Source organism: Enterobacter cloacae complex sp. 2015409 (assembly GCF_041365315.1).
GTDB classification, from domain to species: Bacteria; Pseudomonadota; Gammaproteobacteria; order Enterobacterales; family Enterobacteriaceae; genus Enterobacter; species Enterobacter pseudoroggenkampii.
Genome location: NZ_JBFTVM010000001.1, coordinates 1,326,447 through 1,771,584 on the forward strand (window position 1 = coordinate 1,326,447; position 445,138 = coordinate 1,771,584).

The following is a 445,138-nucleotide window of genomic DNA, read 5'->3' on the forward strand; positions in this document are numbered from 1 at the left end:
TCCACCAGAATGTCGCGGCGGCGGGACTTGTGCTCCAGCTCCTCCACTTCGGCGCGCAGCTTCAGGTTTTCACGGAGGAAGGCGTGGCGCGTCTGCCAGTCGCCCTCCACCAGCGCGTGGCGGATAAACAGCTCGCGACTGAGCGCAGGGTCAATCTGGCTGTAGTTGACCTTACGCGCGGCGACCACCGGCAGGCCGTAAACGGTCACTTTCTCGGTCGCCATCACCGCGCCCTGCGCGCGCTCCCAGTGCGGTTCACTGTACGAGCGTTTCAGCAGGTGCTGAGCCACCGGCTCCACCCATTCCGGATCGATACGTGCGGCAATGCGCCCCCACAGGCGGCTGGTTTCCACCAGCTCAGCGACCATGGTCCATTTCGGCGGCTTCCTGAACAAGCCGGAACCGGGGAAGATGGAGAAACGGGCGTTACGCGCGCCGGTATACTCCTGCTTTTCGGCGTCCTTCATCCCAATGTGGGACAGCAGGCCGGTCAGCAGCGCGATATGAATTTCGCGGTACTCCGCCGGTTCGCTGTTGACCGGAATGCCCAGCTCTTTCACCACCTGGCGAAGCTGGGTGTAGATATCCTGCCACTCGCGCACGCGCAGGTAGTTGAGGAAATCCACGCGGCACTGGCGGCGGAACTGGTTCGAGGAGAGCGCTTTCTGCTGCTCGCCGAGATAGTTCCACAGGTTCACGAAGGCGAGGAAATCGGACTCTTTGTCGTGGAAGCGACGGTGCTTTTCGTCCGACGCCTGCTGTTTGTCCATCGGACGCTCGCGCGGGTCCTGAATGGAGAGCGCCGAGGTAATGATCATCGCCTCGCGCACGCAGCCGTGCTTTTGCGCTTCCAGCACCATACGGGCCAGGCGCGGGTCGACCGGCAGCTGGCTAAGCTGGCGGCCCAGCGGCGTCAGCTTGTAGACCGTCGCCTGCTCGTCGGTGGTAATCGCCCCGAGTTCTTCCAGCAGACGCACGCCGTCCTGAATGTTGCGTTTATCCGGTGCTTCGACGAACGGAAACGCCGCGATGTCGCCCAGCCCCAGGGCGGTCATCTGCAGGATAACGGACGCCAGGTTGGTGCGCAGAATTTCCGGGTCGGTGAATTCCGGACGCGACAGGAAATCGTCTTCGGAATAGAGACGAATACAGATCCCTTCCGACACGCGCCCGCAGCGGCCCTTACGCTGGTTGGCGGACGCCTGCGAAACGGGCTCAATCGGCAGGCGCTGGACCTTGGTGCGGTAGCTGTAGCGGCTGATGCGCGCCGTACCCGGATCGATCACGTATTTAATGCCCGGCACGGTGAGCGAGGTTTCCGCCACGTTGGTCGCCAGGACGATGCGGCGTCCGCTGTGCGGCTGGAAGACGCGGTTCTGCTCGCTGTTTGACAGGCGGGCATACAGCGGCAGGATCTCGGTGTGGCGCAGGTCGCGCTTGCTGAGCGCATCGGCGGTATCGCGAATTTCGCGCTCGCCGCTCATGAAGATCAGAATGTCGCCCGCGCTTTCGTTACCCAGCTCGTCGACGGCATCGAAGATGGCCTGCAGTTGGTCGCGCTCGGTATCATCCGCCTCTTCAACAATCGGGCGATAGCGCACCTCGACCGGATAGGTACGACCAGAGACTTCGATAATCGGCGCATTGTTGAAGTGCTTCGAGAAGCGCTCCGGGTCGATGGTCGCGGAGGTGATGATAACTTTCAGATCCGGGCGACGCGGCAGCAGCTCTTTCAGGTAGCCGAGCAGGAAATCAATGTTCAGGCTACGCTCGTGCGCTTCGTCAATGATGATGGTGTCGTACTGCATCAGCAGGCGATCCTGCTGGATTTCCGCCAGCAGAATACCGTCGGTCATCAGCTTGACCATGGTGTTATCGCTAACGTGGTCGCTGAAGCGCACCTTGTAGCCGATGCAGCCGCCCGGCTCCGTCTGCAGCTCTTCGGCAATACGGTTGGCAACGGTGCGCGCCGCCAGACGACGCGGCTGGGTGTGGCCAATCAGGCCTTTTAGCCCGCGCCCGAGCTCCATACAGATTTTCGGCAGCTGGGTGGTTTTCCCCGAACCGGTTTCCCCCGCCACAATCACCACCTGGTGGTCGCGTACGGCCTCGAGAATGTCCTGTTTCTTCTGGCTGACGGGCAGGTTTTCCGGGTAGGTAATCGCCGGACGTGCGGCTTTGCGCAGCACAACTTTCCCTGCCGCCTGTTCAATCTCTTTCGCCATCTCCTGGTAAATGGCCTGTTGTGCATCAGGATTTTTAACCTTCTTCACGCCGTGCAGACGGCGGGCGAAGCGCTGTTTGTCGCGCAGCGTCAGAGAATCAAGCTGTTGCAGGAGCATCGGGAAGGTGAATTTTTGTTGTTCTGTCATAGCGTTAAAGGGCAGTACACGCCCTGATAAACTCTCTTTTTAATGATTGCTATAGAGTACCACACTGACGCCTTTCGCGCCTTATTCAAAAAATTCGAACATAGGCTTCGATATATTGCGCTATCTCTGTGGCAGGATTGTGAATAGAGTGTCAACAAGCAACGGGGCAACCCCCTTCAATCAAATGCAACAACAGGAATCACCCATGAGCAAAGTATTAGTTTTGAAATCCAGCATTCTGGCAGGGTACTCTCAGTCTGGTCAGCTGTCTGATTACTTCGTTGAACAGTGGCGTGAACAGCATTCTGCTGACGAAATCACCGTGCGTGACCTGGCTGCAAACCCAATTCCTGTGCTGGACGGTGAGCTGGTTGGCGCGCTGCGCCCAAGCGATGCACCGCTGTCTCCGCGTCAGCAGGAAGCGCTGGCCCTGTCCGACGAACTGATTGCTGAGCTGCAGGCGCACGACGTTATCGTCATCAACGCCCCAATGTACAACTTCAACATCCCAACCCAGCTGAAGAACTACTTCGACCTGGTAGCGCGCGCTGGCGTAACCTTCCGTTACACCGAGAACGGCCCGGAAGGTCTGGTGAAAGGTAAACGTGCGATCGTCCTGACCAGCCGTGGCGGTATCCATAAAGACACCCCAACCGACCTGGTTGCGCCATACCTGAGCCTGTTCCTCGGCTTCATCGGCATCACTGACGTGAACTTCGTGTTCGCGGAAGGTATCGCTTACGGTCCGGAAGTGGCGACCAAAGCGCAAACCGACGCGAAAGCCGCAATCGACAGCCTGGTTGCAGCGTAAGACTTCACCCTCTCACCGCCCGGTGGGAGGGTTTTTCTTTTCCCCGCTTTTCGTTATCATCCGCTCCCACTCTCCAGCCGGGCGGCCTGATGTCTGTAATCGTCGATAACTTTATTGCCCCACCTTGTCTCGATGAGATCGAAATTCTCTGGCAGGACGAGCATCTGCTGCTGATCGATAAGCCTTCCGGCCTGCTCAGCCTCTCGGGCAAAAATCCGCAAAACCTTGATTCCGTCCATTATCGTCTGGTTCAGACGTTCCCCGGCTGCACGCTGGTGCACCGTCTGGATTTTGGCACGTCCGGACTGATGGTGGTTGCGCGCAATAAAGCCATCAACGCGGCGCTGTGCCAGCAGTTCAGCCAGCGCAGCGTGGAGAAAGCCTACAGCGCCCTGCTTTGCGGACATGTGGAAAATGACGAAGGTGTAATCGATGCGCCGATTGCCAAAGACCCGGCGCTGTTCCCGCTGATGTCGATCTGCGCCATTACCGGTAAACCCGCCCGCTCCCGCTACCAGGTTGTGGAACGGTTTTATCAGGGGGCGGGATTACCGTTAACGCGGGTGAAACTGATCCCGGAGACCGGGCGAACCCATCAGCTGCGTATTCACTGCCAGCAGCTGGGGCACCCTATTCTAGGCTGCGATCTGTATGGCGGTCTTGACGTGCCGGGCGCTGAAGAAACGCCCCGGCTGATGCTGCATGCCAGCGAGCTGAATTTTATTCATCCCGTGAGCGGCGAGCCGGTTAACGCCCGTCACGCCGCCCCGTTCTGAATGCGGTTTACCACATCAAATCGTCAGGGATTTTGAAGTCCGCGTACGGATCGTCTTCGTCCTGCTCTTCCTGGCTGAGCGCGCTGTTTAACACGATGCTGTCGGCATCGCGCTGGGCAATTTTATCGGCCACCACTGCCGGAATGATCGCGTAGTCGCAGTCACCGTTAGCATTGAGCACCAGGCGCGCAATCGCCAGACGGCCATTGATCAGCTGGGTCTGCGTTTGCTTATCGACTTCAATCTTTTTAATCAGCGTACCGTCGGTAAAGTTAAAGGTGATGTTGCCTTTTGCCACGGTGATGCGGTTCATCTCAATTAGCTGCTTCACCTGCGCCTTAAACTCTTTCGCCAGCACGGCCTGCTTCTGCTGCTCGCTCAGCAGCTTGTCACGCTCGATCTGCGCCTTCTTGTTCTCTTCGACCGCTTCACGGGCCTCACGCGCCTGCACGCGTGATTTCTTTGCCGTACGCTGCACTTTCGCCGCTTTCTTGCTGCTGACGAGGCCCGCTTTCAGCATCTGCTCTTGTAAGGTGAGTTTTGTCATGATTGTTTCTAAACCGGTTGGAAATTTTGGGGATTATAGCGGGAATTGAGGAAAGAGTGCGACATTAGCAGAATCGTAGGCCGGGTAAGCGCAGCGACACCTCGCGCATTACACTTCATGAAGTTCGCTCATGTTGCAGTGAAATTAAGTCACTTCCCCTGCGCCGCGGGCTCAGGCATAAATTATGCATTGGTAACTTCTTAGCAACATGAACTTAGGATGCATAACCACAATGAGCAAAGCTTTCACATATAACCTTAAGCGCAGTTGCTTCGATGAGAATTACAACCCGTCAGAAAATACGCGTACGACCACTAACTTTGCCAACCTGGCCCGCGGGGAAAAACGTCAGGAGAACCTGCGCAATACCCTGGTGATGATCAACAACCGCTTCAACGCCTTAGCGCGCTGGGATAACCCAAATGCCGATCGCTACGCGGTTGAGCTTGAAATCATCTCTGTCGATTTAAACATTGGCGCGGAAAAACCGTTCCCGGCCATTGAGATATTGCAAACGTATATTGTCGACAAGAAAAACAACCAGCGTCTCCCTGGCATCGTCGGGAATAACTTCTCGTCTTACGTGCGGGATTATGATTTCAGCGTCCTGCTGCTGGAGCATAACAAGAACCAGCAGCACTTCAGCATTCCGGAAAAGTTTGGCGAGCTGCACGGCAATATCTTCCACCACTTTGTGAACTCACCGGAATACAAAGAGAACTTTAGAAAGGGACCGGTGATCTGCCTGAGCCTCTCCAGCAAAGATACCTATCGCCGCACCGGTAATCAGCACCCCGTGCTGGGCGTTGAGTATCAGCCGGATGGCGAATCGCTCACGGAGCAGTACTTCGCGAAGATGGGCCTGAGCGTGCGCTACTTCATGCCGGAACACAGCGTGGCGCCTTTCGCGTTCTTCTTTACCGGCGATTTGCTGAGCGACTACACCGATCTGGAACTGATTGCCACCATCAGCACGATGGAGACGTTCCAGAAGATCTATCGCCCGGAAATTTATAACGCCAACTCGGCGGCCGGACTGTGCTACCGACCGGATCTGAACCAGCAGGATCACTCCTTAACCAAAATTGTGTATGACCGGGAAGAGCGAAGCCGTCTGGCGATTGAACAGGGTCGATTTACCGAAGAGTACTTCATTAAGCCTTACAAACACATTCTTGAGCAGTGGTCTGATAACTACACGCTTTAATACATCAAAAAAGGTCTCTTATTATGAAAACATTGCTCCCGACTTCAACGGCTGGCAGCCTGCCTAAGCCGACCTGGCTTGCGCAACCTGAAACGCTGTGGTCACCCTGGAAATTGCAGGATCAGGAACTGCTGGCGGGCAAGCAGGATGCGCTGCGCCTGTCTCTGGATGAGCAGATCCGTGCGGGAATCGATATCGTCAGCGACGGGGAACAGACCCGTCAGCACTTCGTCACCACCTTTATTGAACACCTGAGCGGCGTCGATTTTGAGAACCGCCAGACGGTGCGCATTCGTAACCGCTATGACGCCAGCGTGCCGACCGTGGTCTCCGCCGTCGCGCGCCAGAAACCGGTCTTCGTCGACGATGCAAAATACCTGCGCCAGCTCACGGACAAGCCAATCAAATGGGCCCTGCCCGGGCCGATGACCATGATCGATACCCTTTACGACGCGCACTATAAAAGCCGCGAAAAGCTGGCCTGGGAATTCGCCAAAATCCTCAATCAGGAAGCGCGAGAGCTAGAGGCCGCAGGCGTGGATATTATCCAGTTTGATGAACCGGCGTTTAACGTCTTTTTTGATGAGGTCAACGACTGGGGTATTGCCGCGCTGGAGCGCGCCATTGAAGGGCTGAAGTGCGAGACCGCGGTACACATCTGCTACGGCTACGGCATCAAGGCCAATACCGACTGGAAAAAGACGCTCGGATCCGAGTGGCGCCAGTACGAAGAGGCCTTCCCTAAGCTGCAGACCTCTAACATCGACATTATCTCTCTGGAGTGCCACAACTCCCGCGTGCCGATGGATCTGCTGGAGCTGATCCGCGGCAAGAAAGTGATGGTTGGCGCGATTGACGTGGCAACCAACACGGTTGAAACGCCGGAGGAAGTGGCCGATACGCTGCGTAAAGCGCTGCAGTTTGTCGATGCCGACAAGCTGTATCCGTCAACCAACTGCGGTATGGCTCCCCTCTCCCGTGAGGTCGCTAACGGCAAGCTGAAAGCACTTAGCGCTGGCGCAGAGATTATCCGCAAAGAGCTTGGCGCGTAATCCCCTTACCTTTGCCAGTAAAGCGGCGTACCAAAGCGCTCGACGTAATAATCAATTACCGCCCTGACGTTCAGGGGCGGATGTCGGGCATCAGGATAGATCGCCGCAATAGCCTGCTGTTCCGTATTGATGGCACACTCCAGCGCGGGCAGGAGCGGAATCAGCTCACCGCGCTGGAGCTGTTCACTCACCAGCCAGTCCGGGAACAGCACGATCCCCATTCCACCCAGCGCCGCAGCGAGTAACGCCTCCGCATTATTGGAGGTCATCAATGGCGTCACGGGATAGTGTATCCACGCCTCGCCCTTCCTGCGAAAGAGCCAGCGGTTTGGCCCTGACGATCCGCGATAGACAAGACAGTGATGACGGTTCAGATCGTCCGGTCCGTCAGGTGCACCATGTTTACGCACGTAATCCGGCGACGCGGCCAGATGATAAACCTGCTGCCCGAACACTCGCGCATGAAACGAGGAGTCCGTCAGCACGCCAATCCGAAATATAACATCCGCCGCATCCCGGTGGGGATCGATAAAATCATCGGTCAGCGTCAGCTCTACGCTCAGGCGAGGATAGCGTTCCGACAGGCCGGGAAGTCTTGGGGCTATGTGCTTCTGGCCGAAAAACACCGGTCCGTTAATGCGGATCGCACCGGACGGTTCCACCGCACGCGCGTCCAGCTCCCGGCGCGCCTCTTCCAGATTTTCCGCCATCGACCGGGCGTAGCGAACAAACAGATGACCGCTTTCCGTGGGAATGACGGCCCGCGTATTGCGATAGAAAAGCTGCTGCCCGAGCGCGTCCTCAAGCTGGTGGATCACGCGCGATATCTGCGAGGCCGATATCCCCTGCCGCCGCGCCACGACGGAGAAGTTCTGCGCTTCATACACGTCGATAAAGATCAGCAGCGCGCGGATGTTGATGTTGCTGGCGTCAACCATTAATGCATTTCTCGCAAAGGTGTTTCCAGCATTATGGCATTTTTCTCATTGAACAACCCACGTAATCTTCTTCGCCTGAAAACGGAGGAAGAAGAATGCAGTTTGTTTTGATTTTACTGGTGATTGCCGGCGGGATGGGCCTCTCCGTCGAAGCGGGACTGCTGGGACCGCTGGGGGGAAAGGTCGGGGATTTGTGGGCGACGTTCAGCATTTTTGGCGTCGGCGCCGCGCTAACGTTTCTGCTGATGCTGTTTTTCAGCCCGCGCAACAGCCCGTCATTTTTCGCACAGCCCGGCTGGCAGCTGCTCGGTGGCGTGCTCGGGCCGGTGTACGTGGTCATCCTGACCGTGGCGACACCCACCATCGGCATCGCCATGACCATGATTGGCATTCTGGCCGGGCAGGTCTTTAAAAGCCTGATCATCGATCACTTTGGTCTGCTGGGTTCGCCGCACAGGAAGATAAACGCGAAGCGCATTATTGCACTGGTTTTCATCATTGCGGCACTGGTTCTGGTCGCACAGGGGTAACGTATGACACTGATTATGATCCTTCTGGCCGTCTGCGGCGGCGCAACGCTGAGCATTCAGGCCGCCATTAACGGACAGCTCGGCAGCAGCGTGGGGGTATTTAAAAGCGCGTTTCTGACGTTTTCCGTCGGCGCACTGGTGACCGCCCTGCTCATTTTCTTCTTTGAGCCTAAGCAGGTGGTCACGCTGCTGGACGTGCCGAAATGGCAGCTTCTCGGGGCGATATTCGGCGTGCCCTATATCGTGATTATGGTACTCGCCGTACAGCGCATCGGCACTGCCGTCGCCACGGTGGCGGTGATCTTTGGCCAACTCGCCATGAGCATGCTGATTGATCACTTTGGCTGGCTGGGTAATCCCGCCATTTCCTTTTCAACGAGTCGTCTGGGGGCGGTAGTCTGCCTGGGGATTGCGCTTGTCTTTATTTACTCGGGTAGTAAAACCCGTTCTGCCGGGGCATGACATCACACCTTGCGGACACAGCGTAGACACGAAACAGTTCCCTCGCCCCTTTGGGGAGAGGGTTAGGGTGAGGGGGAACATACGGCTGTAGTGGTCATTCCGTTCACTTTATGTTCCTTGCTACTCTGTAACGACATGACCTGTGAACGTGCCAGGGTGGCTCAATCGCCACCACCCTGGCGACCCGGGCTCCCGGCGGTAAATCGCCGCTTCGCGGTCCCTTCGGCTTATTCCTTCCGGCTTATCGGGGACGGGCGGAGGTAACATCCCTGTAAAGCCCGCCCTCTCGGCGCATCCCTGCGCCTCGCCCCGGCCTGCAGGAAACGCCTCAGCGATTTACAGCCGGACCAGGTCATCGCTGCAAAATAATCATGTCATTTAAAAAATCCGAATCGCTTCTGGTTACAAATTGAGTGGGGATCCCTTATCCCTTGGTGAAAAACAGCGTCACCGTGGCGACGGTGACGCCCAGTTTCTTCATCTCGGTTTTATTAAACAGATGGTTCTCATCCTGCAGGTACATCCAGTCGTCAAAGTTCAGTAGCCAGGTGCTGCCGTTGGCCTTCACGCTCATGCTGTAATGCCAGTTGAACGCGTTGCCTGCGGCCTGCCCCGTCGCTACCCCTTCGATATCCCCCGCCGTGCCCTCATAGCGATCGGTCCCCAGGCGCCGGATATGCCAGACCCGCTGCTGCTTCTCACCGTCGTCGTAAACAAAATGTTCGTTGAGCGTCAGCGTATCGCCGATAACGTCTCCGGCAATCTCCACGTGAAAACGTCGGATCTGCTTGCCGCTGCGATCCTGCACCATCCCCCACGCTTCGGTTTTTCCCTGGAAGTAATGGAAAATATCAAGCCGCGGCTGCTGCTGGCGGTATTCGGTCACCTCTGTGCTACAGCCCGCCAGCAGCATCGTTAATGCCAGCACCATCATCAGAAAACGTTTCATTTTTGGCCTCCGATTAACTGCTGACGCAGCTCAGGATATTGCGTACGGGGAGCCAGCCAGATGGCCAGAAAGCGGGTACTGAACGCTTCTGACTGGCGTGGTCCCAGGGGAATAAAGGTTTTCTGAAGGGCCGGATCGCGGTACCAGAACTGCCCCTGCTGGTCATCAAGGACAAACGCCAGCTGTGAGCCCGGTCGAACATCCGGCCACAGCGTCCGGAGCATCCGCAGCCAGGCTTCGCTTTGCGGTTCCTGCGCCAGGATCCCCTGCGCCTGCCACTGGTCGCGGGTCGCCTCGACCAGCTCATCGCGATCGATGTCGCGCGCATAGGTAATTATCAGCGCCTGATCCTGGTTCTCCCGACCGTAACGCCCGTCCGGCGTGCGCAGCTGGGAGGTATAGACGGTGAACGGCCCCCAGGTAAGCGTGGCATCGCCCACCTTACGCCATGCCAGCCAGTCGGCGGCCTGTGCCGCGGGCATGGCGATGAGCCAAAGCAGCAAAATCGCAGCTCTCATTTTTGTCTCCCCATCAGCAGGTGGAAAAACAGCATCAAAACCAGCCAGCCCGGCGCCATCCAGCTGACGACGATAAAGGTCGGCTCCAGAAATGTGATGGCATCCAGCCGCTCGCCAATAAGGTACGCCACCGGGCCTCCTACGGCCGCCAGCAGGGTCAGCAGCCAGCCGGGCAACGTGGTGGTGCGCGTAAGCTGCGTCCAGACGGTGGCGAACATCAGCCACAGTGCCACCATCCATAGCGGCATCAGGGAGTCGCCCGTGAAGGCTATCAGTCCCGTCAGCGCCCAGAGCGTATCCAGCAAACTGCCCGCCGCGGCCAGCCCAATGGCGTAAAAACGGTATACAGACGGCAAGAGCAGGCATGCCAGGATCGCCAGCGCGAGCCAGATAATCAGGCCTTGTTCGCGAAAGAGCACCACCAGCGCCCAGTAAAGATCGAACGCGACGGCCAGCAGAAAGACCTGAAGATATCGTTTCATACGCGCTCGGCGGTCAGCTGCACCACGCTGATGGTGCGGGCGTTAAACCCGGCTTCGCAGTAGCCAAAGTAGTACAGCCACATGCGGCGAAACCGCTCATCAAAGCCGAGCTTTTCAATCTCCTGCCAGGCGTGGACAAAGCGCTGCCGCCAGTGGGCCAGCGTGCGGGCGTAGTCGGGACCCATGTCGAACAGATTGCGTACCACGAAATCGGTGTGGCGCGTCATCAACTCGTTCATCGCCGTAATGCTCGGCAGGAAGCCGCCGGGGAAAATATAGCGCTGGATAAAATCGACGCTTTTGCTGTAGTCGCGATAGCGCTGATCCTGAATAGTGATGGCCTGAATCGCCATGCGACCTCCCGGGCGCAGCCGCGCCTGGCAGGTACGGAAGAACGTGGGCAGATAGCGCTGCCCGACGGCTTCGATCATCTCTATCGAGACCAGCTTGTCGTACTGTCCGGTGAGGTCGCGATAGTCGCAGAGCAGCACCTCGACCCGATCCTGCAGCCCGGCGCGGGCGATCCGCTCGGTCGCCCAGACGTATTGCTCCTGCGATAGCGTGGTGGTGGTCACCCGACAGCCATAATGACGGGCCGCGTATTCCGCCATCGCGCCCCAGCCGGTGCCAATTTCCAGCAGATGGTCACCCGGGTTTAGCACCAGCTGTTCACACAGGCGCGCCATTTTGGCCTGCTGAGCCGCAGTGAGATCCTGCTCGTCAGCGGTAAACAGCGCGCTGGAATAGAGCAGCTCCTTATCCAGAAAATGGGCATAGAAGGTGTTACCCAGATCGTAATGGGCGGCAATATTTTCACGCGCCTGCGCGCGGGAGTTCCGCCGCGTCCAGTGGCGTAGCCGCTCCAGCGGCCTGCCGAACAGACGGAACCCGTTTTCGAGACGACCAAGCACCTCGCCGTTGAGCGCCAGAAGTTCCAGTAGCGGCGTGAGGTGCGCGGTTTCCCATTCGCCGTCCATCCAGGCTTCTGCCGCGGCAAGGCTCCCGCCCGTTAAGACGCGCCAGTAAACGCCGGGCGTAAGGATCTGCACGTCAGCATGCAGCGCGGAGGATGTCTCGCCAAAATGAAAGGTCTGTGCCCCTTCACGCAGCGTGAGCGAGCCGCCGCGAATGCCGCTTAACAGACGAAAAAGCAGCCAGCGCGCAAGGCGCACGCTGCGCGGGATATCGGGTTCTAACGCAAAGACGGGATCGGTCATGAGCGTTCACTCCTGCTGACGGGATGGTTATACAGCGGCACGCGCTTGAGCCACAGGCGCAGCGCCTGCCAGTAAATGGCGAAAACGGTTTTCAGGGTCATAAGCGGGATACGCAGGAGCAGCGAACGCAGCGCGGGGTGCGTCAGAGGCTCCCGGCGCAGCGCCAGCGTGGCGTCGAACACCTTCGCTTCCTGATGATTTTCAATGTGCATATGCAGCGTGTTATCCGGGTCGTTGAAGCGCCAGTGGTAGATCATGTCCATCGGGTTGAAGGGAGAAACGTGAAACGCTTTTTCCGTGGGCTGGGCATGTTGCCCGTCGACCGCGTAATAATGACGCTCGTTCCACGGCGTGTTGCGGACCTCCGCCAGCACCCAGCGCAGGGTACCCTTCCCGTCATAGCAGTAGTAAAAGTTGACCGGATTGAAATGGAACCCGAAATAGCGCAACTGCGTCAGGAGCATGACCCGCCCGTCCGGACGTTCCCCGGTCAGGCTCTCCAGCCTGCTCAGCACGTTCTCTTTAAGCGGCGTGCCAAGCGGATAGTCCGCATCATGAAATGAGGCGGCGGCAAAGCGATTGCGCCGCACGCCGACGGACGTCAGCAGCGGCAGCTCATCGAGATCCAGCCAGGCCATAAACACGCTGTAGCGAAACTCATGGGTTTTCGGCTGCAGGCGGCGGTGGCGTAATACGCCGTGGTAAAGGCAGCTGTTCATCTCAGTTCCCCTCCCCGACCGCTATCGCATTGACCACGTCCAGCGCGCTGCGCACCCCGTCCTCATGAAAACCGTTGTACCAGTAGGCCCCGCAGAACCAGCTCCGCCGGTGGCCGTTGATCTCGCCGCGCCGTGCCTGCGCCCGCCAGCTTTGAGGGTTAAACAGCGGATGTTCATAGACGAAGCGTTGCAGAACGAAGCGTTCATCCACCGGTGCGTCCGGGTTCAGGGTGACGCAGAACAGCGGACTGCCCGCAGGCAGCCCCTGCAGGATGTTCATGTTGTAGGTGACGCAGGCGCTGGCCTGCGCCTGCTCGCTCAGGCGGTAGTTCCAGCTGGCCCAGACGCGCGGCCGCACAGGCAGCCAGCGCGGATCGCTGTGTAAAACGACCTCGTTGCGCTGCCAGCCGATATCACCCAGCACTTCGCGCTCGGCGGGCGTCGGGTCATCAAGCATCGCCAGAGCACTGGCGGAGTGGCAGGCAAAGATCACCTGGTCGAAGGTATGGCTGGCGTCGTCGAGCTGGAGGGTGACGCCATCCGCATGGCGTTTCACACGCTGCACCGGCGCGTTCAGGTGCAGCGTCAGCCGGTCGCCCAGCTTATCCAGCATGGCGCGGATATACTCCCGCGAGCCGCCCGGCACTACGTACCACTGCGGACGATGGGTGATATCCAGCAGGCCGTGGTGGTGAAAGAAACGCAGGAAGAGCGGCAGCGGGAAACGCGTCATCTCCTGCAGCGACGAGGACCAGATGGCGGCTCCCATCGGCAGAATGTAGTGTCGCGCAAAAAACGGCGTGAAGCCGTGCTGCTGCAAAAACGTCTGCAGCGTGGCGTTCGGGTCCACCTCCCCGTCCAGCGCCGCTTTCGCCAGGCGATTAAAGCGAACGATCTCGCCCAGCAGCCGCCAGAATGCCGGATTCACCAGGTTTCGACGCTGGGCAAACAGCGATGTCAGGGTGTGTCCGTTGTACTCAAACCCCGTAGCGGGATTGTGCACCGAAAAGCTCATCTGCGTTTTTTGCCCGCTGATGCCCAGCTCGCTGAGCAGGCCCATAAAACGCGGATAGGTGCGATCGTTATAGACGATAAACCCGGTATCGATCGCGTATGTACCCTGTGGCGTCGTCACGTCAACCGTTGCGGTATGGCCGCCCGGCGTGGATCCCGCTTCAAACAGGGTCACCTGATGGTGTCCGGCCAGCCGCCAGGCGCAGGTCAGCCCGGCGATGCCGCTGCCGATAATCGCAATGTTCATGAACGCACCATCCTGCGCAGCAGCGCGCGCTGAAGAAACGCAGGCAGCCCGGAGAGCAGCCGCAAAATGAAGCCAAACCCGTCAGGAAACGCAATGTGCATTTTCCCAGCCGCCAGTCCGATACGGATCGCCTTCACCGCCTCGTCGACGGTCACCCTGCCCGGCATGGCAAAATCGTTTTTCCGCGTCAGGGGCGTATCGACAAAGCCCGGAGAGACAACCGTGACGGCAATCCCTTTTGGCTCCCAGTCCAGGCGCAGGCTCTCGGCAAACCAGCTCAGCGCCGCTTTGGACGCGCCGTAGGCCTCTGCCCGTGGGAAAGGCAGCCAGTGGGCCATCGAGCTCACCAGCACCACGCGGTTACCGGCAACCAGCTGCGGCTGGAGCGCCTCGAGGCAGTTCACCGGGCCAAGGAAATTAGTGCTCATGACCCGCTCCACCAGCGCCGCATCCACCACTCCACCGTCGAGGTATTCGCAGGTCCCGGCGCAGAGAATAATCAGGTCGGCGTAGCTGCCGGTCAGCGCCTGGCGACAGGCGTCCCTGTCCGTCATGTCGAAGAGGCGAACGGTGAGATTAGGACAGGTCTGATGCAGCGCTTCCAGACGCGCCGGATCTCGCCCGCAGGCAATCACATGGTAGCCGTCAGCGGAAAAGGATTTTGCCAGCCCGGCGCCAATCCCCGAGCTTGCGCCGGTAATCAGCACCGTCTTCATGATTTGACCCTCCGCTTCACGCCGCGAACCGCCCAGCCAAGCAGAGGAAGATGTTCGTAGATCATCTCTCCCGCATCGTAGTAGTCGCGCTGGTGCGTGATGAGATCGTTTTCCGTCTGCACCACTGAACATCCGGGCAGGTCGAGCGGTTCGCCTCCGGCAATGCGTGGATGCGACCAGTGCATCAGCCAGGTGACAACAAACCGGTTCCCGCTGCACAGCGGCGCATCGATAGAAAAACGGCAGTTCTCGACGTTGGCCAGCAGATGGGTGAAGTAGCGCTGAAGCGCAAAGATACCGTTGTGCTCGCCGAAGGGATCGATAAGCGTGGCATTCGAATGATAAAGCCCCGCCAGCGCGGACGGCGGCTGGCTATCCAGTGCGGCGTAGTACTCGACAAACCGACTCACGACAGAGGGCAAAGTGCTCATGGGTCACATCCTGGCTGTAAACAACGTGGCGTAATCGCATAATTAAAACTTACACAATTAACGTTATTTGTCCAAGTTTGTGCAGATTTATTTTTTATTACCTATCAATATCAACAACTTGATAACTCAATCGTTTGATGGTTTTGTAGGCCGGGTAAGGCGTAGCCGCCACCCGGCTTTCACTTTCAGGATATCCTTAAGGCAAATTCGTCGGTCTTCTTCCAGGCTTATCCTTTTTATTCAAAAGGATGCCCGTATGAAACGTTTCTTCCTCTCCCTTTTCTCAAGCCCGGAATCCTTACTGCAGGTGATGAGTCAGCAGGAAATTATTGAAGCCGTGGAAGATGGCGATCGCATCATTATCGACCAGGACGGGAACGCCTCGGTGAACTACAAGAGCAACGAGGTGAGGCAGGATTTTCTGCGTCACGTCAACACGCTGAAGAGGGCCTGATATGGGAACGGCGATATTTATGGTGCTGATGGTCTGCGGGTACTGGTACACCAGCCGCGACCTGTCGACCCGCTTTAAAATCAAGCGTTCCTTCGGCTGGGATGTCTATTTTCTCGTTGCGCTTTACGGCTGTATTTTCGTTCTGCAGGGGGTGATTGCCACGGGGTTGCTCTGGCTGCTGCTGCTTAGCCTTTCCGCCGCCAACAACGCTTTCCACTTTGCCTCACCGAAATACACCGACTGGCAAATCGACTTTATGAACTGGAGTTTTTTAGGCATTCAGGCGCCGGTGGTGGTAATGCTGGCGTTTGCCATCCTGTTTTGTCTCTACCGGTCTAACTGGGCAGGCAGTGCCAGGCTGGATGGCGAGAGTCGGAAAAAGCTCTACAAACGGCTTGCGCAGGCGAGCGGGATCGAGCAACTGCTCTATCAATGTATGGAGCAAGGCGAGCTGGCGCAGGTCACGCTCCGCTCGAGGCGGATATACGTGGGTATGATCCACACCGCGACGCTGGAATATGAAAAAACGGCCAATATCGTGCTGATCCCGATGTTGAGCGGGTACCGGGACGAGAAGACGATGAACCTGCGCATCGAGAATAATTACAGCCGGTGGTACGCCGAGCATGACATTACGCTCGACTCGGAACCCCGCAGCGCCATGTCATTCCGCAAGGTGATTTTACTCAATCAGATTGAGAGCATCTCGCTGTTCGATCCCGCCAGCGCCAGCGCGCTGTCGCTGGCACAGCATGACTCGCTTTCTAAAGAGGCATCCCCATAATCCTGAGTATGCTCTGCTGTGAGGCGGTTTCGAAAAGGACGTTCTTAACGCAGAGCATGCCCTGCTTCTGGTAGAACCGGTACGCTCCCGCGTTCTGCTCAAGCACCTCCAGCCAGAGATAGTCTTTCCCCCTGCTCCGGGCCATGTCTGTGATGTTGTTGAACATCACCTGACCATAGTTCTTGCCGGTTGCGGCGGGATCAAGGTAGAGCTTATTGAGGAGAACACCCTTCTTGTCCGTTTCTGGAAGCATGGCTTCCCAGGTCACTTTCATGAATCCCACTGGCCGATCGGTCTCTGCAACATACCAGGAAACAGCGTTATCTTTCAGGCTCTGTTCAACTACAGAACGCGCGTACTCTCCGTGCAGAAAATCCTTCATCTCTGCCTCTGACACCCACAGATGCTGAAAATGGGCGGGATAGATGCGATATCCCAGCTCGCTTAACAGCGTTGAATCGGCCCCGGTGGCCTGTCGAATTCGAAGAGACATGGAGGGTATCCTTACTAACCGCTTTAGGTGTGATGCCGTGCGAAACGAGAAAGACAAAAACAGTTACATTCTTGCCGCATATATTATTGCGGTGAACGACGTTAAGTACAGCCCGCGTGTTATGGATCTCGCCCGACACACCAAAACGGGTGGGTGAAAACCCTCACCAGATCGCGCTAGTCTGCCAGTGTTGAATGGATGACCAGGACTAGCGATTAGAACGTATGGAAATTATTTTGATGCGGCATGGAGAACCCCATTATAGGGGGGCGCCAAGGGTCTCGTGCAGGGAAATGACCGAATGGATCGACAGCTATAACCTCTCTTCGACGGGCAGCGACAGGCCGCCTGAAAGGGCTCAAATTCAGGCGTACCGCGCGCTCACGTTTCTCAGCAGCCCTCTCCCGCGAGCCCTTTCATCGTTGAAAACGCTGGGGTGTGAACCGGGCTTAATTGATGAGGTTTTTCGGGAAGCAGAGCTGCCGGTGTTCCGTATTCCAGGGTTACGACTATCGCCTTTTTACTGGGCAGCGCTGTTTCGCGTTCTTTGGCTCTGCGGCCTGTCTGGCGAGGCAGAGTGCGTGAGCGTCGCAAAAGAACGTGCCGTTAAGGCGGCAGAAATCCTGGTGAATGTCGCGAAGGACTCTGACGGCCCCGTCTTGCTCATGGGGCACGGAATGATCAATCGGTTTATTGCGAAGGAACTGATCGCATCAGGCTGGAAAGAACAGACTTCCCCGGGTACCGGTTACTGGGGAGCGGGGGTTTACAGCCTTGCGTAAGGGCACATACTGACACCGAGGATTTTTTCATCCTCGGTGCCTGGGTCATAGCGTCTGGCCAAGAATAACGCGATCGAACAGACGGTCTCCCAGCCAGAGACGCATGCGGATGAGCATCTTTGCATACTTGCCGGCTGCATAGCGTGTATGCGGATGAGGGCTTTTAACGGCGCGGGCAACCACGTCCGCAATCACCTTCGGGTCGCTGCCTCTGCCATTCCCATATGCATTTTTGACCGATTTAGCCACCTTCTCCACGAGGCGAGCGTAAGGGCCATTTGCTGAACGTTTAACTATATTGCCGCTGACCACATCACCAAAGCCTGTCTCGATTAAACCCGGTTCAACAATCACAACCTTAATGCCAAATTCAGCCACTTCAAGACGCAGACAGTCAGACCATCCCTCAAGCGCATGTTTCGTTGCGTGATACCAGGCTCCCAGAAGGGTGTAAATCTTACCCCCCATAGAGGTGATATTAATAATGTAACCGCTGCGTCTGGCACGCATGGCCGGGATCAGCAGTTGCGTAAGGCGGGCCGCACCAAACACGTTAACTTCAAACTGATAGCGAGCTTCTTCAATACCGATCTCTTCTACCGGTCCATAGAGCCCAAAACCCGCGTTGTTGACCAGTACGTCAACCCCACCTGTCTGCGACATGATGGTATTCACTGCAGCCAAAATGTCTTCATCACGTGAGATATCCATCCGCAGAGGGTACGCGCCAAGCTGGGCGAGATCGTGCATTTTCTCAACGCTACGGGCAGCAGCGTAAACCTGATAGCCATCCTGAATGAGACGACGGGCGATGGCTTTGCCCATACCTGACGATGCACCGGTGACCAGCGCAGTTTTTTTGTCCTGAGTAAACATAGATACCTCGGTGAGTAGACTGTGGCTAGTTTGCTCTCCTTCGACCTCATGTTAACTAGCGTATCGCGCCATGTGACTCGCAAACTGCGCCATCAGAGCGATACATACGCACGTGTTTACTCAAGACGCATGGCTGTCCTGGCCGCTTCAGGAGTCTGGCCCGTCCAGGTCATAAATGCGCGATAGAATGAGTTAGGATCTTCGAAACCCAGCAAAAACGCGATCTCATACCCGGAAAGACGCGTATTGCGAAGATAATGGCGGGCCAGGTGTTCACGACACGCGTTGACAAGGTTGCGAAAGTTTTCCCCTTCCTGCTCAAGCCTGCGCTGCAGCGTGCGTTTGCTCATTCCCAGACGCTCCGCCGCTTTTTCAATAGTCGCTTCGTTACCGGGAATAAGCTCCAGGAGTACCGCTCGTACACGATCGGCGGTTGAAGCCCGTTCATTTAACTGACCGAGACGACGCTGCAGTTCCGGTTCAAACACCTGCCACATCCCCTCATTGACCGTTAAAAAGGGTCGAAGCGCATCGGCTGCGGAAAAGCTGATGGCGGGCTGTTCTCCGTATTGCACGTCAGTACCAAAGAAACGCGAAAAGTGGCTGTTCTGAACCGATGACGGTAGCGCAGAAACGCAGATCCGTAAGGGGTTAACCGGCTCGCGAGTTCCCAGACGCAGAAGCTTGAGCAGGAAGCCCAGCTCTGCCACCTGGAGAAACGGCGGAATAGTTGTCGCAAAAAGCCAACACGGTGAGACGGTAAGGTTGCCGTTTTGGTCGACCGTTGTCTCCAGAACCATGGGAGCAATAAGCTGTTTATATCTGGCCAGACGCTGGACAGCCTGCATCATATTGCTGCTACACAGTGCGGCAAAAAGGGGCGGATCAAACACATCCGCAGAGATCAACTCAATGAGCGGGACGGGAAAGGCAGGATCGTTCGTTTCAGCCTCCAGCGCGTTCCAGAAGCGAATGTATTCACTCGTATCGAGTCCGCGCGCTTTTTGCAAAAAGAGATCGTCAGGTAATCCTGCCCTGCGGAGAATGCGTTCTGGCTCAAGCCCCGCGTCTTTCAGCAGCGTTTTCCAGCTTATATCGAGAGCGAAAGTACGGTTAGAAGCCATTTACTCATTCCCGGTTGAAGGTTATGCAACGCTTAGCGTTATTGTTCATCGACGGATGAACGGGCGCTATGCAGTATGGTTGGCTGGCAGGTCACCGGGAAATTCAGTGAGTTAGCAATAAAGCAGAGCTCATGCGCGCGGTGATGAAGTGCCACAGCGCGATCGATATCATCCCCTGGGCGAAGCGTGATTTGAGGCTTCAGGACAATAGAGGTGAAACACCCCTTTTCTCCTTCGCGCATCGTTCCTTCCGCCCGGTCAATATAGGTATAAACGCTTATCCCCGCTTCCGCGCAAAGATGCAAATACCATAATTTGTGACAGGCAGAGGCTGACGCGACAAGAAGATCTTCAGGATTCCAGCATGATGCATCCCCCAGAAATGCAGGGTCTGATGAACCTGAAATCGGAGATTTATCACCCGCCGTGATGTCATAAAGACGATCGTAGGCTTTATAGGATTCCGTCCCCCGACCTTTGTTCCCTTTCCACTCGACCTTAACCTGATAATGATGCTCACGATGGCTCATCTTGATGCTCCCGATAATGATATCCGATGGATTTTGCTGGCGATATTTGTTCGCAATCACCTGTCTCGACGTAAGCTATCAGATGGTATACCATTATTCCATCTTTTCAGGAGAAACAGTATGCAACTTAACGCCCTTTCGACCCCGGACGTGCTCGCCAGTGAATTAAGAAAGATGATAAACAGCGGTCGTCTGCGTGATGGAGAGAGGCTTGTTGAAAGGGATCTTGCCAGTCATTTTTCTGTCAGCCGAATCCCAATGAGAGAAGCAATCAGGCAGCTTGAACGCGATGGGCTGGTGGAAATTTTCAGGAACCGCGGCGCTGTTGTCAGAACGCTTTCTGTTGATGATCTGGATGAGATTTACTCCCTGCGTGCCTTACTGGAAGGGGAAGCCGTCTTTCAAAGCGTGAAAAACCTGAGCTCTGATACGCTGGCGAGGGCCGAACTGACGCATACGCTTCTCGCCAGAACGACTGAATTTGACATGCAGGGCACACTTAACCGGGAGTTCCACGATCTTGTCTACAGTGGGTGCAAAAACCAACGCCTGCTGAGGCTGATTAATGATACCCGCAATCAGATAGAGCGGTATGAATACCTTCAGCGAAAGCTCCTTTCAGCAACACCGGTTTTTCAGGATGACCATGCAGGTATCCTTACAGCCTGCAGGGAACGGGATGCCGGGAATGCACGAGCTGAAGTCGTGCGACATATTCTTAGTGCCGGAGAAATGCTTAAAACGTTTATCAGCCATCGCGACGAGGGTTAAGGGGAAATCCCGTTAACCCGGCTAATGCCCGCTTCAACGGAGTGATGACATCATCCGTCTCCATGCCCATTTGCGCATGAATAATGGCACCGTCAATGAGCAGCATGATTTCATTGACGACGCGCTCATCCGCGATCTTCGTCAGCGACGCAATAATATTCTTTGTTTCGATTTTATGATCGCGGCATATCTCTTTTATTTCGCTTTCAATATCTTCCGATTTTGCCTCAGCGCTGGCATTAATAAATGCGCAGCCGTGGAACTCAGGCGAAATAAACCATTCGTAAAGCGTTGCCGATATAGCATCAGAAGGTATTTCACCTTCATCAAGATGTCGACGCAGCGTGGATTCAAACCAGCCAATCCATATTTCGTGCCGATAGTGCAAATAGGCGAGAATAAGTAAACTTTTACTCGGAAAATGACGATAAAACGTCACCTTCGTCACTTTAGCCTCTTTAATAAGCGTATCCACGCCTGTCGCCCTGAAGCCTGTGGAATAAAACAGATCGTGCGCCGTAAGTAATATCTTATTTCTGACGCTGATTTTGGTATCGTTGCCTGCAGATTCTGTTTTCACTTTTTGGTAGCCTCAAAACGGATGTTGACAGCGTTATTTTACAGGCATAGATTACCGCATGTAGACAGACCTGTCTACATAATATAACACTGAGGTAATCGCCATGAACACACGTCCTCCTTTACCGCCCTTCACGCGTGAAAGCGCCATCGAAAAAGTCAGGCTGGCAGAAGATGGCTGGAACAGCCGCGACCCGGCGAAGGTCGCGCTGGCCTATACGCTGGATACCCAATGGCGCAACCGCGCGGAGTTCGCCACTAACCGTGAAGAAGCCCGGGCGTTTCTGGAGCGGAAATGGAAAAAAGAGCTGGACTATCGTCTGATTAAAGAGCTCTGGGCATTTACGGATAACCGCATCGCGGTGCGCTATGCCTATGAATGGCATGATGATTCCGGCAACTGGTTCCGCTCGTATGGCAATGAAAACTGGGAGTTTGAGCCGGACGGGTTGATGAAGCGACGCTTTGCCTGCGTAAACGATATGCCGATAAAAGAATCCGAGCGGCTGTTCCACTGGCCGCTGGGCAGACGCCCGGACGATCACCCTTCGCTGAGCGATCTTGGCTTATAGGATTTTCGCATCACTCCGGGCCGCCCCGGAGTGGTGAATTTACAATGCGCCCAGCTGTTTCATCAGCGTCAGGTTGTCCTCAATATGCCAGTTAGTCGCAATCTTGCCGTCAGCGATCTCATAGATATCCGTGGCGATAAAATCTATTTTCTGCCCCTTTCCCTTCAGCTTGCCAAATGTCCCGGTGAATGTGCCGTGAAAATGTAAATGCGAGACCACGCGATTGCCTGAAATAATCATTTGCTCAACGTCGCAGCGTAAATCAGGCACGGCTGTACGAAACGCACGGGAGGCTAAAATAGCGCCTTCGGGACCTTGCTTACGACCTTCCGGAGGCGTTTTATCGATGAAATTCACTGCCAGCGCATCACGCGCCAGGGACTCTTCTCCCGTATTCCAGAACGTTGCATATTCTCTGGCAACGGCTTCATTCGCCCGTAATTGCGCCTGGGGCAGGCTCTTATCAACAATAAGCTGTTTCGGTGGAAGCCATTCCAGCTGCGCCGAAAATGCGGTGCCGGACAGACCGGCAAGAATAAGCATCACCACAGCTGGACGAAAACACGTCGTATATTTCATGATATCTCTCAATAGAGTATTACATTACCCGCAGTCGATTTCCTGCGGTTCAAATCCGCGAGGGTCAGTTAATTAACGCCCCGCCCTCAATATCAATGACCGACCCCGTGACAAAGGGATTATCAATAGCGAAAAGATACCCTTGCGCGATGTCCTCCGCCCTTCCCCAGGCTTTGGCTGGCAGGGTTTCCGCCGCACCGGCGAGCATTTTTTCCCGCGCGGCGGAGTCCATGCCCGCGTACGCTTCCGTGTCGGTCAGCCCCGGACTCACGACGTTGACGCGTAGCGGTGAAAGCTCTTTCGCCAGCGCTTTTGTCGCGGCCTCAATCGCGGCATTCATCGTCGTTTTAACAATGGCACCCGCCACGGTGCGACGCGCCACGAACCCGCTGGTGAACGTCAGCGTACCGCGGGGAGCGATGTTCCCGCTGAGATAGCGGGCGACATTGATGCTTCCCCAGAATTTTGTATCAAAGGCCAGCCTTGCAGCGCGGAGATCAAGCCCGGAAAGAAGCCCTCCCGGAGCCTGTGAACCTGCGGTAACGACGATATTATTGACCTCACCCAGCGTTTCACCGAGCGCGACAAGCTCTGCCTCACGGCTGATATCCAGCACGAGGGTGTGAACAGACGCGGCGTGGGTGCTCAGCCGCTGCCGCGCAGCGTTCAGCTTCGCGCCGTCGCGGCCCGCAAGAATAATTTCCTCGCCTCGCCCGGCAAGCAGGCTGCCCACGGCGAAACCGATGCCGGACGCGCCGCCGATAATTAAGGTTTTACGGGTCATAACGTTTCCTCCTGCAGGATGTAAATGGGGTAATCGGTATAGCCCGTCGCGGTGCCGCCAAACAGCGTGGCGGGGTCGCGCACCTGGGCCATAGGCAGCTGGTGCGCCAGCCGGTGGGGTAAATCCGGGTTGGCAATAAACGGTCGTCCGAAGGCAATCAAATCGGCATAGCCGGCAGCAAGGATCTTTTCCGCTTTTTCAAGGTCATAGTTACCCGCAACGATAAGGGTTCCGCTAAACGTCTCGCGAAGCGATCGACGGAACTGTTCAGGTACCTGCGGCGCATCGTCCCAGTCGGCTTCCGCCAGGTGGATGAAAGCAATGCCTTTTTGCTCACACCAGGCCGCGAGCGCGAGTATGGCTTCCGTCACCTGCGGATCGTTCATCCCGCGCTGGGTAATAAACGGGGAAAGGCGAATGCCCGTACGCTCGCGGCCAATGGCCTCAGCAATGGCGCTTAACACCTCCTGAGCAAAGCGGATCCGGTTCTCCAGCGTGCCGCCGTACTCATCCGTGCGTTTATTGGATGTCTGACGCAGAAACTGGTCGATCAGATAGCCGTTTCCGCCGTGGATCTCCACGCCATCAAACCCGGCCTGGACGGCATTCAGTGCCGCCTGACGATAGTCCGCGACGATGCTGTGAATCTCCTTGCGCGAGAGCGTTCTCGGCTGCGGGCAGTCAACCATCTGGCCTTCCGCCTGTTCATTCACCACCCACACCTGCGCGTCCGGCGCCAGTGCTGACGGCGCAACGGGCTGACCATCCTGATGAAAACGGGCGTGCGACATTCGCCCCACGTGCCAGAGCTGAGAGAAAATAACCCCGCCCGCCTGATGCACGGCACCCGTCGTGAGCTGCCATCCTGAAACCTGCTCCGGCGAATGGATGCCGGGTGTCCATGAGTATCCCTGGCCCTGGGGCGAGATCTGCGTAGCTTCCGTGATGATTAATCCGGCGCTGGCCCGCTGCCGGTAATACTCTGCCATCAGCGTGGAGGGAATATTGCCCGGTTGAAGGGAGCGTGCGCGGGTCATCGGCGCCATAACGATACGGTTTTTCAGGTCTTGCTGCCCCAGCCTGTAGCGTTCAAAAAGTGAGGTACGTTGCATGTTTTCATCCCTTATGGTTTGGATGAAATCACTTTACAGACGGCATCTTGTTTTGATAATTACGCTAAAAGCAGATGCACTTTTCGGAAAATATGAATAATGGGCAAACTCGAAGACATGGCATTACTGGTTGAAGTGGCCGAGGCTGGCGGTCTTTCTGCCGCCGGACGACGCCTGTCGCTTTCCCCCGCCACCATGACGGCCAGGCTGAAGGCGATTGAGGAGCGTTACCAGACCCGTCTGTTTCACCGCTCAACGCGGTCCATCACGCTGACCCGCGCCGGGGAAGAGTTTTACCATGCCGCGCTGCGCGTGCTGGAGGAGGCGCATCACGCCGAGTCGTTACTGACGCAAAAAGAAGGCGTGCTCAGCGGCAACATTCGCCTTTCTGCCCCTTCGGACTTTGGCAGACAGTATCTTAGCCCCGCCGTCGTGGAATTCTCCCGACGCCATCCTGACGTTAAATTTTTCATCTCGCTAAAAGAACACGTTGAGGACCTGGTCGCTAACCGGTTGGATATGAGCGTGCGTTTCGGCAACCTGCCGGACAGCACCCTTGTCGTCAGAAACATCCGCCCGAACCATCGGGTACTGGTCGCCTCCGGGGAGTACCTTAACGAACGCGGCATCCCCGCCACGTTTGCAGATTTGGCTCAGCATCGGTGCCTGGCACTTGAGTCTCAGGGTGTGGTGATGAACGAATGGCGCTTTGAAACCAATGGCGAAGAAAGCATTGTACGCGTAGAGCCTGCCATGGTGTGCGACGACGGAGCATTGCTTCGCCAGTGGGCGCTCAGCGGAGCTGGCATCGCGGGGAAATCGTGGTGGGATGTAAAAGACGATGTTGATACAGGCAGACTCACGGTACTGTTTGCCGACAGCTTCACCGGTTTTAGTCGGTACGATCGCAAAGATGTCGGGCTGCAGTTTGTTTACCCGCAGCGTAAGCTGCAGCCGCTTCAGGTCACTGCGTTTAGCCAGTTTTTTCTCGACTGGCTAAAAAAACAATAACGCAATAAACAGTGATACACTCGCCCGATACAACTCATTATCCCGTCTTAACGGCTTATGACTACAAATATTGCTTTTTTCGACTTCGATGGAACGATAACGTTTTCCGACACCTTCACCCCGTTTATTTATCGCTCTGTTGATGAAAAAACGCTACGGCGTGGAAAGCTGCGCCTTCTTCCCTACATCCTCGCCTATAAAATCGGTGCGTTGTCGGGGTCGGTTTTACGAAAAAAAGTGGTAAGAATAGCGTTAGCTGGCAAATCAGAAGCTGAATTAAAAAAGGCCGGGCTTTTCTACAGTAAAACCGAAATTCCTGCCCTGTTGCGGGAGGATGCCATGAAGAAAATCAGCTGGCATAAGTCTCAAGGAGATACGGTGGTAGTGGTCTCAGCCTCGCTTGATTTATACCTTAAGCCGTGGTGCGAGCAGAATGGTCTGGAACTCTTATGCAGTGAAGTGGCATTTTCAGGTGGAAAAGCAACCGGAAAATACAAAAAGGGTGATTGCAGCGCCCGCTTAAAAAAAACGAAGATCATTGATCATTATGATTTATCTTCCTACAACGTCATCTATGCCTATGGCGATACGAAGGAAGATTTAGACATGCTCTCGCTTGCCTCGAAAAAATTTTATCAGTGGAAAGAGATGGCCTGACCCCGCCATGACATATTAATAAAACATCAAAATAAGAGATAGCGCGCATTTCGGTGACAACCTCAGGACTACTCTGGGAGCGGTTTTCAGGAGGTACAAAACATGAAAAAGCTTCTGATATGTTGTTTGTTTGGTAATACCGCAAACTCTCTCGCCAAAAAGATGCAGTCTCTGGCAGAACGTGAAGGCTATCCGCTGATGATTAGCGCTGTTGGGCTGGATAACTTCGCCAGTGTCGCTCCCGCTTTCGATGGTTTCCTCGTCGCACCGCACATTCAGTACAAACTCGATGAGATAAAAGAGACGGTGGGTAATACGCGTTCAATCGCCATTATTGAGAGCCTGCCCTATGCGTCCCTGGACGCGAAGAGGGTGTTGAATTTCGTGAAGGAACAGATGCCTGAACTGGCTGCGTGATAGATAAGGCCGCATCGGTTTTGCGGCCTCCGCTCAAAACTCATCGATACAAGGTTGACCAACCTTATTAATCGCATTGATTATCCTGGCTCTGAGTTCAATTAACGCCGCTTCTTTCTCTTCCAGCTGCTGCAGCTTGCGGCGCAGGGACGCTTGTTTTTGCTCAGCGGTAAATTTGTCGTCAATCCAGACAGCTAAAACCTCTGAGATTTCGGCTAAGGTAAAACCCAGCATTTTGGCATGCTTGATCATGTTTAAACGCTGTAAATCAACGGCGGAATAGACTTTGTAGTTATTGCTGCGATTAGGTTGCGGGATATTCTCTAATAGCCCTTGCCGCTCATAGTAACGCACCGTCTCTTTCGATAATCCCGTTTTCGCACACAGTTCACCAATTCGCATCGCGCCGCCCTCACCTTGTAAAAATCACGCTTGACCGTGTACCTAAGTGCACGGTTTATCCTGTGCGACATACATTAGGGAAACGGGATTAATAATATGAATTCTTTTGATTATACAGGAAAAACAGCGCTGGTTACCGGAGCGTCTTCGGGCATAGGTCGTGATTTCGCCAGGCAGCTCGCGGCCCGCGGCGTGGCCTTGATCCTGATCGCCCGCTCCGAACCAAAGCTGCAGGCGCTTGCCGCAGAGTTAGTCAGAAAGCATGGCGTATCCATCACGATTATTGTGCAGGATTTAGTGAAACCGGAAGCCATTCCCCACATTGTGGAACGGCTTGAAACCTTAAGGCGTTTCCCCGACATTCTGATCAACTGCGCCGGGTTCGCCACCTATGGGCCATTCGAAAAGCTGTCTATCGACAGGCAGCGTGATGAGATAAACGTGAACTGCCTGGCCCCTGTGGAGCTGACGCACGCCATGCTGCCGGGAATGCTCCAGAAAGGCTCGGGGATGATTATTAACGTGGCCTCAACGGCCGCGATGCAGCCGGATCCCTATATGGCGATTTATGGCGCAACCAAAGCCTTCCTGCTCTCGTTTTCGAATGCGCTGTGGGGTGAGTATCGCTCAAAGGGCATCCGCGTTCTGGCGCTTTGCCCCGGCGCAACGGATACGGCCTTTTTTGATGTGGTGAATGCGGAGGAAGCCTCGGTAGGTAAAAGAATGCCCGCAGACAAGGTGGTCGCCCTGGCGCTAAAGGCCGTGGAGAGTAACCGTAGCACCCTGATTACCGGATGCGGTAACTGGCTTCTGGGGCAGCTACACCGGTTCGTGACGCGAAAGCGTCTGGTGCTCATCGTTGAAAAAATATTGCGTCCACGCTCGGCTTAAGCAAAAACGGCTCTGTTCAGTGCAAGGGAGTTGCGCTGAAATCCTCGCTTATCGCAGACAGATAGATGCCATAGTGCACGAAAAACAGTGATACACTTACCCCACCTGGTTGATCGTCCCGTCTGAAGGGCGCATGATGAATGACGGTAACCAAAGTACGAAATGGTCACTCGTTGTTAATCGTAGCCTGTCACGCTAAGCTTAAATAATGACTAAAAATATGAACCCCCCATCAGCACGTGGTCCACTTGACCACGCTGTCAGAGAGCAAATCGTCGAAGCCGCTTTTGAGCACTTCGGTCACTACGGCTATGAAAAAACCACCGTCGCCGAGCTGGCTAAATCCATCGGTTTTTCTAAGTCCTACATTTATAAGTTTTTCGATTCCAAACAGGCTATCGGCGAGGTGATCTGCGCTAACCGCCTGGAGTTGATCATGGCGGCGGTGCTTTCCGCCATCAAGGATGCGCCGTCAGCAAGCGAAAAATTACGCCGTCTTTTCAAAGCGCTAACCGAAGCGGGAAGCGAGCTGTTTTTCCACGACCGTAAGCTGTACGACATTGCTGCCGTCGCCGCACGCGAGCAGTGGCCGTCGACAGAACGGTATGCAGAAAGCCTGATGAAGCTGATTGAGAGCATCATTATCGAAGGCAGGCAGGCCGGAGAGTTTGAGAGAAAAACGCCGCTGGACGAGGTCACACAGGCTATCCACATGGTGATGTGTCCTTTTATCAATCCCATCCAGCTACAGTACAACCTCGAAATGGCCCCCACCGCGGCGGTGCTTCTCTCTTCACTGATTTTAAGAAGCCTGGCCCCCTAAATTGTGACCATTGACATTTTTGGTCACTAGTCAGAGAATGCGGATACCGTTCTGTTACGTCAAAAAGGTTTCCCATGCTCAGGCTCACTTCAGCCCGCGTTGCCGTTTGTCTTCTGCCGTTTGCCCTGGTGGCATGCGGCGATATTTCCGCGAGTGACGATCCGCGCACAAAGCCACCGCTCGTCAGATCCGCTTCCGTCGAGCTTGCGAACAATACCGCCCGCGCCTTCACGGGCGTTGTGGTCGCAAGAACGCAAAGCGATTTGGGTTTCAGGGTTCAGGGAAAAATCCTCGAGCGACTGGTTGATACGGGGCAGACCGTCAAACAGGGCCAGCCCTTACTGCGCCTGGATCCCGTTGACCTGAAATTACAGGCTCAGGCGCAGCAGCGAGCGGTAGATGCTGCCCAGGCGCGCGCGCGAAAAGCCTCCAGCGATGAAGCGCGCTATCGCGGCCTTGTGGCATCCGGCGCCGTATCTGCCTCGGAGTATGACCAGATCAAAGCGGCGGCCGATACGGCCAGAGCCGATCTCAGCGCCGCCCGGGCACAGGCCAACGTGGCGCAAAACGCCACGGGCTATGCCGTACTGCTGGCGGATTCAGACGGTGTGGTCATGGAGACGCTCGCCGAGCCGGGTCAGGTCGTCAGTGCCGGACAGGTAGTGATCAGGCTCGCCAGAGCGGGACAGCGCGAAGCGCTCGTGCAGCTTCCGGAAACGCTGCGCCCTGCCGTCGGCAGCGAGGCGCAGGCCACCCTTTATGGCAAAGAAGAAAACCCGGTCACCGCAACGCTGCGCCTGCTGTCTGACTCTGCCGATGCCGCGACCCGCACGTATGAAGCCCGCTACGTGCTGGATGGCCTGCTGGCAAACGCGCCGCTGGGGGCGACCGTCACGCTGAACATTCAGGACAATAAAGCGGAAGGTCAGGTCATGCAGGTTCCGCTGGCTTCACTCTATGATGCAGGAAAAGGTCCCGGCGTCTGGCGTATTTCCGCCCAGCCGGCAAAAGTCGCATGGACGCCCGTCAAGGTGCTGAGCGTGGGTGAAGACGCGGTGCAGGTTACGGGCGGCGTGAAGCCCGGTGAGAAAATTGTTGCGTTAGGCGCCCATCTTCTGCACGAAGGTGAGGTCGTCAGGCTTGCTAAACAACGCAATGCCGCCCTGACGGAGAACACGCCATGAGCGGAAGCCGCTTCAACCTGTCAGCGCTGGCCGTCCGCGAACGTTCCATCACGCTGTTTCTGATCGTTCTGGTCACCATTGCCGGAATTTACGCCTTCTTTGGGCTCGGACGCGCGGAAGACCCACCCTTCACGGTAAAGCAAATGACGGTGATAACCGTCTGGCCTGGCGCCACCGCGCAGGAGATCCAGGATCAGGTCGCCGAACCGCTGGAAAAGCGCCTGCAGGAGCTCAAGTGGTACGACCGTACCGAAACCTATACCCGTCCCGGCATGGCGTTTATCACGTTGTCATTGCAGGACAAGACCCCGCCCGCCGAAGTGCAGGAGGAGTTCTATCAGGCGCGTAAGAAGCTTGGAGATGAATCTCAACGTCTTCCGGCGGGCGTCATCGGCCCGATGATCAATGACGAATTCTCGGATGTCACCTTTGCCCTCTTTGCCCTGAAAGCGAAAGGCGAACCGCAGCGGCAGCTGGTACGTGATGCCGAAGGCCTGCGCCAGCAGCTTCTGCACGTTCCCGGCGTGAAAAAAGTGAACATTATCGGCGAACAGGCCGAGCGGATTTATATCTCCTTCTCCCATGACCGTCTGGCGACGATAGGGCTCTCACCCCAGGATATTTTCAATGCGCTCAACAGCCAGAACGCGTTGACCGCGGCGGGTTCCATTGAGACCCGAGGCGCGCAAATTTTTATCCGCCTGGACGGCGCGTTCGATGAACTGCAGAAAATCCGCGATACGCCTTTTGTTGCTCAGGGCAAAACGCTCAAGCTGTCCGACGTGGCAACGGTTGAGCGAGGCTACGAAGATCCCCCGACGATGCTGATACGTAATCAGCATGAACCCGCCCTTCTGCTGGGCATCGTGATGCGCGAAGGCTGGAACGGTCTGGCGCTGGGTAAAGCGCTGGATGCGGAAACGGCAAAAATCAATGATAGCCTGCCGCTTGGCATGTCCCTGACCAAAGTCACCGACCAGTCCGTGAATATTCGCTCGTCGGTCGATGAGTTTATGTTCAAATTCTTCGTCGCCCTGCTTGTGGTCATGGTGGTGTGTTTTGTCAGCATGGGCTGGCGCGTGGGGGTGGTGGTTGCGGCGGCGGTCCCGCTGACGCTGGCGGTCGTCTTCGTGGTGATGGAAGCCGCGGGAATAAACTTTGACCGCGTGACATTGGGCTCCCTGATCCTCGCCCTCGGCCTGCTGGTTGACGATGCGATTATCGCTATCGAAATGATGGTGGTAAAAATGGAGGAAGGTTACGACAGAATCAAAGCCTCGGCCTTCGCCTGGAGCCATACCGCCGCGCCCATGCTGGCCGGAACCCTGGTGACGGCCATTGGCTTTATGCCGAATGGTTTTGCCCAGTCGACCGCCGGGGAATACACCAGCAATATGTTCTGGATTGTCGGCCTCGCCCTGATTGCATCGTGGTTTGTCGCGGTGGTGTTCACGCCCTATCTTGGGGTGAAGATCCTGCCGGCGATCCCCAAAGTAGAAGGAGGTCATGCCGCCATCTATAACACGCCTCGCTATAACCGTTTTCGCCAGCTGCTTGGCCGCGTTATCGCCAGGAAATGGCGGGTGGCCGGCGCTGTGGTCGCCATATTCATCCTGGCCGTGCTCGGCATGGGGCTGGTAAAAAAACAATTTTTCCCGACCTCCGACCGCCCGGAAGTGCTGGTTGAAGTGCAGATGCCCTACGGCACCTCGATAGCGCAAACCAGCGCCGCAACGGCAAAAATAGAAGCGTGGCTGGGCCAGCAGCCTGAAGCCAAAATTGTTACCGCCTATATTGGTCAGGGTTCGCCCCGCTTTTATCTGGCGATGGCGCCTGAACTGCCCGATCCGTCTTTTGCGAAAATCGTGATCCTGACAGACAGCGAGACGTCACGCGAGGCGCTCAAGCTCCGGCTGAGAGAAGCGGTCGCCAACGGCCTGGCGCCTGAAGCGCGCGTGCGGGTGACCCAGCTGGTGTTTGGCCCTTACTCGCCCTTCCCGGTTGCCTGGCGCGTGACGGGTCCGGATGTCGAACAGGTGCATGACATTGCTGATAAGGTGAAAGCCGTGCTCCAGGCAAGCCCGATGATGAGAACCGTCAACACCGACTGGGGGTCACGCGTTCCCGTATTGCATTTCACCCTCGATCAAAACCGCCTGCAGGCGACCGGCTTAACCTCCAGTGCCGTTGCCGAGCAGCTTCAGTTCCTGCTCTCAGGCGTGCCCGTCACCTCCGTGCGGGAAGATATTCGCTCGGTAGAGGTGATTGGCCGCGCGGCGGGAGATATCCGTCTTGACCCGGCAAAAATCGAGGGCTTTACCCTTGTCGGCAATGCGGGACAGCGCGTTCCGCTGTCTCAAATCGGCAAGATTGAGATTGGTATGGAAGATCCGATCCTGCGTCGTCGCGATCGCACCCCGACGATAACCGTGCGGGGAGATATCGCTAACAATCTTCAACCACCGGATGTGTCGGTCGCCATCATGAAGCAGCTCCAGCCGATTGTTAATGCGCTGCCGGCCGGATACCGTATCGACATGGCGGGTTCGATTGAGGAATCGGGCAAAGCCACGCAGGCCATGTTGCCGCTGTTCCCGATCATGATTGCCCTGACGCTGCTGATCATCATTTTGCAGGTGCGCTCAATCTCAGCGATGGTGATGGTGTTCTTAACCGCTCCGCTGGGGCTGATTGGCGTGGTGCCTGTACTGTTGATTTTCAATCAGCCGTTTGGCATCAACGCGCTGGTCGGTTTGATCGCCCTTTCCGGCATTCTAATGCGCAATACACTGATCCTGATCGGTCAAATCGATCATAACCAGAAGGACGGTCTCGAGCCGTTCCAGGCTGTGGTTGAAGCGACGGTCCAGCGCGCACGCCCGGTCCTGCTGACCGCCATGGCCGCCGTGCTGGCGTTCATTCCCCTGACGCATTCGGTGTTCTGGGGCACGCTGGCCTGGACGCTAATCGGCGGAACGCTGGGCGGGACGATCATCACGCTCGTCTTCCTGCCCGCGATGTATGCGATATGGTTCCGGATCCGCCCTGTGGAACAACGCGTGCAGCGCCCCGCAGAAAGCGTGTAAACTACCATGAGTAGATAACGGTTTTGAGGAAAATATGGTTGTTAAGCGCTTAAGAAAAGAGGACCGCCGCGTGCAGCTGCTCGAGGTTGCACGCGGAATCGTTCGCCAGCAAGGCACGGAGGCATTGACGCTTGGCTACCTGGCCGAGCGGGCCAACGTCACCAAGCCTATCCCCTATGACCACTTTGGCGATCGTGAAGGGTTGCTGATGGCGCTGTACCAGGATTATAGCGATCGGCAGCTGGCGAAATTCCGTGAGACGCTGGCGGTCGACAGCAAAACGCTGGAAAAGACGATCCGCTTTTTCAGCGCCGCCTATATCGACTGCGCCATTACTGCCGGGCCCGAAACCGGGCCAATCGCGGCTGCGCTGTCCGGTTCCCACGCGTTGCAGACGTTTCGTGAGGCATGCGTGGCCGAATGTGCCGACTGCCTGCGTACCGCGCTTTCCCCTTTTATCGTCTTAAAAGGCGTTCAGGGGGAAGCGGTACTGACGGCCATCATTGGCGCGGCGGACGCGCTCAGCACCGCGGCGGGCAACGGCGTACTCGCCCGAAATGTTGCAGAAGATATGCTCAGCGGCGCCATGACCGGCGTGCTGGAGACCTACGCGCATAGCACAAAATGATCGTCAGGGGCGGATTGACACTTAAGTTACCATTAGTAATATAGGTGTCACTACTCCCCCATTTTGAGGTCGCTATGTCTGCTACACATGCCTTTAATAACGCACTGATCGTGACGGCTCACCCTGTCGACAATTCATTATCCCATTCGCTGGCAACCCGTATTGCCGGAAAATTACGCGAGCAAGGTACGCAGGTTGAGATCGCCGATCTGCATGCTGAAGGGTTTAATCCGGCCATGTCTCGCGCCGACCTTGATTTGTATCACGGCGATCCGAGCGCCCTTCCCGACGATATTCTGCGCGAGCAGCAGCGCGTCGAGCGAGCGGATATGCTGGTGTTTGTCTTCCCCGTGTACTGGTGGTCGGTCCCCGCGCTGTTGAAAGGCTGGTTCGATCGCGTATTAACCCTGAACTGGGCGTATAAGGTGGCCGACGACGGACGGATTGTGGGCAACTTACGGGATGTTCCCGTCCGCCTGATTGCCACTGGCGGCAGCGATCTCACCGGATTTGATAAACACGGCTATTCGACGGCGATTCAGACGCAGATTATCGAAGGCGTATTTGGCTTCTGCGGGTTGAAGAACGTTAAGCTCGATATCCTTTACCAGGCAGATACGGCGACGCCTGAGCAGGTTGAGGAATTCCTGAAAGGGCTCGGCAGTATTCAATAATATCATCCCGGCGCAACGCTAACGTTGCACCTACTGATGTTGGTGTATTGAAGAGAATCTCTCACCAGAGCTATAACTGTACGCGATAGTTACGCTAACAGCGAAATAAACAAAGGTCATTGCATGTATCAGTCAGTTCAGCCAACAACCACGCTCACCACCACCGGAACCTTCGGCGGCGTGAGTGTATCTGTAGCAAACGACTGACAAACAGAACCTCAATCCCCGCCACTCTGGACGGGGAAATATCTCTCCGTTCACCACCCTCTGAATGGAGAAATAAAATGGTTTCGTCTGACAATGCACTCCTGGTTATCGACATGCAGCAGGGCCTCTTCCGGGGCCCGGTTTCCCCCTGTTCCGCCGATGCCGTTCTGGAAAATATCCGTTTGTTAATCACCCACGCGCGACGCGCGCAGGTGCCCATCTTTTTTGCCCGCCATATTGGACCAGACGACTCCCCGCTCTCAGAGAAGGGTCCGTTAACACAGCTGATACCCGAGCTGGGCGTGAAGGAGCAGGATGTTGTTTTCACCAAGCGCTATCCCAGCTGTTTTAGGGATACGGTATTGCTACGAGAACTTAATCAGCGAGGTGTCAAACAGCTGGTCATTGCCGGGATGAAAACTGAGTTTTGCGTTGATACGACCTGTCGGGCCGCACCGGAGCTGGGTTTCAGGACGGTATTGATTTCTGATGCGCATACCACAATGGATACTGACTATTTATCCGCCAGCGACATTATTGCCCATCACAACAGCACCCTGGCAGGTCCGTTCGTGACGCTGTCGACTGCCCGCGACTGGCATTTTAATAGGGCGAGTTGAGTTGGCGGGTTCGTCTCTCTCTCTTCCCCGGTGCGCCTTTGCGCGCCGGGGACATGAGTGCACAATTACAGGGTAAAACCACCGTCACCCACCTGCGCCTGAGCGTACCATTTCATCAACTCCGCGCTACCGGGTGCGTTCTCAGCCGGTGACCATGGGGCGGTATCGTGCTCAGGAACGGGCTGGTAGCCACCGTGTTTTACCTCAAAAATAACGCCGCCTTTATCCAGCGACAGCACGGCATGCCAGGTACCGGCATCCATCTCCAGCACTTTGCAGTCTTCACCTAACACCACACGCTGGGTCACGTTACCGCTGTCATCAAAATTCAACACCAGAAAGCGACCGCTCAGCGCCGTCAGCAGTTCAAACGTGTGCGGGTGGCGATGGGGGCGAACATAGGTACCGGGTTCCATCGCGATGGCCAGGCGCTGCACCGGGTCGCTCAGCTCAGGGTGTAAATTGCGATGGGCGCGTAAGCGAGGAGAATTTGCAGCCTGCTCGCTTTGTTGCTGCAGGTCACTGAAAGTAATTTGTTTCATATACACCTTTGTGAATGGGGTCATCTGACGGCAACCCGATTGCCGCAAGACGTTATACCATCCTGAACGGTTGATGGGCGATGGCATTTGTGAAACAAATCGCTGCATGGATTTCGCATGCTCTGTTACAACGAGCTCAAAGCAGTGAGATGGACTCATCCAGCCAGCCGGGTAGATGTTCTCTGTACCAACTCAGGTAGAGATTAAAATCATTCTTTTTCCGTTCGTGCAGAAGTAACATGACTTCAGTGACAATCCATGCTTTAGCGAGAACGATTTCTCTGGCTAACCTGCCTGCGACCGAATGCGTGGCAAAAACACAGTAGCGCTCAGCAAGTTGTAAAATGCTTTGTTTTGAGCCCATCCCCTGAACCAGCGGAGCAAGGTCGATTGCCGGACTGCCAATACCGAATCTTTCCCAGTCGAAAAGGATCATATCGCCGTTTTCTCTTCTGCCCCAGTTACCCACATTGGTATCACCAGAAATTAAACATTCCTGACTAAACAAAACGCTGCTCGCTTGCTGAAAACATCGCATCTGCCGCTCAGTACGGACGGGTAATTCCAAAAGAGACAAGGACTTTTCAAGCGCTGACTCAGACCAGGAGTGAGTGTGATAAATCCATGCGGGGCCAGCAGGATAACCGTGAAGACATGAAAGTCGTTTCAGTATGTCGTCTCCTGCAACCTCATTCTGGGAGATCTTTTGAGGAACATATTCAAGCGTCAGGCTGCGTCGGTGTAGATCGGCATGAAACAGCCGTGGGGATTCAACAACGCCACTGAGTGGTTCCGCCGCATGTTCATAAAAGCCGTATTCAACATCACTAACAGGGCATTTTTCTATCACCTGATTGCCATGGTGATCCACAATCAGATGGACTTTTGCTGCGCCCATCTTGGACAAGTTTTCGCCAGCCATACCATCCTCATGCCGCACGTTCGGTTTCAAGACGTAAGTATAGTGTGATGGATCATCATGCAATACGTTGAAAACAACCTACTGGTTTTTAAGCGTTTTTCCCTATATCATATCTGTCGTTTTAAGAGCAGCAATACACATTGCAATACACATTGAAAATGTAGAGAGAACTCTCAAATATGTATTATTTCAAATATTTTAGGAATGACTCTTACTTCGAAAAATCAATAAGATACAACGAACTTTTTTTTGCTTCCAACAGCACACTAAACGATCCAATGGATTTGTGGTTCAATCCTGTGCTTTGGGATGACATCGAAAAATGGAAAAAACTTCTAGAACATCTAAATTATTTTGGCATATATTTTTCGGATTATATTAGAAAACCTCAAAATGATAATTTCTATAAGGATATAAACAATTTATTCTGCAATAAAAATTTAACAAAAATAGTTGAAGATAAATCAAAAATCCAAAAGAAGATTGCTGAAATAATCGAAAATCATAATATAGCATCTGGGCAAGACATTGATTCTGCCGCATCATTTTTGATTGATAAATTTTGCAGACTTAAAGATGAAATTAATTTTTTATCTGTTTCCTTTAGTAAAGACCCTTTTAATTATCTAATGTGGTCACATTATGCCAATGGTTTTAAGGGATGTGTATTGATTTATGATTTTGAGCATGGGAATACAGAACTAAAAAAACACATTCATGGCGGGGAGGCATTAATAGTAGAAATGCAAGATGTGACTTATTTAGACAGAATAAGTCAAGTGGATTTATGGTCATTAATATTCAACAATGTCTTTACAGACACTTCATGCTTTATCGCTAAGAATAAACACTGGGAATATGAGAGAGAAAGCCGACTTGTAATCTTCTCTCATGCAAGGTCTGCAGGAGAAATACTTCATCATGAAGTATCTTTGATTAAAGGGATTATTTTTGGCTCGCGCTGTGATATTGACTTCAAAGAGCGAACAATAAAAGCCTTGAACGACAACAGATCGTTTGGAGAGCAGATCGATTTTTTATCATTTGATTCAGCATTAAATGACAATAATGAAATTCAAATAATATCCGGCAAAACTCACAACATAAAAACAGGAAGAGCAAAAAAAATGACTTGCGAAGAGGTTGCCGAGTGGAATAACAAGTTCGACTATACTCAAAATTTCATCGACAACCTTGCCTAAATTGAACAGGCTTTAGCTATAGTTTGTCTTCAACATATATGCCTGCCGAAATTATAGCGCCGCCTATGCGGCGTTTACCGTAACACAACGGTACAGGATTCCCTTGGGCGGTAGTGTTCGTTACACCACCAAAAGCATTTGAAGCCTTATTATCGGGATCCTGCTTACTAGATAGCCCTCCCGGCTGCGGAGAAAGCATTTGTGCAACCCCACCCATTGTCATTGCAGCCCCTGCAGCAAACATCATGTTACTGGCAGCAAAACCAACTCCAGGCATCCAGATAGATGCAACGACTAATACCGCACCCAAAATAGTTTGTAGTAGACCAGACCTTTTACTTCCCATAATAACTGGCACAATGCGGATTTCCCGACCACCAGCTGGGAACACAAGTTCGTCTTCCCCAATATTTTGTTTCCACGAAAAATACTGAATGTCAGCCCGCGGGATTTACTCGTATTCAGATACTTCTCGAATCCGGGCAGCGTTGCACACAAAGCCCGGATAGCTTCCTGCGTCGTAGTGATCAGGCGCTTATGTTCCCTTCCAAATATTTTGGCTAATGAACCGCTCAGTTTAATCGTCGTCATTACCTCAGTGCTATGCATTCTGTCTTCCCCCGCAAGTGTAGATCGCTGATAAAGCTGATTTGAGATCGTATAATTTTCGTTTACAACTACTGCCCGGCGCGGGTGGAATATCCCGCAGGCGCTTTGAAACTGTCTGCCTGTGTACCCCCGTAACATCAGCCAGTTCGGTAATCGTTAACCGTATTTGTTTCATCATTCCCCCCAAAGATGATGAACAAAAAAAACACAATCCATCATCTTTTCTATTTTTCATCATTTTCATGACTGTAAAATCATACAGTTAGCACATGATGATGATGACCATAGAATTTAAAAACGAGTCGTTTCCCGCGATGCCGCCGCCCCGTGGCAGGCATCCCCGCCGGGAGTACCTTTTAAAAAAGGGCAGCATCTGCCGCCCTCCTGTCGTCATGCCGCCCCGATCGACTTCACCATGCCCCGATAATCCAGCGCCGCCACGCCAGCATCGATACGCACCTTCCATGCAATACCGTCCACGGTGAAGCCCTCCAGCTGCTCCAGATATGGCACGTCCATTCCATCCAGATAAGCCACCTCGATGGTGTCGGTTCCTTGCGCTGCAGTGACGTACCACTCCTTGTTGTTGGCCTTGTCCAGACGCGGCTCAACCACTACCTGCGCCATATCCTTCACGACGTTAATAATGCCGGGGTTTTGATTCAGCGTGCCACTCTGGTCTACAGGGAACAGTGAGGAGGAAGACAGCACGGCGCGATTTGCCAGCCCTTCCAGCGCGGCCGGTACAAGAATATAGGCAGGAATGACGTTGATAGGATCGCCGTTCGCATCCTGCTGCAGGCGCATGGCCTTACGGGCTTCATTGAGTCCGTCTGTATCCATCCCTTTCGCGATGAGGTTTTTATGATCGGCATGGAACAGCGCTTTGCCATCTGTGAATTTACTGTTGGCAGTCAGCTGCAGATAGACCAGATTGCCGACCGTACGCGCGGCAGCACGCCCCATCGCCTGTGGGATAGTTGAAAGTTGGCTCAAATCATCGTTGATGATTGCCTGACGAGTAATGGAGAAGATATTGCCATAGGTAGCCAGGGCGATCGGCACACCACTGTCGCTGGTTGTGACGTATTTATACTCTGCACCTTCCGGAACCTTAGCAAGTTCAGAGAAGCCGTTCAGTCCCACACGCTTGGCTTCATGGAAGTTGGATAGAGAACCGGTTTTCGTCCACTGCTGGAAAGTTTCACCGCTGTTCTGCCAGCCAGTCAGCACAGATTTTTCAGCGCCACCAGCAAGGATATGAGAGAAATCACTGGTGCTGTGCGTGAAGGCCAGATTCACAATCTGCGAGCGGTTACCGAAACCACTGACGCTGATACCTCGATCCACCAGCGATGCCTGCGCCATTTCAAACAGGCTCATCATGGCATAAGGGTTTCCCCGTTCGGCGCGTTCGTGACCCAGACGGGCAAAAAGTCCCTGGCGGATAGCATCACCGGTAATGTTGCCATTACCTGCATAAATGTGCGCATCCGTGGTTTTGTTCGACGGTGTCGCAATCTTACCCAAAGATGCCAGGAGCATGTCTTTCGCTTTTTCCGGTGTGCAGTCCACATCCTCCAGACACTGCATTTTCAGGGCATCATGTTTTCCGCCGAACATAGCAAACAAGTCTTTAATTCCATTGATGCGATTTTGTTCCGGTACCGCGTTATTTGTGGAGCCTTTGGGAGTGGTGATCATCCCTTTAATATCTTTTGGCATATGCTCAAAATCCTCAATTCGTTTTGACTCAATACTGGCCATTGCACTGACGGCGGGTAACAATTCGTCAGCAAAACCCTGCGCCACACATTCACGGCCATCCATCCATGTTTCATCCTCCAGCATTTCCGCCAGTGATTCGGCTGATTTACCCGTTTTGCGTGCATATGCCGGGATCAAGACACTTTCGACTTTATCCAGCAGTTCGGCATAGTCGCGCATGTCGTTGGCGTTCCCACCAGAGATTCCCCACGGTTTGTGAATCATCATGAGCGCGTTTTCGGGCATAACGATACGGTCGCCAGCCATTGCAATAACTGACGCCATAGAAGCGGCCAGACCGTCGATCTGCACGGTGACTTTTGCCGGGTGTTTATTCAGGAGGTTATAGATAGCGATGCCGTCGAAAACATCACCACCGGGTGAGTGAATGTGCAGGTTGATATTGGAAATATCGCCTAGGGCTTTCAGGTCTTCAGAGAACTGCTGGGCAGTGATACCCCAGCCGCCGATCTCCTCGTAAATGCTGATTTCAGCACTGTTACCGCTGCTAGCGGCTTTAATGGTGTACCAGCCTTTCATACCCATCCCCCCAGCGTCTGGTGATGCCAGTAATTCACGCTGCTACGGACAATCTGCCCTTTGGTAGGGACAGGCATTTCCGGGTGGTTTTTACGTATGAATGACTGATACTCCTCGATTTTCTTCATGGTTTCAGCATCGATATGAACCGTACCGCCTTTATCGTGCTGCTTATTGTTTCGTTCTTCCATCCTCTTACCCTTATCGTGATTGATGGTACATATACAATCATTGATCACTAAAAGTGGTAAGTAAAATCATTTTTATCAGAAAAACAGGTTTATAAAAAACACTGGGAAATGAGATAACAACCCATGTGTAACACAATGTAAAAAACATCGCTGTATAATCCTTAAAAGAGGTCAAAAATGGCTTTAAATTATTTGGATTTAGACCAACAGACACGTATTCATATGGCTGAAGAAATTCAGTTTGATAAGGATCACAACAACTTTTATTTGAGTAATTACCTATCTCCTGAGGGAAAGGCGCAGTGGCCTGCGTTACTAGAAGAGTCTGTGCAGCACGATGATCATTGGTTAGAAAGAGAAATAATTAATCGGCGATTACTTGCTGAGTTTTACCCAAAAAGAAAACCCAACAGCATGGAGATGACACAAGCAAGAGTCCCTCGCACAGCAGCACAAACACTAGCGGAAGGTGAGTTTAACAGGCTGTATGCAAGGGGCTTGTGTGCCAGAGTTATCTCTGAAGGGGGACATACTGTAGAGGCATACCGAGCGAGACATTCAGAAAATCCCCGACCAGAGTCAGAACGTATAATCGGTCATAAATTTATCCCACAGGATATTATTCAAGATTTACGCTCAAACCCTGGCGTTGATACGGCGATTGGTGTCCCTCCGGGACCCAACTCGGGAATTTCGATAAAAAAATAACGAAAAAATCACTTTTTTTTCTTAGACCATCACAGCACCACATTTAAACCATGTGGGGATAATTCCCCACATCCTCCCCATTTTGTTAGCTTCCCACTTATTACCCACCAGTATTTTTGTTGAACAACCACAATCTCCGTATTGACGAGGGTTAGAGCGTTTTTACCCACTTTGTCCAAGTATATAAGCGCAAAGTGGGGAAAACGGAGGGTCTCCCCCACACCTCCCCGCTTACTACCCACTTACATGCCCACTTCCCTTAATGACTGTATAGTTAACAGATCACAATTCTGAATAATCAATCCATCGTCTACTAACTTTTGAACCCAGCGGCTAAAGTGCTTAGTATCTGTACCTGTTGCTTTCAAATCATCGCGGATAAGAGCCCTGGTACAAGGTTCACCTTGTGCCGTTCTGCTTCGAATCGCCTGCCACAGAGCCATATGGTTACCTGTTAATTTAGCTATCCCTACCAACTCTGGATCTACACCTTTTGCCTCTCGTGGAACATCATTAACCACCAGCGAAGATATCAGTTCGCCATCGCGATCGGTAAACAGTTCCACCGTGCGCAAATCGAATGCTGCCTGTTTTGGCTCCTCCGCATCTTTCATCTTCGTGCAGGTCAGGATTATCGCCCCACCATCCCCCTCGCGCCGGACATTGAACTCAGCATCGAGCGCAGCCCTGAAAGCACTGGAACCACGAGCGCCTTTTGTATCGTCTTTTCCTGAATGATGCACCACCAGCAACGTGGTGCCAGTCTCACGCTTGATGACGTCGCAGCCTTCGATAAACGCCCCCATATCACGAGCATCGTTTTCATCGTTACCACCGAAGCACCGCGCTAACGTATCTACGACAATCAGGCGAACCGGCTGTCCCGTTCTGGACTTAACATCACGCGCAGCTTTGATCATCTCCTGCATTTCCTCACGGCGAACCGGGAAAACCGGACGGTTTACCAGATACAGATTATTCAGTTTCACACCATGTCTTTTCTCCCACGCCTTTATTCGCCGCGGGACGCCAATGCCACCTTCACCCACTACGTACATCACAGCGCCGGCTGATACCGACTTCCCAGCCCACTTCATCCCGGCTGCAACGTGGCAAGCCCAGGACACCGCCAGAAAACTTTTATACGAACCGCTCGGGCCGTAGATACTGCTCAGGCTGTTAGCGGGAAGGTAACTCTTTAACGTGTAATCCTGCTCCTGATCGTACCCATCAGAGCCCACGCTTAAAGGAAGACTGTGCCGCAATGACTCCTCCCCTATAGATACTTCAACCTGCTCGCGCAAACGGGAAAGATATTCCCTCCAGTCCTCAGGCTCATGGTCGGGAATGCCTTTATACAATCTGGCATCCTGCACGCCAGCCACCGCCAGCTTTTCAGCAATGTTATTAATCTGGATAGGCTTTATATTCCCGGCCAGGTAAATCCGCACGGCACGACGGCCATCATCCACAATGCGCAGGTTATCCAGCTCTGCCAGTTGTTTTGGCCCAAGGTAAACTGGAGGAGTGGTATCTTCGGCAATCTGTTTACCAAGCCCCTCTTCCCAACCCTTCGCATGGGCGTATGCTTCTGACCCGGCAAAAATAACTGCCTCCGTGAATTTTTCTTTTGGCAGGTGTTTCAGATTCGGTGCGTTTTTCATTTCAGCCCCTTATCCCATCCGTCAGATCCAACACTCAGCGGCAAAGAAGAGCGCAGAGCCGCGATTTTTTTACGCCCGTTTTCTTTTACGGTCTCCTGCCACTCCCGGCTTTCCTCTGGGAGATTAATAAATTCTTTTCGGAACCGATATTCAGAAAAAATACACTCATGTGAATACCCATCCCGGACATACGTAATACGGCTATCCGTTACGCATGTGACAGTAATTTTTTCCCCGCGAGAATCTTTCCAGCGACTGTTAAGCTCGATTTTTGGTTGAGCGCTACCCTCAGGCTGAACCTGATTGAATTTTTTAATCATGAAGTTATTCCTTGTCGGTAACCGTTAAACCATATGCATCAGCAGCCTGACGAACTGCCCGGATAAAACCTTCCGGTGTGGCCACGATTTCATCCGGACGAAGGCGGCGCTCTGTAACCTGACCGTTTTTAACCGTCACCAGTACGCGGATCTCGTAATCAGCGGGTAAGTCGGACTTATCCATGGCGCACCTCCATTGCCACAGCTTCATTGCTGCAAGGATCGCTACCCAGAATGCTCCATAGGGTACGATTCTCAGGATCCATAAACGATACTGAGAGCGGGCTTTCGGTCCGGATTTTGGCGGCAAAGGTTAAGTCCCAGCCACAGAACTTTGCACGGGCAGTATCTTCAGTGTCTGCAACTGTGCGCAGAACTACCGGTAGACAGGAATTACCTCGCGGCGTGCCAAGGAATAGCCATGTAAATTTAGGGTGAGTTTGGGTATGCTGTGTTACAGCCATAGTCGTTACTCCTGTTAACGGTTGGTGGTTAGATGTTCCTAGGTGGTTGCAAGCACCTAGGAACATCGTCAATAGTATTGGTGTGACACACCACATACCCCAGGTGTGTCACACGTCAATATTTACTTTCCCTGATTATGCTGTATTGTGTGTCACACTTAGGTGGGAGATAAATACATGGCTACAGCAGATAAAAATGCCAAATCACAGTTACTGAAAGCACGTGTTCCGCACGAAATTGTAAATATGATGAATGCACTTAAACATCCAGATGAATCAACATCGCAATTTATAACTACCTCAATTATCTCTGAGATTGAAAGACGCAAGCTATCGATAAATCCCAATGGTGAATCAAGTGACGAATAATAAAATAAACTCGATAAGCGAGAAATTAATAGCTTCTTATTGGCAGAATAATTCCACTCATAAAGGGAATCTCGGAGAAATGATTGCAATTCATCATTTCGAAATCACAGGACAAGCTTTTATTCATGTAAACCAAGATTCATGGTCTTATCCTCCTGCAATGGAAAAACTTGGTGCTAAAAGACCAGACTTTTTCTTGCTAAATAAATTCAACATTTGCAAGATCATGGATGTTAAAATGCATGCTTTAGATGAGAGTTTTAATTTCACTCTACATAACGATGAAATAGTGCAATATGTAAGACTCCACGAACATCTGATGTCGGTTTTGAACTGTAAGTATGCAGACATTAATTTTGAATTTTTTGTAATACCTTTAAACTCTCAGGAAGAAAGTTTTGCAACAGTATCCTTTCAAGAAATGATTGATTCAGAGAATGAAGTCACCTTATCATCAGGTCAAGGTAAAGTAAGGTCATTCAATTATTCCGTATCAATTCAAAATCGTTTAAAACCACTTTTTAAATAGAGGGTATGATGTGTTAGATTTTAAAGAACTATCTAAAGACGGCCAAGATTTAGAGTTACTTACCCGAGAAATATTGTTTAGTCTAGGTCACAGAGTTTATTGGAGTGGAAGAGGCCCTGACAGTGGGAAGGACTTAGTTTTTATAGAAGAATATAAAAGCATTTTTGCCCCATCAACAAAAAAATGGTTAGTTCAGTGCAAACATAAAGCTGAGAGTTCTAATGCTGTAGGTACTGGTGAGTTAGATGGGATTTTAGACAGTTGCGCTCAACATGAATGTGAAGGATACTTGCTCGTGACATCAACGTACCCTTCATCAACTGTTGCGGGTCGACTGGAGGATATTACTAATTCTCCAAATAATCGTATTACCGCTACCTATTGGGACTCTGTAAAAATTGAACAAATATTATCAACACCGGACTTATGGGTGATTGCACAGCGTTTCTTCCCAATCAGCACACAAGGTTGGAAAATTTATGCGACAGAACGTCCGAACCATTGGATAGCTAACTATAAAGGGTTCTACTTCCATATTAGCAATCGCATTGGTTCGGATCACATGTATCAACTAGAATATATAGAGGAAAAGGTTGAAGAAATTATAAATTCATCAAACACATTACCAGATAAACACTTTTTCAGATTAAGAAGCGTTTACTTTGATGATAAACATGGAACATATACTTGGTACATTGATTACATGCATCCACATGGAACTCCACCTGTAAAACCACCAACAGGAGATTTTGATTTCTTCTTCTCCGAAGAATGGAATGAAAATTATGACTTCAAGACAACAACTTATTTAGAGCATAGTGATCATTATGATAAAGATCATTATGATTATTATGATCCACACGTTGGTCAATTCATTCTTGGCATGAAAAGATTTTGAAGAAACAGGGGGCGTATATATGCCCCTTTTTTCACAAAGATTCCCATTCCCCACGAATCCAAGCTTGTACCTCAGAAAGCCGATATGCAACGGCTGATGGCCCAATTTTGATGCGCTTCGGAAATTTTCCTTCCTGTTCCATGCGCCAGCGCGTTGAGTTAGACAACGTAGTCATTGCCCGGCATTCAGGTTCCCGAATCATTCGGTCAAGCTCAGGCATGTACTGGAGATCTTCTTTTTTCACAACGGATAACATAGCCATATCAGGCACTCCTTTTCTTAATTACTTTTACTGTATTTTCTTCACCCACCAGCCCATCAAGGTAGTCAACCCATCGGTCCAGTGCTTCTTGTTTCTGGGGGATATACTTGCTGCGGTTATAGATTCAGGCCACGCCCTTTATAGTGTGTCCCCGCAGCTGCTCCACTACATAAAATCGACGCCCATATCGTTGAGACTTGTTGAGAAGGTTCGTCTCAGGTCATGTAATGACCAGCGTTTTTCATGTTTCAGAGATATAAAATTTGTGCATCCCATGGTGCTGACGTTTGAATCAGATTTTTAGTTCACCGAGTATGTACCTACGCCTTTTAGTCTCTTCGTGCAGGTTTACGATCCACTGCCGCATTTTCTGAGGCACCGGGCGGAGAATCTCTTCACCGTTTTTACTGTGCTCTTTCGGCACCGTCCAAAGCCATTTTTCGAAGTCCCATTCATCCCATGTGGATAGACGAGCCTCACTGCGCATGCATCCAAACACAAGGCACAAAATCGCCATCCGTTTTTTTGTAATTCATCACACGGTTTTTCCCCTGCCATGAAAGTACACGCCCAATAGATCGGCAACATAGCTTTCCTCAAGCACCCGCTCTCTCTTGTTCTGATATTTACCGATATCACCAGGGCTCAAATCATCCAGCACATTACATCGCACATACTGGCGCACCCGGCAGTATTTGAAGATGTGCTTTAACTCAATCAGCATCGCGGCAGACTGAACCGGCGCGATTTTCTTTATACGGTCAAAGCACTTGATCCAGTCAGACAGGTCGCATTTATCGACAGGAAACCCGCCGATGCAGGGAAAGATGTATCTCTCATAACAGCTATAGAGGCGCACAGTCTCTTTGCGTTTTTCCCTGGCATAGTTATCAAACCAGTAATCGATAGCGTTCTTAACAGTCACAGGAGTGAACAGGCTCTCTTTGGTGAGTTTGTTCTCTATCCTTGGATCAAGTCCCTGTGACAGCCATCCCCGACACTCGTCCCTTTTCTCCCTGGCCTGTTTAAGGGTCATATCTGGATACTTGCCTAACGTCATCCAGACGGGGGCACTTTGTCGGCCTGAATGCCTAAAGAAAAAAACAAAGCTTACTGTGCCACTCGTGCTAACCCTGACAGACAGCCCCCGACCATCGGCAACCATCTTTTGACGCTTCTGCGGTTTACCATGTAAGGCTTTTAGCGCCTTATCGCTTAACTTGTTCTCGCCCGCCATAAAACCTCATTCTGCAATACACATTGCAATACACACTTAGCTACAACGCTGAAAAACAGTAGAAAAGCAATGCAAACAACATTTCTTTATTCTTCATAATTAACAATGAGTTAATGAATGAATCTGGTTCTTCATGCGTACCCATGAGGTAGTGTGATGGATAATGGATCATCATCCGAGATTGAGTAAAACTCACATTGATTCCCACTATTTATCGTTTTTCAAAAGTGACGCCCCTGAAATACCATCCATTCATCCCTGGGATAGAAAAAATAAATAATACCAAGCCTGTATGGAGCACCTATGACACTCGATGTTTTATTCCATGTAATGAACATTATCTCGCCTCATAAATTTAGCGCCCAAGCAAATGTGCATGAGTTGATAACGTTACTTTCAACAGAAAAAGAAAGCTCAGAAGCGCTTTCACCTTTCATCCACCGACTGCACCTCCTCTCTTTCGCCCAAAGCAATCCGGGCAACGCCGAAGAGTTGCTCTCAGCGCATTTACCAAAAGAGGATGGGATCCTTCCGCTGCTTGACTTTGCGCAGTGGCCAAAGGTGCGTTACGCCGCGTCAGGCGAAGCTCAGACGCGTGAATCCGAGGAGTATTTCCGTGCCATGACCTCGGCTGCCAATCTGCTACGCACTGCGCTGATCGATGCTGAACGCGCAAAAGGGACGCCTGCGCTTTATATTCTCGAAAAATTACTTAACCTGAACAGCGCCCTGCCTGAAAGATATAAAAAGATGGCGAATATTCCCTACGCATAAATACGTTCAATATGCGGGATATTCCATAATAAATATTCCGCTATTTATTAAACCCGCTTTTCATTGTAATTAAGACAGACGATATCCAAAGAAGGCACCACCGGCGCGTTAAGGTTAAGCCACGCCAGCAGCCGTTCAATACTCTGTCCTCTGAGCGAATTTTTGGGCCAGACAAGGTAGTAACCGTCCCCTGTTGCTATCGCCTCCCTGAAAGGCAGCGCGAGCAGGCCGCTTTTCAGCGCGTCGAGCGTGAGCCGGAGATCGGCCATCGCCACGCCGTGTCCGTGCATGGCCGCAAGGCTTCCCTGCTCCAGGGTGTCGAACACGATTCCACCGCTCATGTCGAGGCCGGGGAATAAGCCCGTCCTTCTCAGCCAGCGCTTCCAGTCCCGTCTGTCCGGTGACGGATGAATAAGATCGCAATCTGGAAGCGTATGCCGGGCAGACTCCAGCAAAGACGGAGTACAAACGGGAATAAGCCATTCGCTGAAGAGCAGCCTGCTTTCTGTTGACTCGCCGAAATAGCCGTTACCGAGGAGGATCGCACAATCGTAAGGCTCACGACTGAAATCAACCGTGTCGAAGTCCATCCAGACGCTGGCAATTTCGATTTTCGGCTTCGCGTGGTTCTCGCGGAAGGATTTAAGCACATCCAGAAGCCATCGCATCGTCAGCGAGCTGGGCGCTTTAAGGCGCAGAAGGTGGTTTTCACTTTTGAATGCACGACAGGCCCACTCAATATTCGAGAAACTTTCGCTAAGCTGCCCGGCCAGAATACGTCCGGCATCGCTGACCTCCACTCTCGGCCCCTGTCGTTTAAACAATTCGCAATCGAACCACATTTCCAGCGTCTGGACATGCCTGCTGACCGCCCCCGGCGTGATATGGAGTGTTTCAGCCGCTTTGCTGAAGGAGTTCAGCCGTGCGGCAACTTCGAACGCGCGCAGCGCATACAGTGGCGGTAAAGACATACATTCCCTTTTTGTAAGGTGTAATCATGCAGTTTATGTATTATCGGCACACGGTGACGTTTCATCCCATTCCTCAGCCGGAAACGCCAGCAGCAATTCCCTCAGCAGGGACTCAAGCTGCGCGTGCTGCGCATCAGACAAGTTGCTCAGCAGCGCATTTTGCGTCTGTGTGTGCACGATCAGCGCCTGTTCGATACGCTCCTGCCCGTGCGGTGTCAGGCTTACGAGCGTGCTGCGCTTGTCATCCGGATCGGCAATTCGCCTGATAAGACCTTGCTTTTCGAGATGGCTGAGCCGGTTCGTCATCGCCCCTGAGGTGATCAACAGCGATTTATACAGCTGTGTGGGGGAAAGGCAGTACGGCTCACCGGCGCGGCGCAGCGTGGCGAGCACGTCAAACTCGCCCTCGCGAAAACCAAACTGCGCCATCGCCTCCGCCCATTCTTTTCCCAGATGCTTCATCAGCCGGAGCATTCGGCCAAAAATTTTCATCGATGAGGCGTCCAGTTCCGGCATGGCACGGCTCCACTGGCCGACAACGAAGTCTACATGGTCTTTCATTTTCACCCCTGATGGCGTGGGTATTTATCCTGTTGTGCGGTACATCTTACGCAAAAACACATTTTATCTTAACGTTAAGATAAATGCTTGTGGCAATTTGCCCGGCCATTCACAACCGAAAAGGATCTCCTGTTGAAACGCACATCGCCTTTACTCTTCGCCGTTATCGCTTTTATCGTCGGGTTGAACCTGCGCCCCATTCTGGCCTCTGTCGGACCGTTGTTTTCCGTGCTGCAGCGCGAAGCGGGGCTAACGGCTACGCAATTTAGCCTGCTTACCACCCTGCCGGTCGCGATGATGGGACTGGCCGCCCTGTGTGGACCCAGCCTTTTAGCCAGAGTTGGTGCCGTACGGGGAATTATGCTCGGGCTCTTCATTCTGCTTATGGCCTGTTTATTACGCGGTTTTAGCGCCTCACCGGAGAGTCTTATGGGCACCGCGTTACTGGGCGGGGCCAGTATCGGCACGATCCAGGCCTTAATGCCTGCCCTGATAAAAAAGGAATATACGCAAACGGCCAGCACGATAATGTCGCTATTCAGCACGGGCATTATGGCCGGTGCGGCAGTCGCCGCCGCCAGCGCCGAGCCGTTGTTTTCATGGCTGACGCTGAAGCCCACGCTGGCAATGGCCGGGCTGTTAGCGCTGCTGGCGCTGGTACTGTGGTTAACCCTGGTTAAGCATCCTCAGGGGGAAAAAACAGCCCCCGAAACCGTTACGCTCTCCTCCTCCCGTACGGCACTGCTGTTGCTCTTTTTCGGCGTGGGAACGGGAGCCTATACGCTGGTATTGGCCTGGCTGCCCCCGCTTTATATTCAGGTGGGATGGTCCGCACGCAGCAGCGGCTACATGCTGGCCTGGCTGACGTTAACCGAGGTTGTCGCAGGGTTTGCCGTCTCCGCGCTGATCGGTAAATTCCCCGACCGTCGCGTGCCGCTGATCGCCGTATTGTTGCTGCTGCTGGCGGGACTCCTGTGTCTGGTCTTTTCGCCGGGTACAACGCCGGTATTATCTACGCTACTGCTTGGCATCGGGATCGGCGCCCTCTTCCCGCTGTCGCTCATCGTCACATTCGATCATGCGCGAACGCCCGCGCAGGCCGGGAAGTTACTGTCAAAAGTTCAGGGAGGTGGATACATGATCGCCGCGCTTATGCCGTTAATTGCGGGGATCGTTCGCGACAGTTCGGTCTCGCTGACCAGCGCATGGCTGATCATGAGTGCGGGAGTCGTGCTGCTGATCGTCATCGCGTTGAATTTTAAACCCGTCGTGGGCGTGCAGGCACGATGAATGCGATACCAGAATTGAGAGTCGTATTTCTGCCAGTCGTAATATAAATTCAGGGTGAATTACACCTCACGCAGGAGTAGATATGTCTCAGACGTTAGCGGGAATAGATGTCTTGTTTGTCGCCGGGTTCGGGCCCATTTCTCGGGATACGGAGTCCAGCACCGCGTTTTATGTCCAGACACTCGGCCTTCCTCTGAAGCCGATGGAGGGGAATACCGATTATCTGCTCACTGAAGAGGGCCAGCTGGCAGGCGTGAAGCATTTTGCCGTCTGGCCGCTCGCACAGGCGGCTATGTCATGTTTTGGCGAAGAACAGTGGCCCGCAGAGCACCCGATACCGCAGGGATGGGTTGAATACGAAGTACAGGATCTCGATTCTGCTACCCGTATTCTGAGTGAAAAAGGCTATCGGTTACTGGTGGCTAACCGTATGGAACCGTGGGGGCAAACCGTCACTCGCCTGCTCAGCCCGGAAGGCTTGCTTACCGGGCTGACGATTACGCCGCGGTTGCGTGGATAGAGGATGTTATAAGGTGCTGGCTTATATCACGATAGGGACAAATGACTTTCAGCGCGCCGTGAACTTTTATGACGCTATTTTTAACGTGCTGGGCTATTCACGTCTGCCCGCCTGGACTGATAGCTGGGCAATGTCGGGAAACGAAAATCATCCGGATGACGAATTTAGCTTCTGCATTTGTCCTCCTTTTGACCAGCAACCCGCGACAGCGGGAAACGGGACAATGTTCGCATTCAGAGCCGATAACGCGGAAATTGTCAGACGCTTCCATGCAGCGGGCCTCCGTACGGGTGGGAAAAATGAAGGCGTGCCCGGTACACGAACCGCCTACGGCCCCGATTTTTATGTTGCCTATCTGCGCGATCATGACGGGCATAAACTGGCATGCGTTTACCGGAATTATTCACCTGATGCAGATACGCTCTCAGGAGAAGAAGAGTCACTTCACTAATAAAATTTTACAGTATGGTCCGCTTTGAGCGAGGAGCGGACACTGGGTTTACCCTTTCGGTAAAACTTAACTGGAAGATTTCGATACGACACCAGACCCGCTAAACAACATGCGGATGCCGAGGCCTATCATGACAACGCCTGTAAATCGTTCCTGCCATTTGATAAAGCCTGGGTGTTTACTTAGCCAGTTTCCAAATGTCCCTGATGCCATTGCGACTGATCCCAGGGAAATAATTCCTGCCAGCTTCTGGATACTCCCCAGAACAAGCAATTGCAGCCAGACAGGACCCGCGGCGGGATCGACAAACTGAGGAAGAAAAGCGAACATGAACAGTAGGGATTTGGGGTTAGTCAGGCTGTTCAAGGCGCCTTCTTTAACGGCACTCCAGTCAGAAATTTTGGCAGTTTTTCGCAGCCGCGTATCTGTGCCTGAAGTCGCAATCATTTTTATGCCCAGCCACATCAGATAAGCCGCACCAGCCCACCTTAACAGATCTAGCGCAACCGGCCAGGCATGAACAACGGCTACCAGCCCCAGGACAAGAAAAGAAACTTGCACAAAACCAGCTACAAATACATTACCCAGTACCGTAAGCAGTGCAATACGTCTTCCCTGACCGACTCCTCTTGCGATAGTTAGCATCATGTCTGGTCCCGGAGAAATCTCCAGAAGCGTTAGCGCGAGAAGAAAAGTGATAAACGTTTCGATGGAAGGCATCTTGGTTGAGTCCGGATAAATATTTCTGCTACGTTACCTCAGTCCGATTCGAGCCGAAAGTGGAATATACTGCAGCGTCTGCTCCTGGCACGGAGCGGACGTGTTAACGAAGCTGAAGGTCTGCTGTGAGCGAAAAGCGGACATTGTATTTATGAATGACTTTTCATTGCCAAGTAAATTATTATTTGCCGCTTTTTTCTGGTTAATCACGAACACCATCATAATCATTAAGTATTTGCATCAACAGTATTCTTGGTATGTCTTTTGTGGATACTCTGAAACTGGTACTCAGACGCGAGGAAATTATAGCGGAAGTAATTTTATTATGATCGTAGGCGATGGACATATGCTTTCCTATATTCTGTCGGGTCATTTCCGACAACCTTTTGCCACATTCATCGGAAAATCTAAAGATTAAATTCTCTGCACCTGTCTCATCCTTCTCTACATAATCAATTGACTTTACACATCCAGGGGAAAAAGAAGTTTTCTCATTACCGACCGAAAAAAACAAACTCCCTTTTGCTGCCGTCGATGTCAATGGCACAAGCGCTGCGAGTAACAACACCCCGAACTTGATTTGCATCTTCTTCTCCTTTTGTTCGTTGACCTGCTCTCCATAAATTAACATATCTCAACGTTATCAACGTTATCAACGTCTGCTTCTGGCACAGAGCGGATATCAGAATATCGGCAATCCCCAACAAATGGATGGCTCTAGCGGCAAAAACACTCACCTCCTCAGTGCCTCAACAATTGCCCCCTCCATTTTTTCGGGCGTAGTCATCGGAGCAAAACGCTTGAGCGGTTTACCGTCGCGTCCGATTAGAAACTTAGTAAAGTTCCACTTAATCCGCTCGCCCAGCACGCCGGGCAGTTCGTTTTTCAGATAACGAAACAGCGGATGCGCTGCGTTACCATTAACCTCGACTTTCTCAAACATCGGGAAGCTCACGCCGTAGTTGATGTAACAGGTTTTCGAGATTTCGTCGGCGCCGCCGGGTTCCTGTTTGCCGAACTGGTTGCAGGGGAAGCCCAGCACGACTAATCCTTCATCGGCGTATTTCTTGTATAGCGCTTCAAGGCCACCGCACTGTGGCGTGAAGCCGCACTGGCTGGCGGTATTAACGACCAAAACCACCTTTCCTGCATAGTCGGCCATAGAGATAAGCTGCCCATCCAGACGGGTGGCGGTAAGTTGATAAAAGCGAGTCATACTGAAATCCTCAAAGCAGGCCGAAAAGTCACGGTAACCATCAACGAGCCGCCACCGTGTAGAAAGTTTACATTCACGCAGGCTATTTGTGATACATTCCTGGCGCGCCAATGACCACCACACTCGCTACCAGGTATGCAGAACATAACAAAAAATATTATCTGGCTTCTGCTTACTCTCCCACTCCTCAGCGGTTGTGGCACGCTCTCGCAAATGTCCTCCCCGGAAGGTACTCAGGAACTTCTCACCCATGATTCACTGGATGGCGACGTTGACAGCGTGGTGCGTCACTACATGGCGCAAAAATCCGTTCCCGGGATGACGGTCGCGGTGATCCATAATCACGGCTCACCGCAGTTTTACACCTGGGGCGTAACCGATGCGGTCAATCGCTATCCGGTCAGGCCCGATACCCTGTTTGCGCTTGGCTCGCTCAGCAAAGGGATCACGGCGGAAGTGGTGGCTTGTCTGGTGAATGAAGGGCAACTGAACTGGAACGATAACCTGGCGACATTGCTTCCGCCGGGGACGCCGCTTAGCTCGGATGCACAAAAAATCACCCTGCTTGAACTGGTAACCCACACCTCCGGCCTGCCGCGTCAGAATATGGATGTTCCGATGCTTGGTAAATTCATCAGCTACTTAAGCACGGGCGATAATTTCTACGGTGAGCTGGATAGCGATAACGTGCTGCGCTACCTCGCCGACTGGCGAGCGCCAAAGAATAAAGTGCCGCAATACTCCAATACCGGCTACGCCCTGATCGGCTATATCCTGAAACACAAAACCGGCGAAGATATCCAGAGTTTAGCCTCGCGCTATATTTTCCATCCGCTGCAAATGGCTAACAGCAGCTTTACGCCCCGGCAGCTAAAAGGGTATCCACAGCGGGCGCTTGGCCACGCGGGCGATCAGCCGAAGTTTATCCCGCGCGGGCAGCTCACCCCGGACTGGCATTTTTCCAACAACATGGTGGCGGCAGCGAGCTTATACAGTAACGCCGAAGATCTGGCGACCTATGCCCGCTATCACGTCTCAACGACCCACAATCCCCTGCTGGACAGCGTCTTTGCCGAAGTGAGAAATACCGATATTCAACGTCCCGACGGGGTACAGGGTATTGCCTGGACCACCGACTTTATCGGTCTGGAAAAAATCACCTATCAGGTCGGTTATATCGGCGGCTACTCCAGCTTTATCGGCTATGACAAAGAAAAAGGCAATGCGGTGGTGGTGCTGCAAAATACCTTTAACTGGAGTAATTACATTGGCATCGCGCTATTGATGGATATGGCGAAAAAAGACGGTCTTACCCCTACACCGTCGACTTCGGCCTTAAATTCTCATCAAACGTCAGCCGTTTCCGTTCAGGCTCAACCTCGCGCAGCGGCTCCACCTGGTGCATAGTGAGCTTGCAGCGTTCCACCAAAACCTGATACTCCCGCGTCCCCTGCTGCTTCCATGCCAGCTCCTGCTCGCTCAGCGCGCGAATCGCTTTGGCCGGGCTGCCGATAATCAAATGGTTGGCGGGCATCTCCGCTTTCGCCTTCACGAACGCCGCCGCGCCGACGATGCTGTTTTCGCCGATGACCGCCCCGTCCATCACCACCGCGTTCATGCCCACCAGCGCATTGCGGCGGATCACACAGCCGTGAAGAATAGCGCTGTGGCCGATATGCCCATCCTCTTCCACCACCGTGTCCTGCCCCGGGAAGCCGTGCATCACGCAGTTATCCTGAATGTTTGCACCGTCTTTCACCACGATACGGCCAAAATCACCGCGCAGGCTGGCGTTAGGACCAACATAGACGCCTTTGCCCAGAATCACGTCGCCAATCAGCACTGCCGTTGGGTGAACGTAGCTCTCGTCAGGTACCACCGGCGTCAGACCATCAATTTGATAAACAGGCATCTTCACTCCTTATGCGCTTGTAAGACCACCAAAGCGTTGATAGTAGAGCGTGCCGGGCACGGGCAGTTCGCCCACGGAGGTTTCGCCCTTCTCGCTGACAAACGCCAGCGCCCCCGGCGCGACACGCTGATAGATATTAATGCAGAGCTGTCGGGCGCTTTGTCCCGCCCAGTGCGCGGGCAGCAACTCTTCCGGCAGCAGCGGGTCTTTCAGCACCACGCGACGATAAAAATGAATCAGCAGCAGCTGGATCTGGAAGCAGCGCTCCGGCGTCAGCTCCTCCGGCGCGGCCTCTTTCAGCAGCGGCAGCAGCGGCCGGAACGAGCTGATAAACGACTCGTACATCGCGTTTTGCTCGGTTAACTGCCAGCACTCTTCTACGCGTGAACGCAGCGCGGCGCGGGAGAGCGCCAGCGGCGAGTGGGCTTCAAAGAAAATCACGTTTTCCGCCACCCCGGCATCGTGAAGCAGAGACTGCACGTCCGCCAGATGCTGCGACGGCGAGGCCATCAGGCTCGGTGCCAGCGTGCCAAACCCCTGCCAGATTAGCTGTTTTTTGACGTCGGCGAGGGTGGTTTTGTCCAGCCCCTCTGAGAGCAGCAATAGCCATTTTCCGTCCCAGGCGGGCAGTTCCGCACGGTAGATCTTATTCTCCGCACGGCGCGTCAGGCGCAGCCCCTTATCGCTCAGGCGGTAAAAACTGCGACGCCCGATGCGGGAAACATCCAGCCAGCCCTCTTTGTTAAGGCGAAACAGCGCGGTGCGTACAAAGCGCTCTCCAAATCCCATCCCTTCCAGTAACGCGGCCAGGCTGCCGAGCCAAATCTCTCCGCCGCGATGGGAAAGCGCGTCACCGTATAACGAGGAGATAAGCGAGGTCCCGCTGACGGGAACGGAACTGACCGCGTGCTGGATAAAGGCGTCGAGTTTATTCATGTGATTCATTCTGTTGTTATTTTTGTCCTGGATGAATCATAGCACAGGACCCTCACCCTAACCCTCTCCCAAAGGGAGAGGGGAAAAGACCGCACCGTACAGTCCCTTCTCCCCTCTGGGGAGAAGGCCAGGATGAGGGGTAAGGTGTTTTAACCGTTGGCCGCCGCTTTACGCAGGTCAAACACCCGGCAGGCTTTCCCCTCTGAGCGCGGGATGCTGCCGCAGTTCACGATCGTCACGTCGGTGGAAATCCCCACCATCGACTTAATGCGGTGGCGCAGCTGGTGACACACCTGGCAACGCTGCTCGTGCGTCAGCGTGAGGCTGCTCTCTTTCAGCTCCACCTTCACGGAAAGTGAATCAAGATGCCCGCGACGGTTCACCTCCAGCTGGTAGTGCGGCGAAAGATGTTCGAACTTCACAATCTCCTCTTCCAGCTGCGACGGGAAGACGTTGACGCCGCGAATGATCAGCATATCGTCGCTGCGGCCGCTGATGCGGTCCATACGGCGCATGCTGCGCGCGGTTGCCGGGAGCAGACGCGTCAGGTCGCGGGTGCGGTAGCGGATCACCGGCAGCGCCTCTTTGGTCAGCGTGGTGAACAGCAGTTCGCCCTGCTGGCCGTCATCCAGCGGCGTGCCGTCGTTCGGGTTGACGATCTCCGGGTAAAAGTGGTCTTCCCAGATGGTCGGGCCGTCGACGGTTTCGATACATTCCATCGCCACGCCCGGCCCCATCACTTCGGAGAGGCCATAGATGTCCAGGGCGGTAATACCTAAGCGTTTTTCAATTTCACGGCGCATGGCCTGCGTCCACGGCTCGGCACCGAAGACGCCCACGCGCAGGGAACAGGTGCTGGCATCGCCGCCCATCTGACGCTCCAGCTCTTCAATCAGGTTGAGGCAGTAGGATGGCGTCACCATGATCATGTCCGGCTGGAAATCGCGGATCAGCTGCGCCTGCTTCTCCGTCTGGCCGCCGGACATCGGGATCACCGTCGCGCCTAAACGCTCGGCGCCGTAGTGTGCCCCCAGCCCGCCGGTAAACAGGCCATAGCCATACGCCACGTGAATTTTGTCCTTCGCGCTGCCGCCCGCGGCGCGCAGGGAGCGCGCCACCAGGTTGGCCCAGTTGTCGATGTCACCCTGGGTGTAGCCGACAACCGTCGGTTTGCCGGTGGTGCCGGATGAGGCGTGAATGCGCACCACCTGCTCCATCGGCACGGCGAAGGTATCGAACGGATAATTATCCCGCAGGTCCTGCTTGGTGGTGCACGGGAACTTACGGATATCCGCCAGCTCTTTGAAATCGTCAGGATGAACGCCCGCGGCGTCAAACTTGCGTTTGTACATCGGCACGTTGCTGTAGGCGTGATGCAGCGTCCACTTCAGACGTTCGGTCTGCAGCGCCTGTAACTCGTCAAGGGAGGCCGTTTCAATCGGATCAAGCTTTGTTGTATTTGTCATTGTAGGGTACTCACATTGTTTTTATGCTCAAACACGCTCAAGGATCATGGCAATGCCCTGACCCACACCGATGCACATCGTACACAGCGCGTAGCGCCCGCCGCGTCGGTGCAGTTCGTTACTCGCGGCCAGCGCCAGCCTGGCGCCGCTCATGCCCAGCGGGTGGCCCAGCGCAATCGCGCCACCGTTCGGGTTGACGTGCGCGGCATCATCCGGCAGGCCCAGCTGACGCAGCACGCCCAGCGCCTGCGCGGCGAAAGCTTCGTTAAGCTCGATCACGTCCATATCGTTAATACTGAGTCCGGCGCGCTCCAGCACCCTGCGAGTGGCCGGTACCGGGCCGAGCCCCATCAGACGTGGCTCCACGCCCGCCGTCGCCATCGCCACGATCCGCGTGCGCGGGATTAACCCCTGAGCCAGCGCCATCTTCTCGCTGGCGACGATCAGCGCCGCAGCGCCGTCGTTGACGCCGGAGGCATTTCCCGCCGTAACCACTCCGTTCTTACGGAACGGCGTTTTCAGACCGGCAAGCTGCTCGAGCGTGGTGTCCGCGCGCGGATGTTCATCCACGCTGAACGCTGTGACTGCCCCTTTTTTACCCGGCACCAGCACCGGCACAATCTCCTGCGCCAGAATGCCGTTCTGCTGCGCCTGCGCGGTACGCTGCTGGCTGCGCAGCGCGAACGCGTCCTGATCGGCACGGCTGATATTTAACAATTCAGCTACATTCTCTGCCGTTTCCGGCATACTGTCAGTTCCGAATTGCTGATGCATGAGCGGATTCACAAATCGCCAGCCGATGGTGGTATCGAAGATCTCCGCCTGACGCTGAAACGCGGCGGTGGCTTTGCCCATCACAAACGGCGCGCGGGACATCGACTCCACGCCGCCCGCGATCAGCAGGTCGCCGTCGCCCGCCTTAATGGTGCGCGCGGCAAAACCAATCGCGTCCAGCCCGGACCCGCACAGGCGGTTAAGGGTGGTCCCGGACACCGTCTGCGGCAGCCCGGCCAGCAGGGACGACATGCGCGCCACGTTGCGGTTATCTTCCCCCGCCTGGTTGGCGCAGCCGAAAATCACGTCGTCAATCCGCTCGAGGTCGAGCTGGGGATAGCGGGCCAGCAGCGCGCGCAGCGGCACGGCGCCGAGATCGTCGGTTCGGACTGCGGCAAGCGCGCCACCGTAGCGCCCCACCGGGGTTCGAACGCCATCACAAATAAATGCGTCACGCATCTGCCTCTCCTGTCACGCTGCCGCCGATGCGGTGAGATTTTCCGCGAAAAAGGGCGACGGTTTTCTGTTGTTGGTTCTGGATTTCAATGTCGTACACGCCGGTCAGCTTGCCCTGGTGCTTCACCCGCGCGGTGGCGGTGAGCGTGTCCCCGGCAAAGCCCGGACGCAGAAAATCAATCGAGCAGCCGGAGGCTACCGCCGCCAGCCCCTGGCTGTTGCAGGCGTAGGCAAAGGCGGTGTCCGCCAGCGAAAAAAGCTGGCCGCCGTGGCAGGTTTTATGGCCATTCAGCATCTGCGGGGTGATGGTCATGGTCACCACCGCGTAGCCCTCGTCCATCTCGACAATGTCCATCCCCATCGCCTGCGCGCAGGCGTCCCGTTCGTACATCGCGCGGGCGTTATGCCAGGCGTTATGACTCATAGCTACTCTCCAGAAGCGCGCGCTGGCGCAGCAGTGAACAGGGGCGATAGCGCTCTTCGCCGTAATGACGCTGCAGGTTCTCGAGCAGCGTCAGCAGGCGCTGCCAGCCCAGGCGCTCGCCCCAGGCGATCGGCCCGCTCGGGTAGTTCACGCCGAGGCGCATAGCGGTATCGATGTCCTTCTCGCTGGCGACCCCTTTTTGCAGGGCATCCAGCGCCTCGTTGGCAATCATCGCCAGCGTCCGCCAGATCAGCAGGCCGGGATAATCGGCAATTTGCACCACCCGATGCCCCTGCTGTTGCAGGTAGCGGATGGCTTTTTGCGTCGCGGTGTGCGGGTTGCTGGCCGCGGCGGCAATGACCGCCACGTCACGCTCAATGCGGTCCACCACCACCACCGGGCCGTTGAGCCGCAGCGCCAGCGCCTGCGCGGTCTCTCCCTGCGTTTCAACCAGATACACGTCATCAATTTCGGTGACACCGTCACGTCTTTTTTCCACGCGCATCGGGCTATAGCTGTCGTTCACCGACTCAACCCACTGCACGTCAGGTTTGTCACCCTGCCAGTCGTAAACGCCTTTCCCGCTCTTTTTGCCCAGCCTTCCTGCCAGCACCAGCTCCTGCTGCACCAGCGAAGGCAGAAAACGACGCTCCTGCCAGAAGGCGTTAAATACCGAGCAGGTCACCGCAAAGTTCACGTCCTGACCAATCATGTCGGTCAACTCCAGCGGCCCCATCGGGAAGCCGCCGCCTTCCCGCAGGGCGGCGTCAATCACCTCCGGCGGGGCAACCTGCTCTTCCAGCGCGCGCCAGGCTTCGGAATAGAACGGACGGGCGACGCGGTTGACGATGAACCCCGGCGTTGACTGGCAGCGAACGGGCTGTTTGCCCCAGTTCAGCGCCAGCTCGCACAGCGCGTCGGCCACTTCCGGAGAGGTCGCCAGCCCGCTGACCACCTCCACCAGCTTCATCACCGGCGCCGGGTTAAAGAAGTGCAGCCCTGCGACCCGCTCCGGGTGGTGGACGTCCGCCGCAATCGCCGTGACGGAGATGGAAGAGGTATTGCTGGTTAGCACCGTCTGCGGCGGGCAGATCTCAGCCAGTTGAGCAAACAGCGCCTTTTTCACCTCCAGACGCTCTGAGGCCGCTTCTATGACCAGATCGGCCGCACAAAGCGCGTCGATATCCGTGACGGGAACCAGCCGGGCCAGGATCTGGCTCCCGGCATCGGCGGAGAGCTTTCCGCGCGTCACCCGGGAGGCCAGACGCTGGCGGATCCCGTCGATGGCGCGCGATATCGCATCGCTGGAAATGTCGTAGATCAGCACCTGATGACCGTGGCTGGCGGCGACTTCGGCAATCCCTGCGCCCATCGTGCCGCTGCCGATCACGGCGACAGTCCGTATATTCAGCATCTTATTTCCCCGTAAAGTTCGGCGCGCGCTTCGCCAGGAAGGCGCTGACGCCCTCGCGGTAATCGTCGCTGCGTCCGGCCAGACGCTGATAGTCGCGCTCCAGATCGAGCTGGGCGTCCAGGGTGTTGGTTTCTGCAGCGTTGATGGCCTGCTTGATCAGCCCCAGGCCGAAGGTCGGCTGCGACGCAAAATGCAGCGCCATCTGCTGCGCCGTGGTGGAGAGCTGCTCGTCATCCACTACCTGCCAGATCATCCCCCACGCCTGCGCCTGTTCGGCGCTGAGTTTGTCCCCGAGCAGCGCTAGCCCCATGGCGCGGGCGCGTCCCGCCACGCGCGGCAGCAGCCAGGTACCGCCGCAGTCCGGCACCAGGCCGAGCTTGCTGAAAGCCATCACGAAGTTGGCGGAACGGGCCGCAATCACCATGTCGCACCCGAGCGCCAGCGTGGCCCCCGCACCTGCCGCCACGCCGTTAACGGCACAGATGACCGGCTTCGGCAGCTTTGCCAGGCGGCGCACCAGCGGGTTGTAGAAGGTTTCAACGGACATCCCCAGATCCGGCGCCGGGCCGTTGGGGTCGACGTTGCGGTCGTTCAGATCCTGACCGGCACAGAAGCCCCGTCCTGCCCCGGTGATCAGCAGACAGCGCACGGTGTCATCACGCTCGGCCTGTTTCAGGCACTCGGCCAGCTGCTGGTGCATCACGTCGTTAAAGCTGTTCAGACGCTCCGGACGGTTCAGCGTAATGGTCATCACGCCCTGTTCTACATGACTGAGAATAAATTCCACAATTAGCGTCCTTTAAAGTCGGGGGTGCGTTTTTGTAAGAAGGCGTCGATGCCCTCCCGGCGGTCTTCGGTGGCGGAAAGCAGCGTAAACAGCTGGCGCTCCTGCGCGAGCCCGGCCTGGAGCGGTACCTCCTGAGACTGGCGCAGCGCCTGTTTCGCCGCCTGCAGCGCCAGCGGCGAGTGGCGCGCCATCAGGGCCGCCTGCTTCAGGGCATACTCCAGCGTCAGCGCTGCCGGGAAAACATCGCTCACCAGCCCGGCGCTCAGCGCCTGCTGTGCAGTTATGCTCTCGCCCGTCAGCACCATTTTGCTGGCCAGGGATTTCCCGACGCTGCGAATCAGACGCTGGGTGCCGCCCGCGCCGGGCATAATGCCGAGCGTGATTTCCGGCAGGCCGAAACGGGCGTTGTCACCGGCAATCACCATGTCGCACAGCAGCGCCAGCTCGCAGCCCGCGCCCAGCGCGAAGCCGTTCACGGCGGCGATCAGCGGTTTGCTGAACGCGTTAATGCGTGCCCACAGCTGTGGGCGAATATCATTCAGGGTGGCAGGCAGGTCTTTTTCCGCCATTTCGTTGAGATCGGCCCCGGCGGCAAAGCAGCGCTCGCTGCCGTAAATCACGCAGACGGCAATGTCGGCATCCACGGCGGCGGCCTCAAGCTGTACCGCAAGCTGGGTTAACAGCGCGTTGTTGAGGGCGTTGCGCGCCGCCGGACGGTTGAGCGTCAGCTGCAGCACGCGGCCATGACGGGTAGCAATCAGTTCGCTCATGCCATCCCCTTCGCATCGAAGTCGACAATCACGTCGGCGGTTAACGGCAGCGACTGGCAGCTCAGCACATACCCGGCGGCCAGCTCGTCCGGCTCCAGGCTGTAGTTGGTCGCCATGTCCACCTTCCCGCGCAGCACTTTGCATTTGCAGGTGGCGCAGACGCCGCCCTTGCAGGCATACGGCAGATCCGCCCCCTGACGCAGGGCGGCATCCAGGATGCTTTCATCGTCCGCCGTCAGGGTGATTTCACGGTCGCGCCCGTCCTGGCGAACGGTCACTTTCTGGCCTTCCGCCTGCACGTGCACCGCGCGTTTAACGGAGATCCCCGGGGTGTTAAAGCGCTCAAGGTGAATGGATTTGTCCGGCATCCCCAGCGCCTTCAGCGTGGCTTCGGCGTCGTCCATCATCGCCGACGGGCCGCAGATAAAGGCCTCGTCGTACTGGCGGAAGTTGATCAGGGTTTTCGCCAGCGCCTGCAGTTTTTCCCCGTCGATGCGGCCATAGAGCAAATCGCTGTCCAGCCGCTCCTGGCTGAAGATGGAGACCAGCTGCAGCCGCTGCGGGTATTTGTCCTTCAGGTCCGCCAGCGCCTGGCGGAACATCATGCTCTGGCTGCTGCGGTTGCCGTAGATCAGGGTGAAATGGCTGTTGGGCTCGGTCGTTAGCGTAGCGGAGATAATCGCCAGCATCGGGGTGATCCCGGAGCCTGCCGCAATCGCCAGGTAGTGGCCTTCGCGTTCGGCCTGCGGCTGGTAGCCAAACTGCCCCTGAGGAACCATCACCTCCAGGGCCATACCCGCTTTGATCTCATCCCGGGCATAGCGGGAAAAGCGCCCGCCGTCGATGGCTTTGACCGCCACGCTGATCTCGCCCGGGGCGGTACTCCGGCAGATGGAGTAGCAGCGGCGCAGCTCGTCCCCGCCAAGGGTCGTTTTTAACGTCAGGTGCTGGCCGGGACGGAATCGGTAGGCCTCCTGCAGCGCCTGCGGCACCGCGAAAGTGATGGTCACCGCGTCGCGGGTTTCGGGTTCCACTTTTGCCACTGTTAATGAATGAAACGTTGTCATGGCAGCCTCAAATACATTTGAAATAGTCGAAGGGCTCACGGCAGGTATTGCAGCGGTAGAGCGCTTTGCAGGCCGTTGAGCCAAATTCACTGATAAGCGAGGTGTCGGTGCTGGCGCAGCGCGGGCAGCTCACCTCCACCGGCGCGTGCGCGTGACAGCTATGCCCCACCGGCGGACTGATACCGTACGCCCGCAGGCGCTCGCGCGCGTCGGCGGTCATCCAGTCGGTGGTCCAGGCGGGTTCAAGCTGAAGTACAATGTGCACCGGGGTAAAGCCGTGCGCGGTCATCGCCTCGCGGATCGCCCCCAGCAGATGTTCCGTTGCAGGACAGCCCGAGTAGGTTGGCGTGAAGCCGATAACCCAGCCTTCCCCCTGCGCCTTCACGCTGCGCACCATGCCTAAATCGGTGATGGTTAACACCGGCACTTCCGGGTCCGGGATCTGGCTTAGCAGCGCCCAGATCTGCGGGATTTGCGCGGGCGCGATGTCGACGAGGCGTTGCATAGCGTTCTCCTTTACCACTGCTGACCGGGATACGCGCGCTGGAGATACTGCATCTCCGCCAGCATCGGGCCCAGATGTTCGGTATGCAGCCCCTGCTTGCCCCCGGTGCGGTACGCTACCTCTGCGGGCACCTGCAGGCAGGCTTCATTCAGACCGGCATACACTTCGCTTTCCCACGACTGGCGCAGCGTGCGCGGGTCAACCGCCACGCCGGACTGAATCAATTCCAGCTCAACGTCATCGGCCTCAAACAGCTCGGCCGTAAAACGCCACAGGCTTTCGATGGCCTGCTGCATTTTTTGCGCGGACGTTTCGGTCCCGTCGCCCAGACGCACCAGCCAGCCGCGGCTGAAGCGCAGGTGGTAGCGCGCCTCTTTAATCGCTTTGGCGGCAATCGCGGCAAGCTGGCCGTCGCGGCTTTGGGTCAGGCGTTCGTACAGCGCCACGTTCCAGGCATCCATCAGGTACTGGCGGGCAATCGTGTCGGCGAAGCTGCCGTTCGGCTGCTCCACCAGCAGGAGATTGCGGAACTGGCGCTCGTCGCGGCCAAACGCCAGCGTGTCTTCATCGCCCTGGCCTTCCAGCTCCGCGGCATAGGTCAGGAAATTGCGCGCCTGGCCCAGCAGGTCGAGACCGATATTGGCGAGCGCGAGGTCGATCTCCAGCTCCGGCGCGTGGCCGCACCAGGCGCCGAGACGCTGGGAGAGCACCAGACCGTTGTCGCCCAGACGCAGGGCATAGGCAGTCACTGAATTCATTCTTTGCCTCACATATGCTCGATGCCGTCAGGGATGGTGTAGAACGTCGGATGGCGGTAAACCTTGCTTTCCGCCGGGTCGAAGAACTCGCCGCGCTCTTCCGGCTGGGAGGCGACAATCTCGCTCGCCTTAACCACCCAGATAGAACACCCTTCGCTGCGGCGGGTGTAGGCATCACGCGCATTTTCCAGCGCCATGCGATCGTCGGCGGCATGCAGACTACCCACGTGACGGTGGGATAACCCTTGTTTGCTGCGTACGAACACTTCGTACAGCGGCCAGTAGACATTGCTCATCGTGATTCCTCTTAAGCCACTTTGCGGGCGTGTTGTTTTTCCGCGTGCGCCAGTGCGGCTTCCCGCACCCACGCCCCCTCTTCCCAGGCTTTGCGTTTGGCGGCCAGGCGTTCGTGGTTGCAGATGCCGCGCCCGTTAATGACCTCGTCAAACTCCTGCCAGTCGATCTCGCCGAAGCGATAATGACCGCTCTCTTCATCCAAACGCAGGTCGGGATCGGGCACCGTCATGCCCAGCATCTCCACCTGCGGCACCGTGTTGTCGACAAAGCGCTGGCGCAGCTCGTCGTTGCCGAAGCGTTTGATTTTCCACGCCAGGCTGCGGGCGCTGTTCGGCGAATTGTCGTCGTTTGGTCCGAACATCATCAGCGCCGGCCACCAGAAGCGGTTGATGGCGTCCTGCAGCATCTGGCGCTGGGCCTCGCTCCCCTGCGCCAGCGCCATGCAGGCTTCAAAGCCCTGACGCTGGTGGAAGCTCTCTTCTTTACAAATTTTCACCATCGCCCGGGCATAGGGACCGTAGGAGGTTCGGCACAGCGCCACCTGGTTGACGATGGCCGCGCCGTCCACCAGCCAGCCGATCACGCCGATATCGGCCCAGCTCAGGGTCGGATAGTTGAAGATGGAGGAGTACTTCATTTTGCCGTCGAGCATCTTCTGGTAGATGTCTTCCCGTGCGCAGCCCAGCGTTTCCGCCGCGCTGTAGAGGTAGAGCCCGTGTCCGGCTTCGTCCTGCACCTTCGCCAGCAGGATCGCCTTGCGGCGTAGCGTCGGGGCGCGGGTGATCCAGTTCCCTTCCGGGAGCATGCCGACAATTTCGGAGTGCGCATGCTGACCAATCTGGCGGATCAACGTCTTACGGTAGGCGTCAGGCATCCAGTCCTGAGGCTCAATCGCCGTCTCCTGCGCTATGCGCTGCTCAAACCGTTGTTCTTGCGTCACGTCATCACCTTTATGATTCGTTAGTTTGCAAATTAAAGCGTAATGTTGAATCACTTTGTTTTTTTAAAAGTTACACAAAGGTTAAATATAACCCCAAGAATTGTTTCCTTGTTTTGTGATATCGCTCGCAAGGCTTTTACTGCAGGCGTACTGAAAAGCGTCCTCGCGCGCCGTATTTCATCAGAGCGGATCACAATGTTAACAATTCATTAAAACTCAGCTTGATTTTTATGATTCATGATAAAACTATTAATGGGTAAATTACGTAACATTTGGAGATAAGCGATGCAGCAGTTAGCCAGCTTCTTATCCGGTACCTGGCAGTCTGGCCGGGGCCGCGAACGCACTATTCATCACGCCATCAGTGGCGAAGCGCTGTGGGGCGTGACCAGCGAAGGGCTGGACATGGCGGCCGCCCGTCGCTATGCGATTGAGCGCGGCGGCGAAGCGCTTCACGCGATGACCTTTATCGAACGCGCGGCCATGCTGAAGGCGGTGGCAAAGCACCTGCTTAGCGAGAAAGAGACTTTTTATGCCCTGTCCGCCCAGACCGGAGCGACGAAGGCGGACAGCTGGGTCGATATTGAAGGCGGGATCGGCACCCTCTTCACTTACGCCAGCCTGGGCAGCCGCGAGCTGCCGGATGACACCGTGTGGCCGGAAGACGAGCTGATCCCGCTGTCAAAAGAAGGCGGCTTTGCGGCGCGCCACGTCCTGACCTCCAAATCCGGCGTGGCGGTGCATATCAATGCCTTTAACTTCCCCTGCTGGGGGATGCTGGAAAAGCTGGCCCCGACCTGGCTTGCCGGCATGCCTGCCATCATCAAACCCGCCACCGCCACCGCGCAGGTGACGCAGGCGATGGTGAAATCCATCGTCGACAGCGGGCTGGTGCCGGACGGCGCCATCAGCCTGATCTGCGGCGGCGCCGGGGATCTGCTCGACCAGCTCGACAGCCAGGACGTGGTGACCTTTACCGGCTCCGCCAGCACCGGGCAAAGTCTGCGCGTGCACCCAAATATTGTGGCGAATTCCATTCCGTTCACCATGGAAGCCGACTCCCTGAACTGCTGCGTGCTGGGGGAAGACGTCACGCCGGAGCAGCCGGAGTTTGCCCTGTTCATTCGGGAAGTGGTGCGCGAGATGACCGCCAAAGCAGGGCAAAAATGTACGGCCATTCGCCGCATTATCGTCCCGCAAAACCAGATTGACGCCGTGAGCCAGGCGCTGGTTGCCCGGCTGGAAAAGGTGGTTGTGGGCGATCCGGCGCAGGAAGGGGTAAAGATGGGCGCGCTGGTCAACGCCGAACAGCGTGCGGACGTGCAGGAGAAAGTGGAGCAACTGATCGCCGCAGGCTGCCAGATCCGTCTGGGCGGCAAAGCGGATCTGCAGGCCGCGGGCGCGTTCTTCCCACCGACCCTGCTGTTCTGCCCGCAGCCGGATGAAACCCCGGCCGTCCACGCGACGGAGGCTTTCGGCCCCGTTGCGACGCTGATGCCGTATCGCAACGCGCGCCACGCAATGCAGCTGGCCCGCGCGGGCGGCGGCAGCCTGGCGGGTACGCTGGTCACCGCAGACCTGGACACTGCCCGCCAGTTTATTCTCGGCGCGGCGCGCGCCCACGGGCGTATTCAGATCCTCAACGAGGAAGCCTCGAAAGAGTCCACCGGCCACGGTTCCCCGCTTCCGCAGCTGGTGCACGGCGGCCCGGGCCGCGCGGGCGGCGGCGAAGAGCTGGGCGGTCTGCGCGCGGTGAAGCACTACCTGCAGCGCACCGCGATTCAGGGCAGTCCGACCATGCTGGCCGCCATCGGCAAACAGTGGGTGCGTGGCGCAGCGGTGCAGGAAGATCGCGTGCATCCGTTCCGCAAATACTTTGAGGAGCTGCAGCCGGGCGACAGCCTGCTGACGCCGCGCCGCACCCTCACGGAAGCGGACATCGTGAACTTTGCCTGCCTGAGCGGCGACCACTTCTACGCCCATATGGACAAGATCGGCGCGGCCGAGTCGATCTTTGGCGAGCGCGTGGTGCACGGCTACTTCCTGATTTCCGCCGCCGCGGGGCTGTTTGTTGATGCGGGCGTCGGGCCGGTCATTGCTAACTACGGCATGGAGAACCTGCGCTTTATCGAGCCGGTTAAACCGGGCGATACCATTCAGGTGCGTCTGACCTGCAAACGTAAAACGCTGAAGAAACAGCGTACCGCGGAGGAAAAACCGACGGGCGTGGTGGAGTGGGCGGTTGAGATCTTCAACCAGCACCAGCAGGCCGTGGCGCTCTACTCCATCCTGACGCTGGTGGCGCGCCAGCAGGGGGATTTCAGCTAAGTTCCCTGCTCCTCATCCTCTCCACAATGGCTGAGCGCTCTCAAGTAATGTGCAAGCAGAAGCAATAACGCTGCTTTTAGAATGGCTGAGGGCCTTCAGCGATGCCCTGGTCCGGCTGTAAATCGCTGAGGCGTTTGCCTTCCGGCCGGGGCGAGGCGCCGGGATGCGCCGAGAGGGCGGGCTTTACAGGGATGTTACCTCCGCCCGTACCCGATAAGCCGGAAGGAATAAGCCGAAGGTACCGCGCAGCGGCGATTTACCGCCGGGAGCCCGGGTCGCCAGGGTGGTGGCGACTGAGCCACCCTGGCACGTTCACAGGCCATGTCGTTACAGAGTAGCTAGGAACATAAAGTGAACGGAATGACCACCAGTGCCGTATGTTCCCCCTCACCCCAGCCCTCTCCCTCAAGGGAGAGGGGGCCGTCTGTGCTGACATCATTTGTGGGGTTCCCTCAGCCTCAATGGGGAGGGGAAATGGCCCGGCATGTGATTTACCCCCGCTCTTTTTTTAACCTGGCAAGGCTGACAAATAATCTGGCAGATGCAGGCAAACGCTTTTCTCAGGCGCCTGTCAGGATAAGGCTGTCACAACACAATAAACACAACAAGATGAGGTCTACGATGGGAAGCAATTCTTCTTTTTCTGCCCGTAGAACGGCGCTGGCTATGGCCGTTGCGCTGTGTTGCGCCTGGCAATCCCCTGTTTTCGCCCACGGCAGTGAGGCGCATATGGTCCCGATGGACAAAACGCTGCAGGACTTTGGCGCCGACGTTCAGTGGGATGATTACGCACAGATGTTCACCATTGCAAAAGACGGCGCCTTTGTGAAGGTCAAACTGGGCGCTAAAACCGCCATCGTCAACGGTAAAACCCTCAAGCTCGAGGTGCCGGTGGTGATGAAAGGCAAGAAAGCCTTTATTTCCGATACCTTTATCAACGATGTTTTCCAGTCAGGCCTCGATCAGACCTTCCAGGTTGAGAAACGCCCTCACCCGCTAAACGCGCTGACGGCGGACGAAATTAAGCAAGCCGTTGAGATTGTCAAAGCCTCGGCGGATTTTAAACCGAATACCCGCTTTACCCAGATTGCCCTTGCTGAGCCAGAGAAAGCCAAAGTGTGGGACTTTGTGCTTAACGGTACGGCGGTGGATGCCCCGCGTCAGGCGAAGATCGTGATGCTCGACGGAAAGCACGTTATCGAAAGCCTGGTGGATCTGAAGGATAAAAAAATCCTGCGCTGGGAGCCTGTGAAAGACGCGCACGGCATGGTGCTGCTGGATGATTTCACCGCGGTTCAGCAAATCATCAACGACAGCACGGAGTTTGCCGAGGTGCTTAAAAAACACGGCATCACCGACCCGAAAAAAGTGATTACCACGCCGCTGACCGTCGGCTATTTCGACGGTAAAGATGGCCTGAAGCAGGAAGATCGCCTGCTGAAAGTGGTGAGCTATCTGGACGTTGGCGACGGCAACTACTGGGCGCACCCGATTGAAAACCTGGTGGCCGTGGTCGATCTTGAGCAGAAGAAAATCCAGAAGATTGAGGAAGGCGCCGTTGTTCCGGTTCCGATGACGCCGCGCCCCTACGATGGCCGCGACCGTATAGAGATGCCGAAAAAACCGCTCGACATCATTGAGCCGGAAGGCAAGAACTACACCATCACCGGCGATATGGTGCACTGGCAGAACTGGGATTTCCACCTGAGCCTGGACTCCCGCGTCGGCCCGATGATCTCAACCGTCACCTATAACGACAACGGCAAAAAACGCCAGATTATGTATCAGGGGTCGCTCGGCGGCATGATCGTTCCTTACGGCGATCCGGACGTGGGCTGGTACTTTAAAGCCTATCTCGACTCCGGCGACTATGGTATGGGCACCCTGACCTCGCCGCTGGTGCGCGGCAAAGACGTGCCGTCCAACGCGGTGATGCTCAATGAAACCATCCCGGATTACACCGGCGCGCCGATGGAGATCCCGCGCGCGATCGCCATTTTCGAACGCTACGCGGGGCCGGAATACAAGCATCAGGAGATGGGCCAGCCTAACGTCAGCACCGAGCGCCGCGAGCTGGTGGTGCGCTGGGTGAGTACCGTGGGCAATTACGATTACATCTTCGACTGGGTGTTCCATGAAAATGGCACCATCGGCATTGACGCCGGTGCGACAGGTATCGAAGCGGTGAAAGGCGTACAGGCGAAAACCATGCACGACGCCACCGCCAAAGACGATACAAAATACGGCACGCTGATCGACCATAACATCGTGGGCACCACGCACCAGCACATCTACAACTTCCGTCTTGATATGGACGTGGACGGCATCAACAACAAGCTGGTGGCCATGGATCCGGAAGTGAAGCCGAATACCGCCGGTGGCCCGCGCACCAGCACCATGCAGATCAATCAGTACGATATTGATACCGAGCAGCAGGCGGCGCAGAAGTTCGACCCGGGAACCATTCGCCTGCTGAGCAACACCCGTAAAGAGAACCGCATGGGCAACCCGGTCTCGTACCAGATTATCCCTTACGCTGGCGGTACGCACCCGGTGGCGACCGGCGCGAAATTTGCCCCGGACGAGTGGATCTACCATCGCCTGAGCTTTATGGACAAACAGCTGTGGGTGACCCGCTACCACCCGGATGAACTTTACCCGGAAGGAAAATTCCCGAACCGCTCCGTGCACGACACCGGCCTGGGTCAGTACAGCAAAGATAACGAGTCGCTCAACGATCAGGACGATGTCGTCTGGATGACCACCGGCACCACCCACGTGGCACGCGCGGAGGAGTGGCCGATCATGCCGACGGAATGGGTGCATACCCTCCTTAAACCGTGGAACTTCTTCGACGAGACGCCAACGCTCGGGAAAAAGAAAGACGAACAGAAATAAATAACGCACCGGGCGCAATGCCCGGTTTTTCATCTATTTACTTGCTGAATGCCTCTCCCCGATTATAGTTATTTCTACCTCGTTTATTTCCATTGCATTTCTTGAACCACTTTCAGCCAGGACACGAAGTTTCCACGAACGACGTAATACACCACTGAGAGGTTAGGATGAAATTCAATTTAATCGTCAGGAGTCTTGCTCTGGCTGGACTTGTTATTTCCGTTAGCTCCACCTATGCCGCAGAAGCCCCGAAGGATGCCACGGCCGCAACGCAACAAGCCAATAACGCCCTGTTTAATCAGCTTCCTTTCTCCGATAACACCGATTTTACGGACGCCCATAAAGGCTTTATTGCCCCTATTCCTCAGGGAATTATCAAAGGGGAACAAGGCAATATCATCTGGAACCCGCAGCAGTACTCCTTTATTAAAGAAGGCGATAAAGCCCCGGATTCCGTTAATCCCAGCTTATGGCGTCAATCTCAGCTGATTAATATCAGCGGCCTGTTTGAAGTGACCGACGGTATTTATCAAATTCGAAATCTTGATCTGTCGAATATGACCATCATCGAAGGGAAAGACGGTATTACCGTGGTTGACCCGCTGGTGTCGGCAGAAACGGCGAAGGTCGGGATGGATCTCTATTTTAAACATCGCGGCAAGAAACCGGTCGTCGCCATCATTTATACCCACAGCCACGTTGACCACTATGGCGGGGTGCGCGGCGTGGTGGATGAAGCGGACGTGAAGTCCGGTAAAGTGAAGGTCTACGCGCCTGCCGGGTTTATGGAAGCGGCCGTTGCCGAGAACATTATGGCGGGCAACGTGATGAGCCGCCGCGCCAGCTATATGTATGGCAACCTGCTGAAGCCAGATGCCAAAGGCCAGGTGGGCGCGGGCCTAGGTACCACCACCTCTGCCGGGACGGTGACGCTGATTGCCCCGACCAATATTATCGAGAAAGATGGGCAGAAAGAGGTTATCGACGGCCTGACCTACGACTTTATGCTTGCGCCTGGCTCCGAAGCGCCATCGGAAATGCTCTGGTATATCGAAGAGAAAAAAGTCATTGAATCCGCAGAAGACGTGACCCACACCCTGCACAACACCTACTCGCTGCGCGGAGCGAAAATCCGCGAGCCGCTGCCGTGGTCGAAATACATTAACCAGGCGATTGTGCGCTGGGGTGATAAGGCCGAAATCATCATGGCACAACACCACTGGCCGACCTGGGGCAACGAAAACGTGGTCAAACTGCTGAAAAGCCAGCGTGACCTCTATCGTTACATTAACGACCAGACGCTGCGTATGGCGAACGAAGGGTTGACGCGCGACGAAATTGCCGCGAACTTTACGCTCCCGGATTCACTGGCGCATACCTGGGCTAACCGCGGCTACTACGGCTCGGTGAGCCATGACGTCAAAGCCACCTACGTGCTGTATCTGGGCTGGTTTGACGGCAACCCGGCGACGCTGGATGAGCTGCCGCCGGAAGAAGGCGCGAAGAAATTCGTTGAGTATATGGGCGGCGCGGATGCCATCCTGAACAAGGCGAAAACTGACTTCGACCAGGGGAACTATCGCTGGGTGGCGCAGGTGGTGAGTAAAGTGGTCTTTGCCGATCCAAACAATCAGGCGGCACGTGACCTGGAAGCGGATGCGCTGGAACAGCTGGGCTATCAGGCCGAATCCGGCCCGTGGCGTAACTTCTACCTGACAGGTGCGCAGGAGTTGCGTAACGGCGTGGTGAAAGGTCCAACGCCGAATACCGCCAGTCCGGATACGGTACGCGCGATGACGCCAGAGATGTTCTTTGACTACCTGGCAGTCCATATCAATGGCCAGAAAGCCGGTGAGGCTAAATCTGTGTTTAACATTGATTTGGGCAGCGATGGCGGGAAGTACAAACTCGAGCTGGAAAATGGCGTGCTGAACCACACGGCGAACGCAGAAGCAAAAGATGCAGATGCAACGCTGACGCTCAACCGTGACACCCTGAATAAAATCATTCTCAAGGAAGTGACGCTGAAACAGGCTCAGGACAGCGGAAATGTCAAAATAAGTGGCGACAGCGCGAAACTTGATGCCATGCTTAGTTACATGGATAAGTTTGATTTCTGGTTTAACATTGTGACACCGTAACGGTGCATGCAAAAGGGCGGTTCGTCCGCCCTTTCCTGCTTCAGGTGTTCGCCAGACAGGGTAAAAAGCGTCAATGGAAAAAAGAAAAAAACCGACACTTGAACGGGCAACCTGGCCGACGCGCCATGCCATGGTCATGCACGGGCTGGCGATGAACCTGCCGTGGCTGGCCTTCGTCAATATCAGCTTCGCGGTGATGATCCTGCTGCGACACGTTCTGCTTAACGCCAGCGATCCCCTTTATCCCCACTCGCCGCAGCTGACGAGAATGGTCGATGCCTCCATGCTCGGCATTATTATTCTCTCAGCCGCGCTGATCCTCATGGCCTGGCGGCGAATCGCCGGAATCAGCGTGGTGTTGTTTATCTGTAGCGCCATCTGGTCGGTCTCCTGCTTCTGGTTTATTACCCAGCTGCTGCTGCCTCACGTCTGGCCGCTGTGCGTCATTTTATTACTCGCCGGCTTAACGGCGCTCTATTTTTATCCTGAAGGGTTACTCGCGTTTGTGCTCCCGCTCTGGATCACCCTGCCGATAGCAAGCTGGATACTGAATGATGGTCTCAACCTTCATTTCGTCGTCATCTGGAGCGTGTTTTCGCTGATCCTGATTTGCGGACGTTTTATCCTGTTGAGCTGGTTTGACGAGGCCTGGCGGCGTAATCAGCAAAATCAGCTGCTGATCTCCAGACTGGATGCGCTGGCGCATCAGGATCCGTTAACCAAAACCGCCAATCGCCGGAAAATGGAGGTGGTGCTGGAAAACGCGGTTGAGCAGAAGAAAACCTTCTCGGTGATTATGCTGGATATCGACTATTTCAAGCTCTACAACGACACGTACGGGCACCAGGCAGGCGACGACTGTCTGACCCGCGTGGCGCGGGTGCTGAAGCAGTCGGTGCGCACACCTGACGATGTGGTGTCGCGCTACGGCGGCGAGGAGTTCGTGGTCATCCTCTTCAATTGCCCGGAAAACATCGCGGAAAAGGTGGCCTTACGCATTCAGGACGGCCTGCGCGCGGAAGCCATACCACACAGCGCGTCAACCGTTAGCGACCATGTCACCGTGAGCATGGGGATTGCGAGCATGGCGGAAGGGTTAGCGGGCACCGAGATCATCGCCCGCGCCGATGCGGCGCTGTATCGGGCGAAGGAGGCCGGGCGGGATCGAGTATGCCGGTGAGAACGGCAGCTATTCCGCATGACGCTCGGCGATCCATTTGCGGTATTGACCGGGCGACATGCCCGTCACCCCCGTGAATGCGCGCCTGAATGCCGTGTCGTCAGCGTAACCGCAAGCGCCGGCAATCTCCGCTATTACGTACCCCGGTTGCTCCAGGAGACGCATTGCCTTTTCAATGCGCATGCGCGTCAAAAAGTTTTTAGGGCTTTCATTCATCTCCTCCGCCATTTTTCGGTGAAGGGTACGAGTGGTCATATTCAGCGCCCGGGCAAGCTGTTCTACGGTGATCGCCGGATTTTCATACCGGACGATATGTTCCGCTTTCATTATCATCGGATGGACTGAATTTAAAAAACCTGCTGGCGCGTAAACCTGCTGAGATAACGGCTGGCTGTCAGCCACGGCCATATCGGCCGTCAGACGCGCCAGCTTCTGCCCGGCGTGCAGACGGATGATATGCAGCGACAGGTCAACCCACGAGAGCGGGCCACCGGATGTGATAACCCGTGCGTCCTGCACCAGCGCTTTACCCCAGACAGGTTTGCTCAGCGGATAACGCTGGCGGAAAGTATGGTAAAGCCACCAGGTCGTCGTGCATGCCCGACCATTGAGGATCCCCGCCTCGGCGAGAACCAACCCACCGGCACAGGCTCCCGCAAGCATCGCGCCTTTATCATACTGGCCGCGCAGCCATGCGCCAGCCTCAAGGACGGCCGCTGGCGAGACCGGGCGTTTCTGCTCGTCAAGCTTCATCCCGCAGGCAATCACGAGATCGAAGGTTCCTCCGGTAACAAAGCTCGCTTCGGCCTCGATCGGCCGCCCCTGCGCGTCCGGGACCGGTTTTCCTTCCGCCGTGATGATGACCGCCTCAAAAGGCGAAATGCCCTCGCCGTCCGGCTGCTGGGCAATCACCTCGTTAGCCAGCCAGAACATGTCGCAGAGCCCAGCCACGGCGGATTTCATGCTTCCGGGTAACGCTAAAATGGCAATTCTCATGATTCAGGCCTGAGTAAAATGTCTGATTTCGTATGTTAACAGTCATTTCAGACACTACAAGCCTCTTTGTCCCTCTCGTTACACTGTGCTTCAACGTCTCTCAGGAAATTACGTCACGCTTATGAAACCGACACGCTTGCCCGTTCTTCTTTCTTTGCTTTGCATGGCTGCATCGCAGTCTGTGCAGGCGCGGATTAATAACATCATCCTCGTGCATGGTGCCTTTACCGATGGTTCCGTCTGGCAGGAAGTGATAGGCCGTATGCAGACCCGGGGCTACCACGTCACGGCAGTACAAAACCCTCTGACTTCGCTTGAAGAGGACGTCGCCGCCACAGAGCGTGTCATCGACCGTCAGCAAGGGGACGTAGTGCTTGTTGGCCACTCCTGGGCCGGCGCGGTCATCGCTCAGGCAGGCAATAATCCGAAGGTGAAAAAACTGGTTTTTCTCTCCGCCCTTGCCCCCGACAGCGGTGAATCGGTTACCTCTCTTCTTACCCGCCTCAACGCCCCTATGGCCGACATGCGCCCGGATAAAAAAGGGTTAATCTGGCTGGACGATCCCGATGCCTATCAGCGCACGATGGCCAACGATCTGCCCCTCAAACGCGTAAAACTGCTGACGGCAACGCAGCAGCCTATCGCGGCAAGCGCCTTCAGCGAGAAGGTAGAACATGCAGCATGGCGTGAAAAACCCTCATGGTATCTGATAACCGAAGAGGATCGCGCCCTCTCTCCCGGTATCCAGCAGCAGCTCGCCGGCACCATGAACGCCACCGTCCTGCGTATTAAGAGCAGCCATATGTCGATGATTTCCCACCCGGACGCCGTAAGTCAGTTTATCGAACAAGCAACCCAAACCGACGCAAAGGAAACAGAGAAATGAATATCCTGCATATAGATTCAAGTATTAACGGCGAGTTCTCACTTTCACGTCAGCTGACGGCAGAGGTGGTTCGCCAGATCGCGTCAGAGAAGGTGGTCTATCGCGACGTCGTTAAAACCCCCATCGCCCATCTCACCGGCACCGTTGCCGCTGGGTTCCGGCCGCTGCGGATAGCCACCGATGCGACGGCTGAAGATGTCCGCGAACACGCGCTGTCCGGGGAACTTGTGAACGAATTTCTCAATAGCGACCTCATCGTGATAGGTGCGCCTATGTATAACTTCTCCGTCTCAACTCAGCTTAAAGCCTGGTTAGATCGACTCGCCCAGCCGGGAAAAACCTTTAGCTATACCCCGACGGGCCCGGTGGGGCATGCGACCGGCAAGAGGATTATTGTCGTTTCAACCCGCGGCGGGATATATCACGGTACGCCAATCGAAGACATGGATTTTCAGGAGAGGTACCTGCAGCGATTCTTTGGTTTTCTGGGTATCGACAGAGTGGAATTTGTCCGTGCTGAAGGGGCGACGCGCAGTGAAGAAGTCAGGACTAAAGGCGTTGCGCAGGCGTTTGACGCTATTCCATCGGTCATTGCCGCAGCATTGAAATAGCCGCCGGGTTAAAGCCTGCCGGGTAACCGCAGCGTTACCCGGCAATGTTTTTAATACCGCACGCACACCGACTTAGTTTCACACCAGCCGTCCAGCCAGTCCGGACCAAAGTCACGCCCGGTACCGGACTGTTTCATGCCGCCGAACGGCAGGTTGGCGTCGATCAGCGTATGGCTGTTCACCCAGACGGTGCCCGCCTGCAGCCGGTCGGTGTACTCCAGCGCCTTGCTGATATTTTGCGTCCAGACGCTGGCCGTCAGGCCATATTCACTGTCGTTTGCCAGCTGAAGCGCCTCTTCCCCGTCCGCGACGCGCACCACGTTGACCACCGGACCAAACACCTCTTCGCGGGTCAGGCGCAGCGAGGCATCCGGGTTCACCACCAGCGTAGGCGCAACGTAATAACCTTTGCCTTCCGGCCCCCGGTTACCGACGATCAGCTCCGCGTTGCGCGACTTCGCCTCATCAAGGAAGGTCTGCACCTTGTCACAGTGGGCGCGCGACACCAGCGGGTTGATAAACGCCTCCGGCGACATGCCCGGCCCGACGCTCAGGGATTTCACAGCCTGCTCAAACCCGCTGACCAGCGTGTCAAACAGCGGCGCTTCAATGTAGATGCGCGAGCTCGCCGCGCACACCTGGCCCTGGTTCAGGAAGCTGCCGGTCATCAGGCCTTCGATCACCCACGCCGGGTCCGCATCCTTGAGTACAATTGCCGGGTTTTTCCCGCCCAGCTCCAGGGTCACGCCGGTTAGCGTGTCCGCCGCCGCACGGGCAATTTGCTTACCCGTCGCCGTTGAGCCGGTGAAGCTCACCTTTGCAATATGCGGATGCGAGGTCAGCGCTGCGCCGCACACCGCGCCGCTGCCGGTCACCACGTTGAACACCCCGTCAGGGATGCCCGCTTCGCTGGCCAATTCCGCCACGCGCAGCATGGTCAGCGGCGTGGTTTCTGACGGCTTAATGACAATAGAGCAGCCCGCGGCCAGCGCTGGCATCACTTTCCACATCCCGATCATCAGCGGGAAGTTCCAGGGCACAATCCCAGCCACCACGCCAACCGGCTCTTTACGCGTCCACGCCTGATAGCGGGCGCCCTGCGGTAACGGGATGGAGAGGTCGAGGGTCTTACCCGTAATTTTGGTGGTCAGCCCGGCGGTATAGCGCATCCAGTTCAGGGTGCAGCTGACTTCAAACATACGGGAGATGTTGATGGATTTGCCCTGTTCCAGCGTTTCAAGCTGGGCCAACTCCTCGCTGTGCTGTTCCACCAGATCAGCGAAATGGAGCAGGATCCGCTCGCGCTCCGCCGGGAGTTTTCCGGCCCAGCTGCGGGCGACAAACGCGCGCCAGCCGGACATGACGGCACGGTCAACGTCGTCGACGCTGGCATCGGCAGTCGAGGCAATGACTTCGCCCGTGGCCGGGTTGTAGACGTTCAGCCGCTTTTCACTGTCCGACGCGGCCTGACGCCCTTCAATCCACAGGCCATGCTGTCGGTCTAAAAATTGTTGTACGGCAGGCTGAATGGCCACCTGTGATTCAGACATAGGATACTCCTTCGTTATTCTTCGCAGGGTGTCCATCCAGTCTAAGTGGGGTTTTGCATTCTCGCTTTTGTCTCTGTGACATTCGCTTTGCCACCTGTGACAGGCTCCGCAAATCGCGATAATTGCCGCTTATATCGCTGTTACCGGTGAGTGTTCTTTCCTATAGTCAGCCTCATAGCTCTGACAAAATGCAACACAAATGCAACAATGCGAAAACGTTGACGGTGCAGTGAGAGAAACGATGGCGTGTGCAAGCGAGCAGGAACAGTATCAGCAGTGGCTGGCGCAAATTAACCAGGTTTGCGGGCGTTTTAACGCGCAGCCCACCGAGGGAAAATTCTACGGCGAGCTGGAGACCAGCTATGCGCGCAGCCTGAAGCTCAGTACCGTGACCGCAGGCGGCGTTAATCTGTTCCGCTCCCGTCAGGAGATCACGCAGAGTAACGATGCCTGGTTCTATACCGTGTTCCAGCTAGAAGGCAGCGCGGAAATTGAACAGGATGACCGTCGCGCGCTACTCAGGACCGGTGATATCACGCTGATTGACGCGTCGCGTCCCTGCTCGATCAACTGGCGGGAAAAGTCCCGCCAGATTTCGCTGCTGGTTCCCCGTCAGATAATTGAGCAGCAGTGTCGTTTCCAGGAGATAAGCTGCGCGACCGCCCTTTCCCGCACCTTACCCACGGTACAGCTGAGCCATCGCCTGCTGATGGAGAGCATGAGCAATGCCGACCTGAGTGACCGCGAAAGTGAAGCGGCGCTCGAGGCGATGATCTGTCTGCTTCGTCCCGCTTTCCAGCAGCGTGAAATCATTCAGCCGCGCAAGGAGCGCCAGTTCCAGCATGTGGTGGCGCTGATTGACGACCATATTCAGTCTGAATCGCTGCGCCCGGAATGGATCGCCGCCGAGAGCGGTATGTCCGTGCGCAGCCTCTACCGCATGTTTGCCGAGAAAGGGCTGGTGGTGGCGCAGTACATCAAAAACCGTCGTCTGGATCTGTGCGCGCAGGTACTGCGCGCTGCCGGTGATGATGAAAAGCTGGCGGGCATTGGCTACAGCTGGGGGTTCACCGACCATAGCCATTTTTCAACGGCGTTTAAGCAGCGTTTTGGCGTCTCGCCGGGGGAATACCGCAGGCGCTACCGCTAGCTACTTTTTGAGCCATTTTCCGTTAATGCCCTTCACGTATTCGCCCGGCTGCGCGCGGGCAACCAGTTTCTGCCCTGCCATTTTGGCCACTTCATCGACCGGCAAATTATTGCTGTCAGCCAGCTTCTGGTAGTTTTCCGTGCGCGCCGCGTTGATGCGATTAACCAGCGCCAGCGTTTCCGCGTCCTGTTGAACCGGGGCAAGATAACCGCTGAGGGTTTCCCCCACGCGCCCCTGGGCCCGGGCATCGTTTAAGGTCAGCGCAGCTGCCTGCACGTTCATCCCCAGCGCCAGCAAAATCAGAGCTACTCGTTTCATGGCGTCCTCAGAACAGATCGCTGCGCGATTTCAGCAGGGTTTCAACGTCTTTATCGACCTTGATGTGGATCTCATGTTCGATTTTGACATTCATATTGATGGTAATCGGCTCCTTTGGCGCAGCGACTTCAATTCGCGGCGTACAGCCGGTCAGTAGCGCGGCAACGGCAACGGTGAGCGCACCAGCCATCTTATTCATTGTTGTTCCTCACTTTCCTTGCCAGTCGAACTGCGGGGAGCAGGTATCGCCGCATGTTGCTCAAACCAGGTTTGCAGGTTGTCCCCAAAACGCAGACTGCGCCAGAGGGTAAAGACATTCTCGTCGTGGGTATAGTTCAGGTTGACGGAGCTGCTTTTGCCATCGACCCGGCTGGTCCCCTTGATGGTCGCCTGCATGGTTAATTCACCCAGGTTATCTAAATTGATTCTCGTCCACGAACGCGAAATTTCCATATAGCGGAGCCAGTTAATCGCGGCACCCGCAACCATATTATCTTTCACGATGGCGTCGGCCGTATCTTTGTCGATGCGTAGCGTCATGGGCCCCGGGTTGGTCAGCCAGCCATCTTTAATGATCCATTTTTCGTTGTCCAGCCAGAACGGCAGCGCCCCGCTCACCGGCCCTGACATGGCAAACTGCTTCGGGTTGACGGCGCTAATCAGCTCGCTCGAAGAGATATTGTCCACGCGCAGCAGGGCCGGATCGTGCTGCGGCATCCGCAGCTGCTGCATGGTGATCTTCCCGCCCAGGGTTTCCACCTTCACGTTGGTGAGCAGCAGCGGATTGTCCTCCGTCCAGGGATAATCCCCCTGTAAATCCGCGGTAATGTTGCGCGCGGTCACCAGGTTTTCCACTTCGCCGATGCGTAGCGTGACCGGACCGCGCGTGCCGAGGGACCAGGTTCCCTCGCTGAAGCGGAACGGCAGCACAAAGTCGACGCCGTTAATCTGGTTGTCCGGCATCCAGGCGCTACCGGATTTCAGCACGCCGTGCCCGCCCGCTTCAAAGCCCTGATCGGCCGCCGCCGAGAAGGCGACCTGCGCATAAAGCTCCCCGTCGCGCAGCGTCATTTTCCAGTCCGGCGGGATCAAAGGCTGGAATACGGTGAGGGACTGTTTCGGCCACCAGGCCTGCCCGCGAAGGCGCACGCCATCCCAACGACCGTTCACCTGTACCGGACCGATTTTGTCCGCATGGAGGTCGCCCTTAAACTGAAAAATTGTCGGGTCGGTGCCGTCGACGCTGAAGGTCAGGACCGAGGGCGGCAACACGCTGCCGCCGGAGAAACGGGTTTGTCCTGCATTGAGCGACAGCGCGCCGCTGAAGGCCGGTTTTTCGGCATCGCGCAACCAGCGTACCGGCTGATCCAGCACCAGACGCGGCTTGCTGACCTCCATCGTGCCGTACTGGAGCTTGTCAAAACCGGTGGAGAGCGCCGTCAGCTCAATAAGGTTGTCGCGCCACTCGCCTTTCCCGGCGACATCCCAGCGGGCATGCATCGGCGTAAAACCGCCTTTTCCCCAGTAGCGCCACTGCCACAGGCCGTTATCAGGTAAAAAGTCATTGGCCTGGCCGTCCAGGTGGAGTTCAAAATCACCCATCTCGTTTTCATGGGCGCGCAGAATCGCCTGTAAACGACCGTCCACGCCCTTCTGGGTCAGCTTCACGCCCGCCAGCGGCCAGCGGATTTCATCGATATCGAGCGAATTGATGATGCGCCCGCGCGAGCGGAGCAGCGCGCCCGGCTCAAAGGCCAGCTGCGGTTCATACAGGCTGCCGGTCAGCGTGGCGGGCAATTTGGCGTAAAGAATGAGATCGTTTTGCTTCGCCTCGCCGCTGAGATGCAGGGGCATTTCGCTGTTTTCCATACTGAGCCTGCCGGGCCCAATATTCAGTACCGCGTTGCCTTTCCCCGCATCGCCTTGCGTCAACACGTTCAGTCGTCCGGTCAGGGTGGTTTTCTCCAGCCCCTGCTGCCAGTTATCTGCACGAAGGGACACCCGCCCGCTCAGCGGCATACCCGAGAGATCCCAGTTCCAGCGCCCGTCGCTGATGTTCAGCTGCTCCGCCGTGATCTGCCACGGCAGGTCAAGCAGCGGATCGGGGTTGTCCCGCGCCATCACCACCAGCTGTCCCTGATTCTCTTCCCAGTCCAGATCGGCGTCGACCAGGGACGTTAACTGTGGCACGTTAAAGGTCGCCACCGCGTGGCCTTTCACCGGCACGCCGTCAGGAACCAGCGGCAAGGTAAACTCGCCCACCAGCTTAATCGGCTGCGGCTGGTCCGGGAGCTGTACATCAAACTGGCTGACCGAGAGCGTTTGGCCGCGAAGCGTGCCTTTAATGCTGACCTGCTCGCCTTTATAGGCAATCTCCTGGCTGGACGGGGTCAGCGACGCATTAAGCTCACCCTGCCACTGCTGCCAGGGCGACAGCGTCAGGCGGTGAACCGTAAGCCAGGTATTGGGCAATACCGCCTGCCACTGGGCCAGCGTTTTGGGAGCGACCGTTGAGGGCGCAGACTGGGGAATTTTGCTCAGGCAAACGGAGTTAAGATCCAGCGCGCCGATATCCAGCTTCCAGCGGCTGGGATGTGACAGCGTCACGTTATCGATACGGGCAATTTCGCAGTCTTCAACCAGATAGCGAAGATCGGGGATCACCAGCGCGTGGCGAGTCAGTTTCGGACTCTCTTCGAAAGCGATGCGCGTCCCGACGGGCAGCCAGATCCCGGCGAGCGTCGGTACCCACTGGGCGAGCGTCATCAGCAGCGTAAGCGGCAACAATATGAACAGTAGTAAAAGCGCAAGAGCGGCTTTATATTTACCCTTCATGGGCAGTTAATATCCTGATTTAGCAAAAGAATTAAGCCGGCAGTGCCGATCATTGTCGCATGTTTAGCTGGTCAGTTGAAGTCAAAGCCAGGTTTAAGAATAGATGCTGTAACGTTAAGTTGCGAAACTAGGGCCTGTTCCGAGGCAACGCCAGAAGGTAAAGCATGGCGAATATCAACGACCCCCAATACACCGAGTTGTACCGCCAGGGATCAAAATCAATAAGTAAAAATGCGCTAACAAACTCATAGCCGTTGGCAAAAACGTTAATTTGAATGGCAGCAATGGCTATCACAAACAGCGTATAAGCAATGAACAGTGGATATTTCCGGAGCCGGTTAACTTTCATTTTCCCGAAGTACAATAAGAAGAAAATCACAATAGAAACAATAAAGTAGCACAAAGCAGGCAGCATCGGCGGAGATAAGGACAACTCCAATTGTTGAGACATGCATCATTCTCCCTCTTTACCAGAAACTCACCCAGTTTCTGGTATCGTCCCATCACATCAGGAAGGATTGCAGTTTTCGCACCCTCTTGCCATTCTTTAACGTAATTCAGTCAGGCGTTTCTCGCATCCTCTACCCACTTCATTTTCCGCTACATGTCCCGATCAGATCCGCGCCGAAGATTTCTCGTAGTAAGAATATCATGGAGTTAGGGTGCACATATGCTCTAGAATAATTGATAGAACTTATTGAATTAAATAATATTTTAGAAATTGTAAGATAATTTTAATCATGCTAACGTGAATGCAAAATCACTGGAGAAAGTCTTATGAAACTCGCGGTATACAGCACAAAGCAGTACGACAAAAAGTATCTGCAACATGTTAACGAGGCTTACGGGTTTGAGCTTGAATTTTTCGACTTTCTGCTGTCCGAAAAAACCGCCAAAACGGCGCACGGCTGTGAAGGCGTCTGCATTTTCGTAAATGATGACGGCAGTCGTCCGGTGCTGGAAGAGTTGAAAAAACAGGGGGTGAAGTACATCGCCCTGCGCTGTGCGGGCTTTAACAACGTGGATCTCGATGCGGCAAAAGAGCTGGGTCTGAAGGTGGTTCGCGTTCCGGCGTACTCCCCAGAAGCGGTCGCGGAACATGCGATTGGCATGATGATGTCCCTCAACCGTCGTATTCACCGCGCTTATCAGCGTACCCGTGACGCCAACTTCTCGCTGGAAGGGCTGACCGGCTTTACCATGTACGGCAAAACTGCCGGCGTGATCGGTACCGGTAAAATTGGCGTGGCTACCCTGCGCATTCTGAAAGGCTTTGGCATGCGTCTGCTGGCATTCGATCCGTACCCAAGCGCCGCAGCGCTGGATCTGGGCGTGGAGTACGTTGACCTGCCGACGCTGTTCTCGCAGTCCGACGTGATCTCCCTGCACTGTCCGCTGACGCCGGAAAACTACCACCTGCTCAATCAGGCGGCGTTTGACCAGATGAAAGATGGCGTGATGATCATCAACACCAGCCGCGGCGGACTGGTTGACTCTCAGGCCGCAATCGAAGCGCTGAAAACCCAGAAAATTGGCGCGCTGGGGATGGACGTGTATGAGAACGAACGCGATCTGTTCTTTGAAGACAAGTCTAATGATGTCATCCAGGACGACGTGTTCCGTCGCCTCTCTGCCTGCCATAACGTCCTGTTTACCGGACACCAGGCGTTTCTGACTGCCGAAGCGCTGATCAGCATTTCGGAAACCACTCTGGGCAATCTTCAGCAGTTAGAAAAGGGTGAGCCGTGCCCTAACGAGCTGGCTTAAGTGATACGCCGGGTGGTGGCTAAGCCTCACCCGGCGCGTTTGTTTCCCAGCTGCGGTGCGCAACGCGCCACCAGATCAGAACGGCGGCCAGCGCAATCGCGCTCAGGACACTGAATGCCGTCGCAAACGAGTAATGACCGGCGATCGTCCCGGTTAACGCCGGGCTCATGGATGCCCCTACTCCCTGCATCAGCATCACCACACTCTGCCCGGCATTGACGTGCCCGCTTCCGCGCAGCAGCACCACAACAAACGACGGTACGACGACACCGAGGATCCCGGCGGCCAGGCCGTCGAGAATTTGTACCGGGATCATCATGAACGGCGCGTCCGTGGATGCCGCCAGCGCCGCGCGTACCGGCATGACCAGCAGCGCCAGCATAATTAAGCGCCAGTAGCCAAAATGTTCGATCCGGCGCGAAGCCCAGATGGCGACGGGGATCATCACGGCCTGCGAGATGATGACGGTACCCGCCGCGTACAAACCGGGGTTGATCGTGGCGGGTGCCGCAGCCACCCTCATGCTCAGCATCGGTAATAGCGCGGCGTTTGCCAGGTGGAACAGCAGCAGCGTCAGCCCGGTCACAAACAGCGCCCGGTTTTTCATCAGCATCGCAAAACCGGGGACCGGCAGGCTCGCTGAAGAGGACAGCCCGCGCGCCGCGTCGTTATCGATATCGCTGTTGCGAATGGCAAGCAGCGCACACAGCGTTAGCAGCGTGGTACAGGTCATCAGCAGGAAAATCCCGCCCACGCCCCAGTACCAGGCAATGCCGCCTGCCATCAGAGCGGTCATGAAATTGCCGCCGTGATTGAACGCCTCGTTTCTGCCCATCTGCGCGCTGAACCCACCCTGTCCGGTCAGCCCCAGCGTAATCCCGGCGATCAACGGCCCGACAAATGCCGCACAGATACCGGTGACGATTTGCGACACGGCGACCACGCCGCTCTGCTGGCTAAACCAGAGCAGAAGCGTGCTTAGCGTGATCAGAATGCACAGCAGCGCGAGCACAGCGCGTTTGTTGCGGGAGGTGTCGGTGATGAATCCCGCCGGCAGCGTGGCCAGTAATCCCGCCAGCCCGCCGGCCGTCATCAGGATGCCGATATCATCAGGGGTCCAGTGGCGTTCGGTCAGAAAAATACCGAGAAAAGGCCCCAGGCCATCGCGAACATCCGCAATGAAAAAACTTGTCAGGCATAACGCCCGCAGCGAACGAAGAGACATACATCCTGCCTTTGTCTGTTATCGCCTGTAAAAAAGAAAATGTAGTATACCGGGTATTTTTGAAAATCAGATGACGTCTAAAAAAATATGCCTTCCGAACTTAAACAATTCATAACGGACGTTGTTTTTTCACTTTACTCATTATCGACCCTGACTATACTGGCAATAAATTTTCACAGGAGTCCTTCGTTGGAAAGTTATTTTATCGTCGATACGAAGGTAAGCTGACGCGATTTTCTCGCTGCTTACCTTTACGGTGGGCAGCAATCCTCTTTACGTGATTGCATCCCAATACATTAAGAACGACCAAATTTGTGGGGCATCACGATGTTCATGTTTAACCATTCACTCTTTCCGCCACCCTCCCGCTGACATGCTTTGCGTTTTAACGGCGTCATTCTGTGCTGTGTGAAGCACTGACGCTTATCGTTTAATCATGTTAACAGGCGACAGGCTGATGTTCCCTTATATCTCTCATCTGCTCGCAGCAATGCTGCTGGGCGCAATTATCGGCGCGGAAAGACAGTGGCGCCAGCGTATGGCCGGGCTTCGTACCAATGCACTGGTTGCGACGGGCGCTGCCGTGTTTATTTTAAGTTCCATCTCGACGTCACCCGATAGCCCGGGACGCATTGCAGCGCAGATCGTCTCCGGAATAGGTTTCCTTGGCGCTGGCGTCATTATGCGTGAAGGAATGAATATTCGTGGTCTAAATACCGCCGCAACGCTATGGTGTTCGGCCGGAATTGGTGTGCTGTGCGGCTTAGGGCAATTCTGGAATGCAGGTATGGCCAGCGTGATTATTCTTTGTGCCAACATATTGCTTCGCGAAGCTGCGCAACGGATTAATCAACTGCCCGCGCTCCATGAAGGCGAAAAATGCTATGTCCTGAAAATCACCTGCAATGATGAGCATGAAGATGCAGTCCGACAGAGCGTGGTAAACATGGCGAAAGAGTTGACCTTAAGCCTGAAATCCATTTATTGCGCAACGGCGCAATCAGAAGGTAAAACTGAAATTCGGGCCGAGGTGATGACCCGGGAGGAATACCGGAAATTACTCGATCTGATTATGGGTAATATTGGCGGGAATAAAATTATCGCGTCCGTCAGCTGTCACGCAATTTAAGTCTATTACCGGGCATTACGCCCGGTATAACCTTTCCGTTTTGCACGGCCTCTGACAATAACGCGGAGAGCTTCATAAGGCAGCACTGATTTTAGCCAGACGTTTCATCATCTCCGTCGTCAGGCTAAGCTGCTCGCTGCCCATTAGTTGGGACAACTCCTGCTTAGCGGATTGCCATACCGGCATGACCTCTTCAAGCAGACGCCAGCCTTCAGCTGTCAGCGTGAGTCGTTTTCCGGCACGTCCACGGCCTCCAGCCGAGTCAATAATGCCCCGGGATTCCAGACTACGGATATTACGACTCAGTGTTGTCGCATCCACCCCTGCTCTGGCGGCGAGTTCCGCAACGGTTTCATTAGGAGAACCCCCGATGCCAACCATCAGACTGAACTGCTCAGCGGTCAGATCAAACGGTCTGAAGCAGGCGTTGTAATAGCGCGTAATAGCCCGAGCGGTAGCGCGCGCCTGAAACGCCGGACAGACCTCCGGAATGCTCTCCAACAGCGCCACATCAATGTTGTTCATCATTTCATCTCGACAAGCAATGCTAAAGTTAATACTGTATATACACTATTTATATTACTTGAGGAACCATTATGCCTGCCTTTGTTCATATCAACTTACGGGTCATTGACCCTGCCAGACAGGCCAGCCTGACCCCTCGCTTCACGTCAGCATTAGAGGAAGCAGGCGGAAAAATTGTCCATTTTGGAGCTGTCGCACAGGTACTGGAAGGGGAAGTAGCGCCGTTACCCTATGCAGGCATTTTTGAATTCCCGACGTTGGATCAGGCCATTGCCTTCTATCATTCGGAAAAATATGCGCCGATTAAGGCTGAACGCCAGCTCGCCCAGGAAGCAAGAATGTTCATTGTCACGACGGAATGACAGGCAGGTTCAACTGAACCTAAATCACAGAACCGAAATTTGTCCCCGTTATGACAGCCTGCTCTCTGTTTTGCTGGAAATAACGGTTTACCCTGAACTGTGCAAAAAACACTCAGGAGGGACACATGTACAATTCAATTTTGGTTCCCATTGATATCTCCGAGGATAGCCTGACGCACATGGTTATCCCCTTCGTTCAGGCACATACAGCACTTAACACAGCTAAAGTTCACTTTCTTACTGTTATTCCATCTCTTCCTTATTACTCATCATTAGGTTTGGCCTACTCCGTAGAAATGCCGAAGATGAAAGAGTTCCAGCACGCTGCTTTAGCTAAACTGGATGAAATGGTTAAGCAATTCAAAATCCCTGCAGATAAGATTCAGACTCACGCCGTGACGGGATCCCCTAAGGATCAAATCCTTAAGCTCGCTGACACGATCGGCGCCGACCTGATTATCATCGCCTCCCATAAGCCTGACATATCGACCTATCTGTTGGGTTCAAACGCTGCGGCAGTGGTGCGGCATGCGAAATGCCCTGTGCTGGTTGTAAGATAAAAAAACCGGGCGACATGCCCGGTTTTTCATTTACGTTTCCCTGAATGAAAGCACGCTTTAGAGATTGACTCTGTTTGCGTTTAAATTTAAGTCCGTAATAGCGGCCGGTTTTCCAAGCAAGTAGCCCTGAACTTCATCACATTTATTTTTTTTAAGAAAAGAGAGTTGTTCGGCAGTCTCCACCCCTTCTGCGGTTACCGCCATCGAATAGGCTTTACCCAGATCGATAATTTTCTCTACGACTGATTGGTTCTGCGGTGAATCGCCCAGGGTAAAAATAAAACTCTTGTCGAGCTTGAGCCCGTCAAACTGAAACTTCCGGAGATAGCTCAGGGATGCATAGCCGGTACCGAAGTCGTCGATCAGAATGCGGACACCCATCTTTTTGAGAGACTTCATGGTCTGCAAGGTTTTTTCTGGATCGGAAAGCGTGACATTTTCAGTCACTTCTATTTCCAGACGGTTAGGCTCAAGCCCTGTTTCGTGAAGTATCTCTTTTATCCTTTCGGCAAGATCGCTTGCCTGAAATTCGATAGCAGAAATATTTACGGATACCGATAACCCCGGCAATTTATCTTTTGTCTCCGCACACGCTGTACGTATGACCCAGTTACTGAGGTTAATAATCAGGCCTGTTTCTTCCGCCAGGGTGATGAACTGATCGGGCATCATAGTCCCTCGCTGCGGGTGCTTCCAACGTACCAGCGCTTCGACGGCGTCTATTTTCGAGTATCGGAGGTTATAACGCGGCTGGTAAACCAGATAGAGTTGCTCTTCGCGAATCGCTGTCTTCAGTTCTAATTCCAGTTTTCTCCGTTCGGTCAATTTTTCCGACATATCCGGGCGATAATAGACCCATCTGTTTCTGCCGGATTGTTTCGCCTGGTAAAGCGCAATATCCGCATAGCGTAAAAGATCGTTTGCGCTGCTGCTATCCTGGGGAGCCAGCGCAATACCCATGCTTACGCCTATCGCCACATCATTGCCCTCAATGGAGAAAGGACGGTTAAGTTCTTGCACGATGCGGTGACACACCTCCTCAATGTGCTCTTTTTGGCTGCTGTTGCCGAGGAGCAGCATAAATTCATCCCCTCCCTGCCTTGCGACAAAATCACCTCGACGAACGCAGTTTTTAAGCCGTAAAGCGACCTCGCCAAGCAGAGCATCGCCCGCGGAATGCCCAAAAATATCATTGACGGGTTTAAACTTGTCTAAATCGAGGCAAATCATGGCAAAGGGATAATGATTGACGCCTTCTTTAGCGAACTGTCCTGCAAGAAACTCCTTAATATGATACCGGTTCGGCAGACCGGTTAATTCATCATGGCGTGACAGGAACTCCACTCGTTTTGTTGCTTCAACTTCCTGAGAGACGTCGGTTGCTGCACCCCGCAACACCACCGTTCCGTCAGGCTGTGCAGAAAACTTTGCCAGAAGCGTGCAATAGGACGTGGATTGTTGCGCGTGAGTATAAGGGCAGTTCTTAAATTCAAAGCGTTCAGTTAACTCGCGGCGGCTGACACAGCCATGTAATAATCCAGCTGTCGAGGGAAAGAGTTCATCCAACCTGCGGCCTATCCATTCGCTATTTTCATATCCCGTCACTGTAGAAAAACGACCTGAAAGCCACGTTATCTTTAACGATAAATCTGTTTCCCAGAACCAGTCGCTGGTTGTTTCACTGACGTCCCGGAATCGTTTTTCACTCGTGATGAGATTCAACCGTGCCTGCTCGAGGAGAAAGGTATTTTCGTCAAGCATTCTCGCCTTCTGCATAATATGACGCATGAGAATAACCGTCATCGATACCGTCAGAATGACTGAAAGGATGAGTAAGGGTAAAAAATAAATAATCAACGCCTGGCCTGGGTTTTCGCTGTCCCAGATAATTTGCACATCACCATTCTGAGCACTTAAGGTAAATTCAGTCTGGTTGTTTATTTGAGAAGTGACTGGATCGGGTGAAGTACGAACATTTTTGACGCCGGCATCCTGCCCAATCGTGAGGAGTTTTTTAGCCGTTAGCTTGTCTATAAACACCATTGTCGAAGCTTTCCCCGGTAAGGGCTGCACGCTCGTATCATCGCCCGTCGTTATCCATTCCGCAGAAACAATGGCCGGAACGGAATCGATAAGCGTTAGCATAGAAACCGGCAATCCATTTTTTAGGCTCACCTCACGGAGTAAACGGTCTTTGGTGGATTTATCTAACCAGCGATCCAGATCCTGAAGCTTCAGTTTCCCGTCAACCACGCTGTACCGCGTTCTCCCTTCCGGGGAGAGAACAAACACCCCTTCGTAGCCAAAGTTGTCATAGAGGGACTTGCCCAGGTTTTGCTTATCCCATGCCCAGTGAACGTCAGTGTTCAGATGAAGATATTTGTAGGCATCTCCCCACTCTGCATTGTCTTTCAAATGACTTCGCATGCTTTCCTGGCGGGTATCCAGCGCTTCCCTTAACAAAAATTCATCATGCTTGTCGCTGATTTCATTAACATTATCTTTTATTATTAGCAGAGATATTATTGCGGCGATGAAAATACTTATCAACAACGTAACAATATAGGTAAAGGTTTTATTTATCAGGCCTTTAGAAGGCTCGGTATCCGTGAAAGCCGGATTGTTCAGAGGTAGGGTCATCTTTCGCCTTCTTAACTGCTATTACGTCAATATTTATACCACCTTCATTTATCGGCAAAAAATAATAAAATTTTATAGCAAAAAACCTGAAGCTAAAGAATATGTGGTTTTTACAACCCAGATCAAATTATTAATCATTAACTCTTTTACAGCCTAAATTCGGTTAATTAAATATACCGGTCAAAGTAACTTATCACCTCAGCGGTTGTATTTACACAGAATGGATATTAAGACTATTTTTTGCTGTAGCGGTCACAGGAGCGATGAAACGTATAAAAAAACCGGGCGTAAAGCCCGGTTCTTTTTTTCTGATGAGACTGACTCTATTCGCTCAGCCCGCGATTATCCAGCATCGGTTCAATCTTCGGATCGTGGCCGCGCCAGGTGCGATACAGCTCAGCTAAATCCGTGCTGTTACCACGGGACAAAATCGCCTCGCGGAATTTTTGCCCGTTTTCACGGGTCAGGCCGCCCTGTTCAACAAACCACTGATAGCCATCATCAGCGAGCATCTGCGTCCACAGGTAGGCGTAATATCCCGCCGCGTAGCCGCCGCCGAAGATATGGGCAAAATAGCTGCTGCGATAGCGCGGCGGTACGGCGGGCAGATCCAGCCCCTCTTTTTTCAGGGCTGCCGCTTCAAATGCGTCTACGCTCGAAACGGCCTCGCCGATGCCGTGCCAGTTCATGTCCAGCAGCGCGGCACTCAGCAGCTCCGTCATGTCATAACCCTTGTTGAAATGGGTCGCGTTGAGCATGCTTTCCCGCAGCGCGTCCGGCATCGGCTCACCGGTTTCGTAATGGCGCGCATAATGGGTAAACACCTGTGGATGGCTGGCCCAGTGCTCGTTGATTTGCGACGGGAACTCAACAAAATCACGCGGCGTATTGGTGCCGGAAAGCGTGGCGAACCGCTGGCTGGCAAAGAGACCGTGCAGCGTATGGCCAAACTCGTGGAACAGGGTTATCACGTCATCCCAGGAGAGAAGCGCGACACCGTCATTCGCCGGTTTTTGGTAGTTACAGACGTTGTAGATCACCGGACGGGCAGCAAACTCGAAGGATTGCTCGACGAAATTCCCCATCCATGCCCCGCCCTGCTTGGAATCACGGGCAAAGAAGTCACCGTAAAACAGCGCCATGCCCTCACCGGTGTGGTCGAAAATTTCCCATACGCGGACGTCCGGGTGATACACCGGGATATCGAAGCGCTCCACAAAGCGAATACCAAACAGCTGGCTGGCTGCCCAGAATACGCCATCCTGCAGCACGGTATTGAGCGCAAAGTAGGGCCTGATTTGCGACTCATCAAGGGCATATTTTGCCTGGCGCACGCGCTCCGCATAAAAGGCCCAGTCCCAGGCCTGCACGGTGAAACCGCCCTGCTCGTCGTCGATGACTTTCTGAATATCGGCCTGCTCGCGTTCCGCGCGGGCGCGGGCGGCAGGCACAATGCCGCGCATAAATTCCAGCGCGGCGGCCGGGGTTTTCGCCATCTGATCGGCGATGCTCCAGCTGGCGTAATCCTCAAAGCCCAGCAGACGGGCCTGTCGTGCACGTAGCGCCGTCAGACGCAGGATCAGTGCGCGAGTATCGTTTTCATCCCCTTTCTGGGTGCGCGTCCAGCCTGCGTTGAACAGGTTTTCGCGCGTCTGACGATTGCGCAGCGCGGAAAGCGCGGGCTGCTGGGTGGTGTTCAAAAGCGGGATCAGCCAGCGATCGTTTAGCCCTCGCTCCGCGGCAGCCTGCGCCGCGTCAGCGATCTCACCGGCGCTGAGCCCGTCAAGCTGGTGCGCGTAATCCACCACCAGCCCACCCGTTTTATCGGCAGCCAGCAGACGCTGGTTAAACTGGCTGGTCAGGGAGGCCGCCTCGGTATTCAACGCCTTTAGCTCGGCCTTTTCTGTCTCATTCAGACGCGCGCCGGCCAGAATAAACCGCTGATACGTCTCTTCGACCAGACGACGGGATTCGGCGTCCAGCGCGGCACGGTCCTGCCAGACGCTCTCCACGCGGGCGAACAGTACGTCATTCAGCCAGATATCGTTTGCCAGCGCGGCAAGCTCGGTGGAGAACTGTTCCTCGAGCTCCTGTAAATACGGATTGGTGTGCGCGGAAGTCATGGCGAAGAACACGCTGCTGACGCGCGCGAGCATAGCGCCGCTTTTCTCCAGCGCCAGCACGGTGTTAGTGAAGTCAGGCGCAGCGGCCTGAGCGACAATCGCGTCAATGTCCGCCCGCTTCTGGCGAAGGGCTTCATCGAAGGCCGGACGATAGTGGCTCTCGTTGATCTCATCAAAATGAGGGGCCTGGTAAGGCAACAGGCTGATGTGGAAAAAGGGATTCGTGGCCGTCATCTTTCGCTCCTGAGTACGGGTATCCTCCCAGAGTAGGCCAGGCCGCCATCCCCTGCAACGCTGTCATACAAATGTTGCCTTAACGCACCCTCTGCGGCCGTGCTATGTTAGTACAACACAAAAAGCGTTGAGGAACAGTGAGATGATTATTTTAGTTACCGGGGCAACGGCAGGTTTTGGTGAAAGCATCACGCGTCGCTTCGTCGCCAACGGGCACAAGGTTATCGCGACCGGCCGCCGTCAGGAGCGTTTACAGGAGCTCAAAGACGAACTAGGCGACAGCATCCTGACCGCGCAGCTGGACGTGCGTAACCGCGCGGCGATCGAAGAGATGATCGCTAATCTGCCAGCAGAATGGCGCGCCATCGACGTGCTGGTCAACAATGCCGGTCTGGCGCTGGGCATGGAGCCTGCCCACAAAGCCAGCGTGGAAGACTGGGAAAACATGATCGACACCAACAACAAAGGGCTGGTCTATATGACCCGCGCGGTGCTACCGGGCATGGTCGAGCGCAACCGCGGTCACATTATCAATATCGGTTCCACCGCCGGGAGCTGGCCTTACGCGGGCGGCAACGTCTATGGCGCGACGAAAGCGTTTGTGCGCCAGTTCAGCCTTAACCTGCGTACCGATCTGCACGGCACCGCCATTCGCGTCACCGATATCGAGCCGGGCCTGGTGGGTGGCACCGAGTTTTCCAACGTGCGTTTCAAAGGCGATGACGCGAAAGCGGGCAAAACCTATGAAAACGCGAACGCCCTGACGCCGGAAGATGTCACCGAAACGGTCTGGTGGGTAGCGACGCTGCCAAAACACGTCAACATCAATACCGTAGAAATGATGCCGGTCAGCCAGAGTTTTGCCGGACTTAGCGTCCATCGTGGCTAACGCTGCCCTTCCCGGCCTGCGGGCCGGGTCTGTTTCGGATTATAAAAGAATGGTAGTATGTTCGGGCTAACTCTCTGAGAAATGACAACTCATGGCCGCTGAATCGCAACTCAATCCCACCCAGCCCGTAAACCAGCAAATCTATCGCATTTTGCGACGTGATATTGTCCATTGTCTGATCCCACCGGGAACGCCGCTTTCAGAAAAAGAGGTCTCCGTGCGGTTTGACGTTTCCCGGCAGCCGGTGCGTGAAGCGTTTATTAAGCTTGCGGAAAACGGTCTGATTCAGATCCGCCCGCAGCGCGGCAGCTACGTCAACAAAATCTCCCTCTCTCAGGTGCGCAACGGCTGTTTTGTTCGCCAGGCCATTGAGTGCGCGGTGGCGCGGCGTGCCGCAACGCTCATCAACGACAACCAGTGTTACCTGCTGGAGCAGAACCTGCATCAGCAGCGGATTGCGATTGACCGTAAGCAGCTGAATGACTTCTTCCAGCTTGATGATGAATTTCACCAGAAACTGGCGCAGATTGCCGATTGTCAGCTGGCCTGGGACACCATCGAGAACATCAAGGCCACCATCGACCGCGTGCGCTACATGAGCCTCGATCACGTCTCCCCGCCGGAAATGTTGCTCCGACAGCATCATGATATTTTCAGCGCGCTGGAAAAACGCGATGCGGACGGCGTGGAAAAAGCGATGACGCTGCATCTGCAGGAAATCAGCGAATCCGTGCAGCTGATTCGTCAGGAAAATAGCGAGTGGTTTAGCGAAGAGTAATTTTACGCCGCCCCCTTTCGGACGCGGCGATGGGTTTAGCGAACGACTAACACCGGAATTGTGGCGTAGCGCAGGATAGATTCCGCATTTGATCCCAGCAGATGGGTGGTGATGCCCGGATTTTTTGACCCGATGACAATCACGTCATATTCCCCTTCCTTGCTCAGCCTGATAATTTCATCGCGGACGTTGCCAAAGCGAACCAGGGTGTCAATTTTCTCCGGCGAGATATCGAACAGTCTTTTTAACGCGTTCATTTTCTTCCCGGATTCTTCAGTCATATATTCTTCGAACTTTTTAATATCGGCGTTAAATCCGCGCAGCAGGGACCGACTGCTGGCCGGCAGAATATTGACCAGGGTAATCGAGGCGCCCTCTGCCTTCGCAAGGTTTGCCGCGTGGCGAACCGCTTTGTCGCTCAAATCCATTTCAAACACATCAACAGGCATCAAAATCTTCTTATACATAAGCCTGACTCCTTATTCCGATGAAAGGGTTATTTCCTGTACCCAGAATGGCACCGGGAATATAAACCAACCCTCAACGCTTCCCTGTCGAAACTATCAATTAATGAAAATAACGGTCTGCTTTGTAAATTGCTGTCGTGAACCGTCAGTGCCCGGCACAATAAAGAAAAAAGTGTGAGTTTGATCAAAAACAAAAACATGTGATGCAGACAGGCGTATTTATATGCTCCGTGAACGGCAACCCTGAAATAGCGCCGTAACGAACAGGTTAGAGAGGAGAAAATACCATGATGACATACGACCGTAACCGCAATGCAATCACCACCGGCAGCCGCGTCATGATTAGCGGCACGGGCAAAACTGGCGTGATTAAAGCGATCCACAGCGACGGGCTGGATGCCGCGCAGGTGCGCCGCAGCAAAACGGTTGAAGTGGAAGGATGCGAAGGTAAGTTCGAGCCGATTGAGCTGATTCGCCTGGGGATGCACTAAGCTGTGCGCAGACATGCCGCCGCGAACGGCGGCATGTGCTGAATTACCGTTGAGAGACGTACTGGGCCACGGTCGCTTTCGCACCCTTTTGCAGCAGCGTCTGGTACGCCTTCATCACCGCATCAACAAAGATGGCTTCACGCGGTAACTCTTTGCCGAAGATGGCCTCGATACCGAGCAGCGCGTTAACCCGGCTTTCCCCTTCCGCACTGCCCTTCACCGCCGCCTGAATCACCGCCAGCTGCGGATCGCTCACGTCAATCGCATTACCCTGCTCGTCCACGCCGCCGACATAGCGCATCCACCCTGCCACGCCCAGCGCCAGCAGCGGGAAAGGCTTCTGATGCACCAGGTGCCAGCGCACGGAATCCAGCATGCGCTGCGGAAGCTTCTGGCTGCCGTCCATCGCAATTTGCCAGGTCCGATGGCGCAGGGCCGGGTTGCTGTAGCGGGCAATCAGGAGATCGGCATAACGACCTAAATCAACGCCTTTGACCTTCAGCGTGGGCGCCTGCTCGTTAAGCATCAGCGCGTGCGCGGCGAGGCGGTAGTTCTTATCTTCCATACAGTCGTTGATATGCTGGTATCCGGCCAGATAGCCCAGATACGCCAGGAACGAGTGGCTGCCGTTGAGCATGCGCAGCTTCATCTCTTCAAACGGGATCACGTCCGACACCAGCTCGGCGCCAGCTTTTTCCCATTCCGGACGGCCCGCAACAAAGTTATCTTCGATCACCCACTGACGGAACGGTTCACAGGCTACTGCCGCCGGATCGCGCACGCCGGTCAGCCGTTCTATTTTATCCAGCGTTTCGGGGGTGACCGCGGGCACGATGCGATCCACCATGGTTGACGGGAAGGTGACGTTAGCCTCGATCCAGTCCGCCAGCTCACCGTCTACCGCCCGGGCATACGCGCAGGTGACATTGCGCATCACGTGACCGTTCTCCGGCATGTTGTCACAGGACATCACGCTAAACGCCGGCAGACCCGCCGCTTTGCGACGCGCCAGCGCTTCCACGACGACACCCGGCGCAGATTTCGGCTGGTGTGGGTTTTGCAGGTCGGCGACGATAAACGGATGATCGAGCATCAGTTGCCCGGTCGCTGGTGAGTGACAGTACCCTTTCTCAGTGATGGTCAGCGAGACAATCGCCACCTGCGGTTCACACAGCGCTGCCAGCACCGTCTCCAGCCCGTCTACCTGCGCATGGAGGGCCTTTTTGACCACGCCCACCACGCGGGAGGTCCACGCATCGGCAGACATCTCCGCCACGGTATAGAGATTATCCTGCGCGTTCAGATCGGCAATCTGCTGCTCGCCGCCAATCAGGTTAACCTCACAGTAACCCCAGTCGCTGCCGTGCTCAGCGGCGAGGATATCGGCATACACTGCCTGATGCGCCCGGTGAAATGCGCCAAAGCCTAAATGAACGATGCGTGCTTTAAGGCTGTCGCGATCGTACTGAGGCAGCGTCGCGTTGGCCTGTAATAAGGTATTTTCCATGATTAAGACTCGTTAATTAGAAAGCTGTGGTTCGCTGCCGCTCCTTCTGAAGCGGCAGCGCCTGCTGACTACACCAACTAGAATGGCAGTTGGGGTAAAAAAATAACTGCCATCAACCATACTGATACTGACGTTTGAGATTTTGATTTATATTAACTTTTGCTCATGTGGTGTGACATAAATATAAAGTTGTGTGATAAGTCACTCAAGATATAAACCATTAGCGCCGCGAGGAGATCGCGCCGTAACCCACACGCTCTTCTGGTGAGGACTCCGCTGCGTCTTGCGCCGCGCTCAAATCACGGTCGCGCACTTCCGGCATCAGGATCGCCGAGAGCAGCCCAATCACGGAATAGGCCACCAGCATGGCAACAATCGGCCACCAGGAGCCGGTCATATTGCAGAAGATCCCCGCCAGTACCGGACCAAAGCCCACAGCTACCAGACCGCCCGCCTCTTTCGAGATAGCCATACGGGTAAAGCGATTTCGCGAGCCAAACATCTCCGCCATGGTGATATTTTCCAGCGCGAACAGCCCCAGAACGGCGAAGTTATGGATAACGATGATAGAGAGCATGATCGTCCCCGGCGCATAGCTCTTATCGACGATGATCGACAGCATCGGGTAAGCGAGCAGAATGGCGGAGATATTGAGGATAATGTACGGCAGACGGCGCCCCACTTTATCGGAAAGCCAGCCCAGCAGCGGGATAGAGATAAACCCGAGAATGGAGCTGATCATCAGCGCATCGGTAGGGATGGCCTTATCGAACAGCAGCGTCTGGACCAGATAGCCCGCGAGGAACGTCTGGATCAGACCCGAGTTGCCCGCCTGGCCGAAACGCAGGCCGGTCGCCAGCCAGAAGGATTTACTTTTCACCATTGAACCGAGCGATGTGTCCGGCTGCACGGTTTGTGCATCGTTCACTTTCTCAAAGACCGGGCTCTCCTTGAGGTTCATACGCAACCAGATGGCAAAGATCATCACCACGACGCTGGCGAGGAACGGCACGCGCCAGCCCCAGGCGAGCAGCTCTTCACGGTCAAGGGCAAAGAACATGATGGCCCAGATCGCCGTTGCGCTCAGCGTCCCGCAATTAGTGCCCATCGCCACCAGCGAGGAGATGATGCCGCGTTTCCCTTTCGGCGCGTACTCCGCAAGCATAGTCCCGGCCCCGGAGATTTCAGCCCCGGCCCCGAGCCCCTGAATAATGCGCAGCGTCACCAGCAGAACCGGGGCAAAAATCCCGATCTGCGCATAGGTCGGCAGGACGCCAATCAGCGTGGTGCAGATCCCCATCATGGTGATGGTGATGAACAGCACCTTCTTACGGCCAATGCTGTCGCCCATTCTGCCAAAGATAAAGGCGCCGACAATGCGTGCGATATAACCTGCGCCATAGGTCCCCATCGCCAGGATCAGCGCCATCGCGGCAGACTGTTCGGGGAAGAAGATCTCATGGAAGACCAGGGCAGCCCCCAGCGAGTAAAGCTGAAAGTCCATAAACTCCAGAGCGGTGCCGAGCCAGCCGGAAACGGCGGCTTTCACCAGATCGGCAGTGGATCGTTGCGGTTGTGCTTGTGTCATGATGGCTATCTCTGAAAGGTAAGATGCGAACCACATAGAGCCTGTCTGCGCAGGCCCTTAATCGCGTAAATGATTATTGGCCGAACGTGAGTAAGACTTTGCAGCACTGCCGCTGATCTTTCTCAAACAGTTCGATGGCGTCTGTTACGTGGTGATAGTCAAAAGTATGGGTGATCAGTTTTTCCGGGTCGATCAGCCCCCTCTTCAGCCAGTCGATGACGACCGGGAATTTGTTGGCATTGAGGCGCGAGGAGAAGATCGCCAGCTCTTTGCCGGTAATGCCCTGCTGAACAATCTGGCTCGGCTCGCTGGAGAAGCCCATCAGCACGATGCGCGCCGCCGGAGAGGCCAGGGTTATCGCTTCCTGCAAAATAGATGGATGGCAGGCGGCATCAATGATTAACGTCGGTTTGATGCCTTTTTCCTCCAGCGCGTCCTGCAGCGACTGCTCGCCATTATTAAAGACCCAATCCGCGCCGCTGCGCCGGGCCATCTCAAGGCGCTCGTCTATGCGGTCTACCACGATAACCTGCTTCACCTTATAGACGCCTTTCAGCGCCTGCACGGTGACCAGCCCCATCGGGCCAGCGCCGTAAATAAGCGCGACGTCCTGTTCCATCGGTTTCGCCTGCCCCGTTACGTTGGCGGCAATGGTGAAGGGTTCAACCATGACGGCGTGTCGGTCGGGAATGTCATCCGGGATAGGCCAGGCATTTTTAGCGGGCACTGCAGCATATTCGCTGAAGCCGCCGTCGCGGTGAACCCCCAGCACCACCAGCGAGGTGCAGACGTTCGGTTTTCCGACGGAGCACGGATAGCAATGCCCGCAGCTGATCACCGGGTCAACCGAGACGCGCTGGCCCAGGCGGGCACTGTCTACGCCCTCGCCCACGGCGTCAATCACGCCAAAAAACTCGTGGCCGATCGTGCGTGGATACTTCGCAAACGGATTATGGCCGCGATAGATGTGGCTGTCCGAACCGCAGATCCCCGCCAGCGTGATTTTGACGCGGACGTCACCTGCGCCTGGCTCCGGGCGTGGCCGCTCTTCAATCATCAGTTCGTTCGGCTGTTGAATCACTACGCTTTTCATCGTTCGCTCCTCGTTTACCAGTTCCACAGCGTGCCGTCTTCAAGACGGGCCACCGGCAGATAGGCCGGATCGTAGGGGTATTTCGCCGCCAGTTTTTCATCAAACTCGATGCCCAGCCCCGGCTTGTCGCCCGGATGCATATAGCCGTTATCAAAGCGCCAGCTGTGCGGGAAGACCTCCAGCATCTGTTCGGAATAGCCCATATACTCCTGGACGCCAAAGTTTGGCACCCACAGGTCGAAATGCAGCGCGGCGGCGTGGCAAACGGGCGAGAGATCCGACGGGCCGTGCGAGCCGGTACGCACCTGATAAAGCGAGGCGAAGTCGGCGATGCGACGCATCCCGGTAATGCCGCCCGCGTGGGTAATGGTGGTGCGAATATAGTCGATAAGCTGCTCTTCGATGAGCTGCTTGCAGTCCCAGATGCTGTTAAACACTTCCCCCACCGCAATGGGCGTAACGGTATGCTGGCGGATCAGGCGGAAGCAGGCCTGGTTTTCCGCAGGCGTTGGGTCTTCCATCCAGAACATGCGGAATGCTTCGATGCTCTTGCCGAAGCGCGCCGCTTCGATTGGCGTCAGGCGGTGGTGCATGTCGTGCAGGAGATGTTCATTAAAGCCGAATTTACTGCGCACCGCGTCGAACAGCTTCGGCGTGAAATCGAGGTATTTTTCGGTGGACCACAGCTGCTCTTCCGGCCAGTCACCTTTGGTCGCAGGCTCGTAGGCCAGCCCCTTCCCTTTGGCCATGCCGTAGGTGGTTTTCATGCCCGGCACGCCGCACTGCACGCGGATCGCCTTAAAGCCCATTTCTTTATGACGGGCGTAGTCTTCCAGCACGTCGTCAATGGTGTGCCCGGTGGTGTGGCAGTAAACCATCACCCCTTCCCGGGAGGCGCCGCCCAGCAGCTGGTAGAGCGGCATGTTGGCCGCCTTGGCTTTGATGTCCCACAGCGCCATGTCCACAGCGGAGATGGCCGACATGGTGACCGGTCCGCGACGCCAGTAGGCGCCCTTATAGAAAAACTGCCAGATGTCTTCGATGCGGTGCGCATCGCGGCCAATCAGCTGGGGGCAAAGATGATCCTTCAGGTACGAGGCAACGGAGAGCTCGCGCCCGTTCAGCGTAGCGTCACCGAGGCCGACAATCCCTTCATCGGTGGTGATTTTAAGGGTGACAAAGTTCCGCCCCGGGCAGGTAACAAACACGTCAGCCGCGACAATCTTCATAATTCCTTTCCTTACATCGTTCGTTGTGATGCTGGAAATTTACCCATCAGCCCTACTACCATACAAGTATAATGATCATAAAATCAGCTAACGTTCACAAAACCCGGGGGGTCACGCGCGCCCCCATCCCGCCACAATAATCAGCATACCGCACAGGGCAATCAGCGCCCCGGCCCAGTCGTATGCGCTGAGCTTGACGCCGTCCACCACACGTAACCACAGCAGCGCAGTACACACATAAACACCACCGTAAGCGGCGTAGACGCGCCCACTGGCCGCCGGATGCAGCGTTAATAGCCAGACAAACAGGGCCAGCGCGACGCTTGCCGGAATCAGCAACAGTACGGTTCCTCCCTTCTTCAGCCAGAGCCAGGGCAGGAAGCAACCGATGATTTCGCATAGCGCGGTGGCAAAAAAAAGCAGCGTCGTTTTAAGCATATTTCACGTCAGGTGAGGATTTATTTAACCATCATACCTGATGATGCCCTTTACTTTTCCATACTTGCTCCGCGGGTATGCCGTCATTTCGCTTTAGTGTAGAATCTGTACGGGGTAACTTGATTATCTGCACCCATTTAAAAGGAAACGCTATGACCACATTAAGCAAACGCCTTTGTCTGACAGCCCTGCTGGCGCTGTCATCGTTCGCCTTTGCCGCCTCTGCGACAGCGGAAACCAGCAAGCTCGTTATTGAGTCTGGTGACAGCGCGCAAAGCCGCCAGAACGCCGCCATGGACAAAGAACAATGGAATGACACCCGTAACCTTCGTCAGAAGGTCAACAAACGTGCTGAAAAAGAGTGGGACAAAGAAGATGTTGCTTTTGACGCGCGCGATAAATGTCAGCAAAGTGCAAACGTCAATGCCTACTGGGAGCCTAACACTCTGCGCTGCCTGGATCGCCGCACTGGCCGCACGGTAGCCCCGTAATGTCTGGAGCCTGCGACGTAAAACTCCGTCCGCTGGAGCGTGAAGACCTTCGTTTCGTCCACCAGCTCGATAATAATGCCAGCGTGATGCGCTACTGGTTCGAAGAGCCTTACGAGGCGTTTGTCGAGCTGTCCGATCTCTACGATAAGCACATTCACGATCAGAGTGAACGTCGGTTTGTGGTGGAGTGTGAAGGCGAAAAAGCGGGTCTTGTGGAGCTGGTTGAGATCAACCACGTTCACCGCCGGGCGGAGTTTCAGATCATCATCTCCCCTGAGCATCAGGGAAAAGGCCTTGCGTCACGGGCGGCTAAACTGGCAATGGATTACGGATTCAACGTTCTGAATCTCTACAAGCTTTACCTGATTGTGGACAAAGAGAACGAGAAAGCGATCCATATCTACCGTAAGCTGGGCTTTATGGTGGAAGGCGAGCTGATTCACGAGTTCTTTATCAACGGTGAATACCGCAATACCATTCGCATGTGCATCTTCCAGCATCAGCATCTGGCCGGGCACAAGCCGTCAGGCGCCAGCCTACTGAAACCAACCGCGCAGTAACCTGCGCGGCTTTATTCTCAGTAATAATCAATCGTGTTCTTGATGGTGTACTTGCGCTCAACGGCGGGTTTGACGCTGTCGTCGGTGATCGTCAGATCGCAGCTCACCGGATTATTGTGTCGATCGTAATCGCAGCTCTGCTTCACGTTGCCCATTGGCTTGTCATTCAACATGCTCACCGCCGAGTAATCCATTCTTTTGCGAACATCTTTAGACGGCGTCGACTGGACGGACAGGTGCTGATCGCCGGAGACGGTGGTTTTGCCCAGCGGATAGCCATCCGCATCGTAGCGATACTTCACCTCCATCTCTTTGCCGTGCGCCGCCACCACAAAACCGTTGTCGTCGGTATCCCACGTCACCCCGGCTGACGGCAGTTCGGCCAGTTGGCATTTCCCCTGGAGCTTCACTTTTCGCTGCTGGGTTTCTGCGTCAAGATAGTAATTGGCATCCAGCACCAGCGCCACGCCGGTGTTGGCCTCCAGGTCGTGCAGCTCCAGCGTATCGAAACACCCTTCTGTCGAGACGGTGCCGGTGACCCGTTTGGACACTTCGCCCTTCTCGTTGAACAGCGTCTGAGTAAAGTCTTTGACCGGGCCGCGCAGCGGATCAAAATCAAATTCGTTCGAAAAACTCGCCATCTCGGGCGTAAACGACAGCGGCGCGGAGCTGTTGTCGCACCCCACCAGTGTTGCTGCCAGTAGCGTTATCGCTGCGTATTTCTTCACATTTATTACCGTACAGGGAGATTATTCCCAATCATATTAGCAAATACAGTTGTTTACACGAAGCCTGCTAAAATTAATCTCTACACAGAGAAAAGGAGCTACAGATGAAACGGTTACCCTGGATTACCGCCCTGCTGTTAATGAGTGCCTCAACGGCCGCGCTGGCGGCACCGGATTCCTGCGAGCGCGTGAAAAGCGACATTCAGCAGAAAATTATCAATAACGGCGTGCCTGAATCAGGCTTTACGCTGAGCATTGTGCCTAACGACCAGGCCGATCAGGCGGGCACGCAGGTGGTGGGCCACTGCGCGAACGACACCTTTAAAATTTTGTACACCCGCACAGGCAGTGGTGCGGCAGCTGAACCTCAGTAATTGACCCTCAATCCCCTTTGATTTGATAAGGATTAATATTTAGTCCCCCCAAATCAGTAACACTCACCCCATCATTAGCCCGGATATCATTTCGGGAAAAATAATACGCAATTATAATGATGGGGTGAGCCATGTCCGATATTGAACATCACGGCGGAATTAGCCGTCGAACTCTCGTGAAATCTACGGCGATAGGTTCTCTGGCGCTTGCCGCTGGCGGGATCTCGCTTCCGTTTGGTTTAAAAAGCGCCGCCGCGGCGGTGAAGAACGCCGGCCAGCCGCCTGAAGATACCGTGGTGTGGGGCGCCTGCTCGGTCAACTGCGGCAGCCGCTGTGCGCTGCGTCTGCACGTGCGTGACAATGAAGTGTACTGGGTCGAAACGGACAACACCGGCGAGGATATTTACGGTAACCATCAGGTGCGAGCCTGCCTGCGCGGACGTTCAATTCGCCGTCGTATCAATCACCCTGACCGTCTGAACTACCCGATGAAGCGCGTGGGCAAACGCGGTGAAGGCAAGTTCGAGCGCATAACATGGGATGAGGCACTGAACGCCATTACCGCCAGCCTGAAAGACGTGGTGGCCAAATACGGTAACGAAGCGGTGTATATTAATTATTCCTCCGGCATTGTCGGCGGCAATATCACCCGCTCCTCCCCTTACGCTTCGCTGGTGGCGCGCCTGATGAACTGCTACGGCGGTTTTCTGAGCCACTACGGCACCTACAGCACGGCGCAAATCGCCTGCGCGATGCCCTATACCTACGGCAGCAACGATGGCAACAGCACGTCCGACATCGAAAACACCAAACTGGTGGTCATGTTCGGCAATAACCCGGCGGAAACGCGCATGAGCGGCGGCGGGATTACGTACTATCTGGAGCAGGCTCGCGAGCGGTCCAACGCCCGCATGATCGTCATCGACCCGCGCTACACCGATACCGCCGCCGGACGCGAAGATGAATGGATCCCGATCCGTCCGGGTACCGATGCCGCCCTGGTGGCGGGCATTGCCTGGGTGTTAATCGACGAAAACCTGGTCGACCAGCCGTTTCTGGATAAATACTGCGTTGGCTATGACGAAAAAACGCTGCCGGAGGGCGCGCCCGCTAATGGTCACTACAAAGCCTATATTCTCGGCCAGGGGGATGACCACACGGCGAAAACGCCAGAGTGGGCCTCACGCATCACCGGCATTCCGGCGGATCGTATCGTTAAGCTTGCCCGCGAAATCGGCTCCGCGAAGCCGGCCTACATCTGTCAGGGCTGGGGACCACAGCGCCAGGCAAACGGCGAGCTGACGTCCCGCGCCATCGCCATGCTGCCTATTCTGACTGGGAACGTGGGGATCAACGGCGGTAACAGCGGCGCACGTGAGTCAACCTACACCATCACCATTGAACGTATGCCGCTGCCGGACAACCCGGTCAAAACGCAAATCTCCTGCTTCAGCTGGACGGACGCCATCGCCCGCGGGCCGGAGATGACCGCCCTGCGCGACGGCGTGCGCGGGAAAGATAAGCTGGACGTGCCGATTAAGTTCATCTGGAACTACGCGGGCAACACCATCATCAACCAGCACTCCGATATCAATAAAACCCACGAAATCCTGCAGGATGAAAGCAAGTGCGAGATGATCGTGGTCATCGATAACTTCATGACTTCGTCAGCGAAGTACGCCGATATCGTGCTGCCGGACCTGATGACCGTCGAGCAGGAAGACATCATTCCGAACGATTATGCGGGCAATATGGGCTATCTGATTTTCCTCCAGCCCGTGACCGCGCCGAAGTTTGAACGCAAGCCGATCTACTGGATCATGAGCGAAGTGGCGAAACGCCTCGGACCGGATATCCATCAGAAATTTACCGAAGGACGCACGCAGGAACAGTGGCTGCAGTACCTGTATGCCAAAATGCTTGAAAAAGACCCTCAACTGCCGTCCTATGACGAGCTGAAAAAAATGGGTATTTACAAGCGTAAAGATCCAAACGGACACTTTGTGGCCTATAAAAAATTCCGCGAGAACCCGGAAGCCAATCCGCTGAAAACACCATCGGGCAAGATTGAAATATACTCCAGTAAGCTGGCGGAGATTGCGGCCACCTGGGAGCTGGAAAAAGATGAAACCATCAGCCCGCTGCCCGTCTACGCATCAACCTTCGACGGCTGGGACGCGCCCGAGCGTGCGCAGTTTCCGCTGCAGCTGTTTGGCTTCCACTTTAAGGCCCGTACCCACTCGAGCTACGGTAACGTCGACCTGCTGAAAGCGGCCTGCCGTCAGGAGGTCTGGCTTAATCCCGTCGATGCCGAAAAGCGCGGCATCAAGAACGGCGATACGGTGCGCGTCTTTAATCGTCGCGGCGAGGTGAGAATTGAAGCAAAAGTGACGCCGCGCATCATGCCCGGCGTGAGCGCCATGGGCCAGGGCGCCTGGCACGACGCCAATATGAGTGGCGATCGTATCGACTACGGCTCATGCATCAACACCCTGACCACACACCGCCCTTCACCACTGGCGAAAGGCAACCCGCAGCACACCAATCTGGTACAGATCGAGAAGGTGTAGCGGGTTAATGGCTTGACCGTAGTTTATTCTATGGTTTGTATGATCGTTTAACACCGTCGCGCGGACACCCTCCGCGCGAACAAGGAAGATGTAATGAAAGACGTCTCACATCGTGAATCGTTCGCGTTCAGCGCCCGGGTGCTGGGTGCGCTGTTTTATTTCGCACCAGACAGCGAGCAGGCCGCGCCGCTGGTCAAAGCGCTCACCGCTGGCGAATGGGTTCAGGACTGGCCCCTGCCGCCGGAAACGCTGCGGCCCGTAGCTGACACCTTTGCCGCGGCTGCCGACGAACCGCTGACGGACGCCTGGCAACGACTGTTTATTGGCCCTTACGCCCTGCCCGCGCCACCGTGGGGTTCCGTCTGGCTGGACCGCGAATCCGTGCTGTTCGGTGACTCCACCCTCGCGCTGCGCCAGTGGATGCGGGAGAACGATATCGCATTTGAAATGCAGCAGAATGAACCGGAAGATCACTTCGGGACATTACTGCTGCTGGCGGCATGGCTGGCCGAGAACGGCCGCGAGGCGGAGTGCGCTCAGCTTCTGGCGTGGCACCTGCTGCCGTGGAGCACCCGCTTCCTGACGGTGTTTGTCGAGAACGCCAACCATCCGTTTTATATCGCGCTGGGTAAGCTTGCGCAGCTGACGCTTGCGGACTGGCGATCCGGGCTGCTTATTCCGGTTGCGGAAAAGACGCTGTATCGCTAAGGGGTGTGGCTTGCTCGCGGATAGCGGGCAAGCTGCAGTCAGAAGATAGCGTTTAAAAATTCATATCGAAACATGAGTCATGTTAAGATTGATGATATATAATGGCCTTTCCTAAAAATGATGCTATCTGTTGATACATACAAAATAAAAAAATGACTGGAAAACACCCTTCCGAAAATAAGTTTAAAAGGCTACTTATAACAGCAATAACATTTATCATTTTAGGTGCATGGATCTGGTATATGTCATGGACAACAAGCATCTCCAATTATACCATTTTGCAAAAATCGATTCCTGAATTGACCACGTATATTTCTGTAGGAGTCGTGATTGGCGCGCTTTTGGTTATACGTGCTTTTTTTGTGCACGCCTTTAACCAAACTTTAAAATACTTTGCCAATACTTTCTTATGCGGCTTTTGCCTTGGGTTTGTATTGAGCTTAAATTGTTATGATATTTATGTCTATCTCTTCCCGGACAAAATAATTGGCTATGAATCTGAATATGAGGTTGTCTTTCCGGGGCCTTCGAGAGGTAAGTATGGCCATTGTGAAGCGGGTCTCTGGTTAAAAGATCAGAACACCAACAGATGGATACAGCTTTGTACAAACAAAGAATATCTGCACAGCCATCGTAAGCAGGGAATGACTGGGGTGTGGGTAACGGCTCGTGTGAATAATATTGGAAGTTACATTGTGAATTATGAGTTCATTTATTTGTAGGCACTACCCTATCTATTTTTGTTCCGGCGAAAATGAATGGTACTTAAGGTCCGCTCCTTGCTTATAGCCGTCAGCCTGATACTTCGCACCAGAGATTGCGCATTCACAGCGGAGAAACCGGCTATGGGAGGGTCATCTCAAAATCGAATCAGGGTAAATTTCATTCATACCCCCACTTTTAGTGGTGGATACGTGACGGCTGTTCATCTATTCTGCTTTTTCAGCGAGCAAGCCGGAGTCATTTTTAGTGGATAATCCCATATTTCAGAAAACCATCATTATCTTTATTCTCATCCTGTGGGTAATAGACGAAGTCAGGAGAAAGAAAAAAAAGCGTTATGACTCCGCTATAGCAGAGGCTAATGCCAGAGAACGCTATGAATGGCGCTATCTCAGATGGGGTTGGCAGGCAATACGAGTGGCGGCGGCAGTGTATATCTTTGTTCAGCTGATTCAGCTTTTACTGAGATAGATGGCAGAAGAAAGTAAGACAGGCAAGGAACATCTCACTGTCCAGGCCAACAGTAGCTGAGCCTCGGTGGTAGAAATTGTGAGGGTTCCCTGCCTGCCAGTAGCATGCGTTACAAGCCTTTAACCAGTATTTGGTTATGTATCACCGACTGATTCCCCCTCACTCGCACTCTCTTTACTTTGAATGAACCGAAGTGCCAGGTAGAGGTCTGGCGCCAGAATCATGTCATCATCATTCATTGTTGGCCGACTGTCTTTAAACCAGCGTGTTAATTCCGTTTTCCTGCCCGCGAGGATTAATTTAATCTGTCGACCTTTCAGGTCACGCTTTAACTCATTAATGGTTGCCAGGACACTGATGTCTGAATAGGTGAAGCAGGCAACGGCATCAATCACCACCCATTTAGGCTGTAAAGCGGCACCATCAACCAGGTTCAATACCCGGCGTTTAAAATAAGCCACATTAAAATAGGTCAACGGTGAGTTAAATCGATACATCAGTACGCCAGGAACCATTTTAATATCGGTGGTATTCCCTAACGAGTGAATCATTCCATCTTCGTCAGTGCCCAGCAGGTGCTCAGAGGGACGAAACACCGTACGAAGGAACTGTAACAGCCCAAGCAACACCGCAAGGCCGATCCCCTGGATAACGCCGATAATTAACACACAGCCAAAGGTGAAGAAAGCCAGGCGAAATGCCTGTTTATTTCTGCGCCTCAGGTTCCATAGCCCTCGTAAATCAATCAATGACCACGATGCATACATTAGAACAATACCTAACGCAGATACCGGAATGTATTGTAATGGTTGAGTGAAAAATACCACGACGATACCGATGAGTAAGGCTGCGACCACGGAAACCAGCTGACTTTTCCCACCAACCGAATCATTAACCGCGGTCCGGGAATCGGCGCCACTGATAGCAAACCCCTGAGATAACCCAGACATAATGTTCGCAATACCCAGAGCCCGGAACTCAGCATCAGCATTAATTTCATAGCCATTTTTTGCGGCGAAACTGCGGGCGGTCAGCATCAGACTGACAAAACTCACCAGGGCCAGGTTCAGCGCCGGGATCACTAAATCACGCATCGGACCAGGCTGGAACGCCCCCCAGTGAACGACGGGTAAACCAGACTGGAAGCCATCCCCACCGATAGTGGCAATACCATACTGTTGCGCAGATGTCCCCCATACCAGTGCCGTTGTTATCACAATGGCAATTAAAGGTGCTGGCCACTGGCTGCGGTACGTTTTGATAACCATTAAAATAATTAACGTTATAAGCGATATCCCTATCGTTAATAAATGGCTGTCCGAAAGTCGGCCTGGCAAGGCCATTATTTTCTCAATAACCTGCGCTTCATCTAGCTTGATCCCAAAAACCTTGCCTAATTGCCCGACAATAATCGTCACGGCTACGCCATTCAGCAAACCCGTAAGAATGGGATGAGAAAGCAGATCGGCAAGTGCGCCCAGGCGAAATTTACTGGCAAGCAGGCACCACCCGCCCATCATCAATGTCATGATGATCGTCAGTTGCCAGTGCAGTTCTGGATTACCTGCAGAGAGAGGAAACACGACGGCCGCAATCACCGCGCAGGTCGTGGCATCAGGGCCAACAATAAGCTGACGTGAAGAGCCAAACAGTGCGTAAGCTATCATCGGTAAAATGCAGGAATACAGCCCTACTATCGCCCCAACCCCCGCCAGCTCAGCATAAGCAATAGCAACGGGTAGCGCGACAGCCGCAACGGATAACCCGGCTTTAACATCATGTTTTAGCCAGCTTTTATCGTAGGCTAACAAATTTTGTAAACCTGGCATGTAGTTCAACAATAGCTTTCCGACCACGTTATTCTCCGGACATTAATATTACCCACGAGATGTTGGCACACTTTTATGTGAGGTTCTGGCTTTCAAATGCTCCGGACGGAGGCCCCGCCGCTCAGGTCCTGTAAATGCTTAACCATTTTATTATTCTGACTGGTGTTAAACATAGTTCAAAAACGAACGGTTAGTCGGAGGTGGAACCGGCAGCCAGGTCACCGACGTTGTAACCCGTTATTGGTAGTTGAAAAGAGGCCAGGAATTACGGAAGAATATTTAAACATTACTGAAGCTTAAATGGATTGCGGGGTAAGAAGTGGGAATGTCTCAAGCAGTAAAGAAAATCGCTATGGTGGCTATACTGGTGAACCTGGCCGCGGGATGCGCGCCGCTACACCCTTCCGGTTGCCATAAGACCACGGCTACGGGTAATTGCGGTTCAGGACGCTGGGACGATCGGGATGAATGGGGCGCGCAGGCGCGGGCAATCAGGGCGGCAATAAACGCCGAAATTGAAGAGCCACAAAACTGGAAAGGGAAAAAATGCAGGTTGCATATGGAATTTGCTCAGGATGGCACACCTTTAAGCATCTCAACCAGTAACGGCAATAGAGCCTATTGCGAAGCGATAAAATCAGCCGCCCATAAAGCCAAATTCCCGGCCTTCAGCAATCCAGAAGTTTATAGAGATTTTCAAAAATCCGGCTTCGACATGCGCGGCTAGCATCATGATTATGTGTTGAATGGCGCGCTTTGCTCAACTCAGCCATGCTGCTTCAGGCCATGTACTCTTTATGTCATGAGCGGATTTTTTGGTAGTTTCAGTAGGACTGTATTTCAGCATAATGCACCTGTCTGTAAGCATGGTTGTTTTTAATACAGCCACACACTATTGAATCTAGCTCCGGCAGGCGCTACCGACCCACAAAAGAAAGGATGCCCGAGATCGAGCTATGCGTACTCATCAACAGAATAAGTCCCGTAAGCTGTATCGCAGCGTCAACACCACTACACGACACCATTCTAATAATCCTGGTGCTGAGTATCGCTGGGAGCGCAATTGTAAAAAAGTCGGAAAAGAGCTACTTGCAAAGCGCGGGACAATGCATGGCAGACAGAAGCGTGGCCGAGATTACACACCATTGTTTCATTTTCTGATCAAACACATTGGCAAACCATGGGATGAAATATTCAGTGAAGTATGTGGGCGTCTTGATACTACCGAGCCTGTATTCTGGTTAGTTGCACGACATGAGCATCAGCGAAGAGATTTAGTCTGCATTGGCGAAAGTAGTTTTTATCCGGGTCTGTTTGTTGATGAGAATGGAATTCTGCAACAGGTAAATCCTTCAATTACGGGAAAGGACGTGAAAGTAACTTGCCGCTGCTGCACACACACCTATATTGGTGAACCTGTCCCCTGGATAGAGTAACTGACAACATTTCCTGGGTTGACATGCGTGCCGCTGACATCAGCTATGAGAGCGATTGCATACTTCCGCTCCTCGATCCAAACTGACCTACTATTTCTGCAATGTCAGTTTGTGCCAAGAGCGGAAGTTGGAGTGCCGGAGACTCTTTAATAGCGGAACGGTAGTTTTGCAAGGATGTTAATGCTGATATTAAGATGGTAATGGCGTACGCTCAATTTGCACCGGATCGTCTCAACGAAGCCACCACTTGCCCCTCTTAACAACAAGGATTGAAAAACGTTATGGAAAATAAATACAAACTTGACCTTCACGAAATTCTTTGTTTGAAAACGTTTGGTGAATCTTTCGAGGCTTATCGCGTCGATGATTATGACAAGATGATCATTGAGTGGGCAGAAAGAGAGCTACTCTACGGCAAAAGTTCTGAATCATTGTTAATTTTAGCCTCCCTCAATTTAGATAAACGCCCTGATTCAGATGAAATTGAGCGCTACCTTTGTGCATATATGTTTGAACAAAACATCGTTATGCCCAACATTAACGCTAGTGCAATGACGTGGCTAAGGATCAAAGCTTGGTTTCTGATGCATGCCGAGACTTCCAAAGAATTAGAGTTACGGCTGCATCAAATCCCAGCGTTTCACTCATCTCCGGGGTCTCGTATCCTCAGCAACATCTGCTGGCAGTTTTACCGCATATACGATGATCTCTATGATGATTGGGGGCCTGGCTACCCCTCTAGGGCCTCAGCGATGAGCGAAGCAGAAATTCTTGATTTTGTGAAATGCCGCGTGAAACCTTTCTATCGTGTTCTCTGTAGCTCTGATTGGGCCTGGGTTCTGGTCCGAGCAGTATAAGCAATCTCATGACTGCAAAGTGCCAAGCGCTGACGTTGTTATCCAGGTGCGTGTTATTCTTTCTGGAGCAGACCTTGGGAGGTTCGAATGCTATATAGCTGCATGAATAATACAAAATGGAATGAGATCCGCGTCGCAATGGTTAGCATGGAATCACCTCCCTTATGGAAAGTCACTCTTCTCAATGGCTATGAATCCGCACTTGATGGCGAGTGGTTTTACCATTTCAGTGGAGGTGGCTATTTGGAAATCCGGTATCTTGATATTTTTACCAACACGGTTGAACAGCATACCACGGTAGGTACTATTCTTCGTGCTATTCATCTCCCTGGAATGGAGACCTCAACCGGTTATAGGATTTGGGGATACGCAGATTCGGTTAGCGATGTAGATTATCTTTCACTAGACAATATCGTTTAATGACCAACAGGAATACTGTAATCTTTGCGTAGAATTGGCCTCTACTCCTCGCTGTATTATGCGTGGTTGAGACGTTACACTGAAAGTTATTTAATCAAATTCTAAACAATCAGAGATCTTCCCACAGTGGTAACAATTCTACAGGTAATTGTTCCTTATCAAACCCGTTAAACCAATACACTGAGCCTTGTGGCCCAACCATCGGCCCTTCTCCCCATCCTTGATGAAACAACGCGCGACCCCAGTCCGGCTTGAGACGACCACGCCGTTTAAGGCGCTCACCATTACACAAACTTGCTCGTATTGAGGGAAAGTTAATAAAGAAACTTAACGGCATTTCCTCTTTGTGCACACGTTGCAATTGCCTTGATATCCAGTCCTGGTTACGTTTGCGAAGTTTTTGTTTCATTGGCTACAGCTTTGATTCGACTTACTTATCAATCAATGTCCTCACTGTAATCCGACGCTATGCTTTGTACAAGTATGTCCGTTCCTCGCTCACAACAGACCTTCAGCCTAGCCATCTTGTCCGCTTCGTGCCAGGAGGGGACGTAACGAATAACTGTTTGTGTGGAGCAATGGGGAGCAGGCCAACTGAACTCTTTATTCGGAAACAACACCAGCCATCTCATACAGAAGATTTCCAAACTCAATAGCGGAAGGAGTCTTTCCCCTCCTACTCCAAATGAGAGTGAAGTAAGCGGTCGGCAATTCTGGTAAACCGTATTGTCTGTCAATAACGGTCATCCCCGGCTCCAGGTCACTATGTGGTATGGCCGTAATAGCAAGTCCAGCCAGAACCGCAGCACGCAATCCCTGCTGGCTTGGTGATGTAAAGGCCATACGCCACTTAACGTCGGCTCCGTCCAGGGCTTTAACTCCAATCTGTCGATGAACACAAGGTTCCGGAGCAAATGCCAGAGGTAGTGGCGTGTCACACTTATATTCAAAAGATCGCGCTGCTGCCCAGACAAACTGTGTTTTTCGTAACACCATGCCATCATCGTGCTTACCTGACAAAGACATCACCACTGCCAGGTCCAGCCCGTTAGCATCGACTTCTGACTGCAAGTTCAAGTAAGTATCCACAGTGACATCCAGTCGAACATCCGGAAAAAGATGGGCGAATCTTGACAACAGAGGCGGAAGCCGATTTCCCATGAAGTTTTCGGGCACACCAAACCGCACCACGCCGGAGACTGAGGAACGCTGGAAACGGCGGACCAAAGCATCCTGAGCACGTAAAACCTGATCGGCGTAACGAACGAAGTCTTCTCCATCTTCTGTCAGAGTCAGACTACGTGTCGTTCGCATCAGCAAAGGCGTGCCCGCCTGCTCTTCAAGGCGACGGATTTGGTGACTGATGGCGGATTGGGTAAGGTTCATTCGCTGAGCCGCCCTCGTGAAACTCCCAGTGTCCTTGACTGCGATAAAAGCCCGTAAAAGATTGGTGTCAAAGTCCATATCTACGATTAATGATGAAATTTAATTAATGTAACGAAATTATATCATTTCCGTCATAGCGTCAATGACGCCAAAATAAGAGCTCAAATATTAATTGCACCTCATGATAATAATGTCCGGCTTGTTTTAAAGCCGGGAATTAATGTTCAGCTATCTCAAGCTACAGGGAACCACCATGACCATCTCCCCCTCAGCCAAAAACGCATTAACTCTTGCGGCTGTCTGTCTGGCTTCGTTGATGTTCGGTCTGGAAATATCAAGCATTCCAGTGATACTACCTACACTTGAAACAGTATTGCTTAGTGATTTCAAAGAATTGCAGTGGATTATGAATGCCTATACGCTCGCCTGCACCGCTATACTGATGGCTATTGGCACTTTGGCTGACCGTTACGGGCGCAAGCGCCTTTTTGTTGTCAGCCTGATGTTATTCAGCGTGACGACGTTAGTTTGCGGACTGGCAACAAATACGTCAGTTCTCATTGCCGGTCGCTTTTTGCAGGGTATGGCGGGAGGAGCCATGTTAATTTGCCAGATCGCAGTGTTGTCCAATCAGTTTACTGAAAGTGGGGCACGTGGAAAGGCTTTTGGCTCATGGGGCATTGTTTTTGGCTTGGGGCTGGGTTTTGGTCCGATTATCGGCGCCGCAATTGTCGCTATTTCAAGTTGGGAATGGGTCTTTCTCGTTCATGTTCCGATAGCTATTATCGCGTTAGCACTTGTATTTATGGGGGTTGAGGAATCTCGTGACCCTCAGGAACGCAGTCTTGATGTCAAAGGTATCGTATTCCTGTCACTGTCCGTATTTGGACTTGTCTGGTACATCACTCAGGCACCCACATTAGGCTTCATAAGTCCTGTTGCCATTACTCTCCTCGGTGCAACGCTACTCTGTTTGGTCATCTTTATCATGGCAGAACGGAGTAATAGTGCGCCTATGTTTGACTTCTCGGTGTTTCGTATCCGTCGCTTCTCTGGGGCATTGCTCGGTTCGGTTGGTATGAACTTCAGCTTCTGGCCCTTCATGATATATATCCCACTGTATTTTCAGAATGTTTTAGGTTATAGCAATGTCGCTGCAGGACTCTCACTATTGGCCTATACATTGCCAACATTGGTATTTCCACCAGTGGGCGAAAAGTTGTCCCTACGATACCGTGCAGAGGTTGTCATTCCGGCCGGGCTATTTACTATAGGAGCAGGTTTTCTTCTGATGAAATGGGGCAGTAGCCTGGAGTCTGCAAGTTGGTTAACGATGCTGCCGGGATGTCTGCTGGCGGGTATTGGGCTGGGTATTACCAATACGCCAGTGACGAATACCACAACAGGTTCAGTGGCGAATGAGCGCGCTGGAATGGCTTCTGGCATTGACATCAGCGCACGAATGATCAGCCTTGCCATCAATATTGCACTGATGGGGTTTATTCTTGTCGAAGGGATATCCGACTACCTTCGTTCCACATTATCAGGAGCAACGGATTTCACGCAATTGCGTCAGTTGGCTGAGGGGCTGTCTGCAGGAAATATTACGATGATGGAACAGATCACCCCAGTTATGAACATTTCCAGTACTACTGTCCAGGGAGCGCTATCTCAAGGTTTCGGATGGGTGATGATTTATGGTTCAGTTTCTGTATGGATATTGGCTATATGCAGTTTTCTTATTTTTAAAGAAAATGGCGTTAAGATACCTGTAAGTGGTGGTTGGAAATGAAAAATGAAATAAAGAAAACAGTAATCGAGATCATTAAAATACTATCCTCCAATGAGGAGGATTCATGGGCAAAAACATTTGAAAAACTGGCGATTGAGCTCGATATTGATTTTGAATCATCCATTTATTCATTGAAAAAACTTTACGGCGGGATGGGATCATTTAACGATATTGTTCTTCATAAAAATGGGATGCCTCTAATTCGAGAAAATGACGCATTAGATGATTTGAGATACAAGCTCTACAAGCAACTTGACCATGCAATCGGCTTGTTAAAAGCAGGTGATTGACCATAACGTCGTTACCAGCAACGCCAGTGAGGTACTGGCGACGTTTCCGGTACGGAATACCACGCGGCTCGCCGAAACATGGCCAATCGGCGGACAACACTAAGGTCCGCTTTTCGCTCACTGCGGACCTTAAGCACAGTCAGATCGTCCGCATCGAGCCAGAGGCGGACTGCGCCAGCCGTGTTCTGAATTGAGATTACTCGTAGGGAACACCCTATTACACGGCTGATTTAGTCACCGCTAAACATCCTAAATTTCATCCATGGAGAAACTATTGTTCCTTTGAATACTCATCTGCCTCCGGAGAATAATGCTGACAAACACATGCCAGCTTATTCCCATCAGGATCGCGCAGGTAGGCAACATAAAAATCGGGACCGTACGCGGTTCGTGTACCCGGCGCGCCTTCATTCTTCCCGCCCGCAAGGAGGCCTGCCGCATGGAATTGTCTGACAAGGTCCGCGTTATCGGCACGGAATGCGAACATTGTCCCGTTTCCCGCCGTTGCGGGATGCCCGTCAAAAGGAGGGCAAATACAGAAGCTGAAACCCTCCTCCGGATTATTCTCATCTCCCCACATTGCCCAACCTTCTGTCCAGGCAGGCACACGTGAATAGCCAAGCACTCTAAAAACAGCGTCATAAAACGCCACGGAGCGCTGAAGGTCATTTGTACCTATGGTGATATATGTCAGCATCTTATCACACCCTCTTTGCCGTTTATCTGAGCGGACATTATACCTGGAGGCTGCTCTGCCGATGAAATAAAACTGTACTCAATAAACTATAGATTTATGTCTTATTTTGGAATGGATGTGGATATTATCATCCCCTCCGTGTTTGTCATTACAGCACAATGGAGCTTTAGATAAATCCATCAACCACATGTGCTGTAACTGCCAGCAAGAGGTTCCGCCCCGCCATCTAAACCGGAGCGGCTTATATACGGCTCAAGACCACCAGCCGCCGCAACCCACAATTAAAAACTGTACGTCACCTTCAAACTCCCCGTAGGAGACGTTTTACGATGCACAATCGGGCTATCACCCGCATCCCCCGTCAGCTGCGTCACGCCCGCTGAGGCAAGCACGCTCCAGCGCGAGGTGAGCTTGTAGGTCCAGTCAAGGTTCATCGACCAGGCATAAATCCCGGCCCCGGCGTCATGTCGGGCAAATCCCGATGCGGCCGACTGGGCGGCGTTGACCCCATAATACGTCTGCATATACTTGTCGGATCCCCAACTGCCGGTCAGCGCCAGCGTCACCGCATTTGTTGGTGAGGTGTAGAACGGGCTGGAAATGCCGAAATGTACCGCTTCACCGTTGTCCCTTTCAGAAACCGGTACCTCAGCCTGCAGCTGCAGATGAAGCCAGTCGGTCACCTTGTACTCCAGCCCAGGCACAACGATAGCCGAGCCTTTTATCTCGCCCATCCCCCGCAGCTCGTCGCTGCCGGAGCTGATCGAATCGCTGCTCACGTCTTTATCTTTACGACCAACTCGATAGCTCAGCGCTGCGCTGTAATCCAGGTTACCAATGTTGTTGCCGTAACCGATCCCCCGTGTGGTACCGATAAAAAAACCGTTGGCCATGGCGTAATCCACCACCTGAGCTGCGCTGACGCGAGTTTTATCTGAACCCGAGTAGCGTGGCGCGACGTCCACGCCGCCCCCCAGGGTTAAGACGTTATCCTGACTCTGTTCTGCCGCCAGTACGGGCGTGGCCAGTAACGCCAGAACGACGCCCGGCGCGATGTTTTTCAGGCTGCGGCCCGAAAGTAAATGGGGGAACATATGACGCAGTTCGATGTTTCTCATTACAGAAGCCCTTTTGGATTCAAATGATGACGATGCATGCGGTTAACCGCCAGAACGCACATTTTGAATACTGACCCTAAGGTTCTGATGAGCCGAAAATGAAGAAACACTGAAGCGCGAGCAGATGCTGTAACCCGGACAGATTTCCTGATACCGTTTTTTTCTTAAGATGTTCTTCATTCACGGTTGATACAGTTACCAGTGTGAAAATTCTACTAATCGAAGACGACCTCGATCTCGGCAATGGCGTACGTATCGCCCTGTCAGATCAAGGATTTGACGTCATATGGGTACGCCGTAAAGAGGATGCGCTGCATCAGCTGGACGTCTGCGTGCCGGAACTTATTTTGCTCGACCTGGGACTGCCCGACGGCGATGGCATGAGCCTGATGACGCGTTTGCGTCAGCAGCTCAAGGGGATCCCGGTCATCATCCTGACGGCGCGAGGCACGTTGCAGGATCGGCTGAGCGGGCTGGATGCCGGTGCAGACGACTATCTCGTCAAACCTTTTATTCTCGCCGAGCTGCTCGCGCGAGTCAGAGCCCTGGCGCGGCGCAGCTACGGTTTCGAGAATGAGGCGATAGAAATTCGAGGCTTATCTCTTCATGTCCCGACGCGTCGCGTGACGGTAAGTGCGCGCCATATCGATCTGACGGCCAGTGAATACGCGCTACTGGAAACGCTGATGCTGCGCGCTGACCGCGTGATTACGCGACGGTTTCTGGAAGAACGGATATTCGGCAACAAAGAGAACCTCAGTAATGCGCTCGACGTGCATATGGGGAATTTGCGTCGAAAGATCGGCGACGGCTATGTGCGAACGGTGCGGGGCGTCGGGTACGTCATTGATACCGTATCCATTCAGAAGGTGACCGGCTGATGCAAAACGTCTGGTATCACCTGAGACGCCCGACGCTGGTACGTCGAATTATCATCGCCCAGATGCTGCTGCTGACCCTGCTGTGGTGTCTTTTTTTAACCTTCATTCTCTGGGAGGACCTGCGCAGCCCTCCCATCCTCACGGGCAGTAAAACGTACGACACCGTTTTTACCCTGGCCGAGCGTATGGACGGACGCCCGCAGGACCGTACCGCCGTGCTGGAAGACTTCAGCCAGGCCCTGCGTGAAGGTTACGGCGGAGGGGAAGATCCCGTGCTGTCGATTAACCTCATCGTTCGCAAAAATAATACCGTTATTTTTGCCTCAGACGGTGCTCCCGCGGGGATAACAAACACCCGGTTCGGCGAACTGGAGCACGTTCAGAGTGGAGATCGTACCTGGACCAGCCGCACCCTCAAATCCCCTCACTCCGATGTGGAGGTTACCCTTTTCACCCCAGCCAGCGGCTGGAACTTCTTTATCTATCTGAACTCACGTGGCTACTACATCCTGCCGCTGCTGGTTTGCTTCCCTTTTCTGCTGTTTCCCGCATGGCTGTCAATACGCATTGCGATGCGCCCGTGGAATAAGGTGGTCAATGAAATTACGTTACGCACGCCTGACGATCTCTCCCCCTTAAAAGCCGTTCCCAGGCACAGGGAGCTTCGTCAGATGGTGGACGCGATCAATGACTTCCTTGCCAGAGTCCGTGAAAGCGCGGAAAGGGAACGGGTTTTCATTGCGGATGCCGCGCACGAGCTGCGTACCCCCCTCGCGGCGATGCGCATCAACGTGGAAGCGCTGCAGTCCTGGGTCATCAGCGAGAACCAGCAGGAGCTGCTTGCGGGAGTGGTTCGCAGCAACAGCCGCGCCGCGCGTCTCGTCAACCAACTGCTGCTGCTGATGCACAGTGAAGCGCGTATTGATACGGCTATGGAGCCCGTGCCGCTGACAACGCTTATTCAGGAACGAATGGCCGAGCTGGAGCCGCTAGCGTCTGCGCGCGACATTGAGCTGGAATTCTTCGCCGAGGATGAAATCTGGATCTCAGGCGTCAGGGAACGTCTGGTGTCGCTCATTGATAATCTTATTGAGAACGCCGTGAAGTACAGCCCCGAGGGCGGGCGGATTCAGGTCGATGTCCGTGTAGTAGATAGCTTCGCGCGGCTTCGCGTTTCAGATGCAGGACCCGGCATTCCGACCGAGCTGCGGGAGCGCGTGTTCGACCGCTTCTTCCGCGATCCCAATCAGGTGCAAAGCGGCAGCGGGCTAGGGCTTGCCATCGTCAAAGCGGTGGCGCAGCAACACAGCAGCAGCGTAAACCTGAGCACTTCCGCTGAAGGAGGCCTCATGGTGACGGTTGACTTCCCGAACCGCACGTTTAGCTAAAGCAGAACAGGGGGTTTGATCGCAAATGCCGCAGATTGCTTCAAAATAATTACCGTATTTGTTATATTGTTGTTTATTGCTTATTCACCTCTGCGGTGCCAAAAAGAACAAGATTCACCGCAACCCAGGACAGAGAAATGTTAGATTACCGCTTCCCGACAGCTTTGCAGATGGTTCTCAGCGTAGCGATGGCGGAGCAATTGGGTGAACGTTCGACGAGTGCGATTCTGGCCTACGGTCTGGAAGCGAACCCGAGCTTCATCCGTAAATTGATGGTTCCGCTGACGCGTGACGGCATTATCGTCTCAACGCTTGGCCGTAACGGCTCAATTCACCTTGGTCGCCCGCCGGAAGAGATCTCCCTGCGCGACATCTACCTTTCGGTCATCGAAGATAAAAAGCTGTGGGCGTCGCGCCCTGACGTACCGGCCCGCTGCGTGGTCAGCGCGAACGCCTGCTGGTATTTCAAATCGATTTCCGAAGAAGCTGAGCAGGCGTCGTTAGCGGTACTGGCCCGCCATACCGTGGCAAGCGCCCTGGAAGCGGTCAAAAACGCCGACAGCAGCGGATGGGATCCGCTCCCCGACCTCATTGCCCAGTATCAAAAAACGTCATAACGTTTTATCTGATGCGAAAAAAAACCGCCTTCACTATGAAGGCGGTTTTTTATTATCTGCAATATCCCTAGGCAGGCAGAACTTCCCTTTCCTCTTTACCACGCGTCACTAACTTACGCAGCGTCACGTAAAACACCGGCGTCAGGAACAGACCAAACAGCGTCACGCCCAGCATCCCGGAGAAGACCGTGATCCCGGTGACGCCGCGCACTTCTGCACCCGCGCCGTGACCTAGGATCAGCGGAATGGTCCCGGCAATAAAGGCGATGGAGGTCATCACAATCGGGCGTAAACGCAGGCGGCACGCCTCCAGCGCGGCCTCCATGATGCCTTTGCCCTGAATTTCCAGCTCGCGGGCAAACTCCACGATAAGAATGGCGTTTTTACAGGCCAGCCCCATCAGCACCACCAGCCCTACCTGCACGAAGACGTTGTTATCGCCCCCGGTCAGCCAGACGCCAAACAGCGCGGAAAGCATCGTCATCGGCACGATGAGGATCACCGCCAGCGGCAGCGTCCAGCTTTCATACAGCGCCGCCAGGACCAGGAACGCCAGCAGCACCGCGACCGGGAAGACGATCAGCGCCGTATTCCCCTGGGTGGCCTGCTGGAAGCTCAGGTCCGTCCATTCAATGTTCATCCCGTTCGGCAGGATCTGCTTAGACATCGCGTCCAGCTGCGTCATCGCCTGCGCAGATGAAAGCACGCGCGGGTCGGCATCGCCAATCAGGTCCGCCGCCGGGTAACCGTTGTAGCGGATCACCGGATCCGGCCCGTAGGTGGTCGTGATGTTCACCATGCTGCCAATCGGCACCATTTCGCCCTGGCTGTTGCGGGTGCGCAGATTCGCAATATCTTCCACGCTGTCGCGGAACTGCCCGTCGGCCTGCGCCATCACGCGCCAGGTGCGCCCGAACTGGTTGAAGTCGTTGACGTACGACGAGCCCAGATAGGTTTGCAGCGTCCCGAAGAGATCGGTCAGCGACACGCCCTGCGCTTTCGCCTTATCGCGGTCAACCTGCACGTCCAGCTGCGGCACGTTAGCCTGGTAGGTTGAGATCGGGAAGTGCATTCCCGGCGTCTGCATAATCGCACCGGACATGGTGTTCACCGCGTTTTGCAGCGCGCCATAGCCCAGACCACCGCGGTCCTGAATGTACAGGGAATAGCCCGACCCCTGACCCAGCCCTAAAATCGGCGGCGGCAGAATGGAGAAGCCAAAGCCCTGCTGGATTTGCGCGATTTTCGCGTTAATCTCCGCATTAATTTCCGCCGCGGAATGTTTACGCTGATCGAACGGCTTCAGGCCGAAGAACACCGTCCCGGTATTCGGCGTGTTGGTGAACTGCAGCGCGTTCAGCCCCGGGAACGCAACCGCATAGTCCACGCCTTCGGTATTCATCCCGATTTCGCTCATTTTGCGGATCACCGCATCGGTGCGCGCCAGCGATGAACCTTCCGGCATTTTCACGCCGCCAATCAGGTACAGTTTGTCCTGTGTCGGAATAAACCCGCCGGGCACCGCTTTAAACATGACGCCTGCGGCACAGAGCAGCAGCAGATACACCACAAATACCGCGCCGCGTCGTCCCAGCGTTTTGCCCACCAGCCCCTGATAGCCGTTCGAGCTGCGGAGGAAGAAGCGGTTAAACGGACGGAAAATCCAGCCGAACAGACGATCGATAAGCCGGGTCGGGAAATCTTTCGGCGCGCCGTGCGGTTTTAACAGCAGTGCCGCCAGCGCCGGAGAGAGCGTCAGCGAGTTAATGGCGGAGATGACCGTGGAAATCGCGATCGTCACCGCAAACTGCTTGTAGAACTGCCCGGTAACGCCCGAGAGGAACGCCATCGGCACAAACACTGCGCACAGCACCAGCGCGATGGCGATGATCGGCCCGGACACTTCGCGCATCGCCTGATGCGCCGCCGCAAGTGGAGCAAGCCCCTCTTCAATGTTTCGCTCGACGTTTTCCACTACCACGATGGCGTCGTCCACCACGATACCGATGGCCAGCACCAGCCCGAACAGGCTGAGGGTATTCAGCGAGAAGCCCAGAAGGTAGAGAATGCTGAAGGTACCCACCACCGACACCGGCACCGCGATCAGCGGAATGATCGACGCGCGCCAGGTTTGCAGGAACAGAATGACTACCAGCACCACCAGCACCACCGCTTCCAGCAGCGTTTGCACCACCGCACGGATCGAATCGCGCACAAAGACCGTCGGATCGTAAGGTGCCGCCCACTTCATGTCCGCCGGGAAGCGCGTGGACAGCTCGTCCATTTTCGCGCGCACCGCGTTAGACAGATCGATGGCGTTCGCCCCCGGCGACTGGAAGATACCAATCCCGACCGCGTCTTTATTGTTCAGCTGGGAACGCAGCGCATAGCTGCCAGAGCCCATTTCGATACGTGCCACGTCGCGCAGGCGGACGACCGTGCCGTCCTGCGTTGTTTTCAGGACAATATTGCCGAACTCTTCTTCGGTATGCAGACGGCCCTGGGCGTTAATGGAGATCAGGAAATCGCTCTCTTTCGGCAGCGGCTCGGCGCCAAGCTGTCCGGCGGAGACCTGCACGTTCTGCTCCTGCATCGCCGTGACCACGTCCGAAGCGGTCAGCCCGCGGGCCGCCACCTTGTTGGGATCCAGCCAGACGCGCATCGCGTATTCACCCGAGCCGAAAATCTGGATCTGGCCGACGCCGGGCAGACGCGCCAGTTCGTCCTTCACCTTCAGCGTGGCGTAGTTACGCATATACAGGGAGTCGTACTTACCGTTAGGCGAAAACAGATGCACCACCAGCGTCAGCGTCGGGGACTGTTTCTGGGTGGTGATGCCCAGACGCCGCACGTCTTCCGGCAGACGCGCTTCGGCCTGCGCGACGCGGTTTTGTACCTGAACCTGCGCCTGATCCGGATCGGTGCCCGGACGGAAGGTGACGGTAGTGACCAGCACGCCATCGGAACCCGCGACGGACTTCATGTACATCATGTTCTCAACGCCGTTGATCGCCTCTTCCAGCGGCGTCGCCACGGTCTCGGCAATCACTTTCGGGTTGGCGCCCGGGTACTCCGCACGCACCTGCACGCTTGGCGGCACGACGTCAGGATATTCGCTCACCGGCAGCAGCGGGATGGCGATTAACCCTGTGATAAAGATCAGAATCGACAGGACCGCGGCAAAAATCGGCCTGTCGATGAAAAAGCGGGAAAAGTCCATGGGTGGATTCTCAGGTCAAGGGATCAGTTGAGGGCGCTGGTGGCGGTCATGGCAACGGTTTTCGCGTTAACCGGCATGCCCGGCATAAACACTTTTTGTAAACCCTCGACGATGACTTTATCGCCTGGGTTCAGCCCCTGCCGCACGATGCGTAAACCGTCTGCCAGACGTCCCGGCGTGATGTCACGACGCTGCGCTTTCCCCTCTTTATCCACGATATAGACGTATTTACGATCCTGATCGGTCAGCACCGCTTTGTCGTCGACAAGCGTAGCTTTGAACTCGGCGCTGCCCGGCAGGCGTACGCGGGCAAACAGTCCCGGCGTGAACTGACGCTGCGCGTTATCCAGCAGCGCGCGCATACGGATGGTGCCGGTACCTGGCGACAGTTGGTTATCAAGGAAGTCCACTTTGCCCTGATGGGGATAGCCCTCCTCGCCCGTCAGGCCAATCTCAACCGGCAGCGCCGTATGATTGCTGGACGCCCCCTGCCCGCTGCGGGCCAGGTTTTGGTAGTGAAGGTAGGTTGACTCGTCCACGTCAAAGTAAACGTAAACCGTTTTCTGCGAGACCAGCGTGGTGAGGACGCTGGCGGTGTCGCCCGCAGTCACCAGGTTCCCGCTGGTGATCAGCGCCCGGCTGGCGCGACCATCGATAGGCGCGGTGACTTTGGTGAAGTCCAGGTTGAGCTGCGCGGCGTCCACTGCCGCCTGCGCGGCGCGAATATCGGCCTGCGCCTGAGTGGCGGCCGAACGACGCTGCTCCCACTCTTCACGGGAGACAACGTTGGTATTGACCAGCTTATCGGTACGGTTAGCCTCACTTTGCGCCAGGCTGGCCTGCGTTTTGGCTCTCGCCAGGTTCGCCTGCGCCTGTTCCAGCGCGGCGCGATAGGTTCGGTCATCAATCGTGAACAGCACCTCGCCCTTCTTCACTTCCTGGCCGTCGGTGTAATTCACTTTATCAATGTAGCCGGAAACGCGCGGACGTAGCTGAACGCTCTCCACCGCTTCAATCCGTCCGTTAAAGCTATCCCACTGGCTAATAGATTTCACCACCACGTCAGCAGCGCTGACGGCGGGCGCAGGCGGCGCGGCATTTTGCGCGACGCTGTTATCGCATCCGACGAGCAGCACGGAGAGCAACATTGCCCCCAGCGCGTTCAGATGAAAGTTACCCCAGGTTTTTTGCAGGCTCATTATTTTTATTCCAGTCATTATCGCCGCCGGGCAAGACGCAGCAGGAGGCACCGCGCCACTTCCTTTGTCCGGTGGCTGTCTCAAGGCCATTTGTGTCGTTCATCGCCACAAAACTGTAACAGTTGCGAGTACACTATCGCGGCGATTGTAGGAAGGCGCTTAACTAAGTGCAAGAATAATTGTTGCACTTTATGTGCTATTTGAGCGGATGTAAAAAGACCCGTTTCGCTCAGGGATTTAAATGCAACAATAAAACTTGCAATTACTACAAAAACGCGCCACCTTTTAATGCAACAGACAAAGATACGTTTAGACAAGCAGCGTGAGGGTAACCAGATGAACACTGGCGCATTTATGCATGATTTACTCGACTGGATCGACAACAACCTGGATAGCCGTCTGGACATTGAGTCCGTCGCCAGGCGTTCCGGCTACTCAAAATGGCACCTCCAGCGCCTGTTCAAAGAGCATACGGGCTATCCCCTCGCCGGATATATTCGCGCGCAAAAGCTGCAAAAATCGGTTGAGCGCTTAACCCGCAGCGATGAACCGATTCTGAACGTGGCGATAGCACTTGGCTTTGACTCCCAGCAGTCTTTCAACCGCAGCTTTAAGCGTCAGTATGGTCAGGCGCCTGGGGCATGGCGGCGGAGCATGGGTGGCCCGGAAACGCAGCAGCTACGCTAGCAATGAAATTGTCACGGATGACATCCTCCCTGCTTGCGTCCCAGGCAATACCCACCTCCCAGCTGATTGACTCCCCCGTTAGCGGAATAATCGCCAGCTCCGGCGGCGCGATATGCGTCACGCTGGTGGGCAGAATGGCCACGCCGATACCCGCAACCACCATCGCGACGATAGTTTGGATATCGTCCGTCAGCTGAGTCGAAGAGATGAAAAGACCGTTGTCATGCAGGAAGCGGTCAATCTGCGCGTTTAAACCCCGCCCTCGCTCATCATACAGCCGCAACAGAGGGCGTTTCGTGAGCCACTCTGCAGCAGACATTGCTGGCGACGCGGCGGGCGCAACCAGAACCAGCCGATCGGTAAATAACGGCAGGTATTCGAGCTCCACGGGAGGAGGAACCCTGACAAAACCGACCTGTAGCTCATCATTTTGCAATCGCTCGTACTGCTGGAAGGAAGGCAGATCCGTCAATGACATCTCTACTTCCGGATAGTCTCGACGAAAGTCAGCGATACAGCGTGGCGCCAGATAAAAGCTTGAGAGTCCGAACCCGACGGCGATATGCCCCTCCACGCCTTTTGATACCCGCTCAGCATGCTGCATAAATTGCCGGGTCTGCCTGACCACTTTTTCAGCCTCTGGCAGCAAACGCCTCCCGCTGGCCGTCAGTATTGCGCCGTGACGACCTCGTGAAAAAAGCGACATCTTCACCAGGGATTCGAGGAGATTAATCTGTTTGGTTAATGCCGGCTGCGAGATAAACAGCGCCCGCGCCGCATCGGCATAATTTCCCTTTTCAGCCAGTATCAAAAAGGCCTTTAGCAACCGGGTGTTCATTTTTGCATTCCAGATGGTTATCGAACTCGGAAATGATTTGATTATACAGTTATCGGCAATCGTTATGTAATTCAGTCTCGATGACAACCGGAGACGCAACATGAACGAACTGACATCCTTAAAGGCGGCAACCGTACAGTTTCAGCATCAGGCCAGTAACAAAAAATACAATCTCCTGATAATGGAGAAATTTATTGAACAGGCGGCGCTTGAGCAGGTGAACGTTCTCACTTTCCCTGAAATGTGCATCACCGGCTACTGGCATGTCCCTAAGCTCACCGCAGCGGAGGTGTCTGCGCTGGCAGAGCCGGTTGCAGACAGCCCTTCCCTGACGCTCATTCGTTCCCTGGCGATAAAACATCAAATGCTTATTGGCGCCGGGCTTATTGAACGCGCCGACGATGGCCGACTCTACAATGCGTATGTTGCCTGTATGCCGGATGGCTCAATGCATACGCATCGTAAACTCCATGCATTTGAACATCCGGCCATCAGCAGCGGGGACAGCTTTACCGTCTTTGATACGCCGTGGGGCGTGAAGGTCGGTATCCTGATTTGCTGGGACAATAATCTGGTCGAAAACGTGCGCGCGACGGCGCTGCTGGGTGCCGATATTCTTCTCGCACCGCATCAAACTGGCGGTACTGATTCCCGCAGCCCTCACGGGATGAAGCCCATTCCGCTGGCGCTCTGGGAGGAGCGGGAAACGCGCAAGGAAGAAATTACGGCTGCATTCAAAGGGCCAGGCGGTCGGGAATGGCTCATGCGCTGGCTGCCAGCCCGCGCGCATGACAACGGGTTATTCCTTCTTTTCAGCAACGGTGTCGGTGCCGATGATGACGAAGTGCGCACGGGCAATGCCATGATCCTCGACCCCTATGGCAGGATCGTGAACGAAACCTGGGCGGCTGAAGATGCGATGGTGAGCGCTGAACTCGATTTAAGCCTGCTTGCTATGAGCACCGGACGCCGCTGGATCCACGGTCGCCGCCCTGATTTATACCAGATACTGACGCAGCCGCAGGGCTATGAACGTGATGCGATCAGCGCACGCTTTTCGAATGAGCCCCCTGCCCGCTAAAATGTGAGCAATTTTTAGCTGCAACATTAATCCGGAACTGTTATACTGTATATAATTACAGTATGAGGTGCGCATAATGGCTGTTGAAACAAAATTTGTTGTCGTTAGAAAAGGTGAAGAGAAAATGACATTTGCCAGCAAGAAAGAGGCTGACGCTCACGACAAGCTGCTCGATATGGCAGATGCGTTCACCGACTGGCTGTTGCAAAGCGGAATGCAGATGGATGAAACGCAGGCTGAAAATCTTGGCCTGTATCTCGCCGAGCAGAAAGAGACCGTGCAGCATATTCTGCGCACCAGCAAGCTTCCCGAGCTCAACGCTCCAGCTGCTGCGGATAAAACAGAATCCGATGCGGCTGACACGAAAAAAATCAGGGCTGTAAAAGCTGCCTGATCGTCAGAAAATCATCACCGATCCGGAAGCCGTAAGCAGACATCTGCTTGCGGCTTTTTTTAGCCCGAACATGAAAAGCGTAAAGGAGATGACGTGCGGCAAGGAATGAAGGAAAAAATCATCAGGATCTGTGATTCAAAAATTGCCTCTAAGGGAAGCGATGTTGGGCTTTCGTTTTATGCTTTTTTTGCTAATAAAAATGACGATCCTGAACTGCTTTTGGAAGTGGCGCACTGGTGGATTATGGAGATGAAGCTGGACCATTTTGAAAAGGCTGAAAAGATCAGAAAGCTTGTTTCAGCCCTGTAACACGCTAAAGCGGGATGGCCGGTAACATTGCGGGATTTCATCGCTCGGACCGTCGCATAACTCCTCAGAGACCAGTCTGCCAATCGTCGCTGCGCAAGTAACGGCTGGGTGCATAGAGGCGACGTACACCGTCCTGCTCTCATCAGCAAAACCAAGAACGGGATACCCATCCTGAATAACAGGACGCTCTCCTGCTGAGTACTGGCTCAGAGCAGCCGACTCTGCGCCCGTGAGCCTGCTTCTTACCGCGCGTTGTGCAGCCTCAGCCGTTTCTCTGACATTACCGCTAGCCGGGTAATCTTCTGCAGCTATTAAATCCCCGTTGTGCGCTTGCCGAACCTCAATATCATCACCGGAGAGGATCGTGTTGACCACGTTCCGAGAGGCCGCAAAGCGCAGCAATATGGCCGATGATGCCAGAACCGGAACATGAATATCCATCCGCTCAGTCAGGGCTGGAATACCTGTACCGCAGGCCAGCACGATGCAATCTGCATCCAGTTTCCCCCGAGAGGTCAGGACGCCTGTCACCTTCCCCTCCGTCATGCAAAGACCCGTAACGGTTGTTTGGGTACTGAGCACGACGCCCTTCTCACAGGCTTTGTCGAGCAATAATCGCGTTGCGCTGGCGGCATCAATAGCACCATCTTTTGCAGCATAGCGGGCTTCTGAGGGAGGATTGTTCAAAGCAGGTTCAAGACGGGCAATCTCCGCCTTGTGGAGGAGACGTTCGTCCTGCAGGCAGGACCCGGATGCAGCGCCGTAGGTTAACGAACCGCTCCATTTAATGTTAAGTTCCGGTAGGTGTTCTTCCAGCCTGTGCCAGTCCGCAAGTGCAGCGCGCCGGATAAGCACGTCTGTCGCATCATCCTTCACCACACTGGTCAGCCAGCCAAACGCGCTACCGGTTGCACCTGACGCAGGCATATCCTGTTCAACGAGGGTGACGTCAAATTCACGGTGGGCGAGATGCCATGCGATGGATACGCCAGTGATCCCAGCCCCTACGATGACGATCCTTTTTTTATGGGTCACGGTGCACTTCTCCTGTGTGGGGAACATGCTTATGCGATCATGAGAAAGTAATCTCTTACAGGTTATTTTGTAGGATTGCAAAATTCGTGGGTACGGCGGTTCAGGACATGGGCAAATGGAGTCTGTATCTTGCTTAAAGCTGATATTTTGTTCCTGCCGCTGTCCGCTTTGTGCCAAAAGTGGAACTTGCTTACATAGTGCTCTGTTAGTTTGCTGGGAGCAGGTCAAAACAGCCAGTTCAAATGATGTTCTTAACTGAGGAGGAATTATGATTACTTATCAAAATGCGATGGACAAGGCTTTGGATTACCTTAGCGGCTATGACATTCCAGTCGTTATTACTCTTCATGGCCGATTCTCAGAAGGCTGGTTCTACTGTTATCAATCGAGAGAATATCTGGAAACGGGTGAGTTTTCTTCTCAGTTGACAGGAAATGCACCGTTCATAATTGATAAAGATAACGGAGAAATTCACTCATTTGGAACTGCTTATCCATTAGATAAATATCTGCAGGATTACGAACAACTAAAAAACAAATAACTTCCGCACCTCGCTCATAGCAGACCTAACGTTACCTAATCCCTAAACTTCCCCGCATCGCTACCAGCCATAAAACCTGGTAGCTATACAAACACGCCAGCCTGTTATGTTAATACGCGTTCCCCCCATCAACGAGGAATCGCGCATGACCCCACATCCGCTACGCCAGATCATCGAATCCTGCGATCGCGCCATCACCACCAAAAACTATGACGCGCTGATGGAGTACTACGCCGACGACGCGGCTCTGGTGGTCAAGCCCGGCATGACGGTTAAAGGCAAAGAGAACATCCGCAGCGCGTTTATTGCCATCTCGGATTATTTCCAGGACCAATTGATTGTGGAACAAGGAGAGATGCAGGTGATCGAAGGTGGTGGTAATGCCCTCGTTATCATGGAAACCGTTCTGCGTTTTCCCGATGGTCAGGTGGAATAACGGAAATGTCGCGCCGCGCGACCTATGTTTTTCGGCTGGAAAGCGACGGTCGCTGGCTTTGTACCATCGACAACTCCTACGGTACGTCGCTTCTGGATACGGGGAATGCATCACGTTAATCACAGCTTCAAAGGGGCGCTACCGCCCCTCCACGCCAGCCCCTTAATGCGCAGTAATGCGCGGCTCCTTCACAAACTCAGCCAGCAGCCACACCATATCATGCAGCAGTCCCGTCAGCTCTTTCGCTACGTGAGCGGGCAGCGTTCCCCCCATCACCGCCTGCGTCAGCGCCAGAACGTAATCCACCTGAGTCAAGGTGTCCTGCCAGCAGTCCGGCACGCAGGAATTGATTTTCTCACCCATGATCAACTGTTCAATCAGGTATGGAGGAAGATCGGCATCGCAGAGTTCACGCAGCTTGCGCAGGGCCTGAAGGAGACGCTCGCACAGCACAGTGCGGCTCGCGACATCATCGGTTTCGACCAGCACGCTCACCAGCGCGGCGCAGTTGTCGGCGACGACAAACAGATCGGCATCAGCCGGAAGCGGTCGGGAGATAAGGTGCAGAATGACGTTTTCGTCAGACGGGAGATAATTCAGGGTTGGGGTAGTAGCCATAGTAAGGCATCCTCAGTGTGTAAATTGGATGAACCACCCGATGAGTTCCTACGCTCGAGGGGGTAGCGCTGACAGAGGTAGGAATGCCGCCCACAGAGAAAACGGCCAGCCTTACGGCTGCTCCGCCAGCGCCACCGCAATTTTAACGAGTTCGGCGCTGCCGCGACATATAAATATCGCTCTGTAGATGCGGGTTCCTACGCCCGATTGCGGATGTGCCGCAACGCGGGCACTTTACGACCCCGATCGGTTGAAGAAAAGACATCACCCTGAATTTCACACGGTTAATTTGCGGTTTGCGAGGCGCCTTCCAGAATGACAACGCCGCCCTAAATCTTAAGCGTATCAATCACCGCTCTAAGCGCGGGCGACACGTTACGGTGCGGATAATAGAGATACAACCCGTCCATGCGCAGGCTATATCGCTGCAACACCCGGATCAGCGTTCCGCGCTCCAAATCGTCAGCCACCAGCTCCACCGGGACATAGGCCAGCCCAAGCCCCAGCCGGGCAGCTTCGGCTTCCATGTAGCTGTCAGACAGCGCCCATTGTCCCTCTGGCCGATGGGTGATTTTTTTCCCGTCCTGCACCAACTCCCACTGATAGTCACTACCGTCGGCAAGCTGGTAGGCAATGCAGGGGTGCGCCACTAAATCCGCAGGCGTCTGGGGAAAACCGTAGCGTCTGAAGTGTTCCGGCGCAGCCACTGCGGCCATTTCCATATCAGGCGTGATACGTACGGCAATCATTCCCTGCCCCACTTCCGGCCCCAGTCTGACACCCGCATCGAACCGCTCGGCGATAATGTCGACGAAGCGGCTTTCATTCATCAGTTCCAGCCTGATGTCCGGGTAACGCTGTTTAAAGATGGCGAGCTTTGGCAGCAGACATTTGTCGATAGCGTGCTGGCTGGCATTAATACGCACCGTGCCGGACGGCGTCTGACGATAGTGTGCCAGGGTCGCCAGGCCCGTATCGAGCGTATCGAACGCGGATTCGGCGGTCCGGTAAAGCTGTTCCCCGGCGTGGGTCAGCGACAGCTTGCGCGTGGTGCGGACCAGAAGCTGAACGCCCAACCGCTCCTCCAGCTCGCGAACCGAGCGGCTGATCCCGGATTGCGCCAGCCCGAGGCGCTGCGCAGCCGCCGTGAAGCTCCCCTCCCGCACCACCTGCATAAACAGGTACAACTCATTGTAGTTTTCCCGCTTCGCCATCACGCCCCCTATTTATAACAATATGATATGAATCCTAGCAGCTTTCGGCCTCTAATCAACACTATTTCTGCTAACTATAATGACCGCAACACAACAACCCAGGGTCCATTTTCATGAAAACATTTACCCAAAAACTGTCCGTTGCGATGCTGCTATTTTCATCACTAAGTGGAGTGACAACAATGAGTTATGCAGAAACCACCAACCCAAACGCACCTGTTTCGATGGTGAGCACATGGGATAAAACCTTCGCCGAAAGTGACAAAGTCGATCACCGTAAGGTGTCCTTCCAGAACCGATACGGGATCACCCTGGTAGGCGATCTGTATCTTCCCAAAAACCGCGGCGACCGCAAGCTGGCGGCGATTGCGGTCAGCGGGCCGTTTGGCGCAGTCAAAGAGCAGTCCAGCGGCCTGTATGCGCAGACCCTGGCGGAAAATGGGTTTGTGACCCTGGCGTTCGATCCGTCCTATACGGGCGAAAGCGGTGGCCAGCCGCGCAACGTTGCGTCTCCGGATATCAACACCGAAGACTTTAGCGCGGCAGTGGATTTCCTGGGGTTACAGAAAGAGGTTGATCGTAACCGCATCGGTATTCTCGGCATCTGCGGCTGGGGCGGTATGGCGCTCAACGCGGCCTCCATGGACACCCGCGTGAAGGCGGTCGCCACCAGCGTGATGTACGACATGAGCCGGGCGATGGGCCACGGCGTGGGCGACGGGAAAGATCGCTATTCAACGTCTGACCGCCGTGCCGTTCTGCAGTATCTGAACGCACAGCGCTGGAAAGATGCTGAGAACGGGACCTTCGCGCACGGCGGCCATGACATTTATGTCGATGAGAACGGCAAGGTGACGGCGGCTGAACGTATTCTGCCAGAGACGCTGCCAGCAGACCCGCATCCGGTACTGAAGGAGTTCTATGACTACTACCGCATGCCGCGCGGCTTCCACACGCGTTCCGTCAACTCCACCGGTGCGTGGACCGCGACCACGCCATTATCCTTTATGAATATGCCGCTGCTGAGCTATGCCGGGGAAATTACTATCCCGACGCTTATCGTCACCGGTGAAAAGGCACACTCCCGATACTTTGCTGAAGATGCGTTTAAAGCGGTCGGCAGCAAGCAGAAGGAACTGGTGATTGTTCCGGGGGCAAATCATGTCGATCTTTACGACAATGCTGCCGGGAAGATCCCTTTCGCACAGTTTGAACAGTTCTTCAAAACCAGCCTGAAATAAACCTCTCCGCCGCCCGTGCTGAGCGGGCGGCCCTTCGTGAAAGATGACTATGTCTACTCTGAACCCTACCACCTCACAGAATGAGGAACACGCGCACTGGGGCGGTATTTTTGCCATGACCCTGTGCGTATTCGTTCTGATTGCCTCGGAATTTATGCCCGTCAGCCTGCTGCCCCCCCTTGCCAGAGATTTGGGCGTTACGGAGGGTCTCGCTGGCCAGGGGATCGCGATTTCCGGCGCGCTGGCGGTGCTGACCAGCCTCTTCCTTTCCCGGCTTGCCGGGAATATGAACCGCAAACACCTTCTTCTGGGCATGACGCTCCTGATGGCGCTCTCGGGGATGATTATCGCTTTCGCCCCAAACTATCTGGTTTACATGACAGGCCGCGCGCTGATCGGTATCGCTATAGGCGGGTTCTGGTCCATGTCTGCCGCAACGGCCATTCGCCTTGTTCCGCAGCATCAGGTATCTCGCGCGCTGGCGATATTCAACGGGGGAAACGCGCTGGCGACAGTAGTCGCCGCCCCGCTCGGGAGTTATCTCGGCGCCACCATTGGCTGGCGCGGCGCCTTCCTGTGCCTGGTTCCCGTGGCGATAGTGGCGTTCCTCTGGCAACGCTTTAGCCTGCCCGATATGAACGGCAATAAAAAAACGGCGTCACGCGCATCGGTCTTTCGGCTATTCCACCAACGGGTGGTTTCCATTGGTCTGCTGGCCTGCGGCCTGTTCTTTATGGGACAGTTTGCGCTGTTTACCTATGTGCGTCCGTTTCTCGAAACCGTCACGCAGGTCCCCCCCTCCGGCTTATCGCTGATCTTACTCACCATCGGCGTCGCGGGCTTTGTTGGCACACTGCTCGTTGCTCTGGCCCTGAACGCAGCGTTTTACCTGACGTTAATCGCCATCCCCCTGCTGATGGCCGTCATTGCAGGCGTGTTGATACTGACCGGTCACAGCGTGTGGATCGTTGTCCTGCTGTTAGGCTTCTGGGGGATGCTGGCAACGGCGGCACCCACGGGATGGTGGACATGGATTGCGCGAACGCTGCCGGAAGATGCTGAAGCCGGTGGTGGATTAATGGTCGCAGTGATCCAGCTCGCCATTGCGCTTGGCTCAACGGCGGGCGGTATGGTGTTCGATCATAGCGGCTGGCAGAGCACGTTCGCATTGAGCGGAATATTGCTCCTGTGCGCGGTTGTGTTGACGCTTCTGCTTTCGCGTCTTCACAAATCATTCGCCGGATGATTTGTTGACGCTTTTCTTCACCGCTGGTGTATTGTTTTTAAACGATTCATCACTCTGAAGAGAAGCGGCGACATGATTAACATCCTCGGTAAAACCACCTCCATCAACGTGCGTAAAGTGCTCTGGACCTGCGAAGAAGCGGGCATCGCCTACCGGCAGGAAGATTACGGCAGCGGTTTTGCCTCAACGGAAACGGATGCCTTCCGCGCCCTGAACCCCAACGCCATGGTGCCGGTGCTGATCGATGACGATTTCGTCCTGTGGGAGTCTAATGCCATCTGCCGCTATCTGGCGCGCAAGGCCGGACGTCACGATCTGCTGCCCGCAAAACCGCAGGCCTGTGCCAACGTCGAGCGCTGGATGGACTGGCAGGCAACCGAATTCAATAACGCCTGGCGCTATGTCTTCCCGGCGCTGGGGCGTAAAAACCCGGACTTTAACGACCCTGAGCGCATTGCGGCGGGAATAAAAGAGTGGAACCACTGCATCACCATTCTGGAAAACCAGCTGCAGCGCACAGGGGCCTTTGCGGCGGGCGAGACGTTTACCCTCGCGGACGTGGTGCTTGGGCTGTCGGTGAATCGCTGGAAGATGACGCCGTTTGATAAGCCAGACGTGCCCGCCATTGAGGCCTGGTTCGAGCGTCTTAACCAGCGCCCGGCCTTTTTGCGTCACGGCAATAACGGCATGGTGTAAAACTTAATGCCTGAATGAATACCGCAACGAGGCTGTTTTTTTAATTACGAAACCCTGATTGTCGTCAGAGGGAATAATAATTAAGCCATATCCTGGACAGCCCGTTGCACCGCTTTGCTAGCCTGACTATTCAGGCAAAGCTCAACCCGGAGGTATTCTTGCTGATTAGACTCAAGAAAGAACGAACGCATAAGGAGGATCGCCGGCTCGCTCTCTGGCTGGCGACCTCGGCAGGTTTGCTGAACGCCATCGCCCTCGGGGCATTTGGTTTTTTCCCCTCACACATGACAGGCAACACCTCACAATTATCCAGCGAAGTCTCTTCCACCGACCTGAGCGATATTATTTTCTTCGGCTCGATTATTCTCTCCTTTGTTGCAGGCGCCATTCTTGCTCGCATGATTGTAATATGGGGTATTATCCATAACGTCAGGCTGGTTTTTTGCCAAATTCTGTTTGTCGAGGGGATATTACTGACCGGCGTCTCCTTCTACGAAATGTATTTCCATGCCCTCACCAGCAACCGCGAAATTATTCTTTTTCTCTGCTTTCTGATGGGCATTCATAATTCCACCTCCACGCAGCTTTCCGGTGGACGGGTGAGATCGACGCACATTACCGGCACGCTAACGGACGCGGGGATTTCCCTGGCCTCCGTCATGGTGGCGATGCTGCGCAGGGATTACTCCAAAGATACGGCAGCGCAAAAAAGTCAGCTGAAAACCCACTTAACCACCCTTTTCTCGTTTATTACGGGCGGTATCGCGGGGCTGCTGCTGTTCAGATGGATCGGGTTTAACGCCATGCTGGCACTCGGACTGATGCTTGCCGTGGTCGCTATCGTTTCAATTATTACCGTCTCGACGCGGGTTCGACGGGTTCGCGCCTCACTATGAAGATAAGGACCTGTATTCGGCGTAATAGCCCTTTAGATGTGACACTGTCACATCTAAAAATTCGCTTTAGGACTATTCTGCCTGCCCCTCAATCAGCCCTTACGCCATAAGGCTTAACGCCAGGTTGTCACTGTTTTCATAGGGTTACTGATTTTACCCCTTCGCTGGAACCCTTCCCAAACGCTTGCTATAGGTGAAATACCCCTGCCGAAACATGGCATAACAACAGGCAACCGGTGGTTGCTATAACGCATGCGCACAGGGAGACACGCCGCAATGCACCCATTACTCAAACGTTCGCTGCTGTTTGTCGGCGCCATTATCGTGGTCCTCGCCCTCCTCGTCTGGGGCATTGGGCTGGAGACGATCAGGGCGCGCCAGGTTGACCTGGTCTATCTCGGGCAACAGCACATGATTCTGGTTTTCTCATCCATGTTTTTTGCCCTGCTGGTGGGTATTCCCGCCGGTATTCTGCTGAGCCGTCCGGCCGCGCGGGGTATCGCCGAATATGTGATGCAAATCTTCAACGTCGGCAACACGCTGCCGCCGCTGGCCGTTCTGGCGCTGGCGATGGTGGTGATTGGCATTGGCGATACGCCCGCCATCATCGCCCTGTTCCTCGCCTCGCTGCTGCCGATCGTCCGTAATACCTATGCCGGGCTGTGCTCGGTCCCGCCGTCGCTGCTGGAAGCAGCAAACGGCATCGGGATGACCAAATGGCAGCGTCTGCGTCAGGTTGAGCTGCCTGCCGCCTGGCCGGTCATGCTCTCGGGGATCCGCATCGCCACCGCCATTAACGTCGGTACCGCACCGCTGGCGTTCCTGATTGGCGCCAGCAGCTACGGCGAGCTGATTTTCCCCGGTATTTACCTGAACGATTTCCCGACCCTGATCCTCGGCGCGGCGGCCACCGCCCTGTTCGCCCTGATCCTCGATACCCTGCTGGCGGCGCTGGGTCGCGTGATGAGTCCCCATCTCGCTCGATAACAATAACAAGGAGCTTTTATGAGACTGTTTTCCGGCCTGACGGCGCTGTGTGCCGCGGCGCTGTTCACCAGCCAGGCGATGGCGGCCCCGCTGATTCTGGCGACCAAGAGCTTTACCGAGCAGCACATTCTCTCGGCGATGACCGTGCAGTACCTGCAAAAGAAAGGATTCCAGGTTCAGCCGCAAACCAATATCGCCACGGTGATTTCCCGTAACGCGATGATCAACAAGCAGATTGATATGACCTGGGAGTACACCGGCACGTCGCTGATCATCTTTAACCACATCAACAAGCGCATGTCGCCGCAGGAGTCTTACGAGACGGTGAAACGCCTGGACGCGAAGCACGGTCTGGTCTGGCTCAAGCCCGCCGATATGAACAACACCTATGCTTTCGCCATGCAGCGCAAGCGCGCCGAGGCGGAACACATCAACACCATGTCGGAGATGGTGGCGAAGATTGAGCAGATCCGTAAAACCAACCCGGACAAGAACTGGCTGCTGGGCTTAGACCTGGAGTTTGCCGGGCGCAGCGACGGCATGAAGCCACTTCAGGCGGCCTATAAGATGGAGCTGGACCGCCCGCAGATCCGTCAGATGGACCCCGGCCTGGTCTATAACGCCGTGCGCGACGGCTTCGTTGACGCCGGGCTGATTTATACCACCGATGGTCGCGTGAAGGGCTTCGACCTCAAGGTGCTGGAAGACGATAAAGGCTTCTTCCCAAGCTATGCGGTCACCCCGGTGGTGCGTAAGGACACGCTGGAGGCCAACCCCGGCCTGGAAGAGGCGCTCAACACCCTCTCGGCCCAGCTCAACAACGACGTTATCACCGAGCTGAACAAAAAGGTGGATATCGACCATCAGTCACCGCAGCAGGTCGCCCGCGATTTCCTGCGTAGCAAACAGCTGCTGTAGGAGGCGCTATGGAGACGATTCACTACATTCTGGACAACTGGGACTACCTGTTAACCCTGACGCTGCAGCATCTGTGGCTGGTGGCGCTGGCCGTGGGCTTAGCCATCATCATCGGCGTGCCGCTGGGTATTCTGATTGTTCGCCACAGGTGGCTGGCGACGCCGGTGCTGGGGATAGCCACCATCGTGCTGACCATTCCGTCCATTGCGCTATTTGGCCTGATGATCCCGCTGTTTTCGCTGATCGGTCAGGGGATTGGTGCCCTGCCCGCGATCACGGCGGTGTTTCTCTACTCGCTGCTGCCGATTGTGCGTAACACCCATACGGCGCTCGACAGCCTGCCGCCGGGCCTGCGTGAAGCCGGACGCGGTATCGGCATGACCTTCTGGCAGCGCCTGCGCTGGGTCGAAATCCCGATGGCGCTGCCGGTGATTTTCGGCGGGATCCGCACCGCCGTGGTGATGAACATCGGCGTGATGGCGATTGCCGCGGTGATCGGCGCGGGCGGTCTGGGCCTGCTGCTGCTCAACGGCATCGGCGGAAGCGATATTCGCATGTTGATTGCGGGCGCGCTGATGATTTGTCTTTTAGCGATTGTGCTCGACTGGCTGCTGCACCGTCTGCAGGTGGTTCTGACTCCAAAGGGGATTCGATAATGATAAAACTGGAAAACCTCACCAAACACTTTTCACAGAAGCACGGCCAGACCTTTAAGGCCGTGGACAACGTCAACCTCAACGTGCCGGAAGGGGAAATGTGCGTCCTGCTCGGCCCGTCCGGCTGCGGGAAGACCACCACCCTGAAGATGATTAACCGCCTCATTACCCCCAGCAGCGGGACAATCCTGATCAACGGTGAAGACACCAGCGGGATGGACACCGTCACCCTGCGCCGCAACATTGGCTACGTGATCCAGCAGATTGGCCTGTTCCCGAACATGACCATCGAAGAGAACATTACCGTCGTGCCGCGCATGCTGGGCTGGGATAAAGCACGCTGTAAAACCCGTGCCGAAGAGCTGATGGATATGGTGGCGCTGGATCCGCATAAGTTCCTGAATCGCTACCCGCGCGAGATGTCCGGCGGCCAGCAGCAGCGTATCGGCGTGATCCGCGCCCTGGCGGCGGATCCTCCGGTACTGCTGATGGATGAACCTTTCGGCGCGGTGGACCCGATCAACCGCGAGGTGATCCAGAACCAGTTCCTGGAGATGCAGCGCAAGCTGAAAAAAACCGTCATGCTGGTGAGCCACGATATCGACGAAGCCCTGAAGCTCGGCGACCGTATCGCGGTATTCCGTCAGGGGAAAATCGTGCAGTGCGCCAGTCCGGATGAACTGCTGGCGAAACCGGCGAATGAGTTTGTCGGCTCGTTTGTCGGTCAGGACCGCACGCTGAAGCGCCTGCTGCTGGTCTCGGCGGGCGACGTCACCGACCAGCAGCCGACCATTACGGTGCGGGGCTCTACGCCGCTCCCTGAAGCCTTTGCGACCATGGATGATAATGACATTCGTGCCGTTACCGTAGTTGACGAGCACGGCAAACCGCTGGGCTTTGTGAAGCGTCGCGAAGCTCGAAACGCCAGCGGGACATGCGCCGACATCCTGCATCCGTTCCGTATGACCGGCAAAGCGGAAGACAACCTGCGCGTGGTGCTGTCACGCCTGTATGAGAGCAACACCAGCTGGATGCCGATCGTGGATGAAGACGGGCGCTACAATGGCGAGATTTCTCAGGACTATATTGCCGAGTACCTGAGCTCCGGGCGTACGCGCCGGGCGCTGAATATTCATAGCGACAGTTAACCTTTCAGGCCGGGCATCGCCCGGCTTTTTCGCACGCATACCTTTTGCTAACCCCACGATTTGCCGCCACAATATTGTATCTTTCCCGTTGACTCGCGACTCATGCAACGTCTTCATACGTACCCCGACATCCGCGCGATGTTTCGCCGACTGCTGATTGCCACCGTCACCGGCGTGATGGCCGCGCTGGCCGTGGCGGTGTTCCGCCACAGCATGTACCTGCTGGAGTGGCTGCTTCTCAGCAACGACAGCGGCAGCCTGGTGAATGCCGCCGCGTCGCTCTCCCCCTGGCGGCGCGCGCTGACGCCAGCGCTGGGTGGTCTGGCGGCCGGGCTGCTGCTCTGGGGATGGCAACGGCTGACCGCGCAACGGCCTCATGCCCCCACCGACTACATGGAAGCGCTGGAGACCGGTGACGGCCAGTTTGACTACGGCGCCAGCCTGGTTAAATCCCTCGCCTCACTGCTGGTCGTTGCCAGCGGAAGCGCCATCGGGCGTGAAGGGGCGATGATCCTGCTTGCCGCCCTCGCCGCCTCCCTTTTCGCCCGGCGCTTTACGCCCAAATCCGAGTGGAAATTATGGATAGCCTGCGGTGCCGCCGCCGGGATGGCCAGCGCTTACCATGCTCCCTTAGCCGGAAGCCTGTTCATTGCGGAGATTCTGTTTGGCACCCTGATGCTGGCCTCGCTCGGGCCCGTGGTTATCGCAGCGGTGGTGGCGCTTCTCACCACGCAGCTTCTGGCGCCGGGTACCGGCACGCTCTACGCGGTCCATCTGAGCGGTATCCTCACCGCTACCGATTATGCCCTGCTGGTCGCGATGGGGCTGGTGGCGGGTCTCTGTGGGCCGCTGCTGATGTGGCTGATGGCGTTCAGCCACGGTCTTTTCCTGCGCCTCAAGCTTTCGCCACCGTGGCAATTAGCGCTGGGCGGTGCGATCGTCGGGCTGCTGTCTCTTCTGACGCCGAAGGTGTGGGGGAATGGCTACAGCGTGGTTCAGGCTTTTCTGCTCGCGCCGCCGCTGCTGTCGGTGATTGTCGGGGTGTTTATCTGCAAACTGCTGGCGGTACTGGCGAGCAGCGGATCGGGCGCGCCGGGCGGGGTGTTTACGCCCACGCTGTTTGTCGGTATGGCAACGGGGATGCTGTTCGCGCAGCTGTTCGCGCTGTGGCTACCGGGTTCTGAAACGGCGATTCTGCTGGGGCTGGCAGGAATGGCAACCCTACTTGCCGCGACCACGCATGCGCCCATTATGTCGGCGCTGATGGTCTGTGAAATGACCGGACAGTATTTTTTACTGCCCGGCCTGCTGGTCGCCTGCGTGCTGGCGTCCGTATTGTCGCGGACGTTACGCCACGACTCTGTCTACGGTCAACACGCCACCGAGGGCAGAGAGATCGACGTACTGCGCTAGCTCGCGCTGCTCGGCGCGTGGCAGATAAGGCAGCTCGCCCACCAGCGGTCCGGGCAGTTTGGTGCTCAGCACGTCGATGATCTCCGCGTAGTGCGCCAGGCCCGGGTTGATGCGGTTTGCTACCCAGCCAACCAACGGCAGGCCGTCATTGGCAATCGCCTGCGCCGTCAGCAGCGCGTGGTTGATGCACCCTTCCTGGATACCCACCACCATCACCACCGGAAGCTGCTCCTGTACGACCCATTCAGACAGCGGGCGCAAATCATTCATCAGGCTGCGCCAGCCGCCCGTCCCTTCGACCACCACGTGATCAACCTTCTCGCTCAGGTTCGCCAGGCCGTCGGACAACAGGGGATAATTAATCAGGCCGCTGTGCGCTACGCTGCTCTCCTCTTCGCTTAACGCAATGGGATTGACCGCGTGATAGGGCAACTCCAGTGACGAGACGCTTTGCAGCACCAGGGCGTCTTTATTGCGCAATCCCTCTGGCGTCTCTTTACTCCCTTTTGCGACCGGTTTGTACCCTGCCACGCGTTTACCGCTTGCTGCCAGCGCCTGCAGCAATGCGCGGGATACGACGGTCTTGCCGACAGAGGTATCTGTACCAGTAACAAAGAAACGCTTAAGCATGACTCACTCCACCTCTTGGGTATGCTTCGAAAATATAAACCAGGTAAATAATTCAGTGGAGGAAGTCTACGGGATGCATGCGCTACCCGGCTTGAGATAGCGCAATTTTTCTTACATCTGCGGAAAAGAGTTAACCCTGTAACAGGCGGATCAACAGCGAGCCGTTATACATGGCATCTTTGACCAGCGCCGCGCCAGCCATCGTACCCTGGTTGGAAAACTGGGTGCTTTCTACCGCAATGTTCCGGCTGTAGGCGGGAAGCGACTGCTGCTGAATACAGGCCGTAATCGCCGGGAAGAGGATCTCCGCCGCCTGGCTGAGCGGTGAGCCAATGAGGATTTTTTGCGGGTTGAAGAGGTTCACCATTATCGCCAGAATGCGGCCAACGTTATTCCCCACCCCGGTAATGATGTCCTTCGCCAGCAGATCGCCCTGGCGCGCGGCGGCGCAGAGAGAATCCACCGTAAGGGGTTGTCCGTGCAGCGAGGAGCTCATGGACTGGCTGAGCCTGACCTGCGCCAACTCCAGCACGCTTTCCACGCTGGCAATGGTCTCCAGACAGCCGTGGTTGCCGCAGTAGCAGCGCTTACCGTACGGGTCGACCTGGGTGTGGCCAATTTCCACCAGGCTGCTGCTTCCGGCGTGGAGAAGACGTCCGTCGGTAATCACGCCCGCCCCGACGTTATGGTCGATGACCACCTGAATCACATCCCGCGCGCCGCGGGACGCGCCGAACAGCGCCTCCGCCATCGTCCAGGCGCTGATGTCATGCTGAATATAGACCGGTACGCCGGTATGGTTTTTCAGCACTTCGCCCAGCGGCATCTCTTTGACATCGTCGTAAAACGGCATGCGGTGAACAATACCATTTTCGGTATCAATAATGCCCGGCATGGTGATGGCAATTGCCGTTAAGCGTTCAAGCCGCTGCTGATGGCGGATAAAGAAGCGATCGATGTGCGAGACAATCGCGTCGAGGAGCGGTTCCTCCGCGTTGAGCGGCAGTTCAAGGCGGTCCTCTACCACCAGCTTGCTGCTCAGATCGCGCAGCGCAAGGAAGATCTCGCCGCGGCTGATGCGCAGCGACAGGTAGTGCCAGGCTTCCGTCTCAACCACCAGCCCGACTGCCGGACGGCCACGGCTGCCCGGCTCCTGAATTTCCGTCTCCTGAACCAGGTGCGCTTCCAGCATCTCGCGGACAATCTTGGTGATACTGGCAGGTGCCAGTTGTGCCAGGCGCGAAAGATCGATACGCGAAACCGGACCAAGCTGATCAATCAGGCGATACACCGCGCCAGCGTTGGTCTGCTTAATCTGATCGATATGCCCTGGCTGACTATCAGCAACCACCTCGTACTCCCTTATTTTCGAGCTTCGAAATAAACTGTTTGCTATGGTGAAGCACTTGCATGGCTGCCGTCAAATATTTACTTAGCCATGTGATTTACCGCACATTTTTGCCCCCTTTTCCCGGAAAATGCCGCCCGGCAGAGGCGCTTATTAACTGCTGTTTGAAGCGCTGTGCGGCATGGCTCTGCTCACGGTGTTTTGACCAGACCAGCCACATTTCGGAAACGGCATCCTCTTCGGCAATGGTCACCCAGCGCATTTCGCGCAACTGGACCCGTTTAAAGGAGGCCGGAAGAATAGACACGCCCAGCCCGGCGGCGACCAGACCGATAATGGTCATCGCTTCCCCGACTTCCTGGGTAATGACCGGGGCAAGATCGTAGCGGCGCATCAGCCCCAGGATATCGTCATACAGACCCGTTCCGACCTGCGGATCAAAAAAGACAAACGGCTCTTTTGCCAGCTCTGCCAGCGACACCGTCGGACGCGACGCCAGCGGGTGATCGTGTGGGATCATGGCCATCAGCGGCTCGCGCAGGATCACCTCCCACGCGAGCGTATCCGGCAGCTGGGTGTTACGCATCAGTCCCAGATCCAGGGAACCTTCATTCAGCGGCGCAATCTGCTCGCGGGTATTGATCTCGCGCGTCTGAATATGAACATCCGGGAAATGGCGGCGGAATGACGAAAGGGTCTCCGAGACGGCACTGATAAACGGTGCCGACGAGGTAAACCCGATCCGCAGCTCTCCGGCTTCCCCGAGATAGAGCCGTTCTGCCCGGGCGGCGGCGTCCTCGACCATGCTCAGAATTTGTCGGCTGTCGTTCAGGAACTGCTTGCCCGCCGCCGTCAGGCTCACGCTGCGGTTGGTACGGGCCAGAAGGCGCGCCCCAACCTGTTGCTCCAGGATCTGAATCTGCTGGCTTAACGGGGGCTGAGAGATATTCAGCCGTGCCGCCGCGCGGCCAAAATGCAGCTCTTCGGCGACGGCGACAAAGTAGCGGAGGTGACGCAGCTCGATATTCATATTTTTAAAGTATCATTTGAGATTATTAATATATTAGACAGAATATTTACATTTTCCTACCCTGAAGAGGTGGTCATACCCGTCACCAGAAATCACGGGGATGTTTAAGCAAGGAAACTGTGTGAGTCGTACAACTACTATTGATATCGATCCGGCAAGAGATATCAATGATTTACCCGCAGCATCGCAGCCGGTCCAGTTCATTAAACGTGGTACCCCCCAATTTATGCGCGTCACGCTGGCGCTCTTTTCCGCCGGTCTGGCCACCTTCGCCCTGCTCTATTGCGTTCAGCCGATCCTGCCCGTTCTCTCGCATGAGTTTGGCGTATCGCCTGCCAGCAGCAGCGTTTCACTCTCTATTTCTACCGGCATGCTGGCGATTGGCCTGCTCTTTACCGGGCCGCTGTCCGACGCCATTGGTCGTAAACAGGTGATGGTGACCGCGCTGATGCTGGCGTCGGTCTGCACGTTACTCTCGACCATGATGACCAGCTGGCACGGCATTCTGGTGATGCGCGCGCTGATTGGGTTATCGCTCAGCGGCGTGGCGGCGGTCGGGATGACCTACCTCAGCGAGGAGATTCACCCGAGCTTTGTTGCCTTCTCTATGGGGCTTTACATCAGCGGGAACTCGATTGGCGGGATGAGCGGACGCCTGCTGAGCGGGGTCTTTACGGACTTCTTTGACTGGCGTATTGCGCTGGCGGTCATCGGGTGTTTTGCGCTGGCATCCGCCCTGATGTTCTGGAAAATCCTGCCGGAATCGCGTCATTTCCGCCCGACCTCTTTGCGCCCAAAAACGCTGTTTATCAACTTCCGCCTGCACTGGCGTGACAAAGGGCTGCCGCGCCTGTTTCTGGTCGGCTTCCTGCTGATGGGCTCCTTCGTCACGCTGTTCAACTATATTGGTTACCGCCTGATGCTCTCGCCGTGGCATCTGAGCCAGGCGATTGTCGGTTTACTCTCGGTTGCTTATTTGACCGGTACGTGGAGTTCTCCGAAGGCCGGGGCGATGACCGCACGCTATGGACGCGGCCCGGTCATGCTGTTCTTCACGGCGGTGATGCTGGTCGGCCTGCTGCTGACGCTCTTCTCCTCCCTGTGGCTGATTTTTGCCGGCATGCTGCTCTTCTCCGCGGGGTTCTTCGCCGCTCACTCGGTCGCCAGCAGCTGGATTGGTCCGCGCGCGCGTCGCGCCAAAGGTCAGGCATCGTCTCTTTATCTGTTTAGCTATTACCTGGGGTCCAGCATCGCCGGGACGCTCGGCGGCGTGTTCTGGCATAACTACGGCTGGAACGGCGTGGGCGGGTTTATCGCGCTGATGCTGTGCGCGGCGCTGCTGGTGGGGGGAAGTCTTCATAAACGTCTGAGATAATATGCTTGCGGGCGGATGTCCGTTTCCCGAAAAACGGCACCAGCGTACTGGTGCCGTTTTTCGTTCAGGAATCCCAGGCCTGTTCTATCTTACCGGCTTCAAACTGCGGAGGCGGTTTTCGGAAACGGCGCGTGAGCCATGTCAGGTAAAGGATCCCCAGTGCCGCCCAGATGAGGCCAAGCGTCAGGGACGTCGCTTCGAGGTTTATCCACAGCACACCGACCGTGACGGCACCAATGAGCGGCAGCAGGAGATAGTGGAACCGATCTTTCCACGTTTTGTTCAGCCCCTTACGCCGCCAGAAATGGTTGTACACCGAGAGATTAACAAACGTAAACGCCACTAGCGCACCAAAGTTGATCAGCGCCGTCGCGGTCACGAGATCGAAGTACAGAGCCGACAGCGCCACTATCCCAACCATAATGACGTTCAGGGCTGGCGTACGCCATTTCGGATGCACGTAGCCAAACACCCGTTCCGGAAAGACGTTGTCACGCCCCATCACATACAGTAAGCGCGAGACGCTGGCGTGCGAGGCCAGGCCTGAAGCGAGCGTATTCACAAACGTGGTACACAGAAACACCGACTGGAAGAGCTTGCCGCCCACGTACAGCGCGATTTCCGGCAGCGCGGCGTCCGGATTCTTGAAGCGCGCGATCGTCGGGAAAAAGAGCTGCATGAAAAACGAGGCAACAATGAATATCAGCCCGCCATACAAAGCGGTGAGGAAAATGGCTTTGGGGATCACCCGCGCCGCGTTTGGCGTCTCTTCCGACAGCGTGGTGACCGCGTCAAAGCCGAGGAAAGAGAAGCAGACGATAGTCGCGCCGGTAATAATCGGGATCAGGTGTGCATTCTCGCTGATAAACGGCTGGAGCGACCAGACGGTGCCGACGCCCTCCCCCTTGTGCAGGCCATGCACCACGAGAATGACAAACACCACCATGATGGCGACCTGCACCAGCACAAACAGGGTGTTAAAGTTGGCGACCAGATTCACACTCTTCAGGTTCGCCAGCGTCAGGATCGTCACAAACCCCACCACCCAGACCCACGGCGGGACTTCAGGGAACAACGCGGAAAGGTAGATCTTCGCCAGCAGCACGTTAATCATCGGCAGGAAGAGATAATCCAGCAGCGATGACCAGCCGACCATAAAGCCTAAGTGGGGGCCGATCGATTTCTGCGTGTAGGTGTACGCAGAGCCCGCTTCCGGGAACTGTCGTACCAGTTTGCCGTAGCTGATGGCGGTAAACATGACGCCAGCCAGCGCCAGGAGATACGAGGCGGGCACGTGGCCGTTGCTGATACCGGACACAATACCGAAGGTATCAAACACGGTCATGGGGGTGAGGTAAGCCAGCCCCATCATGACCACCTGCCAGAGCTTGAGGGAACTGCGCAGCCGGGTTCTTCCTGCCACGCGCGGCGAGTCAAGAGAGGTGTTAGTCGCCATAAACCGTCCCCCCCATGCTTACCGTGGTTTGCAATCGCGCTGTCCTTAACGCAAACCTGCTTAGCAAAGGGGGAAGTTGTAAAGAACACACGCGATCGTACCAGCGCACCGTCTCTTTCTCGCACTCACAGCAGGCGCCTGACTGGCCCCCTTCGCCCTGCGGATAGTTGAACATCTGCATCATTTCCTACCTCGTCACACAGTGTCGTTAAGAAAATCCCTGCCGCCTGCGCTCCATAACGCGACTCCCGGGAGATAGCTGGCGTGCCAGCGAACAGTCAGGCCAGGCTCCGCGCAGGCCGTTGGGTGATACGTATGCGATAAAACAAAGCGGCCCCTTACCGGGGCACGTTATCAGGCGTTTTTCAGCATCCACTCAATTTCAGTTTCGGTAATCAGGCGTTCAAACTGCAGCAATTCATCATTTTTGCAGGCGTGATAGACGTGGCAGAAGCGCTCGCCCAGCCGCTCGCGAAGATGATCGTTTTGCATAAATTCCCACAGCGCATCGCTCTGACGGATCGGGAACGGCAGTCCGTCCTGCTCCAGACCATTGCCTTCCACTTCTTCCTGCAGGGGTAAATCGTTATCCAGCCCATGTAGAATGCCGGCAAAAATCGCCGCCATCACCAGATACGGATTCGCGTCGGCTCCCGCCACCCGGTACTCAACCCGATGGTTATGGCGATCGCCGCAGGGGATACGCAGGGCAACGGTGCGATTATTGTGTCCCCATGACGCCTGCGTCGGCACGTACATTCCCGGCTGGAAACGGCGGTAGGAGTTGACGTTCGGTGCCAGCAGCGCCATGGACGCCGGCATCAGATCGATCATCCCGGCCAGCGCGCGTTTCAGCAGCGCGGAATCCTCGCCGCTGGCGTCTGCGAGCACGTTTTCGCCTCGGTTGTTTTGCATGCTGATGTGGATATGCATCCCGCTGCCCGCATGCTCTTCATACGGCTTTGCCATAAACGTGGCGTGCATCTTATGTTTTTCCGCCATCTGCCTGACGAGACGTTTTAGCGCCAGCGCATCGTCGCAGGCATCGAGCACGTTTTCCGTATGGTGCAGGTTAATCTCAAACTGGCCCGGGGAGGCCTCGGCCACTGCCCCGTCGGCGGGGATCAGCTGCAGCTGCGCCAGCTCGTCAATGTCATTCAGCACGTCAGCAAAGTGGTTCAGGTTATCAACCGAGTAGACCTGACTCTGCGTGTTACGCACGTCGGTGCCCGGCGCGCAGGGTGGCTGCAGATAGCCGTCGGCATCGCGTTTACGGTCAAGTAAATAGAACTCCAGCTCTACCGCTACCACGGGGAACAGACCGCGCTGGCGCAGCTGCTGCCAGAGTCGGTTGAGTACGTTCCGCGGCTCAACGTCAAAGGGAGCGCCATCTTCATCGACCATGGTGAGCTGCACCTGACCAATGTATTCCGGGTCGGCGGCGGACGGTGTCAGGGTGCCCGGTACCGGCACGCAGATACAGTCCGGCTCGCCGAGCTCCTGCCCCAGTCCCGCCTCTTCCACGACGTTACCCAAAATGTCCATGGCGAAAACCGATGCCGGGAAATAGCAGCCTTTTTCAAGTTTGCTCAGTCCGGCAACCGGGATGCGTTTGCCGCGAAAACAGCCGTTCAGGTCGGTCAGGAGGACGTCAATAAACTGGGTGTCAGGATACTTTTCTAAATAGCGCTTCACTTCCTGCGTAAAGGCGCTGCCCCGCCTCTCATCCGTGTGCTGCACAAAGTTCTCAACTTCTACGATATTGGTTTCCATGATTTACCACCGTTTTTGGGTTTTGCGTTCGCTGCTCAGGACTGTCAAATATAATGTCCACCCTATCGAATCTGTATGCAAACAAATTGTTTGTCAAATGTTAAATTAAGTTTGCAAAAGGCAGATCCCGTTGCTAGATTGAGAAAATATTGAACGAAAAGGCCGTTTCAGAGGTGAGAATGGCCTAAATTTAGTCCACTTTGTGAGGGCGATCATGGAAAATATAATGAACAAGCCAGTTATTGGCGTGGTGATGTGCAGAAACAGGCTTAAGGGTCATGAGACCCAAACCCTGCAAGAAAAGTACCTGAATGCCGTTATTAACGCAGGGGGCTTACCTATTGCCTTACCGCATGCGCTGGCAGAGCCAGAGCTAATGAACGCTCTGCTGCCAACCCTGGACGGGATTTACCTGCCGGGCAGCCCAAGTAACGTGCAGCCGCACCTTTATGGTGAAAACGGCGATGAGCCTAACGCCGATCCCGGGCGAGATCTTCTGAGTATGGCGCTGATTGCCGCCGCGCTCGAAAGGCGCATCCCCATTTTCGCCATCTGCCGGGGGCTGCAGGAACTGGTTGTTGCGACGGGAGGAACGCTGTATCGCCGCCTGTTCGAGCAGAACGACCTGCTTGAACACCGGGAGGATGCTGAACTGCCGGTTGAGCTACAATACGCCCCTTCTCATGAAGTTCAGGTTCAGGAAGGAGGACTGCTGTCTCAAATAATACCAGGCTGTAACAAATTTTGGGTAAACTCGTTACACGGGCAAGGCGCACGAACGTTAGGACCACGGCTCCGCGTGGAGGCCCGCTCGACGGACGGACTGGTCGAAGCGGTTAGCGTTCATGACCACCCTTTTGCCCTCGGCGTGCAATGGCACCCCGAATGGAACAGCAGCGAGTACGCCCTGTCACGCATGTTGTTTGAAGGTTTTATCACCGCCTGTCAAAGCCACGTTGCCGAGAAGCAACGGCTTTGACCACTATCGTAAAGGAAATGCAACTATGAGCGATGACGGACTGGCGCCAGGGAAACGTCTGTCAGAGATCCGCCAGCAGCTGGGTCTCTCGCAGCGGCGTGCCGCCGAACTGTCTGGGTTAACACACAGTGCCATCAGCACCATTGAGCAGGATAAAGTCAGTCCTGCCATCAGTACGCTACAAAAGCTGCTGAAAGTTTATGGGCTGTCGCTCTCGGAATTCTTTTCGGAACCGGAAAAACCTGATGAGCCGCAGGTGGTTATTAATCAGGAAGACCTTATCGAAATAGGCAGTCAGGGTGTTTCGATGAAGCTGGTTCATAACGGAAATCCGAACCGTACGCTGGCGATGATTTTTGAAACTTACCAGCCTGGAACCACGACCGGAGAGAGGATCAAACACCAGGGTGAGGAGATCGGTACGATACTGGAAGGTGAAATATTGTTGACCATTAATGGCCAGCAATATCACCTGGTTGCGGGGCAGAGCTATGCCATCAATACCGGCATACCGCACAGCTTCAGCAACACCTCGGCAGGCATCTGCCGCATTATCAGTGCCCACACCCCCACCACGTTCTAATTACCACTCGGTTCCGGCGTAAGCGCGCTTACGCCGGGAAATATAAAAACGATCGATGTCGGCATTCAACGGGTTAATTCCCGGGATGCCTCACGGCTTCGTATTGCCTGAAACGGCCATGCCTTTATTTATCTGATTGCGAAAGAAAGGAGTGAATATGCATTTTAAGCACCTGACTTACTGGCAGGATAAAGCAAAAAACAGCGCCATTGAGGCCCGGTTATTTATTAACGGTGCCTATTGTGACGCCGCCGATAATGCCACGTTTGACACCGTCAATCCCGCGACCCAGCAGACGCTGGCGAACGTGGCCCGGGGCAAGCAGGCGGACGTGGACCGCGCGGTTCAGGCCGCGCGTGAGGTATTTGAGCGCGGTGACTGGTCACAGGCGTCTCCGGCGCAGCGCAAGGCCGTGCTAAATAAGCTCGCCGATTTGATGGAACGCCATAGCGAAGAGCTGGCGTTACTGGAAACGCTGGACACCGGTAAACCCATCCGCCACAGCCTGCGCGACGATATTCCCGGCGCGGCTCGCGCTATTCGCTGGTACGCCGAAGCGGTGGATAAAGTCTACGGCGAAGTGGCGCCTACGGGTCCGGGCGAGCTGGCGATGATCGTGCGCGAGCCCATCGGGGTTGTTGCGGCCATCGTCCCCTGGAACTTCCCGCTGCTGCTGGCCTGCTGGAAGCTGGGCCCGGCGCTGATCGCGGGCAACAGCGTGGTACTGAAACCGTCGGAGAAATCGCCGCTCTCCGCCCTGCGGCTGGCCGGGCTGGCGAAAGAGGCGGGCCTGCCGGACGGCGTGCTGAATGTGATAAGCGGTTACGGCCATGAAGCGGGCCAGGCGCTGGCGCTGCATCCGGAGGTTGAGGTGCTGACGTTTACCGGCTCTACCCGTACCGGCAAGCAGCTGTTGAAGGACGCGGGTGAAAGCAACATGAAGCGCGTCTGGCTGGAGGCAGGCGGCAAGAGCGCCAACATTATCTTTGCCGACTGTCCGGACCTGGACAAGGCCGTGAGCGCGACCGCCGCCGGGATTTTTTATAACCAGGGACAAGTCTGTATCGCCGGTACCCGCCTGCTGCTCGAAGAGAGCATCGCCGATGAATTCCTGACCAAGCTGAAAGCGCAGGCCCGTCACTGGCAGCCAGGCGATCCGATCGACCCCGACAGCACGATGGGCATGCTCATCGACGCTGCGCACGCCGATACCGTCCACACGTTTATTCGCGAGGGAACCCGGAAAGGCTCGCTGCTACTGGACGGGCGGGAACAATCATGGCCTTCCGCAGTCGGTCCAACCATTTTTGTCGACCTCGAGTCCGACTCCCCGCTGTGCCGGGAAGAGATTTTCGGGCCGGTGCTGGTCGTTACCCGATTTAAAACCGAAGAGGAAGCCTTAACGCTGGCCAACGACAGTGAATACGGGCTTGGCGCGGCGGTATGGACCCGCGATCTCTCCCGCGCGCACCGCATGAGCCGGCGCCTGAAAGCAGGTTCGGTCTTCGTCAATAACTATAACGACGGCGATATGACCGTCCCCTTTGGCGGCTATAAGCAGAGCGGCAACGGTCGCGATAAGTCCCTGCACGCGCTGGAAAAATTTACCGAACTGAAAACCATCTGGATTGCCCTGGAGCCTCAATCATGACCGAACATACCACCAGCTACTACGCGGCCAGCGCGAACGCTTACGAACCTTTCCCGACGCTAAACGAGTCGATCAGCTGTGACGTGTGCGTGGTGGGCGGCGGCTATACCGGCCTCTCCTCCGCGCTGCATCTCGCCGAAATGGGCTACGACGTGGTGCTCCTTGAAGGGGCGCGCATCGGCTTCGGCGCCAGCGGACGCAACGGCGGCCAGCTGGTTAACTCCTACAGCCGCGATATCGACGTGATCGAGAAAAACTACGGGCCCGATGCCGCCAGAATGCTCGGGAGCATGATGTTTGAAGGCGGGGAAATCATTCGGGAGCGAATCCAGCGCTATCAGATCCAGTGCGACTATCGTCCCGGCGGGCTGTTTGTGGCGCTAAACCACAAGCAGCTGGAGACGCTGGAGGAGCAAAAAGCCAACTGGGAACGCTACGGCAACACGCAGCTGGAGCTGCTGGACGCCAGCGCCATCCGCCGGGAGGTCGACAGCGAACGCTATACCGGCGCGCTGCTGGACCGCAGCGGGGGGCATATTCACCCGCTGAACCTGGCGATCGGCGAAGCGGACGCCATTCGCCTGAACGGCGGGCGGGTGTATGAGCAGTCCCCGGTGACCGCCATTCAGCACACCAGCCCGGCCGTGGTGAGCACGCAGCATGGCCAGGTGACGGCCCGCTACGTGATCGTCGCCGGGAATGCCTATCTGGGCAATAAGATCGAACCGGAACTGGCAAAACGCAGCATGCCCTGCGGCACCCAGGTGGTGACCACCGCCCCGCTGCCTGAAGAGGTCGTCCGCACGCTGATCCCCAATAACTACTGCGTGGAAGATTGTAACTACCTGCTGGATTACTACCGTCTCACCGCCGACAACCGCCTGCTGTACGGTGGTGGCGTCGTCTATGGCGCGCGCGATCCGGACGATGTCGAGCGCCTGGTGATGCCAAAGCTGCTCAAGACCTTCCCTCAGCTGGCAGGCGTCAAAATCGACTACCGCTGGACGGGCAACTTCCTGCTGACCCTGTCGCGTATGCCGCAGTTTGGTCGTCTGGATAAAAACATCTATTACATGCAGGGCTACAGCGGCCACGGCGTGACCTGCACCCACCTGGCCGGACGGCTGATCTCGGAACTGTTGCGCGGTGACGCTGAGCGCTTTGATGCGTTTGCCAACCTTCCGCACTACCCCTTCCCGGGCGGCCGCAGCCTGCGGATTCCATTCACGGCGATGGGCGCGGCGTACTACAGCCTGCGCGATCGTCTTGGCGTATGATCGTTTCGACAAAAGGGTATCTGACATGAGTAACCAGGAATTTCATCAGCGCAGACTTTCTGCCACCCCGCGCGGCGTAGGCGTAATGTGTGATTTCTTTGCCCGCACGGCGGAGAATGCCACGCTTACCGACGTGGAAGGCAACGACTATATTGATTTCGCCGCCGGGATCGCGGTACTGAATACCGGCCATCGTCATCCTGAACTGGTGGCTGCCGTGGAAAAACAGCTTCACCAGTTCACCCACACGGCCTACCAGATTGTGCCGTATGAAAGCTACGTTTCATTGGCCGAAAAACTTAACGAGCTGGCCCCGGTGCAGAGCCCGGCCAAAACGGCGTTCTTCACAACGGGCGCGGAAGCGGTGGAAAATGCCATTAAAATCGCCCGGGCCCACACCGGCAGACCGGGTGTGATAGCCTTCGGGGGAGGCTTTCACGGCCGAACCTATATGACCATGGCGTTAACCGGCAAGGTCGCACCTTACAAGCTGGGATTTGGCCCCTTCCCGGGGTCGGTTTATCACGTGCCGTATCCCTCCGAGCTGCACGGCATCACGACGCAGGATGCCATCACGGCGATAGAACGCCTGTTCAAAGCAGATATTGAGGCGAAACAGGTGGCGGCGATTATTTTTGAACCCATCCAGGGTGAAGGCGGATTCAACGTCGCCCCGCCAGAACTGGTGGCCGCCATCCGCCGCATCTGTGATGAGCACGGGATTGTGATGATTGCCGACGAAGTGCAGAGCGGCTTCGCCCGTACGGGTAAGCTGTTTGCGATGGAACACTACGCGGACAAACCCGACCTGATGACGATGGCTAAAAGCCTGGCAGGCGGAATGCCGCTGTCCGGCGTGGTGGGTCGCGCCGACATCATGGACGCGCCGGCGCCCGGCGGCCTGGGGGGAACCTATGCCGGCAACCCGCTTGCGGTGGCCGCCGCGCACGCGGTGCTGAAGATTATCGACAACGAGTCGCTGTGCGCACGCGCCCGTCAGCTGGGCGATCGGCTGAAAGCCACGCTGGAGGAGATTCAGGGCACCTTCCCTGCACTCGTGGCGATAAGGGGAAGAGGATCGATGATCGCGGCGGAGTTTTTTGATCCCGAGAGCCGTGAACCTTCAGCCGCCATCGCGCAGGCGATCCAGCAAAAGGCGCTCGCTCAGGGCCTGCTGTTGTTGATCTGCGGCCAGTACGGCAACGTGATCCGCTTCCTTTATCCGCTGACCATTCCGGATGCCCAGTTCACCCAGGCGCTGGCGATCCTGCAACAGGTTATGCGTGATAAGGCCTGAGTGCCCACCGAAAACCGTCTCCCGGAATTCCGGCGACGGTTTCAACGGAGGAAATCGGCACAGATTTCCTCCGGGTGGGAAATGTTGGGGAATTTGGTCCGTTTCATTGTATGCTCCCTGAAACACATCCCTGGCATGAGGAAATAAGAATTGCAAAAAACATCAGCCTATCAGTCACTTGTGAAAACCTTCCAGCGTCTCTCCCGCTTCTCGCACCTCTCCTCCATCGCCAGCTGGGACATGTTCACCATGATGCCGCCAGGCGGCAGCGCCGCGCGCGGCGAGGCGCTGGCGGAGATGAGCGTCCTGCAGCACCAGATCCTGACCGATAAAAAAGTCGGCGACCTGTTAGCGGCAGCGGCAGGAGAAGATCTGAATGACGTCGAGCAGGCCAACCTGCGCGAAATGACGCGCCACTACCAGCAGGCTACCCTGCTGCCCGAATCGCTGGTGGAAGCCAAATCGCTGGCGGGCAGTAAATGTGAACACGCCTGGCGTACCCAGCGTCCCGCCAACGACTGGAAAGGCTTTTCCGCCAACCTGAAAGAGGTAGTCAAACTCAGCCGCGAAGAGGCTCGCCTGCGGGCGGAAGCCAAAGGCTGTACGCCTTACGACGCGCTGCTGGATATTTTTGAACCCGACATGACCAGCGCGCGTCTGGACATTCTGTTCGGCGATATGAAGTCCTGGCTACCGGACCTGCTGGCAAACGTGGTGGAAAAACAGGCTCAGCGCTCGTTCGTTCCCCCTCAGGGCCCCTTCCCGACGGCAACACAGCGTGAGCTGGGCCTGGAAGCCATGAAGATGCTTGGCTTCGATTTTAACGGCGGCCGCCTGGACGTGAGTGCGCACCCGTTCTGCGGCGGCGTCCCGGAAGACGTGCGTATCACCACGCGCTATGACGAAGATGAACTGCTCAGCGCGCTGTTTGGGGTGATCCACGAAACCGGACATGCCCGCTACGAACAAAACCTGCCGCGCGCGTGGGCAGGACAGCCAATTGCTCTGGCGCGTTCAACCGCGATCCATGAATCACAGAGCCTGTTCTTTGAAATGCAGCTGGGACGCAGTGAGGCCTTCCTCAAACATCTCCTCCCTGCGGTGCACGCCCGTTTTGGCAGCCAGGCGGCGTTCAGCGAAGAGAACTTTATTGCCTGGAACCAGCGCGTGAAGCCGGGCTATATCCGCGTCGATGCGGACGAAGTGAGCTATCCGGCACACGTGGTGCTGCGCTATGAGATTGAACGTGCGCTGATCAACGGCGAGATCGAGGTGGACGATATTCCCGCCCTGTGGGATGAGAAAATGCAGGCCTGGCTCGGGTTATCCACCAAAGACAACTACCGCAACGGCTGTATGCAGGATATCCACTGGACCGACGGCGGTTTTGGCTACTTCCCGTCGTATACGCTGGGAGCTATGTACGCCGCCCAGCTGTTCCATGCCGCGAAAACGGCGCTTCCGGGTCTGCAGGCATCGATCGCTGAAGGTGATTTTTCGGCGCTGTTTGACTGGCTGCGCCAGAACATCTGGCAGCACGGTAGCCGCTTCAGCACGTCGCAATTAATCACCCAGGCGACGGGCGAGGATCTGAATATCCGTTACTTCCGCGAACATCTGACCTCGCGCTATTTGTAATCTGTTTGGCCGGGGGTGAGGGACCTCCAGTAAATTTTTTAAGCAGAAGCGATACACATTTTCGAAGCGTAATGATTGCCCCGCAGCGATGCCCTGGTCCGGCTGTAAATCGCTGAGGCGTTTGCCTTCCGGCCGGGGCGAGGCGCATGGATGCGCCGAGAGGGCGGGCTTTACAGGGACGTTACCTCCGCCCGTCCCCGATAAGCCGGAAGGAATAAGCCGAAGGTACCGCGCAGCGGCGATTTACCGCCGGGAGCCCGGGTTGCCAGGGCGGCGGCGATTGAGCCGCCATGGCACGTTCACAGGTTATGCCCCTACAGAGTAGCAAGGAACATAAAGTGAACGGAATGACCACCAGAGCCGTATGTTCCCCCTCACCCCAGCCCTCTCCCTCAAGGGAGAGGGGGTCGTCTGTGCAGGCATTATTTTATAGGGAACACCGGCAATGTACATATGGTTACACGCCGATACCAATCACTCACGGAAACCTCGAATTTACAGGGATATAGTTATTTCAACGGCCCCGCAGTGGGGTTAAATGAAAAACCAAATTCGAGGGTATGAGAATGAATAAAGTATTAGCTCTGGTTGTTGCCGCTGCTATGGGTCTGTCTTCTGCTGCATTTGCTGCTGACACTACCGCAACTGCTGCACCGGCTGCCGCACCTGCTGCAACCACCACCGCTGCCCCAGCAAAAGCGGTTCACCATAAGAAACATCACAAAGCTGCAGCGAAAAAAGAAGCCGCTGCACCTGCAACCGCAGCACCAACCGAGCAGAAAGCTCAGGCTGCCAAAAAGCACCACCACAAAAAAGCCGCTAAACCGGCTGTAGAGCAGAAAGCACAGGCTGCTAAAAAACACCACCACAAAAAAGCCGCTAAACCGGCTGTAGAGCAGAAAGCTCAGGCTGCTAAAAAGCATCACAAAAAAGCAGTAAAACACGAAGCTGCTAAACCAGCTGCACAGCCAGCTGCGTAAGAGTACAAGCTAAACCGTGCCCTTCGGGGCACGTTGGTAAACCGGCGCCGAACCGGAACAGGTTCCGCGCCGTTTTTTTTATCCGGAGGGCGTATGCTGCGACGCTATCGGTTTGAGCTGATTCTGATCCTGCTTATTTTATGCGCGCTCATCGCCAGCCATTTTTATCTTTCCTGATTGTAGCACGCTGATTTTACTCCCACTTTAGCGCTGTCCCGTCTATAGTATTTTCATAGGGTTCACTTTTAATAATCATAATTACCCCCACCAGAGTGTGATATGCGTAAATCTGTTGTGTTGTTACTGGGAACGTTTGGTCTTTTTTCTGGATTTTCACATGCGGATGATGGCGGTGATGACACCATTAGCGCGAAAGAGCTAAAGACGCTTTTTTTCGGTCATGACGATCGCACGCGCGTCGCCGATCCCACTCAGGCCCCCTGGGATGCTATAGGTCAACTGGAAACCGCCAGCGGTAACTTATGTACTGCGACGTTGATCACCCCGCAGCTTGCCCTGACGGCAGGCCACTGTCTGTTAACCCCACCAAACGGCAAGCCGGATAAAGCGGTTGCCCTGCGGTTTGTGTCGCAAAAAGGGACCTGGCGCTATGAAATCCACGGCATTGAAGGTCGGGTTGATCCCTCTCTTGGCAAACGCCTGAAACCGGATGGTGACGGCTGGATCGTGCCGCCGGGGGCTGCCTCATGGGACTTTGGCCTGATCGTTTTACGCTACCCGCCTTCAGGCATTACGCCGCTGCCGTTATTTGAGGGCGACAAAGCCGCACTCACCGCCGCGCTGAAAGCCGCCGACCGGAAGGTGACGCAATCGGGCTATCCTGTCGATCATCTGGATACGCTTTATACGCATACCGACTGTATTGTGACGGGCTGGGCGCAAACCAGCGTGCTCTCCCATCAGTGCGATACGTTACCGGGCGATAGCGGCTCACCGCTGATGTTGAAAACGGAAAACGGCTGGCAGCTGATCGGTGTGCAGAGCTCTGCCCCGGCGGCGAAAGATCGCTGGCGCGCCGATAACCGGGCCTTGTCCGTGACCGGTTTTCGCGACAAGCTGGAAGCGCTGGCGCAGCAGTAAATCAGCAGCGTCTGACCTTACGTAACGCTCTGATTGACTCAATCGGCATCGGCTGGCTGAACCAAAAACCCTGCAGTTGATCGCAGCCAGCCAGCCGCAGCAGTTTCATTTGCTTCTCGGTTTCCACCCCTTCTGCCACCACCGCCATGCCCAGCGCATTGGCGATCCGCACCGTGCCGCTCACCAGCGCGGCCGCCTGTTCATCGTGGTCCACCAGCCCGGCCAGGGATTTATCGATCTTGATGGTGTCGAAGTTAAAACGCCGCAAATAGCCAATGCTGGAATAACCGGTACCAAAATCATCCAGCGCCACCGCGGTGCCCAACGCTTTAAGATTGGCTATCGCCATGCGGGCACGCTCCGGATTTTCCAGCACGTAGGACTCCGTGACCTCAAGCTGCAGTCGGTGGGCCGGAAAACGGGTGGTCTCCAGCACGCTGGCCACTTTTTCTTCAAAGGCGGGATCGCGAAATTGCGCGGGGGAGATATTTACGGAGAGCTTTAAGTCGCCGTACGGCTGCAGATCCTGGCAGGCCCGCTGCAACACAAACTGGCCCAGCTTGTAAATCAGACCGCTGGTCTCCGCGATGGTGATAAAAATATCCGGCCCAAGCGGCCCGTCCGGACGACGCGGCCAGCGGACCAGCGCCTCGACACTGCTCATTGTCTGGCTGTGGGCGTCAATAATCGGCTGATACCAGACATCAAACTCATCGCGTTCCAGGCCGTCACGAATCTGATTTTCAATCGCCAGCTTGCGTTCCCGGACGCTGTTCAGCTCCGCATCATAGTGGGTAATACGCCCTTTCCCGCTCATTTTAGCGTGATACATGGCAATATCGGCGCGGCGAAACAGTTCTGAGCTGTTGCATTCAGTCAGGGTTCCGCTGGCGATACCGATACTGGCCCCGATATGGATGGTGCGTTCCCCCAGTTGAACCGGGGTGGTGAGAAAATCCAGCACCGAAACGGCAAAGGCGGTAGCCTGCGCCTCTGCATCATCACCGCCGATGGTCATGGCAAATTCATCCCCGCCCATCCGCGCCAGCATCCCACCCGGCGGCACGCGTTCACTCAGCGTTTTCGCAATCGCCACGATGAGATCGTCCCCCACGCTGTGGCCGTAGATATCATTCACATCCTTAAAACCATCGAGATCGATAAACACCACACTTTTGACGTCGGTATCACCGCGTAAACGCACCCGATCCAGCGCCTCGATGAGCGCACGCCGGTTAGGCAAGTGGCTTAGCCAGTCCGTTCTGGCAACCAGACGCGCCTGGCTTTCCCCTCGCGCAAGCTTGTACAGCCCCACGCTGCTCACCAGAATAAAGAGCAGGATCAGGGCCGACGCCAGCACCACAATCTGCCTGATATCAGAAGATGCCGCCTGGGCGGCCTGCGCCCCCGGAAGCCGCGCCTGCCAGTTAAGATAGCCCAGCAGCTCCCCAGCCGAACTGCGCAGCGGCATACTCAGCTCGTTAATTTTTTCCGGCGTAAAGTGAAGGTTATCGATCTGAAAGGTCGCTCCCAGGTCGGATAAGATTCTGGCGTTCAGATGACGGGTGATCACCAGATAGCGGCGTGTTCCGTCGGTAACCTGTAATCTTCCGACCATCGGGCGAATCAATCCAATGCCCACAAAAGCGACGCCGCTGCGTGTTTTGCTGATCCCGGCATAGATATTTTTATCGCTTGATAAGTCGCGCGCGTGCTGAGTAATAAGGGCTTTCAGCCCCTTACCGAAAAAATCGAGATTCGTCTCCTGAAAGGGCTGACTTTTAAACGATCCCCAGATGACATTGAAATGCTCATCCAGCACGAAGGTCCCGTCATAGAGGTTATTGATTTTAAAGCCAGCACCCCAGGTGTTATACAACCAGTCCGTATCGAGCGTGGGACGGTAGGCCTCCTGCACCGCATCGTCCCAGACGGCGTTATCCAGCACCAGCGAGGAGACGCGATTAACCGAGGTCTGAATAGCCCCCTGCACGGAAAGCGCCGTACGGTGTTCATCAATTTCGTTGGTTTTGGTGCTGATAAGATGCAGGGAAAGATAGAGCAGTGCGACGATGGAGATGATTAAGCCGATCCCCGCCATGAAGACCATGGCAAACAACGTTCTCGCATTGGGAATATTGCGCCAGCTTAATGTGCGATACATCAGCCATCCTCTTCATGTTTTGCTTTTCTAAGCGTAATACAGGCAGCGAATTTCGCTGCCTGTAAATCATGGTTTGAGGTCTGTCAGGCGAGTTTTATCATGATCATGCCGGCAAGCAGCAAGATCAGCCCCATCCAGCCCTTGTTATTTAAACGCTGGCCGAAGAGCACCCAGCCTGCGGCCAGCGTGGCGGCGATACCAAAACCACCCCACAGCGCATAGGCCACCGAAAGATCGATCCCTTTTACCGCCTGGGACAGGGCGCTGAACGCCCCGAGAACCGCGGCAATCGACATCAGGCCGTAGAGTTTACGGCGAAAACCATCGGAGAATTTCAGCAGAACGTTCGCCAGGATTTCCAGCACAATGGCGAGCCCCAGCCAGGCCGCATGAACCCATTCAAACTGTTGCATGGTTCTGCTCCTTCTGCTGTTTGCCAGGTTTTCGGGTACCGGATTTAATCAGCACAATACCCGCAACCAGCGTCGTTAACCCGGCGACCTTCATTGGTGTTAATGTTTCGTCAAATATCAGCACGCTGAACAGCGTAATCAACAAAATACCGATCCCTTCCCACAGTGCATACGCGACGCCCAGCGCAATTTTTTTCACCGCAAACGAGAGGAAAATATAAGAAAGCGAAATCATCACCAGCATCAAAATAAAACCGGTGTTGCCATCGCTGATGCTTGCCCACTTCATAGACAGCGTGCCGGTAATTTCAGCGATAATTGCCAGCGTTAATAGGATCCAGTAAAACATGTTTTTCTCCTGCTTGAGAATATAATCCATCGTGGCCCGCTGCGTGCAGCAAACCAAAAAATACGAATTGAAATCAGACAGCTAAGCGCTTAGCGCCAGCTCAGGCAGAAGAGATGACTATAGTGCGGTGCGCCAGTGTTGCTCACCAGAAAGCAGGCAGAAGGAGGTGGAGTATACAGCGATATTGTTTGAAGAGTACGTCCTGAACATATTGTCCATAAAATTACAATTATCCGCGTTGTTGCTTCTCGTCTTTGCGGATGAAAATTGTCCTCGGTAGTTAAACACACCAAATTTGTACCATAAGCCAGGGTTTTACTCAAAGTCTTTGCAATTCTTTACCCATCCCGTTTGATTTTGGTTAGTTTATTGCAATGCCTTTCACCTTTATTATAAATAAAAAGATTTTTCCGGAGTCACCATGGCTAAACCCATCATTACCCTGAACGGGTTAAAAATTGTCATCATGCTGGGCATGCTGGTGATCATATTGACAGGCGTTCGTTTTGCCGCCGACATTATTGTGCCTTTTATTCTGTCCCTGTTTGTTGCAGTGATCCTTAATCCACTGGTACAGCGCATGACGCGGCTACGCATTCCGCGCGTGCTGGCCATCACGCTGCTTATCAGCATCATTATTGTGGCGATGGTCTTGCTGGTGGCGTATCTGGGGACCTCGCTAAACGAACTGGCGCGAACGCTGCCAAAATACCGCTCTTCGCTGGCGATACCGCTGCTGCAGCTTGAACCCTGGCTGCAGCGCGCGGGTATCGAAGTCTCGGTTGAGGAACTCCTGAAATATATCGACCCCAATGCGGCCATGACGATCGTCACCAGCCTGCTGGCACAGCTTTCCAATGCCATGACATCCATTTTCCTGCTGTTTTTAACGGTGGTGTTCATGCTGCTGGAGGTACCGCAGCTGCCGGCAAAACTGCAGCAGATGATGGTCCGTCCGGTTGAAGGGATGGGGGCGATTCAACGCGCGCTGGACAGCGTCTCCCGCTATCTGGTGCTGAAAACCGCCATTAGTCTGGTCACGGGCGGTGTTGTCTGGGTGATGCTTCTGGCGCTGGACGTTCGCTTTGCGTTTGTCTGGGGGTTGCTGGCGTTTGCGCTTAACTACATTCCCAACATCGGCTCCGTGCTGGCGGCGATCCCCCCTATCCTTCAGGTGCTGGTTTTCAGCGGCCTTTATGACGCGCTGATCCTGCTGGCCGGATACCTGGTCATCAATCTGGTGTTCGGTAATATTCTTGAGCCACGCATGATGGGGCGAGGGCTGGGACTTTCCACGCTGGTGGTCTTTTTGTCCCTGATATTCTGGGGCTGGCTGCTCGGGCCCGTTGGGATGCTGCTCTCCGTTCCGCTGACCATCATCGTCAAGATTGGTCTTGAGCAGACGGCGGGCGGGCAAAGTATCGCCGTGCTGCTGAGCGATATGAGCCATCAATAGCGGTCAGTCCGCCATCGACAGGAGGGGCTTGCGGGTCCTTCCATCTTCGCGATACGTACCGATCGCTCTCTGCCATTCCGCCAGTGGATACACCGTGACGTCGCTGTACCCACTGTTGGGCAAATTAAGCCAGATGCGGTCAAACTCGGCGCGCCACGCCTCAGCGCTGAGCGCATCCAGACCGTTTCGGATATGGAACCACGCCACGCGCGGCACGGGCCGCTGCTGTCTGAAGGTTTGCCCGGAGAGCAGGCCGTAGCAAACAAACATGCCCTGCTCGGGCATCACGCTGAGGATCGCTTCCGCAAGCGGCCCGCCGGTGGCATCGTAGACGATATCGCTGCGGGCGGCGACGGTGCCAATTCTGTTTGCGTCATGCTGCGCGACGGGAATGATGCCCATCGCCTCCAGCCGTTCAGCATGCACGGCAGAACGGTGAATGCCGTACACCGCTTCCGCCCCCGCCTGACGCGCCCACTGCCCCAGCAGGATGGCGCAATCCGACCCGGCAGCCGTGAGCAGCACCCGCTTTCCACGAGGCGGGTAGCGGGTCAGCATCATCTGCGCCGCCAGCGGGTTGATATAGGCCCGCGCGGCCAGATGTGCGTCGACGGTGTCCGGAACGGGTATCGCATACTCTGCCGGGCAATCAACATAGCGCTGCCAGGTGCCCTGACCGCGCAGCGGCAGGACGCGCTTGCCCACCAGATGCTTAAACGAGGCGGGCGCCTCGGTGACAACGCCGACACCTTCATACCCCGCTACCGCCGGTAACGGGGTTCTGTGGCGGTAGGCGCCGGTAATGGGAATGAGATCGGACGCGTTCACCGGAGAATACAGCATTCGCACGCGGAGATGACCCGGCGCAAGCGCCCCCAGCGGCGCGGTTTCAGGTTGCAGAACGGTTTCTGGCTCGCCAAAACGGCGATACCAGAGGGCCAGGTTTTCCATTACGATCTCACGGCTGCTAGCGGAACTACTCGCGCCAGCCCATTGCCGGTGCGACATGTTTGAGAATAGACTCAATCACGTGCGCATTATAATCCACACCCAGTTGGTTCGGTACGGTCAGTAAAAGCGTGTCCGCCTCGGCAATCGCCTCGTCCTTTTTCAGCTGTTCAACCAGCTTGTCCGGCTCCGCGGCATAGCTGCGCCCGAAGATGGCGCGCGTTTTCTCATCAAGATACCCCACGCTATCGCTGTCGTTGCGGCTGGCACCGAAATACATCCGGTCGCGGTCGTCCATCAGCGCAAAAATACTGCGGCTGACCGACACCCGCGGCTCGCGCGTATGCCCTGCCTCTTTCCAGGCCTGACGGTAAGCCCGAATCTGTTTTGCCTGCTGAATATGGAACGGCTCACCGGTTTCATCGTCCTTCAGGGTTGAGCTTTGCAGGTTCATTCCCAGCGTTGCCGCCCATACGGCCGTCGCATTTGAACCGGCGCCCCACCAGATACGCTCGCGCAGCCCTTCAGAATACGGCTCCAGGCGCAGCAGCCCCGGCGGATTCGGGAACATTGGCTGCGGGTTCGGTTTGGCAAACCCTTCCCCGCGCAGCACCTCAAGCAGCACCTCGGTATGACGACGCGCCATATCCGACTCGTTTTCCCCTTCCTGCGGGACATAGCCGAAATGACGCCAGCCATCGATGACCTGCTCCGGCGAGCCACGGCTGATGCCAAGCTGCAGGCGACCGCCGGAAATCAGATCCGCCGCGCCCGCATCTTCGGCCATGTACATCGGATTTTCATAGCGCATATCGATCACGCCGGTACCGATTTCGATGGTCTTCGTTTTTGCGCCAATGGCGGCCAGCAGAGGGAACGGCGAGCTAAGCTGTCGGGCAAAGTGGTGCACGCGGAAATACGCGCCGTCTGCCCCCAGCTCTTCAGCCGCCACGGCTAAATCGATGGACTGCAGCAGCGTGTCTGCCGCCGAGCGCGTGCCGGACTGCGGTGAAGGCGTCCAGTGACCAAAGGATAAAAACCCGATCTTTTTCATAACCATGTGTCCTGATAATGCGTTGCGTTCTGTCCACTTTACGCATTACCCGGTAAGAATAAATGCCGTTTATTTAACGGAATGATTCAAATAAATTGACAGAATTGAGCGGGGCGTCATTACGCGCCATAATGGGATATAATATCCCCCACTTTTTTCATGGCAGGTAAAACCGGCAATGGCTCTGATCCCTAAAAACTACGCGCGGCTGGAAAGCGGTTATCGCGAAAAAGCATTAAAAATCTATCCATGGGTGTGTGGACGCTGCTCGCGCGAGTTTGTCTATTCCAATCTGCGTGAACTCACGGTTCACCATATCGATCACGACCATACCAATAACCCGGAAGATGGCAGCAACTGGGAGCTGTTGTGCCTGTTTTGCCACGATCACGAGCATTCGAAATACACCGAAGCGGATCAGTACGGCACCACCGTGGTCGCAGGGGAAGACGCGCAAAAAGACGTGGGCGTCGCCACGTTTAACCCGTTTGCCGATTTAAAAGCGATGATGGATAAGAAGAAGTAATCCTCTTCCCCTCGCTCACATCGTGCTCTGCGAATTTAAAATGTCCAGGTGATAGCGGCGGTTGCAGACCCCTCGTTGCGCCGCATCACGATCGGGCTGTTATTCGCACGATCGCTAAGCCAGGTATAGTCCGCGCTCAGGACCGTCCCCCAGTGAGCATCGAACTGATGGCTCCAGGTCAGGCTGGTATCGACGCCATAAAATCCACCCGGCGCTGAATAGCGGCGATATCCAGTGCGGCGACTCTGCTGCTCGCTGACCCCATACCACGTATTCAGATAACGGCTGTCGCCAAACAGGGCCGCAGACTGCAAGGCGACCGTGTCCTGGTTATTTTGTAAAGGGATTAGCGTCACGGAGGCCTGATAGCTTACCCCCTGGCTGTCCGTTAACGGCAGCGTCGCTTTGCCTTCCATACTCAGCCATGGCTCGGTCTGCCAGCCTACGGCAAGGCCGGTATTCAGGGTGGCATCAATGTCCCCCATCCCTTTCAGATTGTTTGCCCCCTCACGCCAGCCAGAATTTTTCTCAGCCCTTCCAAAGTCGTAGCCCAGCGTGTGTTCGAAATACCAACCGCTGTCATTTTGCAGGTCATATCCCACCCCTTTTTGCGCATCAATAAAGAAAGCGCCTTTACGACCCTGCAGCACCGGAACCACCTGCCACACCTGCTTGTCTGAGCCTGAGTAACGCGGGGCATACTGCCCTCCCAGCCCGACGGTTAAGGAATCGGACGCGGTGCCATCATCCGCCTGCACGCCAGACGTCACGACCATCAGAAGCGGGACGGACATATACAGGACTTTTTTTATCGCTATCATACTGCTCTCCATACAGACGCTGGCGTCTCCTGATTCAGGGGCGACCACACAATGTTGGCGCAGTATGATTTGGCTGAATCAATGAATCGTCGGGATAGTGTTAAGAAATGGTCAAGGTGAACGGATGTTGTCCAGAAGAGTGCTGATTATTGAAGATGACGCCGATGCGGCTGGCGTGCTCGAAGCCTATTTACGGCGTGAAAATTACGACGTGACCATTACCGGGGACGGTCTTTCCGGCCTGGATATGGCGCAGCGGTGGAAGCCCGACCTCATTCTGCTGGACGTAATGCTGCCGGGGCTTAACGGCACCGAGGTGCTGGCGGGCCTGCGTCGTAAAAGCGATGTGCCGGTGATTATGGTTACGGCCATGGGGGATACTCCCGATCGCATTGGCGCCCTGCGTTACGGTGCCGATGATTACGTTGTGAAGCCTTATCATCCGGGCGAAGTGGTGGCGCGGGTGCAGGCGGTGCTGCGGCGCAGCAGTAAAAAAGAGACAGACGAAGCGATCCTTCGCTGGCAAACGCTGGAGGTGGATGTCGCCGCCATTGTGGCGAGCGTGGATAACGGCGACGACGCCCCCGTGATGCTCGATCTTACGCCAACGGAATTCTCGCTTCTGGCAACGCTGCTGCGTTCTCCTGCGCACCCGTTCTCCCGCCAGTATTTACTGGAACACTGCTTGCCGGAAAGCGAGGCGCTGGAGCGCGTGGTGGACACCCATATTTATAACCTGCGTAAAAAACTCGAAGCGGCGGGTATTTCCGGCGTGCTGATCAACGTTCGCGGCGTGGGTTACAGGTTCAGACAGCCATGATAAAAAACCGACACGCCTCTCTGTGGCGCTGGATTTGCGCACGCATTTTAGCGCTGGCCATCGGCAGCGTGATCGTCATTGCCACCTGCATGTGGTTGCGCTATGCGGTACAAAACTACTGGATCATGGGCAAGATGCCGCCAGCGGTCCGGCAGGAGTTTCTTACGCTCAGCCAGAACCCGCAGGCCAATCCGGCCCGCTTCCACACGATTGTGGACACATGGTGGGGCCTGAGCTATTCCACGCCGTCTATCGCCTCAGCCGACTGGGTCACGGTAGCCCTGCTGGTGCTGGTAATGATCCCGTTTATTGTGGTAATGGGGCTAAAACACGCCCGCCCGCTGGCGCTACAGTTCAGCCGACTTCGCGATGCGGCAAAGGATGTCGCCGAAGGTCAGTTTGGCCGTCAGGCAGAGCTGATCAAAGATGCACCGGCAGAAATGGTCAGCTTTGCGACCGACTTTAACTCTATGACGGGACAACTTGCCCGCTATGAGAAAGAGCTCCGCGCCTCGCACGTCGCGATGGCGCATGAGCTGCGCTCGCCCCTGACGGCCGCCATCGGGCGTCTGCAGGGCATGTTAGACGGCGTGTTTGATGCCAGCCCGGCGCAGCTGGGCATGGTGATGAAACAGCTCCAGCACCTCAACCGCCTCACCGATGAACTCCACCTTCTCTCTTTGGCAGACGCGGGTAACCTTGTGCTGGAGGACCAGCCGTTCTGTCTGGATGAGCTGATTCAGGAGCGGGCTGCCTGGATCATGCCCCAGGCGGATGCGCATCATTTCAGGATAACGCTGCGTAACCCGCACACCAGCCCCTTCCGGGGCGATGCGTTCCGTATGGGGCAGGTCGTTACCATCCTCATGGAAAATGCGCTACGTTACGGACGCGAAGGCGGTCACCTTGAGGTGGCACTGCATTACGCCAGCGGGCATTACATCCTCGAATTCACCGATGACGGGCCGGGCGTGTCGCCCCAGTTCTTACCGGAAATGTTTAAACGCTTTAGCCGCGAGGAGCAGTCCCGCGCGCGGCATTCCGGCGGCAGCGGCCTTGGTTTGTCCATCGCCCGGGCGATTTGCCAGGCGCATGGGAGTGAGATTAGCGCGTCATTACCGGAAACCGGCGGCCTCGCGGTGCGCATTTTGTTGCCCTGGCATCCCTCCGATAATGAAAATCGCCACTCTTGATAAAGCCTTGACAGAACATCGAATCTTTCTCGACGTAGCGCGCATTTAATAACGCCATTCCCTTTATGGAGCGGCGTTATGTCAGACGAATTTTTTCTCTCCCTCCGCCACTGCCTGCATCATTTGTACGGCGTGGCGCGCACCCTTTCCTGGCTGCATTTTCTTCCCCTGGCCCTGCTTGCGCTGGCGATTTTTCCGCTGACCGGCTGCGGTGATAAACACGAAAATAAGCCCAACCCTGTGCGAACGGTACGCTACGTCGTCGTTGGCACCACTCAAACCCTTCCCGCGCTGGAAAGAACCGGTGAGATCCATGCCCACGATGAAACGACCCTGAGCTTTCGTACCGGGGGCCGGATGCTGACGCGTAGCGTCGATATTGGTGACAGGGTCACCGCCGGACAGCTGCTGGCCACGCTTGACAATACGACCGGGCAAAACCAGCTCGACGGCGCTGAGGCCGATTATGAAGGCGCCAAAGCCTCAGCGCAGGTCGCCGCGCTTAACGTCAGTCGCATGCAAAAGCTCATGCCAACGGGTGCGATAGCCCGCACGCAGCTCGACAGCGCCCGTGCGGACTGGCTTGTCGCCCGCGCGCGCTTAAAAAGCAGCGAGGCCGCGTGGCGAAATGCCCGCGAAAGCCTCGGCTGGACGCGCCTGAACGCGCCACAAGCGGGCGTCATTACGGCCGTGAACGCCTCTGCGGGACAGGTTGTCAGCGACGGTCAGTCCGTGCTGACGCTGGCAACCGGGGAAGTCCGCGACGTGGTGTTTGATATTGCCGCGCCCGATACGATCCCGCCTCTGGATAAGGCGGTTTTGCAGGTTTCCCTGCTCAGCGCACCGTCGGTACAGGCGTCTGCCCTACTGCGGGATATCACCCCGCAGGCCGATCCTCAGACCCGCACCTGGCGCGCCAGGGCCACCCTGCAAAACCCGCCGGCGGCCATGGCGCTGGGTGCCAGCGTTACCGTCACGTTGCCATCGTCAGCCCCGCACGGGTACACCCTTCCCGCGTCCGCGCTGACCCGAGCCGGCGACAAACCGGCGGTTTTTGTGATTACCCCGCAGTCGCGGGCGCAACTACGCGTGGTGGTGCCCGCCAGCTATACGGCCACCTCTGTCATGATTGCCTCCGGCCTTGAGCCCGGCGACAGGGTGATTACAGCGGGCGTGAGCACATTACGATCCGGCGAGCCGGTGATTGCCGAAGAGGTTCAGCCATGAACACAGGATCGGAAACCAAATTTAACCTCTCCGCCTGGGCGTTGAAGAACCAGCAGATGGTCAGCTTTTTCATGCTGCTGGTGATTGCGATGGGCGTGTTCTGCTATGAAAAGCTGCCGCGTAACGAAGATCCGGCATTCACCATTAAAACGGCCGTCGTCTCCGCGCAGTGGCCGGGAGCATCCGTGGCGAATACCACCCGACTGCTGACCGATACGCTTGAAAAAAAGCTGCAGGAAACGCCCTGGCTGGACTATCTCGAAAGTGAAACCCGGGCCGGACGCACCGTTATCCACGTCAACCTCCGTGACGATACGCCCCCGCAAAGCGTGCCGGGCATCTGGTATCAGGTTCGCAAAAAAATGCAGGACATCGCGCCGTCCCTGCCTGAAGGGGTGCAGGGGCCTGCCGTGGACGACGAGTTTGACGACACGTTCGGCACAATTTACGCCTTTATTCCCGATGGTTTCACCCTGCGAGAGGTGCGGGATCGCGCAGAGACAATACGGCGCGAGCTCATGTCTCTGCCGGATATGGGAAAAACTACCCTGCTGGGCGAACAGCAGGAGCAGTGGGTTCTCGCCTTTTCTCCGGCGCGCCTGGCCGGTATGGGGCTGGATATTCAGGCGGTCGCCGACGCCCTCCGGGCGCAAAACGCCGTTGTCCCGGCAGGAACGATGCGTACCGGGCAGGAGAACATGGCGATAAAGGTCAGCGGGGCGCTCACGACCGAAGAGAGTTTACGCGCCGTCACGCTGCACGTTAACAATCGCTATATCCCGCTAACCGACATTGCCACCGTCACCCGGGAAATCGCCGAGCCACCGGCCCCGGCCTACCGGGTGAACGGCAAACCGGCTATCGGGCTGGCGGTCTCGATGGCGCCAACGGGCAATATGCTGCGTTTCGGTGCTGCGCTGAACGCAAAAATGGCGACCCTCAGCGCCGGGCTGCCGCACGGTATTGAGATGGTGAAAGTCGCCGATCAGTCAGCGGTGGTGAGTGATGCGGTAAGCGGGTTTATCCGGGTGCTTATCGAAGCCGTTGTTATCGTGCTGGCGGTCTCATTTGTCTCGCTGGGTTTACGGGCCGGACTGGTGGTGGCGACGGCCATCCCGCTGGTGCTCGCCATGACGTTTGCCGGCATGATGCTCGCAGGCATCGGCCTTCAGCGTATCTCGCTCGGGGCGCTGATCATTGCCCTGGGCCTGCTGGTGGATGACGCCATGATCGCCGTCGAAACGATGGTCTCCGGGCTGGAAGCCGGGGATTCCCGTCGGCATGCGGCCACCCATGCATTCAAAACGACGGCCTTCCCGATGCTCACCGGTACCCTGGTGATGATTGCCGGCTTTATTCCCGTTGGTTTTGCGGCCTCCAGCGCCGGTGAATACTGCTTTTCCCTGTTTGCGGTGGTGCTCATCGCCCTGCTCTGTTCCTGGGCCGTCGCGATCCTGTTTTCGCCGCTGACGGGCACGTGGCTGTTGCCGGAAAAAGTCAGACATCACGCGGCGGGTCCCGGAAAGATCGCGCGCGGGTACGGACGGCTTTTACGCCTGGCACTGCGTCACCGGGTCGCTACCGTGCTGCTCGCCCTTTCCGCGCTGGGGCTGTCCGTGTACGGCACGACGTTTATGCAGGGCGAGTTTTTCCCCGCCTCGGACCGGCCCGAGTTGCTGGTCAGCCTGACGCTTCCGGCCAACGCGTCGCAGCCGGAAACGTTAAGAGAGGTGGAAAAGCTTGAAAAAGCGCTGGCCGACAACAGCAATATCGATCGCTTTTCGACGTACGTTGGCTCGGGCGCCATCCGTTTTTACCTGCCGATGGACGTGCTGCTGGAAAATGAAAATATCGCCCAGATGGTTGTGGTGGCTAAGAACCTTGAGGCGCGGGATCGTCTGCATGCGCAGTTGAACAGGTTCCTGGCGACACAATTTAGCGACATCATCACGCGCGTGTCGCCCCTTGAACTGGGGCCCCCCGTCGGCTGGCCTATCAAATACCGGGTGAGCGGGCCTGATTATCTGCAGGTCCGGGCGTTTGCGAACCGTCTCACGGACGCGATTGGGCAGTCCCCGTTCTCTCGCGACGTTAACCAGACGGCCGGAGAGCCGGAGAGGGTCATCACCCTTGAGGTGAATCAGACGGCGGCCAGGGCGGCGGGAATATCGTCAGAAAGCCTCGCCCGCACGCTGAACACCGTCTGGTCCGGCAGCGTTGTCACGTCCATCAGGGATAACGACCGCCTTGTCGACGTGGTGCTCCGGGCCACGGACGATGAACGTCACAGCACCGCCACCCTCTCCTTGCTCACGATTCAGGGGAATGACGGTAAAAAAATTCCGCTCAGCGCCGTCGCGACGCCGGTCTGGGGCGTGGACGATCCGGTTATCTGGCGTCGCCAGCGCGTGCCCTTTATCACTGTGCAAACGGATCTTGCCCCGGGGCTGAAGGCTGAAGCGGTATCCGCGGCGCTGCGTCCGGCGGTGGATAAACTGCGCGCGAACCTGCCGGCAGGTTACAGCATTGAAGAAGGCGGCGCGGTTGCCGAATCGGATAAGGGGAACAGCTCCGTCTTTACCGTTCTTCCGGTAACGCTGGTCATCATGCTGTTGCTGCTGATGCTTCAGCTGCGGCGATATTCCCGGATGCTGCTGGCCCTCCTGATGGCCCCGTTTGGTTTACCGGGGATCGTGCTGGCTATGCTGCCCGGCGGAACGCCGATGGGGTTTGTCGCGCTGCTGGGCGTCATCGCCCTGGCGGGGATGATCGTGCGGAACGCGGTGATATTGATTAGCGAGGTTGACAGCAATCTTGCTCAGGGGATGACAAACGATGCCGCGATTATGGCGGCTGCGGAACACCGGGCCAGACCCATCTGTCTGACCGCCTGTGCCGCCATTCTGGGCATGATCCCCATTTCTCACCAGGTCTTCTGGGGTCCAATGGCCTATGCCATCATCGGCGGGCTGCTGGTTGCGACGCTGGTGACGCTGACCGTGTTACCCGCGTCGTTTAGCCTGCTGTTACAGTGGGGCACTCAGAGCAAAGCCACAGAAGATGAACTGCGCTGAGGCTCCACCGTTTCCCGGCTGATTACGCGGCGGTCAGTGCAAAACGGTCTTTCAGGACATGGCGGATTTCATCCTCCGCCAGCTGCCGCGCTTCAGTGCCGTTCGCGGTGATGGTTTTCAGCATATCGCCCAGTAAAATCTGACGTCCCTCCGGGCTGTGCTGCACCACCACCCGCTTCTGCACAAAGATCGCATCCGGGTGCGTGGAGTTAAGGTAGTTGGCCGGGACGAAATCAATCCATTCCTGAGGTGTGAGATCAAAGCCGTATTGCCGGGCCCACTCTCCCTCCACCTTCGCTTCAAGCAGATATTCGCCCTCCGCATTGCGGCTCAGTCGGAACGTGTCGAAATCCTGCGTAATATCCACATCAAGCGTGTCCAGCGCCATCGGCGCACGAATGCCGTAGCTGCCGAACCCGAGGTCGCAAAGCCACTGTCGGCTCTCCACCTCGGCAATCAACGCCATATGGGTTTTCGGCCGCCGCGCGGGGTAGAACATCGGGCGCGCCGCCACGAAACGGTAAGGTATCCCTAACGCCGCCAGCGCCATGGCAAAAAGCCCGTTTACCTCGTAGCAGTAGCCGCCACGCCCCTGCGTTAACACCTTATCGGCAATGTCGTCTGGCGCCAGCGAGACAATTTTACCCGCCTGCACGTCCAGATTTTCAAAGGGAACGGAAAAGAGCTGATGACGCATCAGCGCATGCAGGGTGGCCGTATCGGCAGCCGCTGGTCCGGTGTAGTTTATGCGTTTGAAATAGGTGGAAATGTTGAAATTATCGCTGTGCATAATGCCTCCTTGTCCTGAACATGCCGGACACTATAGATGGCGCGCATCATTGGCTGTATAGTCAGTTTTATCGAAAATTAGCCTGAACAGATACCCATGTCTGCCCCGTCCCAGTCGTCCCCACACTATCGCCGAATTGCCGAGATGCTGCGCCTCACGCTGACGTCTGGCGCGCTGCGCGCCGGTGACAGGATGATCTCCGCGCGTAAACTGGCCGAGCGCGAGCACGTTAGCCTTCCGACGGCGCTGGAGGCCCTTCGCTGCCTCGAGGCTGAAGGGCTGATCGTTGCGCGCCCGCGTTCAGGTTACTACATCCGCCAGACCAGCCTGTCACCGCGCGTGGAGCCCGCGCGCTCCTCACCCGGTCCGGTCCCCGTCACCCTATCCGCCGTGGCCCGGTCGCTGTTCAGCAGTGCAGAAGCCCGGCTGATCCCGCTGGGCGCCGCCCTGCCCGATCCCGCGTGGCTGCCAGGAGACGCGCTGCAGCGGGCGTTGCACTCCGCGGGCCGTCGTCTGGAAGCGCATGGACAGAGCTACAGCCTGCCCCCGGGAAGAGCAGACCTACGAAGTAAGATTGCCGCGCGCTCTGCGCAATGGGGAGCCCGGTTCAGCGCGGACGATCTCATTATCACCTCGGGCGCGACGCAGGCGCTGCGCCTGGCACTTCGGGCCGTGTGTCAGCCAGGTGATGTGGTGGCAATTGAGCAGCCCGCCTACTTTGGCACGCTCCTGCTGCTGGAGGATTTAGGCCTGAAGGCCTTAGCGATCCCCACCGACCCTGTGGAAGGCCTGCTGCTGGAGCCGCTGGCTGACGCCATTCGCTGCCATCGCCCCGCTGCCGTCCTGGCCTCACCCACCGTGCAAAACCCGTTGGGTGCCAGCATGCCCGTCGCACGCAAGCAGGAACTGGTTGCCCTGCTTGAAGAGGCAGAAATTCCGTTGATTGAGGACGATGTTTACGGAGATCTGGTCGGTGAGGGGCAACGCCCTCCGGCCTGCAAGGCGTTCGACCAGAGCGGGAATGTGATTTACTGCAGCTCCCTGTCTAAAACGCTTGCGCCGGGGTGGCGAATCGGCTGGATTGCCGCCGGACGCTACCACACGCAGGTCTTGCAGGCCCGCATGGCCGGAGACTGGGCTGGTGCACCGCTGCTGGAAGCCGCGACGAGCGAGATGCTGGCAAGCGGCGACTACGACCGTCACCTGCGGCGGCTCAAGCGGCGGATCGCGGTGGGATTAGCCGCCGTCGTGGCGCGGGTCGAGGCCAGTTTTCCCCCCGGAACCCGCGTAAACGTACCCGCAGCCGGCTTTTTGTTGTGGGTAGAACTGCCTCAGCAGATCAACGCCCTGGAGGTGCATCGTCGCGCGCTGGCGCTGGGTATTGGCGTCAGCCCCGGCCCCCTGTTTTCTCCTGGCGCAGAACTCACGCACTTTCTGCGGCTAAACTGCGCAAACGAACCGACGCCCCGCCTGCTCAATGCCGTAGGGCAGATTGGGGCCCTATGCCATGAACTGGCCGTTTTCACACCAGACTCTCCAGCCACTCGGTAAATACCCGCACTTTGCGGGAGAGGTGACGGTGTGGGTAGAGCAGTGACAGCTTGCGGTCCGGCGAGCGATAGGCTGGCAGGACCTCAACCAGCAGGCCGCGGTCAATGTAAGGCTGGAGAAAGAGATTCATCCCCTGCATTAACCCCAGCCCGGCCAGGCCTGCCGCGATGTAGGCCTCGGAGTTATCCACCACAAGCTTACCGGGTAAAGTCATCTCCGCGACGCCTTCTGGCGTGGTAAACGTCCACGGATGAATATGTCTGCTGCTGGTATTAATCCAGTTGATGGCCTGATGTTTGCGTAAATCATCCGGCGTTTCTGGCGTACCGTGTTTTGCCAGCCAGGCCGGGCTGGCGCAGGTCGTGATTTTGATGTTCCCGATTTTACGCGCGATATAATCGCCGTCGTCCAGCTCTCCCACCCGCAGCACGCAGTCCAGACCATCCCGCAGCATATCCCGACGGCGGTCAGAGCTGCTCAGAATGATGTCGATCTCAGGATGCTGACGATAAAAATCAGGCAGATTGGGTATCACCCGCAGCGTGGCAAAAGAGACCGGCATATCCACACGCAGCTGACCGTGTATTGCCCGGTCCGTACCAAACGACTCCAGTAATTCGTCCGCCTGCGCCAGCAGGGGTTTACTCTGGCGATAGAACGCCTCCCCATCCGGCGTCAGGCTAATCCGACGCGTTGTGCGCTGCAGGAGCCGCGTGCCGCTGTGTTGCTCCAGAAGCTGTAACGCTTTGGTGACTGCAGGGCGATGGACCTGCAGATTCTCCGCCGCCTGGGTAAGACTACCTGACTCGACAATTTCAATAAAAATTCGAATAGATTCAAAGAGATTTATTTGCATAAAGGATTTCAAACCGCGAACGGGATATTGTTATTGATTTTATAACAGTGATGAATCTTTTGGGCTATTTTTCCTAACAATATTGCACCCTACACTCTCCTCCATTCAAACGTAAGGGAGAGTCTGCTATGAAAAATAACCGTATCTGTCAGATCCTGGGTATCGAAAAGCCTGTTATTCAGGGGCCGTTATCCTGGCTTACCGATGCCCGTTTAGTTGCCGCGGTCAGCAATGCCGGCGGGCTCGGCGTGCTGGGACCCAATGCAGGCTTAACCGCCGACACCGCGGTCTCCACGCCGGAAGCGACAGCCGAAAAAATGCGCGAAGAAATTCGTAAAACCAAACGGCTGACCGAAAAACCGTTTGGCGTGAACCTGATCCCCACCGCCGTTAATGACGTCTGGACTGGACCAATTCTTAAGGTGGTAAAAGAGGAAGGCGTCAGGGCCGTGGTATATACAGGCTATGGGGAAGGCAGCATTATTCCCTCGCTGTTCAGTGAGTTAAAAGAGGCAGGGATCGCTATTATCTACCGCGACATCAATCCCACGCCGGAAAACACCCGTCTCGCAGAAGATCTGGGGGCAGACATTATCGTCGCCACCGGTTTTGATGAAGGCGGAACGTTACCCGCAACGGCGCTTGGCACCTTTTCCATCGTGCCGCTGATTGCCGATGCCGTGAAGCACATCCCGGTGATGGCCGCGGGCGGTATTACCGATAATCGCACCGCCAGAGCGGCGCATGCGTTAGGTGCGGAAGGCGTGTTTGCCGGATCGGTCTTTATCAGTACCGAAGAAAGCCGCGTGCCGCAGGGGGTCAAAGAGAAAATTGTTGCCGCCAACGGCCTGGACTTACTCCTTTTTCGCACCGTGCCCCATTACTACCGCGCGCTTCCCGGCAAGCTGGCGGAAAAACTGGCATCGATGGATAAAGCAGGCGCAAGCAACGACGCGCTGGGCAAGGCGATGGGAGGATTACGGGGCCTGCGTCTGGGCATGCTGGAAAATAACACCGATGAAGGCTATATCGCGCTCGGCACGGGGATTGGGAACATCCGCAGCGTGAAAAGCGTGGCCGAGATCGTCAATCTGTTAGCGGTTGAGTAAGCCCTCGGCGTCCTGACGGTTATCAGGACGCCATCTGTTCTCAGGGAATAATCCGCGCGGCTCTCAGCTGCGCAAACAGGCGGAAAAACATCTCATCGGTCGCCTGCATTTGCGTAAAGCCCGCCCTGCGCAGCTTGCTCCCGTCACCGAACATGTCGTAATCCCAGCTAAAGACAAAATCGGCAAACCGCCCGTCGCTTAGCTGCAAAATATCCGCTTCCACCAGCCGCTCTTCGGCAAGCTCGCGCCATACGCCGCGATAGTCGTTAAACAGCTGATGAAATGACAACCTCACCGGCGGCGCAGAGTCCAGTTCAAACCAGCGTACGATGCGCGGCCACAGCTCGCTCCAGCGCCAGATATCGCCATTGTTTACGTTGAAGGCCTGATTCTGTGCCGCAGGTGACGTGGCGGCCCACAGCGTTGTCTCGGCCAGCAGCCCGGCGTCGGTATGGTCAACAATGCTGTGCCAGGTCTGTTCTGAACCGGGAAAACGCAGCGGTAAACCCAGCGCCTTACACAGGGAGGCGTACAGAGCGATGCTCAGCGCAAGGTTCATGGCATTGCCCGGCACCGCACTCCCCACCACGCCCGGCCTGATGGCATTCCAGTGCCAGCCTTTCCCCCGCTGAAACTGGCTGAGCCACGTGAGCTGCGCGGCGTTAAATTCGGCACCCGCTACGCCGGGATCGCTTTCCCGCGCCGGGGTTTTAAACGGCCCCAGATGCGCACCGTAGACTTTGTAGCCCTGCATCAGGCTTACCGTCTGCAGCGGTGCCGCTGTTTCGAGGGTGCTGACCAGGTTACGCAGCATGGTGACGTTCGGCTCAACCATGTCTGCCCAGTTCGCCGCGTTCGCCCAGGCGCTGTAAAAGATGTGGGTGACTCCGTTCAGGGCGTGCAGCGCCCGTGCAGTGTCCTGCGCATCCAGTAAATCGACGTTCACCACGGGGATGCCGTCAGGATGAGACGCGGCATGGCGGCTAAGGCCGATCACCTCCCACTGATGGTGCAGGAGCGTATTGACCAGCTGTCTGCCGACAATGCCGCTGGCGCCCGCGACCAGGGCGACGTTGTGTTGCTGCATCTTATTCATGATGTTTCTCCGGAAAGGGTGACAGACGCAGTGTGATATATTATTTTTTCTGGAGATATCCCATGAAACTGATGGCACTTATAAGCAGAATCATTAAATGAATAACAAGCTCAATGCCATTTCTACCTTTCTGCGCGTCGCTGAAGCGGGCTCGTTTTCAGCGGCCGCCCGTCAGACCGGTATTAAGCAGTCCGCCGTCAGTCAACAGATCGCGGCGCTTGAGGAATCACTGGGTGTGGTACTGCTGCACCGTACGACGCGTAAGATGAAGCTGACCGAACAGGGTGAACGTTACCGGCGTGATATGCAGCTTGTGCTGGACGCCATGGGGGAAGCGGAGAGGCGTTTACATCCTGTCGATCATAGCGTTCAGGGGCGCGTCCATGTCCAGTTACCGAGCGGCCTGGGGCAGATTTTTTTGCCGCATCTGCTGGCGCTGCAGCGTCTGCATCCCGAGCTGCAGCTGATGCTTTCCCTGGATGACCGCCTTGCCGATCTGGTGACGGAGGGCGTGGATGTCGCGATACGGCTGAGCAGTGAGCCCCCGCAGGCGCATGCGGCGCGCGTGCTGGGGCGTATTGAAACCAGGCTGTTTGCCGCCCCCGGCTTTCAGGCGGTACGCGCCGTCAGCGAGCTGGCGACGCTGCCACACGTGCGGTTCAGCGGCATTCCGCTGGGTGCTCCCCTGCGCCTGATGTCTGACGAGGAGACGGTCGAGGTCAACGTGAATACTGTTTTCCGTGCCAACACCAGCGACGCGCTGCTGCAGGCGCTTGAGTCCGGCATTGGTATCGGCGGCATGCAGCAGCCGCTCGTGACACGCGCGCTGCAAACCGGCACGCTGGTACCGGTGCTGCCCGACTGGCGGTTACCCGATCGCTTCCTCTATGCCGTCTATCCTGACGCCCGCTTTATTCCGCAGCGCGTCAGAAAGGTCGTCAGCGTGATTGAGCATTTACTGCCTGAAATAATAAAGAAAAACTGATTGTTTCCGCCGTAAATGACGTGCATTTTTTAATCGCAAAGAATAGAGTGTTTTTACCGTATTCCCTCTTTCTGGAGCACGTATGCCGGATTACCGTTTTTTCCAAAAAGGCCCGAACCTCATTGCGATTGAGAGCGCAAACACCGATGCGGCCGCTCAGCTCATCGCTCAGGGGTTTGAAAAACAGTTTGAGGAGATCGGCGCTGCGGATGAAAAAGAGGCACTTACCCGCCTTGCGGATATCCGTAAAAATAATGAGATCGATCGCCATAACTTCCTGTCCGGAGCGGGCGAAATGCCGCTGATCGGCGTGCTGGCGGCTGCGGCAACCTGGTTGATGCAAAAGAAATAACGCAACCATCCTCTACCTCGCCACCGGCAAATCGGCGTACCGCGTCGTATAGGCCGGTGACAACATCTCACGCTTCATCGCCCACGGTTTCTCAATCCCCTGCCCGGCGAACCATATCTTCCCTTTGCCGGAGTGATTTACGCTGTCGATCATCTCCATCAGCGCCGCGCTGTTGGCGCGCAGACGATTATCGTCAAACAAATTAAGCTGGGCGACGCCGCTGCTGAAAAAGTCCGCCAGCATGACCCCGGCCTTCATATAGCGATACCCGTCGAGCCATATCCGCCCCAGCCCCTCCGTGGCGGCGCGGATGATATCGCGCGAGTCATTGGTGGGCGTCATCAGGGTGACAGAAGCCTGATTGCCGTAATAAATTTCGTTGTCAGCGTGCGGGCTGGTGCGCACAAACACGCTGATAAAACGACAGTATTGATGCTCGCCGCGCAGTTTCTCTGCGGCGCGCTCCGCGTAGGCGCAAATCGCCTGATGCATCTCTTCGTATTGGGTAATGCGGTGTCCAAACGAACGGCTACAGATGATTTGCTGCTTCGTGGGGGTGTACTCTTCCAGGTCAAGGCAGGGCTCGCCGCGAAGCTCGCGCGCCGTGCGTTCCAGTACCACGTTGAAATGTTTGCGAATGACCCACGAGGAGGCCTCCGCCAGCTCCAGCGCCGTGGTAATCCCCATTGCGTTCAGTTTTTTCGTGATGCGCCGCCCTACCCCCCACACCTCCTCTACCGGCACCTTTGCCAGCAGTTTACGCTGCCGCTCCCGGCCTGAGAGATCGACCACGCCGCCGGTGCCCGCCCACCGCTTCGCCGCATAGTTGGCCAGCTTCGCCAGCGTTTTGGTCGGGGCAATACCGACGCCAACGGTTAAGCCCGTATTTTTATAGACCTGCGTGCGCATCTGGTGTCCGAACGCTTCCAGTGCAAGGCAGTTACCGATCCCTGAAACGTTCACGAACGCCTCGTCGATCGAGTAAATTTCTATGGCCGGAGCGAGATCCGTCAGCGTCTGCATCACCCGACTGCTGAGATCGGCATACAGCGCATAGTTCGAACTAAAGACGTAAACCCGCGACGGATAGCCCTTCTCTTTGAATTTAAAATAGGGCTCCCCCATTTTTATGCCGAACTGCTTTGCCTCCGGCGACAGTGAAATAATGCAGCCGTCGTTATTGGACACCACCACGATGGGCTTCCCCTGCAGATCGGGGCGAAATACCTTCTCGCAGGAGGCATAGAAGCTATTCACATCAACCAGCGCGAACATGTTTATGCGTTTTAAGCGTGTGGGTGACGACGCCGAAGATCTGCAGCTCCTCTTCGGACTGAAAGGTAATCGGCTGATAGCGGGCATTATGCGGCAGAAGTCTCAGAACCGGGCGGGTCTGTAACTCTTTCACCGTAAACTCACCGGCGACCGACGCCACGACGATGTCCCCATGTTCGGCATTTAACGAACGATCGACCACCAGCAGATCGCCGTCACCGATCCCCGCGCCAATCATGGAGTCTCCACTCACCTTGATAAAATAGGTCGCACTGGGGTGTCTCACTGCCAACCGGTTAAGATCGAGACGATCTTCCACATAGTCCTGCGCCGGGCTGGGGAAGCCACAGGCTACACGCTCTGCAAACAACGGTAATTCAATAGATTGGTTTGGATGATAAGAAAAGAGAGTGTCCATAATGCCTTTCTCGCCAAATACTGTATATAAATACAGTATTACGGATTATGGCCAGGGATCAAGGTCATTTCAGGAGGCGAACCCAAACGCGTTGAAGTGTCAGAAGATTTAAAACGCGCAAAGCCCGTAAGCACACTTACGGCTTTGCGCCTGTGACGATCAGTCCATCAGCGTATTCAATGTTTCCAGTGCGTCAGGCGGCAGCTGCAGTTCCCCCGCCGCGAGGTTTTGCCGCAAATGCGCCACGGAAGAGGTGCCCGGGATCAGCAGGATATTTGGGGAACGCTGCAGCAGCCATGCCAGCGCAACCTGCATTGCCGTGACGCCCAGTGAATCCGCGACAGCCTTCAGCCCGGACGATTGCAGCGGCGTAAAGCCGCCCAGTGGGAAGAACGGCACATACGCGATCCCCTGCTGCGCGAGCAGATCCACCAGCGCATCATCACCCCGGTTCACAATGTTGTACATGTTCTGCACGCACACCACCGGCACCAGCTTCCGGGCTTCCGCGACCTGGGTGGCCGTGACGTTGCTCAGGCCAATATGCCGCACCAGCCCCTGCTGCTGTAATTCTGCCAGGGTGGAAAGCGGTTCAGCAATCGATCCTTCCGCCGGCCCGTGTGCGCTAAACATGATCCGCAGATTCACCACGTCCAGCACGTCCAGCTGCAGATTACGCAGGTTGTCATGCACCGCCTGCGTCAGTTCCTGCGCGGAAAAGGCCGGCAGCCAGGCGCCTTTGTCATCGCGACGGGCGCCGATCTTGGTGACAAGCGTCAGATCGTCCCGGTACGGGTGAAGCGCCTCGCGGATCAGCTGGTTAGTGACATGAGGGCCGTAAAAATCACTGGTATCAATGTGGTTCACCCCCGCCGCCACAGCCTCGCGTAACACGTCCAGCGCGGCCTGCTTATCCTTCGGCGGCCCAAAGACGCCAGGCCCGGCCAGCTGCATCGCGCCGTAGCCCAGCCGTTTCACCGTCCGCGTCCCGAGCGCGTACGTCCCGCTTTTATCAATGCTGCTCATGTTGACCTTCCTCATAAAAATGATCCGGATTTACAACAGGTTCCCTCAGGGAGCCTTTAGTTAAGCGCGAGTTAATTAAAGTTTACATTCTCTACGACGATAGTAATGAAGTAACCCTGCATCTTCTCTAACGGACGACCGCTATGCTGAAAAATCTGCACGTGATTACCGGTATTATCTTTGCCCTCACCATATTCTGTCTGCTGCAAGTTGTCACGGGAGGGTTGTTCTACTCTGCCGTCAGTAACGATCGCCATAACTTCCAGAACTCCGGCGTGCTCAATGCCCAGCAGGAAAGCCTGAGCGACAGCGTGAACACGCTGGTGAAAACGCGCGTCACCGTCACTCGCGTGGCGATCCGCTATCTGAAAAACCAGCGTGACCCGGCTTCCCTGGCGGCGATCAATAAGCTGCTTGGCACCGCAGGCGACTCGCTGGCAAAAGCCGAAGCCTATAACAAAGAGTGGCAGAAACTGCCGCAGGTTAAGGGCCAGGAGGCGGCATTGACCGACGAGATGCAGAAATCATGGAACCAGATGCACGAAGTGATGCGCTTATCGATTGAGTATCTGCGTGCCGACAACTATCAGGCCTATGGGGATCTGGACGCGCAGCAGGCGCAGGACGACATGGAAGCGGTCTATAACCGCTGGCGCGCCGAAAACAACACCCTCCTGAAGGCCGCAACCGAAGAGAACCAGAGCAGCTTCACGCAGATGCAGTGGACCCTGGCGGCAATTCTGCTGGCCGTTATCGCGGTTCTGGTGGTCATCTGGCAGGGTTTACAGCACCTGCTGTTAAAACCACTCCACTCCATTATGAACCATATTCGCGCCATTGCAGGGGGCGACCTGACGCAGGATATCGCAATATCTGGCCGCAACGAGATGGGTCAGTTGGCCGCTGGCCTGCATGAGATGCAGCAGTCGCTGGTGACCACCGTCAGCGCCGTGCGCGGAAGCACCGATTCCATCTACACCGGCGCAGGCGAAATTGCCGCAGGAAGCAACGATCTGTCCGCCCGCACCGAGCAGCAGGCCGCCTCGCTCGAAGAGACCGCCGCCAGCATGGAAGAGCTGACCGCAACGGTTAAACAGAACTCCGATAACGCCCGTCAGGCCACGCTGCTGGCGAAAAACGCCTCTGAAACGGCCGCGCGCGGCGGTCACGTCGTGGATAACGTGGTTCGCACCATGAACGAAATCGCCGACAGTTCGCAGCAAATTGCGCATATTACCAGCGTGATCGACAGCATCGCGTTCCAGACCAACATTCTGGCGCTTAACGCCGCGGTGGAAGCCGCTCGCGCCGGGGAACAGGGGCGTGGCTTTGCGGTTGTCGCGGGCGAGGTCCGTACGCTGGCGAGCCGCAGCGCGCAGGCGGCGAAAGAGATCAAAGGGCTTATCGAGAACTCCGTCAGCCGGGTGAATACCGGCTCTGAGCAGGTGAGCGAGGCCGGCACCACCATGAAGGAGATCGTCGCCGCCGTTACCCGCGTGACCGATATCATGGGCGAGATTTCCTCTGCCTCTGACGAGCAGAGCCGCGGTATTGAGCAGGTGAGTCTGGCCGTTTCGCAGATGGACAGCGTGACGCAGCAAAACGCCGCGCTGGTGCAGGAGTCCGCCACGGCGGCTGCGGCACTGGAAGATCAGTCCGAGCAGCTGCGCCAGGCGGTAGCGGCGTTTCGTCTGAACGGCAAAGAAAAAGCGGTCGCTCCACGCCCGGCCAATCTGAAAACGCCACAGCTGCTGCGCCCGGCAACGACAACCCCCTCCACCGACAGCAACTGGGAAACGTTCTGAGTCTCAGGCGGGCGAGAATATCGCCCGCTAGCGGCTGCGCTTGGCGTGCCGCTCCCAGTTTTCCTGTTTTGCTTCATCGGATTTTCGCAGTGAGACATAGCATGCCCCGCTGCCGCCGTGATGCGGCAGCGCCACGCAGAAGGCCTGCACTTCCTCGAACTCGGTCAACCAGCGCGCCAGATAGCTGCGCACTACATTGGGATGCGAGTTCTGCTCCCGCCCTTTCCCGTGAATAATAATCAGGTTACGTAACCCGTCACGTCTGGCCTGGCAGATAAAAGAAAACAGCATCTGACGGCAGCGTTCGGCAGGCTGACGCAGGAGGTTTAAGCTGGCCTGGCGGGCATATTTACCCGAGCGCAGCTTATCGATAACGCCCTGCTGCACCCCTTCGCGCTGGAACGCCAGCGGTTCTTCCAGGGGAAGAAGGTCAAGAAAATCGAGCGTCAGGAAGTTATCCAGCTGTTCATTATCCACCTCCTCGCGCACCCGGGTATTGCGGCTGGGCTGCCAGTGAATATCCGGGCCACGCTTCAGCGGCTGGACATCTTCCATGGCGTCAAGAAAAAAGGATTTGTCGTCAGGGTTCATGGATATCCTCCGGCTACAACTGAGGACGGTACTATACCTGCGCCCGAGACAGGCCTCAATCACCGTTACAGGCCGTCGTGCGCAACAAATATTAACATGATGAATATATATAGTATTTATAAAATAAACTTAAATATGACTTAACTAAAATTTCAGCAAAGATGAAATAAGTGATTTGTGTTAAATTTTCGTAAAATCAAACACTCAATATCCTTTCATTTTGCGGGAAAGGTGTTATACCTAAATATACCTGCTTCATGGATATAATACTCAGGATTGGCGAAAGGACGCACTGCTGTGTGTACTGGAGGGTCTGTCAGATGTCGGACAGACCCTGTTTTTTTATGGTCGGCTTTTCACGCCACGACTATTTTCCTCGCTTCCCTTCTGAACTGTGTAATTAATGATTCGGCAAGGGGCGTCTGACGTGAATCACGGCGCTGAATTAAATAATATGCTGCTTTTGGAAGCGATTCGACAACCGGCAGCATGACCAGGCGGTGCGCCAGAAGCGGGTCACAGCCCAACTCCTGCGGCAATATGCTTAGAAAATCACTTTGCGCAACCAGGCTAATACAGGAGGAAAAGGTTTCACAGACCACACCAATTCGCGGTATTTGCGAACGATCGCTAAATACCTCTTCTAATTGCTTGTAATAGCTTCCCCGCGGCGTCGGCATTGTCCAGTTATAATGCAGAAGTTCATTAATCGAGGTTGCTCCCGTCGCCGGATGCCCTTCCCGACAAAATACCGCAAACGGTTTTTCGAAGAGCTTTTCAAACGTAAATTCCTGGTCGTAAGGCCCCTGATAATAGGTATTGATGGTGAAATCCAGCTCGCCCTGGCGTAATTCATTGATCATCGATACCAGCTGCCCTTCCATAATCCGCACCTTGACCTGCGGATGCTGCGCGTGAAAGCGGGTAATGACGGCGGGCATCAGGCTGCGTGAAACGCTGGCCCCCATCCCGATGTTGATCTGCCCGGCCAGCTCCCCCTGCCGCTGACGAATGTCATCCTGCGCCGCGCGCAGCTCTTCCAGGATCAACCTGGCACGCTGGTAAAAACCCTCACCGCATTCCGTCAACGCGACGCCTTTACTCCTGCGCACGAAAAGCTGCGCCGCCATGCCCTCCTCCAGCTCTTTGATGGATTTGGTCAGCGCCGGCTGGGAAAGATTCAGCGTTCTGCTGGCACCGCGAATGCTGCCCTGACGCGCGACTTCAACAAACGCCCGGATTTGATGAAATTTAATCTGGAATGTCATAGCCCGACCGATAACCGTTGTTTATCAGAGTAAAGAAACTGTCATCTACTTTAATGGAAAGGGATGTGCGAGGGTAATTCCTGAACGGTTAAAACTGTGAAAAATCGGTTAGTGATAAGTAAAAACTATCACATCGTGAAGCAGTTCACATATTTTAATGATGACAGGAACAGATATGGACACACTGGCACAGTACATCCAGACGTTACCCTCGCAGCTGAGCGCATGGCGTCGTGATTTTCACCATTTCGCGGAATCCGGCTGGGTCGAGTTTCGTACCGCCGCGAAAGTCGCGGAAATCCTGGACTCGCTGGGTTACGAACTGGCGATGGGTCGCGACGTGGTCGATGCCGAAAGCCGGATGGGGCTGCCCGATACCGCTACCCTGGCGCATGAGTTTGCCCGCGCACGGGCGCAGGGCGCGCCTGAGAAATGGCTGGCGCCGTTTGAAGGCGGCTTTACCGGCATTGTGGCGACCCTCAATACCGGCCGCCCTGGCCCAACCCTGGCGTTTCGCGTGGACATGGACGCCCTTGATCTCAGCGAAGCGCTCGACGACAGCCATCGCCCGTTCCGCGACGGGTTTGCCTCCTGCAACGCGGGAATGATGCACGCCTGCGCGCACGACGGCCACACCACCATTGGTCTGGGGCTGGCGCAGGTGCTTAAGCAGAATGAAGCCCGGCTGAACGGCACCATCAAGCTGATCTTCCAGCCCGCCGAAGAAGGTACGCGCGGCGCGCGCGCCATGGTTGCCGCCGGGGCGCTGGACGACGTGGACTATTTCACGGCTATCCATATTGGTACTGGCGTGCCTGCCGGAACGGTGATCTGCGGCAGCGATAACTTTATGGCCACCACCAAGTTCGACGTGAGCTTCACCGGCGTGGCCGCACACGCGGGCGGTAAGCCGGAGGACGGTCGTAACGCCCTGCTCGCCGCCGCGCAGGCCGCCCTCGCCCTGCACAGCATCGCCCCGCACAGCGAAGGTGCCTCCCGGGTAAACGTCGGCGTGATGCAGGCGGGCAGCGGACGCAACGTGGTGCCCGCGAATGCGCTGATTAAGGTTGAAACCCGCGGTGAAAGCGAAGCGATTAATCAGTATGTCTTTGAACGCGCGCAGGCGGTGATTACCGGCGCGGCGGCGCTCTACGGCGTGAGCGCCGAGGTGCGCCTGATGGGGGCAGCCACCTCCAGCGCACCGACGCCGGCCTGGGTGGATTATCTGCGCGAGCAGGCGAGTCAGGTTTCCGGGGTTGTTCACGCCATCAATAAGGTGAAGGCGCCAGCAGGCTCCGAAGACGCCACGCTGATGATGGCCCGCGTGCAGCAGAACGGCGGTATGGCGTCCTATATGGTGTTTGGCACGGAGTTGAGCGCCGGACATCACAACGAAAAATTCGACTTCGATGAGCAGGTCATGCCTGTCGCCATCGAAACGCTGGCGCGAACTGCGCTCAATTTCCCGTGGACGCGAGGTGTGTAATGCAGGAGAACTACGCTTTTATTGCCGATGCGATCGACACGCGATGTCGGACGTTAACCGATATTGCCGACGCGATTTGGGATCGTCCCGAGACCCGCTTTGAAGAGTTCTGGTCCGCCGAACGGCTGGCCAGCGAGCTGGAAGCAGAAGGCTTCACGCTGATCCGCGAGGCAGGCGGCATCCCCAACGCGTTTATCGCCAGCTTCGGCAGCGGGAAACCGGTTATCGCCCTGCTGGGCGAGTACGACGCGCTGGCCGGGTTAAGCCAGCAGGCACACTGCGCGACCGCGCAGACTGCCACGCCGGGAGCCAACGGCCATGGCTGCGGGCATAACCTCTTAGGCACCGCGGCGCTTGCGGGCGCAGTGGCGGTGAAAAGCTGGCTGGAGCAGCACGGCGGCAGCGGAACGGTGCGTTTTTACGGCTGTCCCGGCGAAGAAGGCGGCTCCGGGAAAACCTTTATGGTGCGCGAAGGGCTGTTTGATGACGTCGATGCCGCCGTCACCTGGCACCCGGAAGCCTTTGCCGGGATGTTTAACGTCAGCACGCTGGCGAATATTCAGGCCGCCTGGCGTTTTCACGGCGTGGCGGCACATGCGGCCAACTCCCCTCATCTGGGACGCAGCGCGCTGGACGCCGTGACGCTGATGACCACCGGCACCAACTTCCTTAACGAACACATTATCGAGAAAGCACGCGTCCATTACGCCATTACCGATACCGGCGGGATTTCGCCCAACGTGGTGCAGGCGCAGGCCGAGGTGCTATACCTGATCCGCGCCCCGGAGATGGCGGATGCGCAGCAGATCTACGAGCGCATCGAGAAAATCGCCCAGGGCGCGGCGCTGATGACCGAAACCACCGTCGAATGCCGCTTTGATAAAGCCTGCTCCAGCTATCTGCCGAACCGCACGCTTGAGGCGGCGATGTATCGCGCCCTGCAGCACTACGGCACGCCGGAGTGGACCGACGAGGAGCGCGAGTTTGCCCGCAAGATCCGCGCCACGCTGACGCCGAACGATCTGCAAAACAGCCTGAAAAATATTGCCGCCACGGGTGGCGAAGCGGGTAAAGCCTTTGCCCGTCGTCATCAGGCGACGCTGCTGGTGGATGAAGTCGCGCCCTACGCTATTACCGACAACGTGCTGGCGGGCTCAACGGACGTGGGCGACGTCAGCTGGAAAATGCCGGTCGCCCAGTGCTTCAGCCCCTGCTTTACCGTCGGCACGCCGCTGCACACCTGGCAGCTGGTGTCCCAGGGGCGTACTTCCATTGCTCACAAAGGCATGCTGCTGGCCGGAAAAGTGATGGGTGCGACCGCGCTCAATCTGCTGCTGGACGCAGCGCTGCTGAACAAATGCCGTGAAGAGTTCGAACAACAATTACAAGAAAAACCGTACGCGTGTCCGATCCCACAGGGCGTGACACCGTCACCTTTAAAATAAAAAAACACAACACTCCCGAGGAACGCCCATGAGTATGTCATCCATACCTTCGCATTCCCCATCCGGTAAGCTCTATGGCTGGGTTGAAAGGATCGGCAATAAAGTGCCGCACCCTTTCCTGCTGTTTATCTATCTGATCGTGATTTTGATGGTCGCCACCGCCGTGCTCTCCGCCTTTGACGTGAGCGTGCGCAGCCCGGCTGACGGCAGCCTGGTGGCGGTGAAAAACCTGCTCAGCGTTGACGGACTGCACTGGTTTTTACCTAACGTCATCAAAAACTTCAGCGGTTTCGCCCCGCTGGGCGCCATTCTGGCGCTTGTGCTGGGTGCCGGGCTGGCAGAACGCGTTGGCCTGCTGCCCGCATTAATGGTGAAGATGGCTTCCCACGTCAGCGCGCGGTACGCGAGCTACATGGTGCTGTTTATCGCCTTCTTCAGCCATATCTCCTCCGACGCCGCGCTGGTGATCATGCCGCCGATGGGAGCGCTGATTTTCCTCGCCGTCGGTCGTCATCCCGTGGCGGGCCTGCTGTCGGCGATTGCGGGGGTGGGCTGCGGATTCACCGCTAACCTGCTTATCGTCACCACCGACGTGTTGCTCTCGGGCATCAGCACGGAGGCGGCAAAGACCATTGATGCGGCTATGCACGTCAGCGTGATCGACAACTGGTACTTTATGGCAAGCTCGGTCATTGTCCTGACGATTGTCGGCGGGCTGATTACCGATAAGATCGTCGAGCCGCGCCTGGGCAAATGGGAAGGCCGTAGCGATGAAAAGCTGGAGACCCTGAGCAAAGAGCAGCGCTTCGGCCTGCGCGTGGCTGGCGTGGTCTCGCTGGCCTTTATCGCGCTGGTGGCGCTGATGGTGGTCCCGGAAAACGGCATATTGCGCGATCCGGTTAAACATACGGTCCTGCCGTCACCGTTTATTCAGGGCATTGTGCCGCTGATTATCCTCTTCTTCTTTGTCGTTTCGCTCGCCTACGGTATCGCTACCGGCAAAATCCGCCGTCAGGGCGATTTGCCGCAGCTGATGATCGAGCCGATGAAGGAGATGGCGGGCTTTATCGTGATGGTGTTCCCGCTGGCGCAGTTTGTGGCGATGTTTAACTGGAGCAACATGGGCAAGTTTATGGCCGTGGGCCTGACCGACGCGCTGGAGGCTGCCGGATTAAGCGGCGTACCGGCGTTTGTCGGCCTGGCGCTGCTGTCATCCCTGCTGTGCATGTTTATCGCCAGCGGCTCCGCCATCTGGTCGATTCTGGCCCCGATCTTCGTACCGATGTTTATGATGCTGGGGTTCCACCCGGCTTTCGCGCAGATCCTGTTCCGCATCGCGGACTCTTCGGTTATTCCGCTGGCGCCGGTTTCGCCGTTTGTTCCGTTGTTTTTAGGCTTCCTGCAGCGCTATAAACCCGAGGCCAAACTGGGTACCTACTATTCGCTGGTTTTACCCTACCCGCTTATCTTTTTAGGGGTATGGCTGGTGATGCTGGTGGCATGGTATCTTGTCGGCCTGCCGATTGGACCGGGGATTTACCCGAGGCTGAACTAAAGGAATGAGGATGCTGAGATTACTCGAAGACAAGATTGCGACGCCGCTCGGCCCGCTGTGGGTGATCGCGGACGAGCAGTTCTGCCTGCGCGCCGTCGAATGGGAAGAGCACAGCGACCGCATGGAAGAACTGCTTGCGATTCACTACCGCTCACAGGGATATGAACGTATCCGCGCCACCAATCCGGGCGGGCTGAGCGACAAGCTTGCAGCGTACTTCGAAGGCGATCTCAGCATCATCGATACTCTGCCGACCGCCACGGCAGGCACTCCTTTTCAGCGCGAAGTGTGGCAGGCGCTACGTTCGATTCCATGCGGGCAGGTCATGCATTACGGCCAGCTTGCGGAGCAGCTAGGCCGCGCAGGGGCCGCACGCGCAGTAGGCGCCGCGAACGGCTCTAATCCGGTCAGCATCGTGGTGCCCTGCCATCGCGTTATTGGCCGCAACGGTACCCTGACCGGCTATGCCGGTGGCGTGCAGCGAAAAGAGTGGTTACTGCGTCACGAAGGGTATCTTTTGCTCTAGTTCCCAGGCTTTTTGTGCTTAATTTTCTACCGGTTAGGCTAAAAATCCATAATCAAGCTGTGGAATTTCAAGAAGATGGCGACGCATTGTCGTCTCTTGTCCTTATTGAGGGTTTGTCAGGCTTACGTACTTACCAAAAAGATGTTAAAATTGACCAATATCAATTAAGGCTTGAGCAAACCTATGATCCCGGAAAAGCGAATTATACGACGCATTCAGTCTGGCGGTTGTGCTATCCATTGCCAGGATTGCAGCATCAGCCAGCTCTGTATCCCGTTTACCCTGAATGAGCATGAACTCGATCAGCTTGATAATATCATCGAGCGCAAAAAGCCTATTCAGAAAGGGCAGACGCTGTTTAAAGCGGGAGACGAACTGAAATCGCTCTATGCTATCCGTTCTGGCACCATCAAGAGCTACACCATCACCGAGCAGGGTGATGAGCAGATCACCGGCTTCCATCTGGCGGGCGACCTGGTGGGCTTTGATGCCATCGGCACGGGCCATCACCCGAGCTTTGCTCAGGCACTCGAAACCTCGATGGTTTGCGAAATCCCGTTTGAAACCCTGGACGATCTCTCCGGTAAGATGCCTAACCTGCGTCAGCAGATGATGCGTCTGATGAGCGGTGAGATCAAAGGCGATCAGGACATGATCCTGCTGCTTTCCAAAAAGAATGCAGAAGAGCGCCTGGCCGCGTTTATCTACAACCTCTCCCGCCGCTTCGCCGAGCGTGGCTTCTCGCCGCGTGAATTCCGTCTGACGATGACGCGTGGCGATATCGGTAACTACCTGGGTCTGACCGTGGAAACCATCAGCCGTCTGCTGGGTCGTTTCCAGAAGAGCGGGATGCTGGCCGTTAAAGGTAAATACATCACTATCGAAAACGGTGAAGCGCTGGCCGTTCTTGCCGGGCACGCCCGCAACGTGGCATAACTTTCCACCTGTTGATGACCAGACTGATAAATTCTTGTGATTTATTGGTCTGGTATAATCACTTTCGTTTCAAGATATTTTCACCGTAGTACGTCCCCACACAGCGCCCGAAAGGTTCTCGTTGAGGTTATGAATTGAGAGAAAGTTTGTTTTTCGTTTCAGTCGTGATCGCCTCAGTGACCTTTATCTTCATCTGGATCATGCTTGTCGGCCCAATGAAGGGGGAGGAAAAAACCTACGTTCAGGACTCCACGACCTTTGCGATAGCGGTGATGGTGCTGCTGTTTATTGCGTTTATCGCGGTGACGACCACAGTGCTTTTCCTCTGATAAATTTTCATGAATTATTGAGTGCAAATCATAATTTCCGCACGCTCAATAACTTAGATGAATATCAATGACATACTCCAAACAGCATAAGGATAATGTCGGAGTATATCGGTTATTTTGTCGCCCCCATATTAGCCCCCAAGAGTAAACCGCCCCCGTTACGCCCCCAAAATCCTCATCTTTTGCGTAGCTCCTTCCAGTTTCGCAACACGCCGCTTTACGCATTTCATCCTCATCAGCATAATTGCCCCGAATCCGTTTGTAAGACTTAACCAGCGCGCGCTACTTTTTCTCCCTGCCCTATACTTTCAGTCTGACATCTGGCTGGAGGTTTCTATGTGTGGACGTTTTGCACAAGCCCAAACCCGCGAAGAATATCTTGCCTATTTGGCGGACGAAGCCGATCGCGACATTCCATACGACCCGGAACCTATTGGCCGGTACAACGTGGCGCCCGGTACAAAGGTCCTGCTGCTGAGCGAACGAGACGAGCAACTGCATCTCGATCCGGTTCTGTGGTCATACGCGCCCGGGTGGTGGGACAAAGCACCACTGATTAACGCGCGAGTCGAGACGGCGGCCACAAGCCGCATGTTTAAAACGTTATGGCAGCATGGCCGGGCGATATGCTTCGCCGACGGATGGTTCGAATGGAAAAAGGAAGGCAACAAGAAACAGCCCTACTTCATTCACCGGGCTGACGGCCAGCCAATATTTATGGCCGCGATCGGCAGCACACCGTTCGAACGCGGCGATGAAGCAGAGGGTTTCCTGATAGTGACGTCTGCAGCTGACAAAGGCCTGGTCGACATTCACGACCGTAGGCCACTGGTTCTATCGCCGGAAGCAGCAAGGGAATGGATGCGTCAAAGTGTGGGAGCTAAAGAAGCGGAAGAGATAGCTGCCGACGGTGCAGTGCCCGCCGACAACTTTATCTGGCACGCCGTGACGCGAGCCGTAGGTAATGTGCATCAATCTGGTTCACACTTAGTAGAACCCATCATTAGATGATGTCAATTATATATAAAAGAGATTACTCTACTTTCTTCTCGTATTTATTTTTAATATAATCTCTAATATTAAAATAATCAGCCACCACCAATGGATTTTTATCATCTCCTTGTCTGAAAATTTTTATCTCATAACCCTTAACGCTTGTTTTCGCATAAACAACCCTGCTGAATGTTTTACTCAAAAACATCTGGTAATCTTCATCATTTATCTCTCTTAAAGAGACAGGGGAACGTTTGTTATTTATCACATATTCTTCAACCTTATCTTGAATCACAGCTGCATTCTCCATCTCTTCATACCAATTCCTGCTTCCGTCGAAATACCCTAAGAAGGTGCACATTACAAATAAAAGAGCGGATAGATGTACAGCAAGTTGCAAGATTTGCTTAGTTTTCGACATGTTAATTCTATCTTCAACATTGAAACGCTCGTCAAGAACTTCAAATCTATCTTTAAGGCTTAACCAAACAAATATAAAATCCAAAAAAAGCACAAGAGCTATAATTATGCCTGTCAACCTGATATAAGTGTAATTTTTGACAATCGCATAGTCATCAACCTTGAAATATGCAAGAACCGCTGCAAAAGCACCTATATAAAGAAAATCAATCTTAATATACGTTCGTGAAAGATCATGCATTTCTTTTAGCAGTTGCTCAGCCTTATCTAAATCCATACCACACCCACTTGAAATAAATTTTTGTTAGAATTTACATTTTTTATCGTTATTTTACTACTAACAAATCCAGGTACCGCGTTGTGTATCTCGGTGATAACATTTCTCGCTTCATCTGCCACTGCTGCTGAATGCCCTGCCCGGCAAAGTAGAGCGTGCCTTTTCCGTCTTTAGCGTTCAGGTGATCGAGCACCTCCATCAGCCTGTCACTTCCTGCGCGCGGTGCGTTTTCATCGAAAAGGTTGAGCTGAGCCACTCCCTGGCTGAAAAAATCCCCAAGCATGATTCCTGCTTTTTGGTATCGGTGACCATCCTTCCAGATTTTGTCCAAGCACTTTACCGCGGCGTTAATGATGTCGCGGGAATCTTGAGTTGGGGTGAGAAGCTTCATTGAAGCGCTGTTACCGTAATACGGCTCATTAAGCGCGAATGGTGAGGTTTTCACGAACGCAGAGATAAAGCGGCAGTACTGATGCTCGCCGCGAAGCTTTTCTGCGCCACGCGCCGCATAGCTGCAGATGGCCTGGCGCATCTGTTCATACTCAGTAACGCGTTCGCCGAACGAACGACTACAGACGATTTCCTGTTTTGCCGGTGCAAACTCTTCCAGATCGAGGCATGGCTCGCCGCGTAACTCCCGGACCGTTCGCTCGAGTACTACGTTAAAGTGCTTTCGAATAATCCACGTACTCTGTTCTGAGAGGTCAAGAGCCGTTTTGATGCCCATGGCGTTCAACTTCTTGCTGATGCGGCGACCTACGCCCCAGACGTCCTCGACTGGAACCAAGGAAAGAAGTCGGCGCTGACGATCGATATTGGATAGGTCAACTACCCCGCCAGTCTGCCGCTGCCATTTCTTCGCAGCGTGGTTTGCGAGCTTGGCCAGTGTCTTTGTCTGGGCAATCCCGACCCCAACTGTCAGGTGAGTGCGTTTCAGAACCGTCGCGCGAATCTCCTTGCCGAATTCGGTCAGATCCCGACAGTTGCGAACGCCAGTCAGATCGCAAAAAGCTTCATCGATACTGTAAATTTCGACGCGGGGGCTCATTTCCTCAAGCGTCGTCATTACTCGGTTCGACATATCAGCATACAGCTCATAGTTGCTGCTGAAGCAAACAACACCAGCGCGCCGGAAAAGCTCCTTTTGCTTGAAGAATGGCTCACCCATGGTAATTCCAGCGGCCTTGGCCTCGGCGCTGCGTGCAATTACACAGCCATCGTTATTTGAGAGAACGACAACCGGCCGCCCTCTCAGGTCCGGTCTGAACACCGTCTCGCATGATGCGTAGAACGAATTCACATCACAGAGCGCAAACATATTTAGCTCGCCGATTTAACGATGAAAGTCACGACACCGAACACATCAAGCGTATCTTCGCTGCCGACGATGATCGGTGAGTAAGCGCTGTTCATTGGAATGAGTTGGACTGTCGGGCGCAGTTGCAGTCGCTTAACAGTAAACTCCCCTTCTACCGCGGCGATCACGATATCGCCATGCTCAGCAGTCCTGGAGCTATCAACCACCAGCAGATCGCCGTCGCTGATCCCGGCCTCAATCATCGAGTCGCCGGCAGCTTTAACGAAATACGTCGAGCTGGGATGGGACACGAGCAACTCATTGAGATCGATACGCTGTTCAACGTAATCAGCCGCGGGGCTTGGGAAACCGCACTGCACTAAGTCACTGAAAAGCGGGATAGCAATAATTTCGCGTAACTCTGCCGGTCTGAAGAACTCCATGATGCATACCTCGAATACTGTTTTTATATACAGTAGTTTTAACTGGGGTACTGATCAAGATGGCCGCTCGTTTCTGCTTGCCTACTTCCTGACCGCTTCGCTTCTAAACCTGTAACGCTATTGGTTTTTTGGTATTTGTAAATTTCAGAAGGAAGAGTGCTGATTGCTCACTTTGGGTGCTACATGAAGGGGTTTTCGTCTGAACCGACTGGGCGAATAGTATGCGTAACTACACCAACCAGACGAACATCATCAAGTGCCTCGCCTTCGATGGATTCACCATCATCAGTTATGAGCGAGTCACCGGCCCAGTACGCATGCTGCTGGCGGCCGCAAAACCAGATAAGCAAAGTGTCTCCGCGCTTGAATTGTGCTCGGTTATCAATGACATCATAGCCTTCCTGCGTTTCGACAATGCTTGCTGATGGCGGAAGAAATTGCTCTGCTGCTACAACAAAAGCGGCTTGCATGTTTGCTGACGGACTCGGGAATCCCATGACGCCCCTCCAATCTAAACTGTATATATATACAGTATTATTGATCGGTGGTGCCGATCAAGTGTAACGATTGAGCAAATGCTTAAGTGATGGTGAAAACTATAAATTGAACTTTGAAAAGACCCCCTTTGACGACGCTTACATCTGCCTAGACTCTATGACTCTCCAAGCACACTTTGACGCCAGGCAGTCTCATCAAAATATCCACATCATGGTTTCTCTTCTGGCTTTTTGTCAGAAATGTAATTTGAACAGGCCTGCATTATGGACTAATGCTCAACAGCAAAGTTATAATGGGTTTTTATGATTTTACAGGGCAGCCTCATGGTTGAGCACCAATATTTATACGTTTTCGGTATAACCATATTTATTGGCATGATTTTTTCTTTGCCTATATTCAAATATCTTGATGACGAAGTACATGTAAGAAGAAACACTGGCATGGATGGATTGAGATATTTTCTTGCTTCATTTGTCGCTATTTTTCATTCTGACTATTTCGTGAGATATATCACTACTGGAAAGTGGGAAACAATATATAATGATATAAGCTACATAGCTCAGTTTGCAGTATCAATTTTCTTTATGATAACTGCATTTTTATTTTGGGGTAAAGTTTCAACAAAAGATAATGTTGACTGGGTTAACCTATATAAAGATAGATTTTTCAGGATAGCCCCTGCAACAATATTCACTGCAATGCTTTCTATTGTCGTAATATTGTATTTGACAAATTATCCAAACCCATCAAATTACCTTCATGCAAAGGATATATTTAGATGGATGGACATGGGTTTATTCTATGACTATCCACCAATGAACTACTTCAAGGACTCTTGGATCTTTCTTGGTGTCTTTTGGACGCTGCAATGGGAATGGGGATTCTATTTTTCTCTGCCGTTACTATATCTCTTCAGAAAAAATGGAACAGCTTTTGTTCTGGCTCTGATGTTTATATTTGTTTACTTAATTGGATTCATACCCGCACTTAACAATATAAAAGCAGGAATATGTATATTATTTGTTGCGGGTATGTTGTGTTATGAACTAATTGGTAAGGTTAGGCTAAATAAAATAACATGCGAGATTATTTTATTGGTCAGTTTGGTTGGGATTTTCACTTATCAACCAGAGCTATACTCGACCACTATGCTGCCATGGTATTTTTGCATGCTATTTTCGATATGCAAAGGAGCCAATTTATTTGGCATACTTTCGTTTAAAGGATTTGTAAGGCTTGGAAATGCAAGCTTTAGCATCTATGTTTTACACAGCGTTATACTGTACACTATTCTCACATGGATGCATGCAAACAAAATAATAAATGAACCAGCAGATTTTAAGCTTGTTTATTTATTTGGAAGCTTTGGACTAGTTTGTGTGATTTCATCTTTATGTTACGCGTTGATAGAAAGACCATTCATTAACATTGGCAAGAAGATAAAGTTATAACAAAGGGGCGGTAAGCCCCTTTTAATTAACTGCCATAATAAGCCTTTGATTGAGCTACAAGATCCCAATCCTTCATTTGCGAAGGTCCTTGAATTGCTATCGTTCCCTCGCAAAGATTAACGTTTGCAATTCTGACGTTTACCTTCTGATTCTTCGGTAAATCGAAAGACAAAAATGCAGTTGCATTATCATCAGAAACAAGACCTTCAAAAGGTATGTTGAGAGTGAATTTTTTCAACCCCCATGATGAACCAGCATTAAATTGACCGAATGAATATATTCTGGTAACACCAGAACCTGGAGAAAATGACAAATTAAGAGCAACAGTTAAATTAGTAGGTACAGATGCATCTGCATTTACAAGCATGAAAGATAATGTGATGTCCTTGCCTTGGCATTTGAATGCATTTTTGTCGAGAATAACCTGAAGGGATTTATTATCATTGTTTGCTACTGGTACAACAATCCCTATATTGGTACCGTCATGAGTAAATTGAGAATCGTTACTCATCAGGTTTCTATAAAAATCACACTCAGCTGTCCCACTAGATGTGTAAGCCCAAAAGTCAAATACTCGTGCCATTGTTGCTACAGAGTTAAATGTAAATGAACTACCACTTCGTGAAAGGCGAGCACTACCGTTAACTACCAAATTATTAACTGGCCTGTCGCTAATCCATGGCTGAATAAGAGCATTTTGCTCATGTATCTGTATCGGGCTATAACCAACGTTATTGAAACAATTATTAAAGCTAGGTCGACCTGAAACTACATTTGTAAAAACAAGAGGATAAGTAGTGTCATAGTCAGCCAAATCCAGTGAACCGATCCTACAATCCCTTAAAACAACATCAGTCCTTCCTGGTTTCATAAATCGGCAGTTTGATGGCGGGTAGCCTTCACCTGATGTAAAGTTATGAGCATTCCAGTATAAAGAGTCGCCACCAATCACTCCCCCTTTAAAGTAATGATCGTCAGGGACAACAGAGTCACCTGGCAACCCACCATAAGTTATTAAAGTCTCACACTCTGGATAAATCGTCTCATGATAACCATTTATCCTTGGGTTACTTGCAAAGGCACCTAACTGATGTGTTACTCTCCACCCTTGCGCAACTCCATCAAATCGGTAGTCTGCGCCACCAACATCAATGCACACACCGCCGGAACGGCTGCCCTCAATATGGAGATACACATCTCTACCTATGTGTAATCTGGAATTACCATAATCGACCGTGCCATTTTTCATTTTACCATTGGCGCTAAGGAAGTTTACGGCCTTAGATTGTGTATTTACATGCCTGACGTTATCAAGAGTAATATCCCAACAGTGACCCCATAATTTAACCTGATAGTAACTCTCAGAACCGTAGTTCATAAACCTTAAACCTATCAATCTTGGGTTTGTTATAAACTCATTGAAAACAATACCGTGATCTGATAGGTCTCCAGTAAACGTGAACAGGCCGCAACCAATAAATCCGTAAGTAACATGTAATTTATGATCTACACCGCCACCTTCTCCATTTAATGTGATGCCATCAGGACCGAATTTTATTTGATTGCCTGCGCCCGCATATTCTAACTTCGTATCTCCAGTACTAGAGAATACAACTGGCCGGGTAAACCATAAAGTCGATGAATGCTTGAACCACCCTGAAGGAAATTCGAGTGTTACTGGCCTTCCATTATGTTCGGTATTAATTACGGCGTTGACAGCAGCAACCATATTTAACATCTGAGCGGTAACATCACTACCTGGCGTATATGTGTCAGGAAGATAATCAGCAGCGTATATCACATCACCGCTGCGTTTTCGTGAACGATCCAGTTCTTCAGCTACTGTACCATCACGATATCCAACCAAAGTTGCTTTACCGTCTGAAAGCAAATCGCTTCTCAGGGAAGCATCTCCAACAGATATCCACTTCCCTAGACCAATGCCGCCAGTAGACTCAGGGGTAGAGCCAGTTGGTACATTTTTAGGAAAGGAAGCATCCCAACGATAATACTCACCTGTAGCTTCAAAGCGCAGAACCTGGTTAGGTAGCGTGAGATTGTTTCCATCTTCGAAGCTGTCGAGTGTAATGTACCCAAAAGCTGAAATAGCTTGTTGAGCTACCCAGCGCAAGCCCTCGATCGTGTAATGTTTTTTGCCAAATCTGTCTTCGTACTCACGCTGCAATGAAGTGACAAACTCATCAACTTTCGATCCACCGAATACATGATCGCGAATATCAGGGCTTGGTACAGGGTTTTGCGTCGGAGTTGGAACCGGGATGTTTGCGTATGAATCGGCCATTTTTATCTCTTATAGACGTGAAGACGCCTCGGGGTATACCCGAAGCAGGTTGTTTATATGCTGGTTAGTCGTTCAGGTAGATGTCGTCGGTGTATTCAACGAGAGAAAGCGTCTGCGTATCATCCCCGTTTGGTTTCGACGACTCTACGCGCCAGATCGTTGAGTTGAGTTCTTCACTGCTGGAAATGAAATAACGAGATGGTGTTTGCACAGTCCGGCCATCGTAAATATTCAAGTCGAATGCTTCGGCTGCAGCTGTGAATGCTTTGGCATTGCCAACAACCGCATATGCACGATAGCGTCCATGGAAATTTCCGAGGCTGTCCGTCATAACGACCCACATATCATCGGGAAACTCCAGCCGTTCAGAAGTGGAAAAAACATCTCCGAAGCGCCCGGTCAGATATCCTGTCTGTAGGGCGTTGTCGTACATATCTGGGCACTGCACCACCGCGCCACGTACAACCTGTGTCGTTTCGAAAACTTTTACAGTCATGCTCATGCGTGACTGAACCAGCCTGTTGGCTTCCAGCCATGCTCTATTGCGCGCCTGCGTGACGCTCCTGCACCCTGACAGACTAACTGTCATTGCATTTTCGGTCTGAGTAGTTACCTCGCTAATTCCGGAGCTACTAACCTGCAGGTAGATATATGCCTTCTTATTCGTGCGTGGATCGACATAATCCAGAGTGATGCCGTCATATCCGTTTGGCAGGCTCATGGAATAGCCAATTTTGAACCCATCCCAGAACATGTTGCTGCGTCCAAAAACCGCAGCCGGCACGTCTACCTTCTCGTCACGCCAGAACGTCAGCATATCGCCGATCCAGTTGATGTCTACGCGAGCAGCGTTACAGATGACCTGAATACGCTCACCGAGAGACTGTTTCGAGTCTGAGAAGGTGTAATCGAAGAAACTTAGCTGCGGATCTGAAATGCTGTCAGCGATGGCATATAGCGTTGGAAGGTCCAGGCGATTCACGTCCTGTTTAGCGACAACAACCCACTCATGCAGAACAGCATCGGCAAACGAACGCGAGGACCGCAGCGTGTAGTCAACTGCACCAGTAGTTCGGTTGTATGAGATGACCTGGCGCTGGGCAAGAAGGTTGTATTTCCTGTCTTTGCTTCCTGAAGCGAACTCAGTTTCCTGCACGGTCAGCTTAACCAGCGTGTCATCGGGATAGACAACATTCGTCCTGACGTTAATTGCGTGAGCAGCCAGGACATACAGTGCTGAACTGGAGTTTGAGTTATTGTCACGCTTCAACGTGAATGCATAACGAGCCTTGCCTGCCGCTGGCGTGACTTTAAACGTGTAGTAGACATAATCCTGACTGCTGCTGGTATTACTGATAATTACCCGCATTGTCTCCTGTGTACCCGGTACGATGTTGTTGTCGTCGTCGACTTTCCACCAGGTTATGATAACCGGGTTATTTTTCCCTCCCCCGATGTTCCCGGACAGATGGAACCAGAGGTAAGTTGATTCAACAGCAGAGAAGAACGGGCCGACGATAGTCCCTTCATATTCTGTAATCTGGAAGTATGTCGTGTTAATAGTGGCGTTTGCTGGCGTCTCGATGATGTCATTGCCACCCAGATCGCTAAAGACAAACGTATACCACTGAACAGGGTTTATCACCGCGCCATCATTGGTCAGGGTGGCGCTAATGAGTTGGCCAGTAACGGTAATATTTTTCGTAACTGAACCAGATGCAGTGGCGTAGGTGACGTTGATTACGAATGTTACTGACAGAGGCTTTACTGCATCGAAGAAATAATCAAACGATGCATTTTTGACGATTTTTACTGAAATCTGCCCGCCGGCATACGTGCCCTGGACGATGCTGTTTGTTGTGGCCTGCTGTTTGATAGCGCCGGTATCTTCATTCAGCCCGGGAAGTTCTTGCCCGTCGACATCATCAAACGCATATCCCTCGTTAATCGTGCCGATTATCTGCCCTGGCTGGAAAATCTGATAACTGGCTCCGGCCATCGCGGTAAATGACGATTCTGAATATCTGACTAATGAGATGTCATAACGCCCATAACCCACTTCCATGAATTCTGTGACGAATTTCTTGTTATTGATGTACTCGAAAAGTGATTCCTGGATAAGGTCTGGGTAAGAGCGCACTTGTCCGTAAATGTTAGGGCGCCCCTTATACAGCCTGGCAACGTTTGTCTGCCCGGTTAAATCGTTGTTAGGAGACTCGCCGGTTGCGACTGAAGGGGTTTTCTTGATGTCTCCTACAAGTGTCTTCTGCAGCGCTGCCATAGCCTTCTTGGTCAGCTTAATTGGGTTAAGTGCTTCCCATGGTGCAGAAAGCTTAATCAGGTCTTTAATGCCACCCATATTCTGAGGCTGGTCAAACACTGACAGGTGATCATCAACCATGAATCGGTAACCGATATCAAAATCGTCACCTAACTCCTTGCCATTGAGCTTCACGATTACCGAATTATGCAGCTTCTGACCATTCAACCAGTCAACCATACGCTGACCAGGCTCAATTCGTCCGCGTTGTTTTGGCGCGCCTGGTAGACGCTGGATTTCAAATGTCGCCATACTGCAGGAACTCCGTTTTCGTGAATGCTCTTTCAAGTACAGGAAGCGGGTCAATCCTAACGCCCTCACCTTCCCCGCGGGAATGCAGACAGCGATTACTCCCGATCACGATACCAACATGATCTGGCCGCTCTCCTCGATAGAAGACAGCAATGTGCCCCTCCTTACGAGATCCAGCCCTCCAGAAAATTCGATCGCCTTCGTAACATGTGATGAAATCTTCACCGGCCTCGTAATCCGGCGTCTGATGTATTTCGATTCCTGATACATGGCGAAAGTAAAGAACGACTAATCCCCAGCAGTCCACTGCATCAAAACTACACGCGCGATCAGCCCACGGAAGTGAATTAACCTTCCGGATAAATTCAAATTTATTCATCAGATATTACTCAGACCGGGATACAGTTCGACGGTATAGATAATGCTTGTGGCCACGGTAAGAGGGTTTGTCATCCCCACCGTGACAGAAACGTTTTCAGCGGCGGCTGCCACATCACGTACATACATTGAATAAGTCTTCAGTGGTACGGTGTCGCCTATGTTTTCCCAGATGTCGTAGCGGAAAAGGATCGGCTCCATGCGGGCTGGGCCGCGCCACAGTTTCAATCGCTGCTTTATGTCCTGAGATAGCGAAGCGAAAGTAATCGTTGCATTGAGCGTGGTTGTTCCATCCTGTGCAGGTTCAGAGAAATCGAACCGGGTTGGCTGGTATACCTGACCGTTAAATGTAGCGGGTTCAAACAGGTTATTTACCAGCCTGTCAGTACCGAATGCAGAATGTGAAAAGACAACAGTCTGCTTAAGATCTGACGCAGGCCTGCGCTCTTTCCATTCACGGAGTGTTGGCATCTGGAAGGATCTCCGTAACGATTAAGTCATACCAGTAACCCGCTCCTGGCTGGGCTCCAACAATCCAGTCGTCGTAGTCTTCAGTAATATCATTCATGAAATTACAGATGATGTCCGCCGTCCAGGTGACGGTGTTTCCATTCTTGCTGGTCTGCACCGGCATGGTGATGAAGTGAACCTCCTGCACCTGCACGCCCTGGGTATCGCCCAAATCAACAGGAATGTCGAACCATACCTGGCCACGATTACAGTATGTTGGCGATCGTAGCCATGACTTGAAACGCTCGGCTTCAGCAAGGGTGAAAATCCAGTTAAGATTCCAGGTTGTTTTCAGGTCAGTGGTTATCGGGGTGAACACCGCAGGACCAACTGCAGGATTGCTTTGCCTGAAGCTGGTGTCCTGTGTCATGTTCATGTTTGCACGCTGAGGAAGCGGCAGGAATGGCGGGTATTTTACATCTGCCATTAGTAGTCTCCGTTTGCCTGGCGTGAAAGTCCGTATGTTGATTCCAGCGTTGATGACATGGGCCCGCCTGTCTCTACGTCCTGAATGAAAAGATCGACCACCTGATTTCCATTATCATTCCTTGTCCTGGTCTGAACGTCAGCGCCGGTGTAGTTATTCACGTTAACCACGACACCACCGCCTCCAGATCCAGCTGAAGTCATATCCTTATTGCTGATGACCCGTCCATTATCCCCTGGAATCATGTACTGCTTACCGGTACTCGCCCGGTAAATCTCCGGCATACCGCCCTCTCCGACCTGGTACATTGATCCTGCCGATACCGGTCCGCCATTCTTGCGCTTCCCTGACAGCCCCTTTCCAACAGCCATGGCTGCCACCAGGGCCCCAAGACCAATAGCCACAGCACCGCCGAATGAGCCGATAGAGGCTACAAGCGCTGCTGGCGTCCATGCAGCAGTAGTTGTGGCGGCTGAAGCTGTGCTGGCGGCGGTAGTGGTGGCAAGGCTGGCCGTTTGAGCTGCTGTGGTTGCTGCGATTGCAGAGTTTTGAGCTGCGGCACCCATTACGGCAGATTTCACCCAGTCGACACCCATCTGAACGAAACCGTTAATCAGGCTATTCAGGGCATTGCTGGCGAGAGATTGCATTGCCTCCTGCGCCGACATACTTCCAGTCAGGATCCCGGTAAAGGCATTGGAAGCATTGCCTGCGAGAGAGTCAAAGCTCGCGGCCAGCAACTCATTACCCATACTCTGGTTGCGGAAAATCTCCCACTGGGCAGCGATGCGCGCCTGCTCATACTTCGTGTCAGTTGCAGCACGCAATGCCATGGCATTCTGGTGAGTAATCAGCCCTTGCTGCTCGTATGACTGTATAAGCGCGAGTTTCTTTGCGTTCTCGTTAGCCAGCTGCTGAACAGGGTCAACTCCGCCGACAGCCTCTTGCTGTGGCGTTACAGCCTGTTGTGCCTGTATTTTCGCGAGGTTAGCCTGGTGCGTTGCCGCCAGTCGTTCTGAGGTCTGGTTGTACTGCTCCTGGCTGATTTTCTTCGCTGCCAGCGCCGTATTCAGATCCTCAACATCCTGTTTGTAACTGGCGTTCTCAGCCGCTTCAGGGAGAAGCTTCTGGGCTGCAGCTTCAGCTTTGATGGCGTTGGCTGTATCCCATTTTTTTGCCGCATACTGACCGGCTAGCGCTATCTGCTCTTTAGTGGCTCCTTTCCCGAGCGACTGCTGCGCAGTCAGGATGGCCTGCTCGCGACTCAGCTTATTCGTTGAGTCGGCGGCAAGCTCTGATTGCTGTTTCAGGTTCGCCAGCTTCTGGGCAATAGAATCAGCCTGTGACGCGCCCTTCTTCTGCTCTGACTGAAGCGACTTCTGCGCCTGCGTATTTTTGTACGTAGCTGCAGCATCGTCTTCCATTTGCTTCGCGTGCGGATCATCCTTCGCAAACCCGGCATCTTCGGCGGCGTATTGCGCCTGCAAGCGTGCGCGGGCCTCGCCCTGTAGTTTCGACAGAGCAAGGTTTCGCTCAGACTGCTTGATGAGGTTCTTCTGCCCGGCCGTGAGGTTGTCAGTGGACTTGTTCAGGCTGTCGACGTTTATCTTCGCGTTGGCTGCTTCTCTCGCCAGATCGACAAGTTTACCAGCCAGCTCAGCAATGGCTGACTGCCCATCTTTGGATGAGGACTGCATTTCCTGGAGTTTTTTCGCCAGTTCCTGAAGTGCTTCTGGTGAAGGGTTATTGCTCAGGTCTGATAGTTCTCTTGCCAGATCAAACGCTGACTGCTTGCTGATGCCCAGACGAGAAGAAAGCGTGCTCACCGTTGAGGACAGCGAGTTCACAATACCAGAGGCATATTGACCCTGGCTGTTGGCCTGTTGAATGGCCTGGCTCCAGTCTGTGGTGGTAACACCAAGCGCAGAAAGCTCATCGTTGAATTTTTTGATGCTGGGAGACGCACCGCCCACTGCCGCCAGTGCGCGATCGCCTAACGTGATGAAAGCATCAGACGCGTCGCTAATGGCCTTAGGTATCTTCGAGATGGCCTGGTTATACTCCAGCAGCGCCTGATTACGGAGCAGTGTTGCCACGTCGGCATTTACCCGCGCCAGGGCAGCATACTTGTCGGATAGAGCGGCCACGCCTTGCGAGGAAATGGTGATCACCTTATCCATCGCTTCAGCTGCGTCTTTCAGCGCATCCATGGCGTTCTTACCGCCATTCAGCGAAGTAATCAGCACGCCAGCCAGCACAGAGCTAAGCGCTATTATGGCGCCCACCACGGCTCCTCCAGGACCGAACGCCCCGGCAAGTTGTGACCCCTGTTGCGCGAACGCCACCAGCGCAGACTGCCCACCCTGCACCTGCACGATGAAGTCCTGAACCTGGTACCCGGCCTGCTGCATGCTGGTTTTCCAGCTACCAGTGCCTTTTGCACCATTTTCAACGCCAGTCTTCATGTCATACAGGCGACCAGTCAGCTCGCCGATTTTCTGCTTCTCTTCGTCGGTGGCTTTCGATCCTGCACGCAACTGCGCAGCCAGAACTGCGGCACTACGCGCGCCATTTTCCTGCGCTTCGTCCAGCACAGCCAGCTGGTTACCCAGCGCTTCGATGATGGATTCTGCTCGGCTGAATTCACTGCTCGCGCCGCCGGTACCGCTGCGGGCCTCTTCCATTGCGCGGGCGATGCCGCTCACGTTGGTGTTCAACTTGCGCAGCTGGTTGTCCATGGAGTTGGCATAGCCAGCCAGTTCAGTAAACGCGGACCCGGTCTGGGATGCACTCTGGTCTAGGTTGTCCATTCCCTTTCCGGACTGCTGGGCTGCAGCATCCAGTTTGTCCAGAGCATCAATGGCCTGTTTCCCGCCCTGCAGCAGCGGCTCAACGTCGGCGCTGATTTCATAAACGATGCTACCGGCGTTCTTCTCACCTGCCATGTCATTCTCCGGTTATTGCTTTGCTTTTGCCCTGCGTGCGGCCTGTTTAGCCAGATATTCGTCGGCGATGCTGTCGTACTCTTCGCGAGTGAAGCCTTTCTGGTCAGGGTATTTCGCCGCCAGCAGCATCTGGAATTCGGTCATCGTTAACTGAGAGGCTTCGGCGCGGTTCATTTCAAAGTGACTGCGCGCTGCACTGATATAGTCGAAGGCTTTAAATTCGTTCGTTCTGGCGCCTGTTTCGTGGCGCTGTAGCTGGCGAACCTTTGCCTTTCCGACGACGCCGTGCTGCATGAGGTGCTGCGCCAGCACGATGATGTCGTTCTTCGGCATCTGGCCCGGGCGGTAGACGACGCAGTGTCGCCAACCCTTCCACTCACCGATCATCGGCGTCAGGTCTTCCTCGCAGCATGCCTGCAGCACCAGCATGCACGTTGATAACAGCTTCTCAGCGGCGCGGTTGAATGATGGAGAAAGCCAGTCAGGAAAACGCCCCAGCGCGCCTGCGCACACCTCAATGAGCTGAGCGACATCATTGCCGTGGATGGTGGCGTATGCCTGCACAATCTCTTCGGGAGTGCCGATCCTGGTCATGGCCTCGAATGAAGGCCGCAGCAGGTAGTCTTTCCCGCCTTCGCGGCTGTCGCTGATAGAGAGTTCGCCAATATCGGTTAAAGCGGTCATAGGCCTTCCAGTAAACGGTCATTATCAAGGGCAGCACGCCGCCCTTTGGAATGTCCGTTAGGTAACGGTAACCGTATGCACGGCCACAAAGTTGCCGTCTTCGGTGTTGATGATGATCTGCGCGCTGCCGGTGGCGACACGCGTCACGGTAACGGTGTTGCCTGAGGCGGTTGCCGTTGCTTTGGTCGCATCGGTAGTCGCTACAGTGAAATCTTTGTTCGTTGCGCCGGTTGGTGCGATATTCACCGTAAAGGTGCTGGTACCTCCTGCAGTGCCGGTGCTGGTTGTCGGGGCTACCGTCACGCCAGTCACCGCAACAGCAGTGATTTCGTTCACCTCGATAGTGCTCGCGTCACCGACTTTGAACTCGGTAGAGAACGTGACGATATCGTTGGTACCGCCGTCAGAGCTCAGCGCCGTGATGTTCATGTAGCCGATGAATTCGACCGGGCCGTAGTCCATGCGTACCCAGATACCTGGCTGGCGCTTGGCCTTCAGCTCGTCAGCGAAATACTTGATGAACTTGCCGACACCGTACTGATCCAGCTTGTCCTTCTTGCGCACTTCACCTTCAAAGCTCAGGGTGAAGTCACTGTTGGTGATGATGGTTTCGACATAGCCGCCGCCATCATCCGCATCAGAGGTAACCGAGTTCGGGTTGAAGTCGAAGCCCTTAGACGTACCAGCGGCCAGCGCCATCCACTCACCTTCGAGTGGCTTGACGTCCGGGCAGCCATCGGCGACTTCCAGCACGACCGCACCGCCGAACAGGCGCTCGTTCGAGTTCTGGCAATTAGCCATGTGAAACTCCTCTTTGACGTATAAAAGAAAACCCGCCTAAGCGGGTTATTTGGTTGGGATGGCTATTCGCCGTAAGTGCAGGCGAACTGGAGTCGGAAGACTATTCGCCCTTCTTCTGTTAGCACCGGCGCGGGAATTGCGCCCATGTTCTGGATGTAGCCGACGCACTCGTCAGCCATGGGGTTGGCCTGGACGTAGTCGACGATGCGCTGCACAGCGTTGAGCGCGTCTTTGCGCTTATCTTTTGCGCCTACGACATCGACCAGGACGTGATACTCAGAGCCCAGGTCAGTACGGATATTCGAGCCGCCATTTGGCCTGAACACCATGATCGCCTTCGACAGGTCGCCCGGGTCGTCGTACATCAACTGCTGCACCGTGAAACCGGCAGTGAGCCCGGCATCGCCGAACATGTTGCGCACCCGCTCGTGCATCATGGGTGTCATAACGAAAGCTCCTTGCGCATCACCGCGTCAACGTTATCGCGCTCTTCATTCGCGCCTTTGGTCAGGAATTGAGGCTCGCCATGCGGATCCCAATAGTTGCCCGTTCCGGTACCGCCGCCGAACTGATGCCCGGAACGGGTCGTACCAAAGTGCGCGCGCGGCTGGCCTTTCAGCTTGCCTGATGCCTCATGCACGTATGCAGCATAATTGGCTGAGTAACCAATGCGCCCGGTGATGAACACGCCGCCAGCGTCGATCTCCCGAAACTGGCTGTTAATCAGCGTAGAGGTGTCGATCGGGGTGTAATAGGCCGCCCGCGCCCCGATGAGAATCATCGCCGACTGCAGCGCGCGGATTACCTTGCGCCCCTTTACGTCATTGATAACATCGTTCAGGTGCTTCTTCGCCTGGCTTATGCCTTTCACTTTGATGCCCATGGCTTTCTCCAGGCAATAAAAAAACCCCGCCTGAGCGAGGTTTGGTGTCATTTAACGGTGAATCAAAAAGGGAGCATTGCGCGGATTTCAGTGTACCAACTATGAAAGGCAGGTAGATCATCTAAGAACCAGAAGCCTAATCCAAGCACTGCAGCGCTCATCATCATTTGAGCAATAACGCTGAACCAGAATTCAATAGGTTTAGTGTCTTTGCGGATATACTCCTTCCGCATCGTCCCCTTAAAGGTTTTGGTGTAGATACCTCGTCGCAAAAAGAATATCGACTGAACAAACATAATGGGGCATGTCAGAAAAATTGCGCACACCGTGAACCAATATTGAAAGCCCATCACCAATCATTCCAATTAATGTTTTGGGCCATTATTGCACAGGTTTATCAAACTCCCGTCAGGATGGCGTAATCATCCGCCAGGCGTTCGAACGTATCGGCATAGCGGATAACCTGCCGCACTTCGTCGGCACCGGCCACAACCGGGTCGGCTTCGGTTGACACGCCAATCAGCAGGTAATCACCTGCGGCAGCCAGCGCAAACTCCGTCCAAACGGTGTTCTTCACGACGATTTCGGCACCCAAACTGGCTAACTTCTTGCTGAGCCCGCCCTCGTAATCACAGAGGATTTGCTCAGGTTCGGCATAGCCAAGCGGATCGCCGTATTCGTCATTGCCTTCCAGCTTGCGCCAGATTGTCGCCGTGGCGGTATAGCTCCAGTTCGCTACCGATGACATCAGCCCTCCTTCCAGCGCAGCACCTTGGCGCCAGTCGCCCGGATGCGCGGGCAGTTGATATGCCACTCGCCGTCCGATTTCACGTAGCCGGTAGTCTCCCGCCCGGTGTCGGTCATCACCCAGACGCGGACGAATGAGCGCGGTAGCCCGTGCTTAACTGATTTGTACGTCATCAGCAGCCCCCGACCACCATGAACAGGCCGACGCTGTTACCGGCGCTGATCGGCAACTCGCCGGTGCAACCGCTGGTATCGAGTTTCGCCAGCGAGTCGCGCAACCAGGTAATGCTGTCAGCACCGTAATCGAATGAGCGGGACGCGCCGGACGGCGCCCCCTGCGATTTGATGCGGCGCGCGCCGGAAGACGTAGCCATCAGCGCGGCGGCGTACATCAGGATCAGCTTCGCTGTGCACTCGTCATACCCCGCACCATCGAGGCACGGGATAATCTTGTTCACCACGCAGAGTATCGGCGTAAGCAAGGCATCAGGTATGGCGTACCCCAACTCAGCGAGGAAGCCTTTAATTTCTTCTGGCGTAAGCGGGGTTGCCATGGTTATTTCGCCTTTTTCGATTTAGCGGTGTTGTCTGCCTGCTCTGCCTGCTCTGCCTGCTCTGCCTGCTCTGCCTGCTCTGCAGGTTTATCGTCAGCACCAGGTGTGGCAACTTCAAGCTCCTGCTCTTCAACTTCGCCAACGACCGAGACGCGACCAGCGAAAGCAGGTGGCACAGCAACCGCAACGAACTCATGGCCCACCGGCAGTTGCTGGAATACGCCGTTAATCGTTCCCCAGCAGCCAGTCTTCTCGACTTTTAACTTTTTCATGCTCTCTCCTGAAGAAAAGGGGCCGAAGCCCCTTAACCCTGTGCGTTAAACACTTTGGAACGACCGTTGAAATCGCGCTTAATCTGCAGACCGACAGCACTCCAGACCAGGGAGTTGTAGTTGTCGAACGGATTCTGGCGCGGGATCATGAAGGTGCCAACCGGCGCGGCAATGCGCGTCTTGATGTACTGCGAGTTGCGCACGTAAGCGATGAAGTGGTTACCAGTCAGTTTGAAGGTCTGGTTCACCGACTCGATGCGGCCATAACGCAGGATGTATTCCAGCACAGTGCCTTCTTTGAAGCCGGCAGCGGAGGAGTACGGCTTGCTCATGTTGCGCATGATGTCAGGCGATACCCAAACCTTCACCTTCTCCTGCACGTAGTTATCATCCAGAAGCTTCGCGAACGGGCCGGTGAAGAAAGCTACCATCTCGTCAGGGGTAGCAGTGGTCAGGTCGATATTCAGACCAGACGCACTCAGATCCACCTGGTTGGTGTTGGCGTGATTGGTGATACCTGCGCCGACATACCCTTTCACCTTCACCTTCGCATCGCCTGAAAGCATGTAGTCAGCCATGTCTTCACGGATAGCCGCAACGTGCGCTTCCTGATCGTCAGCCATCGCGTCGAGGTTTTCCGACTGCATGCCGTTCCATTCACGCCATTCACGGCCGTAGCCAGTGTTGAAGATCGGGATTGGGTCACCAGCTTCGTCGTAGATGACTTTATCCAGCTCTTCCGGCACGTGGCCCGTCAGTGAGCGATGAACCTTGCCTGCGTCACTGGAAACGCGGTACAGCGCCGCGGTCTTGCCGATAGAAATCGGCGTACCGAGACCGAGCAGATCATCCAGCAGGCCGTTGCCTTCGTCATTACGGAAGACTCGGGTGGTGATGTTATCCACTTCACGCCAGTAGTCTTTGGAGATCAGCGCGGCCTGGTTAACTTCAAGCGCGCCGCCGTACTGGGCAGCAATGGTTCCCTGGTTGATGTTGAAAGATTCACGCTGCATCAGCAGCTGATTCCATGCCTGCTTCACCTGATTGTGCTCGGTGATAAGCTTTTTGTTGAATACGATCATGCTCATGCGGTTGCTTTCCCTGATTTGCGAACTTTCACGAGCTGAGCTTCAGCGCCAACGGTGATTTTTTCGCGTGAATAGAACAGAACTACGTCGGTAGTAGGCGCAGCGGATTTCTGAAGGGTGCCGTCACCAGCAGATACGAGACCTTCATTTTCAAGGAGTACCTGCGACGCTTTGACCAGCATGTGGTAATCCACATCGTCTTCGCACATGATGGCCGCGCCGGTATCACCGGCAGGAACCGCGTCGCGAATGTCACCGCCGCCGATATAGTTGTGCTGAAGAGCCAGAGCAACGCCTGCGCCACCAGCGACATTGTGAACCGCCAGTTTCCCAGTGCTGTCGAGCATCACCAGTGAGCCGGGCTTCACGGCCGTCGCCATGATTGCTTCAATGACCTGCGGGTCATTCTTACGGGCCGGGCCCGCGATTACGGTATGGAAACGAGGTGCGAGAGCCATTATTCAGGTGCCTCCATGTTAAGGATTTCACTCTGAGCGCCATTCCCCTGGAATGCAGGGTTCAGACCGGTGCTGGTCTGGCACTGTGAGTACAGGTCGTTCAGCGCGTCACCGGACAGGGAGTTAACCGCAGCTTCGGTCATGAACGAGAATTTCGCTTTAACCGCGTCGCGCTTGGTCTTCAGTTCGCTTTCAGCATTAGCTTGCAACTGAGTTTCCAGTTTGCTCAGCTTTTCGTTCAGCGGGGTGAGCGCCGCATTAACAGCCGCGGTGATTACATCAGAGTTAATCTGAGCCTGGTCAGGATCGCCGCCGCCTTCTTTTTTCTGCATCTGCTGGTTGTAGGCATCCCAGACCTGATCGTCGGTCAGCCCCTCGGTTTTAACGCCTGCGGCATTGAGCGCGGCGATCATCTTCTCTTTCATCGGGTTTGTTTCTCCGTTGGTTTTGACTTCGTACTCAGTTGGTTTGCGCACGACTTCTACTGGATCGCCGACAAGCGTTACGACTTTGTCAGAGATGAGGTACTTCTGGTCGAAGAGCTTCGGTTTGACGTTTTCGCCATCCTCTTCGTAAACGAAATGGTCAGGCCAGACGCTGACGACGTATCGCCACTTTTTGTCGTCCTGCTTGATGGACATGCGCAGCGCCTGGTAGATGTCGTCGAATGACATTTCTGAAGCGTTGCTGATGAAGAACTTTACCTTGTTCAACCAGCCGTCTTTCATGCTGTTGGCGGCATCGATGAGGCTCGTCGCTTCAACATCGGCCTCTTGCCCGTCAGCGTTGACGAACATGCCGACACCTTCTTCAGGCGTCCCGGCGCCGGGCTCGTCCAGCAGGATCGCAATGTGGTCGAACTGCATGTTGTGAGCGACCCACGAGTACTTCTTCTGCTTCGACTCACCTGCCTTTTGCTCTTTGTTCAGCAGCAGACCGGTAGAGACATGAATCGGGTCGGCGTTATTGCCGGAAATCATGTCGTCCAGGCGCTGAATAAGGCGCTTACCGTCAGGCTTGGTGTCTGCCACAGCCTTATTGACGTATACGTCCATCACAACTTTGTCGTTGGCCTTGCTGACGTTCTGAGCCCATGCTCCGGCGTAGTAATCGTTGACAGCCTGCGGGTCGTTGGCGCTGACGTATTTGCCGTTCACCATTGGGTGGCCGATCGGCATTAACTTGCGCTCCATCGTCTGGTAGCTGTTGTTAATCTCCTCCGCCGGGTACAGCCCACCATTCATCACGATGTCATCGACGATAGGGACCGCACCACGAATGACGTAGTGTTCCTGGCCGTTGATGGTGGTCGTTGAGATGTTGGAGGCGTTGATGGCGAGGGATTTAACGTGGATGCTAGATAGCTTCACGATGAGTCCTCTAAATGATAACTTTAAAGAAAAATAAAGGGAGATTTAAAATGTTAAAGTTCACAGCGTTAGCTATTTCCGCACTGATGTCTTCTGGAGCCCTGGCTGACTATTACGGAGGTGACGATATCGCTAAATGGAGTGACGCTCTTATGCGTGTCAAAGCTAACACAGCAGAAGCCACTGACTTTGCTGACGTTGGCAAACTCAGGGGCCTTTCTATTGGCGTTCACGATGTCTTTGAGGGCTCCTCCGTATGTTCACCCAACAACGCGACTAACGGGCAAATTGTCGATACCGTGGTCTTGTACGTGAGAAATCACCCTGAAAGACGTGCCGAAAACGCTTCCAAACTTGCATATGAGGCGCTTTCCTCAGCTTATCCATGCAGAAAATAACTAAGCAGCCAACTTCCATTGCTTGCGCTCTTTCTTCAGCTTGTCCGCCAGCCCCTCATTGAAGATGCTCCCATCGTCGTTGAGCAGCACCGGAATCTGACTGCAGTAGCAGTTGTACCGGTTGCCGTTCTCGGCGTAGAAGTCTCGCACTTCTTCGGTGGTATAGACCTTGCCGTGACGGCTGGCGTGCCAGGTTCGCGTCGTTGGCTTGAGCGCTGACAGCCACAGCAGACCGGTATTCAGTCCCAGGCGGTCAGCTGCCCAGTCGGTTTCGTTCCATTGCGCCTGCCGAAGCGCGCCTACCTGCTCGGTCTGGGCGATGGTCTTGGCCTTCGACATCGACACATCGAGGCGCTTGCTGATTACGCTGGCCGTCTCGCGAGGATTCACCCCGCGCGCTACAGCATCGGTGATGATGTTGGTCAGGTCGCCGCGGGCGGTGTCGCTGATAACCTTCCAGTCACTAAACGTTGTCAGCCTGGCAGCCGCCACCTGATTAAGGTGACCGGGACTGCTTAAGAGCTGCTGTAGCGTCGTCTGGCTGGCGTACACCTGCGACTGCTGCGATAGGTTGTTGAATGCCTCCAGCGTTCCACGCCGTGCCTCTGCCGCTACGTAATCCATCGCCCAGAGGTTTTGCTCGCCACCTTCCAGCAGGTAATCGTCTAGAATGCCCTGCACTGCCTCAAGCAGGTCAGCCAGTTCCTGCGCAGACATGTCGTAGACAAACTTGCCGGCGTTCACCTGGTAGAGCCGCATATCCTCGCCGTGGTCGTGGCACAGGAAGTGCCAGTTATGGCTGTTGGTTTCACGCTCTCGTCCGGTCATGCGCTGGTCGAACAGGGCTTTCAGTGCCACCTTTATCGCGTAATACCTTTCATCAATATCGCGCTCCATCTTGCTGACTGACTTGCGCGACATTGTGGGGTCAACTTTCGACCGTGGTATCACCGGACTTTTCGGCTTCTGACTGAGAGTCGGCCAGAGGATCAGGTTTTGGTTTGTTGCCATCAGGCGGAACCTCATCATCAAGCTCAGGTAGTGGTTGCAGTTCACCAGCTGCGCGGATCTCGTTCTCTTCGATAGCCGAACGGCCAAACGCGTTTGTCGACTTAACGGCCACGTCCGCGAGTTTGTCCATGTTGGCAATCTTCTCTGCCTGGCTCGGCGCCAGCAGATCAGACCAGCCTACGGTGATTTCTTCATTCTGAGCCGGTGGAATAATGCCAAGCGTCCAGAATCGCGAAACCACGTCGGTGATTACGTCGGTCAGGAAGCCTTTCCGGCGGCTCATCCTGGTGCGCCCCCAACCTTTGGCGTCCTCAGTGCTGGCGCGCTCACCCGTCTGCATCCCAACGAGCTCTTTCACAGGGATAGGAACGGTCGCGCAGAACTCGCTCAGCGCGGTACGCCATGTCGGCTCTGGGTCAGCTGCTGCCACACTCAACACCTCGGCAGTACCAGCCTGCATAAAACTGGCGCTGTCGGTGCTGTCGTTAAGGCGACGGACCTGCTGATCAAGTGCTTCAGCAAGTTGCCCCTCAGCAACGCCAAGGGCTTTGGCAAGTGCGGAGAAGTTCGTCTTCTCACTGAACGAGTAATTGAGCTGGCGACTGGCGTTCTTCAGGAATCCCTCGGAAGCCCCACCGCTAACCTTCTCGATGTCCAGCAGCTTGTTAAACCCAGCCTCAAGGAGAGACTTGCCTGACGTCATCACACCATCATCAGAGCCCTCGGCCAGGATAATTACGCGATCCGGGTGGACGTTGATGATTCGGCCCGGGCGAGCGTCGAAGTTTCCGTCAACCGGCAACTCTGTGAACGAGTACATTGTCACTTCACCGAACGTTTCACTGTCCGGATTATCGTCCCAGGTAACAGGGTCGATTTGAGCTTCCCACGCAGGAATTAACTTAACGAGTGCCTTTTCCTGAAGCCTTCCCACAATGGTGGTGTCAACAGGTTCGGACCACTTCTTGCTGTCTTTAATCTGAAGAAGGATCGCAGAGTAACGCCCAACCAGGTTGCGGCGATCTGCGCCTTTAATCTGCTCCCAGCAGCGCTTCAGTAGTTTGTTGACACGCTTATCCCACGCCGTTTGTTTCGATGCGTCCTTTGTCTGGTCGCCTTCGTAAACATCCGGGTAGTCTTCCCAGCAGCCGTCGAGCATGCGCGTCACGGCTGCACCAGCAACAGCATTACGCCGGTACGCCCGGTAGAAGTCATCAAACGTGAGGTGCAGTGGGTAGCCGAACTCCTGATAGAGCCGCTGGCGTTTGGTATTACTGGTGCCGTTAAACAGCATTGAGAGGTTTTTATTACGCTCCCTCTCAACACTGGAGTTACTGGCGCGCTGTTGTTTCATTTCGCTTTCGGTCACGATGTCCTCCGTCAGCGCGATCGCACCAACATGCCAATGGATTGTGGTTCTGATAGTTCGGTTAATGCATAAACCGCAGCATCAAGGCGGTCAGGTGATTTTTTCGCAGTGGATGGCACGTATTCCATGAACTGATTTTCGACCTCGTAGAGACTGCCGCGGTGAGCGACGCGCCCCTGTGCGTAAAGCGCGGAAATGGGCTCTGCACGTGCGTATTTACCCTTACTGGCGTGCACGCGGATGATGCGGCCGCCGAACCCGGCATTACGCAGCGTATCTTCCGCCATATCGCCGCCTTGGTTGGTTTCGATGACGATCGCATCAGCTTCGTGCTGCTCGTAGGCCTCAATGGCTTTGGTAGCCCAGCCGTTAGGCGAATACTTCCCGCTGTAATCCGCATCGAGGCTGTACTGTCTTTCATCGCCGGAACCATAAACACTGGCGACGGCAATCCCTGATTCGTCACTCTCTTCGCTGTTGGTGGCCTGCGGGTCGATTGCCACTACCGTACGGGACAATTCCAGCGTGATCCGCATCGCATGTGCGGCGCTGATCATCTCCTCGTTCCACAGTGCTCCCTCCGCATTGAAGCGTTTAGGGTTCTGCATGTACTGGGCTTCGGCTGTGCGCCGGTGAGAAAACAGCGATACACGGTGCGATTCGTTATGCTTAAAAGGCCACAGCCAGCCATCAGGCAAGCCGTGGTCAATCGGGATAGCGTGGGTGTTTTCCGGGTAAGTTTCTTCGTAACTGCGGCTGCTATCGATAATCACCGGCAGATTCAGGTGATGCCATTTCTCACCACTCCCGCCACGCAGCAGATAGCCGCTCAGGTCGTGGTAGTGAATGCGCTGCATGATGACAATCATCGGCGTCGTCTCGATCGCCAGTCGTGATTTGATTGTCTCGTTAAAGCGGTTGTTTACCCCGTCGCGGACGATCTCTGAGTAAGCGTCATCTGGCTTAACCGGGTCATCGATAATCAGCGCGCCCTGCCAGCCTGGCTCCATGTGTCCGGCACGAAAGCCGGTAACCTGCCCGGCAGCTGACGACGCATAAACGCCGCCGCCTTGCTCAGTCCACCACATGGCCTTGCTGTCCGCGTCATCGCGCAGCGCCATCGGCCACATCGACTGGTAGGCCTGCGACTTAATCATGCCGCGCGCGGTTGATGAGTTAAGCAGCGCCAGGTTATGCGAATAGGACAGGTGCATGAAACGGGCCCGGCAGTTCAGCGCCAGCCCTCGGCCCATCATATTGATGGTCGCCAGCTCCGTTTTCGTGTATCCAGGCGGAACGTTGATGATCAGGCGTTGAATCTCACCATCAATGACGCGGTCCAGCGTTTGCTGAATCACCTTGTGGTGAGGAGCGACTATCATCTTTCCGCCGGTGCGCTGCTTGAAGAAGTATCGAGCGTAATAGAGACCGTCCTCTTCGCATTCAACCTTTCGGGCAAACGCCCTTTGCTCAGCAGTCGTCATCCTCCATCATCTCCTGCCGTGCGGATTTGTATTCCTCTTTGCTCATGGTGATCGTCTGGATGGCGCCACCATTCGGGCCGGAATGTTCAAACTTGTGCTTATTGGTGTAGGCATCGCCGCATTCCTTCGCCGCCTGCTCGATGATCTCTGCCGTAAGCGCGAGGTTCTTCATGCCCTCGGCGCGCGTTGCCATGCGGTCGAGAACTCGAAGGCGGTACGCCTTGTTGGCGATCGGAATATCGGAAATTTCATTCTGGAAGCGCTCGCGGGTAGCATTGAACATGTCCACCCATTTCTGCGCCAGCCCCCTGCCGTTTGCTTTCGTCGGGTCGTGTGATTCGACCTGCTGACGCGTGATGCTCAGGCCAAATTCTTTTTTGACCAACTCAACCACCTGGGATGGGGTATCGAAGCAGGCAAGAGACTGAACGATGAAGGCTTTGACCTCACCTTTCAGTGTCGCCATGGATTACCTGCCTGTCATAATCAGTCATATTGTTAGGCCAGCTTTAACATGCACGTCCCGCATGACCTGGCTATATCGATGTGAGCCACTTCTGCTGGCGCATTGGCCGCATCAACGAGCTCCTGTACTTCTTTGCTGGCACCGTATCGACGTACGACACCAGTGAATTCTTCAACGTCGTGGCCGCGCAGTGTGAGGACTGGCTGCCCGGTCTCTTTGTTGAACTTAGGCGCGCCGAAATCATCGGTGGCCTGGGCAATGTGGTAAAGCTCATGCTCTACCAGAGCGCAGAACTCGAGGTCACTGCATTGTGAACAGTAGTCGGCCGCCAGCGTGATGATGAACTTCGGGATGCGCCCGAACCATTCATGCATCTGCTGTTCCATTCTGGCTTTCTGCCAACCACCTGCCCGGAGCATCACCTGCTCGGCCTGACCGAGGACTAAGCGCCCCTTCTTAGGGAATGAGTCAGACGCCCACATAAAGCAGAGATCAGCCTTAAGCAGGTGCTCGTGGTCAGGGTTATGGATGGTCCCGGTATCGCTCAGGATTTGGCGGTTTATCCACTCATGCACTTCGTTAGCAGGGATCAGCCTGGTGTATGGCTGCCAGCTCTCGGAGTTAATGAAGTTAACTGGCGGATATGGCCTGCGCTCGTTATCGTTAGTCATGGGTTATTCCAGCAGCGCCAAATGATGTTTTTTATTAACTTGTCCGATGTGATAAACCGGATTTAGGCCGTAGAATTCCTAACCATTTATTTTCAGGAATCACGACATGGAGAAGGCGATCGTAGTTAATCGACAGGTGCTAACCTCTCGTCCCCAGGCTGTGTTGATGGTTCATAGCTTGAACGGATATACAGTTTGCGTTATTCCTGCCGCTTTCTCTCTGGTTGTCGGACAGGAACTGTACAGGCCAGAGCATCACCGCGGGGTCTGGAGAGTATCAGGGAGCAATGATCTATTCCCTGCAAATGTCACTGGATCAATGACACTTGATGAGGCGCAGCGCGCTTTCAATCAAATACTTAGTCAGTAGTGTTTTCAATATCTGTCTGTTCTGCCGGCACTGGCGTGAAATGCACACGCTTAACGTCGGCAGGAGCGAAATACAGCCACTCGCCCGTTTCCGTCGCCAGCGGCACAAAGCCGTTTACCAGCTCAGGCTGACGTCGTGACATCTTGCCCGTGAAGGTTTCGCCTGTTTGGGTGGTTAGCGTGATTTGGTAGATGTCGGACATTGAGAGCCTCTTTATCCGCTTGTAGGGTTATCAAGTTTTATGGCAATAAAAAACCGCCCGAAGGCGGTTGGTTTCATACTTTTGGAAGAGGCATCCAGCGCTTGACTTCAAACTGAGAGTGTCCAACAGCCCCAACAAAGCCAAAAATTGCATGCTTAGGCTCACCAAAAGGATCAAAACAGCCAACAGCAATACCTTTGTCAGTATCTAAAATTACCATCTCAAAGCCTTTTGGCTTTTGGTCTTCAACATTGATCCATTCCATAAATATCTCCTCATTTAGTGTGGAGATATGAAGATATCAGCGGATTAAAATTTAACAAAATTTGTAATGCATTATCGAAGCCCCTCAGTGAAGGGCTCCTGTAATACCGCGATCAGCCAATAAGTAATTCCGGCTGCGTTACCTGCATGATGTGCTCATGCTCGAGCTCCAGAACGCGCTTCTCTTTCTTCCGCTCGTTCATCAAACGGCTTCCGATCGTGCCTTTCAGCTTTGAGCGCGTTTCTTTGATGGCGTAGCGATGTTGCATTTCTTCGCCCATCGCCATGCGTCGGTTTAGCTGCTCGGCCATCCAGTTAAAGGCGGCGATGTATTGCTCTTTAATCGCGGTCGCCGTTTTTCCGGTGAAACCCATTACAAGCATCATCCAGCCATCTTTCGTGATGTTGTACATCAGGCGCATTTCGCCTTTCTTATCGAGGTATTCAACGGGCTCAAAATTGAGCCGGTTAAAATCAGGGGAGCAATCTGACTCCAGCCGCTTGATAGTGCGAAGAACGTTTTTATGCGCCTTGCCGAAATAGCGGGCGATCTTCATGGACGTCGTGATGACCTTTCCGTTAGATGGCAAAACCATTTCGCGGAAGTCGAAGGCCGGAATAACTGACGGATTATTCATAGCGTTTTCCTTACATGTGAGATGAACCTTTGCCGAATTGAAACGCCAGCCCACCGAAGGCTCGCCAGCACTAAACTGACGTCTCCAAAGGCTCATTTCACAGGTTAGGGTTCGGTGTGTGTTTGCTTATGCTCTGCCGATTCGGTCGGCAGTTCTTAGTGCGGGTTGTCATCGAATATTAAAAAGCCCCGCTATTGCGAGGCTCGTTTCTTCTCTGCTTCCCGGATGTCGGCCTTGTCGCGGTTGCACTGCCCCAGAGCAGAAAGCAGGTTGACGTTAAGGTCCAGGCTTTGGCCCCATGACATCGGATCTGGGATTGCGGGATAAGGCGTCTCAGCTGTCAGGTTTACCGGGATCGGCACCACCGGCACCTTTATGTAGACCGTTCGCGTATTGTTGCAACCGCTTAACTGCGCCATCAGGAACAGGGCGACGAGCACAGTCATCGTTCGCAACAGCAACCTTGATATCTGCCGAGGCTCCCGATGCGTCCAGTGCGATCTGCTCTTTTGCATGCTGATTGGCCTCGGATATGGTGTTGAAGATGGTCATGGTGGTCAGGACGTTAGAGGTCACTGACTCAGCGGCGTTAATCTGCTGCTCTGCGGTTTCCGCTCGCGTCTGCTGCTTACTGGCGGCGTTGTGGTAGTGCATGGCCAGCCAGCCAAGACAGACAATCAGGCACGCCACAACCGCGGTGATGATGGCGGTAAGGCGGCTCATTTCACACCATCCAGGCAGAGCGCCTTTTCTTTCCCGGCGCGAGTAACCAGACCGGGCAGAACCTTGCCACCTCCCCATACCCAGCGAGGGAACTGGTTGCATGCCGCCGTGATATCTCCACTTCTGAGGAGAGAGAACATCGTGGAGGTGCGCATGTTTCCGCAGCCAGCACGAAACGTTACCGATACAGCTGCAGAGAAAGTATCGTCAGATAACTTTCGGCCATTCCCATAGCGGTTAACGCAGGATTCAGCATCAAGGATGTTGCGCTCCCACTCGGCTGCGATCTGCTGGTCAGACTTAACGGTGCCGGGCTTCACGCCATGCGTGTTCCCCATACCGTCAGTCAGCACACCTGCCGGGCAGACATACGGATCACGTCGGCAAGATTCAGCGTTGCCGATTAACTCCAGCCCGCGCTCGTTTGTTCTGACGTGGCCCGCATTCATCACAATGGCGATGATCGTTCCGACGGAGCAGACAATACCCGCCGCGCCGCTTTTCTTACTCAGTTTCAACTGGGCCACCGGAAATTCTCCGCATTGCCTCCGTAACTACCTCGGCGGCGGCCGGGCGATAGGAGTGGGGTTTTTTGCCTACGTCAGATAAGTAGTTTTCCAGCAGCTGGGTACGTTTCCTTTCCTCAGCCATACGCTCACGCTCTTCTTTCCGTTTTGCGTAATAGGTTTTTATCGTGAAGAACGCGGATATAAGCGCGCCGATAATAAACACGTAATCCTGCAGGCTAAGCAAAGAGAACAGGCCCAAGGCCGCCGACCACCAGTACGGCAGATCGTGTCCATTTGTTGGGTTCATACGTTGCATTCCACACCTCCGGCTCCGGGGTGCTGTGTCGTAGTAAGAGAAAGGCCGTCAGACACGATAGCTACGGGGCATCTGGAATTGATTGTCTGCGGCCTGAATAAAAAACCCGGCGACAGGCCGGGAAGATGAGGGTAAGGCAATGTCGGCTTTCTGGCCGAATGGTCCCAGGCAGTGGGTTCTGTGTGCGGCGTACCGCAAATAAAAAAGCCCCGCACAATGGCGAGGCTCTTAATTTTTTGTCGACCTACGAAACTATGGCGACTATATCAGATTTACATGAAATATATGCGTTTCAATCCAGTTTTGCAAGACTTGAGTCTAAATTTGTCGCCTTTTGTTGTGAACGTGATCGCGTAACCTGCAATAAAGCCCCGCTATCCAGGCGCAGGAAGATGCGGCGCATCTCAACCCAGCGGTCCGTAAACGTCTCTGACCAGTTCTTTGGTGTTACGCCCACCAGCGAAGCCAGTGCCTGGTATTCGTATATCTCCCTACCTGCCAGCTCCGCTTTGACATCCTGCGCCGCCAGCCAGATCAGCTTCTTCAGGCGCTCTATCGTCTTGCCGGCCACCTTCTTCGCGCCGAGCTGCTCCCGGAACTCTGCCCACGCCCACTGGGTGATCGCTACATGGTACTCGAACCGGATGTTCTCGCTGTAGTTCCAGAGCAGCCACGCTTTTTGGTGGTCTTCAAGCGACAGGACGGCGCGGCGCCACGATGCGGTCACGAACTCAACCGGCCCCACCAGCGCGATTGATGATCCCTTGGCGCGGGACTGGCTGCCGCTCATCGGCGGACCGTCCGGGTTGACCATGCGCTGCTTATCTTTGTCGAATACCTTTTTCCGGCCCCGACTGCGCGCCGTCGCGGTGAATTGCGCGTTTTCGGCGAAAGCTACCAGCTGCCCTTTCGTCGCCCCGCTCAGATCTGCGGTCGCCACAATGAGCTGCTGACGTACGTATTCCAGTTGCTGACTGTTCATGCGGCTTCCTTCTGTGGCTGGTTGGTTTTGGTCTGGCTGTGCTTTGCTACTGGCGGCAGGCTGGCACGCTTAACGCTTTCGGCCTGATACCGCAGGAAGTCTGTGTGGTTCATTCGGCCTCCAGTTCGGTGATGGTCAGTTCAAGCCTGCCGCCTTTGACGATTGGCATCCTCTTCACGCTGTAGTAGTCGACCTGCTGGTCATCGAGCCAGAACCCGGATTTCGTCAGGGCGTCGAACGCGGCCTTTTGCAGATTGTCCAGGTCGCGGCGGCGGCGATCCGGCATATGGCACTCAATGCGTATTTTCACGGGTGTAGCCAGGCCGATATCCAGCATTGAGTCTTTGATGATTCTGGCGACACTGTCGCGGTACGCCTGCCCCTCTGTACTGATGTGCGTGCGTCCGCGGTTATGCCGGTAGTAGCGGTTGTTGCTCGGCGGCCACGGGAGGCTGATGCGGTATTCATTCATGCTTTTACGAGCCCCTCTTTAAGCCAGATGACCTGCGTGCGAGCCATACCTTCCAGCGCGCACTCTTTTGCATATTCCGCATCGACCAGGCGTGTTCGGCGATCAATCTCGTCGTGGCAGCTGCTGCATGCGATGGTGCCGATCAGGTCAGGCGGCTTGATTCCAGTCCCGCAGAGACCAGCAAGACGAATGTGAGCCAGCACTGAGGTTTCAGGATTTCCGTTGCATACGCCGGGGATCCGCACCTGACATTCGCGGCCGCGTGCCGCTTTGCATAAATCAGCCATGCGCCCTCCGTGCCGCGAGACGCAGCCATTTCTGATCCACCAGGCGGGCGGTGTAATCTTTAAAGGTCGGTATGTCGGACGGCTTAACCGCAGGCTTGCGCTGTCGGCGCGCCGGAACGCGGAAGATTTCATTGGTGATGACGCGGGAAAGTGGAGTAGACATCAGGCCTCCTGCTTATCGCGCAGCTGCTGGTACTCGCAGCTTTGCGGAATGGTCAGGTGGCAGCCGATATTCATCGCCCAGGCTTCGACTTTGCACAGGAAGATGTACATCTCGCCGGTTTCCAGCTCTGACGTATGGCGGAGGGATTGGACCGTGGTTACCTCGCCGGACACGACGTCTACTCGGTCTTTGCTCTCATAGCCGAGATAGGTGTGCTTCATCGCGTCCTTGACCCACTCAGGCGTAGCGAATGTCTTACCGCGGGCGATGAGGTATTCGCTGATTTCCGTGTACCACATGTGGCTGAGAGCGTTCTGCGACAGGCTGCGCTTCTCTCGCCATGGCTTAACCTGAAGGCGGAAACATTGCCCGGCATCCAGTAATGGCTGAATCTGCTGGCCGATGGCCGCGAAGTTACCGCGATGGAGTTTGATGCCGTCTACTGGCAGAGTCATACGGCCTCCTTAATGGAAACCGCAGAATGGAGGAAATCGCAGGTGCATTTCTGCATCTGTGACAAGGCGATGAGTTCAGATTGTGGTCGCATTTAAGTCCCCTTAAATGCGCAGAAGTCATCGAAGTTGTTCAGGCTCCGATGAGAGGATTATGGCGGATTGATTACGATAAATCAAAACTAACTTGAAGCCAAAACAGTGATCTTCACATTAAAAACCTTGTATACTTTCACCTAATCACAGCCAGAACTATGGATCTAACCAATGACCAACAAAGAAAACAAAGATAAATATATTAACAAGTTCAAGAAAGAGCTTTCAAAATATATACAGCCAACTGCTGGAGTGGACATTCAATTATTTAACTCTAAGGATGGAGGTGGTGTAATTAAAGCCACTTTGAATAGAAGTGGAAAAAGAAAATCATCTACTGCAGGTAATTTTACTAAATTGGGCGAGGCAATTACCTCGAGTGGCCAGAGGGTTTTTGGTGGTGATCTATCAAATGTAAATTTTTACGGAACAAATACGATTTTCGATGGTGATACAATATTTTTAATTAAATCGCCTGATTCAGAGGAATGGTCATCACAAAAAGCTTCCAAAGACGTAGAGGGTATCGTATTTGGAGGAAAAAAATGATTAACATTACTACTAAGGATGGCACTCAAGTCAGTGGTGAAGTAAGAGACCTAGTAATTCTCCTTGAAACTGATGGAAAAACGGTGTCTGATTATTTGCAGCCAATCCCTCCCAAAAAAGATACACACTGGAGCATGATTTTCATTCCGGTAGCAATCTATATACTACTTAATCTTGTATACATTATTGCTCACCCTTTGTTGCCTGAAAAATATCTAAAAACATCAACATCTATATTCCTTTTCATTTCCTTCATATTAAGTGCAATAGTAGCATATTTTGTTTTCCATAAGCATAAATCTGCCACTCTATCCATATTCAGTTTAGTGTTCCTAGTGTTAATTGTAGGTGCTAACGTAGGGTTTATCAGCTACAGCGACCTTACACAAAAAGCGACACAAAAATTAGATAGTTTGTCTAAATAATGATGTAGCCATGCGAGGTATGCATGGCTTCATATCTACCATCCATTTAAAATTGACTAAGATCTATACCCCTAAATATTATTCTTTATCATCTTCTTTAACACATCACACCATCCCGTTCAACTTGTTGCGGTTATACTTCGCCTGAAGCAGCTGGATCGGCGTCGGACCGTGATCGGCTGCCGGTGCTGCAATTGCCCGGCGTACCGGCGGCACTGGCTTACCCTCGGTGACGCGCTTCTCCCACATATCCAGCAGATCACCCGCCTCGCGTGCCAGCTCACCGTGCGTTAACTGGCGCTCGGTGCTGCGGTGGCGCAGTTCTACGCAGATGTGGTACATGACCGGCTGCGACCAGGGGAACTGTTCACTGGAAGTGAATTCAAACGAACGGTTACGCCAGTCCCAGTATTCGGCAATCACCTGGTCAACGTTGACGCCCAGCACCCCGCCGCTCTGTTTGCACCAGGCGACGAACTGGCCCGGCGAAGGCAGGAATGGGCGCTCCTGGCGGCGGGCAATGCGCATACCTGCATCGACTTGCGCCATTGAGTGGATCCCGTTCTCCTGAAACGCCAGCAACCATTGACGGCGGAATTCGTTCAGGTCGTCCTGGCTGCGGAAGTTCGCCATACTGGCCGGGAAAGCGGCGCGCAGCTCGTTGAACAGCTTGTTGAATACCTGAGCTACCTGCTCGACAGGCGCACGCTCCTGGTACTGCTCTGGCAGGTTATGGGCCATGCGGCTCATCTGCTCACGGTCATGGTTACGCATCTGCTCTGCAAGAGATTTCATCGCATCACCTCATAGGCCCAGTCAGTGTTGTTGAAGTCCAGATCCGGCTTGCCGCCTCGCTGCTCACCACCAGCGCTGCGCTGCATCGTCAGCTTGTCCCACTGCTTACGCAGGCTTTCCGGGCTCAGGATGTTGGTCTGCCAGAAGTGGTGTTTGCTTGCCCAGTCGTACAGCGCGCAGATGTCCTGGTGCGACCGGTTGTCTATCTGGCGCATCAGGCGAACGGTGTTAGACCAGGAGGTCATATCAGGGGCTTTGCAGGTTGGGTTAATCAGTTTCACCCTGGCAGATATCCGCTGGGCGGTTTTTAGGTCTTCAGCAGAGCCCCACTTCGCACCGGATGGTGTGTAAATCGCAGCTTCAGGATGAGCTGATAAAAATCTCTTCAGACGTGCGTCAGAGGATTCGCCAGAATTCTCGGACGAAGATCTTTTAATACTGTTCTTGTTCTTGTATTGGGTGTCTACCGTTTTCGGGAAGGTTATTCCTGATTTCGGGAAGGATTTTCCCGTTTTCGGGAATTTTCTTCCCGTTTCCGGTTTGTCCAAAATCCAGGCTGTAAGGTCAGTATTTACACCGACGATTTTCATCATTCCCTGCTTCTGAGAGAAGATGATTTTGCGTTCTGCGAGTGACTTAAGCGCGTCGGAAACATGGGTATCACTCAGGCCCGTAAGCTCAGCAATGACCGTATTTGTCACGCGGTCCTGTTTCTTGTTCCAGCCGTAGGTAAGCCAGATCACCGCCTCAAAACATTGCCATTCCCGGCCTGACAGTCTCAGGCGAGGCTTAAGCTGTTGGATCTCGTTAGCGACCTTGGTATACCCGTTCGACAGGTCGGCCATACGACCTCCCGGTTGTTCGGTTTTGTTTGGGAAATTGATAATTTCAGCGGTGTTTGACATACTTACTCCTGCAAAGAGTCCAAACGATTTGCACCAGAAAGCTGTTGGTGTTCGAGCACCGCAGCTTTCGCCATTTCTGTAGTTCTCACATAACCCCCAACATCGAAGTGACCATGGCCATCAGCGGCGCGGTCAGGTCCGGGTCGACACGGAACATCTCTACAATCCCCTCACTGAGTTCCTTGAGCTTCTGGTGACGCGGGGCGTTCATCGCAACGGCCACTTTCGCCTCGCTCGTTTCCTTCTCAAGTCGAGCTAAGCGGGACATGAAACTGTCCTCCGGAAGAAGTCGATGGCGGTACTCCAGAGGCAGAACGGCCATGATTGCGGGCGTCAGCTGGCGCACGTTCTCGCGGTACTGTTCGGAGTCGAAACGGTTATCCAGAAAGCGAAACAGTTTCTGGCGCGCCCGGCTGATGTCTTCCGGGAAGCTTATGGCGGTCCCGCCCTGCTCCCGGTATTCGTTGATGATCAGCGCTGACACCACGTCTTGATTGTCCAGCGCCGAAGACCATGCCCGGACCGCATCGCGGATCTTTTCGTGGTCTGGCACCGCTTTAGCTTGAGCGCGGTTTATCATCGCTCCAGGGTGTATTCCGGTATTGTGCTGATACGCAAGTGAATGCATTGCTTTCCCTTTCGTGGTTAGGGCCGCCGTTAAGCGGCTGTGTTATTCGCCCCAAGCAGCTGGGCGAGATCTGGACGGATATCTGCTGGTTTGAGCTTGCCGTTAGTAGCATTGACAATCTTCATTACGTAGCGGGCATCGATGCCGCCACCGTGCAACCAGCGCCATACCGTCGGCTGCGCCACACCGCAAAGGTCGGCTAATTTCTTCTGGCTACCAGCGATATCAATGGCACGCTGGATGGTTTTGTTCGTCATATTCCAATTCCTATGAGTATTGGTGTGAATTGATAATAGCAATGCGTATTGGTTTAGGCAATAGCTAAACGTGTTTTGACCATCAATACGCAAGCGTATAAATTTAAACTCATGAAAAAAGAAACTCTTGCAGAACGCCTGAATCAGGCGATGGAACTATCAGGCATGTCTCAGGGCGCCCTGGCTAAGGCGTCTGGCGTTGCTCAGCCCACCATCTGGCGGCTGACCAGTGGCAATGCCCGCGGCTCAACTAAAATCGTTGAGATTGCCAACGCGCTTGGCGTTCGCTCTGAGTGGCTTTCAACCGGAGTTGGCCCGATGCGTGACGATGGTCAAATGCCCGCAATTTCTCAGCCAAAAACCGAGCCGGGACCTACTGACACTTTCCGCATTGTAGCGCTAGACTTTTACGTAAGCGCTGGACCAGGAGCCATCAACAGCGAGTTTGTAGAAGTGCTACGATCCGTGGAATATTCAGTCGAAGATGCCCGCCGGATGTTCAACGGCAGGAAGGCGGAGCAGATCAGAATCATCAATGTTCGCGGTGACAGCATGTCCGGGACCATCGAGCCAGGCGACTTACTATTCGTCGACATCAGCGTCCAGCACTTTGATGGCGATGGGATTTACGCCTTCATCTACGACGACACCTCGCACGTTAAACGCCTCCAAAAGATGAAAGATAAGCTTCTGGTCATTTCAGATAACCAGACTTACCGTCCATGGGATCCGATTGAAAAAGAAGAAATGAACAGGATACTGGTGTTCGGTAAAGTGATTGGCAGCATGCCTCAAACATACAGAAAACACGGTTAAAATTTTTGCCTAACGGCTTTTCACAGCAAGGATTATCATGAAAAAGTTGGTTATTGCAGCGACAGCAGTTGCGCTTCTCTCTGGGTGCATGTCCATTCCTAAACCAGTAAACCTCCCGCCGTTCCCACAGGCCGAGTATGACAAGTTGAAGCTTGATGGATCAGAGAAACTGACTGGTCAGGCATTCCTCAAGACAATGGGCGGAGACGTAAAAGTAGCGGCCGGCAGCCAGGTGATCCTGATGCCAAAAACCTCTTATACCGATTTCCAGTTCACCACCTGCATGGGGCTGACCCGCTGCGACAAAGAAGATATGCGCGCTGCGAAGTATGAGAAAGTCACCATTGCTGATGCCCAGGGTAAGTTTGAGTTCGATAACATTGCCCCTGGCGAATATTACGTTCAAACCACCGTTACCTGGATGCGTCCATCCACTTACGGGTTGGTGACTGAAGGCGGCGCGCTGATGTCACCTGCGTCAGTAAAAGCAGGACAGAACAATACAGTTATGGTAACCCGCTAAATTTCTCAGTTCAGAAGAACCCAGCCTTAGCGCTGGGTTTTTTATTGCCTGCAGCTAGCCCTCCCATCACAGCAATCCCCATCCCACTTAAAACACGATCCGAATCTCATTCACTCGAAAAAATATCAAAATAAATTCCTTTAGCTATCAACGCATTAATAGCAATTGCTATTATTTAATATCAATACGTATTGCTATAAACAATACTCATCGCTATTATCAACTCATCGAAACGAAACATCGACAGCTGAGCGAAGTTAACCAGCGGCGAAGTGGAGATTCGGTCAGTCGAACGGCGCGACAGTAAACCATGCGTCGGACGCCCGGCGGGCTCAGGGAGAGCGGCAATGGTGCGTAATCAAACGACTTTCATACCTCAGTCACTTCACCGAGGCGGCTTAGTTATGAAAACCGGCGGCCATCCACCGCCCATTGAAACACTGAATAAATGCGCAGAAGTCTTGTATTAACCGTTCCGTTCGCCGCGATAAGGCCAAGAGGAAATCATGGTAAACCAGCAGCAGATCAGAGAGGCCCAACGGCTCGCGTCGTTCGCGGTACTCCATCGCAATGCTCCGGCGTGGGAAGAAGCAAAGCGCCTTTACGCCGTCGCCATCGGGAGGACTCTTCACTGATGGAAACTTTATTCGCACTCGTCCTGACCGTGGCAATGACCAACGGTGATTATCAGGACGTTATTCTCGGTGTTTACGACAGCCCGCAGGAATGCAGCCAAGCAGCTACAGAGCAGAAAGTGTCAGCTGAGTGCTGGCCGGTAGAAAGCATCCTCCGCAACGGCGAGTTCCCGGCGAAATCCATCGCGCAACAGTAACCACACTATTCAACCGATCGGCCTGGCATTACGCGGGCGGGATCTGCACATCCAAATTTCAGGAGAAACCATGAGCGAAGTTACGGACTTAACTGTCATCGAAATCAAGCCGGAGCAGGCACCAGTGCTTTACGTAGCGGGCGGCCTTGATGCTTACCTCGAGCAAATTCGCAAGGCAGTAAACGAAGTGCCTGACCTGTCCACGAAGAAAGGCCGTGATCGTGTCGCATCTCTGGCGGCGCAGGTGTCCCGCAGTAAGACGGCAATCGAAAAGCCGGGCCGTGAATACCTGAAGCGACTGAAAGAGGCTGTGCGTCCGGCTGAGGCCGAGATTAAGCGATTCGTTGATGCCTGCGACGAGCTACGCGATGCGACCCGCCGTCCACTCACCGAATGGGAAGCCGAGCAGGAACGCATTAAGGCTGAAGAAGCCATGAACGCGCTGCACGCCGAAGCGCTGGAGATGAACGAAGAGTTTGACCTCCAGCGTGCCGCGCAGATCGAAGCAGACCACGAAATGGCTCTGCTGATGAACAAGGATTTCGACCGTGACCGCGAAGAGCAGCGCCGCCTGGCGGAACAGGCTCAACGCGAGCACGAAGAGCGCATCAAGCAGGAAGCGGCAGAGCAAGCCCGCCGCGATGCCGAAGCGAAGCACAAAGCGGAGATTGAAGCCGCGGCGCGCCGTGAAGCTGAAGAGAAAGCACGTGCAGAACTGGCTGAACGCCAGCGCATCGAAGCGGAACAGCGTGCGGCACGCGAGAAGCAGGAAGCAGAAGCCCGGGCAGAACGCGAAAAAGCCGAGGCAGTCGAAGCCGAGCGCCAGAAAGCAAAGCAGGCAGAAGAGAAGCGCCTTGCCGAAGAGAAGCGAATCGCCGATGAGCAGGCAAAACGTGAAGCTGACGTGAAGCACCGAAAAGCCGTCGGCACCAGCATCGTCAACGCACTCACCAGCCACACCAGCTTAACCCGCGAACAGGCTATCGAAGTGCTCACCGCACTGAAAGATGACCTGATCCCCTGCGCGAAAATTCATTACTGAGGCAACCATGAACGCATACCTCACTTACGACCGCATCGAAGATCGGCGCTGGGCTGAGCAGCAGCTCACCGACGAGAAAGAGAAGTGGATCGGCGACCGGGCTCGGGAAATCATCGACATGATGCCGAAAGAGCCGTCCGGCCTCTTCCACTTCTCAGTCCCGATTGACTCCAGCCCATATGAAGGACTGCGCAGCGATGACGCTGGCAAGGCCTACAACGATTTCATTTCGGCAGTTGCTTACGCCCAGGCGGAATACGACTGGGAACACCGTACCGGCTGCCCGTTTTAATTTTTGAGGGGATTAACGATGGCAAAAGAATTAACAATCACAGCGACGTCGCTTCAGGAGATAGGCGTCGACGTCTCCACCTGGAGCGCGCTGAAGAACAGCATCTATCCTGGCGCCAAAGACGAATCGGTAATGATGGCGCTTGACTACTGCCGAGCCCGCCAGCTGGATCCGTTGCTCAAACCAGTCCACCTCGTTCCGATGTACGTCAAAGACTCGAAAACAGGTAAAGGTGACTGGCGCGACGTGGTCATGCCGGGCATCGGGCTTTACCGCATTCAGGCAGACCGTTCTGGCGATTATGCCGGGGCCCGGGAGCCTGAGTTCGGCCCCGATGTAACTCAGACGCTTACTGGTGTCGAGGTGACCTTCCCTCAGTGGTGCAAATACACCGTCTACAAGCGCATGCCCAGCGGCGAGATCGTCGAGTTCAGCGCTAAAGAATACTGGATTGAAAACTACGCCACCGGCGGCCGCGACACTACGGCGCCGAACGCGATGTGGAAAAAGCGCCCTTACGGCCAGCTGGCGAAATGCGCAGAAGCCCAGGCGTTGCGTAAGGCATGGCCTGAGATTGGACAGCAGCCTACCGCCGAAGAAATGGAGGGCAAATCACTGGACGTAGATATCCGTGACGTCACGCCGCGCAGCACCACTGAAGCGCTTCCACCAGCAGCAAGCGAAGAAACGCTGCAGGCGATAACCGATCTCTTAACATCGCTGAATAAAGACTGGGAGCAAGACTTCCTCCCGGTGTGCAGCGACATCTTCAAACGGCCAATTCTTGAGGCGTCAGACCTCACTGAAGAAGAGGCACAGAAAGGGTTCAACTTCCTTCAGAAAAAAGCTAAGGCGGCAGCATGACACCATCCCTGCTTTCACTGTTGCGAAGCGGAAAGCACAGCATTCGCGACATGGCAAAGATTTTAGGCATTTCAAGGTCTCGCGTTTCATGGTTCATCGCCGAGCTTGAGCGGCGTAAATGGATAGAAGTCACCAGGTGCGCAATATGGTTTCACGATGGCACCCGTTCAAATAAGCAGAACGTATACAGGGTAAAACTATGACACCGGAAATTATCCAAGCTCGGACCGGCATTGACGTAACCACTATCCAACAGGGCGATGAGGCGTGGCACCGGCTGCGCCTCGGTGTCATTACTGCCTCAGAAGTACACAACGTCATATCCAAGCCAAGATCGGGGAAGAAGTGGACAGATATGAAAATGTCCTACCTCCACACGCTGCTCGCCGAGGTATGCACAGGCGTGGCGCCAGAGGTTAACGCTAAGGCGCTGGCCTGGGGTAAGCAGTACGAGGAAGACGCCCGCACCCTTTTCGAGTTCACAACTGATGTGAAAGTCACGGAGTCTCCGATCTTGTTCCGTGACGAGAGCATGCGCACTGCGTGCTCCCCTGACGGCCTTTGTAGTAACGATTTCGGCCTCGAATTGAAATGCCCGTTCACCTCCCGCGACTTCATGAAATTCCGCCTTGGCGGTTTCGAAGCCATCAAGTCTGCGTACATGGCCCAGGTGCAGTACAGCATGTGGGTGACCGGAAAAGACGCCTGGTTCTTTGCCAACTACGACCCGCGCATGAAACGCGAAGGCATTCACCACGTCGTCGTTGAGCGGGATCCTCAGTACATGTCCGATTTCAACGAAATGGTGCCGGATTTCATCGAGAAGATGGACGAGGCGCTGGCGGAAATCGGCTTCACGTTCGGGGAACAGTGGAAATGAAACGCACACCCTTCTATCGCCGGCCCGGGCGAACCGGGCAATTCTCTGGCCTCCGTGAGCGCGTTATCTGGATGATTCAGACGCGCGGCCGCCCGGTAACCGGCAGCGAAATCGCTGAGAAGTTTGGCGTATCGCTCATTGAGTTCAACCGGGTAGCCAACGGCATTACCCGCGGCACCGGACAGATAGCGCAGATAGTTGAGTCGGAGAAATGGCTCAACGAAGACGGTATCTGCGACAGGACATTCGACCTCGTCACGAAGCCGAAGGTTGTAACACCACAGGGTAAATCGCGGCTGTTCACCCGGCGCGCCATAGAGCAATCGCAGGAAGGCAGACGGCAGGAATGCATAGCGCGGGCCGCCCGCCGTCGCCGCCTGATTGCTCAGGGCCTCTACATCGACGAAATGGAGTCCATCCTATGACTCACGCTCACGACTACATCAGGGTTGGCACAGTGTGCCTCCCCTTCATTGGTAACGGCTGGCTAATGCCATGGGGTGAAGTGGTCAGCAATCCATTAAAGGCGCAGCGGCTAGCTGAGGAATATCGGGAAAGGCAGGAGGCGGCATGAGCAAAGTAGGCGATTATTTCTTCGAGTTTCCGGCGTCGCGCGGCACGCAGGGTGGCACGGTGACTTACATGATCACAGCCCCTGCCCGGGCGCTTACACGCATTCTTGCGTCTGATAATCACGGCAGCACACTCGAGCGATCGCAACGAGAAATCAATCAGGCTCGGGTGAAGAAGTTCTACCAGTACCTCGTCAATGCATACCAAAATAAAGAGCCCTTCATCATCCCGCCGCTGGTAGGCAACTGCGACGCGGATATTGAGTTTGAAGAGTTCGGCAATACGAATGTGGGCGTCGCACGCTTCCCTATGGATGCAGTGATCAAGCTGTTCGACGGCCAGCACCGCGCCGCCGGGTTAGCTGAGTTCTGCCGGACTTACGGAGAGCCAATCAGCATCCCGCTGATGCTGACGCATAACCTGCCGCTGAAGGCGCGCCAGCAGTTCTTCTCCGATATCAATAACAACGTCTCGAAACCTTCCGCTGCGATCAACATGGCCTATGACGGGCGTAATGATGTTGCCCAGGGGATGGTGACGTTCCTGTCTCAGCACGACACCTTCGCAGAGGTGACAGACTTCGAGCACAACGTCGTTCCGGCGAAAAGTAAGCTGTGGGTGAGCTTCAAGGCGCTTAGCGACGCGACGGCCAAGTTTGCCAACGCGGGCAGTAAGCCGCTGGAAATGGGCGACATCGAATCTATCTGGGAGGCCTGGTTGGCCCTGACGCAGATCGAGGCGATTCGCCACGGAACCAGCCAGGCAGACTACAAGCGCGACTACATTCAGTTCCACGCAGTGATGATTAACGCCTTCGGCTATGCCGTTCAGCGGCTGATGGCTGACCACTCAATCGTAGATATCGTCCAGATGATTGAGGAACTGGCGAGCAGTGCGGGCTCCTCTGAGATGGAAGACTTCTTCCTGATTTCGCGATGGGGTGGCGTCTGTGTGAATGCCGAAAAAGACCGTCCAACGATCATTGCCTCCGTTCCGGCGCAGAAATCGGCTGCTGAGCGGCTCGTCAAAGTTATCCTGGCGAAAAGCCTTGAGGAATAGTTATGACAATGCAGATGCACTCAATGCCCTGGCCTGAATCTCAGGCCATTTTTTTGTCCAAAACTTATCTGTACATGGATATGGATGAACTGTGCGCAACGTTACAGCGCACCAAAGCATCTATCCAGATGAAAGCCAGCAGCATGGGTCTTTACCGCTGCGGGAAATTAACCATCGACGATCTGCAGCTGATTGAAGCCCTGCTTGATGCCGGCCTTGAGCATGCGGTTATCGCCAGAAAGTTCGAACTCTCCGAGCCTCAGCTAATGAGGGTTCTGGAAACGGGAGCCTTTCATTGCGATATCTGCGGCACGTTCTCCGCGTCTATGCGTTCCTCTTACTGGAAATTCGACGGAGAGCCGCAAAGGACTTATAGCTGCTGTCCGGCGTGTTGCCGCGCGATGGTTGAAAGCTTTAACGCAGGAAACGACGGTCCGTTGCTGGCACGCAGACGGGAGGCGGCATGACTGATTACACCGGCAGCAACACGCCAGCGGATCAGCGCGACCTATGGCGCACTCCACCAGCGCTGTTCGCTTCCCTTGATGCTGAGTTCTGCTTCCAGCTGGATGCCGCAGCAGCGCCGCATAACGCGCTGTGCCGGAAGTTCATCACTGCCGAGCAGAACACGCTGGAAACGCCCTGGGCTGATTACCTGAGCATTCCCGGCTACGTCTGGCTGAACCCGCCATACAGCGATATCACACCGTTCGTTAAAAAGGCTGCAGCCGAGAGCGCCAATCAGATCGGCACGGTGATGCTGGTACCAGCAGACACTTCGGTTGGCTGGTTTAAGGAGGCTATCCAGACCGCCAGCGAGGTTCGCCTCATCACCGCCGGGCGGCTGGCATTTATCAACCCGGTCACCGGCAAGCCAGTATCGGGAAATAACAAAGGTTCGATGCTTATCATCTGGCGACCGTACCCGCGTACACACTGCCACTTCGCAACTGTGGACCGGGACGAGCTTATGGCTTTCGGAGCGAAACTTCTCGCCCGCAGGGAGGCCGCATGACGCCAGAAACAGACAACGCCAGTATCAAGGCACTAATAACCAGGTCGCTATCGCGGCCTTTTTTATTGCTGGCGTTCACCTTCAACCGTATTAACCGACAGTTCCGGGAGCATTGACAATGGCCGACATCATCGATACCGCAGCAGAGATTGAAGAGCTTCAGCGTAACGCTGCCCTTTCCGCTCACCGCATCGACCGTAATGCCGTGTCAGCTGAGCATTGCGCTGAATGCGGCGAGGATATCCCGGCGCCGCGTCGCGCTGCCGTTCCCGGCTGTCAGACGTGCGCTGAGTGCCAGAGTGTTATCGAATTGAGGAATAAGCAGAGGGGGATTTAATTCATTTACATGCTTTTGCATATAGCTCGTTGAAGGCTTTCAGCTGAGAACGAAACTCATCGACCAAAAAACCATCATCCGTTGCGTAAGCTATCGGTCGTCGTGAATACTTGAAGCCCAGCACTAAATGATATGGTTCGGCAGCAATAAAACGCGCGCCTATTTTTCGGCCTAGTTGTGTCTGGCCAGATATGATGCCGCAAACATATGGATGCCCTTCAGAGCTATGCGATGACATTTCTGTGAAAGTTACTGGCTTAGATGTATCTAAGTCACTGTCACAAAAACCAATCATCATTTTCCTTGCTTGCTCATCTTCAGGATTTTTGGCTAGTTGTTGTTTGAACACATCGCAGCCATCAGGATTCCCTGCCCCGCGCTTGAAGAATTCAATAACTGCAGGTTTTACATCTTCAAAATTGTATTGTTCTTGAGCATGACTACATTGGGCCAATGCTAAAAGCACAAACAGCAGCAAATGCTTTCTTTTCATGGATGTCGTTCCCTAAAATATAACTCCTAACATATCGGCAGATATTGGATTTACCCAACTAATTTTCTAAAAATGTGCATGCCCCGCTTCGTCGGGGCCTCTTTTTACCTGATTTCGAATAATCAACACGACGCAACAGACGTGGGTATACTCACGCCGGTTGCCAGGAGTCATCTATGGCACAGGTCATTTTCAATGAAGAGTGGGTTGTTGAAGCCAGACTCACCGAAAGAACCGGTCTCACAGAAGGCCAAATCAAAAATTACCGACTGAAGCTGTGGGTTGAAGGTGTTCATTTCAAGCATCTTACAGCCCAGGGGCAAACCGACAATTCCAAAGGATTGCTCTGGTACAACCTACCTAAAATAAACCAGTTAGTGCAGGATATCTGATGAATCTCCCTACCGGCGTAGAGCTACATAACGGAAAAATCCGCATCACGTTTTACTATCGTGGCGTGAGATGCCGCGAGGTTCTTCGCGGCTGGCTGGTGAACAACAGCAATATTAAGAAAGCTGGCAATCTGAGGGCAATGATAGTCAGTGAAATTCAGATGGGTAATTTCGATTACGCAGCTCGCTTTCCTGAATCAAAGGCTTTAAGCAAATTCGGTACCACGAAGCGAATAAACACTTTTGCTGAATTATGCGAGCTCTTTACTGACTCAAAGGCTCTGGAGGTATCTCATGCCACCATGCTCACGATCCGATCAACGGTAAACACACTCAGGCGCGTTGTTGGCGACATGACAGCCTTAACTGACATACAGAACGCCGACATACTTTCATATCGTCGCGAGCTGTTGTTTGGTGAGGTGGTGAATCCCGGTTTACCGAATTTTAAGAAGCAGGGCCGCTCACCAGCACGCGTAAATACTCTAATGAGCGTTCTAAAAGAGATGCTCAGAATAGCTCACCGCAGCCAGTTCATATCTCATACCCCATACGAAGGCATATCTACTTTAAAGGTATCGAAACGAACTCCTGATCCTCTTACATTTGACGAATACCAAGCATTCATCGCTAACCTGTCTAAACAGCACTCGCTTTTATGGATTGTGGCTATTCATACCGGTCTAAGGCACGGTGAACTCTGCGCTCTCGCATGGGAAGATGTTGACCTGTTAAATGGAGAGATTCATGTCTCTCGGAACCTAACCCGGAAAGGCTTATTCGTACCGCCTAAAACGGATGCAGGGATCAGGACAATTACCCTGCTCCAGCCAGCTCTGGATGCACTGAAAATACAGTACGAAAGTACAGGCCATCTGCCGCAGCACGAGATCGTCTATCACCATCGTGAGCATGGTAAAACTGAAATGCAGGTTATCAGACCAGTATTCGTTCCATCGAGTCGATCGACAAGAAAGGTCGGCTACTATTCGAAAAATTCTATATCCTATGGATGGAAGAATGGCTTACGTCGTGCGGGCGTTCGTAACCGGCATCCGTACCAGTCCAGACACACCTACGCATGCTGGTCGCTTTCTGCTGGGGCAAACCCTTCCTTTATTGCAACTCAGATGGGCCATGAGGATTCAAGGATGGTTTATGAGGTTTACGCGAAGTGGATCGGTGATATGGACAAGGACCAGGTTGCCATCATAAACAAGAGAATTCTGGCTAACATGCCCCCGTTACGCCCCCAAGGCGATTTGAAATCAAAGAAAATACTTTGAAATCAGCATGCAACAACATTAAGTAATAAATTTTCATGAATTATTGATCTGGCAAAACCTCCCCTCTGTTTCATTCAGGATATATAGGTTACTCTTTTAATTACAGACTGTGGTGACAGTAGTAAGGAGACCTGTATGGCCAAGTATCAAAACATGCTGGTAGCTATCGATCCGAATCAGGACGATCAGCCGGCATTACGACGTGCTGTGTATTTACATCAACGGATTGGTGGCAAAATCAAAGCGTTTTTGCCGATCTATGACTTCTCGTATGAGATGACCACCCTTCTGTCGCCTGACGAGCGCACCGCTATGCGTCAGGGCGTCATCAGCCAGCGTACCGCGTGGATCCGTGAACAGGCGAAGTATTACCTGGAAGCGGGTGTGCCCATTGATATTAAAGTGGTCTGGCATAACCGACCTTTCGAAGCCATCATCCAAGAGATTGTCGCCGGTGGGCACGACCTGCTGCTGAAGATGGCGCACCAGCACGACAAGCTGGAATCCGTGATCTTCACCCCGACCGACTGGCACTTGCTGCGTAAATGCCCTTGCCCGGTCTGGATGGTGAAAGACCAGCCGTGGCCTGAAGGCGGAAAAGCCGTTGTGGCGGTAAACCTCGCGAGCGAAGAGGATTACCACAATTCGCTGAACGAGAAGCTGGTGAAGGAGACCCTCCAGCTTGCCGATCAGGTGAATCATACCGAAGTGCATCTGGTGGGCGCCTATCCGGTCACCCCGATTAACATTGCCATTGAGCTGCCTGAATTTGACCCGAGCGTGTACAACGACGCGATCCGCGGTCAGCACCTGCTGGCCATGAAAGCGCTGCGCCAGAAATTCAGCATTGATGAGAAAATGACCCACGTGGAAAAAGGACTGCCTGAAGAGGTGATCCCGGACCTGGCGGAACACCTGCAGGCGGGGATTGTGGTGCTGGGCACCATTGGCCGGACCGGTATTTCTGCCGCCTTCCTCGGCAATACCGCCGAACAGGTAATCGACCATCTGCGCTGCGACCTGCTGGTCATTAAGCCGGATGAGTACCAGACGCCGGTTGAGCTGGACGATCCGGAAGACGATTAACCAGCAAGATGAAAAAAAACCGTCGGGGAACCGGCGGTTTTTTTTTGCCGGGTGGCGGCTTCGCCTTACCCGGCCTACGGGTTTGGTAGGCCCGGTAAGCTTGCACCACCGGGCTTTACCCTGTCAGAGTGATTTCAGAATCGCATCCACGCTGGCTTTGGCATCGCCAAACAGCATGTGGGTGTTCTCTTTGAAGAACAGCGGGTTCTGAACCCCGGCATAGCCGGTATTCATGGAGCGTTTAAACACAATCACGTTCTGCGCCTTCCACACTTCCAGAACCGGCATACCGGCGATTGGGCTACCAGGATCGTCCTGTGCAGCAGGGTTAACGGTATCGTTGGCGCCAATGACCAGCACGGTGTCGGTGTCGGCGAAATCATCGTTGATCTCGTCCATTTCCAGCACGATGTCGTAAGGCACTTTCGCTTCCGCCAGCAGCACGTTCATATGGCCAGGCAAACGCCCTGCCACCGGGTGAATACCAAAGCGAACCTTAATACCCCGCGCGCGCAGCTTCTCGGTGATTTCCGCAACCGGATACTGCGCCTGCGCCACCGCCATGCCGTAGCCCGGAGTGATGATCACGGAATGCGAGTTTTTCAGCATGTCTGCAGTATCTTCCGCAGAAATTTCACGGTGTTCCCCCACTTCTTCATCCGCACTGGAAGAAGACCCATCGGTCCCGAAACCACCGGCGATAACGCTGATGAACGAACGGTTCATCGCCTTACACATGATGTAAGACAGGATCGCACCGGAAGAACCCACCAGCGCACCGGTGACGATCAGCAGGTCGTTGCTCAGCATAAAGCCTGCCGCCGCTGCCGCCCAACCGGAGTAGGAGTTCAGCATCGAGACAACCACCGGCATATCCGCACCGCCGATGGACGCCACCAGGTGCCAGCCGAACGCCAGCGCGATGATGGTCATCACCAGCAACGCCAGCACCTGCAGACCGACGCTTTCGGTACGCACGAAGACCACCAGCAGTACAAACGACACGACCAGCGCCGCCAGGTTCAGCTTATGACGGTTTGGCAGCATCAGCGGTTTAGAGGAGATCTTCCCGCGCAGTTTGCCGAACGCGACAATAGAACCGGTGAAGGTCACCGCACCGATGAAGATACCGAGGAACACTTCCGTCAGGTGGATGTTCACCAGAATCGGTTCCAGGCCCGGTTCGTGATACAGGTAGCTGTTGAAGCCCACCAGCACCGCCGCCAGACCCACGAAGCTGTGCAGAATAGCGACCAGCTCCGGCATCTCGGTCATTTCAACGCGTTTCGCGAGGCGAATACCAATCGCGCCGCCGATGATCATCGCTACCAGGATCCACGCCACGTTGCCGGTATCCGGCCCGAAGATGGTGGCAATCAGCGCAATCGCCATCCCGGCGATACCAAAGTTATTCCCCTGCTGAGACGTTTCGTGTTTGGAAAGCCCCGCCAGACTGAAAATAAACAGGATTGCAGCAACAATGTATGCGGCTGTCACTAATCCTCCAGACATATGCTACCCCTTAGCCTTTACGAAACATTTTCAGCATGCGCTGAGTCACGGTGAAACCACCGAAAATATTGATACTGGCGATCAGCACCGCGATAAAGCTCAGGAAGCTGATCCAGCCGCCGTGACCAATCTGCAGTAACGCCCCCACTACGATGATCCCGGAGATGGCGTTAGTTACCGACATCAGCGGCGTGTGCAGCGCATGGGAGACGTTCCACACCACGTAGTAGCCTACGACGCAGGAGAGCGCGAAGACGGTAAAGTGGCCGAGGAACTCTTTCGGCGCGACATCAGCCAGCCAGCCGAACAGAATAATCACCAGCGCCATGATCGCGTATTTACGCCACGGAGAAGCCGGTTTGGCGGGCTCTTTAGGCGCGGGCGCCGCTTTCGCTGCAGCCTGAGGCTGAGCAGAAACCTGAATAGGCGGCGCAGGCCAGGTAATTTCACCTTCACGGACCACGGTGACGCCGCGCACCACCACATCGTCAAAATCGACGGTGATGTTGCCGTCTTTCTCTTTGCAAAGCAGCTTCAGCAGGTTGACGAGGTTCGTGCCGTACAGCTGAGAAGACTGCGTTGGCAGACGGCCCGGCAGATCGGTATAGCCGATCACCTTCACGCCGTTCGCGGTCGTGGTCACCTGATTCGGTACGGTATATTCACAGTTACCGCCGTTTTGGGCGGCCAGGTCGACAATCACGCTGCCCGATTTCATGGAGTCAACCATCTCACGGGTAATCAGCTTCGGCGCCGGTTTGCCCGGGATAAGCGCGGTGGTGACAATGATGTCGACATCTTTCGCCTGCGCGGCGAAGAGTTCCATTTCGGCTTTGATAAAGGCTTCGGACATCACCTTCGCGTAACCGTCGCCGCTGCCTGCCTCTTCCTTAAAGTCCAGTTCAAGGAATTCGGCCCCCATACTCTGAACCTGTTCCTTTACTTCAGGACGGGTGTCAAAGGCGCGTACGATAGCGCCCAGGCTGTTTGCCGCACCGATGGCGGCAAGGCCCGCTACGCCCGCACCAATCACCATCACTTTCGCCGGAGGGACTTTACCCGCGGCGGTGATTTGACCGGTAAAGAAGCGACCAAATTCGTGGGCCGCTTCAACAATGGCGCGGTAGCCGGCAATGTTTGCCATGGAGCTTAAGGCATCCAGCGACTGCGCGCGCGAAATGCGCGGCACGGAGTCCATCGCCATCACGGTCACGCCACGGGCCGCCAGCTTCTCCATCAGCTCCGGGTTTTGCGCAGGCCAGATGAAGCTCACCAGGGTCGTCCCCGGATTCAGCAGCGCAATTTCACTCTCTTCCGGTGCGTTGACCTTCAGAATTACCGGCGACTGCCAGACGTCAGCACCGTCGACCACTTCTGCGCCAGCCTGGATAAAGGCCTCGTCATCGAAACTCGCCAGTTTGCCTGCGCCGCTTTCGACCGCGACCGTAAAACCCAGTTTAAGCAGTTGCTCCACCGTTTTCGGTGTTGCCGCTACGCGGGTTTCATTGGCTAACCGTTCTTTTGGTACCCCAATACGCATAGTTTTCCCTTCCATCGGTTTTTGATGATGGTTTATCGATAAATGCCCGCGGTTTGTATCAATTTTCGCCATCGCGCGAGCGACGAGATATGATTAACCCCGGAAAATAAAACAGTAACAAACTGTCTATAACCTACTGAAAATAGCGCCCGTGATCTACCGCCAGAAAACACTATTTCTTACTTTATCTGTGAAAAATAAGCGATCGGCGTCACTGACAGTGATATTTACCTTAAATTCATCGCCAGAACCGATAAATCGCGCAAACGAAGCGGTAAAAACATGATATAGCGCCATAAGAGAACAACTTGTTAACATTAAATTAACTTGTAAAAGTCATATGCTTTATCAGTTTTACTTGTCAAACGCGTGTTTTTTCAACATATCACTAAATGTTATCGAATAAGGTGATTCAGTAAGCACGGGCAGTGAAAAATGGCGCAGACAGCGACGGGTTTTAAATGCAATAATCGGGACCGTCTCAAATTAACAACAATACCAGTACATGGTTTGCGCAAGGCGAAGGATCATTTTTATGAAGCTTAAGAACACACTCCTGGCGTCCGCACTTCTTTCCGCGACCGCCCTGTCTGCGAATGCCGCAACAGAGTTAACGCCGGAGCAAGCGGCAGCGTTAAAACCTTTTGACCATACGGTCATTGTGGGTCGTTATAATTCTATTGGCGACGCCGTCGCCGCGGCATCAAAAGCTGCTGATAAAAACGGGGCTGCCTCGTTTTATGTCGTTGACCAGTCCGATTACGGCAACAGCGGTAACCAGCGCGTGACCATTGCGCTGTTCAAAGACAATGCGCCAAAAGCTGACGCACCGAAAAACCGCGTGATCAACGGTGTTGTTGAACTGCCGAAAGATCAGGCGATTGAGCTGGAACCTTACGACACCGTCACCGTTCAGGGCTTCTATCGCAGCCAGCCTGAAGTGAACGATGCCATCACCAAAGCCGCGAAAGAGAAAGGGGCCGACTCGTTCTTCATCGTGCGTCAGGTCGATGCTAACCAGGGTGGCAACCAGCGTATTACCGCGTTCATCTATAAAAAAGATGCGAAAAAACGTGTTCTGCAGAGCCCGGATGCCATCCCGGCGAATTCAGAAGCAGGTCGCGCGGCAATAGCAAAAGGCGGCGAAGAAGCGAAGAAAGTTGAAATTCCAGGCGTAGCAACGACGGCTGCCCCAAGCGCTGAAGTGGGCCGTTTCTTCGAAACGCAGTCCACGAAAGGTGGCCGCTATTCCGTTACGCTGCCGGACGGTACCAAAATTGAAGAGCTGAACAACGCCACTGCAGCGCAGATGGTGCCGTTCGACAGCATTAAGTTTACCGGCAACTACGGCAACATGACGGAAGTCTCTTACCAGGTCGCGAAGCGTGCGGCTAAGAAAGGGGCGAAGTACTACCACATCACCCGCCAGTGGCAGGAACGTGGTAATAACGTGACCATCAGCGCCGATCTGTACAAGTAACAAAATCGTTTAAGAAAGGCGGCGCAATGCCGCCTTTTTTGTTACTTTTTTTGAATTTCTGCCACACGTCATTGCATGCTTTCGTTACACTCCGTAAAATCCCGCGCCTTAGTGTGATCCACCATTTTTATGCGCCTGAGCGAAATAATTATTCTGGATTTTGACCTTTCATAACAGGAAGCCAATGGAAAAGAAACTTGGCCTGAGTGCTCTGACTGCACTCGTTTTAAGCTCAATGCTGGGTGCAGGCGTATTCAGTTTGCCGCAAAATATGGCGGCCGTCGCGAGCCCTTCCGCGCTCATTATTGGCTGGGGCATTACGGGTGTCGGAATACTGCTGCTGGCCTTCGCCATGCTGCTCCTCACTCGCATTCGCCCGGATCTGGACGGCGGCATTTTCACCTATGCACGTGAAGGTTTCGGCGAGCTGATTGGCTTCTGTTCCGCATGGGGATACTGGCTGTGTGCCGTTATCGCCAACGTCTCCTATCTGGTGATCGTCTTCTCGGCGCTCAGTTTCTTTACCGATACGCCAGAGCTGCGCCTCTTTGGCGACGGGAATACCTGGCAGTCTATTGTGGGCGCCTCGGTGCTGCTGTGGTTCGTCCACTGGCTGGTATTACGCGGCGTACAAACGGCCGCCAGCATCAATCTGGTGGCGACGCTGGCGAAACTGGTTCCGCTCGGCCTGTTTATTGTTCTGGCCTTTATTGCGTTCCGTATGGACGTATTCAAGCTCGATTTCAGCGGCGTTGCGCTGGGCGTTCCCGTCTGGGAGCAGGTGAAAAACACGATGCTGATTACCCTGTGGGTGTTCATCGGTGTGGAAGGTGCGGTCGTGGTTTCTGCCCGTGCGCGGAATAAACGCGATGTGGGCCGCGCCACGCTGCTGGCCGTACTGGCCGCGCTCGGGGTCTATCTGCTGGTGACGCTGCTGTCGCTGGGCGTGGTGGCGCGTCCTGAGCTGGCGGAAATGCGTAACCCGTCAATGGCAGGCCTGATGGTGAAAATGCTCGGTCCCTGGGGCGATGTGGTGATTGCCGCAGGACTGATCGTCTCCGTCTGCGGCGCTTACCTGAGCTGGACCATCATGGCGGCTGAAGTGCCGTTCCTGGCCGCGACGCACAAGGCGTTTCCACGCCTGTTCGCCCGTCAAAACAAAAACAGCGCGCCGTCGGCGTCACTCTGGCTGACCAACATCAGCGTTCAGGTCTGCCTGGTGCTGATCTGGCTCACAGGTTCAGACTATAACACGCTGCTGACCATCGCCTCGGAGATGATTCTGGTACCCTATTTCTTAGTGGGTGCGTATCTGTTAAAAATTGCCACACGCCCGGCGCATTATGTCGTGGGTGTCGGAGCCTGTATTTACGGCCTGTGGTTGTTGTATGCTTCCGGACCTATGCATCTGCTGCTGTCGGTAGTGCTGTACGCACCGGGTCTGCTGGTGTTTATCTACGCCCGCCGCACGCATCAGCTGGAGAATGCGCTGAAACGCCGTGAGATGGCATTAATTGGACTGCTACTGGTTGCTGCCCTGCCGGCAACCTGGATGTTAATGGGATAGCATCGCCTTTCCCATTGTTGAACTGTAAAGGAGAATACGATGGGAAATGCACCGCTTCGCCCAATACTGATTACCGGTGGAGGCCGCCGTATCGGCCTCGCTCTTGCCCATCACTTTCTCAACCTTCGCCATCCTGTCATTGTCAGCTACCGTACGGAATACCCGTCGATTGAAGGGTTACGCAAAGCCGGAGCGGTCTGCATTCAGGCTGATTTTTCAACCGATGAAGGCATTCTGGCTTTCGCGGAAGAGGTGAGGTCCACCACGACGGGGCTGCGCGCCGTGATCCATAACGCCAGCGCATGGCGTGCCGAAAAACCCGGTACGTCACTCAGCGAAACGCTCTCCGCCATGTTGCAGATCCACGTTAATACCCCTTATCTGCTCAACCACGCCCTGCAGGATCTGCTGCGCGGCCATGGGCATGCTGCGGGCGACATCATTCACTTCACTGATTATGTGGTGGAGCGCGGAAGTGACAAGCACATCGCCTACGCGGCCAGCAAAGCCGCGCTGGATAATATGACGCGCTCGTTTGCCCGCAAGCTCGCGCCCGAGGTGAAGGTGAACGCCATCGCCCCGGCGATGATTTTGTTTAACGAAAACGATGATGCGGAGTATCGCCAGCAGGCGCTGAATAAGTCGCTTATGAAAATCGCTCCTGGCGAGAAAGAGGTCATCGACCTCGTGGATTACCTGCTCACCAGCTGCTATGTCACCGGCAGAACCTTTGCCGTGGACGGCGGCCGCCCGCTGCGCTAGTGAAAACGAATAACAACCAGAATTACGGAACCGGCGTTAATTTTGAAAGATTAATGGAAGGTTAAGGTTCCGCGGTGTATGTTGGCTTTTTTCACGAAAACAGACGCTGTATGAATAAGATTGTTTATGTTGAAGACGAACCCGAAGTCGGGCAGTTGATCGCCGCCTATCTGGGTAAACATGATATGGACGTCATTGTTGAACCTCGCGGCGATCGTGCCGAAGAGGTGGTCGTCCGTGAAAACCCCGATCTGGTGCTGCTGGATATCATGTTGCCAGGCAAAGATGGCATGACGCTCTGCCGTGACCTGCGCGCCAGGTGGGAGGGCCCTATCGTCCTGCTCACCTCACTGGACAGCGATATGAACCATATCTTGTCGCTGGAGATGGGTGCCAATGACTACATTCTGAAAACCACACCGCCTGCCGTCCTGCTTGCACGTCTGCGCCTCCATTTGCGCCAGCACGCCAGCATCGAACGCGAAGCGCCCGCGGCGTCTCTGACGCCGCACAAAGCGATGCGCTTCGGTACGCTGTCTATTGACCCCATTAACCGCCAGGTGCTGCTCTCTGGCGAGCTTATCGCCCTCTCCACCGCAGATTTTGACCTGCTGTGGGAGCTGGCAACGCACGCCGGGCAAATCATGGACCGCGACGCGCTGCTGAAAAACCTGCGTGGCGTGAGCTATGACGGAATGGACCGCAGCGTTGACGTGGCGATTTCGCGTCTGCGCAAAAAGCTGCAGGATAACGCTACCGAGCCCTACCGCATTAAAACCGTGCGTAATAAGGGTTACCTGTTTGCCCCCCACGCCTGGGAAACCTGATTCCGTTATCCGGTTAGCATAACATGCGCGAAATGAAGGCATTACACAGTGATGCCCTCTCTTTCGCGCCTTTATTTATCCGTTTGCGCAACAATTAACTTGCTAAGCACGCGAACTATCCCATAATTAAACCTTCTACTGTCCTTTCTTCAGCTGGCACTGACCCGGCTACAACGCTTTCTCACCGTGAAGTTCTCACGAAACCTCTCCCATAAAATCTTGATATGAGGATTTAAGCCCATGAAATATGTATAGCTACAGTCAGGTAGAAGCCATCAAAACCAATCTTGAATGGATTGTTAACCAGGCAGCGCTTAGCCATGCCTCTCCCTCACGCGCCGATCGGAAAGCGCTCTTTGATCTCCTTGAACTCATCCAGTTTTACGAAATACTTCTGGATTTAATTAATGAATTTGGAACTGTTGTGATTGATACGCACATTGCGGAAGGCTTGGCCGTAACGGAAACACTCATCGCCAAGGTAAAAAGAAGTGCGCACGCGATGTAATGCGCTTCACAGACATGAAAATATCGGCGGGTTTCATGTATATTCTGCACAAAGCGTTTCTTCGGTGAGATCCAATGAAAAAGCTGTTTGTGCAGTTTTAGTGTGCAGAAAAACCCCAACTCATTGAAATGGATATACTTATTATTTTTTCAATAAGTTAGCCCGAAACGTTTAACGGACATCTACGGACATTCACGGTCTTTTTTGTGCCCCTTTTGGTGTCCCTTCCTTCAAAATGCCCCCAAATTTGCCCCCAAAATCCCCCTCTTTTGCATAGCTCCTTCCAGTTTCGTAACACACCGCTGTACGCACTCCATTCTCTTCAGGAGAATCGCCCCGAATACGTTTGTAAGACTTAACCAGCGCGCTACTTTTTCTCCCTGCCCTATAATACTTTCAGTATGACTAACTGGAGGTTTCTATGTGTGGACGTTTTGCACAAGCACAAACACGTGAAGAATATCTGGCTTACCTGGCCGACGAAGCCGATCGTGACATTGCCTATGACCCGGAACCTATTGGCCGGTACAACGTGGCGCCAGGTACTAAAGTCCTGCTGCTGAGCGAACGCGACGAGCAATTACACCTCGATCCGGTATTCTGGGGCTATGCGCCCGGGTGGTGGGATAAGCCGCCACTGATTAACACGCGCGTCGAAACTGCGGCCACGAGTCGAATGTTTAAACCTTTGTGGGAACATGGCAGGGCGATCTGCTTTGCCGATGGGTGGTTTGAATGGAAGAAAGAAGGCGACAAGAAACAGCCCTACTTCATTCACCGGGCAGACGGTCAGCCTATTTTCATGGCTGCAATCGGCAGCACGCCGTTCGAGCGCGGCGATGAATCGGAAGGTTTCCTGATAGTGACATCTGCAGCTGACAAAGGCCTGGTGGATATTCATGACCGCCGGCCACTGGTTTTGTCAGCAGTAGCAGCAAGGGAATGGATGCGTCAGGACGTTGGAGGGAAAGAAGCTCAAGAGATAGCGGCCGACGGCGCTGTACCAACCGACAAGTTTATCTGGCATGCGGTGGCCCGTGATGTTGGAAATGGAAAAAATCAGGGGAGAAAATTGATAGAACAAACAGATATATAATCAGCAGTTCTTTTGATGCGCACTTTATATTTGGCTCAATATTATCTTACTTTAAGAAAGAAATATATTTGCAGCCATCGGACCACTAAGTCCATTTATACGATAAAATTCAACACGAACACCTGGCTTTAACGTTTGGCTTTCACTATTACTTAATGCAGAAACATGCAAAAAAACATCTTTTCTGCCATCTGATGGGATAATCAATCCCTTTCCGCTCTTGAAGTCAAAACTTTTGACAATTCCTGTCATTTTACGAGACAAATATTTTCCTAATGGTAATCCAGATTTCACTATACAGGATCAGTTAATAATAGCTAACACTATTTTAACGGCCTTCTAGAAGGCTAAGATAAAATTTGCTTAATCATTCAACACGTGCCTTAATGGTTTGGCTGATTCGGTGCGATGATGAATCTAACTTTTCCAAAAGCCGTTCTCATAACTAGGTGTTATCTCTGATATCCCTCCTCTTGAGTCCATACATATACCAGCATACGTTTCTTATCATGAGCTTGCTTGTCAGTTTGAAATGTTCAAACGGAGTTTGTATGTCATCTAAAATCATAGGTCTTGTTAAGTGGTTTAACGAAGATAAGGGGTTTGGCTTTATCTCCCCACTCGATGGAAGTAAAGATGTTCTTGTTCACACTTCTTCCCTGCTGGGAGAAACATTTAATACTCTTTTTGAAGGACAAAAAGTCAAATTCGCTATCATAGCTGGAACTAAAGGTCCAATCGCTGCCAATGTAACACTTTGCGATAGATAATTTTTAGATGGTTTGCTTAAGCCAGCATGACTTTATCAGTGAAAGGTGATGTTCGGTTACTCACATCATTACAACAGGCCAGCATATTTACTTACCATCAAGTTTGCTGACCGATGTGATGAAATGCAGGACTGCTGCATGAACAGTCTCAAAGCAGAAGCTAACTGCTTATAAAATACTAAAGTGCGTAAGAGGTTAGGCAGCCTCCAAAAGCATCACTTCTTATTTTTTAATAATTTTTTTAGAAGCGCTGGGAAGATTTGAACAAAGCACAGCAGTATGGGCACACCAACTGAGCCCCCTTTTGTACACGATTGTAACTATGTTCGGAATCTTTTGAGCAGTTTGGACAGGGACATTTTACTAAATAATTTCGGCGGAATTGAGTGTTTTTACGTGCAGACATAGACTTCTCCAGTTCAAATGGACCGTTACAGTACACGTTAAGAAAGTATAATGCTTGTTTTAATTTCGAAAGAGGCAAAAAAAATGAACAAACAGAACTCTTTCGACCACCTGCAGGGGCTAGAAACCCTCAAAATACATGGTGATATATGAAAAAAGTAATCATTTTTTTTAATGGTAAGCCAAGTAAAGTTATCACTGTGCTTAAAGGTGTGACATCAATACGCGAAGAATATCCTAATGGAGAAGTGATAAACCTTCAGATAATGTCAGCAGGTTTTCCCTCTTTAACAGGTGACCATGAAGTGGTCCATGTGGCATCAGATCGAGAGCTTACCTCTCAGGAAATATTAGATGCGGCGCAGAAGTATCTTTGACGCTAGGGATTCAACGCAGACATTCATGAAATCATTATTATAACTACGTTTAATTATTATAGCCTGCTTAACGCAGGCTTTTTTTACCCCCACACAAACATTTATAATTAAGACATGTACATCCAACACCATGGCAATATGACTTTATTGCTGAGGCAACCATAAGGCTTCCATGAAAATTCTGCATTACACAGTATTAATAGTTCTTGAAGCCCCATTCTCAGATAATAATATCAACCCTCTTATCTTGGGTCTCTTGCATGACCGAAACTATTCAAGTAAGTCAAACCGAGGTGTCAAACTTCCATCCCATGCATTCATTGGTTCAGAGGGTCAGGCAGTTTTAGAGTGGGAGTCTGAAAAAGATGGAGCAGAAAAACTAAAAAAAAGACTCTACCAGATGCTGCATGGAATTACACGTTTAGAAAAATCTCCCACAGCAATTTTTCTAATGATTTGCCCAGAAGATAAAACCTTAACCTTTGTCTCAAGACTTAAAGTAAAAAAATGAACATCGATATTTTAACCTTCACCATCTGAAAATTCCGTGACCGTGAAAACTGCGAAAGAAAATCATGAGGCACATCAGTAAATATTGTATCATTTGCTAAGCATTGCTGTTACATTCGGTTTAATGATGAATCCTCCTCAGCGGCAGGGCTAATTAACCTGATGATTTGTATATCCAGCGGCTCATCCTGAATTTCTGAAGCAGCGAGTCACGAGTGGTTAGTTCAATGACTCACCGGGAGGCACCCGGCATCATACCCATAAGCCCCTGTATAATTGCAGGGGCTTATTTACATTACAAAAGCATAGTAGTAGACATATTAATCTTAATACTCATAGCCGATAATTGCCGATAATTAGGTTCGAATGAATATACCGTTTAAAGGATCATCTAACTTTTATTAGGTCTGAATACCTCGTAGTATACCGTGGAGATAACATATCCCGTTTCATCTGCCACTGCTGCTGTACGCCCTGCCCGGCAAAATAAAGCGTTCCCTTTCCATCTTTCCCGTTCAGATAATCCAGAACTTCCATCAACCTCTCGCTACCAGCACGCGGCGCGTTCTCATCGAACAGGTTGAGCTGGGCCACGCCTTGGCTGAAAAAATCCCCAAGCATGATCCCTGCCTTCTGGTACCGGTGGCCATCCTTCCAAATTTTGTTCAGACACTTTACAGCGGTGTTGATGATGTCGCGAGAATCCTGAGTGGGGGTGAGAAGCTTCATGGACGCACTGTTACCGTAATACGGCTCGTTAAGCGTAAAGGGAGAGGTTTTCACGAACGTAGAGATAAAGCGGCAGTACTGATGTTCACCCCGCAGTTTTTCAGCACCACGGGCGGCATAGCTGCAAATAGCCTGGCGCATCTGTTCATACTCAGTAACGCGTTCGCCGAATGACCGGCTGCAGACGATTTCCTGCTTAGCTGGTGCAAACTCCTCCAGATCCAGACATGGTTCGCCGCGCAGTTCCCGGACAGTTCGCTCCAGGACGACATTGAAGTGCTTTCGAATAATCCACGTACTCTGCTCTGAGAGGTCGAGAGCCGTTTTGATGCCCATGGCGTTCAGCTTCTTACTGATGCGCCTGCCGACGCCCCAGACGTCCTCCACCGGAACCAGAGCAAGCAGTCGGCGCTGGCGATCAAGATTGGATAGGTCCACTACCCCGCCCGTTTGCCGCTGCCATTTTTTGGCGGCATGGTTTGCGAGCTTAGCGAGGGTTTTGGTCTGCGCGATGCCGACCCCAACTGTCAGGTGCGTACGCTTTAGAACCGTAGCGCGGATCTCTTTCCCGAAGTCAGTCAGGTCCCGGCAGTTGCGAACGCCAGTCAGGTCGCAAAAAGCTTCATCGATACTGTAAATTTCGACGCGGGGGCTCATTTCCTCAAGCGTCGTCATTACCCGGTTCGACATGTCTGCGTACAGCTCGTAGTTGCTGCTGAAGCAAACAACCCCAGCGCGCCGAAATAAGTCCTTTTGCTTGAAGAAAGGCTCTCCCATTGTAATTCCAGCGGCCTTGGCCTCGGCGCTGCGTGCAATTACACAGCCATCGTTATTCGAGAGAACGACAACCGGTCGCCCTTTCAAATCGGGCCGAAACACCGTCTCGCATGATGCGTAGAACGAATTCACATCACAGAGCGCAAACATACTCAGCTCGCCGATTTGACGATGAAAGTAACAACGCCGAAAACGTCGAGCGTATCTTCGCTGCCTACAACAATCGGGCTATAGGCGCTATTCATTGGGATGAGTTGGACAGTTGGACGCAGCTGCAGGCGTTTAACAGTGAATTCCCCTTCCACCGCGGCGATGACAATGTCACCATGTTCAGCTGTGCGCGAACTGTCCACCACTAGTAGATCACCGTCGCTAATCCCGGCATCGATCATTGAATCACCCGCGGCTTTGACGAAGTATGTTGAGCTCGGGTGGGAAACCAGTAACTCATTGAGATCGATACGCTGTTCAACGTAATCAGCAGCGGGGCTTGGAAAACCACACTGTACTAAGTCACTGAAAAGCGGGAGAGCGATAATTTCTCGCAGTTCTGTTGGCCTGATGAATTCCATTGCACACACCTCAAATACTGTTTTTATATACAGTAGTTTTATTTGTAAGTGTCCGCAAGATGCAGGCCCAGCAGCGGCTGCTTAAAGCTTCGCCGTTTCGTTTCTAAGTTTCTCACGCGCTTCGAATTATGCCGTTTGTAAATTTCTCAACTTAAGTCGGGGCTGTCTCAGCAACTTTAATTTTTTGGTTGAATAAACAATCAGTCGGCATTTCTACCCGAACGCAGACGAACTGATCAGCAGGGATATCAATAGGATCTCCATCGTTTATACCGTCCTGTTCGTTCCTGCCGAATGCTGGTGCATCAGAGTGTGTACGATGATAGGTTTTGACCAACACAGAACCATCGGCATTAACCTCATAATCCAGCCAAATAAGCGGTTGTTTATTCCGGTCTGTGGGAATCTCAAACCCTCCGTCGATACCGCCCCAGGCAGCGTCTGAATTGAGTGATTCGCACCCATCAATGAGATATTGGCCTACATCCAGACGAGTGACCGTAACGCCTTCTGATTCATCGTTAGTTTCATATCGTCCGTCACCGTAAATCTTCACAATTGGTGACGCGATTTTGATAAACCCGTTGCTATCTACGGTTGTGTTGCTTGTATCACGCACTACGGCGAGATTGTACCAGGACTGAGAGTTGGGATTATAAACCTTATAACCGAACCCACGTTTACCATTATTGTCGCCATAAAAACCTATTAGCTGCATTCGGGCGGCTTCATCGGCAGAGGTAATATCAATCCATGCCCCTACGGCTCCACCTTCAACCTGGCCAGTAATGAAACCGGTACTGTTTTTCCAGTAAATGTTCGTCGGTGTATCACCAGGCGCAAACCGTGCTGTTTTTTGTCTTATGGCTCCAATATTAGTACAGGCTCCCCAGTAATCTCCGGTGGTTGCACCCGTTCCACCATAACGAGTTCCGAGTGGTACCGGATTACCATTATCCGAAACAACGACGCCCCATTCGTCTTTTCGTACGACAAGCGCATGATCCTGAGACGGGCCATAGACAATGCTCTGATCTTCCTGGGTAACGAATGTGCCTAAACCGAGGTTTGTGCGAGCGCCTGATTCGGTTGTCGAACCGGTACCGCCCTGGTTAACAGGTACGGCCCCGCCGCTCTTCGTTGCCATATTGTCAGACAGATATTTCCATGAAGGGCCGTTGAAGGTAGTGCCGTCTGGCAGCTTCACTGTGATGTTTCCGTCCGCGCTGTAAACCTGCTGCCAGTTCTGTTTGTCGTAATTCAGTCCTCGCAGTGCTTCAGCACTTTGCGCCACCAGCGCAGCAGTTACCATGTTCAGCGCCACGCGGGGAACCGCTGACCAGGCAGCTCCGGATTGCGTTGGTCCGGTAAAGTTGCTGACCAGCGTAAGTTGCGCATTACTCTCTACCGATTTTACGGGCAATGTATACGACACACCGCCCACAGTAGAGACAATAAAATCACCTGCGGCGAGTTCTGCTGCGAATGAGGTTCCGGAACCGCCAACAATAGCGGACCCGTTTGTCAGGGTGATGGTGCCTGCCGACATAAAATACTCCTGAATTCAGATAATAAAAAACCCGCCGAGGCGGGTTCTTGTTTTGTTCATTTTTTACAGGTCGAGCTGGCGAAGTTGTTTTTACTTACCCACCGCCAGTTGAAAGGATATCCAGCTTTGTATTCAATCTGATTTGCTACCTGCCTTACACCATAGACCTGAACAGTCTGTTCCTGTCCACCGACAACTATTACGGCCTCGCATACTGGATTCTGCTTCTCAAGGAGACTGGATGAGCAAGCAGAAAGAAGAATACAAAAAAGAAACATGACTGATATTTTTTTCATTATTTTGCCCTGAGGTAATTAGTTTTATAAAAATTAACCTGACGGGTAGATTAATGAAAATAGATTAAACAGATCAATATCAAAACATTGATCGTTTTAAACGATCAATTAATCAAATGCTGCCGTATTGATAGCGGTCAAAGAAATTCCTGTGTTGGTTCCTCCGCCTGGTGATCCAGTTCCGGTAGATGTACCACCTGAATTTATTCTCGTACTGCCACCATTAAACCTACAAGATGAATAGGCATTTATGGTATAGATAGTTGGGGGCTGAGTGGAGTTATTAACGATAATCGTCTGACCAAGCTGAGCCGGAGCGACAGCCCACGACCCGGACAGTGTCTGGTCAATGTTAATCCCACCGCTTGCACCAGGACTCCCCACAGTTTGTAGATCAGAAAGCACCCTTGATTCGTTCGTCAGAACAAGCTTACCGGAGGCATCCCAGATAGCAAATCCCCACGCAGGAAGTGTTTGCGGGAATATTGCAAATACATATGCTGTAAGCGTAAAGCTCTGGTTATAGGGATTTACGCCACTAATATAGACATTTCCTCCGATGCGATATGACATGACGGGTGTCGGCTGTGCCGTATCAGTAGTTTTAATAAAAACCATTACCGGATAATCGGCAGGCACCGAAAGATATTGTGCCACCTGTTGGGAGCTGCCATTAGCTGAGGAATTAAATGAGTATTTCCCGTAGAGGCAGAAAGGCGTTGATTGCGGAGTGACGAAGGGATTCCCATTATCCATTAAAATCATTGCGCCAAAGTCAGACACTATGCCTTCTCCATAAAAATGATCAGCTCACATTTTGAGGCTGGATAATTACCAAGCCCAGTGTCAGATGCGGGCGTCACAGTTATTGAGTTACCTGCTGCAACTATTCTGCGCCCTACGCTGTTACCTCCTTCATCAAGAGAAACAACAAAACCAACTTTAAAACCTGTTGGTACAGTGAAACTCCAGGAACCTGAGTTCTGACCTGCTGCAAGTGGAATGCGGCCTACTACCGATACTGGTTTAATGCCATAGTTATTAGGCCTTCCGCTGGCATCCCATGTTTTTATTCCCCATGACATCAGAATACTCCTGTCAGTTTTCCAATCTGTACGCGCAGGACGCCGTTCGCATCCCTGATGCTGTCAGTAACGTTCGTGGTCTTTCTTGCGCCCTGCCCATCGCTGCCGTAGTTTTCCCAGGTACCGCCTTTGTCCAGTTTCCACCCGGACTGCCCTGGTACGTAATTGTTGGACTGGATGAAGTTGCCAATTTTAGCATTGGTGATCGTGCCATCCTGAATAAAACCAGAACTGATAAAGACCTGACCATTAACCACCGCGAAAGGTGAATACTGGGTATCACCATTGCCACTCATCAGCACGAACTGATTAGCGTTAAAACCAACACGGGTAACTACCGGTTTCCCGGCCTCAGCAAGCACAGCAATCGACATCCCGGCGTTGTACATCACGCCGTTTATCCTTACCCCTGTTTTGAGGGTGTAGATTGCCGAAGCGCCGGAGGCATCGACGACGGCTGTAAGCTTGTCTTCCAGGGACGCGGTGACGTTGTCGATCTGCGCCTGCACCTGTGTCGACATTTCGGCCATTGCCCTGTCCACCTCAGCAATAGTCGTTTTCACAACCAGAATATCGGCTCGAACCTCTCCGTATTGCGCCCATTGATGTTCAACTGTTCCGTGGTTGGCCAGCGCGTTCTGCATTGTGGCTTCAAGATTGGTATCAATATCGCTGGTCAAGCGGTCGCCGTCGGCCGAGGTAAGGAAATCGTCTGCGATTTCACCCAGATAATCATCGGCGTTATCGTTAGACATCCCCCTGATCCAGTCGGTATAACCGGACTCGTTACCCGTTCTGTCTACCAGTTGCGCGCGATACCAGAACTCCTGCCCGGCTTTTAGCCCGAGCTGGGTATATTCAGTAGATGGATAAGGTACGTCCGATAGCAGCAACGGATCGGAAAAATCGCTGTTGGCCGTGTACTGGATTTCTGTTTTGAGTGTATCGCCGGTGTTTCCCGGGAACCCCCAGTTCAGACGAATACCCCAGTTGATGGCCGTAGCCATAAAGCCCACTGGCTTGGGCGGATTGCCCACTTTGCCGGTCAACGTCTTCTCTTCTGAATATCCCCACCCGGAAGAAATTTCCGCTGCGTTGATAGCTCGCACGCGCACTAGGTACCGTCCGGCGTAAATCCCCGGGACGTCGAATGACGTGGTGGAGCTGCGCGGCACGTTAACCCAGTTCCCGTCGTTGCGGCGCCACTGCGCCTCATAGGCGATGGCATTTTGTGCCTTGTCCCAGCTTACGCGCATGGTTTCGACGCTGATATTTTGCTGAATCACCGAAAACGAGCTGATCGCGATGTTGACTGGCGGCGACTGATTACCTGGAGGGATCACACTAACCGGCCGCTGGTCAATGATGGCACCCGTATCGATTCGGGCGTATTTATCCGGATCGTGATTTGCACCCGTGATGGTATATGTCCCGTCATTGTTATCGGTGACACTTATTACCCGGTACTGCTGCGCATAGAGTTCATCAGATTCAATAACCCATACACCCTCAGCCTGCGGAGGTTCACTAAAGGCGGTTGTCACGGTAACCATTTCGCCGGACAGGAACTGAATCGTTCGGGATTGGGTGATACCCGACGGCAGGTTTACCATTATCCTGTCACCGGCCTTAGCACTTGGCACCCGGTCAAGTTTGAGGACGCGACCATTAACCGCGGTTAATCGACCACCTAAATCTCGGCCAGAGATATTTCGGTCAGCGACAGCAATTATGTAGCCAGGCTGAGGGATATTGCCGTCCAGACCAACCTCAAGCGTTACAATCCTATCTTTATTGTTGGTCAGGATCCCCCAGCGCCCTTTTCTGTTAGCCTCTGACTGCCGGGTGCAACCGATGGCGGTGATCTCAAGCTGGTTGAAACCATAGCGCGCCACCAAAGCCTGCTCGAAGACGGGCTCCATTGCATCAGCATACCCATTTGCCGGATCAGACCAGGATACAAGAGCGTTCGTGTAGCGACTTTTGGTTGTGCTGCTGGAATACACAAATTTGCCGTCAACGACATTAGCTTGCGTGTAGGTAAAATCGACATCTCTGGGCATGTCTGCAAGGGCAACAATCTGGTCGTCTCCCCAGTAGGTCATGCCTCGGAAAATGGCGGCGAAGTCACGCAGGACGGTGTAAGCGTCATTCCGATCCTGAATGTATACGTTGCAGGTGTAACGAGGTTCAGTTCCGCTCCCCCCCTTACCATCCGGTACCGGTTGATCACAATACTGAGCGACCTGATAAAGCGTCCATTTGTCGATATTGGCTGCCGTTAGCCGATTACCAAGGCCGAAGCGGTCAGTGACCACCAGATCGTAAAATATCCACGCAGGGTTATCCGTCCATGCCCACTTAAATGCGCCCGTCCAGGTGCCGCTGTACGTTCGTGTTTCAGGGTCATAGTTATCGGGCACACGAATAACTCGCCCGCGAGGCTCGCAGGAAATTTGCGGTATTGAGCCGTTGAACTGGCTCGAATCAAATTCGATGTACAAAAGCGCAGTGTTCGGATATCGAAGTTTGGCGTCGATTACTTCTGTGAAGCTTTGCAGCGTCATCGTGTCGCCAATCTTCGCGCTATTGGCATCGGCTGTAATTTTGCGCAGCCTGATGGTCCAGGTGCTGCCCGCCTGAGGTAAATCAATACGGTGGCTGCGCTCGTAACCTGACGTCGTTTTCCCGGTCACGCTGGTATTCAGCACTGTCTGCCAGGAGCCGCCATCTGTCTGCAGGTCAATTGCATAGTTGACCGAATAGCCAACCAGATCGCCATTATCCTCCTGTTTGAAGAGAGAAGGCCATTTTAGACGCAGGCGAACAGCTGAAAGCTGCGTATTGGTGAACGTGCGCGTCCACGCTGTAGAGCTGGAAACTTCGGAGCCTACATTGATTTCATTTTCGGTACCCGGGATCCCTTGAATGTATTTTTGCGCCTGAGTTCCAGAACGAAACTCCCACGCCACACCGCTGAAGTTCTGTGAACCATCTGCGTTCTCAAGTGCGGTGCCATCGAGATAAATATCGCGCGCAGTAAGGCCACCAGCAAATTCCCCCTCTCCCAGCGCGAGAAGGATTTTTGCCTTGGCTACTGACTGCAGATCGTCTGGCTGTTCTGTAGGAGTTCTTGAGCTTGAACTGCCGCCCTTGCGGCCTTTAATAGCGGTTGCTATAGCCATATTGCGCCCATAAAAAAAGCCACCCAGAGGTGACCATGATTAGAACAATGTTGAATTAAATATTATTTGATAAGCAAACCAAAATAATAGTGTTCATCGAAAATACGGAGAAAGCGAATTGCACAATTACGAACGTACTCTAATTGTTTCGAGCGAGGAATGTCACCGTGTCGCGGATAGTTCAGGAAATAATACCCAACCTCATATTCATAATTATTTGTAAAATCATCATGCAATGCGCTCCAGTATGTCATTACTCTATATAAAAGGCCATTTGGCAAGTCATACCATTTAACAAAAGTTCTAGTTAATTCACTCCAGACATCATCCTCAAGTTCAGCATAGGCGAGCTTTTTGAATGTTAGTCTCATTGCCAATATGAACGCGACTCGTTCAGTTGGCATCACTTCTCCAATCTCATCAACGTAGCCATCAAAATAGCGAAACACCTCATCTTTCGAGATTTCCTTATCTAATCCCAAAGATGCCAAAATCAAAAGATTTGAAGACTCATTGCCAGCAGAAATCTGGTTTTCAGCCCAGTCTGTGAACGCCCTTCTGTCCAAACCAGGCTCGTTTAATTTTCTTAATCCAAGCAAATCTTGAAAGTCTATAGCATAACCATCCATAAGCATTTCCAATCTTATAATGCGTTCTTTCAAGAAGATACTCTTAGTTTGGCACTATAGCTACTGCTGATCGTCAACATAAATGCCAGCAGAAATGATCGCTCCACCGATGCGGCGCTTGCCGTAAAGGAGCGGCACAGGATTACCCTGGGCTGTCGTATTGGTTACCCCCCCAAAGGCATAACTGGCCTTATTGTCTGCCGATTGCTTGCTGGCTAGCCCTGTTGTCTGTGGAGACAGCATTTGTACGACACCGCCAAGGGCCATCGCAGCGCCAAATTGCATTAGAGGAACGCCAACAGCACCACCGCCAAAGTATGACGCCACAGCACCAACTGCGACCAAAGCCACGCCTAAGATGGTCTGGAATATTCCACCACGTTTACTCCCGAGGATAACCGGCGCGATACGGATATCAGCGGTACTCTGATCCATAGAGAGTTCATCATCGTTCAGGTTACGCTTTCCACTGAATACAGCGTAAGTAAGCCCGCGCTGCTTACTGGTATTCAAAAAACGTTCGAAGCCTGGCACGATAACGCACAATGCGCGGATGGCTTCTTTTGGTGAGGCTACCGAAAGTTGGAATTCGCGGCCAAACGTAGTACCCAAAACACCATATAGACGAACAGTACGGACGGATTCGCACATTATCCCTCCTGCATGATTAGGCTTTTATGCCTGACAATTTTCATGGTTCTCTCCATCCAGTAACCTCCATATGGCACACGTTGACTGAGATGACCATAAAGATGATGGAGAAGCATGTTCCCCTCCAGCAAGATCCCTGAATGGTTCCACTTATTCGATTCCACCTGCATGATGATCAAATCGCCCGGCATTGGTGATCCACTGAATTCTCGGAACCCACATTCGTACCAGCAATCCTGATAGAAATTATCCGGATAGGAGTCCTCCCACCACGGATAATCAACACGGTAATCCTGAAGTTCGACATCATGCTCCTGCCGGAAATAGCTCATCACTAGCCCCCAACAGTCGTAGTGTCCGAGCACAAACGGGCGCCCGAGCAGCGGCAATTCTCCGCGGGGAGTAATGGTACGAAAGTCTCCTTCCGGCCAACTGACAATATGCCAGGGCAGCAACGTTGCATCGCATTGAGCCTTGTCCAGTTCGCTTGGTTGGGTCGTCGCATCAGGGTGACTATGTACGATTCCCGTTATCGTCCCCCAGTCTTCAGCAGCAGCGTAATCCTCTGGCGCAAGGTGAAACTGTTCAGTTGGTTCGACAGCCAGATTACGGCATGGGAAATAGCGTTCCACCCGGCTTTTCTGCGCTATCACGCCACAGCATTCGCGGGGATATTCTTTCGCAGTATGCGACAGGATGGCCTGAATCGTTTTCTGACGCATGTTAACTCCTGATCAAAGATGTTCCTGGAAAACCACCGAAAGGAAGTTCATTGTGTTCACCAAACCGAAGCTTGCAGGCGGTGAGCGTGCCGTTGCATTTATCCAATGAGGGATCGCTTACCGGATTGTTGTTTCTGTCGAAGTAAAGCGTGCCGGCATAATCGCACCCATCGCCGGTGCGGTACCTATTCCGGATGCACCATGTGCAAAGGGAATGCAGCTGTCTGGTCGGAATCATCAATCCCTGCAGATCCATCGGGCTTGTAAGAACAAACTCGATACTTTCACCGGGAAGCTCGCTATTTTTACCGTCGATATAGAATACCCGCTTCCTCACCTGCAAGGGATCTGCTATTGGATTTCCATCAGGGAAATTACGCGCATCCAGGTAATGCGCAAAAGTGTCATGAATCGTAACTTTGGCCTGCAGCATATCGTCATAGGCCAGACAGAGCGCAGTGATAGAGCTGTCAACGTTGGCAACGGTGAGCGTCGGCTGGGCGCTACTGCCATCGGTTGACGCTTCCAGTCCCTCGAGCTTATATGGCCAGGCACCATACTCTTCGCCCTGCCACCAGATACTCTTCGCTTTTAACTTTGATTCGTCGCCACCGGCAGCCGCAATCTCTTCTTCAGTATGCGGGAGGTTATAAGCGTGAAAGCGCAGAACGTCGTCCAGACCAAACGCAGAACCGTCTACCTCAAGAAGACGTATTTTTTCACCCGGTTCGAGGCGTTGATATTCTTCAGTAATCATGGTGCGTATGCCTGTTTGAAGGTTACTTTTATGGTCATCACTTTGCTGGATAGCGGCTGGGCTTTAATGGAATCAGCTTCAATCCGGTATAAACCGGTTTCGCCAACAGGAGACGTCCAGATAAAGGATTTTGTGATGTGCTTGCGGCAAAAACTCAGCGCATCGAGCATCTCTGCCTTTTTTCCCGTTAAGGTCATCGGCCATGACTGTTTTTCAGGGTTGATCCCTTCACCGGCGATCTGTTCAAAGCCGTCGCCAAAGGATGCAGAGCGTGTTGCGTAAGTGAACTCCCCTTCCATGCCCGCCTGAATCTGGGTTCGCCAGGTAAATGTTTCGATCGCCAACTTTCCTCCGGGTATAAAAAAACCCGCCGAAGCGGGTTAAGTAGATACGTCAGCTCAAAGGTATCTTTTCTTTAAATCTTCAAGCCTGCTGTTTTCTTGCTCTGTAAAGCCAGAAGCATCAAACATCGCTTCTTTATTTGCACCATTTACTCTCGTTACTGTAACTGTGAAGACCGCATCAGCAGGAGCATCAACCTGACCCCATTCAGAAAACTTATTCGGAGCCAATGCCCAAGTAGCTTCTTCACCAGGTTCAAGCCCGCCAGCAATTTCGTAGTTAAAATCTTTTTCCAGCCATGGAACTGAACGTCCATCGCTGGCTATCACTCCATTGAAGTACACACGGGAAATAGCTTTATCAGTATTGTTTTTCACAACAAGGCGAATAATAGGTTGTGGCTTCCCATACTCTTCAGGTTCCAGGCTAAATCGAGATGATAGAACCTGTACTTTTTTGAGTTCTTCTTTGGCCTTCTCAGAGTCAGCTTTTTTCTGTTCAAGCTCTTTGATTTCCTGAATTGCCTGCTCTTTCTGCTTAAGTTCCCTCTCGGCAGTGACTTGCTGAGCATAAGAGATGATTTCCTCGCCAGTTTTGCCAGACAGCGGTTCGCGCATCTTCTTGCTTAGATCTTCTTTGTCACTTTCTGACGATGCTCGCATTAGGTCAGCCATATTAATGTTACTGAACGCTACGACCTTTAAAGCGCTATCAAATTCCTCCCGTTTATTTTCCGGAAGAGATTCTCTGACCTTGGCTATAGATGATTTCATTGCGTCATCAGTTGATGAGTCAATTTTAGGTTTATCGCACCCGGCTAATAAGAAGGAAAGAAATAACACACCTACAATTTTTTTCATGTCCCTATTCCATCAGTAAAAATTGAGATTAATCCTATCAGGAATTGGCATAACGGCAAAATCTGCGGAGGCACTTTATCTTGATTTCGTTGCATTCCAGATGAGACCTCCAGGCTGGAGCTGTTTGGCTATACCGGCGCGTACTGACTGATCAATGGTCTGCTTGTAAGCCCGAGAAATGGCGTCACTGTCATCAGAAGCCTGCTGCTGAGTGTTCTGGTTATGAACGATCACGGACGTTTGAACGGTTACGCCGCCAGTTGCCGAAGATTGCAGCCCATACATCGGGGCGCGGCCAACATAACCGCCGTTTGCATACCCCTGAGCTCCACGCATAAGCGCATACAGATTACCGACACCCAGTGCACGGGTCGCTTCCTTCGTAAACACAAACTCACCGCCGTGTACAACGCCTTTCGGTTGGTATTTACCGCCATCTCCCGTGTAGCCGCCCCCATCAAAACCGGGGACCAAACCACCACCTGAAAAACCAAAGAACGCGCCGATAGCGGTTCCACCAAACGCTGACTTCATTCCATTAACCAGAGCCAGTTGGGTCAACATCTGGGCGATGCCCTTGAGGAAAGTGGAAAGAAAATCTGAGAAGTTAGATTTACCAGTAGTAAAAAAATCAGTGAGCGTGCTGGCCATCCCCGTGAACGCGTTGCTGGTAACCGTCTGCACCTGGAAGTACACATTGGTCGCGCTGTCTTCGAAATCAGACCAGCCCTTTTTCGCGCCGGTCAGCCAGTCGCCACGCAACCTGTCCTCTGCATCATAGTAATCATTCGCCGCTTTAAGCTGCTTCTTATATCCGCCATCATCCAGCGAACCACCTGAATTTTTCCAGCCGGCGGCGAGCTGGCTCTTTGCCAGCTCTCGCTGCGCCTGGCGGTCACTCATCCCCGCGCCACCCAGTAATGCGGCCTGTTTCTCAGCCATCTGCGTGACGTATTTCTGAGAGGTATCCATTCGCTTGTTCAGCTGTTCCTGTGCGGTAATCTGATCACCTAACAGGGCTTTCTGCCGTGCCAACTGAAGCACCTGGTCTTTACTCGCCAGCAGGGATTGCTCCTGCTTTGTCAGTGAACGTGAACGCGAGGCCTCCTCCAGCACCTGAAATTTCGCTTCCGTAGTCCAGAGGTTTTTGCGCTGTTGGCTAATAGTATCGTTCAGCCCTTTATGCTGCTGCAGCGCGCGTAACTGTGCCTGAAGCGCCAGTAGCTCGGCCTGGGCAGCATCCGTACTGCGATCGCCAGCCGATAAAGTGCCCTGCTTTCCGGTTTTCGTCTTTTTGCCAAAAGCAGCAACCTCTTCCCGATCCTTCTGAGTGGTTGCAGTACTTATCTTTCTGGTCGTATCGAGGTATTTACCTGCACTGATATCAGCGGCATCCCAGTCTTTTTTCAACTGAGAGACGCTGTCGCCATAAGCGCTGGCCATTTGTTCGTTATAGTCCTGCCATCCCTGCAAAGTATCCGTTTTCGCCCAATCAGGAATGAGATTAATCGCAGCCGCGATAGAGGAAGAAATGATCTGGTTCAGCTTCTGGAAAACGATCGCTACGCTGTAATAAATTGCGTTGAATTCCTTCAGTGTGTTTGATGCCAGCTCTGCTACCCACTGACCGATATTCTGCATGGCCTCAGATGCCCAGTCTTTGATATCCAGCCACAGGCGACCAAACGGTGTCAGCGAGTCATAAGCCTGCTCTCCGCGCTCAGCCATTGTGTCGCCAAACAAATCCATGGCCTGTGTAACTGCAGCAGTCTGGTCCTTCTGCTTCACCAGCTCATCAATGTGCTTAAGCTGCGAAACAGTCAGGAAGTTGTATTGTTCGTTTAGACTCTGAAGGGCTTTAACCGGATCCTTTTCAATATCCTGATATGCCTTGGTGATGTCCTGCGCCGAGACTATACCGGTCTGAACCGCCAGCGCCGTGGAGCCCGCCGCTTTTTCAAGTTGCTGCTGTGTCAGCGATCCCATGCCAACCAGCTCAGTCATCAAACTCTGAACGGTTCCTACAGTAGCGCCAGTAGAGGCAGCAATAGACTGAGAGGAAGCCATGATCTGGAGCGCTGACGTGCCGGCAATGTTGCCAGTCCTGATAATAGCCTTGTTAATTTCGTCGTAAGCTGTGAAGTAGTCCGAGCCCGCTTTTGCCGCAATCAGAACGGCACCAGCCAGGCCACCAATGGCCACTCGGGCAGGAGTCACCATCGACAGCATCGCTTTCAGAGCATTGCCTACACCGCCAAACGAATCTCGCAGCTGGCCGCCCTGCTGAATGGCTACCATATAAACCGGCATACCGGACGCCAATGAAGTTACGATGTCAGTCATTTGCATCGGGAGATAACGCATCGCGTTGCGGTATTGCCCCGCGCTGATCGCTCCTGACTTCCACGCTTCCTCCTGCTCTTTCAGTCGGGCGATCATCGGTGCAGCACGATCGGACACGCCAAGTTGGGCTGCTTTTAGCTCTAACAGTTCTGCGCGAGTTTTTCCGATTGCTGTTACCTGCTCTTCCAGCGAATCGATAAAGGTTTTGCCCGCCGCAGCTGCACGCTGCGCTGCCTGTGCCTGTTCAATGCGAGCCCGCCCCTCTGCGGTCTCAGACTCCATGACCTGCGCCAGTTTAGCTCGGGTCGTCTCAAGCACGCTGTTGTAGCGAGTAAAGTCCTCGTCTCCCACCAGCCCTTTACCGCGAAACTTCGCCAGGCTCTCCTGGATCGTGTCCAGTTCATCCAGCGCCTTGTTGACCGGGCTGATTTTATTCAACAGGTTCTGCAGCTCCTGGCGCTGTTGCTTCAGGCTTTCGCTGTTCTTCTTCTGGTTGTCGATACCGGTGCGGAACGTACTGTTCAGGTCATCGGCTTTACCTGCCGCGGCGGTCGCGGTTTCCTGAAAGCGATCCAGTGCCTGATTACCGCGCACCAGCTCACTGGTATTTACACGCAGGGAAATCGTGGCGATATCGTTACTCATTCCGCCCTCTCTTTATGCATAATTTTTAGCGCAGCACTTTCCATCACCCGGATGTCCGAAAGCGCGGTTGCCTCGTCGTCGACGTTGTGCAAACGCATCACCCAGGGCAGCACGTTATAATCAAGCCCTGATGCGCCTCCCATACCCGTGCGCCACTGCGTACTGACAGCCTGAAACACCAGGAATGAAGGCCATACATCTGGCCAGACGTAGATGTATTGATCGTCGTAGTCATCCGGCGTAAGCCCGTAAGGCGCCAGGTCTGCCGCTGTGGGTTCAGGCGTATAGAACGCAGAGGCAACCGCTATCAGTTTTTTTCACGCTGCCCCATGAGCTCGCGGTAGTAGGTTTCCGGGATGGCCTTCATCGCCGCCGGATAGTTTTCCAGCAGCACCGACAGGTTTTCCGCGTTGAATGCATCAGGAAGTGCCCAGCCTGAAATGATTTCCATCAGAAAATCAGTGGCGGTTTTGCCTTCGAGTTTTTCCAGGTCAGCCAGTTCCTTAAGTGGCTTGTGATTAAACGTGAACGTCAGCACGCCATCCTCATCGCCAGCGCGGGGGATCGAGACATTGGCCTTGAATGTAGGTTTGGGCTGAAGGGTGAATTTGGTCGCCATTGATACCTCTTAACGAAAAAAAGCCTCCGTGATGGGAGGCATGGAATAGTGAAAGCGCTGACGGGTCAGGCGGCAGCGTCAGTCACCTTGTAGAACGTCATCGCCGGTGACTGCAGGTTCAGCACCACACTTACTGTCTCTACCTCGTTAACCGCAGTAGTTGGCGTATCGTCAAAGGACGCCGTGGCCGCCCAGTAACGGTTCTCCTTCGCCTTCGGTACGTACATGTAAGCCGCCACGGTCTCTTCGTCTTCATCCAACTGGCGAAGCAGCGGATATACGGGGAGAGTGGAGTCATGCGCGATCGAGTAGGTCTGAGAGACAGCGGATTTATAGGTATTAAGGTTGCGCTGGCGATCATCGCTCAGGAACTGAATCTGTGTGGTGTTCTGATCGCCACCAGATTTCGACACCTCAGTAATTTGCGGCAGCTCGGTCCATTCAAGGACCTTGCGGATCGAACCGGTACCGCCACCAGCGGCATATTTGTTTTTGTTGGTGGTATTGATATTGCGAAGAGTTACGGCGCTTTCGGCAATTGCATCAATTTTTGCGATGACGTTATCAACACCGGACCAGTTGCAGTTCACATGAACAATATCACCTACCTTGAGAGCGTCCGCTTCACTCACGGTGATCACCATATTTTCGGCGTTCGTCGCCCCGGTGAAAGTAATGGCTGGGCCATAACCCGATGCCAGATAGACGTGAGCGCCGTTAGGCAATGCAAAGCCCATATTGGTTACTCCTATAGAAACGGGAAAACCGGCAAAGAGCCGGTCAGGTTTAGAAGGTTGTGAGGATTAGCTGGAGATATCAGCTCGGTAATTGAGACTAACGGGAACGGTATAAGAAACAGATGTAGTGATACCGCGGAAAACACCAGGCGTTTGATCTATCCAGCATGTAAAACCCCTGCCTTCAATCTCCTGCCCCTCGGGGAACAATTCAGCCACGCGGTCAGCCAGAGCCGCAACATGGGTACGGCCAGTGCCTGCTGGGGCCACAACGTTAATCTGGTATACACCTGAATAAATGCGGCAGCGCAATCCAAGGTCCAGCGTACGCGGCGTGGCGGGCATGTCATGGACTGCAAGATAGAGCCCATCAGACGGCGGTGTAAAAGGAACATTTTCCCAGGCTACTGGGATACCTTCTGCATCAGCCCACTCGCCGAGCCTTGCGGCCAGCGCCGCCGCAATATCGGGAATCATTTAGTCACCTCCCTTACTGCTTCCTCAAAAAATCGCTGAAACTCAGCAGCAGTAATGCGTACCATCCCACCCGGAGCCTGGGAAGAATGCCCCATCTCCAGTCGATACGCGTAAGGGACGTTGTTGCAGAAATAAATAGCCTTCATCCCGACTTTGAACAGCGACAGCGTGTAATTCCCTGCGGCTTTTGTCAGATTTCCGGTTTTATCTACACGACCCGTTTCATCTGTGGTCGGTGCATCAAAAGACACCTGCCAGTTGCCTCGAAACCGTCCACCGGTATATCCCGGCGGCGCTTTGATATCCATCCCATCCACCAGTCGAGCCTTCTTCTTAAGTCGTCCGGTTTTAGTCAGGTTTGCAGGGTCCGCTTTTTGCGCTTCGTTATGGGCGTATACCGCCTGATTGTAAGAAGCTGCCGTCTGGTTGATGCCCCAGAGTTCGGGGTTGCCGACAGGTGACATCATCACCAGTTGATTAAGGATCCGAATGCCGACAGCACGTACGACCGCTTCCTGATTCGCTTTGGCTTTGTCCACGAACGCGGTGATGGCAGCCGTGAACGCCTTGTTATCGCTCATGCTATGCCCTCAACTGAGATTTGTAGCAGAGCACCACACCGCCCGGTTTCACCGGATTAGGCTTAACCACGCGATGCCTTACGCCGTCCATGTCGATAAGATCGCCGATTTTAATGTCCTTCTCAGCAGTGAAGACAATCCGTACATCGCCGTTTTCTATGACCGTTCCGTCAATTTCTCCAGGTACGTAATCCGTCTTCACTCCTGTGGCGGTGAACTGGATATCCTCGGAACGATGCTCCACACCACCGATGACGATTAACGTGCCCTTACGCGTGACGTTGTATGCAATGCCGTTCTGCTTGAGCAAACGAGTCGTTGTCGCCTGCATTCGCTGATAGTTGATGGCCATTACGAGCGCTCCGCGAAAGCATTGATTGCATATCCACGCCCACCAGCCAGGTCGCCGAGAATAGCCATTACCGCCGGGTAAGAAGGTGTAAACGCCTCACCATCGGCAACCGCATAGGTCATGGTAACGGCGCCTTCGACACGTTCGGTTTTAACCGCGGCCTCACGAACGCTTGAAAGCAAATCGCCATCAATTGCCTCGATAGCCAGCATGCATTGTGCGGTGATAACCTGCCGCGGCACCTGGTCGGGTGGGAAGTCGTGTCCATCCAGAATGACATTTGCGCGTGGCCAGGCCAGCGGCTGTCGAGGGTCTGCTTTGGAACCTACCCAATCAAGCCCTTCCAGGTAGTCCATTGACTTAATCAGCAAAGGTGTAATCTTGTCAGGCAGTTCAATGCCGCGTATTTCCGCAAATGACGCCAGTTCATCTTCGCTGGCGTAACTGTTAACGTCAGCGGCGGTGATATCGGTATTAATCATCTGAGCTTCCATAGAATGGGGCTTACGCCCCATCGGTTAGCCTGCAGCAGGTGCGGTGAAGGTGATTTTCTCACTGGATTTAGCAATACCATCAACAGTACCGGTGACGGTAAAGGTGCCTGCTGTATCAGAGGTGAGTTTGACTGTCGCCCCACCAGCAGAACCGGTCTGAGAACTGGCCGTGCTTAGCGTACCGCCCGTTGAACTCCAGGTAACAGTTTTGCTGGAAACACCTGCGCCATTTAGCGTGTACTTCAGGGAAATGGTGACCGCATCTGTGCTGTCAGCGGTTGCGGAGGTTTTATCCGCTGACAGCGTTACTCCCCCACTGCGGATCCCAGCTTAATCAGCACGCCTGCCGTAGATTTGTTGCTGGTAAAGTGCTTCTTCCAGTTTCCCGCAGTTCCAATGGCGGTCAGGTCAGGGTTATCACCTTTTGCGGTATCCCAGCTGTAGCCCAGCAGTTCAACGTTCACGGTACCTTCAGCGCGATAGCCAACCGCAAGGTTTTCCTGATCGTTGATATCGTAGGAACGGAATCCCGGCGCCTGAGACTCAGTGACTGTAACAGCCCCAGCCACCAGCCCAAGGATCGCATCAGCGTCCATGGTGTCGGTCACCAGCACAGGTTTACCAAGCGTGCCCGGCTGCCCGCCGTAAACCACCACGCCTGCTTCTTCGTAGATTTTGTTGGCAATCGCCTCATCGACAATGTCGAAATAGGTCGCAGAGTGCATCACGAACAGAGCCACGCGGTTAAACTTGTCACCATATTTGCGCAGGCCACGCGTCAGGGTCTTTTTACCGTCGGTCTCAATGTCGGCAGTTACGACCATGTCGGTGTTAGCACCAATCGCCGCAGTCAGTGCTTTCAGGCCATATTTCACGTAGCCTTCCAGCGTGGCATCTGCCACATCAACGCCGATCACTTCGGAGAATTCGTCGACAGAGCGGCCGCGGCGTTTGAATGCCTCTTCGGTGGTTTCATACGGGCCATATTTCCACGGTGCTTTGACGGATACGGATTCGCCGGCGCCAATCTTCTTGCCCGTCACTTTATCGGTGGAGTTCGTGTCACGCGATTCGATAGAACCGCCCACTTTGTAGAAGGCTCGCTTGCGGAAATCGCCTTCAATCAGCTCGTTATCCAGCAGGATCGCACCGTTGGAAGAGGCGTTGAAGATTGCGAGGTTATCCTGTCGTCGCTCAAGGAAAGCGGTCTGCGCCAGGTCGTCATAAATGATCAGGTCACTATTAACAGTGGTAGACATGGGTTAATCCCTTATTTTGGAAGTTTGAGGAAGGCCTGCTGGCCATGCTTGCGGATATAGTCCGCTTTGTCGCTGGCGCTCATTTCGGAACGTTTGAGGCTTCCACCACCGTTTGGTTTGTGTCCGCCCGCGCCGGTGCCTTCCGCGCGTGGGAACAGATGCGGAGCCGTCTCCTTAAGAGACTCCGCCCACTCAAGCGGGCTTAGTGGGGTTTTGCCGTCTTTACCGAATAGAACATCGCCATTTGCATCAACTGCTACGGCCTCGCCTTCGTCGTTGAGCTGGAATGTGCCTTTGGCACGCAGAATCAGATCGTCGGATGCTTCCGGCAGCGCGCCAGCTTTTGAGGCTGCTGCACGGATTGCATCGCCCAGAACTCGATCCCGGAATTTGTTGGAGAACGCTTCGGCTTTGTCGGCGCGTTCATTTGCGGCTTTAATCTGCTTATCAACGTCAGCACGCAGACGCTCGGTGCGCTTATCGAGCACCTCATCGATTTTTCCGGCGGCAATCAGCTTGGCCTCTTCGTCGTCGGAAAAACGCTGGAGGATCCCGCGCACTGCATCAGGATCGATACCATCAAAGCGAGACAGGGTTTCTTTTTGCTGCTTAATGGTGCCCAGCAGCTCAGAGTTTTTGGATTTCAAGCCAGTGACTTCGCTGGTCACGCGCTCATCAATCAGCTTCTGGATTTCAGGGGTGATTTCGATACCACCGCCACCGCTGCCCTCGCCGCCGCTTTCTGGTGCATAGAATTTCAGAAGCATGTTTCGAATTAACATAAGTTCCCCTCGGGATTTTGCCGGGCCTCGCCCATAAAAAAGCCCCGGCGGATGCCGGGGCGTGGAGTAAGATGTGATTGTTAGTTGTCTATGCCTGAGAGCTGCTTCAGCCGTTCCAGGCTGATCCATTCGCCTTTGTCAGTGAACATATCAGCCAGATTGATTTCACCGGCTCGGAACAGACGTCCACGCTCGGCACCCAGAACCTGATCCTGGCGTTGTGCTGACTGGCGCGCGAGCCATTCCAGATACGAGGTTTTCGCCGGTACCTGGCCATCCATGCTTGCACGAGTACCTTCGTCCATTTCGTCGATATCGATGCCGAGTTCGCGCCACGACTTGAGGAGCAGGGTTTCGGTAGAACGGCAGCAGAAATGAATCTTCCCAGGTCCCTGTAGGTAAGGCACCTTATGCCCGACCGGTTTGTTATTCAGGGTGTAACGCAGCAGGTCACGAATAATGCAGTCATGACTTGTTTTATTGTCCAGCGTAGAAAGCCACTGTTTGCCTTTCACGATATCGCTGTTGGCACTGGTGAAGCTGTTGCGCGCTGTGGCAGCCAGATGATTCACAGCTGTTTTAGCGATGCTGGCGGCGTTTGCCCTGCTCATCTGCAGCGCCCCGTCGCGATAGTCTTTGTTGGCGTGGCCACGAACATTGCGCGCGATAGTTTCTACCGTGTCGCCAGCAAGATACCCCCTGCGGACGGCGTTCACGATACGCGCCAGCCTGTCCGATTCCAGATTCTCCGCCCACTCACTCAGCAGCCGCCCCTGAAAGGGTTGCGCCATCGCCGCGGCATACACCATATCGGCGGTGATGACCTGCAGCGGATAGTGAGACAAGACCTGTGATGGCAGAAGGGAATCGAACAGGCTCAGCTGAAAACTGGCTTCGTTCTTTGCCAGCGCCACCAGCTCACTCTCGAGCCCTGCCTGCATGGTGGCTACGGCCTGATGGTTAAGATCGCGCACGCTGCCCAGTAAACTCTGCAGGCGATTAACTGTGAAGCTCTCCGGCGGCAATCTGTCCAGCGCATCCAGTAGACGTGCCGACAGGCCCGCGTCCGTCTCGTTAAGCAACTTCACCATCCGGTTTGCCACTCCAGTGGCGTAGCGGCTTAACCAGACGGAATGTGCGATCGATTCATCGCGCAGGCTTTCGTTGACGGTTGCCATATCAGCCTCCCGTCAACGTTGGTGCCTGATTGCGAAGCGCATCAATCACCTCGTCCGGGCTGTCGGCCGGGTCAATGAGATCGAGTTTCTGTAGTGCTCGAATCATATCGCTATCGCGCAGCGCACCGGACTGCCAGGCATTGACGATAGCCGTTACCATGCCCGACTCGGCAACTTTCGCGATGAATTCCTGGTTGATCGTGTAGCTCGTCGATTCGCCCTTGATGCCGAGATATTTCGCACACCAGCCAAGCGCCAGCGTGTAGGCCTCAGAAACGTTTGAAACACAGATACCGAGCACCGATGTTGATGATGTTTGCTCACCGCTCGCCTGGGTAGCAGTCTTCGCCGTGGCGTTCTGCTCAATCAGGCGGGCGCCCAGCTGAACCATGTAATCGCGTTTGCTGTCCATGGCCTCTTTAGCCAGCATGTTCGGCTGCGCCTGGGCATAACCAAACGAACCCTCCTTGGGAAGCAAAAGAGGTGATCGGGAACCAATTTTCACGCCCTTCTTCTCGAGGTGATCGCGCCAGTTGGTATCAAGCCCGGTCATATACGGCTGTACCTGGCCACAGAACCATACGCTGTCTTCATAGTCAGCACTGTTGCGGTAATGTCCGTGGTTTATTTCCACCAGCGCGGCCAGCGGCGAATCATCGATAGTAGGATCATTGTTTTGGGCACCGACAAAGGTGAACGGGATTTCATCCCAGTAGTCCTTTCCTTTCGGCTTAGGGTGGTACTCACTGTCAACGGTGTAGGTTCCGCTTACGGTGCCACCAGCCCGGCGCCATACACGGCATATAAACCGCCCTTCTTCTAGCGCCAGCTCGCGATACTGGATTTCATCCTTGTAAGCATAACCATCCGGCTCTTCTACGCATTCCCGCAGCACCACCAGCACCAGTTGATCGCGCCCGTTAATACGCTTTGTTCGCCAGTTAATGATGTTCTCTGCCGGATAGCGGAGGATGATTGCTTCGTCGGACTCTTCAGCGTAATCGACGTAAATGCCCTCTCGCGCAACCTCCAGCACGTTCTCTGCCACCAGTTGCGACTGCTGATAGATGCTGGTACCGGCTCCGTCCGCATTGTCCAACAGGTACTTCAGCTTCTCCGGACCGTTAAACGTGGGGTCCTTGCGATACGCCATCCCAAGCATGCCGATCTTCGTATTACCGGCAATCGCATAGAACACCGCGCGGCTCAGATAGTCCTCATTGCGCTTGCGATTGCGTGTGGATTTATCGGTTGGGTCGAGATACGGCAGATACTTATTACCCGCCGCTTTTACGGCCTCAGCTCCTTTGCAGAAGTCCCTGTATTTCCTCCAGGCAGCAGAAGCCGCCCGGTGTTCTGGTCGAACCCAGGTGATGTCGTCGTTTGCCATATCAGAAAGTGGTATCCATGGTGATTGAGTATGCCGGTTTCACGATGGGGTAATCCTTCACGATGAAGTACCCACCAGCATCATTGGGGTGATCGTTATCAGCTGATTTGTCTGGTTCGCCATTAGCCGCCCAGATTTGCTGCTCGAGGCTCTCGGTGTAAACCGGGCAGTTCTGAACGTTCACCAGATAGCGGCGTTCTCCGTTGGCGTTGCAGAACATGGCGTTCATTGAGTTGATGCGGTCTTTAACCGGCGGGTTGGCATCATCAACAATGACGCTGAAACCGGCATCATTAAGCTGGGCAATATCGGTCTTGCTGGCGTTCTGCGATTTGCGTGAGTCGCCAGAGGCATCTGGATAGATGTAAATCTCCCGGCTCTTCACGTAGCGTCCATCCTCGTAGCGCCAGAACTCTTCCTGAATGCGCTTAATCATCGCCGGCGTGTCGTAGACTTTCACCAGCTCACGAACCGCACGCGGCAGGCCATTACGCTTAACATGAACAATCGCGGCCATTTTTCCAACGTTGAAGTCCATGCCGATAAATAGCGGATCACCATCCTGAATCTCGTCAGAACAGTTATTCAGCTTACGGTTGAACGTGTGGTAAATGGTCCCGCTGTTGAGGTTGGTGAACTTCCCTCGCAGGTATGCCTGAATCAGTTCGTCAGGGTAAGAGCTCAGCAGCGACGTGATGTAATCCGCGGGCAGATTCTTCGCATTGTCGAACGTGCTGGCCTGAATCAGTCCGTATAGAGCCGCAAGCTCTGGCTTTTCACGTACCGCCTTCACGAACTGCTGGTAGACGAATTTGAAACCTTCCGGCGTTGTGGTGACATCGATGCCGTTACGCAACCCATCAACCTTGTAACGCATACGGGCTATGATTTTTCGCCATGCCTGTTGCGCTTTGGCTGCCGCCATGACGTCCAGCTCATCAACCATCGCGTTACCGATTTTGAAACCGACTATCGAGCCGGGCTTCTCCATAGAGCGGCAGATTGTGGTCCCGCGGTACCTTCGCCCCTCGTAGAAGTGGACCTCTTTGTTCCCCTCGTTGATTTTGACGGTTAACCCCCAGTTGAAGGCCACCTCTTCAATCGTCGGGTAAAAGATGTCACGAATTTGCGGGTACGTCGGCGCGAAATAGCCCTGGTTAATCTTCGGGTGCTCCCACATCCCTTTGCAGATGCCGCCACAACCCACCCACGTTTTACCCGAACCGAACCCGGCAACGTAGGCCTTGAATTTGTGCTGCATCGCGAGGAAGCGCGCCTGAGGAATGTTAAGTGTCGGGCTGATCCCCATCGTCCGCCCTCGCGTCCACTACGTTGATATTGATCTGCACTGGGGTTGGTTCATCGTCGTCACCATCACCCGCAAGCTCTTTACGGAGTTTCTCAACCTCCAGCTGCCGGCGTTCGATTTCTATCTGCTGCAGGCGCTGCGCGAACTCGCTATCGGCCAGGCCCAGGCGCTTCATTACCGCCTCGAACATGCGCTCACGGCTGATAGCAGTGATTTCAACGCCATTCTTGCCGACCTTCACACCTGAATAAGCGAGCCGAGAAGCTGCCGGGAGTTTGCGCGTATCGGGGAAATAAGGCTGACCGATGCCCTCACCATTGCAGCGTGGGCATTCAGGGTTTGGCTCTCGGGTGTGGTCGTAGCCATAGCCGCCTGTGTCATCTGGTTGCCTGGCTCCTTCCCTTCCCTCAGCCTTTGCTGTTTCCTCTTCAAACTCAACTGCATCGCGCCACTGGTAGTGATGACCGAAGCCCCAGCAGTAACGACACGCGCCGCGACGATACTGTGAAAGCTGGTTTGCATCGAAGGTGGCGAGCTGCCACATCTGAGCGAGGATTTCATCGGCACTCCCGATAGTGCGCACAATGGACGCTTTTTGCTGCTGCGCAATAGCCTGCGCAACTGAAGTTTTCTGAAGGAGTTGATAGCCGATTTGTTCAGCTGATTTTTTACTGTAGCCAGCCCGGATAGCAGCCCGAGTGGCGTTGTTGTCCTTCAGGTACTCCGCGACAAATAAGCGCTGCTGAGCAGTAAGTCCATCATCATCCACCAGTTCATTTGCGCTCTTATCTTTCTGCGCAGTGCGCACTATCTTTCGCGGGTAAATTTTTGTATTTTGCGCAGCAGTTTTCTTGATATAGCGGCGAGCAGTTACATAATTAAGGTTATGTGCCTCGCACCATTCCTTAGGGGATATGCCAGTAGCAGCGTGATCAGACAGGAACCGCTTCTGCAGCTCGCCCCAATCCGGCTTAGCCATTGTTACCTCTAAACTGAATGAACTTTAGACGTCACTCACAGCTTCAGTATTTGAAGCAATGGAGTATTTTTTCTCAAAGAAATCTTGAAATGAGGATTTAAGCTTATGAAATAAGTATAACTACGATGACGTACAGAAAATCAAGGCCAATCTCGAGTGGATAGTGCATCAAGCCTCTGCCCGGTCTCATTTGCGCACTGAGCATGATCAATTAGTGATTTCCGATCTAATGGAACTCATCCAGACATATGAAACGCTTCTGGACCTTGTAAGCCAATTTGGTGCTTCCGTCTTAAATTCGGAAATCATAGCGGGTCTATCAATCACAGAGGAATTCATTGCTAAAGTTAAGAGGAATGAGGGTGCGATGTGAGCGACAAACACACTGTGAGACGATTGATTTGTGTATTGAAGCTTCAAACTGGTGGATTACAGTTTGAAGCTTGGGTTATTTAATTGCCGTACAGTCGATTGAAAAGCGCATTTTTCATCGCATTAGAATCAATCGGATCCACGTTTAACCAGGTCAATGTCTCACGATTCTTTTCTGCATTGAAATCAGAAAACACACCATGAATATCACCGCTATCAGGTGAGTAGAGAACAGCAATATTCTGTTCTGGACAACTGTGTGGTTTACACCCTGACAGTGCAATATACTTTTTGCCCGCAACTGTTACTTCGGTTGATGGCGTGCTCGTGCCACCACTTTTTACCCATGCAGGTAGTTTGTTTTTACTAATCAGCTGGGAGTAGCTTTTAGACGTGCTTTTTGCACTGGCGAAATCAGAAAGATACTGCCCCTCGTCGGCAAGAGCACTGAAAGATACAAAAGCCATAGCAGCGATAAACACTTTACCTTTCATATTAATCCTCATTCCATAAAGACATCTCAACACTATACCTTATCGGCTACTATGTCAGCCCTACAGTTAGCTAGAGGATTCCATATTACTGCCTATCCCAAGTGATTAACTCAGAATCATCCTAATAGCTACCGCTTATGCTTGTTGATTACGGACTGTTTGCCAGACTATTCAAGACTCTGATGAGGAGTTTGCCAACTCCAGGGAAACATCCATAAAAAGAGCAAGTGAAACTGAGACTCTGGTAGCCCTCCTTGTGAGGGCATTTTTTTACAATGCTGCGCTTCGCTTGTTAAATATTGAGTCTTTTCTACAATTTAATAGTGCTTTGCTATGTCAGGTAAAGCCGTCGTTCAGGAATACCCGTGTGCTCAAGGACGAGCCATCCCTAATTCTTTCTTTCCAACTCGATCTGCCTTATGCCAGCGAAATTATTGTTGCCCTTTTCAATTACAGCCAGTAGCGGCTTAATCCACAATACTACCTGGCAGTACGTCATGGAGTTGGTGGCAACGGCACGATCATCGGCTGTGTAAGGTCCGTTGGAATCGGTGTGCATGGCGCTGGCACGTAAACGGTGCGCGTATTTGAGCAGCCCACCAGCAATGTCAGCAGGAACAGGCAGATCACAGGTTTTTTCACGGCGGAGAATCTCCCGGTATTCGATTACGGTTTCTTCGGTGCTGGTGTCAATCAGGGAGTTGAGCCTATTGGCATGTTCTGCAACCTGATTGAATCGATTGAAGTTGAATGTCTGGGTAGCGATAACCTGCCCTTGCAGAGAATTGTCACTTCGCAGAACGTCGTTTTCACTTTGAAGATTACTGGCCTCCAAACAGCTCTTAACGAGGGCGACCGAAAGGCCAGCAATAATGACAACGCCGATAATACCCGGATTAATTTTCACTGGTCTATCCCCCAGCACGCCAGCGCACTTTCCTGGTCTCGCCGTTCTACCTGACCGTAGCAGCCGTTCTTCTGACCTTTAGTCATGCTGCAATCGCGACCACCGTCTTTAATCCACCAGCGGATTGCCTCGCATGCCCCGCGGCGGTCACCGGCATTAATGCGCTTATAGAACGTGGACGGGAAGCACTTACCTGGCCCGATGTTGTACGGGCAGAAAGAAGCTATCCCAGCTTTCTGAGGTTCGGTAAGCGGTACCGTAATATTGCGATCAACCCACGCCAGAGCCTTATTGCGTTCGATGGCGTTCACCTGATTGCATTTGGCCTGAGTCAATTTCATGCCCTGCACAACCGGTTTACCATCAACCATCGTTGCGCCGCGGCAAATAGTCCAGATACCGCCGCCATCCTTGTAGGCCGTGAGGCTGTTACCCTCTTTCTCATTTAGAAACTGATCGAGAATGACGGATGCAGGAGCACCAGCCAGTACCAGCCCCAGAACTGCAGTACTCAACTTTGCTCTGGATCCCATCACTCACCTTCCTTTTGTAATGCCTCAACGACCACGCTTGCAGCGGCAGGACGCTCTTGAAGGGGTTTATCACCAACGCCTTTCAGGTAGTCATTGACCATTTTTGTTCGCTTCTCATCCTCTCTACGCCTGCGGTTTGCATCTACCCGCCCGTTAATGTACGAGGCTAGCGAGATAAGCAGACCAGCAGCGCCAAAGAACATGAACACCAGATCCTGAGTGGTAAATCCAATGGCTGACGCCAGAGCTGCTACCCACGCGAAGAACTGCGTGAAGATGTTCCCTGAATCATTCATTTTCATGGTCTCTCACCTCGCTAAGTGCGGGTGCTGTTGATAAAAATAAAAAAGGCTGCCATACGGCAGCCTGATGATGATTGATACTCTTCGGCGCTTCTTTCTCCCTTAGGAAAGCAATAGATTAAACAATCCTTAAGGAGAGTCATTTAAACAAAAAAATAATTAACTGCTCACATAGTTTAAAGCTGTTATTATTTACATTAACTCATAACTTTAGCTTTTGTGGATAAAAGAAAGACAATCGGGCAGAAGATGGAATTATTATTGCGGAGAGGAGTGATGTCGTTCTCCGCGCTTTTTTGTCTCAGACGAGCTTGTAATGTTTCGAGGATCGTTTTGCTAAAACACGTACTGAGGTTTAGCACCCTTTCTTAGCTCTGAGGTCTCTTACAAAACACAAGGGAGAAATAAAAAAAAACCTGCTCGGACAAGCAGGCATAAATAGCTAAGTTGGCAATAACTGAGGGAGTGGTGCCGGGTGCCTCCCGGTGGAAATGATCACAGCATTCATTTCCGCGCGCTGGTTGGACACTCTGGAGAAATGTCCTGCTGAACCGCCCCTCCGCTTAGGGGGATCCACCACAAAAACGCTTTCAGAAACATCCATTCCGCAGGATGCTTAAGAAGCATATGTGCAGTATGAAGAATCTGCCGCATAATCAGATGAATATATTCATCTAAATGGTAGAGGGAGAGGGCCTTCAATCACCTCAGCTTCTCCGTTGTCGCAGATGTCGTCACCCTGTGTCAGATGCCAAATACCATTAAAAGTAAGTCCCGTCTCAAGGTCTTCAGTAACGCCATTGCTGAAGTAAGCAACCTGAATCCTACCGTTGTGCTGAATCCAGTAGAAACCTTCTTCCATATTCCCTCCTGCGTTGTTGGGGAAATTATAAGTCACCGCAGGGTTGAATGGTTTTAGATATTCTTAAGTCGCTATTAAGCAAAAAGCCCCACGGAGTTAACCGCAGGGCTTTAAACGAAGGCAATAACCCATCGTTAGAGGAAAATTACCACAGATTCGGGAAAAGTAAATAGCTCACGATAAAATAACGCCCTATTTTGTTATCTGCTTCAGCTGCGCATCAGCCCAGGCCTCTTCGATGTCAAACTTGGTGATTAGCTGATCGTAGAATGGCTTAACAGACTTCTTCCAGGTGTCGAGGCTGATTGCATCCGTTATCTGGCACACCGCGGCGTAAGCCTCAGTTGATGGAATTCGCTCAAACCCTCGCCCACTGCAGCGCTTGCAATCAGCCAGTACCGGAACGCCCTGCTGCTCTGTAAGAGTCTGATTAACAGCTTTCCCGCGGCCATGACAATCTTTACAGGCACAGCTTACTACCTTCTTCCCCTTACACCGAGGGCAAAGAACGCGCGCTACCTCCCTGACCTGTCTATGCACCTCATACTCAGAAGGACGAATATTCTCCGCGCCCATGTGCAAAGACATCTTCACGAACTTCTTCTCTTTTGCCGGAGTATGAGACTTCATGCTGAAAACCTCAGCGTCGATAAACCCTTCCCCATTGCAGCCATCGCACTGCTTCACGCTGGCGGCGCTGCGGGAATAGTCCTCGAACGCGAAGGTGGCCAGCTGATGCATCACCAGTGGCTTAACCCCGGCACCCAGTTTGCGCAGTGCAGCAACCCGATCGCACCTGGTCAGCGCATACTGGGCCAGCAATTCGATCGCCCTCTCCCGGTCATTCTTGCTGATACCCATCTTCCCGAGAAAAGCGCTGTAACCCAATGCTGCCCGTTCCTGCGTCATGCCCATCGCAGCCATGATATCCGTTCCGGTTAATAAGTCTGACGCCGAAGCGCGCGGAGAGTCGCTAATCATTGTCGATTTGGCAAAGTGATATTTGAGGGTGTTTTCAAGGTTCATGCGGTCTCCAGCTCAGTAATGGTGAGTTCTAATTTTCCGCCCTTAACGACAGGCATTTTCACAACGCGATAGTCAATAACCTGGCAGTCGTCCAGCCATAACCCCGCCTTGGTTAAAGCGTCGAATGCAGCCTTCTGCAGGTTATCCAGATCGCGGCGCCGGCGGTCAGGCATGTGACATTCAATACGTATTTTGAGTGGAGCGGCCGTGCGGATATTAAGCCGGGCGCTTCGAATGACACTTGCGACCGCATAACGGTACGCAACGCCATCAGCGCTAATGTGTGTACGCCCGCGGTTGTGCCGATAATACCGGTTGTTGCTCGGCGGCCAGGGCAAAGTGAGTTGATATGTCTTCACGTTCACTCCCACATCCGGTTTCGCCAGCGGCTATCCGGGCGCGCTGGAGTATTTGAGGTCGGAAGGAAAGCACTGACAGTCCAGGTCACATAATCCGGGTTAAGGCTGCGCTCAACCCGGACGCCACGAGCTTTGTAACGCTTAACCAGCTCGTCGGCCTGTTCGGTGCTGCAATCGGTATGATGGAACCAGGTCTTCTTCATCCCCATCCCCCCGCGAAGCCAAGCAGCCGCGCGGCGACATTTTCGGCCTCATCACGACTGCGGAATGAACGGGACAGGACCCAGCGCCAGAGGACATCGAGCGCAGCTTTATAGAGCTGCTGAAACTCGAGTTCATCCATGTTGGCAAACGAGATGCTTCGAGGATGTTTTTTGAGTGTTCCGTCTGGCAGCTGAATGGCATCAAAGTGCCCTGCTTCGACGATCACCCAGGAGCGGTAAGCGTCAAAGGATTTGCACAGGCTAATGCCATTTGTGACCCGGCGGTATGCAACCTGCTCAAGATAATGCTCAGCAGCATCGATCAGCGCGCCCTCATTGCCGGCATACGAAGCCAGGAACTTGGCGTAGCCAGTAATCAGCTTCCTCTCGTTACTCGAGATAGCCCCGCCGGTTGGTTCCCAGTATTCAAATCCGAGATTAAGAAGCGCGAAAAAGCGCCGGTGGAATGCCGGGTTTCGTACCCGCCTGAATTCGGCAACAAGAACATCGCCGAGCCGGGTTTTGGATTGCAGGATATCGCTGGTCTCGGGTGTGGCCGGGATCAGTATTCCTGAATGGTGTTTGATAAGTTGTAATTCTAGCGCCATGGTTCTCTCCGTGGCGCATCAGGTATAGGTTGTTCAGGCCTATGAAAGAATAATATCAGACGGTGATGTAACTCGGTACCCCAGTCGTTTTGCAAATTGCATGAACCCGTTAAGAGTGAAGATCTCTTCATCCTCAAGTAACGGTCGTAATGAAACTATTCCATTTACTCGATAAACCAGATATCTCCCTTCCGCCGGGAAGCTATAGATAACTGCTTTATCGGCCCTTCTGACCACGTCGTACCATTGATCATCTGCATTAAAGGCACCTGCACTACACACTATTTCCCCCAGAGCGACTTATTGACGCGGTAAACAGTAATCGGGAACAGCCAGGGGAACGCAAACAGCGATACTCTTTGAAACTGCTCCAGTGAGATTCACGCGATTAATAAAACCACTCGTCCGCGCTTTTCCAGGTCTCCTGCTGGATATGTTCGACCTCCTTCTTGTCGCCTCCGAAAACAGTCAACCCATCATTGCCGCCACGCTTAATCGTAAGCTGGTAATCATCAAACTGTTTACTGAGTTTTTTGACGAGTTCTAACTCTAGCGCAGGTATAGCTCCATCAGGAAGTTTCTTCATGCGATCAATGGTTAACTCGATTGTCATTTTTCCCTCCACAATGAATTACTGTATGCATATACAGTATATATATAAACTTATCTTACGGATTTTGCAACGCTTTCAGAACATCGAATGTGAATCAACCGATTTTTCTTGTAGAAAAAAATCAAGCGTTCAATCCAGGCGGTAACCTAGATAAAACTCATCTTGCGTTGCAAAATAGCATAAGGATTTTAAAAGGTTGGAATTCATTCGCTTCAAAAACGGACATGAAAGCGATGAGTTAGAAAAGAGAAGAAAACCTCACTTATGTTAAAAAATTGGGTGATTATTAAATTGGTTTAATTTTAGCCAAATGTGATAGAGTGAAATACATTCATTGAGAGGCTAATAATCATGTCCGTTATCGATTACACAATGAAACTTTTTGGAAGCGTATTAACCACAACTGTCACCTGCCCTGTTTGCGGCTTAAAATCCGCTCAGCCTTCCTCTAAACTGCGTCTAAAAAGCCCCATGCTTTGTCCGGGGTGTAAAGCACTTTTTATCTCTCCGCGCTAGCTTCACAGCCGATGTTCTACACTTAATATAATATCAGCAGTTGTCAAATCCCCGATGCCTTACGCCCATCCTGAGAGAACGTTTCTGAACTGATTTCGCATCTGCTCCTGCGCGTTAACGTAGCAAAAGAGCAACCCAATGAAAATGAAACCTATTGCGTGGTTTAAGCGTTCTCGTATTCTGCCCGAAGGCAGCGCACACATATCAGCCCCAGCCAACGATTCGGGAGGAGAAAACTATTTACGTTCGGAACTGTTTTCTACCCCTCAGTTGGAACGCTTTGGAAGAAAACTGGCTCGTACGCACAAATTGTCTCCGGAAATACTCCCGTACTACCTTCTTAAACGACTAACTGACAATGAAACGATAATTACGCGATGTTGCTATCTACTCAATGCAGGAAAAAAAACGAGTATCATGCCCGCAGGTGAGTGGCTGCTGGACAACTATTACCTGATTGAAGAGCAGATTCGCATGGTACGCCAGCACTTACCGAAAAGCTTTGGTAAGGGTCTTCCGGTACTAGCCTATCCACATAGATGTCCCAGAATTTATGACTTAGCCTCAGAGGCCATAGCGCATGGCGACGGACGCTGGGACAGCAGCAGCCTTACCAGTTATATTTCCGCCTATCAAGAGGTGACACCTCTGACGTTGGGGGAGATATGGGCTTTGCCAGGAATGCTGCGTCTAGCGCTGATAGAAAACCTGCGTCGTGTGAGCAACGAAGTGACCCAGGCCCAGCAGGAGCGAAATCTTGCAGATATGTGGATAATGCGGATTTTTGATTGTGCAGAGAATGCTCCCGCCGACCTAATTTTGATTGTTGCCGATATGGCGCGTAATCATCCTCCACTGAGCAGTGCCTTTGTCGCTGAAATGGTTCGTCGTCTGCAGGGACATGGCAATGCTCTTGCACTCCCTCTGAATTGGATTGAACAACGTCTTGCAGAGCAAGGTGTTACAACTGAGATCCTGATTCATCGCTTCAATCAGCAGCTTGCCGCCAGCCAGCTTTCCGTCAGTAACAGTATTTCGGGTTTACGTCTGCTGAGTGAAACGAACTGGTCTGATTTTGCAGAGACCATCAGCGTAGTCGAGCAAACTTTACGCCTTGACCCAGCTGGTATATATCCTCGCATGCACTTCGACACCCGAGATCATTATCGCCATGTGATTGAAACGCTTGCCAGGGATGCGAGCTTGAGTGAACCGGAAGTTGCAAACCGCGTGTTGGCAATGTCTTGCGAACCGAGTCTAGATCCTGAGCACCGACATATCGGTTATTTTCTGCTTGGGGGTGGAAGGCCACAACTCGAACAACTGTTGTCAGTTGAAAGGTCTCTATTGAAATGGCTGCGGCAGAGTATGAATAAATCGCCCCTTCTGTCATGGCTTGGTAGCCTGAGTCTCTTGACCACGGCCGCTACGGCTACCATATTGTATGAAACTGCACTACAGGGTATATTCTGGTTGCTCATCCCCCTAGCACTCCCCCTTATTGTTGCCATTAGTCAACTCGCCAGCGATATGCTTAGCGAAGCAACGACACGCTTTCGTATTCCCAGACCTCTGCCGCGGATGGACTTTTCAAGTGGGATACCAGTTGAATATGCCACAATGGTTGCGATCCCTTGCATGCTGACAAGCTATGAAAGCCTCAGCAAACTTCTCTCTCGTTTGGAAGTCTGCAGCCTTGGCAATCAAGATGAAAATCTCTGCTTTGCACTTCTTACCGATTTTCCGGATTCATTAACTGAGGATACCGAGGAAAACACTGTCCTTTTAAGGCAAGCGATTGCTGAGACGCAGAGACTTAATCGGCGCAACCCTAGCGGCCGATCTCGATTTTATCTACTGCACCGCCAGCCGGTGTGGAACGATTCGCAGAGAATCTGGATGGGATATGAACGCAAGCGGGGCAAACTAGCTCTTCTTAACAGCTGGTTACGCCAACCGGGAACCCAGTTTTCGAGCGTTGCAGGCTTTCCCTCGCAGGCTTTGCCCGGACGGATTAAATACGTCATCACTCTTGACAGTGATACGCTCCTTCCTCGCGATACCGCCCATAAACTGGTGGCCACAATGGCGCATCCGCTGAATAAACCAGAATATGATCCAACGTTCCAACGAGTCGTTAAAGGGTACGGAATTTTACAGCCAGGCTTAGCAGAGGAAATGCCTCTTTACGGTCAGGGGCACTACGCCGCCATGCGCAGCAGCATCCCGGGTAATAATCCCTATTCGATGATGTCTTCAGATATATATCAGGATCTTTTTGGCGAGGGATCGTTCGTAGGCAAAGGTATCTATGATGTAGATATTTTTGTCCAGTCCACTGCCAACGTCTGTCCGGAAAATCTCGTACTCAGTCACGACCTGCTCGAAGGATGTTACGCCCGCTCTGGTCTGCTGAGCGACGTTTTACTTTACGAACAATATCCAACTAATTATATCTCAGACGTCGCACGTCGTACGCGCTGGATCCGCGGAGATTGGCAACTGCTCAATTGGTTAAGGGTTCGGGTCAGAAAAGCTGACGGAAGCAGGGAAAAAAATCCATTGTCCATTCTTTCTCGTTGGAAATTATTGGATAATCTCCGACGCAGCCTGGTAGCGCCGTCGATCATGCTGCTTGTATTGAGCACGCTGCTCTGGCTCCCCAACCCTTTATACTGGTTTAGCGTGCTTACGCTAATATGGTTTCTTCCTGCGGCGCTTAGCATAGCATGGGATCTCGTTCATAAACCGCACCGTCGTCCCCTTAAACAACATCTGCAACTGGTCTCAGCTGGAGCCTTGAAGCGCATTTCACGTATCGGTCTCACGATTATGATACTACCCCACGAGGCCGGTTACTCATTATACGCTATTGGAGTTACGCTTTGGCGACTTGGTGTAAGCCAGCGTAACCTCAACCAATGGGTAAGCTATAACCCAGATAACTACCAATCCAGTGTCTCTGTTTTAGGTTTTTATCGGGAAATGTGGCTGAATGTTGCCTGCGGTCTGAGTCTCACATCACTAGCATTGGTGTTTGATCCGCTGATGCTGTTCATCGCATTGCCCATTAGCTTCGGGTGGTGCATAGCTCCCATTATTATGGCTTGGCTGAGCCGCCAACCCGCTCGTAAGCCCTTTTTGCCAGATCATAAGCAGAAACTTCTGCTGAGACAGACAAGCCGAGAAATATGGTCTTTTTTTGAGACCTTCGCCACAGCGAAAGAAAATTGGCTCCCCCCCGATAATTATCAGGAAATACCGCAGCCGACGATCGCGCACCGTACATCCCCTACCAACATTGGGTTATCACTACTGGCTAACCTTACTGCCTGGGATTTTGGCTATTTGCCAGGCGGCAGCGTCTTACAACGCATAACGCTCACGCTCGACTCTCTTGATAATATGGAACATTTTCGTGGTCATTTATATAACTGGTATGACACTCGAACACTTGCGCCGCTCAGTCCGCGTTACGTATCAAGCGTGGATAGCGGTAATATGGCTGGACATCTATTGACTCTGCGTGAAGGGTTATTAGCCATGCGAAACCAGCCGATTTTGAATGGCGAAAGAATACTTGCAGGGTTAAACGATACATTATTACTTCTTGAAAAACACTGGGGGCCGGGGGCACCGGATACACTTAAAGAGCTTCAAAAGCAGTGTTTCAGCTCAGTGGAACTTCCTTCGGGAGCTCTTTATAGCGAACTTAAAAAAATGCGTACTCAGTGCAAATATCTTACCGCTGCGAGTCAGCAGGAAGGTGATCTTGTGGTGCGCTGGGCCGAGCATCTGGAGCATCAGTTGGTTGAATTATGCCACGAATGGTCACATCTGCTCGCGTGGTTACCCCCTACATACCCAAGCGAGACATTGCCAACACTAAGCTGGTTGGCGCAGAGTACCGATACCGGAGAAGGAACGCCTCCTGCATCAGTTATTACTCACGCCCGTTTGCGGCTGGATATCATCAGCGAACTTGAAAAGAGGTTAAATGACCATGCGCGAATGGATTTTGCCTTTCTCTACAGCGAAGCTACCAGCCTGCTCAGTGTCGGATATAACTGCGACACAAATACCGCCGATAAAAGCCACTATGACCTTCTGCCCTCTGAAATCAGGCTGACAAGTTATCTCGCTATCGCGACAAATCAGCTTCCGATGAAAAGCTGGTATGCGTTGGGAAGGTTGTTCACCAATATCGACAATGAGACCTCGTTAATGTCATGGAGCGGCTCGATGTTTGAATACCTGATGCCGAATCTTGTGATGCCAAACTGGCGCGGCAGTTTGCTTGATGAAATGGGCAAATCCGCGGTGACACGTCAGATTAACTGGGGCAAGGAACGTGGCGTACCATGGGGCGTTTCTGAGTCCGGCTATCATGCATTTGATGTCCAGCGTAATTATCAGTATCAGGCATTTGGGGTACCTGGACTCGGTCTTCGCCGAGGACTTGCGGACGATATGGTAGTCGCGCCGTATGCAACACTACTGGCTCTGCTCGTTTACCCCCAGAAGGCCTGCGAAAACTTACTTAGACTGGAGCAGAGCGGTGCACATGGCGAATACGGGTTTTATGAAGCGCTGGACTACACGCCATCACGGCTTGCTACCGGGCAACTGTACGCGGTTGTACAGTCCTGGATGGCACACCACCAAGGGATGGGATTCCAGGCGCTAGCGCATATCCTGCTTGATGCCCCGATGATCGAGCGATTTATGGCAAGCCCCACCTTTATGTCGGCGAATCTTCTATTGCAGGAACGCGTCCCGGATGCAGTCGATCTTTACAGCCCTCGCCGTCATTTTGAATCCCATGAAGGAAGGGTTAAACCGGTGCGATATGAACCGAGAGTTTTCAGTCATGTAGACAGCCCCACTCCAGAAATACAGCTGCTCTCAAATGGGCATTACCACTTGATGCTGACGCCAGGTGGTGGAGGATACAGCCGCTGGAATTCGATTTCAGTTACCCGCTGGCGCAGCGATACAACCCGTGATAACTGGGGATCGTTCTGTTATATCCGCGATCCGCATACGAATGAGGTATGGAGCAATACTTGGCAGCCCATGGGCGGAAATGCGAATAGCAGCGATGAGATAATCTTCACCGACGCAGGCGCAGAATTCAGGCGTACCTTCGGAGCCCTTAGCGTTAGGACACAGGTTGTGGTTTCCCCGGAGGATGATATAGAGCTGCGGCGTGTCACCCTGGTACACCATGGCCGTCTACCGCGAACGCTCGAGCTAACAACGTATGCTGAAGTGGTGATTGCTCCAGAAACCAGTGATTTAGCGCATCCGGCATTCAGTAATTTGTTCATCGAAACTGAGATTGATCACAGTCGGGAAGCTATTCTTTGCCATCGACGACCGCGTTCTCCAGATGAAACGAGCCCATTTCTGTTTCACATGATGGTGGTGCATAGCAATGATCATAATGAAGCCTCGTTTGAAACAGACCGAGCTAAGTTTATTGGAAGGGGCAGAAGTCCGGCTGATGCCGCTGCTATCTATGCTAACGGGCCGCTCAGCAATACTTCCGGTGCCGTGCTGGATCCTGTCCTAGCGATCCGACAAGTTGTGAGACTCATGCCAGGCATTCCGATAACGATTGATATCGTTTATGGCATCAGTGAGAGCCGTCAGCAAAGCAAGGCATTATTGGAAAAATACCGTGATTACCCAATCGCTGAGCGTGTTTTTGAGCTTGCTTGGTCGCACAGTCTGGTAGTGCTAAGGCAGATAAATGCCAGCGAAGATGACGCAACGCTGTTTAACCGACTCGCTAGTGCTGTGCTCTATCCCTGTCACGAATTACGCGCCGACGATCAAGTCATAAGCCGTAACCGCCGCGGTCAGTCCGGACTGTGGGGCTGGGGTATTTCAGGTGATTTACCGATTGTACTGCATAGCGTGACCAGCGATGAGAGTATGACCTCTATCACTACACTGATTCAGGCTCATCGTTACTGGCGACTAAAAGGGCTTGAAGTGGATCTTGTTATCCTCAATAACAGCGCAGGTGGCTATCAGCAGGCCCTTCAAACACTGATTATGGATTTAATCTATGCCGGTTCAGAAGCCAGCCTGCTGGATAAACCGGGCGGCATTTTTGTCCGTAACGGGGAGCATTTGTCTTCTGAAGATAAGCAATTGCTGATGAGCGTTGCATGTATGTATCTTGACGATCGCGCCGGCGGGCTAAACGAGCAACTTAATCAGCGGCTCCACTCGCCAATTAAACCGCAAAGGCCATTTGTATCTTTTGTCACTGAGGGAAGCAATCGACAGGAAGACTGGACGCCGCATATAGAACATCTGTTCAACTTCAATGGGCATGGAGGGTTTTCAGAGGATGGACGGGAGTATCAGATTATCCTGAAGGAAAATGTTCCAACGCCGGCCCCTTGGTCAAATGTGCTGGCAAACTCCTGTTTTGGTAGCGTCATTTCAGAAGCCGGACAGGCTTACAGTTGGTATGAGAACGCTCATGAATATCGTTTAACCCCCTGGGAAAACGATCCAGTAAGCGACCGTAGCGGTGAGGCTTTTTATATTCGTGATGAAGAGAGCGGAACGGTATGGTCACCCACGACGTTACCTGTTCGTGGCCGCGGGGATTATTTAACCCGTCATGGTTTTGGCTACAGCGTATTCGCGCACCGCGATAGTGGTATAGATAGCGAGTTGACAATACTGGTTGGCGAACACGATCCTGTTAAGTTGGCACTTCTGACGCTTAGTAACAATTCGGGCCGCACGCGCAAATTATCGGTCACAGGGTACGTAGAGTGGACGCTTGGGGAATCACGCTCGCGTTCTGCTCCCCATATCGTTACACATACGGTGGTCGTGCCGGGTGGTAGTGGAGTTACAGCAAATAACTTTTACGGAGCTAACGGCGAAGGACGCATTGCATTTTTCGCTGTCAACGATCCTAATTGTTCGTTGACAGGTGATCGCCGAGAGTTTATTGGCCGCAATGGCTCTTTGCAAAAACCGGCCGCAATGAAGCTTCGCAGTTTATCGGGAAATACAGGCGCTGGTTTGGATCCATGCGGTGCAGTTCAGTCTGTTACCACCCTAATTGACGGTGATCAGAAAACCTTCATTTTTGTACTCGGCAGCGAGGAAAACTCCGCCCGGGCTCAGACTATACTCGATCATTATTTGGATGAAAATATCGTTCGACAGGAGTTGGACAATGTCCATCGTCACTGGCACCGCATGCTGGATAAGATAGTGGTCAAAACACCAGACCATTCAGTTGATAAGCTAGTTAACGGTTGGCTTCTATATCAGACAATGGCCTGTCGTCTCATGGCGCGCAGTGGCTATTATCAATCGGGTGGCGCATTTGGTTTTCGCGATCAACTCCAGGATACATTAGCACTGACCCACGCTGCACCGGAACGCCTGCGCGACCAAATAGTACTATGTGCGTCAAGACAGTTTATTGAAGGCGATGTGCAGCACTGGTGGCATCCACCTCACGGTAGCGGCGTACGCACGCGATGTTCAGATGATTTTCTCTGGCTCCCGCTCGCCGTCTGTCACTACGTCGACACTTCTGGGGATATCGGAATACTAGAGCAGATGATTCCTTATCTGGAAGGGCGTCAGCTCCAGCCTGGAGAAGAGTCCGTTTACGATACACCACTAATCAGCCACACCGAAGAGACGCTATGGCAACACTGCGTTAAAGCCATTAAGCATGGGCTTCGTTTTGGACAACATGGTCTGCCGCTAATGGGTGCTGGCGACTGGAACGATGGGATGAACCGGGTCGGCATCGAAGGAAAAGGTGAAAGCGTTTGGCTCGGGTTCTTCCTGTTCGATATTTTAAAGCGTTTCGCGACGCACGCTGAGCGTCAGCAAGATAAGCTTGTAGCATCGCTGTGTCGCACGGAGGCGGAACACTTGCAAAAAAATCTGAATGCGACAGCCTGGGACGGGGAATGGTTTCGGCGTGGATATTTTGACGATGGAACGCCTTTAGGATCCAAAAGTTCTCAAGACTGCCGGATTGATGCAATAGCTCAAAGTTGGTCCGTTTTATCCGGTGCGACAGACTGTGGACGTGCCGGTAAATCAATGCAGGCTCTGGACAAGCATTTGGTAAACTCCGAATCCAGGTTGATAAAGCTACTTTCGCCTCCATTCGATGGACACGGACCAAATCCCGGTTACATTCAGGGTTATGTGCCTGGTGTGCGTGAAAATGGCGGGCAATATACTCATGGTGCTATCTGGGCCGTGATGGCATTTGCCCGAATGGGAAATGCAGAGCGTGCGTGGCAACTCTGGTCACTGATCAATCCAATAAACCACGCGTCTACTGACGAAGAAGTTGCGATTTACAGAGCAGAACCATACGTAATGAGTGCAGATGTTTACAGCATCGCGCCACATACTGGACGTGCAGGTTGGAGTTGGTACACCGGATCAGCGGGTTGGGCCTATCGTCTTCTTACAGAAGAATTGATGGGCATAAAACGTTCCGGTGATGTCTTGACCATACATGCCCTGTTACCAGCAGAGTGGGAGTCTTTTTCTCTGACATATCAACATGACGAAAGTTATTACGAGATTACCATTACACGTGGCAACGGGGAGTATCAGGTTATACTAGATGGTATCGAACTGTCTGATGACCGAATACCTTTAAAGCAGGATGGTCAAAGACACATAGTAGAGATCACTCAGAACTAAGGGATCTTAAGAGCGCATTAACGCCTACCGTTAATGCGCTGATTGTCTCTAAGCACTTCAATCGCAGTCTGCATAGCAACTTGATCATCACGTCTTTTTTGCTTACCTTGCATGACTTGAAGATACTCGAGCAAGGTCCGTGTATTAATCGGCCTTCCCTGTTTACCCACAGCAAGCACTGCTTCACCTAAAATAATTTTTACTGGCGGCAACTGCGCTGGGTACCAGTCAAGAGTGTCTTCTGATTTCATCATAAATTTCTCATGGAAGGATATTGTAACATAAATCAAACTGTTGTTTTCTAAAAGCTCATATTTTATTCAGCAATAAATATTCATAATTTAACCCGATAATTTATATTTTAAAGCGTATAATAAATATTATATTTTTCAGAGATTATTTTATGTCATTTACAGAGGGACTTAGACATTTTAAAGAAAGACCGGTCCATGTTGCTTGCCCGGTATGCGCATACAGAGCCAATCAGAAAGCAGGTAAACTAAGAAAAAATGCTGTTCTGGAATGTCCTGCCTGCGGACTGTTGTTCAGGCCATCAGAATGCTGGTGCATCGGCGGCTGAACAGTTCCTGCAACTTAACTGATATCTGTAAATGCCAACATTCCTTTTATAGTATAGTGGTAGAGGGCATTATGATGAAAGATAAAAAATCTGTTTTTATTGAAGGAGATATACTTTCGAACAGCTGTCATGGACAGATCGGTCAACATTTCTATATCCACAGAGTGAAATTTAGCAATGGTAAATATGCAATTGTTCGGGAAGCATCAGGGATATGTTTCAAGCCAGGCGAAGTTATTCAACGAAATGATTGCTATTGGTTTTATAACTTAATCCCAATTCGTCTTCTATCTTTTGAGTATGTCGGGGAGGATGAATCCAGAAGGCAATTCCTCGAATATCGTTAATAACCCATTGAGTCTTATAGAAAAAGAATTTTTTCGCCTCACTAAACCATTTAGTGAGCATCCACTCCCACACGCAATCTGTCCCCCTGAATTCAGAAAAAAACTCAATTATCTAAATGAAACGTTCCGCTGAAAAACAAATTCTTCAAATTATCCATGTGCATTACAACCTTCATTAGCTTAGGGAAATTTATGTCACAGCTCTTTACATACAAATTACTTCATCCCCGCCACTGGTTTTCCTGGGCAGGCTTGGCACTTCTGTGGGTTATAGTCCAACTTCCTTATCCGGTTTTATATACTCTTGGTTCCGGTCTTGGAAAAATCTCCAGGCCCTTTTTAAAACGTAGAGAAAGTATAGCGGTTAGGAATATTGAACTCTGTTTTCCCGATATGACTCCGATTGCCCGAAGCCAGATGATAAATAATAACTTTGTTTCTCTCGGGCTGGGACTGATGGAAACTGGCATGGCCTGGTTCTGGAGCGATGCGAGAGTCAAAAAGTGGTTTGACGTAGAAGGGATTGAAAACTTGGCTAACGCAACCGGAGGGGTAATGGTTGTCGGGATTCATTTCATGTCGCTTGAACTATGCGGAAGAGTAATGGGGTTATGCCATCCAATGATGGCAACATATCGGCCGCACAACAATCCATTGATGGAATGGGTTCAGACAAAAGGACGTATGCGTTCAAATAAAGCTATGATTGATCGACGTAATCTATCTCGCTTAGTTCATGCACTCAAGGCCGGTGAAGCTGTGTGGTTTGCACCAGATCAGGATTACGGGCCTAAGGGGAGCGTTTTCGCACCCTTTTTCTCGGTAAAAAAAGCAGCCACAACGAACGGAACGTACGCACTTTCAAAACTCGCTGGAGCAAATTTGATCACACTTAGCATGATTCGACGGAGCGATAAAAAAGGTTATCATATGTATATCAGTAATCCATTGTTAGGATATCCGGAGGACGATAATATCGCTGCAGCTGCTTATATGAATAAAATCATCGAGCGTGAAATCCTCCGCGCCCCTGAGCAATACCTGTGGATGCATCGAAGGTTCAAAACGCGCCCAGAAGGAGAAGACTCTTTATACAAATGAATTTTTCACAGAATTATTCAAATGATTGTCCAGTGGACCTTTCTCAACACCACTCGCACCTCATGCTAGCTTTCATCCGTTCATATTCCGTCCTTAGCAGTTCAGAGGTGTAGGATCCAATAGAGCGGCCAAAGCTAGGATTTCGTACTGCCTAATCCTCAAGATAAAAAAGGTACCATGGGAAAAGTGATTAATATGATTGAGTTATTAGACAACTATTTCTCCGCGCATCACTCAGTCAGCATCAGTCACTTCAGCTACGCTTTATGTGTTCAGCAATGAGCATGTGGTATAAAAAATCTCTTTCGGCTCAATAGCAGTAGCGCTCACGCTTGCATCCCCTTTCCCCTTGCCAGGTTGATTCTGTCAACGCATTCCCTCAATGCTTTGACTTTCTCCGAAGAGAGTTCAGTTTCATCAATTGTGGCCAGAAGCGCGTTGAGGGAGCGCTCAATATCGTTTTTAGTCAACCGTAAACAGATAACCTTAACCCAACGTGGCGAGAACTTGCTGAGGCCGATTGCTCTTGTGATTCGTAATTTCATGCCATGCCTCTTTGTCGCCAGAGGAGGCGACTTGTAACTTGTTTATAACACGTTGTGGAAACAAAGCCTTCTACTCATTCGCTGTATGGTACGAATCTGAAGAATCTTTGCTCGCACAGTTAAACTCTCCCTTCATTTTTTAGGCGCGCGTATTTAGCCTTCAGAAGTTCAGCTGGCGTTGGCCCCCTCAGAGCCACTGGTGCTGCCAACGCACGACGAACAGGCGGGATTGGTTTCCCGGCTAGCACCCGCTTTTCCCACATACCCAGAAGATCACCGGCCTCGCGCTCGAGTTCTTTGTGACACAGCTGGCCATCGGTTCCGCGGCGACGCAGCTCCAGACAGATGTGATAATAAACCGGCTTAGGCCACGGATACTGCTCGCTGCTCGGGTACCGGAATACCAGCTTGCGCCACTTCCAATATTCAGCCATTACGTCAGCGGTGGTGATCCCCAGCACGCTGCGCCCTTCCCTGCACCACTTGATGAACTGGCCTGGCGAAGGCAGGAATGGACGCTCCTGACGACGCACCATGCGCATGCCCGCTTCAACCTGCTCCATTGTGGTGATCCCGTTTTCTTTGAAGGCCAGCACCCACTGACGGCGGATCTCGTTCACGTCTTCCTGGCTGCGATTAACCAGGCTTGCCGGGAACGCGGCCGCCAGCTGTACGAACAGCCCGTTGATAATCTGCGCCACCTGCTGCGTTTGTTCGCGCTCGGTGTACTGCTCTGGCATGTTGTGCGCCACGCGGCGAGCCTGTTCCCGGTCAAAATTGCGAATGCTCTCGGCTAGGTTTTTCATTCCAGCACCCCATCAATCCAGTCGGTGTTATGCAGGTCAATGCCGCCCCGGTATGGCTTTGCCGTTCCGGTTACACGCAGCCGCTTCGTGGTGAGCAGATCCCACTGCTTGCGCAGACTTGAAGGGCTCAGGATGTTGTCTTTCCAGAATTCGTCCCGGTTGGCCCACTGGAACAGGTCACAGATTTCGTAGTGAGTACGCTTGTCCTGGACACGCATCAGCCTGATGGTGTTTGCCCATTCAGCCCAGTTGGGTTCAGATAGCGATGCGTTGACGGTGAGAAGCCTGTCGTAAATCCAGCGCGCGGCCTTGAGGTCGTCAGCGGATCCCCATGATTTACCTGCCGGGGTGTATATCCCGGCGGCAGCTTCTGGATGACGTGAGAGAAATTTTTGAGTTTTCTGGTTTCGGGATTCGTCAGAATTCCGAGACGAGGATATTTTAATATTGTTCTTGTTATAGTCTTGGGTGTCTACCGTTTCCGGGAAGGTTTTTCCCGTTTTCGGTAACACTTTTCCCGATTTCGGGAAGGTTTTTCCCGTTTTCGGTTTGTCTAAAATCCAGGCAGAAAGGTCAGTATTTATACCGACGATTTTCATCACGCCCTGCTTCTGACTGAAGATAATTTTGCGTTCTGCGAGCGATTTGAGCGCATCAGAGACATGCGAATCACTCAGCCCTGTAAGCTCAGCGATCACCGTGTTCGTAACGCGGTCTTGTTTCTTGTTCCAGCCGTAGGTAAGCCAGATCACCGCCTCAAAACACTGCCACTCCCGGCCTGACATTCTCAGACGAGGCTTGAGCTGTTGGATCTCGTTAGCAACCTTGGTATACCCGTTCGACAGGTCGGCCATACGACCTCCCGGTTGTTCGGTTCTGTGGGGGAAATTGATAATTTCAGCTGTGTTTGACATACTTAGCTCCGCAATTACACTCCGTTTTTGCACCTGAAAGTCGGTTCTGTTCGCGCAGACCGGCTTTCGCCTTTTCTGAAGTCTTCATATCGCCCCCAGCATGGTTGTGACCATCGCCAGCAGCGGCGCTGTAAGATCCGGATCGACTCTGAACATTTCGAAAATCCCCTCGCCTAACTCCTTAAGCTTTTCCCTCTTCGGTGCATCGAGCATCAAAGCTTGCTTCGCCTCACTTACCTCTTTTTCTAATCTGGCCATGCGATGTGCAAAGGAGTCGTTCTTTACGACACGGTCGCGGTATCGAAGCGGTAATACGGACATGATCGCTGGCACCAGCAGTTCAACGTTCTTTCGGTACGATGCGGAGTCTTCTTTGTTGTCGAGCCAGCGGAACAGCTTCACGTTCCAGACATCGGCCTGGCCAGAAAAATCTACGCCATCAAGTTGAAGTTCTTCCGCCGCTTCTTGGATTTGAAGCGCAACTGCTACGCGCCCTTCTGCCGCTGCCCACGCCCTGACTGCAGAACAAATATCTCGATGATCAAGATCCTGCTCTGCCGATTCGCTTTGATGACACGGGAATATCATTGGATTAGAGGAAGCTCTGCTACTCTGTTGAAATGAAACAGTTTGCATAGTTAAGGATCCTGTTTAGGTAAACCGTCTGTTGGGTTTGGGTAGAGATCTGGGCGCAGCTCGTGCGGAGTTACGCCGGTAACCCCATAAATTTGCAAAACTCGATCTGCCGGTACGACACCCTGATATCGATTTCGCCAATGACTAACAGTCATGGCGCTTACGGTTAGCAGTTGGGCTAAGCGCGTAGCATTTCCTGCTTTGGTAATTGCTTTATCAATTGCTTTCATAAATAGCTCCTGTAACAACAACGCAATTAAACATATTGTTTATGTTTGTGTCAACATTTTGAATATTGAGCTGATAAACATTTGGTTTAGAATTCGTCCATGAAAGAAAAAACTCATCAGATTAACCACCCCCAAGTTCAGCGGCTTAACGAGGTTCTTGAGCTCAAGAAGTTGACCAAATCAGACATGGCCCGTATATGCGGCGTCAGTGCTCAGTCGGTCAATAACTGGTTTGTTCGTGGGACGATTGGTAAAAGTTCAGCGATTAAGCTGGCGGATGCGCTTGGGGTGAGCCTTGAGTGGCTGCTTGGCCAAGATGTTGGCAAAAAAGATGGACTGAAGCCGGACGAACAACGGCTGTTGGAACTTTACCGTCAGCTTCCCGAAGAAGAGCAACAGAACATGCTTCGCATCTTCGCACTTCGCCTGAAAGAGCTGGACGAACTATATGATAAGTATATGAAAGGCCGGATTCGTTCGCAGGATGATTGAGTAATCCTTTCAGCAATGAATCGTAAAGATCCACCATAAGAAATGGCCATGAAGTGGCCTTTTTTTATGCCCCTCTAATAACTAGCACATCTTTTGTACTAAGCGACCATTCCGCGGACTTCCGGCACGCACCATTTCGTCGAATTTTTTTCCTCCAAAGGACAAAATTTCACTCTCCATAAGCACCACATAAACATTTTGTTTATCTAAAATTACTCATTTTGTTGACTACGACTTAAACTTTGTGTTTAATCTAACTCACTAAGACGCACTACGAACTACCAAGGCAGGACGCCCACGAAGTAGCCGCCGACGGCATACGAATAGTCGGATGAGGTGGAGAGATTAACGCGCATCAGGTTTAAACGTTCCGCTGGCCGGCGTTACAGGCGCATATAGGGGGAAAAATTGTGGATGACACGGTCATAAGAAAGAGTGAGCTTTATGCACATTGCAACAGCTCACTCTGGAGAAATAGGTCTAGCTGGGGAAGCATATAACCCTATTTCCATTCGTCTTCTGAGAGTTTCTGGTCAAGAAAGACTTCGAATTTTGCATAGATTTTTTCTATCTCTTCCACCGGATCGTGGGGGTCAGAAAGATTCCGGCCAGAAGAGATTTGAGCAGAACGGTAAGAGTTATATGTATCAACCGCTAAGCGAGTTAAATACAAGACTTTCTCTTCTTTTTCCACAGTTAATTCCCTCATTAGAGTGCGGGAATAACCACAATAGCACTGAAGTTAGGACCGCGATACGACAGTCAGAATTAAAAGGAAAGATAAATGATCGACTTTGCACGAACACCTTCAAGACAACAAGCTATCCGCCTCAGTGCGGCGGAAGTATGGATTCGCAAGCTTTGCTACTTACTGGCGCAAAAAGGCAATCCAGAGCTAAAAGCATGAGCTCGTTCTTTGCCCTGATCGTTACCGTCTGCGCCCTCACCGGGGAGTGCTCAGACATCATGCTCGGTGTATATCAGACCGAATCTGGTTGTGATGCAGCTGCCAAAGAGCAGCACGTTAAAGGAGAGTGTTACCCATATAGACCGGCTGACGACCACCAGCCTGCTTTCAAATTTTAATCGAGTTATGACCAATGGCTGTTACCAGCCCTTAAAAGCACAAAACCCGCGCAAGGCGGGTTAAGTACCCGGTCAGCCGACCAAAGCTTTCCGGAATCGAGTTTTGACCAATGACCACTACCCAAAGCGGCAATCACTAGCTGCGGGTATCTTACAATCAAAATTAAGGACCCGATATGGAATTCTTTCATTTAATCAAGGCAACGCAGAAATCCGGCAAAGAAGATGCCGTTATCTGGTTCACGGCTAAATCAGAAGCACGAGCCAATTTGCAGCTGGATGTAGAGCTGGAAGATGCTGGCATTGAAACCGGCCGGGGCAAGGATTATAGCAAGCCGGTTCGCACCGATTTTCCGGTTTATGGCGACCTGCCTGAAGAAAGCACAGTTGATTACTCATGGTGCAAACGCTACGAACTGCAGGACGATGGACGCACCTGGCTGCCAAAAGCTGGTGCTGAGTCAACTGGAGCCGTGGACAACACTGCCGCACCGGAACCGACCGTTAAAGTCGAAACCACCGTCGAGATTGTTCCGCTTGAAAACCGCACGCCAGCGGTCCGTTTTGCCGTCTACCTGACCAGCGACAAATACCAGTCACATATCACTAAAGAGCAGCAGCTGGCTGCCAGCGAAATGTCACTGGATGAAGGCTACACCTATCTCCAGAACCTGCTGCTGGCGAAAAACGACATCCCCGAAGTTTCCGAACTCAGCCTGAACGCTGAGTGGAAACTGGTCCAGGCGATTAAACAGGTATTCGCGCCAGATGAAGCTCACGAAACTGAGATTATCGCTGCATTCATGGCTGACTGGGCTAGAGCAGATGCCGGCGACCGCAATCAGTTAGTTGAAGAGTGGAGAAGCGGAAAGCTTACTCTTCTTAAATCAGAAATCGCCAGCGAGATCGGTGTTACAACCGGTCAGGATCCAGAACCTGAAAACGGTATTCAGATTGACGAGAATGATGACGAAACCACACTTTATCCAGTCGTTCGTATGCCGTTCCGAAAGCAGCTACTCGCCCAGTTCACTGCCGACGAACTGCGTCACCACTTAACCCGCGAAGAATACGAAGATATCTGCGCGCTGGAGATGGACACTGATAACAGCTATGTCCAGAACCTGCTGCTGGCGTCAGAAAACTGCGAAGAGGTTAAGGGTTACGACACCAAAGACCTGTGGCGCTATACCGACGCCATTCGCAAGGTGTTCAGCCAGGATAAGCGTCACGAACTCGCTTTGGTTCTCCGTTTCACCAGAATCTGGGCGGCTACTGATTATATTGACCGCGGAATTCTCGTTCGCGACTGGTCAGCCGGAAGCCGCATCAGCAACGTGCAGCGTACTGATTCAGGTACCAATGCAGACGGCGGCTATGTAACGGATCGCGGCGAAGGCGCTCACCACACTCTGGACACTCTCGATCTTGAGATCGCATGCGCCCTGCTGCCTATGGATTTCCATCACTTTGAAATCCCATCAAGCGTTTTACGTCGCGCCAAAGAAATCGTGGGGAAGAAAGAAGAGCCATGGAAGTCATGGAGCGCCATCCTGCGTAATCAGCCCGGCGTACTGGCGGTGAATCGTGCGGCAATCTTCAATCTGATCCGCATAGCGCCGGAAAACATCCACCACACGCCAGCGGCTCATCTTGAGTTTGTGAATAAAACCATGACTGCTGAGTTTAACTCTGCTGTGGATTTACTGCCGCTGTCTACTCCGGCTGTTGAGACCGAAGCTCCAGTTGCACAACCGCAGGTTGAAAATCTCGGTAGCGGTGTGTTCTCCATCGATGGGCTGATGGATGGAAATACCGAACCGGCCGTCAATACCTCCTCAAATGAAGTCGAAAAAACGAAATACACAGCGGAGACCACCAGCGATGTGCAGATGGAAACGGCTAAGCCAGAGAAAGACGAAGATGTTGGTTCGATACCACCGGGCGAAAGCACTGATGCAGCTAATACGCAGACAGATTCCATAGTGCCGGAAGAGCAGCAGTCAGAACCCGTAATCGAATACCCGGCTTACTTCGAGCCTGGCCGCTACGAAGGTCTGCCGAATGATGTTTATCACGCAGCAAACGGCATTAGCTCAACCCAGGTGAAAGATGCCCGCGTCAGCCTGATGTACTTTAACGCGCGCCATGTGGCTAAAACCATCCCGCGAACAGCATCCAGAGTGCTCGACATGGGAAACCTGGTGCATGCTTTAGCACTGCAGCCTGAAAATCTCGAAGCAGAGTTCAGCGTAGAACCTGAGATCCCGGAGGGAGCTTTCACCACCACCGCAACTCTGCGCGAGTTCATCTACGCGTACAACGCCAGCCTGCCGGCGCTGCTAAACGCTGACGAGATTAAAGCGTTGCTTGAAGAACATAACGCGTCCCTTCCCGCTCCAGTGCCGCTTGGCGCCAGCCTGGAAGAAACGGCTCAAAGCTATATGGCTCTCCCTGCTGAGTACCAGCGTATTGAAGAAGGCCAGAAGCAAACGGCAACGGCAATGAAGGCATGTATCAAAGAGTACAACGCCACTCTGCCGTCGCCGGTTAAAACCAGCGGCAGCCGTGATGCGCTACTCGAGCAATTAGCGATCATCAATCCTGATCTGGTGGTGCAAGAAGCGCAGAAACCGACACCGCTGAAAGTGTCCGGTACCAAAGCAGACATGATCCAGATAGTTAAATTAGTTAAGCCCGATGCCATATTCGCCGACGAACTGTTGGATGCCTGGCGCGACAACCCTGGCGAAAAGATTCTGGTTACCCGCCAGCAACTGGCCACAGCGCGGGCAATTCAGTCCGCACTACTGGCGCACCCGACCGCGGGCATGCTGCTGACACATCCAAGCCGCGCCGTTGAAGTGAGCTATTTCGGTTTCGACGACGAAACCGGATTAGAAGTGCGTGTACGCCCTGACCTCGAGATTGAACTGGACGGCGTGCGCATCGGCGCTGACCTGAAAACCATCAGCATGTGGAATGTGAAGCAAGAAAGTATGCGCGCCAGGCTGCATCGGGAAATCATTGACCGGGACTACCACCTCAGTGCGGCTATGTATTGCGAGACCGCGGCGCTGGACCAGTTCTTCTGGATTTTCGTCAACAAAGACGAGAACTACCACTGGATCGCCATCATCGAGGCGTCAACCGAACTGCTGGAACTGGGCATGCTCGAGTACCGCAAAACGATGCGCGCCATCGCAACCGGATTCGACACGGGCGAATGGCCAGCGCCGATCACTACCGATTACACCGATGAACTGAACGACTTCGACCTGCGCCGCCTCGAAGCGCTGCGCGCTCAGGCTTAAGGGGGATATATGCATAACACAAACGTTACCGTTGCTGACCAGAACACCGTTATTAACTCCAACGTGGCTTTGTTCGATTCCCAGTATCTGAACGCCATCAGCACGTTCGCGCAGATTATGGCCCAGGGCACCGCTACTGTACCTAAGCACCTGCAGGGCAATCAGGCCGATTGCATGGCTGTAGCGATGCAAGCGGCACAGTGGCAGATGAATCCCTTTGCCGTGGCCCAAAAAACGCACCTGATTAATGGTGTACTCGGGTATGAAGCGCAGCTGGTTAATGCCGTGATTTCGCGCAGCGGCGTGCTGGCAAGTCGTTTTGAATATGAGTGGTACGGGCCATGGGAAAAGGTCGTTGGGAAATTCCATATCCGTAAAGGAGACAAAGGCGAGTACCGCGTCCCGGGCTGGACCCTGGCTGACGAAGCCGGGATCGGCATCATTATCCGCGCAACGCTTAAAGGCGAAGATCAGCCAAGAGAACTCGATTTGCTGCTGGCTCAGGCCCGTACCCGAAACTCTACCCTTTGGGCTGACGACCCTCGCCAGCAGCTGGCGTACCTGGCCGTCAAACGTTGGGCGAGACTGTTCTGCCCGGATGTGATTCTGGGCGTTTATACCCCTGATGAACTCGATGATCGTCGTGAAGAACGAGAGGTAAACCCGGCACCGGCGCAGCACGTTAGCCTTGCAGACATTTCAGGTGACAACGTAACTACTACTCAAACGGCTCAGGAATCAGCTCAAAACATCGATGCACTTGCTGATGATTTCCGTGACCGCATCGAGGCGGCTCAGGATGTGGATAGCGCTAAAGCTCTGCGAGCAGATATTGAAACCGTGAAAGCAACGCTGGGTTCTGCCCTGTTCACTGAGCTGAAAAACAAGGCCGTGAAGCGTTATTACCTTGTTGATGCCCGGAACAAAGTCGAAGCAGCCATCAATTCCTTGCCACCTTCAGATGAGCCCGATGCAGCTGCGCGGTTCGCAGAAGTAGAGCGCGTTCTTGCATCGTCTAAACGCCATCTGGGCGACGAATTGCATGGTCAGTTCAGCATCACCCTGGCGGATATGAAACCGGAATACGTGGACTAACGAGATCGGGAGGGGAAACCCTCCCTCAAGGAGAAGAAATGCGACTGATTAATCGAGGCAGTAAGCAATCCCCTTTAGCTCGCCAGGCATGTGAAATCGCACTCGCAGCCCACCAGCAAAGATATGGTGACTATGGGCGCAGCAAGATGAAAGAGACCTATACGGTGAAAGTGGAAGGCGTGAAGGTCTGGGTTGAAGTGGTCAACTGCAAGGCAAGCTACGTGGCCACAGCAATGACCGGCATGCGCCGACTGCGTTCCCTGCCCGGCCAGGCAAACTGAAACTGAAATATCAACGACTAAAGACCGGCATATCTATACTCATGCCGGTTACCTGAGGTGAACCATGTCGCAGGTAATTTACGATTCAGAATGGGGCGTTGCTTCAAAACTAAAAGAGAAGACAGGCCTTACAGATCGTCAGATTAAAAGCTATCGCCAAACCTCATGGGTAGAAGGTGTTCATTTTAAGAGAATCCCATTGGATGGAAGCAGCTCCGAAGAGCGAGGACTTGTCTGGTACAACATCCCAAACATTAACAGGTTTGTGAAGGAGGCATAATGGCTGCAATGCCAACGGGTGTTGAGATCCACAACAATAAGATACGAATAAGTTTCAAGTTTCAGGGCGTTAGATGTCGAGAAACATTGAAAGGATGGATCGTGAATGCTTCGAATCTCAAAAAAGCCGGGAATCTAAGGGCCAAAATTGTAAGCGAGATTCAGCTGGGCACTTTTGACTACCGGGGCGTGTTTCCGGAGTCAAAGGTAGCAGCAAAGTTTTATGCATCTAAAAATATTACGACGTTCGCCGAACTTGCATCAACCTGGTATGAAAACCATAAAATCGATCTCTCCCCCAATGCCACAAGAAGCTATGGGATAGCTGTAAGAACGTTAACAAAACTAATCGGCCCTGAAACGCCGGTTGCATCCATCACCAACAGCGACATTCTGGGCTGGAGAAAGGAATTACTGACTGGCGAGACTAACTATGCTCCCGAAAAGAGGAGAAATAAAACCGGCCGCGCCGTTAGAACAGTAGATTATTATCTGGCCATCCTGCGACAAATCCTCGACTATGCGGTTAAAAATAAAGTCATTTCATATCAACCATATGTCGGGATAAAAAGGCTTCGCAAAGGGCAAACAAAACCAGATCCGCTTCTTAGACATGAGTTTGAGCAGTTGAAAGAGACTGCTCCGGCTCAGCAGAAAAACATGTGGCAATTTTTCGCTTATACCGGCGTTCGGCCCGGGGAGCTTTGCGCTCTTGCCTGGGAGGATATCGATCTTAATTCCGGTGAAGCTACGATTGCACGCAATCTAACTCAGGAAGGTTTGTTTGGACCACCCAAAACCGAAGCTGGATACCGGACGATAAAGTTACTGGAGCCGGCTCTGGAGGCTTTGCGAGCTCAAAAGGAGCTAACGGGAAGTGCCCCTAAGGTACCAATCACTTTTCACCACCGGGAGTTCGGTAAAACGGAAACGCAAAAGCTGCACTTTGTGTTTATGCCTCGACCTCAGAAAGGCAAGCAAGCTGCGTACTATTCAGTCAGTTCAATTGTGTCATTATGGGATATTACGGTAAGACGATCGGGAATTCGCCGCAGACGCCCCTATCAGCTGCGTCATACATACGCATGCTGGATGTTGTCGGCAGGTGCTAATCCTGCTTTTATAGCGAATCAGATGGGTCATGAGAATGCAGAGATGGTCTTCCATGTATACTCTGCGTGGATAAATGCTCTCGATAGCGATCAGGTATCATTTTTGAATCAGCGCTTTGGCGGATATGCAAATGCCCCTATAGTGCCCCTGAAGGTAAAAACAAAGTAGTTAATTATTTGATTTCCCGGTGATATTTAATGAAAAAGCTGTTTGTGCAGTTTTATCTTTTGCTGTTTGTCTGCTTCCTGGTCATGACCATGCTGGTCGGGCTGGTCTATAAATTCACCGCCGAACGTGCAGGCAGGCAGTCGCTGGACGACCTGATGAAAAGCTCGCTTTATCTGATGCGCAGCGAGCTGAGAGAGATCCCGCCGCACGACTGGGCGAAAACCCTGAAAGAACTGGATCTCAATCTGTCATTCGATTTGCGCATTGAGCCGTTAAAAAATTTTGAGCTGGACCCACCCGCCATGCAGCGTCTGCGCGACGGGGACATCGTCGCGCTGGATGAGAAATACACCTTTATCCAGCGTATCCCGCGCAGCCATTACGTGCTGGCCGTCGGCCCGGTTCCCTATCTCTATTATCTGCACCAAATGCGCCTGCTGGACATGGCGCTGATGGCCTTTATCGCCATCTCGCTCGCGTTTCCGGTTTTTATCTGGATGCGCCCGCACTGGCAGGACATGCTGAAGCTGGAATCCGCCGCGCAGCGTTTTGGCGAGGGGCATTTTACCGAACGCATTCACTTCGACAGTGGTTCCAGCTTTGAACGTCTGGGCGTGGCCTTTAACCAGATGGCCGATAACATCAATGCCCTGATCGCCAGTAAGAAGCAGCTGATCGACGGAATTGCGCACGAGCTGCGCACGCCGCTGGTGCGCCTGCGCTATCGTCTGGAGATGAGCGAAAATCTGACGGAAGCGGAGTCTCAGGCGCTTAACCGCGACATTGGCCAGCTTGAGGCGCTGATTGAGGAACTGCTGACCTACGCGCGCCTCGATCGCCCGCAAAACGAGCTGAACCTCAGCACGCCAGATCTTCCTGCCTGGCTGCAAACCCATATTGATGACGTTCAGAGCGTGAACCCGCAGCGTACGCTGTTGACCCGCGTGACGCCGGGTGATTACGGCGCACTCGATATGCGCCTGATGGAACGCGTGCTGGACAACCTGATGAACAACGCCATGCGCTACAGCGAAAGTACGCTACAGATTGGGCTGGATTTGCAGGGCAGTCAGGCAAGCCTGACGGTGGAGGATGACGGCCCGGGGATAGCTCCGGAAGCGCGAGAAACCGTGTTTGAACCGTTTGTCCGCCTCGACCCCAGCCGCGATCGCGCTACTGGCGGATGTGGCCTGGGGCTGGCGATTGTCTACTCTATCGCGCAGGCAATGGGCGGCACGGTGCATTGCGAGGAGAGCGAGCTTGGCGGCGCGCGCTTCTGCTTTAGCTGGCCGGTATACCATAACATCGCCCTTCCCGTTCCTGTCTGACCTAAACCGCACGCTGGCCTGACCAGGCGTGCTGTGCTATATGATAAGTATGTTGTAACTAATGAGAGTGTTTATGGCGACTTACGATCTCCTCGAACGGCTGAACAGCACGTTTCGGGAAATAGAACACGAGCTCCTGACCCTGACCGAACGTTTGCAGACCTGCCGTCTGCTGGCCGCGCGCGTCTTTACCCTGCCCGAGGTAGCTAAAGGGGCAGAACACGACCCGCTGGACACCATCGAGGTTGAACAGCACATCGGCAGCGCCGCCCTTGAGCTGGCGCTGAAACACTATCGTCGCCTGTTTATCCAGCAGCAGTCTGAAAACCGCAGCAGTAAGGCGGCCGTGCGTCTGCCCGGCGTGATTTGCCTGCAAACCGATGCGACAACGCGCGAAGCGCTGGAAGCCCAGATTACCCAGATCAACAGCCTGAAAGCGGCATTTGAAAATATCGTTACCGAAGAGTCCGGCCTCGCCCCTGCCGCCCGGTTTGAATGGGTGCACCGTCAGCTTCCTGGGTTAATTACCCTGAATGCCTATCGCACGCTGACGGTACTGCGTCACCCCGCTACGCTGCGCTTCGGCTGGGCGAATAAGCACATCATTAAAAACTTCACCCGAGATGAGATTCTGGCGCAGCTGGAAAAAAGCCTGAAGACGCCGCGCACCGTCGCACCGTGGTCGCGTGAACAGTGGATTGAGCGCCTGGAGCAGGAGTACCACAGCATCGCCTCGCTACCGGCGGACACGCGCCTCAAGATAAAGCGCCCGGTGAAGGTGCAGCCTATCGCCCGCGTCTGGTATTCCGGTCAGCAAAAACAGGTTCAGTATGCCTGTCCGACGCCGCTGATTGCGCTCTTTGATGCCAATCAGGGGGCCATCGTGCCGGATATTGGTGAGCTTTTGAATTACGATGCGGACAATGTCCAGCACCGTTACAGACCTCAGGCGCAGCCGCTGCAGCTGATTATTCCGCGGCTGCACCTGTATGTGGCGGGTTGATTATTTCAGGCTACCGACCATCGCTTCCGGGCGAACCCAGGCGTCGAACTCCGCCTCCGTCAGATAGCCCAACGCCAGGGCGGAGGCTTTCAGCGTCAGCCCCTCTTTATGCGCTTTTTTAGCGATCTCGGCGGCCTTGTCGTAGCCGATATGGGTATTCAGCGCCGTCACCAGCATCAGGGATTCATTGAGCAACTGGTTGATACGCTCGCGATTCGGCTCAATCCCTACCGCACAGTGCTCGTTAAAGCTCACCATCCCGTCCGCCAGCAGACGAATCGATTGCAGAACGTTGTGGATCACCATCGGGCGATAGACGTTCAGCTCGAAGTTGCCGGACGCGCCGCCCAGGTTGACGGCCACGTCGTTGCCCAGTACCTGACAGCAGAGCATAGTCATGGCTTCACACTGGGTCGGGTTGACTTTACCCGGCATGATGGAGCTGCCCGGCTCATTTTCCGGAATGCTGATTTCACCAATGCCGCAGCGCGGCCCCGAGGCCAGCCAGCGCACGTCGTTGGCGATTTTCATTAATGATGCCGCCAGCCCTTTCAGCGCACCGTGGGTGTGGACCAGCGCATCGCAGGTCGCCAGCGCTTCGAACTTGTTGGGCGCCGTGACGAACGGCTGCCCGGTGATGTTTGCCAACTCCTTCGCCACGCGCACCGCGTATTCTGGATGGGTGTTTAACCCGGTCCCGACCGCCGTCCCGCCGAGCGCCAGCTCCGCCAGGTGCGGCAGACTGTATTCAATGTGCTTCAGGTTATGTTCCAGCATCGCCACCCAGCCGGAAATCTCCTGGCCGAGCGTCAGCGGCGTGGCGTCCTGCAGGTGCGTACGGCCAATTTTAACGATGTCGCGGAAGGCCTGCGCTTTCTCATTGAGCGTGGATTTCAGGACATTGAGCTGCGGGATAAGCTGCTCGCGGATAGCAATCACCGCCGCCACGTGCATCGCCGTCGGGAAGACGTCGTTGGAGCTCTGGCTTTTGTTGACGTCATCGTTCGGATGGATCTTACGCTCCATGCCGCGCACGCCCCCCAGCAGTTCGCTTGCCCGGTTCGCCAGCACTTCGTTCATGTTCATATTGCTTTGGGTGCCGGAACCGGTCTGCCAGATGGCGAGGGGGAATTCATCGGGATGCTTACCCGCCAGCACTTCGTCGGCGGCGTTGATGATGGCGGTCGCTTTGTCTGCCGTCAGCAGGCCTAAATCCTGGTTCACTTTCGCAGCTGCACGTTTGGTGAGCGCCAGCGCCTGAATCAGCGAGACGGGCATTTTTTCAGTCGAGATACGGAAATGCTCCAGCGAACGCTGGGTTTGCGCGCCCCATAGCTTGTCGGCCGGGACGTCGATGGCGCCCATCGAATCTTTCTCATGGCGTACCGTGGTCATTACTTTCTCCTTGATAACAAAAGAGGGATTGCTCACATGCTTAAGGGATAAGTATTGATGACTTCTGAGAAACGTTATGGCGCTTTGTGCGCTCTTTTTGGTGTCGGGTGGCGGCAGCGCCACCCGGCTTTTTATCTTACTTCACACACGCCGAACACTGGGACGACTGAATCTGCTTGAAGAAGTCGTTGCCTTTGTCATCCACGAGGATAAACGCCGGGAAATCCTCCACTTCAATTTTCCAGATCGCTTCCATACCCAGTTCCGGGTATTCCACGCACTCCAGGCTCTTGATGCTGCCCTGCGCCAGCACCGCTGCCGGGCCGCCGATACTGCCGAGGTAGAAGCCACCGTGCTTGTGGCAGGCGTCAGTCACCTGCTGGCTGCGGTTACCTTTCGCCAGCATGATCATGCTGCCGCCGTTGGCCTGCAGCTGGTCGACATACGAGTCCATACGCCCTGCCGTGGTTGGGCCTAACGAGCCAGAGGCGTAGCCTTCAGGCGTTTTCGCCGGGCCAGCGTAATAGATCGGGTGATCTTTAATGTACTGCGGCAGCCCTTCGCCATTGTCCAGACGCTCTTTCAGCTTCGCGTGCGCGATGTCGCGCCCCACGATAATCGTGCCGTTCAGGGAGAGACGGGTCGAGACCGGATACTGCGAAAGCTGCGCCAGAATCTCTTTCATCGGACGGTTCAGGTCAACGCGAACCGCTTCACCCTCACCTGCTTTACGCAGCTCTTCCGGAATGTATTTGCCCGGGTTGTTTTCCAGTTTTTCGATCCACACGCCTTCGCGGTTGATCTTGGCCTTGATGTTGCGATCCGCAGAACAGGAGACGCCCATCCCGACCGGACAGGAGGCACCGTGACGCGGCAGACGGATCACGCGCACGTCGTGGGCAAAGTATTTTCCGCCAAACTGCGCGCCGAGACCCAGGTTACGCGCCTCTTCCAGCAGTTCCTGCTCAAGCTGTACGTCGCGGAACGCCTGGCCGTACTCGTTACCTTCGGTAGGCAGGCCGTCATAGTATTTGGTTGAGGCCAGCTTGACGGTTTTCAGCGTGCTTTCAGCCGAGGTACCGCCAATCACAAATGCGATATGGTACGGCGGGCACGCCGCGGTGCCGAGGGTGCGCATCTTCTCAACCAGGTAGTTCTTCAGCTTGCCCGGGGTGAGCAGCGCTTTGGTTTCCTGGTAGAGATAGGTTTTGTTGGCTGAACCGCCGCCTTTGGCGATACAGAGGAATTTGTACTCATCACCGTCGACGCTGTAGAGGTCAATCTGTGCTGGCAGGTTGGTGCCGGTGTTGACCTCTTTGTACATGTCCAACGCGGCGTTTTGCGAATAGCGCAGGTTGTCTTCGGTGTAGGTGTTATAAACGCCGTGCGCCAGCGCCGCTTCGTCACCGCCGCCGGTCCAGACGCGCTGGCCTTTTTTACCGACGATGATCGCCGTGCCGGTGTCCTGACAGGTTGGCAGAATGCCTTTCGCCGCGATATCGGAGTTACGAAGGAACTGCAGGGCAACGTATTTATCGTTTTCGCTGGCCTGCGGGTCGCTCAGGATATCGGCCACCTGCTGCTGGTGCGCAGGACGGAGCATAAACGAGGCGTCGTGGAAAGCGTGCTGCGCCAGCAGCGTCAGCGCCTGCGGATCGACTTTGAGGATCTCTTGTCCTTCAAACTCAGAAACGGAGACATGATCGCGGGTTAACAGGTAATACTCGGTCTGATCCTTACTGAGGGGGAAAGGATCCTGATAATGGAAGGGTTTATTCGACATTGGTCTCTCACTTACTGCTTCGGTCTGTTTATTCAGGGCAGATGTTCCGCTGCCCGGCTTAAAAGCGAGTCAGCTTATCCTACACAATTTTTTAACAAAAACTGAGACTAGTACGACTTTTTACATCCACAGGTTACTTCCATGAGGTTTATTGCTTTAATACCCGGAGTTAATTCCACAATTGAATCAGGGCTTGATAATGCAAAAACTCATTAACTCAGTGCAAAACTACGCCTGGGGAAGTAAAACTGCGTTAACGGATCTCTACGGTATCGCGAACCCGAACAACCTGCCGATGGCAGAACTGTGGATGGGCGCGCACCCGAAGAGCAGCTCAAAAATTGAAGACGCCAGCGGCCAGGTACGCAGCCTGCGCGACGTGATTGATGCCGATAAAGCCGCGCTGCTGGGTGACAAGGTCGCTCGCCGCTTCGGCGAACTGCCGTTCCTGTTTAAGGTGCTGTGCGCCGACCAGCCGCTCTCCATTCAGGTTCACCCGAACAAGAAAGCCTCCGAAATCGGCTTTGCGAAAGAGAACGCGGCGGGTATCCCGTTAGACGCCGCCGAGCGTAACTACAAAGATCCTAACCACAAGCCGGAACTGGTGTTCGCGCTGACGCCGTTCCTGGCGATGAACGCCTTCCGCGAGTTTTCGGAGATCATTTCTCTGCTGCAACCGGTCGCGGGTGCCAACAAGGCTATCGCCCACTTCCTCGAAAACCCGAACGCCGACGCGCTGAGCCAGCTGTTTGCCAGCCTGCTGAATATGCAGGGTGAAGAGAAATCCCACGCGCTGGCGGTGCTGAAAGCCGCCCTGGACAGCCAGCAAGGTGAACCGTGGGAGACTATCCGCCTGATTTCCGAATTCTACCCGGACGACAGCGGCCTGTTCTCCCCTCTGCTGCTGAACGTGGTGAAGCTGAACCCCGGCGAGGCAATGTTCCTGTTCGCGGAAACCCCACACGCCTACCTGCAGGGCGTGGCGCTGGAGGTGATGGCCAACTCCGATAACGTGCTGCGCGCGGGCCTGACGCCGAAATACATCGACATTCCTGAGCTGGTTGCCAACGTGAAGTTCGTGGCGAAACCTGCCGCGGAGCTGCTGACTCAGCCGGTGAAAAACGGCGCAGAGCTGGACTTCCCGATCCCGGTTGAGGATTTTGCGTTTTCCCTGCACGACCTGAGCAGCGCCGAAACGTCGGTGGCTCAGGAGAGCGCGGCGATTCTGTTCTGCGTTGAAGGCGAAGCGACGCTGCGCAAAGGCGAACAGCGTCTGGTGCTTAAGCCCGGAGAGTCAGCATTCGTTGCAGCCAATGAGTCCCCGGTCAGCGTGAGCGGCACCGGTCGCCTGGCGCGCGTTTTCAATAAGCTTTAAGCACTTACTGAATTTTTTAACAACTCTTGCTAAGCTAGTTGCAGGCTTAATATCTCCAGGCGGTTTTTACCGCCTGGTTTCATTTTAGGGATAGTCGCAATGAAAAAATCGGTCGTAGCGGTTGGAGTGATTGTAGCGTTAGGCGTGGTCTGGACGGGTGCCTCCTGGTTTACCGGGAAACAGCTGGAAGGCCGTCTGGCTGAAATGGTGGCGCAGGCTAACGGAGAGATTAAGCGCAGCGCGCCGGAAGCAGGTCTGGAACTGAGCTACCAGAACTATCACCGCGGTGTGTTTACCAGCCGTATGCAGCTGGTGGTGAAGCCGGTTGCCGGTGCTGAAAACGGCTGGCTGAAACCGGGCCAGAGCGTGGTGCTGGACGAAGTGGTGAGCCACGGTCCATTCCCGCTGGCGCAGCTGAAGTCCTTTAACCTGATCCCGTCGATGGCGTCCGTTCATACCGTGCTGGTGAACAACGACGTCACCAAACCGCTGTTTGACCTGGCAAAGAATGAATCGCCTTTCGACATTAATACCCGAATTAGCTATGCCGGTGACACCAGTTCCGATATTGCGCTGAAAGCGCTGAACTACGAGAAAGAGAATGAAAAAGTCGCCTTCAGCGGCGGCCACTTCAAACTCGATGCTGACCGCGACGGAAACGTGTTCTCCCTGACGGGTGAAGCGGAGAGCGGCCTGGTCAATGCCGTGAACGAATATAACCAAAAAGTTCAGCTCACCTTCAGCAACCTGAAAGCCGACGGCAACAGCCGAATGACCGATTTCCAGGAGCGTATTGGCGATCAAAAACTGTCTCTCGATAAAGTCGCCATTGCGGTTGAAGGGAAAGAGATGGCCGTGCTGGAAGGCATGGACGTCAACGGCAAATCCGACGTTTCCAAAGACGGGAAGAGCATCAATACCCAGCTGGATTACACGCTGAAGAGCCTGAAAGTGCAGAATCAGGATCTGGGCACCGGCAAACTGTCGCTGAAGATCGGCAATATCGACGGCCAGGCGTGGCACGAGTTTAGCCAGAAATACAGTAAAGAGAGCCAGGCGCTGCTGACCGATACCGCGCTGCAGCAGAACCCGGAAGTGTACCAGCAGCAGGCGATGGCGGTGCTGTTCAACAACCTGCCAATCCTGCTGAAAGGCGAGCCGGTGATAACCGTTGCGCCGCTGAGCTGGAAAAACAGCAAAGGCGAAACCAGCTTCAACCTGTCTCTGTTCCTGAAAGATCCGGCCACCGCAACGGGTGAACCGCAGACGCTGGCGCAGGAAGTGGATCGCAGCGTGAAGTCGCTCGACAGCAAGCTGACCATCCCGATGGATATGGCGACCGAGTTTATGACCCAGATTGCGAAGCTGGAAGGCTACGGCGATGAAGATGCCGGCAAGCTGGCGAACCAGCAGGTGAAAGGTCTGGCGGCAATGGGACAGATGTTCCGCATCACCAAAGTGGAAAACAACACGATTTCCACCAGCCTGCAGTACGCCAACGGCCAGGTCACGCTCAACGGCGACAAAATGCCGTTGGAAGACTTCGTCGGCATGTTCGGTATGCCTGCTCTGGGGATGCCGGAACCGGCTGAACCGGCAGCGCCAGCCGAACCGGCGGCACCGCAGCAGTAAACGTCAAAACCCCTCGCATGAGGGGTTTTTTATTGCCCCCTAACTTTTCCATCCAGCCAGGAAATCCAGCAGAAGCGCATTCACTTTCTCTGGCTGCTCCTCCTGCGGCAGATGGCCGCACTCATCAATACCATACGCCCGCAGGTTTTCCGCCATTTCGGCCCAGACGCTTTTCATATCGAAAAGCTTGCCGACCGCATGAAAATCATTACCCCACAGCGACATTACCGGGCAGGTGATTTTCACCTCAGCGTCTGCCATATCCTGCGCCACATCCTCTGCGTTGGCGCGATAGTCAGCCATCGCGCCGCGCACGGCACCCGGCGCCTGATACGCCCGAACATAGGTGTCAAACGCCTCGCCGCTAATGGTAGACGGATCGTAGGTCCAGTCCGAGAAAAAGTGGTGCAGCCATACGTTTTCTCGACCTGCAATCAGGGCTTCCGGCAGGTCTGGTACAAGATGGAACAGGAAGAACCAGTATGCACGCGCAATCGACGCATTCAGATCGCGCGCCACAATACGGGTTGGTACGTTATCCATCACCACCAGACGATCGATTAACTCGGGATAATCTTTAGCAAAGCGGGTAGCAACCCGAGCTCCACGATCGTGCCCCACCAGCGCCACTTTCTCCAGACCCAGCACTCGCATTAGTTCCCGGACGTCCCGCGCCATGTTTCGTTTATCATAACCGGAGGCCGGTTTATCCGTTTCCCCATACCCGCGTAAATCTGGTGCAATCACACGATAGTGTCGGGACAAAACGGGTATCTGGTAGCGCCAGGCATAGTTTGTTTCTGGAAAACCATGCAGAAGAATAACCGGTGCGCCTTCACCCTCTTCTACGACGAACTGTCGGATACCGTTCGCCGTTACGGTGTAACTTCTCATGTTCGTAACCGCACTTTATTTCAGCAGAGGCACGTTGGCCGCACGTTGATAAGGACCGTAATTTACAGGATTCCAGCTATAGCCCTGCTGCCAGGAGGTGATATGCCCAATACCAGGGAAAGGCAGATGCGCTGCGGCCATCCACTCTCCGTCTTTCGCCAGCGCGTTAAACTCCTGCGCCCGGGATGAGATGGCTTTTTTCGGATCGACATCAAAGCGAATAGACACTTCAGGGTGCGGGAACTGGACGGCAGGAGCATGGATAAGATCCCCAATGAAGTTAATAGCCGTACCCTGAGACGCGAAGCGATAAACGGTACTGCCAGGCGTATGGCCAATGGCATATGTCGTCTGGACCTCCGGGATGGGTGAAGTTGGCGGGACGAAGGTTTTTAGGTGCCCGGTGGCTTTATACGCGGACAGCGCATTCCTGGCGATAGCGAAATACGCCTTCGCATTAGCCGGCGCGCTCGCTTCTTTTGCGGGGTCAAGCCAGTAGTCGGCCTCCCCCTGCGGTACGTAGACGGTGGCATTCGGGAACAGCGCCTTACCGTCTGCATCGCTCAGGCCACACACATGATCAAGATGCAGGTGGGTCAGGAAAACCGTATCGACCTGTTCGGGGCGATACCCTGATGCTTTCATATTAACGATTAGCTGACCGGCCGTTTCTGACATGCAGTGGCCACCCCCGCTGTCAATCATGACCAGGTGTTTACCGGTATTAACCAGAAACGCGTTGAAAGAAGTCGGCATGCGTTCGGCATCGATTTTGTGTTGCGCCAACAGGTTGCGAACCTTGTCAGGTGAAAGCCCTTGCAATAGCGTTGGCGAAAGATCGTTATAGCCGTCGAACAGCGCCGTCACCTCGTATTCCCCTACCGCCAGACGATAATAGCCCGGGACCTGCTGTTTCACCTGCGCGGGAGCATCTGCCCACGATGTGCCAGCAAAGAGCAGGCCGCTGAACGCAAGAATCGTTTTCAACTTTTTCATCTTCACTCCAAATTCATGTTTATCAGGATGTGAAGAGACTATGGCAGCGTAACGACAAATAATGTAGATATGTAATTTGATAAGGCAGCATAACGAAAAACGATATAATGAGACTCGAAGATATTGAAGTGTTTGTCGAAGCCGTCAAAGCGGGTAGCCTCGCCGGTGCCGCGCGTCGGCTCTCAATGAGCGCAATGACAGCATCGCGCGCGCTAACTCATCTCGAAGCGGAACTGGGGGTTCGGCTGGTACACCGCACCACGCGTTCTCTCTCTCCCACCAGCGATGGGGACGTTTTTTTGCCGCATGCACAGGCATTGCTGGAAGATAAAAACAATGCGCTTGCCGATCTGTTTCCCGAGGGGACGCATCTTACCGGACGCCTGCGCATTACCGCCTCAGCGGGGTTTGGACGAAAGATCGTTGCTCCCATGCTGACCCGGTTCATGCAGCAACATCCTTCCCTGCAGGTCGATTTACTCGCCACCGACGAACAGGTTGATATTGTCGGAAAAGGCATAGACGTAGCGCTACGCATTGCGCCTCTGCGCGATAACAGGCTGGTTGCTCATCGCCTGTGTCACAACCCTCGCGATCTTTGCGCCAGCGCGACGTATCTTGCCGCAAAAGGCTATCCAAAATCGTTTAACGATCTGGCGGCACATAGCTGTCTGACCACGTCAGATACCGTCCACTGGTCATTCGAACAGGGCGAACAGCGCTACAAGCAAAAGGTGTCTGGCCGATTCTCCGCGAACTCTATTGAGGCAATTTACGAAGCCTGCCTGGGAGGGATGGGCATCGCCAATTTATCTCGCTGGTACGTAGAACCGGCGTTCAGAGAGGGTAAACTCGTGCGGGTCGTCCTGGAGGATGCCCAGCCGGAATCGCTGGCAGTGTGGGCAGTTTACCCGACCTCCCGCCTGATCCCGGCAAAAGTACGAAAATTTGTGGAAGCACTTGAGGCCGAACTGTTGCTCAACCCGCTTACGCAGTACACCTGATATTACTTCACCGTCACCAGCCTCGCTGCCACAATCTGGTGCCCGGCCTGCACATCTGCATTGTCGATGCGCTGCATGATCCTGTCCGCCAGGGTGTAACCCATCTCCCGCGCTGGGGTGGTTGCCCAGACGATCGGCAGGTCGTCGAGGGCGTTTTCCCCGACGTCGGCGAACGCCCCCAGCGCCACCTGGTGGCCAAAGAAGGTTTCCACCCCGCCCTCGCCGCTCTGACGCCCGGCGCGGATCAGGCCAAACCAGGCGCCCATAGCAATCACATCGTTATAGCAAATCACGGCGCTGATCGTCGGGCTGCTTCGCAGCAGCGCGCCTATCGCTTCCGCCGCCATCTTCTGGCTGGATTCACACTCCACGACCCACTCGCTGTGGAACGGCAGGCCGTATTTAATCAGCGTCGCGCAGTAGCCGCCTACCCGCTCGGCGCGGGTCAGGGACGAGCTTTTACCGCCCAGCCAGGCAATGCGCTGATGCCCGCGACGAATAAGATGCTCGGTCAACATTTGCGCGGCCTGCATGTTATCCGGGCGCAGCGTATCGGCTTCGTCGAGGTAGCTGGCGCGCGAGGCAAACACCAGCGGCACGCCTTTTTCAGCGGCACGCTCGCACAGTTCGCTGCCCACGCCCGATGCCCCGGCGACGATCACCCCGTCCACCCCCTGGTTCAGCAGCATATCGAGCCGGGAAAGCAGCTGATCGGCCTCGCGACCACCGTGCAGCAGAAAGACCATCCGCCCCTGCGCTTCAAGCGCTTCGGTTAACCCTGCGGTCAGCTCCGCATAGAAAGGTGATGTCAGATCGCGAACAATCAGGCCAATCACCCCGCTTTGCCCGCCGCGCAGCGCCGACGCCTGGCGGTTACGCACAAAGCCCAGCTGTTCAACCGCCTCGTTCACCCGCTGACCGGTGGCAGGAGAGATGCGCCCCTTCCCACTTAGCACCAGAGAAACGGTGCTGACGGAAACGCCCGCCGCAAGCGCGACATCGTTGATGGTGATTTTTTTCGCTACAGCCATGTGTCGGCGTGACTCCCTGAAATGAGATCGGTAAAACGTTTTATCAAAACGTTATCTTTATACTACCAGTCAAAGCCTGAGAATGTGATTTAGCGCGCACTAAACTTTGATAAAACGTTTTATCTTCTCGCAGCATTGAAGCAGACAAACTGATTTTAACAATAAAGGAGTCGTTTTATGACGGCGAAAGCAGCACAAAAAATATCGCTGTGGGAATTTTTCCAGCAACTGGGTAAAACCTTTATGCTGCCCGTGGCACTCCTCTCGTTCTGCGGGATCATGCTCGGGATCGGCAGCTCGCTAAGCAGTAAAGACGTCATCACGCTGATCCCGTTCCTCGGTACTCCCGTGCTGCAGGCGATCTTTATCTGGATGAGTAAAGTCGGCTCCTTTGCGTTTAGCTTCCTTCCCGTCATGTTTTGTATCGCTATCCCGCTGGGCCTGGCGCGCGAAAATAAAGGCGTCGCGGCGTTTGCCGGTTTTGTGGGTTACGCGGTGATGAACCTCGCGGTTAACTTCTGGCTGACCGCGAAAGGCATTCTGCCGACCACCGACGCTGCCGTGCTGAAAGCTAACAACATTCAGAGCGTGATTGGTATCCAGTCTATTGATACCGGGATCCTCGGGGCGGTGATCGCCGGGGTGATTATCTGGATGCTGCACGAGCGCTTCCACAATATCCGTCTGCCGGATGCTCTGGCCTTCTTCGGCGGCACCCGCTTCGTGCCGATTATCACCCTGGTGGTGATGGGCCTGTTTGGTTTGATCATTCCGCTGATCTGGCCGGTCTTCGCGATGGGCATCAACGGCATTGGCCGCATCATCAACGGCGCGGGAGATTTTGGTCCGATGATCTTCGGCACCGGCGAGCGTCTGCTGCTGCCGTTTGGCCTGCAGCACATCCTGGTGGCCCTGATTCGCTTCACCGAAGCGGGCGGTACGATGGAGGTGTGCGGTCACGACGTGAGCGGCGCGCTGACCATCTTCCAGGCGCAGCTGAGCTGCCCGACCACCCACGGCTTCTCCGAAAGCGCCACCCGCTTCCTGTCTCAGGGTAAAATGCCTGCCTTCCTCGGCGGCCTGCCGGGTGCCGCGCTGGCGATGTACCACTGCGCACGTCCGGAAAACCGTCATAAAATTAAAGGCCTGCTGATTTCCGGCGTGATCGCCTGCGTCGTAGGCGGTACCACCGAGCCAATCGAGTTCCTGTTCCTGTTCGTTGCGCCGGTGCTGTATCTGATTCACGCTGTGCTGACCGGTCTGGGCTTTACCGTGATGGCGGTGCTGGGCGTCACTATCGGTAATACCGACGGTAACGTCATCGACTTCGTGGTGTTCGGGATCCTGCACGGCCTCTCCACCAAGTGGTATCTGGTCCCGGTCGTGGCGGCAATCTGGTTCGTGGTGTACTACGGGATCTTCCGCTTCGCCATCACCCGCTTTAACCTCAAAACGCCAGGCCGCGATACCGATACGGCCACCAGCGTGGAACAGGCGGTTGCCGGTACCGTGGGTAAATCCGGCTACAACACCCCTGCCATTCTGGCTGCGCTGGGTGGTGCGGATAACATTACCTCGCTGGATAACTGCATTACCCGCCTGCGTTTGTCGGTGGCGGATATGTCAAAAGTGGATACCAACGCCCTGAAAGCCAACCGGGCCATTGGCGTGGTACAGTTAAATCAGCACAATTTGCAGGTGGTTATCGGCCCGCAGGTACAGTCGGTGAAGGATGAGCTGGCCACCCTGATGCGAACAGTAGAAGCCTGATGCCTCAGCCCCCTCTTATGAGGGGGTTTTACTTTAAGGATTAACGTCATGTTTGATTTTTCTACCGTCGTGGATCGACACGGCACCTGGTGTACGCAGTGGGACTACGTCGCCGACCGCTTTGGCGCAGCCGACCTGCTGCCCTTCACCATCTCGGATATGGATTTCGCCACCGCCCCCTGCATAACCGATGCGCTGCAACAGCGCATTCATCACGGCGTGTTTGGTTATAGCCGCTGGAAGAACGACGAGTTTCTCGCCGCCATCGCGCACTGGTTCCAGCAGCGCTTTAACAGCCGGATTGATACTGAAAGCGCGGTTTATGGTCCCTCCGTCATCTACATGGTTTCTGAACTGATACGCCTCTGGTCAAACCCCGGCGACGGCGTGGTGGTCCACACCCCGGCATACGATGCGTTTTATAAAGCCATAGAGGGTAACGCGCGTCGTGTTGTTACGGTTGAGATGAAAAAGCAGGCTGCAGGCTGGCAGGGCAATATGGTGGCCCTCGAAGCGGCGCTGGCGAAACCGGAAAACAAAATTTTACTGCTGTGCAGCCCGCAAAACCCGACCGGCAAGGTCTGGACGCGGGATGAGCTGACGCAGATGGCGGAACTGTGCGCACGCTATGACGTGGCGGTTATCAGCGATGAAATCCATATGGACATGGTGTGGGGAGAGCGTCGTCACACGCCGTGGAACGCGGTGGCGCGCGGCAAATGGGCGCTTCTCACCTCCGGCTCGAAAAGCTTTAATATTCCGGCGCTGACGGGCGCTTACGGCCTGATTGGCGATGAAGAGAGCCGTAACGATTACCTCAGCGCACTAAAAGGCCGGGACGGGCTCTCTTCCCCTTCCGTGCTGGCGCTGACGGCGCATATCGCCGCCTATCAGCAGGGGGAGCCGTGGCTGGATGCCCTGCGGGGTTATCTGGAAGAGAATTTGTTGTATATCGCGCAGGAAGTGAACCGCGCTTTTCCGAAACTGAACTGGCAACCGCCCGAAGCGACTTATCTGGCCTGGATCGATCTGCGCCCGCTGAACATTGACGATCGGACGCTGCAAAAAGTGCTGATCGAGCAGCAAAAGGTCGCCATCATGCCGGGATATACCTACGGCAAAGAAGGAAATGGCTTTGTTCGCCTGAATGCGGGCTGCCCGCGCAGCAAGCTGGAACAAGGTGTGCAACGCCTCATTGCCGGGATTAACACGCTCCTGTAATCAATTTGCGCAACGGAATATTCCCTTGCGCAAATAGCTTTTTACCCCGTTTTGTTTTTATAATATGGCGCACTTTAACCAGAAAAGAGTGCGACCATGATTGATACACGCCTGCCTTTAACTGATATTCATCGTCACCTTGACGGTAACATTCGTGCCCAAACCATCCTCGATCTTGGCCGCCAGTTCAATTTAACGCTTCCTGCTCAGACCCTTGAGTCCTTGATCCCTCACGTACAGGTGACCTCTAATGAACCGGACCTGGTCAGCTTCCTGAGCAAACTCGACTGGGGCGTGAAGATGCTGGCGTCGCTGGATGCCTGCCGCCGCGTGGCGTTTGAGAACATCGAAGATGCAGCCCGCAACGGCCTGCACTACGTCGAGCTGCGCTTCTCGCCGGGCTATATGGCGATGACCCACAACCTGCCCGTTGCAGGCGTGGTGGAAGCCGTCATTGAAGGTGTGCGCGAAGGGTGTAAAACCTTCGACGTTCAGGCTCGGCTGATCGGCATCATGAGCCGTACGTTCGGTGAAGCCGCCTGCCTGCAGGAGCTGGAAGCGCTGCTGGCCCATCGCGATGCCATCACCGCCGTCGACCTCGCCGGTGACGAGCTGGGCTTCCCGGGCAGCCTGTTCCTCTCCCACTTCAACCGCGCGCGCGATGCCGGCTGGCACATTACCGTCCATGCGGGTGAAGCGGCTGGCCCGGAAAGCATCTGGCAGGCCATCCGCGAGCTGGGCGCCGAGCGTATCGGTCACGGCGTGAAGGCGGTCGAAGATCGCGCCCTGATGGATTTCCTGGCGGAGCAGCGTATCGGGATTGAGTCGTGCCTGACGTCTAACATTCAGACCAGCACCGTGGCGACGCTGGCGCATCACCCGCTAAAAACGTTCCTCGAGCACGGCGTGCTGGCCTCGCTGAACACTGACGACCCGGCGGTTCAGGGCGTGGATATTATCCACGAGTACAACATCGCCGCACCGCAGGCGGGTCTGAGCCGCGAGCAGATCCGTCAGGCGCAGATTAACGGGCTGGAAATTGCCTTCCTGACGCCTGCTGAGAAACAGGCGCTGCGGGATAAGGTGGCAACCGCGTAAACCCTTTTGCCGGGTGGCGGCTACGCCTTACCCGGCCTACAACAACGTCAAAAACTTATGCCAGACAGAGCGTGGCGCGATGTTTGGCAGATTCGATGCCCAGTTCAATCAGCTCCATAATCTGAATCGCCTGGCTGGCCGGAACCGGATTTTCTCCCGTGCCGTTCAGCGCATCGCGGATAGCGGCATAATACGCCGGATAATTCCCCGGTATCGTCAGCAAGGTCTCCTCGACCAGCTCCTCGCCTTCGACCCGCGTTACCACGCCGTCGCGCATATCATAGCCCCAGTCTTCCTGCGGCAGACGTTCACCGTTTTTAAGCCTGTCTTCCTGCGGATCGAGACCAAACTTCACGTAGCTCCCGCGCGTACCGTGAATGATATAGCGGGCCGATTCTGCGGCCGCGACCATCGTGCCGTGCAGCACAATCCGCCGCTGCGGGTAACTGAGCACCGCGTGGAAGTAATCGGTTGTCTGCGCGCCGGGCCTGAGCTGGGCCAGATCGACCGTCATGCTCACCGGCAGACCAAAAAGATTGACGGCCTGATCCAGCAGATGCGGGGCTAAATCGTACCAGATGCCGCTGCCCGGACCGGCCTGTTCGCGCCAGCGGTTTCTCACCTGCGGACGAAAGCGGTCAAAGTGCGATTCAAAAAAGAGGATCTCCCCTAGCGTGCCTTCACTGAGAAGCCTTTTTACCGTCAGAAAGTCGCTGTCCCAGCGGCGGTTATGGAACACCGACAGCAGCCTGCCCAGACTCCTTGCCAGCGCATCCAGCTCGCGTGCCTGTGACAGCGTCACGGTGAAGGGCTTATCGACCACTACGTGCTTACCGGCTTCCAGCGCGGCCTTTGCCAGCGGAAAGTGGGTGTCGTTCGGCGTGGGGATGACGATTAAATCAATATTCGGATCGTTGAAAAGGTGTTTAGGTTCAGAGACAACCGGCACGGAAGGCCAGTCGACATGGACTTTAGCGGCATCGCTGCTGGATACCGCCGCCAGCACCATCCCCGGCGTCCCGGCTATCAGAGGCGCATGAAACGTTTTGCTCGCGTACCCGTAGCCGATAAGCCCGACGCGGATATTATCACTCATAGTGCCATCCTCTTTTATGACGTTCTTATTTCACACTGGCTAACCTGGCATGAGCACAGATTAATAATGTGCCCTATGACTTAAAATAGCAGGTTGTACGGGTTGTTTTTGTTACATAGTATTAACCTACTGATTTTGTTTAAGGGAACCGTTCCCAAAGCGCTTGCCGTCAGGGAGACGTCACTGTAACATTTGCGCCCTGTCTTTATGGATAAAGTACAATTACGCATTATGACGTCAATTATTAATCGAATCATTGAATTAGCGGGATGGATTGTCCTTGGAGTTTCGGTCATTTTGCTGGGCGTCGCCAGCCATATCGATAACTACCAGCCGCCGGAGCCTGTCACCATCGCCCAACCTAAGTAACCGGTTACTGCAATAAAGAGTGACATAATATGTCAGTTTCGTATTGCCAGCCCTGGTGAACACGGTTAACCTTCTCTTCCAGGCATCGTCTGATGCCTGAATTTCAGCAAAGAAAACTCCTAATTTCGTCGCGTTACCTGAGTGGGCTGTTTACGTCTTTATTAATCCGTTTATTATTCGACCGAATTACCTTAACTGGTATTACTCACTTTTATATGGAAACTTATTAATATGACAGTTCAGGACTATTTATTAAAATTTCGCAAGATCAATTCGCTTGAGAGCCTGGAAAAACTGTTTGACCATCTGAACTACACCCTGTCGGATAATCAGGACATCATTAATATGTATCGCGCCGCAGACCATCGCCGCGCGGAGCTGGTTTCCGGTGGTCGTTTGTTCAACGTCGGTGAAGTGCCTAAGTCTGTATGGCGTTACGTCTTATAAGAAAGTAGCCATCCGCGCGAAATGTTATATACTCTCCGCCCTGCAAACTGGCTGTACAACATTTCGCGCAGATTATGGGAGAGTTCATGACCGCAACGCCTGGAGAACGCATTGGAGGCTGGTTAATCGCCCCACTGGCATGGCTGCTGGTTGCCTTATTAAGCGCATCGCTTGCGCTGCTGCTGTATACCACCGCACTGATTACCCCTCACGCCATCCAGACCCTGATGTCGCAAAGCGTGCTGAATATTGCTTTGTGGTTTGTGTCGTTCGTTTTCGCGATTGGAATGTGGTACTACACGCTGTGGCTGACCATCGCCTTCTTTAAGCGCCGCAAGAGTGTGCCTAAGCACTACATTATCTGGCTGCTGATTTCGGTCCTGCTGGCGGTGAAAGCGTTTGCCTTTTCGCCCGTATCAGACGCGCTGGCCGTTCGTCAGCTGCTATTCCCGTTGCTGGCTGCGGCGCTGCTGGTGCCCTATTTCAAACGTTCGACGCGGGTGAAAAACACCTTCGTGAACCCGTAATAACCCTACAGATAACCTGTTGTCGCCTGCGTCGGTTTGTCCGATAATAGGCGGCTTTTTTATTTCAGGCTAAATAATGACCGATTACTTACTGCTCTTTGTCGGCACCGTGCTGGTTAACAACTTCGTTCTGGTGAAGTTCCTTGGCCTGTGTCCGTTTATGGGCGTTTCCAAAAAGCTGGAAACAGCAATGGGTATGGGGCTGGCGACGACCTTCGTGATGACGCTGGCGTCCATCTGCGCGTGGTGGATCGATACCTGGATCCTCATCCCGCTGGGATTAACCTATCTTCGTACGCTGGCCTTTATTCTGGTTATCGCGGTGGTGGTGCAATTTACCGAAATGGTGGTGCGCAAAACCAGCCCGGCGCTTTATCGCCTGCTGGGTATCTTCCTGCCGCTGATCACCACCAACTGTGCGGTTCTCGGCGTAGCGCTGCTGAACATCAACCTTGGTCATAACTTTATGCAGTCGGCGCTGTATGGTTTCTCTGCGGCAGTCGGTTTCTCTCTGGTGATGGTGCTGTTCGCCTCCATTCGCGAGCGCCTGGCAGCAGCGGATATCCCTGCCCCCTTCCGCGGTAACGCGATTGCGCTGGTGACCGCAGGTTTAATGTCTCTGGCCTTTATGGGCTTTAGTGGTCTGGTGAAGTTGTAATGAATGCTATCTGGATTGCCATCGCCTCTATCAGCGTTCTGGGGTTGGTGTTTGGCCTTATCCTGGGCTACGCCTCCCGCCGTTTCGCGGTAGAGGACGATCCCGTTGTAGAAAAAATTGATGAGCTTCTGCCACAAAGCCAGTGCGGGCAGTGCGGCTACCCCGGCTGCCGCCCTTATGCCGAAGCGGTAGGGGTTCAGGGTGAAAAAATTAACCGCTGTGCGCCCGGTGGCGAAGCGGTGATGTTGAAAATTGCGGCCCTGCTTAACGTTGACCCGCAGCCTGTTGATGGCGATGCGGACGTACAGGAGCCGGTCCGCGCGCTGGCCGTGATCGACGAAGCCAACTGTATCGGCTGCACCAAATGTATTCAGGCCTGCCCGGTTGACGCCATTGTGGGCGCAACCCGCGCCATGCACACCGTCGTGGCGGACCTCTGCACCGGCTGTAACCTCTGCGTGGCCCCCTGCCCGACGCAATGTATCGAGCTGCGCCCGGTTGAAACGACTACCGAAAGCTGGAAGTGGGATCTTCAAACCATTCCGGTTCGCAATATTCCTGTGGAACAACATGCTTAAGTTATTTTCTGCTTTCAGAAAAGAGAAGATCTGGGACTTTGACGGTGGTATTCATCCACCGGAGATGAAAACCCAGTCTAACGGCACGCCGCTGCGCCAAATTCCGCTGGCGACCCGTTTCGTTATGCCGCTCAAGCAGCACATCGGCGCGGAGGGTGAGCTGTGCGTGAAAGAAGGTGATACCGTCCTTCGCGGTCAGCCGCTGACCTTTGGTCGCGGACGTATGCTGCCGGTGCACGCCCCCACCTCCGGTAAGGTGGTCGCCATCGCGCCCCATACGGTGGCCCATCCGTCCGCGCTCTCTGAGCTGAGCGTGATTATTGAAGCCGACGGCGAAGACCGCTGGATTGACCGTGACGGCTGGAGCGATTACCGCGCCCACAGTCGCGAAGCGCTTATCGAGCGCATTCATCAGTTCGGCGTTGCTGGTCTGGGTGGCGCGGGGTTCCCGACCGGCGTCAAGCTGCGCGGCGGTGGCGATAACATTCAGACGTTGATTATTAACGCCGCCGAGTGCGAGCCGTATATCACCGCCGACGATCGTCTGATGCAGGACTGCGCCGCCCAGGTGGTGGAAGGCATCCGCATCCTCGCGCACATTCTGCAGCCGCGGGAAGTGCTGATCGGTATCGAAGACAATAAACCACAGGCTATTTCAATGCTGCGCGCCGTGCTGGCGGGCAGTCACGATATTAGCCTGCGCGTTATCCCGACCAAGTACCCTTCCGGCGGCGCAAAACAGCTGACGCAAATTCTCACCGGCAAGCAGGTCCCGCATGGCGGACGCTCTTCGGATATCGGCGTGCTGATGCAAAACGTCGGCACCGCGTATGCCGTGAAGCGCGCGGTGATTGACGGCGAACCGTTAACCGAGCGCGTGGTGACGCTGACCGGGGAATCAATTTCTCGTCCGGGCAACGTCTGGGCGCGTCTGGGTACGCCGGTGCGTCATCTGCTGGAACAGGCTGAGTTTTGCCCGGGCAGCGACCAGATGGTGATCATGGGCGGCCCGCTGATGGGCTTTACCCTGCCGTGGCTGGACGTGCCGGTAGTGAAAATCACCAACTGTCTGCTCGCGCCTTCTCCGACCGAAATGGGCGAGGAGCAGGAAGAGAAAGGCTGCATCCGCTGCAGCGCCTGTGCCGACGCCTGCCCGGCGGATCTGCTGCCGCAGCAGCTCTACTGGTACAGCAAAGGCCAGCTGCACGACAAGGCGAAAGCCCATAACCTGGCCGACTGCATTGAATGCGGTGCCTGCGCCTGGGTATGCCCTAGCAATATTCCTCTGGTGCAGTATTTCCGCCAGGAGAAGGCTGAAATTTATGCCATCTCCATGGAAGAAAAACGCGCGGCAGAAGCCAAAGCGCGCTTCGAAGCGCGCCAGGCGCGACTGGAACGCGAAAAAATCGCCCGTCAGGAGCGCCATAAGCAGGCCGCCGTTCAGCCTGCCGAGAAAGATCAGGATGCGATTAACGCCGCACTGGCGCGCGTTCGCGAGAAAAAAGCCACTGCAGCGCAGCCTGTGGTGATCCCGGCCGGCGAGAAGCCGGACAACAGCGAAGCGATTGCCGCGCGTGAAGCACGTAAGGCCGCAGCGCGCGCCCGTCAGGCTGAAAAAGCGCAAACGGTCCAGGCAGAGGCGGAGATCGACCCGCGTAAAGCCGCCGTTGAAGCGGCAATAGCCCGCGCTAAAGCCCGCAAAGCCGGTGAGCAGAATGTGGTGGTCGAGCAGGAAGCCGTCGACCCTCGCAAAGCGGCCGTCGAAGCGGCGATTGCCCGCGCTAAAGCGCGCAAAGCGGCGCAGCAGACACAAACCGCAGAACCCGAAGCGCCGGTCGACCCGCGTAAAGCCGCCGTCGAAGCGGCGATTGCCCGCGCTAAAGCCCGTAAGGCGGCGCAGCAGGATGAGCAACCGCAGGCCGCCAACGATGACCCGCGCAAGGCCGCCGTCGCCGCCGCCATTGCGCGCGTTCAGGCGAAGAAAGCCGCACAGCAAGCAGTTAACGAGGATTAAATGGTTTTCAGAATCGCAAGCTCCCCTTACACCCACAATCAGCGCCAGACATCGCGCATCATGATGCTGGTCTGCCTGGCGGCGCTGCCGGGCATTGCCGTTCAGTGCTGGTTTTTTGGCTGGGGAACCCTGTTCCAGATAATCCTGGGCTGCGCCAGCGCCCTGGCGGCGGAAGCCCTTGTGCTTAAGCTGCGTAAGGCAGCTGTCTCCCGCATTCTTGCCGATAACTCCGCGCTGTTGACCGGCCTGCTGCTGGCCATCAGTATCCCACCGTTCGCCCCATGGTGGATGGTGGTCCTGGGTACCGTGTTTGCGGTGATCATTGCCAAACAGCTGTACGGCGGGCTCGGCCATAACCCGTTCAACCCGGCGATGATTGGCTACGTGGTGCTGCTGATCTCCTTCCCGGTACAGATGACCAGCTGGCTGCCTCCGCATGAGATTGCGGCCACCGTTCCGGGCTTTATGGATGCTCTGCACGTGATCTTTACCGGCCATACGGCGCTCGGTGCGGATATGAACGCGCTGCGCATGGGCGTGGACGGTATCAGTCAGGCGACGCCTCTCGATACCTTTAAAACATCCCTGCATGCCGGGCACAGCGTTGAGCAGATCATGAAGTCCGCGATCTACAGCGGCATGCTGGCGGGTGCAGGCTGGCAGTGGGTCAACCTGGCGTATCTGCTGGGCGGCCTTTTCCTGCTGCAGCAGAAAGCCATTCGCTGGCATATTCCGGTCAGCTTCCTCGTGACGCTGGCGGTTTGCGCCACGCTGGGCTGGGTCTTCTCGCCTGAATCACTGGCCAGCCCGCAGATGCATTTGCTCTCCGGCGCGACCATGCTGGGTGCCTTCTTTATCCTGACGGATCCGGTGACAGCGTCCACGACTAACCGTGGACGTCTGATCTACGGCGCGCTGGCGGGCCTTCTGGTATGGCTCATCCGCAGCTTTGGCGGCTACCCGGATGGCGTGGCCTTTGCCGTCCTGCTTGCCAACATAACCGTTCCGCTCATCGACTATTACACGCGTCCACGCGTGTACGGTCATCGCTAAGGGTTTCGCCATGTTAAAAACGATGCAAAAACACGGCGTCACGCTGGCTGTCTTCGCCGCGGTCCTGACGGGGCTGACGGCACTGGTTAATGCGCTGACCAAAACGACAATCGAAGAACAGGCCTCGAAGCAGCAAAAGGCGCTGTTCGATCAGGTGATCCCGTCCGATTTCTACGATAATGACCTGCAAAAAAGCTGCTTTGTGGTAGACGCGCCGCAGCTTGGGAAAGGCCCGCACCGCCTCTTTATCGCCCGCAAAGGGGATAAACCGGTCGGCGCAGTGATGGAAGCGACAGCGCCTGACGGCTATTCCGGCGCCATTCAGCTGCTTGTGGGCAGCGATTTCTCCGGCACCATACTGGGCACCCGCGTGACGGAACACCATGAAACGCCGGGTCTTGGCGATAAAATTGAAACCCGCCTGAGCGACTGGATTTTGCACTTTGCCGGTAAAGTGATCCATGGCGAAGGTGACACCGCGTTTGCAGTGAAGAAAGATGGCGGCGAATTCGACCAGTTCACCGGGGCGACCATCACCCCACGTGCGGTGGTGAATGCCGTAAAACGAGCCGGGCTGTATGCTGAAACGCTGCCCGCGCAAATCAACAATCTTCCGGCCTGTGAGGAGTAATCATGAGCCAGGTTAAAGAGGTTATTGTCCAGGGGTTGTGGAAGAACAACTCCGCGCTGGTACAGCTTCTGGGCATGTGCCCACTGCTGGCGGTAACGTCCACCGCCACCAACGCGCTCGGTCTGGGTCTGGCAACCACGCTGGTATTGACCCTGACCAACCTCTCCATCTCTGCCCTGCGCCGCTGGACGCCGTCGGAAATTCGTATTCCGATTTACGTCATGATCATTGCGTCGGTGGTCAGTATCGTTCAGATGCTGATTAACGCCTACGCGTTTGGCCTGTACCAGTCGCTCGGGATCTTTATTCCCCTTATCGTCACCAACTGTATCGTTGTCGGGCGCGCGGAAGCCTTCGCGGTGAAAAACAGCCCCGCCATGTCGGCGCTGGATGGGTTTTCCATTGGCATGGGTGCCACATGTGCCATGTTCGTGCTGGGCTCGCTGCGCGAGATCCTCGGCAACGGTACGCTGTTTGACGGCGCAGATGCGCTGCTCGGCGGCTGGGCCAAAGCGCTGCGCGTTGAAGTGTTCCACACCGATACGCCATTCCTGCTGGCCATGCTGCCGCCCGGCGCGTTTATTGGCCTTGGCATGATGCTGGCGATAAAATACCTGATTGATGAAAAACGTAAGCGCCGCGCGGCTGAGCGCAGCGTTCTGGAAGGGACACCCGAGAAGGCTTCATGAATAAAGAAAAGCGCATTGCGATCCTGACCCGTCTGCGGGACGAGAACCCGCACCCGACGACGGAGCTGAATTTTACCTCCCCGTTTGAGCTGCTGATCGCAGTGTTGCTTTCTGCGCAGGCGACCGATGTGAGCGTCAATAAAGCCACTGCCCTGCTCTATCCGGTCGCCAATACGCCGAAAGCCATGCTGGAGCTGGGCGTGGAAGGCGTGAAGTCGTATATCAAAACCATCGGCCTGTTTAACAGCAAAGCCGAGAACGTCATCAAGACCTGCCGGATCCTGCTGGAACAGCACGGAGGCGAAGTACCGGAGGACCGCGCTGCGCTGGAAGCCTTACCGGGCGTGGGGCGTAAGACCGCAAACGTGGTGCTTAACACTGCGTTTGGCTGGCCCACTATCGCCGTGGATACGCATATATTTCGCGTGTCTAACCGGACCAACTTCGCGCCGGGGAAAAACGTCGAGCAGGTCGAAGAGAAGCTGCTGAAAGTGGTTCCGGCAGAATTTAAGGTGGATTGCCATCACTGGCTGATTCTGCACGGCCGATATACCTGTATTGCCCGCAAGCCTCGCTGCGGCTCCTGCATTATCGAAGATCTCTGCGAATACAAAGAAAAAGTGTATCCCTGATCGCCCCAATCCCATACTAAAGGAAGGGCTATCGAATGCTCTTCTTTTGGCCGTTACTTGTCCGTCTTTCGCTTACTCTGACCTGTCACTTGTTCGGTTGTTTAACGCTCAAACAGGTTAATACTTTTTTCATGGCCAAAAATTTCTATACATCTGTGATCGCGATCACCCTGATAACTTCATGTTGAATTTTTGTTGTCAAAATCGGCCTAAACCCTTTGTCTGACAAGATACTCACCTCCCATCACCGAAGATAAGACCAGCTATTTTTCAGAATATGGGCTATAACACTGCGTAAAGCGACAAATAGCAGAACATATCGCCAAAAGCCGATCCGGACGGGTCATTACCAGTCGAAAAAACTACCTTTACTCACCGTATGAAATTTAACGCTGAATAACATTTGCATGAACCGACGATTATACCACTCCAGATATATGTAACAGATTATTACAAACGTATTGCCAGACGGGGCAGGATAGTGAACATTACCCGCCGTTTCTCCTCCCAATATAACTATAAGGCGTATGGACTACGGCCATCACGCTATGAACACCCCCATTAATATGGGATGTAAAAAAAGAGGTATATGTGTCTACTGCAAACAATAAACCAACAGATGAAAGCGTGAGTCTTAACGCTTTTAAACAACCTAAAGCGTTCTATCTCATCTTCTCTATCGAGTTATGGGAGCGTTTTGGTTATTACGGCCTGCAAGGGATCATGGCGGTTTACCTGGTAAAACAGCTGGGTATGTCCGAAGCCGATTCCATCACGCTGTTCTCTTCCTTCAGTGCTCTGGTGTACGGTCTGGTCGCGATTGGCGGCTGGCTGGGCGATAAAGTCCTCGGGACTAAACGCGTCATCATGCTGGGCGCCATTGTCCTGGCGATTGGCTATGGTCTGGTGGCATGGTCAGGGCATGATGCCGCTGTCGTGTATATGGGTATGGCGACGATTGCCGTCGGTAATGGTCTGTTCAAAGCGAACCCGTCCTCTCTGCTTTCGACCTGCTACAACAAAGACGATCCGCGCCTGGACGGTGCCTTTACCATGTACTACATGTCCATCAACATCGGTTCGTTCTTCTCTATGCTGGCAACTCCATGGCTCGCGGCGAAATTCGGCTGGAGCGTAGCATTTGCACTGAGCTTCGTGGGTATGTTGATCACCGTGGTGAACTTCCTGTTCTGCCGCAGCTGGGTTAAAGACTACGGTTCAAAACCTGACTTCGAGCCTGTGCATATGGGCAAACTGCTGGCCACCATCGTGGGCGTTGTTGTCCTCGCGGCCATCGCCACCTGGCTGCTGCACAACCAGGGTATCGCACGTGCCGTTCTGGGCGTGGTTGCGCTGGGTATCGTGGTCATCTTTGCAAAAGAAGCATTCGCCATGCAGGGTGCGGCCCGTCGCAAGATGATTGTGGCGTTCATTCTGATGCTGGAAGCGATTATCTTCTTCGTGCTGTACAGCCAGATGCCAACTTCACTGAACTTCTTCGCCATCCGTAACGTAGAGCACTCCATTCTGGGTATCGCGTTTGAACCTGAGCAGTTCCAGGCACTGAACCCGTTCTGGATCATGATTGGTTCCCCAATTCTGGCCGCTATCTATAACAAGATGGGTGACCGTCTGCCGATGCCGCACAAGTTTGCGCTGGGTATGGTGCTGTGTTCTGGTGCCTTCCTGGTACTGCCACTGGGTACCAAATTTGCGTCCGACGCAGGTATCGTTTCCGTTAACTGGCTGATCCTGAGCTACGCGCTGCAGTCTATCGGCGAGCTGATGATCTCCGGCCTGGGACTGGCCATGGTTGCGCAGCTGGTTCCTCAGCGTTTGATGGGCTTCATCATGGGTAGCTGGTTCCTGACCACTGCCGGTGCGGCAATCATCGCGGGTAAGATTGCTAACCTGATGGCTGTTCCGGAAAATGTAACCGATCCACTGCTTTCCCTGAACGTCTACGGTACCGTGTTCATGCAGATTGGTATCGCGACTGCGGTAATTGCCGCTCTGATGCTGCTGACCGCGCCGAAACTGAACCGTATGACTCAGGACGACGACAAGACCGCTAAAGCGACAAACACCGCTACCGCGTGATTTCCGTGAGAAACGACTGACCAGAAGCCGCTAATGCATTAGCGGCTTTTTTTTTATCCGTTTGCGCACTAACATAGCTGAAACCTCAGCAAAAAGGAGTTACCGATGAAACTGTTCTACAAACCGGGTGCGTGCTCTCTTGCTTCCCATATCACCCTGCGCGAGAGCGGCAAAGATTTCACGCTGGATGGCGTTGACCTGATGAAAAAACGTCTGGAAAACGGCGATGATTTTCTTGCCATCAACCCGAAAGGACAAGTTCCGGCGCTCTTGCTGGATGACGGTACTCTGCTGACTGAAGGCGTGGCGATTATGCAGTTCCTGGCCGATAGCGTACCCGATCGCCATCTGCTGGCACCGGTCAGTACCATTTCGCGTTATAAGACGCTGGAATGGCTGAACTACATTGCCACCGAGCTGCACAAAGGCTTTCCCCCCCTGTTCCGCCCGGATACGCCGGAAGAGTTCAAACCGACCCTGCGCGCCCTTCTTGAGAAAAAGCTGCAGTACGTTAACGCGTCGCTGAAAGACGATCAGTGGATTGCAGGTTCGCGCTTCACGATTGCCGATGCGTACCTGTTCACCGTGCTGCGCTGGGCGCGCGCGGTTAAGCTTAACCTGGAAGGGTTAGACCATATTGCAGCGTATATGAAACGCGTGGCAGAGCGTCCTGCGGTGGCTGCGGCGCTGAAAGCGGAAGGGTTGAATTAACCGAGCAGACTGTGTTGCCGGGTGGCGCTGACGCTTACCGGGCCTACGAATTCCGTAGGCCCGTGCAAGCGCAGCGCCGCCGGGCGGTGTTTAAAGCTGGGTAGCGCTGAAATAGTGCTCCGGCTTCGCGATACGATCCTGTGCAGCGACCACCTGCAGTTCATATTCCTGCATCTCTTTCGTCGCAATCATGATTTCGTACACCGCCGCAGTAACATGCTCGAGCGCGTCGCGCATTGTCGCCCCTTGCAGTAATTTCACCAGCAGCAGACCGCTGGTGACATCGCCGACCCCAACCGGCTGGCGCTGGCCAAAATCCACCAGCGGACGGCTGATATGCCAGGCGTCATCTTTCGTTACCAGCAGCATCTCAAAACGGTCCTGGCTCAGCCCTGCGCGCGCAAGGTGTTTTACCAGCACAACGTCAGGCCCCAGCGCGATAAGCTCGCGGGACGCGCTTACGGCCTCTTCTACGCTGTTAACCGGACGCTCGCAGAGAATTTCGAGTTCGACCAGGTTTGGCGCAATGATATCGCTGGCGGGCAGCGCGTGGCGGACGTGAAACTCCGCTACACCCGGCGCCACGATACAGCCTTTCTCCGGATGCCCCATGACGGGGTCGCAGAAGTATTTTGCCGACGGGTTGGCGGCTTTCACCTGGCGCACGATACCGAGGATATGCTCCCCCTGCTCCGCTGAGCCGAGGTAACCGCTCAGCACGGCGTCACAGCGTTTGAGCTGGTCGATATCGGCAATACCCTGCACAACCTCAGTGAGGTGCGAAGGCGGCATCACGCAGCCGGTCCATTTGCCGTATTGCGTGTGGTTAGAGAACTGCACGGTATTAAGGGGCCAGACGTTGACGCCGAGGCGACGCATCGGGAATTCCGCGGCGCTATTGCCAGCGTGTCCAAAAACAACGTGGGACTGAATGGCGAGGATGTTCTTCATTTTTTTCTTACCAAACCCTGAAAAAACAAAAGGGGCGTGGTTTCCCACGCCCCCTGGAGACTGTTAATTACTTCCAGCAGACAAGGCAGTAGTTCTTCTTGCCGCGACGCAGCAGCGTGTAGCGACCATACAGACGATCGCCGTCAACGAAGGTGTATTCCGGGTCGGCCTGCTTCTCACCGTTGATGGTGATAGCGTTAGACGCGATGGTTTTACGCGCCTGACCGCGGGAAGGCTGGAGCTCGGAGTCCACCAGCGCCTGCATCAGGTCAGCCCCTTTTTCCATCTCAACCATCGGCACACCGTCCTGCGCCAGCTGTTCGAAGTCCGCTTCGCTCAGATCGCTCAGGGTACCGTTGAACAGGCTTGCGGTAATGCGTTTTGCCGCGGCCAGACCTTCTTCACCGTGAACCAGTTTGGTCACTTCGTCCGCCAGCACGTACTGAGCGCGCGGTGCTTTACCGCTGTTCTTGTCCTCTTCTTCCAGCGCGTTGATCTCTTCAATGTCCATAAAGGTGAAGAACTTCAGGAAGCGGTAAACATCGGCATCCGCCGTGTTGATCCAGAACTGGTAGAACTTGTACGGGCTGGTTTTCTTCGGATCGAGCCACACCGCGCCGCCTTCGGTTTTACCAAATTTGGTGCCGTCGGCTTTGGTGATCAGCGGAACGGTCAGACCAAAGACCTGATTCTGGTGCAGGCGACGGGTCAGGTCGATACCGGAGGTGATGTTACCCCACTGATCGGAACCGCCAATCTGCAGGGAAACGCCGTGCAGTTTGTTCAGGCAGGCAAAGTCATACCCCTGCAGCAGGTTGTAGGAGAACTCGGTAAAGGAGATACCCTGGTCGTCGCGGTTCAGACGCTGCTTCACGGCCTCTTTGTTAATCATCTGGTTAACAGAGAAGTGCTTGCCGATATCACGCAGGAAGGTCAGCACGTTCATGCTGCCAAACCAGTCGTAGTTGTTCGCGGCAATGGCGGCATTATCACCACAGTTGAAGTCGAGGAACGGTGCAACCTGTTTGCGGATCTTATCTACCCACTCCTGCACGGTATCTTCGGTATTCAGTTTACGCTCAGCGGCTTTAAAGCTTGGGTCACCAATCAGACCGGTCGCGCCACCCACCAGGGCAACAGGCTTATGGCCCGCCATCTGGAAGCGTTTCAGGCATAACAATGGAACAAGATGCCCCAAATGCAAGCTGTCAGCGGTGGGATCGAAGCCGCAATAGAGCGCGATCGGGCCTTGCGCCAGTCGCTCTGCTAACGCTTCCTCGTCCGTCACCTGGGCCACGAGGCCCCGCTCTTGCAATTGTTTAATCAAGTTACTGCTTGCCATCAAATTCTCCATGTATAAACGACTGCACCTTTGCCGGTACACGACTTTTCGCCTGATGCGAAAGGACCATAGAATAAAGCGCAAGCGCGGTGTGCGCTAGCGCTTAAATCAACAAATTTCGGGGATTACGGTGCCAGTCTGTCGATTTTCCAGCCGCCATTCTCGCGCTGGTATAAAAAGCGGTCGTGCAGGCGGTGTTCGCCCCCCTGCCAGAACTCCATCTGCTCAATCGGGATACGGAAACCGCCCCAGAAACTTGGCAGGGGAATTTCACCCTGCTGGAACTTCTGTTTCAGCTCCAGGAATTTACTTTCCAGCACGCCGCGGGCGGAAATTCGGCTGGACTGTTTTGATACCCAGGCGCCAATCTGGCTGTCACGCGGGCGACTGTGGAAATACTTCACCACTTCCAGCGTCGAGAGACGTTCCGCTTTGCCGGTGACCATCACCTGACGCTCCAGCATATGCCACGGGAACAGCAGGCTGATGCGGGGATTATTTTCTAAATGGTGCGCTTTGCGACTGCCAAGGTTGGTATAGAACACCAGTCCTTTCTCGTCATAATGCTTGAGCAATACGATGCGCTGATACGGTTGACCGTTTTCATCTACCGTCGCGACAACCATGGCCGTTGGATCGGCGAGTTTCGCTTCGCAGGCCTGTTTCAGCCAGCGTTCAAAAAGCACGAGGGGTTCAGCGGGAAGATCCTGGCGACGCAGGCCGCCTTTGGTGTATTCACGGCGCAGATGCGCAATTTGCTGCAGTTCATCGTTATCTGACATGGCGTTAGCTGACATTGAGAGTGGGTGGCGCTATTGTGCGCCGCCCCTGTAAAAATCTCAACGCTTCGGGTTTTCTAGCTGGCAATTGTTCAGCACAATGCGGTCGCGCTTGTAGACCGTGGCGCTGTCGCCTTTCGACCAGAAGACGTAGATACCGTCTGAGTAACGTGCGCCGGAGGCCGACATACCCTGCTTCAGCGTCAGCAATTTATTGTCGTAAACAAAGCTGGCTTCCTGACGTGGATTATTCAGCTTCACGGTCAACGGTTTTTCGTCGCAGCGATACTCCAGCGTATCGGTCTGCATGCGCTCAAGGAACTGGTTATAGACGCTGCATCCTGACAGCAACAAAGGGGCGGCAATAAGAAGAAGTTTTTTCATGGGCGTATTCCGAAGACTTTCCTGGTCCTGGAGGGCATGGCTGCCCCCCTGTTTCGTTCCATTCTAACGACGACGCGCCGCGCTGAATTTCAGTTAACTCTGATTATGACGAGGATTGGCCGGGAAAATCGCCCCAAGGACGCTCGCTTCACGCGCACCGGTTACCGACGGCAAGTTGCCCGGCAGTCCGGCAATGGTGCGCCAGGCAAGCCATGCGAAGGCCAGCGCCTCCATATCATCACCGCTGATGCCGGCCTCATCGGTCGTCGACACTTCGGTACCCGGCAGCAGCCCGGCAAGACGCGCCATCACCAGCGGGTTACGGCTTCCTCCGCCGCACACCAGCAGGCGCTCACACCCACCGCTGAGCAGAACCTGTTCGGAGATCGACACGGCCGTCAGCTCAGCAAGCGTCGCCTGGACATCCTGCGGCGCGAGCGCCGGGAATGGCGCCAGCTGACGCTCAAGCCAGCCCAGGTTGAAGTATTCACGCCCCGTGCTCTTAGGGGCCGGCAGAGCAAAATAAGGATCGCTTAGCATCGACTGCAGCAGCGGAAGAATCACTTTCCCCCCGCTCGCCCACTCCGCGTTTTTATCATACGGTTGGCCGCACTGACGCCAGATCCAGGCATCCATTAGCATATTGCCCGGGCCGGTATCGTAGCCGCGGACCGGCTGTCCCGGAATAAGCATCGACAGATTGGCGATCCCACCAATGTTAAGCACCATGCGCCGTTCTGAAGGGTGCGCCAGTAACGCCTGATGGAACGCGGGCACCAGCGGCGCGCCCTGTCCGCCAAGGGCGATATCGCGACGACGGAAATCGCCTACTACCGTCACGCCCGTCTTCGCCACAATCTGGTTGTTATCGCCGATTTGCAGAGTATGCGGGGCCTCTCCAATGGGCTCATGCCAGACCGTTTGTCCGTGACACCCGATGGCCACCACATCCTGCGGGCGAAGATGTTCTTTTTGCATCAAAGCCTGCACCGCATCCGCAAACAGCGCTCCCAGGCGGACATCCAGCTGTCCAAGCTGGGAGAGGGTCAGCTTCTGCCCCTGACAGATACTCAGAATATCCTCTTTCAGTGAAATGGGGATTGGCCAGGTCAGGCTCGCCTGCTGTGCCACCATGTTTTCGTCAATGGCGGCCAGAACGACATCTACCCCATCCAGACTGGTGCCTGACATCACACCAATGTAGCGACCCGATTTCATGCGCTTTCCTTACGTTGCGTGGGCTAAGGATATCCACTCAACCATAAACGGCGCCGCTTTGCCATCCGGCAATAATATTTTTTAACAATGTCAGACGGGTAACACAGGCGGACCCTGTTTATGTCTCGTTAAGTCAAATTCAAGTACAATTTTCCTATTGTTAATGCAAAGATATGAACTATGGCTCCTTATGCCATATAATTTAGCCATAACGGATGCCCTCAATCGGGCGTTTTTGGTGAACAGGAGATTCAAATGATTTTACGTGTACTGGGCGTTTCGCTGATTGGTTTAACTCTGGCTGGCTGTGTGAATGACAGTTCACTTTCTGGCGACGTTTACAGCGCTTCTGAAGCGAAACAGGTTCAGAACGTGACTTACGGTACCGTTGTTAACGCACGCCCTGTACAGATTCAGGGTGGCGATGAAAACAACGTGATGGGCGCAATTGGCGGTGCCGTCCTGGGTGGTTTCCTGGGTAATACCGTCGGCGGCGGCACGGGTCGCTCTCTGGCAACAGCCGCAGGTGCCGTTGCGGGTGGCGTAGCCGGCCAGGGCGTTCAGGGTGCGATGAACAAAACCCAGGGCGTAGAGCTGGAAATCCGTAAAGACGACGGCAGCACTATCATGGTTGTTCAGAAACAGGGCAGCACCCGCTTCTCTGCAGGCCAGCGCGTTGTGCTGGCGAGCAACGGAAGCCAGGTGACCGTTTCCCCACGTTAATTAAAAGTGGATGTGGTCCTCGGGCCACATCCATTTACAATATATATCACTCTCACAAATATAATTACAAAATACATTCACCTCATCCATTATTAATCACGCCTTATATTGTTTCTGCGCAAAGTATTTATTGCACTAATTGATTAGACTCTTCGCAACCACCTTCTCTTTATTCATTATAATTTGTAAAAATTCTATGCTTGCGAATCGTCGCGCTCTAACGAGCCGTTATATTACGTTCTGTCTCGGTTGCCTTGTTGTTATCGGGATATTACACGCGCTGTTTTTAAAACTCGTTGAATGGGTTCCGTCCTTTTCACCGCTTTTATTCCCTACGCTCACCATTTTTCTTCTGGTGTTTCACCTGTTTATTGCCTGTTTTATGGCGATGAAATACTGGTGTGACAAAAGACGATTGTATCTGGTCGCAATCGCCTTTGCCTTTGCCGGGTCCGCACTGCTGATGGTCGGAACGCTGACCAGCTTCCCCGCCTGGCTGGATCTCTATCAGTTCAACGTCGTGAACTACAACGATGCGATGATCTACTATATGTTCCGCCACTTTTTAATGGCGGTGCTGTTTATCGTGGCAGCAATACTCTATCCCATGCGCGATTACCCTCTTTCACGGCTGGCGCATATCTCAATTGTGAGCGGGGCGTCTCTTTTTACCGCCTGTGCAGTGGGACTGGCCTGGATATATTCCAGCCACTCCCCCTTGTTATCCATTGACCTGGTTGATAATGAAACCCGGCAGTTTATGGTCCTCTGGAGCCATTGCATTAATATATCTTTAATTGTTTTCTGGGTGATAACATTAGTAGCGCTGATGTTTGTCACGCGCGTGCGCAATTTATTCTGGGTAGGCGGAAATTTTCTGTGCGTTTGCTATATCGTCACGCTTTCAATGCTGTTAGCGGGTGGACATGCCGAAGATATCTCCTGGTACCGCGCCCGGTTATTTGAAACTGTCGCCACGCTGCTGATTATTTTTGTTCTGCTTTACGATGTCTTCAGACTGTATCGCGACTCGCACGTAAAATATCAGCAGTCCTATCAGAACTCAATCCGCGATCCGCTCACGCGCCTTTATAACCGCAGCTATTTTTATGAATCGTTAAACCAGGCGCTGGATATCGCCAGACCCAATCGCCCCGTTTCCGTCATCGTCAGCGATCTCGATCGCTTCAAGCGTATTAACGACACCTACGGACATCTCCAGGGCGATAAAGTCCTGCAGTTTGTCGCCAACCTGCTAATGGATTCCGTGCGCCCGCAGGACATCGCGGCCCGTATCGGCGGTGAGGAGTTTGTGCTGATGCTGGCCAACACGTCGTCAGACTCCGCGTACCAGGTGGCCGAGCGCATACGCCTGAAGCTAAGCAGCTTTGATAAAACCAGCAGCGGCGGTCAGTTGCCGGAGCCCATCACCATCAGTATGGGGGTGTTTACGGCAACGTCATCAACGATAACCGCAGAAACGTGCGTGGAAAGTGCCGACAAGGCGATGTATGAAGCGAAGGAGACGGGTCGTAACCGTGTGGTCGTCTTTAAGTAAAAAAAGGCCTTGCTGCTGCAAGGCCTTATTGTTTGTCAGTCTCGCGACTGCAGTTCATGGATGTTTTGCTCAAGACGCCCAATGAGGCTGATGAGCATTTCCAGCTCCGCCGGTGAAACGCCTGACAGGATTTCACCGCGCGTCTTGGTAATCACGGCTTCCATTTCCGTGATGATAGGCGCAGCTTTTTCGGTGAGTTTAATCCGTTTCGCACGACGATCGCTCGCGCAGGTTTGCCGCGAGATCAACCCCTTCTCTTCCAGCTGGTCAAGCGTGCGCACCAGCGACGGTTGCTCAATGCCTATCGCTTTTGCCAGTTGAATTTGCGACTGATCGGGCGGCAGCTGATGAATGTTGTGCAGCGTGACCCAATGCGTCTGTGTGAGTTCCAGAGGTTTCAGGCGATGGTCAATCAGAGCACGCCAGACGCGTACCAACCTTGCCAGATCAGAACCTAATGGCGATTCCAATTTCATCTCCTTATAATTAGCTTGCTAAGTTATTATACTGATTTTAGAATAGTGTGCAGCATTTGTATTGCCAAAACAAATGCAATACTGCATTCATCGAACTTAAAAGTATGACTTACACTGAATTGTGATGCTTCATCATACTATGACAAGCCAACGCGGCATTCTGTTCACTGCAAAGGATTTCTGCCCGTGACGTTTTTTCATCGCTCAGAGGGGTTACCCCTTCAGGACCTGATCTTCGGTGCGTCAGTCTACTTTCCCCCCCTGTTTAAGGCCGTGCTGGTGGGCTTTATTCTCTGGCTCATCGCGCATCGTCTGCTTCGCGACTGGATGTATTCCGGCGAAATATGGCATCCCATGCTGATGGATCTTTCCCTGTTTGCCCTCTCCGTATGTCTGGGCCTTGCTGTCTTGATGGTGTGGTGACTATGCCTCTGAAAACGCTGAAGTACTTTTCCACCCTGTTTGTCCTTGCCCTCGCGCTGGTTGCAGGCTGGTGGATGTGGAATTTTTATATGCAGTCGCCCTGGACGCGTGACGGTAAAGTTCGCGCTGAACAGGTCAGCATCACCCCTCAGGTGTCGGGAAGTATCACGACGCTACTGGTTAAGGATAACCAGTTCGTCAAAAAGGGAGATGTTTTATTCCGAATTGACGACACCCCGTACCACATTGCGATTCTGAACGCCGAGGCGCAGCTGGCGAAAGCCCAGTCTGACCTGGCAAAGGCCAACAACGAGGCCAACCGCCGCCGTCACCTGTCGCAAAACTACATCTCAGCGGAAGATTTAGACACCGCGAATATCAACGTTAAGGCCATGCAGGCGAGCGTCAACGTGGCGGAGGCGACGCTGAAGCAGGCGCAGTGGCAACTGACCCAAACCGTGATTACGGCACCGGTCGATGGATGGGTGACCAACCTCTCCGCCCGCGTGGGTAACTACGCCACTACCGGCCAGCCGGTTTTTGCCCTCGTCGACAGCCACTCCTTCTACGTCGTGGGCTATTTCGAAGAGACCAAGCTTCGCCATATCCGCGAGGGTTCGCCCGCCGCGATTACGCTTTACAGCGGCTCGAAGAAGTTACAGGGTCACGTATCCAGCATAGGCCGCGCCATTTACGATCAAAGCGTTGAAACGGATTCCGGGCTGGTGCCGGACATTAAGCCGAACGTTCCCTGGGTGCGCCTGGCCCAGCGCGTTCCGGTTCGCGTAGAATTTGACCGTTTACCGCAGGACATTACCCTGGTCTCCGGCACCACCTGCACCGTCTCCATCGGAAACCGGTGATGAAGCTGCCGGCACTCTCCTGGCACAACACCCCGTGGATGAAAGCGACGCGTCCCCAGTGGCGCTACGCGCTGCGTAACGGCATTGCCATGTGCCTGGCGCTGACCGTCGCCTACTACCTGAACCTGGATGAACCCTACTGGGCGATGACGTCTGCCGCGGTGGTGAGTTTTCCCACGGTCGGCGGGGTAATCAGTAAAAGCCTTGGCCGTATCGCAGGCAGCCTGCTCGGCGCCACCGCGGCGTTAATTATCGCCGGCCATACGCTGAACGATCCGTGGCTGTTCCTGCTGAGCATGGCGGCATGGCTGGGATGCTGTACCTGGGCCTGCGCCCATTTTACCAATAACGTCGCCTACGCGTTCCAGCTGGCGGGCTATACCGCCGCCATTATCGCCTTCCCGGTCGTCAACGTCCTCGACACCACCGAGCTGTGGGATATCGCGCAGGCGCGCGTCTGCGAAGTCATTGTCGGGATCCTCAGCGGCGGCTTCATGATGATGATCCTCCCCAGCACCTCCGACGGCACCGCGCTTATCACCGCCCTCAAGACCATGCACACCCGGCTGCTTGAGCACGCGAGCCTGCTGTGGCAACCGGATACCAGCGATGAGATCCGCCTCGCGCATGAAAAGGTGATTGGGCAGATCCTGACCATGAATCTGTTGCGTATTCAGGCGTTCTGGAGCCACTACCGCTTTCGTCGTCAGAACACCCTGCTAAACTATTTGCTGCACCAGCAGCTGCGTATGACCAGCGCCATCTCCAGCCTGCGCCGGATGCTGCTCAACTGGCGGACGCCGCCGGAAAACACCCGTGCCGTCATCGAAACGCTCCTCGCGGCCCTTGCGCGCCCGGATGCGGACATCTACACCGTTGCGAAGATCATCGCCCCGCTCGCCCCGGTTGATGAGTACGACTATCGTCATCGCGCCTTCTGGCAGCGTCTGAATTACTTTTGCCGACTGTACTTGCGCAGCAGCCGCTGGATTAACGCGGTTGAGAATGCCACGCCGGTCACCGAGTTCAACGTTCCCGGGAGCCCGGCTCTCGCCCGCCATACCGACTACCTGGAGGCGCTGTGGAGCGGTTTTCGCACCTTCTGCGCGCTGATGCTGGTGGGGGCGTGGAGCATCACCACGCAGTGGGAGTCCGGTACGGCGGCCCTGACGCTTGCCGCCATCAGCTGCGTGCTTTACTCCGTCGCGGCCTCGCCGTTCAACTCGCTGACGCTGCTGCTGCGCACCCTGGTGCTGCTGTCATTATTCAGTTTTGTGGTGAAGTTTGGCCTGATGGTGCAGATAAGCGATCTGTGGCAGTTCCTGCTGTTTCTGTTTCCGCTGTTGACCACCATGCAGCTACTCAAGCTGCAAATACCAAAACAGGCGGGCCTCTGGGGACAGCTGATTGTCTTTATGGGCTCGTTTATCTCCGTGACCAATCCGCCGGTGTACGATTACGCCGATTTTCTCAATGACAACCTGGCGAAAATCCTTGGCGTGGGGCTGGCGTGGCTGGCTTTCGCGGTGTTGCGTCCCGGCTCCGATGCCCGCAAGAGCCGCAGGCATATCCGGGAGTTACGCCGGGGGTTTGTCGACCAGCTCAGCCGTAAACCGCATCTGGGTGAAAACGAGTATGAATCGCTGGTGTATCACCACGTCAGCCAGCTCAATAACAGCCAGGACGCGCTGTCCCGACGCTGGCTGCTGCGCTGGGGCGTGGTGCTATTGAACTGCTCGCACGTGGTCTGGCAGCTTCGCGCATGGGAAACGCGTTCCGATCCGCTGTCGCAGGTTCGTGATGTGTGTATTTCCCTGCTGCGCGATGTAATGAGCGAGCGCGGTGTCCAGCAGCGGCCGCTGGCAGCCACGCTAAATGAACTGCAGCGGATCTGCGATACGCTTGCACGCCATCATCTGCCCGCCGCCCGTGATTTGGCCTCGATAATCTGGCGGCTGCACTGCTCGCTGTCGCAGCTGGAGCAGGCCCCACCGCCGGGTACGATTGGGGATCAGATCACCCCGCAGGCATAGCGCGCCCCGCCGCCGCCAAGCGGTTTAGGCTGATCGGACATATTGTCGCCGCCAACATGTATCATCAGCGCTTTGCCTTTGACTTCATCCAGCTTTTTCAGACGCGGCGCGACAACGGGATCGGTGGCTCTACCGTCGTTATTAACCACCAGCACGGGCAGATCGCCTAAATGCCCCATTCCATCCGGGCCTTCATGCTTGCCGGTATGCTGCGGATCGAGGTGACCCCCTGCCGCTTCTGCTGCTGACGCTTTGCCCTCTTTTAATGCGGGCTGACAGCTGCCTTTGGCGTGAACATGGAAACCATGCTCACCGGGAGGGAGTGCTTTGAGGTTGGGAGCGAACTCCAGCCCTTTGTCGGTTTCCGTGATTTTCACCGTACCGATGGACTGACCCACACCCTGAGAGGTGACGAGATTCATTTCCACTTCGTCGCTGGCTGCCTGCGCCCCTGCGCAAACAACCAGCGTGACCATTGCCAGAGCAAAACGCTTCATAATGACCTCCGCGGGTTATTTTTTGCCCCTTAAGTGTATACCAGAGGCAAAGATTTCACCGGAAAGTCACCTTCTGGCGGTTTATGGCACGTCGTAGCCCAGCGCGGCTTTGCGGATGCGGAACCACTGCTGGCGGGTCATCTGCAGCTCTTCAGCGGCCAGCGCAGACCGCACGCGTTCAATCTTGCCGGAACCGATAATGGGCAGCGGTTTTGACGGCAGACGCAGGATCCACGCGTAAACCACCTGCTCGATGCTCTCCGCGTTCAGCTCGCGGGCGATGGTTTCAAGCTCGTTGCGCAGCGGCTGGAATTCATCATCATTAAACAGGCGCCCGCCACCCAGGCACGACCAGGCCATCGGGCGAATGCGCAGCTGTTGCAGCTGGTCGAGCGTGCCATCCAGCAGCAGCGGCTGGTGTACCGGGGAGATCTCAACCTGGTTGGTAGCGAGGGTAAACGGCAGCCGAGACTGAAGCAGCGCAAACTGTGCCGGGGTAAAGTTGGAAACGCCAAAGTGACGCACTTTCCCACTCTGATGCAGGTTCAGGAAGGCTTCCGCCACCTCATCGGCATCCATCAGCGGATCCGGACGGTGGATTAACAGCAGGTCGATACGATCGGTCGCCAGATTGACCAGCGACTGCTCGGCGCTCTTGATGATATGCGCGCTGTCGGTGATGTAATGACCGATGGCGTGTTCTGGTTTTGCCGTGGTGGCAATTCCACACTTCGTGACGATCTCCATGCGATCGCGGAGTGCCGGAACCAGCTTGAGCGCCTCGCCGAACGCGGCCTCGCACTGGTAGCCGCCGTAAATATCCGCATGATCGACCGTGGTGATGCCCAGATCGATATGCTCTTCAATAAAGCTCGCCAGCTGGAGGGGGGACATATTCCAGTCCATCAGGCGCCAGTAGCCCATCACAAAACGGGAGAATTCTGGCCCCTGGGGGGCAAGGGTAATTCGCTGAACCATAACATTTTCCTCAAGGACGTGATGTCATGAGTATACGCAATTACCGTGTTAAAAAAGTGAAGGTTGCTGGGGTTCTTCGGTCTCACCGGCTTTGTTTGCGCGTATTTTGCGCAGAAGACGCTGACGGCAGAGGCGTAATACCTCCTGCTTCTGCGTGTCGCTAAAGTTTTGCCAGTTAAAACGCTCATCGCGGGTACGCATGCACCCGCGGCAATATCCGCGTTCATCCACCTGACAAATCCCCCGGCACGGGCTCTGGATGGGGAAAAACTCCAGCTGCTCTGCCACACTCACCTCCGGATAACCACTCTCACCTACAGTGAAGACGCTAAACGCGCCACGTGCAAGGCCTGTACCACAGATTTGTGGCATTAAGGTTTCACTAATCTTCCCTCTTTATACTCGGCCCATCATGATAATGACAGGTTCATCGATCGATGTGGTTAATCAAAAAGTTACAATGTAACGACATTAAATTTACTCTGGGCTGTGCACTCTTCTTTACGCTAATCAACGGGCTGTTTATCCAGCGCAGCTGGGCCATTATTGCCCCTGCGCATCTGCACGACATCTTCTTTGCCGCGTCCGTACCGCTGGTGCTGTTTTGCGGCTGGGTGATTGTCTTTAGCCTGCTGAATATCCCCTATATCCGCAAGCCGCTGCTGATTGTATTGACGATCGGATGCGCCGCGGCAACCTACTTTATGTACACCTACGGCGCGGTGATCGATCAGAACATGATTGTGAACGTGTTCGAAACTAACTCTCAGGAAGCGACGGCCCTGGTGACCCCGCAGATGATTCTGTGGATTGTCATCGCTGGCCTCGTGCCTTCCGTGGTGCTGGCGTTGACCCGTATTCGTACCGGAAAATGGTGGTACGCGCTGCTGACGCGTGTGGCCGCGATGCTCGGCGCTCTGCTGGTGATTATCCTGATTGCCGCGCTGTTTTATAAAGACTACGCGTCGCTGTTCCGCAACAACAAAAGCATCGTCAAAATGGTCACCCCGGCGAACTATGTCAGCGCCGTGGTGAAGTACAGCAAAATGCGCTGGTTTGCTGGCGATCAAACGCTGGTGCGTATTGGTGAAGATGCCCATAAAGGGCCACTGATTACCGGTCAACAAAAGAAAACCGTTCTGGTACTGGTCGTTGGGGAAGCCTCTCGTGCGGCGAACTACTCCCTTAATGGTTACGATCGTGAAACGAACCCGGAGCTGAAAAAGCAGGATGTGATTAACTTCCCGCAGGCTTCCTCATGCGGTACCGAAACCGCGGTTTCCGTTCCGTGCATGTTCTCGGGCATGACGCGCAGCAAATACGATGCCGACCTGGCTCACCATCGCGAGGGGCTGCTCGACGTGCTCAAGCATGCGGGTGTCAACCTGCTGTGGCGCGACAACGACGGCGGCTGTAAAGGCGCCTGCGATCGCGTGCCCCATACCGACATGACGCAGTGGCAGTTGGATCAATTCTGCAAAGACAAATCCTGTATTGATGATGTGAATTTCTACCGTCTGGACAACGTGCTGGATGGTCTGAAGCAGGACACGGTGCTGGTTATCCACCTGATGGGCAGCCACGGTCCGGCGTACTATCGCCGTTACCCGGACACTTTCCGGAAATTCACCCCAACCTGCGACACCAATGAAATTCAGGATTGCGATCATCAGGCGCTGATGAATACCTATGACAACACCATCCTGTATACCGACAGCATGGTCAGCAAAACCATTGATGCGCTGAAAGCCCGTCAGGCGAGCATGAACACCGCGCTGATTTATCTCTCCGATCACGGTGAATCACTGGGTGAAAGCGGTATTTATCTGCACGGTACACCGTACATGCTGGCGCCGGAGCAGCAAACGCATATTCCATTTATGTTCTGGCTGTCACCGGATTACGCGAAAAACTTTGGCATCAACGAACAGTGTTTGCGTGACCATGCAGCAAAAAATGCGGTTTCTCAGGACAATTTGTTCTCGACCGTGCTGGGTATGATGGACGTGAAATCAATGGTTTATCAACAGCAGCTGGATATACTGAGCGCATGTCGTCAGTAAACTCGCTTGCATTAGACCGAACGGTCTATTAGAGTGCGGCCATGAGCAGAAATACTGAACACGATACCCGCGAACATCTACTGGCGACCGGCGAGCAACTTTGTATGCATCGCGGGTTTACCGGTATGGGGTTGAGCGAGTTATTAAAAACCGCTGAGGTACCGAAAGGGTCGTTTTATCACTACTTTCGGTCCAAAGAGGCCTTCGGCGTAGCGATGCTGGAGCGTCATTATGCTGGCTACCACCAGCGTCTGGCGACCCACTTTGCATCGGGTGAAGGTAACTACCGGGATCGTGTTCTGAACTACTATCAGGAAACGCTGAACCAGTTCTGTCAGCAGGGCATTATCAGCGGTTGTCTGACCGTTAAACTGTCTGCAGAAGTGTGCGATCTTTCTGAAGATATGCGCACAGCGATGGATAAAGGTGCCCGCGGCGTGATCGCCCTGCTGGCTCAGGCGCTGGAAAAAGGCCGCGACGAAAAAACGCTGGCCTTTACCGGCGACCCCTTGATGCAGTCTCAGGTGCTCTATTCCCTCTGGTTAGGGGCCAACCTGCAGGCAAAAATTTCGCGCAGTGCCGTGCCGCTGGAAAGCGCGCTGGCACATGTGAAAAACAGCATTACTGCGCCTGACGTATAATGGGCGCTTTTTATTTACCTTATTACTAGTCGACTGGTCTACTCAGGAGTCTTTATGTCAGCTGAAAAACTGTTTACCCCATTGAAAGTAGGTGCCGTCACGGCGCCAAACCGCGTGTTCATGGCTCCGCTGACCCGTCTGCGCAGCATTGAGCCGGGTGACATCCCAACCCCACTGATGGGTGAATACTATCGTCAGCGCGCAAGCTCTGGCCTGATTATCACCGAAGCCACGCAGATTTCTGCTCAGGCTAAGGGTTATGCGGGTGCGCCGGGTCTTCACAGCCCGGAACAGATCGCCGCATGGCAGAAAATCACCGCGGGCGTCCACGCTGAAGAGGGTCGCATTGCGGTCCAGCTGTGGCATACCGGTCGTATCTCTCACAGCAGCATTCAACCTGGCGGCCAGGCACCGGTCTCCGCTTCGGCCCTGAGCGCCAATACCCGTACGTCCCTGCGCGATGAAAACGGCAATGCGATCCGCGTGGATACCTCTATGCCGCGTGCGCTGGAGCTGAACGAAATCCCGGGGATTGTTAACGACTTCCGCCAGGCCGTGGCAAACGCCCGTGAAGCCGGGTTTGACCTGATTGAGCTGCACTCCGCGCATGGCTATCTGCTGCACCAGTTCCTGTCGCCGTCGTCTAACCATCGCACCGACCAGTACGGCGGAAGCGTCGAAAACCGCGCCCGTCTGGTGCTGGAAGTGGTGGATGCGGTATGCAAGGAGTGGAGCCCGGACCGTATCGGCATTCGCGTTTCCCCAATCGGGTCTTTCCAGAACGTCGACAACGGACCGAACGAGGAAGCGGATGCTCTGTACCTGATCGAAGAACTGGCTAAACGTGGCATCGCTTATCTGCACATGTCCGAGCCTGACTGGGCCGGCGGTAAGCCTTACACGGATGCTTTCCGTCAGAAAGTGCGCGAGCGCTTCCACGGCGTGATCATCGGTGCAGGCGCCTATACCCCGGAGAAAGCCGAAGACCTGATCGGCAAAGGGCTGATTGATGCTGTCGCGTTTGGCCGCGACTACATCGCCAACCCGGACCTGGTTGCTCGTCTGCAGAAAAAAGCAGCGCTCAACCCGCAGCGTCCGGAAAGCTTCTACGGCGGCGGCGCGGAAGGCTACACCGACTACCCTTCTCTGTAATCTCGCCATTGTTCATTGATAGCGGCGATATTTCGCCGCTATACTAAAACATCGTTTCTGTTCAAAAAGACAGTCTATTTCATTGGTTAATGAGGAAATTATGCGCCTACTTCACACCATGCTGCGCGTTGGCGACCTGCAACGTTCTATCGATTTCTACACTAAAGTCTTGGGCATGAAGCTGCTGCGCACCAGCGAAAACCCTGAATACAAATACTCGCTGGCGTTCGTGGGTTACGGCCCGGAAACGGATGAAGCGGTGATCGAGCTGACCTACAACTGGGGCGTTGACAGCTATGAGCTGGGCACGGCCTACGGCCACATCGCGCTGGAAGTGGACAACGCGGCCGAAGCGTGCGAGCGCATTCGCAGCAACGGCGGTAACGTCACGCGCGAAGCGGGCCCGGTAAAAGGTGGCACCACCGTGATTGCATTTGTGGAAGATCCCGACGGTTACAAAATCGAGCTGATTGAAGCCAAAGACGCCGGTCGCGGTCTGGGCAACTGATCCCTCAGGGCGCAACGTGCGCCCGTAGTTTTACTGCATCCCCCCGCAAAATTTGCCATAATGCGCTCTGCTTTTTCCCCATGTAAGAGACCCTGATGTCCGATAACGCTCAATTTAGCGGTCTGTGCGACCGTTTTCGTGGTTTTTATCCCGTTGTCATTGATGTAGAAACAGCCGGATTTAACGCTAAAACCGATGCGCTGCTCGAAATTGCCGCCATCACGCTGAAGATGGATGAACAGGGCTGGCTTACACCGGACACCACGCTGCATTTCCACGTTGAACCTTTCGAAGGGGCAAACTTACAGCCGGAAGCGCTGGCGTTTAACGGTATCGATCCGCATAACCCGCTGCGTGGTGCAGTAAGTGAATATGACGCGCTGCACGCCATTTTTAAAATGGTGCGTAAAGGCATGAAAGAGAGTAACTGCAGCCGCGCCATTATGGTGGCCCATAACGCCACCTTCGATCACAGCTTTACCATGGCCGCCGCCGAGCGCGCGTCGCTTAAACGCAACCCCTTCCATCCTTTTGTCACCTTCGACACCGCCGCGCTGAGCGGCCTGGCGCTGGGACAAACGGTGTTATCAAAGGCCTGTATTACGGCTGGCATTCCGTTCGACGGCACGCAGGCGCACTCCGCGCTGTATGACACGGAGCGTACCGCAGAGCTGTTCTGTGAGATCGTCAACCGCTGGAAGCGTCTGGGCGGCTGGCCGCTGCCGATGGATGACAGCGAAGAATAAAAAAAAGCGACCTTATCTGGTCGCTTTTTTATTTCCGCAGAAAATTACTCTGCGTCCGGCTCTTCCGTTTTGTACTTCGCTGCCGTCTCTTTGATCAGCTGCTGCAGTTCGCCGCGCTGATACATTTCAATCAGGATATCGCAGCCGCCAACCAGTTCACCGTCTACCCACAGCTGTGGGAACGTCGGCCAGTTCGCGTACTTCGGCAGTTCAGCGCGGATGTCCGGGTTCTGCAGAATATCAACGTAAGCAAAACGCTCACCACAGGCAGACAGCGCCTGAACCGCTTGCGCGGAGAAGCCGCAGCTTGGCAGCTTTGGAGAACCTTTCATATACAGCAGAATCGGGTTTTCAGCGATCTGGCGCTGGATTTTTTCAATAGTGGTGCTCATGTCTTGCTTCCTTTAACTTCTGTTACGGCATTCGTCTGACATTGTAGCGGTTCAGACTGGCATCGGAAAATAACATTTTTGTCACGTTTATACATTCTACTCCGAGTCAGGAAAAGTTGCATTGCAAATGGTGTTTACCCCTGCGGCGGTCAGGGTTTTGCTTAGGGAATGGGCAAATGAGCGACAGAACGATGAATTTTTTTGCACTTGCTTACGAAACACGATTGTAGATTGAAAAATGCTATTAACTTTCTGGCTTTTTATAGATTAGAATCGACGGGCTTTGTAAATCACACGCGGGTATTATTGATGACCTGCATTAATCAGGGGACTGCCCAGTGGCGCGGATAAATAAAATCTCGATCACGCTCTGTGCTTTACTGTTTACTTCACTCACTTTCACGCCAGTGGCAAACGCCTCTCAGCAGGCGCGGCATTCTGCTGTACAAAAAAACCATCTGGTGAAAGCCACAGAACGTAAGAAAAAAACCACCGCTAAGAACGACAAGAAAAAAACACCGGCTCAGACGAAACAGACCGCTTCCAGCAAGACGAAAACCAAACCTTCCCGTACTGCCCACTCCGCCAAAAGTAAAGCTTCGCAAACCGCCGCTAACCTTGTTACTGAAAAATGCATCACGCGTAAAGGCCATAAGGCGAAATGCACGAAGGTCACGAAAATAGCGGAAGTGCATAAAGTGCGCGTACAGAAAGCGCAAAAAACCGCGATGAACAAACTGATGGGGCAGATTGGCAAACCCTATCACTGGGGTGGCAGCTCGCCGCGTACCGGCTTTGACTGCAGCGGCCTCGTCTATTACGCCTATAAAGATCTGGTCAAGTTCCGCATTCCTCGTACCGCTAATGAGATGTACCACCTGCGCGATGCCTCACCGGTTGACCGCGGTGAGCTGGAAAACGGCGATCTGGTATTCTTCCGCACTCAGGGTCGCGGCACGGCTGACCACGTCGGCGTCTATGTCGGCAACGGAAAATTCATCCAGTCACCACGTAGCGGCCAGGATATTCAGATCACCTCTCTCAGTGAAGACTACTGGGTACGCCATTACGTCGGCGCACGTCGCGTAATGACGCCGAAAACCATTCGCTAACCCCTACCCTGCCACACCCGTGGCAGGGTAAGTTCCTCTTTTGCATACCCTTTCAATTTGCTATCCTGTCCCTGTTGTCTGTGTGGTTATTGGCAACGCAAAATACAATAAGGAGAGAAGCAATGTCGTTCGAATTACCTGCACTACCGTATGCAAAAGACGCCCTGGCACCGCATATTTCTGCGGAAACCCTGGAATATCATTACGGCAAGCATCACCAGACGTACGTCACTAACCTGAACAATCTGATCAAGGGCACCGATTTTGAAGGCAAAACGCTGGAAGAGATCGTCCGCAGCTCAGAGGGTGGCGTATTCAACAACGCGGCTCAGGTGTGGAACCACACCTTCTACTGGCACTGCCTGGCGCCAAACGCCGGCGGTGAACCTGTCGGTGAACTGGCTACCGCTATCAACGCCGCCTTTGGCAGCTTCGCGGATTTCAAAGCGAAATTTACCGATGCAGCCATCAAGAACTTCGGCTCGGGCTGGACGTGGCTGGTTAAAGAGGCGGATGGCAAACTGGCTATCGTGTCCACCTCTAACGCAGGCACCCCGCTGACCACCAGCGCTAAGCCGCTGATGACCGTGGACGTATGGGAACACGCTTACTACATTGATTACCGCAACGCGCGCCCGAACTACCTGGAGCACTTCTGGGCACTGGTTAACTGGGACTTTGTGACGAAGAACTTCGCCGCGTAAGAGACACGCAGAAGGGTTCGCCCTTCTGCGTTTTTGGTTTATTCCGCAGCGCAGGCTGCTTCAGGCTGTTTACGACCCGACATCATCACCAGCAGCAGGCCGAGCGCGGCAATAATCGCCCCCATCACCGGCACAAAGCTGTACCCCAGTCCCCCTGAAATCACGGCCCCACCGGCCGCCGCACCGAGCGCGTTGCCCAGGTTGAAGGCGCCGATGTTGACCGACGATGAGAGGCCCGGCGCTTCATGCGCAACACGCATCACGCGCATCTGCAGCGGCGGCACCACGGCAAAGGTGGCGGCTCCCCAGACGACCATCGCGATCGCGGCGCCAAACTCATTACGCGCCAGCCACGGAATGGCAATCATGATGACAATCAGCAGGGTTAAGAAGCCCTTCAGCGTGCCGCTTACGGAACGGTCGGCAAATTTCCCACCGAGATAGTTGCCGATCGAGAAGCCCACGCCTATCAGCACCAGCATCGCGGTCACAAAGAGAGGCGTTGCGTGGGTGATGTCATGCAATACCGGTGAAATATAGGTGTAGAGGGTAAACATCGCCCCTGCCCCCAGCACGGTGGTGAGCAGCGCGGAGAGCACCTGCGGGCGCACCAGCACCGACAGCTCTCTGCGCACGTCAGGACGTTCACCCGCGCTGCCTTTCGGCAGGGAGAAGAACAGCGCCACCATCGCGACCACGCCCAGCCCGGCCGTCGCCAGGAATGACATCCGCCAGCCGATCGCTTCCCCCAGCCAGGTTGCCGCAGGCACCCCGCCGATGTTGGCAATCGTTAGCCCCATAAACATGGTTGCTACGGCGCTGGCCTGCTTATGTTTTGGCACCACGCTGGCAGCCACGACCGATCCCAGCCCGAAGAACGCGCCGTGGTTAAGGCTGGTCAGAATACGCGACAGCATCAGCGTGGTGTAGTCCGGCGAAATGGCCGAAAGCACGTTGCCCAGGGTGAAAATCGCCATCAGGAAAATCAGCGCATTGCGGCGCGCGCGGTGCGAAAGGAGAAGCGTCATCAGCGGCGCCCCCACCATCACGCCGATAGCATAGGCGCTGATTAACATCCCTGCCGCAGGGATCGAGACGTCCACGCCGCGGGCGATGACGGGCAGTAACCCCATCGGGGAGAATTCAGTGGTGCCAATCCCAAAAGCGCCAATCGCCAGGGCCAGCAGGGGAAAATTGATTTTCATGCGTCAACTCCGGATGCCGTGTCATGTGGTGACACAGAACAAAGAAGCGGAAAGCATGACATCAATCACAAAAAATGAGAAGTTAACAAAATGGCAAAAGATTTTTGCCAGAGAAGTAACAATCGGGTCGATCGGGAGGGAGAAGGCTCTCCCTCCGCGTAAATCAGTGCAGCGCAGCCGTCAGACCGGCCGCGACAATCAGAGCCAGCACAATAACGGTGGTGAACAGCGAAAACTTCAGATCGGAACTCATCAATTTTTCTCCTTTTAATCCCCCCACGAAAAGTGAGCCTGCTCATTTTTGCATAATTTACGTCAAAAATCTTCCTGGATTTAGGCTGATAAACACTTTACCTCTTCCCCTTTTCATCAAGATAGGACAAAATTCCACGCTAAATTTATTAGCGTACCGGCCATTGACCCCCTCCTGACGTCCCGTGTCGTTTTCCCGGCGTGCCGCAATTCAAGATTGCGTGATAAGGGTGAGAGAAGGCAAACGTTTACCTTCAAGTTTTTCAGGAGTTTAGGATATGGTCTGGAGTGACATTTAATGGCAACAATTAAAGACGTAGCAAAACGCGCAAACGTTTCCACTACAACCGTATCACATGTAATTAACAAAACCCGCTTTGTGGCGGAAGAGACGCGCAACGCCGTCTGGGCAGCGATCAAAGAGCTGCACTATTCGCCAAGTGCGGTTGCGCGCAGCCTCAAGGTTAATCACACCAAGTCCATTGGATTGCTGGCCACCAGCAGTGAAGCGGCCTATTTTGCCGAGATCATTGAAGCGGTTGAGAAAAACTGCTTCCAGAAAGGTTATACCCTGATTCTGGGCAACGCGTGGAACAGCATTGAAAAACAGCGCGCCTATCTGTCGATGATGGCGCAAAAGCGCGTTGATGGCCTGCTGGTAATGTGTTCCGAGTACCCGGAATCCGTGCTGTCGATGCTCGAAGAGTATCGCCATATTCCTATGGTGGTCATGGACTGGGGTGAAGCGCGCGCGGATTTCACTGATTCCGTTATCGATAATGCCTTCGAAGGCGGCTATATGGCCGGTCGTTATCTGATCGAACGCGGTCACCGCGAGATTGGCGTGATCCCCGGTCCGCTGGAGCGCAACACCGGCGCGGGCCGTCTGGCCGGTTTTATGAAAGCGATGGAAGAAGCGCTGATCAACGTGCCGGAAAACTGGATTGTGCAGGGTGACTTTGAGCCGGAGTCGGGCTACCGCGCAATGCAGCAGATCGTCTCCCAGCCACACCGTCCGACCGCCGTTTTCTGCGGGGGTGACATCATGGCAATGGGCGCGCTCTGCGCTGCCGACGAGCTGGGTCTGCGTGTACCGCAGGATATTTCGGTGATCGGGTATGACAACGTGCGTAACGCGCGTTTCTTCACGCCAGCGTTAACCACCATTCACCAGCCGAAAGATTCGCTGGGCGAAACGGCCTTCAATATGCTGATGGACAGGATCGTCAACAAACGTGAAGAGTCGCAGTCCATTGAAGTTCACCCGCGTCTTATCGAACGCCGTTCCGTTGCGGACGGTCCGTTCCGCGATTACCGTCGTTAATCGCTTTACGGGGCCAGCTACGCTGGCTCCCGTAACCATTCCCGGTTTAGCGTTTCGCTGTCTCCCAGATAATCCAGCAGCCAGGCCATCGCAGGCGAGACATCACTTTGCTGCCAGGTCAGGCAGCAGGCCGCATCCGGGAACGGATTCTCCAGCGTCAGCTCAACCCACTCTCCGGTATCGATGCGCGGACGCGCGAAATGAACGGGCACCATCGCGACGCACAGTCCGGCGCTGAGGCACGTCGCCGACGATTCCCAGTCAGGGGCCACCACCCGCCGCTGGTTGTCCAGAAGCCAGGTGATACGCTTGGGCAATGAACGGGAGGTATCCTCCAGCACCAGCGACGGCCAGTTGCGCAGCGTATCATCGCTGAGCGGCCCCTCCATCGCCGCCAGCGGATGATCGCTTGCCACCACGCACTTCCAGCTCAGCATCCCCATATCGCGAAAGGCGTAACGTCCCCCGACCGGGATCGCCTGCGTGGCCCCGATTGCCATCTCTGCCCTGCCGTCCGCCAGCGCATCCCAGACGCCGTTGAACACCTCCTGCGAGACCCGCAGCTCGACATCTGAAAAATGACGATAGAAATCGACGATCATCTGCCGGGTACGTTCCGGCTTAACGATGTTATCCACCGCGATGGAAAGATGCCCCCGCCAGCCGTTAGCGATCTGCTGACACTGTTCGCGGGTGATCTGCATTTTTTTGATAACAGAACGCCCTTCCTTCAAAAACCACGCCCCTGCGGGCGTTAATTCCACATCACGATGGCGCCGCTCAAACAGCGGAACCGCCAGCCACTCCTCCAGCTGACGCACCGTGTAGCTGATGGCCGAAGGGACGCGGTGCAGCTCCTGCGCTGCACCGCTAAAGCTGCCGTTACGCGCGACAGCATCGACCACTTCAAGAGAATAATCTGACCACATTTTCTGCCTGCAAAAAATTTGAATGCACCCGCCAAATATTAGCGTTTCACAAGCGGCTTTGCACTCCCTACACTCTGCGCCAACGTACACCTGCCTCCTCAGGAGAATAAGAGAATGCAACCCAGGAAAGGATTTTTAGTCTGGCTCGGCGGCTTAAGCGTGCTGGGCTTTTTGGCCACCGACATGTACCTGCCCGCGTTTGCCGCGATGCAGGAAGACCTGCAAACCCCTGCGGCGGCCATCAGCGCCAGCCTGAGCCTGTTCCTTGCCGGTTTTGCTTTCGCGCAGCTGCTGTGGGGACCGCTCTCGGATCGCTTTGGTCGTAAACCGGTACTGCTGCTGGGTCTGGCCATTTTTGCCGTGGGCTGCCTGGGGATGCTGTGGGTGCGCGATGCCACCTGGCTGCTGGTGCTGCGCTTTATTCAGGCCGTGGGCGTCTGTGCTGCGGCGGTGACCTGGCAGGCGCTGGTGACCGACTACTATCCGGCTAACCGCACAAACCGTATTTTCGCCACCATTATGCCGCTGGTGGGTCTTTCCCCTGCCCTGGCTCCGCTGCTGGGCAGCTGGATCCTCGCGCACTTTGACTGGCAGGCCATTTTTGCCACGCTGTTTGCCATCACGCTGGTACTGATGCTGCCGGCGTTTGCCCTCAAGCCCGCGCATAAAAAAGAGGCGCATGCGGATGCGAAGCCGATTACCTTCACCTCCCTGCTGAGCGCCAAAGCGTATCGCGGCAATGTCCTGATTTACGCCGCCTGTTCGGCCAGCTTCTTCGCGTGGCTTACCGGCTCGCCGTTCATTCTGCACGATATGGGCTACAGCCCGGCGGCCATCGGTTTGAGCTATGTTCCGCAGACTATCGCCTTCCTGGTGGGCGGGTACGGCTGTCGCGCGGCGCTGCAAAAATGGGAAGGTCAGCAGATGCTGCCATGGCTGCTGGTGCTGTATGCGCTGAGCGTCATCGGTACCTGGGCCGTCGGGTTTATTCCGGGCGCGGGCCTGGCTGAAATTTTGATCCCCTTCTGCGTGATGGCCGTCGCGAACGGGGCGATTTACCCGATTGTTGTAGCCCAAGCGTTGCGTCCGTTCCCGCAGGCGACAGGCCGCGCCGCCGCGCTGCAAAATACCCTGCAGCTGGGTCTGTGCTTCCTGGCAAGTCTGGTGGTCTCGGCGCTGATTGCGACGCCACTGTTAACCACCACCAGCGTGATGCTGGTCACCGTTGCGCTGGCGGTGATGGGCTATCGCATGCAGGCCTCCGCGCAGCGTGAGCAGGATAGCGGCGCTCAGGTGGAAACCTCGCATGCCTGATTGCGCCAGAAATCATGTTACATTTCAGTGATTAGGTTGCTAACAATTTTCTATTGAATCACCAAATTTTGAGGCCTATACTAAATTTGGTTCGATTAAATACGATAAATATTAAGTGTTAACGGGAGCCGGAGTGCTCCCGTTTTACCATGGAAGGCATTTCGGCAAGGGTTATCTCCCTTCCTCTGTTCTACGTCGGATATTAGCCTCGCGGTATTTACCGTGAGATTTCTCACAAACCAAAAAAAGCGTCTACGCTGTTTGAAGGTTCTGATCACATCAGGGTGATGGAGAAGCTATGAGTTCATCGTGTATAGAAGAAGTCAGCGTTCCGGACGACAACTGGTCCCGGATCGTCAGTGAACTGTTAGGTCGAGCAGGCATCACTATCAATGGATCATCGCCATCCGATCCTCAGGTTAAACATCCCGACTTTTTTAAACGCGTATTGCGGGAGGGATCGTTAGGCCTGGGAGAAAGTTATATGGACGGCTGGTGGGAGTGCGAACGTCTGGATACCTTTTTTGCCAGCGTGCTGCGTGCCGGTCTGGAAAACCAACTCCCGCGCAATCTGAAAGACACCCTGCGCGTCGCCTCTGCCCGACTGTTCAATCTGCAAAGTAAAAAACGCGCGTGGATCGTCGGCAAAGAGCATTACGATCTCGGCAATGACCTGTTCAGCCGTATGCTGGACCCGTTCATGCAGTACTCCTGCGCCTACTGGAAAGACGCGTCGACGCTTGAGGAAGCGCAGCAGGCAAAGCTGCGTCTGATTAGCGAGAAGCTGCAGCTACAGCCCGGCATGCGCGTGCTGGATATCGGCTGCGGCTGGGGTGGGCTGGCGTATTTTATGGCGAAGCACTATGGCGTCAGCGTAGTGGGCGTCACGATTTCAGCGGAACAGCAAAAAATGGCGCGAGAGCGCTGTCAGGGTCTTGATGTGGATATCCGGCTGCAGGACTACCGTGACCTGAACGAGCAGTTCGACCGGATCGTTTCCGTCGGCATGTTCGAGCACGTGGGGCCAAAAAACTACGATACCTACTTTGAGGTGGTGGATCGTAATCTGAAACCGGACGGGCTCTTCCTGCTGCACACCATCGGCTCTAAGCGGACCGACAATAACGTTGACCCGTGGATCAATAAATACATCTTTCCGAATGGCTGTTTACCGTCCGTTCGCCAGATCGCCAACGCCAGTGAATCCCATTTCGTGATGGAAGACTGGCATAACTTTGGTGCGGACTACGACACCACCTTAATGGCGTGGCATGAACGTTTCCAGAAAGCCTGGCCCGAGATTGCGGACAACTATTCAGAACGATTCAAACGGATGTTTAGCTATTATCTGAATGCCTGCGCGGGGGCGTTTCGCGCACGGGATATTCAGCTCTGGCAGGTGGTATTCAGCCGGGGGATTGAACACGGACTGCGTGTCGCACGCTAAAAAAATAACCCCGGATAGCCGGGGTTATTTTTTATTCTTCTTCTGCGGTCTTTATTATTGCGGCTTCTTTAGCTGCCAGCACGCGTTCAACCGTATCCACCACCGCCTGGGTTTGCGGATCGATTTCGATATTCACGCGATGCCCCAGTTTTTTGGCGCCCAGCGTAGTGCGCTGCAGCGTTTCAGGAATTAAATGCACGCAAAAACGCGTTGGCGTCACTTCTCCCACGGTCAGGCTAATCCCATCGATGCCAATAAATCCTTTATAGAGGATGTATTTCATTAATGACGGGTCCTGCATTTTAAACCAGATTTGACGGTTATTTTCCGAGGTCACGATTTTCGCCACTTCGGCAGTGGTCATGATGTGCCCCGACATCAAATGGCCGCCAATCTCATCGCTGAACTTCGCCGCGCGCTCAACGTTGACGGTATCGCCTACCACCAGCTCGCCCAGGTTAGTGATCCGCAGCGTCTCTTTCATTAAATCAAAGCTAATCTGGTTGCCGTTAATTTCGGTCACGGTCAGGCAGCAGCCGTTATGGGCAATCGAGGCGCCGGTTTCGATACCCTCAAGCATATATTCCGGCAGCTCAACAACATGAGTACGGAAATTAGGTTTTTCATCAATGGACACCACTTTGGCAGTGCCCTGCACAATACCAGTAAACATGCTTACAACTCCTGTTTTTTCCGAACGGTGATGACACCGTTTAATCCCTCCACAATAACAGTTGGAAAAACAGGTTGCCAGCGGAGCGCATTTTCTGGCGATTTTTTCACTAGATAAATAGCTAAAGCCCGCTACAATAGCTGGCACCCCCCTGCATTTTCTTCTTGCTGCCCGTTTCGGCGGCTTTTTTAGTCTCTCAAATAACTACAAAATAAAGGTGTTCACGTGCAGAAGTACATGAATGAAGCGCGCCAGTTATTGGCACTGGCTATACCAGTGATCGTCGCGCAAGTGGCCCAGACCGCAATGGGATTTGTGGATACGGTAATGGCAGGTGGCTACAGCGCCACCGACATGGCAGCCGTGGCTATCGGCACGTCAATCTGGCTTCCGGCCATCCTGTTCGGTCACGGTCTGCTGCTCGCGCTCACGCCTGTTATCGCTCAGCTCAATGGCTCAGGCCGTCGCGAGCGCATCGCCCATCAGGTTCGCCAGGGTTTCTGGCTGGCAGGGTTTGTCTCCGTGCTGATCATGGTGGTGCTCTGGAACGCGGGCCATATCATTCGCGCTATGCATAATATTGACCCGGCGCTGGCGGACAAAGCCGTGGGCTATCTGCGCGCGCTGCTCTGGGGCGCGCCGGGCTACCTCTTTTTCCAGGTGGCGCGTAACCAGTGTGAAGGCCTGGCGAAAACCAAGCCCGGCATGGTGATGGGTTTTATCGGGCTGCTGGTCAACATCCCGGTTAACTATGTCTTTATTTACGGTCATTTCGGGATGCCGGAGCTGGGCGGCGTCGGCTGCGGCGTGGCGACGGCAGCCGTTTACTGGGTCATGTTCTTCTCGATGCTTACCTTCGTGAAGCGCGCCCGCTCAATGCGCGATATTCGTAACGAGAACAGATTCAGCACGCCGGACTGGAGCATCATGACGCGTCTGGTGCAGTTAGGGTTGCCGATTGCCCTTGCGCTGTTCTTTGAGGTGACCCTGTTTGCCGTGGTTGCCCTGCTGGTCTCCCCGCTGGGCATTGTGAACGTGGCCGGGCACCAGATTGCGCTGAACTTCAGCTCCCTGATGTTCGTCCTGCCAATGTCGCTGGCCGCGGCAGTGACGATTCGCGTGGGCTTCCGCCTGGGACAAGGTTCGACGCTAGATGCGCAAACCGCCGCGCGGACCGGACTGGGCGTCGGCGTCTGCATGGCCATTTGCACAGCGCTTTTCACCGTGGCGCTTCGCGAGCAGATTGCCCTGCTCTATAACGACAATCCGGAAGTCGTTACGCTGGCATCGCACCTGATGCTGCTGGCTGCGATTTACCAGATTTCGGACTCCATCCAGGTGATTGGCAGCGGCGTGCTGCGCGGTTATAAAGACACGCGCTCCATTTTCTTTATCACTTTCATCGCCTACTGGGTGCTGGGTCTGCCGTGTGGTTATATTCTGGCCCTGACCGACCTTGTGGTTGACCGCATGGGACCAGCGGGGTTCTGGATGGGCTTTATCATCGGCCTGACGTCGGCGGCGATTATGATGATGATGCGCATGCGCTTCCTGCAGCGCCAGCCATCAACGATCATTTTGCAACGCGCTGCCCGTTAAATACGCAGTAGCCGCCACCCGGCGGCTACTTTCTCTTCACTTTGCGCGGTAATACAGCAATCGCGTGAAATCAGAGAGAAAATTGCATTTTCCCTCTTGCCACCTCGGTGCTGTGCCGCTAATATTCGTCCCCGTTGTCACCGACAACACGTTGCGTTCATAGCTCAGTTGGTTAGAGCACCACCTTGACATGGTGGGGGTCGTTGGTTCGAGTCCAATTGAACGCACCATTCTGCGTCCGTAGCTCAGTTGGTTAGAGCACCACCTTGACATGGTGGGGGTCGGTGGTTCGAGTCCACTCGGACGCACCATTTCAGTCCTGAAATGGTGCAAATTCTCCTCTGATAGCCTGAATTTTCCTAATCCTTCATTTTCATTACTGTTCTCCTGCTACGCTTTTCTCATGGAAAAAAGAGAGGACAACCGTCGATGAAGAAAATCGCCATTATCGGTTCCGGCCCAACAGGGATTTATACCTTTTACGCCCTTCTTAAAAACCCGCAGCCGCTTTCGGTCTCCGTCTTTGAACAAAGTGATGAAGCGGGCGTGGGTATGCCCTATAACGACGACGATAACTCTCGTCTGATGCTGGCAAATATCGCAAGTATTGAAATCCCGCCCATTTTTATGACCTACCTCGACTGGCTCAAGGGCCAGAGCGAAGCCCATCTGGCACGCTTTAAGGTTGATAAAGCCCGCCTGCATGACCGACAGTTCCTGCCCCGGCTCCTGCTGGGTGAGTATTTCCGCGACAGCTTTCGGTCCATCGTAAAAGAGGCGAAAAAACGGGGATTTCAGGTTGATGTCCATAAATCCGCCCAGGTCACCGATATCGTGCCCTCGAAAGAAGGCGTTACGCTTTCCGTCAACGGCAGCGCCTTTCCTGAACGCTTCGACCTCGCGGTTATCGCCACCGGCCACGTCTGGCCAGAGGAGGATGAAGCCACGCGCACGTTCTTCCCCAGCCCGTGGTCCGGTCTGATGGACGCCAGTATTCCTCCCTGTCGCGTCGGTATTATGGGGACATCGTTAAGCGGTCTCGACGCGGCCATGGCGGTCGTAATGCAGCACGGTGCGTTTCGCGATGATAAATTTGTGCTGAATAAAGGCTGCGAGGCGCTGAAGATTGTCCTGATGTCCCGGACAGGCATTCTGCCGGAAGCCGATTTTTACTGCCCTATTCCTTACGAGCCGCTGTCGGTATTGACCGAACGCGTGGTGGAAAGCGAGGTTGCCAAAGGACCGGATGGCCTGCTCGATCGTATCTTTGTCCTGATGGTCAAAGAGCTTCAGCTCGCTGACCCTGCGTGGAGCGAGAAAATGTCTCTGCATACGCTGAATGCGGACACCCTTCGTGAGGCATGGTTTGAGGATCGTAAACGGCACGGTCCCTTTACCTGGGCGGAAGATAACCTGAAAGAAGTTGAGAAAAATAAACGCGAACGCCGTACCGTGGCCTGGCGCTATACCGTGCTTCGGCTGCATGAAGTGGTTCAGGAGATCGTTCCCCATCTCACCGATCGAGACGTTGAACGCTTCAAACAGGGGCTGGCTCGGGTATTTATCGACAACTATGCCGCCATCCCTCCGCAGTCTATCCGCAGGCTGCTCGCGCTTCGCGAAGCCGGCATCATCAGCGTGGCCGCGCTCGGTGACGACTACACGCTGGATGTTGGCAGAGATCAAACGGTGATAACCACAAAAGAGACCGTTTACCGCTTCGACGTTTTTATTGATGCGCGCGGGCAAAAGCCGCTCAAAACGAAAGATCTGCCCTTCCCGACGCTGCGAAAACAGCTGGAAGCGACCGGCGATGAGATACCCGATATCGGCGAGGATTACACCTTAAAAGCGCCTGACACCGTTCGCGGGCGCATCACCTTCGGTGCGATACCTTGGCTGATGCACGATCGTCCCTTCGTTCAGGGGCTGGCGGAGTGTGCAGAGATTGCAGAGGCGATGGCGCAAGCGGCGGAAAAACCCGCGTCGGGGGTGCGGCGGAGATTGCCCTATTTTGAAAACTGACAGGGCATCCGTGCCCTGCTGTCGCGGATTACTCGAAGAAGACTTCCGGGTTTTCCGACAGCGAAACGAAGGTTTTCGTCTCTTTATTCAGGGCGAGGATTTCGCCGCTTTCAATGTCGTACACCCAGCCGTGCAGTCGGATGGAGTTATTACGCAGGCCCACCGCGACGGAAGGATGGGTCTTAATGTTGCTCAGTTGCGCAAACACGTTCTCCTGCACCATCGCATTGACCTTATCGATCGGCTTATCCCAGGTTTTTTTCTCCACCACGGCTTTCGCCGCGTCGGAATAGCGCAGCCAGTGTGACACGGCAGGCATCGGCTCCAGGTTCGCGTTATCGGCAATCGCCTTCATCGCGCCGCAGTTGGAGTGACCACAAATCACGATATCCGTGACGCCCAGCGCCACAACGGCGTATTCGATGGTAGCGGACACACCGCCAGGCTCGGGTCCGAACGGCGGCACGATGTTGCCAGCATTACGAATGACAAAGAGTTGTCCTGGCTCTTGCTGGGTGACAAGTTCCGGGACCAGACGGCTGTCGGAGCATGAGATGAACAGCGCTTTGGGATTCTGGCTGGACGCTAAACTGCGGAAGAGTTCTTTACGTTGCGGGAAAATCTCTTTTTGAAAGCTGAGAAAACCTTCAATGATATGTTGCATAGCAATGTCTCTTTTATCTGTTTTAGTTTAGGTATGATCGAGATCACACTCGTAAAGTTTACCCATCGTGGTTTACTTCAGACAAGCAATATATTTCTGGCCCGAGCGCTGCACAATTTCGTCCGCGTTAGCGAGGATGTTCTGCCCTTCGAACGCGCCGTACAGACGTTCAAACGTTCTGCCTTCCAGATGATTCACGACCGACGCCACGGTGCGGGCCGGCAGCGGAAGATAGTTCGGGTAGCTCCACATAAACGAGACGGCGTCTTTACCCGGCGTGACCTGCAGAATATCGCCCGCCAGCAGTACCCCGTCCCCCTCCTGCCAGTGCAGCACCGTTCCCCCGGCAAAATGCCCCCCCAGACGCAGCAAGGTGACTGACGGGAAAATCTCCAGCGCATCCCCCTCCCAGAAATGAATGGCCGGGCTGTCGCGCATCACCCACTCGCTGTCGCTGGCGTGCAGGTACACCGGCGCATCAAACGCCGCAGCCCACTCCTGCATCGTGGTGTAATAGTGCGGATGTGAAATCGCAATCGCGCTGATGCCGCCTAGGGCGGTAATGAGCGTTTTGGTTGCGGGTTCGAGGTTGGCGATACAGTCCCAGAGAATATTGCCGTGGGGCGTTTGCAGCAGCAGCGCCCGCTGATTGATCGCAAACGCCGGGACCGTTTTGATCCCAAACAATCGCGGCTCCAGCTGCTGCCATTTGTTGCTATGCGTGGCGGTGACGGTATCGAGATCGGTCCACGCCTGCCCCGTGATGGGTACATACTGGCGTTCATCCTCGCAGATCGGGCATTTCTCAGGCTGTGTATCGTAAGCCGTTCCGCAGGTTTTACAGAGTGTAATCATGTGCTCTCCTCAGCGATAAAGCACTGAGTATGGCAGGGATTATCCTTATGTGCTGCGAGGTACATTGCTGGCTTTTTTTGCCCTATACTGTGCCAGTATCGAAAACTGAACAGAGCAGGTGCAACATGGAAATTGATCTCGATAATTTAGTCTTTAACGGTCTGGATGAAGCAGAAGAGCGTAATGCGGAACGTCTGGACGACGCGGATAAAAAAGCGCAGGCGATTGTCGCCGACGACGACTGCGGCGACGCCTGCAAGATCTAATAAAAAAGCACCGGGAAACCGGTGCTTTTTTATTTCACTCGTTAAACGTCACGCACACCTCGTTCCAGTACGTTTCGCGCGTGCGGCGCAGTTCAGCGTGACGTTTTATCATGGAACCACTCCGGGTCAATGTTGGCAACGTCCACGCCATACAGGCTGGCGACAGGCAGTATTGACTCAAGAACACGTTGCGCGCTGTTCTCCGCATTCACTGGTCGGGTCGCAAAAAACCGCCGTAACGTGCTGATCCACTTTTTCATCGTCTTACCCTCTCTCGCCGTGTCTGACCTCAGTTAAGCACTCAAATGACGCGCGGGTGAAATACCAAAATCCACTGTCCATGTGCAGGATTTGCAAATAGCCTCCCGTTCTTTTCACGCTTCATTAACACCTTGTTCACTAATGCTTTTTTGCTCAAAGCAAAGAACGATTTCTTATTTGGCGATAGCTTTCGCTTATGGGAGCGTAGCGGGGTAAAACAAAAACAACGGGATGGCGTATGACTATGGCAGCAAATATGAAAGGGTTTACCAAACGGACACTGGTTCTGGGATTACTGGCGGCGGGGAGCCTGCTTTCAGCGCAGGCACAGGCCGATCAGCTGGCGGATATTAAGGCCGCAGGGGTGGTGAAAGTGGCCACGTTTGACGCCAACCCGCCGTTTGGCTCGATTGATGCCAAAACGCACGAGATCGTGGGTTACGACGTGGACTTCGCCAAAGCGCTGGCAAAATCGCTCGGCGTGAAGCTTGAACTGGTTGCCACCAATCCGGCCAACCGTATTCCGCTGCTGCAGTCCGGGAAAGCAGACCTGATCGTGGCAGATATCACCATCACCCCGGAACGCGCGCAGGTGATTGATTTCTCGACGCCTTACTTCGTCACCGGCCAGCAGTTCCTCGTTCCGGTGAAATCACCGGACAAGCTCGATGACTATAGCCGGGCGCGCATTGGCGCGGTCAAAGGCACGACGGGCGAGCAGGCGCTGCACCAGCGTTTCCCGCAGTCCCGCGTCCTCTCTTATGACGACATTCCCCTGGCGTTGACCGCGCTGCGCAATGGCAACGTCCAGGCCATTACCCAGGACAGCACCATTCTGGCCGGTCTGCTGGCGCAGGCGCCGGATAAAGCGAACTTCAAAATCTTGCCCGATCTGCTCAGTAAAGAAGAGATTGGCGTTGGGGTGAAGAAAGGTGAAACGGCGCTGCTGAAGGCCGTTAACGACGAGCTGGTTAATCTCGAGAAGAACGGTCAGGCAGCAAAAATCTACGACGTCTGGTTTGGTCCAGGCACCCCTGCCCCACAGCCTCGCGGCTTTAAAATAGAAGCCAGATAATTATGCTCTCAGGTTTATTTTCACACTCCGCGGCCGGTGCCGCGGATTTTTCACATCTGGAACAGGCCAGCGTCGAGTTTCGTCATGTGGACAAACGCTACGGTGACCATCAGGTTTTAAACGACATTAATCTCACCATCACCCCCGGTGAAGTGGTCGCCATCCTCGGCCCGTCGGGTTCCGGTAAATCCACCCTGATTCGTCTCATCAACCAGCTTGAAACCCTGAGCGGCGGGGAGATTCTGATCGATAACAAGCCTACCGGAAAGCTCTCCGGTACCGGGCTGCGTCAGCTGCGTAGCCGCGTGGGGTTTGTGTTCCAGCAGTTCAATCTTTACGCCCATCTCACCGCCAGCCAGAACATCACCCTGGCACTGGAGCACGTTCACGGCTGGAAGCCACAGCCTGCCCAGGCGCGCGCGCTGGCCCTGCTGGAGAAGGTCGGAATGCTGGAAAAAGCCCACCATTTCCCGGCAGAGCTTTCCGGCGGGCAGCAGCAGCGCGTCGCGATTGCCCGTGCCCTGGCCTCTTCACCGCAAATCATCCTGTTCGATGAGCCCACCTCGGCGCTGGATCCGGAGATGATTGGTGAAGTGCTGTTTGTGATGAAAGCCCTCGCCCACAGCGGGATCACGATGATTGTCGTAACCCATGAGATGCAGTTCGCCCGGGAGATTGCCGACAGAGTCGTCTTTATCGACGGGGGGCAAATTCTGGAAATTGCGCCGCCGGCGCAATTTTTCAGTCGGCCCTCGCATCCGCGCGCGCAGCGGTTCCTGCAAAAGGTGCTCAACCCGCTGCATCAGGAGCATCTGTAATGCCCGCGCTCGACTGGCAGGGGGTACTGACCGGACAGCCTCTGCAGTGGATACTCTCCGGATTCCTCACCACCCTGTGGGTAACGCTTGCCGGGATGATGCTGGCAAGCCTGCTCGCATTGCTCTTTATGCTTCTGCGCCTTTCCGGCGGACGCCTCGGGAACGCGGTCGTTAGCAGCTGGGTGTCGCTGTTTCGCAATACGCCGCTGCTGGTGCAGCTGCTGTTCTGGTATTTTGCCGCCTGGAACGGTCTACCGCAGGCGTTCCGCGACGCGGTGAACGCGGATCACAGCTGGTCAATTCTGCCCGGCGACATCTGGTGGTTTACGCCCGAATTTTTATGTTCTGCCTGGGGGTTGGGTGTCTTTACCTCGGCGTTTTTAATTGAAGAGGTGGAGTCGGGCTTACGTTCCGTACCTGCCGGACAGCGGGAGGCGGCGCTCGCTCAGGGATTCTCCGCGTGGCGCCTGTTTCGCTACATCCTGCTGCCGCAGGGGCTGGCCAACGCCTGGCAGCCGGTCGTTGGCCAGTACCTTAATCTGATGAAGCTCTCCTCGCTCGCCAGCGGGATTGGCTTCGCCGAGCTGACCTATCAGGTCAGGCAGATTGAGAGCTATAACGCGCACGCGCTGGAAGCATTTACCTTCGGAACCGCACTCTATCTGCTGACCGGCCTGGTCATGGGGATGGTGCTGGTTCGCATTGGACCTGAAGCGAAACGTAAACGCCCAAACGTCGCCACCTCAGGGAGTGAAAAACATGATTGCCGGACTTAATGTCATCACCGATAACCTCGATTATCTGCTGTGGGGACGCGCGGCAACGGGTGAACCGGGGGGCGTATTGCTCTCGTTGATGATGGCGATTGGGGCCGCCGTCATTGCTCTGCCCGGTGGGATAGTGCTCGCGTGTCTGGCCTGGCGCTTTACCGGGCTCGTGCGCAAGACCCTCTTTTTGTGGGCAGAGCTGATTCGCGGTATCCCGCTCATCTTCGTAATTTTCTGGATGTGGTATCTCCTGCCGCTCATTACCGGGGGCGATCTGCCGGGGGCGCTGACCGTCACGCTGGCGCTGGCCTGGTTTACGGCGGCTACCGTAATGCACTCGGTACTGGCCGGACTTAATGCGCTACCGTCCGGGCAGTACGAAGCCGCACTGTCACAGGGATTCAGCACGCAGCAAACCCTGTGGCGCGTGCTGCTGCCGCAGGCGCTGAGGAACATTCTGCCGTCGCTGGTGGGGATTTTTATCAGCCTGCTGAAGGATACGTCGCTGGCGTTTATCGTGAACGTACCGGAACTGACCACGGTGGCGGGACAGGTCAACAACCGGGTGCAAATCTACCCGGCGGCCATTTTTATCTTTACGGGCGTGGTCTACTACCTGCTCTGCTGCTCGCTCGAGCAGCTTGCAAAGCGCTGGCGCTTTACCCGGCCAGCGCTTTAACTACCGTTTCCATCGCTTCGGTTGTCAATTCACTGCGTTTCACGCGCTGGTTCGCCAGCGCGGTACGCAGGACTCCGGCAATGACAATATGCTTTGGCTCCTGCCCTAAATCACGCATCTCAAGCACCACCTTCCCGACCACCCGGCACATCTCCTGGTACAGCGCTTCATCTTTGGTCACGTTACCCATCGTCATCACTCCATTGCCTGTTAAACGTTGAGCTTAAATGATTCTCCAGCCGGATACAAAAAAGAAGCCCGGCGAGAGACTCGCCGGGCTTCATCTGTAAAATCAGTAAATTAGTTGTTTACTGGAATGACCGCGCCTTTGTACTTGGTGCGGATCCAGTCCTGAATCTCTTTTGAGTGCAGCACGTTCACCAGCGCGACGATGTCTTTCTTCTTCTCGTCACCGCGATGCACGGTGATGATGTTGGCATACGGGTTGTTTTCACCGCTCTCAACCGCAATCGGGTCGTGAACCGGATCCAGACCCGCGTCAATCGCATAGTTGGCGTTAATCACCACCGCGTCGCCTTCGTTGTTGTTGTACATCTGCGGCAGCAGAGACGCTTCAACGTTAGGCGTGAACTTCAGCTTTTTCGGGTTCTCGACGATATCGCTGATGCGTGCGGTCACTTTATCGATGCCCGGCTTCAGCTTGATCACGCCCTCTTTTTCGAAGATAGAGAGAATACGCCCCTCTTCAGAAACCGCGTCACGCATGATGATTTTGCCGCCTTCCGGCAGGTCTTTCAGCGACTTGTATTTTTTGGAGTAGATGCCGATTGGCTCAATGTGGATCGCGCCCGCACTGACAAAATCGTAGTCTTTATCGCCCGCATGATCTTTCAGCACGCTGTTCAGGTAAGGAATGTGCTGGAAATAGTTCGCGTCGATGTCATGACCCGCCAGCGCGGTGTTCGGCAGAATGTAGTCCTGGAACGGTTTAATCTCCAGGTCGATCCCCTGCTTCGCCAGAATCGGCTTTGCCTGCTCCAGAATTTCGGCGTGCGGCGTGTTGGATGCGCCCACGGTCAGGGTGTCAGCCCAGGAAGCGAAGCTCAGGGCGCTCAGGGTTGCGGCGGCGATCAGTGTCAGTGTCTTTTTCATGATGTGGTTCCTGTGTGTATTTATTAGCGTTTATCTAACAGTGAAGTAATGACATCGCCGCAGAACTGGATAATGAAAACGATGATTAAAATGGTCACCGTTGCCACCAGCGTGACGTCACCATGGTTGCGCTGGAATCCTTCCAGATAAGCCAGATTTCCCAACCCACCGGCGCCAATCACCCCCGCCATTGCGCTGTAGCTCACCAGCGCAATGAGCGTCACCGTAATACCTGATACCAGTGCAGGTGATGATTCCGGCAGTAAAACCCGAAACACTAACGTGCTCAGTCGTGCGCCCATCGAGCGCGTTGCTTCTATAACGCCTTTATCCACTTCACGCAGGGCGATCTCCACCAGGCGTGCGTAGAACGGTGCGGCACCCACAATCAGCGCCGGCAGCGCCGCGTTGGCACCAAGGATGGTGCCGACGACGGTCTTGGTGAACGGGATCAGCAGGACAATCAGAATGATGAACGGAATCGAGCGGAACACGTTCACCACAATCGAAATGACGCTGTAGACCGTGCGGTTGTGGAACAGCCCGCCGCGTGCGGTTAAAAACAGCGCCAGACCCAGCACGATACCCAGTACAAAAGTCGCCACGCCGGACAGCGCGGTCATGTACAGCGTCTCCAGCGTCGCCGCCCAGAGCTGGTCCCACTTGAGATGCGGAAAGAGATCCTCAGCCATGTTTAATCACCTCGCCTTCAATATCGCTGTGCTTCAGGTCGGCGAGGATATTGTTCAGTTGTTCATCGGATGCCACTACATGTACCCAGAGCTGGCCAAACACGCCGTGGGCGGTTTGCGTCATTTTCCCGTGCAGGATGTTAAACGGCAGGCCATAGCGCAGGGTCAGTTCACCCACGATCGGCTTATGCGTGCTGTGCCCGGTGAAGGTCAGTCTGATGACCGTGCCTTCCAGATCGTTTGCCAGTTCGGTATTGAACGTTTCTTCTTCAGCGTACTGGCTCACCTGACGGACAAACTGCTGCGTAATCGGCTGCTGCGGATGGGTAAAGACGCTCAGCACGTCGCCCTCTTCCACGACTTTACCGTTCTCCATCACCGCCACGCGGTCGCAGATTTTGCGCACCACGTGCATCTCGTGCGTGATCAGCACGATGGTCAATTTGAACCGGCGGTTAATATCCAGCAGCAGATCGAGGATCTGATCGGTGGTCTGCGGGTCAAGCGCGGACGTGGCTTCATCGCAGAGCAGCACGTCAGGGTTGTTAGCCAGCGCACGGGCGATGCCGACGCGCTGTTTCTGGCCGCCACTGAGCTGAGACGGGTAGGCATGCTCGCGACCTTTCAGGCCGACCAGCTCCACCAGCTCGGCGACGCGGGCGGTGATTTTTGCTTTTGGCACGCCGGCAATCTGCATCGAGAAAGCAATGTTTTCATTTACCGTGCGCGACCACAGCAGGTTGAAGTGCTGAAACACCATGCTGATTTTCAGGCGCGCCTGACGCAGCGCTTCACCTTTTGCCGCCGAAATGTCCTGTCCATTAATGGTGACGCTACCGGCGCTGGGTTTTTCCAGGCCGTTGAGCAGACGAATCAGCGTGCTTTTACCTGCCCCGCTGTAACCGATAATCCCGTATATCTGTCCCTGTGCTATCGTCAAATTGACGTTATCAACGGCTGTGAGTGCCACCTTTCCGTTGTCAAAAACCTTCGAAATATTGCTCAGTACAATCATTCTTATTCGTTATCCGTGCCGCTCATGGCGGTTTAGCAGTATGGATGTCCAAACGATAGTAAACAGGCGTTATCAGCTTTTAAATGAACAAAAAAGAATTTGTTATAACTTTCGGAAATAAACAGCGGATTTACCGGGTGGGATGCATTTAGACCAATTTCAGCAATGATTATCTGCCGGATGCATATCTGCTGGCGAATGCCCGCGAAAAATGGTCATTTTTTCAGCATTTCATGCCAATATAGCCATCCTCACATCCAGACAACTTTACGTCTTGCTGTCCTGACTTCCAAAAATGACATTTATATTCCTTTCTGATCTAAAGAGCAGTGAATGGTTCTTTATTGAGAAAATTTCACCGCCCTATCATCCCGTCATGACATCCAGAAAGGAAAACATCATGACGATTTATCACTCCGTCACTGAACTGATTGGTCGTACCCCGCTGATCCAGCTGCATAAGCTTGATACCGGTCCCTGCTCGCTGTTCCTGAAGCTGGAGAACCAGAATCCGGGCGGTTCGATTAAGGATCGCGTTGCGCTGTCGATGATTAACGAAGCGGAACGCACCGGGCAGCTGCAGCCGGGCGGCACGATTATTGAGGCCACGGCGGGCAATACCGGCCTCGGTCTGGCCCTGATCGCCGCCCAGAAAGGCTACTCGCTGATCCTGGTGGTGCCGGACAAAATGAGCCGCGAGAAGATTTTCCACCTGCGCGCGCTGGGTGCCCAGGTGGTGCTGACCCGCTCCGACGTCAACAAGGGCCATCCTGCCTATTACCAGGATTACGCCCAGCGTCTGGCGAACGAACTGCCCGGCGCGTTTTACATCGACCAGTTCAATAACGAAGCCAACCCGCTGGCGCACCGCACCACCACGGCGCCGGAACTGTATGAACAGCTTGACGGCAAAATCGACGCCATCGTGGTGGGCGTCGGCTCAGGCGGCACGCTGGGCGGCCTGCAGGCATGGTTCGCCGAGCACTCTCCACACACGGAGTTTGTCCTGGCCGATCCGGCCGGTTCCGTTCTGGCCGACCAGGTGGAGACCGGACGCTACCACGATGCGGGCTCCTGGCTGGTTGAGGGTATTGGCGAAGACTTTATTCCGCCGCTGGCCCACATTGAAGGGGTGAATCGCGCCTGGCGTATCACCGACCGGGAAGCGTTTATCACCGCGCGCGAGCTGCTGAAAACGGAAGGCATTCTGGCGGGCTCCTCCAGCGGCACGCTGCTGGCGGCCGCGCTGAAGTATTGCCAGGCGCAGACCGCGCCGAAGCGCGTGGTGACCTTCGCCTGCGACAGCGGCAATAAATATCTCTCGAAGATGTTCAACGATGACTGGATGCGTCAGCAGGGACTCATCACGCGCCCCCAGGCCGGCGATCTCTCTGACTACATTGCCCTGCGCCACGATGAAGGCGCCACCGTCACCGCCGCCCCGGACGACACGCTCTCCACCGTCCTGGCACGGATGCGCCTGTATGACATCTCCCAGCTGCCGGTGCTGGAGAACGGCAAGGTGGTGGGCATTATCGACGAGTGGGATCTCCTGCGGCACATCGGCGGCGACGGCGATCGCTTCGCGCTTCCGGTGACGGCAGCCATGACGCGTCAGGTGGAGTTCCTGGATAAACACGCCCCGGAAAGCGCCCTGAACGCCATCTTCGACCGCGGTCTGGTGGCCGTGATTAATGACAACGACCGTTTTCTCGGTCTGATTACGCGCAGCGACGTTCTGACCGCCTGGCGCAACCGTCTTCAGCAATAAAGGAATAGATGATGAAAAACCTGGCTACCCTGAGCGTCCACAGCGGCGAGTTTAACGACCAGCACGGCGCCGTCATGCCGCCGATTTACGCCACCTCGACTTTTGCGCAACCCGCGCCCGGCGAGCATACCGGTTATGAGTACTCCCGCAGCGGCAACCCTACCCGCCATGCGCTGGAAACGGCGATTGCCGAACTGGAAGGCGGCACGCGCGGCTACGCCTTTGCCTCCGGTCTGGCGGCCATCTCCACGGTGCTCGAACTGCTGGATAAAGACAGCCACATCGTCGCTATTGATGATGTATACGGCGGCACATACCGTCTGATCGAGAACGTGCGCAAGCGCAGCACCGGCCTGCAGGTCAGCTGGGTTAAACCGAACGACTTAGCCGGGCTTGAGGCCGCCATTCGCCCGGACACCCGCATGGTGTGGGTCGAGACGCCAACCAACCCGCTGCTGAAGCTGGCGGATCTGGCGGCCATCGCGGCAATCGCCCGTCGTCATAACGTCATCAGCGTGGCGGATAACACCTTCGCGTCGCCGGTTATTCATCGTCCGCTGGAGTCGGGTTTCGACATTGTGGTGCACTCCGCCACCAAATACCTGAACGGCCATTCTGACGTGGTGGCCGGGCTGGCGATTGTCGGGGACAACAAGGAACTGGCGGATAAGCTGGGCTATCTGCAAAACGCGGTGGGCGGCGTACTGGATCCGTTCAGCAGCTTCCTGACGCTGCGCGGTATTCGCACGCTTGCGTTGAGGGTCGAAAAGCACAGCACCAACGCGCTGGCGATTGCGCAATGGCTCGATCAGCATCCTCTGGTCGAAAAGGTGTTCTATCCCGGCCTGGAATCACATCCGCAATATCAGCTTGCCCGTACGCAGATGGCCCTGCCCGGCGGGATGATTTCTGTCGTGGTCAAAGGCGATGCGCAACGCGCCACCGAGGTGATACGCAGCCTGAAGCTGTTCACCCTCGCGGAAAGCCTCGGCGGCGTGGAAAGTCTGGTGAGCCAACCTTACAGCATGACGCACGCCTCGATTCCGCTGGAGCAACGCCTGGCAAACGGCATTGTGCCGCAGCTGATCCGTCTGTCAGTCGGGATTGAAGATCCCAAAGACCTGATTGCCGACCTCAGCCAGGCGCTGCAGAAATAAGCAAATGGCGGCAGGTCTATCACCTGCCGCCACAAGTTGTCATCATGGCTTAACGCCTTGATAACAATATTATGAGAAACAGCACAGATTATTTCTGAAACACCGTTTCCATTTTCCTTTTATCTTAAAATCAGCGTATAATGCGCGCCAAATCCCTGGTGAATGGTTTCAGCGCTTGGAATACAAAAAACAACGTACAACTTCTCCACTCCTTCGTTGGGCTGTCACTCAGGCACACTTTCTTCTGCACGCTCATTTGATGTCTCCTATCCTTAGTGCGTGTCATATACTCTTTTGCAACACAGGTTTGACTCCGCGGCGGTGCGCCCCCGGAGCGAGATTTCCATATCCTTCCCAACTTAAAGACTAAGACTGTCATGAAAAAGACGAAAATTGTTTGTACTATCGGCCCGAAAACCGAATCTGAAGAGATGCTGACCAAAATGCTGGACGCCGGCATGAACGTGATGCGTCTGAACTTCTCCCACGGCGATTACGCAGAACACGGTCAGCGTATCCAGAACTTGCGCAACGTAATGAGCAAGACCGGTAAAAAAGCCGCGATCCTGCTGGATACCAAAGGTCCAGAAATCCGTACCATCAAACTGGAAGGCGGTAACGACGTCTCTCTGAAAGCGGGCCAGACCTTCACCTTCACCACCGACAAATCCGTTGTCGGCAACAGCGAAATCGTTGCAGTGACCTACGAAGGCTTCACCAGCGATCTGTCCGTCGGTAACACCGTGCTGGTAGACGATGGTCTGATCGGTATGGAAGTCACCGCGATCGAAGGTAACAAGGTTATCTGTAAAGTGCTGAACAACGGCGACCTGGGCGAAAACAAAGGCGTTAACCTGCCGGGTGTCTCTATCGCACTGCCAGCCCTGGCTGAAAAAGACAAACAGGACCTGATCTTCGGTTGCGAGCAAGGCGTTGACTTCGTTGCTGCCTCCTTCATCCGTAAGCGCTCCGACGTGGTTGAAATTCGTGAGCACCTGAAAGCCCACGGCGGCGAGAAGATCCAGATCATCTCCAAAATTGAAAACCAGGAAGGCCTGAACAACTTCGACGAAATCCTCGAAGCGTCTGACGGCATCATGGTTGCACGTGGCGACCTGGGCGTAGAAATCCCGGTCGAAGAAGTGATCTTCGCGCAGAAGATGATGATCGAGAAATGCGTGCGCGCGCGTAAAGTGGTTATCACCGCAACGCAGATGCTGGACTCCATGATCAAAAACCCACGCCCAACCCGCGCTGAAGCAGGCGACGTGGCAAACGCCATCCTCGACGGTACTGATGCCGTTATGCTGTCCGGCGAATCCGCGAAAGGTAAATATCCGCTGGAAGCGGTGTCCATCATGGCCACCATCTGCGAACGTACCGACCGCGTAATGAAAAGCCGTCTGGACTACAACAACGACAGCCGCAAGCTGCGCATCACCGAAGCAGTATGCCGCGGTGCAGTAGAAACGGCTGAGAAACTGGAAGCGCCACTGATCGTGGTTGCCACCCAGGGCGGTAAATCTGCTCGCGCGGTGCGTAAATACTTCCCGGATGCGACTATCCTGGCTCTGACCACTAACGAAACCACTGCCCGTCAGCTGGTGCTGAGCAAAGGCGTGATCCCTCACCTGGTGAAAGAGATCGCGTCTACGGATGATTTCTACCGTCTGGGTAAAGAAGTGGCGCTGGAGCTGGTGGATCGTGGTCTGGCACAGAAAGGTGACGTTGTGGTCATGGTTTCTGGTGCGCTGGTACCAAGCGGCACCACCAATACCGCATCTGTTCACGTGCTGTAATAATTTCCGAACGAATTAATTTTGATAAAAAGCGCCCGCCGGGCGCTTTTTTTATTCCTCGCATTAGCCAAAGTCATTCAAATTGCAAATCGGGTTTTTCTATTTAATTGCGAATTATCTAAGATGAATCCGATGATAAATGCCTTTTTTTACTTAGATTTTTGCCCGAAAAGGGCTGATTCGATGCTTCTTTGAGCGAACGATCAAAAATAGGTGTATTCCCATCAAAAAAATATTCTCAACCCAAAAAACTTTGTGTAATACTTGTAACGCTACATGGAGATTAACTCAATCTAGAGGGTATTAATAATGAATCGTACTAAACTGGTACTGGGCGCGGTAATCCTGGGTTCTACTCTGCTGGCTGGTTGCTCCAGCAACGCTAAAATCGATCAGCTGTCTTCTGACGTTCAGACTCTGAACGCTAAAGTTGACCAGCTGAGCAACGACGTGAACGCAATGCGTTCCGACGTTCAGGCTGCTAAAGACGACGCAGCTCGCGCTAACCAGCGTCTGGACAACCAGGCTACTAAATACCGTAAGTAATAGTACCTGTTAATAAAATGGCGCACATTGTGCGCCATTTTTTTTGCCTGCGTCAAACCACTACTGCGTCACCTTCTCCCCTTCATCTTCCGCTACCGCTGCGGACATCCGACTGTTCTGCACCGACAACACGCTATTGCTGGCTGACGGGCCGCTGCCTGACGACACGATAACCGGGATCCCGGCACGGCGTGACAGGGCTTTATCAATCAGCGCCTTGTCGCTTCCCGCCTGAGAAACAAAGGTGGCAAAGTCTGCGGAATGGGTAATGGGCGAGACCTGCGGGTTTTCTCCCTCAGCCTGCGCCAGCGGGCGGTGGACTTCAATATAGCGTTTACCATCCGGCTCCACAGAGAACTTAACGGGTTCATTGATAATCTGTACCCGCGTGCCCACCCGCACCTGTTCGAACAGGGCTTTGATGTCCGGGGCATTCATCCGCATACAGCCGGAGCTGACCCGCAGGCCGACGCTGTCCGGTGCGCTGGTGCCGTGGATGAGATATTCCCCATTGCCCACGCCTAAACGCAGTGCGAAGCGTCCCAGGGGGTTATTGGGCCCGGCAGGTACCACCGGAGGTAATTTAATTCCCTGCTCCAGAGAGCGTGCTCTGATGCCCGGCGTAGGTGTCCAGGTAGGATTAGGGATTTTCTGGCTCACGCGCGTGGTCGTGACCGGCGTTTCCAGCCCCAGCTGTCCGATGCCGAGCGGGAAGACCTGAACGATGTTTTCTCCCGGCGGGAAGTAGTAGAGCCGAAGCTCTGCGAGGTTCACCACAATGCCCTCGCGCGGCGTGTCCGGCAGCAGCATCTGCGACGGGATGGTAATCACGGTTCCCGGCGCAGGGTTTACCGGCGCAATGGTATTGTTCGTTTCCAGGATCACCTGTGCCGCCGTATTAAACCGACGGGCGATGGTCTGCAGCTTATTATCCCCTTCCTGTATCGTGTAGGTTTGATTTTGCCCAATCAGACGACTGCCTGCGGGCGGCAACGGATAGTCCATCGCGCGGGCCGAATTAAGGGCGCCGAGCGAACTGAGGAGTAATAGAGTTATTAGAGACGCGCGCTTCATGCTGAGATTCCTTATTCACTGACAGAACGCCAGAAAGCTGAAAAACCAGCGAGGCGGGAACCACCTCGCGAAACAGAATGAATGCTGTTCTGTAAGTCTAGCTAAGGATTGCAGCTTTGGCGCGGATGGCGCGAATCATCGCTTCCAGTCCCTGGGAACGAGACGGGGTGAGGTGTTGGGTCAGGGCCATTTTTTCAAACCACGGGCGGACATCAAACGCGACAATATCCTGCGCCGACATCCGGTGATAAAGAATAAAGACGACCGCAATAAGCCCTTTTACAATGGCCGCATCGCTGTCGCCGTGCAGTTCGACAGTGCCGTCATCCGACTGCGCCATCACAATCCACACCTGGCTCTGACAGCCCTGAATACTGTTCTCCGGGGTATGCGCCTCTTCGCTGAGCGGCGGCAAGCGCTGTCCCAGCTCAATGATATAGAGATACTTCTCTTCCCAGTTTGCGCAACGCGAGAAGTTACGCAGCAGTTTATCTTTGTCCGGCAGTTCTGCCATCTTTCGCCTCTCCGTTAGCCCAGCAGCTGATGAATGCGCTTAAGCCCCGCCACCAGCCTGTCGACCTCTTCCGTTGTGTTGTACATCACCAGCGACGCGCGGCACATTGCCGGTACCTGGTAAAACGCCATCAGCGGCATGGCGCAGTGGTGCCCGGTACGGACCGCCACGCCGTAGTTATCGAGGAAACTGCCCACGTCATAGGCGTGATGTTTCCCGAGATTGAACGCGATCACCCCTTGCCGGTCGGCAGGCCCGTAGAGGGTCAGATCCGGCACGCCGGCAAGCTCCTCAAGCGCATAGTGCATCAGCAGCTGTTCGTACTCCTGAATGCTATCAAGGCCGATTGAGGAGACATAAGAAATCGCCGCTCCTAAACCGATAATCCCACCGGTGTTGGGCGTGCCCGCCTCAAAACGCCACGGCGCGCGCGCATAGGTGGTGCCTTCCGTCAGGCTGACGGTGGCGATCATCGACCCGCCCCCTTCCCACGGCGGCATCGCCTGCAGGATCTCTTCTTTCACATACAGCACGCCAATCCCGGTCGGCCCGTAGAGCTTGTGGCCTGAAAAGACGTAGAAATCGCAGTCCAGCGCCTGGACGTCAACCGCGTGATGCATCACCGCCTGGGCACCGTCAATCAGCACCTTTGCACCTGCCTGATGGGCCTTTTCGACGATATCTGCCACCGGGTTTTCCGTCCCCAGCACGTTGGAGACCTGGGTGACCGCCACCAGCCGCGTTTTATCGTCAAGCAATGCGTCTAGCTGCTCGAGCTGCAGCGTCCCGTCGGCATTTAACGGGATCACCCGCAGTTGCGCACCCACGCGCTCGCAGAGCATCTGCCACGGCACGATATTGGCGTGGTGCTCCATCTGGGTGATGATGATGTTATCCCCCGCGTGAACCTGAGCGTTGCCCCAGCTGTTAGCGACAAGGTTAATCCCTTCGGTGGTTCCGCGCACGAAGACCAGTTCTTCCGGCGAGCGGGCGTTAAGGAAGGCGGCCAGCTGCGTACGCACGTTTTCCATTCGCTGGGTCGCCTCGGCGCTCAGGGTATGAATACCGCGATGCACGGCGGCATAGCCGTGGCGATAAAACTCGGCTTCCGCATCCACCACCTGATTCGGCTTCTGTGCGCTGGCCGCGCTGTCCAGATAGGCCAGCGGCAGACCGTTTACTTCACGGGTCAGAACCGGGAAATCTGCCCGTACTTTCTCGACGGGAAAACTCATGCTTCGCCTCCAGGCAGGCGCTGACCGATCCGATCCAGCACCTGCAGTTTTAACTGACCATCGTGCAGCGCTTCCGTCAGTTCGGCGGCAAACGCGTAGATAATCATTTTCTGCGCCGCCTGCTGGTCGATGCCGCGCGAGCGCAGGTAGAACATCTGCTCGTCGTCGATTCGCCCGACCGTCGCACCGTGGCTGCATTTGACGTCGTCGGCGTAGATCTCCAGCTGCGGTTTAGTGTCCACTTCCGCAAGGCGGCCTAACAGCAGATTATTGTTGGTCATCTGCCCGTCGGTTTTAATGGCGTGCTGCGCCACGTTAATCAGTCCGTTAAACACCGCGCGGCCTTTATCACTGACGATGGTTTTGTGCAGCTGGCGGCTGTTGCAGTAGCCTTTGTTGTGCTCCAGCCAGGTGCGCGTGTCGCACACTTCCGATTTAACCGGCATCGCCAGGCTGTTGATGCGCAGCGTGGTGTTTTCACCGTTAAGCTGCGTGCTGGTGTTGTGGCGCAGCACCGCCCCGCCGAGCAGGAAGCTGTGGCTGTACGCCGCGGCATCCTGGCCAAGGACAATGTCGTTATGGGCAAAGTGGTGGCTCTGCGCATTCTCAAACGCCAGCTTGACATGATGAAGCTGCGCATTCGCGGCAACATTCATCGTCAGACGCGATCCGGTAAAGTGACGCGTCTCATTGAGGCTGACGTAATGTTCGATGACCGTGGCCTCCGCCCCCTCCGCCAGCTCCAGATGGTGGCGATAGTGCGCGGTATTGATTTCATCGCCGTTCAGCCCCTGAGTGATGTGCATCAGCAGCAGCGGTTTTGCCGGACGCTGGTTACGCTTCACGCGGATGTGCGTCACGCTGCGGGCCAGACTCTCGGTCAGGTGCAGGAAGACCTCAGGCTGAACCGGGGCGCTCAGGCGCTGGCGATCGTCGTTTATCTCAATCTCAAAGCCGCTCTCCTGAACCGTGTCGCTCAGTTCCGGACGGAACTGACCGTCGACGAACACCAGGCGCAGGGCATCGACACGCAAGGCCAGCGCGTCGCGCTGTACTGGGGTGAGATCCGCCAGACGAGTCACAAACTCGGCGTTCAGCAGACCCTCAAGCGGGGTGTATTTCCAGTTCTCGTGCTTACGCGTCGGCAACCCGAGACGCAGCATTTGCTGGAGATGCTGCTGCGCCTGCTCGGAGCGCGTGCCCCCCTGGGCTTCAAACAGCCGGTGCCACTGCTGGAGCGCATTACTGCTGTTCGGTAAGCCAGCCATAACCCTGCTCCTCCAGTTGTTTAACCAGCGTGAAATCACCGGATTTCACAATACGTCCCTGGTAAAGCACGTGGACGTAATCCGGCTTGATGTAGTCCAGAATGCGCTGGTAGTGGGTGACGATAATAAACGAGCGCTTGCCGTCGCGCAGGGAGTTCACTCCGTCAGCGACAATCTTCAGGGCATCGATGTCCAGACCGGAGTCGGTCTCATCCAGAATGCACAGCTCGGGTTCCAGAACCGCCATCTGCAGAATATCGTTACGCTTTTTCTCACCGCCGGAAAAACCAACGTTCACCGAGCGGGTCAGCAGATCTTCCGGCATTTTCAGCAGCTTAATCTTCTCTTCCATCAGATCCTGGAAGTCGAAGCGGTCCAGCGCCTCCAGCCCGCGATACTTACGCACCGCATTCAGCGCCGTCTGCAGGAAGAACTGGTTGCTGACGCCCGGAATTTCGACCGGGTACTGGAAGGCCATAAAGATGCCCTCGCCCGCACGGTCTTCCGGCGACATCTCCAGCAGATCTTTGCCGTTAAACTCGACCGAGCCGTGGGTCACCTCATAATCTTCGCGCCCCGCCAGCGTCGCAGAAAGCGTACTTTTCCCGGAACCGTTCGGCCCCATGATGGCGTGGACTTCCCCCGGCTTGACGTCAAAATTGAGGCCACGCAGGATGGCTTTGTCTTCTACGCTGACCTGTAAATCTTTAATGCTTAACATGTGCTTTCCTTAACCGACGCTGTGTTCAAGACTAATGGCGAGGAGTTTCTGGGCTTCAACGGCAAATTCCAGCGGCAGTTCAGAGAACACATCCTTACAGAAGCCGTTAACGATCATCGAGATGGCGTCTTCTTCGCTGATCCCGCGCTGCAGGCAGTAGAAGAGCTGATCTTCTCCTATCCGCGACGTGGTCGCCTCGTGTTCAAGCTGGGCCGTGTTATTACGGCATTCGACGTACGGGAAGGTATGCGCCCCGCAATCTGCGCCAATCAGCATCGAGTCACACTGGGTGAAGTTTCGCGCATTGGTGGCCGTCGGCATGATTTTCACCAGCCCGCGATAGCTGTTCTGGCTGTGACCGGCGGAGATGCCTTTCGAGATAATGGTCGATTTGGTGTTTTTACCAATGTGGATCATCTTGGTGCCGGTATCGGCCTGCTGATGGCCGCTGGTGAGCGCCACCGAGTAAAACTCGCCGATGGAGTTATCCCCGCGCAGAATGCAGCTCGGGTATTTCCAGGTGATGGCCGAGCCGGTTTCGGACTGGGTCCACGACATCTTGCTGTTTTCGCCTTCACAGAGCGCGCGCTTGGTGACGAAGTTCAGAATACCGCCGGTATTGCCGTCGCCCGGGAACCAGTTTTGCACCGTGGAGTATTTCACCTCGGCATCTTTGTGGATGATGACCTCCACCACCGCCGCGTGCAGCTGATAGCTGTCGCGGACCGGGGCGGAGCACCCTTCTATATAGCTGACGTAGCTGCCTTCATCTGCGACCAGAATCGTGCGTTCGAACTGGCCGGTTTTTTCGGCATTGATGCGGAAATAGGTGGAAAGCTCCATCGGACAGCGCACGCCTTTCGGCACATAGATAAAGGTGCCGTCCGAGGCTACCGCCGCGTTGAGCGCCGCAAAGAAGTTGTCGTTAGAGGGCACCACAGTCCCAATGTACTTTTTCACCAGCTCCGGATGATCGTGAATCGCTTCGCCGAAGGAGCAGAAAATGATCCCCTGCTCTGCCAGCTTCTCTCGGTAGGTGGTTGCCACCGAGACGGAGTCGAAAATGGCATCCACCGCCACCTCTTTCCCTTCGCGCACAGGCACGCCTAGCTGATTAAAGGCTTCTTCCACCTCTTTGCTGAGGAAGCTGTTCTCCGCGCCGGTTTGCTGCACCGCGCCGGGCTGCGAGGCGCAGGTGTCGTCACAGCTGCCGCAGGAGGGCGCAGAGTAGTAGCTGTAATCCTGATAGTTCAGCTTGTCATAATGCGCTTTCAGCCAGTGCGGCTCTTCCATTTCCAGCCAGGCGCGGAAGGCGCTCAGGCGAAACTCCAGCATCCACTCCGGCTCGTTACGTTTCGCAGAGATCGCCCGCACGACATCTTCATTGATGCCTTTTGCCAGCTCATCGGTCTGCAGCTGGGTGAAGAACCCCTCTTTATAGTTGAGGTGCCCGCCGCTCCAGGTATTTACTTCACTCGTTGCTTCAGTATTACGAGACATAGTTCCGCCTATACCCCAAAGCTTTCGCCGCAGCCGCATTCGTTCTGGGCTTTCGGGTTATGAAATTTGAATAACTGGTTTAAGCCTTCGCGGACGTAGTCCACTTCGGTGCCGTCAATAAACGGCATGGCCTGCAGCGCGACGTACAGTTTCGCGCCGTCGGTCTCGAATACCAGGTCATCTTTCTCGGGTTCGGTGACAGTATCGAGCACGTAGCCAAAACCCGCGCAGCCGGTCTGTTTGACGCCTAAACGCACGCCGAGGATCTCGGGCTTTTTCGCCACCAGCTCGTGAATATGTGCCGCCGCCGCTGGCGTGAGCGTTAACCCGCGCCAGGCAAAATCGGCTGGATTAAAGGTTTCTGAATGCAGTTCCATAGGTCCACCTCATCTGATAAGCCATCAGGGCATAACACCATGTTAGTGATAACGATTATCACTTCAACCCTCTGTCAGCAGGGGCATTCGGTTAAACCGCCCTTTTTGCCTACTTTTATTAAGCATAGACCCTGTGGCAGGATGCAGGCAGGATGGATTTAATTGTTCAATGCATTGATTAATAATGCATTTCGTTGTGTCATTTTTGACGGAGAGGAGAAAAGTAAAATATGCATCGGAAATGCCTATTTTTGAGATAGCCTCTTTGATTGTCGTGAACTCAGTCTAACAGATGCGATTTGGCGCACTAAAAGAAGGCCAGGGCTTCAGGTGCCCGGCCAGCAAGCGCTCCTCAGCAGTAGACAACCTGTTGATGCGAGTCTTTTTCTGAAAATCATACGCACACTCTGGAACACATTATTAATCACTGTAGCATTAACCACACTCTTGCAAAGGAAGTAAGGTGGCATATGGCGTTACAGGGGATGATGATTCATAACGCGCTAATGAGTACATCGCTTATTCAGGTTCCATGCATGCGGTCACTCATGGCGCGAGGATGGGTGGAGGTAGTAGCGGGTGGCTACATTAACAAACCTTGCTCGTAGGGCAAGTAAAATTATTTACGTTCTCATTTTATTACTCGCTCTTGGTCATATGCTACCAGGCCCGGAGTTATATATTAACTATGATGTAGCCAGAACAACAGCAATCATTATCGCCGGAAATGAAAATGCAGAATCAATGTATGATGCCTATTCACTTATTGACTGGCTTACAATGCTAATTATCGCTACCCCTCTCTATATTTTAACAATGAAGTTAATCAAAAAATTAAGGAGACAATAAAATGCCTATACCTCCCTATATGTGGCTTAAAGACGATGGCGGTGCAGATATCAAAGGATCTGTTGATGTACAAGATCGTGAAGGTAGTATTGAAATTATCGGTCTGAGCCACGGTATAAATTTACCCGTTGACAGCGCAAACGGCAAAATCACCGGCACCCGCCAGCACTCATCCATGATGATCGAGAAAGAAGTTGATAGCTCTACGCCATATCTTTACAAGGCTGCAGCAACTGGGCAGACGCTGAAAAGCGCAGAAATAAGGTTTTATCACATCAATGATGCAGGTCAGGAGGTTTGCTACTACACCGTTCTTATGGAGAATGTGAAATTAACTGGCGTCCACTGTAGCGTTCCGAATATTAAGCTGGCGGGGAACGATAAAATGAATCACATAGAAAGTGTCAGTATTCAATATGAAAAAATCACATGGAGAATTCTTGACGGTAATATTCAATTTTCAGATGCATGGAATGAGCGCCATACTCGCTGAGTATTAATAAGGGGACACCGTCCCCTGTTGAACAAGTTGCCGACAGCAAAGCCCCCAGAAAAAAGCAGATGCCGTTTAAAATTAGCCGGGTAAATCTCATCCGCAGGAATAATGCCTATTCTTAAGATAGCTTTTTGCAAGGAAAGTGACAAAGACAAAAAAAGGCCCTCAAGGCCTCTTACACTCAGTGATGAAATGAGACAGCAAACCCCTGCTCACGCCAGTGGTCAAGCTGTTCCTGCTGGCGAGGCGTTGGGGATTTCCCCGTCCAGACAAAGATTTTTTGCCCCGGGAAGAGTTCAGGACGCGGCGAGTCAATGGGCTCTGCCAGCACGTCAATGTGCCAGCCCTTTTGCGACAGGCGCGCGGCTTCCAGCCACAGGTGGGTGCGATCATCACATTCCCAGCCAATCAGGAGCGCGTCTTTTCCGGCTTTTTTGCGGGACTCCGCCAGGCTTGCAATCGCAAATTCGATCAGTACGCCGTCAAACAGGCTCGCCATGTGACGCACGGTATTTTGATCCTGGTTCATACGCTGACGGACGGGAGAGATAATATTGTCAATCAGCGCATCCATCGCGTGATCGCGGCGGAATTCACCTATTTTGGCCCGCAGCTTTGCAGGACTGGCGTAGCGCAGAACGGTCATCATCTCTTCCTGGAACGAGACCCAGTTGCCCTGCGTCAGCACTTCCTTGTTTTCCAGCAAGGCTTTAACTTTTCCGACCGAAACGCCGCTTTTCATCAGGCGTTTGATCTCTTCAATGCGCAGGATATCTTCATCGTCAAACTGACGATGGCCCCCTTCGCTGCGCTGCGGCTTCAATAATCCATAACGGCGCTGCCAGGCACGCAGCGTAACGGGGTTGATACCGCATCGTTCGGCCACTTCGCCGATACTGTAATAGGCCATTAACTCCCTCACGCTCAGAACTTCCATACCTAACTGCACCAACCTTATCAGATTGTACACATCATTTGTATAACTAAGACCGCATTTTGAACGGGCGAACGGGGTTCTTTTCCATCCACCTGTTAATACATTGTTGTATAAAATTTGCCGTTCGTACAGTTAAGTCTGCCGGATTGTGTACAGCTTTATCCGAAGTCGAACTTTTTCTCCGGCCACGCAATCGCGGGAATACCCCCGTGTCTTGGGCTGGCAAAAAGATGTCCCTGGAACTGGGAAATCCCCGCGGACTCCAGCCACATCCACTCTTCCGCCTTCTCTACGCCCACCGCGCAGAACTGGATCTCAAGCGAGGAACAGCATTTGATAATCGCCTGAATAATGGCCTGACGAGGGCCACTTTTATGCACGTTCGCGACCAAATCGCGATTAATCTTAATTCTGTCCGGCTGGAACTGGGCCAGCAGCTGCAGCCCGGCAAAACCGGCACCAAAGTGATCGATCGTCACGCTGATACCCGCACTTTTTAGCTGCCTGACCGAATCCGTGAATTCATCAAAACGAGATATAGCTTCGCTCTCGGTGAACTCCACCACAATTTGCTCGGGCACAAACCCATTAGCTTCAATCGCGGTGAGCAGGAAATCCACGGCGTTAGGAATGTTTACCAGCGTCATGGGCAGCAGGTTCAGGGATAACGTCTGGTCCTGTAGCCCCAGCGCGCTGGCCATAGAAAGTGCCACCTGCTTGCTTTGCAAATCAGACGTGTACACTTCGTCACGCGGGCGGCTGGCGAAATAGGCCCCCGGCGAGTCACCGTCAGGAGTGCGCAGAAGCGCCTCCCAGGAGACAACCTGCTGCATAAACGGATCGACTATCGGCTGGAACGCAAAGCTGCAATCCGCCCCTTTCGCAACCACCTCAGGCTGCGCGGACAGGCGCGTTTCTTCGCGAACGAATTCCCAGGAATCCGCAGGCGGCAGTTCAAAATAGTTCGCTTTTTCCGTGGCCTCAACAAAGGTGCGGAAAAACTGCAGCGGGCGGTCGTTATAGGTCAACTGGTAGCGTGTCGTCCCCTTATTGAGCACCTGCTGCAGCACCTCGTCCCTGTCGAAGTGGCGCAAGTCAAAAAGCTCCATGCCCACGTTGCCAAAACGCCGGACAGGGCCGTGATCGCGCATTAACTCGACCACGTTATGGTGGCGCGGGTCGTTGCAGATCTGCTCATAGATAGCAGAAACCTGCTCCACCGGCCCTTCAAGCAATTGAAAAAAGTGTGTGCCGTTAAACAGCAAGATCCCCGTGACATTGGATTGCCGATTTTTACGATTTGCAGCAGCGACCATTGATTCCAGCGCTTTCACCGGAACGTCCTCGCAGATATGACTGCGGTAAATGATGGTTGTGAGCATGCTTTTCCTGGGGTTAGGGTTTTGGCCACAGTAGACGTGGGTAATTTTCACTTATAGCACATTAATTGCCTGACAAATAATTTACATCTCAATCATTTACGGCAGTTGATGGGACCGTTCTTCTCGATTGTATAACTTACCAGCGCCCGACCTTTTTGTACAATATATCCTGTCACATTACCGATTCATGACAAGCCAGTAACACAATGAAAATAAAGTAATTTATAAAATATATCATAAAAACATTAAAAATCTGTACATTTTATATGTACAGATTTAGGAATTGTGTATACCTTAATTGTAACGTTAGTGATTACAAAATTTTACAGGAGCGAAACATGCAGCAGAAAGGTTACGCCACAGATTCCGCAGCAGCAATCGCACAGTACTTCGAAAAAGCCGCGCTCCCTACCCAGCAGGAGACGCTGGGCCAGGTGGTTGTAGAAATTCTCAGCGACGGGCGAAACCTAAATCGCAAATCGCTCTGTACCAAACTGCTCAGCCGCCTCGAAAAGGCCGATGGCCCGGAAGAGGAAGAGCATTACCACATGCTGCTTGGTCTGCTCTTCGAACGGTAACGTGATGAATAGCAGTGACGCAGACCGACTGATCGACACGCTTATCGGTGAAGCCGTTCTTTCTCTTCTGAAAGAGCGGGGGCCAGTGACAACCGAAGGATTGCTGCAGCGTCTGCGGGTAATGAAAGAGCATGAAAAGGATCCCCAGCGGCGGGAGACACTTGCGGTGGTGATTGCCGATATCGGCTCAAACAGCATCGCCTTTACACGTCGCAGAACCGCGCAAGGACGAACGAACAGAGAGGGACCTCTCAACGATAACCGAGACAATGTAGTGCCGTTATTTGGAAGTGGAAAACCGTCCGACCCCAAAAAAATACATTGACTGCAATTTAACAGCTACGGTGAGAACAAATGAGACAAAATATTCAGCTTCAACCCGAATACCATTCTGCTTTTTTAGACAGTGCGCTGTCGGAATATTTCCGTCACGCAGGCGATCGTTTTGCTGAAGAGTCCGCTGTTTTTTCTACTGCAGTACGCTGTGTTCTGGCCTCCGAAGGTCATCTGTCCAATAAAGCGATCATCCTCTGGCTCATTCAGACGCTGGAAGCCACAAACGACGTGGTTCAGGCGGATGTGATTCGTAAGACGCTGGAAATCGTGGTGGGTTACACGATGGACGATCTCTAAGTTCCTGCTCGCCACGCCCCTAACGTGTCATCGTCAAAACTGACGATCGGCCTGACGATGACACGCGTCTTTCCCGCTTAACACCCTGTAAAACCAGCAAAGCCAACCTGGCACGGTTCCTGCTTAACACCGTTTACGGGACTGGATTGTCCAGTCAACTTTGCTTCATTTCTTAACAGGTCTGTTATTGATGAAAAAGATCGCCAGCGTCTGCCCCTACTGTGGTGCAGGCTGTAAATTAAACCTTGTCGTTGAAAATAACCGTATCATCCGTGCCGAAGCGGCAGAGGGCGTCACAAACCAGGGCACCCTGTGTCTGAAGGGCTTTTACGGCTGGGACTTCCTCAACGATACCCGTCTGCTCACCCCGCGCCTGACTCAACCGATGATCCGCTACCACAAAGGCGAGGCTTTCACCCCCGTTACCTGGGAAGAGGCTATCCGCTACACCGCCCACAGGCTCAGCAGCATTAAAGCGCAGCACGGGCCCCGGTCGATCATGACCACCGGCTCCTCCCGCGGAACCGGCAATGAAACAAACTATGTGATGCAAAAATTTGCCCGCGCGGTGCTGAACACCAACAACGTGGACTGCTGCGCGCGCGTCTGTCATGGCCCTTCCGTGGCCGGTTTACAGGAAACGCTCGGCAACGGCGCCATGAGCAACTCCATCAACGATATTGAAAACTCAAAATGTCTGCTGGTGTTTGGCTATAACTGCGCGGACTCCCACCCTATCGTCGCCCGGCGCGTGCTGAAAGCGCGTGAAAACGGCGCGAAAATTATCGTTTGCGATCCGCGGCGCATCGAAACGGCGCGTATCGCCGACCAGCATCTGCAGCTGAAAAACGGCAGCAACATGGCGCTGGTGAACGCCTTCGGCTACGTGCTGCTGGAAGAGGAGTTGTACGACAAAAGCTACGTGGCGCGCTTTACGGAGGGGCTTGAGGCCTACCGGCAGACGGTGAAAGACTATGCGCCGGAGAAGGTTGAGCATCTTACCGGCATTCCCGCCCGCGACGTTCGCCAGGCGATGCGCACCTTCGCGGCGGCCCCTTCCGCCACCGTGATGTGGGGTATGGGCGTGACCCAGTTTGGTCAGGCTGTGGATGTGGTCAGAGGGCTTTCCAGCCTGGCGCTGCTGACCGGTAATCTCGGTCGCCCTGCCGTCGGCGTTGGGCCGGTGCGCGGTCAAAATAACGTCCAGGGTGCCTGCGACATGGGCGTGCTGCCGAATATGTTCCCCGGCTATCAGGATGTGACCGATCCGGCGGTCAGGCAGAAGTTCGCCGACGCCTGGGGGATTGACGTCAATAAAATGGACGATCGCGTCGGGACGCGCATTACCGAGGTGCCTCATCTGGCGCTGGAAGGCAAGGTCAAGGCCTACTACATCATGGGGGAAGATCCGCTTCAGACCGAGGCCGACCTCGGTCTCGTTCGCAGCGGTTTTGAGGCGCTCGACTTTGTTGTGGTTCAGGACATCTTTATGACCAAAACGGCAGAAGTGGCGGACGTTCTGCTCCCTGCCACTTCCTGGGGTGAACACGGTGGCGTCTTTACCTGTGCCGATCGCGGATTCCAGCGTTTCGGCAAAGCCATCGAAGCCAGCGGCAACGTGAAGCGCGACTGGGAGATCATCAGCCTGCTCGCCACCGAGATGGGCTACCCGATGCATTATGACTCCGACCAGCAGATCTGGGATGAGATGCGCGAGCTGTGCCCGCTCTTCTTCGGCGTGACGTATGAAAAAATGGGCGAGATGGGCCACGTGCAGTGGCCGTGCCCGACGCTGGATCATCCGGGCACGCCTTACCTGTACAAAGACAATCAGTTCGATACCCCAACTGGTAAAGGACAGCTCTTTGCCGCACCGTGGCGCGCGCCGGCGGAAACCCCGGATGAAGATTTCCCGCTGGTGCTGTGTACGGTACGCGAGGTGGGACACTACTCCTGCCGTTCGATGACCGGGAACTGCGCTGCGCTGCAGAGTCTGGCCGACGAGCCGGGCCGGGTGCAAATGCACCCTGCCGATGCGGAAAAACTGGGCATCAAGGAGGGTCAACTGGTCTGGGTACGTTCACGTCGCGGTAAAGTGATTACCCGCGCCAGCATCAGCGAGCGTATCAACAAGGGCGCGGTTTATATGACCTATCAGTGGTGGATTGGCGCCTGCAACGAGCTGACCCAGGATAACCTTGACCCTATCTCCAAAACGCCGGAAACGAAGTACTGCGCGGTGCAGCTGGAGGCGATTGAGGACCAGCGCTGGGCGGAGGATTTTGCAGCGTCGGCGTATCAGTCCATGAAGTCGCGGCTGATTAGTGCGGTGAATGTCTGAAGAAATGTCGGGTGGCGTCACTGCCACCCGGCAACTAAACGACTACAGTCCCACCGTCTCTTCCGCTCATCCGTCGAAACCGATCAGATGGTCACGCAATTTGTTCGGGTAGGCATTTTTTTCGACCATCCTGTGAATGAGCGCCATAAGCTCATAATCACTGCGCAGATCGAATTTTTGCATCAGCAAATACTTATGCGTGAATATCGTTTTATCACTCGTCCTGAGTACATCAGCAATCTGCCCTACCGAGAATCCTCTGTAAAAATTCACCATGACGCGGATCTGCTGCGGCGAAAGTATTTTATGCCGGCACTCGAAACAGCCGTTATGCTGCCAGCGATATCCCGGCAGTTGCGTACGGTACCATGCAATAAAGAGCATCTCGCTAACCTGACCAAGCGGGGCGCGGCGGGAGATAAAAATGATATCCTGAAAACAGGATGTAAAAGCGGAAAAACGCCGCTCATCGTCCACCAGCCCAATCACAATCCCTTTTTTTCGCGCTTTCAATTCAGGAACACAGGTCAGCGTTTCCCCGGGGCATAGAGCGAGAATAATAATATCCGCGGCACTGACGCTGTCATAAGTAAGCTCAGTGTCAAAATGAATGTGATGCCTGAAATTATGCAGGAAAAAATCCACAAGAAAATATTGCAGGCCATTTTTAAAAAAAGAATCCGGTTCTTTAATCAGGATATTCAACATATCAATTACCAACATCTGCATATCAATAAGGACAACCAACGCGCGTGCCGATCAGTTGTATTGCATCGTCATGACCACGACGGCACTGATGCTCCCCGGCGTCGCACCGCCGGTGACAGATTTGACTGATGCCTGCATGACCATCGTCGCGGTTCTGTCTGACGCAATAGTCTGCGTAATGCTTGTCCCTGTGCCCTTTAACGCACCGGTTGCGGCCTCGCTCATCGCAATCGCGACGTTCGTGGCCGAACCGCTGTTCATGTAGTAACTCGCCCCCGAGACGGGATCGGGGTTGCCGGTAAAGGAGACCGTAACGCTGCGCGTGCCTGCCGGACACTGGGTAAACGGCAGGCTAAAAAACACAGGATCGGATGTCGACCCCGGCGTGGCCATATTGGATGCCTGAATATTGCCGAGGTTAATATCCAGACTGGTATTGCCCCCATTGAATACGCAGGGAGAGGCAATAATATTGCCGGCGACGCTGACGTTAACGCTATCCGCTGCAATAACATTGCCGCTTATTACTGCCGCGATGAACGCTGCCGTGCGCATTATATTCATCATCATCCCCTTTACTGGTAGGTCAAATTTAAGGTTGCTGACGCATTTGCGGTACCGGGTTCTACCGTCGTTTGCGTCTGGTAATAACGCGCCGTTAATGGGAACGCTTCCTGCCCCCCTGACGCAAGCTTCAGCGGCAAACGCGCATTGAGGGTGAGCGGTGTACCGTTATAGAGCAACTGAACGCCAACCCCTTTCGCCGTACCGGTATTACCCTGCCCCGTAAGCGCGAGCACGCTGGGTGTTGCAACGTCAGGATTCTGAATGCCGCTGAGTGATACGTTGACGTTAGCCCCCGCATCGCAGTTAAGCCCGAGATTTTGCGTATTTTGAGCGCCAGCCGGTGTGGTGCCTATCGTTGAGCCAAAAAGCGCGGCAGAAATATCGCCTATCGGAAATGTCAGTTGCGGTGTTGTAATATTGCAGGCCAGTACATTAATGGTTCCGCCCAGCAGGGTGGTCGTCAGGCCATCACGGTAAACGCCGTCACTGCCCTGCAGCATCACTACCCCCAGCACGCCCGGCGTCAGGGACCCCGACGAGACCGGTCCGGTAACGATAAGTTCTATTTTACCGCCCCACCATTCGACATAACTTGCCTGCGCATTATAGGAAAAGGTATTGGCCGGGTTTTCAAAATAATTACCCGACGAAAAACGCACGCCTATACCGTTTACATTCGTGTCATAAACATGATTACCGTAAGCACTCGGTGTCGCATTCAAATACCGCATGCTAAAACCCAGCATTAATGGATTGGCACACCCCGTTAAATAGGAACCGGTTATTGTCGCGTTTCGCGAAAATAATACGGTTCCAACTGCCACGTCACGTTGAACCGTAATTGTACCGATGGACAAAGTTGATTCCTGCGGCGTAATCGTCGTGCAGGTTCCTGCATGAGCACTGTTCCAGCCTGCTGCGATACACAGCAGGAATATGATGTTAATTAAGCGCATGTTAAAAAACCCTAAAGACAATTGACGTTAATTTCGGTAATTCCCCCCGCCGACGGCTGCGGGGAAAGCACGTAAGGTGCGCGGCATTGCCGTTCGCTTTCCGCTCCCCACGTGACGAAGACGGTTCCCTGAGTATCCAGGCCGGTGAGATAAGCCTGGCCTTTATCGCCAACAATAACGCTGCTGCCGTCGGCGCCCTTAAGGCTTGCCATCGCGCCAAAGGGAACAAACTGGCCGTTATGCAGTAAATTAAATAACACCCGCCGCCCCACCTTCGCCTTATAGTCGGCCAAAACGATCGCGCCACGCGTCGGCGTCACCGTCCGGGTATTAATATCCAGCTCAACATCATCCGGCAGACTTTCCGGGGCAAGGGTGATGTCATTTTTACGGTATACGGAGAGATTGCTGACCACCGTATATCCGCGGTAATCCGTTTTAACGCCCGCCTGATTGCGGATATCGACGCCGTGTGCGCCCGGCGCGCTAATCAGAACATTGGTCTCGCCCAGGGGTTGCGAAAGCGTGATCCCCTCTCTGTGAGCAAGAATGCCCCCTTGCAGGCCGTAATTAAGGCGCTCGCTGTTTTTATCGTAGCTGTAGCCCGCCGTCGCTTCGCCGTAGGTTCCCTTATAATCACCGTTCAGATTGCCCGTGTAGCCGACGCCGTCCGACCCAAAGCCTTGCTGCACGTTCCAGTTCAGGGCGTGGTTTTCCAGTGCTACGCCGTTCAGGCCGATGTTGTGGGTGGTGCCGTTATTCTTGCTGGCGCTCACGCCATAGTTAGCCCAGGTCTGCGGCAAAAACTTCTCCAGCGGGATACTGACGTTAAAGGCCAGCAGCTGATCTTTGTCGTACCGTTTATTGTTATCATATGAACCCGCACTGCCGTTTTTACTGTAGGTCCAGGTGAGTCCGTAACTGATGTTGTGCCAGTAGTTGTTGTAGCCCAGGCTGTATGACGCCATTGTTTTACCCGAATTCCAGTAGTCTTCACGGGCCGCGCTCAGCGTCAGCGAGCCAAGATTACCGCCCAGCGTCTGGCTCATCGTAAGTTCGGCGCGGTTTCGGCGTCGGTCCTGAAGCGCGGAGCTGTCACCGTACGAATCAAGGATCTCCTGCATACCGTAGTAACCGCTGGTCGAGTAGCGGTAACCCGCAATCGAGAAATGGGTTCCGGTCCCCACAATGTTTTTGCTGTATCGTGCACGCCAGGACTGGCCATTGGATTTCTCACCGCCCTGCGGGGTGGACCAGGCCTGGGTCATGTCCGCAGAAATAGCGCCGAAATCACCCATGTTTTTTCCAAGCCCGGTGGCGATCGACTGATATTTACTCGACTCCTGCAGCCCGCCATACAGCGTTAGCCCATACGGCAGACCATAGATCCCGGTGATTTGCCCGAAAGGTGTCTTATCGACGCTGCCGTTATAAGAACGGTATTGTCCTCCGGTTACTGAATACTTGAGCCGTCCTTCGCGCTGTAAAACCGGTAATGACGCGTACGGGAGAGTGAAATGTTGCTCACTGCCATCAGCCTCTTTAACGGTGACGTCCAGATCCCCTGCGCCGCCCGTGGGGTACATATCGGTAATCTCAAAAGCGCCTGGCGCCACGTAGGTCTGATAAATCTGATAGCCGTTCTGCCGCACCACCACCTGGGCATTGGTGCGCGCGATCCCCCGCACCACGGGTGCATAGCCTTTCAGCGAATCCGGGAGCATGTCATCATCCGAAGCCAGCTGTCCGCCGCGAAACGGCATACTGTCGAACACGTCGGCTGGCGCGGAGCTATCCCCCAGGGTGAGCTGCGCTTTGAGCGGAATAATGGCCCGCTGCGCATAGGTGTAGACGGTATCCCATTTGTCCTGACCGGTTTCATCCCGCGACCAGGTGGTGTAATTTCGCAGTCGCCACGGTCCAACGTTGAGACCCGGGCGCAGGTTGGCATATTGACTGTTGCTGTTTTTACTGCCGTTTTGTTTTGCCCGGCTGTTTGCGCCACTCAGGCTGTAATTCAACATGGCGGCGGCGATCCCTTCATCCCATAGCGCTGGCGAGACATACCCGCGTGCCGGCATATCAATGGCGGCCTGAGGAATGCTGACGATCAGTCGCTGCGCGGCAAACTGAAAATCCGTGCTGGCGTGAGGAATAGCCTGAAGGTTGACACAGGACGCGTCCTTACTGGCTAAGTCGGGAAAAAGCGCGGTTTTGACGCCCCATCTGTTGAGCTGTTCAATACTCAGACAAGGCTTAAGGCTATCGCCCTCTTCCCCACTTTTTACTGCGGTAAAATCAATATCGCTGGTCTCGATGAGTTGGTCGTCAAGGATGATGTCAACGTGGTATTTCCCTGGTGCCTGCGAACCTGATTCAAAAGCAGATAAATCAGCTTTACCCGTGCCCGGGTTGTCCAGTTCAACCAGCTCGGCGTTGAACGAATCACGGGCATAAACAGTCTGCATTGCATTTACCAGCGCAAAGGCGATACAGATCGCCAGACGCGCAGGCTGCATTTTTTTAGTTTTCGTTGCCATCATCATTAACCTGACCTGCTATGAGGATCGCCGCTTTTGATGAATTAAAAGCTGGCCTGATACATTCTTCCGGGGCTGCCGTAATCATTAATGACTTTGAATGAAATGTGGTTACCATTGGCACCTGCGGGTAAGCTAAATACCGTCGTTGCACCCGGTGCCACCCAGGAGACCTCATCCAGTTTTTTATCACCGACGCTTATTTCATTAAAGTTGATGACATATTGCGTTGGATTGGTGACCTTGAGCTTATTCCCGCTACGCGACCAGGTTAATTTATTCGCTTGTTCTTCCGGCGTTGTTCCCTTCAGACCTGACGGGCGATAAATAAGCTTGATGCGCGTTTTGACAGCAATTTGCAGTGAATTTTCCTGTTTTGAGGCAGACGGTATGGCTTTAATATTCAGCCAGAAAAGACTTTCTTTATCCTGGGGTAGTGAACCCGAGAGTAAAATACGTTCAATGTTTTGCTGCCCGCCATCCAGTCGATATAAAGGCGGCGTTACAATAAAAGGTGCTTTATTAGCATTACCCTCTGGCATGTCAACCCAGGACTGGATTAAATAAGGCACGCTATCAGCATTATTGATACTGATTGATGCCTCTTTTTTCCCACCATCAAAAATAACGCGGGTACCGCCAATAATGACCCCGGCATAAGCGTTCGAAAACGATGCTGTCAGGGCGGCCGATATGAGCAGGGCCTTGCTAATAAAATGCATGTTACACCTCTTGAAACACGGGGGCAGAAACTGCCCCCACGCAGAACGTCATGGAACCGACTCGTGTTCTGCTTAATGACTAGTTATAAACAACGGAGAAATTTGCCACGGAGTTTGCAGGACCGGCCGTCACCGATGCCGCCGTTGAAATATACTGCGCGTAGAAATTCAGCGTATTATCGGCGGTGCTGCTTAGCACATAGCTATAGCTGTTACTGCCGTGCAACGGCAGATCCGCTTTATCAGCGGTCATCAAATTAATAGCAACACCCGTTGCCGCTCCGGCGACGGAGGTATCAATAGCAAGCAGATCGGCGTTAGTCAGATCGGGCGTACCGTCAAAACGGACTTTGGCACTGTTGACCGTAACCGGGCAGTTCTTCAGGACGATGTCGAATTTCGTTGCCGCAGTGCGGGAGCCTGTTGCCGGAAATTCTGTTTTATTGTAATCGCCTAATACCACCACCTGATTTTGAGAAGCAACCGCGACATCGCAGGCAGAATCCAGGATGTTACCGTTAAAATTAACGGTTCCTGCAGCAGCGAGTGCATTGCTCATCATTAAGGCAGAACCTGTCGCAACCATCGCTAAAATAATGTTATTTTTCATAATCTTCATTTTCCTGTTTACGGGATAACTTTATTTATTATTAAAACTCACGCAGCAGAAAGTTGATAAATAAATCACAGTGGATTCATCTTCTTTATAATTAACGCTATAAGATTTTTCTGACTGACTGATTAAAATTTATATAATCATTTTGGTGAATACAACTTTTTGATGGTCTAGCTGTAGACTCTGATTTAACGTAATTTCAACACTTCTTTTCAGGATACGCTTACGTCTTATTTCCTGGTCTATTAGTAGACTTGACCGTCTTTATGTTTTCATTCAAGGGGTTAGATATCAGATGCTCAACGGTCTACTTTTGGACCTTGCCGAAATATTCCCTGACTCCTTCATTTTTAAGATAATTCTCCAGACAGATTAAAAAACGATCAGACCCGTAGTCGATGTGAGGTATCTTATGAATACGCGTTTAACCACGCCATTGAATAACCACGAATCAACCGTTCTGGGTTTAAAACCGTTTATCCATATAGATGCCCTGATTAAATCAGTGCTACATGCTGCGAACAGAATGGTCATCTGTCGGGGAGAAACCGTACATTATTATAAAGATGATGTGCGCCAGTGTTTTTTACTTCTCCAGGGAAGCGTGGCGCTTCATCGTCGCGGCGACGGCATTGTTTTAAACTCTGAATCAGCGCCGTTTATTCTTGGCGTCAGCAGTCAATTTTCTTCGGAGCATCTCTATGTCAGGGCCCTGGAGACGGCAGAAATCGCCCGCGTGTCGCTGGAGACGTTTAATCAGATTGTTGCGCAGCAGGATTTATGGGAGCACTTTTCAAAGCTGCTGATTTATACGGCCTCACGGGTGTATGAGCACTGCGCGCAAATATCGCAAATGTCTGCCTACGACATCATTCGCTTCCAGCTTGTTGAACTCATGCAGGAGCCCGATGCCATACGGAAAAATACGACGGCCGCCGCGTACATCAAAAGCAGGACCTATCTTTCACGTAGCGGAATTATGCGTATTCTGGCAGAACTGCGGACCGGGAAGTACATCACCATGGAACGTGGGGTGCTGCTTGACATTCATCATCTGCCGCGAAAATATTGATAGCCAGCGTGCCTGTACCCGGGAGAAGCGCTATAATTAGCCAGGTTATTTTTAAGGTTGTCGGCTGCCATGTCCCTTCCAGAAAAGTCTCAACGGGGTTCTCCCTACGCGCAAGAGCTTATTTCACACCTGTTGCCTGATTGCACAACACGACATAGCGCCCGCGGCGAGCGGCTGGACCTGCAAATTAACGGTCAGGGCATGTGCTATTTAATTCTCGAAGGAACCATCGCCATCTACAGAAGAAGCGATGACATGATGCTGTCTACGGCTCGCAGTCCGGCCGTGTTCGGCCTCGCCAACCTGACCGACATCTATTTCAATGATTATATTAAGACCGTCAGCCCTTGTCTGATAGGGACGCTCACCACCGAGCGGGTGAATGAAATTATCAAAGAGAAGGCGCTATGGGGACTGCTTTCTAAGCAGCTCATCTTTGTGTATAGCCGTCTTTATAACAACGTGATGCCGCAGGGCGCGCCGACGGCGTATGAGATGATTCGCCAGCAGCTGGTCAAGCTGATGGAGGAAGATGAGAGTTATCGGCTCAGCGTGACGGCGGAAAGGTATATCAGAGAGAAAACCCAGCTCTCCCGCAGCGGCGTGATGCGCATTCTGGCGGATTTAAAAACCGGCGGATTCATCGAAATGGAAGAAGGCAGGCTCATCAAAATCAATAAACTCCCCGCCCGATACTGAATGTCAGACACAAAAAAGGCCGCATTCGCGGCCCTTTGATTCTCATGTACTCAATGGACGTGAACGCCCAACCGCCAGGCAAAGTAGATCTCTTCTTTCAGCTCATTTGAAGAGAGCGCCAGCAAATCTGTAAATTCCAGCTCAAGCTGTTTCAGCTTTTTCAGGTACTGCGCCGGAGACAGGTTGCTCTTATCGCGACGTAAATATTCAATTGCCAGCTGTGTTGGGGTTATTTCAGTATCCATGATGTCCTCGCTTATGTACAAAACCTGACCAGTATACCACAACGTACTGGCTAGTTTTTGACCAAAGGCAAGACATCTGAAAACTTTACACAACCGCCGTGGTCAGCCGCGACGAGCAGCACAGGCGATCCTGCTCATCGAGGATATCTATTTGCCACACCTGATGGCGGCTTCCGGCGTGCAGCGCGCGGCAAACACCGCGCACGCGTCCGCTGCGCACCGAGCGAATGTGGTTAGCATTCACCTCAAGTCCGACAACCTTCTGCTCCCCTTCGGTGCAGAGATACCCCGCCACCGAGCCCAGCGTTTCGGCCAGCACGACGGACGCTCCGCCGTGCAATAAACCAAACGGCTGGTGGGTGCGACTATCGACGGGCATGGTGGCCTCAATCTCATCGTCGCCAATGCGGATAAACTGGATATCCAGCAGCCCCACCATATTCCCCTCGCCCATGGCGTTCAGCGCCTGCAGCGTCACGGCACGTTTCCAGATCATCCAATTATCTCCAGTAAAGCCTGCAATGGGTGACGTACACCGTTGCCTTCTACCCGTTTTACCTGGCTGCGGCAGGAGTAACCCGTCGCCAGACAGCGGTTTCGCGGCAAACGCTGCATCGCCTGATGCCAGGACAGCTCATAGATGCCGAGCGAGTTGGCGTGGTTTTTCACTTCGTGTCCGTAGGTACCGGCCATCCCGCAGCAGCCGACGCTGACGCTCTCCAGCTTCGCACCAAAGCGGGCAAAGACAGACGCCCACTGCGCGGGGGCACCCGGCAGCGCGGTCACTTCCGTGCAGTGCCCGAACAGATACCACGGTTCACCGCTGACATCCTGAACAGCCTTATCTTCCAGCGCCATCGGCAGCCACTCGTGCACCAGCATCACGTTGAAATCGCCGCGCTTATCGCCCAGGGTCTGCTTGTATTCATCGCGATAGCACAGCACCAGCGCCGGATCGACGCCGACCATCGGTATCCCGAGTTGCGCCACGCGATTCAGGAAGTCAGACGTTTTCTGCGCGGTCTTCGCAAAGCGGTTCAGGAAACCTTTAATGTGCTGCGCCTTGCCATTCGGGGAGAACGGCAGCACAACCGGCTGGTAACCCACTTTCTCCGCCAGACGGACGAAATCGGCCACAACCTGCGCATCGTAGTAGCTGGTAAACGGATCCTGCACCACCAGCACCACCTTCGTTTTTTGCTCAGGCGTGAGTGCCTCCAACTGCTCAAGGGTCATGTTCGCCGAGCGATGCCCGACGAGCTGGCGCTGCAGAGACGGTACCGACAGCAGCGGCAGATCGACCATGCCGATGTGTTTTTCGGAGAGCTTGCGCACCAGCGGCTGGTTGATAAAGAAGTTGAAGGTCTTCGGCGCGCGCGCCATCAGCGGCGCGTAGCTTTCCACCGTCGCCACCAGATGGTCGCGCACCGGGCGGAGGTAGCGGGTGTGATAAAGCTGCAGGAAGCGCGAGCGGAATTCCGGCACGTCGATTTTAATCGGGCACTGGGTGGAGCAGGCTTTACAGGCCAGACAGCCGGACATCGCCTCTTTCACCTCATGGGAGAAATCATACTCGCCCTTGTTGGCATGCCAGCTGTTGCGGGTGCGCTCAATCAGCGAGCGCAGGCTGGCCCGTTTCTCCGGCAGCTCCTGCTCCAGCCTGAGCGGATCCACCCCGCGGTCGGCCAGCAGACGCAGCCACTCGCGCACCAGCGTCGCCCGCCCTTTTGGCGAGTGGATACGGTTGCTGGTGATTTTCATCGACGGGCACATCGGGCTTTTCACATCAAAGTTAAAGCACAGGCCGTTGCCGTTGCACTCCATCGCGCCGCGCCAGGAGGAGCGCACCGCAATCGGGATCTGTCTGTCGTAGGTGCCGCGCTTGACGGCATCCACCTGCAGCATTGGCGCGTCCACGCCTTCAGGCGGGCAGATTTTACCCGGGTTGAGGCGGTTATGCGGGTCGAAAGCCGCTTTCACCTTGCGCAGCTCCGCGTAGAGCTGTTCGCCGAAGAACGCCGGGCTGTATTCCGCGCGGAACCCTTTCCCGTGCTCTCCCCAGAGCAGACCGCCGTATTTGGCGGTTAAGGCCACCACGTCGTCGGAGATCTGCTTCATCAGGATCTCCTGCTGCGGGTCGCACATATCCAGCGCCGGACGCACGTGCAGTACCCCCGCATCGACGTGGCCGAACATGCCATAGCTCAGGCCGTGGCTGTCCAGCAGGGCGCGAAACTCAACGATGTAATCCGCCAGATGCTCAGGCGGCACGCAGGTGTCTTCGGCAAAGGGAATCGGCTTCGCCGCCCCTTTCGCATTGCCGAGCAGGCCCACGGCTTTTTTACGCATCCCATAGATACGCTCAATCCCGGCCAGATCGTTACAGAGCTGCCAGCCGATCACGCCGCCCTGACCCTGCGCAATCAGCTCGTCCAGACGCTGGCAGAGCGTGGTGACCTGGCGCTCAATCAGCTCCGCATCATCGCCGGCAAACTCCACGATATTGAGACCGAGCATCTCTTTATCCGGCACGTCGGTAATCAGCTCGCTGACGGAGTGCCAGACAATGTCTTCCCTGGCCAGATTAAGCACTTTGGAGTCGACCGTTTCCACCGACAGCGCTTTCGCTTCCACCATAAACGGCGCATTGCGCAGCGCGGAGTCGAAGGAGTCATACTTAACGTTCACCAGACGACGCACCTTCGGCAAGCGGGTGATATCCAGCCGCGCCTCGGTGATAAACGCCAGCGTCCCTTCGGAACCGGTCAGCACGCGGGTTAAATCAAACTGGGTCAGGTCGTCGTTAAAGACGTGACGCAGGTCGTACCCGGTCAGGAAGCGGTTTAGTTTGGGGAACTTATCGAGAATAAGCTGGCGGTTGTCGCGGCAGCGTTCCAGCACGGTACGATAGATGCGTCCGCTGGCGGTGTTATCTTTACCCAGCGTTTCCGCCAGTTCGACCGGCATCGGCTGGGTATCGAGGATATCGCCGCCCAGCAGAACGGCACGCACGCCCAGCACGTGATCGGAGGTTTTACCGTAGACCAGCGAGCCCTGACCGGAGGCATCCGTGTTGATCATCCCGCCAAGGGTCGCGCGGTTACTGGTGGAAAGCTCCGGGGCAAAAAAGTAGCCGTAAGGCTTGAGATACTGATTAAGCTGATCTTTGATAACGCCCGCTTCGACCCGCACCCATCCCTCTTCCGGGTTGATCTCAATGATGCGGTTCATATAGCGCGACATATCAACAATGATGCCCTGGTTCAGCGCCTGACCATTGGTCCCGGTGCCGCCGCCGCGCGGCGTAAAGACCAGTGAAGCAAAGCGCTCCTGCGTCGCCAGCCGGGCGATAAGCGCCACGTCGGCCGTTGAACGAGGGAAAACCACGGCATCGGGAAGAAGCTGGTAAATACTGTTATCGGTCGCCATCGTCAGCCTGTCGGCATAGTTCGTGGCGGTATCACCTGTAAAACCCTGTTGCTCCAGTGCTTGCAAAAAATTAAGCACCAGCTGAACGACGCCAGGTGCCTGAGAAATCTGTGGGATCATAACTGTCGACCCTAATTAGAGTTGTATATACACGTCATCCTTCGAACTGCCTCTGCGTTGGCTGCGTCTGCTCACCCCAGTCACTTACTTCAGTAAGCTCCTGGGGATTCTCAGACTTGCCGCCTTGATGCAACTCGAATGATTTTGTGTATAAAATCGTTTGCGTTGTGTCTGGAAAGTTTTATCACATTTTTTTCTTATAATCTCTGCTGAATTACAGGCAAAATCCGCCTGTCAAAAACCGCCGAGATCATCAATGATTAGAGAGACGCGGTTTTCCGTTCCCGCCAGTCGTACTGGCGTTCTTTTAAGGAAAGTTTCATTTATGGTCAATCTTCGCCAGCCCAGGGATGTTGCGCAAATTTTACTGTCGGTGCTGTTTCTGGCCCTCATGATTATTGCGTGTCTGTGGATTGTTCAACCCTTTATTCTCGGCTTCGCCTGGGCCGCGACCGTGGTCGTGGCCACGTGGCCTCTGCTGCTGCGTTTGCAGAAGCTGCTGTTCGGCCGCCGCGGGTTAGCCGTGCTGGTCATGACGCTCCTGCTGTTCCTGCTGTTTATTATTCCGATTGCCCTGCTGGTGAATAGCCTGGTGGATTCCAGTGGCCCGGTTATTCGTGCCATTAGCAGCGGTGACCTGACGCTGCCGGATCTGGCCTGGCTGAACAGCATTCCGGTGGTGGGTGCCAAGCTCTACAGCGGCTGGCATAGTCTGCTGGAGATGGGCGGCAGCGCGCTGATGGCAAAAGTCCGCCCGTACATTGGCACCACAACCACCTGGTTTGTCGGTCAGGCGGCACATATCGGCCGGTTTATGATGCACTGTACCCTGATGCTGCTCTTCAGCGCCCTGCTCTACTGGCGCGGCGAGCAGGTCGCTTTAGGCGTTCGTCACTTTGCCACCCGCCTGGCGGGCAAGCGCGGTGATGCTGCGGTACTGCTGGCTGCGCAGGCCGTGCGCGCGGTTGCGCTGGGCGTGGTGGTCACCGCGCTGGTGCAGGCGGTGCTGGGCGGTATCGGTCTGGCGATTTCCGGCGTACCGTACGCCACCATATTTACCGTTGTCATGCTGATGACCTGTCTTGCGCAACTGGGGCCGCTGCTGGTGCTGGTTCCCTGCATTATCTGGCTGTACTGGACGGGTGACACCACGTGGGGAACGGTGCTGCTGGTCTGGAGCTGCGTGGTCGGCACCATGGATAACGTCATTCGTCCGATCCTCATCCGCATGGGTGCTGACCTGCCGCTGATCCTGATCCTCTCCGGGGTCATTGGCGGTCTGATTGCCTTTGGCATGATTGGCCTGTTTATCGGCCCGGTGCTGCTCGCCGTTACCTGGCGCCTGTTCTCCGCCTGGGTGCATGAAATTCCGCCTCCGGGAACAGACCCGGACGTGATTCTGAGCGAACTGGAAGAGCTGGAAGAGAAGAACACGCATTAAGTTTTTTGCCGGGTGGCGCTAACGCTTACCCGGCCTACATTCCCCCTCACAATACTTTAACACTGCTAAAGTATTTATTCGTTGCACACTGGTCAGACCCGCCGTTTCTGCATTAAACCCGCGATTAACCTCAAGAAATCTTTACACCTCTTTAACTATTGAGACGAATCTGATCGACGCTAAAGATCACAATGCCTACTATTAGCTCACGGTTATAAATCAACACCTTGATTTATAAGCATGGAAATCCCCTGAGTGAAACAACGAATTGCTGTGTGTAGTCTTTGCCCATCTCCCACGATGGGCTTTTTTTTCAGTCACTTACGGTGCTATGTAGGGCTTTAGTGTGCAACTATGTGATGAGCCAAAGTGCTATCCTTATTGTTCCCATAAAATATCAATCGCTTACGCTGCGTGCATATTGTTTCTGGTTGTGTGACAAACACAGCAAGCCCCGAAAAATGGAGGCTGCAGAATCTCATTGACCCCCTGCTCTTTCATTGTTTAGAAAGTTCCCCTACATTCAAATTCATTAATCTTAGGCATAACAGGACTAAATATTGTGACAATAGTTAATCCATCATTTACCCAGTGAACATATAGCCTATTCTGTTCATCAAAGGTAAAGATGCTACTACCATCCTCAGCGGTTCCAGAGTGATAGTATTGCTTGCCAGCATACTCCATTAATTCACCCTGGTTATCAGTGCCATTTTCAATAGTGGCTTTATTCCCGTTCATATCCTTACAGACAAAAGCAGAAGCGTTAGCACCAAAGGATGCAAGTAGTGTGGCGGCAATAATGAAATGCTTCATCTTAACCCTCAACAACATAAGGAAAATCTTTGCTGAACTTATCAAAGTCAGCACGTAAGCGCATTTTCTGTTTATCAGAGCAGCCCTTATAACTACCTTTGATTATCTGGGCACTAGAATCAAATCCTTTCTCACGTTGCTCTTCATTAGGTATAAATACATCAGCTTCGTAGAAGCTATTGGTGTGAGGCTCAAAGGTGAATGTATTAGGGTTACTAGAATCCATAGTGTTAATAATATGAGAGTCGGGCATAGCACCCAGATAAGTGATTCCCATTAACATTGTATGGTCTACAGGGTTAACTGGCTCATAGAAAAGCTTGCCATTTGTTTTCATGAAAATTTCAGCGGATATGTTTTTATGCAAATCCCCCTTACTTACACCCTTAGCATTACTTACGGTCCAGTCATTAAAAGTAACGACGCGGCAGAAATCAGAAGCTGTAGCTGCTGTAGACATAGCCATTAATAATACCAAAATACTCTTATTCATTTCCGTCCCCTGCGAATGCCATTAAACAAACTGTAAGCCCTGCTCATGCGTTTTATTATTAGCAGGGCTACAAGAGTGCTTATTTTGATTAGATTGTCTCTGTAGTCCTTCAGCGTTTCCCACATGGATTGGAAAGGAGCAGCAAGCGCTTCAAGTTCCATGAGTCGAATTATTAACGCTGCTGCTCTGGGCGTGGCTAATCCCTGTGTTTTGGAATGCTGTACGATTTCAATCATGCTCTTATCGTAACGCTTCTTCCAAAAGTAGCCTTTCTTGTCTGTATGCATTAAGTGTGCAAACTGTGTGCTCATCACTAAACCCCGAGGTTTCTATGGATTCATAGTAAGCATCGCCATTACAGACTTCTTAGCTTTAGATGTTGCCCTTAAAAGTGGGCAAGTGTCCTTTTTGCCCATCTCCCACGATGGGCTTTTTTTTATCCTGACTACGCGCGTGTCACCTTACAGGTACTGAGCATCCGCCACTCGGCAGGCAGCACGCGGGTTTCCCCGGTTACCCTGACCGTCACCCTCTCGCGGATATCCGCCGACGATGCGCCAACCTGCAGTTCAAACTCGCCCGGCTCAACGATGCGTTTCCCGTCCCGGCGGGTAAAGTTGAACATCTCAACCGGTAGCGTAAAGCTGAGCGTGGCGGTTTCGCCCGGCGAGAGCGTGACGCGCTGGAAGGCCTTCAGCTCCTGGAGCGGCCGAACCTGGGTGGCGACCTTATCCCTGACGTAAACCTGCACCACCTCGCTGCCGCTGCGCTCTCCGGTATTGGTGATATCCACGCTCAGCGTCACCTCGCCGTCAACAGGCGCGCTGCTTTCCGCTACGCGGGCAGCCCCCCAGCTAAACGTCGTCCAGCCGAGGCCGAAGCCAAACGGGTAACGCGAACCGAAGTGGAACGCAAACGGCGTGCCGCCGCTTTTGAGCTTGTGATTGTAGTAATACGGCATTGCCCCGGCGCTTTTCGGCACGCTCACCACCAGACGCCCCTGCGGCTCCGCACGCCCGGTTAACACATCCGCAATCGCCCAGCCCCCTTCCTGCCCCGGCGCCCACGCCATTATTAGCGCCGCGACCTTATCTTCCAGCCCCTGAAGGTTGTACGGACGGCCGCCGGTCATCACGACAATCACCGGTTTGCCCGTCGCCACCAGAGCATCCAGCAGCTGTTGCTGCACGCCCGGCAGATTCAGGGAGTCGGTGTCGGAACCTTCCCCCACGGTGCCGCTCTGGAACAGCCCGGCGAGATCGCCCACGCAGGCAACCACCACGTCACTCTCCTGCGCCGCGTTCACGGCCTCGGGGATCAATGCGGTGCTTTGCGAGACCGGCGACTGCTGCATCGGTTTGCCGCCGCTGTCGCCCGGGAAGACCGGCGCGCCCGCCATCCGTTTCTCGATGATGTGGCACCCTTTGGCATAGCGGACGTTCGATGCCCCGAGATACTGCTCCAGCGCCGCGCGCGGGGTCGTGACCTGCAAGGTCTCTTCCACCATATCGCTGATGATCAGATGCACCGGGAAGCTGTAGCCGCTGAGTAACGCCAGCGGATCGCCTGCCGTCGGCCCCACTACCGCCACGCGGGGTTTGCCGCCGAGCGGTAAAATGCCGTTGTTTTCCAGCAGCGTGACCGATTTTGTCGCCACTTCCCGCGCGGCCTGGCGGGTCAAATCATTTTGCAGATCGATACCGTTTTCGTCCGCGTACGGCTGTTCAAACAGCCCCAGGCGGAATTTTTCCGTCAGTACGCGCGCCACGATCTCATCGACTTTCGCCATAGAGATCAGCCCGCGCTCTACCGCTTCCGCCAGATGTCGCGCGCAGTCGTCTTTCGGCAGCTCAACGTCCAGCCCGGCGTTGAACGCCAGCGCGCCGGATTCGGCCGCATCGTGGGAAATCCCGTGATGCTGGTGCAGCAGGCTGACGCCGCCGTAGTCCGCCACAATAATCCCGTCGAATCCCCACTGTTCGCGCAGGACGGTAGTCAGCAGGAAGCTGTCGCTGTGCCCCGGCTGATTGTCGATATCGTGATAGGCCGGCATGACCGACCCGGCGTTTGCCAGCTTGACCGCCATTTCAAACGGCAGCAGGAAGGTATCGTTCAGCTCGCTGAACCCAAGGTGCACCGGTGCGTGGTTGCGCGCCCCTTCGCTAAACGAGTGGCCAACGTAATGCTTCAGGGTCGCCAGCAGGTCGCGTTTATCGCCCTGTAAGCCCTTCACGTAGGCGGTCGCCATCACGCCCACCAGCCACGGATCCTCGCCGAAAGTCTCTTCGGTCCGCCCCCAGCGCACGTCGCGGGACACGTCCAGCACCGGCGCCAGCCCCTGCTGGCAGCCGACGGACCGTGCCTCTTTACCGATCTGCTCTGCCGCGCGCTGCACCAGTTCCGGATCCCAGGTAGAGCCGTAGTTCAGCGATGACGGGAACAGGGTGGCGTCTTTACACAGCAGCCCCACCAGACACTCTTCATGGAACAGCGCCGGGATGCCGAGGCGCGTCTCTTCCATCATCATGCGCTGCAGGCGGTTCGCGGCACGCACGCCGGTTTTCGCATCAACGATGTGGGTGCCCAGCGGACGGGTGATCTGCCCGACGCCCAGCTTCAGCCGTTCGCTCAGCGCGGCCTGCTCGCTCACGCCAGCGAATTCATCGCTGAGATCGATGCGCTCGCGGTGGTTGCCGTTTTCATCGAGGATCAGCCAGTACGCATGCATCTGGGCGAACTTCTCTTCCGGGGTCATACGCGCCAGTAAATCGGCGACGCGCTCGTGCACGGGACGTCCCGCGTCCTTATAGATAGCAGTCATATTTTACTCCTGTAGTGCGGAAGGGGTTGCCGGGCTGAGCTGCCCCGCGTCGGGTCTTACCTCACGCTTGCTGGCCAGCTCCCGGGCGATGGAATCCACCAGCCGGCTGTTGAGCTTGTAGATGGCAAGCAGCGCGACCATGCAGAGGAACAGCGCGCACGGGATAAGGGTGAACAGCGCGTTAATCGTAGAGAGTACGTGGGGTGCCTGAGTTGCCTGTCCCGGGGCGTAATCCACCATGCCAAGCACCCAGCCGACCACCGCCCCACCCAGCGCCAGGCCGAATTTGATGGCAAACAGCGCGGTGGAGAAGACCAGCCCGTCCAGGCGACGACCGCTGCGGTGCTCTTCGTAGTCGACCACATCGGAGAACATGGTCCACTGCAGCGGCGTGGTCAGGTTTTGCACAAAGCTAAAGACGATGTTGAGGCCAAAAATCAGCCACACCTGTGAAGGCGGCAGGAAGAAAATCAGCGCGCCGAAAATGACGAAGGAAATAATGGTCCACTGATAGGCGCGTACGCGATCAAATTTCCCCAGCAGCCGTTCAGATAATAAAGCGCCGCTTAAGGAGGCGACCATTCCGGAAACAATAAAGGCAAAAACCAGATCCGGACGCAACAGCACGTAGTTCACGTAATACATCGTGGCGGAACCGCGCGTCACCACCGCCGTTAACAGCAAAATATTAAACAGGAACACAATACGCCACTGGCTGTTACCGGCCAGCAGTTTTAAATCGGTCAGCATGGAGCCGGAGGTATCATTGCGCGGCGAATAGCGCTCTCGGGTCATCAGGAAACAGCAGAAAAAGAGCACAATGCCCAGCAGCCCCATCAGGCTCATGGCATAGAAATAGCCTTTCTGCACGTTGCCCTGGCCTAACAGTGAGACCAGCGGCAGGGCGATGACCGTCACAATCAACCCGCCGATAAACGACAGGCCAAAGCGCCACGACTGCAGGGAGTGACGCTCGCGCGGGTCTAACGTCAGCGCGCCAGGCATGGCGCAGTAAGGCACGTTAATGGCGGAATAAATCAGGCTTAAGATCGCGTAGGTCAGGCAGGCATAAACGATTTTCGCCGTCGGTCCCACGTCCGGTACATAGAAAGTGATAAGGCAGCTTACGCCAAACGGAATGGCGAACCACAGCAGCCAGGGACGGAAACGACCGTGACGCGTCTGGGTGCGATCCACCAGGGCGCCAATGCACGGGTCGACAAACGCATCGACCACGCGCACCACTAAAAACATGGTGCCCATAATCGCGGCGGGCAGCCCAAAAACGTCCGTATAGAAATAGGCGAGAAATAACGTTGCCGTTTGCCAGACCAGCGCGCTGGCCATATCACCTAAGCCATATCCTATTTTATCTTTGGTACGCAATACAGAGGAGAGTGTCATTGTTATTTGCCTTTTTATCAGGTTAAAACGTATTTCAACCAGTTGCGCATCATCTGAAGGGAAATGCGCATGTAAGGCTCAAGTATTAGCAACGGTTTGCGCGCTAACAATTGTCTAAATTGACAGGCAAATTATGATATTTGGTTTTTTACTTTATTTGTGATGGGGAGCAAATAAGAGGGGGAAATAAAAAAGGCGAGGAATAATATCCTCGCCTTTTCGGGTCAGCGCGGCGTTACTTGTTCAGTTCCGCCAGGCTCAGCCAGGTTTGCACCACGGTGTCCGGGTTCAGGGACAGGCTATCAATCCCCTCTTCCATCAGCCATGCGGCAAAGTCTTCATGGTCGGATGGACCCTGACCACAAATCCCAACGTATTTACCCTGCTTCTTCGCCGCGCGGATGGACATGGAGAGCAGCGCTTTCACCGCCTCGTTACGCTCGTCGAACAGCTCGGAGACCACGCCGGAATCGCGGTCCAGACCCAGCGTCAGCTGCGTCATGTCGTTCGAACCGATAGAGAAGCCGTCGAAGTGCTCCAGGAACTGCTCAGCCAGCAGGGCGTTGGACGGAATTTCACACATCATGATGATCTTCAGCCCGTTCTCGCCGCGCTTCAGCCCCTGACGCGCCAGCTCGTCCACAACCGCTTTCGCCTGATCTACGGTACGTACGAACGGGATCATGATCTCCACGTTGGTCAGCCCCATGTCGTTGCGCACGCGCTTCACTGCCTCACACTCCAGCGCGAAGCAGTCGCGGAAGCTGTCGGACACGTAGCGTCCGGCCCCGCGGAAGCCAAGCATCGGGTTCTCTTCTTCCGGCTCGTAGCGCTCGCCGCCGACCAGGTTGGCGTATTCGTTAGACTTAAAGTCAGACAGACGCACGATCACGCGTTTCGGATAGAAGGCGGCGCCCAGCGTCGCGATCCCTTCGGTCAGACGGCCGACGTAGAACTCTTTCGGCGAGTCGTAGCCTTTCATCATCTCGCGGATTTCGTTCTGCAGCTTCGGATCCTGGTCGTCAAACTCCAGCAGCGCACGCGGGTGAACGCCGATCATACGGTTGATGATAAACTCCAGGCGCGCCAGGCCTACGCCTTCGTTCGGCAGGCAGGCGAAGTCGAACGCGCGGTCCGGGTTACCGACGTTCATCATGATCTTCAGCGGCAGATCCGGCATGGTATCCACGCTGGAGCTCTTCACGCTGAAGTCGAGGATATCGGCATACACGTAGCCGGTATCGCCTTCGGCACAGGAGACGGTCACGTTCTGTCCGTCCTTCATGCGCTCGGTAGCATCACCGCAGCCGACAACCGCAGGAATACCCAGTTCGCGGGCAATGATCGCCGCGTGACAGGTACGGCCGCCGCGGTTGGTGACGATAGCCGCCGCTTTCTTCATGATCGGTTCCCAGTCAGGGTCGGTCATGTCGGTCACCAGCACGTCGCCGGGCTCAATACGGTTCATCTCGCTGATGTCGTGGATCACTTTGACCGGACCGGCACCGATGCGGTGACCGATGGCACGGCCTTCCGCCACGATTTTGCCCTGCGCGTGCAGCGTATAACGCTCCATTACCTGACCGCGTGAGCGGACGGTTTCCGGACGCGCCTGCACGATAAACAGCTTGCCGGTGTTCCCGTCTTTCGCCCATTCGATATCCATCGGACGGCCGTAGTGTTTTTCAATCTGCACCGCCTGCTTCGCCAGCTCCTGCACTTCGGCGTCGGTCAGGGAGAAGCGGTCGCGCTGCTCCTGCGGTACATCTTCAATTTTAACCTGCTTGCCATGCTCCTGGGTCGGGGCATAGATCATGCGGATTTTTTTCGAGCCCATGGTGCGGCGCACCACCGACGGACGGCCAGCGGCCAGCGTAGGCTTATGGACATAGAATTCGTCAGGGTTTACCGCGCCCTGCACGACCATCTCACCCAGACCCCACGCGGAGGTGATAAACACCACCTGGTCGAAGCCGGATTCGGTATCAATGGAGAACATCACGCCCGATGAGCCCACGTCCGAGCGCACCATGCGCTGCACGCCAGCGGAGAGCGCGACGCCGCGATGGTCGTAGCCCTGGTGTACGCGATAGGAGATGGCACGGTCGTTGAACAGGGAAGCAAACACGTGCTTCACCGCCACCAGCACCGCATCGTAACCCTGGACGTTCAGGAAGGTTTCCTGCTGCCCGGCAAACGAGGCGTCCGGCATATCTTCTGCGGTCGCAGAAGAACGCACGGCAAAGGAGGCCTGCGCATCGTCAGCAGAGAGCTGGTTGTACGCGTCGTGAATGGCTTTTTCCAGTTCCGGCTGGAAAGGTGTGTCGATGATCCACTGGCGGATCTGCGCCCCGGCTTTGGCAAGCTCGGTGACGTCATCAATATCCGTTTTATCCAGCAGGTCGTAAATGCGCTGGTTAACACCGCTCTGGTCTAAAAACAGGTTAAAGGCATCGGCGGTGGTGGCAAACCCGTTCGGTACGGAGACACCCATACCCGACAGATTTGTAATCATTTCACCCAGGGAGGCATTTTTGCCCCCAACTCTGTCTACATCATTCATGCCGAGTTGGTTATACCAAAGCACCAGCGGTGACGAGCCATTGTTGGACATCGAAACAATCCTTTTGTGATATTTGATCGGAGTAAGTAACACCTGACTACGTATTTATACTGGCATATTTATTAGCGCTAAAAAAACGGTGAATCGTGTAAGCAATTTAAAATTTCAACTTTTCGGATACTTTCCCACCAGGCATTAACCCGATGATTCCTATATTTTCAGCCAGAAACCCCAAAAATAAAGTCGCTATTTGAAAAATGAAATCCACTTTTCAGGAAAATCAAAAACGCCGTTTCATTTATAATTAAGATAAGTTCTTTGCTGTGTAATTTACTTTTTTAATTTATGCTTTCAGACAATTAGGTCTGATATTCAGGGTGAGTAAAATGGATAGTGCTGTCGATCGCCACGTTTTTTATATTTCTGATGGTACGGCGATCACCGCCGAGGTCCTGGGCCACGCGGTGATGTCGCAGTTTCCCGTTTCGATAAACAGCATCACGCTGCCGTTTGTCGAAAACGAGAGCCGCGCCAAAGCGGTGAAGGACCAGATTGACGCCATCTACCAGCAGACCGGCGTCCGCCCGCTGGTGTTCTACTCGATCGTGATCCCCGAGATTCGCTCCATCATTCTGCAAAGTGAAGGCTTCTGCCAGGATATCGTGCAGGCGCTGGTGGCTCCGCTGCAAAGCGAACTTAAGCTCGATCCGACGCCTATCGCCCACCGTACCCACGGGCTGAACCCCGGCAACCTGACCAAGTACGACGCGCGTATCGCCGCCATTGACTACACCCTTGCACATGATGACGGTATCTCTCTGCGTAATCTCGACCAGGCGCAGGTGATCCTGCTTGGCGTGTCGCGCTGCGGCAAAACCCCGACCAGCCTCTATCTGGCGATGCAGTTTGGCATTCGCGCCGCAAACTACCCGTTTATCGCTGATGACATGGATAACCTGGTGCTGCCTGCCGCCCTTAAGCCGCTGCAGCACAAGCTGTTCGGCCTGACGATCAACCCGGAACGCCTTGCGGCCATCCGCGAAGAGCGCCGCGAGAACAGCCGCTACGCCTCTATGCGCCAGTGCCGGATGGAGGTCTCCGAAGTGGAAGCGCTGTACCGCAAAAACCAGATCCCGTGGCTGAACAGCACCAACTATTCGGTTGAAGAAATTGCCACTAAAATTCTCGACATCATGGGGCTTAATCGCCGCATGTACTAATATGCTAGTACATTAGCTCAGATTCAGGTATCATCATCTGCAACCACGGGGCGGTGTCGCCCCGAACTTGAAATCAGCAGGGATTGGTTTAAGGTGATGCCCATCACTTCCCGGTAGTCTGCCGATGAAGCAAAAATTTTCTGAGACATTCCATGAATAAAACCGATGAACTCCGCACTGCGCGCATTGACAGCCTTGTCACGCCGGCTGAACTGGCCCAGCGGCATCCTGTTTCCGCCGCCGTCGCGGAACACGTGACGGCTTCCCGCCGCCGCATTGAAAAAATCCTGAATGGTGAAGACAAACGTCTTCTGGTGGTGATTGGGCCTTGCTCCATCCACGATCTGGATGCCGCGATGGATTATGCAAAACGACTTCAGGGACTGCGGGATAAGTACCAGCATCGCCTTGAGATCGTCATGCGCACCTACTTTGAAAAACCGCGCACCGTGGTGGGCTGGAAAGGGCTGATTTCCGATCCTGACCTCAACGGCAGCTATCGCGTTAACCACGGTATCGAGCTGGCGCGGAAGCTGCTTTTACAGGTCAACGAGCTGGGCGTGCCGACGGCGACCGAGTTTCTCGATATGGTGACCGGGCAGTTTATCGCCGATCTGATCAGCTGGGGCGCGATTGGCGCTCGCACCACCGAAAGCCAGATCCACCGTGAGATGGCCTCCGCCCTATCCTGTCCGGTCGGCTTTAAAAACGGGACCGATGGCAACACCCGTATCGCGGTTGATGCCATCCGCGCAGCCCGTGCCAGCCACATGTTCCTGTCGCCGGACAAGAGCGGTCATATGACCATCTACCAGACCAGCGGTAACCCGTACGGGCACATCATTATGCGCGGCGGGAAGAAACCCAATTACCATGCAGAAGATATTGCGGCGGCCTGTGAAACGCTGGCCGAGTTCGACCTGCCGGAACATCTGGTGGTGGATTTCAGCCACGGCAACTGCCAGAAGCAGCATCGCCGCCAGCTGGACGTCTGCGACGAGATCTGCCAGCAGATCCGCAGCGGTTCAACCGCCGTTGCAGGGATTATGGCCGAGAGTTTTATCAAAGAAGGCACGCAGAAAATCGTTGCCGGACAGCAGATGGTGTACGGCCAGTCGATCACCGACCCGTGCCTGAGCTGGGAAGACAGCGAACTGCTGCTGGAGAAACTCGCAGCAGCCGTGGACACACGCTTTTAAAATCCAGTCCTTCTCCCTCTCCCTGTGGGAGAGGGTTGAGGTGAGGGCATCAGACCGCATCTCACCCCAAATTTGATCCCCTCACCCTTTTTTCACAAAAATGCTTGCCGTGAATTTGCAGTTTATTGATAATGATTATCATTGTTACATTGATTGTTATTTATAAACATTATGTCACGTACGGATAACAGCGCGGCAACGCCAGCAAAAACAGACACAGCACCAGCCCCTACCGAGCGTCGGATTGACAGCAAAACCCTGCTCGGCGATGAGGGCCGGGTCATTATCGAGCATGACGGTCAGCGCTATCTGCTGCGCCAGACCCATGCCGGAAAACTGATCCTCACAAAATAAACAACACAAAAAACTTCGCCAGCCACCCAGGTAACCCCCAGGCAGCCAGCGCTTTTCACTTCTTATGGAGAGTTGCTATGCCACACCTGCCTTCCACATCTTTACGTCCGTCACTTCTGGCGCTGGCGATTGTCAGCACCCTGCCGGGCGTCGCGTTCGCCGCCGCAGACGACATTACCGTCACCGCCACGGGCAACGCCCGCAGCGCCTTTGAAGCCCCCATGATGGTGAGCGTGATTGACGCCAGCGCGCCGGAGAAACAAACCGCCAGCTCGGCGGCCGACCTGCTGCGTAACGTCCCCGGTCTGACGCTGGACGGCACCGGGCGCACCAACGGGCAGGACGTCAACCTGCGCGGCTATGACCGTCGCGGCGTGCTGGTGCTGGTTGACGGCGTTCGCCAGGGGACCGATACCGGCCACCTGAACAGCACCTTCCTCGATCCGGCGCTGATTAAACGTATCGAAGTGGTTCGCGGCCCGTCGGCACTGCTGTACGGCAGCGGCGCGCTGGGCGGCGTGATTTCCTATGACACCGCCGACGCCAACGATCTGCTCGAACCGGGTAAAAACAGCGGCTACCGCGTGTTTGGAACGGGCGCGACGGGCGATCACAGCCTCGGGATGGGGGCCAGCGCCTACGGCCGCACCGACACCCTGGACGGTCTGGTGGCCTGGTCCAGCCGGGATCGCGGCGATATCCGCCAGAGCGACGGAGCAACCGCCCCTAACGACGAATCCATCAACAACATGCTGGCGAAAGGCAGCTGGAAACTCGACCCGGCCCAGACCCTGAGCGGCTCCCTGCGCTACTACAATAACGCCGCTCAGGAGCCGAAAAACCCGCAAACCACCGGGGCGGACAGCAGCAACCCGATGACCGATCGCTCCACCATTCAGCGTGACGCGCAGGTGGGCTACCGCATCGCCCCGGAAGGTAACGACTGGCTGAACGCCGACGCGAAGGTCTACTGGTCCGAAGCGCGCATTAATGCCCAGAATATCGACAACAGCGGCGAGTTCCGCAAGCAGACCACCAAAGGCGGCAAGGTGGAAAACCGCACCCGCCTGTTCAGCGACACCGTTGCAGCACACCTTCTGACCTACGGCGGAGAATACTATCGTCAGGAGCAGCATCCGGGCGGGGTAACCACCGGCTTCCCGGACGCGAAAATCGACTTCAGCTCCGGCTGGCTGCAGGATGAGATCACCCTGCGCGATCTGCCTGTTACCCTGCTGGGCGGCACGCGCTATGACAACTACCGCGGCAGCAGCGACGGCTACAACGATGTGGATGCCGATAAGTGGTCTTCCCGCGCCGGGTTAACCGTCAGCCCAACCGACTGGCTGATGCTGTTTGGCTCTTACGCGCAGGCCTTCCGCGCGCCGACCATGGGCGAGATGTATAACGACGCCAAACACTTCTCCATTGGCCGCTTCTATACCAACTACTGGGTGCCGAACCCGAACCTGCGCCCGGAAACCAACGAAACGCAGGAGTTTGGTTTTGGCCTGCGCTTTGACGATCTGATGCTTGCCAACGATGCGCTGGAGTTTAAAGCCAGCTATTTCGATACCAAAGCCAAAGACTATATCTCCACCACCGTCGATTTCGCGGCGGCAACCACCATGTCTTATAACGTCCCGAACGCCAAAATCTGGGGCTGGGACATGATGGCAAAATACTCGGCCGACCTCTTCAGCCTCGACCTGGCCTATAACCGCACGCGCGGGAAAGACACCGATACGGGCGAGTACATCTCCAGCATCAACCCGGATACCGTCACCAGCAAGCTGGACGTTCCGGTGGCGCAAAGCGGGTTCTCCGTCGGCTGGATTGGGACCTTTGTCGATCGCTCAACGCATATCAGCAGCAGCTACAGCGAGCAGCCGGGCTATGCGGTCAACGACTTCTATGTCAGCTACAAAGGCCAGGAGCGACTCAAAGGCGTGACCACCACGCTGGTACTCGGCAACGCCTTCGACAAAGCGTACTGGTCACCTCAGGGCATTCCACAGCACGGTCGTAACGGCAAGATTTTCGTAAGCTATCAGTGGTAATTCCCTTCGGGGCAACTTTTCAGAAGGAAGAGACAATGAATCACTACACGCGCTGGCTTGAGCTAAAAGAAGCCAATCCGGGTAAGTACGCGCGCGACGTCGCGGGGTTAATGAACATCAGTGAAGCAGAGTTGACCTTTGCCCGCGTGGGTCACGATGCCTGGCGACTGCGCGGTGACATCCGCGAGATCCTGGGCGCGCTGGAGGCGGTGGGCGAAACCAAATGTATCTGCCGCAACGACTACGCCGTTCACGAACAGGTCGGGAACTTCACCAACCAGCACCTGAACGGCCACGCCGGGCTGGTGCTGAACCCGCGCGCGCTGGATCTGCGCCTGTTCCTCAACCAGTGGGCGAGCGCGTTTCACATCAGTGAAGCCACCGCCCGCGGCGAGCGGCAGAGCATTCAGTTCTTCGATCACCATGGCGATGCCCTGCTGAAGGTCTACGCCACGGATAACACCGACGTTTCCGCCTGGGGCGACGTGCTGACCCGCTTTATCTTTGCCGACAACCCGCCGCTGGCATTGAAGGTCCCCGATGCGCCTGCTCACGCGGAAAATGCGGAGGCTGCTCTCGTGGATAACGAGTGGCGCGCCATGACCGACGTTCATCAGTTCTTCAGCCTGCTCAAACGTCATAATCTCAGCCGCCAGCAGGCGTTTCGCCTGGTGGGTGACGATCTGGCCTGCCGGGTAGAAAACACCGCGCTGGCGCAGCTGCTGGAAGCGGCGCGCCGGGACGGTAACGAAATCATGGTCTTCGTAGGCAACCGCGGCTGCGTGCAGATTTTCACCGGCGCGGTGGAAAAGCTGACGCCGATGAAAGGCTGGCTGAACATCTTTAACCCAACCTTTACCCTGCACCTGCTGGAAGACGCCATTGCGGAGACGTGGGTCACGCGCAAGCCGACGGCTGACGGGCATGTCACCAGCCTGGAGCTGTTTGCCGCCGATGGAACGCAGATCGCCCAGCTGTACGGCCAGCGTACGGAAGGCGAACCGGAGCAGAACCAGTGGCGCAGCCAGATTGACGCCTTAACGGCGAAAGGGCTGGCGGCATGAAACGGTGGCTTGCCCTGCTCAGCGCCCTGCCCCTGCTGGCGTTTGCTGCGCCGCAGGAGAAAATCGTTACCCTCGGCGGCGACGTCACCGAGATCGTCTACGCCCTCGGCGCGGCGTCTTCGCTGGTGGCCCGCGACAGCACCAGCCAGTGGCCGCAGGCGGCGAACGACCTGCCTGACGTGGGCTATCTGCGCCAGCTCAATGCGGAGGGGATTTTGTCCATGCGCCCCACGCTGGTGCTGGCCAGCGCCCAGGCGCAGCCGTCTCTGGCGCTAAAGCAGGTTGAGCAAAGCCACGTCCGGGTAATCGCTATTCCTGCCGGTAACGACCTGAACGTCATTGATGAAAAGGTGCGGATCGTCGCTGAAGCGACGCACCGAGAGGCCGAGGGAGAGGTCCTGCGCAGCACGCTGCGCCAGGCGCTGTCGGCGCTTCCCGCGTCACCGCTCAATAAGCGGGTGCTGTTTATTCTTAACCACGGCGGGATGACCGCCATGGCTGCCGGACAACAGACCGGCGCGGACGCGGCCATTCGTGCGGCGGGCCTGCAGAACGCCATGCAGGGGTTCACCCGCTATCAGCCGCTGTCTCAGGAGGGCACAATCGCCAGCCAGCCTGACCTTGTGGTAATTTCGCAGGACGGGATCAACGCCCTTGGCGGTGAAGCGAATCTGTGGAAACTGCCCGGTCTGGCGCAAACCCCGGCAGGACGGAACAGGCAGGTGCTGGCAATTGACGATATGGCGCTGCTGGGCTTCAGCGTGCGAACGCCGGAAGCCATCCGGCAGCTACGTGCCAAAGCGGAGCAACTGCCCTGATGTCCCGGCGGATAGCCTTATCGTTATGGATGCTGACCGCGATCCTGACCGTCATGACGCTCGCAGCGACCGGGGTTGGGGCATTACACCTGCCGGCCAGCCTGCTGTGGGACGGCAGCGACGAGGCGCTGCGCCAGATCTGGCTGACGATCCGCCTGCCTCGCGTGCTGCTGGCGCTGGCGATCGGCGGTTCACTGGCGCTGGCAGGCTGCGTGATGCAGGGGCTGTTCCGCAACCCGCTGGCGGACCCGGGCCTGCTCGGCATCAGCAGCGGCGCGGCGCTCGCCGTTGCGCTATGGGTGGTGCTTCCGCTCTCGCTGCCTGCCCTGGTGATGCTGTATGCCCCGATGCTGGCGGCGTTTCTCGGCGCGCTGGCCGCCACCGTCGTGATTTTCCTGCTCAGCCGGCAGCGTGACGCTTCCCTGTCGCGCCTGCTGCTGGTAGGCATTGCCATCAACGCCCTGTGCGGCGCCGCCGTCGGCGTGCTGTCATGGCTCAGCAATGATGCCCAGCTTCGCCAGCTTTCCCTCTGGGGAATGGGCAGCCTCGGCCAGGCGCAGTGGTCGACGCTGCTGGCCGTCGCGTCTCTGATGATCCCCACCCTGCTGGCGATCTGGCGTCTGGCAGGGCCCCTCAACCTGCTGCAGCTGGGCGATGAAGAGGCGCACTACCTCGGCGTGGAGGTTGCCGCCGTGCAGCGGATCCTGCTGCTGTGCAGCGCCCTGCTGGTGGCCGCCGCCGTGGCGGTCAGCGGCGTGATCGGCTTTGTCGGCCTGGTGGTGCCGCACCTGGTGCGCATGTGGCTGGGGGCCGACCATCGGGCCGTGCTCCCCGGCTCGGTGCTGGCCGGTGCGCTACTCCTGCTGGTGGCCGATACGCTGGCGCGTAGCCTGGTCGCCCCGGCGGAAATGCCGGTCGGCTTATTGACCAGCCTTCTCGGCGCGCCGTGGTTCCTGTGGCTTATCTTTCGTCGCGGAGGTGCGCATGGCTGAACGCTATTGTGCAGAAAACCTTGTTTTTCGCGTCGGGCAGCGCACGCTGATTAACGACGTGTCGCTGACCTTATCTCAGGGCGAGCTGGTGGCGCTGATTGGCCCCAACGGCGCCGGAAAATCAACGCTATTGCGGCTGCTGACCGGCTACCTTAAACCTGCGGGCGGACGGTGCAGCCTGGCGGGCACACCGCTTGCGGCCTGGCAGCCGGACAGGCTCTCCCGCTACCGGGCGGTGATGCGCCAGAACACGCAGCTCGGATTTGACTGGCCGGCTGAGGCGGTGGTCGGTATGGGGCGAGCGCCCTGGACCCGCACGCCAGAAGCGTCGGTTATTGAGGAGGTTATGGCCATCACCGGCTGTTTACCGCTGGCGGGCAGGCAGTTTGCCGCACTCTCCGGCGGCGAGCAGCAGCGCATTCAGCTCGCCCGCGCGCTGGCTCAGCTCTGGTGCGACGGCGCGCCGCGCGGCTGGCTGTTCCTTGATGAACCCACCTCTGCGCTGGATCTCTATCACCAGCAGCATCTCCTGCGCCTGCTGAAATCCCTGACCAGCCGGGGACATCTGCACGTGTGCACGGTGCTGCACGACCTCAACCTGGCGGCGCTGTGGGCGGATCGCATCCTGCTCCTGCACAGCGGCAGGATCGTGTCCCAGGGAGAGCCGGAAACCGTTTTGCAGGCCGATGCGCTGGCGCGCTGGTACGGCGCACAGGTTCACGTCGGCAGGCACCCGGCTCACGCCGCGCCGCAGGTGTTTCTCGCCCCTTAATCGGGCTGGTAAAAATCCTTCAGCGTTTCCAGCAGGGCATGCGCCGCTTTTGAAAGCTGCGTGTGCCCGGGATGGATCACTCCGATACACTTTTCAATGGGCGGACTGTCCAGCGGAATACAGACCGCGCCCAGCGACGCCATCTGCGTCTTGCATAGTGCCGGTACGGCGCTGCCGCCCAGCCCGCTTGCGACCATCCGCCCGACCGTCACCAGCTGATGGCTCTCCAGCGCGACGTCCAGCTTTCTGCCGCTTCGCGCCAGTTCCTCTTCCATCATCAGACGCACCGCAGAGGGGCGCTGCAGGGTGATGAAATCCAGCGTCAGCAGCGCTTCCCATGTCAGGCGTTTTTTGCCCGCCAGCGGGGAATCTTTCGGCACAATGGCCACAAACCGGTCGAGGCCCAGCGGGGTAAACAGCAGGTTGTGCGTGGGCGCGGGCTCAAAGGCGATGCCCATCTCGACCCGCCCTTCCCGCACCATCTCAATCACCTGCTCGTTAATCACGTCATGCACGGTGACGTTGATCCCGGCATGGCGATCGCGAAACGCTTTTAGCACCTCGGGCAGAACATTCGCGGCAAACGACGGCATCGCCGCGACCGAGATTTTACCGCGCTGCAGGGTAAAGCACTGGTGCATCGCCTCTTCGACGTTATCCCAGTCGGCAAGCAGCTGCCGCGCCATCGGCAGAAACGTCTCGCCCTCCTGCGTCAGCGCGACCTTGCGCGTGCTCCGCTGCAGCAGCGGTCCGCCCAGCGCATCCTCCAGCGCTTTAATCGTCAGGCTCAGGGCCGGCTGGGAGAGATTCAGCCGTTCGCTGGCGTGGGCGAAATTCAGAGTGTGAGCTACCGCTAAAAACGCGCGTAACTGTTTGACACTCATTCTCATTTTTCATCCTGTTAACTAATTGAAAAAATTTAGTTAACAGGAAATTAATAAAAAAACCAAATGAGTGGGTCACAAATTCAAAATTAACAAATGAGTCGCCGCCCCTAATGATACCGCCACGGTTAAGAGGAGGAATGACGATGGCGGGACTGGATAAGCGCGTCGACAGCTATGCGCAGGCGCTGGATGGGCTGACGGACGGGATGACTTTGCTGGCGGGCGGCTTCGGCCTGTGCGGGATTCCGGAGAACCTGATTGCAGAGGTCAAACGCCGTCAGGTGAAAGATCTGACGGTGGTATCAAACAACTGCGGCGTGGACGGTTTCGGTCTCGGGCTCCTGCTCGAAACGCGGCAGGTTCGCAAAGTGGTGGCCTCTTACGTCGGCGAGAACGCGCTGTTCGAGCGGCAGGTGCTGAGCGGTGAACTGGAGATTGAACTCACGCCTCAGGGCACGCTGGCGGAAAAGGTGCGCGCGGGCGGCGCGGGTATTCCGGCATTTTACACGGCCACCGGCTACGGCACCCCCGTGGCTGCTGGCAAAGACGTGCGCCAGTTTGCCGGTAAGCACTACATCCTCGAAGAGGCCATTACCGGTGATTTCGCGCTGATCAAGGGCTGGAAAGCGGACTGGTACGGCAACGTCGTCTACCGGCATACCGCGCAAAACTTTAATCCGCTGATGGCAACGGCGGGCAGGATAACGGTCGTCGAGGTGGAAGAGATTGTTCCCCCGGGCGAGCTGCCCCCGTCGGCCATTCATACCCCGGGCATTTACGTCGACAGGCTGATTGTCGGCCAGTTTGAAAAACGCATTGAACAGCGCACGCTGCGCGCGGAAGGAGTGTGACGATGTTAACCCGTGAACAGATGGCCATGCGCGTCGCCCGCGAGCTGCGCGACGGGTATTACGTCAACCTGGGGATTGGTATCCCTACCCTGGTGGCGAATTACATTCCGGACGGGATGGATGTGATGCTCCAGTCGGAAAACGGACTGCTGGGGATGGGGGCGTTTCCTGACGAGCAGAGCCTCGACGCCGACATGATCAACGCCGGTAAACAGACCGTGACCGCACGGACAGGCGCGGCCATTTTCGACTCGGCCCAGTCGTTTGCCATGATCCGCGGCGGCCATGTTGACCTGACCGTGCTGGGCGCGTTTGAGGTGGACGTCGAGGGCAATATCGCCTCGTGGATGATCCCCGGAAAGATGGTGAAGGGCATGGGCGGCGCGATGGATCTTGTCGCCGGGGCGCAGAACATCATTGTGGTAATGACCCACGCGTCAAAAAACGGTGAATCAAAGCTGCTGTCGCGCTGCACGCTGCCGCTCACAGGCGCAGGCTGCATCCGCCGGGTCTTAACCGACCTCGCGCTGCTCGAGATCGCGGACGGCGCGTTCATCCTGCGGGAATACGCCCCCGGCGTCAGTATCGACGACATTGCGGCTAAGACCGCCGGGAAATTAATTGTGGCGGACGACGTTCGCGAGATGCGCTTCAGCTGAGGACTTACGATGAAAGAGGTCATGATTGTCGGGGCAACGCGAACCCCCATTGGCAGTTTTCGCGGATCGCTATCTTCCCTTTCAGCGGTTGAGCTGGGGGCCATAGCGGTGAGTCGTCTGCTGGAGAACAGCGGTCTTCCAGCTGAGACGATAGATGAGGTGATTTTCGGTCAGGTGCTGACGGCGGGATGCGGACAAAACCCTGCGCGCCAGACGGCCATCAACGCCGGATTGCCCGTCCGCACTCCAGCGACAACGGTCAACCTGGTCTGCGGTGCGGGCTTGAAAGCGGTGCAGCTCGCCGCGCAGGCGATCCGCTGCGGCGACGCGGATGTGGTTATCGCTGGCGGTCAGGAGAGCATGAGCAATGCCCCTTATCTGCTGGACGGCGCACGTTCAGGGCTGCGTTTTGGCCATACGGGCCTGCAGGACAGCATGATTACGGACGGTCTGTGGGACGCGTTCAACGATTACCACATGGGGATCACCGCTGAAAACGTCGCCCGTGAGAATGACATTTCCCGCGAGCAGCAGGACGCCTTTGCCGCCCGGTCGCAGCAAAAAGCTGCCGCCGCCATCGAAGCGGGTCGCTTTGACACCGAGATAGCGCCGGTGACGGTGAAACAGGGTAAAAAACCGCCGCTTATCGTCAGCCGTGACGAACAGCCCCGGCCAGGGACCAGCGCTGAGCAGCTTGCGCAGCTGCGCCCCGCCTTTTTGCAGGAGGAAGGCACGGTCACGGCGGGAAATGCCTCCACGCTCAACGACGGCGCCGCTGCGGTGCTGCTGATGAGTGGTGAAAAGGCGCGGGAGAGCGGGTTGCCGATCCTCGGTCGCATCGTGAGCTATGCCGTGACGGGCGTTGACCCGTCGGTGATGGGCATCGGTCCGGTCAGCGCCTGTCAGACCGCGCTGGCGCGGGCGGGCTGGACGCTCGATGACGTGGACCTCATTGAAGCCAATGAAGCCTTTGCCGCCCAGGCGCTGGCGGTGGGCAAGCAGCTCGGCTGGGATACGCAAAAGGTGAACGTTAACGGCGGCGCTATCGCCCTCGGTCATCCGATTGGCGCCTCCGGCTGCCGCATCCTCGTGACGCTGCTGCACGAAATGCAGCGCCGTGACGTTAAAAAAGGGCTCGTCACCCTGTGCGTAGGCGGCGGGCAAGGCATTGCCCTGACCGTTGAGCGTTAAACATCTCGTTGGTACCCGAATAATAATGACAGTGAGGAGTCGTGATGAGTGTATTAATTGCCCTGGCGGCGCTGGCGCTGCTGATGCTGGCGGCCTATCGCGGATACAGCGTGATTTTGTTTGCGCCGATTGCGGCGCTCGGCGCCGTGCTGCTGACCGACCCGGGCGCCGTCGGCCCGACGTTTACCGGCCTGTTTATGGAAAAAATGGTCGGCTTCGTCAAGCTCTACTTCCCGGTTTTCCTGCTGGGAGCGGTGTTTGGCAAACTGATTGAGCTTTCCGGTTTCTCACGGTCCATCGTCGCTGCGGCGATTCAGATCCTCGGCCGTCGCCACGCGATCCCGGTAATTGTTCTCGTGTGCGCGCTGTTAACCTACGGCGGGGTGTCGCTGTTCGTGGTGGCGTTTGCGGTTTATCCGTTCGCCGCGGAACTGTTCCGCCAGAGCGGCATCCCTAAACGGCTGATCCCGGCCACCGTGGCGCTGGGGGCATTCTCGTTTACCATGGATGCCCTGCCCGGCACGCCGCAGATCCAGAACATTATCCCCACCAGCTTCTTTGGTACCAACGCCTGGGCCGCGCCGTGGCTGGGGCTGATTGGCTCGCTGTTTATTATCTGTTTTGGCCTGCTCTGGCTGGAGCGCCAGCGTCGTAAGGCGCTCAGCAACAACGAGGGTTACGGCACGGAACTGAAAAATGAACCGGAAACGCCGGACAACATTAACCTCCCTCATCCGCTGATTGCTATCTCCCCGCTGCTGGTGGTGGGCATACTGAACCTGCTGTTTACCCGCTGGATCCCCGGCTGGTACGGCACGACCCACGAGCTTACGCTGCCAGGTCTGGCGAAACCGATTGTGACCGAGGTGGGCAAGATCACCGCCATCTGGGCCGTGGAAGCGGCACTGATCTCCGGTATCGTGCTGGTGCTGATTTTTGGCTTTCGCAATATCCGGGGGCGTCTGGCTGAAGGCAGCCGGACCGCGGTGAGCGGTGCCATTCTGGCGGCGATGAATACCGCCTCGGAATACGGTTTCGGCGCGGTTATCGCCGCCCTGCCCGGTTTTCTGGTGTTATCTCACGCGCTGGCGGCCATTCCGAATCCGCTGCTGAATGAAGCCATCAGCGTGACGGTGCTTGCGGGGATCACCGGCTCGGCGTCCGGCGGGATGAGTATTGCCCTCGCCGCCATGGCCGACTCGTTTGCCGCCGCCGCCCACGCCGCCAATATCCCGCTTGAGGTGCTGCACCGCGTGGCCTCAATGGCGAGCGGCGGTATGGATACGCTGCCCCATAACGGCGCGGTGATTACCCTGCTGGCGATTACCGGCCTCAGCCATCGCCAGGCCTACGGCGGCATTTTCGCTATCACCATCATTAAAAGTCTGGCAGTGCTTTTTGTCATTGCCGTGTTCTATCTGACCGGCATTGTGTAAGGAGAGAAAGATGAATCTGAACGGTAAAACCGCCCTGGTCACCGGCTCGACCAGCGGCATTGGTCTGGGGATCGCCCGCGTGCTGGCGAAGGCCGGGGCGCAGCTGATCCTCAACGGTTTCGGCGACAGCGAATCAGCACGAGAAGAGATTGCGCAACTGGGCAAAAAGCCGGGCTATCACGATGCAGACCTGCGTGACGTGCTGCAAATTGAAGCCATGATGCGCTACGCCGAATCGCAGTTTGGCGGCGTGGACATTCTTGTCAACAACGCCGGGATACAGTATGTCGCCCCGGTTGACGCGTTTCCGGTGGAGAAATGGAACGACATTATCGCCATTAATCTCTCCTCGGTGTTTCATACCAGCCGGCTGGCGCTGCCCGCCATGCGCGAGAAAAACTGGGGGCGCATCATTAATATCGCCTCCGTTCACGGACTGGTCGCGTCAAAAGAGAAGTCGGCTTACGTGGCCGCCAAGCATGGCGTAGTGGGCTTTACGAAATCGCTGGCGCTGGAAACCGCGCGCACCGGCATTACCGCCAATACGATCTGTCCCGGCTGGGTGCTGACGCCTCTGGTGCAGCAGCAGATCGACAAACGTATCGCTGAGGGCGTACCGCCGGAGCAGGCTCGCGATCTGCTCCTTGCAGAAAAACAGCCTTCGGGCGAGTTTGTCACCCCGGAGCAGCTGGGCGAACTGGCGCTGTTTTTGTGTAGCGACATCGCCGTGAACGTTCGCGGCGCCGCGTGGAATATGGATGGCGGCTGGGTCGCGCAGTGATGTTCAGGCCGGGTTAGGCGACGCCGCCGCCCGGCAAAAATCGCTAGCTTGAGCAGCTGACCTCCAGCCGCTTGCCCCAGTCAGGCGGGCGGCTGACGTAGTCGTCGTCCCGATCGGCAAACGGCGTGCGCAACGCCACGTGCAGACGGTGTAACTCGTCGTACTCGCCCTGCTCTGCCTGCTCAATCGCCCGCTGCGCCAGCCAGTTGCGCAACACCATCGCGGGGTTCGTCGCGTTCATCTGCGTCTGGCGGGCGGCGTCATCCACCTGCTCCTGCTGCAGCCGCGTGCGGTAGGATGCAAACCAGTCGTCAAACGCCTGTCTGTCAATAAACTCATCGCGCAGCGGCGAGGCGGCGCTGTACTGCTCCGTCTGCCCCAGCATCCGGAAGGTGCGCGTGTAATCGCTGCCCTCGCGCGCCATCAGGGCAAACAGGCCATTGAGGATGTCGTTATCGCCCTTCTCCTGCGTCACCAGCCCCAGCTTGTTGCGCATCAGCGTGCCATATTCCCGCAGTAAGATCTCCTGATAGCTGTCGAGGGCATCATTCAGGGCATCAACGTCGATAAACGGCGACAGGGTTTGTGCAAGCCGCTGCAGGTTCCACAGGCCCACCGCGGGCTGATTGTCAAAACTGTAGCGCCCCTGATAGTCGGAGTGGTTGCAGATGTACCCAGGCTGATAATCATCCAGGAAGCCAAAAGGACCGTAGTCAAAGGTCAACCCGAGAAGCGACATGTTGTCCGTATTCATCACGCCATGGGCAAAGCCTACCGTTTGCCAGCGGGCAATCAGGGTTGCGGTACGAGCCACCACGTCCCTGAACCAGAGAACGTATTTATCCGCCTCGTCCTGCAAATGTGCCCAGTGGTGACGAATGGCAAAGTCAGCCAGCTGGCGCACCTTTTCCGGCTCGCGACGATAGTAAAAATGCTCAAAATGACCGAAGCGCAAATGGCTTTGCGCGATACGCATTAGCATTGCACCCTTTTCCACGGTTTCACGCACAACCGGGGTATCGCTGGTCACGATCGACAGCGCGCGGGTGGTGGGGATACCCAGGGCATGCATCGCCTCGGAGCCCAGGCACTCGCGAATCGTTGAACGCAGTACCGCGCGCCCGTCGCCCATCCGCGAATAGGGAGTCAGGCCGGCACCTTTCAGGTGCCAGTCAACCGTCTCCCCGTTTGGAAGCTGTTGTTCGCCGAGCAGGATCCCCCTGCCGTCGCCCAGCTGTCCCGCCCAGACGCCAAACTGATGTCCGCTATAGACCTGAGCCAGAGGCTGCATACCGGCAAGAAGCGTTTCACCGCCCCAGACGCCAGCGCCCTCTGAACGCTGAAACAGCTCAGGCGGAATCGCCAGTTCTTCAGCCAGCAAATCGTTATGCCAGATAAGACGTGAATTGTGTAACGGTGTAGGTTTGAGTGCGGTGTAAAAGCCAGGCAACTCGTCATGCCAGTGAGCAGTAAAAGACAGGGTCATAAGTCCTCCTGCTTTTAGTGTAGAGGGTTTACCCGGACTTAAACACGGGCGAAAGCAAGGGTTATCGCTGCTGAACCAGCGTAGTGACGTGTTCTGCTGAGACGGCTGGCCAGAGAGCCCCCTGCATTGCACCAAAATTGAAGGACAAAACGCGCTGCAACAGGCCGTGGTCGTCAATGCCCGAGACAATCACTGACTGGCAGTGCGGCGTGATTTGCCAGAGGATTGCGCGCATAAAAGGCTCAAAAGAGAGCTCCGGGGCACGCTGCTGAATGAATCCTTTATCAAGGATGACCCGTTTAAATAATCCATCATAGACCGCTTTGAGCGAGGCGGCGCCTGCACCAAAGTTTGCCAGGACCAACGGGAAATGGATTGCCATTCTCGCCAGCTGCAGGTCGTCCTTTCCGTTATTTAAACCTGGATAATTCTCATTAACAGTAAACTCAAGAAACGGATAACGCTCAAGGATTGAAACAGCGTTTCCATTACTTAATAAAAATTCAACTATTGCAGGTGTAATATTGATCCATGCAATTAACTGATGCTGAATAAAAAACAGTTTACAGGTATCAAGCAATTGCAGTTTTTCGTCAAACAGCGCTAACTCTTCAGCCGCTGAAAGCCGAGGGATAACAAGCTCAGTGGGGATCCGCACATTGCTGCCGACGCCAGTAAAGTTAACCAGAATTTCTAAACCTTTCAGCTCACCTGCGCTATTACGGGCAGGCAGAAGCAGCAGTTCAGACTGGTAAGCATTATCTAGCGTAATAATCATTGCACTCGCCCCGCATTAAAGATGAGAGAGGACATCCTGGAGCAATTGCCGACACAATTCCACTGTCTTGATTTTAATAAGATTAATTTCATTAGTTCCGTATTAATTTTCAGATTTATCCCTGAATCTAAAATAATTTTATCCTGGTTGCAGAATAATAGCCAGTTTTAGATAAAACAGACACATGCAGGATTCGCTAATTTTAGGTAAATTTAACTTTAAGCATCTTATTTGAGAAAAAACGGCATGATTTATTCTTACCATGCCGTCATAAGAGAAGTATCCGACAAAGACTATATACGTCGTGCCTGCCAGAAATTTTTACGCCAGTAAACATTATCAAGAGAGGAGCGCATCACCCCGCGACTGGTCGAGGCGTGAATGAACTGATTGTCTGTATCATATATGCCCACGTGAAGACCGCTTTCACCCGAACCAGTTTTAAAGAAAACCAGGTCTCCGGGCAGAAGATCGTCTTTATCAATTTCAGTGCCGATTTCTGCCTGCTTGCGCGTTTCGCGCGGAAGCTGTAAATCAAACTTATCGCGAAACGTCATCAGAACGAAGCCGGAGCAATCCACACCGCCGCGGCTCATGCCGCCGTAGCGATAAGGCGTGCCGCGCCAGTTGCTCAGCTGATCGTTAAGGCTGGCAATAACGGTGATCGAATCTGAAAGCCGTGGGTTAGGCGGCGGCGCACGATGGCTACTGCATCCCGCAAGAAAGAGTGTGGCCATCAGGAGAAACCAGAATCGCATTTTCAGACGAATCCTCTGCTTTTATTGTTCTTTTCGTAATTTAGCGTGCAATTGTGCTCACAGGCAAGAAACGGTTACGCCTGCCCGGTAGAAATCAGCATCTTATGTCCTTCTATATCCAGCCTGCGGAACGACATGTTGTATGCGCGGGCAAGATGGGGTGGCGTAAGAACCTGATCCCGTGCACCGCTGGCGATCATCTTTCCCTTCGAGAGCAGCCATACCCGGTGGGCATGACGCAGGGTGTGGTTGAGGTCATGGCTGCTCATCACCACGGCAATGCCTTTTCGGCTCAGGGTGCTTAACAGCGTATCCAGTGCCGCCTGCTGCGCCACGTCCAGACCGCTCATGGGCTCATCGAGAAGCAGCATCCGCCCGTGAGGATTGCCGGCCGGGTGGATCTGAAGGATGACAGCCGCCAGGCGAACCCGCTGCCACTCTCCGCCGGAAAGCTGGCTGGCGTGCCGGGACAGTTTATCTTCCAGCCCCAGAGCCGCGGCCACGTCCGTCAGCAGTGACGTTTGTTGTTTGTCGTGCAAATGCAGCATCAGATAGTGCCAGACCGGCATAGCAAAGGGCGGCATCTGCTGCTGCACGAGGTAACTGCGCCGATGCGCCAGCGAGACCGGCGACCAGTCGGCGAGCGTATGCTCCAGCAGCGTTATCTGCCCTTCTCCGTCGGTCATGCCTGCCATCCGTGCCAGCAGCGTGCTCTTCCCCGCACCGTTTGGCCCGACGAGATGCAGAATTTCTCCCGCATTGACGGCACCGGATATCGCCTCCAGACGCCCCTTCTCGGCAACGTCCGTGAGCTGCATCAGCAACGACATTATTTCGCCAGCGCCAGCTTGATAGATTCCATGACGATCGGATCCTCAGGGGTCATATCCGGTGAAAAACGCTGAACGACCTGGCCGTCGCGACCAATCAGGAATTTTTCAAAATTCCACAGGATATCGTCCGGGTAAAGCGGCGCGCGGCCTTTGCTGGCCATGCGTTCATAAAAACCGCTTCCTTCCGGCGCAACGGCCTTCGGCGCGGCAGCAATAAGCTTCGCATACAGCGGATGGCGGTCTTCACCGTTGACATCGATTTTGCTGAACATCGGGAACGTCACGCCATAGGTGGTGCTGCAGAAGGTTTTGATCTCCTCTTCGCTGCCCGGCTCCTGGCCGAGGAACTGGTTGCACGGGAAGCCCAGTACGGTGAAACCGTCTTTCTCCCAGGCCTTCTGAATGTTTTCCAGCTGCTCGTACTGCGGCGTCAGGCCACATTTGGATGCCACGTTGACGACAAGCAACACGTTGCCTTTGTAGCCTTCCAGCGTGGTTTTCTCGCCGTCAATGGTGGTCACTTCAGTATTCAGAATAGTTGACTGCATAGCATTCCCTCAGGTTGTCTTACGGCTAGTTGATTTAACGTCCAGCTTTTAATAGTAGCCAGATAAAGACCGGCGCGCCCAGCGTGGCGGTCACCACGCCAATCGGCAGCTCTGCGGCCGTCAGGGCTAGCCGGGCGATGATATCGGCCACCAGCAGCGTGACGGCCCCGGCGACCGCCGAGGCCGGAAGCAGAGTCCGATGGTCCGTGAGGCCACACAGACGCAGCATGTGCGGAATAACCAGCCCGATAAAACCGATCGCGCCCGCCAGGGCCACGCTGACGCCAACCAGCCAGCCAATGACGATCACCAGCACATTACGCCAGAACCCAATCGGCATGCCGAGCTGGCGGGCAGAGGTTTCACCCAGCGCGAGCATATTCAGCGGCTGCGCCTGCAGGGCAGCCCACGCGATGGCCGGTACCAGCAGCGCCATCAGCCAGCCCTGGTGCCAGTCAACGCCCCCAAAGCCGCCCATCATCCAGTACATCAGCTGACGCAGGTCAAAGGATGTTGAGAAGTAAACCGCCCAGGTCATCAACGCGCTACAGATGATCCCCAGCGCCACGCCGGCAAGCAGCAGACGGCTGGTCGATAAGTGCCGTCTGGCGAAGCGAAGAAGGATCGCTGTGATCAGCAATGCGCCGAGAATAGCGCTCAGGCTAATACTCCATCCGGAGAGTTCTCCCCCGCCCAGCATCACCGCTGCAATCAGCCCCACGCCTGCCCCGTTCGACACGCCAAGCAGCCCGGGCTCCGCCAGCGGATTATCAAACAACGCCTGCATAATGGTGCCGCACAGCGCCAGCGCGGCACCCACCAGAACCACCGCGACGGTGCGCGGCAGGCGAATTTGCCAGACGAAGAGCTGCCCGTCTGGCCCCCACCAGCTTTCAGGCCCTATCCATCGGTCTCCGGCACAGAGGCTCACGGCCGCGGCGACAATGAGCAATAGCACCAGCAAAAGCAGGCGACGCTTATCGGAACGGTGCTGACGATGGGCATAATCAAGCATGTGTACGGTTTTAGTAGCGTGAGATGTAATTGATTTTACGGCGGGTTTGCCGGAGAGCGCAAAGAAAAAAGGCCGCGTGGGCGGCCTTTTTAGTTAGTTCATATTACTCTGCTTTGGGCGTTGCGTTTTCGACACGGCTTTTTAACTTCTGGCCGGGTCTGAAGGTCACCACGCGGCGGGCTGTAATGGGAATATCTTCCCCCGTCTTCGGGTTGCGGCCCGGACGTTGGTTTTTGTCTCGCAAATCAAAATTGCCAAAACCGGAGAGTTTTACCTGCTCACCATTTTCCAGAGCACGACGGATCTCTTCGAAAAACAGCTCTACCAGCTCTTTGGCATCCCGTTTGCTAAGCCCAAGCTTATCAAACAGATATTCTGACATTTCAGCTTTTGTAAGCGCCATAGGTTCAATCCCTCAATGATGCCTGGAATCGCTCTTTTAATGCCTCTACACATTTGGCGACGGTAGCGGCAATCTCCTCTTCTTCGAGTGTACGGCTGGTATCCTGAAGGATAAGGCTAATAGCGAGGCTCTTGAAACCTTCTGCTACGCCCTTGCCGCGGTACACGTCAAATAAGTTTACGCCAACTACCTGATTTACGCCAACTTTCTTACATTCGGCCAAAATATCTGCTGCGGGCACATTTTCCGCGACCACAACCGCGATATCACGGCGGTTTGCCGGGAAGCGGGAGACGTCCTGAGCCTGAGGAATAACGCGGTCAGCCACCGGGTTCCATTCCAGCTCGAACACGATGGTACGGCCGTTCAGGTCCAGCTTGCGCTCCAGCTCAGGGTGAACAACTCCAATAAAACCAACGCGTTTGCCGTCTAAATAGATAGCTGCGCTCTGGCCCGGATGCAGTGCCGGGATGGCTTCTGCGCGGAATTCAATTTCAGATAATTTACCGGTCAGATCCAGAATTGCTTCCAGATCGCCCTTCATATCGTAGAAATCAACCGTGCCTTTTGCCAGGTCCCAGTGCTCTTCATAGCGGTTGCCGCTGATGGCGCCAGCCAGCATGAGATCCTGACGGATGCCTAAATTTGCCTGATTATCCGGTACAAAGCGCAAACCGCTTTCGAAAATTCGCACGCGGTTTTGCTGACGATTCTGGTTATAAACGACAGTGCCCAGCAGGCCCGTCCACAGAGACAGACGCATCGCGGACATTTCGCTGGAGATTGGGCTTGGCAGGATCAGCGCCTCCTGGCCCGGGTGGATCAGCTGCTGCAGCTTTGGATCCACAAAGCTGTAGGTGATCACTTCCTGGTAGCCTTTGTCATTCAGCATGGTTTTCACACGCTTCAGGGACAGGTCGGCTTCACGGTGGGTGCCCATCACCAGACCTGCCTGGACAGGCTCGTCAGGGATGTTGTTATAGCCGTAAACGCGGGCCACTTCTTCCACCAGATCTTCTTCAATTTCCATGTCGAAACGCCATGATGGCGCAACGGCTTTCCACTCGTCCTGGCCTTCGGTCACTTCACAGCCCAGACGCGTCAGGATGTCGGTCACCTGCGCATCGGCAACGTGATGGCCAATCAGGCGATCCAGCTTGCTGCGGCGCAGGGTGATGGTGGCACGCTTCGGCAGGGTCGCTTCGTGGGTGACGTCGATAACCGGGCCCGCTTCACCGCCGCAGATGTCGATCAGCAGACGGGTCGCACGTTCCATCGCTTTGTACTGCAGCGCCGGGTCAACGCCGCGCTCGTAGCGGTGAGAGGCATCGGTATGCAGGCCGTGACGGCGTGCGCGACCGGTGATGGAGAGCGGGCTGAAGAACGCGCATTCCAGCAGGACGTTTTGCGTCTCGTCGTTCACGCCTGAATGCTCGCCCCCGAAGATACCGCCCATTGCCAGCGCTTTGCTGTGGTCAGCAATCACCAGGGTGTCGGCGTTCAGTTTCGCTTCGCTGCCGTCCAGCAGAACCAGGGTTTCACCCTCTTTCGCCATGCGCACAACGATGCCGCCGTCGATACGATCTTTATCGAACGCGTGCATTGGCTGGCCCAGCTCCAGCAGAACGTAGTTAGTCACGTCAACCACAGCGTCGATAGAGCGGATACCGCAGCGGCGCAGCTTCTCTTTCATCCACAGCGGGGTTGGCGCTTTTACGTTAATGCCTTTCACCACGCGACCGAGGTAGCGCGGGCAGGCATCCGCAGCGTCAACCTGAATAGGCAGCACGTCACTTATGGTCGCTTCAACCGGCGCAATGTCCGGCGCGTTCAGTTCGGTCTGGTTCAGCACGGCAACATCGCGCGCCACGCCGATGATCCCTAAGCAGTCGGCACGGTTTGGCGTGACGCTGATTTCGATGGTGTTGTCATCAAGCTTCAGGTAATCACGGATATCTGTGCCAATTGGCGCATCCAGCGGCAGCTCAATGATGCCGTTGTGGTCGTCGGAAATACCCAGCTCGGAGAAGGAGCACAGCATGCCTTCAGACGGCTCGCCGCGCAGCTTAGCCGCTTTAATTTTGAAATCGCCCGGCAGCACCGCACCGACGGTCGCCACCGCCACCTTCAGGCCCTGACGGCAGTTTGGCGCACCGCAGACGATATCCAGCAGACGGTCACCGCCCACGTTCACTTTTGTTACGCGCAGTTTGTCAGCGTTAGGGTGCTGGCCGCACTCTACCACTTCGCCGACGACCACGCCGTTGAAGGCACCGGAAACCGGCTCAACGCCGTCCACTTCCAGACCCGCCATGGTGATCTGGTTAGAAAGCGCGTCGCTGTCCAGCGTGGTGTTCACCCACTCGCGTAACCACAGTTCACTGAATTTCATTGTTCTGTCCTGCCCTTATTTAAACTGTTTGAGGAAACGCAGATCGTTTTCGAAGAATGCACGTAAGTCGGTCACGCCGTAACGCAGCATAGTCAGACGCTCCATGCCCATGCCGAAGGCAAAGCCGGAGTAAACTTCCGGATCGATACCCACGTTGCGCAGCACGTTTGGATGCACCATGCCGCAGCCCAGCACTTCCAGCCATTTGCCATTTTTACCCATCACGTCAACTTCTGCAGACGGTTCGGTGAACGGGAAGTAGGACGGACGGAAACGAACCTGCAGATCTTCCTCAAAGAAGTTGTTCAGGAAATCGTGCAGCGTGCCCTTCAGGTTGGTGAAGCTGATGTTTTTATCAACGATCAGACCTTCCATCTGGTGGAACATTGGGGTGTGGGTCTGATCGTAGTCGTTACGATAGACGCGGCCCGGCGCGATAATGCGGATTGGCGGCTCCTGATCCTTCATGGTACGGATCTGAACGCCGGAGGTCTGGGTACGCAGCAGACGCGTAGCGTCGAACCAGAAAGTGTCGTGGTCAGCGCGTGCCGGATGATGGCCAGGAATGTTCAGGGCGTCGAAGTTATGGTAATCATCTTCGATTTCCGGGCCAGTCGCCACGGTAAAGCCGAGCTCACCGAAGAAACTTTCAATGCGATCGATGGTGCGGGTAACCGGGTGCAGACCGCCGTTTTCGATGCGGCGACCCGGCAGAGAAACGTCAATCGTCTCTGCGGCCAGACGCGCATTCAGCACCGCGCTTTCCAGCTCGGCTTTGCGCGCGTTCAGCGCCTGCTGTACCTGCTCTTTGGCTTCGTTAATCACCGCACCCGCAGCCGGGCGTTCTTCTGGCGGCAGCTCACGCAGGGTTGTCATTTGAAGGGTCAGATGCCCTTTCTTCCCAAGATATTCGACGCGGACATTGTCTAACGCGGCAACATCTGAGGCCTGATTAATGGCGGCTGTTGCACTGGCAACCAGCTCTGCGAGATGTGACATGATTTTCCTCATTATGTCGGTGCAGACACCGATTTGGTGGAGTTATTCTCTCAAATTCAGGCACAAAAAAAGCCTCCATCGGGAGGCTTATCTGGCGCTGTTTTTCGTTTCATCTTTCACGCGCTAGCCTCCTGAAGTCAGGTGCTAAAGTAAAAGAAGAAGCGGAAAATAGCAGCATTCATGCTTGCGTTACCTTGTCTGGTAAAAACCGTTAAGACCTTATTGAAAAGCCTGGACGGATAAATGTCAATCTTCTGATGGTGTTAAATGAAAAGAGGGAGCCAGGCCCCCTCTCTCAACTGGCTTATGCCAGTGCTGCTTTCGCTTTTTCGACCAGAGCGGTGAACGCTACTTTGTCGAATACTGCGATGTCAGCCAGGATCTTACGGTCGATTTCAACAGAGGCTTTTTTCAGGCCGTTGATGAATTTGCTGTAAGAAATACCGTTCTGACGTGCTGCTGCGTTGATACGCGCAATCCACAGTTGACGGAACTGACGCTTACGCTGACGACGGTCACGGTAAGCGTACTGACCTGCTTTGATAACAGCCTGGAAGGCAACGCGGTATACGCGTGAACGCGCACCGTAGTAGCCTTTAGCTTGTTTCAAAATTTTCTTGTGACGTGCACGTGCAATTACACCACGTTTTACGCGAGCCATATGTGCTCTCCTGTATCTATATTCTTAGTAAAAAAATTAAACGTTAACGGCTTATGCGTACGGCAGGCACGCGATAACCAGACCCAGATCGCCTTTAGAAACGAGGCCTTTTGGACGCAGGTGACGTTTACGCTTAGTAGATTTTTTGGTCAGAATATGACGCAGGTTTGCATGCTTACGCTTAAATCCACCACCACCGGTTTTTTTGAAGCGCTTAGCAGCACCGCGTACGGTCTTAATTTTTGGCATCTTAATAACTTCCACTTCGCATTGTTAAATAAACGAAACATAGGCGAACAAAACCTATGAAACCCGAAGGCTCCACAGATTTTGCTACTTGAAGGCCTTACTGTTTCTTCTTAGGAGCGAGCACCATGATCATCTGGCGGCCTTCGATCTTCGTAGGGAAGGATTCGACTACTGCCAGTTCACTCAGATCGTCACGGACGCGGTTAAGCACTTCCATACCAATCTGTTGGTGGGCCATCTCACGACCGCGGAAACGCAGTGTGATCTTGGCCTTATCGCCATCTTCCAGAAAGCGAATCAGGCTGCGGAGTTTTACCTGATAATCGCCATCGTCGGTACCAGGACGGAATTTGATTTCCTTAACCTGGATAACTTTTTGCTTCTTCTTCTGTTCCTTAGAAGACTTACTCTTTTCATAAAGGAACTTGCCGTAGTCCATGATACGACAAACTGGCGGTTCGGCGTTAGGGCTGATTTCAACTAAATCTACTCCAGCTTCTTCAGCCTTTTCGATTGCTTCTCTCAGACTCACAATCCCCAGCTGCTCGCCTTCCAGACCTGTTAAGCGAACTTCCTGGGCGCGAATCTCGCCATTGATACGATTCGGACGTGCCGTTTGAACTCGTTTTCCGCCTTTAATACCTTATTCCTCCAGTTGTTGAAGACTGCGGCTGCGAATCTCTTGTTGCAGCTTCTCAATCACTTCACTTACGTCCAGGCTGCCCAGGTCTTTACCACGGCGGGTGCGAACGGCAACTTTGCCTGCTTCCACCTCTTTATCACCACAGACCAACATATACGGGACACGACGTAAAGTGTGCTCGCGGATTTTAAAGCCAATCTTCTCATTTCTCAAGTCTGCTTTTACGCGAATGCCCGCATTTTGTAGTTTCTGCGTCAATTCTTTAACGTAATCCGCCTGAGAATCGGTAATGTTCATCACCACGACCTGCACTGGCGCAAGCCAGGTTGGGAAGAAGCCAGCGAACTCTTCGGTCAGAATGCCGATGAAGCGCTCCAGAGAACCGAGAATTGCGCGGTGAATCATTACCGGTACCTGACGCTCGTTGTCTTCGCCAACATAAGAGGCGCTTAAACGCTGCGGCAGGGAGAAGTCCAGCTGTACAGTACCGCACTGCCATGCGCGATCGAGGCAGTCATACAGGGTAAATTCAATTTTCGGACCGTAGAATGCGCCCTCGCCCAGCTGGTATTCGAACGGAATGCCGTTCTCTTCCAGCGCCACGGCGAGATCCGCTTCTGCGCGATCCCAGGTCTCATCACTACCGATACGTTTTTCCGGACGCGTTGAGAGTTTGACCACGATCTTCTCGAAGCCAAAGGTGCTGTACATATCGTAGACCATACGAATACAGGCGTTAACTTCGTCACGGACCTGATCTTCAGTACAGAAGATATGCGCATCATCCTGCGTAAAGCCACGAACACGCATCAGACCGTGCAGCGCACCTGATGGCTCGTTACGGTGACAGCTACCGAACTCCGCCATACGCAGCGGCAGGTCGCGGTAGGATTTCAGACCCTGGTTGAAGATCTGAACGTGGCCCGGGCAGTTCATTGGCTTGATGCAGTATTCACGGTTCTCAGACGAGGTGGTGAACATCGCATCTTTGTAGTTGTCCCAGTGGCCGGTTTTTTCCCACAGCACACGGTCCATCATGAACGGGCCTTTCACTTCCTGATACTGGTACTCTTTCAGCTTGGAGCGTACGAAAGTTTCCAGTTCACGGAAGATAGTCCACCCGTCGTTATGCCAGAACACCATACCCGGCGCTTCTTCCTGCATGTGGTACAGGTCAAGCTGCTTGCCGATTTTACGGTGGTCACGCTTCGCCGCCTCTTCCAGACGAAGCAGGTACGCGTTCAGGGCTTTTTTATCGGCCCACGCGGTACCATAAATACGCTGCAACATCTTGTTGTTGCTGTCGCCACGCCAGTAGGCGCCTGCGATCTTCATCAGCTTAAAGTGATGACAGAAGCGCATGTTCGGCACGTGCGGTCCACGGCACATGTCGACGTATTCTTCGTGATGGTACAAGCCAGGCTTGTCATCATGCGAAATGTTTTCGTCAAGAATAGAGACCTTGTAGCTCTCGCCGCGCTTCACGAAGGTTTCACGCGCTTCGTGCCAGCTGACTTTCTTCTTGATGACGTCATAGTTGGTTTCGGCGAGCTCGTGCATGCGTTTTTCAAGCGCGTCGATATCTTCCTGAGTCAGGGTGTGGTCGAGGTCAACGTCGTAGTAGAAACCGTTGTCGATAACCGGACCGATCGCCATTTTGGTGTTTGGCCACAGCTGTTTGATGGCATGGCCTAACAGGTGCGCGCAGGAGTGACGAATGATCTCCAGACCTTCTTCGTCTTTCGCGGTGATGATGGCAAGCGTCGCATCGTTTTCGATCAGATCGGAGGCATCCACCAGCTCACCGTTCACACGGCCAGCGATAGTCGCTTTCGCGAGACCAGGACCAATGTCCAGGGCAACATCCATTGGGCTAACAGCACGGTCGAAATGGCGTTGACTGCCATCAGGAAGAGTAATTACAGGCATTTTATATCCTTATTTGCAGTGATGCCCCACACATAAGAGCATATACAAAGAAAATAATCGTGATTTGACAATAGATTACGACACCATCTGACCAACAATCGTCAAATTGGTTCGTCATCATTCACCTGCCGAATTCAGATTAATGTGGATTTACGGCAAGCGACGTAATGTTAACACTAACGCAAAGGAGATTGCACCCTCTGCGGCCAGATTGATGGGCTGGCACTTTCGTACGAATTTGCGGGTTGCTTCTCCCCTGCGCTCGCATTTCGAAGATACTGAGCTACTCTTGAACAGGTCCTTAAACCCAAAGGTGCATACCATGAACGTATCCAGCAGAACGGTTGTGATATTGAATGTCCTTTCCGCCACAGGTTTATTGTTGATTCTCGCCGAACGATTCCACTGGTTCTGAGCCGAACCCTATGCTGGCATAACCCAATCGATCCCGAGAAGGGGCATATTTCGGCCCTGTTTGGTAGACTGTGGGTATCAACGAACAAGGATTAGGTTATGCCAACAAAACGATTTGCCGTAAAACACTGGAAAATGGTGCTGGTGCTGATTGCCATCTGCGGCGCAATGCTGCTACTCCGTTGGGCGGCAATGATTTGGGGCTAGGGGCGAAGACAGGTCATCAGAAGGGACGTCAAATAGCCACAGACAATAAACGGGCCGACATCAACATCGGCCCGCTTTTATTACATTCTGTAACCCAGTGAAACCGTGGTTCTGCGGTCGGTATGATCCGGCGCGGTTTCTGGTGGTGAAGAGTTCCAGGTCACGTTGTAGGCCACTTTCAGACCAAAGTGTTCGTTGATAGCCACGTTCAGCGCCGTCTCAGAGTTCAGCGTCGTGTCGTCGGCACCAAATACGGAAACACCCTGGGTAAATTTGGTGTTGTCAGTCATCTGCCAGGCATAGGTACCGGAAGCGTAACCGAGCGGTTGGGTTTTGGTATCGCCATTGGTGTACTCGTCATAACGCACACCCGGACCGAATTCAAAACGGAGGCTGTGTACCGGACCGTTCAGGAACTGGCGACCATAACCGGCGGTGAACACATCACGCTGGCGATAACCGTTGTAACGGTCGGTTAACCAGCTTGCCTGTCCAAACAGGTAGTCATAGTCGGTCATGTTGTAACGGCTACGTCCGCCTACCGCATATTTCTCGGAAGAACGTTCGTCATTTGCGGAAGTGTTGCTGGCATTACCCCACAGAGACCAGGCGGTGGTGTTGCCGTACCAGGTGAGCGTACTGTCCGCCGTCAGAGAAGAGCTTTTCGTGTTACCGGATTGCGCCAGGTACCCGGCGTTGAGGTTACCTTCAAACGGTTTTTTCGCGGTGGAAGGGTCGTCCATGACAGTAAAAACGGTATCATCAGCGGTCGCGTTCATAGCCGCAAACACGCCACCCGCCAGCATCAGTGCAGCGGGCACTGTCTTTAAAAGCTTCATTTTATTAAGGAGTCCGTACAACAAAAAAAGAGACCACACGGTCCCGGAATCTTTCTTGAGGATCAATGACAAGGCGTCCAGAGAAAGGTAACAAATTATAAAAAGCCGCAAATAACATAGCAATGTTTTCTTATTTCATTTTTTGAATAAGAACGATCTCAAAAAGCGTTTTATTTTATATATCCCCCGCCTCACTTTTTGTCAGTATTCATATTTAAAATCATACTGTTATTTACATTGCCTTCCTGTCAAATGGTGCCAGGCTAATAAGAACCCATACTAAAAGGAGGTAATGATGGTTTCTATCTATACCCTGACGCTCTCCCCTTCCCTGGATTCCGCCACCCTGACGCCGCAGATTTACCCGGAAGGTAAATTGCGCTGTAGCGCCCCGGTATTTGAGCCCGGCGGCGGCGGGATCAACGTGGCGCGCGCTATTACCCACCTCGGCGGCAAAGCTACGGCAATTTTCCCCGCAGGCGGTGCCACCGGTGAACATCTGGTCTCTCTGCTGGCAGATGAACAGGTGGCCGTAGAGACCGTCGAGGCCAAAGACTGGACGCGGCAAAACCTGCATGTCCACGTGGAGTCCAGCGGCGAGCAGTACCGTTTTGTCATGCCGGGCGCGAAACTCAGCGATGACGAGTTTCGTCAGCTTGAAGAGAAAGTGCTGACGATAGAGAGCGGCGCGCTGCTGGTGGTAAGCGGCAGCCTGCCGCCCGGCGTCAGCACGGAAAAATTAACGGCGCTGATTCAGGCGGTACAGAAACGCGGCATCCGCTGCATTGTCGACAGCAGCGGCGAGGCCCTGCAGGCGGCCCTGGTGCCGGGCAATCTTGAGCTAGTCAAACCCAACCAGAAAGAGTTAAGCGCGCTGGTCAACCGCGAACTGACGCAGCCTGATGATGTTCGCACCGCCGCGCAGGAGCTGGTACGCAGCGGCAAAGCGCGACGCGTAGTCGTTTCCCTTGGTCCTCAGGGGGCGCTGGCCGTCGATGAAACGTCGTCCGTTCAGGTTGTCCCACCGCCGATGAAGAGCCAGAGCACGGTTGGCGCGGGCGATAGCATGGTGGGCGCGATGACGCTTAAACTGGCGCAAGGTGCATCACTGCTTGAGATGACACGCTACGGCGTGGCGGCGGGTAGCGCCGCAACTATCAATCAGGGCACGCGTCTCTGCTCACTTGCCGATACGCAAAAAATCGTCGATTACCTGTCCAGAAATTAACGCCTTTCCCCTTCGTCTTTACGGAGGGGAATGTCCGCTCTGAGTCGCCAAACGCAAACTATCGACTATGCTAAGAAAACTTCCATGATAACAATGAGGTGAATTATGAGCAGTGGTGACATCACACGTTACGTCGTGACCATCAACCTTCATGAAGCATCGCTGACCGAGCTGAATGAGCTCAACAACGCCTTCACCCGGGCTAATTTTCTCCTCACGCTCACGGATGACGAGGGCAATATTCATGATTTAGGCACCCTGGCATTTGGTCTCATCGGCGCCCTGAGCCAGGAAGAGGTTCATGCGCTGGCCGCCAGTCTGGTAGAGAGCGTGACCGACAAGCCTGCCGAAATTGACGTGGATACCTGGGAAAGCTGGCGGAAAAAAGAACAATAAGTGCGCTGTATGAATTTAAACCGCTCAGGTGTGCGTTAGTTCGTATTTTTTTACCGCAGTTATGCGCTAACTTTATGATCTGGCAGACAACATGGGAGAGACAACATGTGGCAGGCTATCAGTCATCTTTTACGTGAGCAGCTGGGTGAAGGTGAAATTGAACTGCGTAACGAACTGCCAGGCGGTGAGATCCACGCCGCGTGGCATTTACGCTACGCAGGACGCGATCTTTTCGTTAAGTGCGATGAGCGAGAACTGCTTCCGATCTTTACCGCCGAAGCCGACCAGCTGGAGTTGCTGTCGCGCAGTAAAACGGTGACGGTCCCACAGGTGCTGGCCGTCGGTAGCGACCGCGATTACAGTTTTCTGGTCATGGAATATCTCCCCGCCCGACCGCTGGATGCCCATAATGCGTTTATCCTCGGCCAACAGTTAGCGCGCCTCCATCAATGGAGCGACCAGCCGCAGTTTGGTCTCGATTTTGACAACGATCTCTCTACCACGCCACAGCCCAATGCCTGGCAGCGTCGCTGGTCGACATTTTTTGCCGAGCAGCGCATTGGCTGGCAGCTTGAGCTGGCCGCCGAGAAAGGGCTGGAATTTGGCAATATTGATGCCATCGTCGAGCACGTTCAACAGCGTCTGGCCTCCCACCAGCCCCAGGCGTCTCTGCTTCACGGCGATTTGTGGTCTGATAACTGCGCGCTGGGTCCCAACGGCCCCTACATCTTCGACCCGGCCTGCTACTGGGGTGACAGAGAGTGCGATCTTGCCATGCTGCCGCTTCATCCGGAGCAGCCGCCGCAAATATACGACGGATACCAGTCTGTTTCCCCCCTGCCGCCCGGTTTCCTCGACCGCCAGCCGGTGTATCAGCTTTATACGCTGATGAACCGTGCCATTCTTTTTGGCGGAGAACACCTGGTTAACGCCCAGCGGGCACTCGAGCGTATGCTTGCCGCCTGAAAAGCGCACGGGTGGCCTTGCCGCCACCCTTATCGCTTACAGAAAACCGAGCAGTGAGAAGAAGAAGTAACCCGCCACAATGATGATTACGGGAAGGATATAGAGCGGGAAAATTTGCAGGAAAATGGTGTGACGCGGCACAACAATGCGGGATTCAATCTGCTCCCGACTCATGCCTTCCGGGCCTTTGGCCTGCTCCAGAATCAACTGATCCTCAACGCCCTCGCGTAAAAAGCGCGTCTGACGGCTCATTCTCGCGCCAGAGGCCTGCAGTGCCAGCGCGACAAAGATCAGGGCGTATATCACCCAGAAGCCGATATTCAGCTGTTGATGAAAATCCGGGGTGGGTGAGTTAAACCAGAAAACATTCAAAAATGGCGTATTAAAACGCATCATCTCAATCATGACATGTGCGAAATCAAGCATTACCGCATTGATACCCGGCTGTTTTTCGCTGTGATCGTACATAAATTTGAGTACAGAAATCAGCGTAGAAATGACGGCAGGAATAAAAATCACCCAGCCAGCAATACGTTTTAAGACCGCAATGCGTCCAGCTTGTTGATACGTCATCAGTTCCTCTTCATAAAGACGCGTTATTTGTGCCTAAGTCTACCTGCTGGTCATCAATTTCGCCCGCTCTTTAAAAGCAATATGCTAAATTGCAGATTGTGCTTAGCACGTATCGTCTGTCGAACACCCTGGATAAGGAGACGTTGTGATGTCGACACCGCGCCAAATTCTTGCCGCAATTTTTGACATGGATGGATTACTGATCGATTCCGAACCGCTATGGGATCGCGCCGAACTGGATGTGATGGCCAGTCTGGGCGTCGATATCAGCCGCCGTAATGAACTACCCGATACGCTGGGCCTGCGCATCGATATGGTGGTTGACCTGTGGTTTGCCCAACAGCCGTGGGTGGGTCCCGATCGCAATGAGGTGACCGCACGCATTATCAGCCGCGCCATTTCTCTGGTGGAAGAGAGCCGGCCGCTGCTGCCCGGCGTACGTGAGGCTGTCGCGCTGTGTAAAGCCCAGGGGCTGAAGGTTGGCCTGGCTTCCGCTTCACCGCTGCATATGCTGGAAAAAGTGCTCACGATGTTTGAACTGCGCGACAGTTTTGACGCGCTGGCGTCCGCTGAGAAATTGCCTTACAGCAAGCCGCACCCGCAGGTCTATCTGGACTGTGCCGCTAAGCTCGGCCTGGATCCCCTCAGCTGCGTTGCGCTGGAAGATTCCGTTAACGGCATGGTGGCCTCTAAAGCCGCGCGGATGCGCTCCATTGTGGTGCCTGCGGAAGAAGGCCGCCACGATCCCCGGTTTGCGCTTTCCGATGTGAAGCTACATTCACTGGCAGAACTGACGGCGCATCATCTGCAGGGCGGTTAACGCCCTCCTTCGGTTTGTGACAAACAGTTACACCGTCACCTCTTCCGCCTACTGTATAAAAACCCTATACTGTATGAATTGACAGTTTCGTGGGTTTTATCATGACGGCGGAAGGCCACCTGCTTTTTTCTATTGCGTGCGCAGTATTTGCCAAAAACGCTGAACTTACCCCCGTGCTGGCACAGGGGGACTGGTGGCATATTGTCCCTTCCGCCGTATTGACCTGTCTGCTGCCCGACATCGACCACCCTAAATCCTTCCTCGGACAGCGTCTGAAATGGGTGTCGAAACCCATCGCCCGCGCGTTCGGCCACCGGGGGTTTACGCACAGCCTGCTGGCCGTGTTTGGCCTGCTGACGTTGTTCTATTTAAAAGTGCCTGAAAGCTGGATAGTCCCCGCCGATGCCATCCAGGGGATGGTGCTGGGCTATTTAAGCCATATTCTGGCCGATATGCTG

Annotated in this window: 475 protein-coding genes, 2 tRNA genes, 1 other RNA gene, 2 pseudogenes and 1 other annotated feature (2 of these 481 only partly in view); of the genes and pseudogenes, 224 read left to right on the plus strand and 256 right to left on the minus strand. The window is 54.5% G+C overall.

The window, feature by feature from the left end; genetic code table 11:
- A protein-coding gene (gene hrpA / locus ACDO57_RS06225; protein WP_370883689.1) for an ATP-dependent RNA helicase HrpA crosses the window boundary here: on the minus strand, nt 1–2,372 show its 5' portion. Its footprint begins 1,531 nt before the window's first position; only the first 2,372 of its 3,903 coding nucleotides appear in the window; the start codon lies at nt 2,370–2,372; its stop codon lies off the left edge, out of view.
- Between the two features lie 205 nt (nt 2,373–2,577).
- Between hrpA and azoR the strand changes: the two genes are divergently transcribed.
- Both azoR and ACDO57_RS06235 read left to right on the plus strand, forming a co-directional pair.
- A complete protein-coding gene (gene azoR / locus ACDO57_RS06230) occupies nt 2,578–3,183 on the plus strand; it encodes an FMN-dependent NADH-azoreductase (protein WP_008502313.1) in 606 nt (201 codons plus the stop codon).
- An 89-nt stretch (nt 3,184–3,272) separates the two neighbouring features.
- Entirely contained in the window at nt 3,273–3,959 is a 687-nt protein-coding gene (locus tag ACDO57_RS06235; protein ID WP_370883690.1) for an RluA family pseudouridine synthase, read from the plus strand.
- A gap of 7 nt (nt 3,960–3,966) precedes the next feature.
- Here ACDO57_RS06235 and ACDO57_RS06240 read toward each other — a convergent pair whose 3' ends face one another.
- Complete coding sequence (locus tag ACDO57_RS06240) at nt 3,967–4,506, minus strand: DUF2058 domain-containing protein (RefSeq protein WP_008502315.1); 540 nt, start codon at nt 4,504–4,506, stop codon at nt 3,967–3,969.
- A gap of 232 nt (nt 4,507–4,738) precedes the next feature.
- On the opposite strand from ACDO57_RS06240, the gene ACDO57_RS06245 reads away from it, so the two are divergent.
- Both ACDO57_RS06245 and ACDO57_RS06250 read left to right on the plus strand, forming a co-directional pair.
- Entirely contained in the window at nt 4,739–5,713 is a 975-nt protein-coding gene (locus ACDO57_RS06245; RefSeq protein WP_370883691.1) for a DUF1852 domain-containing protein, read from the plus strand.
- A 23-nt stretch (nt 5,714–5,736) separates the two neighbouring features.
- A complete protein-coding gene (locus tag ACDO57_RS06250) occupies nt 5,737–6,765 on the plus strand; it encodes a methionine synthase (RefSeq protein ID WP_048990893.1) in 1,029 nt (342 codons plus the stop codon).
- Between the two features lie 5 nt (nt 6,766–6,770).
- Here the strand turns inward: ACDO57_RS06250 and ACDO57_RS06255 are convergent, their stop codons facing one another.
- Nucleotides 6,771–7,703: a LysR substrate-binding domain-containing protein gene (locus ACDO57_RS06255; RefSeq protein ID WP_370883692.1), complete on the minus strand. Its 933-nt coding sequence runs from the start codon at nt 7,701–7,703 to the stop codon at nt 6,771–6,773.
- A gap of 95 nt (nt 7,704–7,798) precedes the next feature.
- On the opposite strand from ACDO57_RS06255, the gene ACDO57_RS06260 reads away from it, so the two are divergent.
- Together ACDO57_RS06260 and ACDO57_RS06265 are read left to right on the plus strand one after the other, a co-directional pair.
- Nucleotides 7,799–8,233: a DMT family transporter gene (locus ACDO57_RS06260; protein ID WP_061715213.1), complete on the plus strand. Its 435-nt coding sequence runs from the start codon at nt 7,799–7,801 to the stop codon at nt 8,231–8,233.
- A gap of 3 nt (nt 8,234–8,236) precedes the next feature.
- Nucleotides 8,237–8,695 carry a DMT family transporter gene (locus ACDO57_RS06265; RefSeq protein WP_061715214.1) on the plus strand — a complete coding sequence of 153 codons (459 nt, stop codon included), beginning with the start codon at nt 8,237–8,239 and terminating at the stop codon, nt 8,693–8,695.
- A gap of 424 nt (nt 8,696–9,119) precedes the next feature.
- Here ACDO57_RS06265 and ACDO57_RS06270 read toward each other — a convergent pair whose 3' ends face one another.
- From ACDO57_RS06270 to ACDO57_RS06305, 8 genes are read right to left on the minus strand one after another with little or no spacing between them, the layout of a single operon-like run.
- Complete coding sequence (locus ACDO57_RS06270) at nt 9,120–9,644, minus strand: DUF3833 domain-containing protein (RefSeq protein ID WP_061715215.1); 525 nt, start codon at nt 9,642–9,644, stop codon at nt 9,120–9,122.
- The gene (locus ACDO57_RS06275; RefSeq protein ID WP_061715216.1) at nt 9,641–10,162 is read right to left on the minus strand and encodes a hypothetical protein; all 522 of its coding nucleotides are present in this window, start codon (nt 10,160–10,162) and stop codon (nt 9,641–9,643) included. Before ACDO57_RS06275 ends, ACDO57_RS06270 begins: the two co-directional genes overlap by 4 nt.
- Nucleotides 10,159–10,644: a DUF2878 domain-containing protein gene (locus tag ACDO57_RS06280; RefSeq protein ID WP_061715217.1), complete on the minus strand. Its 486-nt coding sequence runs from the start codon at nt 10,642–10,644 to the stop codon at nt 10,159–10,161. The genes ACDO57_RS06275 and ACDO57_RS06280 overlap by 4 nt, the downstream gene beginning before the upstream one ends.
- Nucleotides 10,641–11,861, minus strand: a complete 1,221-nt coding sequence (locus tag ACDO57_RS06285; protein WP_248164407.1) for a cyclopropane-fatty-acyl-phospholipid synthase family protein — start codon at nt 11,859–11,861, stop codon at nt 10,641–10,643. Before ACDO57_RS06285 ends, ACDO57_RS06280 begins: the two co-directional genes overlap by 4 nt.
- Nucleotides 11,858–12,580 (minus strand): DUF1365 domain-containing protein, encoded by a 723-nt coding sequence (locus ACDO57_RS06290; RefSeq protein ID WP_370883693.1) that lies wholly within the window; start codon nt 12,578–12,580, stop codon nt 11,858–11,860. Before ACDO57_RS06290 ends, ACDO57_RS06285 begins: the two co-directional genes overlap by 4 nt.
- 1 nt (nt 12,581) lies before the next feature.
- Nucleotides 12,582–13,841 (minus strand): NAD(P)/FAD-dependent oxidoreductase, encoded by a 1,260-nt coding sequence (locus ACDO57_RS06295; protein WP_370883694.1) that lies wholly within the window; start codon nt 13,839–13,841, stop codon nt 12,582–12,584.
- Nucleotides 13,838–14,557, minus strand: a complete 720-nt coding sequence (locus ACDO57_RS06300; protein ID WP_370883695.1) for an SDR family NAD(P)-dependent oxidoreductase — start codon at nt 14,555–14,557, stop codon at nt 13,838–13,840. The genes ACDO57_RS06295 and ACDO57_RS06300 overlap by 4 nt, the downstream gene beginning before the upstream one ends.
- Complete coding sequence (locus ACDO57_RS06305; RefSeq protein WP_370883696.1) at nt 14,554–14,988, minus strand: nuclear transport factor 2 family protein; 435 nt, start codon at nt 14,986–14,988, stop codon at nt 14,554–14,556. Before ACDO57_RS06305 ends, ACDO57_RS06300 begins: the two co-directional genes overlap by 4 nt.
- Before the next feature lie 256 nt (nt 14,989–15,244).
- Between ACDO57_RS06305 and ACDO57_RS06310 the strand changes: the two genes are divergently transcribed.
- Together ACDO57_RS06310 and ACDO57_RS06315 are read left to right on the plus strand one after the other, a co-directional pair.
- A complete protein-coding gene (locus tag ACDO57_RS06310; protein WP_024908361.1) occupies nt 15,245–15,442 on the plus strand; it encodes a hypothetical protein in 198 nt (65 codons plus the stop codon).
- A 1-nt stretch (nt 15,443) separates the two neighbouring features.
- Nucleotides 15,444–16,226 (plus strand): hypothetical protein, encoded by a 783-nt coding sequence (locus ACDO57_RS06315; protein ID WP_090417058.1) that lies wholly within the window; start codon nt 15,444–15,446, stop codon nt 16,224–16,226.
- Here the strand turns inward: ACDO57_RS06315 and ACDO57_RS06320 are convergent.
- Nucleotides 16,207–16,719 carry a GNAT family N-acetyltransferase gene (locus ACDO57_RS06320; protein WP_061715224.1) on the minus strand — a complete coding sequence of 171 codons (513 nt, stop codon included), beginning with the start codon at nt 16,717–16,719 and terminating at the stop codon, nt 16,207–16,209. The genes ACDO57_RS06315 and ACDO57_RS06320 overlap by 20 nt on opposite strands.
- Nucleotides 16,720–16,958: 239 nt before the next feature.
- Here ACDO57_RS06320 and ACDO57_RS06325 point away from each other — a divergent pair, with 239 nt between their 5' ends.
- A complete protein-coding gene (locus ACDO57_RS06325; protein WP_090418191.1) occupies nt 16,959–17,501 on the plus strand; it encodes a phosphoglycerate mutase family protein in 543 nt (180 codons plus the stop codon).
- Nucleotides 17,502–17,546: 45 nt separating this feature from the next.
- On the opposite strand, the gene ACDO57_RS06330 is transcribed toward ACDO57_RS06325, so the two are convergent.
- The 3 genes from ACDO57_RS06330 to ACDO57_RS06340 form a co-directional block, all read right to left on the minus strand.
- Nucleotides 17,547–18,377 carry an oxidoreductase gene (locus tag ACDO57_RS06330; RefSeq protein WP_090417061.1) on the minus strand — a complete coding sequence of 277 codons (831 nt, stop codon included), beginning with the start codon at nt 18,375–18,377 and terminating at the stop codon, nt 17,547–17,549.
- A gap of 116 nt (nt 18,378–18,493) precedes the next feature.
- Nucleotides 18,494–19,501: an AraC family transcriptional regulator gene (locus ACDO57_RS06335; RefSeq protein WP_090417063.1), complete on the minus strand. Its 1,008-nt coding sequence runs from the start codon at nt 19,499–19,501 to the stop codon at nt 18,494–18,496.
- 38 nt (nt 19,502–19,539) lie between these two features.
- Nucleotides 19,540–20,031, minus strand: coding sequence for an OsmC family protein (locus ACDO57_RS06340; protein WP_048989728.1), 492 nt, complete (start codon nt 20,029–20,031; stop codon nt 19,540–19,542).
- Nucleotides 20,032–20,151: 120 nt separating this feature from the next.
- Here ACDO57_RS06340 and ACDO57_RS06345 point away from each other — a divergent pair, with 120 nt between their 5' ends.
- Entirely contained in the window at nt 20,152–20,802 is a 651-nt protein-coding gene (locus tag ACDO57_RS06345; RefSeq protein ID WP_061715227.1) for a GntR family transcriptional regulator, read from the plus strand.
- Here the strand turns inward: ACDO57_RS06345 and ACDO57_RS06350 are convergent.
- On the minus strand, nt 20,780–21,382 hold the full coding sequence (locus tag ACDO57_RS06350; protein ID WP_061715228.1) for a TetR/AcrR family transcriptional regulator: 603 nt from the start codon (nt 21,380–21,382) through the stop codon (nt 20,780–20,782). The genes ACDO57_RS06345 and ACDO57_RS06350 overlap by 23 nt on opposite strands.
- 103 nt (nt 21,383–21,485) lie before the next feature.
- On the opposite strand from ACDO57_RS06350, the gene ACDO57_RS06355 reads away from it, so the two are divergent.
- On the plus strand, nt 21,486–21,953 hold the full coding sequence (locus ACDO57_RS06355) for a nuclear transport factor 2 family protein (protein WP_032645324.1): 468 nt from the start codon (nt 21,486–21,488) through the stop codon (nt 21,951–21,953).
- A gap of 39 nt (nt 21,954–21,992) precedes the next feature.
- Here ACDO57_RS06355 and ACDO57_RS06360 read toward each other — a convergent pair whose 3' ends face one another.
- From ACDO57_RS06360 to ACDO57_RS06370, 3 genes are all read right to left on the minus strand, one after another.
- Nucleotides 21,993–22,532, minus strand: coding sequence for an ester cyclase (locus ACDO57_RS06360; protein ID WP_370883697.1), 540 nt, complete (start codon nt 22,530–22,532; stop codon nt 21,993–21,995).
- A 64-nt stretch (nt 22,533–22,596) separates the two neighbouring features.
- On the minus strand, nt 22,597–23,316 hold the full coding sequence (locus ACDO57_RS06365; RefSeq protein WP_370883698.1) for an SDR family oxidoreductase: 720 nt from the start codon (nt 23,314–23,316) through the stop codon (nt 22,597–22,599).
- Nucleotides 23,313–24,428, minus strand: a complete 1,116-nt coding sequence (locus ACDO57_RS06370; protein ID WP_370883699.1) for an alkene reductase — start codon at nt 24,426–24,428, stop codon at nt 23,313–23,315. Before ACDO57_RS06370 ends, ACDO57_RS06365 begins: the two co-directional genes overlap by 4 nt.
- A 99-nt stretch (nt 24,429–24,527) precedes the next feature.
- Here ACDO57_RS06370 and ACDO57_RS06375 point away from each other — a divergent pair, with 99 nt between their 5' ends.
- From ACDO57_RS06375 to ACDO57_RS06385, 3 genes are all read left to right on the plus strand, one after another.
- Complete coding sequence (locus ACDO57_RS06375; RefSeq protein WP_370883700.1) at nt 24,528–25,439, plus strand: LysR family transcriptional regulator; 912 nt, start codon at nt 24,528–24,530, stop codon at nt 25,437–25,439.
- Nucleotides 25,440–25,496: 57 nt separating this feature from the next.
- Nucleotides 25,497–26,096: an HAD-IB family phosphatase gene (locus tag ACDO57_RS06380; protein WP_032647022.1), complete on the plus strand. Its 600-nt coding sequence runs from the start codon at nt 25,497–25,499 to the stop codon at nt 26,094–26,096.
- Between the two features lie 102 nt (nt 26,097–26,198).
- Nucleotides 26,199–26,513 carry a PTS sugar transporter subunit IIB gene (locus ACDO57_RS06385; RefSeq protein WP_024908011.1) on the plus strand — a complete coding sequence of 105 codons (315 nt, stop codon included), beginning with the start codon at nt 26,199–26,201 and terminating at the stop codon, nt 26,511–26,513.
- Between the two features lie 33 nt (nt 26,514–26,546).
- Here ACDO57_RS06385 and ACDO57_RS06390 read toward each other — a convergent pair whose 3' ends face one another.
- On the minus strand, nt 26,547–26,915 hold the full coding sequence (locus ACDO57_RS06390; RefSeq protein WP_024908012.1) for a MerR family transcriptional regulator: 369 nt from the start codon (nt 26,913–26,915) through the stop codon (nt 26,547–26,549).
- Between the two features lie 96 nt (nt 26,916–27,011).
- Between ACDO57_RS06390 and ACDO57_RS06395 the strand changes: the two genes are divergently transcribed.
- From ACDO57_RS06395 to ACDO57_RS06425, 7 genes are all read left to right on the plus strand, one after another.
- Nucleotides 27,012–27,806, plus strand: coding sequence for an SDR family oxidoreductase (locus ACDO57_RS06395; RefSeq protein ID WP_032647018.1), 795 nt, complete (start codon nt 27,012–27,014; stop codon nt 27,804–27,806).
- A gap of 208 nt (nt 27,807–28,014) precedes the next feature.
- Nucleotides 28,015–28,629, plus strand: coding sequence for a TetR/AcrR family transcriptional regulator (locus ACDO57_RS06400; protein WP_024908014.1), 615 nt, complete (start codon nt 28,015–28,017; stop codon nt 28,627–28,629).
- Nucleotides 28,630–28,703: 74 nt separating this feature from the next.
- Nucleotides 28,704–29,813, plus strand: a complete 1,110-nt coding sequence (locus ACDO57_RS06405) for an efflux RND transporter periplasmic adaptor subunit (RefSeq protein ID WP_032647017.1) — start codon at nt 28,704–28,706, stop codon at nt 29,811–29,813.
- The gene (locus tag ACDO57_RS06410) at nt 29,810–32,899 is read left to right on the plus strand and encodes an efflux RND transporter permease subunit (protein ID WP_370883701.1); all 3,090 of its coding nucleotides are present in this window, start codon (nt 29,810–29,812) and stop codon (nt 32,897–32,899) included. Before ACDO57_RS06405 ends, ACDO57_RS06410 begins: the two co-directional genes overlap by 4 nt.
- 34 nt (nt 32,900–32,933) lie before the next feature.
- Nucleotides 32,934–33,527 carry a TetR/AcrR family transcriptional regulator gene (locus ACDO57_RS06415; protein WP_061715235.1) on the plus strand — a complete coding sequence of 198 codons (594 nt, stop codon included), beginning with the start codon at nt 32,934–32,936 and terminating at the stop codon, nt 33,525–33,527.
- Between the two features lie 74 nt (nt 33,528–33,601).
- On the plus strand, nt 33,602–34,201 hold the full coding sequence (locus tag ACDO57_RS06420) for an NAD(P)H-dependent oxidoreductase (RefSeq protein ID WP_061715236.1): 600 nt from the start codon (nt 33,602–33,604) through the stop codon (nt 34,199–34,201).
- 284 nt (nt 34,202–34,485) lie between these two features.
- A complete protein-coding gene (locus ACDO57_RS06425) occupies nt 34,486–35,028 on the plus strand; it encodes a cysteine hydrolase family protein (RefSeq protein WP_061715237.1) in 543 nt (180 codons plus the stop codon).
- 65 nt (nt 35,029–35,093) lie between these two features.
- Here the strand turns inward: ACDO57_RS06425 and ACDO57_RS06430 are convergent, their stop codons facing one another.
- On the minus strand, nt 35,094–35,570 hold the full coding sequence (locus ACDO57_RS06430) for a WbuC family cupin fold metalloprotein (protein ID WP_014883727.1): 477 nt from the start codon (nt 35,568–35,570) through the stop codon (nt 35,094–35,096).
- 136 nt (nt 35,571–35,706) lie between these two features.
- Entirely contained in the window at nt 35,707–36,492 is a 786-nt protein-coding gene (locus ACDO57_RS06435; RefSeq protein ID WP_370883702.1) for a phosphotransferase family protein, read from the minus strand.
- A gap of 179 nt (nt 36,493–36,671) precedes the next feature.
- Here ACDO57_RS06435 and ACDO57_RS06440 point away from each other — a divergent pair, with 179 nt between their 5' ends.
- A complete protein-coding gene (locus ACDO57_RS06440) occupies nt 36,672–37,694 on the plus strand; it encodes a DUF2971 domain-containing protein (protein ID WP_370883703.1) in 1,023 nt (340 codons plus the stop codon).
- Between the two features lie 16 nt (nt 37,695–37,710).
- Here ACDO57_RS06440 and ACDO57_RS06445 read toward each other — a convergent pair.
- From ACDO57_RS06445 to ACDO57_RS06460, 4 genes and pseudogenes are all read right to left on the minus strand, one after another.
- Nucleotides 37,711–38,285 (minus strand): annotated as a pseudogene (locus ACDO57_RS06445) (tail assembly protein).
- Between the two features lie 10 nt (nt 38,286–38,295).
- Nucleotides 38,296–38,547 (minus strand): DUF1441 family protein, encoded by a 252-nt coding sequence (locus ACDO57_RS06450; protein ID WP_370883704.1) that lies wholly within the window; start codon nt 38,545–38,547, stop codon nt 38,296–38,298.
- A 146-nt stretch (nt 38,548–38,693) separates the two neighbouring features.
- Nucleotides 38,694–40,610, minus strand: a complete 1,917-nt coding sequence (locus ACDO57_RS06455) for a ClpP-like prohead protease/major capsid protein fusion protein (protein WP_370883705.1) — start codon at nt 40,608–40,610, stop codon at nt 38,694–38,696.
- The gene (locus tag ACDO57_RS06460; protein ID WP_370883706.1) at nt 40,607–40,801 is read right to left on the minus strand and encodes a hypothetical protein; all 195 of its coding nucleotides are present in this window, start codon (nt 40,799–40,801) and stop codon (nt 40,607–40,609) included. Before ACDO57_RS06460 ends, ACDO57_RS06455 begins: the two co-directional genes overlap by 4 nt.
- Before the next feature lie 177 nt (nt 40,802–40,978).
- Here ACDO57_RS06460 and ACDO57_RS06465 point away from each other — a divergent pair, with 177 nt between their 5' ends.
- A complete protein-coding gene (locus tag ACDO57_RS06465) occupies nt 40,979–41,509 on the plus strand; it encodes a hypothetical protein (RefSeq protein ID WP_370883707.1) in 531 nt (176 codons plus the stop codon).
- A 242-nt stretch (nt 41,510–41,751) separates the two neighbouring features.
- Here ACDO57_RS06465 and ACDO57_RS06470 read toward each other — a convergent pair whose 3' ends face one another.
- Genes ACDO57_RS06470 through ACDO57_RS06485 form a run of 4 tightly spaced genes read right to left on the minus strand, consistent with a single transcriptional unit; the run spans nt 41,752 to nt 44,053 of the window.
- On the minus strand, nt 41,752–43,173 hold the full coding sequence (locus ACDO57_RS06470) for a helicase RepA family protein (protein ID WP_370883708.1): 1,422 nt from the start codon (nt 43,171–43,173) through the stop codon (nt 41,752–41,754).
- A complete protein-coding gene (locus ACDO57_RS06475) occupies nt 43,170–43,493 on the minus strand; it encodes a DUF4222 domain-containing protein (protein WP_370883709.1) in 324 nt (107 codons plus the stop codon). Before ACDO57_RS06475 ends, ACDO57_RS06470 begins: the two co-directional genes overlap by 4 nt.
- Nucleotides 43,494–43,497: 4 nt before the next feature.
- Nucleotides 43,498–43,677, minus strand: a complete 180-nt coding sequence (locus ACDO57_RS06480) for a hypothetical protein (RefSeq protein WP_370883710.1) — start codon at nt 43,675–43,677, stop codon at nt 43,498–43,500.
- Complete coding sequence (locus tag ACDO57_RS06485; RefSeq protein WP_370883711.1) at nt 43,670–44,053, minus strand: host cell division inhibitor Icd-like protein; 384 nt, start codon at nt 44,051–44,053, stop codon at nt 43,670–43,672. The genes ACDO57_RS06480 and ACDO57_RS06485 overlap by 8 nt, the downstream gene beginning before the upstream one ends.
- Before the next feature lie 81 nt (nt 44,054–44,134).
- Here ACDO57_RS06485 and ACDO57_RS06490 point away from each other — a divergent pair, with 81 nt between their 5' ends.
- Genes ACDO57_RS06490 through ACDO57_RS06500 form a run of 3 tightly spaced genes read left to right on the plus strand, consistent with a single transcriptional unit; the run spans nt 44,135 to nt 45,753 of the window.
- Nucleotides 44,135–44,326, plus strand: a complete 192-nt coding sequence (locus ACDO57_RS06490) for a YlcI/YnfO family protein (protein WP_096928059.1) — start codon at nt 44,135–44,137, stop codon at nt 44,324–44,326.
- Nucleotides 44,316–44,855, plus strand: a complete 540-nt coding sequence (locus tag ACDO57_RS06495) for a hypothetical protein (RefSeq protein ID WP_370883712.1) — start codon at nt 44,316–44,318, stop codon at nt 44,853–44,855. The genes ACDO57_RS06490 and ACDO57_RS06495 overlap by 11 nt, the downstream gene beginning before the upstream one ends.
- A gap of 10 nt (nt 44,856–44,865) precedes the next feature.
- Nucleotides 44,866–45,753, plus strand: coding sequence for a restriction endonuclease (locus tag ACDO57_RS06500; protein WP_096928061.1), 888 nt, complete (start codon nt 44,866–44,868; stop codon nt 45,751–45,753).
- Nucleotides 45,754–45,784: 31 nt separating this feature from the next.
- On the opposite strand, the gene ACDO57_RS06505 is transcribed toward ACDO57_RS06500, so the two are convergent.
- Together ACDO57_RS06505 and ACDO57_RS06510 are read right to left on the minus strand one after the other, a co-directional pair.
- On the minus strand, nt 45,785–46,015 hold the full coding sequence (locus ACDO57_RS06505) for an AlpA family transcriptional regulator (RefSeq protein WP_096928062.1): 231 nt from the start codon (nt 46,013–46,015) through the stop codon (nt 45,785–45,787).
- 535 nt (nt 46,016–46,550) lie between these two features.
- The gene (locus ACDO57_RS06510; RefSeq protein ID WP_370883713.1) at nt 46,551–47,252 is read right to left on the minus strand and encodes an Arm DNA-binding domain-containing protein; all 702 of its coding nucleotides are present in this window, start codon (nt 47,250–47,252) and stop codon (nt 46,551–46,553) included.
- A 303-nt stretch (nt 47,253–47,555) separates the two neighbouring features.
- Between ACDO57_RS06510 and ACDO57_RS06515 the strand changes: the two genes are divergently transcribed.
- Nucleotides 47,556–48,026, plus strand: a complete 471-nt coding sequence (locus tag ACDO57_RS06515) for a hypothetical protein (protein WP_061715243.1) — start codon at nt 47,556–47,558, stop codon at nt 48,024–48,026.
- Between the two features lie 47 nt (nt 48,027–48,073).
- Here the strand turns inward: ACDO57_RS06515 and ACDO57_RS06520 are convergent, their stop codons facing one another.
- The gene (locus ACDO57_RS06520) at nt 48,074–48,997 is read right to left on the minus strand and encodes a LysR substrate-binding domain-containing protein (protein ID WP_370883714.1); all 924 of its coding nucleotides are present in this window, start codon (nt 48,995–48,997) and stop codon (nt 48,074–48,076) included.
- Nucleotides 48,998–49,030: 33 nt separating this feature from the next.
- Entirely contained in the window at nt 49,031–49,558 is a 528-nt protein-coding gene (locus ACDO57_RS06525) for a MarR family winged helix-turn-helix transcriptional regulator (protein WP_061715245.1), read from the minus strand.
- Between the two features lie 132 nt (nt 49,559–49,690).
- On the opposite strand from ACDO57_RS06525, the gene ACDO57_RS06530 reads away from it, so the two are divergent.
- From ACDO57_RS06530 to ACDO57_RS06540, 3 genes are all read left to right on the plus strand, one after another.
- Nucleotides 49,691–50,848 (plus strand): MFS transporter, encoded by a 1,158-nt coding sequence (locus ACDO57_RS06530; protein WP_061715246.1) that lies wholly within the window; start codon nt 49,691–49,693, stop codon nt 50,846–50,848.
- Between the two features lie 82 nt (nt 50,849–50,930).
- Complete coding sequence (locus ACDO57_RS06535; protein ID WP_370883715.1) at nt 50,931–51,368, plus strand: VOC family protein; 438 nt, start codon at nt 50,931–50,933, stop codon at nt 51,366–51,368.
- 13 nt (nt 51,369–51,381) lie between these two features.
- Nucleotides 51,382–51,819 (plus strand): VOC family protein, encoded by a 438-nt coding sequence (locus ACDO57_RS06540; protein WP_370883716.1) that lies wholly within the window; start codon nt 51,382–51,384, stop codon nt 51,817–51,819.
- Nucleotides 51,820–51,885: 66 nt separating this feature from the next.
- Here the strand turns inward: ACDO57_RS06540 and ACDO57_RS06545 are convergent, their stop codons facing one another.
- The 3 genes from ACDO57_RS06545 to ACDO57_RS06555 form a co-directional block, all read right to left on the minus strand.
- Nucleotides 51,886–52,539 (minus strand): LysE family translocator, encoded by a 654-nt coding sequence (locus tag ACDO57_RS06545; RefSeq protein WP_032646101.1) that lies wholly within the window; start codon nt 52,537–52,539, stop codon nt 51,886–51,888.
- A gap of 202 nt (nt 52,540–52,741) precedes the next feature.
- Nucleotides 52,742–53,125, minus strand: a complete 384-nt coding sequence (locus tag ACDO57_RS06550) for a hypothetical protein (protein WP_032651221.1) — start codon at nt 53,123–53,125, stop codon at nt 52,742–52,744.
- A gap of 147 nt (nt 53,126–53,272) precedes the next feature.
- On the minus strand, nt 53,273–53,755 hold the full coding sequence (locus ACDO57_RS06555) for a glutathione peroxidase (protein ID WP_370883717.1): 483 nt from the start codon (nt 53,753–53,755) through the stop codon (nt 53,273–53,275).
- A gap of 135 nt (nt 53,756–53,890) precedes the next feature.
- On the opposite strand from ACDO57_RS06555, the gene ACDO57_RS06560 reads away from it, so the two are divergent.
- Nucleotides 53,891–55,162 (plus strand): serine hydrolase domain-containing protein, encoded by a 1,272-nt coding sequence (locus ACDO57_RS06560; RefSeq protein ID WP_370883718.1) that lies wholly within the window; start codon nt 53,891–53,893, stop codon nt 55,160–55,162.
- Here ACDO57_RS06560 and paaY read toward each other — a convergent pair.
- From paaY to paaA, 13 genes are all read right to left on the minus strand, one after another.
- Complete coding sequence (gene paaY / locus ACDO57_RS06565; protein WP_370883719.1) at nt 55,071–55,667, minus strand: phenylacetic acid degradation protein PaaY; 597 nt, start codon at nt 55,665–55,667, stop codon at nt 55,071–55,073. The two genes, ACDO57_RS06560 and paaY, sit on opposite strands and share 92 nt — an antisense overlap.
- A 9-nt stretch (nt 55,668–55,676) precedes the next feature.
- Complete coding sequence (paaX, locus tag ACDO57_RS06570; protein WP_028016008.1) at nt 55,677–56,612, minus strand: phenylacetic acid degradation operon negative regulatory protein PaaX; 936 nt, start codon at nt 56,610–56,612, stop codon at nt 55,677–55,679.
- 140 nt (nt 56,613–56,752) lie between these two features.
- Complete coding sequence (paaK, locus tag ACDO57_RS06575) at nt 56,753–58,069, minus strand: phenylacetate--CoA ligase PaaK (protein ID WP_024908034.1); 1,317 nt, start codon at nt 58,067–58,069, stop codon at nt 56,753–56,755.
- A gap of 27 nt (nt 58,070–58,096) precedes the next feature.
- Nucleotides 58,097–59,302: a 3-oxoadipyl-CoA thiolase gene (gene pcaF / locus ACDO57_RS06580; protein WP_024908035.1), complete on the minus strand. Its 1,206-nt coding sequence runs from the start codon at nt 59,300–59,302 to the stop codon at nt 58,097–58,099.
- On the minus strand, nt 59,295–59,723 hold the full coding sequence (paaI, locus tag ACDO57_RS06585; protein ID WP_032651181.1) for a hydroxyphenylacetyl-CoA thioesterase PaaI: 429 nt from the start codon (nt 59,721–59,723) through the stop codon (nt 59,295–59,297). Before paaI ends, pcaF begins: the two co-directional genes overlap by 8 nt.
- Entirely contained in the window at nt 59,713–61,137 is a 1,425-nt protein-coding gene (gene paaH / locus ACDO57_RS06590) for a 3-hydroxyacyl-CoA dehydrogenase PaaH (protein ID WP_370883720.1), read from the minus strand. Before paaH ends, paaI begins: the two co-directional genes overlap by 11 nt.
- A 1-nt stretch (nt 61,138) precedes the next feature.
- Nucleotides 61,139–61,927 (minus strand): 2-(1,2-epoxy-1,2-dihydrophenyl)acetyl-CoA isomerase PaaG, encoded by a 789-nt coding sequence (gene paaG, locus ACDO57_RS06595; RefSeq protein WP_029741870.1) that lies wholly within the window; start codon nt 61,925–61,927, stop codon nt 61,139–61,141.
- Nucleotides 61,927–62,694 carry a 2,3-dehydroadipyl-CoA hydratase PaaF gene (gene paaF / locus ACDO57_RS06600; protein WP_370883721.1) on the minus strand — a complete coding sequence of 256 codons (768 nt, stop codon included), beginning with the start codon at nt 62,692–62,694 and terminating at the stop codon, nt 61,927–61,929. The genes paaG and paaF overlap by 1 nt, the downstream gene beginning before the upstream one ends.
- Nucleotides 62,691–63,761 (minus strand): 1,2-phenylacetyl-CoA epoxidase subunit PaaE, encoded by a 1,071-nt coding sequence (gene paaE / locus ACDO57_RS06605; protein ID WP_370883722.1) that lies wholly within the window; start codon nt 63,759–63,761, stop codon nt 62,691–62,693. Before paaE ends, paaF begins: the two co-directional genes overlap by 4 nt.
- Before the next feature lie 7 nt (nt 63,762–63,768).
- Nucleotides 63,769–64,266 carry a 1,2-phenylacetyl-CoA epoxidase subunit PaaD gene (gene paaD, locus ACDO57_RS06610; RefSeq protein ID WP_157189095.1) on the minus strand — a complete coding sequence of 166 codons (498 nt, stop codon included), beginning with the start codon at nt 64,264–64,266 and terminating at the stop codon, nt 63,769–63,771.
- 11 nt (nt 64,267–64,277) lie between these two features.
- Complete coding sequence (gene paaC, locus ACDO57_RS06615) at nt 64,278–65,024, minus strand: 1,2-phenylacetyl-CoA epoxidase subunit PaaC (protein WP_370883723.1); 747 nt, start codon at nt 65,022–65,024, stop codon at nt 64,278–64,280.
- Between the two features lie 8 nt (nt 65,025–65,032).
- A complete protein-coding gene (gene paaB, locus ACDO57_RS06620) occupies nt 65,033–65,320 on the minus strand; it encodes a 1,2-phenylacetyl-CoA epoxidase subunit PaaB (protein ID WP_008502380.1) in 288 nt (95 codons plus the stop codon).
- A gap of 11 nt (nt 65,321–65,331) precedes the next feature.
- The gene (gene paaA, locus ACDO57_RS06625; RefSeq protein ID WP_024908043.1) at nt 65,332–66,261 is read right to left on the minus strand and encodes a 1,2-phenylacetyl-CoA epoxidase subunit PaaA; all 930 of its coding nucleotides are present in this window, start codon (nt 66,259–66,261) and stop codon (nt 65,332–65,334) included.
- A gap of 285 nt (nt 66,262–66,546) precedes the next feature.
- On the opposite strand from paaA, the gene paaZ reads away from it, so the two are divergent.
- The 4 genes from paaZ (at nt 66,547) to ACDO57_RS06645 (ending at nt 74,808) form a co-directional block, all read left to right on the plus strand.
- Nucleotides 66,547–68,589: a phenylacetic acid degradation bifunctional protein PaaZ gene (gene paaZ / locus ACDO57_RS06630; RefSeq protein ID WP_370883724.1), complete on the plus strand. Its 2,043-nt coding sequence runs from the start codon at nt 66,547–66,549 to the stop codon at nt 68,587–68,589.
- Nucleotides 68,590–69,210: 621 nt separating this feature from the next.
- A complete protein-coding gene (tynA, locus tag ACDO57_RS06635; protein WP_370883725.1) occupies nt 69,211–71,487 on the plus strand; it encodes a primary-amine oxidase in 2,277 nt (758 codons plus the stop codon).
- Nucleotides 71,488–71,654: 167 nt separating this feature from the next.
- Nucleotides 71,655–73,628 (plus strand): alkyl/aryl-sulfatase, encoded by a 1,974-nt coding sequence (locus ACDO57_RS06640; protein WP_370883726.1) that lies wholly within the window; start codon nt 71,655–71,657, stop codon nt 73,626–73,628.
- 73 nt (nt 73,629–73,701) lie between these two features.
- Nucleotides 73,702–74,808, plus strand: coding sequence for a membrane-associated sensor domain-containing protein (locus tag ACDO57_RS06645; protein ID WP_370883727.1), 1,107 nt, complete (start codon nt 73,702–73,704; stop codon nt 74,806–74,808).
- Nucleotides 74,809–74,817: 9 nt separating this feature from the next.
- Here the strand turns inward: ACDO57_RS06645 and ACDO57_RS06650 are convergent, their stop codons facing one another.
- On the minus strand, nt 74,818–75,804 hold the full coding sequence (locus ACDO57_RS06650) for a helix-turn-helix domain-containing protein (RefSeq protein WP_248272105.1): 987 nt from the start codon (nt 75,802–75,804) through the stop codon (nt 74,818–74,820).
- 121 nt (nt 75,805–75,925) lie between these two features.
- Between ACDO57_RS06650 and ACDO57_RS06655 the strand changes: the two genes are divergently transcribed.
- Nucleotides 75,926–76,690, plus strand: coding sequence for an alpha/beta hydrolase (locus ACDO57_RS06655; RefSeq protein WP_048989520.1), 765 nt, complete (start codon nt 75,926–75,928; stop codon nt 76,688–76,690).
- A complete protein-coding gene (locus ACDO57_RS06660) occupies nt 76,687–77,301 on the plus strand; it encodes an FMN-dependent NADH-azoreductase (RefSeq protein ID WP_048989521.1) in 615 nt (204 codons plus the stop codon). The genes ACDO57_RS06655 and ACDO57_RS06660 overlap by 4 nt, the downstream gene beginning before the upstream one ends.
- A gap of 50 nt (nt 77,302–77,351) precedes the next feature.
- Here the strand turns inward: ACDO57_RS06660 and ACDO57_RS06665 are convergent, their stop codons facing one another.
- Nucleotides 77,352–78,851 (minus strand): aldehyde dehydrogenase family protein, encoded by a 1,500-nt coding sequence (locus ACDO57_RS06665; protein ID WP_290094879.1) that lies wholly within the window; start codon nt 78,849–78,851, stop codon nt 77,352–77,354.
- Nucleotides 78,852–79,092: 241 nt separating this feature from the next.
- On the opposite strand from ACDO57_RS06665, the gene feaR reads away from it, so the two are divergent.
- Nucleotides 79,093–80,001, plus strand: coding sequence for a transcriptional regulator FeaR (gene feaR / locus ACDO57_RS06670; RefSeq protein WP_208763833.1), 909 nt, complete (start codon nt 79,093–79,095; stop codon nt 79,999–80,001).
- On the opposite strand, the gene ACDO57_RS06675 is transcribed toward feaR, so the two are convergent.
- The 4 genes from ACDO57_RS06675 to ACDO57_RS06690 form a co-directional block, all read right to left on the minus strand.
- A complete protein-coding gene (locus ACDO57_RS06675) occupies nt 80,002–80,319 on the minus strand; it encodes a YdbL family protein (protein WP_024909488.1) in 318 nt (105 codons plus the stop codon).
- 7 nt (nt 80,320–80,326) lie between these two features.
- Nucleotides 80,327–80,518 carry a YnbE family lipoprotein gene (locus ACDO57_RS06680; RefSeq protein ID WP_032651162.1) on the minus strand — a complete coding sequence of 64 codons (192 nt, stop codon included), beginning with the start codon at nt 80,516–80,518 and terminating at the stop codon, nt 80,327–80,329.
- The gene (locus tag ACDO57_RS06685) at nt 80,515–83,154 is read right to left on the minus strand and encodes a YdbH family protein (RefSeq protein ID WP_370883728.1); all 2,640 of its coding nucleotides are present in this window, start codon (nt 83,152–83,154) and stop codon (nt 80,515–80,517) included. The genes ACDO57_RS06680 and ACDO57_RS06685 overlap by 4 nt, the downstream gene beginning before the upstream one ends.
- Nucleotides 83,155–83,281: 127 nt before the next feature.
- Nucleotides 83,282–83,605, minus strand: coding sequence for a hypothetical protein (locus ACDO57_RS06690; RefSeq protein ID WP_208763831.1), 324 nt, complete (start codon nt 83,603–83,605; stop codon nt 83,282–83,284).
- Nucleotides 83,606–83,931: 326 nt separating this feature from the next.
- On the opposite strand from ACDO57_RS06690, the gene ACDO57_RS06695 reads away from it, so the two are divergent.
- Complete coding sequence (locus tag ACDO57_RS06695) at nt 83,932–84,921, plus strand: 2-hydroxyacid dehydrogenase (RefSeq protein ID WP_024909491.1); 990 nt, start codon at nt 83,932–83,934, stop codon at nt 84,919–84,921.
- A 19-nt stretch (nt 84,922–84,940) separates the two neighbouring features.
- Here the strand turns inward: ACDO57_RS06695 and ACDO57_RS06700 are convergent, their stop codons facing one another.
- Entirely contained in the window at nt 84,941–86,146 is a 1,206-nt protein-coding gene (locus ACDO57_RS06700; protein ID WP_090417131.1) for an MFS transporter, read from the minus strand.
- 457 nt (nt 86,147–86,603) lie between these two features.
- Between ACDO57_RS06700 and ACDO57_RS06705 the strand changes: the two genes are divergently transcribed.
- Complete coding sequence (locus ACDO57_RS06705; RefSeq protein ID WP_024909493.1) at nt 86,604–87,275, plus strand: MgtC family protein; 672 nt, start codon at nt 86,604–86,606, stop codon at nt 87,273–87,275.
- A 72-nt stretch (nt 87,276–87,347) separates the two neighbouring features.
- Here the strand turns inward: ACDO57_RS06705 and ACDO57_RS06710 are convergent, their stop codons facing one another.
- Nucleotides 87,348–87,803: a MarR family winged helix-turn-helix transcriptional regulator gene (locus ACDO57_RS06710; protein ID WP_254780639.1), complete on the minus strand. Its 456-nt coding sequence runs from the start codon at nt 87,801–87,803 to the stop codon at nt 87,348–87,350.
- A 68-nt stretch (nt 87,804–87,871) separates the two neighbouring features.
- Between ACDO57_RS06710 and ACDO57_RS06715 the strand changes: the two genes are divergently transcribed.
- Nucleotides 87,872–88,162 (plus strand): DUF1330 domain-containing protein, encoded by a 291-nt coding sequence (locus ACDO57_RS06715; RefSeq protein WP_090417132.1) that lies wholly within the window; start codon nt 87,872–87,874, stop codon nt 88,160–88,162.
- Nucleotides 88,163–88,287: 125 nt separating this feature from the next.
- Entirely contained in the window at nt 88,288–88,722 is a 435-nt protein-coding gene (uspF, locus tag ACDO57_RS06720) for a universal stress protein UspF (protein WP_024909496.1), read from the plus strand.
- 57 nt (nt 88,723–88,779) lie between these two features.
- Here uspF and ACDO57_RS06725 read toward each other — a convergent pair whose 3' ends face one another.
- Nucleotides 88,780–91,362 (minus strand): EAL domain-containing protein, encoded by a 2,583-nt coding sequence (locus tag ACDO57_RS06725; protein ID WP_048989535.1) that lies wholly within the window; start codon nt 91,360–91,362, stop codon nt 88,780–88,782.
- Between the two features lie 323 nt (nt 91,363–91,685).
- Nucleotides 91,686–93,719 (minus strand): peptidyl-dipeptidase Dcp, encoded by a 2,034-nt coding sequence (dcp, locus tag ACDO57_RS06730; protein WP_370883729.1) that lies wholly within the window; start codon nt 93,717–93,719, stop codon nt 91,686–91,688.
- A gap of 142 nt (nt 93,720–93,861) precedes the next feature.
- On the opposite strand from dcp, the gene ydfG reads away from it, so the two are divergent.
- Both ydfG and ACDO57_RS06740 read left to right on the plus strand, forming a co-directional pair.
- Nucleotides 93,862–94,608, plus strand: a complete 747-nt coding sequence (gene ydfG / locus ACDO57_RS06735) for a bifunctional NADP-dependent 3-hydroxy acid dehydrogenase/3-hydroxypropionate dehydrogenase YdfG (protein ID WP_023311558.1) — start codon at nt 93,862–93,864, stop codon at nt 94,606–94,608.
- A gap of 91 nt (nt 94,609–94,699) precedes the next feature.
- Entirely contained in the window at nt 94,700–95,386 is a 687-nt protein-coding gene (locus ACDO57_RS06740) for a GntR family transcriptional regulator (RefSeq protein ID WP_063145668.1), read from the plus strand.
- Between the two features lie 35 nt (nt 95,387–95,421).
- On the opposite strand, the gene ACDO57_RS06745 is transcribed toward ACDO57_RS06740, so the two are convergent.
- Complete coding sequence (locus ACDO57_RS06745) at nt 95,422–95,853, minus strand: universal stress protein (protein WP_048989540.1); 432 nt, start codon at nt 95,851–95,853, stop codon at nt 95,422–95,424.
- Nucleotides 95,854–96,140: 287 nt separating this feature from the next.
- Between ACDO57_RS06745 and ydfZ the strand changes: the two genes are divergently transcribed.
- Nucleotides 96,141–96,344: a putative selenium delivery protein YdfZ gene (gene ydfZ / locus ACDO57_RS06750; RefSeq protein WP_014883679.1), complete on the plus strand. Its 204-nt coding sequence runs from the start codon at nt 96,141–96,143 to the stop codon at nt 96,342–96,344.
- Nucleotides 96,345–96,387: 43 nt separating this feature from the next.
- Here the strand turns inward: ydfZ and ACDO57_RS06755 are convergent, their stop codons facing one another.
- The 5 genes from ACDO57_RS06755 to ACDO57_RS06775 form a co-directional block, all read right to left on the minus strand.
- On the minus strand, nt 96,388–97,851 hold the full coding sequence (locus ACDO57_RS06755) for a mannitol dehydrogenase family protein (RefSeq protein ID WP_370883730.1): 1,464 nt from the start codon (nt 97,849–97,851) through the stop codon (nt 96,388–96,390).
- Between the two features lie 220 nt (nt 97,852–98,071).
- A complete protein-coding gene (locus ACDO57_RS06760; protein WP_024909095.1) occupies nt 98,072–99,439 on the minus strand; it encodes an MFS transporter in 1,368 nt (455 codons plus the stop codon).
- 73 nt (nt 99,440–99,512) lie between these two features.
- Entirely contained in the window at nt 99,513–100,532 is a 1,020-nt protein-coding gene (locus ACDO57_RS06765) for a Zn-dependent oxidoreductase (RefSeq protein ID WP_048989541.1), read from the minus strand.
- A gap of 14 nt (nt 100,533–100,546) precedes the next feature.
- The gene (gene manD, locus ACDO57_RS06770; protein WP_023292552.1) at nt 100,547–101,761 is read right to left on the minus strand and encodes a D-mannonate dehydratase ManD; all 1,215 of its coding nucleotides are present in this window, start codon (nt 101,759–101,761) and stop codon (nt 100,547–100,549) included.
- Between the two features lie 111 nt (nt 101,762–101,872).
- On the minus strand, nt 101,873–102,199 hold the full coding sequence (locus ACDO57_RS06775) for a YnfA family protein (protein WP_048989542.1): 327 nt from the start codon (nt 102,197–102,199) through the stop codon (nt 101,873–101,875).
- A gap of 152 nt (nt 102,200–102,351) precedes the next feature.
- Here ACDO57_RS06775 and ACDO57_RS06780 point away from each other — a divergent pair, with 152 nt between their 5' ends.
- Together ACDO57_RS06780 and speG are read left to right on the plus strand one after the other, a co-directional pair.
- Nucleotides 102,352–102,690 (plus strand): DUF1283 family protein, encoded by a 339-nt coding sequence (locus ACDO57_RS06780; RefSeq protein WP_028017573.1) that lies wholly within the window; start codon nt 102,352–102,354, stop codon nt 102,688–102,690.
- On the plus strand, nt 102,690–103,250 hold the full coding sequence (gene speG / locus ACDO57_RS06785) for a spermidine N1-acetyltransferase (protein WP_290094871.1): 561 nt from the start codon (nt 102,690–102,692) through the stop codon (nt 103,248–103,250). Before ACDO57_RS06780 ends, speG begins: the two co-directional genes overlap by 1 nt.
- A 17-nt stretch (nt 103,251–103,267) precedes the next feature.
- Here speG and ACDO57_RS06790 read toward each other — a convergent pair whose 3' ends face one another.
- A complete protein-coding gene (locus tag ACDO57_RS06790; RefSeq protein ID WP_370883731.1) occupies nt 103,268–103,978 on the minus strand; it encodes a YnfC family lipoprotein in 711 nt (236 codons plus the stop codon).
- 104 nt (nt 103,979–104,082) lie between these two features.
- Here ACDO57_RS06790 and ACDO57_RS06795 point away from each other — a divergent pair, with 104 nt between their 5' ends.
- The 5 genes from ACDO57_RS06795 (at nt 104,083) to ACDO57_RS06815 (ending at nt 108,824) form a co-directional block, all read left to right on the plus strand.
- Nucleotides 104,083–104,352, plus strand: coding sequence for a DUF1161 domain-containing protein (locus tag ACDO57_RS06795; protein WP_024909100.1), 270 nt, complete (start codon nt 104,083–104,085; stop codon nt 104,350–104,352).
- A 131-nt stretch (nt 104,353–104,483) separates the two neighbouring features.
- Nucleotides 104,484–106,922, plus strand: coding sequence for a selenate/tellurate reductase subunit YnfE (gene ynfE, locus ACDO57_RS06800; protein ID WP_370883732.1), 2,439 nt, complete (start codon nt 104,484–104,486; stop codon nt 106,920–106,922).
- Between the two features lie 93 nt (nt 106,923–107,015).
- Nucleotides 107,016–107,630: a Tat proofreading chaperone DmsD gene (dmsD, locus tag ACDO57_RS06805; RefSeq protein ID WP_370883733.1), complete on the plus strand. Its 615-nt coding sequence runs from the start codon at nt 107,016–107,018 to the stop codon at nt 107,628–107,630.
- 152 nt (nt 107,631–107,782) lie between these two features.
- Entirely contained in the window at nt 107,783–108,352 is a 570-nt protein-coding gene (locus ACDO57_RS06810) for a hypothetical protein (RefSeq protein WP_370883734.1), read from the plus strand.
- Nucleotides 108,353–108,599: 247 nt separating this feature from the next.
- Entirely contained in the window at nt 108,600–108,824 is a 225-nt protein-coding gene (locus ACDO57_RS06815; RefSeq protein WP_370883735.1) for a hypothetical protein, read from the plus strand.
- A 134-nt stretch (nt 108,825–108,958) separates the two neighbouring features.
- On the opposite strand, the gene ACDO57_RS06820 is transcribed toward ACDO57_RS06815, so the two are convergent.
- A complete protein-coding gene (locus tag ACDO57_RS06820; protein WP_024909105.1) occupies nt 108,959–110,680 on the minus strand; it encodes a SulP family inorganic anion transporter in 1,722 nt (573 codons plus the stop codon).
- Between the two features lie 298 nt (nt 110,681–110,978).
- On the opposite strand from ACDO57_RS06820, the gene ACDO57_RS06825 reads away from it, so the two are divergent.
- The 4 genes from ACDO57_RS06825 (at nt 110,979) to ACDO57_RS06840 (ending at nt 113,366) form a co-directional block, all read left to right on the plus strand.
- Nucleotides 110,979–111,380 (plus strand): cell envelope integrity TolA C-terminal domain-containing protein, encoded by a 402-nt coding sequence (locus ACDO57_RS06825; RefSeq protein WP_152680650.1) that lies wholly within the window; start codon nt 110,979–110,981, stop codon nt 111,378–111,380.
- A 229-nt stretch (nt 111,381–111,609) separates the two neighbouring features.
- Nucleotides 111,610–112,089, plus strand: coding sequence for a hypothetical protein (locus ACDO57_RS06830; RefSeq protein WP_248272120.1), 480 nt, complete (start codon nt 111,610–111,612; stop codon nt 112,087–112,089).
- 281 nt (nt 112,090–112,370) lie between these two features.
- Entirely contained in the window at nt 112,371–112,946 is a 576-nt protein-coding gene (locus ACDO57_RS06835) for a hypothetical protein (protein WP_370883736.1), read from the plus strand.
- An 87-nt stretch (nt 112,947–113,033) separates the two neighbouring features.
- A complete protein-coding gene (locus ACDO57_RS06840) occupies nt 113,034–113,366 on the plus strand; it encodes a DUF6678 family protein (RefSeq protein ID WP_157189070.1) in 333 nt (110 codons plus the stop codon).
- A gap of 109 nt (nt 113,367–113,475) precedes the next feature.
- Here the strand turns inward: ACDO57_RS06840 and ACDO57_RS06845 are convergent, their stop codons facing one another.
- Nucleotides 113,476–113,775 carry a hypothetical protein gene (locus tag ACDO57_RS06845; protein WP_370883737.1) on the minus strand — a complete coding sequence of 100 codons (300 nt, stop codon included), beginning with the start codon at nt 113,773–113,775 and terminating at the stop codon, nt 113,476–113,478.
- Nucleotides 113,776–113,969: 194 nt separating this feature from the next.
- Nucleotides 113,970–114,830, minus strand: coding sequence for a LysR family transcriptional regulator (locus ACDO57_RS06850; protein ID WP_048989552.1), 861 nt, complete (start codon nt 114,828–114,830; stop codon nt 113,970–113,972).
- 175 nt (nt 114,831–115,005) lie between these two features.
- Between ACDO57_RS06850 and ACDO57_RS06855 the strand changes: the two genes are divergently transcribed.
- Complete coding sequence (locus tag ACDO57_RS06855) at nt 115,006–116,544, plus strand: MFS transporter (protein ID WP_208763910.1); 1,539 nt, start codon at nt 115,006–115,008, stop codon at nt 116,542–116,544.
- The gene (locus tag ACDO57_RS06860; RefSeq protein ID WP_048989553.1) at nt 116,541–116,834 is read left to right on the plus strand and encodes a hypothetical protein; all 294 of its coding nucleotides are present in this window, start codon (nt 116,541–116,543) and stop codon (nt 116,832–116,834) included. Before ACDO57_RS06855 ends, ACDO57_RS06860 begins: the two co-directional genes overlap by 4 nt.
- 271 nt (nt 116,835–117,105) lie before the next feature.
- On the opposite strand, the gene ACDO57_RS06865 is transcribed toward ACDO57_RS06860, so the two are convergent.
- Entirely contained in the window at nt 117,106–117,531 is a 426-nt protein-coding gene (locus ACDO57_RS06865) for a VOC family protein (protein ID WP_370883738.1), read from the minus strand.
- Nucleotides 117,532–117,812: 281 nt separating this feature from the next.
- A complete protein-coding gene (locus ACDO57_RS06870) occupies nt 117,813–118,649 on the minus strand; it encodes a MipA/OmpV family protein (protein WP_370883739.1) in 837 nt (278 codons plus the stop codon).
- A 203-nt stretch (nt 118,650–118,852) separates the two neighbouring features.
- Between ACDO57_RS06870 and ACDO57_RS06875 the strand changes: the two genes are divergently transcribed.
- The 3 genes from ACDO57_RS06875 (at nt 118,853) to ACDO57_RS06885 (ending at nt 121,535) form a co-directional block, all read left to right on the plus strand.
- The gene (locus ACDO57_RS06875; protein ID WP_061715351.1) at nt 118,853–119,530 is read left to right on the plus strand and encodes a response regulator transcription factor; all 678 of its coding nucleotides are present in this window, start codon (nt 118,853–118,855) and stop codon (nt 119,528–119,530) included.
- Entirely contained in the window at nt 119,530–120,918 is a 1,389-nt protein-coding gene (locus ACDO57_RS06880) for a sensor histidine kinase (RefSeq protein ID WP_370883740.1), read from the plus strand. The genes ACDO57_RS06875 and ACDO57_RS06880 overlap by 1 nt, the downstream gene beginning before the upstream one ends.
- Before the next feature lie 137 nt (nt 120,919–121,055).
- On the plus strand, nt 121,056–121,535 hold the full coding sequence (locus ACDO57_RS06885; RefSeq protein WP_024909112.1) for an Rrf2 family transcriptional regulator: 480 nt from the start codon (nt 121,056–121,058) through the stop codon (nt 121,533–121,535).
- Between the two features lie 67 nt (nt 121,536–121,602).
- On the opposite strand, the gene oqxB is transcribed toward ACDO57_RS06885, so the two are convergent.
- Nucleotides 121,603–124,755: a multidrug efflux RND transporter permease subunit OqxB gene (oqxB, locus tag ACDO57_RS06890; protein ID WP_024909113.1), complete on the minus strand. Its 3,153-nt coding sequence runs from the start codon at nt 124,753–124,755 to the stop codon at nt 121,603–121,605.
- A 23-nt stretch (nt 124,756–124,778) separates the two neighbouring features.
- A complete protein-coding gene (locus ACDO57_RS06895; RefSeq protein WP_148769459.1) occupies nt 124,779–125,954 on the minus strand; it encodes an efflux RND transporter periplasmic adaptor subunit in 1,176 nt (391 codons plus the stop codon).
- Nucleotides 125,955–126,290: 336 nt separating this feature from the next.
- Here ACDO57_RS06895 and ACDO57_RS06900 point away from each other — a divergent pair, with 336 nt between their 5' ends.
- Complete coding sequence (locus ACDO57_RS06900; RefSeq protein WP_061715355.1) at nt 126,291–126,641, plus strand: helix-turn-helix domain-containing protein; 351 nt, start codon at nt 126,291–126,293, stop codon at nt 126,639–126,641.
- Here the strand turns inward: ACDO57_RS06900 and ACDO57_RS06905 are convergent.
- The gene (locus tag ACDO57_RS06905; protein ID WP_196761056.1) at nt 126,565–127,479 is read right to left on the minus strand and encodes a LysR family transcriptional regulator; all 915 of its coding nucleotides are present in this window, start codon (nt 127,477–127,479) and stop codon (nt 126,565–126,567) included. The genes ACDO57_RS06900 and ACDO57_RS06905 overlap by 77 nt on opposite strands.
- A gap of 100 nt (nt 127,480–127,579) precedes the next feature.
- Between ACDO57_RS06905 and ACDO57_RS06910 the strand changes: the two genes are divergently transcribed.
- The 3 genes from ACDO57_RS06910 (at nt 127,580) to ACDO57_RS06920 (ending at nt 129,263) form a co-directional block, all read left to right on the plus strand.
- Nucleotides 127,580–128,560, plus strand: a complete 981-nt coding sequence (locus tag ACDO57_RS06910) for a nitrilase family protein (protein WP_370883741.1) — start codon at nt 127,580–127,582, stop codon at nt 128,558–128,560.
- A 76-nt stretch (nt 128,561–128,636) separates the two neighbouring features.
- Nucleotides 128,637–128,954, plus strand: a complete 318-nt coding sequence (locus ACDO57_RS06915) for a YebG family protein (protein WP_061715357.1) — start codon at nt 128,637–128,639, stop codon at nt 128,952–128,954.
- A 93-nt stretch (nt 128,955–129,047) separates the two neighbouring features.
- The gene (locus ACDO57_RS06920) at nt 129,048–129,263 is read left to right on the plus strand and encodes a DUF6500 family protein (RefSeq protein WP_370883742.1); all 216 of its coding nucleotides are present in this window, start codon (nt 129,048–129,050) and stop codon (nt 129,261–129,263) included.
- Here the strand turns inward: ACDO57_RS06920 and ACDO57_RS06925 are convergent.
- Nucleotides 129,252–130,298, minus strand: coding sequence for an NAD(P)/FAD-dependent oxidoreductase (locus ACDO57_RS06925; protein WP_370883743.1), 1,047 nt, complete (start codon nt 130,296–130,298; stop codon nt 129,252–129,254). The genes ACDO57_RS06920 and ACDO57_RS06925 overlap by 12 nt on opposite strands.
- 268 nt (nt 130,299–130,566) lie before the next feature.
- Here ACDO57_RS06925 and ACDO57_RS06930 point away from each other — a divergent pair, with 268 nt between their 5' ends.
- Nucleotides 130,567–130,839 (plus strand): YrhB domain-containing protein, encoded by a 273-nt coding sequence (locus ACDO57_RS06930; RefSeq protein WP_370883744.1) that lies wholly within the window; start codon nt 130,567–130,569, stop codon nt 130,837–130,839.
- A 145-nt stretch (nt 130,840–130,984) separates the two neighbouring features.
- Nucleotides 130,985–131,394, plus strand: a pseudogene (locus ACDO57_RS06935) (SgcJ/EcaC family oxidoreductase).
- A gap of 43 nt (nt 131,395–131,437) precedes the next feature.
- Here the strand turns inward: ACDO57_RS06935 and ACDO57_RS06940 are convergent.
- Nucleotides 131,438–131,893 (minus strand): hypothetical protein, encoded by a 456-nt coding sequence (locus tag ACDO57_RS06940; RefSeq protein ID WP_370883745.1) that lies wholly within the window; start codon nt 131,891–131,893, stop codon nt 131,438–131,440.
- A gap of 329 nt (nt 131,894–132,222) precedes the next feature.
- Complete coding sequence (locus ACDO57_RS06945) at nt 132,223–133,107, minus strand: LysR family transcriptional regulator (RefSeq protein ID WP_032638201.1); 885 nt, start codon at nt 133,105–133,107, stop codon at nt 132,223–132,225.
- A 113-nt stretch (nt 133,108–133,220) separates the two neighbouring features.
- Here ACDO57_RS06945 and ACDO57_RS06950 point away from each other — a divergent pair, with 113 nt between their 5' ends.
- The 9 genes from ACDO57_RS06950 (at nt 133,221) to clcB (ending at nt 142,308) form a co-directional block, all read left to right on the plus strand.
- A complete protein-coding gene (locus ACDO57_RS06950) occupies nt 133,221–134,348 on the plus strand; it encodes an alpha/beta hydrolase (RefSeq protein WP_370883746.1) in 1,128 nt (375 codons plus the stop codon).
- Between the two features lie 49 nt (nt 134,349–134,397).
- A complete protein-coding gene (locus ACDO57_RS06955; protein WP_370883747.1) occupies nt 134,398–135,594 on the plus strand; it encodes an MFS transporter in 1,197 nt (398 codons plus the stop codon).
- 72 nt (nt 135,595–135,666) lie between these two features.
- Nucleotides 135,667–136,290 (plus strand): glutathione S-transferase family protein, encoded by a 624-nt coding sequence (locus ACDO57_RS06960; protein ID WP_370883748.1) that lies wholly within the window; start codon nt 135,667–135,669, stop codon nt 136,288–136,290.
- A 158-nt stretch (nt 136,291–136,448) separates the two neighbouring features.
- Nucleotides 136,449–137,186: a YoaK family protein gene (locus ACDO57_RS06965; protein ID WP_370883749.1), complete on the plus strand. Its 738-nt coding sequence runs from the start codon at nt 136,449–136,451 to the stop codon at nt 137,184–137,186.
- Between the two features lie 276 nt (nt 137,187–137,462).
- Nucleotides 137,463–138,173 carry an osmoprotectant ABC transporter permease OsmY gene (gene osmY, locus ACDO57_RS06970; protein ID WP_023335513.1) on the plus strand — a complete coding sequence of 237 codons (711 nt, stop codon included), beginning with the start codon at nt 137,463–137,465 and terminating at the stop codon, nt 138,171–138,173.
- Between the two features lie 18 nt (nt 138,174–138,191).
- Nucleotides 138,192–139,091: an osmoprotectant ABC transporter substrate-binding protein OsmX gene (gene osmX / locus ACDO57_RS06975; RefSeq protein WP_024909127.1), complete on the plus strand. Its 900-nt coding sequence runs from the start codon at nt 138,192–138,194 to the stop codon at nt 139,089–139,091.
- 8 nt (nt 139,092–139,099) lie between these two features.
- Nucleotides 139,100–139,747 (plus strand): osmoprotectant ABC transporter permease OsmW, encoded by a 648-nt coding sequence (osmW, locus tag ACDO57_RS06980; RefSeq protein ID WP_023311514.1) that lies wholly within the window; start codon nt 139,100–139,102, stop codon nt 139,745–139,747.
- Nucleotides 139,747–140,895 (plus strand): osmoprotectant ABC transporter ATP-binding protein OsmV, encoded by a 1,149-nt coding sequence (gene osmV / locus ACDO57_RS06985; RefSeq protein WP_370883750.1) that lies wholly within the window; start codon nt 139,747–139,749, stop codon nt 140,893–140,895. The genes osmW and osmV overlap by 1 nt, the downstream gene beginning before the upstream one ends.
- Nucleotides 140,896–140,997: 102 nt before the next feature.
- A complete protein-coding gene (clcB, locus tag ACDO57_RS06990; protein ID WP_370883751.1) occupies nt 140,998–142,308 on the plus strand; it encodes a voltage-gated ClC-type chloride channel ClcB in 1,311 nt (436 codons plus the stop codon).
- Here the strand turns inward: clcB and bioD are convergent.
- The 3 genes from bioD to ACDO57_RS07005 form a co-directional block, all read right to left on the minus strand.
- The gene (gene bioD, locus ACDO57_RS06995) at nt 142,243–142,938 is read right to left on the minus strand and encodes a dethiobiotin synthase (RefSeq protein WP_061715366.1); all 696 of its coding nucleotides are present in this window, start codon (nt 142,936–142,938) and stop codon (nt 142,243–142,245) included. The two genes, clcB and bioD, sit on opposite strands and share 66 nt — an antisense overlap.
- Before the next feature lie 130 nt (nt 142,939–143,068).
- Nucleotides 143,069–144,289 carry a sugar metabolism global transcriptional regulator Mlc gene (gene mlc, locus ACDO57_RS07000; RefSeq protein ID WP_024909131.1) on the minus strand — a complete coding sequence of 407 codons (1,221 nt, stop codon included), beginning with the start codon at nt 144,287–144,289 and terminating at the stop codon, nt 143,069–143,071.
- A 94-nt stretch (nt 144,290–144,383) separates the two neighbouring features.
- Complete coding sequence (locus tag ACDO57_RS07005; RefSeq protein WP_370883752.1) at nt 144,384–145,316, minus strand: LysR family transcriptional regulator; 933 nt, start codon at nt 145,314–145,316, stop codon at nt 144,384–144,386.
- A gap of 121 nt (nt 145,317–145,437) precedes the next feature.
- Here ACDO57_RS07005 and ACDO57_RS07010 point away from each other — a divergent pair, with 121 nt between their 5' ends.
- On the plus strand, nt 145,438–146,691 hold the full coding sequence (locus tag ACDO57_RS07010; protein ID WP_248272137.1) for an MFS transporter: 1,254 nt from the start codon (nt 145,438–145,440) through the stop codon (nt 146,689–146,691).
- A 64-nt stretch (nt 146,692–146,755) separates the two neighbouring features.
- Here the strand turns inward: ACDO57_RS07010 and ACDO57_RS07015 are convergent, their stop codons facing one another.
- Both ACDO57_RS07015 and ACDO57_RS07020 read right to left on the minus strand, forming a co-directional pair.
- Nucleotides 146,756–148,147, minus strand: a complete 1,392-nt coding sequence (locus tag ACDO57_RS07015; protein WP_024909134.1) for an APC family permease — start codon at nt 148,145–148,147, stop codon at nt 146,756–146,758.
- Nucleotides 148,148–148,501: 354 nt separating this feature from the next.
- On the minus strand, nt 148,502–149,920 hold the full coding sequence (locus tag ACDO57_RS07020) for a glutamine synthetase family protein (RefSeq protein ID WP_024909135.1): 1,419 nt from the start codon (nt 149,918–149,920) through the stop codon (nt 148,502–148,504).
- A gap of 214 nt (nt 149,921–150,134) precedes the next feature.
- Here ACDO57_RS07020 and puuD point away from each other — a divergent pair, with 214 nt between their 5' ends.
- The 8 genes from puuD (at nt 150,135) to ACDO57_RS07060 (ending at nt 159,426) form a co-directional block, all read left to right on the plus strand.
- Nucleotides 150,135–150,899 (plus strand): gamma-glutamyl-gamma-aminobutyrate hydrolase, encoded by a 765-nt coding sequence (gene puuD / locus ACDO57_RS07025; protein WP_032651105.1) that lies wholly within the window; start codon nt 150,135–150,137, stop codon nt 150,897–150,899.
- Between the two features lie 25 nt (nt 150,900–150,924).
- Nucleotides 150,925–151,482: an HTH-type transcriptional regulator PuuR gene (gene puuR, locus ACDO57_RS07030; RefSeq protein WP_008502454.1), complete on the plus strand. Its 558-nt coding sequence runs from the start codon at nt 150,925–150,927 to the stop codon at nt 151,480–151,482.
- 157 nt (nt 151,483–151,639) lie between these two features.
- Entirely contained in the window at nt 151,640–153,133 is a 1,494-nt protein-coding gene (gene puuC / locus ACDO57_RS07035; RefSeq protein ID WP_370883753.1) for an aldehyde dehydrogenase PuuC, read from the plus strand.
- On the plus strand, nt 153,130–154,410 hold the full coding sequence (locus ACDO57_RS07040) for an FAD-binding oxidoreductase (RefSeq protein WP_061715372.1): 1,281 nt from the start codon (nt 153,130–153,132) through the stop codon (nt 154,408–154,410). The genes puuC and ACDO57_RS07040 overlap by 4 nt, the downstream gene beginning before the upstream one ends.
- A 25-nt stretch (nt 154,411–154,435) precedes the next feature.
- A complete protein-coding gene (gene puuE / locus ACDO57_RS07045) occupies nt 154,436–155,707 on the plus strand; it encodes a 4-aminobutyrate transaminase (protein ID WP_370883754.1) in 1,272 nt (423 codons plus the stop codon).
- A gap of 150 nt (nt 155,708–155,857) precedes the next feature.
- Nucleotides 155,858–157,345 (plus strand): carboxypeptidase M32, encoded by a 1,488-nt coding sequence (locus ACDO57_RS07050; RefSeq protein ID WP_370883755.1) that lies wholly within the window; start codon nt 155,858–155,860, stop codon nt 157,343–157,345.
- A gap of 566 nt (nt 157,346–157,911) precedes the next feature.
- Nucleotides 157,912–158,325, plus strand: coding sequence for an acid resistance repetitive basic protein Asr (gene asr / locus ACDO57_RS07055; protein ID WP_032651095.1), 414 nt, complete (start codon nt 157,912–157,914; stop codon nt 158,323–158,325).
- 279 nt (nt 158,326–158,604) lie between these two features.
- Nucleotides 158,605–159,426, plus strand: coding sequence for a serine protease (locus tag ACDO57_RS07060; protein WP_024909142.1), 822 nt, complete (start codon nt 158,605–158,607; stop codon nt 159,424–159,426).
- Between the two features lies 1 nt (nt 159,427).
- Here ACDO57_RS07060 and ACDO57_RS07065 read toward each other — a convergent pair whose 3' ends face one another.
- From ACDO57_RS07065 to mdtJ, 3 genes are all read right to left on the minus strand, one after another.
- Nucleotides 159,428–161,590, minus strand: coding sequence for an EAL domain-containing protein (locus ACDO57_RS07065; protein WP_370883756.1), 2,163 nt, complete (start codon nt 161,588–161,590; stop codon nt 159,428–159,430).
- Between the two features lie 83 nt (nt 161,591–161,673).
- A complete protein-coding gene (gene mdtI, locus ACDO57_RS07070; RefSeq protein WP_024909144.1) occupies nt 161,674–162,003 on the minus strand; it encodes a multidrug/spermidine efflux SMR transporter subunit MdtI in 330 nt (109 codons plus the stop codon).
- Nucleotides 161,990–162,352 (minus strand): multidrug/spermidine efflux SMR transporter subunit MdtJ, encoded by a 363-nt coding sequence (gene mdtJ, locus ACDO57_RS07075; protein ID WP_370883757.1) that lies wholly within the window; start codon nt 162,350–162,352, stop codon nt 161,990–161,992. Before mdtJ ends, mdtI begins: the two co-directional genes overlap by 14 nt.
- Nucleotides 162,353–162,773: 421 nt before the next feature.
- On the opposite strand from mdtJ, the gene ACDO57_RS07080 reads away from it, so the two are divergent.
- The gene (locus tag ACDO57_RS07080) at nt 162,774–163,808 is read left to right on the plus strand and encodes an AI-2E family transporter (RefSeq protein ID WP_024909146.1); all 1,035 of its coding nucleotides are present in this window, start codon (nt 162,774–162,776) and stop codon (nt 163,806–163,808) included.
- Nucleotides 163,809–163,811: 3 nt separating this feature from the next.
- On the opposite strand, the gene ACDO57_RS07085 is transcribed toward ACDO57_RS07080, so the two are convergent.
- Both ACDO57_RS07085 and ACDO57_RS07090 read right to left on the minus strand, forming a co-directional pair.
- Nucleotides 163,812–164,759 (minus strand): zinc-dependent alcohol dehydrogenase family protein, encoded by a 948-nt coding sequence (locus ACDO57_RS07085; RefSeq protein WP_370883758.1) that lies wholly within the window; start codon nt 164,757–164,759, stop codon nt 163,812–163,814.
- 25 nt (nt 164,760–164,784) lie between these two features.
- The gene (locus ACDO57_RS07090) at nt 164,785–165,810 is read right to left on the minus strand and encodes an LLM class flavin-dependent oxidoreductase (RefSeq protein ID WP_048991174.1); all 1,026 of its coding nucleotides are present in this window, start codon (nt 165,808–165,810) and stop codon (nt 164,785–164,787) included.
- 178 nt (nt 165,811–165,988) lie between these two features.
- Here ACDO57_RS07090 and yajD point away from each other — a divergent pair, with 178 nt between their 5' ends.
- The gene (yajD, locus tag ACDO57_RS07095; protein WP_003857471.1) at nt 165,989–166,336 is read left to right on the plus strand and encodes an HNH nuclease YajD; all 348 of its coding nucleotides are present in this window, start codon (nt 165,989–165,991) and stop codon (nt 166,334–166,336) included.
- 35 nt (nt 166,337–166,371) lie between these two features.
- On the opposite strand, the gene ACDO57_RS07100 is transcribed toward yajD, so the two are convergent.
- Nucleotides 166,372–167,157, minus strand: coding sequence for a MipA/OmpV family protein (locus tag ACDO57_RS07100; RefSeq protein WP_061715379.1), 786 nt, complete (start codon nt 167,155–167,157; stop codon nt 166,372–166,374).
- Between the two features lie 124 nt (nt 167,158–167,281).
- On the opposite strand from ACDO57_RS07100, the gene ACDO57_RS07105 reads away from it, so the two are divergent.
- The 4 genes from ACDO57_RS07105 (at nt 167,282) to ACDO57_RS07120 (ending at nt 173,471) form a co-directional block, all read left to right on the plus strand.
- Nucleotides 167,282–167,977 carry a response regulator gene (locus tag ACDO57_RS07105; protein WP_048991176.1) on the plus strand — a complete coding sequence of 232 codons (696 nt, stop codon included), beginning with the start codon at nt 167,282–167,284 and terminating at the stop codon, nt 167,975–167,977.
- Complete coding sequence (locus ACDO57_RS07110; RefSeq protein ID WP_370883759.1) at nt 167,974–169,170, plus strand: sensor histidine kinase; 1,197 nt, start codon at nt 167,974–167,976, stop codon at nt 169,168–169,170. Before ACDO57_RS07105 ends, ACDO57_RS07110 begins: the two co-directional genes overlap by 4 nt.
- A 78-nt stretch (nt 169,171–169,248) precedes the next feature.
- Nucleotides 169,249–170,397, plus strand: coding sequence for an efflux RND transporter periplasmic adaptor subunit (locus ACDO57_RS07115; RefSeq protein ID WP_048991178.1), 1,149 nt, complete (start codon nt 169,249–169,251; stop codon nt 170,395–170,397).
- Nucleotides 170,394–173,471 (plus strand): efflux RND transporter permease subunit, encoded by a 3,078-nt coding sequence (locus ACDO57_RS07120; RefSeq protein WP_370883760.1) that lies wholly within the window; start codon nt 170,394–170,396, stop codon nt 173,469–173,471. The genes ACDO57_RS07115 and ACDO57_RS07120 overlap by 4 nt, the downstream gene beginning before the upstream one ends.
- A 22-nt stretch (nt 173,472–173,493) precedes the next feature.
- On the opposite strand, the gene ACDO57_RS07125 is transcribed toward ACDO57_RS07120, so the two are convergent.
- Entirely contained in the window at nt 173,494–174,261 is a 768-nt protein-coding gene (locus ACDO57_RS07125) for an arylamine N-acetyltransferase (RefSeq protein WP_370883761.1), read from the minus strand.
- 96 nt (nt 174,262–174,357) lie between these two features.
- Here ACDO57_RS07125 and ACDO57_RS07130 point away from each other — a divergent pair, with 96 nt between their 5' ends.
- Nucleotides 174,358–175,812: a PLP-dependent aminotransferase family protein gene (locus tag ACDO57_RS07130; RefSeq protein ID WP_267214721.1), complete on the plus strand. Its 1,455-nt coding sequence runs from the start codon at nt 174,358–174,360 to the stop codon at nt 175,810–175,812.
- On the opposite strand, the gene ACDO57_RS07135 is transcribed toward ACDO57_RS07130, so the two are convergent.
- Nucleotides 175,784–176,668, minus strand: a complete 885-nt coding sequence (locus ACDO57_RS07135; protein WP_048991185.1) for a LysR family transcriptional regulator — start codon at nt 176,666–176,668, stop codon at nt 175,784–175,786. The two genes, ACDO57_RS07130 and ACDO57_RS07135, sit on opposite strands and share 29 nt — an antisense overlap.
- A 128-nt stretch (nt 176,669–176,796) precedes the next feature.
- Here ACDO57_RS07135 and ACDO57_RS07140 point away from each other — a divergent pair, with 128 nt between their 5' ends.
- On the plus strand, nt 176,797–177,777 hold the full coding sequence (locus tag ACDO57_RS07140) for a nitronate monooxygenase family protein (protein ID WP_048991186.1): 981 nt from the start codon (nt 176,797–176,799) through the stop codon (nt 177,775–177,777).
- 40 nt (nt 177,778–177,817) lie between these two features.
- On the opposite strand, the gene ACDO57_RS07145 is transcribed toward ACDO57_RS07140, so the two are convergent.
- Entirely contained in the window at nt 177,818–178,873 is a 1,056-nt protein-coding gene (locus ACDO57_RS07145) for an SDR family oxidoreductase (RefSeq protein ID WP_090417213.1), read from the minus strand.
- A gap of 97 nt (nt 178,874–178,970) precedes the next feature.
- Here ACDO57_RS07145 and ACDO57_RS07150 point away from each other — a divergent pair, with 97 nt between their 5' ends.
- Nucleotides 178,971–179,858, plus strand: coding sequence for a LysR family transcriptional regulator (locus ACDO57_RS07150; RefSeq protein WP_048991190.1), 888 nt, complete (start codon nt 178,971–178,973; stop codon nt 179,856–179,858).
- Nucleotides 179,859–179,940: 82 nt separating this feature from the next.
- Entirely contained in the window at nt 179,941–180,210 is a 270-nt protein-coding gene (locus ACDO57_RS07155) for a hypothetical protein (protein WP_032651072.1), read from the plus strand.
- A 12-nt stretch (nt 180,211–180,222) separates the two neighbouring features.
- Here the strand turns inward: ACDO57_RS07155 and umuC are convergent, their stop codons facing one another.
- The 3 genes from umuC to ACDO57_RS07170 all read right to left on the minus strand — a co-directional run bounded on the left by umuC (nt 180,223) and on the right by ACDO57_RS07170 (nt 182,929).
- Nucleotides 180,223–181,485, minus strand: coding sequence for a translesion error-prone DNA polymerase V subunit UmuC (gene umuC / locus ACDO57_RS07160; RefSeq protein ID WP_048991191.1), 1,263 nt, complete (start codon nt 181,483–181,485; stop codon nt 180,223–180,225).
- Complete coding sequence (umuD, locus tag ACDO57_RS07165) at nt 181,469–181,903, minus strand: translesion error-prone DNA polymerase V autoproteolytic subunit (RefSeq protein WP_024909162.1); 435 nt, start codon at nt 181,901–181,903, stop codon at nt 181,469–181,471. Before umuD ends, umuC begins: the two co-directional genes overlap by 17 nt.
- Nucleotides 181,904–182,062: 159 nt before the next feature.
- The gene (locus ACDO57_RS07170; protein ID WP_370883762.1) at nt 182,063–182,929 is read right to left on the minus strand and encodes an aldo/keto reductase family oxidoreductase; all 867 of its coding nucleotides are present in this window, start codon (nt 182,927–182,929) and stop codon (nt 182,063–182,065) included.
- Nucleotides 182,930–183,072: 143 nt separating this feature from the next.
- Here ACDO57_RS07170 and ACDO57_RS07175 point away from each other — a divergent pair, with 143 nt between their 5' ends.
- Entirely contained in the window at nt 183,073–184,734 is a 1,662-nt protein-coding gene (locus ACDO57_RS07175; protein ID WP_090417214.1) for a methyl-accepting chemotaxis protein, read from the plus strand.
- A gap of 27 nt (nt 184,735–184,761) precedes the next feature.
- Here ACDO57_RS07175 and smrA read toward each other — a convergent pair whose 3' ends face one another.
- Together smrA and ACDO57_RS07185 are read right to left on the minus strand one after the other, a co-directional pair.
- Entirely contained in the window at nt 184,762–185,325 is a 564-nt protein-coding gene (gene smrA / locus ACDO57_RS07180) for a DNA endonuclease SmrA (protein ID WP_048991196.1), read from the minus strand.
- A 356-nt stretch (nt 185,326–185,681) separates the two neighbouring features.
- Complete coding sequence (locus ACDO57_RS07185) at nt 185,682–186,593, minus strand: LysR family transcriptional regulator (protein ID WP_048991198.1); 912 nt, start codon at nt 186,591–186,593, stop codon at nt 185,682–185,684.
- A 175-nt stretch (nt 186,594–186,768) separates the two neighbouring features.
- Here ACDO57_RS07185 and ACDO57_RS07190 point away from each other — a divergent pair, with 175 nt between their 5' ends.
- The 7 genes from ACDO57_RS07190 (at nt 186,769) to ACDO57_RS07220 (ending at nt 193,881) form a co-directional block, all read left to right on the plus strand.
- The gene (locus ACDO57_RS07190) at nt 186,769–188,079 is read left to right on the plus strand and encodes a M20 family metallo-hydrolase (RefSeq protein ID WP_061715393.1); all 1,311 of its coding nucleotides are present in this window, start codon (nt 186,769–186,771) and stop codon (nt 188,077–188,079) included.
- Nucleotides 188,079–189,524: a M20 family metallopeptidase gene (locus tag ACDO57_RS07195; RefSeq protein ID WP_061715394.1), complete on the plus strand. Its 1,446-nt coding sequence runs from the start codon at nt 188,079–188,081 to the stop codon at nt 189,522–189,524. The genes ACDO57_RS07190 and ACDO57_RS07195 overlap by 1 nt, the downstream gene beginning before the upstream one ends.
- A gap of 28 nt (nt 189,525–189,552) precedes the next feature.
- Nucleotides 189,553–191,079 (plus strand): p-aminobenzoyl-glutamate transporter, encoded by a 1,527-nt coding sequence (abgT, locus tag ACDO57_RS07200; protein ID WP_048991204.1) that lies wholly within the window; start codon nt 189,553–189,555, stop codon nt 191,077–191,079.
- A gap of 10 nt (nt 191,080–191,089) precedes the next feature.
- Nucleotides 191,090–191,605 (plus strand): methylated-DNA--[protein]-cysteine S-methyltransferase, encoded by a 516-nt coding sequence (gene ogt / locus ACDO57_RS07205; RefSeq protein WP_048991206.1) that lies wholly within the window; start codon nt 191,090–191,092, stop codon nt 191,603–191,605.
- A gap of 183 nt (nt 191,606–191,788) precedes the next feature.
- Entirely contained in the window at nt 191,789–192,541 is a 753-nt protein-coding gene (fnr, locus tag ACDO57_RS07210; protein ID WP_006174991.1) for a fumarate/nitrate reduction transcriptional regulator Fnr, read from the plus strand.
- Nucleotides 192,542–192,687: 146 nt separating this feature from the next.
- A complete protein-coding gene (locus ACDO57_RS07215; protein WP_014883604.1) occupies nt 192,688–192,870 on the plus strand; it encodes a hypothetical protein in 183 nt (60 codons plus the stop codon).
- Between the two features lie 336 nt (nt 192,871–193,206).
- Complete coding sequence (locus tag ACDO57_RS07220) at nt 193,207–193,881, plus strand: SOS response-associated peptidase (protein ID WP_370883763.1); 675 nt, start codon at nt 193,207–193,209, stop codon at nt 193,879–193,881.
- Between the two features lie 22 nt (nt 193,882–193,903).
- Here ACDO57_RS07220 and ACDO57_RS07225 read toward each other — a convergent pair whose 3' ends face one another.
- The 3 genes from ACDO57_RS07225 to ACDO57_RS07235 are packed head-to-tail and all read right to left on the minus strand — an operon-like array spanning nt 193,904 to nt 196,300.
- On the minus strand, nt 193,904–194,560 hold the full coding sequence (locus ACDO57_RS07225) for a hypothetical protein (protein WP_370883764.1): 657 nt from the start codon (nt 194,558–194,560) through the stop codon (nt 193,904–193,906).
- A 49-nt stretch (nt 194,561–194,609) separates the two neighbouring features.
- Nucleotides 194,610–195,878 (minus strand): Y-family DNA polymerase, encoded by a 1,269-nt coding sequence (locus tag ACDO57_RS07230; RefSeq protein WP_370883765.1) that lies wholly within the window; start codon nt 195,876–195,878, stop codon nt 194,610–194,612.
- 2 nt (nt 195,879–195,880) lie between these two features.
- The gene (locus ACDO57_RS07235) at nt 195,881–196,300 is read right to left on the minus strand and encodes a translesion error-prone DNA polymerase V autoproteolytic subunit (RefSeq protein ID WP_063618771.1); all 420 of its coding nucleotides are present in this window, start codon (nt 196,298–196,300) and stop codon (nt 195,881–195,883) included.
- 221 nt (nt 196,301–196,521) lie between these two features.
- Here ACDO57_RS07235 and ACDO57_RS07240 point away from each other — a divergent pair, with 221 nt between their 5' ends.
- Both ACDO57_RS07240 and ACDO57_RS07245 read left to right on the plus strand, forming a co-directional pair.
- Nucleotides 196,522–196,725 (plus strand): hypothetical protein, encoded by a 204-nt coding sequence (locus ACDO57_RS07240; protein ID WP_248239517.1) that lies wholly within the window; start codon nt 196,522–196,524, stop codon nt 196,723–196,725.
- A gap of 396 nt (nt 196,726–197,121) precedes the next feature.
- On the plus strand, nt 197,122–198,249 hold the full coding sequence (locus ACDO57_RS07245; RefSeq protein ID WP_370883766.1) for an acyltransferase family protein: 1,128 nt from the start codon (nt 197,122–197,124) through the stop codon (nt 198,247–198,249).
- Between the two features lie 25 nt (nt 198,250–198,274).
- Here ACDO57_RS07245 and ACDO57_RS07250 read toward each other — a convergent pair whose 3' ends face one another.
- The 17 genes from ACDO57_RS07250 to ACDO57_RS07330 form a co-directional block, all read right to left on the minus strand.
- A complete protein-coding gene (locus ACDO57_RS07250) occupies nt 198,275–200,551 on the minus strand; it encodes a hypothetical protein (RefSeq protein WP_370883767.1) in 2,277 nt (758 codons plus the stop codon).
- A gap of 64 nt (nt 200,552–200,615) precedes the next feature.
- On the minus strand, nt 200,616–203,123 hold the full coding sequence (locus ACDO57_RS07255; protein ID WP_370883768.1) for a host specificity factor TipJ family phage tail protein: 2,508 nt from the start codon (nt 203,121–203,123) through the stop codon (nt 200,616–200,618).
- Complete coding sequence (locus tag ACDO57_RS07260) at nt 203,110–203,502, minus strand: NlpC/P60 family protein (RefSeq protein WP_024198017.1); 393 nt, start codon at nt 203,500–203,502, stop codon at nt 203,110–203,112. The genes ACDO57_RS07255 and ACDO57_RS07260 overlap by 14 nt, the downstream gene beginning before the upstream one ends.
- Nucleotides 203,502–203,972, minus strand: a complete 471-nt coding sequence (locus ACDO57_RS07265) for a hypothetical protein (protein ID WP_001752649.1) — start codon at nt 203,970–203,972, stop codon at nt 203,502–203,504. The genes ACDO57_RS07260 and ACDO57_RS07265 overlap by 1 nt, the downstream gene beginning before the upstream one ends.
- Nucleotides 203,956–204,438, minus strand: coding sequence for a hypothetical protein (locus ACDO57_RS07270; RefSeq protein WP_001752652.1), 483 nt, complete (start codon nt 204,436–204,438; stop codon nt 203,956–203,958). The genes ACDO57_RS07265 and ACDO57_RS07270 overlap by 17 nt, the downstream gene beginning before the upstream one ends.
- Nucleotides 204,438–207,383 carry a phage tail tape measure protein gene (locus ACDO57_RS07275; RefSeq protein WP_370883769.1) on the minus strand — a complete coding sequence of 982 codons (2,946 nt, stop codon included), beginning with the start codon at nt 207,381–207,383 and terminating at the stop codon, nt 204,438–204,440. The genes ACDO57_RS07270 and ACDO57_RS07275 overlap by 1 nt, the downstream gene beginning before the upstream one ends.
- 12 nt (nt 207,384–207,395) lie before the next feature.
- On the minus strand, nt 207,396–208,067 hold the full coding sequence (locus ACDO57_RS07280; RefSeq protein ID WP_370883770.1) for a DUF6246 family protein: 672 nt from the start codon (nt 208,065–208,067) through the stop codon (nt 207,396–207,398).
- 57 nt (nt 208,068–208,124) lie between these two features.
- Nucleotides 208,125–208,868 carry an Ig-like domain-containing protein gene (locus ACDO57_RS07285; RefSeq protein WP_370883771.1) on the minus strand — a complete coding sequence of 248 codons (744 nt, stop codon included), beginning with the start codon at nt 208,866–208,868 and terminating at the stop codon, nt 208,125–208,127.
- Nucleotides 208,869–208,930: 62 nt separating this feature from the next.
- Entirely contained in the window at nt 208,931–209,314 is a 384-nt protein-coding gene (locus ACDO57_RS07290; protein ID WP_032648620.1) for a hypothetical protein, read from the minus strand.
- Nucleotides 209,311–209,751, minus strand: coding sequence for an HK97 gp10 family phage protein (locus ACDO57_RS07295; RefSeq protein ID WP_370883772.1), 441 nt, complete (start codon nt 209,749–209,751; stop codon nt 209,311–209,313). Before ACDO57_RS07295 ends, ACDO57_RS07290 begins: the two co-directional genes overlap by 4 nt.
- A gap of 397 nt (nt 209,752–210,148) precedes the next feature.
- Entirely contained in the window at nt 210,149–210,499 is a 351-nt protein-coding gene (locus ACDO57_RS07300; protein ID WP_006808949.1) for a hypothetical protein, read from the minus strand.
- Nucleotides 210,499–210,672 carry a 50S ribosomal protein L13 gene (locus ACDO57_RS07305; protein ID WP_208923180.1) on the minus strand — a complete coding sequence of 58 codons (174 nt, stop codon included), beginning with the start codon at nt 210,670–210,672 and terminating at the stop codon, nt 210,499–210,501. The genes ACDO57_RS07300 and ACDO57_RS07305 overlap by 1 nt, the downstream gene beginning before the upstream one ends.
- Nucleotides 210,672–211,052, minus strand: a complete 381-nt coding sequence (locus tag ACDO57_RS07310) for a hypothetical protein (protein ID WP_370883773.1) — start codon at nt 211,050–211,052, stop codon at nt 210,672–210,674. Before ACDO57_RS07310 ends, ACDO57_RS07305 begins: the two co-directional genes overlap by 1 nt.
- Before the next feature lie 2 nt (nt 211,053–211,054).
- Complete coding sequence (locus tag ACDO57_RS07315; RefSeq protein ID WP_370883774.1) at nt 211,055–211,324, minus strand: hypothetical protein; 270 nt, start codon at nt 211,322–211,324, stop codon at nt 211,055–211,057.
- A 32-nt stretch (nt 211,325–211,356) separates the two neighbouring features.
- Complete coding sequence (locus tag ACDO57_RS07320) at nt 211,357–212,412, minus strand: major capsid protein (protein ID WP_181236586.1); 1,056 nt, start codon at nt 212,410–212,412, stop codon at nt 211,357–211,359.
- Nucleotides 212,409–212,870 carry a hypothetical protein gene (locus tag ACDO57_RS07325; RefSeq protein WP_370883775.1) on the minus strand — a complete coding sequence of 154 codons (462 nt, stop codon included), beginning with the start codon at nt 212,868–212,870 and terminating at the stop codon, nt 212,409–212,411. Before ACDO57_RS07325 ends, ACDO57_RS07320 begins: the two co-directional genes overlap by 4 nt.
- On the minus strand, nt 212,870–214,240 hold the full coding sequence (locus tag ACDO57_RS07330) for a DUF2213 domain-containing protein (protein ID WP_370883776.1): 1,371 nt from the start codon (nt 214,238–214,240) through the stop codon (nt 212,870–212,872). The genes ACDO57_RS07325 and ACDO57_RS07330 overlap by 1 nt, the downstream gene beginning before the upstream one ends.
- 50 nt (nt 214,241–214,290) lie before the next feature.
- On the opposite strand from ACDO57_RS07330, the gene ACDO57_RS07335 reads away from it, so the two are divergent.
- The gene (locus ACDO57_RS07335) at nt 214,291–214,638 is read left to right on the plus strand and encodes a Rap1a/Tai family immunity protein (RefSeq protein WP_123652426.1); all 348 of its coding nucleotides are present in this window, start codon (nt 214,291–214,293) and stop codon (nt 214,636–214,638) included.
- On the opposite strand, the gene ACDO57_RS07340 is transcribed toward ACDO57_RS07335, so the two are convergent.
- The 18 genes from ACDO57_RS07340 to ACDO57_RS07425 all read right to left on the minus strand — a co-directional run bounded on the left by ACDO57_RS07340 (nt 214,639) and on the right by ACDO57_RS07425 (nt 225,020).
- A complete protein-coding gene (locus tag ACDO57_RS07340; protein ID WP_370884116.1) occupies nt 214,639–215,631 on the minus strand; it encodes a phage minor head protein in 993 nt (330 codons plus the stop codon).
- A complete protein-coding gene (locus ACDO57_RS07345) occupies nt 215,567–217,018 on the minus strand; it encodes a DUF1073 domain-containing protein (RefSeq protein ID WP_370883777.1) in 1,452 nt (483 codons plus the stop codon). The genes ACDO57_RS07340 and ACDO57_RS07345 overlap by 65 nt, the downstream gene beginning before the upstream one ends.
- An 11-nt stretch (nt 217,019–217,029) precedes the next feature.
- Nucleotides 217,030–218,502 (minus strand): DNA-packaging protein, encoded by a 1,473-nt coding sequence (locus ACDO57_RS07350; RefSeq protein WP_370883778.1) that lies wholly within the window; start codon nt 218,500–218,502, stop codon nt 217,030–217,032.
- Nucleotides 218,489–218,968: a DUF2280 domain-containing protein gene (locus tag ACDO57_RS07355; RefSeq protein WP_022651005.1), complete on the minus strand. Its 480-nt coding sequence runs from the start codon at nt 218,966–218,968 to the stop codon at nt 218,489–218,491. Before ACDO57_RS07355 ends, ACDO57_RS07350 begins: the two co-directional genes overlap by 14 nt.
- A gap of 32 nt (nt 218,969–219,000) precedes the next feature.
- A complete protein-coding gene (locus ACDO57_RS07360) occupies nt 219,001–219,639 on the minus strand; it encodes a putative metallopeptidase (RefSeq protein WP_370883779.1) in 639 nt (212 codons plus the stop codon).
- Between the two features lie 359 nt (nt 219,640–219,998).
- Nucleotides 219,999–220,211, minus strand: a complete 213-nt coding sequence (locus ACDO57_RS07365; RefSeq protein WP_047633496.1) for a hypothetical protein — start codon at nt 220,209–220,211, stop codon at nt 219,999–220,001.
- 73 nt (nt 220,212–220,284) lie between these two features.
- Nucleotides 220,285–220,476 (minus strand): hypothetical protein, encoded by a 192-nt coding sequence (locus ACDO57_RS07370; RefSeq protein WP_370883780.1) that lies wholly within the window; start codon nt 220,474–220,476, stop codon nt 220,285–220,287.
- A 112-nt stretch (nt 220,477–220,588) separates the two neighbouring features.
- The gene (locus ACDO57_RS07375) at nt 220,589–221,113 is read right to left on the minus strand and encodes a Rha family transcriptional regulator (RefSeq protein ID WP_001064344.1); all 525 of its coding nucleotides are present in this window, start codon (nt 221,111–221,113) and stop codon (nt 220,589–220,591) included.
- A gap of 191 nt (nt 221,114–221,304) precedes the next feature.
- Nucleotides 221,305–221,559 (minus strand): hypothetical protein, encoded by a 255-nt coding sequence (locus tag ACDO57_RS07380; RefSeq protein ID WP_232945923.1) that lies wholly within the window; start codon nt 221,557–221,559, stop codon nt 221,305–221,307.
- A complete protein-coding gene (locus tag ACDO57_RS07385) occupies nt 221,447–221,836 on the minus strand; it encodes a DUF2570 domain-containing protein (RefSeq protein ID WP_370883781.1) in 390 nt (129 codons plus the stop codon). The genes ACDO57_RS07380 and ACDO57_RS07385 overlap by 113 nt, the downstream gene beginning before the upstream one ends.
- The gene (locus ACDO57_RS07390; protein WP_370884117.1) at nt 221,833–222,285 is read right to left on the minus strand and encodes a lysozyme; all 453 of its coding nucleotides are present in this window, start codon (nt 222,283–222,285) and stop codon (nt 221,833–221,835) included. Before ACDO57_RS07390 ends, ACDO57_RS07385 begins: the two co-directional genes overlap by 4 nt.
- 55 nt (nt 222,286–222,340) lie before the next feature.
- Nucleotides 222,341–222,661, minus strand: coding sequence for a hypothetical protein (locus ACDO57_RS07395; protein ID WP_370883782.1), 321 nt, complete (start codon nt 222,659–222,661; stop codon nt 222,341–222,343).
- A 292-nt stretch (nt 222,662–222,953) separates the two neighbouring features.
- Nucleotides 222,954–223,643, minus strand: a complete 690-nt coding sequence (locus tag ACDO57_RS07400) for a bacteriophage antitermination protein Q (protein ID WP_370883783.1) — start codon at nt 223,641–223,643, stop codon at nt 222,954–222,956.
- A complete protein-coding gene (locus tag ACDO57_RS07405; RefSeq protein WP_114003015.1) occupies nt 223,640–223,756 on the minus strand; it encodes a hypothetical protein in 117 nt (38 codons plus the stop codon). The genes ACDO57_RS07400 and ACDO57_RS07405 overlap by 4 nt, the downstream gene beginning before the upstream one ends.
- Nucleotides 223,753–224,115: a crossover junction endodeoxyribonuclease RusA gene (rusA, locus tag ACDO57_RS07410; protein WP_032680713.1), complete on the minus strand. Its 363-nt coding sequence runs from the start codon at nt 224,113–224,115 to the stop codon at nt 223,753–223,755. Before rusA (ACDO57_RS07410) ends, ACDO57_RS07405 begins: the two co-directional genes overlap by 4 nt.
- Nucleotides 224,112–224,402: a DUF1364 domain-containing protein gene (locus ACDO57_RS07415; protein ID WP_370883784.1), complete on the minus strand. Its 291-nt coding sequence runs from the start codon at nt 224,400–224,402 to the stop codon at nt 224,112–224,114. The genes rusA (ACDO57_RS07410) and ACDO57_RS07415 overlap by 4 nt, the downstream gene beginning before the upstream one ends.
- Nucleotides 224,395–224,565, minus strand: a complete 171-nt coding sequence (locus tag ACDO57_RS07420; RefSeq protein ID WP_063139436.1) for a NinE family protein — start codon at nt 224,563–224,565, stop codon at nt 224,395–224,397. Before ACDO57_RS07420 ends, ACDO57_RS07415 begins: the two co-directional genes overlap by 8 nt.
- On the minus strand, nt 224,565–225,020 hold the full coding sequence (locus ACDO57_RS07425) for a YbcN family protein (RefSeq protein ID WP_032104836.1): 456 nt from the start codon (nt 225,018–225,020) through the stop codon (nt 224,565–224,567). Before ACDO57_RS07425 ends, ACDO57_RS07420 begins: the two co-directional genes overlap by 1 nt.
- A 264-nt stretch (nt 225,021–225,284) precedes the next feature.
- Between ACDO57_RS07425 and ACDO57_RS07430 the strand changes: the two genes are divergently transcribed.
- Entirely contained in the window at nt 225,285–225,662 is a 378-nt protein-coding gene (locus ACDO57_RS07430) for a hypothetical protein (protein WP_262746316.1), read from the plus strand.
- The gene (locus ACDO57_RS07435) at nt 225,659–226,087 is read left to right on the plus strand and encodes a hypothetical protein (RefSeq protein ID WP_370883785.1); all 429 of its coding nucleotides are present in this window, start codon (nt 225,659–225,661) and stop codon (nt 226,085–226,087) included. Before ACDO57_RS07430 ends, ACDO57_RS07435 begins: the two co-directional genes overlap by 4 nt.
- A gap of 105 nt (nt 226,088–226,192) precedes the next feature.
- Here ACDO57_RS07435 and ACDO57_RS07440 read toward each other — a convergent pair whose 3' ends face one another.
- From ACDO57_RS07440 to ACDO57_RS07455, 4 genes are all read right to left on the minus strand, one after another.
- Nucleotides 226,193–226,882 (minus strand): replication protein P, encoded by a 690-nt coding sequence (locus ACDO57_RS07440; RefSeq protein WP_370883786.1) that lies wholly within the window; start codon nt 226,880–226,882, stop codon nt 226,193–226,195.
- Nucleotides 226,879–227,787 carry a replication protein gene (locus ACDO57_RS07445; RefSeq protein WP_370883787.1) on the minus strand — a complete coding sequence of 303 codons (909 nt, stop codon included), beginning with the start codon at nt 227,785–227,787 and terminating at the stop codon, nt 226,879–226,881. Before ACDO57_RS07445 ends, ACDO57_RS07440 begins: the two co-directional genes overlap by 4 nt.
- Before the next feature lie 85 nt (nt 227,788–227,872).
- Nucleotides 227,873–228,415, minus strand: a complete 543-nt coding sequence (locus tag ACDO57_RS07450; RefSeq protein ID WP_063618561.1) for a toxin YdaT domain-containing protein — start codon at nt 228,413–228,415, stop codon at nt 227,873–227,875.
- 29 nt (nt 228,416–228,444) lie between these two features.
- Nucleotides 228,445–228,672: a helix-turn-helix domain-containing protein gene (locus ACDO57_RS07455; protein ID WP_040117293.1), complete on the minus strand. Its 228-nt coding sequence runs from the start codon at nt 228,670–228,672 to the stop codon at nt 228,445–228,447.
- A gap of 111 nt (nt 228,673–228,783) precedes the next feature.
- Here ACDO57_RS07455 and ACDO57_RS07460 point away from each other — a divergent pair, with 111 nt between their 5' ends.
- The 14 genes from ACDO57_RS07460 (at nt 228,784) to ACDO57_RS07525 (ending at nt 236,905) form a co-directional block, all read left to right on the plus strand.
- Complete coding sequence (locus tag ACDO57_RS07460; RefSeq protein WP_032645000.1) at nt 228,784–229,488, plus strand: helix-turn-helix transcriptional regulator; 705 nt, start codon at nt 228,784–228,786, stop codon at nt 229,486–229,488.
- A 37-nt stretch (nt 229,489–229,525) separates the two neighbouring features.
- Nucleotides 229,526–230,011 carry a lipoprotein gene (locus tag ACDO57_RS07465; protein WP_149603850.1) on the plus strand — a complete coding sequence of 162 codons (486 nt, stop codon included), beginning with the start codon at nt 229,526–229,528 and terminating at the stop codon, nt 230,009–230,011.
- 634 nt (nt 230,012–230,645) lie between these two features.
- On the plus strand, nt 230,646–230,843 hold the full coding sequence (locus tag ACDO57_RS07470; protein WP_063863283.1) for a DUF1482 family protein: 198 nt from the start codon (nt 230,646–230,648) through the stop codon (nt 230,841–230,843).
- A 70-nt stretch (nt 230,844–230,913) separates the two neighbouring features.
- Entirely contained in the window at nt 230,914–231,885 is a 972-nt protein-coding gene (locus ACDO57_RS07475) for a hypothetical protein (RefSeq protein ID WP_370883788.1), read from the plus strand.
- A 7-nt stretch (nt 231,886–231,892) separates the two neighbouring features.
- The gene (gene gamL / locus ACDO57_RS07480) at nt 231,893–232,177 is read left to right on the plus strand and encodes a host nuclease inhibitor GamL (RefSeq protein ID WP_370883789.1); all 285 of its coding nucleotides are present in this window, start codon (nt 231,893–231,895) and stop codon (nt 232,175–232,177) included.
- An 18-nt stretch (nt 232,178–232,195) separates the two neighbouring features.
- Nucleotides 232,196–233,041, plus strand: coding sequence for a phage recombination protein Bet (gene bet / locus ACDO57_RS07485; RefSeq protein WP_370883790.1), 846 nt, complete (start codon nt 232,196–232,198; stop codon nt 233,039–233,041).
- Nucleotides 233,038–233,244 (plus strand): winged helix-turn-helix transcriptional regulator, encoded by a 207-nt coding sequence (locus ACDO57_RS07490; RefSeq protein WP_024189106.1) that lies wholly within the window; start codon nt 233,038–233,040, stop codon nt 233,242–233,244. Before bet ends, ACDO57_RS07490 begins: the two co-directional genes overlap by 4 nt.
- Nucleotides 233,241–233,921, plus strand: a complete 681-nt coding sequence (locus ACDO57_RS07495) for a lambda exonuclease family protein (protein ID WP_370883791.1) — start codon at nt 233,241–233,243, stop codon at nt 233,919–233,921. The genes ACDO57_RS07490 and ACDO57_RS07495 overlap by 4 nt, the downstream gene beginning before the upstream one ends.
- Nucleotides 233,918–234,346: a regulator gene (locus ACDO57_RS07500; RefSeq protein ID WP_370883792.1), complete on the plus strand. Its 429-nt coding sequence runs from the start codon at nt 233,918–233,920 to the stop codon at nt 234,344–234,346. The genes ACDO57_RS07495 and ACDO57_RS07500 overlap by 4 nt, the downstream gene beginning before the upstream one ends.
- Complete coding sequence (locus ACDO57_RS07505) at nt 234,343–234,495, plus strand: DUF1317 family protein (protein WP_370883793.1); 153 nt, start codon at nt 234,343–234,345, stop codon at nt 234,493–234,495. The genes ACDO57_RS07500 and ACDO57_RS07505 overlap by 4 nt, the downstream gene beginning before the upstream one ends.
- Nucleotides 234,492–235,553, plus strand: coding sequence for a DGQHR domain-containing protein (locus ACDO57_RS07510; protein WP_370883794.1), 1,062 nt, complete (start codon nt 234,492–234,494; stop codon nt 235,551–235,553). Before ACDO57_RS07505 ends, ACDO57_RS07510 begins: the two co-directional genes overlap by 4 nt.
- A gap of 2 nt (nt 235,554–235,555) precedes the next feature.
- The gene (locus ACDO57_RS07515; RefSeq protein WP_370883795.1) at nt 235,556–236,020 is read left to right on the plus strand and encodes a hypothetical protein; all 465 of its coding nucleotides are present in this window, start codon (nt 235,556–235,558) and stop codon (nt 236,018–236,020) included.
- Nucleotides 236,017–236,568, plus strand: a complete 552-nt coding sequence (locus tag ACDO57_RS07520; RefSeq protein WP_370883796.1) for a phage N-6-adenine-methyltransferase — start codon at nt 236,017–236,019, stop codon at nt 236,566–236,568. Before ACDO57_RS07515 ends, ACDO57_RS07520 begins: the two co-directional genes overlap by 4 nt.
- Before the next feature lie 118 nt (nt 236,569–236,686).
- The gene (locus ACDO57_RS07525) at nt 236,687–236,905 is read left to right on the plus strand and encodes a TraR/DksA C4-type zinc finger protein (RefSeq protein ID WP_213729867.1); all 219 of its coding nucleotides are present in this window, start codon (nt 236,687–236,689) and stop codon (nt 236,903–236,905) included.
- Nucleotide 236,906: 1 nt separating this feature from the next.
- On the opposite strand, the gene ACDO57_RS07530 is transcribed toward ACDO57_RS07525, so the two are convergent.
- Nucleotides 236,907–237,398 (minus strand): hypothetical protein, encoded by a 492-nt coding sequence (locus ACDO57_RS07530; protein WP_370883797.1) that lies wholly within the window; start codon nt 237,396–237,398, stop codon nt 236,907–236,909.
- Nucleotides 237,399–237,574: 176 nt separating this feature from the next.
- On the opposite strand from ACDO57_RS07530, the gene xisR (ACDO57_RS07535) reads away from it, so the two are divergent.
- From xisR (ACDO57_RS07535) to uspE, 3 genes are all read left to right on the plus strand, one after another.
- Nucleotides 237,575–237,790: an excisionase family protein gene (gene xisR, locus ACDO57_RS07535; RefSeq protein WP_045406214.1), complete on the plus strand. Its 216-nt coding sequence runs from the start codon at nt 237,575–237,577 to the stop codon at nt 237,788–237,790.
- A complete protein-coding gene (locus tag ACDO57_RS07540) occupies nt 237,790–239,076 on the plus strand; it encodes an Arm DNA-binding domain-containing protein (protein ID WP_213729871.1) in 1,287 nt (428 codons plus the stop codon). The genes xisR (ACDO57_RS07535) and ACDO57_RS07540 overlap by 1 nt, the downstream gene beginning before the upstream one ends.
- A gap of 135 nt (nt 239,077–239,211) precedes the next feature.
- Entirely contained in the window at nt 239,212–240,162 is a 951-nt protein-coding gene (gene uspE, locus ACDO57_RS07545) for a universal stress protein UspE (protein ID WP_024909171.1), read from the plus strand.
- A gap of 123 nt (nt 240,163–240,285) precedes the next feature.
- Here the strand turns inward: uspE and pntB are convergent, their stop codons facing one another.
- Nucleotides 240,286–241,674: a Re/Si-specific NAD(P)(+) transhydrogenase subunit beta gene (gene pntB, locus ACDO57_RS07550; RefSeq protein ID WP_024909329.1), complete on the minus strand. Its 1,389-nt coding sequence runs from the start codon at nt 241,672–241,674 to the stop codon at nt 240,286–240,288.
- Between the two features lie 10 nt (nt 241,675–241,684).
- Nucleotides 241,685–243,214 (minus strand): Re/Si-specific NAD(P)(+) transhydrogenase subunit alpha, encoded by a 1,530-nt coding sequence (pntA, locus tag ACDO57_RS07555; RefSeq protein ID WP_024909330.1) that lies wholly within the window; start codon nt 243,212–243,214, stop codon nt 241,685–241,687.
- A gap of 535 nt (nt 243,215–243,749) precedes the next feature.
- Here pntA and ydgH point away from each other — a divergent pair.
- The 6 genes from ydgH (at nt 243,750) to ACDO57_RS07585 (ending at nt 249,454) form a co-directional block, all read left to right on the plus strand.
- A complete protein-coding gene (gene ydgH / locus ACDO57_RS07560) occupies nt 243,750–244,694 on the plus strand; it encodes a DUF1471 family protein YdgH (RefSeq protein WP_370883798.1) in 945 nt (314 codons plus the stop codon).
- 184 nt (nt 244,695–244,878) lie between these two features.
- Nucleotides 244,879–246,261, plus strand: coding sequence for an amino acid permease (locus ACDO57_RS07565; RefSeq protein ID WP_023335474.1), 1,383 nt, complete (start codon nt 244,879–244,881; stop codon nt 246,259–246,261).
- Between the two features lie 39 nt (nt 246,262–246,300).
- Entirely contained in the window at nt 246,301–247,023 is a 723-nt protein-coding gene (gene folM, locus ACDO57_RS07570) for a dihydromonapterin reductase (protein WP_370883799.1), read from the plus strand.
- Nucleotides 247,024–247,133: 110 nt separating this feature from the next.
- A complete protein-coding gene (rstA, locus tag ACDO57_RS07575; RefSeq protein ID WP_024909333.1) occupies nt 247,134–247,850 on the plus strand; it encodes a two-component system response regulator RstA in 717 nt (238 codons plus the stop codon).
- A gap of 247 nt (nt 247,851–248,097) precedes the next feature.
- On the plus strand, nt 248,098–248,358 hold the full coding sequence (locus tag ACDO57_RS07580; RefSeq protein WP_090417218.1) for a hypothetical protein: 261 nt from the start codon (nt 248,098–248,100) through the stop codon (nt 248,356–248,358).
- 421 nt (nt 248,359–248,779) lie between these two features.
- Nucleotides 248,780–249,454, plus strand: coding sequence for an SOS response-associated peptidase (locus ACDO57_RS07585; protein ID WP_148769636.1), 675 nt, complete (start codon nt 248,780–248,782; stop codon nt 249,452–249,454).
- Between the two features lie 51 nt (nt 249,455–249,505).
- On the opposite strand, the gene cspF is transcribed toward ACDO57_RS07585, so the two are convergent.
- Nucleotides 249,506–249,718, minus strand: coding sequence for a cold shock-like protein CspF (gene cspF / locus ACDO57_RS07590; RefSeq protein WP_072058474.1), 213 nt, complete (start codon nt 249,716–249,718; stop codon nt 249,506–249,508).
- A 287-nt stretch (nt 249,719–250,005) separates the two neighbouring features.
- Between cspF and ACDO57_RS07595 the strand changes: the two genes are divergently transcribed.
- Nucleotides 250,006–250,224, plus strand: coding sequence for a cold shock domain-containing protein (locus tag ACDO57_RS07595; protein ID WP_042719078.1), 219 nt, complete (start codon nt 250,006–250,008; stop codon nt 250,222–250,224).
- Between the two features lie 241 nt (nt 250,225–250,465).
- On the opposite strand, the gene ACDO57_RS07600 is transcribed toward ACDO57_RS07595, so the two are convergent.
- Complete coding sequence (locus ACDO57_RS07600) at nt 250,466–250,630, minus strand: YnfU family zinc-binding protein (protein ID WP_213729873.1); 165 nt, start codon at nt 250,628–250,630, stop codon at nt 250,466–250,468.
- A gap of 148 nt (nt 250,631–250,778) precedes the next feature.
- Between ACDO57_RS07600 and ACDO57_RS07605 the strand changes: the two genes are divergently transcribed.
- The gene (locus ACDO57_RS07605; protein WP_047652164.1) at nt 250,779–251,006 is read left to right on the plus strand and encodes a phage protein; all 228 of its coding nucleotides are present in this window, start codon (nt 250,779–250,781) and stop codon (nt 251,004–251,006) included.
- Between the two features lie 172 nt (nt 251,007–251,178).
- A complete protein-coding gene (locus ACDO57_RS07610; protein WP_126327659.1) occupies nt 251,179–251,517 on the plus strand; it encodes a hypothetical protein in 339 nt (112 codons plus the stop codon).
- Nucleotides 251,518–251,903: 386 nt separating this feature from the next.
- Here ACDO57_RS07610 and ACDO57_RS07615 read toward each other — a convergent pair whose 3' ends face one another.
- The 37 genes from ACDO57_RS07615 to ACDO57_RS07795 all read right to left on the minus strand — a co-directional run bounded on the left by ACDO57_RS07615 (nt 251,904) and on the right by ACDO57_RS07795 (nt 283,094).
- The gene (locus ACDO57_RS07615; RefSeq protein ID WP_370883800.1) at nt 251,904–253,172 is read right to left on the minus strand and encodes a Y-family DNA polymerase; all 1,269 of its coding nucleotides are present in this window, start codon (nt 253,170–253,172) and stop codon (nt 251,904–251,906) included.
- Nucleotides 253,173–253,174: 2 nt separating this feature from the next.
- Nucleotides 253,175–253,594 (minus strand): translesion error-prone DNA polymerase V autoproteolytic subunit, encoded by a 420-nt coding sequence (locus tag ACDO57_RS07620; RefSeq protein ID WP_370883801.1) that lies wholly within the window; start codon nt 253,592–253,594, stop codon nt 253,175–253,177.
- Nucleotides 253,595–253,745: 151 nt separating this feature from the next.
- Complete coding sequence (locus tag ACDO57_RS07625) at nt 253,746–255,143, minus strand: phage tail protein (protein WP_370883802.1); 1,398 nt, start codon at nt 255,141–255,143, stop codon at nt 253,746–253,748.
- Nucleotides 255,144–255,547: 404 nt separating this feature from the next.
- A complete protein-coding gene (locus ACDO57_RS07630; protein ID WP_370883803.1) occupies nt 255,548–256,222 on the minus strand; it encodes a hypothetical protein in 675 nt (224 codons plus the stop codon).
- Nucleotides 256,222–256,524 carry a hypothetical protein gene (locus tag ACDO57_RS07635; RefSeq protein WP_370883804.1) on the minus strand — a complete coding sequence of 101 codons (303 nt, stop codon included), beginning with the start codon at nt 256,522–256,524 and terminating at the stop codon, nt 256,222–256,224. Before ACDO57_RS07635 ends, ACDO57_RS07630 begins: the two co-directional genes overlap by 1 nt.
- Nucleotides 256,524–259,709: a host specificity protein J gene (locus ACDO57_RS07640; protein WP_370883805.1), complete on the minus strand. Its 3,186-nt coding sequence runs from the start codon at nt 259,707–259,709 to the stop codon at nt 256,524–256,526. The genes ACDO57_RS07635 and ACDO57_RS07640 overlap by 1 nt, the downstream gene beginning before the upstream one ends.
- A 62-nt stretch (nt 259,710–259,771) precedes the next feature.
- A complete protein-coding gene (locus tag ACDO57_RS07645) occupies nt 259,772–260,371 on the minus strand; it encodes a hypothetical protein (RefSeq protein WP_370883806.1) in 600 nt (199 codons plus the stop codon).
- 27 nt (nt 260,372–260,398) lie between these two features.
- Nucleotides 260,399–260,989 (minus strand): tail assembly protein, encoded by a 591-nt coding sequence (locus ACDO57_RS07650; protein ID WP_202783572.1) that lies wholly within the window; start codon nt 260,987–260,989, stop codon nt 260,399–260,401.
- Nucleotides 260,989–261,711 (minus strand): C40 family peptidase, encoded by a 723-nt coding sequence (locus ACDO57_RS07655; protein ID WP_370883807.1) that lies wholly within the window; start codon nt 261,709–261,711, stop codon nt 260,989–260,991. Before ACDO57_RS07655 ends, ACDO57_RS07650 begins: the two co-directional genes overlap by 1 nt.
- A gap of 1 nt (nt 261,712) precedes the next feature.
- Nucleotides 261,713–262,468 (minus strand): phage minor tail protein L, encoded by a 756-nt coding sequence (locus ACDO57_RS07660; RefSeq protein WP_370883808.1) that lies wholly within the window; start codon nt 262,466–262,468, stop codon nt 261,713–261,715.
- Complete coding sequence (locus ACDO57_RS07665; protein WP_370883809.1) at nt 262,465–262,812, minus strand: phage tail protein; 348 nt, start codon at nt 262,810–262,812, stop codon at nt 262,465–262,467. Before ACDO57_RS07665 ends, ACDO57_RS07660 begins: the two co-directional genes overlap by 4 nt.
- A gap of 54 nt (nt 262,813–262,866) precedes the next feature.
- Entirely contained in the window at nt 262,867–263,670 is an 804-nt protein-coding gene (locus ACDO57_RS07670) for a DUF6694 family lipoprotein (RefSeq protein WP_059357639.1), read from the minus strand.
- Nucleotides 263,671–263,745: 75 nt separating this feature from the next.
- Nucleotides 263,746–266,658 carry a phage tail tape measure protein gene (locus tag ACDO57_RS07675; protein ID WP_370883810.1) on the minus strand — a complete coding sequence of 971 codons (2,913 nt, stop codon included), beginning with the start codon at nt 266,656–266,658 and terminating at the stop codon, nt 263,746–263,748.
- On the minus strand, nt 266,655–266,969 hold the full coding sequence (locus ACDO57_RS07680) for a DUF1799 domain-containing protein (RefSeq protein WP_221702885.1): 315 nt from the start codon (nt 266,967–266,969) through the stop codon (nt 266,655–266,657). Before ACDO57_RS07680 ends, ACDO57_RS07675 begins: the two co-directional genes overlap by 4 nt.
- Nucleotides 266,966–267,277: a phage tail assembly chaperone gene (locus ACDO57_RS07685; RefSeq protein ID WP_023344275.1), complete on the minus strand. Its 312-nt coding sequence runs from the start codon at nt 267,275–267,277 to the stop codon at nt 266,966–266,968. The genes ACDO57_RS07680 and ACDO57_RS07685 overlap by 4 nt, the downstream gene beginning before the upstream one ends.
- 65 nt (nt 267,278–267,342) lie before the next feature.
- On the minus strand, nt 267,343–268,014 hold the full coding sequence (locus ACDO57_RS07690) for a phage tail protein (RefSeq protein ID WP_046092062.1): 672 nt from the start codon (nt 268,012–268,014) through the stop codon (nt 267,343–267,345).
- A gap of 66 nt (nt 268,015–268,080) precedes the next feature.
- Nucleotides 268,081–268,491 (minus strand): DUF4128 domain-containing protein, encoded by a 411-nt coding sequence (locus ACDO57_RS07695; protein WP_370883811.1) that lies wholly within the window; start codon nt 268,489–268,491, stop codon nt 268,081–268,083.
- A complete protein-coding gene (locus ACDO57_RS07700; protein WP_370883812.1) occupies nt 268,488–269,072 on the minus strand; it encodes a hypothetical protein in 585 nt (194 codons plus the stop codon). Before ACDO57_RS07700 ends, ACDO57_RS07695 begins: the two co-directional genes overlap by 4 nt.
- Before the next feature lies 1 nt (nt 269,073).
- The gene (locus ACDO57_RS07705) at nt 269,074–269,424 is read right to left on the minus strand and encodes a hypothetical protein (protein WP_370883813.1); all 351 of its coding nucleotides are present in this window, start codon (nt 269,422–269,424) and stop codon (nt 269,074–269,076) included.
- Nucleotides 269,424–269,906 (minus strand): DnaT-like ssDNA-binding protein, encoded by a 483-nt coding sequence (locus tag ACDO57_RS07710; protein ID WP_370883814.1) that lies wholly within the window; start codon nt 269,904–269,906, stop codon nt 269,424–269,426. The genes ACDO57_RS07705 and ACDO57_RS07710 overlap by 1 nt, the downstream gene beginning before the upstream one ends.
- Nucleotides 269,907–269,942: 36 nt before the next feature.
- Entirely contained in the window at nt 269,943–270,242 is a 300-nt protein-coding gene (locus ACDO57_RS07715; protein ID WP_370884118.1) for an Ig-like domain-containing protein, read from the minus strand.
- Nucleotides 270,224–271,177 carry a major capsid protein gene (locus tag ACDO57_RS07720; RefSeq protein WP_370883815.1) on the minus strand — a complete coding sequence of 318 codons (954 nt, stop codon included), beginning with the start codon at nt 271,175–271,177 and terminating at the stop codon, nt 270,224–270,226. The genes ACDO57_RS07715 and ACDO57_RS07720 overlap by 19 nt, the downstream gene beginning before the upstream one ends.
- 11 nt (nt 271,178–271,188) lie before the next feature.
- The gene (locus ACDO57_RS07725) at nt 271,189–271,959 is read right to left on the minus strand and encodes a hypothetical protein (protein WP_022651278.1); all 771 of its coding nucleotides are present in this window, start codon (nt 271,957–271,959) and stop codon (nt 271,189–271,191) included.
- Between the two features lie 80 nt (nt 271,960–272,039).
- Entirely contained in the window at nt 272,040–273,137 is a 1,098-nt protein-coding gene (locus ACDO57_RS07730) for a hypothetical protein (protein WP_370883816.1), read from the minus strand.
- 1 nt (nt 273,138) lies between these two features.
- Nucleotides 273,139–274,527, minus strand: coding sequence for a DUF4055 domain-containing protein (locus ACDO57_RS07735; RefSeq protein WP_101744530.1), 1,389 nt, complete (start codon nt 274,525–274,527; stop codon nt 273,139–273,141).
- A gap of 1 nt (nt 274,528) precedes the next feature.
- Nucleotides 274,529–275,836, minus strand: a complete 1,308-nt coding sequence (locus tag ACDO57_RS07740) for a terminase large subunit domain-containing protein (protein ID WP_370883817.1) — start codon at nt 275,834–275,836, stop codon at nt 274,529–274,531.
- Nucleotides 275,814–276,815, minus strand: a complete 1,002-nt coding sequence (locus tag ACDO57_RS07745; protein WP_267214711.1) for a terminase small subunit — start codon at nt 276,813–276,815, stop codon at nt 275,814–275,816. Before ACDO57_RS07745 ends, ACDO57_RS07740 begins: the two co-directional genes overlap by 23 nt.
- 452 nt (nt 276,816–277,267) lie before the next feature.
- Nucleotides 277,268–277,681, minus strand: coding sequence for an Ivy family c-type lysozyme inhibitor (locus tag ACDO57_RS07750; RefSeq protein ID WP_045371016.1), 414 nt, complete (start codon nt 277,679–277,681; stop codon nt 277,268–277,270).
- Nucleotides 277,682–278,069: 388 nt separating this feature from the next.
- The gene (locus tag ACDO57_RS07755) at nt 278,070–278,588 is read right to left on the minus strand and encodes a hypothetical protein (protein WP_101744526.1); all 519 of its coding nucleotides are present in this window, start codon (nt 278,586–278,588) and stop codon (nt 278,070–278,072) included.
- Nucleotides 278,585–279,121, minus strand: a complete 537-nt coding sequence (locus tag ACDO57_RS07760; protein WP_045143003.1) for a lysozyme — start codon at nt 279,119–279,121, stop codon at nt 278,585–278,587. The genes ACDO57_RS07755 and ACDO57_RS07760 overlap by 4 nt, the downstream gene beginning before the upstream one ends.
- Complete coding sequence (locus ACDO57_RS07765; protein WP_028013330.1) at nt 279,121–279,423, minus strand: hypothetical protein; 303 nt, start codon at nt 279,421–279,423, stop codon at nt 279,121–279,123. The genes ACDO57_RS07760 and ACDO57_RS07765 overlap by 1 nt, the downstream gene beginning before the upstream one ends.
- A 670-nt stretch (nt 279,424–280,093) precedes the next feature.
- A complete protein-coding gene (locus ACDO57_RS07770; protein WP_047958756.1) occupies nt 280,094–280,285 on the minus strand; it encodes a hypothetical protein in 192 nt (63 codons plus the stop codon).
- Nucleotides 280,286–280,477: 192 nt separating this feature from the next.
- A complete protein-coding gene (locus ACDO57_RS07775) occupies nt 280,478–281,311 on the minus strand; it encodes an antitermination protein (protein ID WP_101744525.1) in 834 nt (277 codons plus the stop codon).
- A complete protein-coding gene (gene rusA / locus ACDO57_RS07780; protein ID WP_048979564.1) occupies nt 281,308–281,670 on the minus strand; it encodes a crossover junction endodeoxyribonuclease RusA in 363 nt (120 codons plus the stop codon). Before rusA (ACDO57_RS07780) ends, ACDO57_RS07775 begins: the two co-directional genes overlap by 4 nt.
- A 2-nt stretch (nt 281,671–281,672) precedes the next feature.
- Nucleotides 281,673–281,879: a hypothetical protein gene (locus tag ACDO57_RS07785; RefSeq protein ID WP_075204790.1), complete on the minus strand. Its 207-nt coding sequence runs from the start codon at nt 281,877–281,879 to the stop codon at nt 281,673–281,675.
- The gene (locus ACDO57_RS07790; protein ID WP_101744524.1) at nt 281,870–282,481 is read right to left on the minus strand and encodes a DUF1367 family protein; all 612 of its coding nucleotides are present in this window, start codon (nt 282,479–282,481) and stop codon (nt 281,870–281,872) included. Before ACDO57_RS07790 ends, ACDO57_RS07785 begins: the two co-directional genes overlap by 10 nt.
- A 388-nt stretch (nt 282,482–282,869) precedes the next feature.
- Nucleotides 282,870–283,094 carry a DinI-like family protein gene (locus ACDO57_RS07795; RefSeq protein ID WP_370883818.1) on the minus strand — a complete coding sequence of 75 codons (225 nt, stop codon included), beginning with the start codon at nt 283,092–283,094 and terminating at the stop codon, nt 282,870–282,872.
- A gap of 351 nt (nt 283,095–283,445) precedes the next feature.
- Here ACDO57_RS07795 and ACDO57_RS07800 point away from each other — a divergent pair, with 351 nt between their 5' ends.
- Nucleotides 283,446–283,610, plus strand: coding sequence for a YnfU family zinc-binding protein (locus tag ACDO57_RS07800; RefSeq protein ID WP_214551156.1), 165 nt, complete (start codon nt 283,446–283,448; stop codon nt 283,608–283,610).
- Nucleotides 283,611–283,748: 138 nt separating this feature from the next.
- Nucleotides 283,749–292,331, plus strand: a complete 8,583-nt coding sequence (locus ACDO57_RS07805; protein ID WP_370883819.1) for a GH36-type glycosyl hydrolase domain-containing protein — start codon at nt 283,749–283,751, stop codon at nt 292,329–292,331.
- Nucleotides 292,332–292,348: 17 nt separating this feature from the next.
- Here the strand turns inward: ACDO57_RS07805 and ACDO57_RS07810 are convergent, their stop codons facing one another.
- Entirely contained in the window at nt 292,349–292,582 is a 234-nt protein-coding gene (locus tag ACDO57_RS07810; protein ID WP_048979563.1) for a hypothetical protein, read from the minus strand.
- 152 nt (nt 292,583–292,734) lie between these two features.
- On the opposite strand from ACDO57_RS07810, the gene ACDO57_RS07815 reads away from it, so the two are divergent.
- Complete coding sequence (locus ACDO57_RS07815; RefSeq protein ID WP_213730113.1) at nt 292,735–292,911, plus strand: YnfU family zinc-binding protein; 177 nt, start codon at nt 292,735–292,737, stop codon at nt 292,909–292,911.
- 539 nt (nt 292,912–293,450) lie between these two features.
- On the plus strand, nt 293,451–294,359 hold the full coding sequence (gene lpxP, locus ACDO57_RS07820; protein ID WP_047647981.1) for a kdo(2)-lipid IV(A) palmitoleoyltransferase: 909 nt from the start codon (nt 293,451–293,453) through the stop codon (nt 294,357–294,359).
- A 326-nt stretch (nt 294,360–294,685) separates the two neighbouring features.
- Here lpxP and ACDO57_RS07825 read toward each other — a convergent pair whose 3' ends face one another.
- The 5 genes from ACDO57_RS07825 to ACDO57_RS07845 form a co-directional block, all read right to left on the minus strand.
- Nucleotides 294,686–294,904: a hypothetical protein gene (locus ACDO57_RS07825; RefSeq protein ID WP_267214706.1), complete on the minus strand. Its 219-nt coding sequence runs from the start codon at nt 294,902–294,904 to the stop codon at nt 294,686–294,688.
- A gap of 119 nt (nt 294,905–295,023) precedes the next feature.
- Nucleotides 295,024–295,710: a replication protein P gene (locus ACDO57_RS07830; protein WP_101744521.1), complete on the minus strand. Its 687-nt coding sequence runs from the start codon at nt 295,708–295,710 to the stop codon at nt 295,024–295,026.
- Nucleotides 295,707–296,624: a replication protein gene (locus tag ACDO57_RS07835; protein WP_199767214.1), complete on the minus strand. Its 918-nt coding sequence runs from the start codon at nt 296,622–296,624 to the stop codon at nt 295,707–295,709. The genes ACDO57_RS07830 and ACDO57_RS07835 overlap by 4 nt, the downstream gene beginning before the upstream one ends.
- 84 nt (nt 296,625–296,708) lie before the next feature.
- Nucleotides 296,709–297,260, minus strand: a complete 552-nt coding sequence (locus ACDO57_RS07840; RefSeq protein ID WP_370883820.1) for a toxin YdaT family protein — start codon at nt 297,258–297,260, stop codon at nt 296,709–296,711.
- 2 nt (nt 297,261–297,262) lie between these two features.
- Nucleotides 297,263–297,490 (minus strand): YdaS family helix-turn-helix protein, encoded by a 228-nt coding sequence (locus ACDO57_RS07845; protein ID WP_072250700.1) that lies wholly within the window; start codon nt 297,488–297,490, stop codon nt 297,263–297,265.
- 99 nt (nt 297,491–297,589) lie between these two features.
- On the opposite strand from ACDO57_RS07845, the gene ACDO57_RS07850 reads away from it, so the two are divergent.
- Entirely contained in the window at nt 297,590–297,982 is a 393-nt protein-coding gene (locus ACDO57_RS07850; RefSeq protein ID WP_059311998.1) for a helix-turn-helix domain-containing protein, read from the plus strand.
- Between the two features lie 502 nt (nt 297,983–298,484).
- Here the strand turns inward: ACDO57_RS07850 and ACDO57_RS07855 are convergent.
- Nucleotides 298,485–298,676 (minus strand): hypothetical protein, encoded by a 192-nt coding sequence (locus ACDO57_RS07855; protein ID WP_059311999.1) that lies wholly within the window; start codon nt 298,674–298,676, stop codon nt 298,485–298,487.
- 90 nt (nt 298,677–298,766) lie between these two features.
- Here ACDO57_RS07855 and ACDO57_RS07860 point away from each other — a divergent pair, with 90 nt between their 5' ends.
- From ACDO57_RS07860 to tus, 9 genes are all read left to right on the plus strand, one after another.
- Complete coding sequence (locus tag ACDO57_RS07860; protein WP_258321457.1) at nt 298,767–298,889, plus strand: hypothetical protein; 123 nt, start codon at nt 298,767–298,769, stop codon at nt 298,887–298,889.
- On the plus strand, nt 298,886–299,068 hold the full coding sequence (locus ACDO57_RS07865) for a DUF1482 family protein (protein WP_125913603.1): 183 nt from the start codon (nt 298,886–298,888) through the stop codon (nt 299,066–299,068). The genes ACDO57_RS07860 and ACDO57_RS07865 overlap by 4 nt, the downstream gene beginning before the upstream one ends.
- A gap of 176 nt (nt 299,069–299,244) precedes the next feature.
- Nucleotides 299,245–302,382, plus strand: a complete 3,138-nt coding sequence (locus ACDO57_RS07870) for a RecE family exodeoxyribonuclease (protein WP_370883821.1) — start codon at nt 299,245–299,247, stop codon at nt 302,380–302,382.
- A gap of 9 nt (nt 302,383–302,391) precedes the next feature.
- Nucleotides 302,392–303,477, plus strand: a complete 1,086-nt coding sequence (locus tag ACDO57_RS07875; protein ID WP_047647991.1) for a RecT family recombinase — start codon at nt 302,392–302,394, stop codon at nt 303,475–303,477.
- Nucleotides 303,478–303,515: 38 nt separating this feature from the next.
- The gene (locus ACDO57_RS07880) at nt 303,516–303,758 is read left to right on the plus strand and encodes a DUF4060 family protein (protein ID WP_048979543.1); all 243 of its coding nucleotides are present in this window, start codon (nt 303,516–303,518) and stop codon (nt 303,756–303,758) included.
- A 64-nt stretch (nt 303,759–303,822) separates the two neighbouring features.
- Entirely contained in the window at nt 303,823–304,038 is a 216-nt protein-coding gene (xisR, locus tag ACDO57_RS07885) for an excisionase family protein (protein ID WP_047647992.1), read from the plus strand.
- Nucleotides 304,038–305,318 carry an Arm DNA-binding domain-containing protein gene (locus ACDO57_RS07890; protein WP_370883822.1) on the plus strand — a complete coding sequence of 427 codons (1,281 nt, stop codon included), beginning with the start codon at nt 304,038–304,040 and terminating at the stop codon, nt 305,316–305,318. The genes xisR (ACDO57_RS07885) and ACDO57_RS07890 overlap by 1 nt, the downstream gene beginning before the upstream one ends.
- A gap of 29 nt (nt 305,319–305,347) precedes the next feature.
- Nucleotides 305,348–306,646 (plus strand): two-component system sensor histidine kinase RstB, encoded by a 1,299-nt coding sequence (rstB, locus tag ACDO57_RS07895; protein ID WP_024909335.1) that lies wholly within the window; start codon nt 305,348–305,350, stop codon nt 306,644–306,646.
- Between the two features lie 73 nt (nt 306,647–306,719).
- Nucleotides 306,720–307,649 carry a DNA replication terminus site-binding protein gene (tus, locus tag ACDO57_RS07900; protein WP_370883823.1) on the plus strand — a complete coding sequence of 310 codons (930 nt, stop codon included), beginning with the start codon at nt 306,720–306,722 and terminating at the stop codon, nt 307,647–307,649.
- Here tus and fumC read toward each other — a convergent pair whose 3' ends face one another.
- Nucleotides 307,650–309,044 (minus strand): class II fumarate hydratase, encoded by a 1,395-nt coding sequence (fumC, locus tag ACDO57_RS07905; RefSeq protein WP_370883824.1) that lies wholly within the window; start codon nt 309,042–309,044, stop codon nt 307,650–307,652. It abuts the gene before it with no gap.
- Nucleotides 309,045–309,180: 136 nt separating this feature from the next.
- The gene (gene fumA / locus ACDO57_RS07910; RefSeq protein ID WP_370883825.1) at nt 309,181–310,827 is read right to left on the minus strand and encodes a class I fumarate hydratase FumA; all 1,647 of its coding nucleotides are present in this window, start codon (nt 310,825–310,827) and stop codon (nt 309,181–309,183) included.
- A 199-nt stretch (nt 310,828–311,026) separates the two neighbouring features.
- Between fumA and manA the strand changes: the two genes are divergently transcribed.
- Both manA and ACDO57_RS07920 read left to right on the plus strand, forming a co-directional pair.
- Nucleotides 311,027–312,202 carry a mannose-6-phosphate isomerase gene (manA, locus tag ACDO57_RS07915; protein WP_370883826.1) on the plus strand — a complete coding sequence of 392 codons (1,176 nt, stop codon included), beginning with the start codon at nt 311,027–311,029 and terminating at the stop codon, nt 312,200–312,202.
- 99 nt (nt 312,203–312,301) lie between these two features.
- Nucleotides 312,302–313,834 carry a YdgA family protein gene (locus ACDO57_RS07920; RefSeq protein ID WP_370883827.1) on the plus strand — a complete coding sequence of 511 codons (1,533 nt, stop codon included), beginning with the start codon at nt 312,302–312,304 and terminating at the stop codon, nt 313,832–313,834.
- A gap of 39 nt (nt 313,835–313,873) precedes the next feature.
- Here the strand turns inward: ACDO57_RS07920 and ACDO57_RS07925 are convergent, their stop codons facing one another.
- Together ACDO57_RS07925 and ACDO57_RS07930 are read right to left on the minus strand one after the other, a co-directional pair.
- On the minus strand, nt 313,874–314,728 hold the full coding sequence (locus tag ACDO57_RS07925; RefSeq protein WP_090417227.1) for an alpha/beta fold hydrolase: 855 nt from the start codon (nt 314,726–314,728) through the stop codon (nt 313,874–313,876).
- A gap of 15 nt (nt 314,729–314,743) precedes the next feature.
- Nucleotides 314,744–315,724, minus strand: coding sequence for an MBL fold metallo-hydrolase (locus tag ACDO57_RS07930; protein WP_370883828.1), 981 nt, complete (start codon nt 315,722–315,724; stop codon nt 314,744–314,746).
- Nucleotides 315,725–315,831: 107 nt separating this feature from the next.
- Between ACDO57_RS07930 and ACDO57_RS07935 the strand changes: the two genes are divergently transcribed.
- Complete coding sequence (locus ACDO57_RS07935; protein ID WP_061715404.1) at nt 315,832–316,728, plus strand: LysR family transcriptional regulator; 897 nt, start codon at nt 315,832–315,834, stop codon at nt 316,726–316,728.
- Between the two features lie 2 nt (nt 316,729–316,730).
- Here ACDO57_RS07935 and ACDO57_RS07940 read toward each other — a convergent pair whose 3' ends face one another.
- Nucleotides 316,731–317,759, minus strand: coding sequence for a Mal regulon transcriptional regulator MalI (locus ACDO57_RS07940; protein ID WP_032651046.1), 1,029 nt, complete (start codon nt 317,757–317,759; stop codon nt 316,731–316,733).
- Between the two features lie 177 nt (nt 317,760–317,936).
- Here ACDO57_RS07940 and malX point away from each other — a divergent pair, with 177 nt between their 5' ends.
- From malX to add, 3 genes are all read left to right on the plus strand, one after another.
- Entirely contained in the window at nt 317,937–319,529 is a 1,593-nt protein-coding gene (malX, locus tag ACDO57_RS07945; RefSeq protein ID WP_063621468.1) for a maltose/glucose-specific PTS transporter subunit IIBC, read from the plus strand.
- Nucleotides 319,530–319,577: 48 nt separating this feature from the next.
- A complete protein-coding gene (locus ACDO57_RS07950; protein WP_370883829.1) occupies nt 319,578–320,750 on the plus strand; it encodes a MalY/PatB family protein in 1,173 nt (390 codons plus the stop codon).
- A 96-nt stretch (nt 320,751–320,846) separates the two neighbouring features.
- Nucleotides 320,847–321,848, plus strand: a complete 1,002-nt coding sequence (add, locus tag ACDO57_RS07955) for an adenosine deaminase (protein WP_023292620.1) — start codon at nt 320,847–320,849, stop codon at nt 321,846–321,848.
- Between the two features lie 55 nt (nt 321,849–321,903).
- Here the strand turns inward: add and ACDO57_RS07960 are convergent, their stop codons facing one another.
- Complete coding sequence (locus tag ACDO57_RS07960) at nt 321,904–322,944, minus strand: oxidoreductase (protein WP_157189020.1); 1,041 nt, start codon at nt 322,942–322,944, stop codon at nt 321,904–321,906.
- 243 nt (nt 322,945–323,187) lie between these two features.
- On the opposite strand from ACDO57_RS07960, the gene blr reads away from it, so the two are divergent.
- From blr to gstA, 12 genes are all read left to right on the plus strand, one after another.
- Entirely contained in the window at nt 323,188–323,313 is a 126-nt protein-coding gene (blr, locus tag ACDO57_RS07965; protein ID WP_169814161.1) for a division septum protein Blr, read from the plus strand.
- 231 nt (nt 323,314–323,544) lie between these two features.
- Complete coding sequence (gene ydgT, locus ACDO57_RS07970; RefSeq protein ID WP_013096896.1) at nt 323,545–323,760, plus strand: transcription modulator YdgT; 216 nt, start codon at nt 323,545–323,547, stop codon at nt 323,758–323,760.
- 86 nt (nt 323,761–323,846) lie between these two features.
- The gene (locus tag ACDO57_RS07975) at nt 323,847–324,287 is read left to right on the plus strand and encodes a DUF2569 domain-containing protein (protein ID WP_024909347.1); all 441 of its coding nucleotides are present in this window, start codon (nt 323,847–323,849) and stop codon (nt 324,285–324,287) included.
- Nucleotides 324,288–324,363: 76 nt separating this feature from the next.
- On the plus strand, nt 324,364–324,945 hold the full coding sequence (gene rsxA / locus ACDO57_RS07980; RefSeq protein WP_008500564.1) for an electron transport complex subunit RsxA: 582 nt from the start codon (nt 324,364–324,366) through the stop codon (nt 324,943–324,945).
- Complete coding sequence (gene rsxB, locus ACDO57_RS07985) at nt 324,945–325,523, plus strand: electron transport complex subunit RsxB (protein ID WP_032651615.1); 579 nt, start codon at nt 324,945–324,947, stop codon at nt 325,521–325,523. The genes rsxA and rsxB overlap by 1 nt, the downstream gene beginning before the upstream one ends.
- The gene (gene rsxC, locus ACDO57_RS07990; RefSeq protein ID WP_248164207.1) at nt 325,516–327,537 is read left to right on the plus strand and encodes an electron transport complex subunit RsxC; all 2,022 of its coding nucleotides are present in this window, start codon (nt 325,516–325,518) and stop codon (nt 327,535–327,537) included. The genes rsxB and rsxC overlap by 8 nt, the downstream gene beginning before the upstream one ends.
- Nucleotides 327,538–328,590, plus strand: a complete 1,053-nt coding sequence (gene rsxD, locus ACDO57_RS07995) for an electron transport complex subunit RsxD (RefSeq protein ID WP_370883830.1) — start codon at nt 327,538–327,540, stop codon at nt 328,588–328,590.
- 10 nt (nt 328,591–328,600) lie between these two features.
- A complete protein-coding gene (gene rsxG / locus ACDO57_RS08000) occupies nt 328,601–329,221 on the plus strand; it encodes an electron transport complex subunit RsxG (protein WP_032651034.1) in 621 nt (206 codons plus the stop codon).
- A 2-nt stretch (nt 329,222–329,223) separates the two neighbouring features.
- Complete coding sequence (locus tag ACDO57_RS08005; protein WP_023617347.1) at nt 329,224–329,910, plus strand: electron transport complex subunit E; 687 nt, start codon at nt 329,224–329,226, stop codon at nt 329,908–329,910.
- Nucleotides 329,907–330,542 carry an endonuclease III gene (gene nth, locus ACDO57_RS08010; RefSeq protein ID WP_008500570.1) on the plus strand — a complete coding sequence of 212 codons (636 nt, stop codon included), beginning with the start codon at nt 329,907–329,909 and terminating at the stop codon, nt 330,540–330,542. The genes ACDO57_RS08005 and nth overlap by 4 nt, the downstream gene beginning before the upstream one ends.
- Before the next feature lie 591 nt (nt 330,543–331,133).
- A complete protein-coding gene (gene dtpA / locus ACDO57_RS08015) occupies nt 331,134–332,642 on the plus strand; it encodes a dipeptide/tripeptide permease DtpA (protein ID WP_024909352.1) in 1,509 nt (502 codons plus the stop codon).
- Between the two features lie 105 nt (nt 332,643–332,747).
- Entirely contained in the window at nt 332,748–333,353 is a 606-nt protein-coding gene (gene gstA / locus ACDO57_RS08020; RefSeq protein WP_370883831.1) for a glutathione transferase GstA, read from the plus strand.
- 90 nt (nt 333,354–333,443) lie between these two features.
- On the opposite strand, the gene pdxY is transcribed toward gstA, so the two are convergent.
- The 5 genes from pdxY to anmK form a co-directional block, all read right to left on the minus strand.
- Nucleotides 333,444–334,304 (minus strand): pyridoxal kinase PdxY, encoded by an 861-nt coding sequence (gene pdxY / locus ACDO57_RS08025; protein WP_024909354.1) that lies wholly within the window; start codon nt 334,302–334,304, stop codon nt 333,444–333,446.
- A 67-nt stretch (nt 334,305–334,371) separates the two neighbouring features.
- Nucleotides 334,372–335,646: a tyrosine--tRNA ligase gene (gene tyrS / locus ACDO57_RS08030; protein WP_023335449.1), complete on the minus strand. Its 1,275-nt coding sequence runs from the start codon at nt 335,644–335,646 to the stop codon at nt 334,372–334,374.
- 125 nt (nt 335,647–335,771) lie between these two features.
- Nucleotides 335,772–336,428 (minus strand): pyridoxamine 5'-phosphate oxidase, encoded by a 657-nt coding sequence (gene pdxH / locus ACDO57_RS08035; RefSeq protein ID WP_024909355.1) that lies wholly within the window; start codon nt 336,426–336,428, stop codon nt 335,772–335,774.
- Between the two features lie 57 nt (nt 336,429–336,485).
- A complete protein-coding gene (gene mliC, locus ACDO57_RS08040) occupies nt 336,486–336,809 on the minus strand; it encodes a C-type lysozyme inhibitor (protein WP_024909356.1) in 324 nt (107 codons plus the stop codon).
- A gap of 93 nt (nt 336,810–336,902) precedes the next feature.
- Nucleotides 336,903–338,027: an anhydro-N-acetylmuramic acid kinase gene (gene anmK / locus ACDO57_RS08045; protein ID WP_157189019.1), complete on the minus strand. Its 1,125-nt coding sequence runs from the start codon at nt 338,025–338,027 to the stop codon at nt 336,903–336,905.
- A 255-nt stretch (nt 338,028–338,282) separates the two neighbouring features.
- On the opposite strand from anmK, the gene slyB reads away from it, so the two are divergent.
- Entirely contained in the window at nt 338,283–338,750 is a 468-nt protein-coding gene (gene slyB / locus ACDO57_RS08050) for an outer membrane lipoprotein SlyB (RefSeq protein ID WP_008500578.1), read from the plus strand.
- Nucleotides 338,751–338,946: 196 nt separating this feature from the next.
- Nucleotides 338,947–340,308 (plus strand): GGDEF domain-containing protein, encoded by a 1,362-nt coding sequence (locus tag ACDO57_RS08055; protein ID WP_157189018.1) that lies wholly within the window; start codon nt 338,947–338,949, stop codon nt 340,306–340,308.
- A gap of 35 nt (nt 340,309–340,343) precedes the next feature.
- Here the strand turns inward: ACDO57_RS08055 and slyA are convergent, their stop codons facing one another.
- Entirely contained in the window at nt 340,344–340,784 is a 441-nt protein-coding gene (gene slyA / locus ACDO57_RS08060) for a transcriptional regulator SlyA (protein ID WP_024909359.1), read from the minus strand.
- A 186-nt stretch (nt 340,785–340,970) separates the two neighbouring features.
- On the opposite strand from slyA, the gene ACDO57_RS08065 reads away from it, so the two are divergent.
- Genes ACDO57_RS08065 through ACDO57_RS08075 form a run of 3 tightly spaced genes read left to right on the plus strand, consistent with a single transcriptional unit; the run spans nt 340,971 to nt 344,103 of the window.
- Nucleotides 340,971–341,207: a DUF1656 domain-containing protein gene (locus tag ACDO57_RS08065; RefSeq protein WP_024909360.1), complete on the plus strand. Its 237-nt coding sequence runs from the start codon at nt 340,971–340,973 to the stop codon at nt 341,205–341,207.
- 2 nt (nt 341,208–341,209) lie between these two features.
- Nucleotides 341,210–342,070: an HlyD family secretion protein gene (locus ACDO57_RS08070; protein WP_267216609.1), complete on the plus strand. Its 861-nt coding sequence runs from the start codon at nt 341,210–341,212 to the stop codon at nt 342,068–342,070.
- On the plus strand, nt 342,070–344,103 hold the full coding sequence (locus tag ACDO57_RS08075; protein WP_267216610.1) for an FUSC family protein: 2,034 nt from the start codon (nt 342,070–342,072) through the stop codon (nt 344,101–344,103). The genes ACDO57_RS08070 and ACDO57_RS08075 overlap by 1 nt, the downstream gene beginning before the upstream one ends.
- Here the strand turns inward: ACDO57_RS08075 and sodC are convergent.
- The 3 genes from sodC to ACDO57_RS08090 all read right to left on the minus strand — a co-directional run bounded on the left by sodC (nt 344,082) and on the right by ACDO57_RS08090 (nt 345,866).
- The gene (gene sodC, locus ACDO57_RS08080) at nt 344,082–344,600 is read right to left on the minus strand and encodes a superoxide dismutase [Cu-Zn] SodC (protein WP_248164205.1); all 519 of its coding nucleotides are present in this window, start codon (nt 344,598–344,600) and stop codon (nt 344,082–344,084) included. The genes ACDO57_RS08075 and sodC overlap by 22 nt on opposite strands.
- An 81-nt stretch (nt 344,601–344,681) precedes the next feature.
- Nucleotides 344,682–345,578: an aldo/keto reductase family oxidoreductase gene (locus tag ACDO57_RS08085; RefSeq protein ID WP_032651025.1), complete on the minus strand. Its 897-nt coding sequence runs from the start codon at nt 345,576–345,578 to the stop codon at nt 344,682–344,684.
- A 48-nt stretch (nt 345,579–345,626) separates the two neighbouring features.
- Complete coding sequence (locus ACDO57_RS08090) at nt 345,627–345,866, minus strand: DUF1289 domain-containing protein (protein WP_008500587.1); 240 nt, start codon at nt 345,864–345,866, stop codon at nt 345,627–345,629.
- A gap of 149 nt (nt 345,867–346,015) precedes the next feature.
- On the opposite strand from ACDO57_RS08090, the gene eptA reads away from it, so the two are divergent.
- The 5 genes from eptA to rnt all read left to right on the plus strand — a co-directional run bounded on the left by eptA (nt 346,016) and on the right by rnt (nt 350,688).
- The gene (gene eptA / locus ACDO57_RS08095; RefSeq protein WP_370883832.1) at nt 346,016–347,641 is read left to right on the plus strand and encodes a phosphoethanolamine transferase EptA; all 1,626 of its coding nucleotides are present in this window, start codon (nt 346,016–346,018) and stop codon (nt 347,639–347,641) included.
- 41 nt (nt 347,642–347,682) lie between these two features.
- Nucleotides 347,683–348,282 (plus strand): TetR/AcrR family transcriptional regulator, encoded by a 600-nt coding sequence (locus ACDO57_RS08100; protein ID WP_024909366.1) that lies wholly within the window; start codon nt 347,683–347,685, stop codon nt 348,280–348,282.
- A 54-nt stretch (nt 348,283–348,336) separates the two neighbouring features.
- Nucleotides 348,337–349,434: an alkene reductase gene (locus tag ACDO57_RS08105; RefSeq protein ID WP_090417244.1), complete on the plus strand. Its 1,098-nt coding sequence runs from the start codon at nt 348,337–348,339 to the stop codon at nt 349,432–349,434.
- Between the two features lie 100 nt (nt 349,435–349,534).
- Nucleotides 349,535–349,942: a lactoylglutathione lyase gene (gloA, locus tag ACDO57_RS08110; RefSeq protein ID WP_175557784.1), complete on the plus strand. Its 408-nt coding sequence runs from the start codon at nt 349,535–349,537 to the stop codon at nt 349,940–349,942.
- Between the two features lie 95 nt (nt 349,943–350,037).
- The gene (gene rnt, locus ACDO57_RS08115; RefSeq protein ID WP_024909368.1) at nt 350,038–350,688 is read left to right on the plus strand and encodes a ribonuclease T; all 651 of its coding nucleotides are present in this window, start codon (nt 350,038–350,040) and stop codon (nt 350,686–350,688) included.
- Nucleotides 350,689–350,732: 44 nt separating this feature from the next.
- Here rnt and grxD read toward each other — a convergent pair whose 3' ends face one another.
- Nucleotides 350,733–351,080: a monothiol glutaredoxin 4 gene (grxD, locus tag ACDO57_RS08120; RefSeq protein ID WP_003832760.1), complete on the minus strand. Its 348-nt coding sequence runs from the start codon at nt 351,078–351,080 to the stop codon at nt 350,733–350,735.
- Between the two features lie 338 nt (nt 351,081–351,418).
- Here grxD and ACDO57_RS08125 point away from each other — a divergent pair, with 338 nt between their 5' ends.
- The gene (locus ACDO57_RS08125) at nt 351,419–352,192 is read left to right on the plus strand and encodes a C40 family peptidase (RefSeq protein WP_023311354.1); all 774 of its coding nucleotides are present in this window, start codon (nt 351,419–351,421) and stop codon (nt 352,190–352,192) included.
- A 122-nt stretch (nt 352,193–352,314) separates the two neighbouring features.
- A complete protein-coding gene (sodB, locus tag ACDO57_RS08130; RefSeq protein WP_370883833.1) occupies nt 352,315–352,896 on the plus strand; it encodes a superoxide dismutase [Fe] in 582 nt (193 codons plus the stop codon).
- A 38-nt stretch (nt 352,897–352,934) separates the two neighbouring features.
- On the opposite strand, the gene ACDO57_RS08135 is transcribed toward sodB, so the two are convergent.
- Entirely contained in the window at nt 352,935–354,101 is a 1,167-nt protein-coding gene (locus ACDO57_RS08135; protein ID WP_061715418.1) for an MFS transporter, read from the minus strand.
- 163 nt (nt 354,102–354,264) lie between these two features.
- Nucleotides 354,265–354,354 carry a YnhF family membrane protein gene (locus ACDO57_RS08140; protein ID WP_020688313.1) on the minus strand — a complete coding sequence of 30 codons (90 nt, stop codon included), beginning with the start codon at nt 354,352–354,354 and terminating at the stop codon, nt 354,265–354,267.
- A gap of 297 nt (nt 354,355–354,651) precedes the next feature.
- Between ACDO57_RS08140 and purR the strand changes: the two genes are divergently transcribed.
- On the plus strand, nt 354,652–355,677 hold the full coding sequence (purR, locus tag ACDO57_RS08145; RefSeq protein WP_023335431.1) for an HTH-type transcriptional repressor PurR: 1,026 nt from the start codon (nt 354,652–354,654) through the stop codon (nt 355,675–355,677).
- A 17-nt stretch (nt 355,678–355,694) separates the two neighbouring features.
- Here the strand turns inward: purR and punR are convergent, their stop codons facing one another.
- On the minus strand, nt 355,695–356,606 hold the full coding sequence (gene punR / locus ACDO57_RS08150; protein ID WP_024909370.1) for a DNA-binding transcriptional activator PunR: 912 nt from the start codon (nt 356,604–356,606) through the stop codon (nt 355,695–355,697).
- 114 nt (nt 356,607–356,720) lie between these two features.
- Between punR and punC the strand changes: the two genes are divergently transcribed.
- Complete coding sequence (punC, locus tag ACDO57_RS08155; RefSeq protein ID WP_061715420.1) at nt 356,721–357,920, plus strand: purine nucleoside transporter PunC; 1,200 nt, start codon at nt 356,721–356,723, stop codon at nt 357,918–357,920.
- Between the two features lie 298 nt (nt 357,921–358,218).
- On the plus strand, nt 358,219–359,367 hold the full coding sequence (gene cfa / locus ACDO57_RS08160) for a cyclopropane fatty acyl phospholipid synthase (protein WP_061715421.1): 1,149 nt from the start codon (nt 358,219–358,221) through the stop codon (nt 359,365–359,367).
- 31 nt (nt 359,368–359,398) lie between these two features.
- Here the strand turns inward: cfa and ACDO57_RS08165 are convergent, their stop codons facing one another.
- Nucleotides 359,399–360,040 carry a riboflavin synthase gene (locus ACDO57_RS08165; RefSeq protein ID WP_008500602.1) on the minus strand — a complete coding sequence of 214 codons (642 nt, stop codon included), beginning with the start codon at nt 360,038–360,040 and terminating at the stop codon, nt 359,399–359,401.
- A 225-nt stretch (nt 360,041–360,265) separates the two neighbouring features.
- Here ACDO57_RS08165 and mdtK point away from each other — a divergent pair, with 225 nt between their 5' ends.
- The 4 genes from mdtK to ACDO57_RS08185 all read left to right on the plus strand — a co-directional run bounded on the left by mdtK (nt 360,266) and on the right by ACDO57_RS08185 (nt 363,664).
- Nucleotides 360,266–361,639: an MdtK family multidrug efflux MATE transporter gene (mdtK, locus tag ACDO57_RS08170; protein WP_048030745.1), complete on the plus strand. Its 1,374-nt coding sequence runs from the start codon at nt 360,266–360,268 to the stop codon at nt 361,637–361,639.
- A 153-nt stretch (nt 361,640–361,792) separates the two neighbouring features.
- Nucleotides 361,793–361,869: transfer RNA gene (locus ACDO57_RS08175), tRNA-Val, on the plus strand.
- A gap of 4 nt (nt 361,870–361,873) precedes the next feature.
- Nucleotides 361,874–361,950 (plus strand) — tRNA-Val (locus ACDO57_RS08180).
- A 118-nt stretch (nt 361,951–362,068) separates the two neighbouring features.
- Nucleotides 362,069–363,664: an FAD-NAD(P)-binding protein gene (locus ACDO57_RS08185; protein ID WP_061715422.1), complete on the plus strand. Its 1,596-nt coding sequence runs from the start codon at nt 362,069–362,071 to the stop codon at nt 363,662–363,664.
- 28 nt (nt 363,665–363,692) lie between these two features.
- Here ACDO57_RS08185 and ACDO57_RS08190 read toward each other — a convergent pair whose 3' ends face one another.
- Both ACDO57_RS08190 and ACDO57_RS08195 read right to left on the minus strand, forming a co-directional pair.
- Nucleotides 363,693–364,328 (minus strand): carbonic anhydrase, encoded by a 636-nt coding sequence (locus ACDO57_RS08190; RefSeq protein WP_024909376.1) that lies wholly within the window; start codon nt 364,326–364,328, stop codon nt 363,693–363,695.
- A 72-nt stretch (nt 364,329–364,400) separates the two neighbouring features.
- Nucleotides 364,401–365,183, minus strand: a complete 783-nt coding sequence (locus ACDO57_RS08195) for an MBL fold metallo-hydrolase (protein ID WP_370883834.1) — start codon at nt 365,181–365,183, stop codon at nt 364,401–364,403.
- A 125-nt stretch (nt 365,184–365,308) separates the two neighbouring features.
- Here ACDO57_RS08195 and ACDO57_RS08200 point away from each other — a divergent pair, with 125 nt between their 5' ends.
- Entirely contained in the window at nt 365,309–365,449 is a 141-nt protein-coding gene (locus ACDO57_RS08200) for a hypothetical protein (RefSeq protein WP_003857665.1), read from the plus strand.
- 92 nt (nt 365,450–365,541) lie between these two features.
- Here the strand turns inward: ACDO57_RS08200 and ACDO57_RS08205 are convergent, their stop codons facing one another.
- Nucleotides 365,542–365,709, minus strand: coding sequence for a hypothetical protein (locus ACDO57_RS08205; protein ID WP_014831607.1), 168 nt, complete (start codon nt 365,707–365,709; stop codon nt 365,542–365,544).
- A gap of 245 nt (nt 365,710–365,954) precedes the next feature.
- Here ACDO57_RS08205 and ACDO57_RS08210 point away from each other — a divergent pair, with 245 nt between their 5' ends.
- Genes ACDO57_RS08210 through ACDO57_RS08225 form a run of 4 tightly spaced genes read left to right on the plus strand, consistent with a single transcriptional unit; the run spans nt 365,955 to nt 369,049 of the window.
- Nucleotides 365,955–366,785 (plus strand): ABC transporter substrate-binding protein, encoded by an 831-nt coding sequence (locus ACDO57_RS08210; protein ID WP_196761059.1) that lies wholly within the window; start codon nt 365,955–365,957, stop codon nt 366,783–366,785.
- Between the two features lie 2 nt (nt 366,786–366,787).
- Complete coding sequence (locus ACDO57_RS08215) at nt 366,788–367,603, plus strand: amino acid ABC transporter ATP-binding protein (protein ID WP_061715424.1); 816 nt, start codon at nt 366,788–366,790, stop codon at nt 367,601–367,603.
- On the plus strand, nt 367,603–368,379 hold the full coding sequence (locus ACDO57_RS08220; protein ID WP_248164191.1) for an amino acid ABC transporter permease: 777 nt from the start codon (nt 367,603–367,605) through the stop codon (nt 368,377–368,379). Before ACDO57_RS08215 ends, ACDO57_RS08220 begins: the two co-directional genes overlap by 1 nt.
- Nucleotides 368,363–369,049, plus strand: a complete 687-nt coding sequence (locus ACDO57_RS08225; protein ID WP_024909381.1) for an amino acid ABC transporter permease — start codon at nt 368,363–368,365, stop codon at nt 369,047–369,049. The genes ACDO57_RS08220 and ACDO57_RS08225 overlap by 17 nt, the downstream gene beginning before the upstream one ends.
- Here the strand turns inward: ACDO57_RS08225 and fumD are convergent.
- From fumD to ACDO57_RS08245, 4 genes are all read right to left on the minus strand, one after another.
- Nucleotides 369,030–369,239 (minus strand): fumarate hydratase FumD, encoded by a 210-nt coding sequence (fumD, locus tag ACDO57_RS08230; protein WP_008500615.1) that lies wholly within the window; start codon nt 369,237–369,239, stop codon nt 369,030–369,032. The two genes, ACDO57_RS08225 and fumD, sit on opposite strands and share 20 nt — an antisense overlap.
- A gap of 110 nt (nt 369,240–369,349) precedes the next feature.
- Nucleotides 369,350–370,162, minus strand: coding sequence for a MetQ/NlpA family ABC transporter substrate-binding protein (locus ACDO57_RS08235; RefSeq protein ID WP_008500616.1), 813 nt, complete (start codon nt 370,160–370,162; stop codon nt 369,350–369,352).
- A gap of 23 nt (nt 370,163–370,185) precedes the next feature.
- Entirely contained in the window at nt 370,186–370,854 is a 669-nt protein-coding gene (locus ACDO57_RS08240; RefSeq protein ID WP_024909382.1) for a methionine ABC transporter permease, read from the minus strand.
- Complete coding sequence (locus tag ACDO57_RS08245) at nt 370,847–371,869, minus strand: methionine ABC transporter ATP-binding protein (protein WP_148769568.1); 1,023 nt, start codon at nt 371,867–371,869, stop codon at nt 370,847–370,849. The genes ACDO57_RS08240 and ACDO57_RS08245 overlap by 8 nt, the downstream gene beginning before the upstream one ends.
- A gap of 400 nt (nt 371,870–372,269) precedes the next feature.
- Here ACDO57_RS08245 and ACDO57_RS08250 point away from each other — a divergent pair, with 400 nt between their 5' ends.
- The 4 genes from ACDO57_RS08250 (at nt 372,270) to lpp (ending at nt 377,142) form a co-directional block, all read left to right on the plus strand.
- On the plus strand, nt 372,270–373,640 hold the full coding sequence (locus ACDO57_RS08250; protein ID WP_061715427.1) for a cystathionine beta-synthase: 1,371 nt from the start codon (nt 372,270–372,272) through the stop codon (nt 373,638–373,640).
- An 11-nt stretch (nt 373,641–373,651) separates the two neighbouring features.
- Nucleotides 373,652–374,797 carry a PLP-dependent aspartate aminotransferase family protein gene (locus ACDO57_RS08255; RefSeq protein WP_370884119.1) on the plus strand — a complete coding sequence of 382 codons (1,146 nt, stop codon included), beginning with the start codon at nt 373,652–373,654 and terminating at the stop codon, nt 374,795–374,797.
- A 377-nt stretch (nt 374,798–375,174) separates the two neighbouring features.
- The gene (gene pykF / locus ACDO57_RS08260; RefSeq protein WP_023335415.1) at nt 375,175–376,596 is read left to right on the plus strand and encodes a pyruvate kinase PykF; all 1,422 of its coding nucleotides are present in this window, start codon (nt 375,175–375,177) and stop codon (nt 376,594–376,596) included.
- Between the two features lie 309 nt (nt 376,597–376,905).
- On the plus strand, nt 376,906–377,142 hold the full coding sequence (gene lpp, locus ACDO57_RS08265; protein ID WP_001082307.1) for a murein lipoprotein Lpp: 237 nt from the start codon (nt 376,906–376,908) through the stop codon (nt 377,140–377,142).
- A gap of 60 nt (nt 377,143–377,202) precedes the next feature.
- Here lpp and ACDO57_RS08270 read toward each other — a convergent pair whose 3' ends face one another.
- The 7 genes from ACDO57_RS08270 to sufA all read right to left on the minus strand — a co-directional run bounded on the left by ACDO57_RS08270 (nt 377,203) and on the right by sufA (nt 383,831).
- Nucleotides 377,203–378,216, minus strand: coding sequence for a L,D-transpeptidase family protein (locus ACDO57_RS08270; RefSeq protein WP_090417262.1), 1,014 nt, complete (start codon nt 378,214–378,216; stop codon nt 377,203–377,205).
- A 97-nt stretch (nt 378,217–378,313) separates the two neighbouring features.
- Nucleotides 378,314–378,730 carry a cysteine desulfuration protein SufE gene (sufE, locus tag ACDO57_RS08275; RefSeq protein ID WP_048991554.1) on the minus strand — a complete coding sequence of 139 codons (417 nt, stop codon included), beginning with the start codon at nt 378,728–378,730 and terminating at the stop codon, nt 378,314–378,316.
- A gap of 14 nt (nt 378,731–378,744) precedes the next feature.
- On the minus strand, nt 378,745–379,965 hold the full coding sequence (sufS, locus tag ACDO57_RS08280) for a cysteine desulfurase SufS (protein WP_248272187.1): 1,221 nt from the start codon (nt 379,963–379,965) through the stop codon (nt 378,745–378,747).
- Entirely contained in the window at nt 379,962–381,233 is a 1,272-nt protein-coding gene (gene sufD, locus ACDO57_RS08285; RefSeq protein ID WP_090417266.1) for a Fe-S cluster assembly protein SufD, read from the minus strand. Before sufD ends, sufS begins: the two co-directional genes overlap by 4 nt.
- Complete coding sequence (gene sufC, locus ACDO57_RS08290) at nt 381,208–381,954, minus strand: Fe-S cluster assembly ATPase SufC (RefSeq protein WP_014831592.1); 747 nt, start codon at nt 381,952–381,954, stop codon at nt 381,208–381,210. The genes sufD and sufC overlap by 26 nt, the downstream gene beginning before the upstream one ends.
- Nucleotides 381,955–381,963: 9 nt before the next feature.
- Nucleotides 381,964–383,454 (minus strand): Fe-S cluster assembly protein SufB, encoded by a 1,491-nt coding sequence (sufB, locus tag ACDO57_RS08295; protein WP_024909392.1) that lies wholly within the window; start codon nt 383,452–383,454, stop codon nt 381,964–381,966.
- 8 nt (nt 383,455–383,462) lie between these two features.
- Complete coding sequence (gene sufA, locus ACDO57_RS08300; protein ID WP_008500631.1) at nt 383,463–383,831, minus strand: Fe-S cluster assembly scaffold SufA; 369 nt, start codon at nt 383,829–383,831, stop codon at nt 383,463–383,465.
- A gap of 579 nt (nt 383,832–384,410) precedes the next feature.
- Here sufA and ACDO57_RS08305 point away from each other — a divergent pair.
- Together ACDO57_RS08305 and ACDO57_RS08310 are read left to right on the plus strand one after the other, a co-directional pair.
- On the plus strand, nt 384,411–384,680 hold the full coding sequence (locus ACDO57_RS08305; protein ID WP_267216636.1) for a hypothetical protein: 270 nt from the start codon (nt 384,411–384,413) through the stop codon (nt 384,678–384,680).
- A gap of 1 nt (nt 384,681) precedes the next feature.
- Nucleotides 384,682–385,173 carry a type VI secretion system tube protein TssD gene (locus ACDO57_RS08310; protein ID WP_048991558.1) on the plus strand — a complete coding sequence of 164 codons (492 nt, stop codon included), beginning with the start codon at nt 384,682–384,684 and terminating at the stop codon, nt 385,171–385,173.
- Between the two features lie 184 nt (nt 385,174–385,357).
- Here the strand turns inward: ACDO57_RS08310 and ACDO57_RS08315 are convergent, their stop codons facing one another.
- Both ACDO57_RS08315 and ACDO57_RS08320 read right to left on the minus strand, forming a co-directional pair.
- The gene (locus ACDO57_RS08315) at nt 385,358–386,086 is read right to left on the minus strand and encodes a MerR family transcriptional regulator (protein WP_032650989.1); all 729 of its coding nucleotides are present in this window, start codon (nt 386,084–386,086) and stop codon (nt 385,358–385,360) included.
- 185 nt (nt 386,087–386,271) lie between these two features.
- Nucleotides 386,272–387,495, minus strand: a complete 1,224-nt coding sequence (locus ACDO57_RS08320) for a diguanylate phosphodiesterase (RefSeq protein WP_032650987.1) — start codon at nt 387,493–387,495, stop codon at nt 386,272–386,274.
- Nucleotides 387,496–387,833: 338 nt separating this feature from the next.
- Between ACDO57_RS08320 and ycgZ the strand changes: the two genes are divergently transcribed.
- From ycgZ to fdhF, 4 genes are all read left to right on the plus strand, one after another.
- Entirely contained in the window at nt 387,834–388,073 is a 240-nt protein-coding gene (ycgZ, locus tag ACDO57_RS08325) for a regulatory protein YcgZ (RefSeq protein ID WP_024909397.1), read from the plus strand.
- A 4-nt stretch (nt 388,074–388,077) separates the two neighbouring features.
- Complete coding sequence (locus ACDO57_RS08330) at nt 388,078–388,398, plus strand: hypothetical protein (RefSeq protein ID WP_048991559.1); 321 nt, start codon at nt 388,078–388,080, stop codon at nt 388,396–388,398.
- Between the two features lie 29 nt (nt 388,399–388,427).
- Nucleotides 388,428–388,706: a biofilm development regulator YmgB/AriR family protein gene (locus tag ACDO57_RS08335; protein WP_023617825.1), complete on the plus strand. Its 279-nt coding sequence runs from the start codon at nt 388,428–388,430 to the stop codon at nt 388,704–388,706.
- Between the two features lie 190 nt (nt 388,707–388,896).
- On the plus strand, nt 388,897–391,047 hold the full coding sequence (gene fdhF, locus ACDO57_RS08340) for a formate dehydrogenase subunit alpha (RefSeq protein WP_370883835.1): 2,151 nt from the start codon (nt 388,897–388,899) through the stop codon (nt 391,045–391,047).
- A 66-nt stretch (nt 391,048–391,113) separates the two neighbouring features.
- Here the strand turns inward: fdhF and ACDO57_RS08345 are convergent, their stop codons facing one another.
- From ACDO57_RS08345 to ACDO57_RS08370, 6 genes are all read right to left on the minus strand, one after another.
- Nucleotides 391,114–391,755 carry a helix-turn-helix transcriptional regulator gene (locus ACDO57_RS08345; protein WP_370884120.1) on the minus strand — a complete coding sequence of 214 codons (642 nt, stop codon included), beginning with the start codon at nt 391,753–391,755 and terminating at the stop codon, nt 391,114–391,116.
- 51 nt (nt 391,756–391,806) lie between these two features.
- On the minus strand, nt 391,807–392,325 hold the full coding sequence (locus ACDO57_RS08350) for a fimbrial protein (RefSeq protein WP_370883836.1): 519 nt from the start codon (nt 392,323–392,325) through the stop codon (nt 391,807–391,809).
- A gap of 5 nt (nt 392,326–392,330) precedes the next feature.
- The gene (locus ACDO57_RS08355; RefSeq protein ID WP_370883837.1) at nt 392,331–393,278 is read right to left on the minus strand and encodes a fimbrial protein; all 948 of its coding nucleotides are present in this window, start codon (nt 393,276–393,278) and stop codon (nt 392,331–392,333) included.
- Nucleotides 393,279–393,289: 11 nt separating this feature from the next.
- Nucleotides 393,290–395,818 carry a fimbria/pilus outer membrane usher protein gene (locus tag ACDO57_RS08360; protein ID WP_370884121.1) on the minus strand — a complete coding sequence of 843 codons (2,529 nt, stop codon included), beginning with the start codon at nt 395,816–395,818 and terminating at the stop codon, nt 393,290–393,292.
- 44 nt (nt 395,819–395,862) lie between these two features.
- On the minus strand, nt 395,863–396,540 hold the full coding sequence (locus ACDO57_RS08365; protein ID WP_248164169.1) for a molecular chaperone: 678 nt from the start codon (nt 396,538–396,540) through the stop codon (nt 395,863–395,865).
- A 79-nt stretch (nt 396,541–396,619) separates the two neighbouring features.
- Nucleotides 396,620–397,150, minus strand: coding sequence for a fimbrial protein (locus ACDO57_RS08370; protein WP_148769554.1), 531 nt, complete (start codon nt 397,148–397,150; stop codon nt 396,620–396,622).
- A 418-nt stretch (nt 397,151–397,568) separates the two neighbouring features.
- Between ACDO57_RS08370 and ACDO57_RS08375 the strand changes: the two genes are divergently transcribed.
- On the plus strand, nt 397,569–398,228 hold the full coding sequence (locus tag ACDO57_RS08375) for a winged helix-turn-helix transcriptional regulator (protein ID WP_148769553.1): 660 nt from the start codon (nt 397,569–397,571) through the stop codon (nt 398,226–398,228).
- A gap of 69 nt (nt 398,229–398,297) precedes the next feature.
- Nucleotides 398,298–398,927: a helix-turn-helix domain-containing protein gene (locus ACDO57_RS08380; protein ID WP_090417278.1), complete on the plus strand. Its 630-nt coding sequence runs from the start codon at nt 398,298–398,300 to the stop codon at nt 398,925–398,927.
- A 50-nt stretch (nt 398,928–398,977) separates the two neighbouring features.
- Here the strand turns inward: ACDO57_RS08380 and ACDO57_RS08385 are convergent, their stop codons facing one another.
- The 3 genes from ACDO57_RS08385 to ACDO57_RS08395 form a co-directional block, all read right to left on the minus strand.
- Nucleotides 398,978–399,172, minus strand: coding sequence for a YdiH family protein (locus tag ACDO57_RS08385; protein WP_003857766.1), 195 nt, complete (start codon nt 399,170–399,172; stop codon nt 398,978–398,980).
- Nucleotides 399,173–399,257: 85 nt separating this feature from the next.
- Nucleotides 399,258–399,668, minus strand: coding sequence for a 1,4-dihydroxy-2-naphthoyl-CoA hydrolase (menI, locus tag ACDO57_RS08390; protein WP_023311321.1), 411 nt, complete (start codon nt 399,666–399,668; stop codon nt 399,258–399,260).
- On the minus strand, nt 399,665–402,721 hold the full coding sequence (locus ACDO57_RS08395) for an FAD-binding and (Fe-S)-binding domain-containing protein (protein ID WP_090417282.1): 3,057 nt from the start codon (nt 402,719–402,721) through the stop codon (nt 399,665–399,667). The genes menI and ACDO57_RS08395 overlap by 4 nt, the downstream gene beginning before the upstream one ends.
- Before the next feature lie 325 nt (nt 402,722–403,046).
- On the opposite strand from ACDO57_RS08395, the gene ydiK reads away from it, so the two are divergent.
- Together ydiK and rprA are read left to right on the plus strand one after the other, a co-directional pair.
- Nucleotides 403,047–404,162 carry an AI-2E family transporter YdiK gene (gene ydiK, locus ACDO57_RS08400; protein WP_370883838.1) on the plus strand — a complete coding sequence of 372 codons (1,116 nt, stop codon included), beginning with the start codon at nt 403,047–403,049 and terminating at the stop codon, nt 404,160–404,162.
- Nucleotides 404,163–404,370: 208 nt separating this feature from the next.
- An RNA gene (rprA, locus tag ACDO57_RS08405) (antisense sRNA RprA) lies at nt 404,371–404,478 on the plus strand.
- A 188-nt stretch (nt 404,479–404,666) separates the two neighbouring features.
- Here the strand turns inward: rprA and ACDO57_RS08410 are convergent.
- From ACDO57_RS08410 to ppsA, 6 genes are all read right to left on the minus strand, one after another.
- On the minus strand, nt 404,667–404,978 hold the full coding sequence (locus tag ACDO57_RS08410; protein WP_096151424.1) for a hypothetical protein: 312 nt from the start codon (nt 404,976–404,978) through the stop codon (nt 404,667–404,669).
- A 1-nt stretch (nt 404,979) separates the two neighbouring features.
- Nucleotides 404,980–405,471 (minus strand): hypothetical protein, encoded by a 492-nt coding sequence (locus tag ACDO57_RS08415; protein WP_370883839.1) that lies wholly within the window; start codon nt 405,469–405,471, stop codon nt 404,980–404,982.
- Complete coding sequence (locus ACDO57_RS08420; RefSeq protein WP_370883840.1) at nt 405,468–405,782, minus strand: hypothetical protein; 315 nt, start codon at nt 405,780–405,782, stop codon at nt 405,468–405,470. The genes ACDO57_RS08415 and ACDO57_RS08420 overlap by 4 nt, the downstream gene beginning before the upstream one ends.
- Before the next feature lie 134 nt (nt 405,783–405,916).
- Nucleotides 405,917–408,292, minus strand: coding sequence for a glycoside hydrolase family 3 N-terminal domain-containing protein (locus tag ACDO57_RS08425; RefSeq protein ID WP_370883841.1), 2,376 nt, complete (start codon nt 408,290–408,292; stop codon nt 405,917–405,919).
- Between the two features lie 3 nt (nt 408,293–408,295).
- Nucleotides 408,296–409,696: an MFS transporter gene (locus ACDO57_RS08430; RefSeq protein ID WP_024909412.1), complete on the minus strand. Its 1,401-nt coding sequence runs from the start codon at nt 409,694–409,696 to the stop codon at nt 408,296–408,298.
- Nucleotides 409,697–409,931: 235 nt separating this feature from the next.
- Nucleotides 409,932–412,310: a phosphoenolpyruvate synthase gene (ppsA, locus tag ACDO57_RS08435; RefSeq protein WP_024909413.1), complete on the minus strand. Its 2,379-nt coding sequence runs from the start codon at nt 412,308–412,310 to the stop codon at nt 409,932–409,934.
- A gap of 335 nt (nt 412,311–412,645) precedes the next feature.
- Between ppsA and ACDO57_RS08440 the strand changes: the two genes are divergently transcribed.
- From ACDO57_RS08440 to ACDO57_RS08475, 8 genes are all read left to right on the plus strand, one after another.
- Entirely contained in the window at nt 412,646–413,479 is an 834-nt protein-coding gene (locus ACDO57_RS08440) for a pyruvate, water dikinase regulatory protein (protein ID WP_023311315.1), read from the plus strand.
- A gap of 152 nt (nt 413,480–413,631) precedes the next feature.
- A complete protein-coding gene (gene aroH / locus ACDO57_RS08445) occupies nt 413,632–414,678 on the plus strand; it encodes a 3-deoxy-7-phosphoheptulonate synthase AroH (RefSeq protein ID WP_021241096.1) in 1,047 nt (348 codons plus the stop codon).
- Between the two features lie 171 nt (nt 414,679–414,849).
- Nucleotides 414,850–415,032 (plus strand): hemin uptake protein HemP, encoded by a 183-nt coding sequence (gene hemP, locus ACDO57_RS08450; protein WP_024909414.1) that lies wholly within the window; start codon nt 414,850–414,852, stop codon nt 415,030–415,032.
- A 77-nt stretch (nt 415,033–415,109) separates the two neighbouring features.
- On the plus strand, nt 415,110–417,092 hold the full coding sequence (locus ACDO57_RS08455; protein ID WP_370883842.1) for a TonB-dependent hemoglobin/transferrin/lactoferrin family receptor: 1,983 nt from the start codon (nt 415,110–415,112) through the stop codon (nt 417,090–417,092).
- Between the two features lie 35 nt (nt 417,093–417,127).
- A complete protein-coding gene (gene chuS / locus ACDO57_RS08460; RefSeq protein ID WP_024909416.1) occupies nt 417,128–418,156 on the plus strand; it encodes a hematinate-forming heme oxygenase ChuS in 1,029 nt (342 codons plus the stop codon).
- Nucleotides 418,153–418,974, plus strand: coding sequence for a hemin ABC transporter substrate-binding protein (locus ACDO57_RS08465; protein WP_024909417.1), 822 nt, complete (start codon nt 418,153–418,155; stop codon nt 418,972–418,974). Before chuS ends, ACDO57_RS08465 begins: the two co-directional genes overlap by 4 nt.
- On the plus strand, nt 418,974–419,966 hold the full coding sequence (locus ACDO57_RS08470) for an iron ABC transporter permease (RefSeq protein WP_090417292.1): 993 nt from the start codon (nt 418,974–418,976) through the stop codon (nt 419,964–419,966). Before ACDO57_RS08465 ends, ACDO57_RS08470 begins: the two co-directional genes overlap by 1 nt.
- Nucleotides 419,959–420,738, plus strand: a complete 780-nt coding sequence (locus ACDO57_RS08475; protein WP_032650956.1) for a heme ABC transporter ATP-binding protein — start codon at nt 419,959–419,961, stop codon at nt 420,736–420,738. Before ACDO57_RS08470 ends, ACDO57_RS08475 begins: the two co-directional genes overlap by 8 nt.
- Here the strand turns inward: ACDO57_RS08475 and ACDO57_RS08480 are convergent.
- Nucleotides 420,735–421,628 (minus strand): LysR family transcriptional regulator, encoded by an 894-nt coding sequence (locus ACDO57_RS08480; protein WP_032645461.1) that lies wholly within the window; start codon nt 421,626–421,628, stop codon nt 420,735–420,737. The genes ACDO57_RS08475 and ACDO57_RS08480 overlap by 4 nt on opposite strands.
- Nucleotides 421,629–421,768: 140 nt before the next feature.
- On the opposite strand from ACDO57_RS08480, the gene ACDO57_RS08485 reads away from it, so the two are divergent.
- The 5 genes from ACDO57_RS08485 to ACDO57_RS08505 are packed head-to-tail and all read left to right on the plus strand — an operon-like array spanning nt 421,769 to nt 426,543.
- Nucleotides 421,769–422,476: a CoA transferase subunit A gene (locus tag ACDO57_RS08485; protein WP_024909421.1), complete on the plus strand. Its 708-nt coding sequence runs from the start codon at nt 421,769–421,771 to the stop codon at nt 422,474–422,476.
- Between the two features lie 2 nt (nt 422,477–422,478).
- The gene (locus ACDO57_RS08490) at nt 422,479–423,135 is read left to right on the plus strand and encodes a CoA transferase subunit B (RefSeq protein ID WP_157188992.1); all 657 of its coding nucleotides are present in this window, start codon (nt 422,479–422,481) and stop codon (nt 423,133–423,135) included.
- 9 nt (nt 423,136–423,144) lie between these two features.
- A complete protein-coding gene (locus ACDO57_RS08495) occupies nt 423,145–424,326 on the plus strand; it encodes an acetyl-CoA C-acetyltransferase (RefSeq protein WP_061715451.1) in 1,182 nt (393 codons plus the stop codon).
- 41 nt (nt 424,327–424,367) lie between these two features.
- Nucleotides 424,368–425,762, plus strand: coding sequence for a GntP family permease (locus ACDO57_RS08500; protein ID WP_196761057.1), 1,395 nt, complete (start codon nt 424,368–424,370; stop codon nt 425,760–425,762).
- A gap of 10 nt (nt 425,763–425,772) precedes the next feature.
- A complete protein-coding gene (locus ACDO57_RS08505) occupies nt 425,773–426,543 on the plus strand; it encodes a 3-hydroxybutyrate dehydrogenase (protein WP_061715453.1) in 771 nt (256 codons plus the stop codon).
- Nucleotides 426,544–426,586: 43 nt separating this feature from the next.
- Here ACDO57_RS08505 and selO read toward each other — a convergent pair whose 3' ends face one another.
- From selO to thrS, 14 genes are all read right to left on the minus strand, one after another.
- Nucleotides 426,587–428,029, minus strand: a complete 1,443-nt coding sequence (selO, locus tag ACDO57_RS08510) for a protein adenylyltransferase SelO (protein ID WP_061715454.1) — start codon at nt 428,027–428,029, stop codon at nt 426,587–426,589.
- A 61-nt stretch (nt 428,030–428,090) separates the two neighbouring features.
- Nucleotides 428,091–428,807, minus strand: coding sequence for an EAL domain-containing protein (locus ACDO57_RS08515; protein ID WP_024909427.1), 717 nt, complete (start codon nt 428,805–428,807; stop codon nt 428,091–428,093).
- 293 nt (nt 428,808–429,100) lie between these two features.
- Nucleotides 429,101–429,565 carry a C40 family peptidase gene (locus ACDO57_RS08520; protein ID WP_023335377.1) on the minus strand — a complete coding sequence of 155 codons (465 nt, stop codon included), beginning with the start codon at nt 429,563–429,565 and terminating at the stop codon, nt 429,101–429,103.
- 74 nt (nt 429,566–429,639) lie between these two features.
- Entirely contained in the window at nt 429,640–430,395 is a 756-nt protein-coding gene (gene btuD, locus ACDO57_RS08525; RefSeq protein WP_024909428.1) for a vitamin B12 ABC transporter ATP-binding protein BtuD, read from the minus strand.
- Nucleotides 430,395–430,946: a glutathione peroxidase gene (locus ACDO57_RS08530; protein WP_024909429.1), complete on the minus strand. Its 552-nt coding sequence runs from the start codon at nt 430,944–430,946 to the stop codon at nt 430,395–430,397. Before ACDO57_RS08530 ends, btuD begins: the two co-directional genes overlap by 1 nt.
- A gap of 34 nt (nt 430,947–430,980) precedes the next feature.
- Nucleotides 430,981–431,961, minus strand: a complete 981-nt coding sequence (btuC, locus tag ACDO57_RS08535; RefSeq protein WP_370883843.1) for a vitamin B12 ABC transporter permease BtuC — start codon at nt 431,959–431,961, stop codon at nt 430,981–430,983.
- Nucleotides 431,962–432,064: 103 nt separating this feature from the next.
- A complete protein-coding gene (gene ihfA, locus ACDO57_RS08540) occupies nt 432,065–432,364 on the minus strand; it encodes an integration host factor subunit alpha (RefSeq protein WP_003857805.1) in 300 nt (99 codons plus the stop codon).
- Nucleotides 432,365–432,368: 4 nt separating this feature from the next.
- On the minus strand, nt 432,369–434,756 hold the full coding sequence (pheT, locus tag ACDO57_RS08545) for a phenylalanine--tRNA ligase subunit beta (RefSeq protein WP_370883844.1): 2,388 nt from the start codon (nt 434,754–434,756) through the stop codon (nt 432,369–432,371).
- Between the two features lie 15 nt (nt 434,757–434,771).
- A complete protein-coding gene (pheS, locus tag ACDO57_RS08550; protein ID WP_010426091.1) occupies nt 434,772–435,755 on the minus strand; it encodes a phenylalanine--tRNA ligase subunit alpha in 984 nt (327 codons plus the stop codon).
- Nucleotides 435,756–435,817: 62 nt separating this feature from the next.
- Nucleotides 435,818–435,942 (minus strand) — a sequence feature (Phe leader region).
- Entirely contained in the window at nt 435,893–435,937 is a 45-nt protein-coding gene (gene pheM, locus ACDO57_RS08555; RefSeq protein ID WP_001386830.1) for a pheST operon leader peptide PheM, read from the minus strand. It overlaps the preceding feature by 45 nt.
- 117 nt (nt 435,943–436,059) lie before the next feature.
- Entirely contained in the window at nt 436,060–436,416 is a 357-nt protein-coding gene (gene rplT, locus ACDO57_RS08560) for a 50S ribosomal protein L20 (RefSeq protein WP_000124850.1), read from the minus strand.
- A gap of 51 nt (nt 436,417–436,467) precedes the next feature.
- Nucleotides 436,468–436,665, minus strand: a complete 198-nt coding sequence (gene rpmI / locus ACDO57_RS08565; protein ID WP_003030583.1) for a 50S ribosomal protein L35 — start codon at nt 436,663–436,665, stop codon at nt 436,468–436,470.
- A gap of 97 nt (nt 436,666–436,762) precedes the next feature.
- Complete coding sequence (infC, locus tag ACDO57_RS08570) at nt 436,763–437,305, minus strand: translation initiation factor IF-3 (RefSeq protein WP_023616141.1); 543 nt, start codon at nt 437,303–437,305, stop codon at nt 436,763–436,765.
- A gap of 3 nt (nt 437,306–437,308) precedes the next feature.
- Nucleotides 437,309–439,237, minus strand: a complete 1,929-nt coding sequence (gene thrS, locus ACDO57_RS08575; RefSeq protein ID WP_008500657.1) for a threonine--tRNA ligase — start codon at nt 439,235–439,237, stop codon at nt 437,309–437,311.
- 322 nt (nt 439,238–439,559) lie between these two features.
- Between thrS and yncL the strand changes: the two genes are divergently transcribed.
- Together yncL and yniD are read left to right on the plus strand one after the other, a co-directional pair.
- Nucleotides 439,560–439,652, plus strand: coding sequence for a stress response membrane protein YncL (yncL, locus tag ACDO57_RS08580; RefSeq protein ID WP_071886547.1), 93 nt, complete (start codon nt 439,560–439,562; stop codon nt 439,650–439,652).
- A gap of 98 nt (nt 439,653–439,750) precedes the next feature.
- A complete protein-coding gene (yniD, locus tag ACDO57_RS08585; protein WP_008500658.1) occupies nt 439,751–439,858 on the plus strand; it encodes a small membrane protein YniD in 108 nt (35 codons plus the stop codon).
- 80 nt (nt 439,859–439,938) lie between these two features.
- Here the strand turns inward: yniD and ACDO57_RS08590 are convergent, their stop codons facing one another.
- Nucleotides 439,939–440,697, minus strand: coding sequence for a YdiY family protein (locus ACDO57_RS08590; protein WP_024909432.1), 759 nt, complete (start codon nt 440,695–440,697; stop codon nt 439,939–439,941).
- A gap of 295 nt (nt 440,698–440,992) precedes the next feature.
- Between ACDO57_RS08590 and pfkB the strand changes: the two genes are divergently transcribed.
- From pfkB to ACDO57_RS08605, 3 genes are all read left to right on the plus strand, one after another.
- Nucleotides 440,993–441,925, plus strand: a complete 933-nt coding sequence (gene pfkB / locus ACDO57_RS08595) for a 6-phosphofructokinase II (RefSeq protein ID WP_024909433.1) — start codon at nt 440,993–440,995, stop codon at nt 441,923–441,925.
- Between the two features lie 105 nt (nt 441,926–442,030).
- Nucleotides 442,031–442,321 carry a type V toxin-antitoxin system endoribonuclease antitoxin GhoS gene (gene ghoS, locus ACDO57_RS08600; protein ID WP_047648044.1) on the plus strand — a complete coding sequence of 97 codons (291 nt, stop codon included), beginning with the start codon at nt 442,031–442,033 and terminating at the stop codon, nt 442,319–442,321.
- Between the two features lie 105 nt (nt 442,322–442,426).
- Nucleotides 442,427–443,287 (plus strand): fructosamine kinase family protein, encoded by an 861-nt coding sequence (locus ACDO57_RS08605; protein ID WP_024909435.1) that lies wholly within the window; start codon nt 442,427–442,429, stop codon nt 443,285–443,287.
- A gap of 36 nt (nt 443,288–443,323) precedes the next feature.
- On the opposite strand, the gene ACDO57_RS08610 is transcribed toward ACDO57_RS08605, so the two are convergent.
- On the minus strand, nt 443,324–443,860 hold the full coding sequence (locus ACDO57_RS08610) for a YniB family protein (protein WP_023311291.1): 537 nt from the start codon (nt 443,858–443,860) through the stop codon (nt 443,324–443,326).
- Nucleotides 443,861–444,008: 148 nt separating this feature from the next.
- Here ACDO57_RS08610 and hxpB point away from each other — a divergent pair, with 148 nt between their 5' ends.
- Nucleotides 444,009–444,680, plus strand: a complete 672-nt coding sequence (gene hxpB, locus ACDO57_RS08615; RefSeq protein ID WP_024909436.1) for a hexitol phosphatase HxpB — start codon at nt 444,009–444,011, stop codon at nt 444,678–444,680.
- A 101-nt stretch (nt 444,681–444,781) separates the two neighbouring features.
- Nucleotides 444,782–445,138, plus strand: the 5' portion of a protein-coding gene (locus ACDO57_RS08620) for a metal-dependent hydrolase (RefSeq protein ID WP_014883483.1). The gene runs 234 nt beyond the window's last position; 357 of the gene's 591 nt are visible here — the first part of the coding sequence; the start codon lies at nt 444,782–444,784; its stop codon lies off the right edge, out of view.

Bases quoted from the DNA above. Each gene is read 5' to 3' on its own strand.
- ACDO57_RS08135 (WP_061715418.1), bottom strand. From the start codon at position 354,101: ATGAAAATCAATTTTCCCCTGCTGGCCCTGGCGATTGGCGCTTTTGGG.
- ACDO57_RS07830 (WP_101744521.1), bottom strand. From the start codon at position 295,710: ATGAAAAACCTAGCCGAGAGCATTCGCAATTTTGACCGGGAACAGGCT.
- ACDO57_RS08205 (WP_014831607.1), bottom strand. From the start codon at position 365,709: ATGAAAAAGTGGATCAGCACGTTACGGCGGTTTTTTGCGACCCGACCA.
- ACDO57_RS07770 (WP_047958756.1), bottom strand. From the start codon at position 280,285: ATGGAAGAAGGTTTCTACTGGATTCAGCACAACGGTAGGATTCAGGTT.
- ACDO57_RS08245 (WP_148769568.1), bottom strand. From the start codon at position 371,869: ATGATTGTACTGAGCAATATTTCGAAGGTTTTTGACAACGGAAAGGTG.
- ACDO57_RS07845 (WP_072250700.1), bottom strand. From the start codon at position 297,490: ATGAAAGCAATTGATAAAGCAATTACCAAAGCAGGAAATGCTACGCGC.
- pfkB (WP_024909433.1), top strand. From the start codon at position 440,993: ATGGTTTCTATCTATACCCTGACGCTCTCCCCTTCCCTGGATTCCGCC.
- ACDO57_RS06510 (WP_370883713.1), bottom strand. From the start codon at position 47,252: ATGGCGGGCGAGAACAAGTTAAGCGATAAGGCGCTAAAAGCCTTACAT.
- ACDO57_RS06690 (WP_208763831.1), bottom strand. From the start codon at position 83,605: ATGTCTCAACAATTGGAGTTGTCCTTATCTCCGCCGATGCTGCCTGCT.
- rplT (WP_000124850.1), bottom strand. From the start codon at position 436,416: ATGGCTCGCGTAAAACGTGGTGTAATTGCACGTGCACGTCACAAGAAA.
- ACDO57_RS08605 (WP_024909435.1), top strand. From the start codon at position 442,427: ATGTGGCAGGCTATCAGTCATCTTTTACGTGAGCAGCTGGGTGAAGGT.
- ACDO57_RS08490 (WP_157188992.1), top strand. From the start codon at position 422,479: ATGTTAACCCGTGAACAGATGGCCATGCGCGTCGCCCGCGAGCTGCGC.
- ACDO57_RS07145 (WP_090417213.1), bottom strand. From the start codon at position 178,873: ATGAATAAGATGCAGCAACACAACGTCGCCCTGGTCGCGGGCGCCAGC.
- ACDO57_RS08105 (WP_090417244.1), top strand. From the start codon at position 348,337: ATGTCAGCTGAAAAACTGTTTACCCCATTGAAAGTAGGTGCCGTCACG.
- ACDO57_RS06840 (WP_157189070.1), top strand. From the start codon at position 113,034: ATGCTATATAGCTGCATGAATAATACAAAATGGAATGAGATCCGCGTC.
- ACDO57_RS07470 (WP_063863283.1), top strand. From the start codon at position 230,646: ATGGAAACTTTATTCGCACTCGTCCTGACCGTGGCAATGACCAACGGT.
- nth (WP_008500570.1), top strand. From the start codon at position 329,907: ATGAATAAAGAAAAGCGCATTGCGATCCTGACCCGTCTGCGGGACGAG.
- ACDO57_RS08425 (WP_370883841.1), bottom strand. From the start codon at position 408,292: ATGACTGCTATCTATAAGGACGCGGGACGTCCCGTGCACGAGCGCGTC.
- ACDO57_RS07685 (WP_023344275.1), bottom strand. From the start codon at position 267,277: ATGGCGACCAAATTCACCCTTCAGCCCAAACCTACATTCAAGGCCAAT.
- ACDO57_RS06705 (WP_024909493.1), top strand. From the start codon at position 86,604: ATGTTCCCTTATATCTCTCATCTGCTCGCAGCAATGCTGCTGGGCGCA.
- ACDO57_RS07640 (WP_370883805.1), bottom strand. From the start codon at position 259,709: ATGGCTATAGCAACCGCTATTAAAGGCCGCAAGGGCGGCAGTTCAAGC.
- ACDO57_RS07740 (WP_370883817.1), bottom strand. From the start codon at position 275,836: ATGGGGATCAGCCCGACACTTAACATTCCTCAGGCGCGCTTCCTCGCG.
- ACDO57_RS08005 (WP_023617347.1), top strand. From the start codon at position 329,224: ATGAGCCAGGTTAAAGAGGTTATTGTCCAGGGGTTGTGGAAGAACAAC.
- ACDO57_RS06515 (WP_061715243.1), top strand. From the start codon at position 47,556: ATGACACTCGATGTTTTATTCCATGTAATGAACATTATCTCGCCTCAT.
- ACDO57_RS06715 (WP_090417132.1), top strand. From the start codon at position 87,872: ATGCCTGCCTTTGTTCATATCAACTTACGGGTCATTGACCCTGCCAGA.
- btuD (WP_024909428.1), bottom strand. From the start codon at position 430,395: ATGTCGTTGCTGATGCAGCTCACGGACGTTGCCGAGAAGGGGCGTCTG.
- ACDO57_RS08370 (WP_148769554.1), bottom strand. From the start codon at position 397,150: ATGAAAAATAACATTATTTTAGCGATGGTTGCGACAGGTTCTGCCTTA.
- ACDO57_RS07115 (WP_048991178.1), top strand. From the start codon at position 169,249: ATGTCAGACGAATTTTTTCTCTCCCTCCGCCACTGCCTGCATCATTTG.
- ACDO57_RS08165 (WP_008500602.1), bottom strand. From the start codon at position 360,040: ATGTTTACTGGTATTGTGCAGGGCACTGCCAAAGTGGTGTCCATTGAT.
- ACDO57_RS07005 (WP_370883752.1), bottom strand. From the start codon at position 145,316: ATGAATATCGAGCTGCGTCACCTCCGCTACTTTGTCGCCGTCGCCGAA.
- umuD (WP_024909162.1), bottom strand. From the start codon at position 181,903: ATGGACACTCTCTTTTCTTATCATCCAAACCAATCTATTGAATTACCG.
- ACDO57_RS08250 (WP_061715427.1), top strand. From the start codon at position 372,270: ATGACGATTTATCACTCCGTCACTGAACTGATTGGTCGTACCCCGCTG.
- ACDO57_RS08415 (WP_370883839.1), bottom strand. From the start codon at position 405,471: ATGAATAAGAGTATTTTGGTATTATTAATGGCTATGTCTACAGCAGCT.
- ACDO57_RS08480 (WP_032645461.1), bottom strand. From the start codon at position 421,628: ATGAGAATGAGTGTCAAACAGTTACGCGCGTTTTTAGCGGTAGCTCAC.
- ydgH (WP_370883798.1), top strand. From the start codon at position 243,750: ATGAAGCTTAAGAACACACTCCTGGCGTCCGCACTTCTTTCCGCGACC.
- paaX (WP_028016008.1), bottom strand. From the start codon at position 56,612: ATGAATCACATGAATAAACTCGACGCCTTTATCCAGCACGCGGTCAGT.
- ACDO57_RS06295 (WP_370883694.1), bottom strand. From the start codon at position 13,841: ATGAACATTGCGATTATCGGCAGCGGCATCGCCGGGCTGACCTGCGCC.
- ACDO57_RS08210 (WP_196761059.1), top strand. From the start codon at position 365,955: ATGGCAGCAAATATGAAAGGGTTTACCAAACGGACACTGGTTCTGGGA.
- pcaF (WP_024908035.1), bottom strand. From the start codon at position 59,302: ATGCGTGACGCATTTATTTGTGATGGCGTTCGAACCCCGGTGGGGCGC.
- paaH (WP_370883720.1), bottom strand. From the start codon at position 61,137: ATGCTGAATATACGGACTGTCGCCGTGATCGGCAGCGGCACGATGGGC.
- ACDO57_RS07540 (WP_213729871.1), top strand. From the start codon at position 237,790: ATGAATCTCCCTACCGGCGTAGAGCTACATAACGGAAAAATCCGCATC.
- ACDO57_RS07500 (WP_370883792.1), top strand. From the start codon at position 233,918: ATGAAACGCACACCCTTCTATCGCCGGCCCGGGCGAACCGGGCAATTC.
- ACDO57_RS06425 (WP_061715237.1), top strand. From the start codon at position 34,486: ATGGTTTCGTCTGACAATGCACTCCTGGTTATCGACATGCAGCAGGGC.
- ACDO57_RS07835 (WP_199767214.1), bottom strand. From the start codon at position 296,624: ATGTCAAACACAGCTGAAATTATCAATTTCCCCCACAGAACCGAACAA.
- paaZ (WP_370883724.1), top strand. From the start codon at position 66,547: ATGCAGCAGTTAGCCAGCTTCTTATCCGGTACCTGGCAGTCTGGCCGG.
- manD (WP_023292552.1), bottom strand. From the start codon at position 101,761: ATGAAGATTGTCGCGGCTGACGTGTTTGTTACCTGCCCGGGGCGGAAC.
- ACDO57_RS08235 (WP_008500616.1), bottom strand. From the start codon at position 370,162: ATGAAAAAGACACTGACACTGATCGCCGCCGCAACCCTGAGCGCCCTG.
- ACDO57_RS07370 (WP_370883780.1), bottom strand. From the start codon at position 220,476: ATGGAATGGATCAATGTTGAAGACCAAAAGCCAAAAGGCTTTGAGATG.
- ACDO57_RS06940 (WP_370883745.1), bottom strand. From the start codon at position 131,893: ATGGCTACTACCCCAACCCTGAATTATCTCCCGTCTGACGAAAACGTC.
- ACDO57_RS07335 (WP_123652426.1), top strand. From the start codon at position 214,291: ATGTTAAAGTTCACAGCGTTAGCTATTTCCGCACTGATGTCTTCTGGA.
- puuE (WP_370883754.1), top strand. From the start codon at position 154,436: ATGAGTAACCAGGAATTTCATCAGCGCAGACTTTCTGCCACCCCGCGC.
- ACDO57_RS06955 (WP_370883747.1), top strand. From the start codon at position 134,398: ATGTCTACTCTGAACCCTACCACCTCACAGAATGAGGAACACGCGCAC.
- ACDO57_RS08085 (WP_032651025.1), bottom strand. From the start codon at position 345,578: ATGGTTCAGCGAATTACCCTTGCCCCCCAGGGGCCAGAATTCTCCCGT.
- ACDO57_RS06265 (WP_061715214.1), top strand. From the start codon at position 8,237: ATGACACTGATTATGATCCTTCTGGCCGTCTGCGGCGGCGCAACGCTG.
- ACDO57_RS06235 (WP_370883690.1), top strand. From the start codon at position 3,273: ATGTCTGTAATCGTCGATAACTTTATTGCCCCACCTTGTCTCGATGAG.
- paaF (WP_370883721.1), bottom strand. From the start codon at position 62,694: ATGAGCGAACTGATTGCTACCCGTCATGGCCGCGTGCTGCAGCTGACG.
- ACDO57_RS08240 (WP_024909382.1), bottom strand. From the start codon at position 370,854: ATGGCTGAGGATCTCTTTCCGCATCTCAAGTGGGACCAGCTCTGGGCG.
- ACDO57_RS07605 (WP_047652164.1), top strand. From the start codon at position 250,779: ATGAAAAAAGTAATCATTTTTTTTAATGGTAAGCCAAGTAAAGTTATC.
- ACDO57_RS06410 (WP_370883701.1), top strand. From the start codon at position 29,810: ATGAGCGGAAGCCGCTTCAACCTGTCAGCGCTGGCCGTCCGCGAACGT.
- sufC (WP_014831592.1), bottom strand. From the start codon at position 381,954: ATGTTAAGCATTAAAGATTTACAGGTCAGCGTAGAAGACAAAGCCATC.
- ACDO57_RS07700 (WP_370883812.1), bottom strand. From the start codon at position 269,072: ATGAGCGATAACAAGGCGTTCACGGCTGCCATCACCGCGTTCGTGGAC.
- ACDO57_RS07790 (WP_101744524.1), bottom strand. From the start codon at position 282,481: ATGGCGCTAGAATTACAACTTATCAAACACCATTCAGGAATACTGATC.
- ACDO57_RS08385 (WP_003857766.1), bottom strand. From the start codon at position 399,172: ATGGATACTGAAATAACCCCAACACAGCTGGCAATTGAATATTTACGT.
- ACDO57_RS06710 (WP_254780639.1), bottom strand. From the start codon at position 87,803: ATGATGAACAACATTGATGTGGCGCTGTTGGAGAGCATTCCGGAGGTC.
- ACDO57_RS07270 (WP_001752652.1), bottom strand. From the start codon at position 204,438: ATGGCAGATGTAAAATACCCGCCATTCCTGCCGCTTCCTCAGCGTGCA.
- ACDO57_RS06910 (WP_370883741.1), top strand. From the start codon at position 127,580: ATGAACGAACTGACATCCTTAAAGGCGGCAACCGTACAGTTTCAGCAT.
- pdxH (WP_024909355.1), bottom strand. From the start codon at position 336,428: ATGTCAGATAACGATGAACTGCAGCAAATTGCGCATCTGCGCCGTGAA.
- ACDO57_RS06665 (WP_290094879.1), bottom strand. From the start codon at position 78,851: ATGTCTGAATCACAGGTGGCCATTCAGCCTGCCGTACAACAATTTTTA.
- ACDO57_RS07060 (WP_024909142.1), top strand. From the start codon at position 158,605: ATGCGTAAATCTGTTGTGTTGTTACTGGGAACGTTTGGTCTTTTTTCT.
- ACDO57_RS06240 (WP_008502315.1), bottom strand. From the start codon at position 4,506: ATGACAAAACTCACCTTACAAGAGCAGATGCTGAAAGCGGGCCTCGTC.
- ACDO57_RS08255 (WP_370884119.1), top strand. From the start codon at position 373,652: ATGAAAAACCTGGCTACCCTGAGCGTCCACAGCGGCGAGTTTAACGAC.
- ACDO57_RS06480 (WP_370883710.1), bottom strand. From the start codon at position 43,677: ATGGATAAGTCCGACTTACCCGCTGATTACGAGATCCGCGTACTGGTG.
- ACDO57_RS07890 (WP_370883822.1), top strand. From the start codon at position 304,038: ATGGCTGCAATGCCAACGGGTGTTGAGATCCACAACAATAAGATACGA.
- ACDO57_RS07355 (WP_022651005.1), bottom strand. From the start codon at position 218,968: ATGGCGACACTGAAAGGTGAGGTCAAAGCCTTCATCGTTCAGTCTCTT.
- feaR (WP_208763833.1), top strand. From the start codon at position 79,093: ATGGCGTGTGCAAGCGAGCAGGAACAGTATCAGCAGTGGCTGGCGCAA.
- ACDO57_RS07720 (WP_370883815.1), bottom strand. From the start codon at position 271,177: ATGTCTACCACTGTTAATAGTGACCTGATCATTTATGACGACCTGGCG.
- ACDO57_RS07840 (WP_370883820.1), bottom strand. From the start codon at position 297,260: ATGCAAACTGTTTCATTTCAACAGAGTAGCAGAGCTTCCTCTAATCCA.
- ACDO57_RS06680 (WP_032651162.1), bottom strand. From the start codon at position 80,518: ATGAATAAGATGGCTGGTGCGCTCACCGTTGCCGTTGCCGCGCTACTG.
- ACDO57_RS07745 (WP_267214711.1), bottom strand. From the start codon at position 276,815: ATGGCTAAGCCGGATTGGGGCGAGCTGCAGAAGCGGTTCCTGTCTGAT.
- ACDO57_RS06440 (WP_370883703.1), top strand. From the start codon at position 36,672: ATGTATTATTTCAAATATTTTAGGAATGACTCTTACTTCGAAAAATCA.
- ACDO57_RS06335 (WP_090417063.1), bottom strand. From the start codon at position 19,501: ATGGCTTCTAACCGTACTTTCGCTCTCGATATAAGCTGGAAAACGCTG.
- ACDO57_RS07135 (WP_048991185.1), bottom strand. From the start codon at position 176,668: ATGCAAATAAATCTCTTTGAATCTATTCGAATTTTTATTGAAATTGTC.
- ACDO57_RS07065 (WP_370883756.1), bottom strand. From the start codon at position 161,590: ATGTATCGCACATTAAGCTGGCGCAATATTCCCAATGCGAGAACGTTG.
- ACDO57_RS06525 (WP_061715245.1), bottom strand. From the start codon at position 49,558: ATGAAAGACCATGTAGACTTCGTTGTCGGCCAGTGGAGCCGTGCCATG.
- purR (WP_023335431.1), top strand. From the start codon at position 354,652: ATGGCAACAATTAAAGACGTAGCAAAACGCGCAAACGTTTCCACTACA.
- ACDO57_RS07585 (WP_148769636.1), top strand. From the start codon at position 248,780: ATGTGTGGACGTTTTGCACAAGCACAAACACGTGAAGAATATCTGGCT.
- ACDO57_RS07675 (WP_370883810.1), bottom strand. From the start codon at position 266,658: ATGAGTAACGATATCGCCACGATTTCCCTGCGTGTAAATACCAGTGAG.
- ACDO57_RS07795 (WP_370883818.1), bottom strand. From the start codon at position 283,094: ATGACAATCGAGTTAACCATTGATCGCATGAAGAAACTTCCTGATGGA.
- ACDO57_RS06270 (WP_061715215.1), bottom strand. From the start codon at position 9,644: ATGAAACGTTTTCTGATGATGGTGCTGGCATTAACGATGCTGCTGGCG.
- ACDO57_RS06660 (WP_048989521.1), top strand. From the start codon at position 76,687: ATGAATATCCTGCATATAGATTCAAGTATTAACGGCGAGTTCTCACTT.
- ACDO57_RS07260 (WP_024198017.1), bottom strand. From the start codon at position 203,502: ATGAATAAATTTGAATTTATCCGGAAGGTTAATTCACTTCCGTGGGCT.
- btuC (WP_370883843.1), bottom strand. From the start codon at position 431,961: ATGCTTGATTATGCCCATCGTCAGCACCGTTCCGATAAGCGTCGCCTG.
- ACDO57_RS07100 (WP_061715379.1), bottom strand. From the start codon at position 167,157: ATGATAGCGATAAAAAAAGTCCTGTATATGTCCGTCCCGCTTCTGATG.
- ACDO57_RS07805 (WP_370883819.1), top strand. From the start codon at position 283,749: ATGAAAATGAAACCTATTGCGTGGTTTAAGCGTTCTCGTATTCTGCCC.
- ACDO57_RS07315 (WP_370883774.1), bottom strand. From the start codon at position 211,324: ATGAAAAAGTTAAAAGTCGAGAAGACTGGCTGCTGGGGAACGATTAAC.
- ACDO57_RS07510 (WP_370883794.1), top strand. From the start codon at position 234,492: ATGAGCAAAGTAGGCGATTATTTCTTCGAGTTTCCGGCGTCGCGCGGC.
- chuS (WP_024909416.1), top strand. From the start codon at position 417,128: ATGAATCACTACACGCGCTGGCTTGAGCTAAAAGAAGCCAATCCGGGT.
- ACDO57_RS06835 (WP_370883736.1), top strand. From the start codon at position 112,371: ATGGAAAATAAATACAAACTTGACCTTCACGAAATTCTTTGTTTGAAA.
- ACDO57_RS07635 (WP_370883804.1), bottom strand. From the start codon at position 256,524: ATGTCATGGGGAATAAAAACATGGGATGCCAGCGGAAGGCCTAATAAC.
- ACDO57_RS06795 (WP_024909100.1), top strand. From the start codon at position 104,083: ATGAAACGGTTACCCTGGATTACCGCCCTGCTGTTAATGAGTGCCTCA.
- gloA (WP_175557784.1), top strand. From the start codon at position 349,535: ATGCGCCTACTTCACACCATGCTGCGCGTTGGCGACCTGCAACGTTCT.
- ACDO57_RS07655 (WP_370883807.1), bottom strand. From the start codon at position 261,711: ATGCGTCAGAAAACGATTCAGGCCATCCTGTCGCATACTGCGAAAGAA.
- ACDO57_RS06650 (WP_248272105.1), bottom strand. From the start codon at position 75,804: ATGAGAATTGCCATTTTAGCGTTACCCGGAAGCATGAAATCCGCCGTG.
- ACDO57_RS06885 (WP_024909112.1), top strand. From the start codon at position 121,056: ATGTTAGATTACCGCTTCCCGACAGCTTTGCAGATGGTTCTCAGCGTA.
- ACDO57_RS07265 (WP_001752649.1), bottom strand. From the start codon at position 203,972: ATGCCAACACTCCGTGAATGGAAAGAGCGCAGGCCTGCGTCAGATCTT.
- ACDO57_RS08355 (WP_370883837.1), bottom strand. From the start codon at position 393,278: ATGCGCTTAATTAACATCATATTCCTGCTGTGTATCGCAGCAGGCTGG.
- hemP (WP_024909414.1), top strand. From the start codon at position 414,850: ATGTCACGTACGGATAACAGCGCGGCAACGCCAGCAAAAACAGACACA.
- ACDO57_RS07255 (WP_370883768.1), bottom strand. From the start codon at position 203,123: ATGGCGACATTTGAAATCCAGCGTCTACCAGGCGCGCCAAAACAACGC.
- yajD (WP_003857471.1), top strand. From the start codon at position 165,989: ATGGCTCTGATCCCTAAAAACTACGCGCGGCTGGAAAGCGGTTATCGC.
- ACDO57_RS07385 (WP_370883781.1), bottom strand. From the start codon at position 221,836: ATGAGCCGCCTTACCGCCATCATCACCGCGGTTGTGGCGTGCCTGATT.
- ACDO57_RS06535 (WP_370883715.1), top strand. From the start codon at position 50,931: ATGTCTCAGACGTTAGCGGGAATAGATGTCTTGTTTGTCGCCGGGTTC.
- ACDO57_RS08395 (WP_090417282.1), bottom strand. From the start codon at position 402,721: ATGATCCCACAGATTTCTCAGGCACCTGGCGTCGTTCAGCTGGTGCTT.
- ACDO57_RS07730 (WP_370883816.1), bottom strand. From the start codon at position 273,137: ATGGCAACCGTCAACGAAAGCCTGCGCGATGAATCGATCGCACATTCC.
- ACDO57_RS08320 (WP_032650987.1), bottom strand. From the start codon at position 387,495: ATGCTCACAACCATCATTTACCGCAGTCATATCTGCGAGGACGTTCCG.
- fumA (WP_370883825.1), bottom strand. From the start codon at position 310,827: ATGTCGAATAAACCCTTCCATTATCAGGATCCTTTCCCCCTCAGTAAG.
- ACDO57_RS08365 (WP_248164169.1), bottom strand. From the start codon at position 396,540: ATGCATTTTATTAGCAAGGCCCTGCTCATATCGGCCGCCCTGACAGCA.
- ACDO57_RS06900 (WP_061715355.1), top strand. From the start codon at position 126,291: ATGAACACTGGCGCATTTATGCATGATTTACTCGACTGGATCGACAAC.
- lpxP (WP_047647981.1), top strand. From the start codon at position 293,451: ATGTCACAGCTCTTTACATACAAATTACTTCATCCCCGCCACTGGTTT.
- ACDO57_RS07495 (WP_370883791.1), top strand. From the start codon at position 233,241: ATGACACCGGAAATTATCCAAGCTCGGACCGGCATTGACGTAACCACT.
- ACDO57_RS06775 (WP_048989542.1), bottom strand. From the start codon at position 102,199: ATGCTTAAAACGACGCTGCTTTTTTTTGCCACCGCGCTATGCGAAATC.
- ACDO57_RS07320 (WP_181236586.1), bottom strand. From the start codon at position 212,412: ATGAGCATGATCGTATTCAACAAAAAGCTTATCACCGAGCACAATCAG.
- rsxD (WP_370883830.1), top strand. From the start codon at position 327,538: ATGGTTTTCAGAATCGCAAGCTCCCCTTACACCCACAATCAGCGCCAG.
- ACDO57_RS06860 (WP_048989553.1), top strand. From the start codon at position 116,541: ATGAAAAATGAAATAAAGAAAACAGTAATCGAGATCATTAAAATACTA.
- malX (WP_063621468.1), top strand. From the start codon at position 317,937: ATGACGGCGAAAGCAGCACAAAAAATATCGCTGTGGGAATTTTTCCAG.
- ACDO57_RS06250 (WP_048990893.1), top strand. From the start codon at position 5,737: ATGAAAACATTGCTCCCGACTTCAACGGCTGGCAGCCTGCCTAAGCCG.
- ACDO57_RS07300 (WP_006808949.1), bottom strand. From the start codon at position 210,499: ATGTCATCGGTAGCGAACTGGAGCTATACCGCCACGGCGACAATCTGG.
- hxpB (WP_024909436.1), top strand. From the start codon at position 444,009: ATGTCGACACCGCGCCAAATTCTTGCCGCAATTTTTGACATGGATGGA.
- ACDO57_RS06870 (WP_370883739.1), bottom strand. From the start codon at position 118,649: ATGAGAAACATCGAACTGCGTCATATGTTCCCCCATTTACTTTCGGGC.
- slyA (WP_024909359.1), bottom strand. From the start codon at position 340,784: ATGAAATTGGAATCGCCATTAGGTTCTGATCTGGCAAGGTTGGTACGC.
- ACDO57_RS08310 (WP_048991558.1), top strand. From the start codon at position 384,682: ATGCCTATACCTCCCTATATGTGGCTTAAAGACGATGGCGGTGCAGAT.
- ppsA (WP_024909413.1), bottom strand. From the start codon at position 412,310: ATGTCCAACAATGGCTCGTCACCGCTGGTGCTTTGGTATAACCAACTC.
- ACDO57_RS06760 (WP_024909095.1), bottom strand. From the start codon at position 99,439: ATGACACAAGCACAACCGCAACGATCCACTGCCGATCTGGTGAAAGCC.
- ACDO57_RS08350 (WP_370883836.1), bottom strand. From the start codon at position 392,325: ATGATGATGAATATAATGCGCACGGCAGCGTTCATCGCGGCAGTAATA.
- cfa (WP_061715421.1), top strand. From the start codon at position 358,219: ATGAGTTCATCGTGTATAGAAGAAGTCAGCGTTCCGGACGACAACTGG.
- eptA (WP_370883832.1), top strand. From the start codon at position 346,016: ATGTGGTTAATCAAAAAGTTACAATGTAACGACATTAAATTTACTCTG.
- ACDO57_RS06365 (WP_370883698.1), bottom strand. From the start codon at position 23,316: ATGACCCGTAAAACCTTAATTATCGGCGGCGCGTCCGGCATCGGTTTC.
- ACDO57_RS06555 (WP_370883717.1), bottom strand. From the start codon at position 53,755: ATGACTCGCTTTTATCAACTTACCGCCACCCGTCTGGATGGGCAGCTT.
- ACDO57_RS06755 (WP_370883730.1), bottom strand. From the start codon at position 97,851: ATGGAAAATACCTTATTACAGGCCAACGCGACGCTGCCTCAGTACGAT.
- ACDO57_RS06450 (WP_370883704.1), bottom strand. From the start codon at position 38,547: ATGAAAATGATGAAAAATAGAAAAGATGATGGATTGTGTTTTTTTTGT.
- ACDO57_RS07380 (WP_232945923.1), bottom strand. From the start codon at position 221,559: ATGACTGTGCTCGTCGCCCTGTTCCTGATGGCGCAGTTAAGCGGTTGC.
- ACDO57_RS07865 (WP_125913603.1), top strand. From the start codon at position 298,886: ATGAGCTCGTTCTTTGCCCTGATCGTTACCGTCTGCGCCCTCACCGGG.
- ACDO57_RS07800 (WP_214551156.1), top strand. From the start codon at position 283,446: ATGTCCGTTATCGATTACACAATGAAACTTTTTGGAAGCGTATTAACC.
- ACDO57_RS08055 (WP_157189018.1), top strand. From the start codon at position 338,947: ATGCTTGCGAATCGTCGCGCTCTAACGAGCCGTTATATTACGTTCTGT.
- ACDO57_RS08270 (WP_090417262.1), bottom strand. From the start codon at position 378,216: ATGAAGCGCGCGTCTCTAATAACTCTATTACTCCTCAGTTCGCTCGGC.
- rsxC (WP_248164207.1), top strand. From the start codon at position 325,516: ATGCTTAAGTTATTTTCTGCTTTCAGAAAAGAGAAGATCTGGGACTTT.
- ACDO57_RS07565 (WP_023335474.1), top strand. From the start codon at position 244,879: ATGGAAAAGAAACTTGGCCTGAGTGCTCTGACTGCACTCGTTTTAAGC.
- ACDO57_RS07150 (WP_048991190.1), top strand. From the start codon at position 178,971: ATGAATAACAAGCTCAATGCCATTTCTACCTTTCTGCGCGTCGCTGAA.
- ACDO57_RS06560 (WP_370883718.1), top strand. From the start codon at position 53,891: ATGCAGAACATAACAAAAAATATTATCTGGCTTCTGCTTACTCTCCCA.
- ACDO57_RS06945 (WP_032638201.1), bottom strand. From the start codon at position 133,107: ATGGCGAAGCGGGAAAACTACAATGAGTTGTACCTGTTTATGCAGGTG.
- grxD (WP_003832760.1), bottom strand. From the start codon at position 351,080: ATGAGCACCACTATTGAAAAAATCCAGCGCCAGATCGCTGAAAACCCG.
- ACDO57_RS07365 (WP_047633496.1), bottom strand. From the start codon at position 220,211: ATGTCCGACATCTACCAAATCACGCTAACCACCCAAACAGGCGAAACC.
- ACDO57_RS06390 (WP_024908012.1), bottom strand. From the start codon at position 26,915: ATGCGAATTGGTGAACTGTGTGCGAAAACGGGATTATCGAAAGAGACG.
- ACDO57_RS06780 (WP_028017573.1), top strand. From the start codon at position 102,352: ATGACCACATTAAGCAAACGCCTTTGTCTGACAGCCCTGCTGGCGCTG.
- lpp (WP_001082307.1), top strand. From the start codon at position 376,906: ATGAATCGTACTAAACTGGTACTGGGCGCGGTAATCCTGGGTTCTACT.
- ACDO57_RS06930 (WP_370883744.1), top strand. From the start codon at position 130,567: ATGATTACTTATCAAAATGCGATGGACAAGGCTTTGGATTACCTTAGC.
- ACDO57_RS06420 (WP_061715236.1), top strand. From the start codon at position 33,602: ATGTCTGCTACACATGCCTTTAATAACGCACTGATCGTGACGGCTCAC.
- ACDO57_RS07580 (WP_090417218.1), top strand. From the start codon at position 248,098: ATGTATAGCTACAGTCAGGTAGAAGCCATCAAAACCAATCTTGAATGG.
- ACDO57_RS06380 (WP_032647022.1), top strand. From the start codon at position 25,497: ATGACTACAAATATTGCTTTTTTCGACTTCGATGGAACGATAACGTTT.
- tynA (WP_370883725.1), top strand. From the start codon at position 69,211: ATGGGAAGCAATTCTTCTTTTTCTGCCCGTAGAACGGCGCTGGCTATG.
- thrS (WP_008500657.1), bottom strand. From the start codon at position 439,237: ATGCCTGTAATTACTCTTCCTGATGGCAGTCAACGCCATTTCGACCGT.
- ACDO57_RS07175 (WP_090417214.1), top strand. From the start codon at position 183,073: ATGCTGAAAAATCTGCACGTGATTACCGGTATTATCTTTGCCCTCACC.
- xisR (WP_047647992.1), top strand. From the start codon at position 303,823: ATGTCGCAGGTAATTTACGATTCAGAATGGGGCGTTGCTTCAAAACTA.
- paaB (WP_008502380.1), bottom strand. From the start codon at position 65,320: ATGAGCAATGTCTACTGGCCGCTGTACGAAGTGTTCGTACGCAGCAAA.
- ACDO57_RS07520 (WP_370883796.1), top strand. From the start codon at position 236,017: ATGACTGATTACACCGGCAGCAACACGCCAGCGGATCAGCGCGACCTA.
- ACDO57_RS08220 (WP_248164191.1), top strand. From the start codon at position 367,603: ATGCCCGCGCTCGACTGGCAGGGGGTACTGACCGGACAGCCTCTGCAG.
- ACDO57_RS08420 (WP_370883840.1), bottom strand. From the start codon at position 405,782: ATGAGCACACAGTTTGCACACTTAATGCATACAGACAAGAAAGGCTAC.
- ynfE (WP_370883732.1), top strand. From the start codon at position 104,484: ATGTCCGATATTGAACATCACGGCGGAATTAGCCGTCGAACTCTCGTG.
- azoR (WP_008502313.1), top strand. From the start codon at position 2,578: ATGAGCAAAGTATTAGTTTTGAAATCCAGCATTCTGGCAGGGTACTCT.
- ACDO57_RS08530 (WP_024909429.1), bottom strand. From the start codon at position 430,946: ATGCAGTCAACTATTCTGAATACTGAAGTGACCACCATTGACGGCGAG.
- smrA (WP_048991196.1), bottom strand. From the start codon at position 185,325: ATGAACCCTGACGACAAATCCTTTTTTCTTGACGCCATGGAAGATGTC.
- pykF (WP_023335415.1), top strand. From the start codon at position 375,175: ATGAAAAAGACGAAAATTGTTTGTACTATCGGCCCGAAAACCGAATCT.
- ACDO57_RS07375 (WP_001064344.1), bottom strand. From the start codon at position 221,113: ATGAATAATCCGTCAGTTATTCCGGCCTTCGACTTCCGCGAAATGGTT.
- ACDO57_RS07880 (WP_048979543.1), top strand. From the start codon at position 303,516: ATGCGACTGATTAATCGAGGCAGTAAGCAATCCCCTTTAGCTCGCCAG.
- ACDO57_RS06830 (WP_248272120.1), top strand. From the start codon at position 111,610: ATGCGTACTCATCAACAGAATAAGTCCCGTAAGCTGTATCGCAGCGTC.
- ACDO57_RS07425 (WP_032104836.1), bottom strand. From the start codon at position 225,020: ATGACTCTGCCAGTAGACGGCATCAAACTCCATCGCGGTAACTTCGCG.
- punR (WP_024909370.1), bottom strand. From the start codon at position 356,606: ATGTGGTCAGATTATTCTCTTGAAGTGGTCGATGCTGTCGCGCGTAAC.
- ACDO57_RS06490 (WP_096928059.1), top strand. From the start codon at position 44,135: ATGGCTACAGCAGATAAAAATGCCAAATCACAGTTACTGAAAGCACGT.
- osmV (WP_370883750.1), top strand. From the start codon at position 139,747: ATGATAAAACTGGAAAACCTCACCAAACACTTTTCACAGAAGCACGGC.
- ACDO57_RS06340 (WP_048989728.1), bottom strand. From the start codon at position 20,031: ATGAGCCATCGTGAGCATCATTATCAGGTTAAGGTCGAGTGGAAAGGG.
- paaD (WP_157189095.1), bottom strand. From the start codon at position 64,266: ATGCAACGCCTCGTCGACATCGCGCCCGCGCAAATCCCGCAGATCTGG.
- ACDO57_RS08215 (WP_061715424.1), top strand. From the start codon at position 366,788: ATGCTCTCAGGTTTATTTTCACACTCCGCGGCCGGTGCCGCGGATTTT.
- ACDO57_RS07190 (WP_061715393.1), top strand. From the start codon at position 186,769: ATGGACACACTGGCACAGTACATCCAGACGTTACCCTCGCAGCTGAGC.
- ACDO57_RS06245 (WP_370883691.1), top strand. From the start codon at position 4,739: ATGAGCAAAGCTTTCACATATAACCTTAAGCGCAGTTGCTTCGATGAG.
- sodB (WP_370883833.1), top strand. From the start codon at position 352,315: ATGTCGTTCGAATTACCTGCACTACCGTATGCAAAAGACGCCCTGGCA.
- ACDO57_RS08590 (WP_024909432.1), bottom strand. From the start codon at position 440,697: ATGAAGCTTTTAAAGACAGTGCCCGCTGCACTGATGCTGGCGGGTGGC.
- ACDO57_RS07305 (WP_208923180.1), bottom strand. From the start codon at position 210,672: ATGACGTACAAATCAGTTAAGCACGGGCTACCGCGCTCATTCGTCCGC.
- ACDO57_RS06435 (WP_370883702.1), bottom strand. From the start codon at position 36,492: ATGGCTGGCGAAAACTTGTCCAAGATGGGCGCAGCAAAAGTCCATCTG.
- ACDO57_RS07925 (WP_090417227.1), bottom strand. From the start codon at position 314,728: ATGAGAAGTTACACCGTAACGGCGAACGGTATCCGACAGTTCGTCGTA.
- gstA (WP_370883831.1), top strand. From the start codon at position 332,748: ATGAAACTGTTCTACAAACCGGGTGCGTGCTCTCTTGCTTCCCATATC.
- ACDO57_RS07290 (WP_032648620.1), bottom strand. From the start codon at position 209,314: ATGACACCCATGATGCACGAGCGGGTGCGCAACATGTTCGGCGATGCC.
- ACDO57_RS06300 (WP_370883695.1), bottom strand. From the start codon at position 14,557: ATGAAGACGGTGCTGATTACCGGCGCAAGCTCGGGGATTGGCGCCGGG.
- ACDO57_RS07850 (WP_059311998.1), top strand. From the start codon at position 297,590: ATGAAAGAAAAAACTCATCAGATTAACCACCCCCAAGTTCAGCGGCTT.
- ACDO57_RS07430 (WP_262746316.1), top strand. From the start codon at position 225,285: ATGACCAACAAAGAAAACAAAGATAAATATATTAACAAGTTCAAGAAA.
- ACDO57_RS07515 (WP_370883795.1), top strand. From the start codon at position 235,556: ATGACAATGCAGATGCACTCAATGCCCTGGCCTGAATCTCAGGCCATT.
- ACDO57_RS06285 (WP_248164407.1), bottom strand. From the start codon at position 11,861: ATGACCGATCCCGTCTTTGCGTTAGAACCCGATATCCCGCGCAGCGTG.
- dcp (WP_370883729.1), bottom strand. From the start codon at position 93,719: ATGACGGCCACGAATCCCTTTTTCCACATCAGCCTGTTGCCTTACCAG.
- ACDO57_RS06405 (WP_032647017.1), top strand. From the start codon at position 28,704: ATGCTCAGGCTCACTTCAGCCCGCGTTGCCGTTTGTCTTCTGCCGTTT.
- ydiK (WP_370883838.1), top strand. From the start codon at position 403,047: ATGGTCAATCTTCGCCAGCCCAGGGATGTTGCGCAAATTTTACTGTCG.
- ACDO57_RS07090 (WP_048991174.1), bottom strand. From the start codon at position 165,810: ATGAAAAAGATCGGGTTTTTATCCTTTGGTCACTGGACGCCTTCACCG.
- ACDO57_RS06810 (WP_370883734.1), top strand. From the start codon at position 107,783: ATGACTGGAAAACACCCTTCCGAAAATAAGTTTAAAAGGCTACTTATA.
- puuR (WP_008502454.1), top strand. From the start codon at position 150,925: ATGAGCGATGACGGACTGGCGCCAGGGAAACGTCTGTCAGAGATCCGC.
- ACDO57_RS08520 (WP_023335377.1), bottom strand. From the start codon at position 429,565: ATGCGATTCTGGTTTCTCCTGATGGCCACACTCTTTCTTGCGGGATGC.
- ACDO57_RS07860 (WP_258321457.1), top strand. From the start codon at position 298,767: ATGATCGACTTTGCACGAACACCTTCAAGACAACAAGCTATCCGCCTC.
- ACDO57_RS06915 (WP_061715357.1), top strand. From the start codon at position 128,637: ATGGCTGTTGAAACAAAATTTGTTGTCGTTAGAAAAGGTGAAGAGAAA.
- paaY (WP_370883719.1), bottom strand. From the start codon at position 55,667: ATGCCTGTTTATCAAATTGATGGTCTGACGCCGGTGGTACCTGACGAG.
- mdtJ (WP_370883757.1), bottom strand. From the start codon at position 162,352: ATGTTTTACTGGATCCTATTAACGCTGGCAATTATCGCTGAAATTACC.
- sufE (WP_048991554.1), bottom strand. From the start codon at position 378,730: ATGGCAGAACTGCCGGACAAAGATAAACTGCTGCGTAACTTCTCGCGT.
- slyB (WP_008500578.1), top strand. From the start codon at position 338,283: ATGATTTTACGTGTACTGGGCGTTTCGCTGATTGGTTTAACTCTGGCT.
- ACDO57_RS07760 (WP_045143003.1), bottom strand. From the start codon at position 279,121: ATGGGATCCAGAGCAAAGTTGAGTACTGCAGTTCTGGGGCTGGTACTG.
- bioD (WP_061715366.1), bottom strand. From the start codon at position 142,938: ATGCTTAAGCGTTTCTTTGTTACTGGTACAGATACCTCTGTCGGCAAG.
- ACDO57_RS08315 (WP_032650989.1), bottom strand. From the start codon at position 386,086: ATGGCCTATTACAGTATCGGCGAAGTGGCCGAACGATGCGGTATCAAC.
- ACDO57_RS07415 (WP_370883784.1), bottom strand. From the start codon at position 224,402: ATGGCTGATTTATGCAAAGCGGCACGCGGCCGCGAATGTCAGGTGCGG.
- ACDO57_RS06330 (WP_090417061.1), bottom strand. From the start codon at position 18,377: ATGTTTACTCAGGACAAAAAAACTGCGCTGGTCACCGGTGCATCGTCA.
- ACDO57_RS07040 (WP_061715372.1), top strand. From the start codon at position 153,130: ATGACCGAACATACCACCAGCTACTACGCGGCCAGCGCGAACGCTTAC.
- ACDO57_RS07525 (WP_213729867.1), top strand. From the start codon at position 236,687: ATGGCCGACATCATCGATACCGCAGCAGAGATTGAAGAGCTTCAGCGT.
- ACDO57_RS08075 (WP_267216610.1), top strand. From the start codon at position 342,070: ATGAAGCTGCCGGCACTCTCCTGGCACAACACCCCGTGGATGAAAGCG.
- ACDO57_RS07620 (WP_370883801.1), bottom strand. From the start codon at position 253,594: ATGGAATTCATCAGGCCAACAGAACTGCGAGAAATTATCGCTCTCCCG.
- ACDO57_RS07475 (WP_370883788.1), top strand. From the start codon at position 230,914: ATGAGCGAAGTTACGGACTTAACTGTCATCGAAATCAAGCCGGAGCAG.
- sufS (WP_248272187.1), bottom strand. From the start codon at position 379,965: ATGAGTTTTCCCGTCGAGAAAGTACGGGCAGATTTCCCGGTTCTGACC.
- puuC (WP_370883753.1), top strand. From the start codon at position 151,640: ATGCATTTTAAGCACCTGACTTACTGGCAGGATAAAGCAAAAAACAGC.
- uspF (WP_024909496.1), top strand. From the start codon at position 88,288: ATGTACAATTCAATTTTGGTTCCCATTGATATCTCCGAGGATAGCCTG.
- paaK (WP_024908034.1), bottom strand. From the start codon at position 58,069: ATGACAAATACAACAAAGCTTGATCCGATTGAAACGGCCTCCCTTGAC.
- ACDO57_RS08375 (WP_148769553.1), top strand. From the start codon at position 397,569: ATGAATACGCGTTTAACCACGCCATTGAATAACCACGAATCAACCGTT.
- ACDO57_RS08475 (WP_032650956.1), top strand. From the start codon at position 419,959: ATGGCTGAACGCTATTGTGCAGAAAACCTTGTTTTTCGCGTCGGGCAG.
- ACDO57_RS07455 (WP_040117293.1), bottom strand. From the start codon at position 228,672: ATGACGAACAAAACCATCCAGCGTGCCATTGATATCGCTGGTAGCCAG.
- ACDO57_RS06395 (WP_032647018.1), top strand. From the start codon at position 27,012: ATGAATTCTTTTGATTATACAGGAAAAACAGCGCTGGTTACCGGAGCG.
- ACDO57_RS06475 (WP_370883709.1), bottom strand. From the start codon at position 43,493: ATGATTAAAAAATTCAATCAGGTTCAGCCTGAGGGTAGCGCTCAACCA.
- ACDO57_RS07765 (WP_028013330.1), bottom strand. From the start codon at position 279,423: ATGAAAATGAATGATTCAGGGAACATCTTCACGCAGTTCTTCGCGTGG.
- ACDO57_RS07130 (WP_267214721.1), top strand. From the start codon at position 174,358: ATGTCTGCCCCGTCCCAGTCGTCCCCACACTATCGCCGAATTGCCGAG.
- ACDO57_RS06260 (WP_061715213.1), top strand. From the start codon at position 7,799: ATGCAGTTTGTTTTGATTTTACTGGTGATTGCCGGCGGGATGGGCCTC.
- ACDO57_RS08380 (WP_090417278.1), top strand. From the start codon at position 398,298: ATGTCCCTTCCAGAAAAGTCTCAACGGGGTTCTCCCTACGCGCAAGAG.
- pntA (WP_024909330.1), bottom strand. From the start codon at position 243,214: ATGCGTATTGGGGTACCAAAAGAACGGTTAGCCAATGAAACCCGCGTA.
- ACDO57_RS06315 (WP_090417058.1), top strand. From the start codon at position 15,444: ATGGGAACGGCGATATTTATGGTGCTGATGGTCTGCGGGTACTGGTAC.
- ACDO57_RS08440 (WP_023311315.1), top strand. From the start codon at position 412,646: ATGGATAGTGCTGTCGATCGCCACGTTTTTTATATTTCTGATGGTACG.
- ACDO57_RS06880 (WP_370883740.1), top strand. From the start codon at position 119,530: ATGCAAAACGTCTGGTATCACCTGAGACGCCCGACGCTGGTACGTCGA.
- ACDO57_RS07445 (WP_370883787.1), bottom strand. From the start codon at position 227,787: ATGTCAAACACCGCTGAAATTATCAATTTCCCAAACAAAACCGAACAA.
- ACDO57_RS07785 (WP_075204790.1), bottom strand. From the start codon at position 281,879: ATGGGGATGAAGAAGACCTGGTTCCATCATACCGATTGCAGCACCGAA.
- ACDO57_RS07660 (WP_370883808.1), bottom strand. From the start codon at position 262,468: ATGATTACTGAAGAATATCAACGCCTCGAACCGGGTGAAAAAATACGT.
- ACDO57_RS07220 (WP_370883763.1), top strand. From the start codon at position 193,207: ATGTGTGGACGTTTTGCACAAGCCCAAACCCGCGAAGAATATCTTGCC.
- ACDO57_RS06345 (WP_061715227.1), top strand. From the start codon at position 20,152: ATGCAACTTAACGCCCTTTCGACCCCGGACGTGCTCGCCAGTGAATTA.
- ACDO57_RS07650 (WP_202783572.1), bottom strand. From the start codon at position 260,989: ATGTGCGAATCCGTCCGTACTGTTCGTCTATATGGTGTTTTGGGTACT.
- ACDO57_RS06255 (WP_370883692.1), bottom strand. From the start codon at position 7,703: ATGGTTGACGCCAGCAACATCAACATCCGCGCGCTGCTGATCTTTATC.
- ACDO57_RS07625 (WP_370883802.1), bottom strand. From the start codon at position 255,143: ATGTCGGCAGGCACCATCACCCTGACAAACGGGTCCGCTATTGTTGGC.
- uspE (WP_024909171.1), top strand. From the start codon at position 239,212: ATGGCCAAGTATCAAAACATGCTGGTAGCTATCGATCCGAATCAGGAC.
- ACDO57_RS08515 (WP_024909427.1), bottom strand. From the start codon at position 428,807: ATGATTATTACGCTAGATAATGCTTACCAGTCTGAACTGCTGCTTCTG.
- ACDO57_RS08330 (WP_048991559.1), top strand. From the start codon at position 388,078: ATGAATAGCAGTGACGCAGACCGACTGATCGACACGCTTATCGGTGAA.
- ACDO57_RS07600 (WP_213729873.1), bottom strand. From the start codon at position 250,630: ATGTCTGCACGTAAAAACACTCAATTCCGCCGAAATTATTTAGTAAAA.
- ACDO57_RS07125 (WP_370883761.1), bottom strand. From the start codon at position 174,261: ATGCACAGCGATAATTTCAACATTTCCACCTATTTCAAACGCATAAAC.
- ACDO57_RS08185 (WP_061715422.1), top strand. From the start codon at position 362,069: ATGAAGAAAATCGCCATTATCGGTTCCGGCCCAACAGGGATTTATACC.
- ACDO57_RS08335 (WP_023617825.1), top strand. From the start codon at position 388,428: ATGAGACAAAATATTCAGCTTCAACCCGAATACCATTCTGCTTTTTTA.
- ACDO57_RS07085 (WP_370883758.1), bottom strand. From the start codon at position 164,759: ATGGAAAACCTGGCCCTCTGGTATCGCCGTTTTGGCGAGCCAGAAACC.
- rsxA (WP_008500564.1), top strand. From the start codon at position 324,364: ATGACCGATTACTTACTGCTCTTTGTCGGCACCGTGCTGGTTAACAAC.
- puuD (WP_032651105.1), top strand. From the start codon at position 150,135: ATGGAAAATATAATGAACAAGCCAGTTATTGGCGTGGTGATGTGCAGA.
- ACDO57_RS07235 (WP_063618771.1), bottom strand. From the start codon at position 196,300: ATGGAGTTCTTCAGACCGGCAGAGTTACGCGAAATTATTGCTATCCCG.
- ACDO57_RS06355 (WP_032645324.1), top strand. From the start codon at position 21,486: ATGAACACACGTCCTCCTTTACCGCCCTTCACGCGTGAAAGCGCCATC.
- pdxY (WP_024909354.1), bottom strand. From the start codon at position 334,304: ATGAAGAACATCCTCGCCATTCAGTCCCACGTTGTTTTTGGACACGCT.
- abgT (WP_048991204.1), top strand. From the start codon at position 189,553: ATGAGTATGTCATCCATACCTTCGCATTCCCCATCCGGTAAGCTCTAT.
- ACDO57_RS06545 (WP_032646101.1), bottom strand. From the start codon at position 52,539: ATGCCTTCCATCGAAACGTTTATCACTTTTCTTCTCGCGCTAACGCTT.
- ACDO57_RS07920 (WP_370883827.1), top strand. From the start codon at position 312,302: ATGAAAAAATCGGTCGTAGCGGTTGGAGTGATTGTAGCGTTAGGCGTG.
- ACDO57_RS06745 (WP_048989540.1), bottom strand. From the start codon at position 95,853: ATGTATAAGAAGATTTTGATGCCTGTTGATGTGTTTGAAATGGATTTG.
- ACDO57_RS06360 (WP_370883697.1), bottom strand. From the start codon at position 22,532: ATGAAATATACGACGTGTTTTCGTCCAGCTGTGGTGATGCTTATTCTT.
- osmW (WP_023311514.1), top strand. From the start codon at position 139,100: ATGGAGACGATTCACTACATTCTGGACAACTGGGACTACCTGTTAACC.
- ACDO57_RS07670 (WP_059357639.1), bottom strand. From the start codon at position 263,670: ATGAAAAAAATTGTAGGTGTGTTATTTCTTTCCTTCTTATTAGCCGGG.
- ACDO57_RS06905 (WP_196761056.1), bottom strand. From the start codon at position 127,479: ATGAACACCCGGTTGCTAAAGGCCTTTTTGATACTGGCTGAAAAGGGA.
- ACDO57_RS06700 (WP_090417131.1), bottom strand. From the start codon at position 86,146: ATGTCTCTTCGTTCGCTGCGGGCGTTATGCCTGACAAGTTTTTTCATT.
- ACDO57_RS07140 (WP_048991186.1), top strand. From the start codon at position 176,797: ATGAAAAATAACCGTATCTGTCAGATCCTGGGTATCGAAAAGCCTGTT.
- ACDO57_RS06485 (WP_370883711.1), bottom strand. From the start codon at position 44,053: ATGTGGTGTGTCACACCAATACTATTGACGATGTTCCTAGGTGCTTGC.
- osmX (WP_024909127.1), top strand. From the start codon at position 138,192: ATGAGACTGTTTTCCGGCCTGACGGCGCTGTGTGCCGCGGCGCTGTTC.
- ACDO57_RS06675 (WP_024909488.1), bottom strand. From the start codon at position 80,319: ATGAAACGAGTAGCTCTGATTTTGCTGGCGCTGGGGATGAACGTGCAG.
- asr (WP_032651095.1), top strand. From the start codon at position 157,912: ATGAATAAAGTATTAGCTCTGGTTGTTGCCGCTGCTATGGGTCTGTCT.
- manA (WP_370883826.1), top strand. From the start codon at position 311,027: ATGCAAAAACTCATTAACTCAGTGCAAAACTACGCCTGGGGAAGTAAA.
- mdtI (WP_024909144.1), bottom strand. From the start codon at position 162,003: ATGCAACAGTTTGAATGGGTTCATGCGGCCTGGCTGGGGCTCGCCATT.
- ACDO57_RS07185 (WP_048991198.1), bottom strand. From the start codon at position 186,593: ATGACATTCCAGATTAAATTTCATCAAATCCGGGCGTTTGTTGAAGTC.
- ACDO57_RS07405 (WP_114003015.1), bottom strand. From the start codon at position 223,756: ATGAACCACACAGACTTCCTGCGGTATCAGGCCGAAAGCGTTAAGCGT.
- ACDO57_RS07870 (WP_370883821.1), top strand. From the start codon at position 299,245: ATGGAATTCTTTCATTTAATCAAGGCAACGCAGAAATCCGGCAAAGAA.
- oqxB (WP_024909113.1), bottom strand. From the start codon at position 124,755: ATGGACTTTTCCCGCTTTTTCATCGACAGGCCGATTTTTGCCGCGGTC.
- ACDO57_RS07710 (WP_370883814.1), bottom strand. From the start codon at position 269,906: ATGATTAATACCGATATCACCGCCGCTGACGTTAACAGTTACGCCAGC.
- rsxB (WP_032651615.1), top strand. From the start codon at position 324,945: ATGAATGCTATCTGGATTGCCATCGCCTCTATCAGCGTTCTGGGGTTG.
- ACDO57_RS06695 (WP_024909491.1), top strand. From the start codon at position 83,932: ATGAAACTCGCGGTATACAGCACAAAGCAGTACGACAAAAAGTATCTG.
- ACDO57_RS07460 (WP_032645000.1), top strand. From the start codon at position 228,784: ATGAAAAAAGAAACTCTTGCAGAACGCCTGAATCAGGCGATGGAACTA.
- ACDO57_RS06825 (WP_152680650.1), top strand. From the start codon at position 110,979: ATGTCTCAAGCAGTAAAGAAAATCGCTATGGTGGCTATACTGGTGAAC.
- ACDO57_RS07465 (WP_149603850.1), top strand. From the start codon at position 229,526: ATGAAAAAGTTGGTTATTGCAGCGACAGCAGTTGCGCTTCTCTCTGGG.
- ACDO57_RS06385 (WP_024908011.1), top strand. From the start codon at position 26,199: ATGAAAAAGCTTCTGATATGTTGTTTGTTTGGTAATACCGCAAACTCT.
- ACDO57_RS07490 (WP_024189106.1), top strand. From the start codon at position 233,038: ATGACACCATCCCTGCTTTCACTGTTGCGAAGCGGAAAGCACAGCATT.
- ACDO57_RS07195 (WP_061715394.1), top strand. From the start codon at position 188,079: ATGCAGGAGAACTACGCTTTTATTGCCGATGCGATCGACACGCGATGT.
- fumC (WP_370883824.1), bottom strand. From the start codon at position 309,044: ATGACCACGGTACGCCATGAGAAAGATTCGATGGGCGCCATCGACGTC.
- ACDO57_RS08225 (WP_024909381.1), top strand. From the start codon at position 368,363: ATGATTGCCGGACTTAATGTCATCACCGATAACCTCGATTATCTGCTG.
- rpmI (WP_003030583.1), bottom strand. From the start codon at position 436,665: ATGCCAAAAATTAAGACCGTACGCGGTGCTGCTAAGCGCTTCAAAAAA.
- ACDO57_RS08200 (WP_003857665.1), top strand. From the start codon at position 365,309: ATGGAAATTGATCTCGATAATTTAGTCTTTAACGGTCTGGATGAAGCA.
- ACDO57_RS06305 (WP_370883696.1), bottom strand. From the start codon at position 14,988: ATGAGCACTTTGCCCTCTGTCGTGAGTCGGTTTGTCGAGTACTACGCC.
- ACDO57_RS07505 (WP_370883793.1), top strand. From the start codon at position 234,343: ATGACTCACGCTCACGACTACATCAGGGTTGGCACAGTGTGCCTCCCC.
- ACDO57_RS07615 (WP_370883800.1), bottom strand. From the start codon at position 253,172: ATGTTTGCGCTCTGTGATGTGAATTCGTTCTACGCATCATGCGAGACG.
- ACDO57_RS06460 (WP_370883706.1), bottom strand. From the start codon at position 40,801: ATGGAAGAACGAAACAATAAGCAGCACGATAAAGGCGGTACGGTTCAT.
- ACDO57_RS07695 (WP_370883811.1), bottom strand. From the start codon at position 268,491: ATGATTCCCGATATTGCGGCGGCGCTGGCCGCAAGGCTCGGCGAGTGG.
- ACDO57_RS07120 (WP_370883760.1), top strand. From the start codon at position 170,394: ATGAACACAGGATCGGAAACCAAATTTAACCTCTCCGCCTGGGCGTTG.
- tus (WP_370883823.1), top strand. From the start codon at position 306,720: ATGGCGACTTACGATCTCCTCGAACGGCTGAACAGCACGTTTCGGGAA.
- yncL (WP_071886547.1), top strand. From the start codon at position 439,560: ATGAACGTATCCAGCAGAACGGTTGTGATATTGAATGTCCTTTCCGCC.
- ACDO57_RS06465 (WP_370883707.1), top strand. From the start codon at position 40,979: ATGGCTTTAAATTATTTGGATTTAGACCAACAGACACGTATTCATATG.
- ACDO57_RS08465 (WP_024909417.1), top strand. From the start codon at position 418,153: ATGAAACGGTGGCTTGCCCTGCTCAGCGCCCTGCCCCTGCTGGCGTTT.
- pntB (WP_024909329.1), bottom strand. From the start codon at position 241,674: ATGTCTGGAGGATTAGTGACAGCCGCATACATTGTTGCTGCAATCCTG.
- ACDO57_RS07360 (WP_370883779.1), bottom strand. From the start codon at position 219,639: ATGACTAACGATAACGAGCGCAGGCCATATCCGCCAGTTAACTTCATT.
- ACDO57_RS06470 (WP_370883708.1), bottom strand. From the start codon at position 43,173: ATGAAAAACGCACCGAATCTGAAACACCTGCCAAAAGAAAAATTCACG.
- ACDO57_RS07930 (WP_370883828.1), bottom strand. From the start codon at position 315,724: ATGAAAAAGTTGAAAACGATTCTTGCGTTCAGCGGCCTGCTCTTTGCT.
- ACDO57_RS06845 (WP_370883737.1), bottom strand. From the start codon at position 113,775: ATGAAACAAAAACTTCGCAAACGTAACCAGGACTGGATATCAAGGCAA.
- ACDO57_RS07705 (WP_370883813.1), bottom strand. From the start codon at position 269,424: ATGGCCATCAACTATCAGCGAATGCAGGCGACAACGACTCGTTTGCTC.
- punC (WP_061715420.1), top strand. From the start codon at position 356,721: ATGCAACCCAGGAAAGGATTTTTAGTCTGGCTCGGCGGCTTAAGCGTG.
- ACDO57_RS07875 (WP_047647991.1), top strand. From the start codon at position 302,392: ATGCATAACACAAACGTTACCGTTGCTGACCAGAACACCGTTATTAAC.
- fdhF (WP_370883835.1), top strand. From the start codon at position 388,897: ATGAAAAAGATCGCCAGCGTCTGCCCCTACTGTGGTGCAGGCTGTAAA.
- ACDO57_RS06655 (WP_048989520.1), top strand. From the start codon at position 75,926: ATGAAACCGACACGCTTGCCCGTTCTTCTTTCTTTGCTTTGCATGGCT.
- ACDO57_RS06685 (WP_370883728.1), bottom strand. From the start codon at position 83,154: ATGAAGGGTAAATATAAAGCCGCTCTTGCGCTTTTACTACTGTTCATA.
- ACDO57_RS07595 (WP_042719078.1), top strand. From the start codon at position 250,006: ATGTCATCTAAAATCATAGGTCTTGTTAAGTGGTTTAACGAAGATAAG.
- ACDO57_RS07435 (WP_370883785.1), top strand. From the start codon at position 225,659: ATGATTAACATTACTACTAAGGATGGCACTCAAGTCAGTGGTGAAGTA.
- ACDO57_RS06430 (WP_014883727.1), bottom strand. From the start codon at position 35,570: ATGAAACAAATTACTTTCAGTGACCTGCAGCAACAAAGCGAGCAGGCT.
- ACDO57_RS07975 (WP_024909347.1), top strand. From the start codon at position 323,847: ATGACCGCAACGCCTGGAGAACGCATTGGAGGCTGGTTAATCGCCCCA.
- ACDO57_RS06505 (WP_096928062.1), bottom strand. From the start codon at position 46,015: ATGGCTATGTTATCCGTTGTGAAAAAAGAAGATCTCCAGTACATGCCT.
- ACDO57_RS07810 (WP_048979563.1), bottom strand. From the start codon at position 292,582: ATGAAATCAGAAGACACTCTTGACTGGTACCCAGCGCAGTTGCCGCCA.
- folM (WP_370883799.1), top strand. From the start codon at position 246,301: ATGGGAAATGCACCGCTTCGCCCAATACTGATTACCGGTGGAGGCCGC.
- anmK (WP_157189019.1), bottom strand. From the start codon at position 338,027: ATGAAATCGGGTCGCTACATTGGTGTGATGTCAGGCACCAGTCTGGAT.
- ACDO57_RS07775 (WP_101744525.1), bottom strand. From the start codon at position 281,311: ATGAACCTTGAAAACACCCTCAAATATCACTTTGCCAAATCGACAATG.
- ACDO57_RS08430 (WP_024909412.1), bottom strand. From the start codon at position 409,696: ATGACACTCTCCTCTGTATTGCGTACCAAAGATAAAATAGGATATGGC.
- ACDO57_RS06960 (WP_370883748.1), top strand. From the start codon at position 135,667: ATGATTAACATCCTCGGTAAAACCACCTCCATCAACGTGCGTAAAGTG.
- ACDO57_RS06740 (WP_063145668.1), top strand. From the start codon at position 94,700: ATGGCCGCTGAATCGCAACTCAATCCCACCCAGCCCGTAAACCAGCAA.
- ACDO57_RS07020 (WP_024909135.1), bottom strand. From the start codon at position 149,920: ATGGAAACCAATATCGTAGAAGTTGAGAACTTTGTGCAGCACACGGAT.
- ACDO57_RS07400 (WP_370883783.1), bottom strand. From the start codon at position 223,643: ATGAACAGTCAGCAACTGGAATACGTACGTCAGCAGCTCATTGTGGCG.
- menI (WP_023311321.1), bottom strand. From the start codon at position 399,668: ATGATCTGGAAACGTGCCGTGACGCTGCAGGCGCTGAACGCCATGGGC.
- pheS (WP_010426091.1), bottom strand. From the start codon at position 435,755: ATGTCACATCTCGCAGAGCTGGTTGCCAGTGCAACAGCCGCCATTAAT.
- ACDO57_RS06310 (WP_024908361.1), top strand. From the start codon at position 15,245: ATGAAACGTTTCTTCCTCTCCCTTTTCTCAAGCCCGGAATCCTTACTG.
- ACDO57_RS06280 (WP_061715217.1), bottom strand. From the start codon at position 10,644: ATGAAACGATATCTTCAGGTCTTTCTGCTGGCCGTCGCGTTCGATCTT.
- ACDO57_RS08190 (WP_024909376.1), bottom strand. From the start codon at position 364,328: ATGCAACATATCATTGAAGGTTTTCTCAGCTTTCAAAAAGAGATTTTC.
- ACDO57_RS08345 (WP_370884120.1), bottom strand. From the start codon at position 391,755: ATGTTGAATATCCTGATTAAAGAACCGGATTCTTTTTTTAAAAATGGC.
- ogt (WP_048991206.1), top strand. From the start codon at position 191,090: ATGCTGAGATTACTCGAAGACAAGATTGCGACGCCGCTCGGCCCGCTG.
- ACDO57_RS07280 (WP_370883770.1), bottom strand. From the start codon at position 208,067: ATGACCGCTTTAACCGATATTGGCGAACTCTCTATCAGCGACAGCCGC.
- ACDO57_RS07750 (WP_045371016.1), bottom strand. From the start codon at position 277,681: ATGAAAGGTAAAGTGTTTATCGCTGCTATGGCTTTTGTATCTTTCAGT.
- fumD (WP_008500615.1), bottom strand. From the start codon at position 369,239: ATGGGTAACGTGACCAAAGATGAAGCGCTGTACCAGGAGATGTGCCGG.
- clcB (WP_370883751.1), top strand. From the start codon at position 140,998: ATGCAACGTCTTCATACGTACCCCGACATCCGCGCGATGTTTCGCCGA.
- ACDO57_RS07610 (WP_126327659.1), top strand. From the start codon at position 251,179: ATGAAAATTCTGCATTACACAGTATTAATAGTTCTTGAAGCCCCATTC.
- ACDO57_RS07310 (WP_370883773.1), bottom strand. From the start codon at position 211,052: ATGGCAACCCCGCTTACGCCAGAAGAAATTAAAGGCTTCCTCGCTGAG.
- ACDO57_RS07440 (WP_370883786.1), bottom strand. From the start codon at position 226,882: ATGAAATCTCTTGCAGAGCAGATGCGTAACCATGACCGTGAGCAGATG.
- paaI (WP_032651181.1), bottom strand. From the start codon at position 59,723: ATGAGTCATAACGCCTGGCATAACGCCCGCGCGATGTACGAACGGGAC.
- ACDO57_RS06765 (WP_048989541.1), bottom strand. From the start codon at position 100,532: ATGAAAAGCGTAGTGATTCAACAGCCGAACGAACTGATGATTGAAGAG.
- ACDO57_RS08470 (WP_090417292.1), top strand. From the start codon at position 418,974: ATGTCCCGGCGGATAGCCTTATCGTTATGGATGCTGACCGCGATCCTG.
- rnt (WP_024909368.1), top strand. From the start codon at position 350,038: ATGTCCGATAACGCTCAATTTAGCGGTCTGTGCGACCGTTTTCGTGGT.
- ACDO57_RS08495 (WP_061715451.1), top strand. From the start codon at position 423,145: ATGAAAGAGGTCATGATTGTCGGGGCAACGCGAACCCCCATTGGCAGT.
- ACDO57_RS07825 (WP_267214706.1), bottom strand. From the start codon at position 294,904: ATGAAATTACGAATCACAAGAGCAATCGGCCTCAGCAAGTTCTCGCCA.
- fnr (WP_006174991.1), top strand. From the start codon at position 191,789: ATGATCCCGGAAAAGCGAATTATACGACGCATTCAGTCTGGCGGTTGT.
- ACDO57_RS07295 (WP_370883772.1), bottom strand. From the start codon at position 209,751: ATGGGCATCAAAGTGAAAGGCATAAGCCAGGCGAAGAAGCACCTGAAC.
- osmY (WP_023335513.1), top strand. From the start codon at position 137,463: ATGCACCCATTACTCAAACGTTCGCTGCTGTTTGTCGGCGCCATTATC.
- ACDO57_RS07350 (WP_370883778.1), bottom strand. From the start codon at position 218,502: ATGACGACTGCTGAGCAAAGGGCGTTTGCCCGAAAGGTTGAATGCGAA.
- ycgZ (WP_024909397.1), top strand. From the start codon at position 387,834: ATGCAGCAGAAAGGTTACGCCACAGATTCCGCAGCAGCAATCGCACAG.
- ACDO57_RS07275 (WP_370883769.1), bottom strand. From the start codon at position 207,383: ATGGCAGGTGAGAAGAACGCCGGTAGCATCGTTTATGAAATCAGCGCC.
- ACDO57_RS07735 (WP_101744530.1), bottom strand. From the start codon at position 274,527: ATGGCAAACGACGACATCACCTGGGTTCGACCAGAACACCGGGCGGCT.
- rstA (WP_024909333.1), top strand. From the start codon at position 247,134: ATGAATAAGATTGTTTATGTTGAAGACGAACCCGAAGTCGGGCAGTTG.
- ACDO57_RS06415 (WP_061715235.1), top strand. From the start codon at position 32,934: ATGGTTGTTAAGCGCTTAAGAAAAGAGGACCGCCGCGTGCAGCTGCTC.
- ACDO57_RS07390 (WP_370884117.1), bottom strand. From the start codon at position 222,285: ATGAATGCGGGCCACGTCAGAACAAACGAGCGCGGGCTGGAGTTAATC.
- ACDO57_RS07105 (WP_048991176.1), top strand. From the start codon at position 167,282: ATGTTGTCCAGAAGAGTGCTGATTATTGAAGATGACGCCGATGCGGCT.
- ydfZ (WP_014883679.1), top strand. From the start codon at position 96,141: ATGATGACATACGACCGTAACCGCAATGCAATCACCACCGGCAGCCGC.
- ACDO57_RS07240 (WP_248239517.1), top strand. From the start codon at position 196,522: ATGCGTAACTACACCAACCAGACGAACATCATCAAGTGCCTCGCCTTC.
- ACDO57_RS08140 (WP_020688313.1), bottom strand. From the start codon at position 354,354: ATGAGTTCCGATCTGAAGTTTTCGCTGTTCACCACCGTTATTGTGCTG.
- rstB (WP_024909335.1), top strand. From the start codon at position 305,348: ATGAAAAAGCTGTTTGTGCAGTTTTATCTTTTGCTGTTTGTCTGCTTC.
- ACDO57_RS07250 (WP_370883767.1), bottom strand. From the start codon at position 200,551: ATGGCCGATTCATACGCAAACATCCCGGTTCCAACTCCGACGCAAAAC.
- ydgT (WP_013096896.1), top strand. From the start codon at position 323,545: ATGACAGTTCAGGACTATTTATTAAAATTTCGCAAGATCAATTCGCTT.
- dmsD (WP_370883733.1), top strand. From the start codon at position 107,016: ATGAAAGACGTCTCACATCGTGAATCGTTCGCGTTCAGCGCCCGGGTG.
- paaE (WP_370883722.1), bottom strand. From the start codon at position 63,761: ATGACAACGTTTCATTCATTAACAGTGGCAAAAGTGGAACCCGAAACC.
- ACDO57_RS06400 (WP_024908014.1), top strand. From the start codon at position 28,015: ATGACTAAAAATATGAACCCCCCATCAGCACGTGGTCCACTTGACCAC.
- ACDO57_RS07225 (WP_370883764.1), bottom strand. From the start codon at position 194,560: ATGGATTTAGATAAGGCTGAGCAACTGCTAAAAGAAATGCATGATCTT.
- ACDO57_RS06640 (WP_370883726.1), top strand. From the start codon at position 71,655: ATGAAATTCAATTTAATCGTCAGGAGTCTTGCTCTGGCTGGACTTGTT.
- ACDO57_RS08610 (WP_023311291.1), bottom strand. From the start codon at position 443,860: ATGACGTATCAACAAGCTGGACGCATTGCGGTCTTAAAACGTATTGCT.
- rsxG (WP_032651034.1), top strand. From the start codon at position 328,601: ATGTTAAAAACGATGCAAAAACACGGCGTCACGCTGGCTGTCTTCGCC.
- ACDO57_RS08360 (WP_370884121.1), bottom strand. From the start codon at position 395,818: ATGGCAACGAAAACTAAAAAAATGCAGCCTGCGCGTCTGGCGATCTGT.
- bet (WP_370883790.1), top strand. From the start codon at position 232,196: ATGGCAAAAGAATTAACAATCACAGCGACGTCGCTTCAGGAGATAGGC.
- ACDO57_RS08100 (WP_024909366.1), top strand. From the start codon at position 347,683: ATGAGCAGAAATACTGAACACGATACCCGCGAACATCTACTGGCGACC.
- ACDO57_RS07935 (WP_061715404.1), top strand. From the start codon at position 315,832: ATGAGACTCGAAGATATTGAAGTGTTTGTCGAAGCCGTCAAAGCGGGT.
- ACDO57_RS06325 (WP_090418191.1), top strand. From the start codon at position 16,959: ATGCGGCATGGAGAACCCCATTATAGGGGGGCGCCAAGGGTCTCGTGC.
- ACDO57_RS06520 (WP_370883714.1), bottom strand. From the start codon at position 48,997: ATGTCTTTACCGCCACTGTATGCGCTGCGCGCGTTCGAAGTTGCCGCA.
- ACDO57_RS08195 (WP_370883834.1), bottom strand. From the start codon at position 365,183: ATGATTACACTCTGTAAAACCTGCGGAACGGCTTACGATACACAGCCT.
- ACDO57_RS07815 (WP_213730113.1), top strand. From the start codon at position 292,735: ATGTCATTTACAGAGGGACTTAGACATTTTAAAGAAAGACCGGTCCAT.
- rusA (WP_032680713.1), bottom strand. From the start codon at position 224,115: ATGAATGAATACCGCATCAGCCTCCCGTGGCCGCCGAGCAACAACCGC.
- ACDO57_RS06290 (WP_370883693.1), bottom strand. From the start codon at position 12,580: ATGAACAGCTGCCTTTACCACGGCGTATTACGCCACCGCCGCCTGCAG.
- speG (WP_290094871.1), top strand. From the start codon at position 102,690: ATGTCTGGAGCCTGCGACGTAAAACTCCGTCCGCTGGAGCGTGAAGAC.
- sodC (WP_248164205.1), bottom strand. From the start codon at position 344,600: ATGAAGCGTTTTGCTCTGGCAATGGTCACGCTGGTTGTTTGCGCAGGG.
- mliC (WP_024909356.1), bottom strand. From the start codon at position 336,809: ATGAAAAAACTTCTTCTTATTGCCGCCCCTTTGTTGCTGTCAGGATGC.
- ghoS (WP_047648044.1), top strand. From the start codon at position 442,031: ATGAGCAGTGGTGACATCACACGTTACGTCGTGACCATCAACCTTCAT.
- ACDO57_RS06320 (WP_061715224.1), bottom strand. From the start codon at position 16,719: ATGTCTCTTCGAATTCGACAGGCCACCGGGGCCGATTCAACGCTGTTA.
- ACDO57_RS06375 (WP_370883700.1), top strand. From the start codon at position 24,528: ATGGGCAAACTCGAAGACATGGCATTACTGGTTGAAGTGGCCGAGGCT.
- ACDO57_RS06645 (WP_370883727.1), top strand. From the start codon at position 73,702: ATGGAAAAAAGAAAAAAACCGACACTTGAACGGGCAACCTGGCCGACG.
- ACDO57_RS07325 (WP_370883775.1), bottom strand. From the start codon at position 212,870: ATGGCTCTCGCACCTCGTTTCCATACCGTAATCGCGGGCCCGGCCCGT.
- ACDO57_RS08505 (WP_061715453.1), top strand. From the start codon at position 425,773: ATGAATCTGAACGGTAAAACCGCCCTGGTCACCGGCTCGACCAGCGGC.
- ACDO57_RS06950 (WP_370883746.1), top strand. From the start codon at position 133,221: ATGAAAACATTTACCCAAAAACTGTCCGTTGCGATGCTGCTATTTTCA.
- xisR (WP_045406214.1), top strand. From the start codon at position 237,575: ATGGCACAGGTCATTTTCAATGAAGAGTGGGTTGTTGAAGCCAGACTC.
- ACDO57_RS06855 (WP_208763910.1), top strand. From the start codon at position 115,006: ATGACCATCTCCCCCTCAGCCAAAAACGCATTAACTCTTGCGGCTGTC.
- ACDO57_RS07230 (WP_370883765.1), bottom strand. From the start codon at position 195,878: ATGTTTGCGCTCTGTGATGTGAATTCGTTCTACGCATCATGCGAGACG.
- ACDO57_RS06275 (WP_061715216.1), bottom strand. From the start codon at position 10,162: ATGAGAGCTGCGATTTTGCTGCTTTGGCTCATCGCCATGCCCGCGGCA.
- ACDO57_RS07530 (WP_370883797.1), bottom strand. From the start codon at position 237,398: ATGAAAAGAAAGCATTTGCTGCTGTTTGTGCTTTTAGCATTGGCCCAA.
- ACDO57_RS07155 (WP_032651072.1), top strand. From the start codon at position 179,941: ATGCCGGATTACCGTTTTTTCCAAAAAGGCCCGAACCTCATTGCGATT.
- aroH (WP_021241096.1), top strand. From the start codon at position 413,632: ATGAATAAAACCGATGAACTCCGCACTGCGCGCATTGACAGCCTTGTC.
- ACDO57_RS07950 (WP_370883829.1), top strand. From the start codon at position 319,578: ATGTTTGATTTTTCTACCGTCGTGGATCGACACGGCACCTGGTGTACG.
- ACDO57_RS06850 (WP_048989552.1), bottom strand. From the start codon at position 114,830: ATGGACTTTGACACCAATCTTTTACGGGCTTTTATCGCAGTCAAGGAC.
- ACDO57_RS06370 (WP_370883699.1), bottom strand. From the start codon at position 24,428: ATGCAACGTACCTCACTTTTTGAACGCTACAGGCTGGGGCAGCAAGAC.
- ACDO57_RS08070 (WP_267216609.1), top strand. From the start codon at position 341,210: ATGCCTCTGAAAACGCTGAAGTACTTTTCCACCCTGTTTGTCCTTGCC.
- ACDO57_RS07285 (WP_370883771.1), bottom strand. From the start codon at position 208,868: ATGGCTAATTGCCAGAACTCGAACGAGCGCCTGTTCGGCGGTGCGGTC.
- ACDO57_RS07420 (WP_063139436.1), bottom strand. From the start codon at position 224,565: ATGTCTACTCCACTTTCCCGCGTCATCACCAATGAAATCTTCCGCGTT.
- ACDO57_RS07960 (WP_157189020.1), bottom strand. From the start codon at position 322,944: ATGAGTGATAATATCCGCGTCGGGCTTATCGGCTACGGGTACGCGAGC.
- gamL (WP_370883789.1), top strand. From the start codon at position 231,893: ATGAACGCATACCTCACTTACGACCGCATCGAAGATCGGCGCTGGGCT.
- sufA (WP_008500631.1), bottom strand. From the start codon at position 383,831: ATGGAACTGCATTCAGAAACCTTTAATCCAGCCGATTTTGCCTGGCGC.
- tyrS (WP_023335449.1), bottom strand. From the start codon at position 335,646: ATGGCAAGCAGTAACTTGATTAAACAATTGCAAGAGCGGGGCCTCGTG.
- ACDO57_RS08455 (WP_370883842.1), top strand. From the start codon at position 415,110: ATGCCACACCTGCCTTCCACATCTTTACGTCCGTCACTTCTGGCGCTG.
- ACDO57_RS07690 (WP_046092062.1), bottom strand. From the start codon at position 268,014: ATGGGCTTTGCATTGCCTAACGGCGCTCACGTCTATCTGGCATCGGGT.
- ACDO57_RS06455 (WP_370883705.1), bottom strand. From the start codon at position 40,610: ATGAAAGGCTGGTACACCATTAAAGCCGCTAGCAGCGGTAACAGTGCT.
- add (WP_023292620.1), top strand. From the start codon at position 320,847: ATGATTGATACACGCCTGCCTTTAACTGATATTCATCGTCACCTTGAC.
- ACDO57_RS07080 (WP_024909146.1), top strand. From the start codon at position 162,774: ATGGCTAAACCCATCATTACCCTGAACGGGTTAAAAATTGTCATCATG.
- ACDO57_RS07940 (WP_032651046.1), bottom strand. From the start codon at position 317,759: ATGGCTGTAGCGAAAAAAATCACCATCAACGATGTCGCGCTTGCGGCG.
- selO (WP_061715454.1), bottom strand. From the start codon at position 428,029: ATGACCCTGTCTTTTACTGCTCACTGGCATGACGAGTTGCCTGGCTTT.
- sufB (WP_024909392.1), bottom strand. From the start codon at position 383,454: ATGTCTCGTAATACTGAAGCAACGAGTGAAGTAAATACCTGGAGCGGC.
- ACDO57_RS06725 (WP_048989535.1), bottom strand. From the start codon at position 91,362: ATGACCCTACCTCTGAACAATCCGGCTTTCACGGATACCGAGCCTTCT.
- ACDO57_RS07450 (WP_063618561.1), bottom strand. From the start codon at position 228,415: ATGCATTCACTTGCGTATCAGCACAATACCGGAATACACCCTGGAGCG.
- pheT (WP_370883844.1), bottom strand. From the start codon at position 434,756: ATGAAATTCAGTGAACTGTGGTTACGCGAGTGGGTGAACACCACGCTG.
- sufD (WP_090417266.1), bottom strand. From the start codon at position 381,233: ATGGCTGGCTTACCGAACAGCAGTAATGCGCTCCAGCAGTGGCACCGG.
- ACDO57_RS06550 (WP_032651221.1), bottom strand. From the start codon at position 53,125: ATGCAAATCAAGTTCGGGGTGTTGTTACTCGCAGCGCTTGTGCCATTG.
- paaC (WP_370883723.1), bottom strand. From the start codon at position 65,024: ATGAATTCAGTGACTGCCTATGCCCTGCGTCTGGGCGACAACGGTCTG.
- ACDO57_RS07395 (WP_370883782.1), bottom strand. From the start codon at position 222,661: ATGCAACGTATGAACCCAACAAATGGACACGATCTGCCGTACTGGTGG.
- ACDO57_RS07110 (WP_370883759.1), top strand. From the start codon at position 167,974: ATGATAAAAAACCGACACGCCTCTCTGTGGCGCTGGATTTGCGCACGC.
- ACDO57_RS08485 (WP_024909421.1), top strand. From the start codon at position 421,769: ATGGCGGGACTGGATAAGCGCGTCGACAGCTATGCGCAGGCGCTGGAT.
- ACDO57_RS07725 (WP_022651278.1), bottom strand. From the start codon at position 271,959: ATGTTAATTCGAAACATGCTTCTGAAATTCTATGCACCAGAAAGCGGC.
- ACDO57_RS08410 (WP_096151424.1), bottom strand. From the start codon at position 404,978: ATGAAGCATTTCATTATTGCCGCCACACTACTTGCATCCTTTGGTGCT.
- yniD (WP_008500658.1), top strand. From the start codon at position 439,751: ATGCCAACAAAACGATTTGCCGTAAAACACTGGAAAATGGTGCTGGTG.
- ACDO57_RS07245 (WP_370883766.1), top strand. From the start codon at position 197,122: ATGGTTGAGCACCAATATTTATACGTTTTCGGTATAACCATATTTATT.
- ACDO57_RS07170 (WP_370883762.1), bottom strand. From the start codon at position 182,929: ATGAGCAGCATTGATAAAAGCGGGACGTACGCGCTCGGGACGCGGACG.
- umuC (WP_048991191.1), bottom strand. From the start codon at position 181,485: ATGTTCGCGCTGGTTGATGTGAATAGCTTCTATGCCTCCTGCGAGAAG.
- ACDO57_RS07015 (WP_024909134.1), bottom strand. From the start codon at position 148,147: ATGGCGACTAACACCTCTCTTGACTCGCCGCGCGTGGCAGGAAGAACC.
- ACDO57_RS06865 (WP_370883738.1), bottom strand. From the start codon at position 117,531: ATGCTGACATATATCACCATAGGTACAAATGACCTTCAGCGCTCCGTG.
- ihfA (WP_003857805.1), bottom strand. From the start codon at position 432,364: ATGGCGCTTACAAAAGCTGAAATGTCAGAATATCTGTTTGATAAGCTT.
- ydfG (WP_023311558.1), top strand. From the start codon at position 93,862: ATGATTATTTTAGTTACCGGGGCAACGGCAGGTTTTGGTGAAAGCATC.
- ACDO57_RS06895 (WP_148769459.1), bottom strand. From the start codon at position 125,954: ATGAGCCTGCAAAAAACCTGGGGTAACTTTCATCTGAACGCGCTGGGG.